Raw genomic sequence first — 452857 nt, forward strand, 5'->3', positions numbered from 1 at the left:
CCGCACAAGTCACCTGCGCACACTGTCAAAGATCTGCGGGGCCGGCCTCAGCGCCTTTCCCGTTTTCCCTCAGCGCCGTAGCGTCCGAGTGAGCCGCCCATCATACAGGGGTTTGTATTGCTGTCAACACCCCGTGATGAACTTTTTTTCCCGCCCCGCTTCCGGCGAACCGTCTGCAGGAGGGCCGCGAATCATACCCGGGTTACAACCTCTGTCAACACCCGGATCGCCTCACTTCCCTGCCCCGCCCCGCATTCATCCGCAGCGGCAAGGGGGCGCATCTTGCACCCCATTCGATCGATTGGGAAGTCTTGATTTCACTTCCTGAATGCGGCTATCGCGCGCGCATTCATTTACCCACCGGGCAATCAGCCGGCTGGGCAGAGACGTACACGGGCGAAGTTGCGCTTGCCTACCGCCAGCACGCCCTCGAAGCCCGGCGCAAACACGCGTGCCGCATCCTCGAACACCTCGCCGTCGACGCGCACCGCGCGCTCCTTGAGCTTGCGATTGGCTTCGGAGTTGCTGGGCATCAAGCCCGCCGCGACCAGCAGCGCGGCGATGCGCAGGCCTTCCGCCGGCACCGCGACGTCCTGCAGCGGCAGCGCGGAGAGATCGCCCTCGCCACGCACCGCGGCATGCCAGCCGGCAACGGCCTGCTCGGCGGCGGCGGCATCGTGGAAGCGCGCCGCCAGCTCGCGAGCCAGGCGCAGCTTGACGTCGCGCGGATTGAGGCCGGCCTCCACCTCGCCGCGCAGGCGCGCGGCCTCCTCGATGCCGATCTCGAAGCTGAGCAGGTCGATCCATTTCCACATCAGCGCGTCGCCGATCTTCATGGTCTTGGTGACGATGTCGATGGCGGGCTCGGCGATACCGATGTAGTTGCCCAGCGACTTCGACATCTTGTTGACGCCGTCCAGCCCTTCCAGCAGCGGCATCGTCAGCACGATTTGCGGCGGCTGACCGTGGTGCTCCTGCAGGCCACGACCCATCAGCAGGTTGAACTTCTGATCGGTGCCGCCGAGTTCAATGTCGGCCTTGAGCGCGACCGAGTCGTAGCCCTGCACCAGCGGATACAGGAACTCGTGGATGGCGATGGACTGCTGCGCTGCGTAGCGCTTGGCGAAGTCGTCGCGCTCGAGCATGCGCGCGACGGTGTGCTGGCCGGCCAGCTTGATCATGTCGGCCGCGCTCATCGCACCGAACCATTCGCTGTTGAAGCGCACCTCGGTGCGCTCGCGATCGAGCACCTTGAACACCTGCTCGGCGTAGGTCTGCGCGTTGGCCAGCACGTCTTCGCGGGTCAGCGGCTTGCGGGTCACGTTCTTGCCGGTCGGGTCGCCGATCATCCCGGTGAAGTCGCCGATCAGGAAGATCACCTGGTGGCCCAGTTGCTGGAACTGGCGCATCTTGTTGAGCAGCACGGTGTGACCGAGGTGCAGGTCCGGCGCAGTGGGATCGAAGCCGGCCTTGACCCGCAGCGGGCGGCCAAGTTTCAGCCGCGCTTCCAGCTCGTCGCGCTTGAGGATTTCATCGCTGCCGCGGGCAATCTGATCCAGGACGGGCTGCAGATCGGCGGGGGACTGTGGGGACACGGGCAGTTCTCTCCGGCGGCGAGCGCTGCGCCGCATTCATGTTTGGGGCTGGCTGCGTTAACCACGCGTTAAACTGTGAACTGGAAAAACATTCGCAGATTCAATGGGTTGACGCAGGTTCTTTGCATGCCTATGGTAGCGCGTTGACGGTTTCTACACAGGCAGGGGCGATCATATGACGGATTCCAATCACGACGCCGTGCGTCGCGAGAATCTTGAACGCGCCCGCGTCAACGCGGACCGATCCGTCTCCTCCTACTCCTTCCCCCATGGTGGCCGCTGGACGCGCCGCCACTGGGCGCATGCAAGCGTCGTCACCACCATGGGCGTGCTGCTGGCGGCGATCGTGCCGGGCTTCTCCAGCGTGCTGGAGCACCCCGGTGACATGAAGATGCAGCGCATGACTTTGGCGCTGACCCTGCCCAAGGTAGGCAAGCAGGCCAAGAGCACCGACGACCAGTGGCAGTCGGTCACCCTGAAGCCGGGCCAGACCCTGAGCGGCGTGTTTGAAGAGCTCGGCATTCCCTACGACCAGCTGGCGCGGGTGATGCAGCATCCGAAGATCAAGCCGACCCTGCGCAAGTTGCGCCCGGGTACCGAGTTGAGCTTCAACCTCCCGGCCGACGGCAGCGTGCGGGCGATGCGTCTGGAAGCCGGCCCGGGCATCGGCGATACCCCCATCGAACTGGAATTCAGCGGCGACACCCTGCGCGAGCGCGCGGTGCCGGTGGAGATCACCACCCGCACGGTGGTGCTGACCGGCGAAGTGGGCAAGTCGCTGTTCGCCTCGGCGCGCAAGCTGGGCCTGGGCAGCGCCCAGCTCAACCAGCTGACCGACGAGATGTTCAAGTACGACATCGACTTCGATTCGGACCTGAGCGAGGACGACCGCTTCAGCGTGGTCGTCGACCAGACCTGGAAGAACGGCCAGCTGGCCAACACCGGCCCGGTGCTGGCCGCCACCTTCACCGTCGACGGCAAGCTCAAGAGCGCGTTCCGCTACATGCGCGACGGCAAACCGGAATACTTCACCCCGGACGGCCGTTCGCTGCGTCGCCCCTTCATCCGCATGCCGATTCCCTACGCACGCCTGAGCTCCGGCTTCGGCGGTCGCAAGCATCCGGTGCTGGGGCGTTTCCGCCTGCACAAGGGCGTGGATTACGCCGCCGGCACCGGCACCCCGATCCAGGCTGCCGGTGATGCGCGGGTGGAGTTCATGGGCCGCAAGGGCGGTTACGGCAACACCGTGATTCTCAACCATGGCGGCGGCAAGACCACCCTGTACGGGCACATGTCGCGCTTCGCCAAGCTGCGCCCCGGCCAGCGCGTGGCGCAGGGCACGGTGATCGGCTACGTCGGCAGCACCGGCCTGGCCACCGGCCCGCACCTGCACTACGAATTCCGGGTGAATGGCGTGCACATGAACCCGCTGAAGATGACTCTGCCGCCACCGACGCCGCTGTCCGGCACCGCGCTGGTGGCGTTCAAGAGCGAGACCCACCGCGCGCTGGAAAAGATCCGCGAGGTCGAGGACGTGGTGTTCCAGCTCGATGACGGCAGCCGCGTCGCCAGCGCCGCCGCCAAGCCGGCACCCGCGCGCAAGAAGGGCTGAACCCGCGCGCGGCGATGCGATACTGCATCGCATGAGCGACTTCCCTCCCGGCCGCTGCTTCCTCGGCCTGATTTCCGGCACCAGCGCCGACGGCATCGATGCCGCGCTGGTGCGGTTCGACGACGACCACGCGCACGCGCACGCGCGCCCCGCCCTGCTGCATGGCCGTACCCATGCCTGGCAACCGGCGTTGCGCGAGCGTCTGGTGACCCTGGGCCAGCAGGCGCAGGCGCTGACCCTGGATGAAGTGGGCGAACTGGACGTGCGCATCGGCCACGCCTTTGCCGCCGCCGCGCTGGCGACGCTGCGCGAAGCCGGCCTGAGCGCGCGCGATGTCGCCGCGATCGGCTCGCACGGGCAGACCCTGCGCCACCATCCGCACGGCGACGCGCCTTTCACCCTGCAGCTGGGCGATGCCCACGTGATTGCGGAGCGCTGCGGCATCCCGGTGGTGGCGGACTTCCGCCGCCGCGACGTCGCCGCCGGCGGCCACGGCGCGCCGCTGGTGCCCGCCTTCCACGCCGCCACCCTGCATGATCCAAGCGAGGACCGCGCGGTGCTGAACCTGGGCGGGATCGCCAATCTCACCCTGCTGCCTGCCCGCGGCACGGTGCGTGGTTTCGATACCGGCCCGGCCAACGGGTTGATGGATGCGTGGTGCCAGCGCCACACCGGCATGGCCTATGACGCGGACGGCGGATTCGCCGCGCAGGGCCGGGTCGATGGCCCGCTGCTGGCGCGCCTGCTGGCCGAGCCGTGGTTCGCCGCGGCGCCGCCGAAATCGACCGGTCGCGACCGCTTCCACCTCGATTGGGTGGACGCCGCGCTGGCCGGCACCGAAGCGCCCGCCGACGTGCAGGCCACGCTGCTGGCGCTGACCGCGCGCAGCGTCGGCGAAGCCTTGCGCGCCACCCAGCCGGGCACCCGCCGGGTCATCGCCTGCGGCGGCGGCGTGCACAACCCGCTGCTGATGGCGGCGCTGGCCGAAGCGATGCCCGACGCAGCGATCGAGTCCAGCGCGGTACATGGATTGGACCCGGATTTCGTCGAAGCGATGGCGTTCGCCTGGTTGGCGCGCCAGCACCTGGCCGGTCGGCCCGGCAACCTGCCTGCGGTCACCGGCGCGGCCGGGCCGCGCGTGCTGGGCGCGCTCTACCCCGCCTGAGCAGGGGCGGCGGCGCGCATCCGCCGCGCCAGCCACAGGCACAACAGCAGCGCCGGCAACCCGGCCAGCGCGGTGCCGAGGAAGAACAGCGCATAGCCGTCCAGCAGCGTGCGGCCGGCGGCGAGCTGTTCCACCGCGACCCCGGAGAAGCCCTTCAGCAGCTTGCCCAGCAGCGCGTAGAACGAGCTGAGCAGGGCGTACTGGGTGGCGGTGTAGCCGATGCTGGTGAGGCTGGACATGTAGGCCACCAGCGCGGTGCCGGCAAAACCGGTGGAGAAGCCGTCGATCGCCATCGCCGCCACGAACACCGCGTGGTCGCCGCCGGCGTAGGCCACCCAGGTGAACGCGGCGTTCGAGCCGGGGCCGAGGATGGCGCCAGCCAGCAGCGTGGGCACGAAGCCGAAGCGCACCGCGCTGATGCCGGCCGCGGCAATCCCCAGCAGCGAGGTGGCCAGCCCGATCGAGGCGCGCACCTCGCCCACGAATTCCTTGCTGATGCCGATGTCGGCGTAGAACGGGTTGTTCATCGGCCCCATCACGAAATCGGGCAGCCGGTACAGGCTGATCGCCGCCAGCATCAGCAGCGCCCACTGGCCGTGGGTCTTGAAGAAGGCGATGAACGGCCCGGCGATGGCGTCCCACAGCCCGGAGACGGTCCACATCGGTGCGTGCGTGGTGACCTCCGGGCGCTGCGAGGCCGCGGGTTCGCGCGCAACAAACAGCGCGGCGCACAGGCCCACGCCCATCAGCGCCGCCATCGCCCAGTACGACAGCGACCAGCCGACATAGGTGGCCAGGATCAGGATCAGCGCATCGGTCACCAGCAGCGCGGTGCGGTAGCCGAACTGGGTGCCGGAAGTGAGCAGGCCGAGCTCTTCGGGGTCGTCGGCGATCTCGATGCGCCAGGCGTCCACCACGATGTCCTGCGTCGCCGAGGCGAATGCCGCCACCAGCGCCAGCGCGCCGAACACCAGCAGGTGTTCGATGGCGAAGCCGGCGAACTGGAACTGGCCGCCCTGCGGCTGCACCACCGCCATCCCGGCCAGGCCCAGCGCCACCACGACCTGCGACAGCACCATCCAGCCGCGACGATGGCCAAGCCGGCCCAGCAGCGGCACATTGGTCTTGTCGATCACCGGCGCCCACAGGAACTTCAGGGTATAGGCCAGGCCCACCCATGACAGGAAGCCGATCGCCGACAGCTCGCTGCCGTTCTCGCGCATCCAGTAGCCCATGGTGTTGCCGACCAGGTACAGCGGCAGGCCGGAGGAGAAGCCCAGCAGCAGCATCGCCAGCACCTTGGGCCGGCGCAGCGCGCGCAGGACATCGCGACTGGTCTTGTTGCGGGGAGCGGCGCTTTCGGACATCGGGATTCCTGTGGCAGCGCCTGCCGGCGCGACGGCGTTTGCGGGAGGCGATCGTACCGGGCTGGCCTATGCGGCGTAGTCGACCAGCACCGGCGCGTGGTCGGAGAACTTCGGCTCGGGGAAGATCTCGGCGGCGCGGATCGACGCGGCGATGCCCGGCGTGCAGATCTGGTAGTCGATGCGCCAACCGACGTTGTTGGCGCGCGCGGCGCCGCGCTGCGACCACCACGAATACTCCACCACCCCGGGCCTGGCCACGCGGAAGGCATCCTTCCAGCCCTGCGCGGGCGGCGCGACCAGGCCGTCGTGGCAGTCGTCGGCGATCATCCCACTGAGCCAGGCGCGCTCGTGCGGCAGGCAGCCGGAGTTCTTCTGGTTGCCGGTCCAGTTCTTGATGTCGTTCCGGGCGCGGACGATGTTCCAGTCGCCGCACAGGACGTACTCGCGGCCGCTGGCCAGCCAGCGGTCCATGATCGGCCTGAGCCATGCCATCACCTCTTCCTTGAAGCCCTGGCGCAGTTCGCCGGAACTGCCGGAGGGGATGTAGAAGCTCACCACCGACAGGTTGCCGAAGCGCGCCTCGATGTAGCGGCCCTCGTCGTCGAAAGGCGCCCAGCCAAGTTCGGTGCGCACCTCGTCGGGCTCGCGCCGGCTGTAGATCGCCACGCCGCTGTAGCCCTTCTTCTGCGCGTCCTTGAACCACGCCTTGTAGCCTTCCGGCCGGAACGCGGCATCGGCCAGCTGGTGTTCCTGCGCCTTGGTTTCCTGCAGGCAGAGCACGTCGACGTCGCGCGCGGCGAACCAGTCGAAGAAGCCCTTGGAGGCGGCCGAGCGCAGGCCGTTGGCGTTGAAGGTGAGGATGCGCATGGATGGGATCGTGTTGCTCGAAGTCGGAGGCAGCAGCAGGTGGACGCGCGATGCGCCCGAAGCACGCAAGCATACCTGTCCGGCCGCGGAGGCTCGGGCGCATGCGGTACGCTTTCCATCCCACGCCCACCTGACCCGAATCGCCGTGCCCGACCACCGCCACCGCTTCCTGCAGCTCGCGCTGCGCGCCGACGCCCTGCGCTTCGGCGAGTTCACCCTCAAGTCCGGCCGCAGCAGCCCGTATTTCTTCAACGCCGGCCGCTTCGACTCCGGCGCCGCGCTGGCCGCGCTGGCACAGTGCTACGCCGATGCGGTGGACGCGGCGGCGCTGGACTTCGACCTGCTGTTCGGACCGGCCTACAAGGGCATCCCGCTGGCCACCGCGCTGGCCTGCGAATATGCCCGCCGCGGCCGCGACCTGCCGCTGGCGTTCAACCGCAAGGAAGCCAAGGCGCACGGCGAGGGCGGCAGCCTGATCGGAGCAAAGCTGGCCGGCCGCAGGGTGCTGATCGTGGACGACGTGATCACCGCCGGCACCGCCATCCGCGAGGCGCTGGCGATCATCCGCGAGGCCGGCGGCACGCCGGCCGGGATCGTCATCGCGCTGGACCGGCAGGAACGCGTGCGCGAGGACGCCGCCGAATCCGCGGCGCAGGCGGTGGCGGCCGAACAGCGCATCCCGGTGGTCGCGGTGGCCGCGCTGGATGACCTGCTGGCGTTTGCCGGCGAAGGCACCGAACTGGCCGCCCATCGCGATGCGCTGCTCGCCTACCGCGCGCGCTATGGCGTCGCCTGATACGCTCATCCGACTGCCACAGGGGGCCGTCATGCCGCACCATCGCCATATCTTTCGCACCGCTGTCGCCGCGCTTGCGCTGGCCGGCGCGGGCGCCGCCGCGGCGCAGACCGCAGCACCCACGCAGAAGAAGATCTATTGCTGGGACGAAGGCGGCCGCCGGGTCTGCGGCGATGCGCTGCCGGCCTCGGCGGTGGACCGCGCGCGCACCGAAATCAACGTCAGAAGCGGCATCCCCACCAAGCAGGTGGATCGCGCTCTGACCGAAGCCGAACGCAGCGTCGCGGAGGTCGCGGCCGAAACAGCGCGCCGGCAGGCCGAGGCAGAGGCGCTGCAAAAGCGCCGCGACCTGGCGATGGTGGAGTCCTACCTGACCGAAGCCGACCTGCGCCGCGCCTACGGCGAGCGCACCGCGCTGCTGGACGAAACCCTCAAGGCCAGCCGGCTGGGCCTGTCCAACCTGCGCCTGAGCCTGCTGTCGCTGCTGCGCCAGGCCGGCGACCTGGAGCTGGCCGAGAGCCCGGTACCGCGCAAGCTGATCGATTCGATCCGCCGCCAGCACGGCGAACTGCTGCGCCAGCAACAGATCCTGCTGGCGCAGGAAGCCGACCGCGCCGAGCTCGAACGCGAATTGGCCGACTCGGTGCAGCGCTACCGCGCGATGCGGCAGGACTCCGGCGCACCCGCAGCCGCGCCGGCTGCGACTGCACCGACGCCGGCGGGCTAAACCGCCGCCGTCAGAACGGCAGCTTGAGGTCCGGTTCCAGCCGCAGCAGGTTGTCGCGGAACGCCTGCTGGATGCGTGCCATCGCCTGGCTGCTGTCGGCATCGAAGCGCATCACCAGCACCGGCGTGGTGTTGGACGCGCGCACCAGTCCCCAGCCATCCGACCAGTCCACCCGCACGCCGTCCAGCGTGGTCTGCCGCGCGCCCTCGAACGTCGCGGTCAGGCGGAAGCGCTCCACGAACGCATGCGGGTCGCCATCCGGGGCTTCGACCTTGATCTCGGCGGTGGAGACGCCGTCGGGCAGCGCGTCGAACACCGCGTCCGGCGACTCCTCGCGGGTGTCGAGGATTTCCAGCAACCGCGCCGCTGCGTAGATGCCGTCGTCGAAACCGAACCAGCGCTCGGCGAAGAAGAAGTGGCCACTCATCTCGCCAGCCAGCGCGGCATCGACCTCGCGCATCTTCGACTTGATCAGCGAATGGCCGGTCTTCCACATCAGCGGGCTGCCGCCATGGCGCAGGATCTGGGTCGGCAGGCGGCCGGTGCACTTGACGTCGTAGACGATCACCGCGCCGGGGTTGCGCTCCAGCACGTCGGCGGCGAACAGCATCAGCAGGCGGTCGGGGAAGATGTTCTTGCCCGCCTTCGTCACCACGCCGAGGCGGTCGCCGTCGCCGTCGAAAGCGATGCCGAGGTCGGCGTCCAGCCGTTGCACCATCTGTACCAGCGCCTCCAGGTTGTGCGGCTCGCTGGGATCGGGATGGTGGTTGGGGAAGGTGCCGTCGATATCGCAGAACAGCGGGGTGACGTCGGCACCGATGGCTTCCAGCACGCGCGGGCCCAGCACGCCGGCGACGCCGTTGCCGGCATCCACCACCACCTTCAGGCGCTGGCCGATCTGGATGTCGCCGGCGATGCGCTGGACGTAGTCCTCGCCGATGTCGCGTTCGTCCAGGTTGCCGCGCACCTCCGCCGTGAGCAGGCGATCCTCGGCGATGCGGGCGTGCAGATCCTTGATCGCATCGCCGGACAGGGTCTCGCCACCGATCACGATCTTGAAACCGTTGTAGTCCGGCGGATTGTGGCTGCCGGTGATGGCCACGCCGCAACCGGTGCGCAGGTGGAAGCCACCGAAATAGACCACCGGCGTCGGCGCCATGCCGATGTCGATGACGTGGCGGCCGGCGGTGCGCAGGCCGTCGATCAGGCCCTGCGACAGCTCCGGCCCGGACAGCCGGCCATCGCGGCCGACCACGATGGAATCCAGCCCCTGTTCGGCCATCACCGAGCCGATCGCCTGGCCGATCAGTTCGGCCACGCCGGCGTCCAGCGACTGACCGACGACGCCGCGGATGTCGTAGGCGCGGAAGATGCGGTGGTCGATCACCACCGAGTTCTTGCGCGCTGCCTTGGCGGCATCCGGTTCGCTGGACTTGGCGCGCGCGACCGGCGCGACCGGTGGCAGGGTCTGCTGCAGGTCAGACAACGTCGGGCCGGACTCGACTTCGCCGGCGCCGCCCATCGCCAGCAGGCGCGGGCGCAGCACGAACCACAGCCCGCCGCACAGCAGCAGCAGCACGACACCCAACACCAGCGAGATCCAGCCGCTCAGCCCGAACGGCGCGGCCATGCTGTCCGGTGCCGCCGCGGCCACCCGCAGCTCGCTGTCGGGCACCCTGGCGCCCATCGCCTCGGCGGCCGCGGCCAGTTCGATTTCACCGCGCTCGACCACGCTGCGCTGGCCCTGGCGCAGCGCCAGATAGGTACCGCTCGGCAACGCCGGGCTGGTCACCGCGCTCTCCAGCCGCGCCAGCGGCATCTCGACATAGGCCACCATCTCGGTGGCGCCCTTGACGGGCGCGGCCAACGCGACCCTCGGCCCATCCGCGGCGCGCACGATCCGCACCGCCAGCTTGCCGGTGACCAGCGCATCCTCGGCCGCGGCCAGGCTGCCGAAGCCGCTGCGCGGCAGCTGCTGGTAGCGCGCCTCCAGGTCCGCGGGCCACAGTTCGGCGCGGCGGATCTCGCTCCAGCCCTGCTTCAGGGACGCGGCGGCAGCGGCGGCGTCGCCCGCGGCCAGGGCGGCGGTGAACTCCTTCGAGGCCAGCCGCGCACCCATCTTCTGCCGGTGTTCGTTGAGGGTGCGCCGCACCGCCACCACCACGTCGTCGCGGGCGAACTCCAGCGCGTTCTGGCGGCTGTCGTCGCGCTGGCGCAGGCCACCGGCGACCAGGCACCACAGCCCCAACAGGCCCAGCAGGCCGACCAGCCAGGGCAGCGCGCGCGCCGCCTGCAGCGGGTCGTATGCCAGCTTCTTGTCAGCGTCCGCTTCCGCGCCCGCGCCACCCTTCTTGCCACCCAATCCGAACAAAGCCATCGCGTTCCCCTGTCAGCGCACGCCGGTGTGGCCGAAGCCGCCCTGTCCGCGTGCGCTCTCCTCGAAAGTATCCACCACCTGCAGCGCGGCGCGCACCACCGGCATCAGCACCAGCTGGGCGATGCGGTCGCCGGGCTCCACGGTGAAGGCGGTGGCGCTGCGGTTCCACAGGCTGACCATCAGCGGCCCCTGGTAATCGGCGTCGATCAGGCCGGTGCCGTTGCCCAGCACGATGCCATGTTTGTGGCCCAGCCCCGAGCGCGGCAGGATCAACGCGCACAGGCCCGGATCACCGATGTGGATGGCCAGCCCCGACGGCACCAGTACCGCCTGCCCGGGCGCCAGCTCCAGCGGCGCGTCCAGCGCGGCGCGCAGGTCCAGCCCGGCGCTGTGCGCGGTGGCGTAATCGGGCAGCGGCCATTCGCCGCCGATGCGCGCATCCAGCACCCTCACCTGCAGCGTGCGTTGACTCATGCAACTCCCTCGGATTGCAGGCGTTCGCCGATGATATCCAGCAGCACCGCCGCCAGTTCGGCCTTGGGGGCTGGCCCGAGCGCGCGCGCGCCGTCGGCATCGATCACCAGCAGCGCGTTGTCGTCGCTCTCGAAGCCGCTGCCCGCCAGCCCGACCCGGTTGGCGCAGATCATGTCCAGCCGCTTGCGTTCCAGCTTGCCGCGCGCGTAGCGGGCCACGTCGTCGGTTTCCGCCGCGAACCCCACCACCAGCCGCGGCCGCTGCGGGTGCACGGCCACTTCCGCCAGCACGTCGCGGGTCTTGACCAGTTCCAGCACCAGCGTGTCCTGGCCCGGCTGCTTCTTCAGCTTGCTGGCGGCGATCGCGCGCGGGGTGAAGTCCGCCACCGCCGCCGCGCCGATGTAGGCATCGCAGGGCAGCGCGGCCATCACCGCATCGAACATCTGCGCGGCGCTGCGCACGTCGACGCGGGCGATGCCCTGCGGCGTCGGCAGCTGCACCGGGCCTGCCACCAGCACCACCTCGGCGCCGCGCTGCGCGGCGGCGGCGGCAATGGCGAAGCCCATCTTGCCGCTGCTGCGGTTGCCGAGGAAACGGACCGGGTCGATGTCTTCGAAGGTCGGGCCGGCGCTGACCACGAGGCGCATGCCCGCCAGCGCGGCGCTCATGCGCCCACCGCCAGCGCGGCCACGATTTCCGCCGGCTCGGCCATCCGACCGGGGCCGGACTCGCCTTCGGCCAGCGGGCCGTCGTTGGGGCCGACCATGCGCACGCCGCGCGCCAGCAGGGTGGCGACGTTCGCCTGGGTGGCCGGGTGCCGCCACATCCGGTGGTTCATGGCCGGGGCGATGAGCAGCGGCGCGTCGGTGGCCAGGCACAGGGTGGACACCAGGTCGTCGGCCAGTCCGTGCGCCAGCTTCGCCAGCGTGTTGGCGGTGGCCGGCGCCACCACCACCCGCTGCGCCCAGCCGGCCAGTTCCAGATGACCCATCGCCGCCTCGGCCTGCGCGTCCCACAGGGAGGTGCGCACCGGCCGGTGCGACAGCGCCTGGAAGGTCTGCGCGCCGACGAAGCGCTGCGCACTGTCGGTCATCGCCACCTGCACCTCGGCGCCGGCGTCGCGCAGCCGCCGCACCAGCTCGGCGGACTTGTACGCGGCGATGCCGCCACAGACGCACAGCAGCACGCGAACGCCGCCGGCGGGAGAAAACGTAGCCTGCATCGGGCCATTCCCTGACCGCTTGAAGAAGCCGCAGCTTACCCGATGCCGGGGCGGCTTCCGTTGCCCGGCGGCGATTGCGGACGCACGCTGGCCGCATGCACATCCGCGACTGGCCCGAAACCGAACGTCCCCGCGAAAAGCTGTTGGCCCGCGGCCCCGGCAGCCTGTCGGACGCCGAACTGCTGGCGCTGTTCCTCGGCTCCGGCATCGCCGGCAGTGACGCGGTCGCCAGCGCGCGCGGCCTGCTGGCCGGCCAGGGCGGCCTGCGGCGGCTGCTGGATCGCGACCCCAAGGCGCTGACCGGCCTGCGCGGCATCGGCCCGGCCCGCGCCTGCCTGCTGGCGGCGGCACTGGAACTGGGTCAGCGCCATCTGGCCGCGCAGCTGGAACGCGGCGAGGCGCTGGGCGACCCCGCCTGCGCCGGCCGCTACTTCGCCCAGCGCCTGCGCAGCTTGCAGCACGAGGTGTTCGCGGTGCTGTATCTGGACACCCGCCACCGCGCACTGGGTTTCGAGGAACTGTTCCGCGGCGGCATCGACGGCGCCGAAGTGCATCCGCGCATCCTCGTGCAGCGCGCGCTGGCGCACGGCGCGGCGGCGGCGATCATCGGCCATAACCATCCCAGCGGCAGCCCGGAACCCAGCGCCGCCGACCGCGCGGTCACCGCGCGCATCAAGCAGGCGCTGGCGCTGGTGGACGTGCGCCTGCTCGACCACTTCGTGATCGGCGACGGCCCGCCCACCTCGATGGCGCAGCGCGGGCTGGTGTGAAGGCCGCCTCGCGTACAATGGCGGGTCGCTTCAACCGCAGCATTCCCGCACGTGAAAACCCAGCTCCGCGCCCTGATCGAACAGGGACTGTCCGCCCTGCGCAACGCAGGCCTCCTGCCCGCCGACCTTGCCTCGCCCGAGTTCGTGATCGAGCGGCCGAAGGAGCGCGCGCACGGGGACTTCTCCACCAACGCGGCGATGCTGCTGGCCAAGGCCGCGCGCGGCAATCCACGCGCGCTGGCGCAGCAGCTGCTGGATGCGCTGCCGGCTTCGGATGCGATCGCCAGGGTCGAGATCGCCGGCCCCGGCTTCATCAATTTCCACCTGGCGCCGGGCGCCTGGCAGCAGCAGGTGCGCGACATCCACGCCGCCGGCACGGGCTTCGGCCGCAACGCCAGCGGCGGCGGCAAGACCGTGGGGGTGGAGTACGTGTCCGCCAACCCGACCGGCCCGCTGCACGTGGGCCACGGCCGCGCCGGCGTGATCGGCGACTGCATCGCCCGCGTGATGGCCGCCAACGGCTGGAACGTGAAGCGCGAGTTCTACTACAACGACGCCGGCGTGCAGATCAACAATCTCGCCATCTCCACGCAGGCGCGCGCCAAGGGCTTCAAGCCGGGCGACGCGCAGTGGCCGGCCGACGCCTACAACGGCGACTACATCATGGATGTCGCCGCCGCCTACCTGCGCGGCGACAGCGTGGAAGTGGACGGCCACGTCGTTACGGGCAAGAACGATGCCGACGACCTCGACGCCATCCGCGCCTTCGCGGTGGCGTACCTGCGCCGCGAGCAGAACGCCGACCTGCAGGCCTTCGGCGTGTCGTTCGACCGCTACTTCCTCGAGTCCTCGCTGTACACCGACGGCAAGGTCGAGGAAACCGTGCGCGAACTCGTCGCCAAGGGCCATACCTACGAGGAGGGCGGCGCGCTGTGGCTGCGCACCACCGACTTCGGCGACGACAAGGATCGGGTGATGCGCAAGTCCGACGGCACCTACACCTACTTCGTGCCGGACGTCGCCTACCACCTCAGCAAATGGCAACGCGGCTATCAGCGCGCGGTGACAGAGCTGGGCGCCGACCACCACGGTTCGCTGGCGCGCGTGCGCGCCGGCCTGCAGGCGCTGGACTGCGGCATCCCCGCCGGCTACCCGGACTATGTGCTGCACCAGATGGTCACGGTGATGCGCGGCGGCGAGGAAGTGAAGCTGTCCAAGCGCGCCGGCAGCTACCTGACCCTGCGCGACCTGATCGAGGAAACCAGTGCCGACGCGGTGCGCTGGTTCCTGATCGCGCGCAAGCCGGATTCGCAGCTCACCTTCGACATCGACCTGGCGCGCTCGCAGTCCAACGACAACCCGGTGTTCTACGTGCAGTACGCGCACGCACGCGTGTGCAGCCTGCTGCGCCAGGCCAAGGAGAAGGGCTACACGTACGACGCGGCAAACGGCGCCGCCTCGCTGCAGGTGCTGGACGACGCGCCGGCGCAGGAACTGATGCGCGAGCTGTCGCGCTTCCCCGAGGTGGTGGAAACCGCCGGCGCAACGCTGGAGGCGCATCTGGTTGCGCAATACCTGCGCGAACTGGCCAACGCCTTCCACGGCTGGTACCACGCCAGCCCGGTGCTGGTGGACGATGCCGCCCTGCGCGATGCGCGGCTGACCCTGGCGCTGGCCACCCGCCAGGTGCTGGGCAACGGCCTTGACCTGCTGGGCGTGTCCGCCCCGGAGAGCATGTGATGGCGGCACGACGCGGCAGATCGCAGGCGAAGCGCAATTCTTCCGGCGGCCTGCCCGGCTGGGCCTGGCTGGTGATCGGCGTGCTGCTGACGCTGCTGGCGGTGCTGCTGCTGCCGCGCTACCTCAAGTCCGACGGCGGCGACGGGTTCTTCCGGCCCAAGCCCAACCCCGACGCCCTGCCAGCCCCGGTCAGCGACGAAGGCGAAGCGATCGCCCCGGACACCGCCCCCGCCGGCGAGGCGAAGGCCGATGCCGACAAACCCAAGCCCACCCAATACGACTTCTACACCCTGCTGCCGGGCCAGGAAGTGGCGGTCAGCGATGCCGAACTGGCCGCCAGCGCCAAGGCCGAAGCCGAAGCGCAGGCCAATGCCGCCAGGCAGGCAGCCGCAGCTGCGGTAGGCAGCGGCAGCGACGCATTGCCCGCGCCGCTGGGCGAAACCCCGGTCGCGGCCACGCCTGCCCCCAGCGCTGCGCCGGCTGCCGGTGCGGAGGCTGCAGCCAGCGCCGCCGCCACCCGCTACCTCCTGCAGGCCGGCGCCTTCGGCGGGTCCGGCGACGCTGAGGCGGTCAAGGCCAAGATCGCCCTGCTGGGCCTGAACGCCCGCGTGGAGTCCGCCCAGATCAACGGCAAGACCGTCTACCGGGTGCGCATGGGGCCATATGGCAGCGCTTCCGAATTGGCCGACGCCAAAGCCAAGCTGGCCAGTGGCGGCCTGCCGGCGATGGCGGTCAAGACCCACTGAGTCGCGCCGCCTGCGGCCTTAGAATGCGGGGATGGAAACCATGCCCCGCACCGCCCTCATCACCGGCGCCACCGCCGGCTTCGGCCGCGCCGCCGCGCGGAAATTCATCGCCGCCGGCTGGCAGGTCATCGCCACCGGCCGTCGCAGCGACCGCCTTGACGCCCTGCGCGCCGAACTCGGCGACGCCCTGCACCCCGCCTGCTTCGACATCCGCGACGAAGCCGCCATGCGCGCCGCGCTGGACGCGCTGCCGGAGCGCTTCCGCGGCATCGACCTGCTGGTCAACAACGCCGGCTTGGCGCAGGGCACCAAGCCGGCGCAAGACGCGCAGCTGTCGGACTGGAAGACCATGATCGACACCAACGTCACCGCGCTGGTGACGCTGACCCACGCCCTGCTGCCCACGCTGATCGCGCGCAAGGGCGCCGTCGTCAACATCAGCTCCACCGCCGCCACCTACCCCTACACCGGCGGCAATGCCTACGGCGGCACCAAGGCCTTCGTCAGCCAGTTCTCGCTGGGCCTGCGCGCCGACCTGCACGGCACCGGCGTGCGCGTGACCACGATTGAACCGGGCATGGCCGAAACCGAATTCACCGTGGTCCGCACCCACGGCGATCAAGCCGCTTCCGACAAGCTCTACGGCGGCGCCAACCCGATGACCGCCGAAGACATCGCCGACACCATCTTCTGGGTCGCCAGCCAGCCGGCGCACCTGAACATCAACCGGATCGAGCTGATGCCCACCTCGCAGTCGTTCGCCGGCTTCCAGGTGCATCGCGACACCTGATCCAGAATCTGGCCATTCAGGCTATTTTTCCCAAAAAGGGTATATTTCCTCCAAGCACCCTTGGAGACAGCACCATGGCCGCAACCATCCTGAAGCCGATGGATGACCTGCCGCACACCCCCGCTTCCGACGTGAAGAAGCTGGGCTGGCGCGGGGTGATGCAGGTGGTGGCCCGCAACGGCAGGATGGTGGTGACCAACCACAACAAGCCGGAAGCGGTGATCCTGCCGGTGGAGGAATACAACCGCCTGCTGGCGCTGCTGCGCGAAGCCGGCGAGAAAGACCGCCTGCTGCTGGAAGACCTGCGGCGCAGGTTCGACGAGCGCCTGGCCTGCCTCGATGCGCCGGGGGCGGGCGACACGCTGCGCGGCATCCTGCGCAAACCGCTGAAGCTGGAAGGCCGCGTCATCGCCGGAGAAACCTGCTGACATGCCGGCGGCGCGTCCGCTGCTGTTCGTGCTTGCCGGGGTCAACGGCGCCGGCAAGAGCTCGATCGGCGGCGCAGCGCTGAGGCATGCCGGCATGGACTGGTTCAATCCGGATACCTTCACCCGCCAGCTGATGGAGGCCACCGGCAGCCCGCTGGCCGATGCCAATGCGGCGGCGTGGCAGGAAGGGCTGCGCAGGCTGGAAGCCGCCATCGCCGATGGCCGCGACTACGCTTTCGAAACCACGCTGGGCGGCAACACCATCGCCGCAAAACTGCGCGAAGCCGTGCAGACCCATGATGTCGCCATGTGGTTCTGCGGACTGGATTCGCCCGAGCACCATGTCGCCCGCGTGCGCTATCGCGTCAGCCGGGGCGGGCACGACATTCCCGAAGCGAAGATCCACGAACGCTACATCGCATCGCAGGCCAACCTCGTCGCGCTGCTGCCGTACCTTGCGCAGCTTCAGGTCTACGACAACAGCCTTGATGCCGCCGCCGGCGCCCCCCTCGGCGACCCGCGCCTGCTGTTGCAGATGGAAGCCGCGCGGATCACCTGGCCTGCCGATGCCGGCGTCCTCAGGCAGACGCCCGACTGGGCCAAACCGATCCTGGAGGCGGCGCTGCGGCTGCAGACGCGGCAGCCTTAAGCCATCGCAGGCAGGACCGAACTCCCCCGCGCCAACACCACGCCACGCAGCCGCAAGAACGGCCGCTCCACCGCGTAGTACAGCAGTGCCGCCGCGGCCAGAGACGCCGCGCCATAGAGCAGCCACGCAACGACGCCGCGGCCTTCCAGCCAGCTGCCCCAATGCGCCTGCACCACCGCGTACATCGGCTTGTGGACCAGGTAGAGGCTGTAGGAGATCGCCGCGATCCAGCCGGCGCCGGGCAGGGCGCGCGCGCCCAGCACGCCACGCGCCTGCGCGCCGGCAAACACCAGCAGCGCCAGCCCCAGCGACAGCACCGGCCAGCCGATGCTGTTGCCAAGCAGGCCAACGCGGTCGCGGAACAGCCAGAACGCCAGCGCCATCACCACCACGCCGGCCAGCGCGAACAGGTTGGCGTGCTGCGCGGCGCGCGCCCACGAAGCAGGGCGATACACCTGCCACGCCGCCAGCATCACCCCCATCAGCAGGCCGTCGAGGCGGTTCCAGGTGGGGTAGTAGATGTCTTCGACAAACCACGGGCGCTGTGGCCGGGTGGCGTCATCGTGCAGCCAGATGCCGCTGCGCAGGGCGATGCCGCCGAGCAGCACGGCGATGCACACGGCCCAGAATTTCGCCGGCGACGGCTTGCGCGCCAGCAGCAGCGCCAGCGCCGGGAACAGCAGATAGAAATGTTCTTCGACGCACAGCGACCACGCGTGCGAGAACGCGGCGTTGGCGGCGTAGTCGATGTCGAGGTTGACGAAGAACAGCGCGAACTTCCACCACGGCTCCATCCCTGGCGCCTCGCGGAAGCCCGGCCACAGCAGGTAGACCGCCAGTACTGCCCAGAACGCCGGCAGGATGCGGAACGCGCGCTTGAGGTAGAACGCGCGCAGCGACGGCGATTCCCCGCGCGCCAGCGGACGCAGCAGCTGGCCGCCGATCAGGTAGCCGCTGAGCACGAAGAACAGGTCCACGCCCATCCAGCCGTAGCGCGAAAGCCACGACCAGTCCGGCCCCAGCCCGCCGACGATGAAGCTGTGGAACTGCAGCGTCCACAGCACCGCCACGGCGCGCAGCAGATCCAGGCCGGGCAGCCGCGCTGCCGGCGCAGCAACGCCGCTCACTGCGGCGTGTCGTCGAGATAGGTGTAGGCGGTCAGGCCCGCTTCCAGCGCGGCCTTCAGGCGCTCGCTCTCGTCGGCGGGCAGATGGGCGGCATCGACCTTGGCGGCGTATTCGCGGCGCAGGTCGGCCAGCTTGTAGCCGACGTAGTCCAGCATCACGTCGGTGGTGTCGCCGCGGCGCTGCTGGACGATGGCGAAGCCCTCGCCACTGACCTTCACCTCGATGGCATCGGTGTCGCCGAACAGGTTGTGGATGTCGCCGAGGATTTCCTGATAGGCGCCGACGAGGAAGAAGCCAAGGCGGTAGTTCTCGCCTTTGCGCAGCTCGTGCAGCGGCAGCGAGGAGTCGAGGTCCTCGTTCTCCACGTAGGTGTCGATCTTGCCGTCGGAGTCGCAGGTCAGGTCGGCGATGATGCCGCGCCGGGTCGGTGCTTCGTCGAGACGCTCGATCGGCACGATCGGGAACACCTGGTCGATCGCCCACACGTCCGGCATCGACTCGAACACGCTGAAGTTGACGAAGTACTTGTCCACCAGCCGCTCGTTGAGTTCATCGAGCAGGTCACGGTGGCTCTTCTCGTCGTAGGTCAGCCGCGCCTTCACCGCGTGGGCAATCGCGTAGAACAGGTCGTCGATGCGCGCGCGCTGCACCAGGTCCAGCTGGCCCAGGGCGTACAGGCTCAGGCCTTCCGCATGCGCCTGGGTGGCCTCGTGGAAAACCTCCACCGCCGGCCGCTGCGCCATCTCCTCGTGCAGTTCGCGCAGCTGGCGCACCGGCGTGGACTCGTCGCTGTGCGATTCCGGCACCCGGCCTTCCGGCGCGCGCTCGACCTCGCTGACGTTGGTCACCAGCACCGCGTGGTGGGCGGTCATCGCGCGCCCGCTTTCGGTCAGCAGGCGCGGCGGTACCAGCCCCTCCTCGCGACAGGCTTCGGCCAGCGGTTGAACGATGCTGGAGGCGTAGTGGTGGATGCCGTAGTTGACCGAGTTGTAGCTGCGGCTGCGCGTGCCTTCGTAGTCGATGCCCAGCCCGCCGCCGACGTCGATATGGGTGATGTGGGCACCCAGCCGCGACAGCTCGACGAAATAGCGGGTGGCCTCGCGCATGCCGGCGGCGATGTCGCGCACATTGGAAATCTGGCTGCCCATGTGGAAGTGCAGCAGCTGCAGGCAGTCGCCCATGCCGGCATCGCGCAGTTCCTTCCACAGGGTCAGCAGCTGGCGCGGATCGAGACCGAACTTGGCCTTGTCGCCGCCGCTGTTCTGCCACTTGCCGGCGCCCAGCGAGGCCAGCCGCATGCGCACGCCCAGGCCCGGCTTGACCCCGAGCGCCGCCGCTTCCTCCAGCGCGATCTTCAGCTCGGAGGGCTTTTCGATGACGATGAACGTCTGCAGGCCGAGCTTGCGCCCGATCAGCGCCAGCCGGATGTACTCACGGTCCTTGTAACCATTGCAGATGATGGTGCCGCCGGCGCGCGACAGCGCCAGCACCGCCATCAGCTCCGGCTTGCTGCCCGCTTCCAGGCCGAAGCCCTCACCGTGGTGCATGGCCAGCGTGCCGGCCACGCCGGCGTGCTGGTTGACCTTGATCGGATAGACCGCGGTGTAGCCGCCGCTGTAGTCCCAGTCCTGCCGCGCCTGCGCGAACGCGGCCTGCAGCTTGTGCAGGCGATGGCCGAGGATGTCCGGGAAGCGCACCAGCACCGGCAGGTTGCCGCCGTCCGCCAACGAGGCATCGATGACCTCGGGCAGCGCGATCGCCGGGCCGGACGCGCCCTGCGGACGCACGATCACCCGGCCCTGCGCATCGACGTCGAAATAGCCGTCGGCCCAATGCGGGATCGAATAGGTCTTGCGGGCAAGGTCGGTGGACCAGTGGGACATCGCGGCAACTCCGGAAAACAGGCGCGCATTGTAGGGCCGCGCCCGTCCTGCTGCGGTGACACCGCCGGGCTGCCGCCGCCCGGGCGCGCCCGGCAGGCCGCCACGACATCGCAGGAAACTCCTTTCGCTACAATGCGCGGTTACCACGATTCCCCGGAACCCCGCGCCATGACCGACTCCACCTGGCTGTACGAGAACTTCGACAAGGCCGGCTCGTCCATCGGCTTCCGCATCACCGGCAAACTGGACGAAGTGCAGTCGCCGTTCCAGAAGATCGAGATCTTTGAATCGACCGACTGGGGCAACGTCATGCTGATCGACGGCGCGATGATGCTGACCAGCCGCGACAACTTCCTCTACCACGAGATGATGTCGCACCCGGCGCTGTTCACCCACGCCAGCCCGAAGCGCGTGGTCATCATCGGCGGCGGCGATTGCGGCACCCTGCGCGAAGTGCTGCGCCACCCGGGCGTCGAGAAGGCGACCCAGTGCGACATCGACGAGCAGGTCACGCGGATGGCGGAGAAGTATTTCCCGGAGCTGTGCGAGTCCAACCATGATCCGCGCGCCGAGCTGCTGTTCGACGACGGCATCGCCTACATGGCCAACTGCGCGCCCGGCAGCGTGGACATCGTGATCGTGGATTCCACCGATCCGGTCGGCCCGGCCGAAGGCCTGTTCAACCAGGCCTTCTTCGAAAGCTGCCACCGCGCGCTCAAGGACGACGGCATCCTGGTGCAGCAGAGCGAATCGCCGCTGGTGCTGCTGGACCTCATCCGCGAGATGCGCACGGAGATGGGCAAGGCCGGCTTCGCCAGCTTCCAGACCCTGCCATTCCCGCAGCCCTGCTATCCCACCGGCTGGTGGAGCTGCACCATGGCGAAGAAGGCCGCCGGCGCCGATTTCGGTTTCCGTGAGGCCGACGCCCGCGGCAAGGGCTTCGCCACGCTCTATTACACCGCCGACATCCACAAGGGCGCGCAGAGTCTGCCGCCATTTGTGACGGCCGCCCTGAAAGCCTGACCCGCCGGGGGCAGCTCCCCCACTGCCGCCGGAAAACCGCATACCATCGAGCTGTCGCAACACGGCGGCGCTGGCGTGCAGGAGCCCGGATGGAAATGACCCGGTTGCTGCGAAAGACAAGCCTGCTGCTGGCACTCGTGCTGGCGGCCAGCTCGGGTGTGGCCGCCGAACCCGCCACCCAATCCACCGCCACGAGCGTCGCGACGGCGTCGGCCCAGCCGTCGGCAGCCCGCTTCGACGCCGTGTTCGCCGAGGTCATCGGTCCAGGCTCCATGGACATGACCTGGGAGGACTACGAGGCCCGCCTGCAGCAACTGCGCGTGCTGCTGCCGCAGGGGGATCGCAAGCGCGAGGTGCAATTCCGTTCGGTGTACTGCACCAGCGAGCGCTGGAAGGACCCGAAGCAGGGGCTGGCCTATGCCGACGAGGCCCAGCGCCGCGCCCAGGCGGCGGGCGACCTGGCCTCAAGGGGACGCGCGCAGTACTGCCGGATCGGCTATGTGCAGGAGCTTGAAGGTGCCGGGCAGGCCTTGCTGGAAGCCGACCGCATGGTAAGCATGCTGGAGAATTCGTCGGAGTCGCAGCTGCTCGGTGAAGCATTGACCGAGCGCGGCTCGCTGCTTTCCCAGCAGGGCGAGCAGGCCAAGGCCCTGCTGGATTTCCAGCGCGCCCGCGCCAGCTTCCGCCAAGCCGGGATCGACCACGAGATCGACTCGCTGATGCTGTGGATCGCGATCACCTATCGCCGCATTGGCGATTGGACGCAGGCCGAACGCTATTTCACCCACTCTGTGGAGAGGATGCAGGACAAGCAGGACTGGGATCGGGTGATCACCGACCTGGTGCAGCTCGGCTACCTGTACGACGAGTCGGGCAATCCGCAGAAGGCGAAGGCTTCTTTTGCGCGCGCGATCGAGGTTGCCCTTGCCCACAAGGAGCCCCTGAGCGCCGCCAATGCACGCGTAGGCCTGGCCGCCGCGCAGGTGTCACTGGGCGAGCACGACGCCGCCCTGGCCAGCCTGGCGCAGGCACGTGCTGCCTTCGAGGCGGAAAGTCGCCATGGCAACGACGACATGCTGCTGCTGCTGACCGGTCAGGCGCTTGCCGGCAAGGGCCAGCACCTGGAGGCGATGGACCGCTACGCGCAGGCGCTGCCCTTGATCGAGAAGGACGGCAACCAGCGCTACCTTGCCCTGCTCTACCAGGCGCGCGCCGCCAGCCAGGAGGCGCTGGGGAACGCCGGGCAGGCGCTGGCCGACTACAAGCGCTACTCGACGCTGCAGACCTCCCTGCAAGGCAAGATGCGGCTGGAGCAGAGCCGGCTGCTGGAATACGAATACGAGATCCGCAAGCGCGAGTTCGAGAACCACCGGCTGCGCGCCGAGGCCAACACCCGCAAGGCGCAGCTGAAGGCGCTCGAGCGGGTGCGCGGCTGGCAGACTCTGGCCCTGCTGCTGGGCGTGCTGCTGGCGGTGCTGACGGCACTGGCGCTGCGCCAGCGCCAGCGCACGCGCCGCCTGCGCACGCTGGCGATGACGGACCCGCTGACCGAGGTGGCCAGCCGCCGCGCCATCGAGAAGAACGTCGAGCAGGCGCTGGCCGAAGCTGCGCGGACGCAGAAGCCGCTGACGGTGCTGCTGCTGGACCTGGATCATTTCAAGACGATCAACGACCGCTACGGCCATGCCGCGGGCGATGCCGTGCTGCGCGCCACCACCGTGGCCTGGCAGGCGCAGTTGCGCGGGCGCGACCTGCTGGGACGGATCGGCGGCGAGGAATTCGTGGTGGTCTGCGTGGACGCCAACCGCGAGCAGGCGCTGATGATCGCTGACCGACTGCTGGATGCCACACGTACCCTGCAGCTGCCGGACATCGATCCGGCGCTGCACGTCCGCACCAGTATCGGCGTTGCCGAAGCGCTCCCCGACGACACCCGCGAATCCCTGTTTGCGCGCGCCGATGCGGCGCTCTATCGCGCCAAGCACGAAGGCCGCGACCGGGTGGAAGAGTAGCGTCGGCTACAGCGCGTCGCCGTCCAGTTCACCGGTGCGGATGCGCACCACCTGCTCCAGATCCCAGACGAAGATCTTGCCGTCGCCGATCTTGCCGGTGCCGGCCGTCTTGATGATCGCTTCGGTCACCGCTTCCACGCGGTCGTCGGTGACGGCGATTTCCAGCTTGATCTTGGGCAGGAAATCCACCACGTATTCGGCGCCGCGATACAGCTCGGTATGGCCCTTCTGGCGCCCGAACCCCTTCACCTCGGTAGCGGTGATGCCGGCCACGCCGACCTCCGCCAGCGCTTCGCGCACATCGTCGAGCTTGAACGGCTTGATCACCGCCATCACCATTTTCATCATCGGTTCTCCTGCCTGATGTGATGAGCATATCGCGGGCGATGCGGGCATACTTGCACCCGCAGGATCGGACTTTCCCCACCCCGCTCCGGGCCCCGCACCGACGGCGCGCGCACATCCTCCCGCGCATGCTGGCGACACCCTGCAGGAGGCCCCTCCGATGACATCCGCACGCATGATCGACCTGGCCCAACTCGACGAACTTGCCCGCCGCCTCAGCAGCCTGGTCCCGCCGGGCCTGCGCGATGGCCGCGAGGAGCTGCAGCAGAATTTCAAATCGGTGCTGCAGGCCGGGCTGGGCAAGCTGGACCTGGTGACCCGCGAGGAATTCGACGTGCAGCGCGCGGTGCTGGCGCGCACGCGCGACAAGCTGGAAGCGCTGGAGCGCCAGCTGGCCGAACTGGCCGAGGCCGGCGACCGCACCGACGCCGCGCGCCACTGAGGGCCGCCACCATGAGTCTTGCGATCGTGCACAGCCGTGCGCGGGTGGGCGTGCGTGCGCCCGAAGTGCGGGTGGAGGTGCACCTGGCCGGCGGGCTGCCGTCGATGTCCATCGTCGGCCTGCCGGAAGCAGCGGTGCGCGAAGCCAAGGATCGGGTGCGCGCGGCGATCCAGTGCGGGCAGTTCGAATTCCCCGCCCGCCGCATCACCGTCAACCTCGCCCCCGCCGACCTGCCGAAGGACGGCGGCCGCTACGACCTTGCCATCGCCCTGGGCATCCTGGCCGCCAGCGGCCAGCTGTCGGTGGAAGCGCTGGACGGCTGGGAATTCATCGCCGAGCTGGCGCTGACCGGCGAACTGCGCCCCGTCGATGGTGCGCTCGCCGCCGCGATGGCCACCGGCAACAGCGGGCGGCGCCTGCTGGTGGCCCCGGGCAACGGCGAAGAGGCCGCATTGGCAGCCGCCAGCGTGGAAGTGCGCACCGCGCGCACTTTGCTGGAAGTCTGCGCCGCGCTGGACGGCCGCAAGACGCTGCCGCTGGCCATTCCGCGCGCCTGCGCGGAAACCCCGATGCCGGACCTGGCCGACGTGCGCGGGCAGGCGCAGGCGCGGCGCGCGCTGGAGATCGCGGCAGCCGGCGCCCATCACCTGCTGCTGGTGGGTCCACCCGGCAGCGGCAAGACCCTGTTGGCATCGCGACTGGGCGGCATCCTGCCGGAACCCAGCGATGCCGAAGCGCTGGAAGCCGCCAGCATCGCGTCCGCCAGCGGTCGCGGGCTGGACCTGACGCGCTGGCGGCAGCGGCCGTTCCGCGCCCCGCACCACACCGCCAGCGCGGTCGCGCTGGTCGGCTGTCAATTCCCAAAGAGTCGGCGACTACACAATAGTGACTGCGACTGGTGTGTCGCTGGCCTTACTAGCAACTTCACATTCATTAGCTGGGCAACCAATGCGAGGGTCGCAACCGCGTCGGATCGATGGTATCGGGAGCCCAACAGGGTCGCAGGGACTGAGACGAAGTGGCCCCATTCTCACTCGCACAGATCGTGCTCTGCCGGAAATTGAAGAGCTCTCACCACGGAACTCTCGCCCACGATGTTTGCCGAGGCTACTCTACGTAAAAAAAACTGGACCTTGCTGCGCTAAAGCGGTAAGGTCCAGCGAACACGAGATGGATCTTGAAGCCCAAAAGCGTGAGATCCAATAGGCAAGGTCGGTGGTCAGATGAAAGTTGTTTCGCTCTTCAGCGGCGCCATGGGGCTCGACTTGGGAATGGAGGCGGCAGGCCACGAGGTCGTTGTCGCCGTGGAAACCGACAAGACCGCGGTTGCGACGATTCGTCTTAACCGCCCCGATCTACCGGTGATCGCTCGTCCCATCGAGAAGGTTAAGACCTCCGAAATCCTTGCTGCAGCAGGATTAAAGGCGGGCGACGAGTTCATCGTAGTTGGGGGACCATGCTGCCAGGCATTCAGCACGGTTGGCAAACGCGCATCTCTTGGTGACCCCCGAGGAAACCTGTTCCTTGAATTCGTAAGAGTCGTACGCCAAGCGCGCCCCACCTTCTTTCTAATGGAAAACGTGCGGGGCCTATTGTCGGCTGCCGAGCGTCATCGCCCCTTGAAGTTCAGAGGCCCTGGTCATCCCCCTCTGGAAGAGGACGAACTGCTGGGGTCGGCCTTCGCCAGAGTAGTGGACGAGCTACGCAAGCTGGGCTACTACACTATCTTCGACGTCTTGAACGCAGCCGACTATGGCACCCCTCAGAAGCGCGAGCGCTTCATCGCCATGGGCTCCCGTGATGGGCATCCGGTGGCAATGCCGATCAAGACCCATAGTGAGGACTGTTCCAATGGCCTCTCATCTTGGGTCACAGTCCGGCAAGCCTTGAGCCGCGCCCCAGCGACCGAACCACCTTTGCACGAGCCGCTCAACGCGATCCAACAACGATTCCTGCCCTTGATTCCAGCGGGCGGCGATTGGCGCAATCTTCCAGCGAAGTTGCAGCGCGAAGCGATGGGAAAAGCGCTGGACTCTTGGGGCGGCCGAACAGGTTTCCTTCGCCGCCTATCGTGGGATCGGCCCGCACCATCCCTTGTCACGAATCCTGCAGCCCGCGCGACCCTGCTGGGGCATCCGACGGAAAACCGCACCCTGAGCACGTTTGAATATGCCAGGATCCAAGAATTCCCCCTATGCTGGAAGTTTGCTGGATCCTTAGGCGCGACTTACCGGCAGATCGGCAACGCAGTCCCAGTTGGATTAGGTCGCGCTCTCGGCGAAGCACTTGATAAATCACGAAAATCAAGAGACCGAGTAGACGAACGAGGAGTGTTCTGCTTTAACGACGGCCTTCTGCAAAGACTCATGCGACGCCCCACTACATTGCTCAATCCGGCCAAACATCGACGCCTACACGGCGTGGATGATTCATCCCATTGGGAGAACAATGGCCACAGCAACCGCGGCTCCCTCTTGAAAAAAATCAATACACCGATTCGAAAACGGATTCAGACTCGTCACGCAACAGGGCAGGCCAAATCGGCCAAGACCCGGCTAGGCACCCGAGGGCCCGAGGGAGCACACCGGACAGCGAGCGCGAGGACTCGCTCATCCTGAGCCAAGACGTGCAGCGTCGATCGTGAATGCGCGCTGGCGAGCGACAGCCTGCGAATCGCATCCCACCACCGCAGTGTGTCACTTGGGCGTGTAAAACCCAGTGCCAGGATCACCCCTGCGCCCGTTAGGCGATGCCAACGCACCAAAAACTCCGAATATTTCGTCAGCCTCGCAAGCGTCGCCGAGTTACCAGGGGATTCGGTGGCTTTGCCGTCGCCTATGAATACTCCGAGAGTACGAGGGTTGAACCGCGCAACGTCAGGAATCCCGAGGCCGGGGCATGGAAGAGGGATAGGCTCCAAGTAGCCGCCTAGCCGCGCAATCGCATCCAAGCTCGCTACACGGAACTCGTGCTGAGTCGAGGGTGCCACTCTAGGAACCATCCATCACTTCGACGACCTTTAGCCCAAAATGCGCCTCATTCAAGAGCGTATCCAAGGTCAGATCTTCCGGATCGCGATCACCGAGGAGCTCTCGAGAGCGCCGCGCCTTATTGACCAAGCGCTCATATTCACCAATCTCAAGGGTTCCGGCAGCAAGGAGAATAATGTAGTCCACCGGATGCTGCTGACCGCGTCGATGTATGCGATCGAGGCTCTGAAAGTACGCCGCCGCCTGAATCGGCAGGGACTCATAGATCGCAACCTTAGCCCGATGTAACGTAATGCCCGCGCCGGCAGCGGCAGGATTGCCAATGAACAGCTTGGTGGTGTCGTCCCCTTGGAACCGAGTAATTGCCTCACGGCGCACCCCAATATCGGACACGGCGCCATCGATGCGGACCGGATTGTATTTGGCGTAGCGATCCATCAAGTCGTCGATCGCGCGAGTGTACGAAGTCCAAAGAACGACTTTTTCAGTTTTTTGCTCAATTAAGTCGACCAACAAAGAGTCTAGGATCTGACGCTTAGCAGGAACCTCCGCAAACCCATCCGAGACGCCAGACGGATCAGTGCAAATCCGCAGCAATCGAGCCCGTCTTGCGAGAAAGCTGATGCGATCCTTGCTGAAGGATTCCGCGTCTGCATGCTCAAGATCGGTGACATATTCGCGCAGCATGCTGACATAAAGCGATTGCTGGCTTGGAGTAAGCGGAACCAAAGTTCGATGAAACGTCTTTCCGGGCAAGTCGGGCAGCACATCAATCTTTAGTCGGCGCAAGTAGACGCCCCGCGCTTCGATTGTCGCAGCGATTACCTCTTTAGCCTGCTCAAGGTCATCCGGCACCTTCACCCCCGCGAAAGTGATCCCGCCGTCTGCAATGTTGAACTGTTCAACGATATCACCTGGTGCGTTTGGCGCAGGGGTTCCGCATAGCACAAGACATCGCCGAGCATTCTCCCGTAGGCGCCGGATGGCCCCCGTACGAATGGCCTCCGGGTTTTTGACGTGAAAGCTTTCGTCCACCACAAGCAAACCACCACCTACCCTCATCTTCAGAAGGCTGCGAAGAGCGGCTTCCTCAGTGATGGCAGTCTCGAAGTTGGCGACGTAGAGGTCGGCATCGGCTTGGATAGCGGCCCGACGTTGCTTGGGCGTCCCGGACACCAAGTTAACCCGATACTGCCCAGGGAAAAACCGCTGTATATCTCGCTCCCATTCCGTCAGCATGTTCTTCGGCGCAAATATCAACGCCCGCCGCACGAGCCCCCGTTGACGCATCGCGTGGAACGCGGCAATGCCCTCCAACGTCTTGCCAAGGCCTTGCTCGTCAAATAAACACAGGCCTGAAACAATCGGATCTGAAGCAGCGGCCACCGCAACTACTTGGTGAGGATCCAGCAGGCCCGGAGGCACGATTTTCTCAAGCGCCTCCTGGGCCGACACCAAGTCGCTGTCGAACCAACCCACCCGGGCCTTAGCAAGCCTGTGTTGCTCGAGCACTTGCCGCTGCTTGTCCATGGCGGAGCTGGTCTCAGGATCCATCGTCCACGCCCACGCTTCCAAGGAAGGCATAACCACGGAAAGCTGTGCGAGCGGCACCGTCAGCCTAGACGGATTGTGCCCCGCGATCGGCGTGCAGCCAGCGGCGATCAATGCAACCTCTAGCTCTGCGAGTTGCCGCACCCGCTCGGCCGTCAAGACGGCCGTGGTGCGCCCGTTGAGCACAACTTGCACGGCGGCCGCCATCTTTATGCTTCCGCCTCGGCCGACGCGCTCCCCAGCAGCCCGGATAGCATTTGGGTCACGTCCGAGAGAATGATCCGCAAACTGCCGAGGCTGTCCGAATCGAGCTGCCGAAAGTCCTCGCGCTTGAAGGAATCGAGCCACTGTGCAAACTGCTTGATTTTCTCGTTAGCTGCCTCCTTGTCCTTGATCATCAGAGGATCGTTCGCGATGACTGTACGAATCGCACGCTTCACAGCATCAACGTCGTCAGGCGTGTTCGCCTGCCGTCTGGCAACCGGATCAGCCAGAATCTTCGGCACGTTCCGCACGTCGGGGAAAGCCTGGAACTTGCCATCCCATAGCCACTCGAAGACCTCGTACTGAGCGTCCACATCGTCCCTGATGGCCCCCCATACGCCCGCCTTCGTCAGTTCGTCGAAATACTCAAACTTCTCCTGAATCTTGAGCTCGACCTCGACCTCATCGCGTTCGCGCTCGTTTTCGCAGTAACTCTTAAAACGCTGCGCAAGGTCGAACATTTTGATCCAGCGATCGGCTCGACGGGCAGAGCCGAGGCCATAGTCGCGGGCTACCTGATCCTTCGCCCTGCGCTGCTGCGTCGGACTGTTGTCGTTGGCTACTAGCCAGTTATAGCTCTGGTGCACTTCCGACGCCTTCACATAAGACGGCCACGGAATGTGATCTTTCTCGATGAAATTGAGCTCGGTCAGAATCTTGTGCTCGGTTTGCTTATCCAACTCCGGATCACCCGACGCCTCGTAAACGTAAGCCGGGAGCCATTGCCCGCTTTTGCGAGCACTCTGATAAGCTTCATTTCGCATCAGATGCTTGGTAGCGAAGAAGCGCCGGTTCCCGTCCCACAGCACGGTTTTTCCGTCGCTACGAACGTGGATGACCACCGGCTCTTGGATCTGATTACGAACGATGTTCTGAGCCAAGCGATCCAAGTGAAACGGCTTTTTGGCTTCGGCAGACTCCTCCTCGTCCGCCTCAATCATGATGTCGTAGATATCGTCGGTGGTCGGCAACAGCAAAGAATCACTATTCCGCGACTGCCAGCGGCGCAAGTAGTGCTTCAGCCGGGTGTTCTCCACCCATCCGTCGACATCGTCAACATGCACTTTGCCCGCCCAGAGCGAGACATCGCGGCCGTGGTAGCGACGGACTGTTTTTCGGGGGTGATTCTCCTTGTCATCTTTGGCCACTTCTTGCACGTAGCGATCCAGGATGCTGGGCCACGGGTTTGCGGGGTTGGTCACGTTGCGCGCTCCTCTAGGTTTTACTCACTAGTGCGCGCGTGTGACAAATCAAGCAGATGTTGCCAGGCATGCGCGCCTTTACTTACCCACTAGTGCGCGCGTGTGACAGCCAGTCCTAGCCGTCTTGGCCGAGGCTCGGCCGATCTACGAATATTGACTCAGCATCCCTAGGTCTTAACTCAACGCCAAGCTCCTCGACGACCCCAGGAATTGTCTTGCGCAGCCTCTCTAGGGCGCGGTGCTTGTTCTGTCGGAACGCGCTTGCCGACATCCCTAACTCCGCGCACGCCTCCTGTGCTGAGGTTTCCTGGTGGCTGAACTCGGGTAGCAGCATGAACTCGGCAACTCGACGTAGGGCGAGAGGCAGTCGTGTGATAGCTACAGCCAGCACTTCCTGGATCCAATCCCGATCCTCCGGAAGTGTGTCCTGCTCGGTTAGCTCTTCGAACCAGATGGTAGCCACGTCACTCTCGATCGATACCAACTCCTCATAGCCAGATGGACGTACTTCGTCCTGCTCGAGCGGCCCTGCCCGATTGACGCTCAAGAGCCGCTGCATAACTAATGCACGCCGTTTCACCGTGCCCCAAAGATATGCGTATGGCTCTACCACGTCAGTTGCCGCCCCATTCCACTTCTTGAACAAGACTTCCAATGCATCCCCAATGCAGTCGTCGACCTGGTCGAAACCCAAGCCATACTCGCGCGCTAGATACTGCCGGGCGCGCTCATCAAAAGCATCGCTCGCTAACGCGAACAACTCCGCCGTACTGGTGCGATCGCGTCCATTCCATAGCGTACGCATAGCGGACGCCAGAAGCGCCGGTCGACTCGGCCTCTTATCCAACTTGCTATCGCCAGCCGAATCATCATCGTGCATGCCTTCACCCCCTTAGCTTCCGCCCACTCCGACTCAGCCGAAAGTGCATGACGACTGAGACGAGTTGCCCCCTCCAAGTCGATTACACGCCACATGGGAATGATCCGGCAATAGCTGCGGTTCGCGTTCCTCTTGAACTTCAGCTAGTCGCTTGCTGCACCTCGCGGTAGGTCGGATGAGCTTCTACCTCACAGACGACACTGAGTGATCTTCCGGCATTGGTCTGCGGAATCTTCGGAAATTTCGTCTTCCGAAGGAAAACTCCTACCCAATGCCAAGGCTTAGCCCGATGACATCAGAACGCAAATTTCTCAATCCTGCGACCTCCCAACTCGTGAGGACTCCCCAATGACAGTCGAAGCCTTGCTCGATGCTCTCCATGCCGCCACCGCAACTGGCGACGCAGAGGCCACATGGATGCTACGAATCCTGCTGGCATGGGGGGGGTACGGCCGAACCGCGATTCGGTGACAGCGTCGAACTTAGAGGCCTGTATGCCTTAGGTTCATGAATGATCTACCGTCTAAATCTTCTCCAATCACAGAGGCTGCTGAGGACGGCATCAGATGTGTCTTTAAGTGCCGATAACGCTTCCGTCATATCCAGGCGTTTGTGCATGTACCAGAAGCAAACTTTCCTCATCGAGCGCCATGAGGCGGCGTGAGTACAGCTAGCAGGCACCGCCGCGTGCAGCCACCCAAGGTTCCGCGACTAGTCGAATTGGCCCGGCATGGAGCTGGCACTTTCCGGTTGAACTGGGTGGGCTCCTTATGCTCGTCAAAGGCCACCGCACCTTTCAGTTACCTGGTCGATGCTCAGTTCGTGGAAGCCGGTTCGCGCAACCCGAGCGTCATAACGGTGAGCTTGCCCATCGGATGCCTGCCTTACTTGACGGCCACGACTCTTTGGAGAGACGGAGCGCTCGCCGGCTTTCACCCGACCGAGAGCGGCGAGTTCCATGTGGACATGGATAGCTTCGATGCGACGCAGCAGCGCGCCCGAAACCCCTACGATCTATTGCCACCATGGATCTATCCGCTTCATAGGATGTCCGGACCTTCATGGTGCAGGGTTTACCGAACACGCCAGGGCATCGAACTAATCGTCCCTAACTGGGAGATTATCCGCAACTGGTACTTGTTCGACAGTAGGATCATCCCCAGTGTGCTGGCCGGCGCGATCACGCGCCCAGATACCGTGAGCGCGCGCTACGTACCGTGGCAGCCCGAGAACACCCGATTACTCCCACCTGATGGCGCCCAGATCGTCCACGCCGATCGTCTTTCGCGCGACGTGGCACTGTGTCTGGCCCGACTCATTTTGGATCCAGCGGGCAGGGAGGGTGCCGAGTACCTTCATCAAAGCATCAAGGGCAATAGCCAGCGCCCACTGATTCAGCTCCCACCGGTCAAGCCACCGTTTCGCTGCCTTTCCCGCTGGAACATCGACTACGTTCCCGTTCCGGCCCACGGCTCCGAACCCGAGCGCTTACTGGTAACTTGCCTGCGCGGCACCCAAGAGCCCATGCCATATCAGTGGATCCAGGTGTCCTCTGCCACGGATTTTCGCCAAGGCCCCCACTCCAACAGCGAACTCCCTCGCGTCCACCGCAACACGACCCGGATCATCCTTCCAGAAGAGGACGCCTTGGATCTGTATGGCGATGGCCATGATGGGTCACTCGAGAGCGCTCCTGCCATAGCCCTGTTCTTCGGAAACAGCGCGCTCAACGTCGAAGTCAGGCCACCACCCGACAAGACCGAACAGCACTACCGCGGTGGGCATGACGACAAACCACCGGTGCCCATCCAAGGCGCGTCGGTCGATGATACGGCACTCACTCAACCCGGCGTGGCACCATTAGCTAGTAGCAATGTGGCGCGCGCGGATGACCACCAGCGCACGAAGGCGCATGTGCTCGAGATCGCGCCCCTGTTTGCTGATGTCATGACAGAAGTAGCGGCTCATCCGGAGATCGGCACTTACTGGAAGGGTGACTTTCCATTCGGCACCGGCACTGTGCGCATGCATAATTCCAAGCGCGGCACTAAGCGAGGGTTCGTGGTAGCGCGTCTGACCAACGAACTGCGACACATCTACTTGCTTGATGCCGAGACTCTTACCGAGAGCGAGAGCTTTCGGCTCATCCTCACGGAGCGCCGCCATGGCGGAACCCTGAGTGAGCAACACCTTCAGCAATGGCTAGGCGCCTTTCCTCACCGCCCCGGCTGCCCTTGGGAGTGCGAAACATCGCTGCGCCTTGGATTGGTGCTCGAACGAGTCAAGCATCAACCGCACCTCCTCAACCAGACACCCGAGCGTACACGGGCCCAGTTCAAAAATCGGCTGACAGAAAAGGTGCTTTCATTGATTCTTCGCTAGTTCCGTCCTACCCAAGGTCTACCCCCTCAAAGCAACATTGCCGCGAACCGGCATGTGGCCGACGCGAAGCACGACAAGCAGACATTGATCTTCAATCAACAGCAGAAGGTGCAGATAGCGGTACGATGCTCTATGCCAGCGCGGTGTTGGGCTGGCAGGGCCAAAGCTTCAAACGCAGTTGGCCCCGGGCACGTGCTATCAAGCGACCGAGGCCAAGATGCGAGCAATTGCAAAAAACGTGTGACTACGAGGAAGGACGGCCTCGACTGGCAGATTTCCGCACCGAAGCGAACAACCTAAGCGCCAGCCAATTTCCCTTCATTTGGCCCGGCTGGACCTCGCAGCACCGCCGACAAATTTTCTGCTGTCTGCGTAGTTCACGATTTGATTATTGTTGCTTTTGTTTCGAGAACGAAAATGCTCAGACAACCTAGTGTCTTGAGCTCGATATCGCGAACGGAGGTGCCCCATGGTTCACTCAGGAGAGTCGCTGGGAGGTAACGGGGAGGATGGATGCTCAGCCCGACTGATGAAACTTGCCCAGACTGTCTTTGACAATACCGAGAAAGCGAAGCGATGGATGGCGACGCCAAACTTGATCTTAGGCGCGACACCATTGGATCTACTTGGTACAGATGAGGGCGCCAAACGTGTTGAGGACGAGCTCACACGGATCGAGCACGGGGATTTCGCTTGATGTCTAAGGAGGTGTGCTGGTGCGCTACTTGGTGCTGATTTGCCAGGAGCTGGGCGGCAGCTCTTGGTCTTCGCAGATTCCCGATCTTCCAGGGTGCGTCTCGTGTGGCGATACGCGCTGCGCCGCCATGGAGTCAGTGCGCGAAGCTGCAGCGGCGTGGATTGAAGCCACTTGGTCCGCGGGACGTGCAATCCCTGCTGCGACGCGCCGCAAAGGGGACGAACTTGTAGTTCACGCTTTGGGGGATGGCTGGGAGGTTGATGCACTCGACCTAGATCTTCCTGCGCATGGCGACGATGACTTGCAGCCGATCATCCTCAGTGAGCGGGATCTGCGCAAATTTCTCTTCGCCATCGACAACCCGCCCCCTATTGATAGCCGGTTGTCGCAGGCAATGGCCGGCGGAGCTGACGGGACGACGGCCAATTGGGGCCCCAAACGGTGAATTCCTTAGCCGCTGCCGTGGATGGATGACTGCAAGTGCGTTATCGATCTATACGGTTGGCCAAGCACGCTACAAGTGACACTCACCTGACTTGAGCCAATGTTCGAACCACCCAATCAGGAGCTCTTTCGAGACGACCGAAGCGCGCTTGGTACACAGGACCACGGCGGCAAGCCGCCAGCAAACGAGCGGGCCAGTCCTCAACAGCGGTAGCCAATAACGCCAATGCTTTCGCACGCTCGTGAATGCGCCAATATTCAAAAGGCAAGCGGCTCGGAGCTCGGCACGGCACGCCCCCGCGCAGTCTTGGTGGAAGCGCATCGGCGATTCCACACCAAGTCGATTTTCCATAAAGACCACCAAGTAGCCACCGGATCCCACCGACGTACTCCAGTGCACTGATTGTCTCTCCATCGAGCACACGACACCCTCGCTGACACGCGGCAGTCAGAGCGAGCTGAAGCGCACGAGCGCGCATGGGAACAGGAGCAGAGCGAACGTAGTTCGCGAAATTGTGCCCGCATACCGGGCACGCAAGCCGCCCATGGACGGCCAAGCTGATTCGATGAAATACAAACGGAGCATCGCATCTAGGGCAGGCATCCTGTAGGGCCACCTCGTGGCGCGAGCAATGCACGTTCCACGCCATACGCCAATGCAATCGCGCGCACGCGCGCTCTTGTAGGCACTGGGCGCAGAAGGCCGAACCATGATGACGCCGCGTTCGATGGTATACCCCAACCGGCGCGAGCCATGGCAACCAACCGTTCGTGGTGCAGCTCGCGAACGCGCGGCCTTCATACCGTCGAATAGTTGCACCACGAAGACGAGAGAGCGGCTCTCCCAGGATCGCTGAGGCGCAACTCAGCAGACCACCATCTGCGCTACGGTCAATGTCGCGTGTCCAAACAGGTTGCTCCCCAAAGACGTGGCGAGCGAAAGAATGCCCAGACAGCCCGTTGCACCACGCATAGCGATGCAACCAAGAAGAGAGGATTTCGCCTCGATGGAGACGGGGGTGAGCGCACCAGCGCACGTCACCGCGCGCCATTGCTCAGCGCCCGACTGGAACGCGACGCGAACGCCGCTTGGACGGCGCGATCCACGGCAACGACCTAATTAGCTCCAGGTCGATGTGCTCGCGGCCTGCGTGCAAGGCATGATCCACGGCCATACACAGCAGATCGCGAATCTCGCCAAGTAGCCCCTCGCTCAACTCCAGAATCAATGCCGCTGTCTGCCTCTCTTGCAAGTGCGATTTCTCGCGCAATGGCAAGGTCACCTCGAAGCTCGCCAATAGCTGACGATACTCGCGATCCATGGTCCAGGTCGGCATCCACAGTGGATACAGACGATTCGTGAGCTGCTCGTCTTTACTCACGGCGACCTGCGCATCAAGCGTACCCATGGTCACAATGGGAATTTGCAGCGTATTACTCAGATGTTTGATGACGTCGATGACTACGCGCCGCCGATCATTGCGTGGCCCGAGCACGTGTTGAAATTCGTCCAGCATCAACATGCGGCAACCTACAACCGACAGGTTTGCACGCACCTGACGAGACTTCTCGCTAACAGCATCTTTGGCCTTGAACGGCTGCTTCAAGGCCATCAGGATTTCGTCGTAGAGCCGGGACTCGTCCGGATTCGGCGGCATTTCGATGCGGATGACTGGCACGCGAATCGCGTCCCCTGCCAAGTTCGGATCCCATGGGTGGCGGTCGACGAACTCGAGGCCGATTGCGGTCTTTCCGCTGTTGGAGTCGCCGAGGATCTGCAGACCAGGCATGCGATGCGTGGGGGGATGCAGCAGCAACTCTTCCAAGCGCCCAAGGATCAGGTCAGCGCGATCATAGCCAAACCATTTAGGCTTCCGCATGAATGCCATCCGCTCAGCCGTAGTGCCTACGGCGATTCGGCGCATGGCCTCATCCAGGTGATCCATGGCTCAACGCACCTTGATGACCGTGAAGGGCGCCACGTCTTCGCTTTCCCAACCCGCGCCCCCGATCAGATCGGACGACGCTGGCGGCATATGTTCGACGCTGCCCTCCTGGGCCTTTTCGACAGCCCTGACTTTGCTACGCATGCGCTTCTTCTGCGCAGATTTACGGGCGGTAACTTTGTGTCCCTGCGCTTGCTCGACTAGCCGATTAAGACGCTCGTACGTCTCGAAAACCAAATCCTCGTCGACCTCGCTCTTGCCCTCCTTCTTGAGTTGCTTACGCACCTCTCGCAACTCCCACAGCGTCAAGCTAGGGCGCTCAAGGTTACGGAACGGGATGGGATAGTACTGACGCGTGTCCGGGTCCAGGAAGTACACGACGCTGATGTCTCGCGGGTCGCGTCGAACAATAAACCGGCGCGGGCGCCGCGTACTTGGGTCTGTGGCGCGGATCCAGGGATCAAGCACAGGGTCGTAATAGGTCAACCCATCTATGCGAATCCCATACTGCTGAATCGAACGCTCAAGCAATGGCATGAAGTCCAAGCGCAATCGTTTTGGGTCGGCCGGGGGCGGCGGCAGCCCACGTCCGGGTAGGGTTCCATCGCCCAGGAGGCCTGCCTCATATCGCCGGATCGGGGGGCGCCCGATGCCGCCGTGCACGCTCTGGTGATACACACCGCAGATGTAGTCGGTCAGATACACCTCAACCTCGGCGAAGGTCAGCGTTGCCTCTAGATGTGGGGCGTACTGGCCGCGCTCTGCGATATTGGAGAAGGTCGTGCCGGGCAAAGCGTGCACTTCCTGGTTGAAGGTCCCAACTAGCCGCTCGATGTGTCCTCCCCAATTGGGTGTTTTCACCTTTCGCCATTCCATGCGGAACCGGTGCTGCTCCGCAGCACGAGAGATCATCGAACCACGGAATTCCTTACCGTTGTCTGCATGCACAGTGTTCGGTCGACCATACACGGGCCATTGCGCTCGCACGCCCAAGGCAGCCAACCAGCCTTCCTTGGGCAACATGGCATGCACCAAGCACATGCCTACCGAAACCTCGCTCGGCGGATCCAGCGACAAGTAGAAACCAGCGATGCAACGTGAGTACACGTCGATCGCCACAGTTAGCCACGGCCTGCCAATATGACGACGGTGAACATCATCCACCACGACCAGATCCAGAGGCGTGTGATCGATTTGCCAAACCGCACCCGGATAGTCGGCACCTGGGAACGAGCCTGGGCGCGCCGCGAACTTATCGTCGGCCGCCTTACGCCCTAGGCGCCTTTCCATCAGCAAACGCTCCGACAGCTGCCGGACGCGGCGCCGAACCGTGTTTGGATGCGGTGCCGTGATCTCGGCGCGCCGACACTGAACCAGGATGTCGCGCATCAGGCGACTGATGCTGGGGCGTTGCGTTTGCAAATACTTGTCGTTGATGGCCGCATTGATGATGGCGTCGGCCATAGGATCGATCCGTGCCTTGCCGCGGCCACCGCTTGGCTTACGAGGCACTAAGTCGGAGATGCGTCCGGTGCTCTTGAGCCGTCTAATCCATCGGTACACGGTTGCGACATGTACTCCCAGCTGTTCCGCCACTCGCGATGCTTCGGTCCGGGTGGCTACCGTGTCGCCGAGAAGGGGGGCCAGCAAGGACATCCGGGTTTGGGCCAACTCCCATTCCGTAGCTGACAAGGTTTCGAATTGCGAGCTCTCCTGAATAGCTGGCGGAGCTTCCGGCTGGTTCAGTGCCTCCAACATCGCCGCCACGGACAGGCGTACGCGCTCGCCGGTTGAAACATTTATCGCCAATGCCGAATAAAGGTCGATGTACCGAATGATCGTGTAGGCAACTCCCTCGACGGTCAGTTCAGCACCAACCGCTATCGGATTGTCGACTACCGCGTCATGCATTTGCCCACACCTCGGAGTCCATGGTCAGCCGCAGGCGCAGGTCGGCGGCGACATCGCGGCATGCAACCAGATGCCAGAACGCAGTGAGTAGCCGGGCACGCTCCCATGCGTCTGTCGAGCAAGCCTCCAGTAAGGTCTTTGGTGTTGCGACACCCAAGCGCCGGAGCGTAGTCAGGAGCACAGCCCTCTCACCGTCCTCGATTCCGTCATACAGGTAGGGCAGAAGGAATTTTGCGTTCCAAAGCGTTCCGCCAGCGCGAATCTCGCGCTCCGTGATGATCTTAAATCTCCAGCCTTGGGCGCGTGCGTACCGGTGCGCCGCTCGAAAACGGGCGCGGTAGGCGGTCCAATTCTTGCGCAACTCGTCGCGATATTTGATCTCGTACAGCACTTTGGAGGCGCTGCCGCCGGACTCCGGGGAACGAAAGCTAACAAGCACATCAGGGACGTAGTCCCGTTTGGCATCAGCCACTTGGAGCCTGATTGGCTGAGGGTCCCATCGTTCAACATCCCCGTTGAACTCCAGCAGCACAAAGAAGTCCCGCTCCAGCGACGATTCGAAGCGGGCGACCCCTTCGCCTTTCGCACTGGGCATCAATCCGGCAAGTGCGCGGCGACCGAGGCCAATTTTTCGAACGGGGGGCAAGGCGCGAGGGAACCCGATAGCGTCACTGGTGTTAAAACTGTATCCAGTTGCGCAGTCTTTGGTAAGTGGTTGCAGCCGCTTTGGTGAGCTCATGTCGCTCTAGCAGGCTAGAAGGCGATTGATAGTCGCATTCACTTTTAGACGTGTCATCGGCGGCGGCAGCGACCCGCGCCCCGGCGAGATCTCGCTGGCCCACCACGGCACCCTGTTCCTCGACGAACTGCCCGAGTGGGGCCGGCACGCGCTGGAAGTGCTGCGCGAGCCGCTGGAATCCGGCAGCGTCAGCATTTCACGCGCCGCCCGGCAATGCGAATTCCCCGCGCGCTTTCAGCTGGTGGCGGCGATGAATCCATGTCCGTGCGGCTGGGCCGGCGATCCGTCAGGGCGTTGCCTGTGCAGCGAGGAGGCGATCCGCCGCTACCGCGGGCGCATCTCCGGGCCGCTGCTGGAGCGCATCGATCTGCATATCGAAGTGCCGCGGCTGCCACCCACCGCGCTGCGCACCGACGGTCCGCCGGGAGAAGCCAGCGCACTGGTGCGCGCGCGCGTGATCGCGGCACGCGCCCGCCAGTACGACCGCTGCGGGCAGGCCAACGCCCGTCTCGACCAGACCCAGACCAATGCCTTCTGCCGCCTGTCCCCCCGCGACACCGCCTTGCTGGAACGCGCGGTCGACGGCCTGCAGCTGTCCGCGCGCTCGCTGCACCGGATCCTGCGTGTGGCCCGCACCATCGCCGACCTGGCCGGCAGCGACACCATCCAAACCGCGCACCTGACCGAAGCGATCGGCTACCGCAAGCTGGAACGCGGGCGTGAACGCGCCGCGGCGTGATGGCTTCGACTAGCGCGGCCAGGCACGCCGGTTGGGATCCAGCTCATACGTCTCCATCCGGTCCGCGCGCGGACCGATGCCGCAAACCGCAAGCGGGCTTTCGGACCACGGCTCCAGGCCAAAAGCGCGCTCGATGTCGACTTCGTTGATCGCGGCTGTCACGAAGCTTCCCAGCCCGGCTTCGGCGGCACTCAGCAACAACGTCTGCGACAGGTGGCCGGCGTCGAGGATGCAGACGCGATAAGCCTTCGGATGGTGCCGGTACTTCCAGAAATTCCGGTAGAAGCGCGGCGCCAGAACGCAGAGCGCATGGGCTTCCGCGAAATACTGCTGGCCGCCGACGGCGATCCACGCCAGATAATCGAGCGCCTCCTTCCCCTGTGCCACGGGGTGCCTCCCCGCATCCGCGAGGATCCCGGCGGCATCCATCGGCAGGGCCTGCAGCGCGTGCCGGGCCGGCAGATAGTGGTACAGCCCGGGCGCAAGACCATCGACCCGACGGGCGATGACGTAGCACTCGGTGGGATGGAGGGCGCCGCCCGAGGGACTGGTGCGCTTGAGGACATCGAAGTCGTCCGCGCCCCGGACGCGCCCGCGCTCCGCGAAGGTCCGCTCCAGGACCTGTGCCAGGCCCGTCAACGGCAGCATCCGCCCGACGTCGAAATTGCGGCAACTGGTACGCGCATCCAAAAGTTCGTCATAGGCAGCGCGAGCGGCGGATGGCAGGACGGTGATCGCGCCCCCGTCGGCGCGCTCATGCAGCATAGGCGGAGGCACGCCATAGGCACGACGCAGGCCTTCGGCATTGTGCAGGCCGGCATCCTCAACCTCGCCAGCGGCATCGATGCCGCCCCAGCGCGAGGCGTGATGATAGTCCGCGGCAACCCCATGCCAATGCAGGGCACGCACGCGCTCGTCTTCCCTGCGCTGGGACGCCCATGGGCCGGTGCTGCCCACCAGCAGTCCCGAGCGAAGCAGGCGCCGCACCCGCGACGCGCCATGGCGCATCCGCACGGGCGCCGCATCCACCCAGTCGCTGGGACTGGTTTCTCCGAGCAGCGCGACTTCGGCGGCATCCAACTCGAACTCGGCCTGCAATGCCGGCGCATGGGCAAGCCAGCGCATGCGGCTGACCACTCCAGTCCCCCCCGCCAGCAGCGCCTCCAGATCGAAACGGGTCTCTTCGCGGGACTCGATTCGCAGCAGCGCACATCGCCTGATCCGCATGTGTCCATCCGGTCGAAAACACGATCTTGCCGCTTGCTGCCAAGCAGCGACAAGGGTAGCGTCGCCGGCACGCACGTCCTACCACCACAGGGGAACCCACGATGGCTACCAAGAAGGGCGCCAAGCCCGCACCGCTTGATCCGAAAGTCACCAGGAAGCTGCTGGACAAGTTGGCTACCGACAATGATTTCCGCCGTCTGTTCAAGAAGGATGCCCATGCGGCTCTGGCGCAGGTGGGATACAAGGTGGAGGCAGGAGCGAGCTCCGCGGGCGGGTGCATGCAGTTGGCACCGACCGACCGCATCGCCCCCAAGGCCAAGATCGCGCGGGACCGGGCCAAACTGGAAAGCGCGTTGAACGTGCCGGTCAGCTTCCTGTGTGCACAGCAGTTCAGCGCGGACTGACGGCACCGGAAAACCGCGCCGGATTGCCGGGCGGAGGCACGTAATACATACGCAAGCGGACCCTCACACCTCCCGGCAACGCCGGGAGAGTGTCCCGGAGTTCATTGCAGAGCGGATCCGGCACCCGTACTCCAGGCTGGGGGCACCAGCCGCTGGCCACTCAAGGCGACTGGCACAAGAGGCCGGGACACGTGGCCCGGTGCCCTTGCGCGACGCCGTTTCTCAAGGCGTAACCGTTCCCGCCCGCATCCGCGCCTGTTGCGACCGCAGCGCTGCGGCGGACACGGAGATATTGAAGAAGCGCAGCACGTCGGACATCGTGCTCTCGGCGAAAACCCTGCCGCGGTGCGTGGCCAGCCATTCGGCCTGGGCATTGGCGACGTCCGCCCTGCCCGCGGCGTGTGCAGCCCGCATCAGCGCCCAATGCGTCGCCACCAAGGCGGTGTCCTGACGCACCAGCGGTTCAAGGCGCGCCATTGCAAGACGAGGCTGGCCGGCCAGCCGTTCCTGCTCCGCCTGCAGGACCTGGTACAGCTCCCGCACGGTCGGGTATTCGTGCACCACGGCGTTGTCCTGCGTACGACGCAGCGCGTCCTCAACGCCGGACCGATCGTTGCGGTAGGCCGACAGCAGGCCCGAGTACAGCTTCAACTCGGTCGAAAGTGGCGGGTACACCGCATCACCCGCAGCTCCCTTCGCATCGACCAGCGCCAGCAGTGCCTGCTGCGCCTCCGACGCATCGCCCTGTCCATGCAGCACCGCCATGCTGGCCAGCGCCGCCCCTGCGCGCAGCGATTCCAGCACGTCGTCCCCCGCATCGGCGGCCTCGGACCATGCCCGCACGGCAGCGGCCGCACGCGCCGGCTGGCCGCGGTTGATCCAGACGATGGCGCCCGCCTCGCCCTGCCAGCCGGTGCGCCCGACGGCGCTGGCGAAAAACACCTTGTCGGCTTCCGCGAACTGGTGGCGGGCCTCGTGGGCAAACGCGTAGAACTCTCCCGCGCCGAGGAAGCCCGTTTCGCGCGCAAGCCGGAACTCGGCCAGCGCCGCGTCGTAACGCTCCTGCCCGAGGAGCATGATGCCGATGCTGTAGTGGACCGAACCGAACCGCTCGTTCTGCGGCTTCAATGCGCGTCGGGCCAACGCCTCGGCGGTACGGAAATCGTTGCGCTGGTGCCACTGGTTGCTGGAGAGCCGGCCGATGGTCTGGTAGTCGTCGGGATACAGCGCAAGGTACTCGTCGGCCTTGCGGAAATAATTCTGCGGGCCATCGTGCTGCAGCAGCATCAGCTCGATCATCTGCCGTTCCTGCGGCGACAGCCGCTGCGGCAATGCCAATGCCCTGCGCCACTCATCACGGGCCGCCGCCACTTCACCCAACGAGGCGTGCAGGCGCGCCATGTCGGCGTGGGCCAGCGCGAACTGCGGGTCCAGCTGCAGGGCACGCCGGTACAGCCCCAGCACCTGTTCGCGATCACCGGTGGTCATGGCCAGCCGGCGTGCCACCGCGAACGCCTTCAGCGCATCCAGGCTGGGGGTGGCCACGTTCGGCAGCGGCACCGAGGTCTTCTGCACGTTCTGCAGGGCCTCGCCCAGCTTGCCGCGCAGCTGGTCGGTGACGTCGTCGATGGAGCCCAGCGCCGATTCGATGCCCTTGCCATCCGCGGATACCGCGTACACGGTGGTCTGGGTATGCGGGTCGACGACCTCGGCGCTGACCCGCAGGCGACCGCCGACTTCGGCCACGGTGGGCAGCAGCAGCGCACGCGCGCCATCGCGCAGGGCGATTTCCGAACCCAGCGCGCGGTCCACCGCTGCGTCCGGCTTGCGCTGCATGCGCTGCAGGGTGTCGCGCACCTTGAGGTCGCCCAGCACGTTGACGTAGCGCGACTGCTCCAGGCTGATCCGGAACGCCTGCTCCAGCGCCTCGTCCAGGCGCGCATCGCCGGTGAGGTTGCGCAGGTCGCCGACCACCACCCAGTCGCGTTCGGCGAAGGCGATCGCCGGCTTCGGCTGGGCCAGGAACCACGCGCCGATGGCCATGCCGGCCACCAGCAATGCTTCTGCCGCCAGCGCCACCGGGCGCCGCCACAGCGGCAGGTCACGCCAGGCCTTGGGTGTGTGCGCGGGCATGCGCAGCGGCGCCAGCCCGGGCTCGCCGACCTCGTACACCTCCTGCGCCTCGGGAATGCCCTTGAAGCGCCAGCGCCCGTAGGACTTCCACACCAGCAGTTCGCCGCGCTCGCCCAGTTCGCGGGCGGCGCGGTGGGCCAGCGGCTCGGCGGTGGCAGACAGCAGGATCTGGCCCGGCCGCGCCAGCGCCATCAGCCGGCCCGCAAGCGGCTTGGCCAGGCCTTCGACTTCCAGCGACTTGGCGCCCAGGCGCACCGCGTCGGCGCTGTTCTCCCACACCAGCACTTCGCCCACGTGCAGGCCGGCGCGTGCCTGCAGCGGCTGCTTGACCTGCATTTCGCGGCCCAGGTCGCGCAGGCCGCGGGCGTAGTCGAGGGCGAAGGCGAGTCCGTCGATGGGGCGCTCGAACAGCAGCAACAGGCCGTCGCTGCGGTCGATCAGGCGCCCGCGCCAGCGTTGCTGCAGTTCCAGTACCAGGCGATCGTGGGCGCGGAACAGCGCGGCGGCGGGGGCATCGCCCAGCCGCTCCACCAGATGGGTGGAGTCCACCAGATCGGTGAGCAGGAGCGTGCGGACCTGCGGCGCGCCGGCGTCCTGCATGCGCCCGTCAGTCCAGCCACTCGACACAGTCGCCGCCATTGCGCTTGGCCCGGTACAGGGCGTCATCGGCCAGCGCGTACCAGTGCTCCCAACCCGCATGGCTGCCGGTCCCGATCAGGCAGGCGCCGATGCTGAGCGTGGTCATCTGCGGCGGGCTGTTGTGCATGCGCTCGAGCATGCGCGCGCTGTCGGTGACGTAGCCGGCGATCCGCTCCGCATCTTCGCGGGCGTGGCCGCTCAGGATCAGGCAGAACTCGTCGCCGCCCAGCCGGCAGACGATGTCGTCGGCGCCGGCGACGGCGCGCAGCAGGTTGGCCACGCTCTGCAGGACGCGGTCGCCCGCCAGGTGGCCGTAGGTGTCGTTGATCGACTTGAAGCGGTCGCAGTCCACCAGCACCAGCACGTGCCCGTCCAGGCCGCCGGCCTGCAGGCGCTGCTCCACGTGGGCGGCGAACCCGCGCCGGTTGGTCAGCCCGGTGAGTTCGTCGGTGCGGGTCAGCGCCTCGGACTCGTCCAGCCGGCTGGTGGTCGAACGCAGCGCGTCCAATGCTTCCTGCAGATCCTGATTGCGCCGGCGCAGGCGCGCGATCAGGGCCTGTTCGTTGAGCACCACACGCATGATCGCGCGGCGCAGGAACTGCGCCAGCAGCGCGGGGTCGCGCTGCGCCAGCAGTTCGAATTCGTCGCGGCCCAGTTCCAGCAGTTCGCCGGTCTCGGCCATCACCGCGTCGGCGCTGCGGGCGTGGTCGCCGATCAGCAGGCCCAGCTCGCCGAAGAAGGCGCGCGCACCCAGCCGCTTGCCGACCAGGTCATCGCCGAAATCCAGCTCGACCGCACCATTGGCGACCACATACATGGCGGCGCCGTGATCGCCGCGCCGGAACAGCTTCTGCCCGGCTTCCACCGGACAGGAACGCGCCACCTGCGCGAACAGCGCGTACTCGTCAGGGTGCAGCGCGGACGCGCTGGCGTCCACGCCCGTGCGAGCATCGATCATGTGCGCTAGTGCTGCCACGCGCTCCCCTGTACGGCTCCGGCCCCTCGATCCAGCCGCAGGATAGCATCGCATCCGCTGCCGTATTGCGACGGGCCGACCGGCCGCCCCTGCGGCCCGGTCAAGCCCGGCCGCCATCGCCGCAGCCGGCGATGGCGGTACAGCTCAGGCGGCGGCGCGCGTGCCGGCGTGGAACTGCTCTTCCTCGGTGCTGCCCTTCAGCGCCACCGTGGACGACTTGCCGCCCTGGATGGTCTGGGTGATCGCATCGAAATAGCCGGTACCGACTTCGCGCTGGTGCTTGACCGCGGTGAAGCCACGCTCGGCCGCGGCGAACTCCTTTTCCTGCAGCTCGACGAATGCACTCATCTGCCGGCGCGCGTAGCCGTGGGCGAGATCGAACATGCCGTAGTTCAGCGCGTGGAAACCGGCCAGGGTGATGAACTGGAACTTGTAGCCGTAGCTGGCGATTTCCTTCTGGAACTTGGCGATGGTCGCGTCATCCAGGTTCTTCTTCCAGTTGAACGACGGCGAGCAGTTGTAAGCCAGCAGCTTGCCGGGGAACTTGGCATGGATCGCCTCGGCGAACTTGCGGGCGAACTCCAGGTCCGGCTTGCCGGTCTCGCACCAGACCAGGTCGGCATACGGCGCATAGGCGAGGCCGCGGCTGATCGCCTGGTCCAGACCGTTGCGGGTCTTGTAGAAGCCCTCGATGGTGCGCTCGCCGGTGCAGAACGGACGGTCGTTGTCATCCACGTCGGAGGTCAGCAGGTCCGCCGCCTCGGCGTCTGTGCGGGCCACGATCAGGGTGGGCACGCCCATCACGTCGGCGGCCAGGCGCGCGGCGGTCAGCTTCTCGACCGCCTCGCGGGTGGGCACCAGCACCTTGCCGCCCATGTGGCCGCACTTCTTCACCGACGCCAGCTGGTCCTCGAAGTGCACGCCGGCGGCGCCGGCCTCGATCATCCCCTTCATCAGCTCGAAGGCGTTGAGCACGCCGCCGAAGCCGGCCTCGGCGTCGGCCACGATCGGCTGCAGGAAGTCGATGGAGTCGTCGCCCTCGGCGTGGTGCAGCTGGTCGGCGCGCAGCAGGGTGTTGTTGATGCGCTTGACCACCTGCGGCACCGAGTTGGCCGGGTACAGCGACTGGTCGGGGTACATCTCGCCAGCCAGGTTGGCATCGGCCGCCACCTGCCAGCCGGACAGGTAGATGGCCTTGAGGCCGGCCTTGACCTGCTGCATGGCCTGGTTGCCGGTCATCGCGCCGAGCGCGTTGACGAAGGGTTCGCTGTGCAGCGACTTCCACAGCTTCTCGGCGCCGAGCCGGGCCAGCGAATGCTCGACCGGGACGGTGCCGCGCAGGCGCACCACGTCCTCGGCGGAATAGCTGCGGGTGACGCCGGCCCAGCGCGGGTTGTTGGCCCAGTCCAGCTTCAGTTGTTCGGCGGTAGGCAGATGGTTCTTCATGGGGAAACCTCGTGGGGTTGGCGGCAGCGGAGGAAAGTCGGGAAGTGGATCAATCGATGCGTTCGTAAGCGGGAAGCGTGAGGAACTCGGCCAGTTCGTCGGCATGGGTCAGGCGGTCGAGCAGGCCGATCGCCTCGGATACCCGTGCGGCGCCGGGGATGCGGCGGGGATCGCCCAGCCGGCTGGGCAGCCCGATCAGCGCGCGCTCCAGCAGCACGAAGTCGACCGGGGTGCCGTCGTCCAGCGACAGCGGCTGGCCGCCGGCGTCGGCGAAGTGCAGCCACTGCCACAGCTGGGCGCGGGCGATCTCGGCGGTGGCGGCGTCCTCCATCAGGTGGTGGATCGGCACGCAGCCGTTGCCCTCCAGCCACGCGGCCAGGTAGCGCACGCACACTTCGACGTTGTTCTCGAAGCCGGCGCGGGTGATCGTGCCCAGTGACGGCCGCAGCAGGTCCTCGGCCTCGACATGCACGTCGTCGCGGGCGACGTGGCGCTGGTGGGGGCCCGGCATGCGCGCGTCGAACACTTCGCGGGCGATCGGGATCAGCGCCGGATGCGCCACCCAGGTACCGTCGTGGCCGGTGCCCACCTCGCGCAGCTTGTCGGTGCGGACGCGCTCCAGGGCGGCGGCGTTGGCGGCCTCGTCGCCGCTGATCGGGATCTGCGCGGCCATCCCGCCCATCGCATGGGCGCCGCGGCGGTGGCAGGTCTGCACCAGCAGCTCGGCATAGCTGCGCAGGAACGGCTGCACCATGGTCACCTGGCTGCGCTCCGGCAGCACCCGGTCGCGGTGCCGGCGCAGGGTCTTGATGTAGCTGAAGATGTAGTCCCAGCGCCCGCAGTTCAGGCCGACGATGCGGTCCTTCAGCGCGAACAGGATCTCGTCCATCTCGAACGCCGCCGGCAGGGTCTCGATCAGCACCGTGACCTTGATCTGGCCGTGGGCCAGCCCCAGCCCGTCCTCGATGGCCGCCAGCGCCTGCTCCCACAGCGCGGCTTCTTCCATCGACTGCAGCTTGGGCAGGTACAGGTAGGGGCCGCGGTCGCGCCCGGCCAGCACATGGGCGTTGTGGAAGGCGAACAGGCCGGCATCGAACAGCGACGCCGACATCCGCTGGCCGTCCACCAGCACGTGCTTCTCGTCCAGGTGCCAGCCGCGCGGGCGCACGATCAGCACCGCCTGCTCGGCCTGCGGGCGCAGCTCGTAGCGCTTGCCGCCGGCCTCAAACACCAGCGCCCCGCTGATCGCCGCGCGCAGCGCCTGCTGGCCGGTGAGCAGGTTGGACCAGGTCGGCGCGGTGCTGTCCTCGAAATCGGCCATGTAGCAGTTGGCGCCGGAGTTCAGCGCGTTGATGACCATCTTCGGGTCGACCGGGCCGGTGATCTCGACGCGGCGATCCAGCAGCGCGGCCGGGGTCGGCGCCACGGTCCAGTCGCCGCGACGGATCTGCGCGGTGTCGGCACGGAAATCCGGCAGCGCGCCGGCGTCAAAGGCCTGCTGGCGGGCGCGACGGGCCGCCAGCCGGTCCTGGCGCTCGCCCTCGAAGCGGCGGTGGAGGTCAGCCAGGAAGCCCAGCGCGGCAGCTGACAGCAGGGCGTCCTGCCCGGGCACCCGCTGGGTGGTCTCCACGCCCTCGCCGGGGCGGTCTTGCAGCACTGCGGACATCGGCGGCTCCGTGACACGTGTGGGGAAGCCAACCATCCGCCTGCGTGTTGTATTTGACAAACTAGATTTGTCAATGCTTAGTATTAATTTTTCAAATACTGCAATCAAAATATGGCGAAGAGCCCCGCCAGCGCCCTGCGATTCGCCTACAAGGGCTCGCGCCTGAAGCCACTGCGGGCGTTCTGCCAGGTGGCGCGGCTGGGCTCGATCTCGCGTGCTGCCGAGGCGCTGTACCTCAGCCAGCCGGCGGTGACCCTGCAGTTGCAGGCGCTGGAGCGCGAACTGGGGGTGCGGCTGATGGAACGCGTCGGCCGCCGCCTGGTCCCCACCCGCGAGGGCGACCTGCTGTACGAAATGGCCCGCCCACTGGTGGAGGGGCTGGACAACCTGGCCGCCAGCTTCCGCGAGCAGGTGCGCGGGTTGGACGCCGGCGAGCTGAACGTGGCCGCCGGCAGCTCCACCATCCTGTACCTGCTGCCGGGCATCGTCGATGCGTTCCGCCAGCGCCACCCGGACGTGCGCCTGAGCCTGCACAACGTCACCGGCGCAAGCGGCCTGGACCTGCTGCGCAGCGACGCGGTGGACCTGGCCGTGGGCTCGATGCTGGACGTGCCGGCCGACCTGACCTACGCGCCGGTGTACCGCTTCGAGCCGATGCTGATCACCCCGCCCGACCACCCGCTGGCAAGCAAGCGCGAGCTGTCGCTGGAGGACCTGTCGCCCTACGGGCTGATCCTGCCGCCCAAGCGCCTGACCACCTACCGGCTGGTCGACCTGGTGTTCCAGCAGAACCGGGTGCCGTACACGGTCGCACTGGAAGTGGGCGGCTGGGAGGTCATCAAGCAGTACGTGGCGATGGGCCTCGGCATCAGCATCGTCACCGCGATCTGCCTGACCGAGGCCGACCGCCAGCGGCTGGCGGCGCGCTCGTTGGCGCGCTGGTTCCCGTCGCGCAGCTACGGCATCGTGATGCGCAAGGGCAAGTTCCTGTCAGCGCAGGCCCGCGCGTTCGTCGAGCTGATCCAGCCGGAGGTGCTCACGCCGCGCGGCTACGACGAGAGCGGGCATTCGGAGCGGTAAGGGTGAAAGGGGGTCAGGTTCACTTCCGCACGCGGAAGTGAACCTGACCCCCTTTCGGCCCCTTGTTCCTTCCGGCTCAGTGCGTGCGCGGCGTGGGCAGCGCGTCGGTCTTGTAGATCGCCACGTGCGGCACGCCGTCGGCGCCGATCCAGCCGCGGTACATACCGCCGGTGTTGAACGGGAAGGCGATGCTGCCGTCGGCGCCCAGCGCGATCGCGCCGCCGTCGCCGCCGGCCTTCGGGATGTCGCGGTTGATCACGCCGTCGGCGGCTTTCGCCAGCGGCTGGCCGTCCAGGCGCACCCGCGCGCAGATCTCGTGGGCGGCGGCGCTGCGGATGTAGAACTCGCCCCAGCCGGTGCCGGAGACGGCGCAGCGCGCATCGGCCCAGGTGCCGGCGCCGATGATCGGTGCATCACCCACCCGCCCGTAGCGCTTGTTGGTCATGCCGCCGGTGGAGGTGCCCGCGGCGAGGTTGCCGCGCGCATCCAGCGCCAGCGCGCCGACGGTGCCGAAGTAGGCCTTGCCCGGCAGCACCAGCGGCGTGTTGCTGGCCTGCGCGGCCTGCTCTTCCTGCAGCGCCTTCTGCAGCGCCTTCCAGCGCTTCTCGGTGCGGAAGTACGCGGGATCGACCAGCGCGATGCCCTGCTCCTTCGCGAACATCTCGGCGCCGTCGCCCACCATCATCACGTGCCTGGACTTGTCCATGATCGCGCGCGCCAGGGTGATCGGGTTGCGCACCCGGTGCAGGCCGGCCGCAGCGCCGGCCTTGCCGCTGGCGCCATCCATGATCGAGGTGTCCAGTTCGTTGCGGCCGTCGTGGGTGAATACCGCGCCGCGCCCGGCGTTGAACTGCGGCGCATCCTCCAGCACGGTGATCGCGGCGGTGACCGCGTCCAGCGACGAGGCGCCCGCCTGCAGCTTGGCGTGGCCGGCGCGCAGCGCCGCTTCCAGCGCGCGCTTGACCTCGGCCTCCTCGTCGGCGGTCAGGTCGCCCGGCTCCACCCCGGCGCCGCCATGGATGACCAGAGTCGGCGTGTCCAGCGCCACCAGCACGCCGTCGCGCACCGCGTAATGGCGCTGCGCCAGCGGCCGTTCCACCCGGCCTTCGGGCAGGCGCAGCACGGAATCCGCGCCGGCCACCACGGTGTCGACGCGCTCCAGATTCATCGCTGCATCTTCGGCCTGCTTCTGCGCGAAGCCGCCGCGCACCACCACGGCACCCGCGCCGGGCGCGGTGGCGTAGATGCGCGCGCTGCCGTCGCCTTCCACCGCCACCGCCGCGTCCTCATCCACGCCCAACCCCAGCAGCGGCTTGCCGGCGATGTGTTCGGCCTTGGCGAGGAAGGCGACCAGGCGGCCCAGCCGGGCGCGTTCGCTGAAGTGGGTGTCGGTGACGATGCCCTTGAGCAGCGCGATGTGCAGGAAGTCGGTTTCGATGGTGTTGCCGTCGCCCAGCGGGTCGCCCAGCGCGCGCGGGCTGGTCTGGCTGCCGCCGTCCATCGCGCCGTACAGGTATTCGCCCAGCATGGCCAGGCCGGCGCTGGTGCCGCCCAGCGGCTTGCCCGCCTTCACGTGCGTATCCAGCGCAGCGCCCACCGGGGTGCCACGCCAGTAGCGGACGTAGCGGGACTGGTCGCCGCCCGCCAGGAAGATGCCGTCGGCGCGCTTGAGCGCGGCCAGGATGTTCGGGTCGCTGGCAGCCTCGCGGTCCTTGAACACGAAGGTTTCGACCGACTTGATCCCGCCGACCTCGTTGAAGAACTCCTCGCCGATCTCGCCGCCCTGTGACGCGCGCAGCACCACGATGTGGCCGTTGCCGGCCTTCTTCATGAACCAGTGCATGGCATCGAAATTGCGGTCGCCGCCGCCCATCAGCAGCAGGCCGGGCTGCACCTTGCCCGGCGTCCTGGCCTGCAGGTCGCCCAGCACGTGGTGGCCGAAATCGGCGGCCAGCGCCGGCAGGATTGGCGCCGCGGCCAGCACCGCGGCAAGCATCATCGACCAGCCGACACGTCGCTTCATCGCCCACTTCCCCGTTGTTCGCAGATACGTCATTAGACGAACGTACACCGGTTTTCCCCCGCTCGCGGGCGCTGCGCTTTCGCTATGGTAGGTGGATGCAGACCGAGCTCGACCGCTGGTTCATCCACGAAATCCTCGTCCACGAGGAAGCGCTGATGCGCTTCCTGCACCGGCACTGGCCGCACCGCGACGAGCTGCACGACCTGCGCCAGGAGCTGTACACGCGCATCTACGAGGCCGGCGCGAAATCGCGCCCCACCCAGCCACGGGCGTTCCTGTTCGCCAGCGCGCGCCACCTGATGACCGACCGGCTGCGCCGCGGCAAGGTGGTGTCGATCGAACCGATGGGTGATTTCGAGCCTTCGCTCGTCTTGGTGGATGAGGTCTCGCCGGAACGCTGGTGCGGCGGCCGCCAGGCCCTGCGCCGGCTGGCCGACGCCTTCGACCGGTTGCCCGACCGTTGCCGGGAAGTGGTCTGGCTGCGGCGGGTGGAGGAGTTGTCGCAAAAGGACGTGGCATCGCGCTTGGGCATCAGCGAGAAAACCGTGGAAAAGCACATCGCCAAGGGCATGCGCCTGCTCGCCGACGCGCTGTATACCGGCGAGGCGCCGGCACGGGCGCAATCCGGTGCGGCCGATGCCGCGGCGCGGCGGCAGGCGGACTGAGCGATGCGCGGCAACAGCATGGCGATCGAGCAGGTGGCGGCCGGCTGGCTGGCCCGCCGCGACGGCGGCCGCTGGAACGCGGACGACGAGGCCGCGCTGCAGTGCTGGCTGGAGGCAGACATCGGCCACCGGGTGGCGTTCCTGCGGCTGCAGGCGGCCTGGCAGGAAAGCGGCCGGTTGCAGGCGCTGGGCGCCGGCTGGCAGGACCGCGCCGCGCCGGCGCGCGGCCACTGGCAGGCAACGCCCGCCGACCGCCGCGAACAGATGCTGCAGGCGATGGCGCAGCGCCCGGCGACGGCGCGGCCGATGCGACAGCGGCGCTTCGCGCGCTTCGCGATGGCGGCGACGCTGGCCGGTTGCGCGCTGGCGCTGGCCTTCGGCTGGCGCAGCCAGGGCCGTGTCGATACCGCCAGCTACCGGACCGCCATGGGCGAAGTGCGCACCCTGCCGCTGGCCGACGGCTCGCGCGCCACGCTCGCCAGCGCCACCGGCATCGAGGTGCGGCTGTCGGCGCGGGCGCGCGACGTGGCGCTGTCCTCGGGCGAAGCGATCTTCGAAGTGGCCAAGGACCCGCACCGGCCGTTCGCGGTGGCCGCCGACGGCTACCGCGCGGTGGCGGTGGGCACGCGCTTTTCGGTGCGCCGCGATGCCGCCGCGCTGCGGGTGGTGGTGACCGAAGGCACGGTGCGGCTGGATGCCCCGCCCACCGCCGCCGGCGCGACCCCGTCGGTGATGTTGCCGGCCGGCAGCGTGGCGCTGGTGCGCGGCAACGGCCTGCTGGTGCGCAGCCTGCCGCTGGCCGACGCGCAGCGGCTGCTGGACTGGCGCGACGGCCTGCTGGCCTTCCGCGACGCGCCGCTGAGCGAAGTGGTGGCGGAGTTCAACCGCTACAACGCGCGCAAGCTGGTGCTGGCGGACGCGCAGGCCGGTGCGCTGCGGATCGGCGGCAGCTTCCGCTGGGACAACACCGACGGCTTCGTGCGCCTGCTCGAAACCGGCTTCCCGGTACGGGCGGAAGCCGACGCCGGACGCATCGTGCTGCATTCGCGCTGATCCCGCCGAAGTCGAACTGCACTGCGCCGGACTCGTCGAGCGGAACCCGCCCCGCTGTCGCATCTGCACCGCGGAGCGCAGCCGTGCGAGCCAGGTACCACCCGCAATCAGGATCACTGCCATCTGCCCGGGCGGGGGGATTTCCCGCCATCGTTCGTCATGCATTCGTAATGGCGTCCAGTCCGGGCGCCCGGGGGAAAACCATCACCATGAAACCGTCCCGCCCACTTCGCGTCCTGCTGCTGTCGCTGGCCTGCTCCGCCGCCCTGGCCGCGCAGGCGCAAACCGCCCGCCTCGACATTCCCGCCGGCGACCTTGCCGGCGCGCTGGATGCCTATGCGCGCCAGACCGGCACCCAGCTGGTGTATCGCGCCGATCAGCTCAAGGGCGCGCGCAGCGCCGGACTGAGCGGACAGGCGGCAACGCCGCAGTCGCTCGATGCGCTGCTCAAGGGCAGCGGTTTCCGCGCCCAGCGCGATGCCTCCGGGGCGATGCTGATCGTGCCGAACGGCGCCGCGGCCAAGCCGGCCGCCCCCGCCCGCCCGGCGCCGCAGGCCCGGCCAGCGCAGGCGGCCGCCGATGCGCCGGTCACCAACCTCGAGGCCATCCAGGTCACCGGCTCGCGCATCCCGCGCGCGCAGGTGGAAGGCCCGGCGCCGATCACCGTGGTGTCCGCCGAACAGATCCAGGCCGCCGGCCTGACCTCGGTGCCGGACCTGTTGCGCTCGCTCAGCCAGAACAGCGGCAGCGTGCAGGGCCAGCAGAACACCACCAGCGCGCAGTCCACGCCCGGCGCACAGGCGGTCGACCTGCGCGGCCTCGGCCCCAACCACACCCTGGTGCTGGTCAACGGCCGCCGGATCGCCGACTTCCCGCTGCCACTCAACAGCCGCAGCAACTTCACCGACATCGGCAACCTGCCGCTGGGAATGATCGACCGGGTCGAGATCCTGACCGGCAGCGCCTCGGCGGTGTACGGCTCCGACGCGATGGCCGGCGTGATCAACTTCATCCTGAAGAAGTCCGTCGACGGCACCATCCTCGACTACCGCTACGGCGACACCAGCCGCGGCGGCGGCGAGTCGCACCACCTCACCCTCACCACCGGCTTCGAACGCGGCGGCTTCACCGGCGTGGTCGGGCTGGAGCTGCTCGACAAGAAGCCGCTGTGGGGCTACCAGCGCAACGTCCAGGATTCCACGCTGGATGCCCCCACCTCGCGCCGGCGGCTGCCGCGCCTGACCGCGCAGCTGTACGACTGGGATGACGACGTCAACATCGCCCCCGCCGACGGCTGCCAGGCCATGGCCGGCCTCAACGAGGGCACCACCGTGCCGGCCGAGGACCGCTACGGCGAACCCTACTGCGGCAGCGAACGCGCGATCGCCTATCGGACCATCCAGAACCAGCGCAAGGGCGCCAATGCCTACGGCGCGTTCGAATACACCATCTCCGACAGCCTGACCTGGTTCGCCGACGTGCAGCTGGGCTGGCAGGAGGTCAAGTTGCTGACCGGCACCAACGGCAACGACGTCGCCAGCGACCACATGGGCTGGGAGTTCCACGATCCGGCCTCGACCAACAACTACCGCAACAAGATGTTCTTCAACGCCAACACCGGCCACTACGAGATCTGGTCGCGGCAGTTCACCCCCGAGGAGATCGGCGGGCTGGGCAACCGCATGAACGTCACCACCGAGAAGACGCTGGCGGTGACCACCGGTTTCAACGGCACGTTCGGCGAGAACTGGGACTGGGAAGCGTCCTACAACCATTCCCAGTACAAGGCCGACGTGGGCATGCCGCGCATCCGCGCCGCCGCCGCCAACCGCCTGTTCCTGGGCGAGCGCCTGGGTTATGACGACGACGGCTACGCGATCTACGCACCGGACCCGGCGCGCCTGTTCACCCCGCTGACCGAAGCGGAGTTCGCCTCGATCGCGGCGATGTCGACGTTCCGCCCGAAGTCGGACAACGACAACCTCAGCTTCACCGCCAGCACCCCGTCGCTGTTCACCCTCCCCGCCGGCGACGTCGGCTTTGCCGGCGCGCTGGAATACGGCAGCCAGTCCTACCGCATCAACCCGGACCCGCTGGCGCTGACCGAAGACGCCTATGTCGGCCCGCGCTACGGCGACGGCAGCGGCAGCCGCGACCGCTGGAGCGCCGCCGGCGAGCTGCGCATGCCGCTGCTGTCCTCGCTGCAGGCCAGCCTGGCCGGCCGCTACGACCGCTACAGCTACGGTGGCAAGCACCCGGGCAAGTTCACCTGGAGCGCCGGCCTGGAATGGCGGCCGATCGACACCCTGCTGATGCGCGGCTCCTACGGCACCGGCTTCCGCGCCCCGGACATGCACTACCTGTTCGCGGGCCAGGACTATTACCGCACCCGTTACGCCACCGACTACTACCAGTGCCGCACCGACGAACCGGGTTACAGCGACGGTGACTGCTACGACGACGGCAGCTGGGACGTCAGCACCTTCGACGTCTACACCGGCAACCTCGAACTGGACGTGGAAACCAGCCGCTCCATGACCGCCGGCTTCGTGTGGTCGCCGACTTCCGCCTTCGACATCGCGATGGACTTCTACAAGATCCGGGTGATGAACCAGGTGCAGGCGCAGGACCGCGAGGTGCTGCGGATGACCGAAGCCGACTGCCGCCTCGGCAGGACCGCCGAAGGCGTCACCGTGGACATCAACTCGCCGACCTGCGTCGATGCGCTGGCGCGGGTGATCCGCGATGCCGATGGCGACATCACCAGCGTGCACTTCGCCCCGATCAACATCGCCGAGGAGGAAACCTCCGGCATCGACGTGACCGCCAACTACCGCCTGCAGACCGCGGTGGCCGGCGACTTCCGCTTCACCGCCAGCTACAACTGGGCGCGCCGCCACAGCCGCATCCAGTATCCGGGCGACCCGTCCGAGGACATGCTGGACGTGAGCTTCAGCGCCACCACCCTGCCGCGCAGCAAGGGCAACCTCGGCGCCACCTGGGAGCGCGGCGGGTGGGGCGCCAGCCTGTTCGGCACCTACCTCGGGCGGGTGGCGAACTACGACAACGATGCATGGACGCAGGCCAGCTGGCGCTTCAACGCCGGCGCGCGCTACGACGTGAACGACCACTTCCGCATCGCACTGACGATCAACAACCTGCTCGACAAGATGCCGCCGAAGGATCCCACCTGGGCGAACTACCCGTACTACGACACCTCGTGGTTCGACAGCTTCGGCCGCAGTTTCTTCGTCCAGTTCACCTACAAGTTCGGCGGCAAGCCGCTGAACTGAAAAAACCCGAACACTTGCGGCATCCCTCCTGCCCCGGCCCAGCCGGGGCTTTTTTTGCGCACTCAGTTCGCCGCAGGCACGGGATCGCCGACGAAGCGGCGGTAGCCGAGGTAGTGGTGGAACACGAAGCCAGCGAACGCCGGACGGCCGCGGTAGGCATCCTCGACCTTGCCCGCCTCGCGCTCGAACGCCGCCTCGGGCATGCCATGGAAGCTGAGCTTGGCCGGCTCGCCGGGGTTGAACTCCAGGCCTATGACCACGCGCTTGCCGATGCGGCTGGCGTAATCCATCTCGGCCTGCGCATGCGACAGGATCGAGTCGCGGCCCTCGGCGCGGTTGCGGTAGTCCATCAGCGCGATGTAATCGGTGAGGTCGGCGACATGCTCGCTGACCGGCTTGCGCACGCCGCGCCATTCCAGCGCGATGCCATCCCACCAGAACGGCATCGCCGGGCCTATTTCCAGCGTCTGGCCGGACTTGCGCCTGGCCTCCATCATCGCCGCGGTCATGTCGAGGAAACCGAGCAGCAGGCGCGGACGGGTGGCGTCTTCCCACTCGTCCAGCAGATGCGGTTCGATGTCGTAGTTGACCCCGTCGAAGCGCTCGGCCGGCGCCGCCGCGGCGTTGTAGTCCAGAACCCGCTGCAGCATCGCCACCGCCTTGCGCTGGTGGCGCGGCAGCACGTAACGCTCGGTGTGCAGGTACCACGAGCCCAGCAGCGCATACACGCGGATGCCGCGGACATGCGCGCGGCGGATGAAGGCCCGGTACAGCTGCGGCTGCTGTTCGATCAGGTTGCGCCGCTCGAACGCATCGGCGTACAGGTAGACGACGTTGACCCGCTTGCGCTGCAGGAACGCCAGCGCCTCGTCCGCTGCTGCCGGCGATTCCAGCATCGCGTACGAGGGCCCTTCCCAGGTCCACACCGCGCGCGGCGCCGGCACCGTGGCCGGCTCCTGCGCACAGGCATTGGTGGCCAGCGCCAGCAGCGCGCACAGGGCCAGTTGCGTCGCCAGCCTGACGGGATTCATGGCGCGTTACCTGCGATATCCAGCGGCAGCCGGTAGCGGCCGCGTCCCAGCGGCTTGCCGGTGTCGGGATCCGAAGGCAGCACCGAGATGAAGTAGTGACCCGGCCCCAGCTTGGCCGGCAACGCCAGCATCACTTCGCGGCGCTCGTGCGGCTGCAGGCGGATCGCACTGCCGTAGCCTTCGCGAAGTTCCCGTCCGTCCTCCGCGGCCAGCACCGCCAGCGGCGCGAACACCCGCGAATCGTGTGCATCGCCATTGACGAAGGTCGCCGCCACCCGCACGCCGTTGCCGTCGTTCTCCAGCCGCACCGCATCCAGGCCCAACCCCGCCGGCAGCGCCACCACCGCCGCCACCGGCTGCACGGCTGCGGCCGGCGCCTCGCGGTACGCCACCAGCGCGGGCATGCCGCCTTCCGGGGAAAGCGCGAGCTTGCCCACGAACGTGGCGTTGGCGGCCTGGTAAGCCAGCAACCGCGCGGTCACCTGCGCGCGCAGGCCGGCGTCGTCGACTTCCAAAGCGCGGATGCCGTCCTGCAGTTCGAACAGCCGGCCATCGTGCAGGAACCAGCGCCCGCTCACGAAGTCGGGCACGCTGGTCTTGGTCTGCTTGAGCGCGATCTCTTGCTGGCTGCGGAACGCATCCGCCATGTCCAGGCCGCGGCCGGTCCAGGTGACCTGCGCCGGCCGCTGCAGGCCGTAGGTGTGCGACAGCAGCGCCAGCAGCGAAGGCGTGACGTCCAAGTGCGAGGACACCGCACGCACCCGCGCCGGCCTGCGCAGCAGCGGCGAATGGATCAGCAGCGGTACGTGGTAGCGCTCGATGTGGGTGCCCTGCGGGATCTCCGCCAGCCGGTGGTCACCGGTGACCACGAAGATGGTGTCGGCGTACCACGACGCCTTGGCCGCGGACTCGAAGTAGCGCCGCAGCTGGTCGTCGGTGTAGAGGATGGCGCTGTAGATGTCGGCCTGCGCGCGGTATTGCGCGCGCCGCGATTCCGGCACGCCCAGCGCCTGCAAACGCGGTTCGATGCGTGCCTTGTAGGCAGCCTGCCCCGGGAAGCTGTAGCTGGTGTGCATGCTGATGGTCTGCACGCCCAGCACGAACGGCGGGCGCAGCTGCGCGCTGTCGGCCAGTACCCGCGACACCAGCTCGCGGTCCGGATAGCCCCAGTCGCTGAACGGGTTGCGCTGGTAGCCCGGGCCGAAATTGCGCAGGTCGACGAGATCCTCGACGTCCTGCAGCTGCAGGTAGCCGCGCTCGTTGTCGAAATCGCTGTCGGTGCCGCTGTAGAAGGCGCTGCGGTAGCCCTGGCGGTGCAGCACGTTGAACAGGCCGGCGTGCGCGGGCATCTTCGGCCCCAGCGCTGCGAAGCCCTGCTCGGCCAGCGGCAGCGAGCCGAACAGCGCCGGCAGCACGCCGAAAGTGCGGCCCTGGTTGGCCAGAAAATTGTCGAAGTACAGGCTGCGCCCGGCCAGCTCGTCGAGGAACGGGGTGAAGCTGCCCAGCGGCGCATCCGGGCCGGAGAACGAACGCCCCAGCCCTTCGACCACGATCACCACCAGGTTCGGCGGGCGGCCGTCGCGGGTCGGGCCGAAGTACGGGCCCAGCGCGTCGGGCGTGGTCTCCGGATGCAGGAAAGGCCAGGCCGGATCGGTTACCGGCTCGACTGCCGACGCCGCCGCAGGTGGCATGCCGATCGATGCCGCGACCGCCGTGGCAGGCACCGCCGAAGAAGTGGCGCGCCACCAACGCAGGCTGTCGGCGACGAAATAGGCGCCCTTGCTGGTGGCCGCCGCGCGCGCGTCTTCGCTGTCCAGACCGCGCGTGCCCGGTGCCAGCGGCAGCAGCCACGCGGCGAGGCCGACGACCAGCACGCCGGCGAACAGGCCCGCCGGTGTGCGCGCCGGCTGCCGGCTGCGCCAGACCAGCGCCGCCCACAGCAGCGGCAACGGCAGCAGCAGCCCCGCCCAGCCGAACATGCCGATCCCGGCACCCGTGCCGCCCACCGTGGTGCGGATCTCGGCCAAGCCGTAGCCGAACAGGTCTGAGCCCAGCGGCACCCGCGCCGCCAGGTAGTACTGCTCCAGGCCCGCCTGCAACAGCAGGAACAGCGACCACAGCGCACCGACCGCCAGCAGCGCCGCGCGCCGGCCGGGCAGGCTGGCGAGCGGCCAGCCCAGCAGCAACAGCAGCGGCAGTGCGCGCAGCAGGAACAGCAGCTGGTTGCCCACCGCCAGCGCCACCAGCGTGGAGCTGCCGCCAACGTCAGGCTGGGCCCGCAGTGCCGCCCACAGCGCCAACCCAAGCTGGGCCACCAGCAGGGCCGGCAGCCAGCCCCACAGGCGCGATGCCGCCAGCCCCTTCGCCGAGGGGGTGGCCGCAGACGTGGTTAGGGCCACTACCAGCGCCGGTACAGCGACAGCGACAGCTGGCGCTCGTCGAAGCCGTCGGCGTCATCCGAGGCACCAACGCCGACCTTGAATCCCCAGTCCGGGCGGAAGTAATGCGTCCACGAAACGCCCAGCGAGGCGTTGTTGTTGCGCACCAGCGCGCCGCTGCGGTCGAGGTCGCTGCTGCGACCGCTGCTGCCGCTCACTTCGAAATAGTCGTCGGCATTGCCGCGGTAGTAATTGCGCGCCACCACCCGGTGGCTCCAACTGCCCGAGCTCACCCCGGGCACGTGCTGCAGTTTGTAGCGCAGATACCAGTTGCCGACGTAGCGGCCCACGCCGACGCCGTAGAACTCGGTGTCGGAGCTGAAGCGCAGGTGGTCGATGCTGGCGGACAGCTCCCAGCCACTGCCCACGCCCTGGAACAGCTCGGTCCGCCACGAATGGCGCGGCAGGATGCCGCTGGACGGGCCGTGCTGGTAGCGCACGTTGGCGTAGGCGCGCGCCCACAGGGACACGTAGCCATCCAGCGCCCAGGCGCTGTCGCGGCGGCCGAAATGGTCGGCATGCAGGACTTCCAGCCCCAGCGAGCCGCGGGCGAACTTGCGCCGCAGGGTCAGGTTGGCGTCGTTCCAGCCTTCGCGCCCGCCGCTGAATTCGGTGCGGTCGACGCCGGCGCGCAGCGACCAGGTGTAGCCGTCGGCCAGCAACGCGTCGGGCACCGCCAGCAGCGGCATGGTGCTGTCATTGAGGCTGGCAACCTGCGCAGGATCCGCGCCGCGCGCTCCGGCGGCGTCGAAATCGGCGCGCGCCTCCGCCATCCGGCCGGCGGCGCGATAGGCGCGACCGCGGGCGATCAGCGGCTCGGGCGCGCTGGTCGGCGCCAGCTCCACCCAGTGCCCGTAGGCCTCCGCTGCCTGCTGCGGACGCGCGCTCCACAGGTACATATCGCCCAATGCCGACCAGGCATCGGCATAGCCGGGCTTGGCGCCGGTGACCGCCAGCAGGTCGGCCTCGGCTTCGGCGTGGCGGCCGGCCCAGGCCAGGGTGCGGCCACGCGCCAGCAGCACGTCGCTGTTGCCGGGCGAGGCCTGCAGCATCTGCGCGTAGATCGCCAGCGCCTGTTCGCGCTGGGCGGCGTCGCCAGCCGTGGCCAGCGCGCGGGCGCGCTCCAGGCGCGCCTCGTAGCTTTCCACTGGCGCGTCCTGCGCCGCGGCGGGTTCCTGCAACAGGGCGGGATCGGCGCCGCCGGCCAGCAGCGCGGCATGGAGGACGGCGGGGTACAGCAGGCTCATGGACATGTCCTTTGCGGTATCTGCTTGCGATCAGGAAACGGCGGGGCCGGTGGCGGCGACGCGGGTCGCGTGCTGGGGCTCGTGTTCCTGCCATTCGGCGCTGCGGTGCATATGGCCCCACTTGGAACGGCGACGCAGCTTGACCACCCAGCGCACCAGGCCGACCACCCGGAACAGCGACGTCATCTGCCGGTAGCCGAAGTTCTCCAGCACCGCCACCAGGAACAGCTTGAGCTGCTGGCGCGGGCGCGGGTACAGGTGGAAGGAAATCTCCTCCAGCATCATCGCGTTGACCGACAGCAGCACGCCCAGCCCGACAGAGGCGAACAGGAAGGCGAAGAAGGCCTGCGTGGACAGCATGCCCATCAGCCCCAGCGCGATCACCGAGAGGTAGCCGAACACCTCGATCACCGGGCCCAGGCATTCGAACACCAGCATGAACGGATAGGCCACCCAGCCGACGGTGCCGCCATTGCGCCGGAACATCAACCGCCAGTTGCCGAACAGGCTCTCGGCCAGGCCCTGCTGCCAGCGCACGCGCTGGTTGTACAGCGAACGCAGGTCGGACGGCACCTCGGTCCAGCAGATCGGGTCGGGCACGAAGGCGATCTTGTACGGGCGCTTTTCCTCAAGCATGCGGTTGTGCAGGCGCACCACCATTTCCATGTCCTCGCCGACCAGGTCGCCCTTGTAGCCGCCTGCGGCGATCACCCGCTCCTTGTAGAACACGCCGAACGCGCCGGAGATGATCAGCAGCGCGTTGATCGGCGACCAGCCCAGCCGGCCGAACAGGAACGCGCGCAGGTATTCCACCGTCTGCACCAGCGGCAGCACCTTGTCCGGCAGCTCCACCTTCGACAGCAGGCCGTCCTTGACCTTGCAGCCGTTGACGATGCGGATCACGCCGCCGGTGGCGATCATGCTGGCGTCTTCCAGGAACGGCTGCACCACCCGCGCCAGGCTGTCCTGCTGCAGGATGCAGTCGGCATCGACCACGCAGAACAGCGGGTAGCGGGCGGTATTGATGCCGGCGTTCAGCGCATCGGCCTTGCCGCCGTTGTCCTTGTCCACCACCCGCACCCGCCCGCCCTGCGGCGAGGCGAAGATCCGGCGCACCGGTTCGGTCTTGAGCCGGCTGCGGTAGGCCTCGGGGAACTCCACCAACCCGAAGGCATCGACCACGGTCTGCAGGGTGGCGTCGGTGGAACCGTCGTTGACCACCACCACCTCGAAGTTCGGGTAGTTCAGGCGCAGCATCGAACGCACCGTGCTGACGATGGTGCGCTCTTCGTTGTGGGCCGGCACCAGGATGCTGACCGGCGGCTGGTAGTCGGCGAAGTTCTTGACCCGGAAGCCGGCGCCGTGTTCGCGCGCATGGCGCAGGATCGCGAACATGGCGATGAAGTTCAGCGCCAGGTAGACCACGTTGATGCAGATGAAATAGGCCAGGAAGGTCCACTGCATGCCGATCAGCGCGGACGAGATTTCCGGGGTGATCCAGGACAGGTTCATTGCGTTTCTCCCAGCGCACGCTCGGCCATCACCTGGGTGAGGATGTCGCGTGCATAACGATCTTCCTGCGCGTCGCGCACCTGTGCCAGCCGGCCTTCGCCGGCGAGCAGGTGCTGCAACGCCTGCGCGGTGCGATAGCGGACCCACCACTGCGGGTCCGACAGCAGCGGTACCAGCGCTTGAGCGTCGGCGGCACTGCCCAGGCGGCCGATCGCCGCGGCTGCGTGCATGCGCACATGCCAGCGCTCGTGGACGAGCAGCGGCCGCGCCTTGTCGAGGTCGCCGGCATCGGCCAGTACCTGCAGGCAGGTGGACACCAGGTGTTCGTCGTGCGGTTCGGCCAGGATGCGGGCGATCACCGGGGCGGCCGCTTCCGGGCTGACCCCGGCAAGGAAGCGCACCAGCCGCGGGGCCACTTCGTCGTTGGCGCGCAGCGCGGCCGCGCCCAGCTCGTTCTTGACCGCCTCGGGGCCGGCCTCGTTGAGCATCTGCGCGATGCCGCCGTCGACCCAGTCATGGCGCGACACGATCTGCGGCACCACCTGCTGCACCGCGCGCTGCGGATCGATCCGCATCAGTGCACGCGCCGCGCTGATCGACACGATCGGGCTGGCATCGTCGATCAGCGCCGCCAGTCGGTCGAAGCTCGACGCGCTGCGCAGGTAGCCGATCGCGATGATGGCCATCACCCGGTCATGGAAGCGGCCGTGTTCGACCATGCGCTCCAATTTCGACGCAAGGTCCACCTGCCCGGCGACCGCCAGCATGCCGCGGTCCTCGGCGCCGCCGGGCGCATCGTGCAGTTCGTTCCAGGCCTCCACGAAACCGGTCATGTCGCGCGCGGGCAGCGCCGGCACGCGGGTGGGCGGCTCCTGCATGGCGTCCACCAGCACGCCGCGCCAGAGCGTCGCCGCGCGCAGGTGGTTGCGTTCGCGCCGCTGGGCCAGCTGGCGAATCACCAGCACCGCCAGCAGCAGCAGGACCGACGTCACCGTCACGCCCAGACCGACCCAGATCGCGAACGCGATCTGCGAGTCGGCATGCATCAGGGTATCCATTTCAAACTCCCGTCCGCGCTCGCGGACTGTTCATTTCTGTCCGCTCAGGCGTCTGCCGGAGCGGCATCGGGCGCCATGAAGCGCCGCACTCGCTCCAGCATGTCCTTGACCTCGCCGTTGCCGGGGTCGCGCCGCAGCGTCTCCACGAACACTGCTTCCGCTTCCTTCCAGCGCGCCTGCCGGAAATACGCATTGCCAAGACCCTGCAGCACCATCCCGTCGGTCGGATACAGCCGGCGCAGTTCCAGGAAGTCCTGCTGCGCCTGTTCCAGCCGCTTCCTCGCCAGGTCGCTGTAGGCCATCCCGATCCGCGCGTCCTTGTCGCCCGGGGACATCGCCAGCGCGCGCGCGAACGCGGCGTGCGCCTCGTCGTTGCGATGCAGGCGGTATAGGCTCCAGCCTTCCAGGCGCAGCATGCGCGGCCCCTTGTCCTTCACCGCGGACAGTGCGGACAGGCTCTCCTCGAAGCGATCCTCGTCGAACAGCCGGGTGGCGCGATCCTCCGCCTCCATGTCGGCGCCGCTGACTCCCGCGCCGGTGGTCGCATAGGTCTGCGCCTGCACCTGCGCATGCTCGGCCAGATAGCGCTGCACGTTTCTTGCGCGGTGCAGGCCGAGGTAGCAGTGGATGTAGGCAACGCCGTCCGCGGACAGCGCCGCCTCGGCCGCCGCCTTGGAATTCTTCGAATAATTCTCGCCGAACTTCTGCCCGAGGATGCTGCCCATCGGGAAGTTCTTCACCGTCATCCCATGGCTTTCGGCCAGCGCGCGCTCGCGCTCCAGCAGCACCTTTTCATAGGGCACGTTGGGCTCGAGCAGGCTGATGATGGTGGTGACGCCGCGCTTCTTGAGATCGGCGAAGTCTTCCTCCACCGGATACGGCCCCAGCAGCACGCCCTTTACCGGCGCTTCGGCCCGCACCGCCCGCCACGGCTGCACGAAGACGCTGGCCGGGTGCAGCAACACCCACACGCCGAAGGCGAACCCGGCAAGGCCGAGTACGAGGACGGTGATGACGATGCGTTTGCTGGGCTTGTACATGGGCTCTCGACTAATGGGCTGAAATCCGGATGCAAGCCGCCGCCGCCCCGCATGCGGGATCCGCGGTCGACGCCTTGCGCCCTCGTTGCATTCGTGCCCCAACGCGGCGTCCGCATGGCTGGCATCGAAGCGGCCGCATATGCGGCTGTAGGAAATGTGACGCAATTCGCATGCCAGACCGGACAGCGCAGAGGCTCGCGGCGCCAGCCATGCGCGCAGTCATCGCAATCTGGCGTTTTGCGTCAGTTTTCGACGCGGGGCGGCGGCTGGTTGGCGGGCTGCAACACGTCATGGTTGCGGCCGCGGAACGGCGCATACCAGCGCTGGATCGCGGCGATGTCCGCCGTCATGTCGCCGCTCAGCGCAAAGGCCGGGCCGATGGTGAGCGTGCGGCTGGGATAATCGAACGCCGCCACGATCACCGGCACTCCGGCGCCGTGGGCGATGCGCCAGAAGCCGGGCTTCCACTGCTCCACCTGGCGGCGGGTGCCCTCGGGGGCGATCGCGTACCACATGCATGGCGAATCCCGGAGCGCATCGATCGCCTGCCCGACCACGCCGTTCGCGGCGGCGCGGTTCACCGGGATCACCCCCTGCCAGCGCAGCAGCGGGCCCAGCATCGGGATCCGGAACAGGCTGTGCTTGCCCAGGATCGACAGCCGCAGCCCCATCGCCAGCTTGGCGGCGATGCCCCAGACCCCGTCCCAGTTGGAGGAATGCGGCGCCGCGATCAGCACCGCCCGCGGCAGGTCGGGCAGGGCACCGGCCATGCGCCAGCCGCCCAGCCGCAGCACGCTGCGCCCCAGCCATTCCATGCCGCGATTGCGCGGCATCCGCGGCGCCTGTTGTGGCAGCGCCAGCACGCTGTCCCCGTGATTCCGGTTCAATCCCAACCCCGCCCGCTGCGCCCCTGCTTGATGCTCGCACGTCCGCGTTTTTCGCCCAAGCGCCGCTCCTTGGAGCCGCGGGTCGGCTTGGTGGCGATGCGCGGGGTGGGCGCATGCAGCCCGCTTTCGATGAACGCGGCCAGCCGCGTGCGTGCATCCTCGCGGTTGCGCTCCTGGGTGCGGAAGCGTTGCGCCGACAGCACCAGCACGCCGTCGCCGGTCACCCGCCGGTCGCGCTTGGCCAGCAGCCGCGCCCGCACCGGTTCCGGCAGCGACGGCGAGCGCGCAATGTCGAAGCGCAGCTCGACCGCAGTGGCGACCTTGTTGACGTTCTGCCCACCCGGCCCCGACGCGCGCACGAAGCGTTCGATCAGTTCGTCATCGTCGATGGCAAGCCGGCCGATCTGCATGCGGCGATTCTAATGGCAGCGCCGTTGCAAGCCGCAACGTGCGCGCGCCGCATCGACGTGCCATTGCCGGGCCGGGCCGCGGCTGCGAACATGCCGCCTCTTTCTTTCCCTGGAATCGCTCCATGCGCCGCATCGGCCTGTCGCTTGTCCTGCTGTTCGCCTTCTCGCCCGTCGCGCTCGCCCAGACCGCCACGCAGCCGCCGGCCGCGGAATCCGCCAGCGCCGCCGACGTCGACCGCCTGCTGCAGGCGATGGACATGAAGACGATGATGGCCGGGATGATGCAGCAGATGCAGGGCGCGCAGGAAAAGATGCTGACCGACGCGTTCGGGGCCGATCTCGACGAGGCCAAGCGCGCGCGAATGCAGGAAGCGATGGCGACCAGCAGCACCATCATCCAGAAGCACCTGTCGTGGGAGGCGCTGGAGCCGGTGGTGCGCAAGGTCTACATGCAGGTCTTCAGCAAGCGCGAAGTGCAGGCGATGACGGCGTTCTACGCCAGCCCGGAAGGCGCCTCGATCCTGAAGAAATCGCCGCAGGCGATGGGCCTGACCATGCAGGAGATCCAGCCGGCGATGCAGGCGGCGATGCAGGAAGTGAAGACCGCCATCGAGCAGCAGGCGGCTGCCGCGAAGTAAGCCCTACCGCGCTGGCGCGTCGAACAGCACCAGCGCCTTTTCGAACTCCGCATCCGCCGGCGCCAGTGCTTCGATGCGCGCGCCGGTATGCGGATGGGTGAATGCCAGCCGGCGCGCGTGCAGCAGCATGCGGTGGATGCCGAGGCTGCGGAAGCTGCGGTTGTGGCGGCCGTCGCCATGGCTGGAATCGCCGATCAGGTGATGCGACAGGTGCTTGAGGTGGCGGCGGATCTGGCGGAACCGGCCGGTCTTCGGCGATGCCCGCAGCCATGCATAGCGCGATGTCGGAAATCCCGCCGAGGGCAGCGCCAGTTCGCAGGTGGCCAGCACCTCGAAGGCGGTCTGCGCCGGCTTCTTCAGCGGCTTGCCGGGGCCGCCATCGAGATCGTGGTCGACCGTGAACAACGTCTCCGCCGGCCAGCCGCGGCAGATCGCCCAGTAGTCCTTCTCCACCTCGTGCGACATCAACGTCTTGCCCAGCGCGGAAGCGGTGTCGCGATCGAACGCCAGCAGCAGGCAGCCGCTGGTGGCGCGATCCAGCCGATGCACCAGGAAGATCGGCCGGCCGAACTGTTCGCGCAGGCGGTCCGCAGCGAAGTCGGTTTCGCCGCGCGCCAGCGCGCTGTCGTGGACCATCAGCCCGGCCGGCTTGCAGACCACGGCCAGGGCATCATCGAGGTAGAGCACGGGCAGCGGCGCTTCGGTCATGCGCGCATTGTCGCCGATGCGTCCGCGGTCAGCGGTGCTCGCCCCCGCCGCAGTGGCGTGCTTCCATCTGCAGGGTCACATGGTCGATGCCGAAGCGCGCATGCAGCAGACCGGCCAGTTCGGCGCGCAGCACATCGACATCGCCGGCACCTTCCGCCAGCAGCACGTGCGCGGTGAGGATCGGTTCGCGCGAGCCCAGCGCCCACACGTGCAGGTCGTGCACCGTGGCCACGCCGGGGGCCGCCTGCATGGCATCGCGCACCTCGTCGATGTCCAACCCGGCCGGCACGCCCTGCATCAGCACCTGCGCGGCCGCGCGCAGCAGCAGCCAGGTGCGCGGCAGCACCCACAGGCCGATCAGCACGGCGATCACCGGATCAACCACGGTCCAGCCGGTGAAGCGGATCAGCAGCGCGCCCGCGATCACGCCCAGCGAACCGAGCATGTCGCTCCACACCTCCATGTAGGCACCACGGACGTTGAGGCTTTCGCCCGCGCCGGCCGCCAGCAGGCGCATCGACACCAGGTTGACCAGCAACCCGAGCGAGGCCACCACCAGCATGGCGTTCGATGCCACCGCCTGCGGCTCGCGGAAGCGGCCCAGCGCCTCCCACAGGATGAAGCCGGCCACCACGAACAGCAGCCCGCCATTGGCCAGGGCACCGATCGCCTCCATCCGTGCATAGCCATAGGTGCGTTTGGCATCGGGCGGGCGGCGGCTCATGCGCACCGCGAACAGGGCGATGCCCAGCGCCAGCACATCGGTCATCATGTGCGCGGCGTCGGACAGCAGCGCCAGGCTGTTGCTGAGCAGGCCGCCCACGACCTCCACCAGCAGGAACAGCAGGGTCAGCCCGAACGCGATCCACAGCGGCCGCTCGTGGCGGATCCGCGCGGGCACATGGCTATGGCCGTGGTCGTGGTCGTGCTCATGCGAATGATCGGAGTGGCCTGCGCCCATTGCCATGATCCGTTGCCGAATGCGCGGCACCCTAGCGGCAGGCGCGCGGGTTACACAATTTCATCCAAGCGCTTCGCATGCCAAGAGCGCCACCCGCCGGATCGCCCGCTGGCGCTGCCGAGACCTCGACCGGACATCCCGCTCCGGTTTCGCTCCCGGAAACCGCGCCTTCGTCGGCGTCCAGCGGTTTTCACGCACTCGCGCCTGTACGTGCCCGGATCACTGTACTAGCTTCGATAGTACACATCACACGCAAAGCGAGACCTCGCCATGGCTACCCGTTCCGCCCTTCCCGCCGCGATCCGCGCCGCCCTGCCCCGCCTGCTGGCCCTAGCCCTTCCGTTGGCCGGCGCCGTCCAAGCCCAGGTTCCCGACGCCGATGCCGCCGCCGCCGCGCTCCAGGGGTATTTCTCGCAGTGCCATGCCGTGCACGTCTGCAACGGCAGCGTCCTTGTCGCCCGCGACGGCAAGGTGCTTTACGCGGCCGCGTTCGGCGATGCCGGCGCCGCCGGCCAGGGGCCGTTGACCACGGCGCACGCCTTCGACATCGGCTCGATCAGCAAGCAGTTCACCGCCGCCGCGATCCTGCGCCTGGCCGAACGCGGCAAGCTGCGCCTGGACGATGCCGTTGCCGACCATCTGCCGGGCTTCCCGTACCCGCGCATGACCCTGCGGCAGCTGCTCAACCACACCTCCGGCGTGCCGGACGTGATGGCCCACTACACGCAGGTGCTGCGCGGCGGGAAGTTCACCGCTCCGCTGCTGGCCGCCGACGCGGTGCAGGTGCTGGCGACCTCCGGCAAGGCGCCGAAGTCCGCGCCCGGCGAACGCTTCGAATACAGCAACACCGGTTACCTGCTGCTGGCGCAGGTGGTGGCGCACGTTTCCGGCCAGCCGTTCGCGACCTTCCTGCAGCGCGAATTCTTCGAGCCGCTGGGCATGTCGCACACACGCGTGCGCATGCCCGATAACGAGACCGGCATCGCCCCGCGCGCCTACGGCTTCACGCTCACGTCCGACGGACAGCGGCGACCGCAGGACCAGATCCCCGGCTTCTACATGCTGGGCGCGGGCGGCATCTACTCCACCACCGGCGATCTGCTGCTCTGGTCGAAGGCGCTGCGCCAAGGCAAGGCGATGTCGGCCGACGGCTGGCGCGAAGCCACCACCCTGCTGCGCCTGAACGACGGTAGCAGCGTGCCCTACGGCTTCGGGCTTGGCCTGCGCACCTCGCCGCTGCAGCAGCCGCGCATCGAGCACGGCGGCCACTGGCGGGCGTTCAAGGCGGACTTGGCCCGGTTCCCCTCGCAGGACAGCGACGTCGTCCTGCTCAGCAATAACGGCGAAGACGACAGCGTCGATGCGGCGCGCGACGCGGTCGAAGCCATCCTGGCCGGCAAGCCGTACCAGCCGGTGAAGGAACCGATCGACTGGCCGCTGCGCGAACGCCTGCAGCGCGACGACGCGGAAACCCTGCGCCGCTGGCTCGACGCACAGCGCAACGCGAAACCGGCGCGCTACGACGTTCCGGAGAACAGGCTCAACGACATCGGCTATCGCCTGATCGAAGCGAAGCAGATCGACAAGGCGCTGGCAGTGATGCGGTTCAACCAGGAAGCCCATCCTGACTCGATGAACGCGCTGGACAGCCTGGCCGATGCCTATCTGGCCGCCGGCGACCGCGACGCCGCCATCGCGCAGGCGAAGCGGATGCTGGCCCTCAAGCCGGAGTCGCGGGCCGCGCAGGACAAGCTGGAAGCGCTGGTCGAGGGCAGGTGAATTCGGAGAAGGCGCGGCCGGCATGCGCCGGTCGCGCCGCGCTGCGCTCTAGCGCCGCGGCCACGCCGCCAGCAGCGCCCACAGCCCGCCGACGCCGGCGATCCACGTGGACACCGGCAGCGACAGCAGCTGCGGCCCGCCGGCCTCCAGCGCGTACAGCACCGCCGCCACGATCAGCAGGCCGACGCCGAGGATCGAGGCCACCACCCGCCGCTGCATCGCCGCCAGCGTCTGCGCGATCTCGCGCAGGTCGGTCGAACGCATGCTCAGCTCGTGCCCGCCCTGCACCTGCTGCTGCAGCCAGGCGTGCAGCAGGCGCGGCATTTCCGGTGCGCGGGTGACCAGCTCCGGCATCCGCTTGCGCAGCTCGCCGGCCAGCCGTTTCGGGCTGTAGCGCTCGGCCAGGATGTCCTCGAGCACCGGCCTTGCCACCGCCCAGATGTCGATCTTCGGATCCAGCTGGCGGCCCACGCCCTCGATGTTCAGCAGGGTCTTCTGCAGCAGGATCAGCTGCGGCTGCAGGGTGAGTTCGTAGCGTTGCGCGGTGCGGAACAGTTTCACCAGCACTTCGGCCAGCGAGATCTCGCTCAGCGGGCGGGTGAAGTACGGCTCGCAGACCGCGCGCACCGCCGCTTCCAGCTCGTCGATGCGGATGTGCGGCGGCATCCAGCCGGCCTGCACGTGCAACTCGGCGATGCGGCGATAGTCATGATTGAAGATCGCCATGAAGTTCTCGGCGAGCCAGTACTGGTCGTCGCTGGAGAGCTGGCCCATGATCCCGAAATCCAGCGCGATGAAGCGCGGATCGGCCTTGCGCCCGGAGTCCACCCAGATGTTGCCGGCGTGGGCATCGGCGTGGAAGAAGTTGTCGCGGAATACCTGCTGGTAGAACACCCGCACACCCTTCGCCGCCAGCGCCTTGCGGTCGATGCCGGCGGCATCCAGCGCGGCGATGTCGTCGGACGGAATGCCGCGCACCCGCTCCATGGTCATCGCGCGTTCGGCGGTGTGCGACCAGATCACTTCCGGCACGTACAGATCGGGCGAGTCCAGCCAGTTGCGCCGCAGCAGGCTGGCGTTGCCGGCCTCGCGCTGCAGGTCGAGCTCGGCGGCCAGCGTGTTCTCGATCTCGGCGACGATCTCCCGCGGGCGGATCTTGTCGGCGCTCGGGTGAGTGCGGTCGACGATGCCGGCCACGTTCTTCAGCAGCGCGATATCGGAGGCGATCAGCCTGGCGATGTCCGGCCGCAGCACCTTGACCACCACCTCGCGGCCGTCGTGCAACGTTGCCGCGTGCACCTGCGCGATGCTGGCGGAGGCCAGCGGCACGGTGTCGAAGTCGGCGTAGGCGTCGTTGATGCCGCGGCCCAGCGCCGCTTCCACCAGCGCGCGCGCCTGCAGGCCGTCGAACGGCGCCACCCGGTCCTGCAGCTGGGTCAGCTCCTCGGCGATGTCCGGCGGCACCAGGTCGCGACGGGTCGAGAGGATCTGCCCGAACTTGACGAAAATCGGCCCCAGTTCCTGCAGCGCCAGCCGCAGCCGCGCGCCGCGCGACTGGGTGGCCACTTCGCGCGAGGCGCGCGGCACGAACGGCCGCATCAGCTTGAGCCAGCGCTCGGCCGGGGTGCCATCCAGCAGGTCGTCCAGCCGGTAGCGCAGCAGCACCCGGCCGATCTTCCATGCACGCAGCGCCGACTTCATGCAGCCAGGCCCCGCTCGCGGCGCAGCCGGACGATCCTGGCGGCGATCCGCTCGACATCATCACGCAGCGCATCCACGTCGTCGTGGAAGGCATCCAGCTCGGCGCGCGGCACCACGTCGCGGCTTTCCTCGGTGACGTATTCGGCCGCCATGCCTGCGAGGTTGCGGCCGGCGACCTGTGCCTGCTGCATCGCCGCGCGCACGGCCTTGGCGACCTGCACGCCCAGCACCTCGCCGAACACCCGCACGAACGGCAGCTGCCAGTCGGGATCGAAACCCTGCGCCAGCTTCTGCAGGCGGCGCGCGAGTTCGGCATCGCCTTCGATGCGCAGCTTGCCCACCGGCGGCGCGTTGCTGCTGCGGAAGATGGGCAACTGCTGGATCAGCCCGCCCAGGGTTGCGCGCACGCCGAGATCCGGTTCGGCATCGCCATCCAGCGGCCCCACCCGCAGCGCTTCATCCTCCACCCGTACCTGCAGGGCCAGCGGCGGCGACGCGATGGTCAGCGCCACCCGCTGGCCCTCCAGCGCACGCAGGCCGTCGCGGGTGTCCTCGTCCAGCGCCAGCGCATGGTTGAGCGCCAGTTCCAGCGCGCGGCCGGCGGGTTGTTTCCAGTTGAAGGCGGGCTCGGTCATGCGCGCATTGTAGGGCCGGTCGCGCGTCGACACCGCGCGCCTGCACCCGCACGGATCAGACCCGTTTACGCAGGAACGCGACCACCGCGAGGATCAGGAAGACGACGAACAGCACCTTGGCGATGGTGGCCGCCATGCCGGCAAGCCCGCTGAAGCCGAGGAAGGCGGCGATCAGCGCGATGACAAGGAAGACGAGGGCGTAATGCAGCATCGGACGACTCCGTTCGGCCGCGCCGGATTGGCGCCGCGCCAGACTGGACGCGGCCCGATCACGCCGGAGTGAAGGCACGCACCCATCGCCGCCACCTGCACCTGCGGCGTCGCAAGCGGCGGGCCTCGGCCCGTCAGCGCCCCAGCGAGGCCTGCAGCCGCGCCAGCCCTTCGGCCATGGACACCTTCGGCACGTAGCCGAAATCGCGCGTGGCCGGCGCCATCGAATACCAGTGCGCGGTGCTGAGCTGTTCGGCCAGGAAGCGCGTCATCGGCGGGTCGCCGCGCAGCGGCAGCGCGGTCCACAGCATTTCGCAGACCGCACCGATCGCGTACGCCGCACGGAACGGCAGGGCCTTGTGCACTTCCGGCGCGCCCGCCGCGCGCAGCAGCCCGTTCAACACCTCGCGCAGCGGCCACGGCTCGCCGTTGCTGATGAAATAGGCACGACCGGCGCAGGCGGCGCCGACGTGCAGGTGCTCCAGCGCATCCACGTGCGCCTGCGCGGCGTTGTCGATGTAGGTGGTGTCGACCAGGTTGTCGCCGCTGCCGACCAGCCGCAGCCGCCCGCTGCGCGCGCGTTCGACCAGCTTCGGCAGGATCTGGGTATCGCCCGGTCCCCAGATCAGGCGCGGACGCAGCGCAACGGTGGCCAGCGCGGCGTCGTTGGCGGCCAGCACCTCGCGCTCGGCGATGATCTTGGTGGTGGCGTAATGCGCCTTCACGCCTTCTCCGTAGGGCACCTCGTCGGCGCTGGCGCCCTCCACCGGATGGGTCGCGCGATGCGCCACGCTGGGCGTGGAGGTATGCACCAGCCGGGCGATGCCATGCGCGCGGCAGGCCGCGATCACGTTGCGGGTGCCGGTCACGTTGGCATCGAAATAGCTCTGGTAGCTGCCCCAGGTGCCGGCCTTGGCGGCGTTGTGCAGCACCGCGTCGAAGCCTTCCGCGAGCGCCGCAAGCACCGCTTCGCGATCGGCCAGGTCGCCCTGCAGCTGGCGCACGCCCAGCGCGTCCAGCGCCGCATGGCGGCTGCGGCTGAAGCTGGCAACCTCGTGTCCATGCGCCAGCAGCGCGCGGCACAGCGCCTGACCGAGGAAACCGCCGCCACCGGTGACGAGCAGCTTCATGCCCTGCCCCCCGCGGGTTGCGCCGCCGCCCACGCCGCCAGCTTCTCGCGGCCGATCTTGGCGTTGTGGCGGATGTCCACCGGGAATGGTTTGGGATGGTGCAGGAAGCGCTCGATCCTGGCGGTGTGCACGAAGCCTTCCGCGATGTGGCGCAGTTCATCGGCGACTTCCGCCACCTCGGCCTGCGCGCCCGGCCTCAATTCGAACACCAGCACCGGCGTCTGCGCGCCCTTGGCACCGATGCCGACCAGCGCCGTGCGCAGCACCTGCGGATGGGTGTTGAACACCGGCTCGACCTGCTCGGTGCACAGCGTGGCCTGCGCATCGACGACCACCCGCTGCGACTTGCGCCCGCAGAACCACAGCCGGCCTTCGCCGTCGAACCAGCCGAGGTCGCCCATGCGGTGGACGATGCGCGTGCTGCCATCGGGCAGGGTTTCGCGGATCTTCGCCAGCGCGGTCTGCGCGTCGCGGTTGAAGTAGGTGTCGGTGGCGCTGGGACCGGCGACGGTGATTTCGCCGACCTGCCCGGGCGCGACCTGCAACGCGTCGTTCCAGTCGGGGATCGCGCCATCATCGATGCCGATGATGCGCACCGCATTGCCCGCCACCGGCCGGCCCACGCAGGTGCCGGCGCCCGCTTCGGTGCGCGCGCGCAGGATCAGCAGCTCGCGGCCTTCGATCACCGCCACCGGCAGGCATTCGGTGGCGCCGTAGGGCGTCCACAGCTGCGCATCGGCCGGCAGCAGTTCCAGCATCCGCCGCACCACGTCGGGTGGCACCGGCGCACCGGCGCTGGTGACGCGCTTCACGGTGGGCAGTTTTTCGCCGTGCGCGGCCAGTACGCCCATCAGCGCCGGCGAGCCGAACAGCTGGGTCACGCCAAAGCGTTCGATGGCCGCGTGCAGCTTGCGCGGATCGGCCTTGGCCGGGCGCGTGGGGTCCATGTCGGGAATGATGCTGGTCAGCCCCAGCGCGGGGTCGAACAGGGCGAACGGCGGGAAGGTGGGGAAATCGATGCCGCCGGTACCGATCCCGAACGCCTCGCCCAGCATCGCGATCTGCGCGACGAAGTGCCGGTGCCGGTACACCACGCCCTTCGGCACGCCGGTGCTGCCGCTGGTGAACAGGATCGCGGCCACGTCCTCGCCGTCGGTCGCGGCCAGCTGCGGACCGGCGCCGGCGCCTTCGGCCTCGATCCGCGCCAGGGTGGTGTCGGCCAGCAGCGGCCAGCGTCCGGTGGTGATGCGCACCGATGCCGATTTCGCCCAGCCCAACAGCGCCTTCGCCAGCATCGCCAGCGGGATGCCGATGAACGCTTCCGGCCGCGCCTCGTCCAGGCACTGTTTGAGCGCGCGCTTGTCGATGCCGGGATCCACCAGCACCGGCACCGCGCCGGCCTTGAACAGCGCGAACATCAGCAGGAAGAACTCCGGCGTCGGCCGCACCATCACCACCGCGCGGGTGCCGCGACGGATGCCGCGTCCGGCAAGGCCCGCGGCGATGGCGTCGCTGCGCGCGTCCAGCTGGGCATAGGTCAGCGCCGCCTCATAGCGGCCGCGCGCGCCGGGGCAGCGCATCGCCACCTGGTCGGGGTGCTGGCGGGCCAGCCGCGGCAGCGCGGCGGCGATGTTGCAGGGTTCGGTCATGCCGGCATTATCGCCCGCCCCCCTTGCGCGCCGGCCCGGCACGGAAAAAAATCGCGTCCCTGTCCCGATCTTCGCCGCGCAAGGCCCGGCCTTCCATGCATCCCTGCCTGACCTGCGGCGCCTGCTGCACCCAGTACCGCGTCGCCTTCCACTGGATGGAATCGGACGAGGTCACGCCCGGCGGCGTGCCGGCCGCGCTCACCGAGAAACTCGACGGCCACCGCCTGTGCATGCAGGGCACCTTCTCCGCGCCGATCCGCTGCGTGGCGCTGGATGCCGACATCGGCAAGTACTCGCGCTGCAGCATCCATCCCAACCGGCCATCGGTCTGCCGCGAGGTCGAAGCCTCGTTCGAATTCGGCCGCCCCAGCGCGCAGTGCGACAAGGCCCGGATCGCCTTCGGCCTGCACGTGCTGACCGCGGCCGACTGGCGCTGGCGCGACGGCGCCGACAACGACGACCACCCGGACGACAGCGGCAACAGCCCGTTGCCGCCTGCGATGCCGCCGGTCGCCGCGTGAGCGGCGGGTTGATCCCGATCAAAACATCCGCGGGCGCGCGCGCGCAGGCTGGACGTCCACCCATGCGGAGGATCGCGAGATGAGCGGAAAACTGGACGGCAAGGTCGCTTTGGTCACCGGCGGCGCGCGCGGCATCGGTGCGGCCATCGTCCGCCGGCTGCATGCCGACGGCGCCAGCGTTGCGATCACCGACGTGCTGGACGATGCCGGCCGCGCGCTGGCGGCGGAACTGGGCGAACGCGCCGCGTATTTCCACCACGACGTCGGCGACGAAGCCGCGTGGGTGGACACGCTGGCCGCAGTGACTGCGCGCTTCGGCGGCCTGCACGTGCTGGTCAACAACGCCGGCATCTTCCATCCCGGCCAGATCGCCGACGCCGCGGTCAGCGACGTCGAGCAGCAGTTCCGGGTCAACCAGCTGGGCCCCTTCCTCGGCATGAAGCATGCACAGGCGCCGTTGCGCGCGGCTGGCGGCGGCAGCATCGTCAACATCAGCTCGATCGCCGGCCAGCTCGGCTTCCCCAACGCCGCCGCCTACGTGGGCACCAAGTGGGCGGTGCGCGGGATGACCAAGACCGCCGCGCTGGAACTGGCGCCGGCGCAGATCCGCGTCAATTCCGTGCATCCGGGTTTCATCGACACGCCGATGCTGGACAACAACCCGCCGGAGGCCAATCAGGCCGGCATCGAAGCCACGCCGCTCAAGCGCATCGGCAAGCCCGAGGAAATCGCTGCCGCGGTGGCTTTCCTCGTCGGCCCCGATGCAGGGTTCGTGACCGGCGCGGAATTGACCGTGGACGGCGGCTGGATTCTCTGATCGCAGGAATCAGCTTCGGAGCCGGCCAGCCGGGGGGCAGCGGCCTCGCAACGCACCTGCTGCGCAGGCGCACTCCCCGATACTCGCTTGGTTGCGAGGCCGCTGCCCTCCGGCTGGCCTCGCAACTTGTGGTGCCATCCTTCCGTCGACGCTCCCGCGGCGGAACAGGCGCTACAGCGGATTGCGATCCAGGAACGCCCGGATCAGCGGCACCAGCACTTCGTGCTTGTCCTCCAGCGCGTAGTGGCCCGCATCGGCATACGCATGCACTTCCGCGTTCGGCAGCGCGTTGCGGAAGCCGTCGAGGAAGTGCTTGTCGAACACGAAATCGCGCAGGCCCCAGCCGATGAACGCCGGCCGGTCCGCATAGCCGGGCAGTGCCTTTGCGCTGGCCTGCACCAGCGGCATCGCGCGGTCGCCGTCGTGCAGCGGGATGTCCTGCATGAAGCGCAGGGTGGAGATCGCCCGGTCCCAGCCGTCGTACACGCCGGCATAGGCGGCGCGCACGTCCTTCGGCAACGAACGCTTCGTGCCCATCCACGCCGCGCCGCGCGCGAACAGGTTGAAGCGGCGGATCAGCCAGCCACCCAGGCGCGAATCGCGCCCCATCGCCAGCCGCGCCGGAAAACGCTTGGCCGCCGGCAGCGGGAAAGCGGCGGTGTTGGTGATGACAAGCCGCTTGATGCGCGCGGGATCGCGCAGCGCCCAGCCGAAGCCGATCATCCCGCCCCAGTCGTGCACCGCCAGCGTCACCGGGCCATCGATGCCGAGGTGCCGAAGCAGCGCGTCCACGTCGTCGATGCGCGACTGCAGCGTGTAGTCGTAGCGCGGCTGCGCGGACGGGCCATCGTCCGGGCGATCGCTCAGGCCCATGCCGACATGGTCCGGCACGATGCAGCGGTACTTGTCGCGCAAACCGGCCACCAGATGTCGCCAATAGAAACTCCACGACGGATTGCCGTGCAGCATCACGATCACCTCGCCGTCGCGCGGGCCTTCGTCGAGGAAGGACAGGGCGATGCCGGGGCGGACTTCGAAGCGTTGCGGGGTGAACGGATAGTCGGGAAAGCGCATCCGCCTATTGTAGGCGGTGCGCCCGCTTCAGCCTTGCTTCTGCAGCAGGAACGCCTGGCTTTCCAGCCGTTCGAGCGCGAAGCCGAAACGCGCCGCCAGCCACTGCAGCGTGGCCAGCCGATGGAAGCTGACGTGGGTGCGGTCGTCGCGGTAGCGCCAGCGCAGGAAGTTCGCCGGCACATCGGGCGCCAGCTGGGTCATCACCCCCAGCCAGCCCCCCGGACGCACCAGCGACGCCAGCTGCGTCCAGCCCGCCAGCGGGTCGCGGAAGTGCTCCACCACCTCGGTGCAGGTGACGAAGTCGTACTGCGCGTCCAGCAGCGCCGCGTCGGGCGCGTAGCACGGGTCGTAATCGGCCATCGCCATGCCCGCCTCGCGCAGCATGATCGACAGCGCCGGCCCCGGCCCGCAGCCGAAGTCCAGCCCGCGCATGCCGGGGACGAGCCTGGCGACCAGCGGATCGGCCAGCCGCGACAGGAAGCGGCGATAGCCGGCATCGGCGGGATCGTTCTGGTGCAGGTCGTAGATCGCGCGTTCGTCTTCCGGCGACAGCTGCGAGGCCGGGTCGGCCGACACCAGCCCGCAGCCCGGGCATTCGAAGTAGCGCCGCGCGCGGTCCTCGCAGAAGGCGCGGGTCGCATTCCCGCACATCGGGCAGATGGCGGGGGCCGCCACTTCGCTGTGCCCGGCACGATCGCACTCGGCCCGACCGACCGAATGCGGCCCCGCACTCGCTGCCCCCATCAACCGCAGCTCGTCTTGAACGACGCCGACTCGCCACCCGACACGGACAACAGGCTGATCCGGCATTCACGGCCAGCGGCGCCGCGATAGGTAATGGACTCGCCACTTTGCAGGAATTTCCGCTGGTCGCCGGCGCCCGCGGCGCTCACGGTCACATACGCCCCACCGCTGGAAACACCTCGGACGCCCAGCACCGATGAGGCATCCAGCGCCAGTCCGGTGTTCTGGGACAGGATGATGTCGTAGCCGCCACTCACCCCCGCCTGCTGGCCCGCTACCTGCGACAGGCGCACGTTCTCCTGCTTGGCCAGGGCCAGCTGCGCCATCAGCCCGGCATTGGCGGATTTCATCTCGCTGACCGCGCTCCTGACCTGCGACAGCGCCTGCCGTCCGTTGCCCTCCACTGAACTGCCCAGCGCGTCCAGGCTGCCCTGCAGCTTCTTGAACGCGGCGTCCTGGTCCTGCTTCATCTGCACCAGGTAGGCGTCGGGGTCGCGGAACTTGTCGCGCACATAGCCATAGGCCTCGCTGCCCCCCACGCCCAGCGCCAGCAGCACCACCGCGACCAACGTGCGCTTGACCGGCTCGCCCTGCTCGGCGCTATCACGCTGGCCCCAGTACCACTGCAACGCACGTCGCAGCATCCCCGGCCGTGCGGCTTCCGCCGGCGCCATCGCCGGGCTGTTCTCCTTGTCTGCCATTGCGTTCCCCTGGTTGCGTCATGGTGCGAAGCGGCGCGCTCCCCGGCCGCCCCATCGGAGGATAGCCAGCGGCGCGGGGATTCTCCAAGCCGGTGCAACTTCGGCAGGCTGCGGAAGTTGTGCGCCGTCATGCCTGGCCCGCTGCAGTGGCCTGCGACGGGTACCGTGTGCGCGCTAACCCAGCCAGCCCCGCGCGCTGGCCTTGCGCGCCAGCAACAGCAGCGCGATGCCGACCACCAGCACTACGGTCTGCAGCACCACCGCCACCGGGCCGGCCAGGCGCGCGCCGTCCACCAGCAGGAACAGCGCGATGTCCTGCATCACGATGCCCAACAGCGAGAGCGCCAGCACCGCCACCGCCCAATTCCTGCGCAGCAGCAGACCCAGGCACCCCAGCGCGCCACCGAACACCGCGAGCCCGGTGGCCGCCACCGACCAGGCCGGCCGTGCGGCATACAGCACCTGCTGTGCTTCAGGCAGCTGGGCCACGTCCGCGGGAGAGAGCTTCAGGTCCGCGAAAAACGCCACGCAGCCCAGCACATTCCACAGCAGCGCCAGCACTGCCACCACCTTGAACCAACCGGGAACTGCGCTCATGCGGGAATCCTCGCGATTGCGGCCGCGCGGGCCGGGGTGAGAGCTGAATATTGCACCAACCCGCGCCGACCTCCTGCCGATTCGAGGCGACGTTTCCCCATGCCCGCCACATCCCGGCCCACCGGAAGGCCTTCTGGTCAATCGCGGCGCGGGTCGCTCTGGAGCTCTTCCATCCGCGGGCGAAGAAGCCGACGACCGCAAGGGATCACGCGCCGCAGTCGGCGCTCGGAATCCCGCCAGCATACGTCCCTGCCGGGGCCGGCCGGGAGAACCGGGTCTGCTGGCGGCGTTGCCCACTGAATCGGCAAGGCATGGAGCCTTGTCCTATGGCGGATAAGCCGCGCCATAAGGAAGCCAGATCGCATCACCTGCTTTCTGGCTTCGCGATTTTCTCAGGCGTCGGCAAATCCCGTGGATTGCCCCAGGCCCGCAATCCGATTCACCACTCCACTTCCGCCATCGAGCAGTTCAACCCCGAGCCGATGCCGAGCAGGGCGACGCGGCTGCCCTTCTTCAGGCGACCCATCTCGCGCAGCTTGCTCAGCACGATCGGCACGCTGGCCGGGCCGATGTTGCCGTGTTCGGCAAAGATGGTCATGACCTTCTTGGGGTCGATGCCCATGGCCTTGGTGAAGGCGGCGGTGTGGACCTTGCTGACCTGGTGGATGACGAACTCGTCCAGCTCGCCGGCCACCCAGCCCAGCTTGAGCTTGGCCACCTCGAAGGTCTTGGTGGCCAGCTTGATGCCCTCGATCAGCAGCAGGCGGGTGTCGGTGATCATGCCGTCGAGGTTGCCGCGGCAGAGCTTGTTCCACTCGGTGGCGGCACGGGTGACGCCGCCCTTGTAGCGCGGCGCGCCGGGCGCCAGTTCGCTGCGCGCCAGCACCATCGCGGCAGCACCGGAGCCCAGCGTGAGCGTGGCCATTTCGCTGCGGAAGTCGGCTTCGGTGACGTCGGTGCGGGTCATGCGCTCCAGCGTTTTTTCGTAGGCCATGTTGGCGGTTTCGCCATCGACCACCAGCGCGTAGTCGATCTCGCCGCGCTCGATCATGCGGCTGGCGATGTCCATGCCGTTGATGAAGGCCAGGCAGGCGTTGGCGACGTCGAAGTTCTGGCAGGTGTCGGGCAGGCCGAGGTTGCCGCTGACGATGGAAGCGGTGGACGGCTCCAGGTAGTCGCGGCTGACCGAGGTGTTGACCAGCAGGCCGACCTTGTCCGGGTCGATGCCGGCATCGGCCAGCGCCTTCACGCCGGCCAGGGTGGCGGCGTCGGAAGCCTGCACGTTGTCGTCCCACAGGCGGCGCGCATGCACGCCGGCGATGTCGCCGAGCACGTCGACGCGGATACCCAGCCGATCCAGCGTGGGCCGCAGGCGCGCGTTGATCTCATCCGACGACAGCCGGCGCGGCGCATCGATGTGGGCCAGACCGGCAATGGAGACATGTTGGAACAGCATGGCGGGACACTCGCACTGGCGCCGAGGCGGCGCCGGAACCGCATAGGATAGCGCCTTGTCAATCCATGCGGCAGCGTACTGTGGAAACTGCGCCCGCGATCACGCTCGCGGCTTGCCCCGCATTCAGTTGCAGCGCCACATCGCCCAGCGCTGGCTGCCATCTTCCGGCGGGCCCAGCGGGCTGATCCGGTTGGCATTCAGGCCGGGGGCCTCGTTGCGGGCCAGCAGCTCCAGCTCGTCGCGCACGCGTGTGTCGTCGCGCTCGTAGAAGCCCACCCGATGGGTGATGGACACCGCCACGTCACCGCGTTTCTCGCAGCCGGTGGGCGCGACCGACAGCACCTTCACCTGCTGCGCGCCGGGCGCCATCTTCACGAAGGTGCAGGCAGGCAGGGCAAGCACCAGCAGGACGGCGGCAAAGCGGATCGGCAGGGGCATGCTCGGGTTCCCGAAAAAAAGAAGACGCACCGGATTGTCGCCCGGTGCGTCTGAATCGTGCAAAAGCGACCCCTCCCCCACCCCCCCTGCAGGCAGGTGAGGAAGACAAGAGCTGGCATCGCAGCGCGCGGCTCCGCCCCCTGCAAGCAGGGAGGGAGTGGGGCGATGGCTTACTTCTTCGCCACCGGCTTGCCGTCGGCGTCGACGATGGTGACCTCGCCCAGGTTCAGCGCGCGGATCGGCGCTTCGGTCTTGGACAGGTCGCCCACCACCACCCAGGTCAGGCCGGCCGGGTCCAGCGCCTTGGCCGCGGCGTTAACCTGTTCGGGGGTCATCGCCTCGATCTCCGCCGTGCGCTGGAACACGTAGTCGTCCGGGCGGCTGTACAGCACGTTGCTGGCGATGGTGCTCATCACCGAGGACGCGGTTTCATAGGCACCGGGCAGGGTCAGGGTGAGCACCTTTTCCATGCCTTCCACCTCGTCCTTGCTGGCCGGGGCCTTGCCGCTGGCGTAATCGGCCAGCTCGCGCTGGATTTCCGCCATCGCCTCGCCGGTCTTGTCGATCTGCACCGGCGCCGAGGCGCTCCACAGGCGCTGGCCGAGCGAACCGCCGGCCCCGCTGCGGGCGCCGTATGACCAGTGCTTGTCCTCGCGCAGGTTCATGTTCAGGCGGGCGGTGAAGTCGCCACCGACGATCATGTTGGCCATGTCGTACTGCACGGTCTTCGGATCGGCGCTGGACGGCAGGGTCTTGGCGGCAACGATGTTGGCCTGCACCGCACCCGGCTGGTCGATCAGGAACACGCGCGGCTTGGCCTGCGCGGCCACCTGCGGGATCGCAGCGGCGGCGCTGGCATTGCCGCTGGCCTTCCAGCCGCCGAAGTTCTTCTCCAGCACCGGCACGATCTCGGCCAGGGTGGTATCGCCCACCACCACCAGGGTGGCGTCCTGCGGACGCAGCGCGCCGGCATGCCAGCCCTGCAGGTCGGTGCGGGTCAGCCCGGCGATGGACGCCTCGGTGCCGCTGCCGGTGCGCGGGGCGGCGTAGGGATGGCCGGCGCCGAACACCAGGCCCGGCAGCACGCGCTGGATGATGCCGTTCGGGTTGGCCTTCTCCTGCTTGATGCCGGCGATCCACTGCCCGCGCACGCGCTCGATGTCGGCCTGCTCGAAGCGCGGCTTGCGCAGCATGTCGGCGAACAGGGTCACCGACGGCTCCAGGTTCTGCTTCAGCGCCGACAGATAGGCGCTGCTGCTGTCGAGGCCGGCGCTGGCGCCGAGGTTGGCACCCAGCGACTGCGCGCGGTCGGCGAAGGCCAGCGCGTTGAGATCGCCCGCGCCTTCGTCCAGCAGGCTCATGGTGAAGCTGGCCATGCCCGGCTTGGCGGTCGGGTCGGCCGCCTGGCCGCCGCGGAACTCGTAGCTCATCTGCACCACCGGGATGTCGTGGCGCTCGGCCAGCACCACCTTGGTGCCGTTGCTGAGGGTGGCGTGCTGCTGCTGCGGGAACTTCAGGTCCGGGAAGCTGGCCGGCATCGGCACGCCGCCCTTGCGGTCCACGCTGGATGCCACGGTCTTGTACTTCGTGTCCGCCTTCGGGGTCTTGAAGGGGGTCGGGGTGGCCGCCGGTTCTTCCTGCAGCGCCACGCGCTTGCCCGGGTTCACCACCAGGGTGTGGCTGCCCTTGCCGGCGCCCAGCCAGGCGTTGCCGGCGGTGCGCAGCGCCTCCGGGGTGGCTTCGGCCAGGGTCTTCAGGCTGTCGCGGAAGCAGCCGGGATCGCCCATGAACACGGCGCATTCGGCCAGCGCGTCGGCCTTGCCGCCGAAGCCGCCGATGCGCTCGACGCCGCGGATCCAGCCGGCCTCGATGGCGGTGCGGTTGCGCGTCACTTCCTCGGCGGTGGGGCCTTCGGCCAGCAGCTTCTTCAGCTCCTCGTCGATGGCCGCTTCCACCTTCGCCACCTCCACGCCCTGCTTCACCGCGGCGGTGATCATGAAGGTGCTGCTGAGCTGCGAGCCGTAGGCGCCGGCGCTGACGTTGTCGACCAGCTTGTCCTGGTGCACCAGCCGCTTGTCCAGGCGCGAGGACTTGGCGCCGCCCAGGATCTGCGCGAGCAGCTGCAGGCGGTCGAGGTCGGGCGCGCCGTATTCGGCCACGTTCCACACCCGGTAGATGCGCGACTGCGGCACCTGGTCGGTCATTTCCGAGCGCGAATCGGCGCTGTGCGCAGCCACGTCCACCTTCGGCTGGGCCATGCTCGGGCCGGCCGGGATGTCGCCGAAGAACTTCGCCACCTTGTCCTTGGCGGTGGCGAGGTCGATGTCGCCGGCCAGCACCAGCACCGCATTATTCGGGCCGTACCAGGTCTTGAACCAGGTCTTCACGTCCGCAAGCGCGGCTGCGTTGAGGTCGTTCATCGAACCGATGGTGCTGTGGTGGTACGGGTGACCCTTGGGGTACATCGTCGCGCCCAGCACGTCCCAGACCTGGCCGTAGGGCTGGTTCTCGCCCTGGCGCTTCTCGTTCTGGACCACGCCGCGCTGCTCATCCAGGGTCTTCTGGTCGATCGCGCCCAGCAGGTGGCCCATGCGGTCGGACTCCATCCACAGCGCGGTGTCCAGCGCGGTGGTGGGCACGTTCTCGAAGTAGTTGGTGCGGTCGGAATTGGTGGTGCCGTTCTGGTTGGTGGCGCCGATGGCCTTGAACGGGGTGAAGAATTCGCCCGGCGCGTTTTCGCTGCCGTTGAACATCAGGTGCTCGAACAGGTGGGCGAAGCCGGTGCGGCCCGCCGGTTCGTCCTTGCTGCCCACGTGGTACCAGACATTGACCGCCACGATGGGGGCCTTGCGGTCGGTGTGGACCACCACGCGCAGGCCGTTCGGCAAGGTGAATGTTTCGTAGGGGATGTCGACGGCCGGGGCGCTGGCGGCCCGTGCGATGGGGGCGTAACCGCCGGCGGTCAGGGCAGTGGCGAGCGCAAGCGCAAGCGCGGCGGGACGAAGCACGGACATGGGCAACTCCTGTGGGAAACAACGTGACGGACAGCAAACTTTCCCATGATAGACCGCGTGCATGGCCGATACACTAGGCCGGAAGCCATCCCCGGGAGTCCCGCATGAGCCGCACCGTCCTTGTCTCCGGCGCCAACCGCGGCATCGGCCTGGCGTTCGCGGGCCAGCTGCTGACTCGCGGCGACCACGTCATCGCCACCTGCCGCCACCCCGGCAAGGCCGCCGCGCTGAACGCGCTGGGTGGCGAACATCCGGGCCGCCTGCACGTGCTGCCGCTGGACGTGGCCAGCGAAAAGTCCCGCGCCGAGCTGATCCGCGAACTGCCGCTGGTACTTGGCGAGGACGGACGGCTGGACCTCGTCATCAACAACGCCGGCGTGCTGCATTCGGGCGAACGCTTCGGCCAGCTGCGGCAGGAGACGCTGGAGGACAGCCTGCGCATCAACGCCATCGGGCCATTGCTGCTGGCGCAGGCGGTGGCATCGTTGCTGCGGGATGGCGATGGTGTTGCCGAGGGCGCCGGGGAGGCGGTCAACCAAGCGAGTATCGGGGAGCGACTTGACCGCCTCCCCGGCGCCCTCGGCAACACCAACCGGACGGTCATCGCCAACCTCAGTTCCCAGCTTGGCTCCATTGCCGGCGTCACCCGCTTCGGCGCGCCCAGCTACGCCATCAGCAAGGCCGCACAGAACATGGCCAGCGCGCAGCTGGCGCAGGCGCTGGCCGCGCGCGGCATCGTGGTGCTGTCGCTGCATCCGGGCTGGGTGCAAACCGACATGGGCGGCGAGAAAGCGCCGGATGCGCCGGCCGACGTGGTCGCCGGCATGCTGCGGCTGATCGATGCCGCCACACCCGCGCAGTCCGGCGGCTTCTTCGACTGGCGCGGCGAAGCGCTGTCGTGGTGAGGCAGAAAGCCAACCCCTCCCCAACCCTCCCCTGCAAGCAGGTGAGGGAGTAAACGCATGCTGCACGTCATCCTGCATCGCCCGGAAATCCCGCCCAACACCGGCAACGTGATCCGCCTGTGCGCCAATACCGGCGCGCAGCTGCACCTGGTGCGCCCGCTCGGCTTCGACATCGACGACCGCCAGCTGAAACGCGCCGGGCTGGACTACCACGAGTACGCGCGAATGCAGGTGCACGACGACCTCGATGCCGCACTGGCCGCGATCACCGCCCAGGCGGGCACGCCGCCGCGGGTGTTCGCGCTGTCCACGCGCGGGCGCGTGCGTTTCGACGCGCCTGCCTACCGCGAACACGACGCCTTCCTGTTCGGCAGCGAAACCGCGGGCCTGCCGCCGGTGGTGCTGGCAAGCATTCCCGAAGCGCAGCGCCTGCGGCTGCCGATGCGGCCGGACAACCGCAGCCTCAACCTGTCCAACGCGGTGGCGGTGATGGTGTTCGAAGCGTGGCGGCAAGCGGGTTTCGCCGGCGGCGAATAGCCCTGCGCCATCGCGCGGCGCGTACTACAGCGAACCCGAACGATTCCTGTACCGAAAAGTCCGTTATTCAGTCCATGTTGTGACCGGGCGCAAAGAATGCCCCCACGTCCCGCCGATTCGACGGGGCCAACAACAACATGGAGGTCCACCTCATGAAGCGTCACATCCTTGCCTTCGCCCTCGCCGCCGCCATGCCCTTCGCCGCCTCCGCGGCCGACGGCATCAAGTACAACTACGTGCAGGGCGGCTACGTCGCCACCAACACCGACGCCGGCGACGCCGACGGCTGGGGCCTGCGCGGCTCGGTGGCCGTGCACCCGAACTTCCACCTGTTCGCCGACTACGCCAACCAGAAGATCGACAACACCAGCGTCGATTTCGACCAGTGGCGGGTGGGCGGCGGCTACAACCGCAGCATCTCCGACCGCACCGACTTCGTCGGCCAGCTGGCCTACGAGAAGCTGGATGCCGGCGCCGGCATCAAGGCCGAGGGCTACAGCGCCGAAGCCGGCGTGCGCAGCATGATGACCCCGAACATCGAGGGTTACGCGATGCTGGGCTACCAGGACGGCGACGATTTCGACGGCGACGCCTACGGCCGCCTGGGCGCAGCGGTCAAGTTCAACCAGAACTGGGGCGCCGCGGCCGAGGTCAAGCTGGTCAACGGCGGCGATACCCAGTGGTTCGTGGGCCCGCGCTTCACCTGGTAAGGCATCCGCCAAGCCACGCAAAAACGCCCGGCATTGCCGGGCGTTTTCTTTTGCGCGCGGCGCGATCCGCGCCGCTTCGGCGGATCAGCCGAACAGCGACTGCGGGTATTCCGCCTTGCGCTCGCGCGCCATCAGCCGCGCCAGCCCTTCCGCCGGCGTGACCGTGCCGTGCAGAACGTCGCGCACGCCTTCGGCGATCGGCAGTTCGATGCCATGCGCATTGGCCAGCCGCATCACTTCGTCGGCGGTCTGCAGGGATTCCACCACCTGGCCGATCTCGCGCACCGCATCGGCGATCGTGGCGCCGCGCCCCAGCGCCAGCCCCAGCCGGCGGTTGCGCGACAGGTCGCCGGTGCAGGTCAGCACCAGATCGCCAAGACCGGCCAGGCCCATCAGGGTTTCCGGGCGGCCGCCGAGGGCGATGTTGAGGCGCAGCATCTCGTTGAGGCCGCGGGTGATCAGGCCAGCGCGGGCGTTCAGGCCCAGCCCCATGCCGTCGGCCACGCCGGTGGCCACCGCCAGCACGTTCTTCATCGCCCCGCCGAGTTCGGCGCCGCGCATGTCGTTGCCGGTGTAGGCGCGGAACGCCGGGCCGTGCAGCGCGTCGGCCACCTGCCGGCAGAACGCGGCATCGTCGGAATGGACGGTCAGCGCGGTGGGCAGGCCCTCGGCCACTTCCTTGGCGAACGAAGGCCCGGTGACCACAGCCAGCGGCACCTCATCGCCCAGCATTTCGGCGGCGACTTCATGCAGGAAACGCCCGCTGCCGGGCTCGAAGCCCTTGGTGGCCCAGGCCACGCCGGCCTGCGGCGGACGCAGTGGCGCCAGCGCGCGCAGGGTTTCGGCGAAGGCGTGCGAGGGCACCACCACCAGCACCAGCTCGGCGTCGGCCAGCGCTTCGTGCAGCGAGGTGGTGGCGCGCAGCGCGCCCGGCAGGACGATGCCCGGCAGGTAGCGCGGGTTCTCGCCGCCGCCTTCGATGGCCGCCACGGCGGCGGCATCGCGGCCCCACAGCACGGTGGGGTGGTCGTGGCGGGCGATCAGTGCCGCCAGCGCGGTGCCCCAGGAGCCCGCGCCGAGGACCGCGACCTTCGGTTTGGCAGACGCCGTCATGCGTCGCGGATCAGGCGTTGCCGGCGGTTTCGGCGTCGGCCAGCGAGTCGCCCTGCGACATTTGCGCAACGCGCTGGCGCAGGGTCTCGGCGTACAGCGCCTCGAAGTTGATCGGCTGCATCGGGAACGGCGGGAAACCGCCCGAGGTGATCAGCTGGCCGATGGTGGCCGAAGCGTAGGGGTACAGGATGTTCGGGCACTGGATGCCCAGCATCGCGTCCAGCATCTGATCGTCCATGCCGCCGAGGCCGAACACGCCGGCCTGCTCGACTTCGGCCAGATAGGCGGTCTTGTCGTTCAGGGTGCAGGTCAGGGTGATGCCCAGGCTGACTTCGAACGCATTGTCGGCCAGGCGCTGCACCTTCTGGTTCAGCTTCATCTGCAGGTCCGGCTGGCCCTGTTCGTTGAACACCTGCGGCGCATTCGGCGCTTCGAAGGAGACGTCCTTCACGTACAGCTTTTCGACGGTGAAGGTCGGGCCCTGCTGGGCGTCGGCGGCCGGCGCGATGCCGTTCAGGTTTTCATCGGACATGGGAATTCTCGAGTGCAGCGAAGGAAATGGAAACGTCGATTATCGCACCGAACGCGGCGCGGCCTTTCCGACGTGGGGCAGGCGGGCGCCGAACACAAGTCCGGCGCAGGGCGGATCAGCGGCCCTTGACCAGCGGCAGGTCGGCGCCCTGCCAGGCCTGGATGCCGCCTTCCAGCACGCTGACGTGGGCGAAACCGGCCTTGCGCAGGCGCTTGGCGGCGCCGCTGGCGGTCTGCCCGACCCGGCACACCAGCACCACCGGCAGCGCCTTGGCGGCGGCCAGCTGCTTGTGCTCGGGGTCGAACTGGCTGGGCTGGACGTTCTTGGAGCCGGCGATATGGCCCTTCTCGAACTCGCCGGGCGCACGCAGGTCCACCACCAGCGCGTTGTCGCGGTTGATCAGGCCGGTCAGCTGGGCCGGGCCGATCCGGCGCACGCCGCCCAGCAGGTTGGCGAGTTCGTTGCCGATCAGGGCGACGGTGATGCCGGCCAGGGCCAGCGACAGCATGGGGTGGCGGCCGGCAAAGGCGGCCAGTTCGGCGAAGGTCACGGCATCGACCGGTCAAGACGGGGCGGCAATTGTAGCCGCACCTCGCGCCTCATTCGCCCCACAGGTCCGGCAGGCCGCTGACCAGCCACCAGCTGCGCGAGGGTTCGTCGTAGCGCCAACGCTCGCGATAGCGGACGGTACGTTCGGCCAGGGTGTTGCGGTTGATGACGCCGATCTCGATGTCGCGCACCACCTCGCCGTTGCCCAGCGTGGTGCCGCCGCTGTCGCGGTAGGACGAGATCTGCACCTGCTTGTAGCGGGAGAAATCGATGTCGGTGAGCGGGTGTTCCTTGCGCACCTCGGGATCGACCAGGTTCCACGCGCCTTCGAAATCCCCCCAGCGGATCGCCGCCGAATAGCTGTACTGCGCCTCGTCCAGCGCACTGCCCTTGCTGGCGGACTTGGGGCAACCGGCCAGCAGGGCCAGGCAGCACAGCAGCAGGCAGCGCAGCAGCCATCGGGACATCGGGATTCTCCGGCGGGGGACGACGCATCCTAACCGCTTGCGGACAACTCCCCCGCCGCCGCCCGATCAGGCCTTGCCGATCGCCACGTAGCGGCCGGTATAGGTGGCCGCCACCCCGCCGTCGGCCAGCAGCGTCTTCGCCTGCAGGCGGATGCCGGCGCGGCCCTGCCGGCGCAGCGTGCCCACCAGCGCGGCGTGCTCGACGGCATCGTCGAACGTGGTCTCGACCACGATGTCCTCGAACACCGGCTTGAGGTAGCGCACCCGGCTGTCGGCCACGAACACGTCGGCGTGCAGGCCGGCGGCTTCAAGCTCCATCGACACCAGCCCCCACGCGGCGATGGTCATCAGCGAGGACAGGCTGCCGCCGAACGCGCAGTGCTTGTCGTTGACGTTGGCGGCCAGCGGCGCGCGCAGGCGCAGCACGCCGTCATGCCAGTCCAGCACCTGCGGCTGCATGGCGGCGACCGGCGGCATGCCGGCGAAATGGCGGGCCAACGCGGCCAACGCGGCGTCGGGTTTCTCGATTGCATTCATCCGCGAAGCCTGACGCAAACGTCGACGCCATGCCAAGCTGTGTGCATGTCGCGCCTTGCCGATCAAGCACTTCCGCTTCAACACTGGACCGTACTGTCGCTGCGACCGCGCGGACAGCACGCCGGTTTGCGCGCGGCGGCGACGCGATCCGGCGCGCGCTTGCTGGCGCTGTCGCCGATCGCCATCGACATCCTCGACGACAGCGACGCGCGGCAATCCCTGGCCGCAGCGCTGGCCGCCGACATCCTCCTGTTCACCAGCCCGAATGCGGCGCGCGCGGCGGCGGCGCTGGCACCGCTGCGGCCACGTCGCGGCCAGCACTGGCTGGCGGTCGGCGCCGGCACGCGACGCGCGCTGGCGCGCAGCGGCATCGACGCGGTGGCGCCGGCGCGGATGGACAGCGAAGGCCTGCTGGGCCTGCCGCAGCTTGTGGATGTGCGGGACAAGCGCGTCGGCCTGGTCACCGCGCCGGGCGGCCGTGGCGTGCTGGCGCCGTCGCTGGCGGCACGCGGCGCGACGGTGCTGCGCGCGAACGTGTACGCGCGTCGCGCAGTCGCCCTGTCGTCGGCCCGGCGCGCGGCGCTGGAAGCGGTGCTGCGCGACCCCGAGCGCGTGCTGCTGGCACTGAGCAGCGGCGAAGCGCTGGACGCGCTGCTGGCGCAGCTGCCGGCGCGCGGCCTGGGCAAGGTCGCGGTGGTTGCGGCCAGCGCCCGTCTGGGCGAGGCGGCGCGTGCGGCGGGCTTCACCCGCATCGCGCTGGCCAGCGACGCGCGCCCGGCCGCGCTGCTGCGCGCAGCCGCCGACGCCTTCGCCCGCCACGATTAACATCATCGCCGTGGACACCTCCGACACATCCGACACCCCCGTTTCGCCGGCGCGCCGCTCGCGCGCCGGCGGCCTGTTGCTGCTGGCGCTGCTGCTGATCACGCTGGCCGCCGCCGGCGGGCTGGGCTGGCGCCAGTGGCAGGCGCTGCAAGCGCAGGAGCGGGCGCGCAGCGAGCAGCAGCGCGACGCGCTGGACGCGCGCATCGACAGCCTGCGACAGGCGCAGCGCGCACAATCGCAGCGGCTGCAGCAGGCCGAAGCCACCAACCGGGTGCTGCGCGACGAACTGCTGGGCCTCGGCCAGCGCGCGGCGGCGATCGAAGACAGCGTGTCGCGGCTGGCCGATGCCGACCGCCACGGCGCGCTGTCGCTACGGCTGGACCAGGTTGAACTGCTGTTGGCGATCGGCCAGCAGCGCCTGCAGCTGGACCGCGACCTCGACGGCGCGCGGCGCGCGCTGGCATTGGCGGCGCCACTGCTGGCTAGCGTCGATGATCCGGCCTGGCTCAACCTCAAGCAGACGCTGGCGCAGGAGCAGGCCGCGCTGGAGGCGCTGGGAGCGGATCCGCGCGGCACTGCAGAGTCACTGCTCGAACGACTGGTTGCCGATATCCCACTGGAGCAAGGCGCTATCACCAGCGCCAACCAGTCGCAGGCCACGCCGTGGTTCGCGCGGCTGCTGGATCGCATCGTGCGCGTGCAGCCCACCGCCAGCGCCGGCCTGCGCGACCACGCCGACCGCCAGGCCGCGCTGGCCGCGCTGCAGCTGGAAGCCGCGCTGGCACGCGCCGCCATCCAGCGCCGCGACGGTGCCGGCCTGCAGCAGGCGCTGACCCGCATCGACGGCTGGCTGCAGCGCCTGCTGGCCGGTTCGCCGCAGCTCGCGCAGCGCCAGCGCCTGATCGAGCAGCTGCACGCCATCACCCTGCACCCAGCCGCGCCGCTGTCCGGCAGCACCCTGGCGCAGCTGCGCGCGCAGCGCGACGGTTGAAGCGCGGGTCGTTGCGCCGCCGCGCGCGCACCGTGGACATCGGCTTCCGCCTCGCTGCGTACACTGGCTTCCACCCTGCCGTCGCGATCGCGCTCCGCGTTCGCCGACGCGCGCATCACGCCCCGCACACTCGGGAGACACCGCGATGAACCTGTTCCGCAACGTGCTGGTCTGGCTGCTGCTGGCGGTGCTGGGCGCCGTGCTGGTGCAGTACCTGCTGCAGGACCCGGGCTATCTGCTGGTGCGTTACCGCGGCACCGACTACAGCACCACGCTGGCGGTGGGCATCGGCCTGCTGCTGGCGGGATTGTTCGCGCTGGCGTTGCTGTGGACGGCGCTGCGGCTGCCGTTCCGGCTGTGGACCCGGCGCCGCAGGCGGCGTGCGCGGGCGCAGCTGATCGATGGGCTGACGGCATTCGAGCGCGGCGACTACCTGCGCGCCGGGCAGCTGCTGCGGCAAGCCGCAGACGATCCCGCGGCGGAAGCCGTGGCCCGCGCGCAGGCGGCACGCGCCGCGTTCATGCGCGGCGACGACGCAGCAGGCGAAGCGCTGCTGGCGGGGTTCGAACATCGGCACGCCGGCATCCGCGCGGTGGTGCTGGCCGAACGCGCGCTGGCCCGGCAGCAGCCGGAAGCCGCACTGCAAGCGCTCGACGCCGCGCCGGCGCAACCGCTGCCGCCGCGCGGCCTGTGGCTGCGCGCGCAGGCGCTGCTGGCCAGCGCACGCAGCGCCGAGGCCTACGGCCTGCTTGGCGCGCTGCGCCAGCAACAGGCGCTGCCGGCAGCCGAGGCCGAGACAGTCCCGGCGCGCTGGGCGGCGCAGGCACTGCGCGAAGCCGACGACGGCAACACCGTCGCCGCGCTGTGGGATGCGCTGCCGCCGACACTGCGCACGCATCCCGACGTGGCGGCCGCCTATGCCGGTCGCGCCGCCGCGCTGGGCTGGCACGACGCAGCCACGGCGAGCATCGAACAGGCCCTGGATGCCGAATGGGATGAAGCGCTGGCCGCGCTGTACGGACAGCTCGACGTCGACCGCATCGAACATCGCCATGCGCAGCTGGAGCGCTGGCTGCAGGCACGCCCGGCCAGCCCGGCGCTGCTGCTTGCCAGCGCCCGCATCGACCAGCGGCGGGGCCGCTGGCTGGCGGCCGAGGACGCACTGAATCGCGCGCTGACTGCAGGCGCCGGCGCGCCCGCTTGGGAAGCGCTGGGCGATGGCGCCGCGCAGCTGGACGACCATGTCCGTGCGCAGCGCTGCTATGCCAATGCGCTGCGCAGCCAGCGCGGTGATGTCGCGGTGGATCCCGTCGACGCGGCCCCTCCCGCGCAGCCGGCGGACGCCCACGTCGAAACGCGCGATCGCTTCGGCTTGCCGCGTCTGGCCGACTGACCACACGCCGCAACGCGCCGGTGCAGCCGGCGCCGTTCGGCGAAAATAGTCGTCCTCCGGGCCCACGCGGGCAACGGCTCTTTCCCTCTGCGGACGCCCTCCATGATCCATGTCCTGCTGGCCGCACTGTGCAGCGTGCTGGTCTCCGTGCTGCTCAAGCTGGCCCGGCGCTTCGATATCGACGTCGGCCAGGCGGTGGCGTGGAACTACGTCGCCACCGGCGCGCTCACGCTGCTGGTCCTGCAGCCGTCGCTGCAACCGCTGCGGCAGGCGGATGCGCCGTGGCTCACCCTCGCCGCGCTGGGCCTGCTGCTGCCGACCATCTTCCTGGCGCTGGCGGCCTCCGTGCACCACGCCGGCATCGTGCGCAGCGACGCGGCGCAACGGCTGTCGCTGCTGATCCCGCTGCTGGCCGCGTTCACCCTGTTCGGCGAAGCCCTGGCGCCGCTGAAGCTGGCCGGCTGCGCGCTGGGCCTGCTGGCGCTGGCCGGCATGGTCTGGCGCGATGGGCGCGATGCCGGCGGCAACGGCGTGGCGCGCTGGGGCTGGCCGCTGGCGGTGTTCGCCGGCTTCGGACTGATCGACGTCCTGTTCAAGCGCGTGGCCGGCGGCGGCCTGCCGCTGGGCAGCGCGCTGCTGGCGGTGTTCGCGCTGGCACTGCTGGTGGACTTTGCCCTGCAGCTGTTTCGCAGGGTGCGCTTCACCATGCGCAGCGCGCTGGGTGGACTGCTGCTGGGCGCGGTCAACTTCGCCAACATCCTGTTCTACCTGCGCGCCCACCGCGCCCTGCCGGACAGCCCGTCGCTGGTGTTCGCCAGCATGAACCTCGGCGTGGTGGCACTCGGCGCGGTGGCAGGCGTTGCGCTGTTCCGCGAACGCCTGAGCCGGATCAACGCCGCCGGCCTGCTGCTGGCGCTGACCGCGATCGCCCTGCTGGCGCTGGGCTGAGCGGCGCGGGTCCTACAATGCGCGCATGAACATCCCCGACATCGACAGCGTCCGCAGCTACCTCACCGGCCTGCAGGACCGCATCTGCAGCGAGATCGAGCGCGCCGACGGCAGCGCGCGCTTCAGCGAGGACGCGTGGACGAAGGATCCCGCCAGCTCGCCGATCCGCGGCGGCGGGCGCACCCGGGTGCTGCGCGAGGGCGCGGTGTTCGAGCAGGCCGGGATCGGTTTTTCCGACGTGGCCGGCGACCGCCTGCCGCCATCCGCGAGTGCCGGCCGCCCGGAACTGGCCGGTGCGTCGTGGCGCGCGGTGGGCGTCTCGCTGGTGTTCCATCCGCGCAATCCGTTTCTTCCGACCACGCATGCGAACGTGCGCCATTTCCGTGCCGAGCGCGACGGCGAAACCGTGGCCTGGTGGTTCGGCGGCGGCTTCGACCTGACCCCGTTCTATCCGTTCGATGACGATGTGCTGCACTGGCACCGCAGCGCGCGCGCGCTGTGCGAACCGTTCGGCGGACAGGCGCGTTATGAGGCGCACAAGAAATGGTGCGACGAATATTTCCTGCTCAAGCACCGCGACGAAACCCGCGGCGTGGGCGGGCTGTTCTTCGACGACCTGCACGGCGACTTCGACGACTGCTTCGGCTACATGCGCGCGGTCGGCGACGGCTTCCTCGATGCCTACCTGCCGATTGTCGAGCGCCGCAAGGACACGCCTTACGGCGAGCGCGAGCGCCAGTTCCAGCTGTACCGGCGCGGCCGCTACGTGGAGTTCAACCTGGTGTTCGACCGCGGCACCCTGTTCGGCCTGCAGAGCGGCGGCCGCACCGAATCGATCCTGATGAGCCTGCCGCCGCTGGTGCGCTGGGAGTACGGCTACCAGCCCGAGGCCGGCAGCGCCGAAGCGCGGCTGGCCGACTACCTGCGTCCGCGCGACTGGCTGGCCGAACTGGCCTGATCAGTCGCGCATCAGGGTGGATTTGCCGAACAGGCTTTCCACCAGGTCCACCGCCAGCTTCGCGGTGGCATTGCGGCGATCCAGCGCGGGGTTCACTTCCACCAGGTCGAGCGAGCCCAGGCGGCCGCTGTCGGCCACCATCTCCATGATCAGCTGCGCCTCGCGGTAGTTCACGCCGCCGGGCACGCGGGTGCCGGTGCCGGGTGCGATCGACGGGTCCAGCATGTCGACGTCGAAGCTGACGTGCAGGTGGGTGTCGGCATCCACGCCTTCCAGCGCTTCTTCCATCGTGCGGCGCATGCCGACCTCATCGATGTAGCGCATGTCGTAGATGTCGAGGCCGTGTTCCTTGACCAGCTGCTTCTCGCCCGGATCGACCGAGCGGATGCCGATCTGCCGCACCTGCGCCGGGGTGATCGCCGGCACCACGCCGCCCAGCGTGGTCAGCGCCTGCGGGCCCATCCCGCACAGGCAGGCCACCGGCATGCCGTGGATGTTGCCACTGGGGGTGAGCGCGCTGGTGTTGAAGTCGGCGTGCGCGTCCAGCCACAGCACCCGCAGCTTCCTGCCGTTGTCGCGGCAGTGCGCGGCCACCGCGGCGATCGAACCGATGGCCAGGCAGTGGTCGCCACCAAGCATGATCGGCATGCGCCCGGCGCGCAGTTCGCCGAGGCTGGCGTCGAATACCGCGCGGTTCCAGGCGGTGACTTCCGCGAGGTGGCGATAGCCGTCCACCGGCGGGCTGACCGGATTGCGCGGGCCGGCGACATCGCCGATGTCGCGCGCATCCACGCCGCGCGCGGCGATGGCTTCGACCAGCCCGGCCACGCGCAGGGCTTCCGGGCCCATCGATGCGCCGCGCCGGGACGCGCCGATGTCGGTGGGCACGCCGAACACGGAAACAGGCGGATAGGCACGGATCATGGTGGCTCCAGGCGCTGCGATCGGCGCGGGTGCGAACGGAAGATGGTGCCGCTTGTCCGAATCGAACGGACGACCTGCTGTTTACAAGACAGCTGCTCTACCAACTGAGCTAAAGCGGCGGGAGGCCGATTCTATCAGGCGGCCCTGTCGCCGCCGGAACCGCTGCCGGCGTGCGCTCAGCGCAGCTGCGAGCAGTCCAGCGGCTGCGAGCGCGCGATCCGCGCCAGCGCGGCGCGGTCCGCAGTCGGCGGCAGGCGCGCGTCCAGCCACGCCTGCGCAGGCGTGCCGCCGACCGGCTCCACCTGCGCCTGCACGCCCTTGCCCTGCAGTTCCGCCTGCCGCCTGCGCGCGCCGGTTTCGCTGCTGAAGCGGCCCAGCGCGATGCTGTTGGCGTCCGCGCCCTGGGTCATCACGAACAGGTCGGCGACCCCGCCGGCCTTCAGCCGCTCGGCCAGCGCCACCGCAGCCTCGCGCGAGGGTTGCACCGGCAGGAACACCTTCCAGCCGCGCACGCCGCGGGCGCGCTCGTCGAACGCCGTGGCAGTCACGCCGCTCGCCGCCAGCGCCGCGCGCGCACCGTTGCGGGCGGCAGGATCGGCAAACGGGCCGAAGCGCAGGCAGGCCGGCGCTTGTTCGGCCGCGGCCACCGGCGTGATGGATCCGGAAGTCGTGGATGCAGCCGCCACTGCCGGCGTTGCCGGCGCGCCCACGGCCGCGATCACAGGCGAGGGAGTTGCCGATGCCGCCGCCGGTTCTGCGCCGGCGGGCGCGGCTTCGCGCAGCAGGCGCAAGCCCGGCGCTGCCGCTGCGCTGGTTGCGCCTGCTGCCGGCGACGGCTGGAACAGCCACCAGCCGGCGGCGCCCAGGTTGAGCATCACGAGGATCACGATGGCGGCGCGCAGCAGCATCGGTCGAGTTTATGCGATCCGCAGCGCGTGCCAGCGCGCCAGCCCCTGCAGCACCGCATCCGGCGCCCACGTATGCGCCGGCAAGCGCGAGCGCAACGCCGCGGCGCCGCCACCGTGCAGGTGCAGGAGGGGCGTGGCGCCCAGCAGCGCCTGCGCGACGTGCAGGCTGCGCTCGACCAGCGCCAGTGCGGCGCCGTCGCAGCCGGAGGCGAGCGCGTGGTGGGTGTCGTCGGCGAACTCCGCATAGTCGCCGCCGGCCAGCGGCAGCTGCACCGCGCGTGCGTGCAGCGCTTCGCGCATCAGCTGCGGGGACGGCGCGATGCGGCCGCCGCGGTGGCGGCCCGCGCCATCCAGCAGGTCGATGGTGAGCGCGGTGCCGACACCGACCACCAGCGCCGGCGTGCTGCCGCACAGCCCCAGCATCGCCAGGAAACGGTCCACGCCCAGGTGCGCGGGCTCGGCATAGGCAATCCGCAGCGGCCCCAGCGCCGTTTCGGTGTGCACCCGATGCAGGCGCTGGAAGCGCGCGCACAGCGCATCCAGCAGCGCCACCCGCCGCTCCGGTGCGGCCACGCTGGCGATGCAGGCGACAGCGCCGGCCGGCAATGCGTCCAGCCAGCCATCGGCATCGTCATGGGCGATCGCGCGCACCTCGCCCACGCTGCCGTCGGGCTCCAGCGGCGCGCATTTCAGGCGGGTGTTGCCGAGATCGAACAGCCAGGTGGTCATGCCCGCCCCGCGTCCGTTCGCGCGGCGCGCACGCTGACGTCGCCGGCGTGCACCAGGCGGATGTCGCCAGCGGCGTCGCGCACCCGCAGCGCGCCGTCCTCCGCGATGCCCAGTGCCTGCGCCTTCCAGCTGCGCGTGGCCTCATGCACCTGCACCGGCCGTCCGGCCAGCGCGTCCAGCGCCGCATAGCGCGGCAGGAACGGGGCCAGCCCCTGCGCATCGAACACGTCCAGCGCGGGCAGCAGGTGGGCCAGCAGACCGGCCGCCAGCAGGTTGCGCGCGGGCGGCTGCGGTACCAGTGCGGCCAGCTGGGTCCACGGTTGGTCGATCGCGCTGGACAAGGCTGCCGGCATGCGCACGTTGACGCCGATGCCGACCACCGCGCGCACCGCGCCGCCGGCTTCGCCGCCACCCTCCACCAGCAGGCCGCCGAGCTTGCGCAGGCCGCCGCCATCGTCGACCACCAGATCGTTCGGCCACTTCAGCCGCAGCTGCGCGAAGCCCAGCACATGCAGCGCTTCGCAGGCGGCGATCCCGGCCACCAGGCTCAGGCCGCCCAGCCGCGCCAATCCGCCCTCGAAACGCCGCGCCAGCGACAGATACAGATGCGCGGCCAGCGGCGACGCCCACTCGCGGCCACGCCGGCCGCGCCCGCCGGTCTGGCGTTCGGCCAGCAGCACCGCGCAGCCGCGCGCAGGGGTGTCGCGGCGGAGCAGTTCGCTGTTGGTGGAATCCAGCGACCACGCCACCTCCAGATCGGCCAGTCCGGTGCGCAGCGCTGCCGGCAGGGCAGCGCGGATGGCGTCGACGTCCAGCAGGTCCAGCGGCTGCGCAAGGCGGTAGCCGCGCCCCGGCGCCGCCTCGATGGCGATGCCCGCGTCGCGCAACGCCTCGATCCGCTTCCACACCGCGGCGCGGGTCAGCCCGACCTCGCCGGCCAGCACGTCGCCGCTGACCGGCCCGTCCGCCAGCCGCTGCAACAGCGCGCGTTCGCCGCGGGCGTCGCTCATGCGCGTGCGCCCCGGCGGCGCAGCAGGCGCGCGCGCTCGAAGCGCGACTCGGTGCCGTGCCGCAACCGCTGCAGGTTGCCGCGATGGGTGAAGGCGAGGAACAGTGCCAGCGCGACGGAAAACGCCAGCCGCGGCGCACCGGCATCGAACAACCAGGCCCACAGCGGCAGGCTGGCCGTCGCCAGCACCGTGGACAGCCCGACGTAACCGGTGGCCACCAGTACCAGCAGCCACACGCCCAGCAGCAGCGGCACGGCCAGCGGCCACAGCACCAGCAGCGCGCCGACCGCGGTGGCGGCGCCCTTGCCGCCGCGGAAACCGTGCCAGACCGGCCAGACATGGCCCACCACCGCCAGCGCCGCCGCGGGCCAGGCCACGGCCGGTGCGAAACGCAGCGCCAGCCACGCCGCCAGCGCGCCCTTGCCGACGTCGATCAGCACCACCCCCAGCGCGAAGCGCAGGCCCTGGGTACGGAACGCGTTGGTGCCGCCGGCGTTGCCGCTGCCCAGGGTGCGCACGTCGACCCCGCGCAGCCGGCCCAGCAGCAGGCTGCCGGACAGCGAGCCCAGCAGGTAGGCGACACACAGCAGGCAGGCGGCGGCGAGTACGGGCGACATCCTTCGATGATACGCAGCGCGGCCATCCGCCCGCACCCGGATCGCGTCAGGGCGCGGGCTGCAGCCCCAGCACCAGGGCACCGCGTCCGGCATGCGCGCCGATCGCCGGCCCCACTTCGACCAGATGCGCCTCGGTCACCGGCAGCAGCCGGCGCAGCGCCGCCAGCACGCGTTCGCCGTCCGCCGCCGCATCGGCATGGCCGACCAGCAGCCGCCAGCCGGGTGCCGCCGGCAGCCGCCGCGCCACATGGCGCGCGAACGCCTCCGGCGCGCCGTGGCGGGCGAACAGGCCACCGGCCACCTTCAGCACGCCGTTGCGGATCGCGGCCAGCGGGGTCAGCCCGCTGAAGCGCACCAGCGGGGCGGCCCAGCGCGGAATGCGACCGCCGCGCACGGCGTGGCGGATGTCGCGTGCCATCGCCCAGGTCAGCGTCCGCGGCACCAGCCGCGCCAGTTCCTCGGCAATCGCGTCCGCCTCCGCACCGGCGGCGGCCAGCTCGCCGGCGCGCCATGCCAACAGTGCCTGGCCGACGCTGGCGTGGCCGCTATCGATGCAGTGCAGCGGTCCCTGCTGCCCACGCGCCGCCGACTCGGCCGATTGCAGGGTGCCGGACAGCGGCCGCGACAGGCCCACGTAGACCGCCGCCGGCTGGTGCGCCAGCACGTGTTCGAAGACGCGGCGGAAATCCCCCGGCGGTGGCTGGCTGGTCTGCGGCAGCTGCGCCGAGGCGGCCATGCGCCGGTAGAACTCGGCCGTCCCCAGGCCCAGGCGGTCCAGGTAATCGCGGCCGTCCAGGCTGACCCGCACCGGCACCACGTGGATGTCGAAGCGATCGGCCAGTGCCTGCGGCAGATCGGAAGCGCTGTCGGTCACCACCGCCACCCGGCCCGGCGATTCCACGCTGCGCTGCTGCATGACCATGTCGTCGGCCTTCATCGCCTCGACCCGGCCGAACCCGGCGCAGGCATCGAACAACACCTGCGGCCGCGCGGCGTGGCCATGCACGCGCACCCGGCTGTCGCTGCCTGCCACCACCAGCGATTCGATGCCGATCACCGCCAGCGCGGTGCGCAGCGCGACCCGGTCGATCCGCTCGCCCACCAGCAGACATTCGGTGCAATAGCGGCAACCCGGATCCACATCCAGATGGACATGCGCGGCAGCGGCCTCCGCGCCGTCGCCGACCGCGCCGCGCAGGTTCAGCACGCGCGGACCGCCTTCGGCATAGGCGGCGATGCCCTCCAGCCAGTCCACGAATCCGCGCGCGCCGGCATCCACCACGCCCGCCTTGCGCAGCAGCGGCATCTGCCGCGGGGTGTCGGCCAGCGCGGTGCGCGCGCGTGGCAGCGCCGCCGCGAACGCCTGCCATGGCTTCGCCCCTACCCTGCGCGCCTGCTCCTCCAGCGCCTCGGCGAACGCCGCGATCACGCTCAGGATGGTGCCCTCCACCGGCTGCGCCAATGCCGCGCGAGCGCTGTCCGCGCCGCGTCGCACCGCCGCCGCCAGCTCGCCGGCATCGAGCTGCGACAACGCCCGCGCCTGCTCGCCCAGGCCCATCAGGAACTGCGCCATGATCGCGCCGGAATTGCCGCGCGCGCCATCGATCGCGTCGTTGCCCACCCGCAGCAGCAGTTCGCCGGCATGGCGGCTGCGCCGGCTCAGCGCGCCGTGCAGCACGCTGCCCAGGGTCGAGGCGAGGTTGCTGCCGGTATCGCCGTCGGGCACCGGGAACACGTTGATGCGGTTGAGCTCGTCGCGCGCAGCGATCACCCGCCGCGCACCGGCGATCAGGGCCCGGCGCAGCGCGGCGGCGGTGACGGCGGAGGGCGGGACGCTGGTGGTCAGGGCGGTGTCGGACATGCCGCCAGTGTGCAGAGCCGGCCGCATCCGCGCCTGCTGCGGCGCAGCACCGACCGGCTCGGTCGGCTGCTATAGTCGCGGGCGGGCCGTGCGCTGCGTACGCCCATTCATCCGGTGACCCTCCATGCGCCTGTCCACGACGCGTCAGCTGTTGGTCTGCCTTGCCCTGACGGGCGCCTTTGGCCATGCCGGCGCCAGCGAACTGCGGCAGATGGCACCGGAAAGCACGCCGCCGGCAGAGCCCCAACCGGCGTCGATGGAGCGGCTGGACGAAGCCGACATCGATGTCACCGCCGCCGCGCATACGCCGCGCGCACCGCGCCCGAAGGCGCAGGCACCGGGCCCGGCCCGCGCTTCCGGCGACAGCCGCGCGATGCCGTCGCGCTTCCACAGCTTCCTGCCCGGCATGTTCCGCTGAGCAATCCGGTTCCGCGTGATCTGGCCGTTCTCGCGCCGCCCGCGCACTGCTCCCGCACTTGACCCTTCGCTGTGCCGGCAGGCTGCGGCCGGTTTGCCGTGGCTGCGCGATCTCGACCCGCCGCGCCAGCAGCGCCTGCACGCGCTGGCCGCCGAATTCCTGGCCGACAAGGCCATCACCCCGCTGCACGGCCTGCGCCTGGACGAGGTGCAGCGGCTGCGGCTGGCGATGCTGTGCTGCATGCCTTTGCTGGAGTTCGGTCGCGAGGGCCTGCACGGCTGGAAGGAGCTGCTGGTGTACCCGGCCGCCTTCCGCGCCCAACGCAGCCATGTCGACGCCCACGGCATCCTCCACGAGGGCGCCGAGGAGCTGATCGGCGAAGCCTGGGAGCGCGGCCCGGTGATCCTGTCCTGGGCCGACGTGCGCAGCGACATCGCCGCGCCGAACGACGGCTTCTGCGTGGCCGCGCACGAGATCGCGCACAAACTCGACGCACTGGACGGCGCGATGGACGGCACCCCGCCGCTGCCGCGCGACTGGCAGCGGCAGTGGGCGGCGGATTTCCAGCGCGCCTACGACGGTTTCTGCGCCGAGGTGGACGCCGGCCATGACACCGCCATCGACCCCTATGCCGCGGAAGCGCCGGAGGAATTCTTCGCGGTCTGCACCGAATACCACTTCAGCGACGCACGCACGCTGCAGGCGGCGATGCCCGAGGTCGCCGCGCACCTGCGCCGGTTCTACGGCGCGCCGCTGCTGGCCTGAGCCGTACCGAACATCGCCGCGGTGGGCGCAAACACACGCGGTGCATAGCCGAAGTCGCGCGCGGCCGGGCCGGCATCGAAGACCAGGTCGTCGCGCATGCGCGCGATCGCATCGCCGGTGAGGTCGCGGGCAATGCCGCCGGTGCGCGCCGCCACCAGCAGCATTCGGAACAGCGGCATCGGCAGCAGGTGCAGCTGCGGCGATGGCGACAGGCAGGCCAGCATCCGCCGCACCATCTCGGCATAGGCCAGCGTTTCGCCGCCCGGCAGGTCATAGCCACGCGCAGCGGCGGCAGCGCTGCGACAGGCCGCCAGCGCCGCGTCGGCGAGGTCATCGACGTGCACCGGCTGGCGCCGCCCAGCGGCAGCGCGCGGCAGGACGAAACGGCCGAAGCGCCGCGCCAGCCGGGCGATACGGGTCAGGGTGGCGTCGCGCCCGACGCCGTACACCAGCGTCGGACGCAGCACGATGGCGACTTCGCCGCGCGCCTCGGCGGTCGCGAACAAGGCAGCTTCGGCCTCGCGCAGGCGCCGCGCCACGTCGCGCTCACCGGCATCGGCGGAGGCGTGCTTGACGTGGACGCTGGTGGAGCCGAACGCGACCACCCGCGCGCTGCGGATGCCGGCCTGCGCATACCACTGCGCGAATGCATCCAGCGGGCCGCAGCTGAAGATCGCATCGACTTGCTCCGGCAATCCCGGCGGCTGCGGAAAGCCGCCGCGCAGCCAGCGCAGGCCGGGGCCATCGGCGCGCTGCGTGCGCGACAGCGCCAGCACCTGCCAGCCCTCGGCGCGCAGCCGCGCCAGCAGCGCCGCGCCGATCTGCCCGCTGCCGCCGAACACCAGCGCGGTGTTCATGCGCGGGCGTTGCGCGGCAGCACCAGCGCCAGCCACACGCTGCCAAGCAGCGCCGCCACCAACGACGCACCCAGCACGCCCAGCACGCCCTCGGTGTAGTGCAGCGGATGCCCGGTGAAGGCCAGCGAGGCGATGAACAGGCTCATGGTGAAGCCGATCCCGCACAGCAGCCCGAGGCCCAGCATCGCGCGCAGGTCCATGCCCTGCGGGAACTGCGCCAGCCCCAACGCGCGCATCGCCAGCGCCGCGGAAACAATTCCCACCGGCTTGCCCAGCACCAGCCCCAGCGCGATGCCCGCCGGCAGCGGCGAGGCCAGGTCCTGCAGGCGCAGCCCGCCCATCGCCAGCCCGGCGTTGGCAAATGCGAACAGCGGCAGGATGGCGAACGCCACCCACGGATGCAGCGCGTGTTCGAGTGTTTCCAGTGGCGAATGCTCGTTGGCGTCGTCGATCGCGTTGCCGCGGTCGTAGTGCGGGATCATCAGCCCGGTGACCACACCGGCCAGCGTGGCGTGCACGCCCGAGGCCAGCACCAGCGCCCACAGCAGCGCGCCCAGCAGCAGATAGGGCGCCAGTCGCGTGACGTTGCGGCGGTTGAGCGCGAACATCGCCAGGACCACCACTGCCGCGCCGGCCAGCGCACCCCAATGCAGGCCGTGTGAATAGAAGAAGGCGATGATCAGGATCGCGATCAGGTCGTCGGCGACGGCGATCGTGGACAGCAGCAGCTTCATTCCCAGCGGCACCCGCGACCCCAGCAGCGCCAACACGCCGAGGGCGAAGGCGATGTCGGTGGCGGTGGGAATGGCCCAGCCGCGCATCGCCCCGGCATCGCCGTGGTTCATCGCCGTATACAGCAGCGCCGGCACCGCCACCCCGGCCACGGCGCAGACCACCGGCAGCGCCAGCTGATCGCGGCTGGACAGCTGGCCGGAGATCACCTCGCGCTTGATCTCCAGCGACACCAGCAGGAAGAACACCGCCATCAGGCCGTCGTTGATCCACCAGTGCAGCGACTTGCCCCAGCCTTCGCCGCCCAGCGGGGTGTCGCGCAACACCTCGTAGGCATGCGCCAACGGCGAATTGGCGGCGATCATCGCCAGCACCGCGGCGGCGATCAGGATGATGCCGGCGGCGGCTTCAAGGCGGAAGAATTCGGCCAGCGCGCTCTGGGCACGGGCGAAGACGGAGGCATGCGTGGTCATCCTCCGCAGTATAGAAGGCCCGCTGCGTCGACTACCCGCGCGATCGCGTCAAGAACAGCCTTCCACATAGTCCACCTGCGGCGGCAGGCCCACCCGCCACGCGACCACCCTCGCGTCTTCGCCACGGCCATCGGTCTCGAACACCAGCACGCCGGCGCCACCGGCGGGATCGCGGATGCGCAGGTATTCGCCGTCGGTGTAATGGTGCGGCCGCGCTTCGACCTGGTTTGGATACAGCCTGACGATGTCGGACCTGTGCATGCCGATCCTGCCGCCGCCCGGCGCGGTTTCGCGTTCGCCTTCGATGTCATAGCGGACGAACCTGCCGCCCTCCAGCATGAACGCCGGGTCTTCGGCGGACCGCGCGGCGCGCTTCGGGCGCAGGTAGTGGCAGCCATCGGCCGGCTCAGGCGACGGCCCCAGCCGCTCCAGCGCCCCGCCCCAGGCCTGCTCCATGTCGGCAGCAGGGATGCCAAGCCGGACATCGCCATAACCGCCGAACCCGGCCAATCCTTGCTGTGCGGCGGCCGCGACAGGCGCTTCGGCTTGCGGCGCCGCCACCGGCTCTGCGGGCGCCGCAGAGGTAGCGGGGGTTGCAGCGGGTTTGCAGGCGGCCAGCATGGCCAACAGGACAAGCGGAAGCAGGAGGCGCACCGCGGAACTCCTTGTATTGCGACGGAGCCCGCAGTGTCGCCAGCCGCGGTGAACGCGGCGCGAAGCGCCTTCGGAAGTGACGGCCACGCGATCGTCATCCGCGCGACATCGACGCCGGCTAGCGTGGCGCACGTCGAACCGGGGATCCCCCATGCTGCTCAACAAGACCGCACTCGCGCACAGCGCCCTGCAGGCCGGCTCCAGCGCCGGACTGAGCCTGGCCGAGCGCCGCATCCTGATCGTCACCGACGGCAAGCGCACGCTCAACGAGGTGATGGCGATGCTGGGGCCGGACATCCTGCCGGCCATCGACCGCCTGCTGAAGGACGGCTACATCCGCCCCGCCGATGCCAGGGCCGCCGCTGCAAGCGCCCCGGCCAGCGGCGTCGCCGGCGCCTTCACCGGCCTGCTGCGCGCCACCACCGATGCGCTGCAGGCGCGCACCGAACAGATCCGCGCCGGCAGCCCGCGGCCGACGCCAACGCAGGCCGACATCAGCTCCCCGCCGCACGCTGCCGGCGCCGCGCCGTCGGTGGCAGGGGCTGGCCCAGGGCCTGTGCCCGCGCGCGGCCAGCGCCGCTCGCTGGTGGCGGCGAAGATGTACATGATCGACATGCTGTCGCTGCAGCGCGATCCGGACGCAGTGGAGCGCAAGGCCCGCATCCAGTTCTGCGGCAACGACGATGCGCTGATCGAAGCCGTTCTCGACGGCCTGCAGCTGCTGCTGCGGCTGACCAACGACAGCTACGGCCAGCGCGTGCTGGCGCGGCTGGCCGAAGTGTTGCCGGAACCGCTGCTGCCGCGGCTGGAGGCGGTCACCGTCACGCGCGCACCGCGCGAGGCCGCCCCGCAGCTCAAGCTGGTGGGCGGCTGAGGCGCCAGCGGCTCAGCGCTGGAAGCGCTTGCGCAGGCCCATCCAGCAGTCGGGGTAATCCTGCTGGCGGTGCGGCGCGGCCATGGCCTGCGCGGTCGGGCGGATCACCGCGCGGGTCTCGAACATGAAGGCCATGCTGCCGTCGATGTAGTCCGGCTGGCTCAGGTCGGCCGCGCTGGCCTTCTCGAAAGTGGCGGCATCCGGCCCGTGCCCGGTCATGCAGTTGTGCAGCGAGCAGCCGCCCGGCGCGAAGCCTTCGGCCTTCGCGTCGTACACGCCGTGCAACAGGCCCATGAACTCGCTGGCGATGTTGCGGTGGAACCACGGCGGCCGGAACGTGTCGCGCATCGCCAACACCCGCGGCGCGAAGATCGCGAAGTCCACGCTGCTGGTGCCGGGCGTGTCGCTGGGCGAATGCAGGACCAGGAAGATCGACGGATCCGGATGGTCGAAGCTGATCGAACCGATCACGTTGAAGCGGCGCAGGTCGTACCGGTACGGCGCGTAGTTGCCGTGCCAGGCCACCACGTCCAGCGGCGAATGGCCGATGTCGCTGCGCCACAGGTGGCCCTGGAACTTGGTCAGCAGCTCGAAGTCGCCCTCCACGTCCTCGAACGCCGCCTGCGGATATTCGAAGTCGCGAGGGTTGGCCAGGCCGTTGCTGCCGATCGGGCCAAGGTCGGGCAGTTTGAACAGCGCCCCGAAGTTCTCGCAGACATAGCCGCGCGCCTGCCCGTCCGGCAGGGCGATGCGGAAGCGGACACCGCGCGGGATCACCGCGATCTGCTGTGGCTCCACGTCCAGCACGCCCAGTTCGGTTTCGATGTGCAGGCGGCCGTGTTCCGGCACCAGCATCATCTCGCCGTCGGCATTGCAGAAGAAGCGGCCGTCCATGTCGCGGTTGGCCGCGTACAGGTGCAGGCCGACGCCGGTGCCGGCCTCCGGGCCGCCGTTGCCGGCCACGGTGTACAGGCCTTCGACGAAATCGACCGCCTGCTCCGGCTGCGCCAGCGGCAGCGGGTTCCAGCGCAACTTCTCCGGCGTCACCGGGCCGCTGCCGAAGTCGTTGTGGAAGCCCGCGTGCGCGAACGGCTCGAAGCGCCCGTGCACCGCCGCCGGGCGGATCCGGTACAGCCAGCTGCGCCGGTTGGCGTGGCGCGGCGCGGTGAACGCGGTGCCGGTCAGCTGCTCCGCGTACAGCCCATGCGCCACCTGCTGCGGCGAGTTGCGCCCCACCGGCAGCGCGCCGGGCAGCGCCTCGGTTGCGAATTCGTTGCCGAAACCGGTCTGGTAACCGTTGCTGTGGATCGCCATGGTCTGCTCGCTCAGTGGATACCCGCCACGCGGCGGGCGGGGATCACAGCACGCCGCGCTTCATCTGGTCGCGCTCGATGCTCTCGAACAGCGCCTGGAAGTTGCCTTCGCCGAAGCCCTCGTTGCCCTTGCGCTGGATGATCTCGAAGAAGATCGGGCCGAACGCGTTCTGGGTGAAGATCTGCAGCAGCTTGCGCGACTTCGTCTCCATGTCGGCGTCGATCAGGATCGAATTCCTGCGCAGGCGCTCCACGTCCTCGCCGTGGTTGGGCACGCGCACGTCGATCACGTCGAAGTAGGTGTCCGGCGTGTCGAGGAACTTCACCCCGGCCGCGTGCATGCGTTCGACCGAGTCGTAGATGTCGTCGGTGAACAGCGCGATGTGCTGGATGCCCTCGCCGTTGTAGGCGCGCAGGTATTCGTTGATCTGGCTCTTGTCGTCGCTGGACTCGTTCAGCGGGATGCGCACCACGCCGTCCGGTGCGGTCATCGCCTTCGACAGCAGGCCGGTCTTGGCGCCCTTGATGTCGAAGTAGCGGATCTCGCGGAAGTTGAACAGCTTCTCGTAGTAGTCCGACCACTTCGCCATGTTGCCCACGAACAGGTTGTGGGTGAGGTGGTCGATGAAGGTCAGGCCGAAGCCCTTCGGGTGCTGGTCCACGCCGGGCAGCGGCACGTAGTCGGCGTACAGGTCGGTGCGGCCGTCGTCGACCAGGTACAGCATGCAGTCGCCGATGCCCTTGATCGCGGGCGTGACCACCGCGCCGGTCTCCGGCTTGTGATCGATCTGCGCGCCACCGTTGGCCAGCACGTGCGCCAGCACTTTTCCGGTGGACTCGCGGAAACGGATCGCGAAGCCGCAGGCGGACGGGCCGTGCTCGGCGGCGAAGTCGGCAGCGAAGGAATCTTCCGACTCGTTGAGCAGGAAGTTGATCGTGCCCTGCCGGAACAGGGTGATCGCGCGCGCGCGGTGGCGGGCGACGGCGGAGAAGCCCAGCTGCTCCAGGTATTCGCGCATGCGCGCGCCCTGACCGGCCGGGGCGGCGAATTCGACGAACTCGAAGCCGTTGATCCCCATCGGGTTGTCGAAGGTGGTCGGCTGCATGCCAAGATTGGGTTGCGCGCTCATGCGGGGTGTCCTCAACGCCGGGAATGCGCATTCTATGGTTGCACTTGCAACTATCTCAAGTTCCCTCCTCTTTTCCGGCCTCCGCGCATGCCCGACCACGCCAGCCTCGCCCTCGAACGCTTCCTGCCCTACCGGCTCAGCGTGCTCTCCAATCGCATCAGCGGCTCGATCGCACGCGAGTATTCGCAGCGCTTCGACCTGGGCGTCACCGAATGGCGGGTGATGGCGGTGCTGGGCCGCAGCCCCGACCTGTCGGCCAACCAGGTGGCGCAGCGCACCGCGATGGACAAGGTGGCGGTGAGCCGCGCGGTGGCGCGCCTGCTGGAATCCGGCCGGCTGCTGCGCAGCTTCGACGACGATGACCGCCGCCGCTCGGTGCTGCGCCTGTCCGAAGCCGGCTACGCGATCTACGACCAGATCGTGCCGCTGGCGCTGGGCTTCGAGCGCCAGCTGCTGGGCGACATGCCGGCGGACGAACGCGCACTGCTGTTCCGCCTGCTGGACCGCCTGGACGAGCTGGAACTTCGGGTCGAGGCCACCAGCCAAGCCGCAGCCGGCTGATTTCCACCGGCTGCAAACGCACGCGGCGGCCCTGGGGCCGCCGCGCTTGCATCACCATCCCGCGCCGATGCACGGCGCGGGCGGCATGCCTTACTTCACCCCGTGCATCAGCTTCTGGATCAGCGGCGCGATCAGGAACAGCAGCACGCCGGCGCCGATCAGCACCCAGAAACCGAAGGTGTAGCCGGCCTGCGCCGAGGCCACGGTCATGCCGGCTTCGCCGCTGACGCTGCTGGCGAAGATGCCGGACAGGTTGTTGCCGATCGCGGTCGACAGGAACCAACCGCCCATGCCGAAACCGACCAGGCGCATCGGCGCCAGCTTGGTCACCATCGACAGGCCGATCGGCGACAGGCACAGCTCGCCCACCGACTGGATCACGTAAACCATGAACAGCGTCCAGAACGGGATCTTCATGGTCTGCGGATCAACCATGCTGGACAGCGCGATCATCAGCAGCAGGAAGGCTAGGCCGTTGAAGATGATGCCGAGGCCGAACTTGCGCGGGATCGACGGATTGGCGCGCCCCATGCGGATCCAGATCCAGGCGACCACCGGCGCCAGGGTGATGATGGCCAGCGAGTTGACCGACTGGAACCAGCCCACCGGGAAGGTCCAGCCGCCGAAGTCGCGCTCGACGATGTTCTGGGCCAGGAAGTTGAACGAGCTGCCCGCCTGCTCGAAGAACATCCAGAACAGCACGTTGAAGGCGAAGATGATCAACATCGCGATCGCCTTGTCGCGGGCGACGGCGCCGTTGGCGAAGCCCTCGCGCAGGATCAGCACGCACAGCACCACGAACAGCGCGGTCAGCAGGATCTGCAGGTTGTTCGCATCGATGGTGAGCAGGAAATAGATCGCCGGGATCGCCACCAGCACGCCCACCGCCACCATCAGTACGCGGCCGAGTCCTTCGCCGCCTTCGACCGGACGACCGATGCCCTGCAGCTGGGCGCGGCCGATCCAGAACCACACCAGGCTGATCAGCATGCCGATGCCGGAGGCGATGAACACCGCCTTGTAGGCCGGCATCTCCGAGGAGCCGCCGAACATGTTCTCGGCCAGGAAGCCGGTCAGCACCGGCGCGATCAGTGCACCGGCGTTGATGCCCATGTAGAACAGGGTGAAGCCGGAGTCGCGGCGCTCATCGCCGGTCGAATACAGCTGGCCGACCATGGTCGAGATATTGGGCTTGAACAGGCCGTTGCCGGCGATGACCGTGGCCAGGCCCATCTTGAACACCGTCTCGCTGGGCACCGTGATCATGAACAGGCCGGCCGCCATCACCACCGCGCCCAGCAGGATCGAACGCTGGTAGCCCAGCACCTTGTCGGCGACGTAACCACCGAACAGCGCCGCCGCGTACACCAGCGCCAGGTAAGCGCCATACAGCTTGCTGGCCGAGGCCTCGCCGGAGGAATCTCCGCCGAAGAACTGCGCCACGATGTACAGCGCCAGCGCCCAGCGCATGCCGTAGAAGGCGAAGCGCTCCCAGAACTCGGTCATGAACAGCATCCACAGCGGACGTGGATGACCCATGACCTGCTTGAATTCCGGAACTGCGCCCGGCGTCGTATCAGCGGCTCCGCTCATGCGGCGTTCCCCCTTGTGTTCTAGCGTTGATTGAGGATGTCGAACCGGCCTGCGTTGGGCGCGGAACCGGGCGAGAATGGCCGACAGGCGCAGGCAACGTCAAACCGTGCGCATTCAGGACATCGTGCTGCAAAGCAGCAAATCACCCCATGCGGGGTGCGTGCGAACGGGCTCAGGCGGCGCCGTCGCGGCCCGGCCCGACCGAGGTTCGTACCTCGAACAGCTCGGGGAAGAAGGTCAGGTCGAGCGCACGCTTGAGGAAGGACACGCCGCTGGAACCGCCGGTGCCGCGCTTGAAGCCGATGATCCGCTGCACCGTGCGCATGTGGCGGAAGCGCCACAGCTGGAACTGGGTTTCCAGGTCCACCAGGTCCTCGCACAGCTGGTATTCGCGCCAGTAGCGGTCGGTGTCCTCGTAGATGCGCTCGAACACCGGCACCAGCGCCGCGTCCAGCACGTGCGGCTGCGACCAGTCGCGCTCGATGTGCGCGGCCGGCACGGGATGGCCCCAGCGGGCGAGATAGCGCAGGAACTCGTCATACAGGCTGGGCGCGCGCAGCACCGCTTCCAGCGCGGCCTGGCCGGCGGGATCGTGGGCGAACACTTTCAGCATCGCCGCGTTCTTGTTGCCGAGCAGGAACTCCACCGTGCGGTACTGCAGCGACTGGAACCCGGACGACGGCCCCAGCACGTCGCGGAACTCCATGTATTCCGAAGGCGTCAGCGTCTCCAGCACCGACCACTGCGCGGTCAGCTGGTCGAGCACGCGCTTGCAGCGCGCGGCCACCTTGCCGAACTGCCAGGCGCGATCATTGCGCAGGTGCTCCACCGCCGCCGACAGCTCGTGGATCAGCAGCTTCAGCCACAGCTCGCTGGTCTGGTGCTGGACGATGAACAGCATCTCGTCGTGGTGCGCCGGGTTCGACAGCGGTTGCTGCGCCGACAGCAGGCGATCCAGCCGCAGGTAGCCGCCGTAGGTGATGCGCCCGGCCAGGTCGGTATGGATATCGGCTTCGAGGTCGCGCTGATTGGCGCTGGCGGTGTCGTGTTCGCTGCTCATCGCGCGATTCTCGCACGCCGTCCTGCAGTGCCGCGCTGACCGCCGTCAAGTGCCTTGCGATGCCGCAGCGCGCAACGGAATGCCAACACATCGCCGGTATCATGGAGCAATTGCTCCAACATCAAGGCAATCATGACTACTGCCGCCAGCTTCGAAATCGAATACCTGCAATACCTCAAACCCGATGGCACCCTGGCCGCGCCGCTGCCGCCCGCGGTGGCCGATGCGGCGGCGCTGCTGCCGCTGTTCAAGCAGATGCTGTTCCTGCGCACCTTCGACAGCAAGGCCATCGCCCTGCAGCGCACCGGCAAGCTTGGCACCTATGCCGCCTGCCTGGGCCACGAGGCCACCCACGTCGGCATCGGCGCGTCGATGCAGCCGGAAGACGTGTTCGCACCCAGCTATCGCGAATACGGCGCGCAGTTCGCCCGCGGCATGCGCCCGCGCGAAGTGCTGATGTACTGGGGCGGCGACGAGCGCGGCAACCTGCTGACCGGCGCCCCGGCCCACGACTATCCGTGGTGCGTGCCGATCTCCACCCAGATGCTGATGGCCTCCGGCGCCGCGCTGAGCTTCAAGCTGCGCAAGCAGGACCGGGTGGCGGTGGCGGTCTGCGGCGACGGCGGTTCCTCGAAAACCGACTTCTACGCGGCGGTGAACTCGGCCGGCGCCTACCAGCTGCCGCTGGTGCTGTGCGTGGTCAACAACGGCTGGGCGATCAGCGTGCCGCGCAAGGCCCAGACCGGCGCCGAGACCCTGGCGCAGAAGGGCCTGGCCGGCGGCCTGCACTGCCTGCAGGTGGACGGCAACGACATCGTCGCGGTGCTGGAAGCGATGCGCCGCGCCCATGAGCGCGCGCGCAAGGGCGAAGGTGGCAGCGTGATCGAGTTCATGACCTATCGCCTGCACGACCACACCACCGCCGACGACGCCCGCCGCTACCGCGGCGAGGACGAAGTGAAGCAGGCCTGGCTGAAGGAGCCGTTCCTGCGCCTGCGCAAGTTCCTGACCGATGCCGGGCTGTGGGACGAGGCGCAGGAGAAAGCCTGGATCGAGGAGAGCGGCAAGCGCGTGGACGTGGAAATCAACGCCTATCTGGAAACCCCGGTGCAGCCGGTGGAAGCGATGTTCGACTACCTCTACGGCGACATGCCGGCCGATGTGCTGGCACAGCGGGAAGCCGCTATCGCGCTGGAGGGCCGGGCATGAGCGCGCAACCCATCACCCTGATCGAGGCGATCACCCAGGCGCTGGCCTTTGAACTGCGCAGCGACGAATCCGTGGTGGTGCTGGGCGAGGACGTCGGCGTCAACGGCGGCGTGTTCCGCGCCACCGCCGGCCTGTCCGCGCAGTTCGGCACCGAACGCATCCTCGACACGCCGCTGGATGAAACCACCATCGCCGGCCTCACCGTCGGCATGGCCAGCCAGGGCATGAAGCCGGTGGCCGAAGCCCAGTTCGACGGCTTCATGTACCCGATGGTCGATTTCATCGTTTGCCACGCCGCGCGCATGCGTAACCGCACCCGCGGCCGGCTGACCTGCCCGATGGTGCTGCGGGTGCCATGGGGCGGCGGCATCCGCGCGCCGGAACACCACAGCGAAGCCAACGAATCCATCTTCACCAACGTGCCCGGCCTGCGGGTGGTGATGCCAAGCTCCCCGCAGCGCGCCTACGGCCTGCTGCTGGCCGCGATCCGCGACCCGGATCCGGTCATCTACATGGAGCCCAAGCGCATCTACCGGCAGTACAAGGAGCTGGTGCCGGATGACGGCGAGGCGTTGCCGCTGGACGTGTGCTACGTGCTGCGCGACGGTTCCGACGTGACCCTGGTGACCTGGGGCGCGCAGGTGAAGGAAACCCTGGAGGCCGCCGAGAAACTGGCCGCCGAGGGCATCAGCGCCGAGGTCATCGACGTCGCCACGCTGACCCCGCTGGATTTCCCCACCATCGCCGAATCGGTGGCCAAGACCGGCCGCTGCGTGATCGTGCACGAAGCCGCCAAGACCGCGGGCTTCGGTGCGGAAATCGCCGCGCGCGTCGCCGAGGAATGCCTGTTCGACCTGCTGGCGCCGGTCGAGCGCGTCACCGGCTACGACACCCACATCCCGCTGTTCCGCCTCGAGATGAAGTACCTGCCGAGCGTGGACAAGATCATCGCCGCCACCCGGCGGGCGATGGCGTATTCGTAAAGGACAGCCCATGAGCAAGAAGTTCCTCCTGCCCGACCTCGGCGAAGGCCTGCCGGACGCGACCATCGTGGAGTGGTACGTCAAGGAAGGCGACGTGATCCGCCTCGACGAAAACCTGGTTTCGATGGAAACCGCCAAGGCGGTGGTCGACGTGCCCTCGCCGGTCTCCGGCAAGGTGCTGAAGCTGGCCGGCGGCGCCGGCGACGTGATCGTCACCGGCACCATGCTGGCCGAATTCGAGATCGACCCCAGCCTGCCGCAGCGCGCGGAAGGCCAGGACACCGGCCACCACCACGGCCCGTCCCACGCCGCACCGGAACCGGCAGCGGCCGCGCCGGCAGCCGCCGCGAAGGCGGAGCCGGAAGACGCCGGCACCGTGGTCGGTGCGATGCAAGTCGGCAACGCGGTGGTCAGCGAAGCCGCGGTGGCGGTCGGCGGGGTCAAGGCGGTGCCGGCGGTGCGCGCGATGGCGCGCAAGCTTGGCGTCGACATCACCCGCGTGCGCGCCACCGGCGGCGATGGCACGGTCAGCATGGACGACGTGAAGCGCGCGGCGGCCGACGGTTCGGCCAAGCCTGGCGCCGCGCCGGTGGCACGCGCCGCGGCTCCGGCCCCGGCGGCGCCCCCAGCCGCACCGGCCCAGCGCAGCGCGCTGTCGCAGAGCGGCAAGCCGATGCGCACCCAGCCGCCGGGGGTTACCGCCAGCGGCCAGCCAGAGCAGCTCAAAGGCGTGCGCCGCAACATGGCGCGGGTGATGGCCGATGCGCGCGACCGGGTGGTGCAGACCACCTTGGTGGACGATGCCGACCTGCACCAGTGGCTGGGCAAGCAGGACATCACCGCCCGCACCATCCGCGCGATCGTGGCCGCCTGCAAGGCCGAGCCCGCGCTCAACGCCTGGTTCGACGACGAAAACCTCACCCTCACCAAACACCCGCACGTGGACCTGGGGCTGGCGGTGGATACCCCGGACGGCCTGTTCGTGCCGGCGCTGCGCAATGCCGACATGCTGGACAGCCGCGGCCTGCGCGAAGGCATCAACCGCCTGCGCACGCAGGTGGAGGACCGCTCGATTCCGGCATCGGAGCTGAGCGGCTACACCATCTCGCTGTCCAACTTCGGCGTGTTCGCCGGCCGCTACGGCACCGTGGTGGTGGTGCCGCCGTGCGTGGCCATCGTCGGCGTGGGCAAGCTGTCGCACGACGTGGTGGCGGTGATGGGCGGCATCGAGGTGCACCGCCGCATGCCGATCAGCCTGACCTTCGACCACCGCGCCTGCACCGGCGGCGAAGCCGCGCGCTTCCTCAAGGCGCTGCTGGACGATCTGGCCCTGCCGCAGTAAATCCAGTCCGTGGCGGCAAGAAAAACGGCGGGCTTCGGCCCGCCGTTTTGTTTGCCTGCAAAAATGCTGGGGCAGCATCGGCTCTCTGCAGGAGCCGCTTCAGTCGCGCCCCGCTGACCAGAGCGCAGCGTGCAGCCCGCCGGATCGATCAGGCCTTGGCCAGCCAGCGCCGCCGCAACCAGAACGCCACCGCCAGCACCAGCAGAAACACCCCGTAACCCACCGAGGTGGCGAGGATCTGCGGCCACAGTGCGCCGTGGCTGCGATCCGCCGCATCAAAGCTCCAATACAGGCTCAGCAGGCAGCCAACGTAGGCCAGCAGCAGGGCGATCCCGTCGAAACGCCGGCGCGCTGCGTTGCGCGGCTGGCGCGGATACAGCCAATACAGGGCCGACAGGATCAGGAACCACGGCGCGAACAGGATGAGCGCCAGCGCCGGCAACGCCGCCACGTTGTTCACGCCTTGCCGCCCTCGCCCTCCAGCGCAGCCGCCACGAAGGCCGCCAGCGCCGCGTTCACTTCGGCGCTGGTCACGCCCTCGCCAAGCAGGAAGTCACTGGCGTCGTCGCCCACTTCACCCTGCTTGATCGCGGCCACGCGCTGGCCGGCATCGCGCGGCGAATCGAAGCCCACGCTCTGCAGCAGCACGCGCTCGCCCTGCACCAGCTTGAAGTAGAACTTGCCATCGGCATCGCGGTACTGCTTGAACGCGGGCAGCGCGTCGGCATCCTTCTTTGCCTCGGTCTTGTCGCCATCCACCGCCACCGTGGACAGGTCGCGCAGGCCCACCGCCGAGCGCAGGCGCACCAGCGTGGGGGTGGCGTGGGTCGCGCGCAGGCGCGCCGCGCCGTCGCGCAGCACCGCCTCGATCTCCGCCGGCTTCGCCATCAGCGCCTCGTACTTCTCGCGCAACGGCGCCACTTCCGCATCGATGCGCTCGAACAGCTTGTGTTTGGCATCGCCCCAGCCGATGCCGTCGGCGAACGCCTGCGCGAAGGCCGCGGTTTCCTCCTTCGAGGCGAACGCCTGGTAGAGCTGGAACAGCGCCGAGCCTTCTGTGTCCTTGCGTTCGCCGGGTGCGCGCGAGTCGGTCAGGATGCCGGCGATCAGCTTCTTCAGCTCGTTGCGCGGGGCGAACAGCGGGATGGTGTTGTCGTAGCTCTTGCTCATCTTGCGGCCGTCGAGGCCGGGCAACGTGGCCACGTTGTCGTCGATCACCACCTCCGGCAGCACGAAGTGCTCGCCGTAGAGATGGTTGAAGCGCTGGCCGAAGTCGCGCGCCATCTCGATGTGCTGGATCTGGTCGCGGCCCACCGGCACCTTGTTGGCGTTGAAGATCAGGATGTCGGCGGCCATCAGCACCGGGTACATGAACAGCCCGGCATTGACGCCGGCATCGTCGTCCTCGCCCTCGGCGCGGTTGCGGTCCACCGCCGCCTTGTAGGCGTGGGCGCGGTTGAGCAGGCCCTTCCCGGCCACGCAGGTCAGGAGCCAGGTGAGCTCGGGGATTTCCGGGATATCGCTCTGGCGATAGAACCAGTTCTTTTCCACGTCCAGGCCGCAGGCCAGCCAGGTGGCGGCGATTTCCAGCGTGCTGCGCTGTACCCGCGCCGGATCGCCGCATTTCACCAGCGCGTGGAAATCGGCGAGGAAATAGAAGTTCTCCACATCGGCGGCCTGCGCGCTGGCCAGCGCCGGGCGGATCGCACCGACGTAGTTGCCCAGATGCGGCGTGCCGGAGGTGGTGATGCCGGTCAGGATGCGGGTCTTGCTCATGCGGTGGGCGCTGTCGGAACGCGGGAGACGGGCTGCACAGTGTACCCGCGCCACCCGGCAACCCCGTTCGCGGGCGCCGCGCGTTGACAGCAGTGCAGCGCAATGCCTGCGCCCCCGGAGAGAGCCATGTTCCGCCGCCTGCTGTTCGTCCTTGCCGTCATCGCCGCCAGCGCGCCCGTCGCCGCGCGCACGCCGCTTCCCGCCTACCCGCTGGTGGAGCTGGCGCTGGTGGACCGCGACACCGCCCTGACCCTGCCCGAATACCGCCACCGCGGCCGCGACTGGGTGGCCGGCACGCCCGGCCATCGCTACGCGGTGCACCTGACCAACACCAGCGGTGAACGGGTGCTGGTGGTGCTGTCGGTGGATGGGGTAAATGCGGTCAGCGGCCAGGCCGCCGCGCCGTCGCAGGCGGGTTATGTGCTGGGTCCGTGGGAAAGCACCGAGATCGGCGGCTGGCGCAAATCGCTGGACGACATCGCCCAGTTCGTGTTCACCGATCTGCAAGGCAGCTACGCCTCACGCACCGGGCGGCCGGACAACGTCGGCGTGGTCGGCATCGCGGTGTTCCGCGAACGCTGGCGGCGCCCGCTGCCGCCACCGGCGCCGGTCGCGGCCGCACCACGGGCGGAGGCCGGCGCAAAGGCCAGCGCAGACCGCGCGATTACGATGGAGGCGATGCCGCAGCGCATCGGCACCGGCCACGGCCAGCGCGAGCACGCGCCGGTGGGGCAGACCACGTTCGAGCGCGCCAGTGCGAGCCCGGAACAAATCAGCGAGTTGCGCTATGACAGCCTGGACGCACTGATGGCGATGGGGGTGCTGCCGCGCCGCAATCTGATTGGCGTTGCCCAGCCGCCGCGCGCGTTCCCGGGCGAGTTCGTCGCCGATCCGCCGGGCCGTTGACCGAAGGTGCTCCGGCGGGACGACCCGCCGGAGCACCGGCTCTTACTTGACCGCGCCTTCGATCTTCTCGCCGGCCTTCTGGATGTCCTTGCCGGCACCGGCAATGGTGTTGCAGCCAGCCAGAAAAGCCAGACAGGCCAGCATCAACAGCGCCATCTTCATCAGCTTCATGGGGTTCTCCTCGGGATCCGACGGACATTATCGGGCCGAGGGGAGGTCAGGCAAGAGCGCTTCCCGCGCCGGCCGCCCGCGTACTGGCGGCCGGCCGGCGCCGGGGAGGCTATCAGCACTTCATGTCCTTGCAGTCCTGGGCCTTGTCCGAGACCTTTTCACCGGCCTTCTGTACGTCCTTGCCCGCGCCGGCAACGGTATTGCAGGCGGTCAGAACCATGCTGGAGAACATGACCAGCATCAACAGGGTGAGCAAGCGCTTCATGGAGCCTCCTTCACTGTGGGGGTGCGGCCATTTACCCCGCAGGCGCGTGAAGCAGGCGTGCATGGCGGCGGCGGCAACACAACCACGAATGAACGGGCGGCACCTGCCCGCCTCAGTCGTCCCGCTCGCGGGGAATCACGCTGATGCGGCCATTGGTCTCCAGCAGGGCCAGGCGCACGTCGCCGACGTCGTCGATGTTGTTCATCCGCAGCGCCTCGGCGAAATCGTCGTGGCTGACCAGCTCGCGCCGCAGCACCTGCCTGAACACCTTGCCATCGCGCGCCAGCACCACCGGCTCGCCCTCGACCCAGCGCTCCACGCTGCGATTGCGCGAGGTCTGCCACGCCACCAGGTAGTTGAGCGCGATCAGGGTGGTGGCCATGATCCCCGCGCCGGTCAGCGAGTTGTCGCCGCCGTTGATGCCGTTCTGCACCGCGTTGCCGATCAGGATCAGCAGCACCAGGTCGAACGGCGTGAACTGCCCAACGGCGCGCTTGCCGGAAACCCGCACCAGCACCATCACCAGCACGTAGATCGCGCAGGCCCGCAGCACGAAGTGCCACCAAGGCGCGGACAGCTGGAACAACTCGCTCATGGCGATCCTCATCGGTGCGCAGCAAACAGGACTGCCATGCAACTGTCTGGTGCAAAGCCCCCTTTAGTAAAGGGGGCGCGCCGACAGGCGCGGGGATTTGGAAGCCACCGGCATGGGGCCCAAGGTTTGCGCAGCAAACTTTGGGTTTTTGTGGCCGCCAAAAGGCGGCCACAAAAAAGCCCCGCAGCCAGGGGGGACTGCGGGGCCGGGGAAGGCCGGTTGGGGAGGACCTGCACCTTCCGGTGATCACACCAGGGGAGGGGTAGTGATCGGCAACAGGCGTTGCACCTGTTGCGAGCTATATGACCACTTCCAACATGGATGGTTCGTGAAGATTCCAGTTAAAAAACCGTTGGGTTCAGGAATGATTCATTGCAATCCCGCGAAAGCCGTCAAAACCCGCGCCAGTTCACGGTTTCCGGCTGTCTAGTGGGCTTCGTCCCAGTTGTCGCCCACCCCGCTGTCCACCACCAGCGGCACCCGCAGCCGGGCCGCGCCGGACATCAGCGCCGGTACCTGTTCCAGCAGGATCGGCACGAAGTCGGCGTCGGCCTCGAACACCAGTTCGTCGTGCACCTGCAGGATCATCAGCGCGCGCTCGCGGTTGTCGGCCAGCCAGGCGTCCACCTGCACCATCGCGCGCTTGATGATGTCGGCGGCGGTGCCCTGCATCGGCGCGTTGATCGCGGCGCGCTCGGCGCCGGCGCGCTGGGCGGCGTTGCGCGCGTGGATGTAGTCCAGCGCCAGCCGGCGCCCGAACACGGTTTCAACAAAGCCGGCATCGCGCGCCTGCTGGCGGGTGCGCTCCATGTAGTCGCGCACGCCCGGATAGCGGCTGAAGTACAGCGCGATGTAGTCCTGCGCCTCGCCGCGGCCCACGCCCAGCTGCTTGGCCAGCCCGAATGCGCCCATGCCGTAGATCAGGCCGAAGTTGATCGCCTTGGCGGCGCGCCGCTCGTTGCCGGACACCTCGGCGATCGGCTTGCCGAACACCTCGGCGGCGGTGGCGCGATGGATGTCGGCGCCTTCCGCGAACGCGCGCAGCAGCGCCGGGTCTTCCGACAGGTGGGCCATGATCCGCAGCTCGATCTGCGAGTAGTCGCAGGCCACCAGCTTGCGGCCCGGCGGCGCGATGAAGGCGGTGCGGATGCGCCGGCCTTCTTCGCTGCGGATCGGGATGTTCTGCAGATTGGGATCGGACGAGGACAACCGCCCGGTGGCTGCGCCGGCCTGGTGGTAGCTGGTGTGCACGCGGCCGGTGTCGGGATTGACCATCTCCGGCAGCTTGTCGGTATAGGTGCCGCGCAGCTTGGCCAGACCGCGGTATTCCAGGATGATCCGCGGCAGTTCGTGCTGGTCGGCGATGGCTTCCAGCGCCTCTTCATTGGTCGAAGGCGCGCCACCCGGCGTCTTCACCAGCGCCGGCAGCTTGAGCTCATCGAACAGCAGCGCCCCCAGCTGCTTGGGCGAATCCAGGTTGAAGCTGCGCCCGGCCAGCTCGGTGGCCTGCTGCTGCGCGGCCAGCATGCGCCGGCCCAGCTCCGCCGACTGCCGGCGCAGTTCGTCGGCATCGACCAGCACGCCGTTCGCCTCCACCCGCGCCAGCACCGGCACCAGCGGCATCTCGATGTCGCGGTAGACCGCTTCCAGCGTCGGCTCGGCCTGCAGCTTCGCGCGCAGCACGCGGTGCAGGCGCAGGGTGATGTCGGCGTCCTCGGCGGCGTAGCGGGTGGCGTCGTCGATGGCGACCTGCGAGAACGGGATCTGCTTGGCCCCCTTGCCGGCCACGGCTTCGTACTTGATGGTGTCGTAGCCGAGATGCCGCTTCGCCAGCGAATCCATGTCGTGGCGGGCGATGCCGGCGCTGAGCACGAAGCTTTCCAGCATCGTGTCGTCGGCATAGCCGCGCACGTCGATGCCGTGCCGGCGCAGCACGTGCAGGTCGTACTTGCCGTGCTGGCCCAGTTTCTTCTTCGAAGGATCGGACAGCAGCGGGCGCAGCGCGTCCAGCACCTGCGCGCGCGAAAGCTGCGCGGGCGCACCCGGATAGTCGTGGCCGAGCGGTAGGTAGCAGGCCCTGCCCGGTTCGACGCTGAAGCTCAGGCCGACCAGGTTGGCGCGCATCGGATCGAGCGCATCGGTTTCGCTGTCGAAAGCGAATTCGTCGGCAGCCTGCAGCTTCGCGATCCAGTCAGTGAGTTGCGCCTCGGTCAGCACCGTTTCGTATTCGCCCGGCGCTGACAGCGCGGGGGCGATCTCCGGCTGCGACGCGGGCGCGGCCGCCGCGACGAAACCGCCGCCGCGCGCCACCCCCGGCTCCCGGTTTGCCACCGCACCGGTCGCCGCGCCGCCGTCCAGTTCCTTCAGCGCCTGGTTGAAACCGTAGCGCGCGTACAGCCCGCGCAGCGCGTCGGCGTCGCGTTCGCGCAATGCCAGGTCGGCCGGCGCCTGCGCCAGCGCCACGTCGGTCTTGATGGTGACCAGCTCGCGGTTCAGCGGCAGCCGCGCCAGCGCGGCGCGCAGGTTGTCGCCGACCTTGCCCTTGATCGCCGCGGCATTGGCGATCACGCCGTCGAGGCTGCCGTGTTCCGCCAGCCATTTGGCGGCGGTCTTCGGCCCGCATTTCTCCACGCCGGGCACGTTGTCGATGGCATCGCCCATCAACGCCAGCAGGTCGACGATCTGGTCGGCGCGCACGCCGAACTTGTCGATCACCGCCGCGTCCGAATCCATGCGGCTGCCGTTCATGGTGTTGACCAGCGCCACCGGCCCCGCATCGGCTGCCGGCTGCCGCACCAGCTGGGCAAAGTCCTTGTCGCCGGTGGAAATGGTCACGGCCAGCCCCTGCGCCGACGCCTGCAGGGCCAGCGTGCCGATCACGTCGTCGGCCTCCACCCCCGGCTCGCGCAGGATCGGGATGCCGAGCGCCGCCACGATCTCCAGCATCGGCTCGACCTGCGCGCGCAGCTCGTCCGGCATCGGCGGGCGGTTGGCCTTGTAGTCGGGATACATCTCGTCGCGGAAGGTCTTGCCAGGCGCATCGACCACGAAGGCGATGTGCTCCGGCTTCTCCTTCAGGTGGCCGCGCAGCATGTTGACCACGCCGAACAGCGCGCCGGTCGGTTCACCGGCCGCATTGGTCAGCGGCGGCAGCGCGTGGAAGGCGCGGTAGAGGTAGGAGGAACCGTCGATCAGCACGAGCTTCGTCATCGGGCGATTCTAATGCCCGGATCCCGCGAAGGCAGGAATGACGGACGCACGGCACAATGCCCTGCCCCGCCCGGAACGCCCGCATGCTGCGCTGGTTCGAATCCCGCCTCGACCCCTTCCCCGACGCGCCGCCGACGCAGCCTCCGGCGAGCCTGTACGCGTTCTGCCGGCACTACACCCGCGGCGCCGAGCGCTGGCTGCTGCTGATGGCCGCCACCACCGCCGCCATCGCGCTGGCGGAAGTGGCGCTGTACGCCTACGTCGGCGCGCTGGTGGACCGGATGAACGCGCTGGGCGTGGCCGGCTTCCTTGCCGCGGAAGGCCCGCGGCTGGCGTGGATGGCGCTGCTGGTCGTCGTCGTCCTGCCGCTGCTGACGTGGCTGAACTCGGCGGTGCAGCACCAGACCCTGCTCGGCAACTTCCCGATGCGGATCCGCTGGAACGTGCACCGCTACCTGCTGCGACAGTCGATGGGGTACTTCCAGGACGAGTTCGCCGGCCGCATCGCCACCAAGCTGATGCAGACCTCGCTGGCGGTACGCGAGACCGTGGTCAAGCTGTTCGACATCGGCAACTACGTGCTGGTGTATTTCGGCGGCACCCTGCTGGTGGCGGCCAGCGCGGACTGGCGGCTGATGCTGCCGTTCGCCGGCTGGCTGGCCTGCTACGGGCTGCTGATGCGCTGGTTCGTGCCGAGGATGGGCAAGGTGTCGCAGGACCAGGCCAATGCGCGCAGCACCATGACCGGCCGCATCGTGGACAGCTACACCAACATCGCCACGGTCAAGCTGTTCTCGCATTCGCAGCGCGAGCAGGCCTATGCGCGCGAGGCGATGGGTGGCTTCCTGTCCACCGTGTACCGGCAGATGCGGCTGGCCACCTGCGTCTACAGCCTGCTGTACGCGCTGAACATGACGCTGCTGTTCGCGGTGGCCGCGCTGGGCATCTGGCTGTGGCTGCACGGCATGGTCAGCGTGGGCGCAGTGGCGGTGGCGTCGGCGCTGGCGCTGCGCCTGCTGGGCATGTCGCACTGGATCATGTGGGAGCTGTCGGCGCTGTTCGAGAACATCGGCACCGTGCATGACGGCATCAGCTCGATCTCGCTGCCGCCGACGGTGGACGACATACCCGCCGCGCCAGCGCTGCCGCAAGTGCGCGGCGACGTCCGCTTCGAGAACGTGGCCTTCCACTACGGCAAGGGCAGCGGCGTGATCGAACGCCTCGACCTGCAGATCGCGCCGGGCGAGAAGATCGGCGTGGTCGGTCGCTCGGGCGCCGGCAAGTCCACGCTGGTCAACCTGCTGCTGCGCTTCCATGACGTCGAAGCCGGGCGCATCACCATCGATGGCATCGACGTGGCTTCTGTTCAGCAGGATTCGCTGCGCGCGCAGATCGGCGTGGTCACCCAGGACACCTCGCTGCTGCACCGCTCGGTGCGCGAGAACATCCTCTACGGCCGCCCCGACGCCAGCGAGGCGGACCTGCTGGAGGCCGCGCGCCAGGCCAATGCCGATGGCTTCATCGCCGAGCTGGTGGATTCACACGGCCAGCGCGGGCTGGATGCACAGGTGGGCGAGCGCGGGGTGAAGCTGTCCGGCGGCCAGCGCCAGCGCATCGCGATTGCCCGGGTGCTGCTGAAGAACGCGCCGATCCTGGTGCTGGACGAGGCGACCTCGGCGCTGGATTCGGAAGTGGAGGCGGTGATCCAGGAAAACCTGTACCGGCTGATGCAGGGCAAGACGGTGATTGCCATCGCGCACAGGCTTTCCACCATCGCGGCGATGGATCGGCTGGTGGTGATGGACGCCGGCCGCATCGTCGAGGCCGGCACGCACGACGAGCTGCTCGCGCGCGGCGGACTCTACGCGCAGCTGTGGAAGCGGCAGTCCGGCGGTTTCCTGGAACTGGACGCGACCACTGCCGACTGAGCCGGCCCGGCGCGCATCGCGCATACTTGCCGAACCGCTCCCGAGGACACCGCCATGCGCATCGCCCTGCCCCTTGCCCTGACGCTGGCGCTGGCCGCCTGCGCCACCGCCGCGCCGGAAGAACTGCTGGCGCAAGGCGCGGTGCCGGCCACCCGCACCGAAGCCAACGGCGACGTGGTCACCGAGTACCGCGTCAGCGGGCGCCTGACCATGGTCAAGGTGGTGCCGGCGCGCGGGCCCGCCTATTACATCTACGACCGCAACGGCGACGGCGTGGTCAACGACGCCGACGCCAAGGGCGGGCCGATGACCTATTACAAGCTTTTCAGCTGGTAAACGCGCCGCGCATCACGCCGGCGTCAGGTTCGCGTACGCCAGCACCAGCCATTTGCTGCCCACCTCGTCGAAGTTCACCTGCACGCGCGCGTGCGGGCCGCTGCCTTCCACGTCGGTGACGAAGCCGGTGCCGAACTTCGGATGGCGCACGTTGGCGCCCAGCCTTACCGGCGGTGCTTCCAGCGGGGCGTGGCCGAAGTCGCGGCGCGGCTGCTGGGCGAAGCCGCCGCGGGCGAAACTGGGCTGCTGCTTCGGGCGGATCTCGCGCAGCAGCGGTTTCGGGATTTCGCGCAGGAATCGCGACGGCAGGCCGTACATGTCGCTGCCGTGGATGCGCCGGCTTTCGGCGTGGCACAGCACCAGCTGCTGGCGCGCGCGGGTGATGCCCACGTAGGCCAGCCGGCGCTCCTCGGCCATGCGGCCCGGCTCCTCGGCCGAGCGCATGTTGGGGAACAGGCCTTCCTCCAGCCCGACCAGGAACACCAGCGGGAACTCCAGGCCCTTGGCGCTGTGCAGGGTCATCAGCTGCACGCCGTCCTCGCCGGCCTGTGCCTGGCCCTCGCCGGCCTCCAGCGCGGCGTAGGCGAGGAAGGCGATCAGCTCCGGCATCGACGCGGCGTCTTCCTCGTCGCCACGCACGAAGCGCGAGGCCACCGACACCAGTTCGTCGAGGTTGTCGGTGCGCGAATCCTGCTGGCCGCGCGATTCGTTTTCGTAATGCACGCGCAGGCCGGAGCGGGCCAGCACGTGGTCGGTCTTTTCCGCCAGCGGCATCGCCGCGGTTTCGCTGGCCAGCGCGTCGATCAGCTGGATGAAACCGGCGATCGCATTGCGCGCGCGGGCTGCCAGCGTCGAGTGCTCGCACAGCCGGCGCGAGGCCCGCCACAGCGACTCGCGGTGTTCGCGGGCGGCGCGACGGACCTCGTCCAGCGTGCGGTCGCCGATGCCGCGCACAGGGGTGTTCACCGCGCGCTCGAACGCCGCGTCGTCGTCGCGGTTGGCGAGCAGGCGCAGGTAGGCCAACGCGTCCTTGATCTCGGCGCGCTCGAAGAAGCGCATGCCGCCATACACGCGGTACGGGATCTGCCGCTTCAGCAGCTCCTCTTCGAACGCGCGCGACTGCGCGTTGCTGCGGTAGAGGATGGCGGCGTCGCCGTGACTGCCGCCGTCGCGCACCCACTGCGAGATCCGGTCCACCACGTAGGCGGCCTCGTCCATCTCGTTGTAGGCGGCATACAGGTCGATAGCCTCGCCTTCGCCGGCCTCGGTCCACAGGCGCTTGCCGAGGCGGTCGTCGTTGTGCGCGATCACCGCGTTGGCGGCATTGAGGATATTGCTGGTGGAGCGGTAGTTCTGCTCCAGCCGGATGGTCTGCGCACCGCTGAAATCACGCAGGAAGCGCTGCACGTTCTCGACCTTGGCGCCGCGCCAGCCGTAGATGGCCTGGTCGTCGTCGCCAACCACGAACACCTGCCCCTCGCTGCCGGCCAACAGGCGCACGAAGCCGTACTGGATGGCATTGGTGTCCTGGAATTCATCGACCAGGATCTGGCCGAAACGGTGGCGGTAGTGCGCCAGCAGGCCGGGGTTGTCGCGCAGCAATTCATGCGCGCGCAGCAGCAGCTCGGCGAAATCCACCAGCCCGGCGCGCTCGCAGCGTTCCTGGTAGGCGGCATAGGCGCGCAGCAGGGCATCGTTCCACGGGTCGTTCGCGGCCGGCTGGATGTGCTGCGGACGGCGGCCTTCGTCCTTCTGCGCGTTGATCCACCAGACGATCTGGCGCGGCGGAAACTGGCCGTCATCCAGCTCCAGCTGCTGCACCACGCGCTTGACCAGGCGCAGCTGGTCGTCGGAATCCAGCACCTGGAAGCCTTCCGGCAGCTTCGCTTCCTGCCAGTGCAGGCGCAGGAGGCGGTGGGCCAGGCCGTGGAAGGTGCCGATCCACGCGCCGCGCGGCTCGCCGCCCAGCTGCGCGGCGATGCGCGCGCGCATCTCGCCCGCCGCCTTGTTGGTGAAGGTGACGGCCAGGATGCCGTGCAGAGGCACCCCGAACACCTCGTGCAGCCAGGCGATGCGGTGGGTGAGCACGCGGGTCTTGCCGGAGCCGGCGCCGGCCAGCACGAGGTAATGGCCGGGCGCGGCGGAAACGGCCTCGCGCTGGGCCGGGTTCAGCCCATCGAGAAGGTGGGAAACATCCATCCCGCCATTCTACCGGGGCCGGTCACGCCGTCCCTTCCTCAGTGCGCCTGCTTGCCGTTGGACACGCCGTGCATGAGCTTGTCGGTCCAGGCGATGCCGACGGCCGAGAAGATGAACACGCAGTGGATGATGGTCTGCCACATCACCCCGGCCTCGGTGAAGCGGTTGCCGGGCGCGCCGAGATCGCCGATTTCGATGAAAGTCTTCAGCAGGTGGATCGAGGAGATGCCGATGATCGCCATCGCCAGCTTGACCTTGAGCACGCTGGCGTTGACGTGGCTCAGCCACTCCGGCTGGTCGGGGTGGCCGTGCAGGCGCAGCCGCGAGACGAAGGTCTCGTAGCCGCCCACGATCACCATCACCAGCAGGTTGGAGATCATCACCACGTCGATCAGACCGAGCACGATCAGCATGATCACGATCTCGGCGCTCTTCTCGGGCTCCGCCGGCACCGCACCGTTCGCCACCGCCTCCGCGGCGTGGCCACCGAGGAACACCTGGTCGATCAGATGCACCAGCTCCACCCCGAACTGCCAGACGTAGATCGCCTGCGCCACGATCAGGCCCAGGTACAGCGGCAGCTGCAGCCAGCGCGAGGAGAAGATCAGGGCGGGCAGGGGTGACAGGCGTGGGTTCTGATCGGGCTGCATCGGCGGGAGCGGTCAACTGGGAATGTTGCATTGCAGCGGTTGGCGCCGCCGCCGTCAACCGCCCGGGAAATCGTTTGCAGTGCCTCTGGAAGACCTATACAAGCCGCCGCCGCGGCTGTGTACTGCGGGGACTGGGGAGCGGGCGCGGCGTCGACGGACGTTGGCCCGTCGATGACGACCACCAACCGGCGGGGCACCATGGCACAGCAGCAGACCCGATGGGCGCAGTTCAGCGTCCTGATCACCGTGTTCTTCTTCTGGGGCTTCGTCGCCGCCAGCAACGACATCCTGATCCCGGTGTTCAAGAAGGCGTTCGGACTGACCCAGGCGCAGAGCCAGGGGGTCTCGGTGGCGTTCTACGTGGCCTACACGGTGGGCTCGCTGGCCTACATGGCGGCCTCGAAGCTGCTGGGCCGCGACCTGCTCGACCGCATCGGCTACCGCAACGGCATCTGCCTGGGCCTGCTGGTGTCGGCACTCGGCACCCTGCTGTTCTATCCGGCCGCCAACACCGGCTCCTTCGCGCTGATGCTGAGCGGTCTGTTCATCGTCGGCCTGGGGTTCGCCCTGCAGCAGATCGCCGCCAACCCGCTGGCCATCGTGATGGGCAACCCCGCCACCGGCGCGCAGCGGCTCACCCTGGCCGGCGGCATCAACAACTTCGGCACCACGGTGGGGCCGCTGCTGGTCAGCCTGGCGATCTTCGGCAGCGTGGCCACGGGCAACGAAGAGGCCAGCATCGAGAGCGTCAAGATCCCGTACCTGGTGCTGGGCGCCGCCTTCGTGCTGGTGGCGCTGTTCCTGCGCCTGTCCGCGGTGCCCAACCACATCGCGCTGGAGCCGGCCGCGGACGACGCCACGCGCGACACGGGCCCGGCGGCGCGCGCGTCCGCTTTCGCCTACCCGCAGCTGGTGCTGGGGATGGTGGCGATCTTCCTGTACGTGGGCGTGGAGGTCTCGACGGTCAGCAACCTGCCCGCCTACCTGCACGAAGGCCTGGGCATCGAGACCCACCATCTGGCGCCCTACGTCTCGCTGTACTGGGCCAGCCTGATGATCGGCCGCTGGACCGGTGCGGCCGGCGCGTTCGAGGTCGGCGCAGGCGCGCGCCGGGCGCTGACCTGGCTGCTGCCGTTCCTCGCCTTCGGCGTGTTCCTCGCGGTGAACGCGATCGCCCGCCACGACGTGTCGCAGTTCCTCGGCTATGCCGGGGTGATCGTGGTGATGGTGGCGGCCACCCTGCTCAGCCGCGGCAACCCGGCGCGGATGCTGCTGTATTTCGCGCTGTGCGGCATCGTCGCCCTGCTGATCGGCATGGCCACCACCGGCAAGGCCAGCATCGTCGCCTTCATCAGCGTGGGCCTGTTCTGCAGCACCATGTGGCCGTGCATCTTCACGCTCGCCATCGCCGGGCTGGGCCGCCACACCAACCAGGGCAGCAGCCTGCTGATCATGATGATCATGGGTGGCGGGCTGGTCAGCTGGGCGCAGGGCGCGCTAGCCGACGCGGTGGGCGTGCACGCCAGCTTCTGGGTCGGCGTGGCCTGCTTCGGCTACCTCGCGTTCTACGCACTGCGCGCCGGCGCGGCGCTGCGCCGGCAGGGCATCGACCTCGACCGGCTGGCGGCCGAGCGCGGCCACTGACGCAACGCCGCATTGCCTCCGTTGCAACAGTGGCGGCGCTAGAGTGGCGCTCCCCGCGTAGGAGCACCTTGCCATGATCGACCTGTACTACTGGCCCACCCCGAACGGCCACAAGATCACCCTGCTGCTGGAGGAAGCCGGCCTGCCCTACGCCATCCATCCGGTGGACATCGGCAAGGGCGCGCAGTTCGAACCGGCGTTCCTGGCGATCTCGCCCAACAACAAGATGCCGGCGATCGTCGACCGCGCGCCCGCCGACGGCGGCGAGCCGATCAGCGTGTTCGAATCCGGCGCGATCCTGCGCTACCTGTCCGACAAGGCCGGTCGTTTCACCGGGGTGGCCGCCGGCGCCGACGCGCAGGCCGCGCTGCGCCAGCGCATCGTGGTCGACGAGTGGCTGTTCTGGCAGATGGCGGGGCTGGGCCCGATGACCGGCCAGTACGGCCATTTCCACGTCTACGCGCCGGAAGTGGTGCCCTACGCGCGAGAGCGCTACCGCAAGGAAGCCGAACGGCTGCTGGGCGTGCTCGACCGGCGGCTGCAGGGCCGCGCCTTCATCGCCGGCAACGACTACAGCATCGCCGACATGGCCTGCTATCCGTGGGTCGGCGCCTATACCTCCGCGCCGCTGGACCTTGCGCCGTTCGCCAACGTGCGCCGCTGGCGCGAGGCGATCGCCGCGCGTCCAGCCACCCAGCGCGCGTATGCACTGGCGCAGCAGGTGAACCCGGATGCGGGCAAGCCGATGTCGGACGAGGAGAAGACGGTCCTGTTTGGGCAGGGCCCGCGCTGAGCCCGGAAACGACGACGGCGCCCTGCGGCGCCGTCGTGCGTTGCGGAACTGGCGAAGCCGTCAGAACTGCGGTTTGACCTCGAAACCCTTCGCCGGTTCGGCGCCGAGCAGGTTCTTCACGAAGTAGTCCCAGCGCCGGCGCATCACGTAGTAGCTGTCCGCGCCGAAACCGTGGCGCGCGTGCGGCAGCAGCAGCAGGTCGAAGTCCTTGTTGGCCTTCATCAGCGCATCGACCACCTGCAGCGTGGACTGCACCGGCACGTTGTCGTCCATCATCCCGTGCAGCAGGAAGAGTTTCCCCTTGAGGTTCTTCGCCAGCGCGGCGTTGTCCTGTCCGGTGTAGTTGGTGGACCCGTCGGCCTTCTTTTCCAGCAGACCGTGGTAGCGCTCGGCCCAGTCGTCCTCGTAGGTCAGGTTGTCGTGGTTGCCGGATTCGGCGATGCCGACCTTGTACACGTCCGGGTAGCGGAACATCGCCGCGGCGGTGGCGTTGCCGCCGCCGGAGTGGCCCCAGATGCCCGCACGGGTGGTGTCGATCCACGGATGGCGCTCGCCCAGCTGCTTCAGCGCCGCCACCTGGTCGGGCAGGGTGTTGTCGGCCATGTCGCCGTACCACGCGTCCTGGAAGGACTTGCTGCGCAGCGGCGTGCCCATGCCGTCCACCGCGATCACCACGAAGCCCAGCTCCGCCAGCGCCTGGTGGTCGCCGTGCGCGGGCTGGAAGCTGCGGCTGCGCACCGAACCCACCTGCGGACCGGGGTAGATGTAGGTGATGACCGGGTACTTCTTGTTCGGATCGAAGTTGGACGGCTTGAACATCTGGCCGTACAGATCCGTCTTGCCGTCGCGCGCCTTGACCGTGAACGACTCCGGCGCCACCCAGCCGGCCGCCTTGAGGCGGGTCAGGTCGGTCTTTGCCAGCGCCGCCACCTGCTTCCCCTCGGCATCACGCATCAGCGCCACCGGGGCGTCGGCGATCGTCGAATGCACGTCGACGAAATACTTGCCGTCCTCGGACAGGGTCACCGCATGGTTCGCGTTTTCCGGGGTCAGCAGCCGCGGCTCGCCGCCGTCCAGCGACAGGCTGTAGAAGTGCGAGAAATACGGGTCGCGCCCGGCCTCGCGGCCGACGCCGGTGACCCACAGCCGGCGGCTGGCCGGATCGAGCCGGAGAACCTTGGTGACGTTCCAGTCGCCGCTGGTGAGCTGGCGCTTCTGCTCGCCGGTCGCCAGGTCGTGCAGGTACAGGTGGCCCCAGTCGGACTTCTGCGAGAACCACAGGAACTCGTTGCTCTCCGGCAGGTAGCGCCAGTTCACCGAACTCAGCGCGGGCGCGCTCTGGTACTGGGTGGCCACGGTTTCGGTGAACACGTCGCGGACCTTGCCGGTGGCGGCATCGGCCACGCGCAGGGTGGCCGACTTGTGGCCGCGGTCGGTGCTGACGAAGGCGAGGGTCCTGCCGTCCTTCGCCCACTGCACGTCTTCCCAGCCGTCATCGCAGACGATGTCGTCGCTGCAGGTGGAGCGGTGCTGGTCGGCCGGCATCTGCAGGCGCACGACGTTCGGCTTGGCGCCGGACAGGTCGATGATCACGCGTTCGATCAGCGTCACGTCCTTGTCGCCGGCGAACGGGTACTTCCACTGCTGCACTTCTGGCGCGCCGACATTGGTGCCGACCATGGTCATGGTGCTGGTCTTGCGCTGGTCCTGCTGGAAGCTGGCGATCTTCTGGCCATCGGGCGACCACACCACGATGGCGTTGTCGGTGTGCTTCCAGCCGGCGTTGTCGGTGGCATAGCCGTAGTCGGGCTTGCCGTCGAAGGTGAGCTGGGTTTCCTGGCCGCTGGCGAGATCGCGCAGCCACAGGTTCCAGTCGCGGATGAAGGCCGCGCGCTTGCCGTCGGGCGAGGCCGCGCCGGGCTCGCTGCCGGACTTCGGCGCGGGCTTCGCCTCCACCTTGCAACCGTCGGCGGCGCAGCGGAACGCGCTGCCAAGGCCGCGCAGCAGCAGGCTGCCGTCGGCTTCGCGTTCGACCTGCAGCGGCGGCAGCTTGTCGGGATCGACCGGCTTGCCCTTGCCGGTGGACGCCGCGTTCATCGCCGCCGCCAGCGCCTTCGCGTCGAACGCCGGTGCGGACTTGCCGGTGGCCGGATCGAAGCGCAGCACCTGCACCTTGCCGTTGTCGGCCAGCCGGTACACCAGGGTGTCGTCGTCCAGCCAGCTGGCGCCGCTCAGCGCCTGGTCCAACAGCGGTGCGGTGCGGTCACCCAGCATCTTCACCGCGCGCTCGTAGTCGGCCGTGGTGACCGCCTGCGCCGTCGCCGTGCCCGCGCCCGCCATCAGCAGCGCCCCCGCCAGCCAGACCGCGTTCGAATGTCGTGCCATTGCATCCCCGAGAGTCCTCGCGCCCGTGCGCACCGCCGGCGATGCTAGCGCGTGGCCCGTCGCGGCGCCCGTGCCAATGGTCGGGGCCGTGACCGGCGCCTCATGCCGGCGCGCTATCATTCGCGCCCTGATGTCCTCGCTGCCCACCGTCGCCTCCCCGCCCGCCAATCCGCTGCGCATCGACCTCGTCGACGCGTCGCTGGAGGCCGTGCTGGCCGAGCCGGGATTGCTGGCGGCGTTCACATTCGACGCCACCCCGACGCCCCGCCGCGACGACGCCCGCCACCTGCGGGTGGCGCTGGCCCCGGCGCCTGGCCGCGCGGCGCTGGAGTGCTGGCGGGTGGATGGCCCCGTGTCGCACGGCCGCGACGGCGACATCGCCTGGAGCCGCGGTGGCGGGCTGCAGTTCGGCGCGCTGGAACTGGCCGACGACGGCGACATCGAGGCGGTCGCCGACGCCGCCTACCGGCGCCTGCAGCAGTGGCTGTCGCGCAGCGACCATCCGCATCCGCTGCGGATCTGGAACTACCTCGACGCGATCACCGAAGGCGACGGCGACAACGAGCGCTACCGGCGCTTCTGCGTCGGCCGCGCGCGCGGCATCGGCCGCGAACTGGCGCCGGGTGAACTGCCCGCCGCCACCGCCATCGGCCACCCGCAGCGCAGCGGCCGCTTCCAGCTGTACTGGCTGTCCGCGCAGCAGGCCGGCACGCCGCTGGAGAACCCGCGCCAGCTGCAAGCCTGGCGCTATCCGCGGCAGTACGGGCCGCAGCCGCCCGGCTTCGCCCGTGCCCTGTTGCCGGCCTCGGACGCGATGCCGCTGCTGCTGTCCGGCACCGCCGCGGTGGTCGGCCACGCCTCGCAGCACGGCGATTCGCTGGAGGCGCAGCTGGACGAAGTGCTGGTCAACCTGCAGAGCCTGATCGACACCGCCCGCCAGTTGCGCCCGGCGTTGTCCGCCGCCCTCGGCGCCGGCTCGCCACTGAAGGTGTACGTGCGCGATGCGGCTGCGCTGCCGCAGGTCGATGCACTGCTGCAGGCGCGCCTGCCGGGCGTGCCGCGGCTGTTGCTGCACGGCCACGTGTGCCGCCGCGAGCTTGCGGTGGAGATCGACGGCAGCCACGCCTGACCCGGGTCCGCGCTTGCATTGACCGGCGACATCCTGCATATCGTGCAGCTGGACAATCCGGGGGAACGCGCATGGGACTGGTCAGCCTGATCTGGGGCATTCTTTCACTGCTGTGGATGTTGCTGGCGCTGGTGCCGCTGCTGGGTTGGGGCAACTGGTTCATGATCCCGTTCGCGGCCGTCGGCGCGATCCTCGCCATCATCGCCATCGCCACAGGCAAGGGCCGGGTGACCGGCATCATCGGCCTGCTCCTGTGCATCGTCGCCATCGGCATCGGTTCGATCCGGCTGCTGATAGGTGGCGGCATCCTCTGATCGCCGGCGGCGGGCGTAAAATGCCCGCATGAACACGCCCGCAAACCGCTTTCCCGTCCGTCCGCGGCGCATGCGCCGCGACGAGTTCTCGCGCCGGCTGATGCGCGAGCACGTGCTGACCACCAACGACCTGATCTACCCGGTCTTCGTGCACGAGGAACAGGGCCGCGCGCCGGTCGGTTCGATGCCGGGCGTGGAGCGGCTGTCGATCGACGAACTGCTGCGGGTGGGCGAGCAGGCGCTGGAGCTCGGCGTGCCGGTGCTCGACCTGTTCGGCGTGCCGGATCCGTCCGCCAAGACCGCCGACGGCCGTGTCGCCTGGGACGAGGACGGCATCATCCCGCGCGCCATCCGCGCACTGAAGTCGCGCTTCCCCGAACTCGGCGTGATGACCGACCAGGCGCTGGACCCGTACACCACCCACGGCCAGGACGGGCTGATCGACGAGGCCGGCTACATCCTCAACGACGAGACCATCGAAGCGCTGGTCAGGCAGTCGCTGGTGCACGCCGCCGCCGGCGTGGACGTGCTGTCGCCGTCCGACATGATGGACGGTCGCATCGGCGTGATCCGCGACGCGCTGGAAGCCAACGGCTTCATCCACACCCGCATCATGGCCTACAGCGCCAAGTACGCCAGCGCCTTCTACGGCCCGTTCCGCAGCGCGGTGGGCAGCGCCGGCAACCTCGGCAAGGGCAACAAGTACACCTACCAGATGGACCCGGCCAACTCCGACGAGGCGCTGCACGAAGTGGCGCTGGATCTGGCCGAAGGCGCCGACATGGTGATGGTCAAGCCGGGCCTGCCGTATCTGGACGTGCTGTACCGGGTGAAACAGCACTTCAAGCGCCCGACCTACGCCTACCAGGTCAGCGGCGAATACGCGATGATCAAGGCCGCCGCGGCCAACGGCTGGATCGACGAGAGGATGGTGGCGATGGAGGCACTGACCGCGTTCAAGCGCGCCGGCGCCGACGGCGTCCTCACCTACTTCGCGCTGGACGCCGCGCGCTGGATGAAGGCCTGATCCGACAGGCGCGCGCCGCAGCGGCGCGATGAAAGGCAGGGAGCAGCACATGCAACGCTACGCCGTATTCGGATCGCCCATCGGCCACTCGCAGTCGCCGCGCATCCATGCCGCGTTCGCGAAGCAGTGCGGCATCGCGATGAACTACGACGCCATCGAGGCCGGCCACGCCGACTTCGCCGCCAAGCTCGCCGCCAGCGGCGTGCGCGGCGCCAACGTCACCCTGCCGCTGAAGGAAGACGCGTTCGCGCTGTGCATGGGCAATGCCAGCACCCGCGCGCAGCGCGCCGGCGCGGCCAACACCCTCATCCGCGACGGCGACAGCTGGCGCGGCGACAACACCGACGGCAGCGGGCTGGTGCGCGACCTGACCGAGCGCCACGGCCTGGATCTGCGCGAGCGCCGCGTGCTGCTGCTGGGCGCCGGCGGCGCCGCACGCGGGGTGGCGCCTGCCCTGCTGGATGCCGGCATCCACTCGCTGTACGTGGCCAACCGCACGCTGGCGCGCGCCGAGGCGCTGGCGGATGCGCTGGGCGAGCCCGGCCGCGTCCATCCGCGCAGCCTTGACGACCTTGCCCGGCTGGGCGAATTCGACCTGCTGATCAATGCCACCTCCGCCACCCGCGGCGGCAGCCTGCCGACGCTGCCGATGGCGCTGGCCGGTCGGCGCAGCGCGGCGGTGGACCTGAGCTACGGCGAGGCGGCGGTGCCGTTCCTGGCCTGGGCCCGCGCCGCCGGCTGCACGCAGGCGCTGGACGGGCTCGGCATGCTGGTGGAACAGGCCGCGGAAAGCTTCCTGCTCTGGCACGGTCTGCGCCCGGAAACCGAAGCGGTGTATGCCGAGCTGCGTGCCCGCAACGATGGGCTGGTGACCGCGGACTGAGGGCGGCATGCCGCCCTCGCATCACCTGCAATTCTGACAGTCAGAGCGCTTGGCCCAGCACACCGCGGTCGACCAGACGGAACGGCGTGCGGCCAGCCATCTGCTCGCTGCCGGCAAGATCGGAAACGCCCACGACCTGTTCGCCCTCCTTGCCCCGCAGCCATGGCACGGGGAGATTGGGGCCGCGGAACTCGTGGCGCCACGCACCATTCAGCGGGTCGACCTTGTCTCCTGACCGGCCCATGCGGAATTCGATCGGTACACGCAGGGTGAGGTCCTCGGCATCCAGCAATTCCGGGTGCGCCGCATCCACGGTGTAGCGCCACTGCGCGGCCACCCGCATGGACTCTCGCTCCAGCAGGGCGCGCGCTTTGTCCAGTACCGAGGACCGGCCCTTGACGTTCAGCAGGCTGGACTGCGACGCCACCACCTCCGCCACCGTGCCATTGGGATTCAGGCGCACGTTCAGCAGCACCGTTCCTTCCACTCCGGCAATCATCAGTCCCTTCGGATAGAGCGGCGGCTGCATCATCTGATGGGTGATGGACACCGGCTGCCGAGGCTGTTCGCCGGCCACATCAATGGTTTCGCCACGCTCGCGGGCGGCCAGCTGCGAGGCTTTCGCCGCCGCGCGGTCTTCCGGGGTAATGGGCGCAAACACCACGTTGTCGATGCCCACCTCATAACCGGCAGGCACTTCCCTGGCCGCCAGAATGATCCGCATCGGCGTCTTCGCCTTGACCGGTTTGCCACCTTGGGTGACTGGCTTCAATCGCCAGACCGGGATCGCCTTGTCAAGAATGTTTCGCAATGCCGGATCCAGCGCCGTGCGCAGGCTGTACTCCTTCACCCGCCCCTCGGTGTCGATGAGCAAGTCGCCGTCCACCCGCATCGTCATCACGCTCTCGCCGACCGCCTGCACCGCCAACCGCTCGCCGGCCTGTGCACCTGCGGACGCCAGCAACAGCGCCAATACCCCCGCCTTCAACGTACGCATCCCCATCTCCCCGTTTGTCGATGTCACCCCCGCAACACCGGATCCCATCCTGCACGAAACGTGTGGAACCGCTCAGCCCACGTCGCCCGCCAAGTACGCGTCCTTCAGCCGCACATAGTGGCCGGCGCTGTAGTACAGCGCCTCGATCTCGGCCTCGCTGAGCATGCGCGCCTTCTTCGCCGGGTTGCCCAGCCACAGTTCGCCCTCGCCCACCACCTTGCCGGGCGCCACCAGCGCGCCGGCGCCGATGAAGGCGTGTTTCTTCACCACCGCGCCGTCCAGCACGATCGCGCCCATGCCCACCAGTACCGCATCCTCGATGGTGCAGGCGTGGATGATCGCCTTGTGGCCGATGGTGACGTCGCTGCCGATGCGGGTGGCGAAGCCGCCCAGCTTGGCGTGCGGGCCGTCGTGGCTGACGTGGATGACCGTGCCGTCCTGGAGATTGGTGCGGTCGCCGATGCGGACGAAGTTGACGTCGCCGCGGATCACCGTGAACGGCCATACCGAGACGTCGTCGCCCAGCACCACGTCGCCGATCACGCAGGCGGCGGGGTCGATGTAGGCGCGCGTGCCGAGGGTGGGGGTGATGCCGCGGTAGGGTCGGATGTTCATGGCTGGATTCTAGCGCCGGCGCGACTACACTGCCCCGTATGGACAGCGCCGATACCCCGCTCCACGACCTGCAGCCCACCCTCGAACGCCTGCGCGCGGCCTGGCAGGCGAACAAGCCGGACCATGCGCAGCGCCGCGACGACCTGCAGCGCCTGCGCGACGCGCTGAAGCGGCGGCTGGACGAGATGGCGCGCACGATTGCCGCCGACTTTGGCCACCGCTCGCTGGACGAAAGCCGCATCGCCGACGGCATGACCGCGCTCAACGAGATCGACCACCTGCTCAAGCACCTGCGCGGCTGGATGAAGCCGCGCCGGGTCGGCGTGGGCTGGCGCTTCCTGCCGGCACGCGCGCAGGTGCGGCCGATGCCGCTGGGGGTGGTCGGCGTGATCGCGCCGTGGAACTACCCGGTCAACCTGGCGCTGATTCCGCTGGCAACGGCCATCGCCGCCGGCAACCACGTCTACCTGAAGCCGTCCGAACACACCCCGCGCACCAGCGCGTTCCTGCGCGACCTGCTGGCCGAGGTGTTCCCGGCCGACCGCGTTGCCGTCGCCATCGGCGGCGCGGAGGTGGGTGCGGCCTTCGCGGCGCTGCCGTTCGACCATCTGGTGTTCACCGGCTCCACCGCGGTAGGCCGCAAGGTGATGGCCGCCGCCGCGCCCAACCTCACGCCGCTGACGCTGGAGCTGGGCGGCAAATCGCCGGCGCTGGTCGCCGCCGACTACCCCATCGAAAAGGCCGCCGCCCGTATTGCGACAGGCAAGTGGTTCAACTGCGGCCAGACCTGCATCGCGCCCGACTACGTGCTGGTGCCGGCCGACAAGCGCGATGCTTTTGTCGATGCGTTGCGCCGCGAAATCCAGGCGCGCTACGGCAGCGACCTCGGCAACCGCGACGACTACACCCGCATCATCAACGACGGCCAGTACGCGCGCCTGCAGGGCTATCTCGACGACGCGCAGCAGCGTGGCATCGACATCGCCCCCCTGGCCGGCAGCGCCGATCCGGCGCAGCGGCTGCTGCCGCCGACCGTGCTGCTGGAGCCGGGCGATGACGCGAAGGTCATGCAGGACGAAATCTTCGGCCCGCTGCTGCCGGTGAAAAGCTACCGCACGCTGGAAGAAGCGATCGACTACATCAACGGCCACGAACGCCCGCTGGCGCTGTATCCGTTCAGCCACGACCGCGCGGTGATCGAGAAAATCCTGCACGCAACGCTGGCTGGCGGCGTCTCGGTCAACGACACCCTGTTCCACTTTGCCGTGCCCACCCTGCCGTTCGGCGGCGTCGGCGCCAGCGGCATGGGCGCTTATCACAGCCGCACCGGCTTCGATGCGATGAGCAAGCTGCTGCCGGTGCTGTGGCAGGCGCGGCGCACCGGCGGCGACCTGCTCAAGCCGCCGTACTCGAAGGCGAAGTGGCTGATCGACCTGATCGTGCGCTGAGCAACGGCGCGCACGCTCACGGCCCCTTCATGGGTCGATGGGCCTTGATGGACGCATGGTTTCCACTGCGCCATCCACGCCGGCGAACCGGAATCCGCGGGTAGGCTGCGCGGGCTGGTCGATTCCTGCGCGCCATCGTGAGCTGTTCGGCGAGGGTGACAGCGCGCTGGCGCGCTACGCCACCCGCTTCTCCGCGGTGGAGATCAACTCCTCGTTCTACCGGGCGCACCAGCCCACGACCTACGCACGCTGGGCGGCAACGGTGCCGGCCGACTTCCGCTTCTCGGTCAAGATGCCGCGCGCCATTTCGCATGAGCACCGGCTGCGCGACAGCGAGGCGCTGCTCGACGCTTTTCTCGGCGAGTCGGGCGCGCTCGGCGACAGGCTGGGCGGGTTCCTGCTGCAGCTGCCGCCCACGCTTGCCTTCGACGATGCCGTCGCCGCCGCGTTCCTCACCGAGTTCCGCCGCCGCAGCGACGCCCCGGTCGCCTGCGAGCCGCGCCATGCCAGCTGGTTCACCCCGCGCGCCGAGGCATTGCTGGCGGCGCAGGGCGTGTCGCGGGTCGCGGCCGACCCGCCGCGCGCCGTGGCCGGTGCGGCGCCCGGCGGCGACCCCGGCTGGCATTACTGGCGCTGGCATGGCTCGCCGGAGATCTATCGCAGCGCCTATCCGGACGCACGGCTGCAGGCGCTTGCCAGCGCGATCACCGGGATCGGCACCAACAGCGCCAGCTGGGTGATCTTCGACAACACCGCCGGCGGCCACGCAATCGCCGACGCCAGCCGGCTGCAGTCGCTGCTGGCTGCAGATGCGGCCGGCGGCGACCATGCCTGAAGGCCCCTCGATCATCATCATGCGCGAGGCCGCGACCAGGTTCCGCGGCAAGACCGTGCGCGAGGTCGACGGCAACAGCAAGCTGGACCTGCAGCGCATGCGCGGCCGCAAGGTGGTCGGGGTGCGCAGCTGGGGCAAGCACTTCCTGCTCGAGTTCCGCGGCTTCAGCCTGCGCGCCCACCTGCTGCTGTTCGGCTCCTGGCTGATCGATGCGGAGAAGGCGGCAACACCGCGCCTGTCGCTGCGCTTCGACAACGGCACGCTGAACCTCTACGCCTGCTCGCTGAAGTACATCGAAGGCGCACTGGACGAGGCGTACGACTGGCGCGGCGACGTGATGGCCCCCGAATGGGACCCGAAGCTGGCGCGGACCAAACTGAAACGGCAGCCGGAGGTGCTGGTCTGCGACGCGCTGCTGCACCAGGATGTGTTTGCCGGCGTCGGCAACATCATCAAGAACGAAGTGCTGTTCCGCATCCGCGTGCATCCCGCCAGCACGGTCGGCGCGCTGCCGCCGCGCCTGCTGGGGAAAATGATCAAGGACGCGCGCGACTACAGCTTCCAGTTCCTGGAATGGAAGAAACAGTACGTGCTGCGCCAGCACTGGCTGGTGCACAACAAGGGGCAGTGCCCGAACTGTGGCGGCAAGCTGACCCGCCAGCACATGGGCACCCGCAATCGGCGCACATTCTTCTGCGTGCGCTGCCAGCCGCTGTATCCGCCGCCGGCCTAGCTGCCCAGGTGCAGCAACGCGCGCCCTTCGTCCGTCACCAGTGCCGACAGGTCGCCCCCGAAGGCGCCGTGCGCCTCCGCGAGATCGCGCACCGCATCGACCTCCTGCGGCGTCAGCACGCCGTCGCGGGCATTGCGCACGGCCTGGTCGAGCACCGTCGCCAGCACATGGCGCTGGGTGTGCAGGCTCGCGCCGATGAGCCCGCGTGCGTCCGCATGCACGACGAACCCTTGCGCCTCGCAGCTGCGGACGAAGTCCTGCGCCGCCAACGATGCGCCACGGAACCATTCGGTGGCACCACCGGCAAATGCCCGCATGGTCAACGGCACCGGGCAGGCGTGGGCTTTCAGGCGCCGGTGCAGCGCGGTCTCCAGCGCCTGTGCGTCGCTCCGCGATTCAGTCTCGACCAGCAGGCTGTGCTCGATGTCGAAGGCTTCGAACCAGCGCGGATGGAAGGATGACCAGCGCGCGAGCGGGTCGGCAGTCAACCCGGCCTTGAGCAGATCCTCGGCGCCACTCATGCGCAGCACGTAGAGGAAGGCGGGGCCGTGGCGGGCGCTGGGCATCGCGGTTGGTGGCCGATAAGTTGGAAGCGGAACGGGGCAGGCGACGCCGAACGGCGCCGGGTACGGTAGGCTGCGGCGGATTCGGTCCGCCTCGCCCCCAAGAGTCTGCATGAAGATCGCCAGCTGGAACGTCAATTCGCTCAACGTGCGCCTGCCGCAGCTGCAGCAATGGCTGGCCGACTTCGCCCCGGACGTGGTGGGTCTGCAGGAAACCAAGCTGGAAGACCATCGCTTCCCGGACGACGCGCTGCTGGAAGCCGGTTACCGCAGCGTCTTCCACGGCCAGAAGACCTACAACGGCGTGGCGATCCTGGCCCGTGAGCGCAGCATCGCGGACGTGCAGGTCGCCATTCCCGGCTTCGACGATCCGCAGGCGCGGGCGATCGCGGCCAGCGTGGGTGACGTGCGCATCGTCAATCTCTACGTGGTCAACGGCCAGGACGTGGGCACCGACAAATACGCCTACAAGCTGCGCTGGCTGGAAGCGGTGCACGGCTGGCTGGCCGACGAGCTGCGCCGGCATCCGAAGCTGGTGGTGCTGGGCGATTTCAACATCGCGCCCGACGACCGCGACGTGCACGATCCGGCCACCTGGAACGACGGCCATATCCTCACTTCCACCGCCGAACGCGATGCCCTGCAGCGGCTGCTGGCGTTGGGCCTGCATGACGGCTTCCGGCTGCACAACGACGAGGGTGGCATCTTCAGCTGGTGGGACTACCGGCAGGCGGCGTTCCGCCGCAATCTCGGCCTGCGCATCGACCTGACCCTGGTCTCGGACGCGCTGCGCGATGCGACGGTGGCCTCCGGAATCGACCGCAACCCGCGCCAGTGGGAACGGCCCAGCGACCACGCGCCGGCGTTCATCGAGCTGGGCTGAGCCGGCTCGCGGCCTCGCAATAAGCGAAGGCCCGGGGTTCCCGGGCCTTCGCAAGACATCCTTGTCCTGACATCCCTGTCAAGCCGGGTTTCAGCGCACGCGGCCGCGACGGAACAGGTTGACGATGGCGAGCAGGATGATCGCGCCGAGGAAGGCGGATACGTAGGCCATGACGCCGGCGCCGCCGATCAGCGGGGCAATCAGCCAGCCGCCAAGCCACGAACCGATGATGCCGACCACGACGTTGAGGATGATGCCCTGCTGGCCGTCGGTCTTCATGACGAGGCTGGCCAGCCAGCCGATGATGCCGCCGATGATCAACCAGATGATGAGATTCATGACATGTCTCCTGGAAAACGGAAAGAAAGTCCCGGATGGGCTGGCTTGTCTGACCCGACGCGTAAATCGCGGCGGACGGATGCAGTCTTCCCCAGCCCGCGTGATGACCGCGTTCGCACGACCGAGCCGTCGTTCAGCGATGCCGACGGCGCGTGAAGACGGCAACCGCGGCGGCATACTGTGCGCATGACCGTGGATACCGATTCGCTGCGCCCCGAGCTTGAAGCAGGCCTTGCGCAACTCGATCTCGAACCCGCGCTGGCCGCGCCGCTGCTGGACTACCTGGCGCTGCTGGCGCGCTGGAACGCGACCTACAACCTCACCGCCATCCGCGACCCGCGCGAGATGCTGGCCAAGCACCTGCTGGACTCGCTGGCGATGCAGCCGTTCGTGCGCGGGATCGGCACGCTCGCCGACCTCGGCACCGGCCCCGGCCTGCCCGGCATCCCGCTGGCCATCGCCACGCCGGGCCTGCAGGTGACGCTGGTGGAAAGCAACGGCAAGAAGGCGCGCTTCCTGCGCGAGGCGGTGCGCCAGCTCAAGCTGGGCAACGTGCAGGTGGCGGAATCGCGGATCGAAGCGTTCCGGCCCGGCACCACGTTCGACGCCATCACCGCGCGCGCGCTGGCCACCCTGCCGCTGATCCTGCAGCTGGGCGGGCACCTGCCCGGCCCCGACGGCAGGCTGCTGGCGATGAAGGGCGTGCTGCCGGATGACGAGATCGCCGCGCTGCCGGCGGGATGGCGGGTCGCCGCAATCTATCCGCTGCGCGTGCCTGGACTTTCCGCCGAGCGCCATCTGCTGGAAATCGTGCGTACCCGGGCATAAGGCATAATCCTCTGTCGCCTGCCTGCCCCGGCGCAGGCCCAGCCGCAGGAACACACGCCGCATGGCCCGCATCATCGCCATTGCCAACCAGAAGGGTGGGGTCGGCAAGACCACGACCGCCGTCAACCTCGCCGCCGCGCTGGCGCGGACGCCCATGCGCGTGCTGCTGGTGGACCTGGATCCGCAGGGCAACGCCACCATGGGCAGCGGCATCGACAAGCGCGAGCTCGGTGCGTCGGTGACCGACGTCCTGCTGGGCGAGGCGCAGCCGGCCGACGCGGTGGTGCGCAGCGCCGACGGCTACGACCTGCTGCCCGGCAACATCGACCTGACCGCCGCCGAGATCCAGCTGATGGATGCGGCCAACCGCGAAGGCCGACTGAAGGCGGCGCTGGAAACCCTGCGCGGCGGCTATGACTTCGTGCTGATCGACTGCCCGCCGTCGCTTTCGGTGCTCACCCTCAACGCGCTGACCGCGGCGGATTCGGTGCTGGTGCCGATGCAGTGCGAGTACTACGCGCTGGAAGGCCTGTCGGCGCTGATCGACACCATCGAGGGCCTGAAGGGCCGGTTCAACCCTGCGCTCGAGATCGAAGGCGTGCTGCGCACCATGTTCGACGTGCGCAACAACCTTGCCAACGCGGTGTCGGCCGAACTGACCAACCACTTCGGCGACCTGGTGTTCCGCACCATCGTGCCGCGCAACGTGCGCCTGGCCGAAGCGCCCAGCCATGGCCAGAGCATCCTCGGCTACGACAAGGCCAGCCGCGGCAGCGTGGCCTATCTTGGCCTGGCCGGCGAAGTCCTGCGCCGCCAGCGCGAACGCAGCCAGAAACAGAAGGAGACCGCCGCATGACTGCTGGCAAGGAGGCCGCAAAGGGCGGTGCCAAGAAGCGTGGCCTGGGCCGCGGACTGGAAGCCCTGCTGGGCCCCAAGGCAGCGGCCGATGCGCCGGCGCTGCAGGCGATGCCGGGCGACGTGCTGCGCACCCTGCCGGTGGACGCGATGGTGTCGGGCAAGTACCAGCCGCGTCGCACCATGGACGACGCCAAGCTGGACGAGTTGGCCGCGTCGATCCGCGCGCAGGGCGTGATCCAGCCGATCGTGGTGCGCGAACGCATGGGCGCCGACGGCAAGGGCGGCCGCACCTACGAGATCATCGCCGGCGAGCGCCGCTGGCGCGCGTCGCAGCGCGCGGGCCTGGCCGAAGTGCCGGTGGTGGTGCGCGAGGTCGACGACCGCACCGTGGTGGCGATGGCGCTGATCGAGAACATCCAGCGCGAAGACCTCAACCCGCTGGAGGAAGCGCAGGCGCTGCAGCGGCTGATCGACGAGTTCGACCTGACCCACGCCGCCGCCGCCGAAGCGGTGGGCCGCTCACGCGCCGCCGTCTCCAACCTGCTGCGCCTGCTGGAACTGCCGGAAGCGGTGCGCGTGCTGGTGCAGACCGGCGCGATAGAAATGGGCCACGCGCGCGCGCTGCTGCCGCTGGCCGAGCCGATGGCGGTGGCGCTGGCGAAGCAGGCCGCCGACGAAGGCTGGTCGGTGCGCCAGGTCGAGCACCGCGTGCAGCAGATCGCCGCCGGCAAGGTGCCGGTGGAGCCGCGCAAGTCCGCGCCGAAGGCAAAGCCGCCGCAGGCCGACATCGCCGCGCTGGAGCGCGAGCTGTCGGACACGCTGGGCAGCAAGGTCAACGTGCTCAACGGCCGCGGCAACAAGGGCAAGCTGGTGATCCACTACGCCAACCTCGACGCGCTGGATGGCGTGCTGGAGCGGCTGCGCAACCGGTCGTGAGGGCACAGCGCGCATGAGCGGATCTCCGCAACTCTCGGTCGTCGTCCCGGTCCACAACGAGGAAGACAACCTCGCCCCACTGGCCGGCGAGATCGTGGCCGCGCTGCGTGGGCGGATCGACTTCGAAATCGTGTACGTGGACGACGCCTCACGCGACGCCACCCTGGCGCGCCTGCGAGAATTGCAGGCGACCACGCCGGAACTGCGCGTGGTCCGCCACCTAACCAACGCCGGCCAGAGCACCGCCGTGCGCAACGGGGTCAAGGCCGCGCGCGCGCCGTGGATCGCGACGCTGGACGGCGACGGCCAGAACGACCCGGCCGACATTCCCAACCTGCTGGCCAAACGTGACGCTTCGCCCGAGGCGGTGAAGCTGTTCGCCGGCTGGCGGGTCAACCGCCAGGATTCCGGCAGCAAGCGCTGGGCGTCGAAATTCGCCAACGCGATCCGAGCACGGCTGCTGCGTGACGCCACCCCCGACACCGGCTGCGGCATCAAGCTGTTCGCGCGCGAAGCGTTCCTCGACCTGCCCTACTTCGACCACATGCACCGCTACCTGCCAGCGCTGATGCAGCGCGCCGGCTGGCAGACCGTCAGCGTGCCGGTCAACCACCGCCACCGCACCGCCGGCGTGTCCAAGTACAACAACCTCGGCCGCGCCATGGTCGGCATCAAGGACCTGTTCGGGGTGTCCTGGCTGATCCAGCGCAGCCGCCGCACCGCCACCGAGGAACTGTCGCGGTGATCGCGCTGCTGGCGGCGGCGCCGGCCGGTTTCATGGACACGCCGCTGGCGGCGCTGGCCTGGACCGGCATCCACATGAGCCCGTGGAAGCTGATCGGGCTGGTCGGCGCACTGATGTTCGGCGGCCGCTGGCTGGTGCAGTTCATCGCCAGCAAGCGCCACGGCAAGCCGGTGATCCCGCGGCTGTTCTGGTACATGAGCATCCTCGGCAGCCTGATGACGCTGAGCTATTTCGTGTTCGGCAAGAACGACGCGGTGGGCATCCTGCAGAACCTGTTCCCCAGTTTCACCGCCTGCTACAGCCTGTACCTGGACATCCGCCATCGCGGCTGGAAGCGCGACCGCGCCGGCCATTGAGCCGCCTGTCTCGATGCTACGATCCGGGCACCCCGCCACCGCCGGTTCCCGCCCCGTGAAGTCCATCGCCCGCGCCAGCCTGCTGGCCCTGTGCCTGTCGTCCGCCCTCGTCCACGCACAGACATCGCCAGCCGCGCCGGCTCCTGCCCAATCGATCAGTGCCGCCGATGCCGCGTTCCGCGCGATCTACCAGGCCGAATGGAAATGGCGGATGCAGCAGGCCGGGGCGTGGACCGAAGACAGCGACGAGACCAGCCGCACGCCCGCGCGCAGCCTGCCCGACGTCAGCCCACAAGCGTTGCAGAAGCAGCTCACCTATCTCGATGGCGTGCTGCGCCAGCTAGACGGCATCGAGGTGGCCGCGCTGTCGCCGGCCGAGCAGCTGAACTACGCGATCTACCGTCCGCAGATCGAGCACAAAGCGGCGGAGATCCGCCTGCGCGACCACGAGATGCCGTTCAATTCCGACAGCTCGTTCTGGTCCAACCTCGACTTCATGGCCCGCGCCAACCTGCGCAGCGCCGACGATTACCGCGCCTACGCGGCGCGGTTGCGCGACGTGCCGCGCTACTTCGACCAGCAGATCGCCAACATGCGCACCGGGCTGGCGCGCGGCTTCTCGGTGCCGCGCGCGGTGCTGCCGGGCCGCGATGTGTCGATCGCGATGACCGCGGAACTGAAGGACCCGGAAGCCGCCTCGCTGTGGGCGCCCTACAAGACGATCCCGGCCGGCATCCCCACCGCCGAGCAGGACGCGCTGCGCGCCGAAGGCCGCGCCGCGATCCGCGAGGCGGTGATCCCCGCCTTCGCCAGACTGCTGGTGTTTTTCCGCAGCGAGTACATGCCGAAAGCGCGCGCCACGCTGGCGGCCGAGGCGATGCCGAACGGCGAGGCCTGGTATCGCGAGCAGATCCGCAAATACACCACCCTGGAGCTGACGCCCGACCAGATCCACGCCATCGGCCTGCAGGAAGTGGCCGGCATCCGCGCCGAGATGGAGGCGATCATCGACGGCCTGGGCTTCGCAGGCAAATCGAAGGAAACCCGCTTCAACGATTTCCTGACCTTCCTGCGCACCGACCCGCAGTTCTACGCATCGAGCCCGCAGGAACTGCTCAACCACGCCGCCTGGATCAGCAAGCGGGTGGACGGACAGGTCGGCAGGATCATCGGCACCCTGCCGCGCGGGCGCTTCACCATCGTGCCGGTGCCGCCGGCGATCGCGCCGTTCTGGACCGCAGGCCGCGGCGGCGCCGGCACCTACTGGGTCAACACCTACGACCTGCCGTCGCGCCCGCTGTACAACCTGCCGGCGCTGACCCTGCACGAATCCGCCCCCGGCCACGCGCTGCAGGGCGCGCTGGCGCAGGAACAGGGGGAAGTGCCCGGCTTCCGCCGGGAGTACATCAGCGCCTACGGCGAGGGCTGGGGCCTGTACAGCGAGTGGCTGGGCAAGGAGATGGGCATCTACGAGACGCCCTACGACGATTTCGGCCGGCTCACCTACGCGATGTGGCGCGCCTGCCGGCTGGTCATCGACACCGGCGTCCACCACAAGGGCTGGAGCCGCGAGCAGGCGCTGGCCTACCTGCGCGACAACACCGCGCTGTCCGAGCACGAGGTGACCACCGAGGTCGACCGCTACATCAGCTGGCCCGGCCAGGCGCTGAGCTACAAGCTGGGCGAGATCACCATCATGCGCCTGCGTCGCGAGGCGGAAGCCGCGCTGGGGCCGAAGTTCGACGTGCGCGCCTTCCACGACGCCATCCTGTCGCAAGGCTCGGTGCCGCTGCCGGTGCTGGAATCGCAGATCCGCGCCTGGGTGGCGGTGAAAGCGGCCGCGCCCTGACGCGCGGCGGGACGGACGCCACGGCCAGACGCGGCGGCGCAAGCCAAGTATTTGCGCGCAAAGGGGAAAGCCCGCATAATGCGCGGCTCGCTGCGTCCTGCAGCGCTTCCCGTCGTGGATTTCACGCCGGGGCCGCCGTCACCCGGGCTACGGGCGACAACCACACACCATCGAGGTGCACAGTGTCCAAAGTCTGCCAAGTCACCGGCAAGCGCACGATCTCCGGCAACAATGTTTCGCATTCGAACCGGAAAACCCGTCGTCGCTTCATGCCCAACCTCCACGAGCGTCGCTTCTGGGTCGCTTCGGAAAACCGCTGGGTCAAGCTCCGCATTTCCAATGCCGCGCTGCGCACCATCGACAAGAACGGCATCGATGCCGTCCTGGCCGACCTGCGCAAGCAGGGCGAGAAGGTCTGAGGAGGACTGAATCATGGCTACCAAGCGCGACAAGATCCGTCTGATTTCCTCGGCCGGCACCGGTCATTTCTACACGACCGACAAGAACAAGAAGAACACCCCGAACAAGATGGAGGTCAGCAAGTACGACCCCGTCGTTCGCAAGCACGTGATGTACAAGGAAGGCAAGATCAAGTAAGCCGCGGCGCATCGCGCGCCGGCCTTGCCCTCCCGGAAAACCCGCCCCACGGCGGGTTTTCTTTTGCCTGCCGCTGGCGTTCGCGCGGGGCCTGCGGCTCAGCCGCCAGCCGGCGCCACCCGCGCATCGTCGACGCCATCGAAGCTGAAGACGTCGCCGGCGGCATTGACCAGCACCAGCCTGGGCGGCTGCGCCTGCTCGAAACGCATCGCCAGCCGGCCCTGCAGACGGTTGGCCACCTGTCCGTCGAGGCGGCCCAGCGCCGGGTCGGCGCAGGGCGTCATCGCCACGCTGAAAGGTTCGACCAGCAGGCTGTCGGCGCTCGGTGCATGGCGCGCGCTCATCACGTTGCAGGCATTGCCCACGCTGACCAGCGAGGCGTTGAAATCCAGCTGCACCGGCAGCTGCGGACGCACGAACAGCGCATCGATGCGGCGACCCCCGGCGTCCACCGCGGCGACCAGGCGCCAGTGGTGGCGGGTCAGCGCGAGCACCGCGTGCAGGGCGCCGGCGGGTGCCGGCGTGGCCTGCTGCATCTGCGCAGGCGGCGGGGTGACGGACTGCGCCTCCAGCGTGGGCGCGGGCACCGCGGCCGGCGCCACGGCGGGCTGGCAGCCGGCCAGCAGCAGGCCGGGCAAGGCGATCATCGACACTTTGCGCACGACCTTTCCTCCGCGGTTGGCTCCGCTCACTGGCCCGCCGGCAACCACAGCAGCAGCGCCACGCCCAGCACGATGCGGTAGATCGCGAATGCGGTAAAGCGGTGGCCCTGGATGTAGCGCAGCAGCCATTTCACCGCCACGAACGCGGTCACCGCCGAGGCGACGAAGGCCACCCCCAGTGCGTTCCAGTCCACGTTGGCGAAGCCGCCGTCGCTCCACAGCGACAGCAGCTCGTAACCGGTGGCGGCGAACATGGTGGGGATGCCGACCAGGAACGCGAATTCGGTCGCCGCCGCGCGGCTGGTGGTGCCGGCCAGCAGCGCCACGAAGATGGTGGCGGCGCTGCGCGAGGTGCCGGGAAACACCCCCGCCAGCACCTGCGCCACGCCCACCAGCAACGCCGTGCGCCAGGCGATCGCGGTGCGTTCGCCGTCGCGCGCCGCGCGCCGCGCCGCCCACTGCTCCGCCAGCAGCATCCACAGCGCGCCGATGATCAGCGCCCAGGCGATCGGCTGCACGGTGGCCGGCAGGTGGAACGGCGTCCATTGCTGGCCGAACAGCGCGCCGATGCGGTCGGCCTTCTTCAGCGCCAGCCCCAGGATCGCGGTCACCAGGAACGCGCCGGCCAGCTTGAAGGCGTAGTCGCGCGACTGCGCCGGCGTGGTGGACACGCCCAGCGGGTCGAATTCGGCCGGCGCGTCGCGTCCGGCGAACGCGACCAGCATGCCCCAGAGCCGCTTCCAGTAGATCAGCACCACGGCCAGGATCGCGCCGGCCTGGATGGCGATGTTGAACAGGTCGCTGCGCGGCCCGAGCCAGTGCTGGGCAATGAGCAGGTGGCCGGTACTGGAGATCGGCAGGAATTCGGTGATGCCTTCGATGATGCCCAGCAGCAGGGCGGCAAGCAGCTCGTACATGGGGGAAAGCGGGGCCGGGGAAGTGTGCGCCGGGCGCACGGGCAGTCGCGCAGCATACCCGATGCGCCGCTTGCACGATTTCGGTGCATTCACGCCCGCAAGCTCATCAATTTGGTGCAAACGCTTTTGCACGGTGACGCGCACGCCATTGCAAATCAATAACTTGCGCTTAAGTCCAAGTTGGCACGCCGCATGCTTTATGCATTGGGTCGACACCGCGATGCCTTTCCTCATTCCTGCCCCGGAGCCAGCCATGTCCCTCGAACACGTCGAAAAGCTCATCAAGGACCACAAGGTCGAATTCATCGACCTGCGCTTCGCCGACATGCGCGGCGTGCAGCATCACGTGACCTTCCCCAAGTCGATCGTCGACGCCAGCCTGTTCGAGGACGGCAAGATGTTCGACGGCAGTTCGATCAGCGGCTGGCGCGGCATCCAGAACTCCGACATGGTGCTGCTGCCGGACCCGTCCACCGCCTTCCTTGACCCGTTCACCGCCGACCCGACGCTGGTGCTGACCTGCGACATCCTCGACCCGGCGACGATGCAGGCGTACTCGCGCGACCCGCGCGGCGTCGCCCACCGCGCCGAGGCCTATCTGAAGGCCAGCGGCATCGCCGAACAGGGCTTCTTCGGCCCGGAACCGGAATTCTTCATCTTCGATTCGGTGCGTTTCGCCAACGAGATGGGCCACACCTTCTTCCAGGTCGATTCCGAGGAAGCGCACTGGAACTCCGCGCGCGAATACGCCGGCGGCAACAGCGGCTACCGGCCGATGGTCAAGGGCGGCTATTTCCCGGTGGCGCCGCTGGATTCGCTGCACGATCTGCGCGCGGAAATGTGCAAGACGCTGGAAGCGGTCGGCATCGAAACCGAGGTGCACCACCACGAGGTGGCCAACGCCGGCCAATGCGAGATCGGCACCAAGTTCAACACCCTGGTGAAGAAGGGCGACGACCTGATGACGATGAAGTACGTCATCAAGAACGTGGCCCACCGCAGCGGCAAGACCGTCACCTTCATGCCGAAACCCATCGTCGGCGACAACGGCAGCGGCATGCACGTGCACATGTCGCTGGCCAAGGGCGGCGTCAACCTGTTCAGCGGCGACGGCTACGGCGGCTTGAGCCAGATGGCGCTGTGGTACATCGGCGGCGTGTTCAAGCACGCGCGCGCCATCAACGCCTTCGCCAACAGCACCACCAACAGCTACAAGCGGCTGGTGCCGGGCTACGAAGCGCCGGTGATGCTGGCTTATTCGGCCTCCAACCGCTCCGCTTCGTGCCGCATCCCGTACGTGGCCAACCCGAAGGCGCGCCGCGTCGAGATCCGCTTCCCCGACCCGATGAACAGCGGCTACCTGATCTTCGCCGCGCTGTTGATGGCCGGCCTGGACGGCATCAAGAACCAGATCGACCCGGGCGCGCCGTCCGACAAGGATCTGTACGACCTGCCGCCGGAAGAGGAAAAGAACTTCCCCACCGTCTGCCATTCACTGGACCAGGCGCTGGACGCGCTGGACAAGGACCGCGAGTTCCTCAAGGCCGGCGGCGTGTTCACCGACGACTTCATCGATGCCTACATCGGCCTGAAGATGAAGGAAGTGACGGCTTTCCGCGGCGCCACCCATCCGCTCGAATACCAGATGTACTACACGATCTGAGGGAACCCGGAATGCGCGCCTTCATTGCTTCGGATCGGCGGATGTCCGGCCCGCCGCAGCGCGGCGGGCGTTCGGGCGGGATGCGCGGCAGTGCCGCGCAAGCATCCCGCCCTCACCCGCTCGAATACCGGATGTACTACACGATCTGATCGCAGCCGCGATCCGGAACGCAGCAGGCTGATCCCCGCTTCGTTCCCTCCCCGGCGGGGATCGGGTGGCCGGGATGGGCGTACCGACGGGTGCGCCCATCCCGCGCCGTCGTGTGCCCGGAGAGGGAACGGGGCGAGCCGCGCGCGGCGGCACTGCGCGAACGCACAGGACAGGAGGAAGACGCGATCCACGGATCGCCGCAGGCGGGCATGCGCCGTCCCGCACTGCATGAGCACGCAACACTGACCGGGGAGGGCACCGCTTATGAGGAGCCTGCGTCATGTCGTCTCGCGTTCCAGCAATTCTCCGCCGTATCTCCGCCACCGCGCGGACCCGCGGCCTGCGCCCGTGTACCGCCCTGGCCCTGTTCGCCCTGCTGGGCACCGGCAGCGCCCACGCCGGCAGCAGCGGCAGCTTGTCGCTGACCTCCGACTACATCTTCCGCGGCGTCTCGCAGAGCAACCAGCGGCCGGCGCTGCAGGGCGGCGTCGAACTGTCGGCCGCAGGCGGCGCCCATGCCGGCGCCTGGGGCAGCAGCATCAGCTGGCTGTCCGATCTCTCGACCACCGCGGCGCCGGTCTCCAGCAGCATCGAACTCGACGCCTATGCCGGGTATCGCGGCAAGCTGGCCGATGCCGTGGCCTTCGACGTGGGCGCGCAGTACTACGCCTACCCGGGTGACTTCCCGTCCGGCTTCAACCGCGCCGACACCTTCGAGCTCTATGCCGGCCTCACCGTCACCGCCAGCGACAGGCTGAGCCTGGGGGCGAAGTATTCGCTGGCGACCACCGACCTGTTCGGTTACGTCGACTCCGGCGGCAGCGGCTACCTCGACCTGTCCGCGACCTACGCGATCGCCCCGGGCTGGGCCTTGGCGGCGCACGCCGGCAGGCAATGGATCGAAGGCAACGACGCGTTCGCATACAGCGACTGGAAGCTCGGCGTCACCCGCAGCTTCGACCACGGCGCCTCGCTGGGCCTGGCCTGGACCAGCACCGACGCCGACGACGCGCTGTACACCAACCCCCACGGCCGGCGGCTGGCGCGCAGCACCGTCGCGCTGACCCTCGCCCAGACGTTCTGAAGGAGCCCACGCGATGAAACTGATCACCGCGATCATCCGGCCGTTCAAGCTCGATGACGTCCGCGAAGCACTGTCCGAGGCCGGCGTGTCCGGCATCACCGTCACCGAGGTCAAGGGCTTCGGCCGCCAGAAGGGCCATACCGAGCTCTACCGCGGCGCCGAATACCAGGTCGACTTCCTGCCCAAGCTCAAGCTCGAGATCGCCGTCACCGACGCCCTGTTCGATGCCGCGATCGACGCGATCACGCGCAGTGCCGGCACCGGCAAGGTGGGCGACGGCAAGGTCTTCGTCAGTCCGCTGGAACAGGCCATCCGCATCCGCACCGGGGAGCTCGATTCCGATGCGCTGTGACCACTTCCCGGAGAATCCGATGAACAAGATGTCCCGTGATCGCGTGCGCCCGACGCGCGACACCGTGCTGATGGCTGCCGTCGCGCTGCTGGCGTCCCTCCCGGCCACCGCACAGCAGGCAACGCCGGTAGTGGACAAGGGCGACGTGGCCTGGATGCTGACCGCCACCCTGCTGGTGGTGATGATGGCCGTCCCCGGGCTCGCCCTGTTCTATGGCGGCATGGTCCGCGCCAAGAACGTCCTGTCGGTGCTGATCCAGGTCGCGGTGGTGTTCTCGCTGCTGGTGGTGCTGTGGGTCTGCTACGGCTACAGCCTGGCGTTCTCCGGCGACGGCGCGTGGATCGGCAACCTCGACAAACTGTTCCTGCGTGGCGTCGGACCCGGCACCCTGGCCGCCACCTTCAGCGAAGGCGTGGCCCTGCCGGAATACGTGTTCGCCGGCTTCCAGGCGACCTTCGCCGGGATCACCGGGGCGCTGGTAGTGGGCGCTTTCGCCGAGCGCGTGAAGTTCGCCGCGGTGCTGCTGTTCTCGGTGATCTGGTTCAGCCTCGGCTACCTGCCGCTCGCGCACATGGTGTGGGCCAGCGGCGGCTTCCTGTTCGAGAAGGGCGCACTGGACTTCGCCGGCGGCACCGTGGTCCACATCAACGCCGGCGTGGCCGGGCTGGTGGGCGCGTGGTTCGTCGGCAAGCGCCTGGGGTACGGACAGGCGGCGATCAAGCCGCACAACCTCGTCCTGACCTACGCCGGCGCTGCGCTGCTGTGGGTGGGCTGGTTCGGCTTCAACGCAGGCTCCAACCTGGAGGCCAACGCGGGCGCGGGGCTGGCTTTCCTCAACACCCTGCTCGCGCCGGCGGCCGCGGTGCTGGGCTGGGCGCTGGTGGAGAAGCTGGCGAAGGGCAAGGCCTCGGCGCTGGGCGTGGCCTCGGGCATGGTCGCCGGGCTGGTGGCGATCACCCCGGCCTGCGGCACGGTGGGGCCGTTCGGCGCAATCACACTGGGCCTCATCGCCGGCATGGCCTGCGTGTGGGGCGTGACCGGACTGAAGCGGCTGCTGGACGCCGACGACAGCCTCGACGTGTTCGGCGTGCACGGGCTCGGCGGGATCATCGGGGCCCTGCTGACCGGCGTGTTCTCGGCCGACAGCCTGGGTGGCACCCGGTCGGTGGCGGCGGGTTACGACATTCTTGCCCAGACCGGCGTGCAGGCGCTTGGGGTGGTGGTCACCCTCGGCTGGATCGGCGTGGTGTCGGCGCTGGCCTTCTGGATCGCGGGCCTTGCCTGCGGCGGCCTGCGGGTGGACGAGGAGGCCGAGCGCGAGGGCCTGGACGTCGCCTCGCACGGTGAAGCCGCCTACCCCGGCTGAAACCGGGCAGGCCGTGGCTTGCTCAGCCGGCCACGGCCTGTCGATCACGCACGAACTCGACGAAGGCGTCCGCCGGCAGCGCCGGCGACCAGTGGTAGCCCTGCGCGGATTCGCAACCGAACGCGTGCAGGCGCTCCAGGGTCTGGCTGTCCTCCACGCCCTCGGCGACGGTCTGCAGGTCCAGGCAGTGCGCCATTTCGATGATCGCGCGCACTAGCCCTTCGTCGTGCGCGTTGGCGCACATCCGGCGCACGAACGACTGGTCGATCTTCAGCCTGTGCACCGAAAAGCGACGCAGGTAACCGAGGTTGGAATAGCCGGTGCCGAAATCGTCGATGGCGATCTGCACGCCCTGCGCGCCCAGCCGCTGCAGCACCTCGCCGATGTTGCGGGCGTCGGCGACCAGCAGTGATTCGGTCAACTCCAGCTCCAGCGCGGTGGCCGGCAGCCCGCTGGCCAGCAGCGCCTGCGCGACTTCGCGTTCGATGTCGTCGCGGCGGAACTGCAGTGGCGACACGTTCACCGCCACCCGCAGCTCGCCCAGGCCATCGCTGCGCCAGGCCTGGGCATCGCGGCAGGCCTGCCGCAGCACCCAGCTGCCCAGCTCGTTGATCAGGCCGCTGCGTTCGGCGATCGGGATGAACTTGCCGGGCGGGATCCAGCCCAGCTCCGGGTGATGCCAGCGCAACAGCGCCTCGGCTCCGAGGATGCGCCCGCTGTGCAGATCGAACTGCGGCTGGTAGTGCAGCTGCAGCTCGCCAGCAGCCAGCGCCGAGCGCAGGCCCGAGGCGATGTGCAGGTGCTCGGTGACGCTCTCGTTCATGCTGGCATCGAAGAAGCAGAACGTGTTGCGGCCGGCGTCCTTGGACTGGTACATCGCGGTGTCGGCGTTCTTCAGCAGCAGGTCGGCATCCTCGCCATCGCGCGGCGCCACCGCGATCCCGAGCGAAGCGGTGGCCAGCACCTCCACGCCCTCGACGGTGAACGCGCGGCCCAGCAGATGGGTCACCTTCGCCACCACCGCCACGATCGCGTCCTCGTCCTGCAGGTCGCCGAGCAGGATCAGGAACTCGTCGCCGGACACCCGCGCCACCGTGTCGGTCTCGCGCACGCAGGCGCGCAGCTTGTCGGCGACCTGGCAGAGCAGGTCGTCGCCGGCGGCGTGGCCCAGCGAATCGTTGATGGTCTTGAAGTTGTCGAGGTCGAGGAACATCACCGCGACCATGCCGCCGCTGCGCCGTGCCTGCTGCAGCAGGAAGCCCAGCCGTTCGCGCGCCAGCGAACGGTTGGGCAGGCCGGTCAGGCTGTCGCGCTGCGCCAGCACCTCGATCCGCGCGTGCGATGCCTCCAGCGCGCGTTTTTCCGCTTCCAGCTGGCGCATCGCCAGCATCAGGTCACTGGTGAGCAGCCACGCGAACAGACCGGTGACCAGCACGATCAGGCCGATGACGAACGGCCGCCGCCAGTCCAGCGGCATCACCGGCGCGCTGTGGAACACCCCGGCCTGGTGCAGGAAGAACAACAGCGCCACCACCGCCAGCATGCCGCACACCAAGCCCCAGAACATGCGCCTGAAGCCAAACAGCCCGGCAAACAGCAGCAGCGCCGGGAACGCCATGGGCGCCTCGTCGTACAGGCCTTGGTTGTTGACCATGAGGACGCACAGCCCCAGCAGCAGCGTGGCCACCGTCAGCCCGACCGCATGCATTGTCCGGGCGCGCTGGTTCCAGTGCATCGCCAGCGCCAGCGCCAAGACAATCACCATCTCCAGTCCGGCGCTGCGGTAGCGCCCGAAACCGAGGTTCATCACGATCACCAGGCCAAACACCGCCACGAGCACCCACAGCAGCTGCTGCAGGCGTCGCTGCCGCAGCCACGCGAGGCCCGTGGCATGCGACATGTCCATGGATGCGGGCAATGACTGGGGCATGCTGCCGGATGCACTTTGCGATAGGTGGCGACAGGCTAGCAGCCCCTCCGGGCCCAAGCACGGGCTAAGATCCGGGCATGCGCCGATTCCTGCTCTTGCTCCCGGCCTGCCTGCTGGCCGCTTCCTGCGCGCACGTCGAGGCGCCTTCCCGCAACGCGCTGGCCGAATGGGTGCCGTCGCCCAACCTCGACCAGCGCCGGCCGGTGGTGATCGTCCTGCACGCCACCGAACAGGCCTCCGCGCAGCAGAGCCTGGACACCCTGCGCACCGCCAACCGCCACGGGCCGGTCAGCTCGCATTACCTGATCGGCGACGACGGCCGGCTCTACCAGCTGGTGGCCGACAGCGAGCGCGCCTGGCATGCCGGCGGCGGCCGCTGGGGGACGCTGACCGACCTCAATTCCACCTCGATCGGCATCGAGATCGACAACGAAGTGGGCGAGCCCTACACCGAGGCGCAGCTGGTCACGCTGCTGCGGCTGCTGGACGACCTCACCACCCGCCTGTCGATCCCGAAGACGCAGGTGATCGCCCACGCCGATCTTGCGCCCACCCGCAAGCGCGACCCCGGCGCGCTGTTTCCCTGGCAGCGTCTGGCCGATGCCGGCTACGGGCTGTGGCCGCGCGGCGAGCTGGCCGATCCGCCGGCCGGCTTCGATCCGTGGCTGGCGATGGCAGCGATCGGCTATCCGCTGGAGGACCGCGCCGCCGCGGTGCGCGCCTTCCATCGCCACTACCGCGGCCGCGACGACGGCGAAGATCCGGCGGCGGCGTTCGATGCGGAAGACCTGCGCATCCTGCATGCGCTGGCGGCGCAGAAGCTGGGGCAGTGATCAGCGCGGCGCAACCAGCAGCGGATACGGATTGATCGCGGTTCCTTCCCACCAGCGCCGCTCCGGGCCAAGCTCGAACACCGCGAAATGCAGGTGCGGCGCGTCCGCGCTGGCATTGCCGGTGGCACCGACATAGCCGATCACCTGCCCGCGCCGCAGCACCTGCTGTTCGGCGATGCCCGGCGCATAGCCCTGCAGATGGGCGTAGTAGTAGGCATGGGTGCGCTGCGGGTTGAACTGGTACAGGGTGATGCCGCCGCGCTGGCTCGCGAACAGTTTTTCGACGCTGCCGTCGGCCACCGCCAGCACCGGCGTGCCCGCCGCCGCCATGATGTCGATGGCATCGTGCACGCGGCCGCTGCTGCGCGCATCGGTGAAGGTGTCGCGCAGCTGCTGCGCGCTGACGCCGCGGACCGGAATCAGCAGGCCAGCCGCGGGCGCGGCCCGGGCGTCGGCGGCCGGCGACGGCGTTGCGGCGGCGACCACCGGCGCAGGCCGCGCTGGCGCGGTGGACTCGTCGAAGGGCGCGGCCGCCGGCTCGGTCGCGATGACCGCATCGTCCGCATGCCCAATCTGCGCTTGCGGGGTTTGGCGCCGGCAGGCAATGCCCACGGCGAGCAGCGCGAACGCCACATACAGCAGCGCGCGCAGGCTCCGGCGGGTTCGACGCGCGACACCCACGGCCTTCAGTCGCGGAAGCTGACCGGGGTGCCGGCCGCCACCGCGCCGGCCACCGCCAGCGCGGCGAAGTTGGTCAGCCGCACGCAGCCGCTGGACTGGTCGCGGCTGATGTCACCGGGCTCCGGGGTACCGTGGATGCCGTAATGCGGCTTGTCGATGCCCATCCACACCAGCCCCACCGGCCCGTTGGGGCCCGGCGGCAGCATCGCCGGCTTGGCGCCCTCGGGTTGGTTGACCAGCAGGTCGGGGTCGTAGCGGTAGTCGGGTTCGCGCACCACGGTGGTGATCTTCCAGTCGCCGATCGGCAGCGGAAACCGGGTGGAGCCGGTGGACGCCGGGAACTGCGCATACACCCGGCCATCGCTGTCGAGCAGCTGCAGCAGCCCGTCCGACTTGTCCACCACCAGCTTGACCGCCTTCGGCAACTGCTGCGCCGGGCGCGTATGCGGCACCACCAGCCGGGTGCCCGCCACCATCTCGACGCCGGGGTTCAGCGCGCGGATCAGCGCAGGCTTGCCGTTGAAGCGCTCGCCCAGCATTTCGAAGACGTCCTGATAGACCAGGCGCGGCATCTTCGCCTTGTCTGCCGGCTGTTCCGGAGTGGGCGCATACGGGCCGGCCACGTCCTCGGCCGTGAGCGTGTATTCAACCAGCACCGGCGCCGCGTCCTGGTTGAGCGCCGCCCAGGTCGCGGCGTCCAGCTTGCCGGATGCTTCGATCCCCTGCGCCGCCTGATAGCCGCGCACCGCCCGCGCCAGGTTCTTGCCGGCCAGGCCATCGATCTCGCCGCCGGAGTAGTGCGCGCGCAGCAGCAGCACCTGCGCCCGCAGCACGCTGGCCTTGCCGGTGGCCATCGCCGGATCGTTGGCGTCCTGCCCGTTGGCGGCGACCGGCGCAGGCTCATCCTCGATCACCGGCACCGCCGCCGGCCCGGTGCCCCAGGCCCGCACCGGCTGCGGCCCGAGCACCGGCGGCGCGGCAACGGGCGGCGCCGACGGGGCTGCGGCGGGTTCGGGTGCCGCGGGCGCGGACGCCGGTGCCGGTGCGGCTTCCGGCGCGGTTCGGCCCATGGCCTCGTTTGCCGCGTTCACGGCGGGCGATTGCGCGCCGCAGGCGGCCAGCGCGATCAACAGCAGGGGGGTGGCGTGGCGGAGCTGGTGCATGGCAGAGCCTCGAGCGGAACCTGTCCCGATCCTGCCGGGCCGCGGTTGGCAGGCATGTGAAGCCGGCGCGGCGCAATTGCACTAAATTAGTGCAATGCGCCTGCCTGACCCTCCCGACAGCGTCCTCGACGCCTTGACCACGCCGCTGCTGCAGCTGGATGCGCAGGGCGTGGTGGCGTTCGCCAACGCGGCCAGCGCGCGCTGGCTGGGAGTCAGCCGGCGCCGCTTGATCGGCCTGCACGCGGCCGCGCTGGAGCGCGAGGGCAACCAGCTGGCCGCCCGGCTGGCCCGGCCGCAGGACGCCCCGGCGCGGCTGCGTCGGGTCGGGCTGGCGCTGCCGGGCAGCGATGCGCTGCGCTTCGCCGACCTGTGGCTGACCCCGGCGGAGGACGGGCTGTGGCTGGAAGCGCACCCGGTCGACGAATTTCCCGGCGGCGACCCGGCGCAGCTGCTGCCCTCCGCGCTGGCCGCCTCGCTGAAGGGGCTGGCGCACGAGCTGCGCAACCCGCTGCTGGGCATCAAGGGCGCGGCGCAGCTGCTGGCGCGGCGGGTCGATGCCGATGCACGCGAACTTACCGGCATCATCGAAAGCGAAGTGCAGCGGCTGGCCACGCTGGTGGACGGCCTGCTCAACCCGGCGCCGCCGCAGGCATTCGCCGAGCTCAACATCCACGCCGTGCTGGATCGCGTGCTGCGGCTGGCGGAAAGCGATGCCGGCTGGGCGGTGCAGCTGCAGCGCGACTACGACCCCTCGCTGCCGGAATTCGCCGGCGACGCCGACCGCCTTTCGCAGGCGATCTGGAACCTGGTGCGCAATGCCATCGAGGCCGGCGCCGGCACGGTCACCCTGCGCACGCGCGTCGAGCACGGCGCGCGCCTGGGCGAAGCGCTGCTGCCGCTGGCGCTGCGGCTGGAGGTGGTCGACGACGGCCGCGGGGTGCCCCCGGAACTGGCCGAACACCTGCTGCTGCCGCTGGTCAGCGGCCGCGCCGATGGCACCGGGCTGGGGCTGGCACTGGCCCAGCAGGTAGCGCGCGAACATCGCGGGGCCCTGACCTGGCGTTCGCGCCCCGGCCATACGGTGTTCACCCTGTTGCTGCCGCTGGCGGCCGAACCGGAGCAGACCGATGGCTGACGCCGCGCAGGTCTGGATCGTCGACGACGACCGCTCGGTCCGCTTCGTGCTGGCCGCGGCGCTGGGCGAAGCCGGCTTCCGCATCACCGCCTTCGCCGATGCCGCCGAAGTGCTGAACGCGCTGGCATCCGGCCGCGTGCCGGACCTGCTGCTGACCGACGTGCGCATGCCCGGCGACAGCGGGCTGATCCTGCTGGACAAGCTCAAGGCCAGCCACCCGCGCCTGCCGGTGATCGTGATGTCGGCGCATACCGACGTGGCCAGCACCGCCGGCGCGTTCCGCGGCGGCGCGCAGGAATTCCTGTCCAAGCCCTTCGACATGGACGAAGCGGTGGCGCTGGTGCGGCGCGCGCTGCCGGAACAGGCGATCGAACGCGCCGCCCTGCCGCCTGCGGCGGTCCCCGAACCGGCGCAGGCGCTGATCGGCCAGGCACCCGCCATGCGTGCGCTGTTCCGCGCCATCGGCCGGCTGGCGCAAGTGCCGCTGTCGGTGCTCATCACCGGCGAGACCGGCACCGGCAAGGAGCTGGTGGCGCGCGCGCTGCACCGCGAATCGCCGCGCGCGGCGCGCCCGTTCGTGGCGCTGAACACCGCCGCGATCCCGGCCGAACTGCTGGAATCGGAGCTGTTCGGCCACGAGGCCGGCGCCTTCACCGGCGCGCACAAGCGTCACATCGGCCGCTTCGAGCAGGCCGACGGCGGCACCCTGTTCCTCGACGAAATCGGCGACATGCCGGCGGCGCTGCAGACGCGGCTGCTGCGGGTGCTGGCCGAAGGCGAGTTCTTCCGCGTCGGCGGCCGCGAGCTGATCCGCGTCGACGTGCGCTTGATCGCCGCCACCCACCAGCCGCTGGAAACGCTGGTGGAACAGGGCCGCTTCCGCGCCGACCTGCTGCACCGCCTCGACGTGGTGCGGCTGCAGCTGCCGCCGCTGCGCCAACGCCGCGAGGACATCCCGCAGCTGGCCGCGCGCTTCCTCGCCCACGCCGCACGCAAGCTGCAGCTGGCGCCGAAAAAGCTGTCCGCGGCGGCGCTGGAGCGGCTGTGCGCGCACGCCTGGCCGGGCAACGTGCGCGAGCTGGAAAACGTGTGCTGGCGGCTGGCCGCACTGGCCCCTGGCGAAACCATCGGCGCAGCCGACCTGATGCTGGCGCTGCCGTCGGCCACCCAGGCCACGGCGCCCGCGGACTGGACCCGGCTGCTGGCCGACTGGGCGCGCACGCAGCTGGACGCCGGCACGCCGGCGCTGCACGCGCAGGCCCGCGAGCTGCTCGACCGCACCCTGCTGGACACCGCGCTGGAGCGCTGCAACGGCCACCGCAGCGACGCCGCCGCCCTGCTCGGACTGTCGCGCAATACCGTCACCCGCAAGCTGGGTTCATCGCGCAGGCGACGCTGACGGCATGCGGACTGCAACTTCTTCATCCCAACTGAAGCCGCATCCCGACATAGTGCCCTGTCAGCCAACGGAGACCGTCATGAATCCCTTGCCCCGAATCGCCATCGCCACCCTCGCCGCAGCATTGACGGCCTGCGCCAGCACGGCGCCGCAAACCGCGAGGCCCGACGCGCCCGCCGTGAGCAAGCACAACGCGAGCACCGCCACGCAGGCCATCGCCAACCTCGCCTCGGCCTCCGGCAGCCTGGTCAGCGGCCGGCTGGCGCTGGTGCCGATGGGCGACGGCGTGCACATCACCGGCGAGATCGGCGGGCTGCAGGCCAACAGCAGCCACGGCTTCCATATCCACGAGAAGGGCGACTGCAGCGCGGCCGATGCCAGCAGCGCCGGCGGCCACTTCAACCCCGCCGCGAAGCCGCATGGCCGCGCCGGGCACAGCGCGCACCATGCCGGCGATGGCGACAACCTGGTTGCAGATGCCCAAGGCGTGGCGCGGGTCAACGCACACTTCTCCGGAGTCAGCCTCGGCGGCGGCAGTGCCGCCGACATCGCCGGCCGCGCACTCATCGTCCACGCCAACGCGGACGACTACAGCAGCCAGCCGGCCGGCAACGCCGGTGCACGGGTGGCCTGCGGGGTGATCCGGGTGACCGCTCCCTGACGCGCCCTGAGCAGGGCATGACGGCAGCGCGCGCCGCAGGGCGCGCCTGCCTCAGCGCAAGCAGTCGCTGCTGCCGTCGCCGCAGTGGACGAACTGCACCTGCACGCCGTGCACTTCCAGCACCGCCGCGTACTGGCGCTGGCGCGCCTGGAAACGGATGAAACCGCGCTCCAGCTTGCCGCTGTCGGTTTCTTCCGGCGCATTGCGCGCACGCCACGCCTGCGGCGACAGCATCGCGATCCGTACCTCGCCGTCGCCGTAGCGGGCCAGCGGTTCCGGCGCCGCGTCGAGCAGGAACTCGGCGTCCTTCTCGGCCAGCATCGGCCCGATCAGCGCGTGCTCCAGCAGCGACCACAGCGCGTCCAGGCCGACGTTCTGGTACTGCATCGCCATCATCGCCAGCAGGTCGTGCAGGCTCAGGTAGCGGATGTGTTCGATCCGCGCGCCCAGCCCGTCCTGCAGCGCCAGCGCGGCGTCGGCCTGGGCCATGCCGCAGTCGAACAGCTTGGATTCCAGCTGCTCCGCGGCGGCCGCAAGGCCAGCCCCGCGCAGCACGAACGGCATCACCCGCAGGCCGCCTCCGGCCAGCGCCGGATCGCATTGCAGCGGCTGCGGCACATCGCCCTGCGCATCCGCGCCGAAGCCGATCACGCGCGCGCCCTGCGCCTGTCCCGGCGCGCGCTGCAGCAGCTCGATGACGCGCTGGTGCAGCGGCCAGCCGGGGCGCAGCGCTTCGGCCGGATCGAAATGCGCCGCCATCAGCGCCAGTTCGCAGTCGGCCACGTCCGGGGTCAGCTTGGCAAGATCGCGGCCCAGCAGCGCGGCCACCTCGCCGGCGCTGCCGGCGGCTAGCGCGGCGCGCTCCGGCATGCCGCCGTCGCGCAGCTCGATGGCGATGACGCCGCGGAACACGGCAAGGTCTGGCGCGGTGAACGACATGTTGAGTCCTGACTCGGAAGAGCGACGCTACACTCGGCCCATTATGCCCGCGTCGCGGGCCAGACCCCGAGGTGTGCCATGCAACACGGTCGTCCCGTCGCCATCCTGGGTGGTGTCCGCATCCCGTTCTGCCGCCAGAACACCGCCTATGCCGACGTCGGCAACCTCGGCATGTCGGTGCGCACGCTGGGCGCGCTGGTCGAGAAATTCGGCCTGCACGGGCAGCAGCTGGGCGAAGTGGCGATGGGCGCGGTGATCAAGCATTCGTCCGACTGGAACCTCGGCCGCGAGGCCGCGCTGTCCTCCGGGCTGTCGCCACTGACCCCGGGCATCACCTTGCAGCGCGCCTGCGGCACCTCGCTGGACACGATCGTCCACATCGCGGGCAAGATCGCCACCGGGCAGATCGAAGCCGGAGTGGGCGGCGGCTCCGACACCACCTCGGACGTGCCGATCGTCTATGGCAAGGCGCTGCGCCAGCGCCTGCTCAAGGCTGCGGCGGCCAAGACCTTCAAGGACAAGCTGGCCGCGTTCAAGGGCTTCCGGCTCATGGAGCTGAAGCCGGACTTCCCCGGCGTGGCCGAGCCGCGCACCGGCAAGTCGATGGGCGCGCACTGCGAGGACATGGCGAAGGAGTGGAACATCTCGCGCGATTCGCAGGACGAACTGGCCGCGGCTTCGCACCACAAGCTGGCCGCCGCCTATGCGCGCGGCTTCTTCGATGACCTGGTGGTGAGCTTCCGCGGGGTCAACCGCGACAACATCCTGCGCCCCGACAGCAGCATCGAGAAGCTGGCGGCGCTCAAGCCCGCGTTCGACAAGAGCTCCGGCAAGGGCACGCTGACCGCGGGCAACTCCACCCCGCTGACCGACGGCGCTTCCGCCTGCCTGCTGGCCAGCGACGAATGGGCCGCGCGGCACGGCCATGAAGTGCTCTGCCACCTGCGCGACGCGCAGGTCGCGGCGGTCGATTTCGTCCACGGCGAAGGCCTGCTGATGGCGCCGACCGTGGCGGTGGCGGAGATGCTCAAGCGCAACGGCCTGGCGCTGCAGGATTTCGATTTCTACGAGATCCACGAAGCCTTCGCCGCACAGGTGCTGTGCACCCTGCGCGCATGGGAGAGCGAGGAGTACTGCAAGACCCGGCTCGGCCTGGACGCGCCGCTGGGCCGCATCGACCCGGCCAGGATCAACCCGAACGGCTCGTCGCTCGCCACCGGCCACCCGTTCGCCGCCACCGGCGCGCGCATCGTCGCCACCGCCGCCAAGGAACTGAAGCAGCGCGGCGGCGGCCGCTGCCTGGTCAGCATCTGCACGGCAGGCGGGATGGGCGTGGTGGCGATCCTGGAGCGCTGAGGACGGCGCCTCAATCGCCGTTGAGGATGCTGCGCGCCACCGCTTCGGCAATCTTGATGCCATCCACGCCCGCGGACAGGATGCCGCCGGCGTAGCCCGCGCCCTCGCCGGCCGGGAACAGGCCGCGCGTGTTGAGGCTTTGCAGGCTGTCGTCGCGGGTGATCCGGACCGGTGACGATGTGCGGGTCTCCACGCCGGTCAGGATCGCGTCGTGCATCGCGTAGCCGCGGATCTGCCGCTCGAATGCCGGCAGCGCTTCGCGGATCGCGGCAATCGCGTAGTCGGGAAGCGCGCTGTCGAGGCTGCCCAGGGTGACGCCCGGCTTGTACGACGGCTGGACTTCACCGAATTGGCGCGATGCGCGGCCGGCGAGGAAATCGCCCACCAACTGCGCCGGCGCGCTGTAGTTTTCGCCACCCAGCACATAGGCATGGCTCTCCAGCGCGCGCTGCATGGCGATACCGGCCAGCACGCTGCCGCTGGCATCGAATGCGGCGAAGTCGGAGGGCTGGATGCCAACCACCACGGCCGCATTCGCATTGCGTTCGTTGCGCGAGTATTGGCTCATGCCGTTGGTGACCACGCGCTGCGGTTCGCTGGTCGCGGCCACCACGGTGCCGCCGGGGCACATGCAGAAGCTGTACACCGAGCGGCCGCTGCCGGCGTGCCTGCCTTTGCAGTGGTGCACCAGCTTGTAATCGGCCGCGCCCAGCAGCGGATGGCCGGCTTGCGGGCCGAAGCGGGCACGGTCGATCACCGACTGCGGATGCTCGATGCGGAAACCGATCGAGAACGGCTTGGCGTCCAGGTGCACGCCGCGCGCATGCAGCATCTCGAAGGTATCGCGCGCGCTGTGGCCCAGCGCCATTACCACGTGGTCGGCGCGCAGCTGCTCGCCGCTGGCCAGGGTGACGCCGCGTACGCGCCGTTCGCCGCTGGGCGTGACGTCGATCAGCAGGTCATCGACGCGCTGGCTGAAGCGGATCTCACCACCCAGCGATTCGATGGTGGCACGCATGTTCTCCACCATCGACACCAGCCGGAAGGTGCCGATATGCGGCTTGCCGAGGTAGAGGATTTCCTCCGGCGCGCCAGCCTGCACGAACTCGGTCAGCACCTTGCGGCCATGGTGCAGCGGGTCGCGGATCTGGCTGTACAGCTTGCCGTCGGAAAACGTGCCGGCGCCGCCCTCGCCGAACTGCACGTTCGACTCCGCGTGCAGGTTGCGCTTGCGCCACAGATCCCAGGTGTCCTTGGTGCGCTCGCGCACCGCCTTGCCGCGTTCCAGGATGATCGGGCGAAAGCCCATCTGCGCCAGGATCAAGCCCACGAACAACCCGCACGGGCCGAAACCGATCACCAGCGGGCGGTGCCGCAGCTGCGCCGGCGCCTTCGCCACCAGGCGGTAGCGGGTGTCCGGCGCGGGCTGCACGTGCGGGTCATCGGCAAAGCGCTGCAACAGCTCGGCTTCGCGCGGGGTGTCCACGTCCAGCGCGTAGATCAGCGCGATCGCGCCGCGCTTGCGCGCGTCATGGCTGCGCTTGGCGACGGTGTAGCCGGCCAGGTCAGCTGCAGCGATGCCCAGCCGCGCGATGACGGCCGCGGACAGCGCGGCTTCGTCGTGGTCCAGCGGCAGCTTGAGGTCGGTGATGCGAAGCATGGGCAACGTCCGGCGAATCCTTACTTCAGCGTGCGCTCGAACAACTCGTAGATCCGCCGGTATTCGTCATGCCAGCTGTCGGCATGGGTGAAGCCGTGCCGCTCCAGCGGATACGGCGCCAGCTCCCACTTGTCCTTGCGCAGCTCGATGAGCTTCTGCGCCAGCATCACCGAGTCCTTGAAGAACACGTTGTCGTCGATCATGCCGTGGGCGATCAGCAGGTGGTCCTGCAGGCCGTCCGCATATTCGAGTGGCGAGGAGCGTTTGTACGCCTCGGGATCCAGTTCGGGCGTGTTGAGGATGTTGCTGGTGTATTCGTGGTTGTACTGCGACCAGTCGCTGACCGGGCGCAGCGCGGCGCCGGCCTTGAACACGCCCGGCTTCTGGAACAGCGCGGCGAAGGTCATGAAGCCGCCGTAGCTGCCGCCGTAGATGCCGGCGCGGTCGGCATCGCCCTGCTTGGTCTCCACCAGCCAGTCGAGACCGTCGAGGTAATCCTCCAGTTCCGGCTTGCCCATCCAGCGGTAGATCGCGGTGCGCCAGTCGCGGCCGTAGCCTTCGCTGGCGCGGTAGTCGAGGTCGAGGACGATATAGCCCTGGTCCACCAGCAGGTTGTGGAACATCTGCTCGCGGAAGTAGTTGGGGTAGCGCGCCGACACGTTCTGCAGGTAGCCGGCGCCATGCACGAACATCACGATCGGGTACTTGCGGCCCGGCTCCATCTTCTCCGGGGCGTAGTACTTGCCCCAGATGTTGCCGGCGCCGTGCTTGCTGGGCACCTGCACGAGCTGCGGCTGGATCCAGCTGCGCGCCTTGAAGTCGGCGCTGCGGGTGTCGGTGAGGCGGCGCGCCTCGCCGCCGCCGGCGTCCACCACCGACAGCTGCGGCGGCAGGTAGGCCAGCGAATGCCGCACCAGCAGCCTGGTTCCGTCCGGCGACAGCGTGAAATCCTCCACGCCGTCGAGCGCGGTCAGCTCGCGCACCTCGCCGCCGGCGGCGGGCACCTTGCAGACCTCGTAATCGCCGGGCGCGCTGCGGTTGCACAGGAACCGGAACGTGGCGCCATCGCGCGACACGCTGACCTGCGAGGCCTCCCAGCGGCCCTGGGTGAGCTGGCGGCGGCGCGTGCCGTCCAGCGTGTAGAGATGCGAGTAGCCGCTTTCCTCGCTGAGGTACCAGAGCGTGCGGCCATCGGGCAGCCAGCCGAATTCGTTGAAGCCCCAGTTGATCCACGCCGGGTCGGTGAGCCGGTGGCGCGGCTGCAGGCGCGCGCCGACGAGCTCGACGCCGGCGATCCAACGGTCCTTGTTGTCGATCGCGCGCAGCATCACCGCGGCGTTGCGGCCGTCGGCGCTCCACTGCACATCACCCACCTGCAGCGCGCGGTTGCCCTGCAGCGCCGGTTTGCCGGCGGCCTTGCGCATCGCCGCCAGCGGATCGACGGCGACGCCGGGCAGCGCGTCGAACCCCAGCTCGGCCAGCTTGCCGGTGGCAAGGTCGGCCAGCCACAGCCTGTGCGGCAGCGGATCGCCGCGGCCAACGCGGGTGCGCACGTCCTCGACCTCCTCGTAGCCGGATTCGGTGACGTAGATAGGCATCTTGCCGGCGCGCCCTGCGTCGGCGCCCTTCTCGCGGGTGACCGCCAGCAACCAGCGGCCGTCCGGCGACAGCGCGGTATCGGCGATCTCCACGTCCTTGCCCAGGTAGACCGGCGCCGGCGCGCGGGTCGGATCCAGTTTGCGCCAGTCGTCGGCCTGCACGCGCGCGGCGTCGCGGCGGGCGCGGTCGTCCTTGAGCGTGGCGATCAGCCGCAACTGGCGATCACGCAGGTCGTCGGCCTTGGGCGGTGTGCCCGGCGCGTCTTCGGCTTTCACCACCGCGGCCTGCACCACGCCGCGGCCGTCCCAGCGATACCAGGCCTCGCCCGCGCGCCACACCAGCGCGCCGCCGCTGCTCCACTGCGGCCGCGAGGCGGCCTGGGTGTCGCGGGTCAGCTGCTGCAGCGCGCCGCTGCGCAACTCGCGCACGAACACGTCGCCATTGCGGATGAAGGCGCTGCGGCTGCCGGCGGCGTCGATGACCGCGCCATCGGCGTCGAGGTCGACGCGCTCGGCATCGTCCAGCCGGCCGGCTGCGCCACCGTCGATGCCCACCCGCCAGGTGTCGCGGATGCTGGCGCCGTCGCGCTTCTGCAGGTAGTAGGCGGACTTGCCGTCCCAGCGCCACCACGCGCGTTCCACCGGATTGCCGATCCAGTCGGGATCGGCCATCGCCTGGGTCAGGCTGACCCGCTCCGCGGCGTGCGCGGCGGGCAGGGTGGACAGCAGGGCGAACGCAAGCGGGAGGAGGCGCATGAACGGGTCCAGGGCGAAGCGAATCGCGCAGCGTAGCAGCCGGTTTCCTGCGCGCCTGTGCCGGATGTCCCGACAGCGGTTCCGCCGCAGCGCGCTTTACCGCACAATCCGTGATTGTTTCCGCAAACCCGATTCCCCCGGATCGCGATGCTTGCCTTCGTCTACAAGAGCCTGAAAAAGGCCGACACCTTTCTCTACCTCGCCACGCGCGACGATTTCGGCTGCCTGCCAGAGCCGCTGCGCGCGCAGCTGGGTAGCCTGCAATTCGTGCTGGAGGTGGCGCTGACGCCGGAACGCCGGCTGGCGCGGGAGAACCCCGACGTGGTGCGCAGCAACCTCGCCAGCCGCGGCTTCCACCTGCAGTTCCCGCCCACCATGGCCGACCCGATGAGCGACGACTGGGGCACCGATGCCTGAACGGATGCCCGTGGCTGGCGCCGCGCTGCTCGCGCTTGCACTGCTTGCGGCCGTCGCCAGCGGGTTCGCCGCCGACGGTGTCGCCGCCGCGCTGGCCTGGCTGGCGCAGGTGCCGGCCGCGCTGGGCATCGCGCTGCTGCGCGGCGGCCGCGACCGGCGCGCGCTGGCCATCGATGCCGGCCGGCTGACGCTGTTCTGGGGCGGCGGTTTCCTGCTGGCCGGCGCGCTGCTGGCCTGGCCGTTGCTGCGGCTGCGCGAAGCCCCGTCGCTGGGCCACGCGCTGGCGCTGGCCGGGCTGGCCGGTGCGCTGCTGGTGGCGCTGTGGTGGCGCTGGCCGGACTGGTACACGCTGGAACGCAGCGGCGGCAGCGCGCAGTCGCGCTTCGCCGCCCGGCAGGCGCAGGACCCCGCCGCCTGGCGCGGGCTGTTGCTGGGCGCGCTGCCGGTGTTCCTGCTGCTGGCCGGCGGCCTGCTGCTGGGCTGGCCGGATCTGCTGGCCGGTGGCGCCCGCCTGGGCATCAGCTTCGCCTATGCGCTGGTGCTGCTGCCGCTGGCCCATCTTGCCCTGCAGTCGGCGGCGCCCGCCATCGCCCTGCACGGCCTGCCGGTGGTGGAAATGGACGCCGTCGCCGACGCTGCCGCGCTGGAGGAAGAAGCGTTCGACAGCACACCGGCGATCGCGCCGCTGCCAGCTGCGGATGAGGCCAGTTCCGCCGCCGAACTGGCCGGCCTGAGCCGGCAGCTGTACGCCGCCGCGCGGCTGGGCCGGGTCGATCGCGCGCTAGCGCTGCTCGCGGCCGGTGCCGATCCGCAGGTGCAACCCGAACCCGATGCGCGCGATCGCCGCAGCCTGCCGGTGCTGGCGGCGGTGCTGCCGGACCTGCGCCTGCTGCGCGCGCTGATCGAGCGCGGCGTTGACGTCAACGCCATGCAGGACGGCATGACGCCGCTGCTGGCCGCCACCCGCGACAGCTGGCACGGGCGCCCGGAAGCGGTGATGACCCTGCTCGCCAACGGTGCCGACCCGCGCATCGCCGATGCCGACGGCAACACCCCCCTGCACCATGCCGCGCGCAGCTCGGACCCCGGCGTGGCCGCGCTGCTGCGCGACGCCGCCGCCGCCATCGACGCGCCCAACGCCGCCGGCCTGTCGCCGCTGGGCAGCGCCTGCGCCTGCGGCAACTGGCGGCTGGCGCGGTTCCTGCTGGAACGCGGTGCGCGCCCGGAACCCGCCGGCGGTCAGCCGGCCCTGCTGGCCGCCGCCGGCAGCGAGGAGGACGACCCCGCCGGCGTGCTGCTGCTGCTGCGCCACAAGGCCAAGGCCAACGCCCGCGACGCACGCGGCCGCAGCGCCCTGCACGAAGCCGCCGCGGCCGGCCACGCCGCGATCTGCCAGACCCTGCTGGAAGCCGGCGCAGATGCCGATCCGCGCGACGGCGAGGGCCGCACGCCGCTGCTCGACGCCGCCCGCAGCAGCGCCCAGCCGGCGCTGGAGGTGCTGCTGGCCGCCGGCGCCGACGCTTGCGCCTGCGATGCCGGCGGCGCCAACGCGCTGCACCTGGCCTGCGCCGCGGAAGCGCCCTCACCGGCACTGGTGCAGCTGCTGCTGGCGCAGGGCGTGGATCCGCATGCCGCGGACGCGCACGGCCGTAGCGCGGTGGAGATTGCCGAAGCCGCCGGCCGCTGGGCGCTGGCGGCGCTGCTCGATCCCGGCCGCAGCCCGTCGGCGGCGCTTGGCGACGATGAACCGGCGCCGGAACGCCCGCCATCCCTGCTGTTGCGCGAAGCGCTGCTGGAAGGCGCCGACGCGGCGCGGCTGCAGGCGCTGGCGGCGCTGCTGGAGCGCGCCGACTTCGATCACCTGCTGGGCGATGCCGAAGTCGCCGCCAGCGCCGCGCGCACCGATTGGCTGCTGCGCCACGGCGCCAATCCCGAATCCCGCGTCGCCGCTGCCCCGGCGCCGCTGCAGGCCGCGCTGACCCGCGGCGAGGCCGGCATCGCCGTCGCGCGGCGGCTGCTGGCGCACGGCGCTTCGCCGGCCGGCGCCGGCGGTCTGGCCGATTATCTGGCCGCCTGCCTGGATGCTCCGGGCGGCGACGCGGGCGGCGAAGCCTTCGCGCTGGAACTGCTGGCGCGCGGCGCCGATCCGTTTGCCGCCTCCGCCGCCGGCGACCCGCCGCTGCTGCTGGCGGTGCGGCTGGGCTGGCAGGCGCTGCTGCGACAACTGCTGGCCCACGGTGCCGATCCCGACGGCTGCGACGGCCGCGGCATGAGTCCGCTGCATTTCGCCGCCAGCCTGGGGCGCCAACCGATGCTGACCGCGCTGCTGGCCGAAGGCGCTGCGCCGGACCGGCGCGCCGCCGACGGACAGACGCCCCTGGGCATCGCCCTGGCCAGCGGCCAGCGCTTGCTCGCCGACTGGCTGGACTGGCGCGGCTGGCCGCTGCCGCATCGGCCACTGCGCGCCACCGACCTGCCGGCCGCCGCCATCACCGGCGACCGCGACGCGGTGCGGCGCCTGCTGGACCTCGGCTTTCCGATAGACACCACCGACAGCCAGGGCTGCACCGCGCTGCTGCGCGCGGCCGGTGGCGGCCATCGCGGGCTGGTCGAAGACCTGCTGGCGCGCGGCGCCGATCCCGGCCTGACCGCCAACACCGGTGCCACCGCGCTGTCCGCGGCGGTGAGCATGCGCCAGCCGGAGATCGTCGAACGCCTGCTGCAGGCCGGCTGCAGCCTGGAACAGCGGCTGCCCGGCGAAGTCACCGTGCTGATGCTGGCCGCCGCGCTGGGCCTGCCGGAGCTGGTGGCGCGGCTGCTGCGCGCCGGCGCCGACCTGCACGCGGTCGACGCGCAGGGCCAGACGCCCCTGCACTGCGCCGCGCTCTACGGCTTCACCGCGCGCGATCGCGCGCGGCTGCTGGCGCTGCTGGACGGCCTGCTGCTGGCCGGCGCCGACCCGCACCTGCCGGCGAAGAACGGCACCACCCCGCTGCTGCTGCTGCTGGGCGCACGCGCCGAGCCGGGCACGCCCAGTAGCGAGGACGTGCTGCTGGCCGCGCTGGAGCGGCTGCTGGACGAAGACGTGCGGCTGGACGCCCGCGACGCCCGCGGCTACGGCCCCCTCCATCTGGCCGCATTGCACGGCCTGCGCCGCACGGTGCAGGCGCTGCTGCGCGCCGGCGCCGACCCGGCGCTGGCCGACACCGGCGGACGCATCCCGCGCGACGTCGCCCTGCTGCGCGGCTATGTCGACATCGCCGCCGAACTCGTCCCGCCGGCCGCGCCGCCGCCCTCGGGCGTGTCGATGGCGCGCTTCCTGCGCGAGTAGCGTGGCGAGCCTGCGGGCTGGCGCTGGAGATCCAAGCGCGTCCGGATGAACCGCGCGAGCGCAGCGGCCGCCTGAGCCTTACGCGGCCCCGGGCGGGGCATCGCCGCGAGTGCTGCCGGCATCCGCATTGAACAGGCCATCCAGCTCCAGGCGCGCATCGCGGGTGGCCTGCAGCAGCGCGTCCTCGTCGTCCTGCAGCAGCCGCTGCTGCTCCAGCAGCGACTCGTCCCACTCGCGGAAGCGGCGCGCGCGATCCTCGGCCAGTTCGCGTTGCATGCCCAGCGCCACCAGCACCTCGCGGCCGATCTCCAGGCTGCTGCAGAAGGTTTCGCGCAGCGCTTCCGCGCCCAGATCGATCAGCTGCCAGGCGTGGCGGCGGTCGCGCGCGCGCGCGAACACCCGCGCCTGCGGATAGTTTTTGCGCACCAGCCGCACCATCCGCAGGCTGGCCTCGACACCGTTGATGGCGACAACGAAGATCCGGATCCGCGCCGCACCGGCCGAGCGCAGCAGCGCCAGCCGGGTCGGGTCGCCGTAGTAGATCTGGTCGGTGCCGATCTGCCGCGACAGGTTGACCTGCTCGATGTCCGGGTCGATCGCGATGAAGGCGATGCCCTGCGCGCGCAGCAGGCGGGCGACGATCTGGCCGAAGCGGCCGAAGCCGGCAATCAGCACCTGCGGGTGGCGGTCCTGCGGGATCGCATCGTACTCGCGCGCTTCCGCGGCCAGCCTGTCGGGCAGCAGCTTCGAGGCCAGCATCAGCAGCAGCGGTGTCAGCGCCATCGACAGGCCGACGATGGCGGTGAGGCGGTCAAGGGTGGCGGCATCCAGCAGCCGGGCCCGCCCCGCTTCGCCGAACACCACGAAGGCGAACTCGCCGCCCAGCGCCAGCACCGCCGCCAGCAGGCAGGCGCCGCGCGCGTCCAGCCGGCCCGGGCGCAGCCCCAGCGCGAACAGCAGCAGCGATTTCACCGCCAGCAGCGTGGCCACGCCCGCCGCGATCAGCAGCGGCTCGGTGAGGATCCGCTGCACGTCGATGCCCATGCCCACGGCCATGAAGAACAGCCCCAGCAGAAGGCCTTCGAACGGGCGGATCTGCGCCTCCAGTTCGTGCCGGTATTCGGATTCGGCCAGCAGCACGCCGGCCAGGAATGCGCCGAGGCCGGCGCTCAAACCCGCTGCCTGCATCAACCAGGCGCTGCCCAGCACGACCAGCAGGGCGGCGCCGGTGAACACCTCGGGCAGGTCGGTGCGGGCAATGACGCGGAACAGATGGCGCAGCAGGTAGCGGCCACCGAAGATCAGCGCCGCGATCAGCGCCACCGCGCGCGCCACCTCGGTCCATTCCAGGCCCACGGTCTTGGCCTTGCCCAGCAATGGGATTGCAGCCAGCAGCGGGATCGCGGCGAGGTCCTGGAACAGCAGGATCGCGAACGCCAGCCGGCCGTGCTCGGTAGCCAGCTCCTTGCGCTCGGCCAGCAGCTGCAGGCCCACCGCGGTGGATGACAGCGCCAGTCCCAGGCCCACCACCAGCGCGGCCTTCCAGCCCAGCCCTACCAGCATCGCCAGCGCGCCCAGCGCCAACCCGCATAGCAGCACCTGCAGGCCGCCGACCAGGAAAATCGGCTTGCGCATCACCTTCAGCCGCGGCAGCGACAGCTCCAGCCCGATCACGAACAGCAGCATCACCACGCCGATCTCGCTGGCCGCCAGCACTCTGTCCGGGTCGCGCACCAGCGCCAGCTCGTGCGGGCCCAGCAGCACGCCGGTGGCGAGATAGGCGAGGATCGCGCCCAGCCCGAAGCGCTTGAACAGCGGCACTGCCAGCACCGCCGCCAGCAGGAAAACCAGTGCCAGTTCCAGGCCGCCGCTATCCATCCGTTCCTTCCATGCAATCCCGCGACCAGCTTACGGCACGGCGGGATCGGTCGGCGCGGTGGTCGCGCAGCGGCTGGCCTTGATCTTCGCATCCACCGCATCGAACGCGGCCTGCCGCTCGCGGCGGCTGCCGTCACTGGCATAGCGCAGCTTGAACTCGGCCTCGTCCAGGCGCCGATACCAGCTTGCGCACAGCTGCGCTTCCGGCACCGCGGCGCAGCTGTCCTGCTTCATCTCGCAGGCGCTGGCCATGCCCAGCGAAGCGCGGCCATCGATGCCGGTCACCTGCAGCGGCGCGCAGCGCGGCGGCGGTTCGGCGCTCTCGCCGAAATAGGTATCGCCTTCCCAGGTCCGGCACTGGTACAGCGGCGGCGGCGCGGGCAGGCCGGCGGCTTCGGGCGCCGGCGCGCGCTGCGCGGCCGGGCCGCTGACCAGCACGAAGTCGCCGTACACCGGTGGCACCGGTGGCGTCTCGACCCGTGGTTTCCTGGCCGGTACCGGCATGGTCTTCACTTCGCCGATGCGGCGGATTTCCTGCTTCATGCCGGCCGCGCAGGGCGTGCCGTTCTGCATCGACACGTTGCCCTTGGCATCGGTGCATTTGTAGAAGACGGTTTCCTGCGCCCACGTCGGCAGCGGCGTGCACACGAGCAGCAGCGCCAGCATCGGCAGCGGCATGATCAGCCGCATCTCAGCGGCCGTCGCAGTCGTTGTCGAGGCGCGCGTTGAGCGCACGTTCCTGTTCGCGCAGCACATCGCGCTCCTTTTCCTGCGCGTTGAAGAAGCGCGTGCGCAGTGTGCTGCGGCGGTCGCGCAGGCGCGCGCAGGCCTCGACCGGCGGCAGCATGACGCAGTCGTCGCGGATCCAGGTCCCGCCGCCGGTGGCGACCGGCCAGTTGATCTCGCGATGCGGCGGGCGCATCACCCGCTCCGGGTGGCCGATGTTGTCGCCCAGCACCGAGCGCGGCCGCACTGTCGGATAGCCCAGCGTCCACAGCGGCACCCAGCGCGGATTGCCGCGGCCGTCGTCGCTGGTGTAGCGCTTGCCTTCGGGCGTGACGCATTCGTACAGCGGCCGCGGCGGCGCCAGGTAAACGGTGCGGGCGTCGGTCGCAGCAGGCGGCGCTGCAGGCGTCGGCAACGACGCCGCGGCGCGCGGCGAAGCATCGACCGGCCGCAGCATCTCGCGCGCCTGCTGCGCCTGGCCTTTCGCACAGGGCGCGTCCTGCAGGCTGACCTTGCCGGCGGCGTCGGTGCAGCGATAGACGGTGACCGTGGCTGCCGGCTTGGCCTGCGCACGCGCGCTGCCGGCGAACAGCAGCAGGCAGACGGCAAGGGCGAGGGCGACGCGCATGGCCCCATCTTGGCGCGTTGGCGCGCGCGACGAAACCCCGCGGCGCGCACGCTTTCAGGCGGCCGTCAGCGCCAGCGGAATCGCCTTCGCGCCGCGCAGCATGCGCGCGATGCTGGCCGCGGCGTCGCGGCCTTCCTGCACCGCGGTCACCACCAGGTCGGCGCCGCGCACGCAGTCGCCGCCGGCAAACAGCGCGTCGTGTCCGGTCTGGTACGGCAGCCGGCCATTGCCGCCGACCACCAGCCGGCCGTTGGCCTGCGCCTGTACACCGAGTGCCTGCAGCCACTGCGGCACGCGGGGGGAAAAACCGAAGGCGATGATGACAACGTCGGCGTCGAGCACCGATTCGCTGCCGGGAATCGGCTGCGCCGCACGGCGCCCGTTGGCATCGGGTTCACCCAGCCGCGTCTCCACCATCCGCACCCCGCGCGCCTGGCCGTCGCCGATGATCTCCTGCGGCTGGCGGTTGAACAGGAACTGCACGCCCTCCTCGCGCGCGTTCGCCACCTCGCGCGCGGAGCCGGGCATGTTGGCCTCGTCGCGCCGGTAGGCGCAGGTCACGCTGGCCGCACCGAGGCGGATGGCGGAGCGCACGCAGTCCATGCCGGTATCGCCGCCGCCAAGCACCACCACGCGCTTGCCGCGCAGATCCGGCAACGCAAGCTGGTCCTCCCAGCCGGCAATCGGGCGGCCGTGCGGATCGTGGCCGGTGACGATGCGGCCGTTCTGCACCAGAAACGGCAGCGCCGGCAGCACGCCCGCCAGCTCCTGCCCGGGCAGGCCGCCATCGGTATAGCGGTAGGCACCAAGACCGAGGAACACCGCATCGAATTCGCCCAGCAACGCCGCGATGCCGACATCGCGGCCCACGTCCACGCCAAGGCGGAAGCGCACGCCCATGCCTTCCAGCACCGCGCGGCGGGTGGCGATCACCGCCTTGTCCAGCTTGAAGCTGGGGATGCCGAACTGCAGCAGGCCGCCGATCTGCTCGTAGCGGTCGAACACGGTTGCCTCGATGCCGCTGCGCGCCAGCCGGTCGGCGCAGGCCAGCCCCGCCGGCCCGGCGCCGATCACCGCCACCCGCTTGCCGGTGGGCTTCACCTTCGACAGGTCCGGCCGCCAGCCTTGGGCGAAAGCGGTATCGACGATGTACTTCTCCACCGCGCCGATGGTGACCGCGCCGAAGCCGTCGTTGAGCGTGCACGCGCCTTCGCATAACCGGTCCTGCGGGCACACCCGCCCGCACATCTCCGGCAGCGGATTGGTTTCGTGGCAGAGCGCGGCGGCCTCGATGATGCGGCCTTCCTGCACCAGCTGCAGCCAGTCGGGGATGTAGTTGTGGACGGGGCACTTGGCTTCGCAATACGGATTGCCGCAGTCCAGGCAGCGCCCGGCCTGGTGCGCGGCCTCGGCTTGCCCGAAACGCCCGTACAGCTCGTCGAAACTGCCGGCCACCCGTTCGGCCAGCGGCACCTTGGCCGGCATCTCGCGCGGCGATTCGAGGAACTGGAAGAGTTGTTGCTTGCTCATCAGGCCGCTCTCTTCAATTCGTGGGCCAGCGCTTCCAGGCTCGCCGCCTTCGGCTTGACCAGCCAGAACTTGCCGACGAAGTCGCGGAAGTCGTCGCGGATGCGCACGCTCCAGGCGCTGCCGGTCAGCCGCGCGTGCGCCTCGATAAGATCGGTGAGGTGCTGGCGATAGCCGTCCAGCCCCTCCGGGGTGATCCGCGAGATGTCGACCAGCTCGTGGTTGTAGCGATCGACGAAATCGCGCTCCAGGTCCAGCACATAGGCCAGCCCGCCGGTGAAGCCGGCGCCGAAGTTCAGCCCGGTGCGGCCCAGCACCACCACCGCGCCGCCGGTCATGTATTCGCAGCAGTGGTCGCCCGCGCCCTCGATGACCGCTGTGGCGCCGGAGTTGCGCACCGCGAAGCGCTCGCCGGCGCGGCCCGCCGCGAACAGCTCGCCGCCGGTGGCGCCGTACAGGCAGGTGTTGCCGAGGATCGGCGTGTCCTGCGAGGCGAACCGGCTGCCGGCAGGCGGCTGCAGCACGATGCGGCCACCGGCCATGCCCTTGCCGACGTAGTCGTTGGCTTCGCCCTGCAGGTGCAGGTGCAGCCCGCCGGCATTGAATGCACCGAAACTCTGGCCGGCGCTGCCGCTCAGGCGCACGTCGATGGGCGCGCTGTCCATGCCGGTATTGCCGTGGACGCGGGCAATGCGCCCGGACAGGCGCGCGCCGATGCTGCGGTCGGTGTTTCGGATGCTGCCGACGAAGGCGCCGCCGGCGCCGGTGGCAATCGCATCGGCCAAAGCCGCGTCGAGCTGCGCGGCCAGCCCGTCCGGCGGCACCTGCAGCGCCGGCGATCCGCAGTAGGCGGATGCCTGCGCCGGATCGCGCGCCAGCAGCCGCGACAGGTCCACGTCGACATCCTCGCGGGTCGCGCGCAGGTGCTGCTCCAGCAGGTCGGTGCGGCCGATCGCCTCGTCCAGCGTGCGCAGGCCCAGCAAGGCCAGCCATTCGCGCACGTCCTCGGCGACGTTGCGGAAGTAGCATTCCACGCGCTCGGGCAGCCCCTTGAAATGGTCGCGGCGCAAACGCTCGTCCTGCGTGGCCATGCCGGTGGCGCAGTTGTTGAGGTGGCAGATGCGCAGGTACTTGCAGCCCAGCACGATCATCGGCGCGGTGCCGAAGCCGAAGCTGTCCGCGCCCAGCAGCGCCGCCTTGATCACGTCCAGCCCGGTCTTCAGGCCGCCGTCGGTCTGCAGCAGCACGCGCCCGCGCAGCTCGTTGGCCTGCAGTGCCTGCCGCGCCTCGGACAGGCCCAGTTCCCACGGCACGCCGGCATAGCGCACCGAGCCGATCGGGCTGGCGCCGGTGCCGCCGTCATGGCCGGCAATGGTGATGAGGTCCGCGCCGGTCTTGGCCACGCCGGCGGCGATCGTGCCGACGCCGGCATGCGACACCAGCTTCACCGAGATCAGCGCATCGGGATTGACCTGCCGCAGGTCGAAGATCAGCTGGGCGAGATCCTCGATCGAATAGATGTCGTGATGCGGCGGCGGCGAGATCAGGCCGATGCCGGGCTTGGCGTGGCGCAGCCGCGCGATCAGCGGGTTGACCTTGCTGCCCGGCAACTGGCCGCCCTCGCCGGGCTTGGCGCCCTGCGCCAGCTTGATCTGCAGCACTTCGGCGTTGATCAGGTAGTCCGGCGTCACCCCGAAGCGGCCGGAGGCGATCTGGCGGATCTTGCTGCGCCGGTCGGTGCCGTTGCGCGCCGGATCTTCGCCACCTTCGCCGGAGTTGCTGCGCCCGCCGAGGCGGTTCATCGCGATGGCCAGCGCCTCGTGCGCCTCCGGCGACAGCGCGCCCAGGCTCATCGCCGCGCTGTCGAAGCGGCGCACGATGCTTTCCACCGGCTCCACTTGCGACAGCGGCAGCGGCGTGACGGCGGCTTTCAGCCGCAACAGGTCGCGCAGCGCCGCCGGCGGGCGCGTATCGACGTGGGCGGCGTAGGTCTTCCAGTCGGCGCGATCGCCGGTCAGCACCGCGTGCTGCAGCGACTGCACCACGTCCGGGTTGTACTGGTGGTATTCGCCGCCGTGGACGTAGTGCAGCAACCCGCCCAGCTCCGGCAGCGCGTCGTCGTCCCAGCCGTGCGCGGCAAGCTGGCGGGCGTCCGCTTCCAGCCGGGCGAAGCCGGCGCCGCCGATCCGCGAGGGCGTGCCGTCGAAGCAGCGCGCCACCACTTCGTCGGCCAGGCCGACGATCTCGAACAGGCCGGCGCCGCGATAGCTGGCGATGCTGCCGATGCCCATCTTCGAGAGGATCTTCAGCAACCCCTTCTTCACCCCGCGCCGGTAGCTGCGGCCGATCTGCTGCGGCTCGGCGGCGGTCTTGCCGCCCAGCACGCCGCGACGGCCCAGCGCGTGCAGGGTCTGGTAGGCGAGGTAGGGATAGACCGCGGTGGCGCCGAAGCCGATCAGGCAGGCGAAATGGTGCGGGTCGCGCGCGGTGCCGGTTTCCACGATCAGATTGGCGTCGCAGCGCAGGCCGGCGCGAACCAGGTGCTGGTGGACCGCACCGGTGGCCAGCAGCGCGTGCACCGCGGCCGCACCGCGGCGCGGGCGGCGGTCGGACAGCACCAGCAGTTCGTCGCCGGCGCGCACCGCTTCCTCGGCCTGCGCGCAGATGCGGTCCAGCGCCTGCGCCAGCGTGGTGCTGTCATCGAAATACAGGTCGATGTAGCGGTAGCGCGCGGAGAAGCGCGGCAGCGCCAGCAGCTGGTGCAGCTTGCGCTGCGACAGCACCGGCGAATTCAGCAGCACGTGGTCGACGTTGTCCGGGCCGTCGTGGAACAGGTTGCCCTCGCGGCCGATCTGGGTGGACAGCGTCATCACGCACGCCTCCCGCAGCGGGTCGATCGGCGGGTTGGTGACCTGCGCGAAGGCCTGCCGAAAGCAGTCGTACAGCGGCCGCACGCGCTGGCTGATCGCCGCCATCGGGATGTCGTCGCCCATCGAACCGATGGCTTCCTGCCCGGTTTCCACCAGCGGCCGCAGCACCCGTTCCTGTTCCTCGCGGGTGAGCTGGAACAGCTTCTGGAAGCCGAGCACGGTGGCGTCATCGAACGGCACGTCGCACAGCGCCGGGTCGATCAGTTCGGTGTGCAGGTAGGTCATGCCCTGCCGCAGCCACTGCTTGTACGGCGCGCGCGCGCGGTTGAGCGCGTCGATGGCGTCGTTGTCCAGCAGCCGGCCGGCGACCAGGTCGACCGCGATCATCTCGCCCGGCCCCAGCTTGCCCTTGGCCTGCACGCGCGCCGGATCGATGTCGAGCACACCCGCTTCGGAGGCGATGGCGAACACCCCGTCCGTGGTCAGCAGCCAGCGCGCCGGGCGCAGTCCGTTGCGGTCCAGCGTGCAGGCGGCGTGCCTGCCGTCGCAGGTGACCACGCCGGCCGGGCCGTCCCACGGCTCGGAGTTGATCGCGTAGTACTCGTAGAACGCCGACAGGTCGGCGTCCTTGTATTCCAGCGACTGGGTGGCCGGCGGCATCAGGATGCGCATCGCCTTGGGGAGGTCCATGCCGCCCAGCAGCAGCCACTCCAGCGCATTGTCCAGCGACTGCGAATCGGAACCATGCATCGACACCACTTCGTCGAATCCGCCCACATCCAGCAGCTGCGACTTCCACACATCCTTGCGCGCCTGCGCCCAGCGGCGGTTGCCCTCGATGCTGTTGATCTCGCCGTTGTGGGCCAGCCGGCGGAACGGATGCGCCAGCGGCCAGCGCGGCTGGGTATTGGTGGAGAAGCGCTGGTGGAACAGCACCGCGCGCGCCTCCAGCTGCGGATGCGCAAGGTCGGGAAACAGCTGCCGCAGGTGCTTCGGCAGCACCATGCCCTTGTAGCCCAGCAGGCGCGTGGACAGGCTGACCACGTAGAAGTCGGGCACGTCGCGCAGGACTTGCTCGGCGCGCTTGCGGGCCAGGTACAGCGCGCGTTCGAACGCATCGGCATCGTCGCCGTCGCTCTCCGCGAACACCTGCGCGATGCGCGGCAGCGAAGCGCGCGCGAGTTCGCCGCACACCGCAGGATCGACCGGCACGTCGCGCCAGCCGGCCACGCGCAAACCGGCGTTGCCGAGTTCTTGCGCCAGCACGTCGCGGCAGCGCGCTGCGAGCGCAGCGTCCCGAGGCAGGAACACGTTGCCGGCGGCGATCAGCCCGGCATGCAGTGCGATGCCGGCGGGGTTCGCCAGCGCGCGCACGAAACCGTCGATGCCGTGCAGCAGGACGCCGCAGCCGTCGCCGGACAGGCCATCGGCCGCAACGCCGCCGCGATGCGCCATCCGCGACAGGGCTTCCAGTGCGCCATCGACGATCGCCCGCGACGCCCCACCCTCGACCTGTGCGATCAGGCCGAAGCCACAACTGTCATGTTCACTGGCAGGGTCGTACAAACCCCGGATCGGGCTGCGCCGCATGGTCGTGTCCGTGCAGGAGTTGTGGAACGCCCGCGTTCCGACTCTCCCTGTGGAACCCGATGCGCACCCCGACTAGAGCATAGTTTGTGCAGCGCAACAAGAGGGTTTTGCGAAGAATTTTCGTTGCAGGAGAAACCGCTTTTCGCCCGCAAACGCAGGGCGGACGCGGTTTTCAGCGCAGGACGGCGCCACTGCGCGCGTCGCGGATGGTGCTGGGCTGCGCGCGCCCGAGGGTTTCGCCATCGGTGACGGCATCGACCCCGGCAACGATGCGCGGGTCGAGTTCTTCCCGCGTGCGCGGCGAAGGTCGGCTTGCGATATTGGCGCTGGTCGACACCAGCGCGCCGCCGAAGCCGTCGCACAGTGCGCGCACCAGCGGATGCGCGGTGACGCGCACGGCGATGCCGTCATGCGCGCCGGTGATCCAGCGCGGCGCGTCCTTCGACGCCGGCACGATCCAGGTATTCGGCCCCGGCCAGCTGGCGCGTACTTCGGCCAGCTGCGATGCGGCAAGCGATGCAGTGTCGATGAAGGGCGCCAGCTGCGCTTCGCTGGAGGCGATCAGGATCAACCCCTTGGCGACATCGCGCTGCTTGAGCGTCAGCAGGCGCAGCACGGCCGCTTCGCTGCGCGGATCGCAACCCAGCCCCCACACGCCTTCGGTGGGATAGGCGATGAGGCCGCCGTTACGGAGCGCGACGAAGGCGGGAGCGAGAGCGGCCTGCAGATCCATGGGGTTATTTTCCACTCATTCCCGTATCCACGGAAATGGCGGCGGAAAATTCAGAACGGCGCCTCGTCCCGCGACGGCTTCTTCACCACGCGCTTCTTGCCGGGCTCCACCTTGGCCGCGGTGAGCAGCGGCTTGGCGGGTTCGATGTCGGCCGAATACGGACGCGCGGCGTTCTTGGCCGGGGCCTTCTTCACCGCTTTCTTGGCCACGGCCTTCTTGGCGGCCGGCTTTTTCGCCGCCTTCTCGGCCGGCGCTTTCTTCACCGCGGCCTTCTTGGCGACCTTCTTCACCGCCGCCTTCTTCGCGCCGAAGCCCTTGCGCGCCGGCTTGCCGGTTTCTTCCAGCAGCTTCAGCGTTTCCTCCAGCGACAGCGAGGCCGGCTCGCGGTCCTTGGGGATCTTGCCGTTGAGCTTGCCGTCGCTGATGTACGGGCCGAAGCGTCCATTAAGCACCTGCACGTCGTGGCCGGGCCATTCCTTGATGACGCGGTTGCGGGCGATTTCTTCCTTCTCCTCGATCAGGAAGATCGCGCGCGCCAGGTCGATGACGTAGGGGTCGTCTTCCTTCTTCAACGAGGCATAGGAGCTGCCGCGCTTGGCGAACGGGCCGAAGCGGCCGATGCCCACGCTGACTTCCTCACCGCTGCCGTCGACGCCCAGCTTGCGCGGCATCTCGAACAACATCAGTGCTTCATCGAGGGTGATGTTGTAGATGCTCTGGCCGGGCTTGAGCGAGGCGAAGCGCGGCTTCTCCTCGTCTTCCACGGTGCCGATCTGCACCAGCGGGCCGAAGCGGCCGATGCGCGCGCTGAGCGGGCGGCCACTGGCCGGGTCGCTGCCCAGCACCCGCACGCTGCCGGCGTCGGCCTTGTCCAAGGTGGCCTTCTTGTCGTCCACCAACGCCTTGAACGGACCCCAGAACTTCTCCATCAGCGGGATCCAGTCCTCCTCGCCGCGGCTCACCGCATCCAGCTCGTCTTCGAGGTTGGCGGTGAAGTCGTAGTCGACGTATTTGGAGAAATGGCTGGACAGGAACTTGCCGACCGCGCGGCCGATGTCGGTGGGCTTGAACGCGCGACCATCCAGCACCGCGTACTGCTTGCCCAGCAGGGTCTGGATGATGGCGGCATAGGTGGACGGCCGGCCGATGCCGTATTCCTCCAGCGCCTTCACCAGCGCCGCTTCGGTGAAGCGCGGCGGCGGCTGGGTGAAATGCTGGTCGGCGTGGATGCGATCCAGCGGCACCATGTCGCCCAGCTTCATCAACGGCAGCTTGCGGCCTTCGTCCTCGTCCTCCTTGCCCTTGCTGTCCTTGCCCTCTTCATAGACCGCAAGGAAGCCGGCCACCACCACGGTGGTGCCACTGGCGCGGAAGGCGTGCTCGCTGCCGGCGGACAGGTCGACGGTGACCGTGTTGAGCGTGGCCGGGATCATCTGGCAGGCCACTGCGCGCTTCCAGATCAGCTCGTAGAGCTTGCGTTCGTCGTCGGTGAGGAAGCGGGCGACATGCGCCGGCGTGCGCAGCGCGGCGGTCGGGCGCACCGCTTCGTGCGCTTCCTGCGCGTTCTTCGACTTGGTCTGGTAGACGTTGGGCTTGTCCGGCAGCGAGGCGGTGCCGAAATCGCGCGCGATCACGTCGCGGATCTCGGCCAGCGCATCCTGCGACAGGTTCACCGAGTCGGTACGCATGTAGCTGATCAGGCCGACCGTGCCTTCGTCGCCCAGCGCGATGCCTTCGTACAGCTTCTGCGCCACCTGCATGGTCTTGCGGGTGGTGAAGCCGAGCTTGCGCGCGGCCTCCTGCTGCAGGGTGGAAGTGGTGAACGGCGGCGCGGGACGGCGCTTGCGCTCCTTGCTGGCCACGTCGGTGACGTGCAGCCGGCCGCTGGCGGCCTGCTGGATGCGCAGCCGCGCGTCTTCGGCGGTGCTGCCGTCGGTGACGGTGAACTGTTCGAACTTCTTGCCGTCCAGCTTCACCAGCTTGGCGGTGAACGCCTGCGACGGATGCGCGCACTCCGCCTCGATGCTCCAGTATTCGCGGGCGATGAAGGCTTCGATCTCCTCCTCGCGCTCCACGATCATCCGCAGTGCCGGCGACTGCACCCGGCCGGCCGACAGCCCGGCCTTGATCTTGCGCCACAACACCGGCGACAGGTTGAAGCCGACCAGATAATCCAGCGCGCGCCGCGCCTGCTGTGCGTCGACCAGGTCGGCGGCGATGTCGCGCGGCTGCGACATCGCTTCCTTGATCGCGCGCGGGGTGATCTCGGTGAACACCACCCGCTGCAGCGACTTGTCCTTGAGCAGGTTGCGCTCCTTCAGGATCTCGGCGATGTGCCAGCTGATCGCCTCGCCCTCGCGGTCCGGGTCGGTCGCCAGATAGAGATGGTCGGCGGCCTTGGCGGCCTTGGCGATCGCATCGACGTGCTTCTCGTTCTTCTCGATGGTCTCGTAGCGCATCGTGAACCCGTTGTCGGGATCCACCGCGCCCTCCTTCGGCACCAGGTCGCGGACGTGGCCATAGCTGGCGAGGACGGTGAAGTCCTTGCCGAGGTATTTGTTGATCGTCTTGGCCTTGGCGGGCGATTCGACGATGAGCAGGTTCTTGGCCATGGTGGCGCGGGTTCCGGTAGGGCGGCTGCAGGCCGCCGTAGATGCCAACGCCCGGAGCAGATGCCCCGGGCGCTTATTTATAGTGGAATCATGGACGGGGCTGCGCTGTCAAGTACGGCCGCTGCCGGCCCGGCTCGCCGCGGGCCCGGCGAGGGCGGCGCGGCAGCTGCGGGCGGACGGCGCAGGGCGCAGGGCGCGAGGCTGGATCGGCTCAGTGCACCGGCTCCGGTTCGTCCAGGTACATCTGGGTTTCCATCCAGGCATAGGCCGCCTCGGAACCGGGCTGGTTGAACAGCACCATCAGCACCACCCACTTCAGGTCGTCCAGGTCCAGTTCGTCCTGGTCCAGCGCCATCGCCCGATCCAGCACCAACTCGCGCTGACCGGCATCCAGCACGCCATGTTGTTCCAGATACAGCAGGAAGCCGCGCGCCTCGATGTCCAGCTTGTCCAGCTCCGACCCGTGCAGCACCCGCACCGGCCCGCTGGCGCGCGCCTGCCCGGGCGCCGGCCGCTGTCGTTCCAGCGCGTCCAGCCAGTCGAAGGCGTTGTGGATTTCGCTGGGCGAGAACCCGGCGGCCGCCAGCTCGTTCATCAGCGAACTGTCGCGCGCAATGAACGCCGTGTCGGACAGCGCCGCGTCGTCGTTGGCGAAGTAGTGCTCGAACAGGTACAGCAGGACGTCCAGGATGCTCTCTTTCATGTCCGTGTGTCCTTGGCTCGTGCCCGTGGGCACCGTGGAAGCGAATCGCTGGTCTCAGACCCCGATCCGACTGTAACGGCCATGTTCGGCCGCGACCCGTCCTTCCAGCTCCAGCGCCAGCAGCATGGACGACACCGCCGCCGCCGTCAATCCGCTGCGATCCAGCAGTTCATCCATACCGGTTGGGTCGTGACCAAGCGCCTCCCACAACCGGTTGATATCTGGAAGGTCGGGCAGCCCTGCCGCCTCCCGCTCGGGTTCGACCGGGCAGGACGCCAGTTCTCCGCGCAGCCCCCGCACCAGATCGCGCACCAGCGGTGCCAGCGTCTCGGCCACTTCGGTCGGCGTCTCCACGAGCGCCGCGCCCTCGCGGATCAGCCGGTGGCAGCCGCGCGCCATCGGATTGTGGATGGAACCGGGCAGCGCGAACACCTCGCGGCCAGCATCGCCGGCCAGCCTGGCGGTGATCAGCGCGCCGGAGCGGATGGCGGCCTCGACCACCACGATGCCCAGGCTGAGCCCCACCAGGATGCGGTTGCGGCTGGGAAAGTGCGTCCGCAGCGGCTGCGTGCCGGGCGGGTGCTCGCTGACCACGGCGCCGGCCTCCGCGATCCGTGCCATCAGCGCGCGGTGGCGGGCGGGATAGGCGATGTCGGGCCCGGTTCCCAGCACCGCGACGGTCATGCCGCCGGCGTCCAGCGTGGCCTGATGGGCGGCGGCATCGATCCCCGCCGCCAGCCCGCTGCCGATGCACAGCCCGGCGCGCGCCAGCGCGGCGGCGAAATGGCCGGCGTTGACGCGGCCGCCGGCGGTGGCGGTGCGGCTGCCGACAATGGCGACCGTGGGCCGCCACAGCAGATCCGCATCACCGGCCACGAACAGCATCGCCGGCGGCGAGGCGATCCGCCGCAGCAGCGGCGGGTAGGCCGCATCGCCCCACCCCAGCAAGTGATGGGTCGGCGCTTCCAGCCAACTTAAGCTACGGGCCAGCGCAGCCGCATCGGGCCGCAGCAGGGCCGTGCAGGCCACGGCGTCGACGCCGTGGCTGGCCCAATCGCGACGTCCGGCGGCCAACGCTGCGGCGGCCCCGCCGTGGGTATCGAGCAGGCGGCGCAGCGCGGATGCGGCCGCACCGCTGTGCAGCAGACGCAGCAGGGGTTCATGTTCGGCGCAGGCAGACATGCGGCCAGCATCGTCCGCAAACGACAACGGCGCCCTCGGGCGCCGTTGCGGTCTTGCGTCGGGAAACCCCGAAAAATCAGTAGGGCGCGTCCGGATGCTTCAGCTCGTAGCCGACACGGACCGGCTTGACGCTGCTCATCACCAGCGCATAGCTGACATTGTCGAAGGTGCGGAACACCATTGCATGGCCGGCGAATTCGTCGGGCAGGCGCACCTTGTTTTCGAACAGGGTCACGTCGTCGTCGCGATCCAGCCCGGACTTGACCCGGTCGCTGACCGAGTCGCCGCGCCGCCACAGCGAGAACACGGTGCCGTTGTCGATGCCCTCGCGGGCGCCGCCGGAAATCGCGATCACGTCGCGGGTACCGCCGGAGGTCAGCTGGTCGGCGACCGACATCACCGTCAGGCGGCCGTACTTGGCCTGCTGCCTGGGCGGATGCGGGAAGAACTGCAGGTCGTAGGGCTGCGCCTCGACCGGCACCAGCCGGTCGCCTACGCGCACTTCGCGACCCTCGTTGTCCAGCAGCACGGTGCTGGCCTGGATGCCGCCGACTTCACCGCGGGTCACGGTGCCGGTGGTCTGGGTGACCAGCTCATAGCCCATGAGCTCGGTGTTCTTGCTCGGGAACACCGCATTGCTCCACAGGGTGCCGTCATCCGGGCCGGGGCGGCCGCGGGCATCGAGATCCTGGCTCTGGAACAGGTCGCAGCACAGGCCGGCGCGCTCGACCATGCGATAGCGCTTCTCGGCCCGCACCACCAGGTAGCGCTGGCCGGGGGCGACGCCTTCCAGCCCGCGCACGTAGGCGACATGGCCGCGGACCGCGCGCGTGCGGTTTTCCTCGAGGCCGACCACGTAGGGCAGCTGGTCAATGCTGGACACCATGCGGGTATCGCGCAGGAACGGCTCGATCTCTTCCAGCGGCACCGCGTTGACCGGGCTGGCGGTACGCTCGCCGGCCTGCACCCTGGCCGCCACGCGGTCGAGGTAGGCCAGGCTGATGACATCGCCCGGATAGATCAGGTGCGGATTCTTGATCTGCGGGTTGGCCTGCCAGATCTCCGGCCACAGCCACGGCTTCTTGAGGAAGCGCGCGGAAATATCCCAGAGGGTGTCGCCACGCTTCACCACGTAGCTGTCCGGATGGTCGCCGCGCAGCTCGACCGCCGCGGCATAGCTGGCCACCGTCAACAGCGCGGCCGCAAGCATGGTGCGCAGACCGCGCGGACGCGGCGCACCCGTGCGCGCCAGGTTGGAAACCCGTTCAAGCATGATCGCTATCTCCCCGCTCCGTATGGCGAAAACCCCCTGAAGCCCGACCAATATAGCCCACAACCCGCGGCTGCTGGCAAGCGGCCGTGCAGGTCGGGCGCGATACAATCGCCGCCATCGCAGCCCACCCGGCTGCCGATTCCCGGATTTTCGCCATGGCCCTGCTCCCGATCCTCGAATTCCCCGACCCGCGCCTGCGCACCCAGGCCGTGGCCGTCGACGCCGCCGACCTGGCCACGCCGGCCTTCCAGACCCTGATCGACGACATGTTCCAGACCATGTACGAGGCGCCCGGCATCGGTCTGGCAGCCAGTCAGGTCGACGTGCACAAACGATTCATGGTGATTGACGTAACCGAGGATCGAAGCCGGCCACTGGTGTTCGTCAATCCGGTCATCACCGCCCGCGACGGCGAACAGGTCTATCAGGAAGGCTGCCTGTCGGTGCCCGGCATCTATGCCGACGTGACCCGCAGCGACACCATCACGGTGGAGGCGCTGGACCGCCATGGCCAGCCGTTCACCCTGCAGGCCGACGGCGTGCTGGCGGTATGCGTCCAGCACGAGATGGACCACCTGCTGGGCAAGCTGTTCGTCGACTACCTGAGCCCGCTCAAGCGCGAAATGGTGCGCAAGAAGCTGCTGAAGGCCAAGCGGGCCGCCTGAGCCCATGCGCATCGTCTTTGCCGGCACGCCGGAGTTCGCCGTCCCCTGCCTGCGCGCGGCCGCCGGCAAGGGTGAAGTGATTGCGGTCTACACCCAGCCGGACCGGCCCGCCGGCCGTGGCCGCGGGTTGACGCCTTCGCCGGTGAAACTGGAAGCGGTGCAGCGCGGCATCCCGGTGCAGCAGCCGGAGAACTTCCGCTCGGCGGAATCCAAAGCCGCGCTGCGCGCACTCAAGCCCGACGTGATGATCGTGGTCGCCTACGGGCTGATCCTGCCGCAGTCGGTGCTGGACATCCCCGAGCACGGCTGCTGGAACGTGCACGCCTCGCTGCTGCCGCGCTGGCGCGGCGCGGCGCCGATCCAGCGCGCCATCGAAGCCGGCGACAGCCGCAGCGGCGTCTGCCTGATGCAGATGGAGAAGGGACTCGACACCGGCCCGGTGCTGCTGGCGCAGGCGCTCGACATCGGTTCCGAGGAAACCGGCGGCCAGCTGCACGACCGCCTGGCCGAACTGGGTGCGCGCGTGCTGTCCGATGCGCTGGGCCTGCTGCGCGCCACCATTGCGCTGCCGCCGCATCCGCAGCCGGCCGAAGGCGTGACCTACGCGCACAAGCTGGACAAGGCGGAAGCGAAACTCGACTGGTCGCAGCCGGCCGCCGTGCTGGCCAACAAGGTGCGCGCCTTCAATCCGTGGCCGGTGGCGGAAGCGCAGCTGGTCGGCGAGCGGGTGCGCATCCACGCCGCCCGCGCGCTGGACGAAACGCATGACGGCGCACCGGGCAGCGTGCTGCGCGCCGGGCGCGACGGCATCGACATCGCCTGCGGCCACGGCGTGCTGCGCCTGCAGAGCCTGCAGCGCGACGGCGGCAAGCCGATCAGCGCGCAGGATTACCGCAACGCCCGCCGCGACGTGTTCGCATGAGCGACGGCGTCGCCGCCCGGGTCGCCGCGGCCCGCACCCTCGACGAGGTGCTGCACCGCGGCCGCTCGCTGAAGGCGGCGCTGGGCGCCACCCTGCCCGGCATCGATGACCCGCGCGACCGCGCGCTGGTGGAAGCGATGGTGCTGGCCGCACTGCGCCAGCGGGTGCATTACAACGCAGCGCTGGACGGCTGGATGCCGCGCCCACTGGGCCAGCGCGACGGCCTGCTGCGCGCGCTGCTGCTGGCCGGACTTGCGCAGCTGACGCTGGGTCTGCCGGCGCACGCCGCGCTGGCGGCCACGGTGGACGCCGCCCGCGCGCTGGGCCGCGCCCACCAGGCGGGCATGGTCAACGCGCTGCTGCGCCGCGCCCAGCGCGAAGGCCTGCCGCCGGCGGATCCCGCGCAGGCATGGCCGCAATGGCTGGCGGAACAGGTGCGCGCGGACTGGCCGCAGCAGGCCGACGCGATCTTCGAGGCCAGCGCACAGATCGCGCCGATGTGGCTGCGCGTCAATCGCCGCTGGATCGGCCGCGACGACTATCTCGCGCTGCTGCACGAAGCCGGCATCGAGGCCGCGCCGGCGCCTTCGCTGGCCGACGCGCTACGGCTGGAATCCGCGCTGCCGGTGCAGCAGTTGCCCGGCTTCGACGCCGGACTGGTGTCGGTGCAGGACGGCGCGGCGCAGGCCATGGCCGATGCGCTGTCGCCTGCCGCCGGCGCTCGGGTCCTCGACGCCTGCGCCGCCCCCGGCGGCAAGGCCGCGCATCTGGCCGAACGCGACCCATCGCTGCGCATCACCGCGCTGGACGTGGACGCGCGCCGCGCGCGGCGGATGCAGGAGACGTTCGCGCGCCTGCGGCTTGAGGGCATCGACGTGCGCGCGGCCGATGCGCTGCAGCCGGACGGCTGGTGGGATGGCACGGCCTTCGACGCCATCCTGATCGACGCCCCGTGCAGCGCCACCGGCATCGTGCGCCGCCAGCCCGACGTGCTGCTGCACCGGCGCGAGACCGACATCGCCGCCCTGCGTGGCACCCAGGCGCAGCTGCTCGACGCGCTGTGGCCATTGCTCGCCCGCGGCGGCGCGCTGGTCTATGCCACCTGCTCGATCCTGCATGCGGAAAACGCCGCCCAGGTCGAAGCCTTCCTCGCCCGCACACCCGACGCCACGCTGGCACCGCTGGACGCGAGTTTCGGCCACGACACCGGCTTCGGCCGCCAGCGCCTGCCCGGCGACGCCGGCATGGACGGCTTTTTCTGCGCGCGGCTGCAAAAGTCCTGAGCCTTCGCCACTATCATTCGGCGATGACCCAAACCCGCCGAGAAACCTGGCTGTTCTGGCTGTTCGCGCTGCTGATCCTGGCCACCGGGCTGGGCCTGCGCGATCCGTGGCCCGCCGACGAGCCGCGCTTCGCGCTGGTGGCGAAGCAGATGGTGGAAAGCGGTAACTGGCTGTTCCCGATGCGCGGCAGCGAGCTGTATTCGGACAAGCCGCCGCTGTTCATGTGGATGCAGGCCAGCGTGCTGTGGCTGACCGGCAACCTGCGCATCGCCTTCCTGCTGCCGTCGCTGCTGGCCGCGCTGGGCACGCTGTGGTGCGTGACCGACCTGGGCGCGCGGCTGTGGACGCGGCGCATCGGCCTGTATGCCGGCTGGGCCACGCTGCTGACCATCCAGTTCACCTGGCAGGCCAAGAAGGCGCAGATCGACCCGATGGTGGTGTTCTGGATCACGTTGTCCTGCTATGCGCTGCTGCGGCACGTGCTGCAGGGCCCGAATTGGCGGCTGTGGGCGCTGGGCTGGGCGGCGGCGGGTCTGGGCACGATCACCAAGGGCGTCGGCGTGATCGCGCTGCTGATCCTGGTCCCCGCCGCCGTCGCCTCGCTGCGGGGCTGGGCGGGGGTGCGCATCCATGCGCGCGATGCGCGTTTCTGGCTGGGCCCGCTGGCCTTCCTCGCCGCCTGCGGGGTGTGGCTGGTGCCGATGCTGATCGCCGCGCTGGGCAACGGCAGCGGCGACTACCGCGCCTACGTCGACGACATCCTGCTGCGCCAGACCGTCACCCGCTACGCCAACTCCTGGCACCACGGCCAGCCTTGGTGGTACTTCATCGAAGTGTTGCTGACCGCTTGGCTGCCGACCGTGCTGGCGCTGCCGTGGGCGATCCCGGCGTGGCGGCGGCGGCTGCAGCGGCGCGATGCGCGCTTCCTGGTCCCGCTGGGCTGGGTGCTGCTGGTGTTCGTGTTCTTCAGCATCCCGTCGGGCAAGCGCGACATGTACATCCTGCCGGCGCTGCCGATGCTGGCGCTGACGCTGGCACCGCTGCTGCCCGGCATCCTGCGGCGGCCGAATGCGCAGCGCCTGCTGCTGGGCTTCGTGCTGGTGTTCTCGCTGGCCGCGCTGGGCGCGGGCCTTGCGATGCTGCTGGGCGATCCGGGTTTCGAGCGCAAGTTCATGGAAGGCCGCGATGCGCACGTTGCCAGCGGACTGGCGTGGATGTTCGCGGCCATCGGCGGCTTCGGCCTGGGCAGCGCGCTGTGGTTCGGCCGCCGCCGCGCGCACGCCGCGCTGGTGGCGATGCTGACCGCGCTGTGGCTGCTGTATTCACTCGTCGGCGCGCCGCTGCTCAACGACGGCAGCTCCTCGCGCGGGCTGATGCGCGACGTCGGCGCGGCCATCGGCCCGCAGGCGGAGCTCGGGCTGGTCGGCTGGCGCGAACAGCAGCTGCTGATGGCGGATCGTCCCGCCGCGGACTTCGGCTTCAAGCGCGGCATCGCGCTGCAGTTCGCCGACGCCGTGCGCTGGCAGCAGGGCCATCCCGAAGCACGCTGGCTGCTGGTGGAGGAAAGCCAGGGCCTTCCCGCCTGCATCGACCGAGCGCGCGCGCGCGACATGGGTGTGGCCAACGGCCGCCGCTGGTGGCTGCTGGATGCAGAGGCCAGCCGTGGCTGCCGCTGAGTCCGCAGCAGCGCCCTGGCTGGGCCTGCTGGTGCCGGCGCACAACGCCGCGCGTTACATCGAAACCTGCCTGCACTCGCTGCTGGAACAGGCGGCGGGCGATCCCGGCATCGAAGTGCTGGTGCTGGACGATGCGTCCAGCGACGATACCGGCGCCATCCTCGCGCGGCTGGCGGCGGCGCATCCCGGTCAGCTGCGGGTGCTGTTGGCGCCGCGCAACGGCGGCATTTCCGCGGCACGCAACCGGCTGCTGGCCGAAGCGACGGCGTGCTACCTGTGGTTCGTCGACGCCGACGACGTGCTGCTGCCCGGCGCGATCGCCGGCCTGCGCGACGTGCTTGATCGGCACGACCCGGACCTGGTCCTGTGCGATTTCCGGTACCTGCGCGAGCGCGGCCTGTCGCGCACCCGCTGCACCTGCCACGCGCCAGCGAACACGCCTTCGGACAGCCGCGCGCGGCTGGTGGCGGCCACGCTTGCGGCCGGGGAACTGCACGTATGGTCGAAGGTCGCGCGGCGCGAGCTCTGGCAGCAGGTGGCATTCCCGATCGACCGCCACTTCGAGGACATCGCCGGTACCTGCCAGCTGCTGGCACAGGTGCGCCGCTGGGTCCACGTGCACCGTCCGTGGCTTGGCTACCGGCAGCATCCTCACAGCATCATGGCGACGCTGACGCACGCGCGGCTGGACGAATGGATGATGGCACTGGAAGGCATGCAGCCGCTGCTGGCGGATGCCGAGGTCGCCGCCGATGCTGCCGCGGTGCAGGCGGCAGCGGACTTCCGTCTGCGCAATCTGGCCTCGGCGCTGCGGCGTACTGCGCGCCTGCCGGCTGCAGATCGCGCAACCGCACAGACCACGCTGGCGAAGGCGCGGACGCGACTGTTCCCGCACGGCACCGCACCAGTGCTGCGCGCATGGCTGCGTCGCGGCTGGTGGCTGCGCGCGCTGCGCACCCACCGCGCGCTGCGCGCCGCGTTCGGACGCTAGCCGATGTCGAGGCCCGTCCGCGTCCTCCATTTCGTCACCGGCGGGTTCTCCGGCGGTGCGACCCAAGTCGCGCTGCAGCTGGTCAATGCCGCCCGCGACAGTGCGCGCATCGAACCGCTGCTGGTGCTGCGGCGCAAGCGCCGCACGCCGCCGGAGCGGATCTCCGAACTGCACGGGCAGGGCGTGCCGCTGCGGCTGGTGCCGGGCTGGTCGCACCTGGCGACCATCTTCGCGCTGGTCAGGCTGTGCCGGGAGTTCCGCCCCGACGTGCTGGTCGCGCACGGCTTCTCCGAACACCTGTGGGGCCGCTACGCCGGGCTGCTGGCGAAGGTGCCGGCCCTGGTCCACGTCGAGCACAACACCCGCGAGCGCTACACCCGCTGGCGGCTGGCGCAGACGCGCTGGCTGGCGCGTCGCACCGACCGCATCGTCGGCTGCTCCGAAGGCGTGCGTGAAGCGCTGCTGGCGCTGGGCATGCCGCCCGAGCGCACCATCGCCATTCCCAACGGCATTCGGCTGGATCCGTTCGTCGAGGCCGACGCGCAGCCCTTCGCGCAGCGCACACCCGGCATCGTGATGGTGGCGCGGTTCTCCAAGCAGAAGGACCACGCGACCCTGCTGCGGGCGGTGGCGCTGCTGGGCCAACGCGGCCTGCGCGTGCCGCTGCAGCTGCCTGGCGGCGGCAAGGCGCTGCACCGCAAACCATTGGAAGCGCTGGCCGCGCAGCTGGGTATCGCCGACCGGGTGCAGTTCCCGGGCGTGGTGCGCGACGTGCCGCTACGGCTGATGACGCACCAGGTCTGCGTGCTCAGCACCCATTACGAAGGCATGCCCTTGGCGCTGCTGGAAGGCATGGCCGCCGGCTGCGCGGTGGTGGGCAGCGCGGTGCCGGGCGTGCGCGAGGTGCTCACTGACGGCGAGGATGGCCTGCTGGTGGCGGAAGGCGACCCGCAGGCGCTGGCGAACGCGCTGGAACGGCTGCTACGGCATCCGGACGATGCCGCGCGGATGGCGGCGAGTGCGCGGCGCGCGGCGCTGGAACGGCACGACCGTGAACTGATGAACCGACGCTACGAGGATCTGTTCCTGGCACTGGCGGCTGCCGCGAATCGCACTGCCTGAGCCGTGGCGGCGGAAGACTTTCCTACAGGCCCCGCGCGCGCCGCTGCTCCCACGCCCAGGCATGCGCCACGATCGCATCCAGCGCCGGGTAGCGCGGCTGCCAACCCAGCGCTGCGCGCGCGGCGCGGGCGTTCGCCACCAGCGACGGCGGGTCGCCTTCACGGCGCATGCCCATGACCACCGGGATCGGATGGCCGGTGACGCGGCGGACCGCTTCGATCACTTCGCGCACCGAATAACCATTGCCGTTGCCGAGGTTGTAGCGCGCGCTGTCGCCGCCGGCGAGCAGCTGCCGCAGCGCCAGCAGGTGCGCGTCGGCGAGGTCCTCGACATGGATGTAGTCGCGGATGCAGGTGCCGTCGGCGGTGGCGTAGTCCTCGCCATGCACGGTGATGTGCGGGCGCCGCCCGGAAGCCACCTGCAGGATCAGCGGGATCAGATGCGTTTCCGGCTCATGGCATTCGCCCAGCTCGCCCTCGGCGTCGGCGCCCGCGGCGTTGAAGTAACGCAGGCACACCGACTTCAGCCCGTAGGCGCGATCGTAGTCCGCCAGCATCTGCTCGACGAACCACTTGCTGCGGCCGTAGGGATTGATCGGCGCTTTCGGATGCGCCTCATCGATCGGCACGTACTGCGGGTCGCCGAAGATCGCGGCGGTGGAGGAGAAGATGAACTTGTCGATGCCGTGCGCGCGCATGCCATCCAGCAGCATCTGCGTGGCGGTGACGTTGTTGCGGTAGTACCTGGCCGGATCGGCGACCGACTCGCCGACCTGGATGAAGCTGGCGAAGTGCATCACCGCCGCCGGCCGGACCTCGCCCAGCACCGCATCGACGAACGCGCCATCGCCGATGTCGCCGACGTGCAGCGGCGCGCCCGGCAATGCCTCGCGATGGCCGGAGGAAAGGTCGTCGGCCACCACCGCGTGGAAGCCGGCGCGGCGCAGCCGCTTGACCATGTGCGAGCCGATGTAGCCGGCGCCGCCGACGACGAGGATGGGGGCGGACATGTCGTGGCGGTTCCTGTGCGGATGGAGGGACGGACGCCTGCCGCGCGCGATCAGCGGTACAGGTCGAGGTACGGGTTTTCCTCGCCGCTGCCGGGCGGGCGCAGGGTGTAGCGCTTGTAAGTCCACTGGTACTGGGCGAAATCGCGCCGCGCCACCGCTTCCACGCCGGCGTTCAGCGCGGCCACCGCCTGCGCCGGATCCGCCGCGTCCACGCCCGCCGGCGCGGCCTGCACGTGCAGGGCGAAGCGCGGCGCGCCCGCGCCCGGCAGCCGCTCGCACCAGCACAGCAGCACCCGCGCGCCACTGCGGCTGGCCAACCGCCCCAGCAGGGTCATGGTCAGCGCCGGCTTGCCGAAGAACGGCGCGAATTCGCCCTCACCGGCCTTCGGCTGCTGGTCGGGCAGGATCCCGATGACCCCGCACTTCTGCAGGCGCTTGAGCAGGGTGCGCACGCCGGCCGCCTCGGCGCGGACCTGCTCGACATCGCCGCCGGCATTGGCGCGCACGCGGCGCAGGAAGGCCTCGCCCACCGCCGATTCCGGCGGCCGGTACAGGATCGCCAGCGGCGTCTTGCTGGCCAGCCACTGGTTCAGCAACTCCCAGTTGCCCATGTGCGGGGCGGCCACGATCAGGCCGTCGCCGCTGCGCAGGGCCTCGTCGAACAGCGCCTCGCCACGGACTTCCACGATGTCGGCCAGATTGCGCGCGGCCGGCCGCGTCCACAGCCGCAGCGTCTCGAAGGTCTGGCGGGCGGTGGTACGGAGGATGTCGCCCAGCAGTGCTTCCCGCGCGTTGGCGTCAAGATCGGCGCGGATCAGTTCCAGATTGCGCCGCGCGACCCGCGCCTCACGCGCATCCAGCGCGAGCCACAGGCGCGCCACGGCGTCCGCCAGCATCCGCAGCAGCCACCATGGCAGGCGCGCGATGGCCCAGGCCAGGGCATACAGCAGGGCGGCGGCAAGCTCGGTCATCGGCCTATTGTAGGAGCCGCGCGCGATGTCCATGAAACCGCGGTGCCCACCCTACAATGCGCCCATGCTTGCCCTGATCCAGCGCGTGACCGAAGCGAAGGTGACCGTCGACGACGCCGTGGTCGGGGCGATCGGCGCGGGCCTGCTGGCATTGGTGGCGGTGGAACCGGGCGACACCGAAGCGCAGTTCCGGCGGCTCGCGCAGCGCCTGCTCGGCTACCGAATTTTCAGCGACGATGCCGGCAAGATGAACAGGTCTTTGGCGGATATCGGCGGTGAATTGCTGCTGGTCAGCCAGTTCACCCTGGCCGCGGATACCCGCAGCGGCATGCGTCCCAGCTTCACCACCGCGGCCCCGCCCGCGGAAGCTGAACGCGGGTTCGACCGGCTGGTGGCGATCTGCCGGGAACTGCACCCGCGGGGGGTGGAAACCGGGCGTTTCGGTGCCCATATGGTGGTCAGCCTGGTCAACGACGGGCCAGTCACCTTCCTCCTTCGCCCCTGAACCTGCGGCCCTCCGGCGACCGGCGCCACCGCGCACGGTATAATGCTTGGTTCTCTTTCTGCGTCGTCCGCAGATCCCCACGAAACGGTAGCACCCCAATGGCCAACGAACGGCAGACAGCCCCGCAATCCGATATCAAGCTCCTGATCTCCAAGGGTCTGGAGCAAGGCTATCTGACCTACGCCGAGGTCAACGACCACCTGCCCGACGACATGGTCGATCCGGAGCAGCTGGAAGACATCATCGGCATGATCAACGGCATGGGCATCGAGGTGCATGAAGTTGCACCCGATGTGGAAACCCTGCTGCTGGCCGGCCAGCAGGCCGGTGGCCGCGAAGTCGACGAAACCGCGGCCGAGGAAGCCGCCGCGGCGCTGAGTTCGGTAGATACCGAGGGCGGCCGCACCACCGACCCGGTGCGCATGTACATGCGCGAGATGGGCACGGTGGACCTGCTGACCCGCGAGGGCGAAATCGCCATCGCCAAGCGCATCGAGGAAGGCCTGGCGCAGATGAACGCCGCGCTGGCCAGCTTCCCCTGGTCCGCCCAGATGCTGCTGGAGGATTGGGAGCTGCACAAGGCCGGCAAGAAGCGCCTGGCCGAGATCGTGGTCGGCTTCAACGACGAGGAGCCGGAACCGGAACCCGCGCCGGCGCCCGTGGCCGCCGATGACGACGCCGGCACCGAGGTGGACGAGGAAGAGGACGAGGACAGCGGCGAGGCCGATGAGCCGGCGCCGACCGGTCCGGACCCGGCCGAAGTCGCCGCCCGCATGGAGGCGATGGGCGCCGCGTTCGCCCGCTTCGAGAAGGCCTGCGCCAAGGGCGGCCCCGATGCCAAGGCCGCACTGAAGGCGCGCGAGGAAATCGCCGCGATCTTCGTCTCCCTGAAGCTGCCGCTGCCGCTGACCGACGCGCTGGTGAAGAAGCTGCGCGAAGCGATCAACCAGGTGAAGGACCACGAGCGCCGCATCCTCGACCTGTCCACCCGCGTCGCCAAGATGCCGCGCAAGGACTTCATCAAGGCCTGGGACGGCAACCAGACCAATCTCGAATGGGTCGACGAACTGCTCAAGCGCAAGCAGAAGTGGGGCAGCGCCCTGCGCGACGTGCGCGAACAGATCATCGCCGAGCAGGAAGCCACCATCGCGCTGGAAAAGGCGATGCAGGTGACCCTGGCCGACCTCAAGGAAATCAATCGCGCGATGGCCTATGGCGAAACCAAGGCGCGCAAGGCCAAGAAGGAAATGGTCGAGGCCAACCTGCGCCTGGTCATCTCGATCGCCAAGAAGTACACCAACCGCGGCCTGCAGTTCCTCGACCTGATCCAGGAAGGCAACATCGGCCTGATGAAGGCGGTGGACAAGTTCGAGCACCGCCGCGGCTTCAAGTTCTCGACCTACGCGACGTGGTGGATCCGCCAGGCCATCACCCGCTCGATCGCCGACCAGGCGCGCACCATCCGCATCCCGGTGCACATGATCGAGACGATCAACAAGCTCAACCGCATTTCCCGCCAGATGCTCCAGCAGTACGGCCGCGAGGCCACGCCGGAGGAGCTGGCCAAGGAAATGGACATGCCCGAGGACAAGATCCGCAAGGTGATGAAGATCGCCAAGGAACCCATCTCGATGGAGACTCCGATCGGCGACGACGAGGATTCCCATCTCGGCGACTTCATCGAGGACACCAACGTGATGTCCCCGATCGACGCCACCACCGACATCAACCTGATCGAGACCGTGCGCAACGTGCTGGCCGGGTTGACCCCGCGCGAAGCCAAGGTGCTGCGCATGCGCTTCGGCATCGACATGAACACCGACCACACCCTGGAAGAAGTCGGCAAGCAGTTCGACGTCACCCGCGAACGCATCCGCCAGATCGAGGCCAAGGCGCTGCGCAAGCTGCGCCACCCCAGCCGTTCGGAGACGCTGCGCAGCTTCCTCGACGTGGAGTGATTGCAGCACAGCGCCGCACGGGAACCCGCCGCGCACCGGCGGGTTTTTTGTTGCCTGCGGCTACAATTCCGCCATTGCGGGCCTATAGCTCAATGGTTAGAGCAGAGAACTCATAATTCTTTGGTTCCAGGTTCGAGTCCTGGTGGGCCCATATATCAACGCAGGCGGATCGACACCTGCGCACTTCCGTCGAACGCCACCTGCCAGCCCAGGCGCTGGGCGAGCCGGTCGAGCAGGGCGGAGCCGGTGCCGGTGTCCGCGCGCATCGGCGTTGCGGCATCGGCATCGGGGTCTTCCGGCGTCATGCGCAGGACGATTCGGCCCGGTTCCAGCGCCAGCTGCAGGGTGGCGTCGGTGCGCGGCTGCGCCAGTTTTCGCGCCAGTCCGGCGACCAGCAGCACGGCTTCGCGCGGGGCGGTGTGCAGCTCGCCGTCGGCATCGATGCTTGCGGTGATTCCCGGTTTGCCGGCCAGCGCGATCTCGGCCGCATCCCGCAACAGCTGCGCCGCGGCGATGGTTTCGAACTGCAGCGGGCGTCGCCGCGCGGCGGCGAGCATGGCTTCCAGCAGGCGGTGCATCTCGCTGGCACCACGCTGCAGCCGCGCATGGCGCGCGCGCTGGGCCGGTGCTGCACTGTCATCGTCCAGCAGCACTTCGGCCACACCCTGGATCACCGCAAGCGGCGTGCGCAGCTCGTGGCTGGCATCGGCCAGGAACGCCTGTTCGTGCGCGTCGGCATCGACCAGCCGCGTCTGGTAGCCGTCGATGGCGCGCGCCAGCCGGCCCAGGTCGTCGTCGCTGACGGCGTCGGCAAGCCGGCTGGGCTGCGGCTGCACCGGCAGTGCGTCCACCCCTTCCGCCAGCGCGCGCACGGGTTTGAGCGCAACTCCCGACAACCACCAACCCAACCAGCCCGCCAGCATCGTGGCGGAAAGCAGCATGGCCGCCACCAGCAGGTGCAGGAGGCGCTCCGTCGCCTCGATGTCGCCCAGGTCGATGACGAACACCAGCCGCCCCGCCGCGGTATCGAACACGCCGACGTGGACGGCCTCGCTGCCCGGGTCTTCGCGCACGCCGGGCGGAAAGCCGGCGTAGTTGCGCGGCAGAGTGGGATCGTCGAGGCGGTAGCCGCGCAGGCGCTGGGTGCGCGGCAGCTGCGCCGGCATATGGTTGGCCAGGCGCAGGCCGTAATCCTCCGCCTGTCCCTGCAGGATTTCGTTGGCCACCACGTATTCGTAGCGCTCGGCGACCGCCAGCAGGGTGACCGCGGCCAGGGCGCCAAGCAGCAACCCCAGCAGGGTCGCCAGCAAGGTGAAGCGCTGCCGCAGCGACAGCGGCCGGCGCGGAAGCGCTGCGCTCATGCCGGCGCCACGATGCGATAGCCGACGCCGCGCACCGACTGCAGCAGCGGCTGCGCGAACGGCCGGTCGATCAGCGCGCGCAGCTCGTACACCTGCGTCTGCAGCGCGGCCGTGTCGGCGCCGCCCGCGCCCCATGCGCTTTCGATCAGGCGCGCGTGCGGCACGATCCGCGGCGCCTCGCGCAACAGCGCGTCCAGCAGCGCGCCCTGCAGGCGGGTCAGGGCGATGTCGCGGCCGTCGCGACGTGCAGTCAGGGTGCGTGGGTCGTAGGCCAGTGCAGCGTACGCAACTTCGCCCGCGGCCGGCCGGCCGCGCCGCTGCAGCGCGCGGATGCGCGCCTCCAGTTCCGCCATCGCGAACGGTTTGACCAGATAGTCGTCCGCGCCTTCGGCGAAACCTCGCAGCTTGTCGTCCAGGGTGTCGCGCGCGGTCAGCATCAGCACCGGCACGCCGTGTCCAGCCTCGCGCAGGCGGCGGCACAGCTCCAACCCGTCCATGCGCGGCAGGCCGACGTCCAGCACGATGGCGTCGAAGTCGCCGCGCAGCGCCCGCGCCAGACCCGACACGCCATCGGCGCAGTGGTCCATCTCATGGCCGCGCCGTTCGAGGAAGTCCCAGATGTTGGCGGCGATGTCGTGCTGGTCTTCGATCAGCAGGACGCGCAGGCCAGCGGCAGGCACGCCGGGCGGGGCGGGATTGGGCATGGCGATAGCCTGCCACCGCTGCCCGGCAGAGTGTTAACCGGCGGCTGAGATTCGGCTGAGACGCGCTTACCCGAGCCGCCACAGGCTGCACGGATGACCCAAGTCCCCGCTGCCCGCTTCGACCGTTTCCGCCCGATGCGCTGGCTGGTGGCCTGCTTCCTCGTCATCTCCGCGTTGACCCGGCTGGCGCTGCTGGTGGCCACCGGCAGCGGCGTGCCGGCGGCGCCCGGCCCGTGGCTGTACGCGTTCGGCGTCGGCCTGGGCTACGACCTGCTGGCGGCGCTGTACTTCGCCTGGCCGCTGGTGCTGCTGCTTTGGCTGCTGCCCGCCGGCTGGCTGCTGCGCCGGCGCGGGCGGCTGGCGGTCGGCGGACTGTGCCTGCTGCTGCTGTTCGTGCTGCTGTTCGTGGCGGTGGCCGAATGGACGTTCTGGGACGAATTCCAGGCGCGCTTCAACTTCATCGCGGTGGACTACCTCGTCTACACCACCGAGGTGATCGGCAATATCCGCCAGTCCTACCCGGTGGGGCTGATCCTGTCCGCGGTCGCGGCGCTGGCGCTGGGCGGCTTCTTCGCCACCCGCCGCTGGCGGCGCGTACGGCGCGACGAGGCCGGCTTCGCCGCGCGCACCGTGGTGGTGGCGTGCTGGCTGGCGGCCAGCGCATTGGGCACCTGGCTGGTCAGCGGCGAGATGAAGGACCGCAGCGACAACGCCTACGTCAACGAGCTGGCCGGCAACGGCATCTACCAGTTCTTCTCCGCCTACCGCAGCGCTTCGCTCGACTACGCGCGCTATTACCGCACCGTGCCGATCGACGAGGCCTGGGCGCAGGTGCGCGCGCAGGTAGCGACACCGGACGCCACCTTCTTCGGCCCCGCCGGCATTGCCCGCCACATCCACAACGCCGCGCCGGAGCAGCGCATGAACGTGGTGCTGATCAGCGTGGAAAGCCTGTCCGCCGACTTCTCCGGCACCTACGGCCGCAAGGACTCGCTGACCCCCCGACTGGACGCGCTGACCAGGGACAGCCTGCTGTTCGCCGACCTGTGGGCCACCGGCACCCGCACCGTGCGCGGCCTGGAAGCGCTGTCGCTGTCGGTACCGCCCACGCCCGGCGAATCCATCGTCCGCCGCGAGCACAACGAGGGCCTGGCCACGCTGGGCGAAGTGTTCCGCGGCAAGGACTACCACGCCATGTTCCTGTACGGCGGTTACGGCGCGTTTGACGACATGAACCGCTTCTTCAGCCACAACGGCTACGACGTCCACGACCGCACCGACATCCCCGACCAGGAGATCCACCACGAGAACGTCTGGGGCGTGGCCGACGAAGACCTCTACAGCATGGCGATGAAGCATTTCGATACCGATTTCAAAGCCGGCAAGCCGTTCTTCGCCCACCTGATGACCACCTCCAACCACCGCCCCTACACCTTCCCGGCCGGTCGCGGGCCGTGGCCGCAGGGCAAGCGCGAGAGCGCCGTGGCCTACACCGACTGGGCGATCGGTGATTTCCTGCGCCGCGCCAGCAGCAAGCCCTGGTACCGCAACACCCTGTTCGTGATCACCGCCGACCACTGCGCCTCCAGCGCCGGCATCGCCGCACTGCCGGCGTTCCGCTACCGCATCCCGCTGTGGATCTACGCGCCCGGCGGGCAGGTCGCGCCGGGCCGCGTGGAGCGCCGGGTCAGCCAGATCGACATCGCGCCGACCGTGCTGGGGATGCTGGGCATGGACTACGACAGCCGCTTCTACGGCGTGGACGTGTTTCAGCAACCCTCCGGTCGCGCGCGCGCCTTCATCGGCACCTACCAGCTGCTGGGCTACCTGCGCGACGACAAGCTGGTGCAGCTCTCTCCGCATCGCAAGGTGGACACGTTGCGCCCGGCCTACGCCCGCGACGTGGCGCAGCCCGAACTGGCGGAGGATCCGGCACTGACCCTGCAGGCAATCAGCGCCTACCAGACCGCGACCGCCGCGTTCGCCGACGGCTCGATGACGCAGGCCGCACTGGAGCGCGAAGCGCGCGCGGCTGCAGCGACAGGCGCGGGCTCGCGCTGACGCCATGGCGCGATGACTTCCGGCGCTGGCGACGCCCAGTCGCCCGTCGCATCCTGCGCGTATCCCGCCGAGGTCTTCTCGATGCGCATTCTGTTCGCCCTGTTGCTGTCCTGCTGCCTGCCGCTGGCCCATGCCCGCGAACCTGCGCCCGCCGAGGTCGCGGTGCTGGTCACCCTGCACCAGCTGCACGCGCAGGTGCCCGCCTACGACCACGCGGCGCTGAAGCGCAGCATCGAGCGGCTGGCGCCGGACGTGCTGTGCATCGAGGTGAGCCCGTCGCGCTACGCCGCGCGCGGACCGGAGGCCAACAAGATCGAATATCCGGCGGTGGTCTATCCGCTGATCGATGCGCGCGGCTACCGGGTGTACCCGATGGAACCGGCAGCGCCGCGCGACGCGGAGATCCTGCAGCCCTACCTTGCGGCCAGCCGCGCGTTCGCCGAGCAGCAGCCCGCCGCGTCGCAGGCGTTCCAGGCGCAGGCCAGCGCGCTGTACGCCACCCTGCGCCTGTACTGGACCTCGCCCGCACGGGTGAACGACGCCGTCACCGACGCGCAGATGCAGGCCAAGCACGCGCTGCAGGCAGCGCTGGTCGGCGAGGGCGAGCGGGCCGGCTGGGAGGCGTGGAACGGCGAGTTCCTGGCCACCATCATCCGCGCCGCGCGGGAGCACCCGGGCAAGCGCATCGTGGTGCTGGTCGGCGCCGAACACGGCTACTGGCTGCGCGCGGCGCTGGCGCGCACGCCCGGCCTGCGCCTGCTGGACACCGCGTCGCTGCTGGCCGCGACCGGCGACTGAGCAACCCCCGGCATAATGCGCGCCGACCTTACGCTGGAGCCGCGCATGCTGCTGGACACCGTCGAACACGAAACCGGCCCCAACCCCGAGTGGTGCGTGCTGTGGCTGCACGGGCTCGGCGCCGACGGCAACGACTTCGCGCCGATCGTGCCCGAGCTGGTGCGGCGCGACTGGCCGGCGCTGCGCTTCGTGTTCCCGCATGCGCCGGTGCGCGCGGTCACCATCAACGGCGGCGCGCGGATGCGCGCCTGGTACGACATCCGCGACTTCGACCTGGCCAACCGCGCCGACCTGAAAGGCGTGGACGAGTCGGTGGCGCAGGTGGAGGCGCTGATCGCGCGCGAAGCCGAGCGCGGCATTCCGCCGCAGCGGCTGCTGCTGGCCGGGTTCTCGCAGGGCGGCGCGATCACCCTGGCGGCGGGACTGGCGCGCGCGCAGCCGCTGGCCGGTCTGATCGCCCTGTCCACCTATCTGCCGATGCCGCTGGCGTTGGCGCAGCAGCGGCTGCAGCCCCAGGCTACCGCGCAGCCGCTGTTCATGGCCCACGGCAGCTTCGACCCGGTGGTGCCGGTCGCCGCCGGTGAGGCCGGGATGCAGGCGCTGCGCGGCTTCGGCTTCGATCCGCAGTGGCAGCGCTACCCGATGCAACATCAGGTGTGCGCCGAGGAGATCGCCGACCTGGCCGAGTGGATGGGCGCGCGCCTGGCCGCCGGTTGAGGTGACGCACGCCGCACCGCGCGGCTACCATCGCCGCCAGGGCCGGGCGCTGCCGGGGAGAGACACGCCATGACCGCAACCGCGTTGCGCGTGCTGATCGTCGACGACGAGCCGCTGGCACGGGCGCGGCTGCGCGCGCTGCTGGAGGCGCAACCGGGCGTGCAGGTGATCGGCGAGGCCGGCGACGGCGAGACGGCGCTGGCGGCCTGCGCCGAAGACGCCCCCGACCTGGTACTGCTGGACATCGCCATGCCCGGCATCGACGGGCTGGAAACCGCGCGCCGGTTGGGCGCGCTGCCGCTGCGCCCGGCCATCGTGTTCTGCACCGCCTTCGACGTGCATGCGCTGTCCGCGTTCGAAGCGCAGGCGCTGGACTACCTGGTCAAGCCGGTACGCGGCGAGCGCCTGGCCGGGGCGCTGGACAAGGTGCGCACCTTCCTCGCCGGCCGTGCCCGCCAGCAGGACGCCCCCCCGCCGGGCCAGCCGCGCAGCCACCTGTGCGCGCGTCTGCGTGGCAGCCTGCGGCTGATCCCGGTCGAGGACATCCGCTACCTGCAGGCCGACGAGAAATACGTGGTGGTGCATCACGCCCGCGGCGAGGACCTGATCGAGGAATCGCTGAAGTCGCTGGAAGCCGAATTCGCCAGCCGCTTCATCCGCATCCACCGCAACTGCCTGGTGGCGCGCGACGAGATCGTCGAGCTGCACCGCTCGCCGGATGGCCAGGTGCATGCGGTGCTGCGCAACGTGACCGCGCCGCTGGAGGTCAGCCGGCGCTGCCTGACCCAGCTGCGCGACGCCCTGCGACACCTGTAGCGGCGCGCCGCGCCAATTCGCGATTACGGCTTGGACGTGGGCGCCGGCGTCGGCTCGGCTTCCATCAGATAGGCCGGCAGCGCTTCGTTGCCTTCGTCACGCTGGCTGCGGTCGGCCTCCACCAGATAGCGGCGGCGCGCCAGCCAGGCATCGCGGGTCAGCACGTATTCGTCGGGGGCGGCTTCGCGCAGTTCGTCCAGCGACAGCAGGCCGGAGCGCACGTCGATCAGCCACAGCGCTTCCAGCGACACCCGGGTGCGGTCGTGCTCGACGTAGGTCATCGGCGCCATCGAGGAATCGCCCACTGCGCCCACGGCATCGCGCACGGTGCGCGGACCGAGGAAGGGCAGCTCCAGGTAACGCGATTCTCGCCAACCCCAGCGTGCCAGCGTGCGGCCGAAATCGGCACCGTGGCGGTGCATCTTCAGTGCCTTGGTCGCCGGATCGAAGATCCCGCCGATGCCGACGATGGTATTGACCAGGAAGCGGCCCAGCGTCTCCACCGATTCACGCGGACGCCCCTGCAGCAGCAGGTTGCCGAACGCCAGCGGCGCGCCGATGTTGTCGAAAAAATTGCTGACCCCGGCGCGCACCGGCACCGGCACCACCTTCACGTAGCCGCGCGCCAGCGGGCGCATGAAACCCTGGTCGATGGCGGCGTTGAACGCGTGCACGCGGCGGTTCATCGGCTCCCACGGGTCCAGCGCGGCGAAACGGTCGCCGCCGTCGTCGCCGGCGGTGGCCGCGTCGCCGTAGATGGCCGCGAAGTCGTCGTCGCCGACGCTGTCCGCGGGCGGCTCGAGGGTGACAACCGCGGCCGTGGCATCCGCCAGCGCCGGCGCGGCCGGTTCGGTGGCGGTCGCGGGTTCGACCGGCGTCGGCGACGCGGTGTCGGCAGCCGCGGCCTCCACCACCGTGTCGGCCGGCACGTCGGACGCGGCGCGCGGCGCCGGCCCGGTGGCGCAGCCGGCGGTGGCCAGCAACAGGACTAGGGCGGCGCCGGCAAGCAGGCGGTTCATACGGTTCCTTGCGCGCGGATCAGGTCCGCGTTCATACGGTAGGCGGCGCACAGGCCGGCCAGCCCGGGCGGCTCGCCTTCGATGCGGCGGGTTGCCTGCGGCAGGCGGTCGGCGAGTTCGGCCAGCAGCGCCAAGCCGGCGCTGTCGAGCGCTTCGACCGCTTGCAGGTCCAGCGCCTGGGCGCCGTCCAGCGCGGCCAGCGCACGCGGCCACAGGCCGGCCACGCTGGCGCGGTCGAGCCGGCCGCGCAGGCGCAGCAACGTGCCCGCGCGCTCCACGCTGGGCTCAGTGGCTGCCATTGCCGGAGGCGGCCTTGAGGCTGCCGTTGCGCAGGTCGGCGGCGACCTGGGCGATGCCCTTCTGCCGCAGCGGGCTGTCGAACTGGCCGCGGAAGGTCTGCACGTAGGACACGCCTTCGATCATCACGTCGAAGATCTTCCAGCCGCCGTTGTTGCGGACCAGGTAGTCCACCGGCACCGGCGCGCCGTTGTCGCGCAGCAGCTCGGTGGACACCTTCATGCCGCGCCCGCCGGGCAGTGCGGTCTCGCCCTTCAGGCGCAGCCGCGGCTTGCCTTCGAAATCGAGCAGGGCGGCGCCGTAGCGCTGCATCAGGTTGTCCACCATGGCGTCGGCGAACAGCTTGATGTCGGCCTCGCTGGCGCCGCGGCCGTGCGCGCCCAGCACCAGCCGGGCGGCGTACATGCTGTCGAAGCTGCCGCGCAGTTCGCTGTCGATGAAGCTGCGCAGGGTGGCCGGGTTCTTGCGGAACTCGGCGCGGCGCTGCTGCAGGGTGGTGAGGACGCGGCCGCCGTTGGCGACCACCTGCTGGCCGGGGCTAACAGCGGCCTGCTGGGCGTGGGCGGCCAGCGGCGTAACCGCCAGCAGGGGCGCCGCGACGGCGAGCGACAGGGACAGGATCAGGGACTTCATGGGGTGGTTTCCGTGGGGGACGGGGGAGTTGCGCTGTCGTTGGCAGCGGCCGGCGCGGCCGCGCTGCCGCCGCCGAACATGTACTTGCCGACCATCTGGATCAGATCCACTGCCGGCTGCGTATAGGCGATTTCCTCGCCGGACTTGAGGTTCTCCGGGTCACCGCCCGGCTGCAGGCCGACGTAGCTCTCGCCCAGCAGGCCGCTGGTGAAGATGCCGGCGGAGGTGTCGGCCGGCAGCTGGTAGCGCTGGTCGATGTCCAGCGTCACCACCGCGTCGAAACGCTTGGGGTCGAGATCGATCCTCGCCACCCGGCCCACCGCCACGCCGCCGATCCGCACCGGCGCCTGCAGGCGCAGCTGGCCGAGGGTGGAGAAGCGCGCGGTCAGCGGATAGGTGTCGCCGCCGCCGCCGAACTGGCGGTTGGTCGAGGCGAACGCCAGCACCAGCAGCGATGCCAGCGCCAGCAGCAGGAACGCACCGACCGCGAATTCGAGCCTGGGGCCACGGATTGCCATTGTTCTACCTCTGTCCAAACTTGCAGGGCGTCGGCGACGCCGGATGATTCGGTTGAAACCCCGCGCGACCACGCGCGGGGGCCTGTGCCGGCCTCACTGGAACATCAGCGCGGACATCACGAAATTGAGCATCAGCACCAGCAGCGAGGCGTTGACCACCGCGCGGGTGGTGGCCACCGAGGTGCCCTCGATGGTGGGTTCGGCGTGGAAGCCGGAATGCGAGGCCACCAGCGCCGCGGTGCCGCCGAACACGGCCGACTTCAGCAGCGCCACGCCGAAGTCGTCCCACGCATCCACGCTGTTCTGCAGCGCCGACCAGAAGGTGCCGTTGTCGAGGCCGAGGATGCGCACCGCCTCGAACCAGCTGGCGGCGATCGCCAGCGAGCAGAAGAACCCGGTCAGCAGCGGCACGCACAGCACCGCCGCCCAGAAGCGCGGCGCCACCGCCTTGGCCAGCGGATCGATCGCCATCAGCTCCAGCGCCTTGATCTGGTCGGTGGCGCGCATCAGCCCCAGCTCGGCCGAGATCGAGCTGCCGGCGCGGCCGATGAACAGCAGCGCGGTCAGCACCGGGCCCAGCTCGCGATACAGCGACAGTCCCAGCAGGGTGGACAGCGCGTCCGAGGCGCCGAAGGTCTGCAGCGTGCGGTAGCCCTGCAGGGTCAGCACCAGGCCGACGAAGGCGCCGCCCACCGCGATGATCGGCAGCGAGCGCGCGCCGACCTTGTAGATCTCCTTGACCAGCTCGGCCAGGAAATCCGCGCTCGGGCGCGAGGCGCGCAGCACCGACAGCGAGAACAGCCCGGCGCGGCCAAGCGAACGCACGGATGCGACCACGGGCATCAGGCGGCCTCCTGCCGGGGCGCACTTTCGAACGCGATCGGGCCGTCGGGGGTACCGTCGAGGAACTGCCGCAGCAGCGGATCGGTGCTGGCCTGCAGCGCCTCGGGGGCGCCGTCGAACATGACGGTGCCATTGGCGATGACGACCGCCTGGTCGCAAACCGGCAGCGTTTCGCGCACGTGGTGGCTGACCACGATGCAGGTCAGGCCCAGGGTCTGGTTGAGCCGGCGCAGCAGGCTCATGATCACCCCGCTGGCGATCGGGTCCAGCCCGGTCAGCGGTTCGTCGCAGAGCAGCAGCGGCGGGTCCAGCGCCAACGCGCGGGCCAGCGCGGCGCGGCGGGCCATGCCGCCGGACAGCTCGCGCGGGAACAGGTTGGCGGCGGCGCGCAGGCCCACCGCATCCAGCTTCATCTCCACCAGCCGGCGCAGCACCGGCTCCGGCAGGCGGGCGTGGGCGCGCAGCGGCAGCGCCACGTTTTCGGCCACGCTGAGGTCGGTGAGCAGGCCGTTGCCCTGCAGCAGCACGCCCAGGCCCTTGCGCATTTCCAGCAGCGCGCGCGGCTGGCGCGGGACTTCCCGGCCGAACACCTCGACGCGGCCCGACACCGGCACCAGTTCGCCGGTGATCGCAGCCAGCAGGGTTGACTTGCCGGTGCCGGACGGCCCCAGCACCGCGGTCATGCTGCCCTGCGGAATCGCCAGGTCCAGCCCGTGCAGGATGGTCCGTCCGCCGCGATCCAGGCGGACGGACGACAGGCGCACGGCAGTGGCGGACGGGTCGGACATGACAATGGGGGACCGGAAGGGGGATGCAGAGCGGCCGCGCGCGGGCGCGAGGCCGCACAGGTTGCCGCGATCTGGCTGAACCGGGCTGAAGCGATTGAACCAGCGGGTACAGGAATTATCGCGCATCCCGACACCGCGGTGTAGCGCCATCCGGCTGCCGCGCTGGAATGCTGCGTCCCGCAAGGCGCAGTTCCGGCGGCTTCGGCTCACTGCATGAGATGGGGCTCCGGCATCATGGCTGCATGTCCGGCACCGCCTCCGACTTCCGCCTCTACCACTCCAATGCGCTGGACGTGCTGGCCGCGCTGCTGGCCGATGAACTGCGCACGCCGGCCGCCGGCCAGCCGCTGCTGGCGCCGGATACCGTGCTGATCCCGCAGGTGGCGATGCGGCGCTGGCTGCAGGCCACCCTGGCGCAGCAGCACGGCGTCGCCGCCAACCTCGAATTCCTCACCCCCGGCGAATTCGTCAGCCGCGCGCTCGACGCCAACCTCGGCAAGGCCGGCGACGACCTCGACGCCGCCGGCCTGCACTGGCGGCTGTACGCCGCGCTGACCGATCCGTCGCTGCTGGCGAAGCCGGCCTTGGCGCAGATCGCGGGCTGGCTGGGCGACGCCGACCCGCTGAAGCCGTGGTCGCTGGCCGGCGAACTGGCCGCGGTGTTCGAGAAATACCAGGCCTGGCGGCGCGATTGGCTGCTGCGCTGGGATGACGGCGCCGACCGCGACGACCCGCAGGCGATCCTGTGGCGCGCGGTGACCGGCGGCCGCGGCCACCGCGCGCGGCGCATCCAGGACTACCTCGCCCGTTTCGCCGACGGCGACGCCAAACCCGCCGGCCTGCCGTCGCGGCTGTTCGCCTTCGCCACCCTCAACATCTCGCCCGACGTGCTGCGGGTGCTGGCCACCCAGGCGCGCGTCGGCACCCTGCACTTCTACCTGCCCACGCCCAGCCGCGCCTACTGGGGCGACCTGCAGACGCTGGGCGCACGCCTGCGGGCGGGCGAGGAGCCGTTCGCCGGCGATGCCGCCGACAACCCGCTGCTGCGCGACTGGGGCGCGGCCGGCCGCGATTTCATGGCGCTGCTGGGCAGCTACGAGGTGGTGCATCCCAGCGGCGAGATCGCCGCCTATGCCGACCCGGCCGAAAACGCCAACGCCGGCCTGCTGCAGCGCCTGCAGGCGGACCTGTTCCACCGCCGCGCCGCGCCGGGTTCGCCGCTGCGCCCGGCGGTGGAACTCGACGAACCCAGCCTGCAGTGCCACGCCAGCCACACCCGGCTGCGCGAACTGCAGGTGCTGCACGACCGCCTGCGCGGCCTGCTGGAAGACCCACGCTTCGATCCGCCGCTGCAGCCGCGCGACATCGCGGTGCTGGCGCCGGACATCGACCCGTACGTGCCCTATCTCGACGCGGTGTTCGGCGGCCACGGCCAGCGCGACCCGATCCCGTATGCACTGGCGGACGCCAGCCCGCTGGCCGACGAGCCGCTGGCCGACCTGTTCCTGCGCCTGCTGGCACTGCCGGTGTCGCGCTTCGGGCTGGAGGAAATCCTCGACCTGCTGGCCACGCCGGTGCTGGCCGAGGCCAACGGCCTGGACGCCGATGATTTCGAGCGCCTGCGCGGCTGGCTGGGCGAAGCCGGCGCGCGCTGGGGCATCGATGCCAGCCACCGCGCGCGCCAGGGCGCGCCGGCCGACGATGCCTACACCTGGCAGTTCGCGCTCGACCGGCTGCTGCTGGGCCATGCCAGCGGCGCCGACGACGACATCGCCGGGGTCGCGCCGTGGAGCGAACTGGAAGGCAGCGCGCTGGAGGCGCTGGACCGGCTGCTGCGGCTGCTGCGCGTGCTGGCGCGGCATGCGCGCACGCTGGGCGAAGCGGTGCCGCCGGCGCAGTGGCGCGAGCGCCTGCTGAAGCTGCTGGATGCACTGCTGCCCAGGCCGCCGGCGGACAGCGGCGCGCAGCGCGCGCTGGAGCGCCTGCGCAAGCTCATCGACGCGTTCGCCACGCAGGCCGGACAGGCCGGCTTCGACGCGCCGGTGCCTGCCGAGCCGGTGCGCGCGCATTTCGCCGCCGTGCTGGGCGAGGCCGATACCCGCGCGCCGCTGCTCACCGGCGGGGTCAGCTTCGCGCGGATGGTGCCGATGCGGCTGCTGCCGTTCCGGGTGATCTGCCTGCTGGGGATGAACGACGGCGACTTCCCGCGCCGCGATCCCGCCGCCGGGCTCAACCGCCTCACCGCCGAGCTCGGCAGCGAGCGCCGCCGCCACGGCGACCGCTCGACCCGCGAGGACGACCGCTTTCTGTTCCTGCAGCTGTTCGCCTCGGCGCAGGACGTGTTCTATCTCAGCTGGCTGGGCGCGGATGCGCGCGACGGCAGCGCGCGCGAGCCGTCGGTGCTGGTGACCGAGCTGCTGGCTGCGGCCGCGGCGCAGCACGTCGATGCCGCTGCGGCCGCGAAGCAGCTGGTGCTGCGGCATCCACTGCAGCCGTTCTCGCCGGCCGCGTTCGGCGCTGCCGATGACGGCGACGCGCAGGACCCGCGCCGTTTCAGCTATCGCCGCCACTGGCACCCGGCCGCCGGTCGCCTGTCCGGTGCGCGCACTGCGCTGGCGCCGTGGATGCGGATGGATGCGGCGCTGGCACCGCTGCCCGACGAGAACGAACTGTCGCTCGACGCATTGCGCCGCTTCCTGCTGGCTCCGGCCGGGGAGTTCCTGCGCCAGCGCCTGCAGCTGCGCCTGCCGGAAGCCGAAGACGGCGGCGAGGACATCGAACCGCTGCAGGTGCCGGGCCGCGGGCTGGCGCGCAGCCTGCTGCAACGCGCGGTGTTCGCGCGCCTGCTGGCCGGCGACGATCTCGACGCGATGCAGGCGCCGCTGCGCGCGCGCGGCCTGCTGCCCTCCGGCCCGCCAGGCCGGCGCGCGCTGGCGGAGATCGCCGGCGAGGTCGCGCCCTACGTGGCGCCGTACGCGCAGTGGCGCGGCGCGACGGCGGCGGACACGCTGCCGCTGGAGGTGGAGATCGACGGCCTTCGCCTGCACGGCCGCATCGCGGACGTCTGGCCAAGCGGCATCGCCCGGCTGCGCTTCGGCGCGCCGAATGGCCCGTCGATGCTGCGCAACGGGCTGGACTGGCTGCTGGCGCGCGCGGCCGGCGTCGAGCTGCCGTTCGTGGAATTCCACGAAGCCGATACCGGCATCGGCCCGCATACCCGCAATGCGCTGTCGCGCGACGACGCGACCGAGGCGCTGCGCGCGCTGCTGGCGCTGCGCCGCGAGGGCCTGCAGCAGCCGCTGCCGTTCGCGCCCTACAGCGGCTGGGAGTTGTTCGGCGCAAAAAGCATCAACGCGGGCGTGGGCAACGCGGCGAAGAAGTGGCGCGGCAGCGGCAACGGCGGCTGGGCCGAAGGCAGCAGCGAGGCGCTGCGGCTGGCGCTGCGCGGGCGCGATCCGTTCGACAGCAGCGAGGCGCTGCGCGGGTTCGCGCGGATGGCCGGTATCGTGTTCGGCGCGGTCAAAAACGGCCTGCCCGCGCCCATCGACATCGACGACATGGCGCTGCCAGACGACGACGCGGAGGACGCGGCATGAACCAGCCCGCGCCCGATCCATACCTGCACCTGCCGCTGGACGGCGTGCGCCTGGTCGAGGCCAGCGCCGGTACCGGCAAGACCTACACGCTGGCCACGCTGGTGACCCGGCTGGTGGTGGAGCGTGGCCTGCGCATCGGCCAGGTGCTCGCCGTCACCTTCACCGAAGCGGCCACGCAGGAGCTGCGCAAGCGCATCCGCGAACGCCTGCAGCTGGCGCTGGCACTGGTGGACGCGGCGCCGGCCGAAGACGAAAGCGCCGAGGCCGCACTCACCCGCGCCCTGCTGCAGCACCATCGCGCCGCCAGCGGCGAAAGCGACGCCGCGCTGCGCCGGCGCCTGCGCCAGGCCGCGGTGGAAATCGACCTGGCCACGATCTTCACCATCCACGGCTTCTGCGCGCGGGTGTTGCGCGAACACGCGCTGGAAGCCGGCCAGGGCTTCGATGCGCCGGAACTGCTGGCCAGCGATGCCGAGCTGCGCAAGGAGATCGCCGCCGACCTGTGGCGCCAGCACGCGCAGACGCAAGAGGGCGCGGACGACCTGGCCGCGCTGTGGCGGGGCGGCTACGAGGAGCTGGCGAAGGACCTGCCGGCACTGCTGGGCGGGCAGGTGCTGCTGCCGCCGGATGCGCCGCTGCCGGCGGACCCGCAATCGCGCGTGCAGGCCAGCGGGCAGGCGTTGGCCGACGGGTTCCGCGCCCACGGCGACGACTTCCTCGAAGCGCTGCGCGCCGCGCTGGCGAACAATGTGCTCAACGGCCAGAGTTACAAGCTGGACTGGATCGAAGCGCTGTGGCCGGCGTGGCGGAACTGGTGCGACGGCGGTGAGTTCTCCGCGCCGCCGGATGTGCGCATCGAGCGCTTCGCCCCGGACACGCTGCGCGGCAAGGTCAACAAGGGCAAGGACGCGCAGCTTCCGGCCTCGCCGCTGTGCCAGCTGATCGCGCCGTATCTGGACGCCCTGCATGCGCATGACGAATACCGCGCGCTGCGCCGCGCCGCCCTGCTGCACCGCCTGCGCGGGGACGCCCGCGCCCGCATGGCCGCGCGCAAGCGCGAGCGCCGCGTGCAGGGCTACGACGACCTGATCGACGGGGTGGCCGAAGCGCTGGAAGGCCCGCACGGCGACGCCCTCGCCGCACGCCTGCGCGCGCAGTACGCGGTGGCGCTGGTGGACGAGTTCCAGGACACCGACACGCGCCAGTGGCGGATCTTCGAGCGCGTGTTCGGCAGCGAAAGCAGCGAGCCCGCGCTGTTCCTGATCGGCGACCCCAAGCAGGCGATCTACGGCTTCCGCGGCGGCGACGTGCACACCTATCTGGAGGCCGCCGCCATCGCTGACCACGCCCCGGCGCTGGCGCACAACTTCCGCTCGCGGCCCGCCCTGCTCACCGCGATTGCCGCGCTGTACCGGCAGGCCGGCGACGCCGCCTTCGTCGATCCGCGCATCCGCTTCTTCGAAGTCGAAGCCGGCGGCAAGCGCGCCGACGCGGATTACCTGCGCAATGGCGAACCCGCGCCGGCGCTGACGGTCTGGCGGGCCCCGGCCACCGGCGGATTCAAGAAAGACGGCAAGCCGACCTGCTGGAGCGCCGGCCAGGCGCGCGAGCTCGCCACCCGCGCCTGCGTCACCGCCATCCATGCGGTGCTGACAGATGCGCGCGCCGGCAACGCACAGCTGATGGACAGGGAAGCGCCGCGGCCGGTGCAGCCCGGCGACATCGCCGTGCTGGTGCGTTCGCACCGGGAGGCGTTGATGATCCAGCAGGCGCTGGCCCTGCTCGGCATTCCCGCGGTCGCGGCCGGCAAGCAGAGCCTGTTCGCCACCGGCGAGGCGCGCGAGCTGCACGCGCTGCTGCTGGCACTGCTGCACGGCGCCGACGACGGCCGCCTGCGCGCCGCGCTGGGGACGGTGCTGCTGGGGCTGGACGCGCTGGCCATCGACGCGCTGGAGCGCGACGGCGACGCCCACCGCCGCTGGCAGCTGGAGGCCCAGCGCTGGCGCGAGCGCCTGCGCGGCGGCGGCCCGCTGGCGCTGGTGGGCGACCTGTGCGCGGCGCACGGCGAACGCCTGCTGGCGCTGGTCGACGGCGAACGCCGGATCGGCAACTACCTGCAGCTGGCCGAACTGCTGCAGGAAGCGCAGCGCAGCGCGCTGGGCCTGCACGGTCTGGTGGACTGGCTGGGCCGCGCGATCGCCGGCGCCGATGCGAATGACGAAGCGCAGCTGCTGCGGCTGGAGTCCGACGCGAGGCGGGTGCAGATCGTCACCCTGCACAAGAGCAAGGGCCTGGAATACCCGCTGGTGTTCCTGCCCTTCGTCGGCATCGGCAGCAATGAAAAGCCGCCGGGCCGCCATTGCAGCGTGCATCTGGAAGGCGCGCGCCGCCTGCACTGGAAGTTCGAAACGCTGCCCGAAGCGGACTGGAACAGCGCCAGCAGCGCATGGAAGGCCGAGCAGCGCGCCGAGGACGCGCGCCTGCTCTACGTCGGCCTGACCCGTGCCGAGCACGCGCTGTGGATCGCCAGCGGCGATTTCTACTGCGCCGACAAGACGGCGCTGGCGAAGCTGCTGGGCGATGCCGACGCGCTGCGGCAGGCCGGCATCACATTCGATACCGCGCCGCTACCGGTCGATCTGCCGCGCCTGCCGCCGGCGTCCGATGCCGCGGTGCCGCCCGCGCGCGAGGCCATGCGCACGCTGCACAACGACTGGTGGGTGTACAGCTTCAGCCAGCTGGCCCGCGCCGAGGCCGGCGGCGACACCGCCAGCGCCGCCACCCTGCCGGCGCCCGGCGGCCACGACGAACCGGAGAACGCGGACGACACCGCGCCGGCCGAAGCCTTCGACCCGCGCTTCGCCGGCAACCGCTACGGCGTGGCCCTGCACGCGGCGCTGGAACACGCCGATTTCAATGCGTGGGCAGGCTGGCGAGCGGGTGCGCCTGCGCCGGCGGAAGAAGCGCGCGTCATCGCCACGGCGCTGCGCGGCGAAGGCTACGGCGAGGACGCGCTGGACGACGGCATCGCGCTGACCACGCAGCTGATCGGCCACACCCTGGCCGTGGCGCTGCCGGAAGGCACCCGCCTGTGCGACGTGCCGCCCACCGAACGGCGGCCGGAAATCGAATTCCAGTTCGCCCTGCGGCCCACGCAGGTCGATGCCCTGCTGCAACTGCTGCACGCGCACGGCATCGTCCGCGAGCGCGACCGCTTCGGCGCGCGGCAACGGCTGGAAGGCCTGATGACCGGCCTGATCGACCTGACCTACCGCCACGCCGGCAAGTGGTACGTGCTCGACTACAAATCCAACCGCCTGCCCGGCTATGACGACGCGGCGCTGCAGCGCGCGATGGCGCACAGCGAATACGACCTGCAGGCATTGATCTACACGCTGGCCCTGCACCGCTGGCTGCGCTTCCGGCTGGGCGCAGGCTACGACTACGCGCGCGACTTCGGCGGCATCCGCTACCTGTTCTGCCGCGGCCTCGATGCCGGCAGCGCGGCCTCCCCCGGCATCCACGCGCAGCGCTTCACGCCCGAACTGGTGCATGCGCTGGATGCCCTGTTCGGCCACCCCGCACGGAGGCCCGCCGCATGAGCCTGCTGCGCGAACTCGACCGCATCAATGCGCTGCGCCCGCTGGACGATGCGCTGGCCAACACCCTGCGCCGGCTCGACCCGGACACGCCCGACAGCGTGCTGGCCGCGGCCGCACTGGCCTCGCTGGCGGTGGCGCAGGGCCATGCCGGTTTCGACCCCGCGCAGCCGCGGCTGCTGGTGGATGCCGAGCTGGCGTGGCCGGAGGCCGACAGCTGGGCGCAGGCACTGGCGGCATCCCGCTTCGTCGCCACGCCCGCCGCGGAAGACCTGCAGGCGGAGGCGGCGCCGCTGGTGTTCGAACACGGCCTGCTCTACCTGCGCCGCTACCGCGAATACGAACGCCGGCTGGCGCTGCGGCTGCGCGCGATTGCCGCTGCCGCGATGCCGGAGACAGGCATCGACGCATTGGCGCCGCTGTTCGCGCAGCTGTTCCCCGACGCCGCCCGCGGCGATGCCCAGGCCCGCGCCGCCGCGCTGGCACTGCGCCGCAACCTGCTGCTGGTCACCGGCGGCCCCGGCACCGGCAAGACCACCACGATTGCGCGGCTGCTGGCGCTGCGCATCGTCCAGGCGCTGCAGGCCGGCCACCCGCCGCCGCGCATCGCCCTGGCCGCGCCCACCGGCCGCGCCGCCGACCGCATGGCCGAAAGCCTGCGCCGCGCCGTGCGGCAGATGGAATCTTTCGGCATCGACGACGCCCTGGCCGCGCTGCCGGGCGAGGCCAGCACCCTGCATCGCCTGCTCGGCGTGATCCCGGATGCGCCGCGTTTCCGCCACCACGCCGGCAACCCGCTGCCGTTCGACATCGTGGTGGTGGACGAAGCCTCGATGGTGGACCTGCCGCTGATGTGCAAACTCGCCGAAGCCGTGGCGGATGGCGCGCAGTTGATCCTGCTGGGCGATCCCGACCAGCTGCCCTCGGTGGAAGCCGGCGACGTGCTGGCCGGCATCCTGCGCGCCGCGGGCGACGGCAACACCCTGCGCGCGGACGATGCCGCCGCGCTGGCGCCGCTGCTCGGTGCCGCCGCCGTGGCATCGGCCGGTGCCGACATCGCACCCGCGGCCGAAGCGGCCGGGCCGCAAACCACGCTGCCGCTGTTCCCCGCGGAACCTGCACGGCCCGCACTGCCCGCGCCACCCGGCCTGCACGGCCATCGCGCCCACCTCACCCGCGGCTGGCGCCAGAGCGACAGCCTGCAGCTCGCGCCGCTGGCCGACGCCGTGCGGCGCGGCGACACCGACGACACGCTGGCCCTGCTGCGCGCCGGCAGCCTCGCCAACATCCACTTCCACGACGGCACCGACGACCCGCTGGCCGCGCGCGGCTTCGACCTGCTGGCGCATTTCCGCGGCCTGGCCAACGCCGCCGATCCCGCCACCGCGCTGGCCGGCGCCAACCGCCTGCGCCTGCTCACCGCCCTGCGCGACGGCCCGCAGGGCGCGCGCGGCCTCAACGCCCGCATCGAGGCGCAGCTTTCCGGCCGCCGCATCGGCAGCCCGCCCGCGTGGTTCCCCGGCCGCCTGCTGCTCATCACCGAAAACAGCTACCGCCACGGCCTGTTCAACGGCGACGTGGGCCTGTGCCTGTTTGATGCCAGCGGCGCGCTGCTGGCCTGGTTCCCCGGCGGCAGCGAAGGCGTCCGCGCCTTCCACCCCGCCGCACTGCCCGCGCACGAATCCGCCTTCGCCATGACCGTGCACAAGGCGCAGGGCAGCGAATTCGACGAAGTGTGGCTGCAGCTGCCACGCCAGGATGCCCGCGTGCTCAGCCGCGAACTGCTCTACACCGGCCTGACCCGCGCGCGGACCGCGTTGCATATTGCAGGGAGCGCGGAGGTGATAGCCGCGGCGCTGGGACGGCATGCGGGACGGGTGTCGGGGTTGGGGTGGAGGTTGGGGGAGTGACTACGAAGGCAGCGCTAAGTCGACGGATTAAGGCACTTTTACTGCTACTTACAACACTTAGCGATGTTTTTAGGATTTAGAAGATGCGCATTCTTGGCGCGCGTATATAGATTAGGCCTGTCTCTTAGTCGGGCGTAAAAATCACCTCGACGCAAAAACCTATGAGCCCTAGGGTCAATTATTCCAATAATTTTGCAGCCAGTAGTGCTCGACAGCGCGACCAAGTGAGGATCATCGAAATCCTTGCTCGGCTCAAGCACCTTTAATTCTTTAACTCTCGCATCGATAGCTACATCATCAGCAGAAACTATTTTGTTTTTTCTTTTAAGCTCAGCAATTAGCGGAACTAATGATTTTAAGTGGGCCAGCTCCTGTTTATATAGCGTGCCGCCCATTACAAATTTTCCATTTCCTTTTATAACCCAGTCCCCGATATGCGAGAAATCTGCATGCCTTTCATGATCTCGCTTGAATATGGCTAGAAGGGCCGGAGGATCCGATACGATGCACATTCTGAGCCCCTAGAGATTCGCCAGAGATTCATTTAGGAAGAACTCGCGATATGACTCTGGTTGGTCCTCGCCAATTGAGCCGTCCTCCTTGATATCAATTGCAGTTATTTTGTTATTGCCCGCGGATCGCTCAAAAAACAGGATTTGGCTTTCGATATTTCCGCTCTTCTTAACATTCATTCGAAAGCGATCAATAGTGAAATCACTATGTGTTTCTATTAAAAACTGCTTGCCATCAACCCGTGCAATGGAGGCAATAACGTCACCGAAGGCCGCCTGAGCCCGCGGATGCAGGTGCACTTCCGGCTGCTGTATCGCGAATGTCGAACCCTTCGGCTGGACAAAAATTTCAACAAGCAATGGCAGCGCCTGAGAAACGCCATAGCCCACGTTATCAAGGGTAAGTTCGCCTTTGTCGAGATTTACCCTGATCTCGAACGGCGCACGATCCTCAGGAGAGTATTCCCTAACTGAGAGGGTACGGAACAGGCCGGAGTCTGCACCCGCCAAATGCATAAATTCCTTAAATTCCTTGCCTGTTTTTGAGGACAACCTTTTTCTTATTACGTAAGGAGTATGATCGCCCTCTGGCGAAAATGGTGTTTCGGGTGAATCATAGGTTCTTTTTGGCTTCGTTCGGATTGGAGCGAGTTCAACAAATTGCCGGGAGAATGAAGGCGCGCGAAACTTCTGCTGCAAGGATCGCGCAGCATCTTTTCCATGAAGTTGCTCGGAAAACCTAAGGAGCAACGGCACTCCTACCCTAGGACTATTGAATGTCTTTGGATTTGCAGGAGTGGCGTGCGCTCGTGCCATTGCTTGCAAACGGTCGACCTCGTCTTTACAGGTAGTTGCCCGGTTAAAAGTTTTCTCGTATGCCTTTAGCATGTCACCTTTGGATTTTGAAAAGTTACCCTCTACGGTGCGAATGCAATTGTCAGAAATGACCGAAATTTTCGATGGGAAAGGTCGTCCGTCATTATTGATATAAGTTACGAGCATCCCATGTACAGATTCTGCTTTTGTCTTTGTAATTGAGATAGCACCAATGGTGAAACTTCTTTTACTGGGGGAATCCAGTGAAACAAGGTCACTAAAATGTCGTCGAGGGGTAAACTCGCCACCAAATTCAGGATGGAACGCCCAAAAATTTACGTCTGCGAGATTCTCTATAAGCTCCAAAATAGAAGATTTTCCAGTACTGTTTTCCCCCACCAAGAAATTCACCTGTTTGAGCGCAAAAAACATTCCTTTAAAGCCGCGATAATTGTCAGCGTATATGTAAGTGGGCATGAAGGATTCCTGATTGACTTGCCGTGCATTACAGGTTGCCACGACAGGAGCACGGAGAAAACGAGCAGTCGCGAACAATACGGATCAGAACATCGTTGGCCGGAGTCGACTTCCCCAGTTTTGAGAACAAGCAAGAACGGGGTCGGGTCCACTTATCGGAGAGTGTAAGCAAGAACGGGGCAGGTTCACTTATCGGCAAGAACCGGGGTCAAAATCGACTTCCCCAATGCCGATTCGCGCCACTCCGGATCGTCATCCAGACACCCACCCCGGAGCAACCCCATGAGCGAAACGGGGTCAGGTTCACTCATCAGTTGAATTTAGGGGTAGACCCCACCCAGTAGGAATCCCGCGGCAGAGTCGATTTCGAAAGCAGTTGGCCGGTGTGGCCCCGAAGCCCCGTGCTTTGAGCTTGAAGCGTCTTCGGTCTTCCACGCGCGCGGGGAGCGCAATGACCCAGCCAACATCGGGAACCTACTTCTCCATCGTCAGCGTGTTGCTGCTGGTACTGAGCGTTGTCGCGTTCTCCGACAACCTGTTCACGGATGTGAGCCAGCCCAGCAACAGCGACCCGAAGTTCATCGTCCACGGCTTGTTCGGGCTGGCCTGGTACGTGCTGCTGGCGACGCAGGCGAACCTGGTGAGGACGCGCAAGCTGCGCCTGCACCGGAAGCTTGGCATTGCCGCTTTCATCGTCGCCATCGGCGTCACCCTCAGCACGCTCTACATCTTCGTCGTGCTGTGGAAGGGCTGGGCGAACATGGAGCCCGAGGTGCGGGCCAACCGCCTGCTGCTGCCGGGCTATGCCCTGTGTGTCCTGCTTGCATGGCAACTGCGCGGGCGGTCCGATTGGCACAAGCGGCTGATCTTCATCGGCACCTTCTTCATGCTGGGGCCGGTGGTGGATCGCATTTACGACCCGCTGGTCATGTCGTGGGCCAAGCCGCTGTTTTCCACGCTCTACACCAGGCAGGTGGATGAGATCGCCTACCTCGTATTCCGCTGGGGCAGCTGGGCCGGCTTCTTCCTGTCCCTGTGGCTTTACGACCGGAAACAGATCGGGCGCATCCATCCCGTGACACGCGCGGGATGCACATGGTTCGCACTGGTGGTGCTTGTCAGTGAGTTCTCCTGAGTACTTGGGTCCGGAACCGGGGTCAGAGTCGACTTCCCCGATGTCGATTCCCGCCATCCTGCATCGTCGTATAGGCACCCACCCTGGAGCAGTCCCATGAAATACCTCGGCCTGGCCTACTTCACTCCCGACCGGTTCGCCGCGATGGCGCCGGAAGACGTCAAGGCGCTGGTAGGCCAGTGCCCGGCGCTGGACGAGGCGATGCGCGCCACCGGCAAGGTGCTGGTGTCCGCTTCGCTGGGTGACCTGGAGCACTGGCGCACGTTGCGCCCGCACGACGGCAAGACCCGGATCACCGATGGGCCGTACACCGAGAGCAAGGAGGTGGTGGGCGGGCTGTTCATCATCGAGGCGGACAGCCACGACGAAGCGCTGCGCATCGCGGCGATGCATCCGGCCGCGCAGATCGGCGAGGCGGGCGGCTGGGCGGTGGAGCTGATCCCGCTGGATTTCTATCTGGCGGGTGGATAGCAGGCCGGCTTTCACACGATCCTGAACACGACTTCGCAATGCTGTCGGCCGCATTCGTGCAAAGCGAATCGAGCCAATGCCACGACGCTGGAGCCGCAAATCCATGATCTGGGTCGTCATCACCACCGTGCTGTTGACCGCGCTGGCGATCGTGCTGGCCGCCAATTTCAAGACCCCGGAGAAAGCGCTGGAACGCAAGCTGGAGCACCGCTATGCGGTCGCCGACCCGCAGTTCCGCCGCGAGATGGGCGTGATGCTGGGGCCGGGCATCGTGCCGGGCAACCGCATCCAGGACCTGCAGAACGGGGACGAGATCTTCCCGGCCATGCTGGCGGCCATCCGCGCCGCGCAGCACACCATCACCCTGGAGACCTACATCTACTGGTCCGGCGAGGTGGGCCGCCAGTTCGCCGACGCGCTGTCGGAGCGCGCCCGCAACGGCGTGGCCGTCAAGGTGATGGTGGACTGGGCCGGCAGCATCAAGATGGAGAACGCGCTGGTGGAGCGGATGCGCGACGCCGGGGTGGAGCTGCACCAGTACCGGCCGCTGCACTGGTACAACATCACCCGGCTCAACAACCGCACCCACCGCAAGCTGCTGGTGGTGGATGGCCGGGTGGGGTTCACCGGCGGCGTCGGCATCGCTGACCTGTGGTCCGGCCATGCGCAGGACCCGGAACACTGGCGCGACCTGCATTTCCGCGTGGAGGGCCCGGTGGTGGCGCAGATGCAGGCGGCCTTCAACGACAACTGGATCAAGACCACCGGCGTGGTGCTGAACGGCGAGGGCTATTTCCCGCCGCAGCAGCGGGTGGGCGACACCGACGCGCACGTGTTCGTGGCCTCGCCCGCCGGCGGCAGCGAATCCATGCACCTGATGTACCTGATGTCGATCGCGGCGGCGGAGCGCAGCATCGACCTGCAGGCCGCCTACTTCGTGCCTGACCCGCTGATCATGAAAGCACTGCTGGCGGCACGGCAGCGCGGCGTGCGCGTGCGTGTTGTGGTGCCCGGCAAGTTCATCGACTCCGACACCGTCCGCCTGGCCTCGCGCGCACAGTGGGACGAGTTGCTGCAGGCCGGCGTGGAGATCCACGAATACCAGCCCACGATGATGCACAACAAGCTGCTGATCGTGGACGGGCTGATGGTGTCGGTGGGCTCCACCAATTTCGACGTGCGCAGCTTCCGCCTGAACGACGAGGCCAGCCTCAACGTCTACGACGCCGACTTTGCCGCACGCATGACCGAAGTGTTCGAGGACGACCTCAAGCACACCGTCCGCTACACCCACGAGATGTGGGAGCGCCGGCCGCTGAAGGAAAAGCTGGTGGAGAAATTCATCCGGCCGCTGCGCTCGCAGCTCTGAGGGCTGCGCGCGTCCACCGCCGGCTGCGGCCGGCTTCCGCAGCGCCTACCAGACCAGATCGTCCGGCACCTGGAACTGCGCGTAGTAGGCATCGTCCTCGGAGCTGCTGGCGGCGGGCTCGGCGTCCGCGGACAGGCCGTGGTCCAGCACGATCATGCCGGCATCGCGTTCGCGCACCTTGTCGGCGGCAACGCGCGGCAGCAGGGCGAAGCTCTCGCCCACCCGGACGATGACCAGTGCGCCTGCGGCCAACTTCCTGCGCTGGTCGTCGCTGACCAGAATGGTGCGGATGGCGGTATCGACGCTGAAGCGGTATTCGATCTCGCCGGCCGCGGCCAGCTTGCGGTCCTGGATGATCTGCCGCGCCTGCGCACGCAGTTCGGCCACCTGCGCCTGTGCCTTGCGCTCGCGCTCCAACGCGCGGTCGCGCTCGGCCTTTTCGGCGCGCGCGCGCTCGGCCTCCAGCGTGGCCTCGCTGGGCGCGGCCTGCGCTTTGGCGTGGCGGGCCACGTGCTGTTCACGCGCCACCGCGGCCACCTTGGATTTCTTCACCAGCCCTGCCTTGAGCAGCTGTTCCTGCAGGGGATTCGCCTTGGCCATCGTGCGGAGTCTTGTCTGGGTGGATGCGCGGCCATGATACGACCAGCCCGCTGCCGAAGCCTGCGGGCGGCGGTTCAGCGCCGCCGCGGGATCACTCGTGCTGGCGCTTGAGCTCCGCGATCAGCGCTTCCATCTCCGCAATCTCGCGCCGCTGGGTGCGGATGATGTCGTCCGCCAGCCGGCGCACGCGCGGGTCGCGCAGGCGGGCACGCTCGCTGGTGAGCACGGCGATGGAATGATGCGGGATCATCGCCTTCATCCACGCCACGTCGCCGACGGTTGCCTGGCTGCGCACCAGCGCCAGCCCCAGCCCCATCAACGCGACGCCGCCGATCACGATGGCGAAGTTGGCGCGGCGGTCGCGGTACATGTGGCGCATGAAGGCGAACATCACCAGCGCCATCGCGCCGGCCATGATGCAGGTCATGAACAGCCGGGTCTGGCTGAACCACACGTGCGAGGGCTGGTAGGTATTCAGGTACATGAGCCCGAACATCAGCGCCGAGCCGGTGAGGATCATCAGCAGGAAGTTGCGGTACGGATGCATGGCGGCCTCCGGAGCGGTGGGGAGCCGCCATGCTCGCGCGGACCGCGTCGACGCCGCGGCAAGGCGATGCACGGCAGCCCGCTGTCGATTCCACGTCCCGTCATCCGTCGCAGTTAGGATCGCCACACTCACGGAAGCCCCGCCATGCAGCCGACGCCTTCGCCTGACAGCCCCGCCGACGCGCCGCCCGCATCGCTGTGGGCGGGGCTGCGCGATGCGATCCGCGGCACCAGCGCCGACTACACGCGCATCCCGCTGCGGCGCGCGGTGTTCCTGCTGGCGGTGCCGATGGTGCTGGAGCTGGTGCTGGAATCCACGTTCGCGGTGGTGGACATCTTCTTCGTCGCCAAGCTGGGGGCGTCGGCGGTGGCCACGGTGGGGCTGACCGAGAGCTACCTGTTCCTGCTCTATTCCATCGCGATGGGCCTGGCGATGGGCATCACCGCGCTGGTGGCGCGGCGGGTCGGCGAGGGCGCCTCGGAAGAAGCCTCGGTCACCGCTGCGCAGGCGCTGTGGATCGCGGTGCTGGCGTCGGTGCCGTTCGCCATCGCCGGCATCGTGTGGGCGCGCGAGCTGCTGGCGCTGATGGGCGCGGATGCGTGGACGCTGCAGCACGGCGTGGGCTACATGCAGTGGATGCTGGGCGGCAACGTGGTGATCCTGCTGCTGTTCGTGATCAACGCGATCTTCCGCGGCGCCGGCGATGCCGCCATCGCCATGCGCGTGCTGTGGGTGGCCAACGGCCTGAACATCCTGCTGGATCCGCTGCTGATCTTCGGCTGGGGGCCGGTGCCGGCGTTCGGCGTGGAGGGCGCGGCCATCGCCACCACCATCGGCCGCGGCACCGGCGTGCTGCTGCAGCTGTGGATCCTGTTCCACGGCGGCAAGCACATCCGCCTGCAAGCGGCGCAACTGGCGTGGCGCGCCGACGTGGTTTGGCAGATCGTGCGCACCTCGCTGGGCGGCGTGGGCCAGATGCTCGTGTCGATGACCTCGTGGATCTTCCTGATGCGCATCCTCGCCAGCATCGGCAGCGAGGCGGTGGCCGGGGCCACGATCGCCATCCGGGTGATGATGTTCACCATGATGCCGGCCTGGGGCATGTCCAATGCCGCCGCCACGCTGGTGGGGCAGAACCTGGGCGCCAAGCAGCCGGAGCGCGCCGAGGCCGCGGTGTGGCAGATCGGCCGCTACAACATGGGCTATCTGATTTGCATCGCGCTGCTGTTCTTCCTGCTGCCGCGCGAGCTGGTCGGCTTCTTCAGCGACGATGCGCAGGTGGTGGCGATCGGCGGCGAGTGGCTGCGCATCCTGTCGTACTCGCTGTTCGTGTACGGCTGGTGGATGGTCAGCGTGCAGGCCTTCAACGGCGCTGGCGACACCGCCACGCCCACTTGGATCAACGTGGTGTTCTTCTGGCTGATCCAGATCCCGCTGGCCTGGCTGCTGGCGCTGCACCTGCGGCTGGGGCATTCGGGCGTGTTCTGGGCGGTGTTCGTCTCCGAGACGGCGGTGGGCCTGTTCACCCTGTGGCTGTTCAGCCGCGGGCGCTGGAAGACGGTGCAGGTGTAGCGCGCCCGTGCCCGCGCCTGTCGATCCGGCGTTTACATCGTTGCGGCGACACTTCCCGCAACATCCGCATCCGGGAGTCGCCCGATGGACACCACCGAATCCAGCATGACCAACCTGTTCCTGCAGCTGGGCCTGCCCGCGGGCAAGGACGACATCGCCCGCTTCATCCGCGAGCACCAGCTGCCGGAAGCGCTGCTGATCTCCGAGGCGCCGTTCTGGAACGACGGCCAGCGCCAGTTCATCCGCGAGGAATGGCGGGAGGACGCCGACTGGGCGATCGTGGTGGACGAACTGAACGAGGCGCTGCACGCCGATGCGGTGGCCGCGCGCGTGGCGCAGGGCTGACCGCAATGGCCGCGCCCGGCTTCGCCATCCGCTGCAAGGCCACGCTGCTGCGCCCGGCCAGCCCGAGGAACGCGAGCTGGCGGTTCCTGCGCCTGCCGCAGGCGGCCAGCGACAGGCTGCCGTCGCGCGGGATGGTGGCGGTGGACGGCACGCTGGAGGGCCACGCCTTCACCGCGACCCTGGAACCGGATGGCGAAGGCGGCCACTGGCTGAAGCTGCCGCGCGCACTGCACGAAGCCGTCGGCGTGGCGGTTGGCGACAGCGTGGCGCTGTCGCTGGCGCCCGCGGAGAAGGAACCGGAGCCGCGGCTGCCGGCCGACCTGCGCAGCGCGCTGGCGGACGCGCCGGAGGCGCTGGCGCAGTGGAAGACCCTGACCACGGCCGCGCGCCGCGATTTCATCCAGTGGCTGGGCACCGCCAAACAGGCCGAAACCCGCGACCGCCGGATCGGCAATGCCTGCGACATGCTGGCGGCGGGCAAGCGGCGGATCTGCTGCTTCGACCGTTCCGGGATCTACGGCAAGGGCATGGCCGCGCCGCAGGCGGCCGAGGCCTGAGCGCCGCGGCAAACGCAACATCCGCCGGGTATCGTGGCCGCCGCGGAACCGCCGCGCCATCCCTGCCCTTGATGCCCACTGCCGTCCCGCCAACCCGATCGAATCCGCCCGGCAACGCTGGCGAGGTGTTCGTCGCCTTCCTGCGGCTGGGGCTGACCGCGTTCGGCGGGCCCATCGCCCACATCGGCTACCTGCGCGAGGCCTTCGTGCGTCGCCGCGGCTGGCTGGACGATGCCCACTTCGCCCAGCTGCTGGCGGTCTGCCAGTTCCTGCCGGGGCCGGCCAGCAGCCAGATGGGGTTCGGCATCGGCCTGGCGCGCGCCGGCTGGCGCGGCGCGCTGGCGGCGTTCGCCGGGTTCACCCTGCCGTCGGCGCTGCTGATGTTCGGCTTTGCCGCGGTGGCGCCGCAGCTGGGACCCGGCGCGGGTGCGGCGGCGCTGCACGGATTGAAGCTGGTCGCGGTGGCGGTGGTGGCGCACGGCCTGCTGGGCATGGCGCGGCAGCTGGCGCCGGACCTGCCACGGCTGCTGATCGCCGCGGTGGCGGCCGCGCTGGTCCTCACCACCGGCAACGCGTGGATGCAACTGGCGGCGATCGCGCTGGGCGCGCTGCTGGGGCCCTGGTGGTGCCGCCAGGCTGCGGCGCCGACGACGGCGCTGTTCCCGTTCGGCGGTGGCCGCCGGATCGCCGCCGTGTGCCTGACGCTGCTCCTGCTCGGGCTGCTGGCCGCGCTGCTGCTGCCGGCCAGCGCCACGCCCACGCTGGCCGGGGTGGCCGCGGCGTTCTATCGCGCCGGTGCGCTGGTCTTCGGCGGTGGCCACGTGGTGCTGCCGCTGCTGCAGCAGTCGCTGGTGGCGCCGGGCTGGCTGCCCGCGGACAGCTTCCTGGCCGGCTACGGCGCGGCGCAGGCGGTGCCGGGGCCGATGTTCTCGCTGGCGGCGTTCCTCGGCGCGGAAATCCCGCTGGGCCTGCCGCCGGCAGTGGGCGCGCTGGTGGCGCTGCTGGCGATGTTCCTGCCCGGCTTCCTGCTGCTGGCCGGGATGCTGCCGCTGTGGGCCGGGCTGGTGCGGCACCGCCGCGCGGCCAGCGCGATGGCAGGCATCAACGCCGCCGTGGTCGGCCTGCTGGCGGCGGCGCTCATCGATCCGGTCTGGAGCGGCGGCGTGCGCGCGCCGGTGGACGCGGCGATTGCCGTGGTCGGCTTCGCGCTGCTGGCCGGGCTGCGTTGGCCGGCGTGGACCGCGGTGCTGTGGTGCGTGGGCGCGGCGGTGGGGATCGACGCATTGGCTTGAGCGCAGAATGGGCCGACCCGGCAGGAGCAAGGCGATGACCCACGCAGGCGCAAACGACGTCCTCAACCAGCCGCCCGCGCCGGGGCCGTTCGACCTGTGGGGCGACGATCCCAGCCTGCGCGAAGCGGTGCTGCGCGAGAGCGGCGCCAGCTTCGTCGCCCGGCTGGCCGACTACGGCGCGCTGGCCGGCGACACCCTGCTGCGGCTGGCCGACGAAGCCCATCGCGACCGCCCGCGCCTGCAGACCTTTGATGCCTACGGCCGCCGGGTCGACCGCGTCGCCTTCAACGCCGCCTGGCACGAGGTGATGGGCACGGCGATCGCGCACGGCGTGGCCGGGCTGTCGTGGGCACGGCCGCAACCGGGCGCGCAGGTGGCGCGCGCGGCGCTGAGCTACCTGCACTACCAGGCCGAGCCGGGCAGCAGCTGCCCGCTGACCATGACCCACGCCGCGATGCCGGTCCTGCGGCAGGCGCCGGCGCTGCGCGAGTGGGCGGAGCTGGCCTGCGCGTTCGAGTACGACGGCCGCGACGTGCCGATGGCGCACAAGCGCGGCGTCACCCTCGGCATGGGCATGACCGAGAAGCAGGGCGGCAGCGACGTGCGCGCCAACACCACCCGCGCCACCGCGCTGGGCGCGGACGGCGAATACGCGCTGGCCGGGCACAAGTGGTTCTTCTCGGCCCCGATGTCGGACGCCTTCCTGGTGCTGGCGCAGGCACCCGGCGGGCTGAGCTGTTTCCTGCTGCCGCGCTGGCGCCCGGACGGCAGCCGGAACGCGCTGCGGCTGATGCGCCTGAAGGACAAGCTGGGCGACTGGTCGAATGCGTCCAGCGAAGTGGAGTTCGACGATGCCTGGGCGTTCCGCGTCGGCGACGAAGGCCGCGGCGTGGCCACCATCCTCGAGATGGTGATGCTGACCCGGCTGGACTGCATGCTGGGCTCGGCCGGGCTGATGCGGATGGCGCTGCGGCAGGCGCTGCACCACGTGCGCCATCGCCACGCCTTCGGCAGGCGCCTGCTCGACCAGCCGCTGATGCGCAACGTGCTGGCCGACCTGGTGCTGGAGTCGGAAGCCGCCACCGCGATGGCGCTGCGGGTGGCCGGCGCGGTCGACCGTGCGCCGCAGGACGCACGGGAAGCGGCGCTGGCGCGGATCGCCACCGCCATCGGCAAGTACTGGATCTGCAAGCGCGCGCCAGTCTTCGCCAACGAGACGCAGGAATGCCTGGGCGGGCTCGGCTACATCGAGGAAACGCTGCTGCCGCGGCTGGTCCGGCAGGCGCCGCTGAATTCGATCTGGGAAGGCTGCGGCAACATCCAGTGCCTGGACGTGCTGCGCGCGCTGGCGCGCGAGCCCGACACCGGCGCCGCGCTGCGCAGCGAATGGCAGGCGGCGGCGGGGCTCGACGTGCACTTCGACGCGGCGCTGCCGGCCGGCCTCGCGATGCTGGCCGCAGGCGGCGACGAGGCCGGCGCGCGCGGCTTCGTCGAACGGCTGGCGCTGCTGCTGCAGGGCGCGACCCTGCTGCGCGCCAACCACCCGCTGGCGCAGGCCTGGTGCGCCAGCCGGCTGGGCGCGCCGCACGCGGCGACATTCGGCACCCTGCGCGACACCGCGCACATCGACGCCGCGCTGGCCCGCTGCGAGGCCTGACGCCGCCGGCTCAGCCGGCCTGCATCGTCCCGGTGTCCAGCCAGCGCTGGTGCCACGACAGCGCCTCGGGCAACAGGTGCGGCGTGTGCTTGCCGTAGCTGTCGCGGCAGGCGCGGTCGAAATAGTCCTGCAGCGCGTCGCGGTAATCGGGGTGCGCGCAATGGGCGATCACCGCACGCGCGCGCTGCTTGGGCGAGAGCCCGCGCAAGTCGGCCAGGCCCTGCTCGGTGACGATCACCGCAACGTCGTGCTCGGTGTGGTCGACGTGGCTGACCATCGGCACGATCGACGAGATCGTGCCGTTCTTGGCGGTGGAGGCACTGAGGAAGATCGACAGGAAGCCGTTGCGGGCGAAATCGCCGGAACCGCCGATCCCGTTCATGATGCTGCTGCCCATCACGTGGGTGGAATTGATGTTGCCGTACAGGTCGGCCTCGATCATCCCGTTCATGCCGATGCAGCCCAGCCGCCGCACCATCTCCGGATGGTTGGAGATCTCCTGCGTGCGCATCACGATGCGGCTGCGGTAGAAATCGAGGTTGCGGCGGAATTCCTCGTTCGCCGCCGGGCTGAGCGCGAAACCGGTGCAAGAGGCGTAGCGCAGCACGCCCGATTTCAGCAGGTCCAGCATGCCGTCCTGGATCACCTCGGTGTAGGCCTCGAGGTCGCGCAGGCCGCTGGCGCCAAGCCCGGCCAGCACCGCGTTGGGGATGTTGCCCACGCCCGACTGCAGCGGCAGCAGATTGGCCGGCAGGCGGCCGCGCGCCACTTCGTGCTTGAGGAACTCGATCAGGTGGCCGGCGATGCGCTGGCTGTCGGCGTCGATGGGGTTGAACGGACTGTTGCGGTCGGGCGCGTCGGTCAGCACCACCGCGGCGATCTTGTCCGGGTCGCAGCGCAGTGTGGTCTGGCCGATGCGCTCGTCGCCGCGCACCATCGGGATCGGCCGGCGATGCGGCGGCAGCGCGGTGCCGTAGTAGATGTCGTGCATGCCCAGCAGCTCGACCGGCTGCCACTGGTTGACCTCGATGATGACCCGCTGCGCCAGGTCCAGCCAGGTCTTGTTGTTGCCCACCGAGGTGGTGGGGACCAGCGCGCCGTCCTCCAGGATCGCCGCCACTTCCACCACCGCGGTGTCGATCTGGTTGTAGAAGCCGAACCAGACGTGCTGCGCCACATGCGAGAGGTGGATGTCCAGGTAGTCCAGCGCGCCGGCGTTGATGCGCTGGCGCGCGCCGGGGTCGCTCTGGAACGGCATCCGCATCGCCAGCCCGTCCACCTGCGCCAGCGCGCCGTCCAGCTCGGGCGCGGTGGACGCGCCGGTGAGCAGGTTGATGCGGAACGCCTCGCCGCGCGCATGCGCCGCCTCGATATGGCTGGCCAGCGCCTGCGGCACCGCCTTCGGATAGCCGGAGCCGGTGAAGCCGCTCATCGCGACGGTTTCGCCGGGCCGGATCAGCGCCGCGGCCTGGGCGGCACTGGCCACGCGTTCGCGCAGGCCGGCGTGGAGGATGCGTTGCTCGGGCATGTCGTTGTATGCGGAAACGGGCGCCCATTATCCGCCGTGGCGGCCCCGCCGGGCGCGGCCCGGACCGTGACGGTGTGTCCCGCAAACGGGCGCGTTTACACTGGCACCTTGTCCCCCTGCCAAGGAAAGCACCATGAGCCAGTGGTTCCTGCACGACCCGTCCGCCAACCGCCGCCTCGGCCCGATGGACGCCGACGCCGCGCGCGCCGAGGCCGCGCGCAATCCCTCGCTACTCGCGTGGAAGGAAGGCATGGGCGATTGGCTGCCGGTGCGCAACATCGCCGAGCTGTACGACTCGGCGCCCGGCGGCGTGGCCGGCGCGCCGCCGCCGCCGCCGCGCAACGGCGGCAAGGGCCGCAGCGACGAGATCGATTTCAAGATCCACGGCCAGGAAATGCAGTTCGTCGAGATCGAACTGGATCCGGGCGAGAGCGCGATCGCCGAAGCCGGCGCGCTGATGTTCAAGGACAGCGCGGTGCAGATGGACACCGTGTTCGGCGACGGCTCGGCCTCCGGCCAGGCCGGCGGCTTCATGGACAAGCTGCTGTCGGCCGGCAAGCGCGTCATCACCGGCGAAAGCCTGTTCACCACGCTGTACACCCACGCCGGCAGCGGCAAGGCCAAGGTCGCGTTCGCCGCGCCGTATCCGGGCACGGTGATGGCGATGAAGCTGGACGAGCACGGCGGCCGCATCATCTGCCAGAAGGACAGCTTCCTGGCCGGCGCGCGCGGCGTGCAGGTGGGCGTGCACTTCCAGAAGAAGATCCTCACCGGCCTGTTCGGCGGCGAAGGTTTCATCATGCAGAAACTCGAAGGCGACGGCTGGGTGTTCATCCACGCCGGCGGCTGCGTGGTGGAGCGCGAGCTGGCCGCGGGCGAGCGCATCGACGTCGACACCGGCTGCGTGGTCGGCTTCCACGCCAGCGTCAACATGGACGTGCGCCCGGTCGCCGGCCTGAAGTCGATGTTCTTCGGCGGCGAAGGCGTGTTCCTGGCCACCCTCACCGGCCCCGGCAAGGTGTGGCTGCAGTCGCTGCCGTTCTCGCGCCTGGCCGGCCGCATGCTGGCGGCGGCGCCGCAGAGCGGCGGCAGCCGCGGCGAAGGTTCGGTGCTGGGCGGGATCGGCCGCATCCTCGACGGCGACAATTCCTTCTGACCATGATCGCGGCCGCCGCGTGCGAGAGCGGCGGCCGCGCATTGCGGTTCGTGCAGTCGCCTTCACCACCATGAGCGGTTCATGAGCCTCCACATGGGGCTAACGGAAAGTTCATCGCCTGAAGACAGCGCCGGGTGCAACTTGGCCCGGTCGGCAACAGCCGGCTCCCCCAACGGAAACATCCAAGGAGCGCGACATGACTGTCAAGAAGGATCACAGCATCGGTGAAGGTACGGGCGCGGTTGCGGGCGCGATCACGGGCGCGGCCGTCGGTTCGGCCGCCGGCCCGGTCGGCACCGTGGTCGGTGCGATCGCCGGCGGTGCGCTGGGCGCCAAGGGCGGCGGCGCGGTGGCGGAGGCCATCAACCCGACCGAATACAACCGTCACTTCGAGAGCAACTACAAGAGCGCGCCGTACTACGTGAGCGGCAGCGAGTGGCGTGACTACGAGCCGGCCTACAAGTACGGCTACGACACCTACGGCCAGTACGGTGGCCGCAAGTTCGAGGACGTGGAAACCGACCTCGAGCGCAACTGGGAGGCCACCAAGGCGAACTCGCGCCTGGCGTGGTCCGAGGCCAAGGGTGCGGTGCGCGACGGTTGGCACCACATCGAGCGCGCCATGCCGGGCGATGCGGACCGCGACGGCCGCTGAGTCCTGCCACCGAGCGATGACAAGGCCGCCTCCGGGCGGCCTTTTTGCTGGACGCGGTAACATGCGCGGCCGTCCACGCCCGATCCTGGAGCCACGATGTCCGACGCCCCCCGCGAGGATTCCCGCCACGACGTCACCCGCCAGCAGGCCGAGGATGCCGTGCGCACGCTGCTGCGCTGGGCCGGGGACGACCCGACGCGCGAAGGCCTGCTGGACACGCCGCGACGGGTGGCCAAGGCCTACGAGGACTGGTTCAGCGGCTATGCGCTGGATCCGGACGACTACATGGCCCGCACCTTCGAGGAAGTGGGCGGCTACGACGAGATGATCGTGCTGCGCGACATCGAGTACGAAAGCCACTGCGAGCACCACATGGCGCCGATCATCGGCAAGGTCCACATCGGCTACCTGCCGGACGGCAAGGTGGTGGGCATCAGCAAGCTGGCGCGGGTGGTCGAAGCCTATGCGCGGCGCTTCCAGGTGCAGGAAAAGATGACCGCGCAGATCGCCGGCTGCATCCAGCGCGCGCTGCAGCCGCGTGGCGTGGGCGTGGTGGTGGTGGGCGCGCACGAATGCATGACCACGCGCGGCATCCACAAGCGCGGGGTGAGCATGGTGACGTCGAAAATGCTGGGCAGTTTCCGCGACGATGCGCGCACCCGCGCCGAGTTCCTGCGCTTCATCGAGGTCGGCCCGGGCCGCTGAGCACCGCTTGTTCTGGCTTATTTAATCCGGGTAATATTGACCTTCCCGCCCGGAGATCCGTCGTGGTCAGCCCGTCCCTGCGTTGCACCGCCTTTTCCGGCAGCTACCGGATCGCCAGCGGCGAGCTGCGCCACGTCGCGCTGAAAGCCAAGCAGGCCTTCGATGCGCAGCCGGAGCGGCCGGTGCTGGTGTTCGACGACGCCGACGCGCGCACCCTCGAGCTGCCGCTGGAACTGCCGTCGGCCGACCTGCTGGCGTGGCTGTCCAGCCCGCAGACCCTGCACGACGACAACCCCGAACCGGAGCGGCCGCGCCGCCCCGGCCGGCCCAAGCTGGGGGTGGTGCCGCGCGAGGTGACCCTGCTGCCGCGCCACTGGGACTGGCTGGCGGCGCAGCCCGGCGGCGCCTCGGTGGCGCTGCGCCGGCTGGTGGACGCAGCGCGCAAGGTGTCGGTGGAGGATGACCGCCACCGCGCCGCGCAGGAAACCACCTACCGCTTCATGCAGGCAATGGCCGGCAACGAGGCCGGCTTCGAGGACGCCACCCGCGCGCTGTTTGCCGGTGACTACGGGCGCTTCCAGGCCGGCATCGCGCGCTGGCCGGATGACGTGCGCGAACACGTGGAATGGCTGGCGACGGACGCCTTCGTCGCCTGATCCACCGCGCGCCGGCGCGGCAACAACGGACCCCAAGGATTTCCCGCTTGAACGCCACTTCCGCTCCCGGCGCGCGCAAGGCCGCGCTCGCCTTCATCTTCGTCACCGTGCTGATCGACGTGATCGCGTTCGGGGTGATCATCCCGGTGCTGCCGCACCTGGTGGAACAGATGGTCGGCGGCGACCTGTCCACCGCCGCCTACTGGACCGGCGTGTTCGCGTTCGCATTCTCGGCCGTGCAGTTCTTCTGCACGCCGATCCAGGGCGCGCTGTCCGACCGCTTCGGCCGCCGCCCGGTGATCCTGCTGTCCTGCTTCGGGCTGGCCGCGGACTTCGTGTTCATGGCGCTGGCGCCCACGCTGGGCTGGCTGTTCGTGGGCCGGCTGCTGTCGGCGGCCACCTCGGCCAGCTTCTCCACCGCCAACGCCTACATCGCCGATGTGGTGCCGGCGGAGCAGCGCGCGAAAAGCTTCGGCATGATCGGCGCGGCGTTCGGGCTGGGCTTCATCGTCGGCCCGCTGATCGGCGGCGTGCTGGGCGACATCAACCATCGGTTGCCGTTCTGGTTCGCCGCCGGGCTGGCCCTGCTGAACTTCCTGTACGGCCTGTTCGTGCTGCCGGAATCGCTGCCGCGGGAGCGCCGCACCGCGCGCTTCGACTGGAAGCACGCACGCCCGATGGGTGGCGTGCGGATGCTGCTGGAACACCCGCGCATCTGGGCGCTGGTGGCGGTGGTGTTCATCGCCAACTTCGCCCACTACGTCTATCCCAGCACCTTCGTGCTGTTCGCCGACGCCGCGTTCGGCTGGAAGGAAAAGCAGGCCGGTTACGTGCTGGCGGCGGTGGGCGTGTGCAGCGTGATCGTCAACGTGGCGCTGGTGGGGCGGCTGGTGAAGGCGCTGGGCGAGCGCCGCGCGATGCTGCTGGGGCTGGCCTGCGGCACCGTCGGCTTCGTGCTGTACGGGCTGGCCGGCGCGGGCTGGGTATTCCTGATCGGCCTGCCGATCAGCGCGCTGTGGGCGGTGGCCGGGCCGGCGACGATGGCGCTGATCACCCGCCAGGTGCCGGCCAACGAACAGGGCCGCATCCAGGGTTCGCTGGGCAGCCTGGTCTCGCTGGCCGGGATCATGGCGCCGGCGCTGTTCGCCGGCTCGTTCGGGTTCTTCATCGGCCCGCGCGCGCCGGTGCACCTGCCCGGGGTGGCGTTCCTGATCGCCGCGCTGCTGCTGGCGACCGCCGCCATCGTGGCGTGGCGCTACACCGATCGCGCGCACCTCGGTGCGGACGCGGCCCCCGACGTGCAGGGCATCGACGAGCGCGTCTGAGCAGCCGTCCTCGCCGCGCTCAGCCGCAGCTGACCCGCTCGATCGTGCCGTTCGCATCCTGCAGCACGTTCACCCGGTCCCCGCGGTATTCCAGGGTGACCATCTGGTCTGGCTTGAGCGCACGCACCAGGTTGGCGCCGCTGGCCTTGCGCACCGCCTCGATATTGGCGGCGGTGGCGGGCAAGCCCACGTAACGCTGGGCCGCATCGGCACTGCAGGTCATCGGCATGTCCGCCGCGGGCGGCGGCGTGGCGGGCGGGCTGGCGCAGGCGGCCAGCAACAGCAGCGGGGACAGCAGCGACAGGCGCAGGTTCATGGGCAGGCTCGCGGAAATGTGACGCGCCCATCATGTCGCCGCGCCAATGAACCTCCCGTACATGCCTTTCGGCAGGGGGGCGCGCCCGGTGCGGCCAGTAGCATGCGGGTTTGACCGTCCTAACGGAGTTGCCATGACCCGCCGCCGCCTGCTGCCCCTCGCCCTTTCCCTCGTGCTTGCCGGTGGCGCGCATGCCCAGGCCACGGTGCCGCAGCCGCAGGACGTTCCGTATGCGCCGGGGATGATGAAAGTGGAGGTGGACGCCACCAATCTTTCGCAGCGCATCTTCCATATCAAGCAGACCATCCCGGCGCAGACCGGCCCGCTGACCCTGCTGTTTCCGCGCTGGGTGCCGGGCGGGCATTCGCCGCGCAACGGGCTGGACGACATCGCCGGCCTGACCTTCAGGGCCAACGGCCAGAAGCTGGACTGGAAGCGCGACACGCTGGAAGTGGGCGCGTTCCACCTGCTGGTGCCGGACGGCGTGACCGAGATCACCGCCGAGTTCGACCTGCTCACCGCCACCGGCCCCGGCCAGGGCCGCGTGGTGATGACGCCGAACATGCTCAACATCCAGTTCATCTCGACCTCGCTGTACCCGGCCGGCCACTACATGAGCCGGATCATGGTCGACCCGCGCGTCACCTATCCGGCCGGCTGGACCGCGTTCACCGCCCTGCACGAGGACGGCCGCAGCGGCGACACCGTCGATTACGAGAACGTGCCCTACGACATCTTCGTCGACTCGCCGGTGTACGCCGGCCGCCACGCGAAGAACATCGACCTGACCCCGGCCGGCAAGCCGCAGGTGATGCTGGGCGTCGTTGCCGATGCGCCGAAATATCTGGAAGCCAAGCCGGAACAGGTGGCGATCCACAAGAAGATGGTCGATCAGGCGATGAAGCTGTTCGGCGCGCAGCACTACGATCACTACCAGTTCCTGTTCTCGCTGTCCGACCAGATGGGCGGCAACGGCCTGGAGCACCAGCGCAGCAGCGAGAACGGCGTCGGCACCGACTACTTCACCGGCTGGAAGGAGAAGCAGGGCTTCACCGACCTGCTGGCGCACGAGTTCGTGCATTCCTGGAACGGCAAGTACCGCCGCGGCAAGGACCTGTGGGTGCCGAACCTCAACACGCCGATGCAGGACAGCCTGCTGTGGGTGTACGAGGGCCAGACCCAGTACTGGGGCAACGTGCTGGCCGCGCGCAGCGGCATGCGCCCGCTGCCGGCCTCGATCGACGCGCTGGCGCTGGTCGCCGCCACCTATGCCGACAACCGCCCGGGGCTTTCGTGGCGCGGCATCCAGGACACCACCAACGACCCGATCGTGGTCGGCCGCGGCGCGCGCGCCTATCTCAACTACCAGATGAGCGAGGACTACTACCGCGGCGGCCAGATGATCTGGCTGGAAGCCGACGCGCTGATACGCGCCGGCAGCAACGGCAAGCGTTCGCTGGATGATTTCGCCAGGGCGTTCTTCGGCGTCAACGACGGCGAATGGAAGGTGCAGAACACCTACACCTTCGAGGACGTGGTGGCCACGCTCAACGGCGTGCATCCGCACGACTGGGCGAAGTTCCTGCGCGACCGCCTCGACGGCAAGACCGGCCTGGCCGGCGGCATCGAGGCCAGCGGCTGGAAGCTGGTCTACAAGGACGAACCCAACGCCTATGCGAAGGGCGCGGGCAGCCGCGGCGGCGCCGACTTCACCTATTCGATCGGGCTGTCGATCGGCAAGGACGGCAGCATCGGCGACGTGCGCTGGGACGGCCCCGCGTTCAACGCCGGCCTCGGCAGCGGCACGCAGGTGATCGCGGTCAACGGCATGGCCTATGACGGCGAGGCACTGGAAGACGCGATCAAGGCGGCCAAGACCGGCAAGGCGCCGATCGAACTGCTGGTCAAGGAGTTCGACCGCTACCGCACGGTCAAGATCGACTACCACGGCGGCCTGCGCCATCCGCACCTGGTGCGGATCGAAGGCAAGCCGGACTACCTGACGCCGATCCTGAGCGCGCGCAGGTAAGCGCGCCTCAGCCGAAACGCGCGCGGGCGGCTTCCAGCCTGCGCGCCTGCGTTTCGGCGATGTGCCTGATCTCGCCGGAGAGGCCGGCGTCCGCGGCGGCGCGCTGCCAGAACACCAGCGCCATCTGCGCGGCTTCCCGCCACGGCGTTTGCTGTTCGGGCACCGGCAGCGGCAGGTCAAGCACGCGTGCCACCACCTCGCCGCTGGCTGCCGGGCGCAGCGCCATCGGCAGCATGTCGTAGCTGGGTGCCAGCGTCAGCGGACGGGTGTCGGCCAGCAGCAGGCTGGCATTGCCAAGATGCATGTCGCTGTTGCCGATCAGGCTCCCGAACCAGCCCAGCAGGGCAAGCCTGCGCGCATCGTTCGCGTCCAGCCAGCCGTCGCGCTGCAGCTGCGGCGCGAACCGCCACCAATCGATGCGGCCATGGCCGTAATGCGCGGCATCCAGCGCAGCCAGCGATACCAGCCCGTGACGCCCAAGCGCAGGCGTGCGGTCGAAGCGGGTGGATTGCAGGAACACCCGTCCGTCGGCTTCGAGCAGCTCGCTTTCCGCCGCCGGGATGGCGTGCGCGCGCAGCACCTCGCCGGCAAGGTGTTCGCAGCGCAGGAGGTCGGCCCAGCGCTGCGCCGCCGGCGTGCCGCGGCGTTCGCTGAACTTCACGATCACCGCTCGATGCCCGGCGTCGCCGCGCAGCAGCGCGGTGAACTTGGGCTGTTCGCCGCCAGCCGAGGAGCCGACGTCCTGGCCGCTCAGCGCGGCTTCCGCCAACGCTGGATAGCGCGCTGGGCGCTCGGACATGGCGATGGCCTCCGTCGCCAGCGTGGCCCGCAGTGCGCGCAGCAGCGCGGCGTCCCCCAGCACCAGGTCGCCAGGCGCGTCATCGCCATGGCGCAGCAAGGCCAGCACCACATCGTCGGCGCGCCAGCGAGCCAGGTCGTCCGGGGCGCCGATGTCGATGGCGACGCGGCGTGCGAAAGCACGGCCCAGGAAACCCTGCGGACGCTGGTCATCGAGAAACCAGGGCAGGCCGGGGAACAGCCCATCGGCAAAGCCATGCAGCGGCCGCGCAGGCGCAAAGTGGAAGCCGTCACCATGCAGCGCCCGCAGTTCACCCAGCGTTTCCGGCTGCCCGTCGGGCCGGATGCGATGCAGCGGCCAACGCAGTCCCGCCCGCGCGATCTCGCGCGCCAGGGCATAGCGGCTGGCGCGGGCGCGGCCGATGCGGACGATGCGCTCACCGGCGCTTCCCAGCAGGCGCGAGATGGTGGGCTGGCTGACACCCAACGCCTGTGCCAACGTGGCGGCCGGCAGCGGGCCGTCGCGGCGAAGCAGGGTTTCCAGCGCGGCTTGACGGGCGTCGGCCATGCATCGATTGCATAGATATTTGAATGGATAGTCAAGCCAATAGTCGCTTAGCTATCTGTTTTCAAATGTGTTATGCAGGAATCACGCTCAATCCTTGAATAGATATTCGAATTGATTTACATCCCCCGCACGATCCGCAGCCACTCCTTGAGCAGCCGCGCAAGCTGGGCGCGGGCCTTGTGCTGGTGCGGCTCCTTGACGTGGCCGAAGCCGCGGTTGTGTTCCGGCACGCCGGCGATCTCGGGGGCCAGGTCCACGTTGCCGGCGCCCCGCCTGTCCAGCAGCGCGCTGACGGTCTTCTGGTACGCGCCGATCAACGCTGCTCCGCCCACTTGGGGGCTACTGCGCGGCGAGCCACTCCACGTACGACTCGAAGTGGTGCACCGCGAACCCGCCGAAGCCGGCGTGCCCGGCGTAGGCGCCGGCAGTCTGCGCCAGCGCCTGTTCCAGCTGCGCGTCGGTGTTGTCGAAGAACGTCACCTTGTCGATCTCGTTGGGAGCGGTCTCCACCCCGATCACCACGCGCTTGCCGCGCAGCGCCGCCGCGTCGATCTCCGCGCGCGCGTGGGCGATGATCCCGTCGCTGCCGTCGGCGCGGTCGCGGTAGTCCATCAGCACCGCGTGGTCGAACACGTCCAGCACGTGTTCGTGCATGTACTGGGTGCGCCGGTTCCACTTCACCCGCAGGCCGTCGTACCAGAACGGAATCGCCGGGCCGACCTGCAGCGCCGATTGCCCGGAACGTCGCTTCATGTCCATCAGGCTGCGGCCGAGGTCGAGGAATTGCGTCAGCAGCTTGGTCTTCTGGCTTGACCACGCATTCAGCAGATGCGGCTCGATGTCCAGACTCACGCCCTCGAAACGCTCCGCCGGCAGCGCGCTGGCGTTGTAGTCCAGCACGCCCTGGAACTGCGCCTCCGCGATCGCGCGCCGCTGCGCCGCGGTGTAGGCATCACTGTTGAGGTGGCCGGACCCCAGCAGCGCGTGCGGATGGATGCCGTTGGCCCGCAGGCGCGACAGCAGCACGCGGTATGCAGCCGGGTCGTTCGCCAGCCGGTTGCTGGCCGGGTAGGGCTCCACGTAGAGGTACACGGTGGAAATGCCGCGTCCGCGCAGGAAGGCGATGGCGTCGCCGGCGTATGCGGGGTCGTCCAGCCAACCGTTGCTGGCATCCTCCCAGACCCAGACCGCGCGCTCGGCGGCGTGCAACGCCGGGGCGGACAACAGGGCAAGCAATGCAAGCAGCAGGGCGTGGACATGGGTGCGCATCGAGGTGTCCCGGAAGTTGACCCGGGATCACGCTAGCACCGCGAATCCTTGCACCGCCGTGACGCCAGCCACGTTTCCGCATGCGGCGGATACCGCCTGTCGGCACGCTGCCGCCGCCCGGATTCGCATCCGGGCAGCAAGCCGCCGGCTCACGCCGCCTGAACGATCCGCAGCGGGTTGTCCCACTCCTTGAGCAGCCGCGCCAGCTGGGCGCGGGCCTTGTGCAGGTGCGCTTCCTTGACGTGGCCGAAGCCGCGGATGTGTTCCGGCACGCTGGCGATCTCGGCGGCGAGGTCGACGTTGCCGGCGTCCAGCCTGTCCAGCAGCGCGCTCACGGTCTTCTGGTACTCGCCGATCAGCGCGCGCTCGCCGCGACGCTCGGCGGTGTAGCCGAACACGTCCAGCGGGGTGCCGCGCAGGCCCTTGAACCTGGCCAGCACGCGGAACGCGGTGAACACCCAGGCGCCGTATTCCTTTTTCACCAGCTGGCCCTGCGCGTTCTTTTTCGCCAGCAGCGGCGGCGCGAGGTGGAACTTCAGCTTGAAGTCGCCCTCGAACTGCGCCTCCAGCTGCTTGCGGAAATCGCCGCTGGTGTACAGCCGCGCCACTTCGTATTCGTCCTTGTAGGCCATCAGCTTGAAGAAGTAGCGGGCCACGGCTTCGGACAGGTCGCTGCTGCCCGGCGCCTTCGCGGTTTCGGCGGCGCGCACCTTGTTGACGAAATCGACATAGCGCTTGGCATAACCGGCGCTCTGGTAGCTGGTGAGGAAAGCGACGCGGCGCGCGATCACCTCGTCCAGCGAACGCGACAGGCGCGCGTCGTCCAGCGGCGCGAAGACGCTGCCGGCATCGCCGCTGGCCGGCACGTGGCGCAGCGCATCTTCGTTGCGCAGCGTTGCCGCCTGCGGCATCAGCCCGGATTCGCTGCCTTCGTTCGGCGTGGCGCCGAGCATCGGCAGCGCATGCGCGGTGGCTTCGGCCTTGGTAGGCGCGTTGCGCACGATGCCGGCGGCCTCGACCACCGCGGCCAGGTCCACCACCGCCAGGCGACCCCAGGCGAACGCGGTCTTGTTCATCTCGATGGCGGCGCCGTTGAGCTCGATGGCGCGCATCAGCGCCTCGTGCGAAATCGGCACCAGCCCCTGCTGCCACGCATAGCCGAGGATGAACAGGTTGGCGGCGATGGCATCGCCGATCAGCGCGGTGGCGATCTGGGTGGCGTCGATCTGCAGCGGTGCCTGTCCGCCCAGCGCGGTGGCGATCGCCTTGACGATGTCGGCGGCGGGGAACTGCATGTCCGGGCGGGTGGTGAAGGTGCCCGGCATCGCCTCGTAGGTGTTGACCACCACGGTGCTGCGCTCGGGGCGGATCTTGGACAGCACCCAGTAGTCGTTGACCACCACCATGTCGCAGCCCAGCACCAGGTCGGCCTCGCCGGCGGCGATGCGCACGGCGTGGATGTCGGCCGGCGTCCGGGCGATGCGGATGTGGGTGGTGACGGCGCCGCCCTTCTGCGCCAGCCCGGTCTGGTCGAGCACCGTCGCGCCCTTGCCTTCCAGATGCCCGGCCATGCCCAGCAGCGCACCGATGGTCACCACGCCGGTGCCGCCGACGCCGGTGATGAGGATGTTCCAGGGCTGGGACAGGTCGGTGCGCGCGGCGGGCGCGGGCAGGTTGGCCAGCAGGCTGGCGGCGTCGACCTTCTTGCCCTTGCGCACCTTGCCGCCGTGCACGGTCACGAAGCTGGGGCAGAAGCCTTCGACGCAGCTGAAGTCCTTGTTGCAGTCGCTCTGGTTGATCGCGCGCTTGCGGCCGTATTCGGTTTCCTTCGGCGTCACCGACACGCAGAAGCTCTTGGCGCCGCAGTCGCCGCAGCCTTCGCAGACCAGTGAATTCACCATGACGCGTTTTTGCGGATCGACCAGCTTGCCGCGCTTGCGGCGGCGGCGCTTCTCGGTGGCGCAGGTCTGGTCAAAGATCAGGATGGACGTGCCCTTCACCTCGCGCAGCATCTTCTGCACCGCGTCCAGCTCGCGGCGATCGTGGAAACTCACGCCGGCCGGGAAGATCGACGGGTCGGTCCACTTGTCGATGTCGTCGCTGACGAGGGCGATGGTCTGCACCCCCTCGGCGCGCATCTGGTGGGCGATTTGCGGCACGGTCAGGGTGCCGTCCACCGGCTGCCCGCCGGTCATCGCCACCGCGTCGTTGTAGAGGATCTTGTAGGTGATGTTGACGCCGGCCGCGATGGCCTGGCGGATCGCCAGCGAGCCGCTGTGGAAATAGGTGCCGTCGCCGAGGTTCTGGAAGATGTGCGCGGTGTCGGTGAACGGCGCCTGCCCCGCCCACGTCACGCCTTCGCCGCCCATGTGGGTGAAGGTGTCGGTGCTGCGGTCCATCCACGTCACCATGTAGTGGCAGCCGATGCCGCCCTGTGCGCGCGAGCCCTCCGGCACCTTGGTGGAGGTGTTGTGCGGGCAGCCGCTGCAGTAGTGCGGCACGCGCGGGAAATTGGCGCGCGGCAGCGCCAGCTCGCCTTCCTTCTGCGCCATCCACGCCAGCACCGCGTCGATGCGTTCGCTCTGGTGGAAGCGCTGCAGGCGGCGGCCGATCACGCCGGCGATGGTGGCCGGGGTCAGCTCGCCGGTGGACGGCAGGATCCAGTTGCCGGCCTCGTCGTACTTGCCGACGATGGACGGCCTGGCGCCCCAGCTGTCCGGCCAGTTGTAGAACTGCTCCTTCATCTGGCGCTCGATGAAAGCCTTCTTCTCCTCGACCACGAGGATGTCTTCCAGCCCGCGCGCGAAGCGTTCGATCCCGACCGGCTCCAGCGGCCAGGTCATCGCCACCTTGTAGACGCGGATGCCGAGCTCAAAGCAGGCGGCCTCGTCGAGGCCCAGGTATTCCAGCGCCTGCAGCACGTCGAGGTAGGACTTGCCGGTGGTGACGATGCCCAGCCGCGCCTTCGGCGAATCGATCACCACCCGGTCGAGCCTGTTGGCGCGCGCGAACGCCTGCGCGGCCTTCACCGCGTAGCGGTGCAGGCGCATCTCCTGCTCCATCGGCGGATCCGGCCAGCGGATGCCGAGGCCACCGGCGGGCATTTCGAAATCGTCGTCGCCCGGCAGCACGATTTGCAGCGCATGCGGATCGACGTCGACCGAGGCGGAGGATTCCACCGTCTCGGCGATCGTCTTGAAGCCCACCCAGCGCCCGGTGTAGCGGCTCATCGCCCAGCCCAGCACGCCCATGTCGAGGATGTCCTGCACGCCGGCCGGGTTGAGCACCGGCATCATCGCGCTGACGAATTCGTCCTCGCTGCCGTGCGGCAGGGTGGAGCTGCGGCAGGCGTGGTCGTCGGCGGCCAGCGCCAGCACGCCGCCGTGGGCGGAGGTGCCGGCGGCGTTGGCGTGCTTGAACACATCGCCGCAGCGGTCCACGCCCGGGCCCTTGCCGTACCACATGGCGAACACGCCATCGTGCTTCGCGCCCGGGAACAGGCCCGGCTGCTGGGTGCCCCAGACCATGGTGGCGCCGAGGTCCTCGTTGAGGCCGGGGGTGAACTTCACCGACGCGCCCTCCAGGTACTTCTTGGCCCGCCACAGTTCCAGATCGAAGCCGCCCAGCGGGCTGCCGCGATAGCCGGAAACGAAGCCGGCGGTGTTCAGCCCGGCGCGCTCGTCGCGCAGCTTCTGCACCAGCGGCAGCCGCACCAGCGCCTGCACGCCCGACAGGTAGATCCGGCCCTGGGTGCGGCGGTATTTGTCCTCCAGCGTGTAGTCGGTGTCCAGCACGTCGTGCGTCAGCAGCGACTTGGCGGATTCGGGCGAGGACAGTTCGGCGGTGCTGGTCATGGCGGACTCCGGAAACGACAGAACGCCGCGGCTTGGGCGGCGTTCGAGCAAAGACTCGGGATTTTACCAGCGCAGCAAGGCCGGGGTTTTGCCATGGCATTGTTTGATTTTGATTCTCATTCGCGAATTAGGGATACACTGTCCGCCTCGCTTGACCGGGATATCGCGATGCTGGCCCGCTGGTTCACCTGCCTGTTGGTACTGCTGCTGTCGGCTGCAGCCGCGGCCGCGCAGCCGGGGGATGCCGACGTGCGCCAGGCCTGGCAGCTGCTGGATTACATCGCGGTGGACTACGGCGGCGCGGTGGCCGATGGCAAGGTGGTCAGTGACGGCGAATACGCGGAAATGCGCGAGTTCTCCACCACCGCGCGCGAACGCATCGGCGCGCTGGCGGACAATCCTCGGCGCGGTGTGCTGCTGGCGCAGGCGGATGGGCTGATCGCGCTGGTGCAGCGCCGGGCCGATGCGGCGCAGGTCGCGCAGGCTGCGCATGCGCTGGCTGACGGGTTGCTGGCGGCCTACGGGGACGGCAGCACGGCGATGCCGACGCCGGAGCCCGCCTCCGCGGCCAGCCTGTATGCCGCGCAGTGCGCCGGCTGCCACGGCGCCAGCGGGCGCGGCGACGGCCCGGCCGCCGTCGGCATGGTGCCGGCGCCGATCGATTTCACCGACATGGCGCGGGCGACCCAGCGCAGCCCGCTGGCGCTGTACGAGGCGATCAGCCGCGGCGTGGCCGGCACCGCGATGCCGGCGTATGCGCAGCTGGACGAGGCGCAGCGCTGGGCGCTGGCGTTCCACGTCGGCGGCATGGCCTTCGACGCCGCCACCCGCCGCGAGGGCGAAGCGCTGTGGGCGCAGGACGATGGCCGGCTGCACGCCGCGCTGCCCTCGCTGCAGGCGCTGGTGCGCAGCAGCCCGGCGCAGTTGACGCAGGTGCTGGATGCCCGTCAGGCCGCCGCCATCACCGCATTCCTGCGCGCGCAGCCGCAGGCGCTGCAGCAGGCAGGCGACGCCAAGCCGGCCACGCTGGCGCTCGCGCGCAGCCAGCTGCAGGCCACCCTGCGTGCGTATGCCGACGGCGATCGCAAGCGGGCGGCGGCGCTGGCGCTGTCGGCCTACCTCGATGGGGTGGAGCCGGTGGAGCCGCTGCTGGCCGCACGCGATGCCCCGCTGCTGCGCGGGATTGAAACCGCGATGGGCAAGCTGCGCTCGGACATCAGCGCGGGGGCCGGCATCGACGCGATCCGCCAGGACGCGGCGCAGGCAACGCTGCTGTTCGACCGCGCCGACCGGGTGCTGCAGGAGGGACGCGGCGACGTCACCGCGGCCTTCCTCGGCAGCTTCGCCATCCTGCTGCGCGAAGGACTGGAAGCGCTGCTGGTGGTGATCGGCATGATCGCCTTCCTGCGCAAGAGCGGCCGCCGCGAGGCGCTGCCGTGGGTGCACGCGGGCTGGTCGCTGGCGCTGGTGGCCGGCGGCATCACCTGGGCGCTGGCGACCTGGCTGGTCGACATCAGCGGCGCCAGCCGCGAGCTGACCGAAGGCCTGTCGTCGCTGTTCGCGGCGCTGGTGCTGTTGGGCGTGGGCATCTGGATGCACCAGAAGAGTCTGGCCGGACGCTGGCAGCACTATCTACAGGCGCGCATGGCGGCGGCGCTGGGACGGCGCTCGCTGTGGTTCCTGTTCGTGCTGGCGTTCGTGGCGGTGTACCGCGAGGTGTTCGAAACCATCCTGTTCTATGCCGCGATGTGGACGCCGGACACCGCGCGCGCGATCCTCGCCGGGCTGGCGGCCGGGGTGGCGCTGCTGGCGCTGATCGCGTGGGCCCTGCTGCGGCTGGGCATGCGCCTGCCGATCGGCAAGTTCTTCGCCTGGAGCTCGGCGCTGATCGCGGTGCTGGCGGTGGTGCTGGCCGGCAAGGGCGTCGCCGCACTGCAAGAGGCGGGCTGGATCGGACTGGGCGCGGTGGCCGCGCCGCGCGTGGACTGGCTGGGCGTGTTCCCGACCTGGCAGACGCTGCTGGCGCAGCTGCTGGTGCTGCTGGTGGCCGCGGCCGGCTTCTGGATCAACCAGCGCGGCGGGCGCACCGCCGGCGCGGCGTAGCGCTCATTCGTCGCCGCCGATCCAGCAGCGCTGCACGTTGACCCCGGCATCCAGCAGCACCAGGTCGGCGCGGTAGCCGGGCGCGATCCGCCCCAATTCGCCGCCCAAGCCAAGGAACTCCGCCGGGTACTGCGACGCCATCCGGCAGGCTTCGTCCAGCGGCAGTCCCAGCAGGCGCTCGGTATTGCGAACGGCGCTGGCCATGTCCAGCGCGGAGCCGGCCAGCGCGCCGGCGGCATTGCGCACCACGCCGTCGACGGCGGTGATGGTTTCGCCGTAGAGGTCGAAGCTGGGGGTGGCGCCGCCGACCATCGGCATCGCGTCGGTCACCAGCAGCACCTTGCCCTGCGGTTTGGCGGCAATGGCCACCTTCAGGCTGGCCGGATGCACGTGCACGCCGTCGACGATCACCCCGCACCAGCTGCCGGCATCCTCCAGCGCCGCACCGACCACGCCGGGCTCGCGGCCCTGCAGGGGAGTCATCGCGTTGTAGAGATGGGTGAAGCCGGCAATGCCCGCATCGAGGCCGGCGCGGGTTTGCTCGTAACTGGCGGCGGTGTGGCCGGCGCAGACGATCGCACCGCGCTCGACCAGCGCACGGATCGTCTCCATCGGCACGCATTCCGGCGCCAGCGTGATGACGGTGACGCCGTTGTCCAGCGACGCCGCCATCGCGATTTCCGCCGCATCCGGCACGCGGAACTTGCCGGCATCGTGGGTGCCCTTGCGCGCCGGCGCGAGGTACGGTCCTTCCAGGTGGATGCCGAGCACGCCGCGCACGCCCTGGGCGATGGCGCTGCGGGCGGCTTCGATCGCGCGGCGCATCACCGCGGCGTCATCGCTGATCAGGGTGGGCAGGAAACCGGTGGTGCCGAAGCGGCGATGCGCGCGGCCGATGGCGGCGATGCCTTCGACGCTGGTGTCGTTGTTGAACAGCACGCCGCCGCCGCCGTTGACCTGCACGTCGATGAAGCCGGGCACCAGCCAGCCGCCCTGCAGGTCGATGCGTTCGCCGCGCGCCGGCGGCTCGCCGTGCAGCAGCGCGACGACGTGGCCGTCCTCGACCACCACGCAGGCATCGCGCTCGAAGCCGCGCGCGGTAAGGACGTGGCCGTTGTGGAAGATGCGGGTGGTCATGCGCAGCGCCTGCGCGTGGCCTCAGCCGAAACGCCGCAGTCCGGCCGCCAGTGCCTCGCCCATCATGCGCAGGAACAGCGTGCCCATGCCGGGGAAGAAGCGGTTGGCGTCGCGGCTGCCCACCGCCACCAGGCCCACGCCGGGCAGCGCCAGCAGCGCGGAGCTCTGCACCTCGTCGGCGCGCACGCCGTACAGCAGCGCGTTCTTGTCCGGGTGCAGGCGGCCGCAGACCGGCTCGCCGGCGGCGATGATGTCGCGGAAGCCTTCCACCCGCGGGTGGTCCTCGGCGATGTGCTGGAACCAGTCCGCATCTTCCAGCCCGTCGACGGCGCGGAAGCCGACGATGCGCACCAGGTCGCCGTGGAAGTCCTCGGCCAGCGCCGCCGCCATCGCGCGCAGGGTGCTGGCCGCGCTGTCCTGCTTCAGCAGCGCGAGGGTGAGCTGGTGCGTGCGCACCGCCAGCCGCTCGTTTTCCTGCGCATTGGCGAACAGCTCGTGCAGGCGCTTGGTCAGCTCGCGGTTCTTCTCGCGCAGGATGTCCAGCTGGTAGCTGGCCAGCGAGGCGGTGGGACCGTTCTCGCGCGGCACCACCAGGGTCAGCGCCAGGTCCGGGAATTGCTGCAGGAAGGCCGGGTGGCGGCGCAGCCAGGCCGCCACTTCGTGCGCACCGAGCTTCTCGGTGGCGTCGTTGAAATCCATCGTCACGGTTGCTCCTGGGAAAGCAGGTTGCCTTCGAACACGAATGCGGCCGGGCCGGCCATGAACACGCTGTTGGCGGCGGTATCGTGGCGGATGCGCAGGGTGCCGCCGGGCAGCTCCACCGCCACCTCGGCATCGGCCTGCACGCGGCCGCGCCGCGCCAGTACCGCCACCGCCGCGCAGGCGCCGCTGCCGCAAGCCAGCGTCTCGCCGACGCCGCGCTCGAACACGCGCAGGCGGATGCGGTCCGGCGCCAGCACCTGGGCGAAACCGACGTTGGCCGACGCCGGGAACATCGCGCTGGCCTGCACGGCCGGGCCGATGCGGGCGACATCGGCGGCCGCCGCGTCGGCGACCTCGATCACCGCATGCGGGTTGCCCATGGACACCGCGCCGAAGCGCAGGGTTTCGCCGTCAAGGGCGAGCATGTATTCGTCGTGTTCGCCGTCGACGCCGGCCAGCGGGATCGCCGCCGGGGCGAAGCGCGGCGCGCCCATGTCGATGACGAAACCGCCCTCGCCGTCGTGTTGCACCGGATGCACGCCAGCCGGGCTTTCGATGGTGAACCCCGCATCCGCGGGCGCAGCCCCATCTCGCACCAGCCAGGCGGCGACGCAGCGCGCGCCGTTGCCGCATTGGCCGGAGGCCGAACCATCGGCATTCCAGATCCGGTAGGCGGCGATGCTGCCGGCGCTGCGCGGCGGCTCGATGGTCAGGATCTGGTCGCAGCCGACGCCGAAGTGACGGTCGCCCAGCCGCGCGCACTGCGCCGGCGTGGGTGCGGGCAGGCCGCCGCGCAGGTCCAGCACGACGAAGTCGTTGCCGGCGCCGTGCATCTTGCTGAAACGCATGGCCGGCTCAGGGCTGGCTGACGGGGGTGCCGGCGTCAGCGTTGGCCGGCGGTTCCGCCACGGGCGCGGCCGGGGTTTCGGCCGGGGTTTCCACGGCAGGCGCAGCGGCGGGCTGTTCGGGCAACACCAGCGGGCCCTTGTTGCCGCAGGCGGCCAGCAGGCAGGACAGGAGCGAGAGCAGGACAAGGCGCTTGGTCATCGCCGCAGTGTACCCGCGCGTCCGCGTCACTGTCGCGGCTCCGGGCGCCGCCACAACCACACCGATACCAGTGCCATCACGCCGATGCCGATCGCCGCCATCCACCAGCGCGGGGCGAAGATCGCCATCGACACCGAAGACACGCACATCATGCCGATGGCCAGCCGCTTGGCCTGCCGCGACACCGTGCCGTTCTGCTCCCAGTCGAGGATGGCGCGGCCGAACTTCGGATGCTCCACCAGCCAGCGGCGCAGGCGGTCGGAGCCGCGGGTGGCGGCGAACGCCGAAAGCAGCACGAAAGGCACCGTCGGCATCACCGGCAGGAACGCGCCGATGATGCCCAGCGCCAGGCTGGTCCAGGCCAGCAGCGCCCACAGCCAGCGGGTCATGGACCTATCGCCTCTGCTGCCGCAAGGCGCACCGCAGCGGCGCGATGGGGCGTAACGGGTTCATGCGGCACATCACGCCTTTCTAGGCGCTCCAGGGAGGGGTGTGCGGAGATTATTCGACACCCAGCCGCTCCAGCATGAAGGCGTACATCTCCGCCTGCTCGCGGTAGCGGCGGAAGCGGCCGGACTTGCCGCCGTGGCCGGCTTCCATGTTGGTGCGGAAGATGACCGGCTCGTTTGACGTGTTGAGGTCGCGCAGCCGCGCCACGTACTTGGCCGGTTCCCAGTACTGCACCTGCGAGTCCCACAGCCCGGTGCCGACGAACATCGCCGGGTAGGCCTTGGCCTGCAGGTTGTCGTAGGGCGAGTAGGTGACGATGTAGTCGTAGAACTGCTTCTGCTCCGGGTTGCCCCACTCGTCGTATTCGTTGGTGGTCAGCGGGATGGTGGGGTCCAGCATGGTGGTGACCACGTCCACGAACGGCACCTGCGACAGGATCACCCGATACTTGTCCGGTGCCATGTTGGCGATCGCGCCCATCAGCAGGCCGCCGGCGCTGCCGCCGTGCGCGGCCACGCGATCGGGTGCGGCATAGCCTTCCTTGACCAGGAAATCGGTGACGTCGATGAAGTCGGTGAAGGTGTTCTTCTTGTGCAGCAGCTTGCCGTTTTCGTACCACCTGCGGCCCATTTCCTGGCCGCCGCGGATATGCGCGATGGCGTAGGCCATGCCGCGGTCCAGCAGGCTGACGGTGGTGACCGAGAAGCCGGGGTCCATCGACATGCCGTAGCTGCCGTAGGCGTACTGCAGCAGCGCGGCCTTGCCGTTCTTCTCGAAGCCCTTCCGGTAGACGATGGACACTGGGATCTTCGTGCCGTCGCGGGCGGTGGCCCACAGCCGCTCGGTGACGTAGTTGGCCGGGTCATAGCCACCCAGCACCGGCTGGCGCTTGAGCAGGCGGCGCTCGCCGGTCTTCACGTTCAGCTCGTACACGGTGGCCGGGGTGGTCATCGAGGTGTAGCTGTAGCGCACCCAGTCGGTGTCCGTCTCGCTGTTGACGTCCAAGCCCATCGAATAGGCGGACTCGTCGGCCTTGATGTATTCCTCGCCGTCGGGCTTGAGCAGGCGCACGCGCTCCAGCCCGCCGCTGCGCTCGGCGATGGCGCTGAAGCCGTCGAACAGCTCGAAGCCTTCCACCAGCACGTCGTCGCGGTGGGCGATCCAGTCCTGCCAGTCCTTGCGCGAGGTCGCGCCGTCGGCGGCGGTGACCAGCTTGAAGTTGGTCGCCTTGCCATCGTTGGTGCGGATCACCCAGCGCCCGCCGAAGTGGTCGGCGTCGTATTCCACGTCGCGCGCGCGCGGTGCCAGCACCTTGAACTCGCGCGGGTCGGCCGCCGGCGCGTAGCGCAGCTCGTCGGACACCGTGCTGCTCATGCCGATCACGATGTACCGCTCGTCGCGGGTACGGTCGATGCCCATGTAGAAGCTGTCGTCCTTCTCCTCGTAGACGACCGGGTCCAGCTTCGGGTCGGTGCCCAGCACGTGCTTCCTGACCCGCACCGTGAGCAGCGTTTCCGGATCGTTCTCGACGTAGAACAGGGTCTTGTTGTCGTCGGCCCAGACCAGATTGGCCGAAACGCCGGCGATGGCTTCGGGATAGGCCTGCCCGGTGGCGAGGTTGCGGAAGCGAATGGTGTACTGGCGGCGGCCGTTGCTGTCGTCGGCATAGGCCAGCACGGCGTTGTCCGGCGTCACTTCGTAATCGCCAACGCTGTAGTAGTCCTTGCCGGCGGCAAGCTGGTTGACGTCCAGCAGTACTTCTTCACCGGCGAAATCACCGGCCGCATTGGCCTGCTGGATCGACAGCGCGTCGATCCCCGGCGCGTCCTTGCGGCGCGCGTGCACCGGGTAGTCCTTGCCGGTCTCGAAGCGCGAGTAGTACCACCAGCCGCGGTCGCGGTAGGGCACGCTGGCGTCGTCCTGCTTGATGCGCGCGACGATTTCCTCGTAGAGCTTGTCCTGCACCGGCCTGGTCGGCGCCAGCACGGCGTCGGCGTAGGCGTTCTCGGCATTGAGGTAGCCGAGCATCGCGGCGTCCTTGCGGCTGTCGTCGCGCAGCCAGTAGTACTCGTCCTGGCGCTCGGCGCCGAACGGGGCCTTCACCACATGCGGCTTTTTCTCCGCATCGGGCGGCGTGGGCGGGGTCTGGGCGGAGGCAAGGCTGCTCATGAGGAAAAGACCGGCGATCAGTGCGTGGGATTTCATGGATGGGGGCCTTGTGTGCGTTGTGCAAGCTCCCTCCCCTGCAAGGGCAGGGGAGGGCTGGGGAGGGGTGCTCTTGCTGCGTCGATGCGAAGCGCCAACCCCCTCCCGACCTCCCCTGCACGCAGGGGAAGGGGGAACTGCTTATTTCGTCAACTGCTCCCACAGGAACGCATACGCCAGCGCGGTCATGTGCGCCGCCTGCGCGTTGTTGGCCGCGCCACCGTGGCCACCCTCGATGTTCTCGTAATAGCGCACGTCCTTACCGGCGGCTTCCATCAGCGCCATCATCTTGCGTGCGTGGCCGGGATGGACGCGGTCGTCCTTGGTCGAGGTGGTGAACAGGGTCGCCGGATAGGTCTTGGCCGGGTCGAACAGGTGGTAGGGCGAAAAGCCCTTGATGAACTCCCAGTCCGCCGTGTCGGGGTTGCCGTACTCGGCCATCCACGAGGCGCCGGCCAGCAGGTGGCTGTAGCGCTTCATGTCCAGCAGCGGCACCTGCACCACGATGGCGCCGAACTTCTCCGGATATTGCGTGAGCATGTTGCCCATCAGCAGGCCGCCGTTGCTGCCGCCCATGGTGCCCAGGTGCGCAGGCGAAGTGATCTTGCGCGCCACCAGGTCGTCGGCGATCGCCGCGAAGTCCTCGTAGGCCTTGTGGCGGTTGGCCTTGAGCGCGGCCTGGTGCCAGCGCGGGCCGTACTCGCCGCCGCCGCGGATGTTGGCCAGCGCGTACACGCCGCCCTTCTCCAGCCAGCCCTTGCCGATGCCGCCGGAATAGGCCGGCGTCATCGAAATCTCGAAACCGCCGTAGCCGTACAGCAGGGTCGGCGCCTTGCCGTCGAATGCCAGGTCCTTCGGCCGGACGAGGAAGTAGGGCACCTTGGTGCCGTCCTTGCTGGTGGCGAAGTGCTGCTCGATCACGTCCTTCGATCCGTCGAAGAACACCGGGTTGGATTTCAGCACTTCGGGCTGCTTGCCGACCTCGGCGATCGACAGCGTGGTGGGAGTGAGGAAGTCGGTGGCGGTCAGCCACACGGCATTGCTGTCGTCCGCATCGACCGCGCCCACGCCCAGCGTGCCGATGCCGGGCGCGCCGACGAACGCGGACTTCGCCCAGCCGTCCTTGCCCGGCGTCAGCACCGACAGGCGATTCTTGACGTCCTCCATCACGTTGAGGACCAGGTGGTCCTTCGTCCAGGTGGAACCGGCCAGCGCGGCGTTTTCGGTCGGCTCGAACAGCGCGGTGAAGTCGCGCTTGCCGGCCATGAAGTCATCGAAGCGGATGACGATCAGCGAGCCGGGCTTCCAGGTCTTGCCGCCGGCTTCATACGGCTCGCGCAGCTCCAGCAGCAACCAGTCCTTGTGCACGCCCTTCTGCGCGCTGTTCGGCGCATCAATCTTCGACAGCGAGCCGTCGGCATTCCGCAGGTACAGCTCGTCGTTGTAGAACGCCAGCGTGCGGCTGACGAAATCGCGCTGCCAGCCGGGAGTGTGGTCGCGCATCGCGGCGATGTACATGTCGCCCGGCTTGCCTTCGTACACGGTCTTGGCCGCCGACAGCGCGGTGCCGCGCTTCCATTCCTTGACGATGTTGGGATAACCCGAGCTGGTCAGGGTGCCGGGGCCGAAATCGGTGAACACATAGACCGTGTTGTCGTCGATCCAGGACAAGCCGCCCTTGGCTTCCGGACGGAAGAAACCGTCCTGCACGAACTGCTTGGTGGTCAGGTCGAACTCGCGGGTCACGTCGGCATCGGATCCGCCCGGCGACAGCGCGATCAGGCAGCGCTGGTACTTCGGCTTGAGGCAATCGGCGCCATGCCAGACCCACTTGGCGTTTTCGGCCTTGTTCAGCGCGTCCAGGTCCAGCACGGTTTCCCACTGCGGCTCCGGCTTGCGGTACTCGGCCAGCGTGGTGCGACGCCAGACGCCGCGCTCGTGCTGCTTGTCCTTCCAGAAGTTGTAGTAGTAGTCGCCGATCTTCTCGACGCCCGGGATCTTGGCGTCGGAATCGAGGATGGCGCGGATCTGCGCTTCCAGCGTCTTGAACGCGGGCGTGCCGGCGATCTCCGCTTCGGCCTTGGCGTTGCGCGCCTTGACCCAGTCCAGCGCCTTCTCGCCCTCCACCTCCTCCAGCCAGGCGTGCGGATCGGCGCTCGGCGCGGTCTGGGCCGACGCGCTACCGGCGATGGCGAGGCCGGCGATCAGGCAGGCACTGGAAAACTGGGACATGGCGGGCTCCGGGACGTTCTGGAAAGCCCCGAACGCTAGCACAGCGTCCGCGACGCCAGCATGGCCAGGAAGTCGCCGCGTTCAGGCGCGCCGGGCGATCCGCAGCGCGCGCGCCACACGGTGTCCGCGCCGCCGCCGCGCCTGCACGCGCCGCCGCTGCGGCAGGCGCAACGCCAGCGTCGGCAGCGGGAAGCGGCGCAGGCTCCACCACGCCGCCAGCGGCATGCCCAGCAGCCACAGCGGCAGCCAGCCAAGCAGCGCGCTGCTGCCGCGCGCGGCCGGTATCAGCAGCACCGCCAGCGCGCCCAGGATCACCAGTTGGCGCAGCAGGGCATCAAGGTCGCGGTGGGTCATGGCGGCGGCTCCGTGGAAGGTGCGGCCAGCTTGCGGGGCGCACATCTCACCGGCTGCGACGGCGCACCCGTCCTTTCGGGAGCCAACGACGACGGCTTCAGTACCCGGCCGCGTCCAGCGCCTTTTCCGCTTCGCGCCGGCCGATGTCGATCAGCTCGGACGCGCGCCAGAACTCGTAGAACTGACAGGCGTCGCGGGGGATGCGGATCAGCAGTTCCGGCGGCTCCAGCGCCAGCTGCACGCGGGCGATGCGCTCCTGCATGGTGTCCAGCGCGCGCGACATCACTTCCATCAGGCCGAAGCGGTGGACGGGTTTGGCCGCTTCCTCGCCAAGCCGATCCATCCAGCGCCCCAGCAGGCCGACCGCGGGCGCGCCGGCTTCGGCATCCACCACGCGCACCGGTTCGTCCCTGCGCTGCGGCGTGCTGCCGTGGATGTCCACGGCCACCACCCGATGGGCGCCGGCCAGGCGGGTGGCGGTGATCGGCAGCGGTGCGAGCAGGCCGCCATCCACCAGCTCCATGCCGCCGATGTTCAGCGGGGTGAAGATGCCGGGGATCGCGAACGAGGCGCGCAGCGCGTCCCACAGGTCGCCACGGCGCAGCCAGACTTCGCGCTGGCGCATCAGGTCCACCGCCACGGCGGTGAAGTCGATCGGCAGATCCTCGATGCGCGGCTCGCCCACCACCTCGCGCAGGGCGCGCACCAGCCGGGTGCCGGTGAACATGGCCGGTCGGCCCAGGCCCGGGTCGAGCAGGCGCAGCATCTCGCGGCGGCTGGTGCGCTCCATCCAGTCGCGCAGCTCGTCCAGCTTGCCGGCCGCGAACGCGCCGCCCACCAGCGCGCCACAGGAGGTTCCGGCCACCGCCTCGATCTCCATGCCGCGCGCCAGCAGCACCTCGATCACCCCGATCTGGGCCAGCCCGCGGGCACCGCCGCCGCCCAGCGCCAGCACGATCGACGCCGACTGCGGCTCGCTGGCGGCGGCCACCGTCAGTCCTGCCCGTAGTTCGACAGCGCCAGCTGCAGATGCGCGCGCAGCTGTTCGCGCAGCGCTTTCGGCTCCACGATCTCGGCGTCTGCGCCGTAGTGCAGCACGTCCATCAGCAGCTCGCGCGGCACCGAGTACGGCAGCTTCAATTCGTAGCTGCCGTCGGACAGGAAGCGGCCCTGCTGCTGGGAATGCCAGTGTTCGTCGGCCACCCAGCGCGCAGCCTTGGCGGAGAAGCGGATCGTGGCCCAGCCCTTGGGCGCGCCGGAAAAGATGCCGTAGCTGCCGGCGAGGTGGGCGTTGAGCTCCTCTTCGGCCACGTCGCGCGCGGGGCCGTCGGTGAAGCGCGCGCCGGCGATGCGGTCGATGGAGAAGCTGCGCAGGCCCTCGCGGTCCTCGTCCCAGGCATCCAGGTACCAGTTGTCGCGGTAGTGGGTCAGCCGCTGCGGGCTGACCGTGCGGCGGGTCTTTTCGTCGGTGGAACGGGCGCGATAGTCGAACGCCAGCCGGCGCCGCTCCAGCACCGCCGAGGCGACGATGCGGAACGCGTGCTCGTCCATCCGGCGGATGCGGTGCGGGATCACCCGCACCCGCTCCACCGGCCAGCGCTTGCCGCCGGAGTGCGCGTCCAGCAGCTTCTCCACCCGCTGCTGCAGCGGCGCCAGCGCGGCCGACAGCATTCCGCCGCTGCTGCGCGCCAGCAGCTGCTGGGCGGCCAGCAGCGCGTGCAGCTCTTCGGAGTTCAGCCACAGGCCGGGCAGCTCGAAACGCTCGGCCTCGGTCTTGTCGTAGTGGAAGCCGGCCTCGCCGTCACCGATCACCGGCGCCATCAGCGCATCGCGCAGGAACGCGATGTCGCGATAGACGGTGGCGCGCGAGCAGCCCAGCTCGTCCTGCAGGTAGCCCACGGTCACCGGGCGACGCGCGGCCTGCAGGCTGCGGTGCAGGGCGATGATGCGTTCATAGCGGTCCATGCCGCCGATTATGCGACAGGCGTTCACCGCGGGTGCCGACGACCGTGGTTAGAATGCGGCGAAGCCCCCGAGCAAGACGACCATGCTGCCGCTGCTGTGGCTGGCGTTCTCCGCGCCGCCGACCGCCCTCCATCCGCCGCTGTTGCCGGTGCTGCCACCCGAGGTGGCGGAGCGCCTGGTCGCGCCGCCGCGCTGCCTGAAGGCGCAGTGCGTGAATGGCGAGTGGTCGGTGGATGCGATGGCGGCGATCCCGTCCGGCCAGCGCCGCGTCGATGCCAGCGACCTGCCCGGCGGCGGCGGGCGGATGCGCCTGCCCAACCAGCGCCGCGACTGGATGAAAGCGCAGGGCAGCAATGCCCGCGTCGGCATGCAGTACGGCGTGCAGGCGGTGAAGACCCGCGATACCAGCGTGCGGGTGTCGGTGGATACCGGCTACCGCCTGCAGGGCTATGCCGACGACGGCACCGCCGGCACCGGCCCGATCCTGCGCGGGCAGGTGGAATGGAACCAGGCGCTGGGCAAGCGCGCGCGGCTGTCGCAGGTCACCCGCGTGGAAACCGGCCAGCACGGCGCCTACCTGCGCAACAGCCTGCTGCTGAACGTGCAGCTGCAGCCCACCCTGATCCTGAGCTCCGGCGTGGAAATGCGCCGCGACAGCGACCTGGCCGGCCGCAACCAGACCGACGCGACGCTGAAGCTGAAATACGCGTTCTGAGCGCGCCGCGCTCCGGCGTCATGCGGCGGCAGGCTCAGCCGTCGATCAGCGCGCGCGCGCCCTGCGCCAGCAGCGCCTGCGCGACTTCGATGCCCAACGCCTCCGGCGCCTGCGCCGGGCCTTCGGCCTGGGCGCGGACGCAGCGGCCGTCTGCGGTCGCGCCGACCAGTCCCTGCAGCAGCAGGCATTCGCCTTGCAGCGTGGCCAGCCCCGCCACGGGGACGTGGCAGCTGCCGTCCAGCGCGCGGTTCATGGCCCGCTCCGCCGCCACGCAGGTGCGGGTGGCGGCATCGTCCAACGCCGCGCACAGCGCCGCGATGCGCGGGTCGTCATCGCGGGTTTCGATGGCGATGGCGCCCTGCGCCGGCGCCGGCAGCCAGCCCGGCGCGTCCAGCCGGGCGCGGATGCGGGCGTCGAAACCCAGCCGCTGCAGGCCGGCGCAGGCCAGCACGATGGCGTCGTAATCGCCGCCGTCGAGCTTGGCCAGCCGCGTGTTGACGTTGCCGCGCAGGTCGCGCAGCTGCAGGTCCGGGCGCAGCGCGCGCAGCTGCGCCTGCCGGCGCAGCGAGGAGGTGCCCACGCGCGCGTCCTGCGGCAGCGCGTCGAGGCCGTCGAAATGATTGCTGACGAAGGCGTCGGCATGGTCGGCGCGCGGCAGGATCGCCGCCAGCGCGAAGCCGGGCTCCAGCGTCATCGGCACGTCCTTGAGCGAGTGCACCGCGCAGTCGGCTTCGCCGCGCTGCATCGCCAGCTCCAGCTCCTTCAGGAACAGGCCCTTGCCGCCGATCGCCGCCAACGAGCGGTCAAGGATCTCGTCGCCGCGGGTGGACAACGGCACCAGTTCGACGGTCAGGCCGGGATGGGCGACGCGCAGGCGCTCGGCGACGTGTTCGGTCTGCCACAGGGCAAGCGGGCTTTTGCGGGTGGCGATGCGCAGCGTAGTCATCCGCGCATTATCGCCGCTGCCCGGCACGCGTGCCCGCGGCGACGGCGCAGGCGCTATTCGGCCGGCGGTTCCAGCGCCACCGGTACTTCGCCCGGCAGGGTTTCCACATCGCGCAGGCTGCGCTCGATGGCGCGGGTGCGCACGCCGGTATGTTCGATCTGCTTGCTGGCCTGGTCGAGCTTGTTCTTGACGTTGTCGAGCACGTCGCCGAACTTGCCGAATTCGGTCTTGGCCTTCTCGAGGATGCGCCAGACCTCGGCCGAGCGCTTCTCGATAGCCACGGTGCGGAAACCGATCTGCAGGCTGGTCAGCAGCGCCAGCAGGGTGGTCGGTCCTGCGATCGTGATGCGCTGCTCGCGCTGCAGGGCCTCGAACAGCCCCGGGCGGCGCAGCACTTCCGCATACAGGCCTTCGGTGGGCAGGAACAGCACCGCGAATTCGGTGGTGTGCGGCGCGGCCACGTATTTGCCGCGGATGCGCTTGGCCTCCTCGCGCACGCGCCGTTCCAGCGCGTCGCCGGCCATGCGCGCGGCCTCGACGTCGGCGCGCTCCTGCGCGTCCAGCAGGCGTTCGTAATCCTCGCGCGGGAACTTGGCGTCGATCGGCAGCCATACCACGGCATCGGCGCCGGAGCCGGGGAAGCGCACCGCGAACTCCACCCGCTCGCTGCTGCCGGGGATGGTGGCGACGTTGGCGGCGTACTGGTCGGGCGCGAACACCTGCTCCAGCAGGCCGGCCAGCTGCACCTCGCCGAAGATGCCGCGCGACTTCACGTTGGTCAGCACGCGCTGCAGCCCGCCCACGTCGGCGGCCAGCTTGCTCATGTCGCCCAGGCCCTGGTGGACCTGCGCCAGCATGCGGGTGACGTTGCCGAAGCTCTCGGTCAGGCGCGTCTCCAGGGTGGCGTGCAGCTTCTCGTCGACGGTGGCGCGCATCGCCTCCAGCTTGGCCGCGTTGTCGGCCTGCAGCGACTGCAGCTGCTGTTCCAGGGTGGCGCGCAGTTCGCCCAGCCGCAGATCGTTGCGCTCGCCCATCTCGCGCAGCTGCTGGCCTTGCGCTTCGGCGTACCGCTGCTGGCTGCCGGCCGCTTCCAGCCGCGCCTTGCGGGCATCCTCGCTCAGCGCCGCACGCAGCTCATCCAGCCGCTTGTCGATGCTCTGGGTGAGGTCGTCCAGGCGCTGGTCGGTACGCGCGGCCACCGCTTGCAGCTGCGCGCCGAAGCCGTCGATACGCTGGCCCTGCTGCAGGGAGAAGCTGTCCAGCTGGCCGCGCAGCTCGTCACGTCCACCGCGCTGTTCGTCGCGCAGCAGCGCGGCGATGCGGTCTTCCGGGCGACGCAGCAGCAACAGCGCGATGAGGGCGAATACGGCGAGCAGCAGCAGCGACAGCAGGAGCGTGTTGGTATCCATCGCGCCAGTGTAGCGGCGAGCGTCGCAGCGCCTGCGACCGCAATCAGCCGACGCTGACCCCGAATACCCAACCGATCAGCGCGGTCGCCGCCTGCGCCACGCTGCCCCACAACAGCACCCGCCAGGCGCCCTTGATGCCGCCGCCGCCGGCCACACGCTCGGCGACGTAGCCCAGCACCGCCAGCAGCATGGTGGTGCTGGCGACGATGGCGATGGCCAGGCTGCCGCTGCGCCACAGCCAGGCCAGCAGCACCGGCGGCAGGGCACCGACGGTGAACGAGGCGGCCGAGGCCAGCGCGGCCTGTACCGGCCGCGCGCGCTGCAGGTCGTGGATGCCGACTTCGTCGCGCAGGTGCGCGGCCAGATCGTCGTGGGCGGTCAGCTGCTCGGCCACCTGCCGCGCCAGCTCCGGTTCCAGTCCACGGTGCACGTAGATCTGGGTGAGTTCGCGCAGCTCCGCTTCCGGATGCAGGTCCAGCGCCGCGCGCTCGATGCGGATGTCGGCGTGCTCGGCATCGGCCTGCGAGCTGACCGAGACGTATTCGCCGGCCGCCATCGACAGCGCACCGGCGGCCAGGCCGGCGATGCCGGTCAGCAGGATGGTGGCCGGCTCCGCCTGCGCGGTGGCCATGCCCAGCACCAGGCTGCTGGTGGAAATCAAGCCGTCGTTGGCGCCGAGTACCGAAGCGCGCAGCCAGCCGCTGTGCTGGCTGCGGTGCGGCTCATGGTAATGGTGGGTCTCGATCTGCATGAGGGGGCTGCCGGTTCGCGAACGCGCGCATTGTAGGGGCGTTACCCACGCCGCGGCGGAACGCATCCCATCCGCGCGTGCCCGGTCAGGCCTTCAGTCCAGCACCCGGCAGAACACCGCCTTCAGGTAGCGCGATTCCGGCACCTGCGCCAGCCACGGGTGGTCCGGCCCGGCGCCGGCCACTTTGAGCACCTGCACGGTGCGGCCGGCGTAGAACGCGGCGCGGCGCAGCATGTCGAGGAACTGGTCCTCGCTGACCAGGCCGGTGCAGCTGAAGGTGGCGAACAGCCCGCCCGGCTTCACCACGCCCAGCGCCAGCTTGTTCATGTCGAGATATTTCTTCAGCGCATTGATGACCTGCTCGCGGTCGCGGGTCATCTTGGCGGGGTCGAGGATGACCACGTCGAATTGTTCGCCGGCCGCCGCGGCATCGCGCAGCCACGGGAAGATGTCGGACTGCACGAACCGCGGCTTGACGTGGTTCAAGTACGCGTTCTGCTTTGCGAGCTCGATCACCGCCGGGTCGATGTCGATGCCCACCACTTCGCTGGCACCGCGCGCCGCTGCATACACGGCGAAGCCGCCGGTGTTGCAGCACAGGTCGAGCACGCGCTTGCCTGCCACCTGCTGGCTCAGCCACTGGCGGTTCTCGCGCTGGTCGGCGAAGAAGCCGGTCTTGTGCGCGCCGGCCGGGTCGGCATGGAACTTGATGCCGTGTTCGGTGACGGTGGCCGGCTCGGTGCCCTGGGTGTCCTTGTAGTCGAAGCTTTCCTGCTTCTGCACGTGCTCGTCGGCGAAGCTGTGGAAGCGGCAGCCGGGGAAATGTTCGCGCAGCGCATCGAAGATGATGCTGCGGTGGCGCCACGCGCCGGCGCTGAAGAACTCGACCACCAGCAGGTCGTCGTAACGGTCCACCACCAGCCCGCTGATGCCGTCGCCTTCGCTGTGGACCACGCGCCAGGCGTTGGAAATCTCGTCCAGCTTGAGGATTTCGCGGCGCAGCTGGATCGCCTCGCCGATCTTGCGCACGAACCAGTCGGCATCCACCGCCACGTCGGGGTCGCGCTCCAGCATGCGCAGGGCGATCCGCGAATGGCCGTTGTAGAAACCGCGGCCGATCCAGGTGCCGTCCACCCCGATCACATCGACGATGCTGCCGGGCTTGGGCCGCTGCGCGGGCTTTTCCACCAGCCGCTGGAAGATCCACGGGTGGGTGGAATTCCAGGCGTTCTTGAGCTGGACAACGGGCAGGGGTTCGGCCATGGCGGCGTTCACGTGGTTTTACCGGGGTCTGCTATTGTCGCCCAAGAAGGGGAGTAACTCCGCGTGCGGTTGTCGTCATTACGGGCAGGTTGTCTTTCGACAGCAGCCCCGGCGCCGCAGCTGGCCACCGGCCAGTGAGTGAGACCTTCGCCGATCGGCGAAGCGCGCTCCCTTCCATGCGTCCCTGCATGGACGCCTCCGTCGGTCGCAAGGCTCGGAGCTCTCAATGGAAACAATTGGAACCCCCCTTCTCTGGCTGGTGTTCGGCGGCGTGGTGATTGCCGCACTGCTGGCCGACCTGGTGCTGATGCGCCACGGTGGCCCGCACAAGGTCAGCTTCAACGAAGCCGCCTGGTGGAGCATCGGCTGGGTGGCCTTGGCGCTGGCCTTCAACGGCTGGCTGTGGTGGTACACCGGGCAGCGCTTCGGCGCGCAGGCCGGCAGCGACATCGGCATGGAGTTCCTGACCGGCTACCTGGTCGAGAAGGCGCTGGCGGTCGACAACATCTTCGTGTTCCTGATGCTGTTCAACTATTTCGCGGTGCCGGAGATGCAGCGCCAGCGCGCGCTGGTGATCGGCATCATCGGCGCCATCGTGCTGCGCGCGATCCTGATCTTCGCCGGGGCGCTGCTGCTGTCGAAGTTCCACTGGGTGCTGTACGTGTTCGGCGCGTTCCTGCTGTTCACCGGCATCAAGATGTGGCGCGCCGCCGGCCAGGAACCCGACCTGGAATCCAACCCGGTGCTGCGCTGGCTGACCGCGCACATCCCGTTCCTGCGCCGCTACCACGGCAGCGCGCTGTGGGTGGGCCGGGGCAGCCGCCGCAAGTTCACCCCGCTGTTCATCGTGATCATCATGCTGGGCATCACCGACGTGATCTTCGCGGTGGATTCGATTCCGGCGATCTTCGCCATCACCACCGACCCGTTCATCGTGCTGACCTCCAACGTGTTCGCGGTGCTGGGCCTGCGCGCGATGTTCTTCCTGCTGCAGGGGATGGCCGAACGCTTCCACCTGCTGCCTTACGGACTGGCGCTGGTGCTGGTGTTCATCGGCTTGAAGATGCTGCTGATCGATGTGTACAAGCTGCCGATCCTGCTGTCGCTGGGCGCGGTGGCGGTGATCATCGGCAGCACCATCGCACTCAGCCTGATGCGGCCGGCGAAACCGCACGCCTCCTGAGGGCGGGACGGGCGCGGCGCGGCAAAGCCGGCCGCGCCCGGGTTGCAATCGGACTGCAGCGCCCCACCTCGAGGGAATGTCCGCCCTTGAACACCAGCACCAGACCGACCGCAGCCGCGTGCGCCGCGCGTTGAATGCCAGCCTCGCCGGTGTGTTGCTGCTGTGGCTGTGCTTCGCCGCACAGCAGGGTTTCGACTGGCGTTTCCTTGCGGTGATGCCGCAGGCTGCGGCTGGTTTGGTCGGGCTGCTCACCGCGCCGCTGCTACACGGCTCGGTAGCGCATGTGTTGGCCAATACCACTGCCTTGCTGCTGCTCGGCACGCTGGCCGGCACCGCTTATCCGAAAGCCAGCCTGCGTGCACTGCCGCTGCTGTGGCTGGGCTCCGGCCTGGGCGCCTGGCTGCTGGGCCAGGCCGGTTCGCACCACCTTGGCGCCAGCGGCATCACCCATGGGCTGGGCTTCCTGGTGTTCGTGCTGGGGTTGCTGCGCCGCGACCGCGCGGCGATCGCCGCCGGCATGATCGCGTTCCTGTTCTACGGCGGCATGCTGATGAGCGTATTGCCGCGCGAAGCCGGCGTGTCGTGGGAATCGCACCTGGGCGGCGCGCTGGCCGGCATCGTGGCCGCCTTCCTGTTCCGCCGCAGCGACCCGCGGCCGGCGCGGCAGAAATACAGCTGGGAGCTGGAGGAAGAGTTCGAAGCCGAACAGGCCCGCCGCAAGGCCGAAGACGGATTCGGCACCTTCGAAACCCGCGCCCCCGACGACGTGCCGGTGCTCTGGCAGCGCGAAGCACCACCGGAGGCGCGCAGCCAGGTGCTGCCGTTCCGCCGCCGCGAGTGACCGCCCGCCGCGACGCGCCGTAAAATCGCCGGCCCGTCCACGACGGACGGGATCGACCAACAAGGAGTTTTTGATGAAGAAGTCCCTGATGCTGGCCTGCGCGCTGGTGCTTGCCGGCCTGTCCGGCACCGCGTCCGCCGGCGAAGCTTTCGTCCGCGGCGAGATCGGCAAGAGCGACGTCAAGCTCAAGCTGGACGGCGTCGGCAGCGAAAGCGACAAGGACACCGCGTATGCCCTGCGCGGCGGCTACTGGTTCAATTCGAACTTCGCGGTGGAAGGGCACTACAGCCGCTTCTACGACCAGACGCTGTACAACGACGGTGCCGGTTACGTGGACGGCAAACTGTCGGCGATCGGCCTGGGCATGGTGGCCAAGGAACACACCACCGATTCCGGCCTCGGCTTCTTCGTCCAGCTGCGCGCAGGCGTGGCCCGCGGCAAGATCTCGCTGGATACCTCGGAAGGCAGCGGCAGCGAAACCTCGACCAAGCCGTACTACGGCATTGGCGCGGGCTACGACTTCAGCCGCCGCTTCGGCCTGAGCCTGAACTACGACCACAACCAGGGTTCGGGCGGCGGTCTGGAGATCACCGCCAACACCCTGTCGCTGGGTCTGGAAGCGCGCTTCTGATCGAACGGAACGGGTTGATCCACAGCTGCCGCCGCAAGGCGGCAGCTGCGTTTCCGGCGCTCAACGCTACTTGCCAGCCAGCACCGCCACGCCCAGCTGGCGGTCGTGCCAGCGCGACAGCAGCAGCAGCGAAGTGGCCGCGCCGAGCAGGCACAGGAACATGTCCCACTGGGTGTCCCACTGATCACCCTGGGTGGCGAGGAATGCGTCGGCGTCAGCACCGTAGACCAGCGCGGCCCGCCATTCGATCAGCTCGAAGAACGCCGAGAAGCTGAGGCAGGCGGCGAGCACCAGATAGGTCAGCCAGCCGCCGCGGCGCAGCGGCGTCAACCGCAGCAACAGCTCGCGGGCGAGGATGGCCGGCACGAAGCCCTGCATCCAGTGGCCCAGCCGGTCCCAGGGATTGCGCTCGGTGCCCAGCAACTCCTGCAGCCAGAACCCGCCCGGGGTCAGCGAATAGGTGTAGGCGCCGCCGTGGATCAGCACCAGCGCATGCAGCGCCAGCAACCAGCACAGCAGCCGGGTCAGCGGAAAGCGCTGCCAGCGCCAGGCCACCAGCGCCAGCCCGACCATCGCCCAGATCACCTCCAGCGACCAGGTCAGGCGGTCGCTGGTGATGGCGAACGAGATCGCCAGTGCGGCCAATACGCCGCCGGCCAGCAGCCAGCGTTCCGGACGCGAGGGCGGCATGGCGATGGGTGAAGCGGAAAGGGCAGTCATGTGCGGATGCTAGCGCACGGTTCCGCCGCCGTTGCGGGAGCGGGCAGTAAGCTTTCGGACCATTGCGGTCGCGCACCGCGCACCGCGCTTCCCGGATATCCGATCGCCATGTTCCGCATTCGTGCCCTCGCCCTGCTGACCGTCCTGCTGGCTGCCTGTGCCAGCACGCCCGAACCGGCAGCGGTGGCGCCGACCCATGCGTCCGTGACCGTCGCGCCGATCAGGGTGGGGCTGGCCCTGGGCGGCGGCGCGGCCAAGGGCTTTGCCCATATCGGCGTGATCAAGATGCTGGAAGCCAATGGCATCAAGCCGGTGGTGGTGTCGGGCACCAGCGCCGGCAGCGTGGTCGGCGCGCTGTACGCCAGCGGCATGGATGCCTACGCGCTGCAGCAGAAGGCGGTGGCGCTGGACGAAGCCAGCATCCGCGACGTCAGCCTGTTTTCCGGCGGCGTGGTGAAAGGCCAGAAGCTGCAGGACTACGTCAACGCGCAGCTGGGCGAACGCAGCTTCGAGAAGCTGAAGAAACCGCTGGCGGTGGTCGCCACCCGGTTGGAAGACGGCCAGCGCACGGTGTTCGTGCGCGGCAACGTGGGCCAGGCGGTGCGCGCGTCCAGCTCGATCCCGGGGGTGTTCGAGGCGGTCGGCATCGGCAAGCACCACTACGTCGATGGCGGCGTGGTCAGCCCGGTGCCGGTGGACGCCGCGCGCGACCTGGGCGCCGATTTCGTGGTGGCGGTCGACATCAGCAGCAAGGCCAGCGGCGCGGCCGATCCATCCAGCATGCTCGGCAACGTCAACCGCAGCATCGCGATCATGGGCCAGAAGCTGGGCGCAGCCGAACTGGCGCGCGCCGACGTGGTGATCCGTCCCGCGGTGAACGACATCGGCGCCACCGATTTCGCGCAGAAGAACCGCGCCATCCTCGAAGGCGAGCGCGCTGCGCAGGCGGTACTGCCACAGATCCGCGCGAAGATCGCCGCGCTGCAGGCGCAGCGGCTGGCGCAGGCCCGCCAGGCCGTGGAAACGAAGGTAGCGCAGCAGCGCGAAGCCGAGCGCAAGGCGCGCTGTGCGCAGCAGGCCGGCTGGCTGGACAAGCTGCGCCGCGACGCGGACTGCAAGTGACCGCGCGGGGCGTTACCCCTCGCGCGGTGTAACGCCCACGCCATAGCCATACACCAGCTTGCCGCCCAGCCAGCCGGTGGCCAGCAGCGACAGCAAGCCAACGCCGCCGAGCGCCAGCGCCCAGGTGTCGGGCGGCAGCGGCTGCCGGTCGTGCAGGCGCAGCAACGCGCTACCGGCATACAGGCACCAGCTGGTCAGCGCCAGACCCATATGCGCATGGGCGGTACTGCCGGCGGGGTGTTCGGCCGGCAGCTTGAGCAGCTCCCAAAACCCTGCCAGCGCCGCCACCAATCCGAACGCGCAGCCCAGCACGGTCAGCACGAACGCCAGCTGCCACAGCCACGGCGGGGCCCAGAACAGGCCGGCGCCATCCGCCAGCGTGGCCAGCGTCCAGCAGGCCACCGGGAAATGCACCACGGCGGGATGGACGGGGTGGTTCATTGCATCACTACCGCCGCGATCAGCAGCACCGCCCCGGTCACCGCGAACCCGGCATGGGTCAGCACCACCCGCTTCAACGCCACCCGCTTGCCGTAGTGGATCGACGCCAGATGGAAGCCGAACAGCGCGGCAACCAGGAAGACGCACAGCGCCAGCACCGGCAAGGTGCCGATGCCATCGCCGGTCAGGATGGCCGCAACCAGCAGGATCAGGCCACTGGCACCCAGCAAGGCGTGCAGCAGCGACACCGCCCACGGCGCCAGTTTCCCGCGCAGCACGTACGACGCCAGCACCAGACCGCCACAGGCGCCCACCAGGAACACGATCAAGGCATACAGCAACATTCCACACCCCCTTATTGGTTGAACTTCGGAAACATCAGGCTTGCGCGCCGGGCAGTGCCGCGATCCGCGCCATCACCACGTCGGTCATGCGCGCGCAGCGCGCGCCCATGAACTGGAACGCTTCCACCCGTGCCGCCGAGACGCGGCTGGCCAGCGCCTCGCGCAATTGACGACGGGCGCGGTACAGGCGGGTTTTCACGGTTTCCTGGCGGATCTCCAGGGCGGTTGCGGTTTCCTCCACCGAGCAGCCTTCGACGTCGCGCAGCACGTACACCAGCCGGAACACTTCCGGCAGGTCGTCCACCGCCTGTTCCAGCAGCCGGCGCAGCTGCGCGCGCGCCGCTTCCTCGGCGGGGTCGTTGCCCAGCACGTGGCCAGGAAACGCAATCAGCTGCGCCGCCACCGGCGCGCTCATGTCGATATCGTCGATGTCCACGCTGTCGCGCCTCCGCCGCAGGCGACCATGGGCTTCGTTGAGGGCGATGCGGGTGAGCCAGGTCGCCAGCGACGCTTCGCCGCGGAAGCTGCCCAGCTTTTCGTAGCCGTGCACATAGGCTTCCTGCACCACGTCCTCGGCTTCGGCCTCGTTGCGGATCACGCCGCGCACCACCCGGAACATGCGCTGGTTGCAGCGCTGCATGATCTGCCGGAACGCATCGCGCTCGCCGCCGCGCACGCAGGCCACCAGCGCGGCATCGTCCAGGGCGGCGTAGTCGCGGGCGGCGCCTGCTGCAATCGTGTTCATTGCACTTCCTCCATCACGCCGACAGCGAAGCGAGGATATCGCTGCGCCACGGCTCCCGTTCGAACGCGCCTAGCAGCCGTCGCGTCAGCATCGCGCTGCCGTGCACGTGCACGCCGCGGGTGGTCATGCAGGCGTGGCTGGCACGGATCACCACCGCCACCCCGCGCGGCCGCAGCTCGCGCTGCAGGGCATCCGCGATCTCCACCGTCAGCCGCTCCTGGATCTGCAGCCGGCGCGCATAGGCATCCACCAGCCGCGCCAGCTTGGACAGGCCCACCACCTGTTCGCCCGGCAGGTAGGCGAGATGCGCCACGCCGGTGATCGGCGCCATGTGGTGTTCGCAGGTGCTGTGCAGCGGGATGTCGCGCAGCAGCACGATGTCGTCGTAGCCGGAACGCTCGAAGCGACGGCCGAGGATCCTTGCCGGGTCCCTGGCGTAGCCACCGAACCATTCCTCGTAGGCGCGCACCACCCGCGCCGGGGTGTCGTGCAGGCCCGCGCGCAGCGGGTCGTCGCCGGCCCAGCGGATCAGCGTGCGCACCGCCGCTTCGGCCTCGGCGCGACTGGGGCAGGGCGTTTCGGCGTCGGTGTCGTTGGCATCGGCAACCTGCGGCACGGCGGCTAGCGGGTTCAGCATGGCAGGCATTCCAAGGGGTCTTGTCTCGGCAGATGCAGCGGCGCGAAAAAGGTTCCCGGGAACCTGCGGGCCCGTGCTGCATCAATGCAAAAGAGGCTTACTTTCGATACGTCAGCGGAGCGCACGACCATGGCACAGGCAGCAGTTCTTTCCGGTCCGGACTTCACCGCCGGCGTGGCGCTGGCTTCGATCCCGGCAGGCGGCGTCTTGTTGGGCCACGTCGGCGACACCCCGGTGCTGCTGGCGCTGGTGGACGGCGAACCGCACGCGGTCTCCGCCAGCTGCACCCACTACGGCGGGCCGCTGGATGAAGGGTTGCGGGTGGGCGATGAAATCCGCTGCCCCTGGCACCACGCCTGCTTCAGCCTGCGCAGCGGCAAGGCGGTGCGGGCACCGGCATTCGCACCGCTGGACTGCTGGAAAGTGGAAGTGGTGGGCGAGCGCGTGTTCGTGCGCGGCGAAAAGGTCGCAGCCGAAGCTGAGCCCGCGCCAGTGGCGAGTTCGCTGCAGGACGTCCTTATCATCGGTGGCGGCGCGGCTGGTTTCGCCTGCGCCCAGCGCCTGCGCGAGCGCGGCTTCGGGGGCCGCATCAGCATGCTCAGCGAAGACAGCGCGCCGCCGGTGGACCGGCCCAACCTGTCCAAGGACTACCTTGCCGGCAGCGCGCCGGCCGAGTGGATCCCGCTGCAGACGCCCGATTTCTACCGCGAGCACGGCATCGACCTGCACCTGGATTGCGTGGTGACCGCGCTGGACCTGCGCGAACGCCGGGTCACCAACGCCGCCGGCGAGCGCTTCGGCTACGACGCGCTGCTGCTGGCCACCGGCGCCGAGGCCAGCCGCATCCCGCTGCCGCGCTTCGACCTGCCCAACGTATTCACCCTGCGCACGCTAGCCGATGCCGACGCGCTGCTCCGCGGCATCGCCGATGCCCACGCCATCGCGGTGATCGGGTCCGGCTTCATCGGCATGGAAGCCGCCTCCGCGCTGCGCGCGCGCGGGCTGGCGGTGCACGTGGTGACGCCGGAAGCGCTGCCGCTGGAACGCATCCTCGGTGCGCAGCTGGCGCAGCACCTGCTGGGCCTGCACCAAAGCCACGGCGTGCAGTTCCATCTGCAGACGCAGGCGGAGCATTTCGATGGCAGCCACCTGCGGCTGGCCAGTGGCGACACGCTGCCGGTGGACGCGCTGCTGGTGGGCATCGGCGTGCGCCCGCGGATCCAGCTGGCCGATGCCGCGGGACTGCGGATCCAGAACGGCATCGTGGTCGATGACCGCCTGCGCACCGCGGTCGCCGGGGTCTACGCCGCCGGCGACGTGGCCCGCTATCCGCACGGCGGCGGGATGGCCCGGGTGGAGCACTGGGTGCACGCGCAGCGGCAGGGTCAGTGCGTGGCCGACAACATGCTGGGCCTGGATCGCGCCTTCAACGACCCGCCGTTCTTCTGGACCCACCACTACGGCATCGACCTGCGCCACCTCGGCCACGGCACCGGCTGGAACCGGGTGGAAGTGGATGGCGATCCCGCCGCCAATGACTGCCTGGCCCGCTACTACCGCGACGACGTGCTGGTGGCGGCTGCGGCGATCGGCCGCGACCGCGCGCTGCTGGCGCTGCAGGCGCAGCTGTAGCGCGCGTCAGCCGGCGTCCGCCTGCAGCGGCAGCGCCTGCGCGCGCTTCACCGTGCGCAGCACGAAGCTGGAGTTGACGTCGTCCACTTCCGCCTGCGCCAGCAGCTTGTCCAGCAGGAAGCGCGAGAAGTGCTCGAGGTTGCGCACCACCACGTGCAGCAGGTAGTCCATGTCGCCGGTCAGCGCGTGGCAGGCCACCACTTCCGGCCAGGCGTTGACCTGGCGGGCGAAGGTATCGATGCGCTCGGCGTCGTGGCTCTTCAACTGCACCCGCACGAACGCCTGCAGGCCCAGCCCCAGCCGCTCGGGATCGACCTCGGCGCGGTAGCCGACGATGACCCCTTCGCGCTCCAGCCGCTGCACCCGGCGCAGGCAGGCCGAAGCCGACAGGTGGACCCGTTCGGCCAGCTCGGCGTTGGTCTGCCGGCCCGCTCGCTGCAGTTCCGCAAGCAGGGTCAGATCGATCCGATCCAGGGTGATGCCGGTCATTTCTTCCACTTATCCGCGTTATGGCGCTGGAATATTGCGCCACTGACCGCATTCGATGCAATTTTGCAGACATCTTGCGCACCGTTGCACCTACCCTTTGGGGATGTCCACAGCCGATCCCGCCATGTCCACCCAGCCGCAGCCACGCCGCCTCGAAAGCATCCAGACCGATCGCGGTTCGGTGCCGGTCTATGCCACCGGCACGGTGGAGCAGCCGTGGGACAGCTACAGCGACGAAGACCACGACGTCTGGCGCCAGCTCTACGCGCGCCAGCAGGCACTGCTGCCCGGTCGCGCCTGCGACGCTTTCCTGCAGGCGCAGGAACGCATGCGGATGTCGCCGCAGCGGATTCCGAAGTTCTCCGACCTCAACGCGATCCTCGCCGCCGCCACCGGCTGGCAGATCGTGGCGGTGGAAGGGCTGCTGCCCGAGCTGGATTTCTTCACCCATCTCGCCAACCGCCGCTTCCCGGTGAGCTGGTGGATCCGCCGCTTGGATCAGATCGACTACATCGAAGAACCCGACCTGTTCCACGACCTGTTCGGCCACGTGCCGCTGCTGATGGAGCCGATGTTCGCCGACTACCTGCAGGCCTACGGCGAGGGCGGTGTGAAGGCGCACGGCTTCGGCCCCGAGGCGCTGATGCAGCTGGCGCGGCTGTACTGGTACACGGTGGAATTCGGCCTGATCCGGCAGCCGGACGGGCTGCGCATCTACGGCGCCGGCATCGTCAGCTCGAAGGGCGAATCGATCCACTGCCTGGAATCGGCGTCGCCGAACCGGATCGGCTTCGACCTGGAACGGGTGATGCGCACCCGCTACCGCATCGACAGCTACCAGAAGACCTATTTCGTCATCGACAGCTTCGAGCAGCTGATGGACGCCACCCGCCCGGACTTCGCACCAATCTATGCGCGGCTGGCCGGGCAGGGCGAATACGCGCCGGAAGCGGTGCTGGCGACGGACCTGGTCCTGCACGCGGGCAGCCAGGCCGACTGAGCGTTCACGGCGGCTGCACGCCACCGCCGCCATGTTGCACCGGTGTTCCCTGCACCGGAGTCGACATCATGCTCAAGTGGGCCCTGATTTTCGCCGTGATCGGCCTGGTCGCCGGCGCGCTCGGTTTCGGCGGCATCGCCGGCGGCGCGTTCGGCATCGCCAAGTTCCTGTTCTGGGCCGCGATCATCATCGCGGTGGTGCTGTTCGTGCTGGGCGTGACGATCTTCAAGAAGGTCACCTGAGGCCGCAGGCACCATGCGACCCGCTGCTCTTCCGGGCCGCGGTCATGCCGGCCGCGCGCCGACTTCGGCGACAATACGCGCCTGTCTTCGCACAAGGGCGCCGCAATGTCGCATCCCCACATCTCCCTGACCCGTTTCCTGATCGAGGAACAGCGCGCCGGCCGCGTCAACGCGGAACTGCGCCTGCTGGTGGAAGTGGTGGCGCGCGCCTGCAAGACCATCTCGATCGCGGTGGGCAAGGGCGCGCTGGGCGGGGTGCTGGGCGAGGCCGGCACCGGCAACATCCAGGGCGAGGCGCAGAAGAAGCTGGACGTGATCGCCAACGACGTGCTGCTGGAAGCCAACGCCTGGGGCGGCCACCTCGCCGGCCTTGCGTCCGAGGAGATGGACCACAGCATGCCGATCCCGGACGTGTATCCGCGCGGCAACTACCTGCTGCTGTTCGATCCGCTGGACGGCAGCTCCAACATCGACGTCAACGTCTCGGTGGGCACCATCTTCTCGGTGCTGCGCTGCCCCGAGGGCGTGACCACGCCCGCCGACGAACACTACCTGCAGCCGGGCACCGAGCAGGTCGCGGCCGGCTACTGCGTGTACGGCCCGCAGACCACGCTGGTGCTGACGGTCGGCCACGGCACCCATGCCTTCACCCTCGACCGCGAGGTCGGCAGCTTCATCCTGACCACCCGCGGCATGCGCATCCCGGAGGAGACGAAGGAGTTCGCGGTCAACGCCTCCAACCAGCGCTTCTGGGAAGCGCCGATGCAGCGCTACGTCGGCGACCTGCTGGCCGGCAAGGACGGCCCGCGCGGCAAGGACTTCAACATGCGCTGGATCGCCTCGATGGTGGCAGACGTGCATCGCATCCTCACCCGCGGCGGCATCTTCAGCTACCCGCTGGACAGCAAGTGCGCGCCCAAGGGCGGCAAGCTGCGGCTGATGTACGAGGCCAACCCGATGAGCCTGCTGGTGGAACAGGCCGGCGGCGCCGCCAGCACCGGCCGCCAGCGCATGCTGGAAGTGCAGCCCAACGGGTTGCACATGCGGGTGCCGGTGTTCCTGGGCTCGAAGGCGGAAGTGGAAGCGGCGGTGTCCTACCACCGCAGCCACGACGCCGGCGCAGCCTGAGCGGCCGGGGCGGGCCGGCGCCCGCCCAGAACGCTTGCTGCGTTCGTCATTCCGCGCCGTGATGCGGCAACACCCCGCGATTTCGGCAGAATGCGCCCATGCAGCTTGATCCCCACCTGTGGCCCCAACTCGCGTTCGGCCTGATCCTGGCCGGCGGCCTGTACCTGTTCATCAGCGAACGGCTGCGGGTGGACGTGACCGCCATGCTGATCGTGCTGGCGCTGGTGCTGACGGGGGTGCTGGACGGCAAGCAGGCGCTGTCGGGCTTCTCCAGCGAGCCGGCGATCATCGTCGCCGCGGTGTTCGTGATCTCCGGCGCACTGGGCGCCACCGGCATCAGCGAGCGCCTTGGCAGTTGGGTGGAGCGCGCCTCCGGCGAACACGAGTGGCGCACCATCGCGGTGGTGATGCCGCTGGTGGCGCTGCTGGCCTCGTTCACCCACCACGTGATGGTCACCGCGATGATGCTGCCGCTGCTGCTGCGGCACGCGCGCAACCGCCGCCTGCCGGCCTCGCGGCTGCTGATGCCGATGTCGCTTGCGGCCTCGCTGGGCACCACCCTGACCCTGTTCAGCGCACCGGCGTTCCTGTTGGCCAACGACATGCTGGAGCGCGCCGGCGCGGAAGGGCTGGGGATCTTCTCGATCACCCCGATCGGCGTGGCGCTGGTGCTGGTGGGCACCGCCTACATGCTGCTGACCCGCTGGCTGCTGCCCAAGCGCAGCGGCGAGCAGAACGAAGACGACTACCTGCGCCTGGATCGCTACCGCACCGAGCTGCTGGTGATGAAGGACGGCCACTGGTGCACGCGCCCGCTCGCCGACCTGCAGAAGGCGCTGGGCCAGCGCTTCCGCCTGATCGGCTGGCTGCGCGACGGCGAACGCCGCGACGACCTTGGCCCCGGCAGCCCGCTGCTGGGCGGCGACGTGCTGCTGGTGGAAGCGGCCGCCGACGAACTGATGTCGCTGCACGATGACAGCGGCCTGGACATGAACGCGATCGCCCGCTTCGGCAGCTTCGCCGCCGGCGAAGGCCGGCCGCAGCTGGTGCAGGCGGTGGTGGCGCCGGGCTCGGAGTTCATCGGCCGCAGCATCCGCGAGCTGGATTTCGCCCGCCAGTTCCACACCGTGATCGCCGGGCTGTGGCGGCGCGGCGAGCAGATGGCCGACCGCCTGTCCGACGCGCGCCTGCGCGAGGGCGACCTGCTGGTGCTGTGGGGCCAGCAGGCGCGCTTCACCGAGCTGGCCGCGCACCACGGCTTCCTGATGCTGGTGCCGTTCGCCGGCGAAGCCAAACGCCGCCTGCGCGCGCCGCTGGCGCTGGCCATCCTCGCCCTGACCGTGCTGGCCGCGGCCACCGAATGGCTGTCGCCACCGATGGCTTTCCTGGCCGGCGCCGTGGCCATGGTCGCCACCCGCTGCGTCGACGTGGAACAGGCCTATCGCGGCATCGACGTGCGCATCTTCGTGATGATCGCCGGGGTCATCCCGCTGGGCATCGCGATGGAGCAGACCGGCACCGCCGCGCTGCTGGCGCAGTGGCTGTCGCACTTCATCGAACACTGGCCGCCGTTGGCCATCCTGCTGGTGATGTTCTCGCTGGCCGCGCTGCTGACCCAGGTGATGAGCGATGCCGCCACCACCGCGCTGCTGGGGCCGATCTCGATCGCCACCGCGCAGGTGCTGGACCTGCCGCCGGCGCCGTTCGTGGTGTGCACCGCACTGGGCGCGGTGGTGGCGTTCCTGACCCCCATCGGCCACCACGGCAACCTGCTGATCCTGCGCCCCGGCCAGTACCGTTTCGGCGACTTCCTGCGCGTAGGGCTGCCGCTGACCGTGCTGGTCGCGCTGGTCAGCGCGTGGATGGCGCGCTGGCTGTGGATGGGCGGGCCGCTGCTGCCGAGCTTCGGTTGACCGTTTCGCCTACAGGGAGGACGCCATGACCATCGTGATCGCCCCGCGCAGCCACGACATCGGCGGGCTGGAAGTGCGCCGCGCCGTGCCCAGCCTGCAGGCGCGCAGCGTCGGCCCGTTCGTGTTCGTCGATCACATGGGCCCGGCGCTGTTCGAGCCCGGCCGCGGCATCGACGTGCGCCCGCACCCGCACATCGGCCTGGCCACCGTCACCTACCTGTGGGCCGGCGCGCTGCGCCACCGCGACACCCTCGGCAGCGTGCAGGACATCCTGCCCGGCGACGTCAACTGGATGACCGCAGGCCGCGGCATCGCCCACTCCGAACGCACCCCGCCGGGTCCACGCGCGGCCGGCCACGACCTGCACGGCATGCAGACCTGGGTGGCGCTGCCGAAATCGCACGAGGAAACCGCGCCGTCGTTCCACCACCACGAAGCCGCCACCCTGCCATGGCGCGAACACGCCGGCGCGCGGCTGCGGGTGATCGCCGGGCGCGGTTTCGGCATGGAATCGCCGGTGCGGGTGTTCGCCGACACCTTCAACGTCGCGGTCGATCTGGCGCCTGACGCCGAGCTGCCGATCGCAGCAGAAGCGCAGGAGCGCGCGCTCTACGTGCTGGAGGGGCAGGCGCAGCTGGACGGCGCGGATATCCCGGAAAAACATCTGGTCGTGCTCGACCCGGGCGCGCGCCACGTGCTGCGCGCGAAGACGCCGCTCAAGGCGATGCTGTTCGGCGGCGAGCCGCTGGATGCGCCGCGCCATATGTGGTGGAACTTCGTGTCCAGTTCGAAGGAACGCATCGAGCAGGCGAAATCCGACTGGGACAGCGGCGCGTTCGGACTGATCCCCGGCGACGACGCCGAGCGGATTCCGCTGCCGACACGCTGAGGCATTCGATCACGCTGCCCGCGAAAGCGGCGTCGATCAGAACAGCTCTCCCTGCGGCGATGGCTTGCGCGGCGGCACGAACAGATCCGTGCGCAGCGGCGGCAGCTGGCCATAGCCCAGCCGTCGGCGCGTCTTCGCGAAGCGCATCGCCACCAGCTCGGCAAACGGCCCCTGGCCGCGCATGCGGGTGCCGAACGCGCTGTCGTAATCCTTGCCGCCGCGCATCTGCCGGACCAGACTCATCACGTGCGCGGCGCGATCCGGATAGTGCAGCTGCAGCCATTCGCGCCAAATCTCCTTCAGCTCATGCGGCAGCCGCAGCAGCACGTAGCCGGCGGACTGTGCGCCGGCCGCGCGCGCGGCTTCGAGGATGCGCTCCAGATATTCGTCGGTGATTGCCGGAATCACCGGCGCCACCAGGACGCCCACCGGCACGCCGGCCTCGCGCAGCCCTGCCACCAGCTTCAGCCGCGTGTGCGGGGCGGCAGCGCGCGGCTCAAGCTTGGCCGACAGCGCGTTGTCGAGGGTGGTGATCGAAACATGCACGTTGACCAACCCATGGGTGGCCAGTTCGGCCAGCAGGTCGAGGTCGCGCAGCAGCGCGCTGCCCTTGCTGACGATGCTGAGCGGGTGGCGCGCCTCCAGCAGCACCTCCAGGCAAGCGCGGCTGATTCCATGCGCGCGCTCCAGCGGCTGCCAGCCATCGGTATTGATCCCCAGCGCGATGGGTGCCGGCACATAGCCGGGCTTGGCAAGTTCGGCGCGCAGCAATTCCGCGGCATTGGTCTTGGCAAACAGCCTGGTCTCGAAATCCAGCCCCGGCGACAGATCCAGGTAAGCGTGCGAGGGCCGCGCGAAGCAGTAAACGCAGCCGTGTTCACATCCACGATAGGGGTTCACCGACTGCGAGAACCCGATGTCCGGCGAACTGTTGCGGCTGATGATGCTGCGCGCGCGCTCGCTGGTGACCTGGGTGCGCGGTGCCGGTGCTTCCTCCGGTGCTTCATACACCGAACCCCAGCCATCGTCGTCGTAACGCAGCGCGCGCTTCTCGAAACGACCTGCAGGCGCCGAGGCAGCGCCGCGCCCCTTGTGCGGTGCCATCGCACGGCGCGCATCGTCGTCGGGATGGGGCGGGGCGGATGAAATCTGCATCCACCCAGCCTACCCTGTGGCGGTCGCAACACCCGCGACGCAGGAGAACGCCGTGACCGCATTGATCGACGCCTGGGATGCGCTGTGGGCGATTCCCCACATCCGCGCCTGGCGAAGGTTTTTGGACGGGTTGGTCCGCTCGATAGCGCTTCGGACGGCTTCGCCACCAATGCATCCTCGGCCGGGTTGCCAGTGATTTCTCACGTATCCCCGCGCGAAACGACCGCGTTGCTTCTTCACTAGGCGACTACGATAGGAATATCGGCTCGGACCCGCTTTTTGCTACATCCGCATGACGGGTACATCACGCGCAGGAGCGTGGTGGCTTTGCGACTGCTGCGCTACCGGGAACGCGCGCTCCTTTTCGTTCGCCATGTTGGGTCCTTCCGCTTGCCGGTAGCGCTCTGCGGCCGGGCTAGCCAACGCTTCCAAAGTATCCATGTGGATGCGGTTTGCTGCTGGGTCGGAAGAGGCTCTCGGTCCTTGCCGGACCAAGTGCAAGATCTCCCCGGCTGCGTATCGCTCGGAAGGTACATTGAACGCTAGTTGCAGCTCGTCCTGCGCAGTGAATCCCTTCATCTTGGCTATGACGAATGCACTGGCGGTCAGACGCTCGCTGGCGTCATCCCACCCCTTGCCTGCGTGTTGATCCAGCCGGCGCACGTCGCTGCGGAGGTGTTGCAACAAGGCATGGTCCGGATGATCGGGCTCCATTGCGCCGGGCGCTGGCTGAGGATGAACCGGTTGGACAATTGGTGCAGCCGTGGGAAGCCCTGTCACGAGAGGAGAGACATGGCGGTTCGTGACCCTAGTGTGTTGAAACAAGTGCTCACTGGGTGGCGAATTCCCCAAGTCGTAATAAGGCATCGGTTGGCTGTCCCTGCCCAGATCGATGCCATTCTCTTCCAGCAGCCTCTCGCTAAGTCGCAGGCGCCCCAGATCCAGACCCATCTGTGGCGCAGCGACGCCCGGCGATGCCCGATGGTAGTGACGCTCGGTCTGTGCGATGAAACTCACTAGATTGCGGCCGTAATAGTTGACGTAATCGGAGCTCCCTCGCGCCCCGAGGCCTCCAGGAGTCCGCGCGGCTTTGTCAAAATAATTCTGCCCCATTGCTTCGACATTGGCCGGCGTAGCGCTGAGTGTCATGTCCGCATTGAGGCTGAGATTGGGCTTGACGATGTACGAAATGTTCGGGCTGGTATGGCGATCGATGAAGTCCCCCATTCGGCCCGGTTGTGCTTCGAAGATCTCCTGCAAACCTGCTCCCGGGTTTGCGTGCCTCACGCGGCTGACAATCGCGTTCCAGCCTGCAATCTCGGCAAGAGCCTCATCGCGGCGGTTTTGCGCCAGAAGCGTGGCTGTCGGCGCGGTGTAGTCACGCGGGGCCGGGGCGTTCTCCGCAATCTGCCTGACCGTGCTGGCGAAGCGGGTGAGAGCCTGCCGCGTCGCAACCCGGTTAAAGCCGTGCTGAAGTTCGTGACCCAAGACAAACGTGATTTCGCCGATGTTTTGCTGTGCAGTGTGGGCCTGTGTTAGCCCGGCAGGAACCCTACCCAATTTGGCCAAGGGCAGGCGCATGACACGGTTCTGCGGGTCGTATTCCCCCCCGGCGTTTGGGTTGGCTAGTGGCACGATAGCCCTCAGGTGCCCTTGTGCCACCGCTTCGTTAATCTGGTCAACTAAAGCAGGCGATGCATTGATCGCAACATGCAGGTTATTCAGATGATCCGACGTGACTCCGGGCCGCCGACCGAATGCAGCGACAACAGTCTGGGCTTGCGCACTTAGTATGGGCATCGCGGGTTCTTCTGATGCTACTCAGGAGATCGTCAGGTTGCGAAGGCAGGCGCGTCCCGAGTTCCCCTCAGGATCGCCTGACTCATCTTGGCTGCCAATACTGATGGTCATTCCCTCACGGAAAAAATCGTAGCCAAACACGGTTCCTGACTGCTGCTTGGACTCTACCCGCACCGAGCCGAAACCCATTGCCCGCAAGTCCGCCGAAATCCTGTCGACATCGATAATGCAGACGGGCTGAGCGTTCGAGTACTGGGTGATGTCTTCCGCGTCGAGCGAGTACTCCAGTTCAGAGATGCTGCCATCCTGATGCGCGGCGATTGACAAATGATGTGACCAACCCGGGCTTATCCGCTCCTGGAATACGTAGTCATCCCCTTCCTTCGTAAACTCCACTCGGAGTGCCTCTTCCACCCGTTTCAAGGTGATGTCCCGCGTCGAGCTGCTGTTGCGGATGAGTTCCCTCAGCCCGAGCCATGCCTGTTCCACGGATATTCGAGGACGAATCGGCGCGTGCACGCTGGAAGATGCGTTCGAACTAGTCACGACTGAGATCTCGCTGACAGGATGCTGGGCAGGTCTCGCGGGCCGCGATACCGGCGCGCAGGCACACAAGACCAGGAATGCGATGACAAGAGGGGTGCGAATGGCCATTCGGACATCCCTGTTCCAGAGGCGGCGCCAGCGATCATAGGCAATCCAGCCGGCTGTCGCCATTGTTGAGGCGTGGCTGGAGTCCCACCAAACTGGTAAGCAATTCCAGGAAAGAGGACTCAAAGGCTGAGATCCTTTCCGACCCACAAGAGAAAGCGCCCGGCCGCCTGCGAAGCAGCGCCGCGCCCCTTGCGTGGTGCCGTCGCACGGCGCGCATCGTCGTCGCGATGGGGCGGGGCGGATGAAATCTGCATCCACCCAGCCTACCCTGTGGCGGTCGCAACCCCCGCGACGCAGGAGAACGCCGTGACCGCATTGATCGACGCCTGGGATGCGCTGTGGGCGATTCCCCACATCCGCGCCTGGCTGACCGCGGGCTGGGCGCTGTACCTGGTCTGGCTGGGCAGCTGGATCGTGCTGCAGAAGCGCGAGCCGGCGGCGACCCTGAGCTGGCTGATCAGCCTGGCGGCGCTGCCCTACATCGGTTTCGCGATCTATTACATCCTCGGCCCGCAGCGGATCGTCCGCCACCGCGCCCGCCGCAAGCGCCACCATGCCCATCTGCCGACCGAGGCCGAAGGCCCCGGCGACGAGAGCCTGGAGCTGCGTGCGCTGGCGCATGCCACCAGCGGGCTTGCGCCCAGCACCGCGCATGACGTGCGCCTGCTGGTCGACGGCGGCAGCAAGTATCCGGCGCTGCTGGAAGCAATCGCGCAGGCGCGCGACCACGTCCATCTGGAGTACTACATCTACAACCCGGACCGCACCGGCACGGCGCTGCGCGACGCATTGGTGGAACGTGCGCGCGCCGGCGTCAAGGTGCGGCTGCTGGTCGACGCGATGGGCTCGATGCAGTGCCGCAGGCGCTTCTTTGATCCGCTGATCGAAGCCGGCGGCGAGCTGGCCTGGTTCCACCCGGCGCGGCTGTGGCTGCCGTGGAAGCGCCCGTGGCTGAACCTGCGCACCCACCGCAAGATCGTGGTGATCGACGGCCGGGTCGGTTTCCTCGGCGGCATCAACATCACCGACGAGGAGGACGAGCGCCTGCGCGACGATGCCTACCGCGACCTGCACCTGCGCGTCGAAGGCGACATCGTGCGTTCGCTGCAGGAGGTGTTCGTCGAGGACTGGGCCTATGCCACCGAGCGCAAGGATTTCATCGGTGACGTCGTGCAGGCGATGCCGGCGCCGCAGCCAGGCCCGATCCACGCCCAGCTGTTGGTTTCCGGCCCCGATTCGCCGTGGGAGGCGATTCACCGCACCCACGTCAGCGCCATCCATTCGGCGACCCGGCGGATCTGGCTGACCACGCCGTACTTCGTGCCCGGCGAGGCGGCGATGATGGCGCTGACCTCGGCCGCGCTGGGCGGCCTGGACGTGCGCCTGCTGCTACCCAGGATGAGCGACAGCCGGCTGGTCACCTGGTGCGTGCGTTCCTACTACGACGACCTGTTGGCCGCCGGGGTGAAGGTCTACGAATACGGCCCGCGCATGCTGCACAGTAAGTCGTTGCTGGTCGACGACCGGCTGGTGATCATCGGCAGCGCCAATTTCGACCACCGCAGCTTCCGCCTCAACTTCGAATCGTCGCTGCTGATCGATGATGCCGGCGTCGCCGACGCGCTGGCCCTGCTGGTCGAACGCGAGTTCGCCTCGGCGCCGCGGGTGCGCCCTGATCGCCCGCGGCCCCTGCTCACGGCGCGTCTGCCGGAGGCGCTGGCAAGGCTGATGGCGCCCCTGTTGTGACCGTCGCGGCGGCGTAAACTTCGCCCACCCGACCCGGAGCCGCACGCATGCACTGGTTGTTCCTGCTCCTCGCCGTTGCCGCCATGGCACTGGCGTTCCTGACCACCTCCATGGCGGTGCTGGCCGGCTGCCTGCTGGCAGCGCTTGTCCTGTTCGTCGCCTGGGTGCTGGGCCTGTATCAGGCGCGAGTCGCCGGCAGCGATCGCGATGCGACCATGATGGTCGACCCGGCCGAGCTGCGACGGTTGCGCGAGCTGGCCCAAGCGCGCAAGCAGGAGCGCGACGACGCTGGCGACGCGCCATGACCGCGCTCAGCGTCAACCTCAACAAGATCGCGGTGCTGCGCAATTCGCGCGGCGGCGGCGAACCCGACGTGCTTGCCGCCGGCGTGGCCTGCCTCGATGCCGGCGCCCACGGCCTGACCGTGCATCCACGGCCCGATGCGCGTCATATCCGCAGCGACGATGTGTACGCGCTCGGCGCGCTGTGCACTGCGCGCGGGGTCGAATTCAACGTCGAAGGCAACCCGTTTGCACCGCCGCGCGCCGGTTATCCGGGCCTGCTGGCATTGTGCGATGCGGTGCGGCCGGCCCAAGTCACCCTGGTGCCCGATGACGACGGCCAGCTCACCTCCGACCACGGCTTCGATTTCGACCGCGACGGCGAATCGCTGCGCCCGCTTATCGCCGCGTTCAAGGCATTGGGTTGCCGGGTCAGCGTGTTCGTCGACGTCGGCGATCCGGATGTGGCGCAGGCCGCCGAGCTGGGCGCGAATCGGGTGGAACTCTACACCGGCCCCTATGCCGAAGCCTTCGCCGCCGGCGACGCCGATGCGGTGCTGCGCTTGGCCGCCGCGACCGCGCGCACCGCACAGGCCGCCGGCCTGCAGGTCAACGCCGGCCACGACCTCAACCAGGCCAATCTGGGCCGTTTCCTCGCCGATGTGCCCGACGTCCGCGAGGTGTCGATCGGCCATGCGCTGATTGGCGAAGCGCTGTACGCCGGCCTCGCCGCGACCGTGCGCGCCTATCGACACATCGTCGATTCGGTTTCGTAGCAGGGGCTTCAGGTAAAAAAAAACGCCGCCCAATCGGGCGGCGTTTCGTCATCCACGACGTGCCCCGGAAGCCGGGGCAGAATGTTTATTTCTGGACGAAGCCGATCTTGATCATGTCGGCGTTCTTCGCGGCTGCCAGCACCTGGGCCAGCACGCCGTATTCCGCCGATTCATTGGTGTCGATCTGCAGCTCGGGCTGGTTGCTCGGATCACGGGCGACTTCCTCGTCCATCATCCGCTCCAGCGCCGAAACGGCGACCGGCGAGTTGTTCCAGAACACCTGGCCGGACGCGTCGATCCTAAGTTCGATCGGATCCGGCGGCTCCTTCGGGTTTTCCGGCGGCTTTTCCGTCTTCTGCGGCAGATCCACGTCCACCGGCACCGACTGGATCGGCATGGTCACCATGAAGATGATCAGCAACACAAGCATCACGTCGATCAACGGGGTGACGTTGATGTCCGCCATGGCACCTGCGCTGGCTTTGGCAAAGGCCATCGTGCGTTCTCCTTACTACCCTTTCTTCGGCGGCGTGGTGACGAAGCCGACCTTGGCCATGCCCTGCGCCTGCGCGATCTTGACGACTTCGTTGATCAGCCGGTACGGGGTGGTCTTGTCGCCACGGATCTGCACCGGCGGCTGCGGGGTCTTCTGGGCCTCGACCGACAGGCGGCTTTCGATCGCCTGCCGGGTCGCCGGCTCATCGTTGAGGAAGAGCTCGCCCGCCTCGGTCACCGTGATGGTCACCGGCGGGATCTGCTGCTTCTTCTCTTCCTTCTTCTGGACCACCGCCTGCGGCAGCTGCACCTTGACCTTATGGTTCATCAGCGGCGTGGTGATCATGAAGATGATCAGCAGCACCAACATCACGTCCACCAGGGGCGTGACGTTGATTTCGGCCATCGGCGCGCCGTCTTCCTTGTTACCGACACTTGCTGCCATGGTCAGGGGCCTCCGTCAGGTTCCAGTGGCCAAAAATCAGCGCTTGCCGGCCGCGTCGCCGACGCGAGCGCCGGTGGCGAAGAAGTCGTGCAGGTCGTGGGCGAAGGTGTCGAACTGGTTGTTGGTGATCCGGTTCGCGCGCACGAAGGCGTTGTACGCCAGCAGTGCCGGAATCGCCACGAACAAGCCGAGTGCGGTCATGATCAGCGCCTCGCCCACCGGGCCGGCCACTGCCGAGATCGACGCATCGCCCGACGAGCCGATCGCGATCAGCGCGTGGTAGATGCCCCACACGGTGCCGAGCAGGCCGACGAACGGGGCCGACGAACCGGTGGTGGCAAGCACGGTCAGACCGGCTTCCAGGTTCAGCGACTCGCGGGTCACGGCCTGGCGCAGGGCGCGGTCGACGAACTCGGAGCGGTTCAGCGACTCGGCCAGCTTGGAGCCGTCGTGGCGCTGGTGGTGCGCGGCGGCCTGGGCGGCATCCAGCGCGATCTTGGAGAACGGCTCCGACTTCGGCTGTTCTTCCATGTAACGGATCGCGTCCTGGGCGTTGGTGGTCTCCCAGAAGGTGCTGACCACGCGTTCGGCGCGGCCACGCAGGCGGATGTTCTTGATGAAGTTGATGATGATCCAGTACCAGGACATCACCGACATGATGCTCAAGGTGAGGAACACGATCCAGCCGACTGCGTCGAAGTTCTGGATCAGGCTTTCAAAGCCCATCTGCTGGAGCGCGGCGGCGTTGTTGCCTCCGGCGGCGGCAGGTGCGGCGGCAGCAGTTTCTTGCAACATACGCTTACCCTTGGATGTCGTGGATGAAGTTGTTCAGAGCTAGATGAAGCGATTGCGTTGGAACGGGTGGTGCGGAACAGCAGTTACATCTTGAATTCGACCGGGACGCGAACGCGGCTGGCGATCTTCTGCCCGTTCCTGACTTCCGGGTTGAAGCGCCAGCGCTTGGCCGCGGTGATCGCGGCGCGATCGAGATTGCGGTTGCCGCTGGAGCGTTCGACCTCGACGTCGAGCACGCCGCCACTGGAATCGATGCTGACAATCAGGACGGTGGTGCCTTGGATGCCCCGGCGCATTTCTTCCGGCGGATACTTCGGCGGATTCATCGCCCGCGAGGAAGCATCCACGCTGGAACCGATGTCCGGCACCGAGGCCGGCGGCGACGGCGGCGACGGCGGCGGCGCGGCGACGTCGACGGCGCGCGATTCGCTCAGCACCACCGGCGGGTCATCCGGCGGCGGCGGGATCGGGCTCGGGCGCGGCGGCGACAACGTCTTCGGCGGCGTGGTCAGCGGCTTGGGTTGTTCCGGCGGCGGCGGCGGCGGCGGTGGCGGCGGCGGCGGCGGTTCGATGAAGGTGACGCTCACCACATCGTCCTTCTCCACGTCCTGGGCCGGGGGCGACAGCGGTGCCAGCAGCATCAGCAGCGCTGCGGCATGCAGGGCGATGGCGAAGCTGAAGCCGGCGATGCGCGGCCAGCTCAGGCCGCCATCGCGGTTGTCATTCTTCTCGATGTGGGCGAGATCTTCCGTCATGCGCACGGCTCTGGAGTGGAGGGCCCCGATCGGTTGGACCGGGGCGGATTACGGTGCGACCTTTATGGCCGCAGGAATCCCGTAGTTTATACCAGCAGACACGACTTGTTCCAAGCATTGTCTGTGGTGTAGGGCGAAAACTGCGCGGTGCGTCTCAACGCGCGAGGATGCGTTTGGCGTCTTCCGGCTTCTTGACGCCCTTTTCCAACGCCTGCTTGGCGGCTGCCTTTGCCTCCGCCTTGCGCTCTGCGTAGTCCAGCACCTTGGCGAGATTGAGATAGGCCTCGCCATCGGCCGCCATCGGCGCCGCGCGCTTGTACAGCTCGATCGCCAGCGGGATCTTGTCGTCCATGTAGGCGTTCTGCGCGAGGACCTGGTAGTCGCGAGCAAGGTCCGCGTCGGCCTGCAGGACGCCCTTGGCCACGCCATCGTCGATGACCTTCTTGGCGTCGTCCCAACGCTGGGCATTCATGTAGCCGATGTACAGCGCGCGGATCTCGCGCTTCTCGGTCAGCATGCCACGCTTGTACGCAGCTTCCAGCAGGACGTTGGCTTCGTCGAATTTGTCGCCATTCTGCAGCGCGGCGACGGCGTTCATCAGCAGCCGCTTGTCATCCGGGTTCTTGGCAAGCAGGTCCTTGTAGATCGCGGCGGCTTCCTCGTGGCGGTCCAGGTTGCCAAGCAGGCCGGCGCGCAGGGCGAGGTGGTCCTTCTTGTCGGACTTGGTTTCGGCCAGGAACTTCTCCAGCATGGCCAGCGCCTCGGCGAACTTGTCCTCGCCGTACTGAATCACCACCATGTTGTACATGGTGGAGTAGTGACCGTCGTTCTCCAGACCATTGGCAGCGACCGCCTTGGCGAAGAACTCGCCCGCCTTGGCCTGGTCATCCATGTTGGCAGCGGCATTGCCCGCCATCGAATAGGCGAACGACTTCTCGTACGCGTTCGCGGCCGGCATCGCCGCGACTTCCTCGGCCTTGGCGATCACGCCTGCCCAGTCGTCCTTTTCGTAATGCGCCTGCAGTTCCTGCAGATGTTTGATCAGCTTGGGCGACGCCTTGGCTTCCGGCGACTGACGGGTTGCGTTCGGGTACAGCGCCGGCTTGGCCTCTTCCGCCTTCTGCTGACCCTTGCCGAGTTCAGCGCGCCTCCGAGCGCGTTCTTCCTGCTTGCTCATGGACTGCGGTTCGGCATGAACGAAAGGCGCCAGCACCAGCATGCCGAGGGCGGCGGACAGGGCAACGGCGAGCGGGCGGCGGTAGGATTTGGACATGGGGCATTCCTCGGGGCAAGGTGCCGCGGCAGGCGCGGCCAGGTGCGGAAACGTAGCAGAAACTCGCTGCGCCTTCCTGTGCCGGAGGACGGCAGGTCAGCGCAAAGTCAGCGGCAGTGCGGAGTTTGCCCCTTGTTGCGCGCCGCCTGCATGACCGCGGTCAACCCGGCCGCACGCGCCTGCAGTTCGCGCAGGCGGGAAGCAGGGTCGGGATGGGTGGACAGCCACTGCGGTGGCCGGCCGCCGCCGGCCGCCGCCATGTTGCGCCACAACGACACTGCGCCCTCGGGGTCGAACCCGGCCTTGGCCATGAGCTCCTGGCCCACGACGTCGGCCTCGGACTCCTGGACGCGCGAATTCGGCAGCAGGAAGGTGCCCTGCAGCAGCGCACCGCCAAGCTGGCCGGTGGTCTGCTGCGCCGCCTCGCCGTAACGGGAGCCGGCCAGCGCGCCGGCCACCCCCAGCCCGGTCTGCGCGTAGACCTGCCGGGTGATGCGTTCGTCGTGGTGGCGGGCCATCACGTGACCGATCTCGTGGGCAATCACCGCGGCCAATTGGTCCTGGTTGGTGGCGACCTTGAAAATGCCGGTGTAGACGCCGATCTTGCCGCCGGGCAGTGCCCAGGCGTTGGCTTCGTTGTTGTCGAACAGCGCGTATTCCCAGCGCACGCCGCTCCATGGCGCCGGCAGCTGGGCGGTGACGGCGCGCACCACGCAGCCGACGTAGGCGTTCTTCGCGGCATCCCGGCTCAGCGGCGTCGATGCCTTGGCCTGGGCGAACGCCTGCAGGCCCAGCTGGTCCAGCTGCGCCTGCGACACCGCGCCCACGTATTGGGTGCGCCCTGTCGGCGAGGTGGTGGTGGCGCAGGCCGCAACCGACAGCGCGGTGGCGACACCCAGTGCAATTGCCTTGGTGTTCATGTCGATCTCCGATCAGGGCCAGGATCGCCGTTGTAGGCCGCAGGGCCTGAACGCGGTGTCAATCCGGCGCGCCCCCGATCAAACGTCGAGATTGGCCACCTTCAACGCGTTGTCCTCGATGAATGCACGGCGCGGTTCGACCACATCACCCATCAGGGTACTGAAGATGGTGTCGGCGGCTACCGCGTCTTCCAGCCGCACCTGCAGCAGGCGGCGGGTGTCCGGGTTCACGGTGGTGTCCCACAGCTGCTCCGGGTTCATTTCGCCCAAACCCTTGAAGCGCTGGATCTGGCGGCCCTTCTTCGCCTCCTCCAGCAGCCAGGCCTGGGCGTCGGCGAAGCGCGCGATCGGCTGCGACTTGCTGCCGCGGACGATCCTCGCGCCGTCGCGCACCAGACCATGCAGCTTGGCGGCGGCTTCGCGCAACGGCCGCAATTCGCCGTGTTCGAACAGCGACTGCGGCAACACCTGGATCAGTTCCTCGCCCATGTGGCTGCGGGTCACCAGCAGCGCGGCAGGACGACCCTCTTCCGCGGTCTGCCAGCGCAGCGCGTAGCGCGGCTTGCCCAGTCCGCTCTGGTTGAGGCGCCCGGCCAGCGCGGTGAGCGCCGCGGACAGATCGCCGTGCGCCGCCACCGAAGCGGCATCCAGCGGCACGAAATCGATCAGGGCCTCCAGCACGCCTGGATCGAAGCGGTGGGCGTTGCGGGCAATCGCTTCCCTGGCCTTGGCGTAGGCCAGCAGCAGGCCCTCCAGCGCGGCACCATCGATGGCCGGCTCGGCCTCGGCCGGCACCAGCCCGGCGCCTTCCACCGCGCTGCCGGCGAGGTAGGCGTCCAGCGCGGCATCGTCCTTCAGGTACAGCTCGTTCTTGCCCTGCTTGATCTTGTACAGCGGCGGCAGCCCGATGTAGATGTGGCCGCGGTCGATCAGCTCCGGCATCTGCCGGTAGAAGAAAGTCAGCAGCAGGGTGCGGATATGGCTGCCGTCGACGTCGGCGTCGGTCATGATGATGACCCGGTGGTAGCGCAATTTATCCGGGTTGTATTCATCCTTGCCGATGCCGGTGCCGAGTGCGGTGATCAGGGTGCCGACTTCGGCGCTGGCCAGCATGCGGTCGAAGCGCGCGCGCTCGACGTTGAGGATCTTGCCGCGCAGCGGCAGCACCGCCTGGGTCTTGCGGTTGCGGCCCTGCTTGGCACTACCGCCAGCGGAGTCGCCCTCGACGATGAACAGTTCCGACAGCGCCGGGTCCTTTTCCGAGCAGTCGGCCAGCTTGCCGGGCAGGCCGGCGATGTCCAGCGCGCCCTTGCGGCGGGTCAGGTCACGCGCCTTGCGCGCGGCCTCGCGGGCGCGGGCAGCATCGACGATCTTGCCGGCGATGGCCTTCGCCTCATTGGGGTGTTCCTGCAGGAACTCCTCCAGCCGCGCCGCGAAGGTGCTGTCCACCACCGGACGCACGTCCGAGGACACCAGCTTTTCCTTGGTCTGGCTGGAGAAGCTGGGATCCGGCACCTTCACCGACAGCACCGCGATCATGCCTTCGCGCATGTCGTCGCCCGACAGCGCCACCTTGGCCTGCTTGGCGATACCGTTGTTCTCGATGTAATTGGTCAGGGTGCGGGTCAGCGCCGAGCGGAAACCCTGCAGGTGGGTACCGCCATCCTTCTGCGGGATGTTGTTGGTGAAGCAGAACATCGTTTCCTGGTAGGCGTCGGTCCACTGCAGGGCGACTTCCACGGTGATGCCGTTCTGCTCGCCGCTCACCGAGATCACGTTCGGATGCAGCGGAGTCTTCAGCTGCGCCAGATGCTCGACGAAGCTCTTGATGCCGCCTTCATACTCGAATACATCGCGACGGCCTTCCTCGCGCTCGTCGACCAGGGTGATCTTGACCCCGGAGTTGAGGAAGCTCAGCTCGCGCAGGCGCCGCGCCAGGATCTCGTAGTGGAATTCGGTGTCGCTGAAAGTTTGCTCCGACGGCCAGAAACGCAGCACGGTGCCGCGACGCTCCCCCTGATCGCCGACCCGCTTGAGCGGATAGACCGGCTCGCCGTGTGCGTATTCCTGCTGGTGGTGGCCGCCGTCGCGCCAGATGTCCAGGGTCAGCTTGCTGGACAGCGCGTTGACCACCGACACGCCCACGCCGTGCAGGCCGCCGGACACCTTGTAGCTGTTGTCGTCGAACTTGCCGCCGGCGTGCAGCACGGTGAGGATGACCTCGGCCGCCGACACGCCCTCTTCCTTGTGGATGTCCACCGGAATGCCGCGGCCGTTGTCGGACACGCTGACCGAGCCGTCGGCATGGATGCTGACGATGATGTTGTCGGCATGGCCCGCCAGCGCCTCGTCCACCGAGTTGTCGACCACTTCGAACACCATGTGGTGCAGGCCGGTGCCGTCATGGACGTCGCCGATGTACATGCCCGGGCGCTTGCGCACCGCTTCCAGCCCGCGCAGAACGGTGATCTTGCTGGAATCGTAGGTGGAGTTCGGGGTGGTTTCGGGCTGCTGGCCCGGGGTCTGTTCGTTTTGCGACATCGACGCGTTCGACTCCCGTGACGTGCCGTGGGCACGCCAAGACACATTAGCTATAGGAACCCACAGTATAGCCGACCGGGGCCCGCAGGCTTTTTGCAGCCGATGCCGTGGCTCACGCCTGGTTACGCTTGGATCCAGGCGAACGAGCGATCAGGCGCCGCCGATTTTCCCATGTTCCACGTGGAACATCGCCACATCGACCCCGACCGCGGCCAGCCCGACCGGGGCTTCCGTGCCGGTGATCAGCACCTGCGCCCCGCTCTCGGCCAGAACCTCCAATAACCGACGCTGGTGGTGGCGATCCAGCTCGGAGCCGAGGTCATCCAGCTGCAGGGCCGGCCACCCGCCCCCGAGCGCTGCAAGATGCGCGGCCTGCCCCAACAACAGTGCCAACGCCAACTGCTTGGTTTGCCCCCGCGACAGACCCTCACGGCCCGGTAGATCGCGCAGGGAAATCCTCAGATCGGCGCGATGCGGCCCCAGCGAGGTATAGCCCAGCGCCAGATCGCGTTCGCGCGACAGCAGCAAGGCATCCGCGAGCGACAGCTCTTGCCGCTTCCATCCCGGCTGGAGCAGCAGTTCCACGCCCCCTGCCGCGGGCAACAGGTTCGGCAGCAGCCGGGTCAGGCTGGGCTGAAGCCCTGTTACATAGGCTTCCCGCAGCAGGGTCAGTTCCTCCCCCGATTGCGCCAGCTCATGTTCCCAGGCATCCAGCTGCGCACTGGCCCCGCCGGTCTGCCGCAACAGGGCGTTGCGCTGCTTGAGCGCACGCGCGTACCGGCGCCATTGCGGCATGAAGCCATGTTCCACGTGGAACAAACCCCAGTCGAGGTAGCGCCGCCGCACTTCGGCGCTGCCATCCACCAGCGCGTGGCTGCCGGGTTCGAAGGTGATCACGGCCAACGCTTCGCACAACTGCCCGAGTTGGCGCACGTCCTCGCCATCCAACCGCGCTTCCCAGCTTCCACCCGCGTGGCGCAACCCGGCCCGGCGAGCCACGCCTTCTGCTTCCCACTCGACATAAGCCTGCAACGCCGGTTCCCCTTGCCGGATCAGCCCATCGCGAACACGGCCCCGGAAGCTGCGCCCGTGCGCCAATAGATGCAGCGCCTCCAGCACGCTGGTCTTGCCGCTACCGTTGTCGCCGGTCAGCAGGTTGAATCCGGGGCGCAGGGCGATCTCCGCCGAATCGAAGCGACGGAACGCCTCGACGCGAAGCAGGTGGATCAGCATCTCGGGTTTTCACTCTGGCGGGAACGACAACGCCCGGACGGTGCCGGGCGTCGAGGTGGATGTTCCACGTGGAACATCCCTGCAACCGCGCCCGGCCAGCGGCCGGGCTCAGGCTGGCATGGCATGCGCGGTCACAGCCGCAGCGGCATCACCACGTGGCGGGCGTGGTGGCTGCCAGCACCGCGCACCAGCGCGGAAGAGTTGGCGTCGCGCAGCTGGATGACCACGAATTCGTCGCGCAGGGCGCCGAGCGCTTCCAGCAGATAAGTCACGTTGAAACCGATGGCGAGCGAATCGACATGGGTTTCCGCTTCCACCTCTTCCTGCGCCTCTTCCTGCTCCGGGTTGTGGGCGCTGATCTTGAGCAGGTTGGGCGAGACTTCGACGCGAACGCCGCGGTACTTTTCGTTGGACAGGATCGATGCGCGCTGCAGGGACGCACGCAGCGCCTCGCGGTCGATCTTGACCTCGCGATCGGCACCGATCGGGATCACCGCTTCGTAATCCGGGAACTTGCCGTCGATCAGCTTGCTGGTGAAGGTCACGTCGTCGCGCTTGACCCGGATATGGCCCTTGCCCAGCTCCAGCTCGATCTGGCGGTCGCCGCCCTCGAGCAGGCGCTGCAGTTCCTGCACGCCCTTGCGCGGAACGATGATCTGGCGCTTGCCGCCATGTTCCTGCCCCAGGCTGGTCTCGCACAGCGCCAAGCGATGGCCGTCGGTGGCCACGCAGCGCAGGGTGTCGTCGCGCAGGTCGAACAGCAGGCCGTTGAGGTAATAGCGCACGTCCTGCTGCGCCATCGCGAACGCGGTGCGCTCCAGCAGTTCCTTCAGCGCCGCCTCGGGCACGCTGACCTGCTCGGTGGCGTCAACCTCGTCCAGCGAAGGGAAATCGTTTGCAGGCAGGGTGGCCAGGCTGAACCGGCTGCGGCCGGCCTGCACGGTCACCTTGTCGCCACCGTGGCTGATCGTGACCCGGCTGCCATCCGGCAGGGCCCGCACGATGTCGAACAGCTTGCGGGCGGGAATGGTGATCTCGCCGTCCTGGGCGTCCTCGACCGCGGTGCGCGCGACCATTTCGACTTCCAGATCGGTACCGGTCAGGGCCAGCTGTCCGTCATTCACCCGGACCAGCAGGTTGGCCAGGACCGGCAGGGTATGCCGACGTTCGACCACGTTGACGACCTGGGCCAATGGCTTCAGCAGGACTTCGCGTTGCAGGGAAAACCGCATGTAAACCCCTCACCCTTTTGGCTGATTCGAAAGGCGCGCCGGCTGGCTGGCCCTTGCTTCTTGAATATGGATAAATCTAGAAAGACGGTGGTGCTGGAGTAGCGAAAAACCCGGGATATCTACTGTAACCTTTTGTTTTAAATCGGTTTTATGCTTGGCGAAAGCGCCTGCATAACCCCCTTGGAAGCAGGGGAAAAGCTGTGGATGGTTTTGCACGGCAGATTCGATCCCCTGCTTATCCACAGCTTGTACCGTTCTCATTCACTGAGCTTGCGGATCAACTTGTCCCAGTCTTCGTGGAGATTGCCGTCGCTTTCCATCAGCGTGCGGATCTGCCGGCAGGCGTGCAGCACGGTGGTGTGGTCGCGGCCGTCGAACGCCACGCCGATCTCCGGCAGGCTGTGTTCGGTCAGTTCCTTGGCCAGCGCCATCGCCACCTGTCGCGGTCGCGCCAGCGACCTGGTGCGCTTCTTGCCCAGCATCTCCCGCAGCTGCAGACCGTAGTAGTCTGCCACGGCCTTCTGGATGTTGGCGATGCTGATGGCCTGCTGCTGCGCGCGCCACAGGTCGCGCAGGGTTTCCTGGGCGAACTCCATGGTCACCGGGCGACCCAGCAGGCCGGCCTGGGCGGTCAGCTTGTTGATCGCGCCTTCCAGCTCGCGCACGTTGCTGCGCATCTTCTTGGCGATCAACTGGGCCACTTCGTCGGGCAGCACCGCGCCGCGCTCGCGCGCCTTGGACAGCACGATCTGCGCGCGGGTCTCGAAGTCCGGCGGGTCGATCGCCACCGACAGCCCCCAGCCCAGCCGCGACTTCAACCGCGGCTCCAGCCCGTCCACCTCGCGCGGGTAGCGGTCGCAGGTCATGATGATCTGCTGGCGGCCCTCGAACAGCGCGTTGAAGGTGTGGAAGAACTCTTCCTGGGTGCGGTCCTTGCCGGCGAAGAACTGGATGTCGTCGATCAACAGCGCGTCGATCTTCTGGAACTGGCGTTTGAACTGGTCGGTGGTCTTTTCCTGCAGCGAGCGGAAGAACGCGTCGTAGAACGTGTTCGAGCGCAGGTACAGCACCCGCGCCGCCGGGTTGAGCCGGCGCATCTCGTTGCCGGCCGCGAACATCAGGTGGGTCTTGCCGAGGCCGGTGCCGCCATACAGCAGCAGCGGGTTGTGGGTGCGTTCGCCGGGTTTCTGCGCGGCATGCCAGGCCGCCGCGCGGGCCAGCTGATTGCTGCGCCCTTCGACGAAGTTGTCGAAGCTGTAGTGCGGATCGACGTTGCCGTGGAAAGGTTCGACCACCGCGGCAGGCGCCGGGCGGGCCGGCAGCGCCTGGTTGGCGGGCGCAGCGGCAATGCGGCGCGGGGCACCGATGTCGACCACCACCTCGGCGCCGTCGTCGAAATGGCGGACCAGCTCGCGGATGCGTTCGAGGAAGCGGCTCTGGACCTCGTCGCGGACGAAGGCATTGGGTGCGTAGAGCACCAACCCGCCGTCGCGCCGGTCCGCCTGCAGCGGTTTGAGCCACATGCTCACCTCGTCCTGCGGAAGCTCGGTTTCAAGGCGTTGCAGGCAGGCGGGCCAGACGTGCATGGGTCGAAGGATCCGGAAAAAAGCGCGAGCAGCCGGACCGGGAAACCGGATGGCTGTGGATAAGATGGGAGCTGGGCAGGTTACCACCGCGCCCGGGTGCCGCCAAACCATCAGCTGGCGCAGGAAAAGCGGTTGGACTTGCACGGGGCGTGTTAGCCAGCTATGATTCCGGGTCTTATTCTTTGAAACAAAGCAAGCAGGCCCGCCATGGCGACCAAGCGCACTTACCAGCCCAGCAACCTCAAGCGCAAGCGTGATCACGGCTTCCGCGCCCGCATGGCCACCGCCGACGGCCGCAAGGTACTGGCGCGTCGCCGCGCCAAGGGCCGCCGTCGCCTGACCGTCTGACCTTCGGGTCGGATCGCGCGTCCGGCGTCCGCGCCGGAACCAAATGATGTTGCCAGCGATGAACCAGACGCCGGCGTCCACGCAGGATGCCGGCGTTGTCGCGTTTGCGCGCCGCAAGGCCGCCGGATTCCCGCCTGCCGCGCGGGTCCGCGCCAAGGCCGAGTTCGGCCGCGTGTTCGATGGCGGCCGGCGGACCGCCGAGCCGCGCCTTGCCCTGCACTGGCTGGCCGATGCAGCGCCGCCGCGGCTGGGCCTGGCGGTCTCGCGCAAGGTCGATCCCCATGCGGTCGGACGCAACCGCATCAAGCGCGCCCTGCGCGAATGTTTCCGCCGGCTGCGCCCGCAGCTGCAGGGTGGCGCTTACGTCGTGGTTGCCCGCAGCGGCGCCGCGCGAACCGACAACCGCACCCTGCAAGCGGCGTTTGAGCAGCTGTTGACGCGCGCCGGCGCGTTGCCCCTGCCGGCCGTGGCCGGCACAATGCCGCCCGCCGATTCCCCGGCTCCTCCCGATGTGGCCGCGCCGCAAGCGCGCCCCGAGACCCCTGCCCAATGAACCAGATCCGTACGTTCCTGCTGATTGCCTGGCTGATGGTGGCGTTCCTGCTGTGGCAGGAGTGGGGCAAGGAAAAAGTCGCCGCCGCGCAGCCTGCAGCGGCGGTTCCCGCGGCAGCGCAGGGGGAAGTGCCGGCCGCCGTCGCCGCCCCGCTGGCGGCGCCCGCCGCTGGCACCATCGCGCAGGCCAGTGCGGTGGCCGTGGCGCCGACCCTGCACCTGCGCAACGACGTGCTGGCGCTGGAATTGAACGGCCGCGACGTCACCCGCGCCGAGCTGCTCCACTACCCGCAGACCCGTGCCGCCGGCAGTCCGCCGGTGGTGCTGTTCGATACCGACCCGGCCCGCTTCTTCGCCGCGGAAGCCTTCTGGCGCGGAGTCGACGGGGCGGAGCTGGCGCTGCAGCCGCAGGGCGATGCGCGGGAGATGACGCTGGCCGATGGCGCCGCCGAGGTGCAGGCGCGCTTCGTCGCCACTGCCGCCAACGGCATGCAGCTGCAGCGCACCTACACGCTGGCGCGCGGCAGTTACGCGCTGCGGGTGCGCGATGAATTGGTCAACACCGGCAGCAGCGCCTGGACCGGCGACATCGAGCGCCGGCTGGAGCGCGTGCCGCCAGCGGTCAAGACCGGTTTCACCAACCCGGAATCGTTCAGCCTCAACGGCGCCGCCTGGTACAGCCCGGAAGACAAGTACGAAAAGCGCAAGTATCCGAACTTCGTCGAGGACGGCCCGCTCAACCAGCAGGTCACCGGCGGCTGGGTGGCGCTGTCGCAGCATTATTTCCTCGGCGCCTGGGTGCCGCAGAAGGACCAGGCCGCGCTGTACTCGCTGGCCCAGAAGGGCCATCTCTACAGCATCGCCGCGCGCGGGCCGCGGGTGACCCTGGCCCCGGGCCAGCGCTTCGAGAGCACCGCCTCCCTGTGGGTCGGCCCCAAGCTGGCCGGCAAGCTCGACGCCACCGCGCCCGGCCTCGGCCTGGCGATGGACTACGGCATCTTCACCGTGCTCTCCAAGCCGATCCACTGGCTGCTGACCCAGTTGCACAAGCTCACCCACAACTGGGGTTGGGCGATCGTGCTGCTGGTGGTGTTGATCAAGCTGGTGCTGTATCCGCTGTCGGCCGCGCAGTACAAGTCGATGGCGAAGATGCGCAAGTTCCAGCCGCGGATCGCCCAGCTCAAGGAGCGCTACGGCGACGACAAGCAGAAGTTCCAGATGGCGATGCTGGACCTGTACAAGAAGGAGAAGATCAACCCGGCCGGCGGCTGCCTGCCGATCTTCATCCAGATGCCGGTGTTCCTGGCCCTGTACTACGTGCTGCTGGAAGCGGTGGAACTGCGCCAGGCGCCGTGGATCATCGGCTGGGTCAGCGACCTGACCGCGCGCGATCCGTTCTTCATCCTACCGATCCTCAACGCCGTGGTGATGTTCCTCACCCAGAGGATGTCGCCGATGGTCGGGATGGATCCGATGCAGCAGAAGATGATGCAGATGATGCCGCTGGTGATGGCGGTGATGTTCGCCTTCTTCCCGGCCGGCCTGGTCCTGTACTGGGTGACCAACGGCGCGCTGGGCATGGCCCAGCAGTGGTGGAACATGAAGCGCTTCGCCGAGGAACCGGCGAAGGCCTGACGCTTTTCCGGTCGCGACGCTGTCTGATGGCAGCGTGCGGCGGGCCATGGACAAGACTCTCGGCGACATGGATGTCGCCGAGAAGCCTCCATGGACGGATTCACGGCGTGTCTTGGCCATGGCCCGCCGTGCGATGCCAAGCCGGGACGCTGAATCCGATCTGCCATGATTTCCCCCATGTCCGACACCGACACCATCGTCGCGATTGCCACCGCCGCCGGCGAAGGCGGGGTCGGCATCGTGCGCCTGTCCGGGCCGCGGGCGCGGCCAATCGGCGAGCGCATCTGCGGCAAGCCGTTGCGGGCGCGCATGGCGCAGTACGCGCGCTTCACCGATGCCGATGGCGAGACCCTCGACGATGGCATCGCCCTGTATTTCGCCGGTCCTGCCAGCTTCACCGGCGAGGACGTGGTGGAACTGCAGGCGCATGGCGGCCCGGTGCTGCTGGGTGAACTGGTGGCGCGCTGCGTGGCGTTGGGTGCGCGCCAGGCCGCGCCGGGTGAGTTCAGCCAGCGCGCATTTCTCAACGGCAAGCTCGATCTTGCGCAGGCCGAGGCCATTGCCGACCTGATCGCGGCCGCCGACGCGCGTGCGGCGCGAGCGGCGCGGCGGTCGCTGGACGGCGCGTTCTCGCATCGCGTCGATGCGCTGATGGCGCAGCTGCTGGCGATCCGCGTGCACGTGGAAGCGGCGATCGACTTCGCCGACGAACCGCTGGACACGCTTGGCGGCGCGGTCCTGTTCGGCCGGCTGCAACAGGCGCGCGACGCACTGGTGCTGCTGCGCAGTGACGCCGAGCGCGGGCGCAAGCTGCGCGACGGCCTGCACGTGGTGCTGGCGGGCCCGCCCAACGCCGGCAAGAGCTCGCTGCTCAATGCGCTGGCGGGCAGCGACCGCGCCATCGTCACCGACATCGCCGGCACCACCCGCGACGTGCTGCAGGAAACCATCCGCATCGACGGGGTCGAGCTGACCCTGGTCGATACCGCCGGGTTGCGCCATGCCGACGATGCCATCGAGGCCGAAGGCATCCGCCGCGCCCGCGGCGAACTGGGGCGCGCCGACGTCGCGCTGGCGGTGCTGGATGCGCGCGATCCCGAAGCCGGGCGGGCCGCGCTCGCCGCCGATCTGGCCGGCGTGGCGCAGGTGCTGTGGCTGCACAACAAGGCCGACCTGCTGCCCGCATCTCCCGCGCTGGACGATGACGCGCTGGCGGTGTCGGCGCATACGGGCCTGGGGCTGGCGAAGCTGCACCAGCGCCTGTTCGCGCTGGCCGGTGGCGGCGCGGGCGAGGGCGCGTTTTCGGCGCGCGCGCGCCACGTGCAGGCGCTGGCGCTGGCCGACGACTGGTTGGCACGGGCCGCGGCGGAACTGTCCGTCGAACGTCTGGAACTGGCCGCGGAAGCACTGCTGCGTGCGCACGATGCGCTGGGTGCCATCGGTGGGCGGGTCGATGCGGATGGCTTATTGGGTCACATTTTCAGCTCGTTCTGCATCGGCAAATGAGCCCATCCACTTGACAACCGGCGCCCGGATGCCGCGTGCTACGCTGAAAAGCGCTTTGCATAACAGGGGGAACGCAATGACTGCAAACAACAAGATGCGAAAGGGGTGGGTCCCGGTCGCACTGACGGTGGCCGTGGCCTGCGCGCTGGGGGCATGCAAGAAGGACGAACAGGCGGCTGCGGGTCCGCAGGCGGCGCAACGGGCAGCGCCCGCGCCGACGCCGGAAACGGTGGTGTCGGCGTCGGTGTCGGCGATGGGTGTCGACCAGCTGCGCGACGCGGCCAACACCGCCTACAACGACAACCGGCTGTACGCGCCGCCCGGCAACAACGCGATGGAGTACTACCTCGCCCTGCGCGACAAGCAGCCTGGCGATGCCGGTGCATCCAGCGCACTCAGCGATCTGTTGCCGATGACGGTGATCGCCACCGAGCAGAGCATCGCCCGCGAGGACTACGAGGAGGCTTCGCGCCTGCTGGCCCTGATCGGCAAGGCGGATCCCAACCACCCGGCGCTGGAGCGGCTGAAGGCCAGCGTCGCCAGCGGCGAATCGAAGCTCAAGCAGCAGACCGAGACGCAGAAGCTGACCGCCGAGGAAGAGGCCAAGCGCAAGGCCGACCAGCTCAAGCAGCGCGAGGAAGACCAGCGCAAGCAGCAGGAGCAGCAGCGCCAGCAGGTGGCACAGCAGGAGCAGGCCCAGCGCGAAGCTGCGCAGCGCGAGGCGGCCCAGCGTGAAGCCGCGCAACGCGAGGCCGCGCAGCGCGAGGCTGCCGAGCGTGAAGCGGCGCAGCGCCAGCAGGCGGCGCCGGCCGCCGCAGCGCGGCCGGCCGCGGCGTCGACCGAATTGCGCGCGATCAGCCAGCCCGGGCCGAAGTTCCCGCCGGCCGCGCAGCGTGCCGGTGCTACCGGCTCGGTGCAGGTGGAGTTCACCGTCGGCACCGATGGCAACATCGCCAGCGCGCGGGTGGTTTCGTCCGACGGCACCCGCCAGTTCCAACGCGAGTTCGAGCGCGAGGCGCTGAACGCGGTCAAGCGCTGGCGGTTCCAGCCGATCGGCCAGGCCACCACCAGCCGCCGCACGATTTCGTTCGAGCAGTAAGCGCGGCGGAGCGAGCGGCAGCAAAAAGCCCGGCGTCCGCCGGGCTTTTTGTTTACGCGGGAAGCGGGTGGATCGATCAGGCCGAGATCGCCAGCTTCTCCTGCCGGTAGCGCCACACCGCCAGCGCCCACAGCGCCGCCGCCAACGCCAGCGAACTGGCCAGATACAGGCCCCACTGCTCCATCGACGCCGTTTCGCCGCGGGTGATCTTCTGGATCAGCTGGTTCTGCGACAGGAACGGAACCGCGTACTGCCACAGCGCGGTGTCCTTCAGCGGATAGGCCATCAGGCCGTAGGCCGGCAGCATCGGCAGCATCATCAGCCACATGATGTGGCTCTGCGCTTCCTTCATGCTCTTGGCGCCGGCGGCCAGCGCGGTGATCAGCGCGGTGCCGATCAGCACCAGCGGCACCAGCGTCAGCAGCAGCTTGCCCATGGCCAGGAAGCTCACGTCCATCTGCTTGGCCATGCCGCTGGCCAACGTGGCCGACAGCTTGAACGACACCAGGATCAGCAGCATCGACGCCAGGCCGAGCAGGGCCGCCGCCAGCATCTTGCCGCCCACCAGCGCCGCGCGCGATGCCGGCGTGGCCAGCAGCGGTTCCAGCGACTGCCGCTCGCGCTCGCCGGCGGTGGTGTCCATCGCCAGATGCGCGCCGCCGATGAAGGCGAAGATGGTCAGGATCATCGGCAGCAGGATCGACATGAACTGGCTGTTCTTGGCTTCCGGCGTGGCCATGTCGCGGGTGCCCACGTGCAGTGGTGTGGCGATGCCCGGGTTGATGCCGCGGATCAGCAGCCGCATCGCGCCGACGCCGTTGCCGTAGCCCTCCAGCACCTTGCCCACCCGCGCCACTTTCACGTCGCCGTTGCGGCGGGTGGTGTCGGTGATGATGTCGATCTTGGCGGGCTTGCCGGCATGCCAGTCCTTGGCAAAATCGGCATCGATCGCCAGCGCCAGGTCTTCCTGCTGGGCGCGCACGCGCGCTTCGATGTCGGCCGGTGCCGGTTTGGCTTCGATGCCGTAGCTGGCCAGGAACTTGACCAGGTTGGGCGCGCGCTCCATGCCCACCACCGGCACGCTGAGGGTCTTCTCCAGCTGGGTCTCGGCGCGCATCTGGGTGAGCTTGCCGATGCCGAGGAAGATCAGCGGGTACAGCAGCGGTGCCACCAGCAGGCTGAGATAGAAGGTGCGGCGGTCGCGGAAGAAGTCCAGCCACTCCTTGCGCATCACCGTCAGCATGGCGGCGAAAAAGCCGGTCTTGTGCGTGGAGTTGTTCATGCGTGCAGTCCTTCCTCGCTGCCGATCAGTTTCACGAATGCGTCTTCCAGATTGGCCTCGCCGGTCAGCGCGCGCAGTTCGTCCGGGGTGCCCTGCGCGGTCACCCTGCCGCGGGCGATGATCACGATGCGGTCACACAGCGCCGCCACCTCCTGCATGATGTGGCTGGAGAAGATCACGCAGCGACCTTCGCCGCGCAGCTCCTGCAGGAAGCCGCGCAGGCCGCGGGTGGTCATCACGTCGAGGCCGTTGGTGGGCTCGTCGAGGATGACGTTCTTCGGATCGTGGATCAGTGCGCGCGCGATCGCGGTCTTGGTGCGCTGGCCCTGGCTGAAACCCTCGGTCGCGCGGTCGAGGAAGTCCTCCATCTGCAGCGCCTGCGCGAGCCTGCCGGTGCGCGCGGCGATCTCCGCCGGCGACATCCCGTGCAGCTTGCCGAAGTAGTCGATGTTCTCGCGCGCGGTCAGGCGCTTGTAAACGCCGCGCGCGTCGGGCAGCACGCCCAGGCTGCGGCGCACGCGTTCTGCGTCGCTGGCCACGTCGATGCCGTCCACCAGCACGCGGCCGGACTCCGGCGACATCAGGGTGTACAGCATGCGCAGCGTAGTGGTCTTGCCGGCGCCGTTGGGGCCGAGCAGGCCCGTGATCTCGCCGTCGCGGGCGGTGAAGCCCACGTCGTCCACGGCGATGACCGGGGTCTTGTCCTTGCCCCGTCCGGGGAAGGTCTTGCGAAGGTGTTCTGCAACGATCATTGCAAGCGTCCTGTTGGAGGGTGGCTTACGGCTGCGCGCCGTTGAAGCTGATGAAGGGCGAGGGATAGGCCAGCGTGTCCAGGCATTTGCCGTCCAGCGCCTTGGCATCGGCCTTCTCGATGAACTGGGTGAACAGCTTGGGCATGCAGCCGGCGCCGATCACGCTGTGGCCCTGGCCACGCAGCACGAACAGGCGGCCGTTGGCCAGCGACTTCACGATCTCCTCGCCGTAGCGCGGCGGGGTCACCGGGTCGAACTCGCCCGCCAGCACCAACGCCGGCACCTTGGTGGCCAGCGGCTGGTTGAAGTCGGCCGGCACCGCGCCCTTCGGCCAGGCCTTGCACATCGCGGCCATGCCCGACGGCATCAAGTTGCCGAGCACGGTATTCGCGTCTTCCTCGCGCACCACCATGCTGTTGGCATCCTCGCTGCAGATCACCGACAGCTGCATGCCCATCGCCATCGCGTCCTGCATGTCGCCGCTCATCATCTTCGACAGCGCCATCAGGTTCTCGTAACGGCCGGCGTTGGCTTCGTGGATCAGCTTCGGCAGCAGGCCGCTGGCCAGCGGCATGTAGGCGTACATGCGCACCAGCCCGGCCACGGTTTCCGCACGCAGCGTGCCCTGCTTCATCTCGCCGCTGCTGGCGTCGCGGTACTGCAGCTGCACCGGGTTGGCGCGCAGCGTGGTCAGCAGCACGTCGAGTTCCGCGCGCGGATCGCCCAGCTTGTCCTTGCAGGCGGGGTCCTTGCTGCACAGCGCGAACTGCAGCGCCAGCGCGTCGTCGAGGTTGCGGGCGAAGATGTTGCCCAGCCCCAGGGCGTTGGGCACCGGCGAATCCAGCACGATGCTGCGGGTCGCGGCCGGATGGCGCATCGCGTACTGCTGGGCGACGCGGGTGCCGTAGCTCACGCCAACCAGGTTGACCTGCTCGGCGCCGATGGCCCGGCGCACCGCATCGAGGTCGGCGATGGCGTCGGTGGTGGTGTAGTGGCGCAGGTCGGCCTTTTTCGAAAGCTCGGCCGCGCAGGTGGTGGCCTGCGCCTGCATCGCCTCGGGCGATGGATCGAAGGCGTCATCGCCGCCGTCCGGCGCCTTGCAGGACAGCAGGTTGGATTTGCCGGTGCCGCGCTGGTCGACGAGGATCACGTCGCGCTGCTTGCGCACTTCCTTGAACACCGGATCCAGGCCGGGGAAGGTTTCGACCGCCGACTGACCGGGTCCGCCGGCGAGGAAGAACACCGGGTCGGGCATCCTTTCGCCCTTGCCGGTGGCCTGCAGCCAGGCGATGTTGAGCGCGATCTTGCGGCCTTCCGGCTTGGCGCGGTCTTCCGGCACCGCATAGGTGGCGCACATCGCCTCCAAGCTTTCCTTGGCCATCGGCGAGCTCAGGCTGCACGAGGTGAAGGCGATCTGGCCCAGCATCACCGGCTGTACCGGCGCGACCGGGCCGGCCGCGGAATCACTCGCCGTCGCCGGCTCGCCCGCGGTGCCGGGCTTCGGGTTCAATGCCTTGTAGCCGAAGATCGCGGCGGCAACCGCGACGGCAAGGATCAGTCTGGTCTTGCGGGAGTTCATCGGGACAACCCCTTTGGGTGCTTGCAGGTGGAAAAGCGGAAGGATTCAGGTTTCATCGGGCAGGAAGATGTCTTCGATGCGGCAGGCGAACAGGCGGGCGATGCGGAAGGCCAGTGGCAGCGACGGGTCGTACTTGCCGGTCTCCAGCGCGTTGACGGTCTGCCGGGACACGTCCAGCCGCAGCGCCAGTTCGCCCTGCGACAAGCCCTCGCATTCCCGCAGTTCGCGCAGACGGTTGTTCATGCGTACCTGCGGTGCAGGCCACCACGAACCAGTGCGTAACTGGCCAGCAGCAGCACCGTCAGTACTGCCATCAGGCGCTTCTGCGGCCAGTCCAGCAGGCCGGCGTCGATCAGGAACAGCAGGGCCATCAGCCCCTGCAGGCTGATGCCTGCGGCCCAGGCCAGCGCCTTCAACTCGATGCCGCGCTCCAGTTCGTCGCAGTCGCGCAGGAAGCGCAGGTAGCAGGCGAACAGCCAAGCCATCGCGGCGGCCGGCGCCAGTGCGCCGGCAAAGCGCAGCCACCGCGCCAGATCCGGCTGGCGGGACAGCCATTCGTGCAGGCCGGTCAACGCCAGGAACAACAGCGAAGGCAATGCCGAAGCGCGGTAGTACGCGCGCAAGGCCGGGCTCAGGTGCTGGCAGTAGCGTGCGAGCGCGCTCACAGGTAGCGCTTCGTCAGCACGATCTTGGCGATGCCGTAGCTGGCGCACAGCAACGGGAACACCCAGATCATCGCGGCGGCGGCGTCGACATCGACGACCTTGGCTTTCTGCAGCAGCCCGGTGGCGAAATACAGCAGCGACACCAGCAGGCTGGCAGCGCCGATCGCCTCGGTTTCGATGCGCCGCTGCAACTCGTCGATCTCGCGCAGGTAGCGCAGCGCGGCGCGCATCAGCAGCGCGATCGCCAGCGCCGGCAACACCGCCACCAGCGCGCGCAGCGGCACCGATTCGATCCCGCGCTTGACCAGCCAGATCGACAGGAACAGGGTCAGCGAATAGCCCACCATGATCGGCCACAGTGCGCGCAGGTAGCGGCGGCCGGCCGGCTGCGCATACATCTCGTCGCAATGCTGGCGCCACCAGCGCGGCAGCAGCAGGAACAGGGCCGCCCCCAGCAGGTAGCCGGCGCCGATGCCGACCCACATGCCCACCATCTCGTCCGGCCAGCGCAGCAGCCATTGGCCGGCCGCGGCCAGCGCCAGCGCGGCCAGGCCGATGGCGACGAAGATCCACATCCAGCGCCGCATGCTCATTGGCCGCCGCCCCTGCGCGCGCGATCGAGCAACCCGAGCCCCACGGCCAGGAATGCCATGCCGACGCCGAGCATGGCCGGTTGCCCATTGAAGGCGAGGACCAAGAAGGCCATGCCGACGCCGAGGAGACCGGTGCCGGTGCCTTTCAGGCGGTTGCGCGGTGTGACCATGACGGAAATCCTATGTCAAGCGAGCTTGACAGGGACGATACCGGCGTCACGAAAGGATTGTCAAGGTTGCTTGACAGGCCTGGGCTCGCGACGCGCCAGACGCGCGATACATCGCGAACATAATGTGTTGTTTGTCACAAAATGTCGTGATAGCGTTGCAATAAAGCGGCAATTTATGACATTTCGCGTCACTTCCGCAGAGAGATTAATGACCATTGTCGAGGTGAAAGCGACAGGCTGATGGTCGGAAGTGGGCGATAACAAGAAACCGACCCGTTGCGAACGCGTGGACTGTGGCGAACTTCCCGAGAGCGACACGCCGAGCCGACCTTCACATGGAAGTGACGACCGAAGTGCGCAATGCGCGCAGCAGTTCCGCGCTCGGCGTCGCTGCGGGCCGCATGGAGTCGAAGGACGAGGCGCGTGGCGGTCAACTGCGCGCGACGGCGAGCGCACAGGTGTACTTCAATCGACCCCACGACTATGCGCCATTCAAGCGCAGGGTCTGGGGTCGCGGCGACGGCAAGTTCGAGCAGGGCAGCATGTTCAACCCGTATTGGCAGGCTCGACTGGTGGAAACGCGGCGCGCGGACAAACTCATTCTTCTGGCGACTCTATGAACAAGCCGTTCGCAACCGCTGCCGCGGCGCTGATCTGCCTGGCCGCCGCGGCCGGCTGCCACTCCAGCGCTGGTGAAGACGTTCCGGACCATGCCGGGAAAGCGGATGTCGAGGCCAACCGTCCCGCGCTGCACGCAACGCTGCGATGGGAGCGGTTGTATGACGGCAAGAACGTACCACGCGAGAACTACGCCACGCTTGTGCAGGACTGCAAGGCCGCCGGTTGGCCGGTGCAGGAGCTTGCAGCAGCGGACGTGCAGAAGCTGGGGAAGGGTTTTGTAGAGCTTTGGCAGGATGCTCGCGGCGCCTACGGCCGGCAGACGGTCTGGGACTTCACGGTGGTGGACACTGACGAACCCAACTGTGTGGTCAAGCTAAAAGAGACTGTAGGCCATGAAAGCCGGAGCTTTCGCGAGATCGATGGCACTCCGATCGAGATTTCCCCGGTGGACCCGGCGGAGGCGGTAGCGACGGCCAAGCTGTTGGGCTTCACGCGTGTGGGTGAATCGCAGGTCAAGGGCCAGCCGTGCACCCGCTGGCGCAGCAAGAACCATGAAGAGTGTGTCTGGTCCGGCGGGCTGGGTATCGGCATGAGCGATGCGCCGACGGAATCGTTGTGTACCACCCTGGGCCCGATGGCGTATCTGAAGGGGTTGCCCTTGGAGAGCATGCATGGCCCGCGGGGGGCGGGCTGCAACCTCGAGCTGGAAACCATGTCGGTCGGCAAGGGCCTGCTGCCGGAAGTCGGGCGCGCCATGGCCGAACTGGACGCGCCGGCAGCGGAAGACTGACGCATGCGTACCTTCGGTGTGGAATGCGTAGCGCCGCTTGTGGAGTCGTTGACGCCGCACGCGAATCTCCGGCGCCACCTGCCATCAGGCTCCATAAAGACGTTTCGCTGGGATATGAATCGATGAGTCATGAAAGCAGCGGCGGACCTCGGCGTACTTCCCGGAGGATGTCGGTAGTGCTGGGAGGAATATCGGTGCTGGCGTTGGTGCCGGTGCTGGCGGGTACTGGCGCACGAAGCGATGGTTACGCTGTCAGGAGCGGTCAGGCGGCAACGGCAGCCCCGGCCGATCGAGGCGGCGACCGCCCTGTTCCAGCACGTGTCGAAACGGCCTCATGCAAACAGAATGGAAGTGCGGCGGAATACTTGGGAAGTTACGAGATCATTTCGGTTTCCCGATATGCCGGCAGTTCGAGTCCGGACGAACAAGCAAGGGAGCGCATCGGGAAAACGGTCGTGCTCTCGGCCGGAATGTTCCAATCGAACTGGAACAGGACATCCGTGGCGAGGCCGCGCTACCGGATTTCCTGTTATCCGGTTTTGCGGGCCGAGGGGGAGATTCCCGCGACGCGCTGGGGCGGGCATTGGAGCAGTTTCTACGGGTTCGGCACTGACCGGAATGCCGTGGCGGTGCTGGAAGTCCATGCGCCGGATGACAAAGTCGGGGACCCTGCGTCCTGGTACGAAATCGTGCACGAGGATGGAAACGAGCAGCTCTGGCACATGTACGACGGCTGGTTGTACAAGCTGAAGCCGGTGGCATCTCCCCGGACGAGTGCGCTCAAGCCGGAAGACGTGCCTGATGAAGGGGCGCTCAAGCAGTTGGTGGGCACCGCGACCCTGGGTTCGTCCGTGCAGCTGGTCAATTATCCGGATATGCCTGTATCGGATCGTATTCTCGCGGGGTTGCAAGCCGCGGGAAGGGTGATGACGACGGCGGATGGAAGCACCGTGACCTGGGGCTTCAAGGACGAAGAGGCGAACCTCCAGTCGGTGATCATCGCGGACAAAACCGGGCGGCTCGAATTGGCCGCAGTCGTGGATGACATCCTGGGACTGACGTATGGAAAATCCGGTACGTACGCCTCCGTGGCCGAATACGAAAAACGAGCCAAGCGTCAGGGACTGCGACCGCGGGTCATCGTGTTCGCGCGCGATCAGGCCAGCCTGGTCACGGCCTATCCATTGCTGAAGCGTTGGATGCAAGCGAATCTGCTTGGCTTCAACACTTCCTGCGCGGCGCACGCCGCCGCATGCGCATTGATGCCGGACCTCGATCTGCCTATCGATGTCTATCTCGCCCCGGGCGCTGGTTCGGCCCCGGTCAAGGTGGCGACGCCGGATCTTCCGGCAGCACAGATCCCGCTTGAGGCGTTCACCCAATAAGCCTCACGGGCGTCGCCAGGTCGGTAATCGCGCACGGACTAGACCGGCAGCACCGGCCGGGCTCGTCACCAGAATCTTCAACCTCTGCATGATCAAGGAGTGGCTAATGCGTTTGGACAGGACTGGATTTGTAATCGGCGTGGCTGCAGCCATCGCGATGACGCTGCTGGCCGGCTGCAAGAAGGACGGCGCAACCGATGCGCTGAAGGAAACCGCCGCGGCCGCGCTGGAAAAAGCCACCGATGCGATGCCGGGACAGGCGGACGACGCAGCCGGTGCGGACCAGGCGAAGACCGGTGATTTCGACATCTCGTCAGTCCCGCTGAGCACCGTGGCGCTGGGCGATTTCCCCTACATCACCCTGCCCGCGGGTTACGTGAGCAACGGTGACCCGGAAACCAAACGGATCGCGCGCTTCCCGTTCTGGGTGAAAGGCCGGGCGCACTGGGTGGAAGGGCGTTTCTATCTGCTCAATGTCTATCCTGAGAAGGAAGGCGACTACAACCCGTACGAGTTGCGCAAGAATCTGGAAGCGCTGGTCGCGCAGATGGGCGGAGTGAAGCTCTCCGAGGAGAAAATTCCCTACGACACCATCAAGAGCTGGGGCGACGAAGTCACGATGGGCTTCCTCAAAGGCCTGGGTGATATCTACAACGTGCCGGCCAGCACCTACGTGGTGCGTCGCGACGATGGCAACATCTGGATCCATTTCGCCCAGGACACCGCCCAGGGCGGGCTTATCGTTGGCCAGGAAAAGGCCTTCGTGGCTACCGCCCAACTCCTGCCCGCCAGTGAAATGAAAAAGCAGCTGGATGCCGCCGGCAAGGTGGCGCTGCAGGTCAACTTCGCCACCGACAAGACCGACGTGTTGCCCGACTCGCTGCCGCAGATCGAGCAGGTGGCCGAACTGATGAAGATCGATGGCGCGCTCAAGCTGGCGGTCAACGGCCACACCGACGACAGCGGCGATGCCGCGCACAACCAGCAGCTCTCCGAAGGCCGCGCCAAGGCGGTGGTCGCCCTGCTCACCGGCAAGGGCATCGACGCCTCGCGGCTGACCGCCGCCGGCTTCGGTTCCACGCAACCGGTGGCCGACAACGGCACCCAGGAAGGCAAGGCGAAGAACCGCCGGGTGGAGCTGGTGAAGCGCTGAGCAGGCGCCCGCCGCGCGCGTGAGCGCGTGGCGGGATTAGCGGGAATTAGCCGCCGGGACTACTTGTTGCTGACGTACTTCTCGCGCCGGATCATCGGCACCGGCAACCCGATTTCCTTCAGCGCCTCGAAGGTCGCATCCACCATGTCGGGGTTGCCGCAGAGGTAGGCGATGTCGTTGGCCGGGTCCGGCGCCAGTTCCGGCAGCACGTTCTGCACGTAGCCGTGGCGGACGTCGGCATGCGCATGCGCGGAGCCTTCCGCCGGCAGCTCGCGCGACAGGCAGGGGAAGTAACGGAAGCCGGGATGGGTCTCGGCGAAGGCGCGGAACTCGTCGCCGTACAGCAGCTCTTCCGGCGTGCGCGCACCCTGCAGCAGCGCTACTTCGACGCCGCGCTGGGTCATCTGCTGCGCCAGCTGCGAAAGCATCGCCCGGTACGGGGTGATGCCGGTGCCGGTGCCGATCAGCAGGTAGCGGCGGTTGGCGTCGTTGGGATACAGGCAGAAGCGTCCGAACGGGCCGCTGGCATTGAGCGTGGCGCCGATATCCAGCGCCTCGAACAGCGCGGTGGCGGCGCCGCCCGGCACGTAGCTGACCGCGATATCCACCCGCCCGTCCGCAGGTGCGTCCAGCGCCCGTCCTACCGCGATCGAATAGCTGCGCCGCGCGGCGCTGCCGTCGGCGTAGTCGAAGTGGATCTGGATGAACTGGCCGGGGATGCAGGGCAGCGGCTGGCCGTCGTCGCGTTCGAACGACAGGTGCGCCACGGTGGGCGCGATCATCCGGCGGGCGACGAGCTTCAGCGGGAAATGGGCGATGGCCACGGCGTTGCAACAGTGCGTGGCAGGAGTGACGCCACAGGGCTGCCTATACTACCGGCTTCCCGCGCCGCCCCCGCGCACGAGGCCATCCATGCCCTTCGATCCCGCTGTGCCCGCGCTGTGCGTGCGCGACCTGCGCAAGACCTACGACAACGGCGTGCAGGCGCTGAAAGGCGTGAGCCTGGACGTGGCGCCCGGCGATTTCCACGCCCTGCTGGGCCCCAACGGCGCCGGCAAGAGCACCCTGATCGGCATCGTCAGCTCGCTGGTCAACAAGAGCGGTGGCACGGTGGAAGTGTTCGGCGTGGACATCGACGCCGAGCGCAGCGCGGCGATGCGCCTGATCGGGCTGGTGCCGCAGGAATTCAACTTCAACATGTTCGAAAAGCCGCTGGACATCTGCGTGAACTACGCGGGGTTCTACGGCCTGCCGCGCGCGCAGGCGCTGGCGCGCGCCGAGCAGGTGCTGAAGGACGCGCAGCTGTGGGACAAGGCCGACAAGATGAGCCGCACCCTGTCCGGCGGCATGAAGCGGCGGCTGATGATCGCCCGCGCGATGATGACCCAGCCGAAGCTGCTGATCCTCGACGAGCCCACCGCCGGCGTCGACATCGAGATCCGCCGCGGCATGTGGAAGACGCTGAAGGAGATCAACGCCGCCGGCACCACGATCATCCTCACCACCCACTATCTGGAGGAAGCGGAGAGCCTGTGCCGCAACCTCGCCATCATCGACCACGGCAGCATCGTCGAGCACGGGCCGATGAAGTCGCTGCTGGCCAAGCTCGACGTGGAGGGCTTCCTGTTCGACGTCGAGGACGCGCTGCCGGCGGCGCTGCCGGCGATCGAGGGCGCCACCCTGGTGGCCGCCGACCCGCATACGCTGGAGCTGGACATGCCGCGGGCGATGGACCTCAACCGGGTGTTCGCCGCGCTCGACGCCGCCGGCATCCGGGTGCGCTCGATGCGTACCAAGAGCAACCGGCTGGAAGAACTGTTCGTGCGGATGACCGCACGCGAAGGAGCCGCCGCATGAGCAGCCAGAACCTGGTCGCCCTGGGCACCGTCACCCGCCGCGAGGTGATGCGGATCCTGCGCATCTGGACGCAGACGTTGATCCCGCCGGCGATCACCATGACCCTGTACTTCCTGATCTTCGGCGGCCTGATCGGCAGCAAGGTCGGCAAGATGGGCGGGTTGGACTACATGGAGTTCATCGTCCCCGGGCTGGTGATGATGAGCGTGATCCAGAACAGCTACGGCAACATCAGCAGTTCGTTCTTCGGTGCCAAGTTCGGCCGCCACGTCGAAGAGCTGCTGGTCAGCCCGATGCCGCACTGGGTGATCCTGGCCGGCTACGTGGCCGGCGCGGTGCTGCGCGGGCTGATGGTGGGCGCGATCGTGCTGTGCATCGCCATGCTGTTCACCCGCGTGCACGTGCCGCATCCGCTGGTGACACTGAGCTCGGTGCTGCTGGGGGCGATCATCTTTTCGCTGGCCGGCTTCGTCAACGCGGTGTACGCGAAGAAGTTCGACGACATCGCCATCGTCCCCACCTTCATCCTGACCCCGCTGACCTACCTCGGCGGCGTGTTCTATTCGATCAACCTGCTGCCCGGCTGGGCGCAGGCGGCCACCCACGCCAACCCGATCTTCTACATGGTGAACGCGTTCCGCTACGGCCTGCTGGGCAGTTCCGACGTGCCGCTGTGGGTCGCCTACGCGCTGATGCTGGGCTTCGCCACCGCGCTGGCGGCGCTGGGCCTGTGGCTGCTCAAGCGCGGCGTGGGGCTGCGCAGCTGAGTCAAAGCGTGGATGCGGTCACGGTTTCCTGATTAAACTCCCCGGCTCTTTCCACACACTGGAGCCGATTCGATGTCGATGAAAACCGCCGCGCTGGCGCTGGCCGTGGGCCTGTCGCTGATGGCCTGCAAGAAGCAGGACGATGCCGCCGCCACTGCCGCCAACGCCCGGCCCGCCGCTGCCAGCGAGGCCGCGGACACTGCCGCCCCGCCCGCCGCCACTGCGCAAACGCCTGCTGCCGCGACTGCGGCCCCGGCCGTGACCAGCTTCGACATCAACACCATCGCGGTCAGCGACAAGCCGCTGGGCGAATGGCCCTATCTGGTGTTGCCGGCGGGCTACCAGTTCAGCGGCAACCTGGCCGAAAAGACCAAGGACCTGGCCCGCGTGCCGTTCTGGACCGGCAGCCAGTTGCTGTGGGTGGAAGGCAAGACGTACGAAGCGGAACTGCGCGCCGGCGACGGCAAGACCTACTCGCGCTTCGAGCTGCTCAAGGGCATCGACCAGGCACTCACCGCGCTGGGTGCGGTCACCCTGACCCAGCGCAGCTATGACGAGACGGTCTACGAGGCGAACAAGCCGGAGCTGGCGCCGTTCCGCAGCGAGTTCGATGACATCGACGACGCCTACTGGTACGACAAGGACGCCCGCACCTACCTGATCCGCCGCGCCGACAAGGCGATCTGGGTGGTGGTGTATGCCGACAACTACAACGGCGCCGTGCTGGTGGCCGAAGGCCCGCTGCCGGAAGCGCCGGCCAAGCTGTAAGCCTTAATCCGGAAGACGATGGCGCCCGGCCCCGGCCGGGCGTTCTCGTTTCCGCGGCGTGATGGGCATCACGGTTGCGGCTAGAATCGCCGCTTTCGCAAACCATGGAGCGGCAGATGCGCAGGAACAAGAACGGAATGGCGATGGGCGTGGCGTTGTTGCTGCTGGCGGGCTGCACGCAGCCGGCGGCGGATGCGGGTACGGCGGCCGGCGCCGATGCCACCGCCGATGCTTCCGTAGCGGTGGATGCTGCCGCCAGTGAGACGACGGAACCCTCCGACGGCACCACCCCGCCCACGATCAGCAAGAGCGACGCGATCAGCATGGGCGTGGCGATGACCGCGGCGGTGGAGCTGTGCGGGATCAGCAATGCCATCGAATCGCAGGCGGCGCTGGCCAAGATGAAGGCCGAACCGGGCGCACCCTCCGCTGTCGAGATCGAGGCGATCTACCTGGCCGCCAAGCAGCAGGGCAAGGCTGTCCAGGCGCAGAACCCGGACAAGTTCGAGCAGGAGTGCGCGGGTCTGCGCAAGATGGCCGACCCGGCCGAGGTGGCGAAGATGGAAGCGGCCGCCAAGGAGCTGGAAGCGTGGGCGGACAAGATGGAATCGGAAGCTAAGGCGAAATAAGCCACGCGTTCCGAGGGGTCACGCCGCCGGCAGCCGGAAGAACGCGGCGCTGGCGGCAGTGGCATTGGCCGCGGTGGTGGCAAGGTCCTCACCGCGGTCGCGCGCCAGTTCTTCCACGATGTGCGGCAGGAACGCCGGCTCGTTGCGGCGGTCCTTCGGCATCGGCTTGAGCGTGCGCGGCAGCAGGTAGGGGGCGTCGGTTTCCACCATCAGGCGGTTGCCCGGGATGCTCTTCACCAGCTCGCGCAGATGCGCACCGCGGCGCTCGTCGCAGAGCCAGCCGGTGATGCCGATGTGCCAGTCCTGGTCGAGGACGTCGAACAGCTCCTCGCGGCTGCCGGTGAAGCAGTGCACCACCGCCGGGCCCAGCCTGCCGTCGAAGGCCTTCATCATCGCCATGAAGTCGGCGTGGGCGTCGCGTTGGTGCAGGAACACGGGCTTGCCGGTGTCGGCCGCGATCTGCAGCTGCCGCTCGAACGCGCGCCGCTGCGCCGGCCGCGGCGAGAAGTCGCGGAAATAGTCCAGCCCGCATTCGCCCACCGCGACCACTTCCGGCTGCGCGTGCAGCGCGCGCAGCTCGGCATCGCACTCCTCGGTGTATTCGGTCGCGTGGTGCGGATGCACGCCGGCGGTGGCGAACCATTCGCCGGGGCGGGTGCGCGCCAGGTCCAGCGCCTTCGGCGAATGCTCGCGCGAGGCGCCGGTGAGGATGGCGCGGGTCACGCCGGCCTCGCGCGCGCGCTGCCAGACCGCCTCGCGGTCGCGGTCGAAGCTGTCGTGGGTGAGGTTGAGGCCGATATCGATGAGTTGCATGGCGCGATTTTACTGGTAGCCCAAGAAGACTGGTGCTGCACGCCGCGATGCCGCGGATGGGCGGCTGGGTGCGCTTCGAGCGCGCCATGGATGGTGCGCGGCCGCGCATCGAAGCCGGATGCGGAGCCTAAGCGGCGAAGCGCACCCAGCCGCCCATCCGCAGCCCGACCGAAGGAGAGGCGTCCTGCTCTCGTATCCTTTGCGGGTGAATACCACTGCGTTCCCCATTTCCGAGCTGTTGCCCGACATCCTCGCGTCACTGGCCGCGCAGCCGCGGCTGGTGCTGGAAGCGCCGCCGGGTGCGGGCAAGACCACGCAGGTGCCGCTGGCGCTGCTGGACGCGCCGTGGCTTGCGGGCAGGAAGATCGTGATGCTGGAGCCGCGCCGGGTGGCCGCGCGCGCGGCGGCCGGCTTCATGGCGCAGCAGCTGGGCGAAGCGGTCGGCGGGACGGTGGGCTACCGCATCCGCTTCGAGCACAAGGTCGGGCCGACCACCCGGATCGAGGTCGTCACCGAGGGCATCCTCACCCGCATGCTGCAGGACGACCCGCTGCTGGAGGGCGTGGGCGCGATCCTGTTCGACGAGTTCCACGAGCGCCACCTGGCCGGAGACCTCGGGCTGGCGCTGGCGCTGGACGTGCAGGCCGGGCTGCGAGAGGACCTGCGGATCGTGGTGATGTCGGCGACGCTGGACGGCGAGCGGCTGGCGGCGTTCCTCGCTGCGCCGCGGCTGTCGAGCGCGGGCCGCAGCTTCCCGGTGGAGATCGCGCATTTCCCGGCGCGCCGCGACGAGGCGCTGGAGCAGCAGGCGCGGCGCGCGATCGAACAGGCGCTGGCCGCGCATCCGGGCGATGTGCTGGTGTTCCTGCCGGGGCGGCGGGAGATCGCGAAGTTGGAGTCCGTACTCGCCGAGGCACTCTCGCAGCGACCGCTCTCCGCGGCGGGGGAATTGCTTTCCCCTCAGTTTGGGCATCTTGCCCCGATTCGGGCGCGCGCCCTCCCTGGCGCGCCTGACGCAATTCCCTCGCCGCGGAAATCGGCCGCACCGGGGATCGAGGTGCTGCCTTTGCACGGCGACCTGCCGATCGAGCAGCAATCGCGCGTGCTGCAACCCGCGTCGGATGGCCGCCGCCGCATCGTATTGGCCACCAACGTCGCCGAATCGTCGGTCACCCTGCCCGGCGTGCGGGTGGTGATCGACAGCGGGCTGGCGCGCGAGCCGCGTTTCGATCCCAACAGCGGCTTTTCGCGGCTCGACAGCGTGACCATTTCGCAGGCCAGCGCCGACCAGCGCGCCGGCCGCGCCGGCCGCGTGGCGGAAGGCTTCGCCTATCGGCTGTGGCCGCAGTCGCAGCGGCTGGAGGGACAGCGCAAGCCGGAGATCGCGCAGGTGGAGCTGGCCGCGCTGGCGCTGGAGCTGGCGGCCTGGGGCAGCAGCGAACTGCGTTTCGTAGATCCGCCGCCATCGGGCGCGCTGGCGGCGGGCAGGGACCTGCTGCAGCGATTGGATGCCCTGAGTGACGGCAAGCTCACCGCCCGCGGCAGCCGGATGCTGGCGCTGGGCACGCACCCGCGGCTGGCGGCGATGCTGCTGGCCGCCGATGTCCCGGCGCGCATCGCGCTGGCCTGTGATCTGGCGGCTTTGGTGGAGGCGCGCGATCCGCTGCGCAGCCGCTCCGACGCACTGGCCGAGCGCTGGCAGGCGCTGGCCGCGTTCCGCAACGGACGGGTGCCCGCCGACGCCAACCGTTCCGCGCTGGCCGCCATCGACGCCGCGGCGAAACAGTGGCGTCGCCGCCTGCGCTGCGCCGCCTCGCCGCCTGTTTCCGTGCCGGCGCATGCGCTGGGCGACCTGCTGGCGCACGCCTTCCCCGACCGCATCGCCAAACAGCATCCGCAGGACCCGCGCCGCTACCAGCTGGCGAACGGGCGGATGGCGCGGCTGTTCGACGATTCCGTGCTGTATGGCGAGCCGTGGATCGTGGCCAGCGAACTGCGCTTCGAGGCCAAGGACGCGCTGCTGCTGCGCGCCGCGCCGGTGGACGAGGCGCTGCTGCGCGCCGAGTTCGCGACGCATTTTTCCGACGCCGACGAGGTGCGCTGGGATGCGGAAAAACGCGCGCTGCGCAGCGAACGGGTCGAGCGTTTCGATGGCATCGTGCTTGCGGTGAAATCCGCCGGCCGGGTCGATCCGGCGCAGGCCGCGCGTGCGCTGACGGCGGCCGTGCGCGAGCTGGGCCTGACGGTGCTGCCGTGGAGCGATGGCCTGTCGCAATGGCGCATCCGCATGCAGTGCCTGCGCAGCTGGATGCCGGAACTGGGCCTGCCGGATCTTTCCGACGCGGCGCTGCTGGCTTCGCTGGAGCGCTGGCTGCAGCCCGCGTTCGCCGGCAAGACCCGGCTGGATGCGCTGGACAGCGCCGAGCTGGCCGAAGCGCTGAAGTCCGGCATCGACTGGAACCTGCGCCAGCGCATCGACCAGCTGGCGCCGACCCGCATCGCGGTGCCGTCGGGGTTGGAGCGCGCCATCGAATACCGCCTCGACGACCACGGCGAGCCAGCGCCGCCGGTGCTGGCGGTGAAGCTGCAGGAACTGTTCGGGTTGGCGCAGACCCCGCGCATCGCCGATGGCCGGGTGCCGCTGCTGCTGCACCTGCTCTCGCCCGGCGGCAAGCCATTGCAGGTGACCGCCGACCTGCACAACTTCTGGGCCAGCACCTATGCCGAGGTCAGGAAGGAAATGAAGGGCCGCTACCCGCGCCACCCGTGGCCTGACGACCCGTGGAACGCGGTGGCCACGCACCGGGCCAAGCCACGCGGGACGTGACGCACCCGTCACGCAGACGCGCCATACTCGTGGTCAAGACGATGCAAGCCGAGGAGCAGCACATGGGCAAGTTGGAACGCACCCAGGATCGGACCCTGGAACTGTTGGCCGACGTGGGCGAAGGCCTGCGCCGCAAGCTTCCGGACAAGGCCGTGCAGTGGGTCGAAACCGGCGCGGCGCTGGGCGCACTGCGGGTGGGCAGCAAGGTCGCGGGCAAGTTCGTGCGGCGCAATCCGGTGCTGGTCGGCGCTGCGGTGGTCGGTGCCGGCCTGCTATGGCTGGCCGCGCGGCAGCGCGCCAAGCGCAAGGAAACGATCGAAGGCGAGGCGAAGCAGGTGCGCGCGCTGCGCCGCGGCGAGTACGAGCGCGACGACTACGGCGTCTGAGCCGGACGCCGCGCCGTCGGCATCCGGCGCGCGGTGTTTTTTGCGCGAAGCGCGCGCCGCATCGCCTCAGCTGCTGGCGGTTTCCCGCCATTGGCCTGGCTGCAGGCCATCAAGCCGGTGCGGCCCCACCGCCACCCGCACCAGCCGCAGCGTGGGCAGGCCCACCGTTGCGGTCATCCGTCGCACCTGGCGGTTGCGGCCCTCGCTGATCGTCAGTTCCAGCCAGGCATCCGGCACGGTCTTGCGGAACCGCACCGGCGGATCGCGCTGCCACAGCGCGGGCGCGGCCAGCAGCCGCGCCTGCGCGGGGCGGGTGGGACCGTCATTGAGCATCACGCCCTCGCGCAGCTGCTGCAGCTGCGCCGCGTCCGGCGTGCCTTCCACCTGCACCCAGTAGGTTTTCGGCTGCTTGTGCGCGGGGTCGGTCAAGCGATGCGCCAGCCGTCCGTCATCAGTCAGCAGCAGCAGGCCTTCGGAATCGAAATCCAGCCGCCCCGCCGCATACACGTCCGCCGGCAGGCCGAAGCCGGCCAGGGTCGGCCGCGGCGGCCGGCTGCGGTCGGTGAACTGGCAGAGCACGCCATAGGGTTTGTTGAAGGCGATCAGCATGCGCGGGTTACGAAAGCCGGAAGCGTCGCGGTTCACCGTCGTCGGCCGCGGGCGCGGCGCGGATGGCACCGCATCGAAAAGTCATTCGCTGGCCGGTTTGCGGAAGCGCAGGGTCATGCGGTCGCTTTCGCCGATGGCCCGGTACTTTTCCGCATCGCCAGCGTCATGGCGGTTGGTGGGCGGCAGCGTCCACACGCCGTTGGGATGGTCCGCGCTGTCGGCCGGGTTGGCGTTGACCTCGCTACGCGCGTCCAGCACGAAGCCGGCACGGGTGGCCAGCTCGATCACCAGCGCCTCGGTCAGGTAGCCGGACTTCTTCATCGTGTCCAAGTCGGTGCCGGGCTTGGCGCGGTGATCCACCACCCCCAGCGTGCCGCCCGGCTTGAGCGCGGCGAAGAAGGCCTGGAAATAGGCCTCCGCAGTGCCGGCCGCCACCCAGTTGTGCACGTTGCGGAAGGTCAGCACCGCATCGGCGCTGGCCGGTGCGCCCAGCGAAGGCGACTTGCCGTCGTACCAGTGCAGGCTGGCGCGGCCGTAGCGCGCGGGGTCGGCGGCGAACAGCGCCGGCAGCGGGCTGCTGCGGCCGGGCGCGGGGGTGGCGCTGGCGGCGATGTAGCGGCCGTGGTCGCGCAGGTAGGGCGCCAGGATCGCGCTGTACCAGCCGCTGCCCGGGCTGATCTCGATGACGGTGTCGGTGGGCTCCAGGCCGAAGAACGCCAGCGTTTCGGCCGGGTGGCGGTAGCGGTCGCGCGCGCGCTGGGCGGCGTCGCGGCCGGGATCTGCCACCGCGGCCTGCAGCGCGGAATCCGCCGCGGGCGTGGTCGGCTGCTGCGCGGTCGAGGACGTGGGCGTGCCGGCGCAGGCGGCCAGCAGCAGGGCAAGCGCGGGGATCGACAGGCGGGTCATGCGGCAGCTCCGGATGCGACGGGTCTGCAGGGTAAACCGGGCCGCCACAAACACGAAGCCCGGCGCCTGGCCGGGCTTCGCGGGTATTGCCAGCGCGCCAGGGTTACAGCGTTGCCAGCGTCGCGTTGAGCGTGGCCGACGGCCGCATCGCCGCCGCCAGCTTGGCCATGTCGGGCTGGTAGTAGCCGCCGATGTCCACCGGCTTGCCCTGCACGGCGACGAGTTCCCCGACGATCTTCGCCTCGTTCTCCGCCAGCGCCTTGGCCACGGACGCGAACTTCGCCGCCAGCTCGGCGTCCGCGGTCTGTTCGGCCAGCGCCTGCGCCCAGTACAGCGCGACGTAGAAATGGCTGCCGCGGTTGTCGATCGTTCCCAGCTTGCGGCCGGGCGAACGGTCGTTGTCGAGGAACTTCGCGTTGGCCGCGTCCAGCGCATCGGCCAGCACCTGCGCGCGCGCGTTGCCGGTGGTGTTGGCCAGATGTTCGAACGAGGCGGCCAGTGCCAGGAATTCGCCCAGCGAATCCCAACGCAGGTAGTCCTCTTCCACGAACTGCTGCACGTGCTTGGGCGCGCTGCCGCCGGCGCCGGTCTCGAACAGGCCGCCGCCGTTCATCAGCGGCACGATCGACAGCATCTTCGCGCTGGTGCCCAGCTCCATGATCGGGAACAGGTCGGTCAGGTAGTCGCGCAAGACATTCCCGGTGGCGCTGATGGTGTCCAGGCCCTCGCGGATGCGCTTGAGCGAGAACTTCATCGCCTCCACCGGCGACAGGATGCGGATATCGAGGCCGGAAATGTCGTGGTCGTTGAGGTAGGCGGCCACCTTGGCGATCAGGCCGCGGTCGTGGTCGCGCTGCGGATCCAGCCAGAACACCACCGGGGTGTTGGACAGCCGCGCGCGGCTGACCGCCAGCTTCACCCAGTCGCGGATCGGCGCGTCCTTGGTCTGGCACATGCGCCAGATGTCGCCGGCCTTGACCGGATGCTGCAGCAGTACCGTGCCGTGCTCGTCGATCACCCGCACCACGCCGTCGCCGCTGATCTTGAAGGTCTTGTCGTGGCTGCCGTATTCCTCGGCCGCCTGCGCCATCAGGCCGACGTTGGGCACGCTGCCCATGGTCGCCGGGTCGAACGCGCCGTGCTCCCTGCAGTCGTCGATCACCACCTGGTAGATGCCGGCGTAGCAGCGGTCCGGGATCACCGCCTTGGTGTCCTGCAGTTCGCCCTTGGCGTTCCACATGCGGCCGCTGTCGCGGATCATCGCCGGCATCGAAGCATCCACGATCACGTCGGACGGCACGTGCAGGTTGGTGATGCCCTTGTCGGAATTGACCATCGCCAGGCCCGGGCGCTGCGCGTACAGCGCTGCAATCTCCGCTTCGATCGCGCTGCGCTCGGCGTCGGCCAGCTGGCCCAGCTTGGCGTACAGATCGCCGATGCCGTTATTGGGGTCAAAACCAATCTCGGCCAGCGTGCGCGGGTGCTTCTCCAGCACCGGCGCGTAGAAGCGCGACACCGCGATGCCGAACATGATCGGGTCGGACACCTTCATCATGGTCGCCTTCAGGTGCAGCGAGAACAGCACGTCCTGCGCCTTGGCATCATTGATCTGGGCGTCGATGAAATCGGCCAGCGCCTGCGCGCTCAGGACCGAGGCGTCGATCATCTCGCCGGCCAGCAACTGCACCGGCCCGCGCAGCGGGAAGCTGCTGCCGGTGACGCTGGTGTATTCGATCCGCACCGGGCCGGCGTTGACCATGGTGTAGCTCTGCTCGCTGCCGTGGAAATCGCCGGCGGCCATGTGCGCCACGTGCGACTTCGAGCCCGCGTCCCACTTGCCCATCCGGTGCGGATGCTTCCTGGCATAGGCCTTCACCGCCTTCGGTGCGCGGCGGTCGGAATTGCCCTCGCGCAGCACCGGGTTCACCGCGCTGCCCATCGCCTTGCCATAGCGCGCACGTACGTCCTTCTCGCCATCGCCCTGCGGCGTGTCCGGAAATTCCGGCAGCGGGTAGCCCTTGCCCTGCAGTTCCTTGATCGCCGCTTTCAGCTGCGGCACCGAGGCGGAAATGTTCGGCAGCTTGATGATGTTGGCTTCCGGCGTTTTCGCAAGTGTGCCCAGCTCGCGCAGGTCGTCGGCCACCGCGCGCTCGCCCAGCAGCTCCGGGAACTGCGCCAGGATCCGCGCCGCCAGCGAGATGTCGCGGGTCTCCACCGCTACCCCGGCGGTCTTCGCATACGCCTGCACGATCGGCAGGAACGAGGCGGTGGCGAGGAACGGCGCTTCGTCGGTCAGGGTGTAGAGGATCTTGGACATGGCGGCTCGGGTTCGCGGAGGAAGCCGTCATTGTCGCGCCTTGCCGGCCCGACGGGCAAAGCCCGCGCGCATGCCGGCATGCCGCCCACGAAAAAGGGCGCGGCCGAAGCCGCGCCCTCCCGGCATCGAAGCGGGTTGCGCGCGTTCAGCGCACCTCGAACTCGCGGGTCTGCACCACGTTGCCGTCCAGCGAGATCTCCACCTTGTACTTGCCGGTCGGCCAGCCGCTGGGCTTGCTGATCTGGAAGTCGGTGACGCCGTCGCCGGTGAAGGTGACGTCCTTGCTCTCTTCGTTGACGGTCTGGTTGCTGTCCACGTGCGTCCACTTGGCGCCCAGCTTGCCGGATACCGAGGCCATCGGGTCGGAGGTGGCGGTGGCGACCGCGGCGTGGATGGTGTCCTTCGGGCTGAAGGTGGTCATCGGCGCGGTGACGCGCATGTCGGCACCCACCGCGTTGCCGAGGTCCACGCTGCTGACCGAGGCGGTGGCCGGCATCGGCGCCGGGGTTTGCGGCATCGGCGCGGGCTCGCTGGCCACCGGCGGTAGCGGCGCCGGTTCTTCCTTCTTCTTGCAGCCGACCAGTGCCACGCTGCCCAGCAGGACGGCCAGCATGCTCATGTGGAGACGGTTGAGCTTGTTCATTGGGTTTCCTCGTCGTTCGTCGTGGGGGCGTGGGTCAGTCTTCGCGCGCGGGAATCTTCAGCACCTGTCCCGGCTGGATCCGGTCCGGGTCCGAGAGCTGGTCGCGGTTGGCGTCGAAGATGCGTTTCCAGTCCTGCTTGCCGTAGAAATGCTTGGCGATATTCGAGAGGTTGTCGCCCTTCTCCACGGTGTAGGTCAGCTCGCCGACCGCATCGCCGGCGATGGCTTCGGTGGACGTCACCTTCGACTGGACATCGGAGAAGTCGGGCTTGACCTGCTCCGTACTCTTCACGGCGCTTTGCACGTCGGAGAAGTCGGGTTTCTTGTCGTTGCTCATGGGAACTCCTTGCCCGGTATTCGGACAAGGGCAACGCTTGCACGCGACCTGTTAAGAAAACATGGCGGTCGTCGCCGCCTGTTCAGCCGCGGCTACTGTCGTTCGGTGCGGACAGCCGCGGGCGCGGCGAGGCCGGCAGTGGCGCGCCACGGATTGATGTCGAGGCCGCCGCGGCGGGTGTAGCGGGCTTCCACCGACAGCTGCTGCGGCGCGCAGCGTGCCAGCAGGTCGACGAAGATCTGCTCCACGCACTGTTCGTGGAAACCGGCGTGGTCGCGGAAGCTGACGATGTAGCGCAGCAGGCCGGCGCGGTCGAGGCGCGGGCCGCGGTAGGCGATGGTCACATCGGCCCAGTCGGGTTGGCCGGTGACCGGGCAGTTGGATTTCAGCAGCGCGCTGTGCAGCGTCTCCTCGAGGATGTTGCCGGCATCCGCCAGCAGCAGCGAGGCGTCCGGCGGGCCGTAGCTGTCGATGGCGATATCGAGGCCGTCGATGTTTTCGGCATCCGCGGCGATCGCCAGCGCGGGCAGGCCGAACGCCATCGCCACCGGCGCGCCCGCGGCCTGCGACAGGTCCGCCTCGATGCGCGCGCGTACCGCCTCGGCATCGTCGAAGCGGCTGGCGTTGAAGGAGTTGAGATACAGCTTGAGCGACTTGGATTCCACCAGGCGGGGCGAATCCGCCGGCACCTGCAGGGTGGCGGTGGCGACCTGCGGCTTGCCGCGCTGGTCCAGCCACGACAGCTCGAACGCCTGCCAGCGGTCGATGCCGATGAACGGCAGCGCATCCGCGGCGATGCCCAGCTGGGCACGCGCAGGCGCGCGCGGGATCGGGTGCAGCAGGCCGGCGTCGTACCGCGCGGGATACGCGGTCTCGCGGCCGAGCGGCGAATTGGCGGTGGTGTTGGCGTTCATTCGCAGCGGTGCTCGTGGGCCAGGTAGTCGGCGGACTGCATTTCGATCAGCCGCGAGGTGGTGCGCTCGAACGCGGCGGCCAGGCGTTCGCCCGAATACAGCGCCATCGGTGCGGCGTCGGCGGTGCAGACCAGGTTGACGTGGCGGTCGTACAGCTCATCCACAAGGTGCACGAAGCGGCGCGCGGCGTCGTCGCGCAGCCCATCGAAATGCGGAATGCCGCCCACCAGCACGGTATGGAATTCGCGTGCGATCTCGATGTAATCGGCATTCCCGCGCGGGCCCTCGCACAGCGCGGCGAAGTCGAACCAGCACAGCCCCTTGCTGCGCGCGCGCACCGGGATGCGGCGGCCATCGATGACGATGCCGGCGTCGCGGTGGCCATCGTCGCCGCCCAGCTCGTGCCAGCGCCGCTGCAGCCAGGCATCGCCGTCGGCGTCCAGCGGGGCGCGGTACACCGGCGACTGGGTCAGCGCGCGCAGCCGGTAATCGGTGTCGCTGACCAGCTCCACCACGTCGCAGTGGCGCTGCAGCAGGCCGATCGCGGGCAGGAAGCGCGCGCGCTGCAGGCCGTCCTTGTACAGCGCGGCGGGCGCGGCGTTGGAGGTGGTGACCAGCACCACGCCTTCGGCGAACAACCGCTCCAGCAGCCGCGCCAGCAACATGGCGTCGCCGATGTCGGAGACGAAGAATTCGTCCAGCACCAGCACCCGCAGCTCGCGCCGCCATTCGCGCGCGATCACGGCCATCGGATCACGCTGGCCGGCATGCGCGCGCAGACGCTCGTGCACCTCGCGCATGAAGCGGTGGAAATGGGTGCGGCGCTTCTCGCGGGTCGGCAGGCCGGCGTAGAACAGGTCGATCAGGAAGGTCTTGCCGCGGCCGACGCCGCCCCACAGGTACAGCCCGGGTATCGGCGAGGCATCCGCCGCGCCACCGAACAGCCGCTGCAGCAGGCCGCGCGCGGGTGCTGGCCGCAGCAGTTCGGCATGGACACGGTCGAGCGCGCGCAGGGCCGCCTGCTGGGCCGGATCGGCAAGCCAGTCGCCGCGCGCCACGCCCTCGGCATAGCGCTGCGAAGGAAGCGACGCCTCGCTCATGCCGCGGGAGGCAGCGGCAGCCAGCCGCGGATGCCGTTTTTCACCGCGCCGCGCAGGTCCATCAGCTTGCGATGGAAGAAGTGGCTGGTGTCGGGCATCTCCACCAGCTCGGGCGGCGAAGGCAGCGAGGTCACCCAGTCGCGCACGGCGGTGGCGTCGACGATCTCGTCGGCATCGCCCTGGATCACCAGCCACGGCATGGTCGGCAGGGCGATGTCCGTGAACTCCCAGCTCCGGCCCACCGGCGGGGCGATGCTGATCAGCGCGGCCGCGCCCAGCTCCACCGCGCCGCGCAGCGACACCCAGGCACCGAAGCTGAAACCGGCCAGCCACAGCGCCTTGTCCGGATGGCGGGCGCGCGCCCACGCGGCGACCGCGCGCAGGTCGTCCAGCTCGCCATCGCCGTCGTCGAACTTGCCTTCGGAGCCACCCACGCCGCGGAAATTGAAACGCAGGGTGGCGATGCCGGATTCGCGCAGCGCGCGCGCAGCCATCGTCACCACCTTGTTGTGCATGGTGCCGCCCTCGGTGGGCAGCGGATGGCAGACGATGGCCAGCACCGGCTGCGGCGTGGCCTCGGCCGCGTCGTACGCGGCCTCGATCCGGCCCGCGGGGCCGTCGATGACCAGCGCCGCATCGGCGCCGGCGGGCTTGGCTGTCGTCTCGTTCATGCCTGCCATGATGCCGCAGCCAGCGTGAAACCGCCGGCCGGCCCGCCACAAACGCGAACGCCGCCCGCAGGCGGCGTTCGGGCAGCGCGCGGTGCGCGGCTTACTTGCTCTGCGACACCATCCACTCGACCACGGCCTTCATCTGGTCGTCGGTCAGGGCCGGGTTGCCGCCCTTGGCCGGCATCACCCCGGCGGTGCCGGTGAAGCCTTCGGTGGCCTTCTTGATCAGCATTTCCACGCCCTGCTCGGCCGCGCGCGCGCCGATGCCGGCAGCGTCAAGCTTCGGGGCGCCGCCCACGCCGGCGGTGTGGCAGCCGGTGCAGGGGCCGTTGTTGAAGATCTCGGCGCCGTCGGTGCGGCCGTCGAACGGCACGTTGGCGGTCTGTGCAGCGGAAGCCGCCGCGGCTGCAGCAGCCTGCGCCGCGGCGCCAGTGGCGCCGGCGTAGACCGCGCCCACGGGGGCGATGCGATCTTGCAGGCTCTGCTTGGCCACGACGCTTTCGGGGTATTCGACCTTGCCGTTGAGATGGCGGGCGAACAGGATCAGGCCCAGCGCCAGCAACACCAGGAAGGCGATCACCATCGAGAAACGCTTGAGGAAAGCCAGGTCGTGAGTCCGCATGTTGTTCCCGCGCAGTCGTGGCCAATTTCGGCCGCCAAGCGCCGGATTATTCCAGAACCGGCGCTGCGGCGCGAGGTTTGAGCTGGATCGCCTGATTTCCCCCAGTCAGGAAGTTGTGCAGATAGTCACGCTATTGACACGGGCAATCGCGCTCGGCGATAAATGAAAAGTGAACAACGCCGGGGAGGGTAGCTGTTCGCATGCATTCCATAGCCCCGGCGCAGGGCGGAACCAACCGGTTCCGCCACAGCACTTTCAATTCCACTGGGGAGATGGCATGAGCGAAATTCGGATCGTCGGCAAGCCTGGCAAGGCCACGCGCAAGCCGCGCACGGTCAAGTTGGCCCCCATGGCGCGCGCGGTGCGCTCGGCACTGGCGGTTTCTGCGATGGCGTTTGCCTTGGGCACGACCGGCAACGTCATGGCGGGCGCACACGAGGTGTCGACTGCGCATGCGCTGCAGATCCAGCGTGCGGCGATTGATTTCGCGCCCGTCTTCGATCTGACCGTCGTGGGCGCCGGCCCGGTGGCACTGGCCATCGATGTGACCGATCCGGGCGACATCGTGATCGACAACGTCGATCCGATCAGCGAATACGCCGCCGGCGATGCCATTGCCATCCGTGGCTACAGCACCGGCGGGAACGTTGATATCACCAATGCCGCCACCGGTGTGCTCATCGCAGATGCGGGGTACGGCAACGCGATCGGCATCTATGGCTACAGTGCAACCGGTGACGTGGCGATCAACAACGCCGGCGACATCACGGCGTATTCGTACTCCGGCCTGGCCGACGGCATCTTCGCTTCCGGCGATCATGTCGTGGTCGACAACAGCGGCGCCATCGATGCCTATGGTTACGCCTGGGCCGCCGGCATCGAGGCGCGGGCGAACACCTCGGTGGAGGTGACCAACTCCGGCGACATCTATGCGGGTATTTACGCGACGGGTGGCGCCTACGGCATCTACGCTTCCGGGCACGACGCCACGGTGGTGAACGACGGCGGGATCACGGCGCGTGGCTATTACGCCACCGGCATCCGCACCCAGACCTATGGCGATGCGGTCATCGACAACACCGGCAACATCGACGCGGGCACCACCACCGGCAGTGCGCTGGCGTGGGGCATCAATGCGGTGGCCAGCGGCGAAGGCGCTGCCATCCAGATCGACAATACCGGTTCCATCCAGGCCGCCGCGGTGTATGGCGCCACCGGCATCGAAGGTATCGCCACGGGTACCGGCGGCACCGTGCAGGTCAACAACAGCGGCGACATCGTCGTCCAGCAGAACCGCGCGATCACCAGCTACGGTGGCTACGGCATCCTGGCGTCTGCCGACGGAGATGCATCGATCAACAACAGCGGCGATATCGTTGTCGCTTCGAAGGGGCCGGCCTTCGGCCTGGTGGGGATGTCCTTCTCCGGCGAAGCCAGCGTCACCAACGAAGGCAACGTTGCCGTCAGCAGCACGGTGAACAGCACCGGCGTGACCCCCACCGGGTTGCTGGCCTTCGGTGCCAACGGCACCGCCGCCGTGGAAAACAGCGGCACGGTCGTCGCGACGGGCGTGAGGAGGGCCGCCGGCATCGACGCCTCCGCCTATGGCGACGTCAGCATCGACAACAGCGGCGACGTCAGCGCCTACGCCACGGGGATGTTCACCAACACCCGTGCCGACGGCATCAAGGCGGTCTCGGGCAGCGGCGACATCACCCTCGACAACAGCGGCTCGATCTACGCCAGCGGCACCACGGTGGGGCTGGGCGTCTATGCGGTGGCGGAAAACGGCAATATCGCCATCAATAACGCCGTCGACGGCAGCATCGGGGCGTACTCGTACTACGGCGTCGCTCGCGGCGTGTTCGCCTACGCGACCCATGGCGACATCGCCATCGACAGCGCCGGCGCCATCGATGCCTATGGCTGGACCCGGACCTACGGCGTCATGGCCCTGGCCCCGGGCGGCGATGCGGCCGTGGACAGCAGCGGCACCATCTACGCGAGGAGCGGCAGCAACAATGCCACGGGCGTGCTGGCATCCACCGACCAGGGCGCGGCCAGCATCACCAACAGCGGTGACATCCAGGTCATCAGCCGGACCGGGTCCTACGGGGTGCGCGCCTATGGCTATGCGGGTGCCGACGTTGGCAACAGCGGCAGCATCTACGCGGCCAGCACCAATGGCGTGGCCGTCGGGATGATGGCGCAGGCGGGCGACGGTAACGCCACGGTCACCAACACCGGTGGCAGCATCGAGGTGAAAGCCGCGACAGCGGCATTCGGCATCTTTGCCGACTCGGCATATGGCGACGCGACCGTCACCAATGCCAGCGAGATCAGTGCGCTGGGCGTCAACAGTGCCGCCACGGGCATCAGGGCTACGGCGAGCGGTGACGTGGACATCACCAACAGCGCCACTATCGATGCCATGTCCAACGGCGACGCGATCGGCATCTACGGCTACTCGTTGGCCGCCGACGTCACCATCGACAATAGCGGCGACATCACCGCCAGTTCGTCCTACGGCTTGGCGGACGGCATTTTCGCATCCGGCCAGGATGTTGCCGTCACCAATTCCGGTGCGGTCTCGGTGACCAGCGTTTACGGCGACTGGGCGGCGGGCATCGAGGCGCAGGGCAGCAATTCGACCCAGGTCAGCAACACCGGCGACATCACCGCCAGCGCGATGCCATTCCTGCAGGTGGAAGACGGCACTAGCGTGCTGTATTCCACCGCCGGCGGGCAGGCGTTCGGCATCTATGCCACGGCCGGGGTCGGCAACGGCGTGGTCACCAACAGCGGCAGCCTGGTCGTGCAGGGCGGTTACGCCACCGGCATCGAGGCCCAGTCCGAAGGCGACCTGTCGGTCACCAACAGCGGCGACATCTTCGCGGGCACCGGGCTGGGGGCGTACTACAACAGCAACAACGGATATGGCTATTACTACGGCACGCTGATGGCCATCGGCATCAACGCCTCGGGCAACGGCGAAGGCATGCACGTCGCCGTGGCCAACACCGGCGATATCGCGGCCAACGGCATCTTCGGCGCGTCCGGCATCAGTGCCACGGCGAGCGGGTTGGGTGGTACGGCGGTAGTAACCAATACCGGCGACATCACCGCGGCGCAGTATGTCGCCGGTGGCTACGGCGCATTCGGCATCGTGGCCTCCACGGATGGGGATTCGGGCATCGACAACGGCGGCGCGATCACCGTGACGTCGGGTGGTACCGGCTACGGCGTGGCGGCCCTGTCCTTCGCTGGCGATGCAGTGGTGGTCAACTCCGGTGACGTGAGCGTCGAGGCCAGCACGGCCGCCAGCAAGTACTACGGCAGCTACGGGCTGCTCGCGTTCGCCGGCAATGGCTATGCCGCGGTGGACAACAGCGGCTCGGTCTCGGTCAGCAACGCCGGCATCATGGCTGCGCCGGCACGCGCGGTGGATGCACAGGGCCAGCAGGGTGTGGGCGTGGTCAACAGCGGCGCGCTGTACGCCGACGGCAAGTACGCATATGGCGTGTTCGCGGTTTCGGCCGGCGGCGACGTGGCGGTGAACAACACCGCGGACGGCGACATCGGCTTCTACTCCTACCTCGGCTACGGCACCGGCATCCTCGGTGTGTCCGAAGGCGGTGATGTCGCCATCGGCAACGCAGGCGCCATCGCAGGCTATGGCTATTCGCAGGCGGCGGGCATCTTCGGCGGCGCGAGCACCGGTGACGTCGACGTCAGCAACGCCAGCACCGGCAGCATCGATGTCGTGTCCGCGGGCTTTGCAGTGGGCATCTTCGCCCGCGCCGATTACGGTACCGCCACCATCGTCAACAGCGGTGACATCAGCGCATCGGTGTTCCCCGACACGGGCTACCAGGGCGACGTGGCATATGGCCTGCTGGCGACCTCCGACTATGGCTACGCTGCGGCCGGGAACAGTGGCGACATCCAGGCCGACGGTTACTACACCGCGACCGGCATCGCCGCACGCTCGCTCCTCGGCAGCACGGTGAGCACCGCCGCCGGCAGCCACATCAACGCGACCGCGGATTACGTCGCGATCGGTATCGAAGGCCGCGCCGAGGGTGGCGACGTGACCGTGGGCAGTGCCGGCGACATCGCCACCGCTGGCGGCTATGGCAGCGTCGGCATCCAGGCGTACAGCGCGATGGGCGACGTGACGGTCGGCAATACCGGGCACATCACCGCGGCCTCTGGATATGGCATCGCCATCGGCGCGACCGCTTACACCATGGAGGGCCTCGTCACGGTCACCAACAATGGTCTGATCGAGGCGGATGCCGCCATCGCCTCCTACGGCATCCTGGCCGACTCCTATGCCGGCGACGTGGTGGTCAATCTGGGCAGCAATGGACGGGTGGAGGCCAGTGCTGGCATGGCGGCCTTCGGCGTGGTGGTCAACAGCGGGGACGGCGATTCCACCGTGAACAACGCCGGCAAGATCCACGCCGGCGGCGCCACGTACAACTTCGGCGTGGTGTTCGAGGGCATGTACGGCGCCAATACGTTGAACAACCTTGCCACTGGCGTGATCAGCGCCGATGGCGACGAGGGTTACGCGTTCGCGGTTGCCGGCAACGACGGCGTCGAAACCCTCAACAACAGCGGTCGCATCCTCGGTGCGATCAGCCTGTACGGCGGCGACGACGTGTTCAGCAACAAGGCCGGTGGCACGTGGGACGTGGGCAGCACCTTGTCTACCGACTTCGGTTACGGCAACGACACGCTGGCCAATGCCGCCGGTGGCACGATCACGCTCAACGGCGGACAGATCGCATTCGGCGCGGGCGACGACACCATCAACAACGCCGGCCTGATCGGTTTGACCAACGGCACCATCACGATGGGCGATGCCTCGCCGGTAGTCCCCCTGCAGGCGGCGGCGCCACAGGCGGTGGAGATGAATGCCTTCAACAACAGCGGCACCCTGAAGATCGTGGGCAGCAGCGTCGTCGATACCGCCGGCGGCGTCTTCACCAATACCGGCCTGGTGGACTTCGTGAATGGCGTGACCACCGATGCGCTGAGCCTGGACGGTACGCTGGCGGGCAGTGGCCAGATGGCCATCGACGTCAATTTCAACGACCTCACCGCGGACCAGCTGGCGATCAATGGCGATATCGCCAGCGGAACCGCGCAGACCGTGAACGTGAAGTTCATCGGCGTGCCGACTCTCGGCGCGCCGGCGGTCGAGTTCGCCAGCGTCACCGGCACCTCGGCGGCGGGCAGCTTCGTGGGTGGGCACGTGCTGGGCTACAACCAGAACGCCAACTTCCTGACTCTGGGCGTTGACGTCACCAGCGTGCTCAATGCCGGCAATGCCGCAGATGACCTGTTCTCGGTCGGTTTGCGCGTGGATGGCCTGAGCGACGGCGGCACCTTGGCGGCCAACGCGGCCTCGGGTGCGGCGGGCTTCATGAACTCGCAGGTCGGCACCTTCCGCCAGCGTCTGGGCGTGAACCCCTATGGCGATGCTGGCAAGGTGCTCAGTGCATTCGTGCGCGTCTATACCGATCAAGGCGACGCGAAACCGACCCACCTGGCCGGGAACTTCGGTCAGGGCGGAAACTTCGCCTATGAACAGGCCAGCTGGGGTCGCGAGTTTGGCGTCAATGCCAACCTGTTCGGCAACTTGCACGCCGGCGTGGTGATGGGCAATGCCGCCAGCCGCCAGCGCCTGACCGATGGAGAGGGCCAGAACCGCATGAATGGCACCACCTTCGGCGCCTATGCCACCTGGTATGTGCCAGAGGGGCTGTACGTGGACCTGAGCGGCCGCTGGATGGGTGCGGACATCCGCTCGGACTCGGTTGGCGCCAACCTGCAAAGCCGGGCCCGCACCAGTGCGGTCAGTCTGGAAGCCGGTTACGAGTGGAAGCTGGGGAGCGTCAATGTCGTGCCGCAGGCGCAATACATCCGTACCCGCGTCGAGGATGTCCGCACGTTCTACGGCGAGAGTCTGGATTTCACCGTGCAGGGCGGTACCTTCGAGCGTGGTCGCGTCGGCGTCGAGGTCAACAAGACCTTCCAGTCCGGCGACATCCGCTGGACCCCGTACGGGTCGATCAGCGCGCTTCGCGACAGCGGCGGCAAGACGTCCTACGCCGTGGGTGATTTCTACGGCAGCACCGGCGTCAGCGGCAGCCGCGCGGCAGCGGAGCTTGGCGTGGGCGTGCAGAAGGGTGGCCTCGGCGTCACGCTGGGTGTCAACTGGCTGGATGGCGGCTCGCTGAAGAGCTTCATCGGCGGTCAGGCCAACCTCCGTTATTCCTGGTAATCCTTGCCGCGGGCCTGGTTCGCCGGGCCCGCGGTCGGCCACATGCAGTTTGGACAACAAGTGACCAACCACAACAAGCAGAACGACCCCGACATCCGCTCCAATCAGGACAAGTCGGAACTGGACACCGGGCTGGATGCGGTGGCAACCGGCGCGCCAGCCCCCGTGCGGGCCGACTCGGCCGACGGACAGCCCGCCCAGTCCACGCAGGCCCCGCGCGACATCACCAAGCTGAAAGTGGAGAAAAGCTGCTCGCGCGGCCTGGCCGGCTGGCTGGCCCAGCACCGGCTGTCGCTGGCGATCACCTCCTACCAGACCGGGCGGATCTATCTGGTCGGCAGCGACCCGCAGGGCCGGGTGTCGTTCTTCGAGCGCATCTTCGAGCGCGCGATGGGCGTGGTCGGCAATGCCCAGCGCATCTACCTCGGCGGGCTGTACCAGCTGTGGCGGTTCGAGAACGTGCTGCGCCCGAACGAGGTCATCCACGGCCAGTTCGACAAGTGCTACGTGCCGCGCAACGCGCAGACCATCGGTGACCTCGACATCCACGAACTCGGCATCCGCAAGGACGGCCGGGTGGTGTTCGTCAACACCAAGTATTCCTGCCTGGCCGAGCTCAGCCCCACCCACAGCTTCAAGGCGATCTGGAAGCCGAAGTTCATCAGCAAGCTGGCGCCGGAAGACCGCTGCCACCTGAACGGGCTGGCGATGGTCGACGGCGAGCCCAAGTACGTCACCGCGGTGTGCAAGAGCGACAGCGTGGACGGCTGGCGCGAGCGCCGCCGCGACGGCGGCGTGGTGATCGATGTCGAAACCGACGAGATCGTCTGCGAGGGCCTGTCGATGCCGCATTCGCCGCGCTGGCACAACGGCAAGCTGTGGCTGCTCAACGCCGGCACCGGCCAGCTGGGCTGGGTGGATTTCGAAAAGAAGGCATTCGTGCCGCATGCGTTCGTGCCCGGCTTCGCGCGCGGCCTGTCGATCATCGGCAACGTCGCCGCGGTGGGCCTGTCGAAGCCGCGCAACCAGCGCTTCGAAGGCCTGCAGTTGGACGACGAGCTGAAGCAGCGCGACGCCGAGCCGTGGTGCGGGGTGCAGATCATCTCGCTGGCCAATGGCGACGTCCTGAACTGGATCCGCTTCGACGGCGACATGGGCGAGATCTTCGACATCGCCTTCCTGCCCAACGTGAAGCACCCGATGATGATCGGCCTGCGGACCAATGAAATCCGTGACCTGATCACCTTCGAGTCCGATATTCCTGCACAGGCTCCCGCGGCATGAGCCGCCGTCTCGCCGCCATCGCGCTGGCCCTGGTGCTGTCCCCGCTGGCCAATGCCCAGCAGGGCAAGCCGGCCGCCATCGATCAGGCGGCCGCCACGTTCAAGGCATGGGACAAGAATGGCAACGGCCAGCTGTCCCCGGTCGAGTTCCGCGCCGGTTGGAACCAGGCCGCGGCTGCGGCAAAGACACAGGCCGCCCTGGCCCGCCAGTTTGCCGCCATCGATGCCAACCATGATCGCGGTATCGACGCCAGCGAGTACGGCAACCTGGTGCTGGTGAAGAACGCGGGCAAGGGCGCGCCGCCGCTGGCCCGCTTCGATGCCGACGGCAACGGCAAGCTGGCCTTTCCTGAATACGTGAAGCTGGTGGAAGCACTGGCGCCGCGTCAGGCAGCGGGCCCGGGCGCGACCAAGTGACCGTCAGCTTCGTCCCGGCATGGAAACAGGTAACTCCCGCGCTTGCGCAGGAGCTGGCTGCCTTCTGGAGGGAGCACAAGGCCATCGGCAACGATGCGGAAATGGCGCGGCGCGCGCAGCAGGCGGTCTGCGTGGCCCGCGACGAGGCGGGTGCGCTGTGCGGCGTCGGCACGGCGGTGGTGAAGGTGCTGCCGCGGCTGCGCCAGCCCACCTATTACTACCGCCAGTTTTTCGCCAGGTCGCTGCGCGGCCGGCAGCAGGAGCTGGCGTTCTTCCAGCGCTGCAAGCAGCTGCTGCAGGACTACAACAGCAAGCTGCCGCGGCCGGAGGCTCTGGGCATGCTGCTGGAGATCGAGAACGCCAAGATCGCCACTGTCTACCGGCGTGCGGTCGAGCCGGGATTCGATGCGGTTTTTATCGGATACTCACAGCGTGGCCTGCCGCTGCGGGTGTCCTATTTCGACAACGCCAGCCTCTTGCCCATGATGCCGACCGGGGGTCGGCAATGGGGACGGGCGGCAGAAGCGTCACGTTAACGGGGTTTCCAACAATCAGTCCCGACGCAACAGTCGGGTTGCACACCAGGGAGAACGCACCAATGAAATTCCAAGCAAGTCTGCTGTGCCTCGCCATCGCCTCCGTCATCGCACCCGCGACCGCGGATGCGGCGACGTCCGCGAAGTCCGCCGTCGTCGCGCGAGCCAATGCCTTGATCGGCAACCAGGCCGCGGCGATGCGCAAGAATCCGCTTGATGCCTTCGTCGCCAGCGACGCGAGCGTGGATGCCAATGGCACCGAGCACGTGCGCTACCAGCGCAGCTGGCGCGGCATACCGGTGATCGGCGGCGACTTCGTGGTCCATTCCCGCAGCGGCAAGCTGGCTGGCGTGAGCCAGACCCTCGCCACTGCCGCCCGCCCGAGCCTGGCTGCCCGCGTCAATGGCGATCAGGCGATCGTCGAAGCCGGCGCGGCTTTCCCGGTGCGATTCACTCAGGCGCCGACTTCGCGCAAGGTCGTCTATGCCCGCAACGTCGCGCCGGTGCTGGCGCATGAAGTCGTGTTCCACGGCTTCAAGGCCGACCAGACCCCGACCGAAATGCATTACATCGTCGATGCGTCCAGCGGCAAGATCATCGACCAGTGGGATGGCATCCACACCGCCAGGCCGGGTGCGGGCGGCAGTGGCTGCACCAGCCCCGCCGCGGCCACCGGCACCGGCAAGACCCTGATGGCCGGCGACGTCGTGCTGAACACCAGCAAGTGCGGCACCAGCTACCAGATGGTCGACGTGTCCCGCGGTGGCGGCGCCACCCACAACATGGCGATGAAGACCTCCGGCATGGGCACGGTGTTCACCGGCAGCACCAACGTCTGGGGCAACAACCTGCTCAGCAACTCGCAGACCGTTGCCGCCGATGCCCACTACGGCGTTGCCACCACCTGGGACTACTTCAAGAACGTGCACGGCCGCAACGGCATCGCCAACGACGGCAAGGGTGCGGTCAGTCGCGTCCACTACGGCCGCAACTACCAGAATGCGTTCTGGAGCGATTCCTGCTTCTGCATGACCTTCGGTGACGGCGACAATGGCGCGTCCATCTATCCGCTGGTGGCGATCGACGTGGCCGGCCACGAGATGTCGCACGGCGTGACCAGCCGTTCCGCCAACCTGATCTACAGCGGCGAATCCGGTGGCCTCAACGAGGCGACCTCCGACATCTTCGGCACCATGGTCGAATACTACGCCAACAACAGCAGCGACCCGGCCGATTACGTGGTGGGTGAAGAGCTGTTCCCCAACAACGCCAGCATGCGCAACGCGATCCGCTGGATGTTCAAGCCGAGCCTGGACGGCGCCTCGCCGGACTGCTACAGCTCGACCCTGGGCAACCTCGACGTGCATTACAGCTCGGGCGTGGCCAACCACTTCTACTACCTGCTGGCGGAAGGCGCGGTGGTGCCCAGCGGGTTCGGCGCCGGCACCTGGGCCAACCTGACCCCGGCCTCGCTGGTCTGCAACGGCAACACCTCGCTGGCCGGGATCGGCCGCGACGCCGCCGGCAAGATCTGGTACCGCGCGCTGACGGTGTACATGACCTCCAGCACCAACTACGCCGCTGCGCGCACCGCCAGCATCAACGCGTCGACCGACCTGTTCGGCGCCACCTCCGCCCAGACCAATGCGGTCAAGGCGGCGTGGAGCGCGGTCAGCGTCAACTGAGTCACCCGCAACATCGCCACACGGACGGCCCGCGCAAGCGGGCCGTTCCGTTTCCGGGGCAGCCAAAATGCGCGTGAACCATGCGAGAATGCCCGTCTCGTTGCCGCCACCGGCAGCGCAACGCGCCTGTAGCTCAGCCGGATAGAGTAGTGGCTTCCGAAGCCATTGGTCGGGGGTTCGAATCCCTCCAGGCGCGCCACCTTCATGGTGAAGGATCGTCGTGATCCTTCCGGTTCGGCGCCAGCGTTTCCCCTGGTTATTGCGCCCCGCGATCACATCGAACCCCGCGCATCCACGATGGCCCACTCTCCAGATTCTTCGCCGACTTCCGCCATCGCGCCGCGCTGGCGCCAGCGCCTGCGCCTGTACTGGAAACTGGTGCGCGCGGATCGGCCGATCGGTTGGATGCTGCTGCTGTGGCCGACCTGGTGGGGGCTGTGGATCGCCGCCGACGGGGTGCCGCCGCTGTGGCCGCTGCTGGTGTTCTCGCTGGGGGTGTGGCTGACCCGTTCGGCCGGCTGCGTGATCAACGACTACGCCGACCGCTGGCTGGACGGCAGCGTGGAGCGGACCAAACACCGGCCGCTGGCCACCGGTGAGGTGTCCGGGCGCGAGGCACTGGTCGTGTTCGCGGTGCTGATGCTGGCGGCGTTCGCGCTGGTGCTGACGTTGAACCGCCTGGCCATCTACATGAGCGTGGTCGGGGTGCTGCTGGCGGCCAGCTATCCGTACCTGAAGCGTTACACCTACCTGCCGCAGGTCTATCTGGGCATGGCGTTCGGCTGGGGTATCCCGATGGGATTTGCCGCGCTGACCGGGGCGGTGCCGCCGGTGGCGTGGGTGCTGTACGTGGCCAACATCTTCTGGGCCACTGCCTACGACACCTGGTATGCGATGGTCGATCGCGACGACGACATCCGGATGGGATCGAAGTCCACCGCGATCCTGTTCGGTGACATGGACCTCGCCGCCCAGGGCGTGCTGTACGCCTGCATGTTCTTCGCGCTGGCGCTGGTCGGCCGCGAGGCCGGGATGGGCGTCTGGTACTGGGCCGGCATGGGCATGGCATTGGTGCTGGTGGCGTGGGAGTTCGGGCTGGCGCGCGGGCGCGAGCGCGCGGCCTGCTTCCGCGCCTTCCTGCACAACAACTGGGTGGGAATGGCGCTGTTTGCCGGCATCGCGCTGGATTTCGCCCTGCGCGCGAAGGTGGTTGCGGCCTGAGCAGCCGGCGCGGCGGGTCAAGCCACGCGCGCGCACACCCAGGCATCGATGCGCGCCACACCCGCTGCGCGCAGGGCCCGGGCGGCGGCGTGCAGGGTGGCGCCGGTGGTCATCACGTCATCGATCAACGCCACGTGCGCCGGCAATGTCGCCCGGGCGTCCACGCGGAACGCGCCGCGCAGGTTGCGTCCGCGAGCCTCCGCGTCCAGCCGCGACTGCGCCCGGGTGGCCTTGGCTCTCTGCAGCAGCCCGGCGTGCAGCGGTAGATCCAGCGCCCTGGCCAGCGGTCGCGCCAGTTCCAGCGCCTGGTCGTAGCCGCGCTGGCGCAGCCGTTCGCGGTGCAGCGGCACTGGCACCAGCGCCTGCGGGCGCGGCAGGCCGGCGAAGCGCTCGGCCATGCACTGCGCCAGCACCCACCCGGCGGAGAAATCGCGATGGAACTTCAGCCGCGGCAGCAGCCGGTCAAGCGGGAACGCGTAGTCGAAGGCTGCATGCGCGGCCTCCAGTGGCGGCGGTCGCGCGAGGCAGGCCGGGCAGGTTGCGGCTTCGGGCATCGGCAGCGCGCAGCGCGGGCAAGCGTGGCGCGGGCGCGGAAGCGCGACGTGGCAGGCGGCGCACAGGTCGCGCCCCGGCAGGCCGGGATCGCCGCAGACCAAGCAGCGCGGCGGGAACAACCAGCAAAGCGGCGCGCACCACTTTCCGTCAACTCTGGATTGCCTGATTTGGTTGACGGTGACGGGCATGCGTTCCAGACTGCGCGCCTTCGCGCCCTGCGTCAGTCGGAAAAACCCCATGCCCGAGGTCGTCGCTTTCCCCGTTCGCCATGACTGGAGCCGCAGCGAGGTGGAAGCGCTGTTCGCGCTGCCCTTCACCGAGCTGCTCTACCGCGCCGCCTGCGCCCACCGCCAGCACTTCGACCCGAGCGAGGTGCAGGTGTCCACGCTGCTGTCGGTGAAGACCGGCGGCTGCCCGGAGGACTGCAGTTACTGCCCGCAGGCGGCGCGCTACCACACCGGCGTGGACGCGACCAAGCTGATGGACCCCGCCGAGGTGGTGGAGAAGGCGCGCCAGGCCAAGGCCGCCGGCGCTTCGCGCTTCTGCATGGGCGCGGCCTGGCGTTCGCCGAAGGACCGCGATATTCCGAAGGTCGCCGAGATGATCCGCGAGGTGAAGGCGCTGGGGCTGGAAACCTGCGCCACCCTCGGCATGCTCAGCGGCGGGCAGGCGCGGGCGTTGAAGGACGCCGGGCTGGACTACTACAACCACAACATCGACACCGACCCCGAGTTCTACGGCGACGTGATCCATACCCGTCAGATGCAGGACCGCTTCGACACCCTCGCGCAGGTGCGCGATGCCGGCATGAAGACCTGCTGTGGCGGCATCGTCGGCATGGGCGAGTCGCGCCGCCAGCGCGCCGGCTTGCTGATGACGCTGGCCAACCTGCCGGCGCACCCGGATTCGGTGCCGATCAACCGGCTGGTGCAGGTGGAAGGCACGCCGCTACACGGCACCGTCGAACTGGACCCGTTCGAATTTGTGCGCACGGTCGCAGTGGCCCGGATCCTGATGCCGAAATCGATGGTCCGGCTGTCCGCGGGCCGTGAGACGATGTCCGACGAGCTGCAGGCGCTATGCTTTGCCGCAGGGGCGAATTCGATCTTCCACGGGGAGAAGCTGTTGACCACCGGCAACCCGGATACCGGCCGCGACAAAGCGCTGTTCGAACGCCTCGGCCTGCGGCCGATGCAGGTCGACGCCGTGCGCGACGACAGCATCGACGCCTGCACCGCCACGGTGCACGCCGGCATCACCGAAGCGGCCTGAGATGGCGCGCGAGTCGCTGCCCGCCCGCATCGCCGCGCAGCGCGAACGACGCGCCGCCGAGCAGCGCATCCGCGTCCGCCGCAGCGTGCTGCACCGCGACGGCGCACGTTGCGAGGTGATGGGTGCCGACGGCGTGCCGCGCTGGCTGCTGAATTTCTGCGGCAACGACTACCTGGGCCTGTCGCAGCAGTTCGCGGTGGCCGGGGCCTTGCAGGACATGGCTTCGCGCGAGGGCGCCGGCGGCGTCGCCTCGCACCTGGTCTGCGGCCACCATGCCGCCCACGAAGCGCTGGAGCGCGAAGTCGCCGAGTGGCTGGGCGTGCCTTCTGCGCTGCTGTTCGGCAGCGGCTACCTGGCCAACCTGGCGGTGCTGCAGGCGCTGCTGGGCAAGGGCGATGTCTGCGTGCAGGACCGGCTCAACCACGCCAGCCTGATCGACGGCGCGCAGCTGGCCGGCTGCGCCCTGCGCCGCTATCCGCATGCCGATCCCGAGGCCGCGCTGCGGCAGCTGCGCGGCTGGCCGGATGGCGCCGCGCTGCTGGCCACCGACGGCGTGTTCAGCATGGACGGCGACATCGCGCCGCTGAAGCAGCTGGCGCTGGTGGCGCGGGTGCAGCGCGCCACCCTGTACGTGGACGACGCCCACGGCATCGGCGTGCTGGGCGAGGAAGGCCGCGGCAGTATCGATGACGCCGGGCTGGACAGCGCCGCGGTGCCGCTGCGGCTGGTCACTCTCGGCAAGGCGCTCGGCAGTTACGGTGCGGTGGTCGCCGGCGAAGCCGATCTGGTCCGCCACCTGGCCGAAACCGCGCGCCCGTACATCTACACCACCGCGCTGCCGCCGGCGCAGGCCGCGGCCTCGCTGGCGGCGGTCAAGCTGGCGCGGCGCGAACACTGGCGGCGCGAAAAACTCGCCGCGCTGGTGCAGCGCTTCCGCGCCGGTGCGCGCCGCCACGAACTGGAACTGCTGCCTTCCGATACGCCGATCCAGCCGCTGCTGTGCGGGGCAGAGGCGGATGCGCTGGCGATGGCCGCGGCGCTGGAACGGCAGGGGTTCTGGGTGGCGGCGATCCGTCCGCCCACCGTACCGGAGGGCAGTGCGCGCCTGCGCATCACCCTGTCGGCCGCGCATACCGAAGCCGACGTCGACAAGCTGCTGGACGCGCTGGCGCGCGCGCGCGACTACGCGCGGGCCGGCGTGTTCGCCACCACCGCGTAAAAGCGCGGGCGCTTCCGCAAGAGCACGCAAAGAGCATCGCGCGCCCCAGTGCTGAGCGCCTACACGCCGCCGACGCAGACGTACTTCAGCTCGGTGTAGTCGTCGAGGCCGTACTTCGATCCTTCGCGGCCGACGCCGGACTGCTTCACCCCGCCGAACGGCGCCACCTCGGTGGAAATCAGCCCGGTGTTGATGCCCACCATGCCGGCCTGCAGCGCTTCCGACACCCGCCAGCTGCGGGCCAGGTCGCGGGTGTAGAAATACGCGGCCAGTCCGAACGGAGTGGCGTTGGCACGGCGCAGCACCTCGTCTTCGGTTTCGAAGCGCAGCAGCGGCGCCACCGGGCCGAAGGTTTCCTCGTGCGCCAGCAGCATGTCGTCGCCGGCGTCGAGCAGCACGGTGGGTTCGAAGAAGGTGCCGCCCAGCGCGTGGCGATGGCCACCGATGGCGATGCGCGCGCCCTTCGCCAGCGCATCGGCGATATGCGCTTCGACCTTGGCCAGCGCCTTGGCATCGATCAGCGGGCCCTGGTCGGTGTCGTCCAGCAGGCCGTCGCCCACCCGCAGCGCCCGCACCGCCGCGACCAGTTTTTCCGCGAACGCGTCATGGACCCCCGCCTGCACGAACAGCCGGTTGGCGCAGACGCAGGTCTGCCCGCTGTTGCGGAACTTGCTGGCGATGGCGCCTGCCACCGCGGCATCCAGGTCGGCATCGTCGAACACGATGAACGGCGCGTTGCCGCCCAGTTCCAGCGACAGCCGCTTGAGGTCGGTCGCGCACTGCGCCATCAGCTGTTTGCCGACCGCGGTGGAGCCGGTGAAGCCGAGCTTGCGCACCTTCGGGTTCGAAGTCATCTCGGCGCCGATGGCGGGCGCGTCGGCGCCGGTGACGATGTTGAGCACGCCCGGCGGCAGCCCGGCGCGCTCGCCGATCACCCCCAGCGCCAACGCCGAGAACGGGGTCTGCAGCGCGGGTTTGCAGACCACCGTGCAGCCTGCCGCCAGCGCCGGTCCCAGCTTGCGGCCCAGCATCGCCGAAGGAAAATTCCACGGCGTGATCGCCGCGACCACGCCTACCGGCTGGCGCAGGGTGAGGAGGCGCTTGTCGCCGGCATGGCCGGGAATGGTGTCGCCGTCCATGCGCTTGGCCTGTTCGCCGAACCATTCGAAATAGCTGGCCGAATACGCCACCTCGCCCAGCGCCTCCGCCAGCGGCTTGCCCTGTTCGGCGGTCATCAGCACGGCGAGGTCGTGCTGGTGCTGCATCATCAGGTCGTGCATCCGGCGCAGTACCTGCGCGCGCTGTTTCGCGGTGGTGGCGGCCCATGCCGGAAAGGCGGCGTGGGCGGCATCGATCGCCTGGCAGGTTTCCGCTGCGCCCATGTCCGGCACCGTGCCCAGCAGCGCCCCGCTGGCGGGATTGCGCACCTCGCAGCGGCCGCCGGCGTCCGAGTCGCGCCATTGCCCGGCTATCAGCGCCTGCTCGCGCCACAGCCCGGAATCGTCGAGGGATGGCTGGCGGCTGGCATGCATGGGCGGCTCCGGTTGCTGGGTGATCCGCCCACGATACGGCGGGCGGGATCGGCTTCGCGCGATAATGCGCGGTTCCGGAACCCGCCGCGCGCTGTTGGCGCGAGATCAATGAACAAGCTGCATGTGGAAATCGCGGGCAGCGGCCCGCCGCTGGTGCTGCTGCATGGCTGGGCCATGCACGGCGGCATCTTCGCGCCGCTGGTCGAGGCGCTGCGCGCGCACCGCACCCTGCACGTGGTGGATCTGCCCGGCCACGGCCACAGCCGCGACAGCGGGGTGCCGCTGGCGCTCGATGCCTGCGCGCAGGCGCTGCTGGAGACGCTGCCTGTGGCGCCGTGGTGCGGCTGGTCGCTGGGCGGGCTGGTCGCGCTGCGCGCGGCGTCGCTGCAACCGTTGCGCGTGCCGGCGCTGGCGATGGTCTGCGCCACGCCCAAATTCGTGGTCGCCGACGACTGGCCGCAGGGCATGCCGGCCGAAGTCTTCCACGGCTTCGCCGACGGCCTGCGGCTGGACTGGCAGGCCACCATCGACCGCTTCATCGCGCTGGAGGCGTTCGGCTCCGACCGCATGCGTGAGGAGCTGCGGATGCTGCGCGACGCGGTGCTGGCGCATGGCGAACCGTCGCCACGGGTGCTGGCGGAGGGGCTGCAGGTGCTGGAAGACAGCGACCTGCGCGACGCCCTGCCGGCGCTGGCCGTGCCCAGCCTGTGGCTGGGCGGGCGCCGCGACCGGCTGGTCAATCCGGCGGCGATGCAAGCGTCCGCCGCGCTGGCGCCGAACGCGCGCTACGTTCAGATCGAGCATGCCGGCCACGCGCCGTTCCTGACCCATGCGGATGAGGTCGCGCAGGCGCTGCTCGGCTTCCTCGTGGAGGCGGGCGCATGAGTGCGCCGCTGTTCGACGCCAGGCAGGTGCGGCGCGCGTTCTCGCGTTCGGCCTCCGGCTATGACGCTGTGGCGCAGCTGCAACGTCTGGCCGAAGCGCGGCTGATGGAGTCGCTGGACTACCTCGACGATCCCGCGCTGGCGCGCCAGCCGCCGCAGCGCGTGCTCGACCTCGGCTGCGGCACCGGCCATGCCAGCGCGCTGCTGCAGCAGCGCTGGCCGAAGGCGGAGATCCTGTCGCTGGATCTTGCGCTGCCGATGCTGCGGCAAGCACGCGCTGCGGCCAAGCCGGCGTCGCGCTGGCTGCCCAACCCGTTCGCGCGCGCGCCAGTGCAGGTCTGCGCGGATGCGCGCCAGCTACCGCTGGCCGACGGCAGCGTGGACGTTGTGTTTTCCAACCTGTGCCTGCAATGGGTGGAGGACCTGGAATCGGTGCTCAACGGCTTCCGCCGCGTGCTCAAGCCGCAGGGCCTGCTGCTGTTCTCGACCTTTGGCCCGGAAACCCTGTGGGAGCTGCGCGGCGCGTTCGCGCAGGCCGACGCCGCGCCGCACGTCAGCCCGTTCGTGGACACCGCGGGGATCGGCGATGCGCTCATCAACGCCGGCTTCTTCCAGCCGGTGGTGGACCGCGACGAGGAAACCACCGTGTACCCGGACCTGCCGGCGCTGATGCACGAGCTGCGCGCGCTGGGTGCGACCAATGCGCTGGCCGGCCGCCGCGCCACCTTGACCGGGCGCGGGCGTTTTGCCGCCGCCGCCGCCGCGTATGAAGCGCACCGCTTCGATGCCGGCCTGCCGGCGACCTGGGAAATCATCAGCGCGATGGCGTGGGCGCCGGAACCGGGCGCGCCGATCCGCGAAGGCGGTGCCGATCTGGTGGCGGTGCCGGTGGCGCGAATCCCGATCCGGCGTCGCGGGTGAGCCCGTCGCGGCGGGCGCTGCCGGCGGTCGCGCTATCGCTGCTGTCGGCGCTGTTCTTCACCGCCACCTATGTGCTCAACCGCGCCGCGGCGCTGGAGGGTGGGCACTGGGCCTGGACGGCGGCGCTGCGTTACCTGTTCGTGCTGCCGCTGCTGCTGCCGTTGATGCCGTGGCAGGGCGGGGTGGCGCCGGTGTGGAGGGCGATCCGCGGCGCGCCCGGTGCGTGGCTGCTGTGGAGCGGGGTCGGCTTCTTCCTGTTCTACGCGCTGCTTTGCTACGCCGCCGCCAGCGGGCCGTCGTGGCTGGTGGCCGGCACCTTCCAGGTGACCGCGCTGGCCGGGATGCTGTGCGCGCCGTTGCTGTACGACGATGCGCGTGCGCGCATCCCGCGCGCTGGCTTCGCGGTGGCTGCGCTGATCGTGGCCGGGGTGCTGCTGATGCAGCTGGGCCATGCGCAGGGCGCGCTGGACGCGGGCGGGTGGCTGGCGCTGGCCTGCGTGGGCGCCAGCGCGTTCGCCTATCCGTTGGGCAACCGCGGGCTGTTGCTGCATCTGGAAAAGCGCGGCATCGAACTCAATGCCACCCAGCGGGTGTTCGGCCTGACCCTGGCCAGCCAGCCGGCGTGGCTGGCGCTGTCGCTGTGGGCATGGACGCAGGCCGGGCCGCCGCCGGCGGCACAGCTGGGGCTGGCGTTCGGAGTGGCGCTGAGCGCCGGGGTGATCGCCACCATCCTGTTCTTCCAGGCCACCGGCATGGTCCGCGACAACGGCACCGCGCTGGGCGCGGTGGAGGCGATGCAGGCGGCCGAGGTGCTGATCGCGGCGTTGCTGGGCGCACTGTTCCTGGGCGAGGCCTGGCCACGCGGGCAGGCGCTGTCGGGGGCGTTGGTGGTGGTGGCGGGGATCGCGCTGTTCGCCTGGGTGGTGGCCCGCGATGCCGCCCGTGACCGCCGCGAAGTGCGCGCATTGCGCAGTGACCGCGGCGGTTGACGCGGTCTCCACAGGCAAGGGGTTAGGCTAGGGCGTTCCCCAACGGGTTAGCGCATGCCCCCCCAAGACATCCGCCAGCACGCCGCCTGGATCGCCATCGTCCTGACCCTCGTGGTCACCCTGCTGCTGGATGCGATCACCCCGCTGGGTTACGCGGAATGGTGCATGTATTTCGTCGCGGTGGCGCTGGCGTTCTTCCAGGAGCGCCCCCGCGGGCCGCTGCTGGTGGCGGCCATCGCCACGGTGCTGCTGGCGTTGGGCAGCTGGCTGTCGCCGGACGGCATCGATCCGTTCATGGCCAACCTCAACCGCGCCATCGGCGCGGGCTGCTGCTGGGTGCTGGCCTGGGTGGTGCGCGATGCGCTGCTGGCGCGCGTGCAGGTGAGCGAGGCGCTGTGGCTGGAGGAAAGCCTGGCCGAGCTGATGGTGTCGCTGCGCGGCAGCCAGGCGCCGGAGGCGCTGGCGCACAACGCGCTCTCGGTACTGGGCGATCGTCTGGGCGCACCCGTCGGCGCGCTCTACCAGAGCAACGACAGCGAATTGACCCTGGTCGGCGGGCTGGCGATGCCGCCCAACCAGCCGCGCAGCCTGCGCCACGGCGACGGCGCGGTGGCGGAAACCGTGCGCAGCGGGCGCGCCCAGCGGATCGCGCCGGTGCAGGCCTCGCATCTGGTGCTGGCCACCAGCCTCGGCACCAGCACCCCGGGGGAACTGCTGCTGGCGCCGATCACCCTGGACGGCGAGGTCATCGGTGCGTTCGAGATGGGCCGCATGGGCAAGCCGCCGATTTCGTCGCGGCTGGAGCTGAAGCTGATCCGCGCCGCCGGCGAACCCATCGGCGTGGCGCTGCGCGCCGCCAACGTGCGCCAGCAACTGCTGGACCTGCTGGAGGAAACCCAGCGCCAGAGCGCCGAGCTGCAGACCCAGCAGGAAGAACTGCAGGTCGCCAACGAGGAGCTGGAAGAACAGAGCAACTCGCTGCAGCAGTCGCAGGCGATCCTGGAGGCGCAGCAGGCGGAGCTGGAGCGGACCAATGTGCGCCTGGAGGAGCGCACCCACCAGCTGGAATCGCAGCGGCGCAGCCTGCTGGCGGTGCAGGCCGATCTGGAGCGCAATGCGCATGCGCTGGCCGAGGCCAGCCGCTACAAGTCCGAGTTCCTGGCCAACATGTCGCACGAGCTGCGCACGCCGCTCAACAGCGCGCTGATCCTGGCCAAGCTGCTGGCGGACAACAAGCCGGGCACGCTGACCGAGGAGCAGGTGCGCTACGCCCACGCCATCCACGCCGCCAACAACGACCTGCTGGTGCTGATCAACGACATCCTGGATTTGTCGCGGATCGAGGCCGGGTACGTGGAGTTGGCGGCCGAGCCACTGGACCTGCGGTGGGTGGCCACCCGCCTGCACGACATATTCCAGCCGCTGGCCGCCGACAAGGGCCTCGCCCTGCGCATCGAGGGCGACTTCGATGCCATCGGGGTGGGCGATGTGAAGCGTCTCAAGCAGATCCTCAAGAACCTGCTGGCGAACGCGATCAAGTTCACCGAGCAGGGCGAGGTCACGTTGCGGATGGAAGCCCGGCAGGGCGACCGGCTGGCGTTCGTGGTCACCGATACCGGCATCGGCATTCCGGCCGACCAGCACGAGGTGATTTTCGAAGCGTTCCGCCAAGCCGACGGCAGCACCAGCCGGCGCTTCGGCGGCACTGGCCTGGGGCTGTCCATCTCGCGCGACCTGGCGCGGCGCATGGGCGGCACCCTGCAGGTCCGCAGCACGCCCGGCGAGGGTAGTTGCTTCACCCTGGAGTTGCCGGCCGACATGAGCGCGGCCGCGCTGGCGTCGGCGATGCCAGAGCCAGCGCCGGCACCCGCTGCCGCCCGCGCGCTCGTGCAACCGCCGCCGGACGGGGCTGTGGCGGAACAGCACGCGCCGCCGGCGATGGGCCTGGTGCCGGATGACCGCGCCTGTCCCGCACGGCCCGGCCGCCTGGTGTTGGTGGTGGAGGACGAACCTGCCTTCGCGGCGGCGATGGTGGACATCGCCCATGACCTCGACTTCGACTGCGTGGTCGCCGCCAGCGCGGCGGAGGCGATCACGCTGGCCGCCGAGCTGGCGCCCTGCGGCATCCTGCTGGACATCGGCCTGCCCGACGGCTCCGGCCTGGGCGTGCTGGAGCGGCTCAAGCGCGACCCCACCACCCGCCACATCCCGGTGCACGTGGTGTCGGCACTGGATCGCACCCAGCTGGCGCTGGAAATGGGCGCCGTCGGCTTCCTGCGCAAGCCGGCCACCCGCGAGATGCTGGGCGGCGCGCTGCGCGCGCTGGAAGCGCGCGGGCACCGCGACGGCCAGCGCCTGCTGATCGTCGAGGACGACGCCGACTTGCGCGCCAGCCTGCGCGCGCTGCTGGCCCGCGACGGCCTGAGCATCGTGGCGGTAGGCAGCTTGGAGGAGGCGCAGCAGGCACTGGCCGGCGCCCCATTCGACTGCGTGGTGACCGACCTGGCGCTGACCGACGGCAGCGGCGACGCGCTGCTGGAACAGATCGCCCGCGGCCACGGTGCATCCGCGCCGCCGGTGATCGTCTACACCGGCCGTTCGCTCGGACGCGAGCAGGAGCAGCGCCTGCGCCGCTACTCCAGCAGCATCATCATCAAGGGCGCGCGCTCGCCGGAACGGCTGCTGGACGAAGTCACCCTGTTCCTGCACAGCGTCGAGGCGCAGCTGCCGGGCGATCAGCAGCGGCTGCTGGCCGAGGCGCGTCGCCGCGACAGTGCGCTGGACGGGCGCAGCGTGCTGCTGGTGGAAGACGACGTGCGCAACATCTTCGCCCTGTCCAGCGTGCTGGAACCGATGGGGGTGCGGCTGGAGATCGCGCGCAATGGCCGCGAGGCACTGGAGGTGCTGGATCAGCGCAGCTTCGACCTGGTGCTGATGGACATCATGATGCCGGAGATGGACGGGCTGGAGGCGATGCGCCGGATCCGAGCGCAGCCGCGGCTGGCCGAACTGCCGATCATCGCGTTGACCGCCAAGGTGATGCGCGATGACCGCCAGCGCTGCTTCGATGCCGGCGCCAACGACTACATCGCCAAGCCCATCGATGTGGACAAACTGGTGTCGCTGTGCCGGGTGTGGTGTTCGCGGCCGTGAACGAGGAGGCGTTGTTCGACCTGGAGGTGCGGCTGCTGCTGGAGGCGCTGTTCCAGCGCTACCACCACGACTTCCGCGACTACGCCCTGGCCTCGGTGCGCCGGCGCGTGCGCCAGGCCATGCAGCGGCTGGAGTGCGAGAGCGTGGCCGACCTGCAGAACCTGGTCCTGCACGAGCCGGATGCGTTCGCGCAGGCGCTGCCGTTCTTCACCGTGCAGGTCTCGGAGATGTTCCGCGACCCGGCCTATTTCCTGGCCCTGCGCGAGCACGTAACGCCGGTCCTGCGCACCTATCCTTCGCTGAAGATCTGGGTGGCCGGTTGCAGCAATGGCGAGGAGGTCTGGTCGCTGGCGATCCTGCTGGCCGAGGAGGGCCTGCTGGAACGCACCCTGATCTATGCCACCGACATCAATCCGCAGGCGCTGCGCGCGGCCGAAAGCGCCACCTACGAAGCGCGGCGGGTTGGCGGCTTCAGCAAGAACTACCAGGCCGCGGGCGGCACCGGCTCGCTGTCCGACTACTACAGCAGCGCCTATGGCCGCGCGGTGTTCGACCGCCGGCTGCGCAAGCACGTGGTGTTCGCCGACCACAGCCTGGCCACCGACGCGGTGTTCTCGGAAGTGCACCTGGTGTCCTGCCGCAACGTGCTGATCTACTTCAACGCCGGTCTGCAGGACCGCGCGATCGGTCTGTTCCGCGAGGCGCTGGTGCATCGCGGCTTCCTGGGCCTGGGCAGCCGGGAATCGCTGCGCTCCGGCGCCAACGCCGATGCGTTCGAGCCGCTGGTGGCGGCGCAGAAACTGTTCCGGAAGAAGGCATGAGCCTGTTGCACCCACCGCCAACAGCCATCGTGATCGGCGCCTCCGCCGGCGGCGTGGCGGCGGTGCGCGAACTGCTGGCCGGGCTGCCGGCCCGGCTGCCGTGCGCGGTGCTGGTGGTGATCCATCTGCCGCGTGGACGCCCCAGCCAGCTGGCCGAAGTGATGGCGGGCACGGCCGCCCTGCCGGTGCTGGAGGCCGAGGACAAGCAGCCCATCGTCGCCGGCCAGGTGCTGCTGGCACCGGCGGACTACCACCTGATGGTGGAAGATGCCGGACACGTGGCGTTGTCGGTGGACACACCGCCGCTGTATTCGATGCCGTCCATCGACGTGCTGTTCGAATCCGCCGCGCATGTCTGGCAGCATGAGCTGCTGGCGATCGTGCTGACCGGCGCCAGCGCCGACGGCGCACAGGGCGCGGCCGCGGTGCGCCGCGCCGGCGGCAGGGTCTGGGTGCAGGACCCGGACGAAGCGGAAATGCCGGTGATGCCGGCGGCAGCGCTGGCGACCGCCGGCGCCGACGCCGTGCTCACGTTGCAGCAGATGGTCGAGCAGCTGGCGGGGGTGGAGCGATGAATCTTTCCGATACCGAAACGGCGCCGCTGCAGGCGAACGTGCTGGTGGTGGACGACGTGCCGCAGAACCTGATGGCGATGCGCGCGGTGCTGGAGGGCGAGGGCCTGTCGGTGCTGACCGCCGAATCCGGCGCGCAGGCGCTGGAACTGCTGTTGACCCATTCGGTGGCGGTGGCGCTGCTGGACGTCAACATGCCTGAGATGAACGGCTTCGATCTGGCGGAGCTGATGCGCGGCTCCAGCCGTACCCGCGAAGTGCCGATCCTCTTCCTGACCGCCTCCCCCCGTGATCAGCGCCGGATGTTCCGCGGCTACGACAGCGGCGCGGTGGATTTCCTGTACAAGCCGGTCGAGCCGCACGTCATCCTCAGCAAAGTGCAGGTGTTCGTGGAGATGGCCCGCCAGCGCGAGCTGATGCGGCAGAACAACGAACGGCTGGCGCGTGCGCTGGCGCTCAACGAAACCATGATCGCGGTGATGACGCACGACCTGCGCACGCCGCTGTCGGTGATCAGCCTGTGCGCGGAATCGCTGGAACTGATGCCGCCGGAAACCGATCGCAGCCGGATCGCCGGGCGCATCCTCGACAGCGCCCACCGGATGGCGCGGATGATTGCCCAGCTGCTGGACTTCTCGAAGATCCGCTCCGGCGTGCTGCGGCTGGAGCCGCAGGAAGGCGATCTGCGCGCGGTCGCCGACCAAGTGGCCGAGGAGCTGCGCCAGTCCGCCCCCGGGGTTGCCGTCGAGCTGGCGTGCGAAGGCACGATGGGCGGCCGTTTCGACGTCGACCGGATGACCCAGGTGCTGTCCAATCTGGTGGGCAACGCGGTGCGCCATGCCGAGGGGGCGCCGGTGTCGCTGCGCCTGGACGGCAGCGATTGCAATCGCCTGCAGGTGCAGGTGCGCAACCGCGGTTGCATCGACGAAGCGCTGCTGCCGCGGCTGTTCGAGCCGTTCAAGAGCAGCTTCCAGGCCTGCAGCGGGCTGGGGCTTGGGCTCTACATCGTCGACCAGTTCGTGCGTGCGCACGGCGGCGAGGTGGCGGCGGCGAACCGCGACGGCGAGGTGGTGTTCAGCCTGTGGATTCCGCGCCAGCCTGCCACCTCGCCGCTCGCCGGCGGTGCGCGTCCGCAGGTCGCGCCGCTGCCGCTGGATTGAGCCTCAGGCGGCGCGCGCCAGCAGCGTCGGCAGCGCATCCAGATCGACGTTGCCGCCGGACAGCACGATGCCGACGCGGCGCCCGGCGAAGTGCCCGGGATGCGCCAGCACCGCCGCCAGCGCGATCGCCGACGAAGGTTCGACCAGCTGCTTGGTGCGGGTCCACAGCAGCCGCATCGCGGCGATGGTGCGCGCGTCGTCCACCGTCAGCACCTGCGCATCGGCCGCGCGCAGCAGGTCGAAGTTGATTGCGCCCAGGGTGCCGCGCAGGCCGTCGCAAACGGTGTCGGGGACCATGTCGAGGTCGAGCGCGCCGCGCGCGAACGAACGCGCGCCGTCGGCCGCACCGATGGGCTCGGCGAGGAACAGCCTGCACTGCGGCGCCAGCGCGCGCATCGCCAGCGCGGTGCCCGCCGCCAGCCCGCCGCCGCCCAGCGGCACCACCAGCGCATCCAGATCGGGCTGCGCGGTCAGCAGTTCCAACGCGGCGGTGCCCTGGCCGGCGATCACCCGCGGATCGGTGTACGGATGCACGATGCTGCCGCCGGTGTCGGCCTGCACCTGCGCGCAGCTCGCTTCGCGCGCGGCGATCGTGGGCGCGCAGCGGTGCAGGATCGCGCCGTAGTGTTCGATCGCTGCCAGCTTGGCCGCAACCGCGCCGTCGGGCACCACCACGTGGCAGGGAATGCCGCGCAGTTTCGCCGCCAGCGACAGTGCCGCGCCGTGGTTGCCGGAGGAATGGGTGACCACGCCGCGCGCGGCCTGCGCGGCATCCAGCGAGAACACCGCGTTGCAGGCGCCGCGGAACTTGAACGCGCCGATGCGCTGCAGCTGCTCGGCCTTGAAATGCAGGCTTGCCCCGGCCTCCGCGTCGAGTGCGTGCGAGGTCAGTACCGGGGTAGCGTGGGCATGCGGGGCGATGCGCGCGGCGGCATCGAAAATATCGGCGATAGCGGGTAGCGGCAGGGCTTGGGTGGTCATCGGCGCATGCTAGCGCAGGTGCTCCGATGACCGCCTGAGGCCACGTTGCCGGGCGCTTTGTGAGCTTCGTCACAGGCTGAACCGGAGATTGTCGAAACACTGACCCGGAGCGTCACTTCGCGCCGGTTCGCGCTAATCTAGCCATGCCGGTGCCTGACGGGATTCTCCGGATCCCCCCTGTTCCGCGTCTCGCGGGCACCGGCGCTTTCCTTCCTGGCGCACTGCGCCGCCTCCGTCCGATCAGGCCGGAAGCGCATGCCGCGGCCCCGGAAACAAAGTGGGGGCCGGCTGTCCCCCGACAACCGGCCCCCGTAGCGTCCCCGTCCTGCGCGTAATCGGCCCCTGTTCAGTCCGATCGTCGCCAGTTGGCGTGCCAGGGCGGGTGCTGATCTATCCAAAGCATGAACCGTGCCAACCCTGCCCGGCCGCGCCCGCACGGCGCGCGCGATAATGCCCGCATGCGCGCCAGCTTCCACAACTTCGACGTCATCGTCATCGGCGGCGGCCATGCCGGGCGAATGCGCGGCGTTTGCGAAGCGCAGCTTCGCGCCGCGTCGAGCGCCCGAGGCAGGAGCCGAGGGCTGGGTGACTTGGCGAGCGCAGGACGCGCGAGCTTAGTCACCGACGGTGCCGGCAGGAGTTCCCCGTGAGCCATTCCTTCTACAGCTTCGATGTCATCGTCATCGGCGGCGGCCATGCCGGCACCGAAGCCGCGCTGGCCGCCGCCCGCGCCGGTGCGCGCACGCTGCTGCTGACCCACAGCATCGACACGGTCGGCGCGATGAGCTGCAACCCGGCCATCGGCGGCATCGGCAAGGGCCATCTGGTCAAGGAAATCGACGCGCTCGGCGGGATCATGGCCAAGGCCGCCGACGCCGCCGGCATCCAGTGGCGCACGCTCAATGCGTCGAAAGGCCCGGCGGTGCGCGCCACCCGCTGCCAGGCCGATCGCGCGCTGTACCGCAGCTTCATCCGCCGCGCGGTGGAAACCCAGGACAGGCTCACCGTGTTCCAGGCCGCGGTCGATGATCTGGTCATCGAAGGCGACGCCGTGCGCGGCGCGATCACCAACACCGGCCTGCGTTTCCACGCGCCGGCGGTGGTGCTGACCGCCGGCACCTTCCTCGCCGGCAAGATCCACATCGGTGAAACCCAGTACGCCGCCGGCCGCATGGGCGATCCGCCGTCCACCGCGCTGGCGCACAAGCTGCGCGAAGGTCGCTTCGTGGTCGACCGGCTCAAGACCGGCACGCCGCCGCGCATCGACGGCCGCACGCTGGACTATTCGGTGATGGTGGAACAGCCGGGCGACACGCCGCGCCCGGTGATGTCCTTCATGGGCCGCCACGAAGACCAGCCGGCGCAGGTCAGCTGCTGGATCACCGATACCTGCGAACGCACCCACCAGATCATCCGCGATGCGCTGCACCGCAGCCCGCTGTATTCCGGCCAGATCGAGGGCATCGGCCCGCGCTATTGCCCGAGCATCGAGGACAAGGTGGTGCGCTTCGCCGAGAAGGCCAGTCACCAGATCTTCGTCGAGCCGGAAGGGCTGAGCGTCAGCGAGATCTACCCGAACGGCATTTCCACCTCGCTGCCGTTCGATGTGCAGCTGGACCTGGTGCGCAGCATCCGCGGCTTCGAGCAGGCGCACATCACCCGCCCCGGCTACGCCATCGAATACGATTTCTTCGATCCGCGCGGGCTGAAGGCGTCGCTGGAAACCAAGGCGGTGGCGGGGTTGTTCTTCGCCGGCCAGATCAACGGCACCACCGGCTACGAGGAGGCCGCCGCGCAGGGCCTGCTGGCTGGCGTCAACGCGGCGCGCTGCGTGCGCGGGCAGGATGCGTGGAGCCTGCGCCGCGACCAGGCGTATCTCGGCGTGCTGGTCGATGACCTGATCACCCACGGCACGTCCGAGCCGTATCGGATGTTCACCAGCCGCGCCGAATACCGGCTGCAGCTGCGCGAGGACAATGCCGATGCGCGGCTCACGCCGATGGGCCGCGAGCTGGGGCTGGTGAACGCCGCGCGCTGGGAAAAATTCTCGCGCAAGCGTGAAGCGATCGTGGCCGAAACCGCGCGGCTGTCGGCGCTGTGGGCGGCGCCGAACAACGCGCTGGGCGCGGCGCTGGCGCGCCATCTGGGCGTCGAGGTCAGCCGCGAGAACAGCGCGCTGGATCTGCTGCGCCGCCCGGAGCTGGACTACGCCGCGCTGATGCGGGTGCCAGAACTGGGGCCGGCGGTGGACGATCAGAAGGTGGCCGAACAAGTCGAGATCGAGACCAAGTACGCCGGCTACCTCGACCGCCAGCGCGAGGAGATCGCGCGCGCGCAGCGCAACGAAACCACCGCGATTCCCGACGCGTTCGATTACGCCGGCGTGCGCGGCCTGTCCGCCGAGGTGCTGCAGAAACTCCAGCGCGTGCGCCCGCAGACCGTGGGCCAGGCGCAGCGCATTCCCGGTGTGACCCCGGCGGCGATCTCGCTGCTGCTGGTGCACCTGGAGCGGGCGCGGCGCGAACGCGCGGCCTGAAGCACGCGGCAATGGCGCAGGGCGTTCGCGCAGCGGCACTTCGAACCGCGTCGTGAATGCCCCGTCCGGGCCGCCTCGATGATCCGGTGGGCGTATCCTGCGCCGATGAACACACGCACTGCACTCGCCTTCGCCTTCGCCTGCTCGCTGCCGCTGCTGGCGGCCTGCAAGCGCGACGCCACTCCACCCAAACCCGCCAACGGCGACTACGCGGCGCAGACTTGGGTGCTGCCCGCAGAAGCGGGATCAATGGCGCCGGATCTGGTATCGGCGCCAGGCGAGCGCGTGCTGCTGAGCTGGATCAACCGCCGTGGCGGCCGCCGCAACGCGCTGCAGTTCGCGTCCTACACCGAACAGGCCGGATGGCAGAGCCAGCCGCGCACCATTGCCGTGGGCAATTCGCTGATCGCCAATGCCGCCGATACCCCGCACCTGCTGGCCACGCCGGACGGCGCGCTGTGGGCGCAATGGCTGCAGCGCCAGCCGGACGATGCCGGCGGCTATGACCTGGTGCTCGCGCGCTCGCGCGATGGCGGCATGGCCTGGACCCAGATCACCCGCGTCAACGACGACGCGCGGCCGGTCGAGCACGGCTTCGCCGCGCTGTGGCCTGACGGTGCGGATGCGCTGGGCATCGCCTGGCTGGACGGTCGCGCGCAGGGCATCGGCGAAGCGCACGGGCCGGACGGTCATAACGCGGTCAGCGGCGCCATGCAGTTGCGGGCCAACCGCTTCGACATGAGCCTGAACCGCGGCGTCGACGCGCAGGTCGACGCGCGCAGCTGCGACTGCTGCCAGACCGCGGTGGCGATGACTGCGCGCGGCCCGCTGCTGGCGTACCGCGACCGCAGTGACGACGAGATCCGCGACATCGCGGTGACGCGGCTGGAAAACGGCGCCTGGAGCGCGCCCAAGATCGTCCACGCCGACGGCTGGAAGATCGACGCCTGCCCGGTGGCCGGCCCGGCGCTGGCCGCGTCCGGCGACACCGCGGTGGTGGCCTGGTACAGCGAAGCCGGCGGCACGCCGACGCTGCGGCTGGCGCGCAGCCCGAATTCCGGGGATCGCTTCTTCGCGCCGGTCGCGGTGGATGCCGGCGCTGCGGTGCTGGGGCGTGCCGCGGTCGCCATCGATACGCAGCAAGTATGGGTGGTCTGGCTGCGCGAGGATGCGCAGGGGCAGACGCTGATGCTGGCCCGCTACCCGCTCGATCTGTCGAAACCGCTGCAAAAGATCCAGGTCGCCAAGTTGGGCGCACGCGGCCTGGCCAGCGGCTACCCGAAGCTGGCGGTGGATGCCGGTGGCGCGTGGCTGGTGTGGACCGACGTGGTCAAGGGCGCCGCCCATCTGAAGGGCGCGCGGATCGCGCGCTGAGGCCGGACAGCGGCCGGGGGGTAAAGCCTGCGGAGTACGCGTGATGCCCCGCACTGTCCGGTTGGGGTCCAGATTTCCGCTATGCATGGAAGATCCCGCAAGAGGAAACGCCATGCGTCCGCTGCCCGCACTGCTCGCCCTGTCGCTGTTGCTGGTCGCCTGCGGGCAGGTGCCGGAGACGAATCCACCGCCGGCCGCCCCGATGCCCAAGGCGCCCGGCGGGGCGCCGAGCGCCAGCGAGCTGTCGCGCTTGCAGGCGCGTGACCCCAAGGAGGTGGCGCGGGTCGTCAGCCGCTCGACTACCTGTTGCACTACCGGATGATGCAGATGACCGGCATCGAGTCGGCGCTGGGCGGTGAAGCGCAGGCGCTGGCGGCGCTGCAGGCCGTCGGCACCGCCTACGAACGCAAGATCGACGCGTTGCTGCCGCAGTCCGCCAGGTTGATGCCGGCTGCGTTCACCGGGGAGGGCATGCAGAGCGGCGTGGTGGGCCTGGGCCTGGCCGGGTTCACTGGCCTGATGACCGGCTCGGTGGTCGCCTCCAGTGTCAGCAGCATGTCCGACCAGCAGCTGGCGGAGTTGGTGCAGCAGGGGCCGATGAGATTCGGCGGCAAAAGCGGCAATGCGGAACTCCAGATCGGGGAAGACGGCAGCCTGGACCAGGAACTGGCCTTCGATGTCGACGAAAGCGGCCTGAGCGGCAAGGTCAAGCTGAAGCTGCACGTGGATGCCTGCCCTGACGTGCAGGGCAAGGTCGGGGTGAGCATGGACGTGGACTCGTCGATGCACGTCAGCGCCAAGCCCGGCACCGGCGGCAGCGTGCACACCCGGTTCAAGCTGGACCGCTGGCTGGACGATGACGCCCGGTTGATCGACAGCGCCGATGGCATGGCCACGGAGATGCAGATGGAAATCGGCGGCGTCGACGACGGTTCCGACCGGCGCATGGCGCGCACGGTGCGGCTGGAACGTGGCGGCGCCGCGTCATCGGCGATGGACGACTGGAGTGGCTTCAACATCTTCACGGACACGCCGGCGGTGGAGATGGCGAATGCACTGATCGAACAGAGCCATCTGATGTTGGTGCTGATCGCGGAGATGCAGCTGCGTGGCATGGGCAAGGGCCCGGCCTGGGAGAGCGGGCGATGCGTGGAGCTGAAAGTGACCAGCGACCCTTCCAGGCGCAAAGGCGTCCGGCCCAATACCGCGTTCGAACTGGAAGCGATCCCGCGCGCCAAGGCCGATGGTGCGCCCACCGGCGGCAGTGTCGTGGCGACGCTGGAAGGCGGCGAGAGCCTCCAACCCGCCAGCGGCAAGGTGCGGGCCGACGCGCGTTACCAATACGCGGGCCCGGCGAAGAAGGATGAAAGCGCCAAGATCTCCTTCGAGGCGCGCAGCAGGCGCGGGGTGGGGCGGGCGGTGCTGGAGTTCGACACCAAGCAGGGGCGGTCTTACCGCATCACCGGGCTGGGCACCTGCAATACCTCGCACACAGTCTGCGACGTCGACCAGCCGTTCTCCTTCCCCGTCTGTGGCGGCACCATGCAGCACGCCCCCACCAGCGACCGCGGCGGCACCCATTCCTTCGAGCACAGTGGCGCCACGGGCTCGGGGAGCTACACGTTGACCGGGCCCGAAGCGGAGATGACCGCCACCTATCAGAACGTCACTTGCGCGGGGAAGCGCTGCTTCAAGACGCCGAACGGCAGAGCGGTCTGGACGAAAATCGATTCTTGCGAATGACGCCACCGGGCCGCCGTCACCGCGCCGAACCCAGGCGCGGCTGACCCACCTGCGCCGATGCTGGCGACGCGGCTACCCTCACCGCCGCCAACGCGCATGCCGGGGCGCAGGCGTGCGGAACTGGCCCGGCGCGGTGCGCCTACTTCTCCGTCCGCCAGTTCACCGACGCGCGGTTCTCCACGGTGGACGATTCGATCTGGATGTCGAAGCCCTTGCGCAGCAGGTATTTCAGCGTCACCACCTGGCCGGTGCCGAGCAGCGACACGCCGTAGCTGACGTAGAGTTTCGGCGACAGGTATTTGCCGATGCCCAGCACCTCCGCGCCGAGCGCGCGCGAGGTGCTGACGCCGGCGTCGTCCAGGCCGATGCGTGCGCCCAGCTGCGCGGTGAGCAGGCCCACGCCGGTGTTGAGCGCGGACTTGGCGACGTCGAGCTGCTGCATTTCGCGGCTGCTCAGGCTGGGCAGCGGGCGGCCCAGGGTGAGGTAGGCCAGCGCTTCCGACTGGCTCATCGCCGGGTTCGACCAAACGCTGGCTTCCGGTGCGGAGGCGCGGCCGTTCACCTGCACGCCGGCGGTGACCGCGCCGATCTCGCGCTGGGCGCGGATGTCCAGCCGCGGGTCGCCGGCTGGCGTGTTCGACCACAGCAGGCGGCCGCGGGTGATGCGCAGGTCCTGGCCGTAGGCGCGGTAGCGGCCGCCGACCTCCAGCGCGCCGGTGGCGCGCAGCTCGCCGCCGGGCGGCTGGCGCACGCGCAGGCTGCCGTCGAGGGTGCCAGCCAGGCCGAAGCCGTCGATGCGCACGCGGTCGCCCACGTTCACCAGCACGTCGAGGTCGAGCCGCAGCGGCACCGCGGCGGCGCGCAGGGGATCGATCGGGTCCAGCACCACCACGTCGGGCGAGGGCGAGATGCCCATGTCCAGCCGCTCCAGGTGCAGGTCGGCTTCCGGCACCGCCACCGTGCCGCGCACCTGCAGCGGGGTGCCGGCGCGGTAGCGCACCGCGATGTCGGGCGAAGCGAGGATGCGCACCTGGCGGGTGTCGGCCAGCAGCACGTCGGTGCCGCGCAGGTTCAGCTGCAGCGGCGTGGCGTCGTCCAGCCAGCCCAGGCTGCCGTCGATGCGCAACAGGCCCTTGCCGGTGCCCAGGCTGCCGTCGATCAGCGCGCTGCCATCCTCGCGCGCCTGCAGGCGCACGGTGCCATCCTGCACCGCGATGCCCAGCGCCGGCAGCTCGGCGGCGAAGTCCTGCAACTGGCCGCTGCCGCCCAGCAGCGGGCGCGCGCGGGTGCCGGCCAGGCGCAGGTCGAGATCCAGCGTGCCGGCGGGCTGGACGATGTCGGGCGAGAACAGCTCCAGCCAGCCGAGCTCGCGCAGGTTGGCCTTGAGCGTGCCGGCCAGCGGCGCATAGGCGTCCCAGCCGGTGGCGACGTGGGCGGCGATGCGGCCGCCCTTGGCCAGCGCGGTGGCAAGGGTGGCGTCGATGCGCTGGGGGCCGAAGCGCGCATCCACTTTCAGTTCGCGATAGCCGAGCAGGTCGCGGCGCGCGCGCGGGCCGTTGCGCACGCCGCCGCTGGCCGAACTGACGCTGGCGGTGGCGCTCCATGCACTGCCCTGCGGGCGCAGCTGCGCGATCAGATCGAGCTCGCCGTGGAGCGCCCACGGCCGGCCGTCCTCGCGCTTGGGCAGCCAGTCCGACGCCAGCGCCAGCGGCAGGCCGGTGCCGCGCAGGTCCACGCCGCGGCGCGGCCAGTCGGCGCTGGCACATAGCGCGCCGCCCAGCGCGGACTGCAGGCAGGTGGAAGACAGCGCGCCGTTGCGGCCATCCCAGGACCAGCTGGCCGGCTGCTGCTGCGTCCATTTCGCCGCCGCGACGGGGGTGAGCACCGCGTTGGCCAGACTGCCTTGCCAGCGCGCGCCCCGTTTCTGCGCGCTGCCGGCCAGTGCCAGTGCGGCGCTGTCGTTGCCGGCCTCGACGTCGAAGCGCAGTCGTTCCACCGCGCCGCGCAGCGAGGCGCGCAGGTGGGTCAGCGGCACCCCGGCCTGCACGCCGTCGGCATCCACCAGCAGCGCGCCGTCGCCCTGCCGCCACGGCAGCCGGCCCTTGGCCTGCAGCCGCGCCGCGCGGTAGTCGCCGAAGGCCAGATCGCTGCCGGCCAGGTCCACCGCCACGTCCGGCGCATTGCGGGCGCCGCGCAGCGTCAGGCTGCCGCGCAGCACGCCCTTGCCGTCGGGCAGCAGGTCGTCGAGCCGCAGCGGCGCGAACTTCGCGTCCACATCGATGGTGGCGGCGATGCGGCCCTTGGCGTCGATGCGGCTGCCGCCAAGCGTCAGCGCGATGTCGCCAGCCCAGGCATCGCCATCGATGTCGAGATCGCCGCGTCCGGACAGCGCGCGTCCGCGCAGTTTGCCGCCCAGCGCGCGCGCCTCGATGTGGGCCAGCAGGCCCTTGCCGTCACGCAGCGTGCCGTGGCTGCGCAGCGCACCGTTGATCGCGCCCGGCCAGTCCGGCGCGAAGTAGCCGGGGTCGAAGCCGGCCAGCTGCGCCTGCGCCTGCCACTGCAATGCGGGCGTCCATGCCAGCGTGCCGCTGGCGTCCAGCCGGCCCTGCGGCATCGCTGCACGCAGGGTTTCAAAGCGCATGCCGTCGCGGTTGCCAGTGCCGATCACATCGACGCTGGCGCGGTCGTCGCCGCGGGCCAGCCGCGCCTGTCCCTGCAGCGCCCAGCGCTCCAGCTTGCCGGCGATGCCGAGGTCGGCATCGGCCAGCACCGCGGTGTTGCCGGCGGCGTCCTGCCAACGCAGCCCGCGCGCATTCAGCGCCAGCTTCAGCGAGGTGTTGTCCGGGTCGCGCAGGTCGGCCACGCCGTTGGCGACGATGCGCCCGCCCAGCGTCGCTACCGCCAGCGGTTGCAGCTGCAGGCGCTGGTCCAGCAGCTGCAGTTTCGACGGCAGCACCGCCAGGATGAAGTCCCCGCGCTGCAGCTCGCCCTGCAGCTGCGCATCGCCGCCGCTGCCGCTGGCAGCGAGCTGGAAGCGCAGCGGCACGCCGGGTGCGCCGCTGCCGGCCAGCAGATCGATGTCGAGCGCCTCGCTGCCGGCATCCAGCTGCCAGCGCGGCGCATCCGCAGCGCCGTGCAGGGTCAGGGTGGCGCGCAGCGGCGCGGGTGCGCGTCCGGCCAGCGCCACCACCATTCGCGACAGATCGCCGCGCGCCACCAGCCCCAGCCGCGGCGCGGTCTGCCCGGCCGGCGCCGGCAGCACCGCGGTGGCCAGCAGGTCGCTGCGGTAGTTGTCGCCGGGCGCGTAGTCGCCGTGCAGGGTGAAGCGGCCACGGTCGCTGTCCACTGCCAGCCGTTCCACGTGCAGGCTGCCGCTGCGCGCATCCAGCCCGCCGCGCGCGCGCCGGATGTCGACCAGCGGCTGGCCTTCCTGCAGCACGCGCAGGCCGTCGATGCGGATGGCGTCGGCGCGCAGGTCCAGCGGCGGCTCGATGGCCGGCAGCACGTCCGGCCAGGTCGGCAGCTTGAAGGGGGTGTCGCTGCGCGGCAGGTCGAGGGTTGCGCCGGTCACGTCCAGCGCGTCCAGCCGCAGGGTGCGGCCGAGCAGCGGGCGGATCGCCGGGTCGAGCACGACGGTCGTCGCGTCGAAAATGATCGTGCCCATCGCGCAGCTGGCCTGGGCCGTCGGCACGCAGTCGGGGTCGCGCTGGCGCGGCAGCGAAAAATGCACGCCGCGCAGGATCATCGGCCCCGACACCGGGCCTTCCGCCTGCTTCCAGGTCAGCACCGCATCGGCCGGCAGGCGCGAGACGATCTGCCGCAGCAGGAAATCGCGCCCGCCGATGGTCGTGACCAGCCAGTAGATCGCCGCCACCGCCAGCAGCGCCACCGCGCCGATGCCGATGCCGCTGCGGATCGCGATCCTGCGCCGGCGCTTGTGGCGCAGGGTGCGCAATTCGGCGATGCGCGCCTCGCGCTGTTCGCGGCTGGCATCGGCCGGCAGCGGCTCCAGCCCGTAGCGCCGATAGCGGCGGTAGCGTTCGCGCCAGTTCACGGTCGTGCCTTCACGCGCGCCTTCACAGATCGGCGCCGATGTTGAGGTGCAGGGTGATCGGCGAATCGGGCGCGTTGAGCCCGCGCGCGATGTCGACGCGCACCGGCCCCACCGGCGAGCGCCAGCGCAGGCCGATGCCGACGCCGGTATGCAGGTCGGCGTCGCGGCCTTCGAACGCGCTGCCGGTATCCACGAACACCGCCGCACCCCACGGGCCGCGGAAGTAGCGCTCGTATTCCAGGCTGGCGGTGACCACGTTGGGCGCGCCGGTGAAATAGTCGCCGCCGCTGGTGGCGATGCGCGGGCCGATCTCGTGCCAACCGTAGCCGCGCACGCTGCGGTCGCCGCCGGCGTAGTAGCGCAGGCTGGGCGGCAGGTTGAGCACGTCGGCGGTGAAGGTGTGGCCCAGTTCGCCGCGCGCCAGCAGCCGGCTGCTGGGATCCAGTCCGTGGAACCACTGCACGCTGGCATGCAGCTGGGTGAAGCTGGCCCTGCCGTCGGCGCCGCCCTTGCCGCCGCGCAGGGTCAGGGTGCCGCCGCCGCCGCGGCGCGGCGCCATGCGCTCGTCCACGTCGATGTATTCCGCGCGCAGCGAGGGATAGACGAAGCTGGCGTACTTGAAGTCCGGGGTCGGCCGGGTCACGCTGGCATAGGCCCAGCGTTCGCGCAGCACGTGCAGCGAGGCGACCAGGTTGAGATGGTCGTTGTACTGGCCGCTGCGGCTGCCCACCAATTCCAGCCGGCGGCTGTTGACGTAGTCGGTCTGCTCGTCCGCGGCCTGCAGGCTGGCGGTGTACCAGCCGTCCAGCCAGGCGAAGGCGGGGATGCGGTACTGCAGCGTTGCGGTCTTGCGCTTCTCCGCCCAGTCCACCTGCGCCAGCGCCTTGTGCCCGCGCGCGTTGAGGTAGCGCCGCTCCACCCCGGCGCTGATGCCGGGGCCGCTGAGCGTGCCGTAGCTGGCGCCGAGGCTGTAGATGCTGCGCTTGGCGGGGGTCAGCTCCACCTCCACCGGCACCTGCAGGCCAGTGGCCTGCGCCGGCGCGGCCTGCACATCGACCAGCGCGAAATAGTCCAGCATGACCAGCGATTTGCGCAGGCGTTCCAGCTCGGCCTGGTCGTAAGGCTGGCCCGGCGACCACGGCACCAGTTTGCCCAGCAGGCGCGGGTCGATGATGGCCTTGGGCGTCTGGGTGAAGCGCGCTTCGCCCAGCATGTGACGCGCGCCGCTGCTCCAGCGCAGGTCGATGTCGGCGGCCTGCTGCGCCCGCGTCACCTCGACCCGATGGCTGGCCAGCGCGGCATCGAAATAACCGTGCGCAGCCAGTGCGGTGGCGATCCGCGACTTGCCGGTTTCGTACAGGCGGTGGTCGAGCACCGCGCCGATGCGCGGCTCGAACGCGGCCAGCGCGTCGCCGACGTGACGGTCGTCGCCACCCGGCCCGGCCACCCCGAGTTCCAGCCCGCGCACCCTCACCGGCTGGCCGGGATCGATGCGGATGATCACGGTCAGCACGCGGTCGCGGTTGCCGCGCGCGTTGGGTGCATCCGCGCGGTCGCTGTCGGCATCGCCGTCGCTGCCGTCGCCATCATCGGCATCGCCCGCCGCGGCGTCGGCTTGCGCATCGGCGACGGGCGCGGGCCGGTCGCTGCGCTCCACGCTGATCGTCGGCGAGTAATAGCCGAACGGTTCCAGCGCGCGCCGGGTTTCGTCCTCGGCCACCCGCAGCAGATGCCCCAGCCGGCGCGCGCGCAGGTCGCGGTCCAGCTCGTCGCTCAGCGACAGCGCGCTGCGCACGTTGGCTTCCATCGCCTCGTCGCGCAGGCCGATGATCTGCAGCTTCTGCACCTTGATCGCCCACGCCGGCGCGGTGGCCAACAGGCAGGCGAGCAACAAGGGCAGGCGAAAGTGGCAGGCAGTCATCGCCGCAGGATACCGACGCGGCGTCAACGCGCGATTAACTCCGCCGCGCACGCGCACCCGGCGCATGGGTGCGCATGTCGGCCTCAGGACGACAGATGCTCGATCGCCGCCACGCTGCCCAATCGGTTGGCCAGCCGCTGCAACAGCGCCAGCCGGTTGGCGCGCACGCCGGGGTCATCGGCGTTGACCATCACCGCATCGAAGAATGCGTCCACCGGCGCGCGCAGCGCCGCCAGCCGGGTCAGCACGCTGACGTAATCGCCCTGCGCCAGCGCGGGGCCGGTCTCGGCATAGGCGGCTTCCACCGCCTCGGCCAGCGCCAGCTCGGCCGGTTCGCGCAGCAGCGCCGCGTCCTCCATCGCCGGGATGTCGATGTCGGCCTTCTTGAGGATGTTGCCGATGCGCTTGTTGGCGGCGGCCAGCGCGGTGGCCTCGGGCAGTTGCGCGAAGGTGCCGATGGCGTCGAGGCGGCGGTCGAAGTCGTACAGCGAGGCCGGCTTCAGTTCGGCGACGGCGTTGAAGTGCGCGGCCGGCACGCCGCGGTCGGCGTAGTAGCCGCGCAGGCGGTCGAGGATGAAGTCGTAGAGCTCGCTCGCATCGGCCTGCACGTTCTTCGCAGCCAGCGACTCGTTCGCCTTGCCAAGCAGCGCCTTGAGGTCGAGATCAAACCCGCTCTCGATGATCGTCCGCGCCAGCCCCAGCGCATTGCGCCGCAGCGCGAACGGATCCTTGTTGCCGGTCGGCTTCAGGCCCGCGGCGAAACCGCCGGCCAGCGTGTCCAGCCGCTCGGCAATCGCCAGCACCTTGCCCAGCTTTGATGCGGCGATGTCGTCGGCGGCGAAGCGCGGGCGGTAGGCTTCGTCGATGGCGAGTGCCACTTCATCGTTTTCGCCCGCGCGCTGCGCGTAGTAGCGGCCGGCGATGCCCTGCAATTCGGGGAATTCGTTGACCATGCGGCTTTGCAGGTCGTTTTTGGCCAGCTGCGCGGCGCGCCTGGCCTGCGCCGGGTCGGCGCCGACCTGCGCGGCGATGGTTTCGGCCAGCGCCGCCACCCGCGCCACCTTGTCGGCCACGCTGCCCAGCTTGGCCTGGTAGGTCACGGTCTTCAGGCCCTCGCCCATCGACACGAGGCCCTGCTTCAGGTCCTCGTCGAAGAAGAACTTGGCGTCGCTGAAGCGCGGGCGGATCACCCGCTCGTAGCCCTTGCGGATTTCGCCGGGATCCTTGGATTCGATGTTGGCGATGCCGATGAACTTCTCGGTGAGCCTGCCATTGGCATCCAGCACCGGGAAGAACTTCTGGTTGGCCTCCATGGTTTCGACCAGCGCTTCCTGCGGCACCGCCAGGAATTCGCGGTCGAACGCGCAGGCCACCGCCACCGGCCATTCGTTGAGGCAGTTCACCTGTTCCAGGTTGCCCGCGTCGATGCGCGCGCTGCCGCCGGCGGCCTTCGCCGCGCGCTCGACCTCGTCGACGATGCGCGCGCGGCGCGCGTCGGCATCGACCAGCACCTTGGCATCCAGCAGCGCGGCCACGTAGTCCTGCGGCTGCGCGATGGCGATGGCCTGCGGCGCGTGGAAGCGGTGCCCGCGCGTTTGCCGGCCGGCGCGGATGCCGAGCGCTTCGAGATCGGCGACCTCGTTGCCCAGCAGCGCCACCAGCCAGTGCAGCGGACGGGCGAAACCGTAGGTGTGGGCGCCCCAGCGCATCGGCTTGGGAATCGGCATGCCGGCCAAGGCCTCGTCCAGCACGCCCTGCAGCAGGTCCAGCGTGCGCGCGCCCGGCTTGGTGGCGCGGTGCACGAAGCGCTCGCCCTTGGCGTCGCTGGTTTTTTCCAGCGCCGTCCATTCCACCCCGGCCTTGGCGGCGAAGCCTTCCAGCGCCCGCGTCGGCGCGCCGTTGGCGTCCAGCGCGATGTTCAGGTACGGGCCCAGCACCTCGGAGGTCTGCTCCGGCTGCTCCACCGCCACGCCGGGCAGCAGCACCGCCAGCCGGCGCGGCGAGTACAGCGGCTTGGCATCGCCGCGCTCGATGGCCACGCCGCGCTTGTCCAGCGCCGCCAGCACACCGTCGAAAAACGCCTGCGCCAGCCCGGGCAGCGCCTTGACCGGCAGCTCTTCGGTGCCGAGTTCGATCAGGAGGGGTTGCTTGATGCTCATGCGGGTCGCGCCTTCTGCGTTTTGCCGGTCCTGCCCGCGAAAGCGGACAGCCAGCGTCTTGTGCGTCTTGTTTGCCAGCCACCGGGTCCCCGTCTTCCGGGGACGGCAGCGTCAGTTCTTCAGGCCCGGGAAGCCGAGCTTCTCGCGCTGCGCGTAATAGCTTTCCGCCACCGCCTGCGCCAGCTTGCGCACGCGCAGGATGTAGCGCTGGCGCTCGGTCACGGAAATCGCGCGGCGCGCGTCCAGCAGGTTGAAGCTGTGGCTGGCCTTGGTCACCTGCTCGTAGGCCGGCAGCGGCAGGCCGGCTTCGACCAGCTTCATCGCTTCGGCCTCGCAGGCATCGAAGCGGTGGAACATCTCGGCCACGTTTGCGTATTCGAAGTTGTAGGTGCTCTGCTCCACCTCGTTCTGGTGGTAGACGTCGCCGTAGGTGACCGGCTGGCCGTCGGGCCCGTAGGTCCACACCAGGTCATAGACGTTGTCGCAGTTCTGCAGGTACATGCACAGGCGTTCCAGCCCGTAGGTGATCTCGCCCAGCACCGGGCGGCACTCCAGCCCGCCGGCCTGCTGGAAATAGGTGAACTGGGTCACCTCCATGCCGTTGAGCCAGACCTCCCAGCCCAGGCCCCAGGCGCCGAGCGTGGGCGATTCCCAGTTGTCCTCGACCAGCCGCAGGTCGTGCACCAGCGGGTCGATGCCGAGCGCCTTCAGCGAGTCGAAGTACAGCTCCACGATGTTGTCGGGGCTGGGCTTCATCACCACCTGGAACTGGTAGTAGCGCTGCAGGCGGTTGGGGTTTTCGCCGTAGCGGCCGTCGGTGGGGCGGCGGCTGGGCTGCACGTAGGCGGCGTTCCACGGCTCGGGGCCGAGCGCGCGCAGGAAGGTGGCCGGATGGAAGGTGCCGGCGCCGACCTCGAGGTCCAGCGGCTGGATCAGGACGCAGCCCTGCTCCGCCCAGTAGGCGTTGAGGCGCGAGACGAGTTGCTGGAAGGTGATCGGAACGGCCATGTCGGGCTGGGAAGTGCGAGGTAGCGGATTAGTATAAGGGCGCCTGTTTTGCCGCCCGCCGCCACGCCGCCCGCCAACGCCGATGACCACGCCCTTCCTGATCCTCGAAACCGGCCAGCCCACCCCGTCGATGCGCCGCCACGGCAGCTTCGCCCACTGGATCCGGGTCGCCGCCGGGCTGGGGCGCGACGACGCGGTGGTGGTGGATGTCCAGCGCGGCGACGCATTGCCGGGACGCGACGGCTTCGCCGGCGTAATAGTGACTGGCTCGGCGGCGATGGTCACCGAGCGCCACGACTGGAGCGAACGCAGCGCCGGCTGGCTGCGCGAAGCCGCGCACGCCGGGCTGCCGATGCTGGGCATCTGCTACGGCCACCAGCTGATCGCGCATGCGCTGGGTGGCACCGTCGACGACAACCCCAACGGCCGCGAGATGGGCACCGTGCACATCGACCTGCACCCGCAGGCGCAGGACGACCCGCTGTTCGCCGGCCTGCCGGCGCGCTTTGCCGCCCAGGCCACCCACCTGCAGAGCGTGCTGCAGCCGCCGCCGGGCGCCACCGTGCTGGCGCGCAACGACCACGACGCCTGCCATGCCTTCCGCTGGGGCGACGCGGCCTGGGGCCTGCAGTTCCATCCCGAGTTCAGCGCCGGCCACATGCGCGGCTACATCCACGCCCGCGCCGATGCGCTGGCCCGCGAGGGCCGCTGCGGCAGGCGGCTGGCGCGCGAGGTCGGCGCGGCGCCGCATGCGCGCGAAGTGCTGCGCCGGTTCGTCCGCCGCGCACGGCGCTGACGCACGCTCCGGTATCCTGTGCGCATCGTTTTCGGGGCGCAGCATGGACATTCGCAGATTACCGGCCAGCCAGGGGCTGGTGTGGTTCCGTCAGGCCATCGACCTGGGCGCGAAGAACCCGCGCGCGGTGTTCGGGGCGGCGGCGCTGGCGATCATCGCGCTGTACGCGGCGGTGCTGGCATTTGCGCTGCTGGTGGGCGTGCTGTTGGCCGGCAGCAAGGCCGCGGGGCAGCCGCCGGGTCTTGGCCTGGTGATGGCGGTGGCGCTGCCGCTGACCCTGGCGGTGATGCTGCTGGTGCCGGTGCTGCTGGGCGGGCTGATGCACGTGATCCGCGAAACCGAGGCCGGCCGTCAGGTGCGTGCGCGCGACGTGTTCATGCCGCTGCGCAGCGGCAAGGGACGCCAGCTGGCGTGGCTGGGGCTGGTGCAGGTGGCGCTGGCGGTGGTCGGCGGCCTGCTGATGGTGGCCGTGGCCGGCAGCGACTACTGGCGCGACTATCTTGAGGCGATGCAGGCGGCCATGCAGGGCGCCAACCCGACGGTGCCGCAGCCGCAGAATGCCGGCCTGCTGTTCCTGGTGCAGCTGGTCTTCAACTACTTCAGCTACGCGCTGATGCTGTTCGCGATCCCGCTGATGCTGTTCTCCGGCAACGGCCTGGGCGATGCGCTGCGCAATGCGCTGCGCGCCTCGGTCAGCAATATCGGCGCCAACCTGCTGGCCGGCGTGCTGTTCGTCGGCGCGCTGCTGGTGGCGGCGGTGGTAGTGGCGCTGCTGGCCAGCCTGCTGGCGGTGCTGGGCAGCGTCATCCACCCGGCATTGGGCGCACTGCTGACGATGCTGACCATGCTCGGCTTCGCCGTGGTGGTGCTGGTGCTGGTGGTGGGCGCGGCTTACCTCGCCTGGCGCGACACTTTCGGCGATGCCGGCGTGCCGCCAACGGCTGTCGTACAGGTGCACGCCTTCGAGGCCTGAGCCCGCGTTCGCGCGGGCTGGCGCTTACGCGCGCTGGGGCTCGCGCGGCGCGACCAGGCGCGCGGCGAGGATGCCGGCCTCGTACAGCAGGCACATCGGGATCGCCAGCATCAGCTGGCTGACCACGTCGGGCGGGGTCAGCACCGCGGCGACGATGAAGATGCCCACCACCGCGTAGCCGCGGCCTTCGCGCAGCTGCGCCGGGGTCACCCAGCCCAGCAGCGACAGGATCACCAGCGCCACCGGCAGTTCGAACGACAGGCCGAAGGCGAGGAACATCACCAGCACGAAATCGAGGTAGGCGCTGATGTCGGTCATCATCGCCACGCCGTCCGGCGTCACCCGCGCCATGAAGCCGAACACCATCGGCAGCACCAGGAAATAGGCGAACGCGCAGCCGGCGTAGAACAGCAGCAGCGCCGAGCTCAGCAGCGGCAGCGCCAGCCGCTTCTCGCGCTGGTACAGCCCCGGCGCCACGAACGCCCAGGCCTGGTAGAGCAGCCACGGCATCGCCACCACCAGCGCGGCGAAGAAGGCCAGCTTCATCGGCGCGAAGAACGGCGAGGCGACCTGGGTGGCGATCAGCTGGCCGCCCTTGGGCAGCTTGGCCAGCAGCGGCAGCGCCAGATAGCCGTACAGGGTGTTGGCGAACGGCAGCAGGCAGGCCAGCACCACGGCCAGCCCGACCGCGCCGCGCAGCAGGCGCGTGCGCAGCTCCAGCAGGTGGGCGATCAGCGGGCGTTCGTTGTCTTGGTTCTGGGCGTCAGCCGTCACGGCGTTCCCCGTCGCTGCTGGCGGGCGGGTCGAGCGCGCGCGGCGCGTCCGCCTGCACCTGCGCGGTGGCCTCGCGCAGCCGCGCCTCGGCGTCGCGCAGTGCCTGCTGGCTTTCGCGCAGGCTGCGCTGCAGTTCCTCGCTGGCCAGCTCCTGCTCCAGCTCGCTGCGCACCGCGTGCCACTGCGCGCGCGCCTTGCGTACCCACAGGCCGGCGAAGCGCGCAGCCCTCGGCAGCCGCTCCGGGCCCAGCACGACCAGCGCCACCAGGGCGACGATCAGCATCTCGCCGAGGGAGAAATCGAACATCGAAGCCGCCTGGCGGCGTCAGCGTGCCGCGTCGTCGCGTTCGCGCTGCTCGGCCGAAGACGGCGCCTTGTCCTCGCCGATCCGCGCGGCCGGCTTGTCTTCCTCGTCGCCGTGCATGCCCTTCTTGAACTCGTTGACCGCCTTGCCGAGATCGCGCGCACCGGAGGTCAGCCGCTTGGTGCCGAACACCAGCAGCACGACGACCAGTACGATCAGCCAATGCCAGATGCTGAAGCCGCCCATGGATGCACCCGTGGTTGTAGGGGAAGACCGCGGATTCTAGCTTACGGCTTGGTGGCCGGCGGCAGCGGAGTGGTGGTGGCCGGGTTGCCGGCGTCCAGCGGTTGCACCGAAGCGGCGGCCGGGGTGGGTTCGGCCGGTGCGGCGGGCGCGGCGGCGCCCCGGCGCGCGTAGCGGGCGGCGGCGGTGGCTTCCTCCAGCGCATCGCGGAAGGCGACGATGGCGGACGACGGTGCCTGCGGGGCGCGGCCCTCGAAGATCATCCGCGGGGTCACGCCGCTGCCGTAGGCGGTGCGGTTGGCGCCGTTGTCGATCGACAGCACCGCGCCGTCCAGCGCCACGCCGGCGAACAGCCCGCGCGCGCGCGACCACGACCAGATCTCGGCCTTCAGCGCGCCGTCGGTGGCGGCGGCGGCATTGCGGCCGACCGGGCCGGCGGCCACGCCGGCATCGGCGCCGAGGGTGATCTTGCCGTTGACCAGGTTGTCCAGCCCGCGCTCGCTGCGGAACACCAGGATGACGTCGGCCGACTGCACGCCGGCCTGCAGGCCGAAACTGGCGCCGGCCAGCTTGACGAATACCGGGTTGGTCCAGCTGCCGTCGGCGGCCTTGGTCGCCATCAGGCCGAGGCCACGGCGGCCGCCCAGCATGAAGCCGGCCTTGATGGTGTCGGGCACGACCACGATCGCCTTGGCATCGTCCAGCAGGCGGTCCGGGATCGACGCTTCGGGGATGGACTGGATCTGCCGCACCACCCGCACCGCGTCGTCGGCGCGCACGTCCTCGCGTGAACCGGCGACGACGGCACCGGCAGCCAGCAGCACGGCAAGGGCAAGGGTCAGGCGTCGCGGGGTCGCAGTCATCGTGGTCTCCGTGGTCTGCGTGGACTGTATGGTCTTGTGGAAAAGCGGGGGCGAAACCGCATCGTGGCGCGGCGGCCATGAATCGATATTAAGTCAGCGCATGGTACGCGGGCGGCCATGCGATCCTATGCGCATGTCGACGTCCCCCGATTCCGCCCCCGCGCTGGTGCTGGTCAATCTCGGCACCCCCGCCGCGCCCACCGCGCCGGCGGTACGCCGCTACCTTGCGCAGTTCCTGCACGACCACCGCGTGGTCCAGCTGACCCGCTGGCTGTGGTGCCCGCTGCTGCACTTCGTCATCCTGCCGCTGCGCAGCCCGAAGGTGGCGCACAAGTACGCGCAGATCTGGATGGAAGGCGGGTCGCCGCTGGCGGTGCACACCGCGGCGCTGGCCGAGGCGGTGGCCGCGCGCCTGCCGGACCGCCAGGTGGTGCATGCGATGCGCTACGGCGAGCCGTCGGTGGCCTCGGTATTCGATGGGCTGCGCGCCGCCGGCGTGCACCGGGTGCGGGTGCTGCCGCTGTACCCGCAGTACTCCACCACCACCACCGCCAGCGTGGCCGACGCGGTGGCCGTGGCCGCGGCCGGCCTGCAGGTCGAACTGCTGCACGATTACCACACCGATGCCGGCTGGGCCGCGGCGATCGCTGACTCGATCCGCGCGCACTGGGCCGCGCACGGCCGCGGCGAGCGCCTGCTGCTGTCCTTCCACGGCATCCCGCGGCGGCTGGTGGACGGTGGCGATCCCTATGCCGACCAGTGCGAGGCCAGCGCGCGCGCGATCGCGGCGGCGCTGGACGTTCGGCGCGACGAATTGTTGCTGACCTTCCAGTCGCGCTTCGGCCGCGAACGCTGGCTGGAGCCCTACACCCTGCCGACGCTGGAAGCGTTGGCGCGCGAGGGCGTGCGCCGCGTCGACGTGGTCTGCCCGGGCTTTGCGGTGGACTGCCTGGAAACGCTGGAAGAGATCTCGGTGGAGAACGACGCCGCCTTCCGCGCCGCCGGCGGCGAGTCGCTGCGCTACATCCCCTGCCTGAACGCGGGCGGCGCGCATGCCGATGCGCTGGCCGCATTGGCGCGCGGCGACGCGGGCTGGGCCTGATGCACGAGACCGGTTTCGACGTAGCGCTGGGCCGGCTGGCCGCGCTGCGCAACGACGGCCGCGGCCCGCGCGTGCTGGCCCTGCACGGCTGGCTGGACAACGCCGCCAGCTTCCTGCCGATGGCACCGCACCTGCGCGGCTTCGACCTGGTCGCGCTGGACCTGCCCGGCCACGGCCATAGCGCGCACTTGGCGCCGGGCGCGGAGTATTCCTTCAGCGTCGCCATCGGCGCGGTGCTGGATGCCGCCGACGCGCTGGGCTGGGACCGCTTCCACCTGCTCGGGCATTCGATGGGCGCCGGCATCGCCAGCATGATCGCCGCCGCCTGCCCGGAGCGGATCGAGCGGCTGGCGGTGATCGAGATGCTGGGGGCGCTGGCGGAAACGCCGGAACACACCGCGGCGCGGATGCGCGAAGCGGTGGCCGCGCAGCGGCTGGTGGCGGACAAGCGGCTGCGCGTGTTCCCCGACATCGACACCGCCACGCGCGCGCGCCTGCACGCCGGCCGGGTGCCCGGCAGCGGGCTGGACGAAGCGCTGGTGCGCCTGCTGGTGGAGCGCGGGGTGCGTCCGGCGGCCGGTGGCTATACCTGGAGCAGCGACCAGCGCCTGACCCTGCCCAGCCTCAGCCGCCTGACCGAGGCGCAGATCGACGACATGCTGGCCGCCATCACCTGTCCGACCCTGGCCGTGTTTGCCGACCCTGCCCAGCCCTATTTTCCCGATGCGCAGCGCCGCCGGCGGGTCGGGCTGCTGCCGCATGGGCGCCTGCTGGCGATGCCGGGCGGCCACCACCTGCACATGCAGCAGGCGGACGCGGTGGCCGGCGCGATCCACGATTTCCTGATGGCGCGCTAGCAGCCCGACGGGCGCTGCGGCGGCACCGTCGCAGGCGCGCCTTGCTGCGTTGCGATGCGATGCGCCGTGCTGTCCCGAAGCGGCGGTCGCGGCGCGCGGTGCGCCACCGCCGGCAGCGGTTACTCGTTGGTACCGGCGCGGATGGCGAGCTGGGTGCCGCCTTCCTCCGCCTTCATCAGCTGGTAGAACACCTGCCGCTTGTCCTTGCTGTAGGCCAGGCTGCTGCCGTCGCCGGTCTGCATCTCCATCTCGCGCTTCCAGCCGCCGTCCTGCATCGCCTTGTCGGCGGCGGCATGCACGGCGGCCATGTCGGCCGCGGTGGTCAGGTTGACCATCTGCGCGCCGCCCAGCTCCATCGCGCTGGTCACCTTGTGCCCGTCCGGCAGGTAGATGTCGGCGGCGAAGCCCGCCGGCAGCGGCACGCTGCCGCCGTCCTCGGCGGTGGCCACTTTCAGGTCGCCCTGTTCGGTCTTGATGGTGACGGCGTTGCCGTCCTTGTCCACCTTCATGCCGGTGGCTTTTTCCATCGCGGCTTCGACCGCGGCGTCCTGGGCCTTCTTGCAGGCGGGCAGGGCCACGATCGCGGCGATCAGGGCGAGGGCCAGCAGGCGGCGATGGGTCTGGATCATGGACATGGGTTCCCCGGGGTTGTCGTCACCGGAGGATACGTGGATCGCCGCCTCAGCCGGCCAGCAGCTGGCGCAGCCTGCCCTTCAGTGCACGGCCTTCGACGCGCAGGAAATCGCGCTCGTCGCGCCACGCCGGGAACCGCGCCTCCACCTCGCCCCAGAAGCGCGGCGAGTGGTCGGCATGCAGCAGGTGGCAGAGCTCGTGCACCAGCACGTATTCGAAGGCCGGCGGCGGCGCCAAGAGCAGGGCCAGGTCCAGCGCCAGCGTCCCGTCCGGGGCCAGTGAGCCCCACAGTGACGAGGTGCGCTTGAACACGATGCGGCGCGGCGTTCGCGGCATGTCGGGCAGGTACTTCGGCAGCCAGCGGCCGGTGTCGGCGCGTCCCTGCGCTTCGTAGAAATCCTTCAGCGCGCGACGCAGCGCGGCGTCGCCGGCATTGGCCGGGGCGATGAAGCGAAGCCCGCTGTCGTCGTCGGCCTCCAGCCGGGTGGCGCGCCCGCCCTGCCAGCGCAGCGGCAGCTCGATGCCGCGCAGCGGCAGCGTGGCGGTGCCGTCGCGCACCAGGCCGTTGCCGGCGGCATCGGCCTGCCGGTCCAGCTGCGCGGCCAGCCAGCCGCGATGTTCGCGCAGGAAGCGCTCGCCCTCGGCGCGGCTGGCGCGCAGCGGCAATGTGAGCCGTGCGCCGCGCTCGTCGACGCTCAGCTTGATCCGCTTCGCGCGCGGGTCATGCACGCGCAGCAGTTCGATGCTGCGCTGCGCGTCGAGCTGGAAACTGACCTGCTCGCGCCGCGGTGCACGGGTCGTCGGCGCGGTGCGCAGGGCGGGCAGCAGGCGGAACAGGGAACGCATGGGGAGATTCTAAACCCCCTCCCTTTCGCCAATGGCGAAGGGGAGGGGTGGAGAGGTGTGCTTGCCGTCGGAGCAACCCCCTCCCTGCCTCCCCCTGCTTCGCAAGGGGAGGAGAAAATCTCACTCCGCCTTGCTGAGCTTGAACGCCTTCTCCAGCACGGCGAACAGGCGCTTGAACTCGCCGGTCATCAGCGCGAAGCGGGCCTGCAGTTCGGCCACGATGTCGTCGTGCTCGGTGGACTCCATCTGGTCCACCGCGCCGTCCAGCAGCTTGAACTTGCGCACGATCAGGTCTTCCCCGATCACGAAGCTGACATGGTCGTCCAGCACCAGCGCCAGCCGCGTGCACTGCTTGCCGGCCTCGAGGTGCTTGCTGATCTCCTCGCCCGACAGCTCCATGCGCTGGATCTTCACCACTGCGCCGGTGTCGGTGGGGTCGCGCAGCTCGCACTCGTCGCCCAGCGCCAGCCCGTCGGGCAGCGCGTCGCCGGCCAGCCAGCCGGTGAGGATGGCGCGCGGCGCCACTTCCGCGTTCAGCGGCAGCGCCGGGAAGCTGCCCAGCGCGCGGCGCACTTCCGACACCACCGACTCGGCCGACTTGCGCGAGGAGGTGTCCACCGCGATCACGCCCAGCTGGCTGTCCAGCAGCGCGTCGCTACGCACCGGACGCACGAACGCGCGCGGCAGCAGCTCGGTGATCAGTTCGTCCTTCAGCCGCTTGCGGGTGCGGCCGCCGGGCTTGCGGCCTTCCTTCTCCTCGATCGCGGCCAGCTTCTTCTGCAGCAGGTCGTTGACCACCGCGCCGGGCAGCAGCTTGTCCTCGCCGCCGACGGTGAGCCAGCGCGCGCCGTCGCACAGGTGCTGGAAGGCGTCGTGGTGCTGGCCCAGCGGCGGCACGAAGCCGCGCGAGGACAGCTCCAGCGGGCCGACCGGCTTGAGCGCGCATTCGGCCAGCTGCGGTTCGAGGTCGGACAGCTCCAGTGAAGCGGGGAAGCGGAACAGGGTCAGGTTGCGGAAGAACATCGGGAATCCTGTGGAAAGGCCATCGCCAGCGGATGGGCGGCGGCCGGGTGGAAGTGCGGGAAGCGCGGCGCGGGATCAGGACTTGAGGATGTCCAGCCCGTCGTGGTTGCGTACCGGATGCAGCGCCATCGCCACCGGCTCCGGCGCGGCGGGAGCGCCGGCCAGCCACGCATGTGCATCGGGCAGGGCGGCATCGCCGCGCCTGCCGAGGGCGAGGAAGTCGAACAGCTTCGGGTCGCTGAGCTGCGACGGACGGATGTCGCCCAGCGCACGCGCCATGGTTTCGATCCGTCCGGGCGTCTCATTCTCCCACTGCGCCAGCATCTTCTTGACCTGCTTGCGCTGCAGGTTTTCCTGCGAGCCGCACAGGTTGCAGGGGATGATCGGGAAACCCTTCGCCTCGGCGTAGGCTTCGATGTCGTCCTCGCGCACGTAGGCCAGCGGGCGGATCACCACGTGCTTGCCGTCGTCGCTGAGCAGCTTGGGCGGCATGCCGCTCAACTTCGCGTGGAAGAACAGGTTGAGGAAGAAGGTGTTGACCAGGTCGTCGCGGTGGTGGCCCAGCGCGATCTTGGTGAAGCCGTGCTGCTCGGCGTAGCCGTACAGCGCGCCGCGCCGCAGCCGCGAACACAGCGAGCACATGGTCTTGCCTTCCGGAATCACCCGGCTGACCACCGAATAGGTGTCCTGTTCGAGGATGTGGAAGTCCACGCCGATCGAACGCAGGTATTCCGGCAGCACGTGCTCGGGGAAGCCGGGCTGTTTCTGGTCCAGGTTCACCGCGGTGATGCTGAAATCCACCGGCGCTTTCTTGCGCAGCTGCAGCAGCACGTCCAGCATGGTGTAGCTGTCCTTGCCGCCGGACAGGCAGACCATGACCCGGTCGCCGTCCTCGATCATGCCGAAGTCGGCAATCGCCTTGCCCACCTGGTGGCGCAGGCGCTTGGCCAGCTTGTCGGCCTCGTGCTTGCGCCTGGGGGCCGGAAGGTCGCTAAGCGGGGGCGCGGAAATATTCATCGGGCCGCCATTTTACCCGTCCGCCAGTGCCATCCGGGCGCGCTATGCTCGGCACATGAACCAGCCCACCGATCCGGCCGAACTGTCGCGCATCGCGCGGCGCGTGGTGGACCTGCGCCAGCAGCACCGGGACATGGACGAAGCCATTGCGCGCCTGCAGGCCGACATCCAGGCCGACGAGCTGATGCTGAAGCGGCTGAAGAAACGCAAGCTGCTGCTGAAGGACCAGATCGCCTGGCTGGAGAACGCGCTGATCCCGGACGAGCCGGCGTAAGCCGCCGGCCAGGGCGCATTCTCAGGACGGGGTGCCCGCGTCCTCCGCCGGCAGCGCCGGGATCTCGCCGGTGGTGCGCGCGCTGGCCGGGCTGATCTTCTCGATGGTTGCGCGCAGTTCGCGCCCCAGCACCACGCGGGCGTCCTTGGCCCAGGCGTTGAGGCGCTCGTCGAACATCAGCTTGCTGGTCTCCGGATTGGGCCAGACCAGCTTGAGTTCGCGCAGCTGCTGGATGAAACCGCGGAACAGCGACTTGTCGAAGAACTCCGGCGCGGCCGGGGCGTACAGCAGCGACAGGCGCTGCGCGGTGAGCTGGCACAGGCTTTCCAGCTCGCCGGCGCCGAGGATGCCGGGGCCGTTCTTCACCAGCACCGCGATGGCGATGTAATAGCGCTCGAACGCCTGCTGCAGGGTGTGGCCGAGCGCGCGCAGGCGGAACACCTCGTCGCTCTGGCCGGCATAGCGCTGCAGGATGCCGCCGTCCTCGTCGCTGACCTGCTCCAGCAGGCCCTCGCGGATGAACACCTCGATGGTGCGGTCGATGCGGCTGGCGAAGGTGTCCTCGTCCCAGGGCAGGAACAGTTCGGCTTGCAGGAACGGATACAGGGTGCGGCCGATCTGCTGCAGCTGGCGGCGGCCCATGCGGCGGTTGTTCTGGAAGCACACCGCGATCCACGAGGACGCGGTGAACAGGTGCAGCACGTTGTTGCGGAAATAGCTCAGCAACACCGCGTTGTCGCCTTCCACGCCCAGCACGTCGCCGAGCGGGTGGCTGGTGCGGGAGATCAGGCCGATCTCCTCGCCGTGGGCGATGATCTGCTCCGGCGAATGCGGGGTCACCGTCACCCAGTCGGAATACGGCACTTCCGCCAGCAGCGTCTTCGACAGCGCGATCTGCGCGCGCAGGTCGGCTTCGCCCATCGCGTGCTTGGGCGTGGACAGCAGCGCCAGCGCCAGCAGGTTGATCGGGTTGACGTCGGCGGCGCGGTTGACGTGGACCTGGATCTTCTGCGCCAGCGCATCGACGGTGCGCGCGAACCAGGCCGGCTTTTCGTCGTCGCCAACCGGCTTGCCGTCCCATTCCGGCGCGTGCTCGGCCAGGATCTCGCGCAACTGGATGCGTTCGCCGAAGTTCACCACCACCTGGCCGTAGTTGCTCCGCAGCACCTTGGGGATGCCGCTCAGCAGCTGCCAGATCGATTCCTTTTCCTTCGGCTTGCCGGACAGCTCGTCGAGGTAGCTGCCGCCTTCCATCAGCTTCTCGTAGCCGATGTAGACCGGCTGGAACAGCAGCGGCCGGGTCGGCTGGCGCAGGTAGGCGCGCACGGTCATCGCCAGCGAGCCGCCCTTGGGCTGCAGCAGCCGGCCGGTGCGCGAGCGCCCACCTTCGATGAAGTATTCGATCGAATAGCCGCCGGCGACGAGCTGCGCCATGTATTCGCGGAACACCGCCGAATACAGCGCGTTGCCCTTGAAGCTGCGGCGGGCGAAGAACGCGCCGCCCTTGCGCAGCACCGTGCCCACCACCGGCAGGTTGAGGTTGATGCCGGCGAAGATGTGCGGTGCGACGATGCCGTGGCTGTAGAGCAGGTAGCTCAGCAGCAGGTAGTCCATGTGGCTGCGGTGGCTGGGCACGTAGACCACTTCATGGCCCGGCGCTTCCTGCTTGAACTGGTCGAGGTGGTGGACCAGCACGCCCCGGTAGATGCGGTTCCACACCGAGGTCAGCAGGAAGCTGAGCGAGCGCACCACCGTATTGGAGTAGTCGGCGGCGATTTCCCAGAAGTAGGCGTTGGCCTTCTTCCACGCTTCCTCGGGCTTGCTGTTGTCGCGCCGCGCCTGGTCGGCGATGGCGTCCTTGACCAGCGGCGCCGACAGTACCTGGTCGGCCAGCATGCGCCGGGTCGACAGGTCGGGCCCGATCACCACCTCGCGCACGCGGCGGAAGTGGGTGCGCAGCACGCGCGAGAGCTTGCGCACGGTGCGTTCCGGCGGCAGCTGCTCGGCGACGATGTCGCGCAGCGGAATCGGCGCGGCGAACTGCACCAGGGTGTCGCGCCCGTTCAGCAGGATCGCCAGCAGCCGGCGGAAGCGGCCGACCAGGGTCCAGTTCTCCGAGAACAGCACCGAGAACCAGCCGCTGCTGCGCTTGGGCGCCTGGCCGACGAAAATCGACACCGGCACCAGCTGCACGTCCAGTGCCGGGTTGCTGCCGTGCGCGGCCAGCAGCCGCGCCAGCGAACCGGAATGGGTCTTGTGCTCGGCGCCCGGCAGCAGCCCCAGCGCGTTGGCGTGGCGGCGCGACAGCGCCACGTAGGCGCGCTTGCGCCCCAGCGGGTCGCCGGCGATGGGCTGCAGCGGCGGCGGCAGCCCGGCCTCGCGGCAGGCCCGCGCCAGGATCAGCGCGTTGGACAGGCCATAGTCTTCCAGCACGTAGCAGATCGGCCGCGCATCGGCGCCCACCTGCGGGTCGGTCTCGATGTCCAGCTTCAGCCACGGATGCAGCGGCCGCCCGAGCAGGCGCGCCCACAGCGGCAGCTTGACCTTGGCGGGGCGCGGCGCCGGCGCGGCGGAAGCAGCGGATGGCGGCAGGAAGCCGGGCAGCGGCAGCGGTTCGCCGGCGGGCTCGGCGTCGGATCGGGTATTCGTGCCGGCGGCGCGCATGGCGGCAGTGGCATCTGCGGTCGGCGGGTCGAACAGGCCGGCCTGGGCGGGAGTCTGGCGATCTGGCATCGCCGCCATTATGGACGCCCGTCGTCGGCAGGCGCCGGCGGATGCCTGCGCTGGGCGGATTTCATGTGACGCGGATCACGGTTTTTCCGGGATAACGGTCGGTGCCGGCCCCGCCGGGGCTTGCCAATGCTCCGCCGGCTGCGGCCGTCCGAACAGGAATCCCTGCGCGTATGCGCAGCCCGTCGCCAGCAGCGCCTGCCGCTGGACTTCCGTCTCGACCCCTTCCGCCACCACGTTCAGGCCCAGCGAGCGCGCCAGGCCCTGCACCGCCTCGATGATCGCCAGGCTGCGGCGTGCATTGGTCTGTCCGAGGTCGCTGATGAACGAGCGATCGATCTTGATCGACTTCAACGGGAAGCGGTGGACGTAGCTGAGCGAGGAGTAGCCGGTGCCGAAATCGTCCAGCGCGGTGCCGATGCCGGCGTCCTGCAGCCGCTGCAGGATCCGCGCGGCGGCCTCGGGATCGCCCAGCAGGGTGCCTTCGGTGACCTCGATACGCAGTTGCGGTGGCGCAAACCCGGTTTCCCGCAGCAGCTCCAGCAGGCGCTGGTCGAAATCCTCGTACTGGAAGTGGCGCGGCGAGATGTTGATGCTGATGTAGCCGCCGTCGCCCACCAGTGGCGCGCCGGCCGCACAGGCCAGCCGGTACATGTGCCAGTCGATGGCCTCGATCAGGCCGCTTTCCTCCGCCACCGGCAGGAACTCGCCGGGGCCCAGCAGCCCGCGCTCGGGGTGCTGCCAGCGGATCAGCGCCTCGTAGCCCACCGTGCTGCCGTCGTCGAGGCGGACGATGGGCTGGAAATACGGCACGAATTCGCCGGCATGCAGCGCATGGCGCAGCTGCAGCTCCAGCTCCAGCACGTTCATCGCCGCCTTCTGCTGGCTTTCGTCGAACAGCACGAAGCGCTGGCGGCCGGTGGCCTTGGCGCGGTACAGCGCCACGTCGGCGTCGTGCAGCATCTCGTCGATGGTCTGGTAGCGCGGGTGGCTGATGGCGATGCCGATGCTGACCGACGCCTGCAGGTCGCGCTCGCCCACCTGCACCGAGGCCTGCATGCGCGACTGGATGCGCTGGGCGATCTTGACCGCGGTGGCGGGCTGGGTGCCTTCCTCCAGCAGGATCGCGAACTCGTCGCCGGACAGCCGGGCGACGATGTCCGGGCCGCGCACGCAGTCCAGCAGCCGGCGCGAGACCTCGCGCAGCACCGCGTCGCCGGCCAGGTGGCCAAGGCTGTCGTTGAACAGCTTGAAGCGGTCGACGTCCAGGTACAGCAGGGCGAAGGCGTGCTGCGGGTTGCGCTGCTGGCTGGACAGCGTCCGTTCCAGCCGGTCGCGCAGGTACAGCCGGTTGGGCAGGCCGGTCAGCGGGTCGTGCATGACCTGGTGCTTGAGCTGGGCCTCGACTTGTTCGCGCACCGAGATCTCGCGGCGCAGTTCGCGGGTGCGCGCCTGCACCCGCTGTTCGAGGTCGGCGTTGAGCGCGTGCAGGGCTTCGGCATGGCGGCGGCGCTGCACGCTGTTGGCGATCTGGTGGGCGACGAAAGTCAGCAGCTCGGCGTCTTCGCCGCTGTACACCAGGTCCTGTCGGTAGCTCTGCACCACTACCAGGCCCATGACCCCGTCCGCGCCCAGCAGCGGCGCGCCCAGCCAGCACACCGCGGAAGTGCGGCTGGCGTGGTGGCCGGCGTCCATCTCGCCGCTGGCAACCAGGCCGCGCACGGCCTGGTCGTCGATCAGCAGCGTCCTGCCATGGCGCAACGCGTACTCGCTCAGGCCGCGACCGAGCGGACGGTTGCCGCGCTCGTCGCCGGCCACGTCCACCGAATAGGGAATTTCCAGATGGCTGCCGTCGGCCGACAGCAGCGCGATGTAGAAGTTCTCGGCGTAGAGCAGCTCGCCCACCGCCTGATGCACGCTGCGGTAGAAATCCTCGTCACGCTCCTGGTTGTTGGCCAGCGCGGCGATCTTGTAGAGCGTGGCCTGCAGGTGGGCCGCGCGCTCGCGCTCGGCGATCCGCGCCTGCAGCTGCAGGTTGGCATCCGCCAGTTCGCGGGTGCGGTCGGCGACGCGCCGTTCCAGCGCTTCCTGCCCGCGTTTGCGCTCCACCGCGTTGAGCACGTGTTCGGCGACGAAGCTGAGCACCGCGCAGTCGGACTGGGTGTAGCTCATGCCTTCGCGGTAGCTCTGCACCACCAGCGCGCCGTAGACCTGCCCGTCGCGCTGCATCGGCACGCCCATGAAGTCGATCGACGGGGTGCCGAACGCGCCGTCCTCGTCTTCGTCCAGACCCAGCATCTCCGCGATTTGCCGCGAAGCCCCGCGCACCGGGCGACCGTGGCGGATCAGGCCGAGGGTGAGGCTCTTGCCCAGCTCTGTGGTCGGAATGGCCATGTCGGGGTCGTACAGCCGGCCATCCATCTCGTCGACCAAATAGATGAAACGGATGGTTTCCTGCTGCGGGTCGTACAGCGCGATGTAGAAGTTCTCGGCGTACATCAGCCGGCCGATGATCTGGTGCAGGCCGCGCAGCAGGCCCTGCATGTCGCGGTCGGAGGCGGCCATGTCGGCGATCGCGAACAGCGCGTGCTGCAGCTGTTCGGCCTGCTCCAGGTCCTTGACCGAGGCGTGCAGGCGCAGGATCGAGAACAGCTCGGACAGGCGCCGGCCGGCCAGGGCCAGCAGGCGGCCGGCGGCCGCATCCGGTGACGCCAGCGCGCCGGGCGCGGCCAGCAGCACTGCGCCGGCATCGGCGGCGCCCGGCGGCAGCAGCTGGGTATCGGGGCCGCTGCCCGCGGCCAGCGGCCGCCCGGCGAACGCGGCCACGGCGGCGGCGCGGTTGGCGTCGCTGCCGGCGTCCGCCGGTTCGAACAGCAGCTCGCCGTGATCGGTCCAGGCCACCGCCTCGGCAGTGACGCCGCAGCCCTGCAGGCCGTCCAGCAGCGCGGCGGCAGCGGCGCGCACCTCCGTGGCAGTGAGGATCGACAGGCCGGAGGCGGCGAATGCGGAGGCGCCCGGCGACGAACCGCCCCCATCTGAACTCGATGTCTTCCTGTCGCTCATACATTCGCCCCTGGCGTGGTGGCTTCGTGCCGTGTCAGTGCACGCGGATCGGGTGTCCCTTCGACAGTGTATCGGCCGCAGTCGCCGAATCTTGGAGCATGCGGCGGCGCAGGCCTGCCGTGTCCCCGTTCGGGTCCGCCCCTAGCGCGGGCCGGCGTGCAGCGATCGCTCCGCCCGCCCGACGAAATTGGCCAGGTACCAATGGCCGTCGATGCGCACCGCGGGCGCGAGGGCGTCGATGCGGGTGCCGGCGAAGCTGTATTGCAGGCGCAGTTCGGCGGTGTCGCCGGTCTGCTGGAGCAGGCTGACGTGCAGGCTGCGCAATGCGGCGTCGATGTCCAGCCCGTACTGCAGGCGCAGCTGGGCCAGCAGGGTGGCGAAGAACGGCGACAGCCGGTTCAGGCTCTGGGTCATGCCGAGCGCGGCGAAGGCCGCATCGCCGGCCTTGCCGTCGATGCCGCTGCGTACCGCGGCGGCGGCGAGGGTGGTGAAGAACGGCTGCGCGCGCTTGGGGTCGGCCAGCGGCGCCGCCAGCGCCCAGCTGCCGAGGGCGTTGATGGCCTGGCCGACGTGCGCGCGTTCTTCTTCCGTGTAGTCGGCATCCTTCTGCACATACTCGCCGCCGAAGATCACCAGGGTGCGCACCGCCTGGTCGATGTCCTTGTCGGCATTGGCGAACTGTTTGCGGTAGGTCGCCATCAGCGCCTTGTCGGCGTGCGGCGCCTGCAGCGCGACGAGCATGCGCGGGATGTGGGTATCGAGCGGCAGTTCGTCCAGCGGCCACCGGCTTTGGCCGCGCGTCCACGCGGCTTGCAGCTGCGCGTGCAGCGCCGGCGGCACCGCCAGCCGGGCAAAACCGGCGCCGTCGCGGGCCAGCAGGCGGTCACGCAGCACGTGCACCGCATCGACCGGGCGCGTCGCGGCCACTTCGATGGTGGTGGTGGCATCGGGGCTGGGGCCGGGGCCGCGCTGGCAGGCCGGCAACCATGGCAGCGCCAGCCCCAGGCACAGGGCCAGCGCGAGGCGTCGGTAGCGGGTGGAAGCGTCCGCGGCAGGCATGGGGCGGAGTGTCGGTGGCCGCGTCCGCCAGCGCAAGCGGGCGAAGGGCGCGGCCGGGACCGGGCGGGCGCGATCCGCAGCCAAGAAAAAAGGAGACCCGAAGGTCTCCCCGAAGCCGGCGATGCCGGTGGACGACAGTTGTGGCATGACTCCGGCTGGGCCGGATGCGGGCAGCCTAACCCGCCATTGATCTTTATGCAATGGTCAAGAACTATCGCCTAAGCAATTGATTTCAATAGCTGCACTGGCCCCGGTCAAACGCCTGCAGGCGCTGCGGATAGGTGGCCGCCAGCAACTGCCGCCAAGCCTGCCAGCCGGCGCGGCCGGCGGCGACGTCCTCGCTGCCGATGGATTTGTCGATGCGGGTGTAGTGCAGGCCCAGATAGTCGATGCCGGCATCGCGCAAGGCCGCGCGCATGTTGTCGATGTTCTTGCGGCCATCGTCCACCAGCACCACGCGGTCGTAGCGCAGGGACGAGCGGCGCAGCAGGTCCAGCAGCACCAGCCCCTTGTCCTGGCCGGTGGTCATGAACAGGCCCTGGTCATAGAGCACGCGCACCGGTTTCGCCGCGGGCGCCTTGCGGAAATCCCAGCTGCGGCCGTCGGCCTGCCCGCCCAGCATTTCCGGCAGCGCGTAGCCGGCATCGCGCAGGGTGCGCAGGGTGCCGCCCCGGTACAGCGGGTTGCGCGAGGTCAGCAGCAGCTTGTCCACCTGCAGGCCGTTGACCAGCGCCGGGCCGTCGGCCTGGGTGGCGCGCTGGGCGCCGGCCTCGTAGTTCAGCGAAATCACGTCGAACAGGCAGGCCACCTTGCCCGGATCGTCGGCCGGCAGGGTCTTCTGCCATTCGTACCACTTGTCGCTGCCGAAGAAGCCGGCCGAAGTCAGCAGGGTGTCGTCGATGTCCAGCACCAGCAGGGTGCGTTCGGACGATTCCTGCAGCGCCGGGGCCACCGCGGCCAGGTCGTCGATGGTGCGGACGATGGAGGCGGCCGCCTCGGTGCGCGGCGCGGTGGTGGCGCAGGCGCCCAGCAGGGCGACGAGGGCGATGGCAAGCAGGTGGCGCATGGACGGATCCGGAAATGCGATGGCGGGCCAGTGTAGCCGGCGCAAATGACAGCTCAGTCCGCCAGCATCGCCTGGATGTCGGCGAAGCTGGCGCGGCGGCGCTCGGCTTTCTGCACCGCTTCGGCTTCCGGGTCGGCGCCGTCGCGCTGCACTTCGGCGGCCGGCAGTTCGTCGAGGAAGCGGCTGGGCGACAGCCGCAGCTTGTCGCCCCAGCGCTGGGCCTCCTTCGCATGCGACAGCCACAGCCGTTCCTTGGCGCGGGTGATGCCGACATAGAACAGCCGGCGTTCCTCGTCGGTGCGGCCTTCCTCGATGCTTGCCTCGTGCGGCAGGTTGCCGTCCTCCACCCCTACGATGAACACGAAGCGGAACTCCAGGCCCTTGGAGGCGTGCATCGACATCAGCCGCACCTGGTTGCCGGCGTCGCCCTTGTCGGCGTGCGACAGCAGCGCCAGCGCGGCGGCCAGCTCGCCCGGGCCGGAGGTCTTGGGGCCGTCGAACCAGTCGGCCAATTCGTCGAGGTTGCGCCGGCGCGCCTGGAACTGCGCCTCGTCCTTGCAGGTGGCGCGCAGCGCGGCCAGCAGGCCCGAGCGCTCGTTGAGCTTGCGCACCAGTTCGGCCGGCGGCAGCGTGCGGGCGTCGGCGCGCAGGCCCTGCACGATGGTGGAGAAGCCCTGCAGCGCGTTGGCGGCGCGCGCCGGCAGCTGCTGCGCCACCGCCATCGACTCGGCGGCGCGGGCCAGCGGCAGGTGCTTCTGGTTTGCCAGCTCGCCCAGCTTCGCCAGCGTGCCGGCGCCGACGCCGCGGTTGGGCGAGCCCACCGCGCGCAGGAAGGCGGCGTCGTCGTCGGGATTGGCCAGCAGGCGCAGCCAGGCCAGCGCGTCCTTCACTTCGCCACGGTCGAGGAACGCGGTGCCGCCGCTCAGGTGGTAGGGAATGCGCAGCAGCTGCAGCGCCTTTTCCAGCGCACGGCTCTGGTGGTTGCCGCGGAACAGGATGCAGACCTCGTTCCACGGCAGGGTGCCGTCGGGTGTCGCGTGCTGCTTGGTGATGAACTGGATCTCCGCCGCCACCTTGTCCGCCTCGTGGGCGGCATCTCGGCACTCCCAGACGCGGATGCGCTCGCCGTCTGCGGCCTCGCTCCACAGCGTTTTCGGGTGTTCGTGCGGGTTGTTGGCGATCAGCGCGTTGGCGGCGCGCAGCACCCGGTTGGAGCAGCGATAGTTCTGCTCCAGCTTGATGATCTTCAGCGCCGGATAGTCCGTGCCCAGCGCCAGCAGGTTGTCCGGGTTGGCGCCGCGCCAGGCGTAGATGCTCTGGTCGTCGTCGCCCACGCAGGTGAACTGGCCGGACTCGCCGGCAATCGCCTTGAGCAGGCGGTACTGGGCGTCGTTGGTGTCCTGGCACTCGTCCACCAGCAGGTAGCCGATCCGTTCGCGCCAGCCCATCCGCGCCTCCTCGTCGGATTCCAGCAGCTGCACCGGCAGCCGGATCAGGTCGTCGAAATCCACCGCGTTGAACGCGCTCAGGCGTTGCTGGTAGCGCGCGTACAGCGCCGCGGCCTCGCGCTCGCGGCTGCTGCGCGCCGCTTCCGCCGCCTGTTCGGGCGACAGCCCGGCGTTCTTGGCGCGACTGATCAGCTGCTTCATTGCCTCGATCGCGTCCGGCTTGCTGCCCGGCGGCAGCAGATCCTTGACCTGCGCGCTGGAATCGTCGGCATCGAAGATCGAGAACCCGCGCCGCAGCCCCAGTTTGGCGTGGTCGATCTGCATGATCTTCAGCCCCAGCGCGTGGAAGGTGCTGACGGTCAGTTCCTGCGCGGCATCGCCCTTGATGCGCTTGCCGACGCGCTCGCGCATTTCGCGCGCGGACTTGTTGGTGAAGGTGATCGCGGCGATCCGCCGCGCCGGATAGCGCCCGCTCTGCACCAGATGGGCGATCTTCTCGATGATGACGCGGGTCTTGCCGCTGCCCGCGCCGGCCAGCACCAGCAGGGGGCCTTCGGTGTGCAGGACGGCTTGGCGTTGCGGGGGGTTGAGACCGTGCATGGAGCGGAAGTGGGAAGCTGCGAGGACGCGGGCGGTTATTCTGGCATCGCCGTCCGCGGCCTGCGCCCCTGCATTCCACCCATTCGCCAAATCCCACTGCCCCGCCCGATGGCCAAGCTCTATTTCTATTACTCGGCGATGAACGCCGGCAAGACCACCACCCTGCTGCAGTCCGCGTACAACTACCGCGAGCGCGGCATGCGGGTGGCCATCCTGACCCCGAAGCTGGATTTCCGCGCCGGCAGCGGCACCGTGGCCTCGCGGATCGGCCTGCAGGCCGAGGGCATTGCGTTCGACCGCGACGCCGACCTGCAGCGGATCGTGGAAGCCGACATCGCCGCCCGCGGCCCGCTGCACTGCGTGCTGGTGGACGAGGCGCAGTTCCTCACCAAGCCGCAGGTGTGGCAGCTCAGCGAAGTTGTGGACGCGCTGCGTATCCCGGTGCTGTGCTATGGCCTGCGCACCGATTTCCGCGGCGAGCTGTTCGAGGGCAGCCAGTACCTGCTGGCGTGGGCGGACGAGCTGTCCGAGATCAAGACCATCTGCCACAGCGGCAGCAAGGCGACCATGAACGTGCGCATCGACGCACGGGGACGCGCGCTGCAGGACGGGCCGCAGGTGGAGATCGGTGGCAACGAGCGCTATGTCTCGGTGTCGCGCAAGGAGTTCAAGAAGGTGATGCGCGGCGAAGGCAGCATCGAACCGCTGCAGGCGCCGCTGCCGCTCTGACGGCAGCGTGCCCGCACGGCGGCGTTACAGGATGTAGCGGCTCAGGTCCGGGTCCTGCGCCAGTTCGCCCAGCTGGGCGTCGACGTAGGCGCGGTCGATCACGACGCTGCCGCCCTTGTCCGGGGCCTCGAAGCTCAGGGTTTCCAGCAGCCGCTCCAGCACCGTGTGCAGACGGCGTGCGCCGATGTTTTCCTGGCGCTCGTTGACGTGCGCGGCGATCTCGGCGAGGCGGTCGATCGCCTCGGCCTCGAAGCGCAGCGCCAAGCCTTCGGTCTGCATCAGCTCCACGTACTGCCGGGTCAGCGCGGCCCTGGGTTCGGTCAGGATGCGGACGAACTCGTCCTTGCCCAGCGCCGACAGTTCCACCCGGATCGGGAAGCGGCCCTGCATTTCCGGAATCAGGTCGGACGGCTTGGCGAGGTGGAAGGCGCCGCTGGCAATGAACAGGATGTGGTCGGTCTTGACCGGGCCGTACTTGGTACTGACCGTGCTGCCTTCCACCAGCGGCAGCAGGTCGCGCTGCACGCCTTCGCGCGACACGTCCGCGCCCATGCCCTCGCTGCGCTTGGCGACCTTGTCGATCTCGTCGATGAAGACGATGCCGTGCTGCTCGCAGGCTTCGATGGCGGCCTCGCGCACGTCGTCCTCGTTGACCAGCTTGCCGGCCTCTTCCTCGACCAGCAGCGGCCGCGCGGCCTGGATGGTCATGCTCTTCTTGTGGGTCTTGCCGCCGGAGATCTGGCTGAACATCTGCCGCAGCTGCTGGCCCATTTCCTCCATGCCCGGCGGCGCCATGATGTCCACGCCGATGTTCATGCTGATGTCGAGTTCGATCTCGCGCGCATCCAGTTCGCCGGCGCGCAGCTGTTTGCGCAGCTTCTGCCGGGTCGACGATTCCTGCGCGGACGGCTCGGCGCCGATGTCGATGGTGGTGGTCTGCGCCGGGTTGAATCCGAAGCCCGGCGCGGTTTCGCGTTTCGGCAGCAGCGCATCGAGGATGCGGTCTTCGGCGCGCTCCTCGGCCTGCGTGCGCACGCGCTGCTTGGCCTGGCCCCGATACAGCTTGACCGCGGTATCGGCCAGGTCGCGGATGATCTGCTCGACGTCCTTGCCGACGTAGCCGACCTCGGTGAAGCGGGTGGCTTCGACCTTCACGAACGGCGCATTCGCCAACGTCGCAAGCCTGCGCGCGATTTCCGTCTTGCCGACGCCGGTGGGGCCGATCATCAGGATGTTCTTCGGCATCACCTCGTTGCGCAGCTCGGGCGCGAGCTGCGCGCGCCGCCAGCGATTGCGCAGGGCGATGGCCACGGCGCGCTTGGCGGCGTGCTGGCCGATGATGTGGCGGTCGAGTTCCGCGACGATCTCGCGCGGGGTCATGGAGGAGGAGTCGGTCATCGGAAATCCTTCACGAGGCACTCCCGGCGGGGAGGCACCATCAACAAAGCGAGTATCGGGGAGCGACTTGATGGGGCCTCCCCGCCGGGAGTGCCTGCGGCAAAGCTTCAACAAGCCGCGTCTGTGGTGAAACTTCACATGGCGTTAGAAATGTGCGCAGCAGCTGGAGGTCCGTCGCGGCCCACCCACCCGGGCCAATCCGATCAAGTCGCTCCCCGATACTCGCTTGGTTGATCGGATTGGCCCGGGCGGGTGGGCTGGATGGGTCAAAGCGTCTCGACCACGATGTTGCGGTTGGTGTAGATGCAGATGTCGCCGGCAATGCCCAGCGCTTCGGTAGCGATGGTTTTTGCATCCAGTTCGGTGTGCGCCAGCAGCGCGCGCGCCGCGGACAGCGCGTACATGCCGCCCGAGCCAATGGCGATCAGGCCGTCTTCCGGTTCGATCACGTCGCCGGTGCCGGAAATCACCAGCGAGGTATCGGCGTCGGCCACCGCCAGCAGCGCCTCGAGCTTGCCGAAGCGGCGCTCGGTGCGCCAATCCTTGGCCATCTCCACCGCCGCGCGGGTCAGCTGGCCGTGTTTTTCCAGCTTGGCTTCGAACAGCTCGAACAGGGTGAACGCATCGGCGGCGGCACCGGCGAAACCGGCCAGCACGCGGCCGTCCTTGCCCAGCCGGCGAACCTTGCGCGCGTTGGCCTTCATCACCGTGTGGCCCAGCGTCACCTGGCCGTCGCCGGCGATGACCACCTGCCCATTGCGGCGCACCGAACAGATGGTGGTGGCGTGGAACACGTTGGGGTTCTGGCTGGGATCCATCGTTTTCTCCGTTGAACCGGCTATCTGGGGGCGCGCGCCCCGGCTTCAAGCAGGATGGACGGGCATGGCCTCACCGCTGGTCAGCATCGCGATGCCGATCTTCAACACCGAACGTTTCCTGCCAGCGGCGCTGGACAGCCTGCTGGCACAGACCTGTAGCGACTGGGAAGCACTGTTGTGGGACGACGGTTCCAGCGACGGCAGCTTCCGGATCGCCGCCGATTACGCCGCGCGCGATCCGCGCTTCCGCCTGCTGGGCGACGGCCGCAACCATGGGCAGGCGCCAGCGCTGGCGAAGACCCTGGCACAGGCGCGCGGCGCCTACTGCGGCACCCTCGACAGCGACGATGCGCTGGAGCCGCAGGCGCTGGCCGCGCTGCTGGCGTTGCTGCAGGCGCAGCCGGCGCTGGGCATGGGCTATTCGCAGTACGTGGAAATCGACGAGGCAGGCAACGTGCTGGGGCCGGGCCGGCGCAGCCTGACGCCGTACTCGCCGGCGGGCCTGCTGGTGGAGTTCATGACTTTCCAGTTCCGGCTGGTGCGCGCGGACGCCTATCGCGCGGTGGGCGGCTTCGACCCGGCGGCCGCCTATGCCGAGGACTACGACCTGTGCCTGCGCCTGTCCGAGCGCTACCCGGTCGGCCACCTGCCGCAGCCGCTGTACCGCTACCGCATCCGCCGCGGTTCGATCTCGCAGTCCAGCCGCCTGCGCCAGGTGCAGGCCAGCTTCGCCGCCGCCCAGCGCGCTCTGCGGCGGCGCGGTCTTGATCGGGAACAGGCGCTGTCGCTGGGCCTCCGCGCCCGCCACGTGCTGCGGCCGAAGGCCATCGCGGTGCCGGCACCGTGACCGCGTCGATCAGCGTGCTGCTGCCGCTGCGCAGCGCGACGCCTTTCCTCGGCCCAGCATTGGCCAGCCTGCAGGCGCAGGCCTTCGATGGCTGGCGCGGCGTGCTGTGTCCGGTGGGGCAAGCGGCGGCTGCGCTGGCGGCGCGGGTGGCCGCCGCGGAGCCGCGCTGTTGCGTCGGGCCAGCCGCTGCGAGCGAGGTCGCAGCGCTGGCGTTGGCCGCCGATGGCATCGACACGGAATTCCTGTGCGTGCTGGACCCCGACGATGCGCTGGCGCCGGATGCGCTGGCCGGCCTGCACGCCGCGCTGGCCGCGCGGCCCGACGCGGGAATGGCCTACAGCCGGCACGTGCTGATGGATGCAGGCGGGCGCATGCTCGGTCCGGGACCGCTGTGCGAGCTGCCGTATTCGCCGGAGGCGCTGCTGCTGGACTGGATGACCGGGCCGCTGCGGCTGCTGCGCCGCGCCGCCTACCGGCGTGCCGGCGGCTATACCGATGCCCATCCCGATGCCGCCGACTACGACCTGTGCCTGCGGCTGTCGGAAATTTGTGCGGTGGTACACGTGCCGGAGCCGCTGTACCTGCGCCGCATTCATGCCGCCGCGCCGGAAGTGGCGCGCTGGGCGGAAGGCATCGAGGCGCGCTATGCCGCCTTCGTCGCGGCGGCGCGGCGGCGCGGGCTGGATGCGCATTACGACACCGCGCTGCAGGTGGACAGCTGGCACATCCTGCAGCCGCTGCCGGCTCAATGATCGACATCAAAGCCGACGGTTCAGGACTTGCGCTTGGCGCGCGGATGGGCGGCGTCGTAGACCTTGGCGAGGTGCTGGAAATCCAGGTGGGTGTAGATCTGGGTGGTGGCGATGTCGGCGTGCCCCAGCAGTTCCTGCACGCCGCGCAGGTCGCCCGACGATTCCAGCACGTGGCTGGCGAAGCTGTGCCGCAGCAGATGCGGATGGATGCGCTTGAACATGCCCTGGCGCAGCGCCAGCTGCTTGATCCGCAGCTGGATGGCGCGCGCGCTGATCCGGGCGCCGCCGCGGCCGGGGAACACGAAGCCGGCGCCGCTGCCGGCCGACGCCTCACGCCAGTCCAGCAGCGCGCGGCGCGCGTGCGAACCCACCGGGACGATGCGCTGCTTGCTGCCCTTGCCCAGCACGGTGACCAGCCCGGCCTCGAAGTCCAGGTCGCCCCAGCGCAGCATGCAGACCTCGGACAGGCGCAGCCCGGACGAATAGAACAGCTCCAGCAGCGCGCGGTCGCGCAGGCCCAGCGGCGCGTCTGTGGGCAGCTGCACCAGCTGCACCGCCTCGTCCACGTCCAGCACCTGCGGCAGCTTGCGCGGCGGCTTCGGCGCGCGCACGCCCTCGGCCGGGCTGGCCGGCAGCCGGCCCTGCTTCAGCAGCCAGCGATACAGGCTGCGGCAGGCGGACAGCCGCCGCTGCAGCGATTTCGGCGACAGCCCGCGGCGGTGTTCGGCGGCGACGAAGGCGCGCAGGTCGTTGCCATCCAGCGCCAGCAGGTCGCGGCCGTTCGCCCAGCCGGCCAGCGCGGCGAGGTCGCGGCGGTAGGCGTCCAGGGTGTGCGCCGAACTCTGCCGTTCGACTGCCAGATGGGCCAGGAAGTCATCGATGACCATGGGTCGAGTGTAAGCGCCCCGGGCTGGTGCGACCGCCCACTCCCAAGACCCCACATGCTGCGGTAGGCTTGCCGCTCACCGCATGCATCCGGGGAGAGGGCATGGACTGGTCGGAACTGCAGGTGATGGTGGTCGAGGATCACGGCTTCCAGCGCCGCATCGCGCTGCGCCTGCTGGCGGAGCTGGGCGTCGAACGCGCGCTGGAAGGCGCCGACGGGCTGGATGCGCTGGACCTGCTGCGCCGGCAGCCGGCGCCGCCCGACGTGGTGCTGGTGGACCTGGACATGCCCGGCATGGACGGCATCGAATGCATCGGCCAGATCGCGCAGGAGCGGCTGGCGCGCGCGGTGGTGGTGGTCAGCGCGCTCGACCCGGCGCTGCTGCATACCGTGCAGACGATGGCCCGCGCCTACGGGCTGCGGGTGCTGGGCAGCGTGGAGAAGCCGCTGACCCGCGACAAGCTTGAGGAAGTGCTGGTGCGGTTCGGCGACCACGTCGGCGAACAGCATGACGAAAGCGAGGCGGACTTCACCGTGCCGGCGTTGCTGGAAGCGCTGGGCAACGGCGAGATCGTGCCGTGGTTCCAGCCGCAGGTGGAGTTCGGCAACGGCAAGGTGGTGGGGGTGGAGGCGCTGGCGCGCTGGGAACGCCCCGACGGCAGCGTGGTGCGGCCGGTGCTGTTCGTGCCGCTGCTGGAGCGCGAAGGCCGCGCCGACGCGCTCACCGAACGCATGCTGGACGAGGGTTGCCGCTGGCTGCAGCGCTGGAGCCGCGACGGCATGCGGTTGAAACTGTCGGTCAACGTCTCGCCGCTGGCGCTGGCGGATCCGGCGGCTGCCGATCGCTACCAGGCCATCGTCGAAAGCCATGCGGTCAGCACGGAAGACGTGGTGCTGGAAATCACCGAGAGTTCGGTGATGACCGACGCCGCGCGCGGGCTGGGGGTGCTGGCGCGGCTGCGGCTGAAGGGCTTCGGCCTGTCGATCGACGACTTCGGCACCGGCTATTCCTCGCTGGCGCAGCTGGCGCAGGTGCCGTTCACCGAACTCAAGGTCGACAAGGAATTCGTGTTTTCCGCGCATTCGCAGCCGCGCAAGCGGGCGGTGGTGGAGGCCAGCCTGGATCTTGCACGCAAGCTCAACCTGACCACGGTGGCGGAAGGCGTGGAAACCGTGGAGGACTGGCAGCTGCTGGCCGAGTTGGGCTGCAACATCGCCCAGGGCTGGCTGATCGGGCGGCCGGTGCCGGGCAGCGAGTTGCCGGCGGCGATCGCGCGCTGGCGCCGCCCGGTGCTGTGACCGTGGCCGTCGGTCGCCGCTCCGGCCCGAACGCCCGCTGACGCCGTGCGCCTGGACCTGTCCCGCCTCGGCATCCGCCACCAGCTGTTGGGGCTGTTCGGGCTGTTCCTGCTCACCGGCGCGCTGGTGGTGACGGTGGACGAGGTCGGCCAGCACTACGCGCAGCGTTCGATGGAGGCGATGCGCGACGACGTGCTGGTGGGCATGCGCCGGATCCGCCGGCTGGCCGACGCCTACGGCACGGAGATGGTGGGCGTCACCTTCCGCACCCGCAATTACCTGATCGACTGGGACCAGGCCGGGCAGCGGATCGGGCAGGCGCAGGCGACGATGGATCGCGAGTGGCGCGCGCTGCAGGCGATGCCGCTGGACGACGAAAGCCGTGCGCTGCTGGAACAGGCACTGCGCGCGCGCCCGCGCGCCGACAAGGCCGCCGCCAGCCTGCGCACGATCCTGCACCAGCGCGACATCCTCGCGCTGGGTCGTTTTGCCGACCGCGAGCTGTACCCGGCGGTGGACCCGTTGGTGCAGCGGCTGGAGCGCATAGCCACGCGCAGCCAGGCGCGCGCCGACATGCTGACGCAGAGCGCGCTGGAACACGGGATCTGGGTCAGCCGGGTGCGGATCGGGCTGTCGCTGGCCTGCTTCCTGCTGGCGCTGCTGTTCGGCCGCCGCATCCTGCGCGACGGCTACCGCGGCGTCGAAAGCCTGACCTGGCTGGCGCGGCGGATGACCCAGAACGACTACACCGCGCAGCCGCGTTACCTGCCGCGCGGCGAGCTGGGCGAGGTGATGGACAGCTTCCTCGGCATGCGCGACCACGTGCATCGGATCGAGGGCCAGCTGACCGAACAGCTGAGCCGGATCGACCGTGCGCGGGTGGCGCTGGAGCGGCGCGAACAGTTCCAGCGGCTGCTGCTGGAGGCCGCGCAGACGGCGATCATCGCGGTCGATGAGGACGGCGTGTTCTCGCAGGTCAATCCGTTCGCGGAAAAGCTGCTGGGCTGGCCGGCCGGTTCGCTGCTGGGGCGCGAGAAGCTCGACGTGGTGCTGGACCCGGAGGCGCTGGGGGCGCTGGCGCGCTCGCTCAGCGAAGCCTACGGCCGCACCGTGCCGCCGGACTGGACGGCGCTGCGCGAGCTGGCCCGGCACCGCGAGCCGCCGCGCGAGTTCGCCCTGCGCCACCAGCGCGGCCGCACCCTGCCGGTGCTGCTGGCGCTGTCGGCGATGCGCGACGACACCGGCGCGATGGTCGGGCTGCTGGCGGTAGGCACCGACCTGACCATGCAGAAGCGGCTGGAACGCGCGCTGCGCGACAGCGAGACGCGCGCGCGCGAAGCCAGCCACGCCAAGAGCGCGTTCCTGGCGGCGATGAGCCACGAGATCCGCACCCCGATGATCGGCGTCACCGGGATGATCGAAATCCTCGGCCACACCCACCTGGACGCGGAACAGCGGCGTTCGCTGGGCATCATCCAGGCTTCGGCGGAAACCCTGCTGCGGATCATTGGCGACATCCTCGACTTCTCCAAGATCGAGGCCGGCAAGATGGAAATCGAGCCGGTGCCGACCTCGCTGCCGGAGCTGGTGCGCAGCGTCGCCGCCAGCTTCTCCGGCTCGGCCTCCAGCAAGGGCCTGGTATTGGACAGCCAGGTCGATCCGCAGGTGGCGCCGGCGCACCGCGCCGACCCGGTGCGGCTGCGGCAGGTGATGGGCAACTTCCTGTCCAACGCGATCAAGTTCACCGATCACGGCATGGTGACCGTGGCGGTGAAGCTCCTGCGCCACGCACCGGCCGAAGGCACGCTGGGCACCGACCTGCTGGAGCTGAGCGTCACCGACACCGGCATCGGCATCAGCGAACAGGCGCAGGCGCGGCTGTTCAAGCCGTTCTCGCAGGCGGAGGTGGACACCACCCGCCGCTTCGGCGGCACCGGCCTGGGGCTGGCGATCAGCCGCCGCATCGCCGAGCTGATGGGCGGCCACATCGAAATGGAATCGGCGCCCGGCAAGGGCACCACCATGCGCCTGAAGCTCGAGCTGGCGCGGGCACCGGCGGACCAACTGCCGGAGCTGACCCTGCCGGGTCGGCATGCGCCCGGCTTCGTGCCGCGGCCGCTGCCGGCGTTGGAGGAAGCGGAGGCGGAGCGCAGTCTGGTGCTGCTGGTCGACGACCATGCCACCAATCGACTGGTGATCCAGCGCCAGCTGTCGTTGGCGGGCTACGCCTCGGAAACCGCCGAAGACGGCATCGAGGGGTTGGAGCGCTGGCGCAGCGGGCGCTATGCGCTGCTGCTCAGCGACGTCCACATGCCGCGCATGGACGGCTACCAGCTGGCGCGCACGATTCGCGCCGAAGAGCTCGGCCGCGGCCTGCCGCGCACGCCGATCGTGGCACTGACCGCCTCGGCGCTGAAGGGCGAGGCCGAGCGCTGCCTGGGCGCGGGCATGGACGACTACCTGACCAAGCCGGTGGGCATCGCCAGCCTCGGCGTCTGCCTGCAGCGCTGGCTGCCGCATACCGCCAATGGCTCGCCTGCGTCGCTGTTGCCGCCGGTCGAGCCAGCAGCAGGGATCGATGCCGCACCGCCGCCGTCACCGCCGGCCGCGAGCGAGGCGGAGGAGAACGAAACCGTGCTGGCCACGGGCGTGCTGCGGGAGTTGGCCGGCGACCGCCCGGACGACATCCGCGCGCTGCTGGAAGACTATCTGCGCTGCACCCGCGACGACATGGAGGCGCTGGAGCGGCTGCGCGAAGCCGGTGGCCTGCCGGCGCTGGTGACCCAGGCCCATCGGCTCAAGGGCGCGGCGCGGCTGGTCGGCGCGGTCGAGCTGGCGGAGGCGGCGGCGGCGCTGGAAAACGCGTTGCGCGGCGGTGCCCGCGAGCGGCTGGCGGCGCTGGAGGACGCCCTGCACGCCGCCCACTGGCGGCTGCGCGATCAGGTCGCCCGGCAGTATCCCGGATAAGCCGATCCGATCGGCCGGCGGCGGTGTACCCTGCCTGCAACCGGCCGCCGCGGCCGAGGAAGGACCCTTCAGATGCGCGAATTGATCCTGCTCCGCCATGCCCACGCCGATGCCGCTGCAGCCGGCCAGGACGACCTGCAGCGCCCGCTGTCGGCGGCCGGTCTCGTCGAGGCGCAGGCGGCCGGCGACTGGCTGCGCGAGCATGCCCTGCAGCCCGACCGGGTGCTGTGTTCTAGCGCCGCGCGCACCCGCCAGACCCTGGCCGCGCTGGGCGAGCTGGGCTGCACCGACGTGCGCGAGGAGGCGGCGATCTACGACGCCAGCCCGGGCACCCTGATCGCGCTGGCCGATGCCCACCGCGACGCGCGCCGGCTGCTACTGGTCGGCCACAACCCTGGCCTGGAACAGCTGGCGGCGCTGCTGCACAGCGGCCAGTCCGGCGACTACCGCGGCATGCCGCCGGGCGGGGTCGCGGTGCTGGAATTCCCGGTCGATGCGGCGATCGAGCCCGGCGTGGCGCGGCTGTCGCGCTTCTGGTGGCCGTGAGCCCGACCGCAGAGCCGTGAGCCGATGACTCGCCGCCGCCCCGGCCGCGCGCTGGCGGGGCTGCTGGCCCTGCTGCTGGCCGGCTGCGCCACGCTGTCGCCGCAGCAGCGCAGCGCCGCCGCCGAAGTCGCGGTCAGCGCGCGCAGCACCCGGGTGGACTGCGTGCGCGCCGACGCCTGCGCGCTGCCGTCGCCACTGCTGGCGATGGCGCGCGACACCCTGGCCGCCTCCACCGCGGCGGCGCCGCGGCATCGCGCGCTGATCCTCGACGACGCCCCCGACGCGCTGCTGGCGCGGATCCACCTGATCCGCGCGGCCAGGCACAGCATCGGCCTGCAGACCTACATCTTCGACGAGGACGATTCCGCCCAGCTGGTGCTGGACGAGCTGCAGGCGGCGGCGTTCCGCGGCGTCAAGGTGCGCATCCTGATCGACCAGCTGGCGGCACTGCGCAAGGTGGAGACGCTGGCGGCGCTGACCTCCCTGCACGCCAACCTGGAGCTGCGCGTCTACAACCCGGTGCTGGACCGCGCGCGGCTGTCGCTGCCGATGTACGCGGTGGCGGCGGCCTGCTGCTGGGGTCAACTCAACCGGCGCATGCACAACAAGCTGCTGGTGGTGGACGATGCGGTCGGCATCGTCGGCGGGCGCAACTACCAGGACGACTATTACGACTGGGGCGACGAGTTCAATTTCCGCGACCGCGACCTGCTGCTGGCCGGGCCGGCGGTGGCCGACATGGCGGCGAACTTCCAGGCGTTCTGGGCATCGAAGCGCAGCGTGCCGGCGGAGCAGCTGGGCGACGTGGCCCGCTACCTGCGCGAGCACGGCCCGCCGCCGGCGCCGCACCACGTCTTCCACAACCCGGCGCGGGTGCGCGCGCTGCTGGCCGCGGTGGCGGACGACGATGTGCTGCGCGCGCGCTTCGTGGCGCCGGCGCTGCCGGTGCAGGGGGTGGCGTTCCTTGCCGACCTGCCCGCCAAGCACGGCCGGGACGGCGCCGTGGCGGTGGCCGATGCCGCTGCCGGGGCTGCCGTCAATCCTGCGTCGGATACCAGCCACGGCCTGCGCGGGCTGATCGCCGGCGCCGAGCGCGAAATCCTGCTGCAGACCCCGTACCTGGTGCTGTCGAAGCCGGCGCAGGCGCTGTTCCGCGAACTGCGGCAGCGGCCGCAGCCGCCGCGCGTGCTGGTCTCGACCAACAGCCTGGCCTCCACCGATGCCTTCATCGCCTACGCGCTGTCCTACAAGTACAAGCGCCGCTACCTGCGCGACTTCGGTTTCGAGATCCACGAATTCAAGCCGTTCCCGGCCGATGCGCCGTTCGAGCTGGGCGCCACCGGCGCCGGCCTGGCCGACACCGACCTGCCCGCACCTGCGCCAGCGGTGCCGGTGCGTACCCGCGCCAGCAGCCTGCGCGAACGCCAGCTGGCCGAGCGCGGGCTTCGCAGCGAGCCGGCCAGCGAGGCCGGGCGGCCGTCGCCGTTCGCCTCTTCCGGTGGCCTGCCGGTGCGACTCAAGCGCGCCGGCCTGCGCATGGGCATGCATGCCAAGTCGCTGGTGATCGACGGCCGCGTCGGCGTGGTGGGCACCCACAACTTCGACCCGCGCGGCGACAGCCTGAACACCGAGAGCGCGGTGGTGATCGCCGATCCCGGCTTCGCCGCGGCGCTGGCCGCCAGCATCCGCCGCGACATGGTCCCGGCCAACGCGTGGACCATCGGCCGCCGCGACGACGCGCCGATCTTTTCCGGCATCGAATACAACCTGTCGAAGCTGTCCGAGCGGATGCCGGTGTTCGACCTGTGGCCGTACAAGTACGCCACCAGTTATGACTACGTGCCGGGCCCGGATTGCCCGCCGACGCTGGAGCCGCCGTCGCCGTTCGCGCCGGAATTCCGCCGCTGCAACAAGCCGGTCGGCGATTTTCCGGAGGTCGACATCGGCCTGAAGTGGCTGGGCGTGCGCGCGTTCACCGCGTTCGGCTCGGGGCTGTCGCCGATCCTGTGAGCGCGGCGCAGGCGACCGTGACGGATGGCAATTGACGCGCCCGCGCCCGCGTCCTAGTCTGCCAAACTCATTTTCATTGCCTTCCGGGGCCCACATGTCGATCACCCTGAACTTCGAGCTCAACGACCACGATCTGGCCCATTTCCAGGCGGCAGCGGAGCGCTCCCGCAAGGCGGTCGAGGGCAAGAGTGCCGAGGAAATCGTGGCTGCGGCGGTCGCGCTGCTGGACGATGCGCAGAAGACCGAGCTGCCGGATTTCATCCGCCAGCGCCTGCTGCGCCTGGACGACATGATCGCGATGGTGCGTGACCAGGCCTGGGCGATGCCCGACGCCGACTGCCAGCGGGTGCTGTCGGCGCTGGCGTATTTCGCCGACCCGAACGACATCATCCCGGACGCCGTGCAGGTGCTCGGTTTCCTCGACGACGCGGTGATGATCGAGTTGTCGGTGCGCGAGCTGGCGCACGAGCTGGATGCCTACGACGACTTCTGCGACTACCGCGCCCGCGAAGCCAAGCGCCTCGGCACCGACCCGGCCACGCTTGGACGCACCGACTGGCTGGACAGCCGCCGCGAAGAGCTGGTGGAGCGCATGCACACCCGTCGCGAGCGCGACTTCGGCGTGGGCTACGGCCGCAGCAGCGGCTACGGGCGCGAGTCCTACATCCGCGCCTGGCGCCCCGGCGTGTTCACGGTGCGCTGAGCCGCATGGCCGCGCGCGATTTCGCCTGGCCGCAGGGCACCAGCCTCGCGGCCCTGAACGCGCGCTCCGCCGGGACGCTGATGGAAGCGCTCGGCATCGTCTTCACCGAACTGGGCGACGGCTACCTGCGCGCCACCATGCCGGTGGACGCACGCACCCACCAGCCCTACGGCCTGCTGCACGGCGGCGCCTCGGTGGCGCTGGCGGAAACCCTGGGCAGCAGCGCCGGCGCGCTGCTGGCCGGCGACAGCGCGGTGGTGGGGCTGGAGATCAACGCCAACCACCTGCGCGCGGTGCGCGAAGGCACGGTCACCGGCACCACCCGTCCCGTCCACATCGGCCGCAGCACCCAGGTGTGGGAGATCCACATCGAGGACGAGGATGGCCGGCCGGTCTGCATCAGCCGGATCACCCTGGCGGTGCTGCCGCAGCCGCCGGCTTCCGCCTAACGGTGCGCGGTAGGGCGCTGGCTGCGCGGGCTGTCCGTCCCGCGACACGCGCCGGCAGCTGACGCAAATGCCGGCATTGCCGGATCCGCCCTTACACTTGTCGCCTTTCCCCCGGCGCCCCCACCGTCGCCCATGCGCGCGTTCCGTTATTGCTACCGCCTGCCGCTGTTCGCCTGGCACGTCCTGATCCACTTGCCCATCACCCTGCTGCTGATGGCCCTCGGCAACGGCGGGCCGCTGTCGCACGGCATCCTGCGCTGGTGGGCGGGCGGCTTGCTGCGCGTGTTCGGCATGCGCGTGCAGCGCATCGGCACGCCGCTGCCGGGCGGCACCCTGTTCGTGGCCAACCACGTCAGCTGGATCGACATCATGGCGCTGCATTCGCAGCACATGATGGGTTTCATCGCCAAGTCGGAGATCCGCCGCTGGCCGGTGCTGGGCTGGGTCACCACCCACGCCGAAACCATCTTCCTGCAGCGCGGCAACGGCGATTCGCTGGGGCTGGTGATGGCCGAGATGGCGCAGCGCCTGCGCGCCGGCCGCGCGGTGGCGGCGTTCCCCGAGGGCGGCACCCGCGACGGCCGCGAACTCGGCGCCTTCCATGCGCGCATCTTCACCGCCGCGGTGGAGGCCGATGCGCCGGTGCAGCCGGTGGCGCTGTGCTACGGCGCGCGCTGCGAGGCGCAGGCGATCGTGGCATTCGCCCCGCGCGAACACTTCATCGGCAACCTGGTGCGCCTGCTCGGCGAGCCGGCGCGACCGCTGCGGGTGTGCTTCATGCAGCCGATCCTGCCGGGCGAACACGAGGGCCGCCGCGGCATCGCCCGGGTGGCGCGCGAGCGCGTCCTGCGCGCGATGTCCGAGGCCTGAGGCGGACGCATGCCGTTGCTGCCATCCACCTTCGATCCGCCGGCCTGGCTGCGCAATCCGCATATGCAGTCGGTGCTCGCCGCCAGCCCGCTGCGGGAGGCGCGGGCGCGCCGACGCCTGCAGCAGGTTCGCGCGCGCCATGACGCGCTGGTGCTGGATGCCGGCGACGGCGTGCGCCTGCAGGGCGTCGCCAGCCTGCCCGATGCCGCGGCGCCGCGCGCGCTGGCGCTGCTGCTGCATGGCTGGGAAGGCAGCGCCGAATCCAGCTACATGCAGCTGACCGCGGCGCGCCTGCTGCAGGCGGGCTTCGCGGTGTTCCGGCTGGACTTCCGCGACCACGGCGACAGCCATCACCTCAACGAAGGCCTGTTCCATTCCAATCGCCTCGATGAGGTGGTGGGCGCGGCACGCGCGCTGGCCGACCGCTGGCCGGCGCTGCCGCTGGTCGCCGCCGGCTATTCGCTGGGCGGCAACTTCGCGCTGCGGCTGGCCCTGCATGCGCCTGCCGCAGGGGTGCCGCTGCGGCGGGTGGCGGCCGTGTGTCCGCTGCTGGACCCGGCGCGGACCATGGATGCGATGGAAGCCGGGCCGGCGTTCTACATGCGCCACTTCGAGTACAAATGGCGGCGTTCGCTGGCGCGCAAGCGGGCGCTGTTCCCGCAAGCGCATACCTTCGGCGACGAGGTGCTGCGCCTGCGCATGCGCGCGCTGACCGCATGGATGGTGGCGCACAACACCGGCTTCCCGCATCTGGACGCGTATTTCGACGGCTATTCCGTCGCCAGCGACCGCCTGCAGGCGCTGCCGGTGCCGGCCGACGTGCTGATGGCGGAGGACGATCCGGTGATCCCGGCCGACGAGTTCCGTCGCATCGCCGGCTATCCGAACATCGCGCTGGAGCTGGCGCCGCACGGCGGCCACTGCGGCTTCATCGAGGGCGTGACGCTGGACGGCTACGCGGAGCGCTGGGTGGCCGCGAAGCTGGCCGCCGCCGCGGGCATCGACGCTTTGCAGGCGGCGCCGGCGCGGTCGCCGTCCTAGAATCGGCGCAACGTTGCCAGCGAGGAATCCCGATGCGCATCCACAGCGACAGCTTCCAGCACCGCCAGCCGATCCCGGCCGAATTCGCGCTGGGCGCGCGCGACGGCAAGGACGGCTTCGGCGGCAACCGCAACCCGCACCTGGCCTGGGGCGACGCGCCCGCCGGCACCCGCTCGTTCGTGCTGCTGTGCATCGACACCGATGCCCCCACCGACGGCGCGCTGGTGGCCGACGCCGCCACTCCGATCCCGGTGGCGCATCCGCGCGGCGACTTCGTGCATTGGGCGGTGGCGGACATCCCCGCGGATGTCCGCGGGATCAAAGCCGGCAGCTGCAGCGACGGATTCACCGCGAAGGGCAAGCCGGCCGGCAGCGATGCCGGCGGGGTGCGCGGGCTGAACGACTACACCGGCTGGTTCGCCGGTGATGCCGGCATGGGCGGGCGCTACTTCGGCTACGACGGCCCCTATCCGCCGGCGCACGACCTGCGCACGCATCGCTACTTCTTCCGTGTGTTCGCGCTCGACGTGCCCAGTCTGGGCCTCGCCGACGGCTTCACGGCCGGCGATGCGCTGCGCGCCATGCAGGGACACGTGATGGCCGAGGCGGCGCTGTACGGGACCTACAGCCTGCAGCCGGGCTGACGCCCGCAGGCGCGGCGGCGCTCAGCGCCTGGCGATGGTCGCGCCGGCCGGTCGGCCGCTGCCGCAGGCGTCGCGCAGGCGCTGCACCTCGCGCGGGATCGCGCCGCCTTCCGGGAGCAGCGGGCGCATGTCTGCCAGCACGCCGTCCAGCGCCAGCCGTGCGGCGTGGGGACGCTGGCGGCACTGCAGGTCAGCGGCATAGGCGCGGGCCAGCCACGCCGCCTTGCGCTGTTCGAGGTCGTTGCTGCGGGTGTCGCCCAGCGCGACCAGCCGCGCCGGTGCTGCCGCATCGCCATGGCGGGCCTGCAGCCGCGCCAGCGAGATCTCGGCGCGGCGGGTGTGCGAGTGATTGGGGCCGAAGCCGGCGCGGGTCAACCGGACCGCTACTTCCAGTGCGGCCTGCGCGGCCTGCGGCTGGCCCAGCGCGTCGAGGATTTCGCCCAGCAGGCGCTCGTCGTCGCCGACCAGCGCGTGCCGGGCGCCGTACTGGCGGGCGCGCAACGCCGCCGCTTCGCGTGCCAGCGGCAACGCTTCGTGGTCGCGCCCGGCGTCGTGCAGGATCATCGCCAGGTTGAACACGCCGGCGGCGATCAGCCCGGCATTGCCGGACTTGCGCCAGGCCTCCACTGCCCGCTGCTGGTAGGCCACCGCGCGCTCAATGTCGCCGCGCTCCCAGGCCACCACCGCCAGGCTGTTGTAGGCGCGCGCCATGTCCGGGTGGTGCGGCTCCAGGCGGCTGCTCATCCACGCGGTGGTGTCGACGAAGATCGCTTCGGCCTCGCGGAAACGACCCATGTCGACGTACAGCGCGGCCAGCTGGCGATGGGCGTCGACGGTGGCGCGATGGTTGCTGCCGTGCAGCTCCTGCGCCAGCCGCAGGGAGGCGCGGCAGTCGCGGATGGCGGCCTCCAGGGTATCGGTGGCGCGCTCCAGCGAACACAGCGCGCGGAGCATGTTGATCGCCTGCGGATGGTGCGCGCCCAGCGTCCGCCGCAGCTGGGCCAAGCCGTCCATCAGGGTGCGGATGGCCTCGCCCGGCTGGCCCATCGCCGACTGCAGGTTGGCCATGTCGAGGCGGGTTTCGGCCATCCCGGCCTCGTCCTTCTCGCGCCGGCGCAGCTCCAGCGCGCGCGCATGCAGGCGGCGGGCGGCGTCGAAGTCGCCCAGCTCGCGCCGGCAGCGGCCCAGCTGGGCGTAGAACGCGGCCGACTGCAGCGGCAGCCGCGGTTCTTCCTGCTGGGCCTTGGCTTCCAGCGGCTGCATCCGCGCGGTGCAGATCTGCGGATCGCCCAGCTGCTGGAACACGTTGCCGTTCAAGGTGGCGGCTTCCAGCCGCAGGCTGGCGGGTGCATCCGGCAGCAGCGGCAGCAGCCGCGACTGGCGTTCCAGCAGCTCGTGGGCTTCGCGGTAGTCGCCCAGGCCCAGGCGCAGCTGGGCCACCGCGCCGTACAGCTCGGCGCGCGCCTCCGGCTGCCGGGCCAGGCTGCGTTCGCCGCGCAGGATGCCCATGTCCAGCAGGCTGCGCAGGTCGATCGGGGTGTTGGAGGAACTGCCGGCGTCCTGGAACAGTTCGGTGACGAAGCGCTGCATCGCCTGCGCGCGCGCGGCCTCGCGCAGCGCGCGCTGGGCCTGCCAGCCGACCACGCCCAGCGCCGCGCTCAGCACTGCCAGGATCGCCGCCGCGGTGCCGATCGCCCAGCGGTGGCGCTGCAGGTATTTGCGCGTGCGGTAGCCGAAGCTTTCGCCGCGCGCCAGCACCGGCCGCCCGCGCAGATAGCACAGCAGATCGTGCGACAGCGCCTCGGCGGAGACGTAGCGGCGGGTCGGGCATTTGGCCAGGGCCTTCAGCACGATGTTGTCGAGGTCGCCGGCCAGTTCGCGCGCCAGCCGCGCCGGCGAATACGGGCGGCTGGCCTCGGGCTCGGCACGCAGCGCCGCCTGCGAGGGCCGCTGCGGGACGCCGTCGAGGATGGCTTCCTCCCATTCCGCGTCGGTCTGCCGCTTCAGCCGATACGGCTTGCTGCCGGTCAGCAGCTCGTACAGCACCACGCCGAGCGAATACACGTCGGTCATGGTGGTGACCGGTTCGCCGCGGATCTGCTCCGGCGCGGCGTAGTGCAGGGTGAACGCGCGCACGCCGGTGCGGGTCTGCTCCACCGGCAGCGGCTGCACGTCGAGCAGCTTGGCGATGCCGAAATCGAGCAGGCGCACCTGCCCGGCCGGCGTCACCAGGATGTTCGACGGCTTCAGGTCGCGGTGGACGATCAGGTTGGCATGCGCGTGGCTGACCGCTTCGCAGACCTGGCGGAACAGGTCCAGCCGCGCCGGGATGTCGAGCTGGCGCGACTGGCAGTAGCTGGTGATCGGCTCGCCCTCGACGTACTCCAGCGCCAGGTAGGGCTGGCCGTTGTGGTCGATGCCGGCGTCGAGCAGGCGGGCGATGTGCGGATGGGCGAAGCGCGCCAGGATGTCGCGCTCGCGGTCGAAGCGCTGGCGCAGCTGCGGGTTGGCCAGCCCCGGCCGCAGCAGCTTGAGCGCGACCTTGCGCTCGTACATGCCGTCGGCGCGATCGGCCAGCCAGACCTGGCCCATGCCGCCTTCGCCCAGCAGCCGCTCCAGCCGGTACGGGCCCAGCCGCACGCCGGCCATGGCGCCGGCGGGCAGGCTCATCGCGGGGCTGTCGAGGAAGCTGGCATCGCCGGCATCGAGGGTCAGCAGGCGCGCCAGTTCGGCGGCCAGTGCCGGGTCTTCGTCGTGCAGCGTGCGCAGGTGTTCCTCGCGCTGGTCGGCGGGCAGCTCCAGCAGTGCGTCCAGCAGCGGGGACAGGCGTTGCCAGCGCTCGATGTCCATGCGGCTCCCCCGCGTCCGCCGACCTTGCGGTCAGCTGCGCGATGGTTCCTGCAGTGAAGCCAGCAGGAACATCCGCGCCTTCTGCCAGTCGCGACGCACGCTGCGCTCGGAGCGCTGCAGCAGGGCGGCGATTTCCAGCTCCGACAGGCCGGCGAAATAGCGCAGTTCCACCACCTGGGTCAGCCGTGGATCGACCGACGACAGCCGGTTCAGCGCGGTGTCCAGGCCCAGCATGTCCTCGTCGAGACTGAGCCCGCCCTCGAGGTTTTCCGGCAGTTCGGTGACCCGGTGCAGGTCGCCGCCGCGCTTCTGCGCCAGCCGCTGGCGCGCGTAGTCGACGATCACCGAGCGCATCGCCGAGGCCGCGTAGGCGAAGAAATGCGCGCGGTCGTCGAACTGGGCGTTGCCGCTGCCGCGGCCGACCAGCTTCAGGTAAGCCTCGTGCACCAGCGCGGTGGCGTCCAGGGTATGGCCGTACTGCTGCCCGGCCAGCTGCCGGCGCGCCATGCCGTGCAGCTCCTGGTACAGGGTGGAGAGCACGCGGTCCAGCGCGGAACGATCGCCATCGCGGGCGGCGTCCAACAGCACGGTGATGTCGCCGGGATCGGTCATTCGGGTCGGCAGGGGCGTCGGGGGACGCCGGGACTATAGCGAATGGCGGCTCACTTCTGGCAGTGGCCGCACCAGACCGTCGCGCGCTGGCCGATGCTGGCCTGCTTCAGCGCGCGCCCGCAGCGTGGGCAGGGCTGCCCGCCGCGGCCGTAGGCCAGCAGCTCCTGTTCGAAGTAGCCGGGCGCGCCGTCGGGGCTGATGAAGTCGCGCAAGGTGGTGCCGCCGCGGGCGATGGCGTGGGCCAGGATCCCCCTCACCGCATCCGCCAGCGCAGCGTAGCGTTCGCGCGACACCTTGCCGGCGGCGCGCAGTGGCGAGATGCCGGCGCTGAACAGCGCCTCGGCGGCGTAGATGTTGCCCACGCCCACCACCACCGACTGGTCCATCAGGAAGGTCTTGACCGGCGCCCTGCGGCCGCGGCTGAGTTCGAAAAGATAGTCCCCATCGAAAGCCGCGCCGTCGACGTCGTCCGGCAGCGGTTCCGGGCCCAGCCCCGCCAGCAGCGGATGGGTTTCGCCGGGCATCTGCCAGAGCAGGCAGCCGAACCGGCGCGGGTCGTTGAAGCGCAGCACCCGGCCGTTGTCGAGCGCGATGTCGACGTGGTCGTGCGCGCGCACCGGGGTGTCCTCCGGCAGCACCCGCAGGCTGCCGGACATGCCCAGGTGCAGCAGGGCGCTGCCCGCCGCGGTGTCCAGCAGCAGGTACTTGGCGCGCCGGCGGATGGCTTCGATGCGCTGCTCCGGCAGCAGCTCCTCCACTTCGCGCGGGATCGGCCAGCGCAGGTCGGGCCGGCGCAGCCGCACGTGGGCGACGCGCTGGCCGACCACGTGCGGCAGCAGGCCGCGGCGGGTGGTCTCGACTTCGGGCAGTTCGGGCATGCGCCCATGATGCCGCGGCAGGGCCGCGTACAGCCACGCCGTGGCATCATGGATCGGCCGTCGACCGGCGCCAACTTCCCCCCAGAGTCACCCCATGCCCGCGTCCCTGCTCGATTTCCTCGCTGGCGGCCTGCTCCAGTTCGGCTGGTGGCAGATGCTGCTGTACCTGCTGGTCGTGACCCAGATCACGATCTTCACCGTCACCCTGTACCTGCACCGCAGCCAGGCCCATCGCGGCGTGGATTTCCATCCGCTGATCGCGCACTTCTTCCGCTTCTGGTCATGGCTGACCACCTCGATGATCACGAAAGAGTGGGCGGCGATCCATCGCAAGCACCACGCCAAGTGCGAGACCGCGGAAGACCCGCACAGCCCCATGCACAAGGGCATCGGCAACGTGCTGTGGAAGGGCGCGGACATGTACCGCGAAGCGCGGCTGGCGCGTGCCGACATCGAGCAGTACGGCAAGGGCTGCCCGGACGACTGGATCGAGCGCAATCTCTATACCCGCTTTTCCAATGCCGGCGTGGTGGTGCTGCTGGCGCTGAGCGTGGTGCTGTTCGGCGCCAAGGGCGTGGCCGTGTGGGCGATCCAGATGGCATGGATCCCGTTCTGGGCCGCCGGCGTCATCAACGGACTGGGCCACTGGTGGGGCTACCGCAACTTCGAGACCACCGACACCGCCACCAACCTCACCCCGTGGGCGGTTTGGATCGGCGGCGAGGAGCTGCACAACAACCACCACGCGTTCCCGTCCTCGGCCAAGTTCGCGCTGCGCCGGTTCGAGTTCGACATCGGCTGGGCGGCGATCAAACTGCTGGAGAAGCTGCACCTGGCGAAGGTGCTGCGGGTGGCGCCGTCGCTGAACCTGCGTCCGAACATCGCCATGCCGGATGCGGAGACGCTGCGGGCGCTGCTGGCGCACCGCTTCCAGGCGATGACCGATTACCAGCGCAACGTGCTGAAGCCGGCGCTGAAGGAAGAGGCCGCCGCCGCTGGCGCCAGGCTGCGCGCGCTGCTGCCGCGCCAGCTGCGCAAGGGCATGGTGGACGACGGCCGTTGGCTGAATCCCGAGGCGCGCGCGCAGCTGCAGGCGTGGGTCGATGCGCGCCCGCGCATCCAGGCGCTGATCGAACACCGCAAGCGCCTGGCCGACGTGCTGGAAAGCCGCGGCCACGATGCCGCCGAGCGCCTGCGCCAGCTGCAGGCCTGGTGTGCCGAGGCCGAGGCCAGCGGCGTGCGTGCGCTGCAGGACTACGCGGTGCGCCTGCGCGGCTATGCGCTGGCGCAGGCCTGACGCCACGCGCCGCCTGCGCTCCGTCGCGGGCGGCGGGCGCCGCGTGAGGCGCGCGGGCCTTGTCCTGCTGCTGCTCGCGCCGATGGCGCTGCCGGCGCAGGTCCAGCGCGCGCACGACTACCTGGCGCGCATGGACCGCAACGGAGACGGCCGCGTCGGCCTGGATGAGTATCAGGACTGGATGAGCTACGCCTTCGAGCGGATGGACCGCGATCGCGACGGCGTTCTGTCCGCCGCCGAGCAGCCTGGTGGCCGCGGCGAGGCGCTCACCCGCGAGGCCCATCGCGCATTGCTGGCCGCCCGCTTCCATCGGCAGGACGCCAACCGCGATGGAGTCCTCGATGTTCGAGAACTGGCCGCGCCACCGCGCTGAGCGGGTGCCGCGGACACCGGCGCCGGGGCTAGCTGAACGGATTTTGCGCGAATGGATTGCTTTCCCCGACGAATTGGCCTACCGTGGCCTCGCTGAATGACAAGGGTCACCTTGAATCGTGGCCTGAATGTTGCAGTTACCTGCATCGTTACACCCGTTTCTCAATCTCCTTGCAGCCAGCGTCAACGCCGCATCCGCGGCATTTCATCCGTTACAAGGAGTATTGCTATGTCCCAGACCGAAACCGGCACCGTGAAGTGGTTCAACGACGCCAAGGGCTTTGGCTTCATCACCCAGGACGGCGGTGGCGACGATCTGTTCGTCCATTTCCGTTCGATTGAATCCTCTGGCTTCAAGTCCCTGCAGGAAGGCCAGAAGGTCTCCTACGTGGCCGTGAAGGGCCAGAAGGGCATGCAGGCCGAGCAGGTCCGCCCGCTCTGAGCCACGCCCACGCGTGATTCGAAAAACCCGGCCTAGCGCCGGGTTTTTTTATGCGCGCGATGCGGTGGGTGGCCCAACGAAAACGCCGGCATGGCCGGCGTTTTCGTTGCCGGGCGCTGTGCAGCCGCGCCCGTTCCGGCGCTTACCAGATTTTCACCCGTTCATCCGGCTTCAGATAGAGCTTCTGGCCTTCGGTCACCTTGAAGGTGTCGTACCACGCATCGATGTTGCGCACGGTCAGCGCGCGCCACTGGCCGGGGGCGTGCTCGTTGCCCACCACCTGCGAGCGCAGCGCGGCATCGCGCGCCTTGCTGCGCCAGGCCTGGGCGAAGGCGAGGAAGAAGCGCTCGTCGCCGCTCAGGCCGTCGATGACCGGCGCCGGCTTGCCGTCCAGCGACTTGTGGTAGGCAACAAAGGCCGCCTGCAGGCCGGACACGTCGGCGATGTTCTCGCCCAGGGTCTGCCGGCCGTTGATGTGCAGCCCCGGCAGCGCCTCGTAAGCGTCGTACTGCTTGACCAGCCGTTCGGCCGCGGCCTTGAAGTGGGCGGCGTCCTCCGGCGTCCACCAGTTGTGCAGGCGGCCTTGGGCGTCGAACTCGGCGCCGAGGTTGTCGAAGCCGTGGCTGATCTCGTGGCCGATCACCGCGCCGATGGCGCCGTAGTTGGCGGCATCGTCGGCACCGGCATCGAAGAAAGGCGCTTCCAGGATCGCGGCCGGGAAGTTCATCGCGTTCTGCAGCGGCAGGTTCACCGCGTTGACGGTCTGCGGGGTCATCCACCACTCGCCGCGGTCCGGCGCCTTGCCCAGCTTGGCCAGCTGGTGGCGGTATTCGGCCAGTTCGGCGCGCTGCGTGTTGCCCAGCGGATCATTGGCCTTCACTTCCAGCGCCGAGTAGTCGCGCCAGCGGTCGGGATAGCCCACGCCCACCTTCATCGTCTCGGCCTTCTGCTTGGCCAGGCGCCTGGTTTCCGGGCTCATCCACGCCAGCTGGTCCACGCCGTCGCGGAATGCGGCCAGGATGTTCGACACCATCGCCTCCACCCGCGCCTTGGAGCTGGCCGGGAAGTACTGCTTCACGTACAGCTGGCCGATGGCGTCGCCCAGCGCGCCGTCGGTGGCGGCCAGCGCGCGCTTCCAGCGGTCGCGCTGCGCGGTGGTGCCGGACAGCTGGGTGCCGTAGAAGCCGAAGCGCAGGTCGGCATAGGCCTTGGGCAGCAGGGCGGCGCTGCGGTTGAGCGCGTGGAAGCGCAGGTAGTCCTTCCAGGTCTGCAGCGGCGCACTGGCCACCAGCGCCGACAGCCTCTTGATGGCATCCGGCTGCCACGCGATCAGCGTCTGCTGGCCGGACAGCTGGGCGGCGTCGAAGAACGCCGGCCAGTCGATGCCCGGTGCGCGCTTGCCGAACTCGGCGAGCGGCCACGGGTTGTTGGCCTTGTGGATGTCCTGGGTGTCCACCACGCTGGCCTGCGCGTTGGCGATCTTCATCTCCAGGTCGAACACCGCCTTTGCCTGCTTGTCGGCGTCGGCGCTGCCGGCCTGCTTGAGCAGCGCGGCGATGTAGGCCTGGTAGGCGGCGCGGTTGGCGGCCATGTCCTTGTCGGCGGACAGGTAATACTCGCGGTCCGGCATGCCCAGGCCGCCCTGCAGCAAGTAGCCGGTGTTCTTGTCCGGCGCATCCAGCCCGGCGGCCACGAACAGGCCGAACAGATGCTCGGTGTAGTAGTTGGTGGCGTTGATCGGGTCGACGTCGGCGCGCAGGCCGGCGCCCAGGTAGGCCGACAGCGCCTTGCCGTCGGCAATTGCCTCCACCTTGTCCAGCGTCGGCTGCAGCGGCTCCAGGCCGCGCGTTTCGATGCCGGCTTCGTCCATCCAGGCGGCGTAGTAGTCGGCGATCCGCCGCGCGTCGGTGCCCGCGGCCGGGTTCTGCTTGCGCAACGACTGCACCAGGTCGGCCAGGCGCTTCTCCGCCTTTTCGAACACGGTGTAGAACACGCCGGTGCTGGCGCGGTCGGCGGGGATCTCGGTGGCCTTCTGCCAGTTGCCGTTGGCGTAGGCGTAGAAGTCGTCGCCCGGCTGCACCGACTTGTCGATGCCGGCCAGGTCGATGCCGACGCCGGCGGCGGCCGGCGCGCTGGCGGGGGGCGCCACGGCCTTCGGGGCGCCATCGTCGGCCGGCTTGCAGGCGGAAAGGGTGGCGCCGGCGAAGGCGCACAGCAGGGCCAGCGCCAGCGGCGCGCGACGGAGGGAACGGGTGTGCATGGGCGGAACCTCGATGGAAATGCCCGGCTATCCTGCGCCAATCGGCCCGGCGGGCATGTGCAGGAAGTCAGCCGGCTGCGCCGAAGGTCGCGTTGTGGCGCCCGCGCGGCGCTGCCATGATCCGAAGGATGCCGCCGCGCGAGGAGGCGCCAGCATGGAGAGCCTGCCCGGGCTGGACCTGAGCCAGCCGCCGTTCGACCTGCTGGACGAGGCCGGCCGCCAGCGTCTGGCCGCCAGGGTGGACATGGGCTTCCACCCGCGTGGCGAGACCATCATCAGCGGCGGCACGCCGTCCGAACGGGTGGTGGTGATCCTCAAGGGGTGGGTGCAGGCCTTCGACCTGGACGCCGCCGGCCACGAGCAGCGTTTCGCCGGCTATGGCAGCGGCGACCTGTTCGGCGCGTGGGCGGTGATGGCCGGACGCGCGCGCCACAGCTATCGCGCCGACACCGACGTGGTCAGCTACCTGATCCCGGCGCCGGTGTTCCGCCAGCTGCTGGCCGACTATCCCGCGTTCGCCGCGTGGTTCCAGGAAGGGCTGGCAGTGAAGGGCCAGCTGGCGCGGCGCGGCCGCGATTCCGAGCTGGCCGAGCTGATGGTCACCCCGGTCGGCGCCGCGGAACTGGCGCCGGCGGTGCGCGTGCCGGCAACGATGAGTATCGCGGATGCCAGCGCGCGGCTGCGCGAGGAGCGGGTGGACTGCCTGCTGGTGGACGACCCGGCGCATCCCGAGCCCGGCGTGGTCACCCGCACCGACCTGCTGGATGCGCTGACCCGCGCGCGCGCGCCGCTGGACGCGCCCGTGGGCCCGCTGGCCAGCCGGCCGCTGGTGGCGCAGCAGACCACCGACGTGCTGTTCCAGGCGCTGACGACGATGGCCGAAAGCCGCATCGAACGCGTCGCGGTGCGCGACGGCGACGCCATCGTCGGCACGCTGGGCATGGCCGAAGTGCTGGCGCACTACGCCAGCCATTCCCACCTCATCACCTTGCGGCTGGCGCGCGCGCGCAGCGTTGCGGAAGTGGCGGAAGCCGCGCGCGGCATCCACCGGTTGGTGCGCACCCTGCACGCGCAGGGCGTGCGCATGCCGGCGCTGATGGAACTGGTCAGCGCGCTCAACAGCCGGATCATGGCGCGCCTGTACGAACTGCTGCTGCCGCCGGATCTGCAGCGCCAGGCCTGCCTGCTGGTGCTGGGCAGCGAGGGCCGCCGCGAGCAGCTGCTGCGCACCGACCAGGACAATGCGCTGGTGGTGGCCGACGGCTGCGACGACACGGCGCTGGAAGCGGCGATGGCCGGGTTCAGCCGCGCGCTGGGCGAGATCGGCTACCCGCCCTGTCCCGGCGGGGTGATGGTGTCCAACCCGCACTGGCGCATGGGCGCGGCGCAATGGCGCGCGCGCCTGCAGGGCTGGCGGTCGAACTACGACGCGCAGGCGGCGATGGCGCTGTCGATCACCCTCGACGCGCGGCCGGTGGCCGGAAACGCCGCGCTGTTCGCGCCGCTGGACGCGCAGTTGCAGGCATTGGGTGGCGACGAGCGCCTGCTGCACGCGATGGCGCGTGCGGCGCTGCAGTTCGACAGCCCGCTGTCGTTCTTCGGCCAGCTGCGGCAGGACGAGCGCGGGCTGGACATCAAGCGCGGCGGGATCTTCCCGATCGTGCACGGGCTGCGCTGCCTGGCGCTGCAGCACGGCATCGGCCAGCGCAACAGCTTCGCCCGCTGCGAGGCACTGGTGCAGGCCGGCGCCTTGGACGCAGCGCTGGGGCGCGACCTCGCCCAGACCCTGTCGGTGCTGCAGCGGATGCGGCTGGACGCGCAGCTGGCCGCGCTGGACGCCGGCGAGACGCCGGGCAACTACCTGCGCCCGGAAACGCTGCGCCGGCTGGACCGCGACCTGCTGCGCGACGCGCTGCGCGTGGTCAAGGCGTTCCAGCAGCACCTGCGCATCGCCTTCCACCTGGGCGACTGAGATGGTGCCGCTGCCCCGCTGGTGGTTGCGCCGGCGCCATGCCGGCGGCGAATGGGCTGCGCTGTGGCAACCGCCGCCGGCCGGCGAATGGGTGAGCCTGGACCTGGAAACCACCGGCCTGGACCCGGCCCGCGACCATATCCTCAGCCTTGCCGCGGTGCCCGTGCGCGACGGCCGCGTCTGCCTGTCGGAGCGCTTCGAACGCCGCGTCCACACCGCGCGCGCGTTCGGCATCGAATCCATCCGCCACCACCGCATCACCCCCGATGAAGCCAGCGAAGGCGAACAGGTGACGGACGTGGTGCGCGAGTTCCTGCACTGGCTGGGCAGCCGCCGCCTGCTGGGCTACTACCTGGGCTTCGACCTCGACATGCTGCGCCCGCACGTGCGCACGCTGACCGGCTTCGACCTGCCGAACGCGGTGGTGGATCTGGGCGATGAGGTCGCCAGGCAGCAGCGCCGCCAGCGCCCGAACGCGCCGGTCAACCTCGACTTCGCCTACATCGCGCAAACGCTGGGCGTGCCGATGGTGGAGCGGCACAGCGCGCTCGGCGATGCGACCACGGTGGGGTTTTGCTGGCTGGCGCTGCAGGCGCGCGGGTGGCCGGCGGGATAGCAGCCGGTTGCGGGACAGCTGCTGGTCCATCGCAGCGTGTGGCCGCAACGCCATGAAGCCATCCATCTGATGATGCGAAAAATCCAGGCAGCGCGCGCTGGCACGACGAGTACCCAGCGGCGCTGCCTGGTACCCCTTGCGGGGATTACTTGCCGTCGGTGTTGTTCTTGCCGTCCGCCGAAGCGTTGGCTTCTTCCGCGGCATCCTGTGCCTGCTCGGCGGCGTCCGCCGCCTTCTCGGCAGCGTCGGCCATGTCTTCGCGACGGGTCATGTCACTGCCTGCGACATTGCCCGCTGCGGTGGCCGCTGCGTCGGCCGAAGCCGCCGCTGCATCCGCCGCGGCCTGCGCGGTCGCCGCTGCTGCGGTGTCGCCGGTGGTGGCGGCGTTGTTCGCCGCTTCCTGGGCTTCCGTAGCGGAGGCCTGGGCTTCGTTGGCCGAGTCGGCGGCCTGGTCGCGGTTGCACGCGGTCAGGCTGAGACCCAGCGCCACGGCCACAATTGCGAGTTTGATCGTCATAACAGTCTCCGGGTTGATGCCTATCGGCGAGTTGAGGATAGGACTGCGATGTCAATGGCGCGCGAAGACGGTCGCATGCGACCTGAACGGCGGGCTCCTGCGAGCTTTGCCTGGAGGCTTGGGAGAGCTGGGTCGCCCACCCCGGGGCGATCCGTTGCGATGGTGCTTGATGACTTGAGTGGTTGACTGCGCCGCAATAGACTTGCGGCGCTTTCGAAACGATTCCGCGAATGACTCCGCCCTGACCCTTCCCTGATGCATCCGCCCGCCACCTTTCGGCGGCAGAAGGGTTTTGCGTTCCATTTTCTTGCGCATCGCGCGCCATCCAAAGGCGCGCCAGGAGTCTTCCCATGTCTGTTTCCTATCCGCTGCGCGAGCAGTGGTTCGGCAATGTCCGCGGCGACGTGCTGTCCGGCGTCCTGGTCGCTCTGGCCTTGATTCCCGAAGCCATCGCTTTCTCCATCATCGCGGGCGTCGATCCCAAGGTCGGGTTGTATGCCGCGTTCTGTATTGCGGTGACCACCGCCATCGCCGGCGGGCGTCCCGGCATGATTTCAGCGGCCACCGGTGCGATGGCGTTGCTGATGGTGGACCTGGTGAAGGACCACGGACTGCAGTATCTGTTCGCAGCCACCATCCTGGCTGGCCTGCTGCAATTGCTCGCTGCCGCGCTGCGCCTGAATTCACTGATGCGCTTCGTCTCGCGCTCGGTGGTGATCGGCTTCGTCAACGCGCTGGCGATCCTGATCTTCATGGCGCAGTTGCCGGAGCTGGTCGGGATGCCTTGGCAGGTCTATGCCGTCTGCGCCGCCGGTCTGGCCATCATCTACCTGCTGCCGCTGGCGACGAAGGCGGTGCCGTCGCCGCTGGTCGCGATCGTGGTGCTGACCATCGCGGTGGCCTGGCTGGGCATCGACATCCGCACGGTGGGCGACATGGGCCAGCTGCCCGACAGCCTGCCGGCGTTCCTGTTCCCGGACATTCCGTGGACGCTTGAAACGCTGCGCATCCTGTTGCCGGTATCGGCGACGCTGGCCGTGGTCGGCCTGCTCGAGTCGCTGATGACCGCGCAGATCGTCGAGGACATGACTGATACGCCCACCGACCGACGCCGCGAATCGGCCGGGCAGGGCCTGGCGAACGTGGTCACCGGCTTTTTCGGCGGCATGGCCGGCTGCGCGATGATCGGGCAGTCGGTGATCAACATCACCGCCGGTGGCCGTGGCCGCCTGTCCTGCCTGATTGCCGGCGTCGTGCTGCTGGTGCTCGTGGTCTACGCGGCGGAGTGGGTCTCGATCATCCCGATGGCAGCGCTGGTCGCGGTGATGATCATGGTCAGCATCGGCACCTTCCACTGGAAGAGCTTCCGCGAACTCAAGACCCACCCGAAGTCGGCCAACCTGATCATGTTGGGCACCGTGGTCATGACCGGGGCCACCCACGACCTGGCCAAGGGCGTGTTGACGGGTGTGCTGCTGACGGCACTGTCGTTCACCCGCCGGGTCAGCGCGCTTCAGACCGTCGACGACTACCTGAGGGAAGACGGAGCGCGCGTCTACGTGGCGCATGGACAGGTGTTCTTCGCCTCGGCCGTGCAGTTCGCCAACAGCTTCGATTACCTGCACGCCCCGGCCAGGGTCGTCATCGACGTGCGCGATGCCCATTTCTGGGACACAAGCGCGGTCGCGGCGCTGGACCGGGTAGTGCTGAAGTTCCGCCGGCACGGCGCGGAGGTCGAGGTGGTCGGGTTGAACGAGGCCAGCGAATTCCTGGTGGACAAGTTGGGCGTCCACCGGGACGAGGGTGCGGGGTTCGCGTCCGGGCACTGAGCCTGCATCGGCAGAATCGGGCCGATTGTCGATGCGGACTGAGTGGATCACTCGCGCCAATCGTGACTTGAACCGAACGTCCGCTTCTGGGCCGGAAGCGCCCCGAAGCGGACTTTCAAGTCGGGTTGCGCGAATCCCGGTGGTACGACGCCTTGCCTTCGATGTCAGGGGTTGCCAATGCCGAATCGGGTTGCAGGTCGATCCACCGCCGCGACCAGGAAATCGATCAGCAGGCGGACGCGCAAGGGCATGTGGCGCGCGCCCGGATACACCAGCGAGAACGGACGCGTGCACCCTGCGTGTTGCGGCAGGACCTCTTCCAGAACGCCCTGGCGCAGGTCCGCGTCGACGATGAAGCGATATGTCTGCAGCAGGCCACCGCCGGCGCGCGCGAGGGTCGCCGTGCCGAGCAGATCCTCGGCGCAATGCAGTCCGCCTTCCGTGGCGAGCTCCACCTCTCCGTCATCGGTGCGAAAGCGCCATGGCACCGGTAGCCCGGTGCGCGGCAGCAGGAACTGGATGCAGTCGTGCGCAGCGAGGTCGTCCAACTTGCGCGGGGTGCCATGTCGGGCCAGGTAGTCGGGCGCGGCCACCACGCACAGGGGGGCATCGAGCAGCTTGCGCACCACCAGTCCGGAATCGGGCTGGTCGCGGCCACGGATCGCCAGGTCGAATTCTTCGCTGGAAAAATCGACGTTGCGGTTGGACAGATGCACGTCCATGCGCACCTGCGGGTATTGCACACGAAACCGCGTCAGCAGTGGCAATAGCAGGTGATGGCCAATCGGAGTGGGTACGCTGATGCGCACCGTTCCGGCGGGAAGCAGCTGCTGGCCGCTGACTTCGCGCTCGGCCTCGGTCAGTTGCGCCAGCGCGGGTTTGCACTTCGCGAAATAGACCTGACCTGCGTCGGTCAGGCGCACCTTGCGCGTGGTGCGCGCGAATAGCCGGACGCCCAACCGCTGTTCCAGTTTGGCCATTGCGCGACTCACGGCCGCGGGTGTCACCCCGGCGTGCTTGGCAGCCGCAGTAAAGCTCCCTGCCTCGGCCGCAATGCAGAACAACTCGATCGCACCCAGCACGAAGACATCGGATTGGCGCCGCATCAGTTATTCCTTCCAGTCACTAATCAATTGAAATTCTATGTATTTATCAACTTCATTTGGCGCAATAAGGTGCGCACACCGGTCGCTTCCGACCCCCAGCGAGACGTCCCATGAAGTTGTATTACGCCCCCGGCGCCTGCTCCCTTGCCACCCACATCGTGTTGCGGGAGACCGACGCCACGTTCGAGCTGGAGAAGATCGACACCCAGCGCCACCTCACCGCCGATGGCGGCGACTTCTTCGCCATCAATTCCAAGGGTCAAGTGCCGCTGCTGGAGGTGGCGAAGGATGTGTACCTGAGCGAAGGCCCGGTCATCGCCCAGTACCTGGCGGAGCTCGCAGGCAGCCACCGCCTGCTGCCGCCGGTCGGGTTGCCGCGCTATCGCGTGCTGGAGTGGCAGAACTTCGTCGGCACCGAGTTGCACAAGGCCTATACGCCGATCTTCAGCCCCGGGCTGGATGACGCGGCGAAGGCGATCCTGCGCGGTCGGCTGCGCAAGAAATACGAGTGGCTGGAGGCGCAGCTGCCGGCACAGGGCTACCTGACCGGCGACGAGTTCACCGTGGCGGATGCCTATCTGTTCACCGTGACCCAGTGGGCCACCTACGTGACGCTTGATCTGGACGACCTGCCGCGCCTGCACGCCTATCTCGGCCGCGTGGCCGCGCGACCGGCGGTGCAAGCCGCATTGAAGGCCGAAGGCCTGCTGCGCTGACGCGAGGAGACACCCATGCCTTATGTCCTGATCCAAGTCACTCGCGAGGGTGTGACCCGTGCGCAGAAGCAGGCGCTGATCGAAGGCGCCACGGCGCTGCTGGTCGACGTGCTGGGCAAGGATCCGTCGACCACCTTCGTAGTCATCGATGAAGTCGATACCGACAACTGGGGCGTCGCCGGCCGCAGCGTGACCGCGCTGCGCGCTGCTGCCGCCGGAGGCAGCCATGACTGAGCGTGCGGCCGCTGGGCAGGCCGCCGATCGCGATGCGATCGAAGCGCTGCTGGAGCAGTACTTCGACGCCTTGCATCACTGCGACAGCCGGCGCCTGAGTGAAGTCCTGCACCCGCAGGCGCTGTACGCCACCGCCAGCGACGGCGGCCTGCTGACGATGGCGATGGACGCCTACTGGAAGGTGATCGACGCCCGTCGATCCGCCGCCTCGCAAGGGTTCCCGCGGCGCGAGCACGTCCAGGCCATCGAGCTGGTTGGCGGCGATACCGCATTGGCGCGCGTGCAATGCATATCGCCACCCAAGCATTTCGACGACGTGCTTTCCCTGCTCAAGCTGGATGGCCGCTGGTGGATCATCGCCAAGGTCTTCCACTACGACCTGGTGCCGCCGGAGGGCGCGTGAACGCCGAGCGAAGCACCATCCGCCTGTCGAATGCCGATCTGTCAGCTAACGCTCCCTAGCGCAAACGTCCTCCCCTGGCCGCAAGCGACCCTGGTCCGCAAATAGAAAACGCCGGCCTTGCGGCCGGCGTTCTGCGTACGCGACGCGGGGGAGGCGCGTCAGTGGCCGGAGGACTTGGAAGCGCCCAAGCCGGTTTCCGCCCGCACCTGCTGGGCCTTGAACGCGCCGCGTTCCTTGGCGGCCTGCGCGCTGCGGTCGGTGATGGAGAAGAACCAGATGCCGGCGAAGGCGATCGCCATCGAGAACAGCGCCGGCGAGGTGTAGGGGAACCAGGCCGAGCCGGCGGGGTTGCCCAGCGTGGCTTCCCACACCGAGGGCGAGACCACCGTCAGCGCCACCGAGGACACCAGGCCGAGGAAGCCGCCGATCACCGCGCCGCGGGTGGTGCAGTCCTTCCACAGCAGCGACAGGATCAGCACCGGGAAGTTGGCGGAGGCGGCGATGGCGAAGGCCAGCGACACCATGAAGGCCACGTTCTGCTTTTCGAAGGCGATCCCCAGCAGCACTGCGATCACGCCCAGCGCCACCGTGGTGATGCGCGAGACCTTCAGCTCGGAAGCGCTGTCGGCCTGGCCCTTCTTCAGCACGGTGGCGTAGAGGTCATGCGACACCGCCGACGCGCCGGACAGGGTCAGGCCGGCCACCACCGCCAGGATGGTGGCGAAGGCCACCGCCGAGATGAAGCCGAAGAACACGTTGCCGCCTACCATCTTGGCCACCAGCACCGCCGCCATGTTGGCCGCGCCGGCGCCGCCCTTGATGGTGCCGGCATCGGCCATTTCCGGGTTGGTCAGCACCATGGTGATGGCGCCGAAGCCGATGATGAAGATCAGGATGTAGAAGTAGCCGATCCAGGTGGTGGCCCAGAACACCGACTTGCGCGCTTCCTTGGCGTTGGGCACGGTGAAGAAGCGCATCAGGATGTGCGGCAGGCCGGCGGTGCCGAACATCAGCGCCATGCCGAAACTGATCGCGCTGATCGGGTCCTTGATGAAGCCGCCCGGTCCCATGATCGACAAGCCCTTGCCCGCCGCGCCTGCGGCCTCCTCGGGTGTTGCCGCCGCTGCCGCCGCCAGCTGGGTCTTCACCTCCACGCCCTTGGCGAACAGCGCCTCCGGGCTGAAGCCGTAGTTGGCCAGCACCATGAAGGCCATGAAGGTCACGCCCGCCAGCAGCAGGCAGGCCTTGATGATCTGCACCCAGGTGGTGGCGGTCATGCCGCCGAACAGCACGTAGACCATCATCAGGCCGCCGACGATCACCACCGCGATCCAGTATTCCAGCCCGAACAGCAGCTTGATCAGCGCGCCCGCGCCGACCATCTGCGCGATCAGGTAGAACGCCACCACCACCAGCGTGCCGGAGGCGGCGAAGGCGCGGATCGGGGTCTGCTGGAAGCGATAGCCGGCGACGTCGGCGAAGGTGAACTTGCCGAGGTTGCGCAGGCGTTCGGCCATCAGGAAGGTGATGATCGGCCAGCCGACCAGGAAGCCCACCGAATAGATGATGCCGTCGAAGCCGCTGCTCATCACCATGGCCGAGATGCCGAGGAACGAGGCCGCGCTCATGTAGTCGCCGGCGATCGCCAGCCCGTTCTGGAAGCCGGTGATGCCGCCACCGGCGGTATAGAAATCCGAGGCCGAACGGGTGCGCGCCGCCGCCCATTTGGTGATCCACAGGGTGGCCAGCACGAACACCGCGAACATGCTGATCGCCACCCAGTTGGTGGGCTGCTTGTCGACCTGGCCGAGATCGCCGCCGGCGGCCAGCGCCACGTTGCTGGCCGACATCGCGGCCAGCGTCAGCGCTGCCTTCATCTTCGATGCGTTCATCGGGCGGCATCCTCCAGGATCTTGGCGGTGAGGCGGTCGTACTCGCTGTTGGCGCGGCGCACGTACAGCCCGGTGATGGCAATGGTGAACACGATCACCCCGAACGCGATCGGGATGCCGAGGGTGGTGACGCCGCTGCCGATCGGCTGGGCAAGGAATTCCTTGTCGAACGCGATCAGGCCGATGAAACCGTAGTAGACGATCAGCATCAGGATGGTCAGCGTCCAGCCGAAGCCGTTGCGCTTGCGCTTGAGCGCCTGGTAGGCGGGGTTGGCCTCGATGTGGGCCACCATCGGATCTTGCATGTCGGACATGGCGTGCTCCTCAGAAGCTGTACTTGACGGTGGCGTGGACGCGGCGGAGGTCGCCGTCCGCGCCACTTTCCAGTTCGCGGTTGCCCCAGATCAGTTCGGCGCCGACGTCGAGCTTCGGCAATGGCGAATAGATCAGGTTGGCGTGGAACGACTGCGCGGATCTGGTCACCCCGAACCCGGTCCAGTCGGTGTCGTTGTCCAGCTGCGCGCGCGAGAACATCAGGTTGCCGCGCAGCTTCGGATCGAACACGTGCCGCCAGGCCACGAAGCCGGCCAGCACGCCGGTGGTTTCGATGTCGTTGGCTGCCGCATCCAGGGTGCCGTCCGGGCCCAGCGCGAAGCCGACGTAGCGGCCGATGCCGGTGCCGCCGGTAAGCATGTAGCGGATGTCGTCGCTGGCGCCGAGGTTGTACTTGCCGGACACGCTCAGGCCATAGCCATTGCCGCTGGCGTGGGTGCTGGCGGTGTCGTGGCGCAGCTGGCGGGCGATGCCGCCGACGCTGAAGTGGCCCCAGCTGCCCTTGTGGGTCCAGCGTGCGGTGATGTCGGGCAGGTTGCCGTCGTCGCTGGTGGTGCGCGCGGCGCTGCGATAGCCGGTGACCACCGTCTGCGGGTTTTCCAGCGACACCGACCACGGCCCGCTGGTGTAGCGCAGCTGGGCCTGGCGCACGAACACCGTGCCTTCGGTGGGGCCGACGAAGTCCACCGCGTCGGGCAGTGCGGCCACGTCCTGGAAGTTGGACCAGGTCTGGCCGGCCAGCCACTTGTCCCAGCTCACGTAGGCCTGCCGCACGGTCACCCCATGGGTATTGGTGGAGGCCTGGTTGCCGAGGTTGGCCATGCCGCCGCCGAACAGGTCGAACTCCAGGTAGGCGCGCGCCTTGTGGCCCTGCACCTCGCCGTCGCTGGCGAACCAGAAACGCGAGAACTGCGCGTGGCTGTCGAGGTCGGTGCGCGACTCGTCGGCGCCGCCCACCGGGATCGCGCTGGGCAGGTAGAACATGCGCCCCGCGCTGCCGTCGGCGATCTCGCCGGCGTTGGTGCTGGTGGCCATCGCATCGAGCTTGATGAAGCCGCCGAAGCTGAAGCGCGTGTCCGGATTGCCGCTGGCCAGGATCGGCGCCGACTGGATCTTCGGCTTGCCGTCGGCCTGCGCCACCTGCACGGCATCGAGCTTCGCCTGCGCCTGCGCCAGCGTGCCCTGCTGCTGGGTGATCGCGGCCTGCTGTTGCTGCTGTGCGCCCAGCAGTGCCTGCACCTGTGCCTCCAGCTGGGCGATGCGGGCTTCCAGTTCCTTCTCTTTCGCGGTCTGCGCGAAGGCCATGCCGGGCAGCAGCAGCGCCGTCGCGATTGCAAGCGCCAACGGCTTGCGGATGGAGCGTGCGTTCATCGTTCCCCTCCCGGAATCAGTGCACGCGGTCGAGGGTGCGGGCAGCCGCGGTGCGCGCCTATTCGCCATTGGTCGTAGATGGCGGCGAATTCGACCAAGGTCTAATTTCACTTGCTGCGTCGCAGCAGCATTGATGCGGCACACTTGCGGAAAGTGGCAACGCCCGCGTGGCGAATGGGAGAAAGCACGATGAGCGACATCTATCCGGTGGAACCGGCGTTCGCGGCACAGGCCAACATCGACCGTGCGGCATACGAAGACGCGTACGCGCAGGCGCTGGACAACCCCGACGCGTTCTGGGGCGACATGGCCAAGCGGCTGGACTGGTACAAGGCGCCCACCGTCTTCAAGGACGTCAGCTACGACCTTCGCGATTTCCGCATCCGCTGGTTCGCCGACGGCGAGCTCAACGCCAGCGTGAACTGCCTGGACCGCCACCTGGACAAGCACGGCGACAAGGTCGCGCTGATCTTCGAGCCGGACAGCCCGGACACGCCGGTGCAGAAGCTCACCTACCGCGAGCTGCACGCGCGCGTGTGCAAGCTGGCCAACGCGCTGCGCAACCTCGGCGTGGGCAAGGGCGACCGCGTCACCATCTACCTGCCGATGATCCCCGAAGCGGCCATCGCCATGCTGGCCTGCGCGCGCATCGGCGCGATCCACATGGTGGTGTTCGGCGGCTTCGCGCCCAATTCGATTGCCGATCGCGTCTCCGATTGCACCAGCAAGCTGATCATCACCGCCGACGAAGGCCTGCGCGGCGGCAAGAAGGTGCCGCTGAAGGCCAACGTCGACGCGGCGCTCAAGCTGCCCGGCACCAATTCGGTGGAAACCGTGCTGGTGGTGCGCCACACCGGTGGCGCGGTGGACATGCAGATGCCGCGTGACCGCTGGTTCGATGCGGTGGTGGACAGCCAGCCGGCCACCTGCGAGCCCGAGCGCATGAACGCGGAAGACCCGCTGTTCATCCTCTACACCTCCGGCAGCACCGGCAAGCCGAAGGGCGTGCTGCACACCACCGGCGGTTACCTGCTGTGGGCCGCCTACACCCACGACATCACCTTCGACCTGAAGCCGGACGACGTGTTCTGGTGCACCGCCGACGTCGGCTGGGTCACCGGCCACAGCTACATCGTCTACGGCCCGCTGGCCAACGCCTGCACCGAGGTGATGTTCGAGGGCGTGCCCAGTTACCCCGACTTCTCGCGCTTCTGGGAAGTCATCGACAAACACCAGGTCAGCATCTTCTATACCGCGCCCACCGCCATCCGCGCGCTGATGCGCGAAGGCCTGGAGCCGGTGAAGAAGACCTCGCGGAAGTCGCTGCGCGTGCTCGGCAGCGTCGGCGAGCCGATCAACCCGGAAGCCTGGCGCTGGTACTTCGAGAACATCGGCGATTCCCGCTGCCCGGTGGTCGACACCTGGTGGCAGACCGAGACCGGCGGCATGCTGATCACCCCGATCCCCGGCGCCACCGACCTCAAGCCCGGCTCGGCCAGCAAGCCGCTGCCCGGCGTGCAGCCGGCGCTGGTGGATGCCGAGGGCAACCTGCTGACGGGCGCCGCCGAGGGCAACCTGGTGCTGCTGGATTCGTGGCCGGGCCAGATGCGCTCGGTGTACGGCGACCACCAGCGCTTCATCGACACCTACTTCAAGACCTATCCGGGCATGTACTTCACCGGCGACGGCTGCCGCCGCGACGAGGACGGCTACTACTGGATCACCGGCCGCGTCGATGACGTCATCAACGTCTCCGGCCACCGCATTGGCACCGCCGAGGTGGAAAGCGCGCTGGTGCTGCACCCGAAGGTGGCCGAGGCCGCGGTGGTCGGCTTCCCGCACGACCTCAAGGGCCAGGGCATCTACGCCTACGTGACGCTGGTGGCCGGCGAGCAGGAAACCGAAGAGCTGCGCAAGGAGCTGGTGGCCTGGGTGCGCAAGGAGATCGGCCCGATCGCCACGCCGGACTTCCTGCAATGGGCGCCGGGCCTGCCCAAGACCCGCAGCGGCAAGATCATGCGCCGCATCCTGCGCAAGATCGCCGAGAACGCGCCCGACCAGCTGGGCGATACCACCACGCTGGCGGATCCCTCGGTGGTCGAGTCGCTGGTGCAGAACCGGCGCCAGGAGTGATGCCGGCTCCATGACCACCCTGCTCATTGCCGACGACCACCCGCTGTTCCGCGAGGCGCTGCGGGGGGTCGCGCTGCGGTTGTTGCCGGAGGCGGACATCCGCGAGGCCGACAACGCCGCCGCGCTGTACGCGCTGGTGGAAGCCGAGCCGGACGCCGACCTGTTGCTGCTCGACCTCAACATGCCCGGCGTGCACGGTTTCTCCGCGCTGGTGCATCTGCGCGCCACTCATCCGCAGCTGCCGGTGGCGATCGTCTCGGCGCGCGAGGAGCCCGAGGTGATGCGGCGCGCGCTGGACCACGGCGCGATGGGCTTCATCCCGAAGTCCTCCGATGCCGCCACCTTGGCCACCGCGCTGCGGCAGGTGCTGGACGGCGAGCGCTGGATCCCGCCGGCGGCGCTGGCGGCCAAACCGATGGCGGAGGAGGAGCGCGCCATCGCGGCGCGCATCCGCGAGCTCACCCCGCAGCAGTTCCGGGTCCTGCAGATGCTCGGCTCCGGCCTGCTCAACAAGCAGATCGGCTACGAGCTGGGCGTGTCGGAAGCGACCATCAAGGCGCATATGAGCGCGATCCTGCGCAAGCTGGGCGCGACCAACCGCACCCAGGCCATCCTGCTGGCGGGCAAGCTGCTGGTAGACCCGGAAAGCGTGGTGGTGCCGGACGCGGAATAGCCGCGGCCGGGATCGGGGCCCAGCCCCGACCGCCAGCTTTCATCGTTCCCGCGCCGCCGCCAGGAACGCGCGCAGCGACGCCGGCTTCACCGGCTTGGTCAGCACCCGGTAGCCACGTGCGCGCGCAGCCTGCTTGAGCGCGACGCTGCCGTCGGCGGTGAGCAATGCGCCGGGCACGTTGCCGCAGGCGGCGCGCAGCGCGTCCAGCGTGTCCAGCCCGTCCAGACGGTCGTGCAGGTGGTAGTCCACCAGCAACACCTCGGGCTGGCTGGTTGCCAGCGCCAGCGCGGCGTCCACGGTGTCGGCGCAGTGCACGCGCACGTTCCAGCGCTCCAGCAGCGCGCGCATGCCGGCGAGGATGTCGGGGTCGTTGTCCACGCACAGCACGCGCAGGCCATCGAGGCCGGGATCGGGGATCGCGGCGGCGGCCGGTGCGGCGGCGACCACGGTGTCGCCGCGCGGCACCGTGATCGAGAACATCGAGCCGTGGCCGACCGTTGAGCGTGCGTCCATCGTGTGTCCCAGTAGGCGGGCGATGCGCTGGCAGATCGACAGGCCCAGGCCCATGCCGCGGCCGTCCCAGTCGAACGCCTGCTCGTAGCGATGGAACTCTTCGTAGATCTGCCGCATGTGATGGGCGGGGATGCCGGGCCCGGTGTCCCAGACCTGCAGCGCCACTTGGCCGCCGCGTCGGCGCGCCGCCAGCACCACCCGCCCCTGCGGGGTGTAGCGCAGCGCATTGGCAAGGAAGTTCTGCAGCACCCGGCGCAGCAGGCGCGGGTCGCTGCGCACCGCCAGCGGCGGCGCGTGCACGCGCAGGACGATGCCGCGCGCCGCCGCCATCGGCGCGGCCTGCGCGGCCAGTTCGCGCAGCAGCTGGCCGGCGTCGATGTCACGGGTGACCGGAGTCAGCGCGCCGGCGTCCAGCCGCGACACGTCCAGCAGGCCGTCCAGCAACTCCTCGGCGGCGCGCAGCGAGGCGTCGACGCGTTCGGCCAGATGATGCTGTTGCGCAGCGTCTTCGGTTTCGCGCAGCGCCGAGGCGAACAGCCGCGCCGCGTTCAGCGGCTGCAGTACGTCGTGGCTGATCGCGGCGAGGAAGCGCGCGCGCGACTCCTGCGCCGCTTCCGCTTCACGGGTGCGCTCGGCCACGCGCTGTTCCAGCGTCTCGTTGATGTCACGCAGCTCGCGCTGGGCGTGCACGTGCTCGGTGACATCGGAATAACTGGTGGCGTAGCCGCCACCGGGCAGCGCCTGCCCGCGCAGTTCGATCACCGTGCCGTCGGCGCGCAGGCGCACGGTCACGTGCGGCGAGCCGGCGCGCATGTAGCCCAGGCGCTTGTCCACCTGCGCCTGCACGTCGCCGTCGTCGAGCACGCCCAGCTCGCCGCGCTCGATGTTGTAGCGGATCATGTCGGCAATCGGCCGGCCCACGTAGAGCATGCCGTCGGGATAGTCGAACAGCCGCTGGTAGCTGCGGTTCCAGGCCACAAGCCGCATCTCGCGGTCGACCACGCTGACGCCCTGGTCGATGTTCTCCAGGGTGGTGGACAGGATCTGGCGGTTGAAGCGCAGCGCCTGCCCGGCTTCGTCCAGCACCGCCACCACTTCCGCCACCTCCATGCCGGAGCCGCGCAGCGCACTGGTCAGCACCCGCCGCGCCGAGGCCGCGCCCAGCGCCGCCGCCAGCAGGCGTTCGGTGAACTGGATCCACTGGCGGTCGGCCTGCGCCGCAGGCGCCAGCTCGCGGCCCAGGCTCCGGGCCTGTTCGGCGAAGGCGCGCTGGGCGGTGCGCTCACCGACGATGCGTTCGGCCAGCGAGCGCAACTCGCCGACCCGCACGCTGCCGCGCCAGTCGTCGCCGGCCAGATTGCGCTGCTCGGCATAGGGGTCGAGGAACGGCGCCGCGCGCAGGCGTTCGTCCAGGCTCGGACGCCAGCGCATCGAGGCCAGCAGCAGCGCGGCGACGTTGGCCAGCAGCGAGCACACGGTGCCGTGGGTGAGCGCGTCCCAGCCCGAAAGTCCGAACAGCTGCTGCGGGCGCAGCCAGCCGATGCCGAACGGGCCGGCCTCGATCCAGCCCGCATCCAGCCAGCCCGAGCGGGCCAGGGTGGGCAGCAGGAGGGTGTAGGCCCAGACCACGAAGCCGGCCAGCAGGGCGCTCTCGGCGCCGCGCCGGCTGGCCCCGCGCCAGTACAGCCCGCCGATCAGCGGCGGCGCGAACTGCGCCATCGCCGCGAACGCCATCAGCCCGTAGGTGGCGAGGTCGGTATCGCTGGCGCTGGCGCGGTAATAACCCCAGGCCATCGCCGCCAGCAGCACGATGGCGGCACGGCGGATCCACAGTACCGTCGAGGCCACGTTGTCGCCGACCAGTCCCGAGCGCAGCAGCAGCGGCATCGCCAGGTCGTTGCTGACCATCGTCGCCAGCGCCACGCTGGCCACGATCACCATGCCGGTGGCGGCGGAGAAGCCGCCGACGTAGGCCAGCAGCGCCAGCGCGCTGTGGCCCTCGACTTGCGGCAGCGCCAGCACGAAGCTGTCCGCCGGCACCGCGCCATCGCTGCCGAAGCGGGCCACCCCGGCCACCGCGATCGGCAGCACCATCAGGCTGATCGCAACCAGGTAGGCGCCGAACATCCAGCGTGCGCGGCGGATGTCGGCGACGTCGGCGCATTCCACCACCGCCACGTGGAACTGGCGCGGCAGGCAGACGATGGCGGCGAACGCCAGCAGGGTCTGGGCGACGAAGCCGACCGGCGGCGCGCTGTCCACCAGCGCGCGGGTGGCCGCACCCAGCGGGATCGCGCGCGCGTCCAGCCAGAACAGCGCGAACACGCCGATCGCCACCAGCGCCACCAGCTTGACCAGCGACTCCAGCGCCACCGCCAGCATCAGGCCGGGGCGATGCTCGGTGGCATCGACCTGACGGGTGCCGAACAGGATCGCGAACAGCGCCATCAGCGCCGCCACGTACAGCGCCGGGTCGCCCCACACCGACTCCTGCACGCTGCGCCCGCCCAGCACGTCCAGGCTGATCGCCACCGCCTTGAACTGCAGTGCCAGGTACGGCACCGCGGCGATCAGCGCGATCACCGCCACCAGCGCCGCCACCTGCTGCGAGCGGCCGTAGCGGGCGCCAAGGAAGTCGGCGATCGACACCGTGCTCTGCGACTGCGCGATCAGCGCCATCCGCTCGAGGATGCGCCAGCCGAACAGCAGGAACAGCAGCGGGCCAAGGTAGATCGGCAGGTAGCCCAGGCCCTGCCGCGCGGCGGTGCCGACTGCGCCGTAGAATGTCCACGACGAGCAGTACACCGCCAGCGCCAGGCTGTAGACCAGCGGCCGCAGCCAGTTGCTGCGCGGATACAGCGGGTGGCGGTCGCCCAGCCAGGCCACGCCGAACAGCAGCGCGGCATAGCCCACCGACACCAGCAGCAGCGCCCAGCCCGGCAGCATCCCCGCGCCTGCCTCAGGCCGCCTCGGGCTGGTGGAAGCGGGCGTGGATGGCGCGCCAGTCGTCGAAGCAGCGCTCCGCCACCGCCACGCACTGCGGGTCGAACTGGCTGCCGCTGTTCTCGCGCAGGTAGGCCAGCCCTTCGTCCAGGGTCCAGGCGCGCTTGTACGGGCGCGGATTGGTCAGCGCGTCGAACACGTCGGCCACCGCCACGATCCGCCCGGCCAGCGGGATCGCCGCGCCGGCCAGGCCGCGCGGATAGCCGCCACCGTCCCAGCGCTCGTGGTGGCAGGCGATGACGTCGAGCAGCAGCTGTGCGTAGTGCTCGTTGGCCAGCCCGAACTCGCGCATCATCGCCTCGATCATTTCGCTGCCCTTCTGCACGTGCGATTTGGCGATTTCGTATTCCTCCGGATCGAGCTTGCCGGGCTTCAGCAGGATATGGTCGGGCACGGCGATCTTGCCGATGTCGTGCAGGCCGGCGAACTGGAACAGGAATTCGATGTCCTCGTCGCTGTGGCCCATTCCTTCCGGCAGCGCCCGCGCGATCGAGCGGGTGTAGTGGGCGACGCGGGTGAGGTGGCCGGCGGTTTCCGCGTCGCGGTGGCGGCCCAGTTCGCGCGCCAGCGCCATCGCGCTGCGCAGCGCGCGGGTGGCGGAGAAGGCATGCGAGACCAGCGTGCCGATCAGCTGTGCGTAGTCATCCAGTTCCAGCGTCACATCGTCACGGAAATGCCCGGGCTCGCGCGAGTCGAAGAACAGGAAGCCCAGCAGTTCGCCCCGTGCATACAGCGGACAGGTGTAGCTGGAGCGGTAGCCGGCGGCGAGGATCCGCTGCGTGTGTTCACTGGGCGAGCCGGCCAGCGTGGCCAGGTCGTCGATGATCCGGCTGCGGCCGGATTCGTGCAGCTGCCGCAGCGAGGTCACCTCCGCCAGCGGCACCTGGTAGCGCTCCAGCGGCGTCTGTTCGTCGGAGCTGTGGATGAAGGTGCTGAGCTGGCCGCTGTCGGCGTTGTACAGGGCGATGCCGATGCGACCGACGCTGCCGACATGGGCCTGGATCTGCGCGTGGATATCGGCGATCTTGGTGCCCAGCGTGTCGTTCTGCATCGTCCGTCGCTCCTCGTGGCGGCCGCGCGGAACGCGGCGGTTGCTCAGAAACCGTAACGCAAAAAGCCGCCGTCCACGGCGATGCACTCGCCGGTGACGTAGCCGGACGCGGGCAGGCACAGGAACGCGACTGCCGCCGCCACTTCCTCCGGCTCGCCCACGCGTCCCATCGGCGTGCGCAACAGCACCTCGTCGAGGTAGTCGGGATCAGCCAGCTTGCCGCTGGTGCGGCGGGTGCGGATGTACCACGGCGCCACCGCGTTCACCCGGATGCCGTCCTCGGCCCATTCCACCGCCAGATTTTTCGTCATCTGGTGCAGCGCCGCCTTGCTCATGCCGTAGGGCGCGCCGCTGCGCACGTGGGTGAGGCCGGACACGCTGCCGATGTTGACGATGCTTGATGCCGCGTGCTTCGACAGCAGCGGATGCGCCAGCCGGCACAGCTCGAAGGCGGAGAACAGGTTGGTTTCGAAGATCCCGCGCCACTGGTCTTCGCCGTAGTCCAGCGCCGGCCGGGTGAGGTTGCCGCCGGCGTTGTTGACGAGCAGGTGCAGGCCACCGAGGTCTTTGGCCCAATCGATGATCTCGGCGCGCTGTTCGTCGTCGGTGACGTCGGCCGGCAGCGCCAGCACCGCGTCCTCGGGACCGGGGAATTGTTCTTCCAGTTCGGCGCGCGCCTGCTCCAGCAAGCCTGCGTCGCGGGCCACCATCAGCACCTGCGCGCCGAAGCCGAGCAGCTCGCGGCAGATCGCCAGGCCGATGCCGGCGCTGGCGCCGGTCACCAGCGCGCGTTGTCCCGACAGGCTCCAGCGGGGCGAAAGCATGCGCGATCTCCAAAAGTGGGTCGGGCGTAGGATAAGCGCAACCCCGCTGCCGGAGACCGCCATGCGCCGAGTCTGCTGGATGTCCTTGCTCGTCGCCTGCCTGCTGGCGGCCTGCACGCCCTCGCCGCCGGATCCCGAGCAGCGGCCGGAACCGCAGGTGGCGCCGGCGGTCAGCGCCGATGCCAATGCCTACAGGAATGCCGCGCGCGATGCGGCGGCGAAGACCCAGGCGCAAGCCGCGCAGCAGGCGCGCGCGGCGGATGAAGCGGCGCGGTAGCTGTGTTGCGAGGCGACCGGGTTGCCCCGGTCGCCGCCGGACTTACATCGGTTCGCAGAAGCAGTAGGCCAGCGCCTTCACCCGCGCCTGCCCGCGCTTGTACAGCGCCTGCTGCATGAAGCGCAGCGGCGCCTGTTCATGGGCGCGGCTGGCCAGCAGCAGCTCGCCCAGCCCGGTCCCGCGCAGCAGGCCCAGCCCGGCGCGGCTCTGCATCAGCTCCGAGAGCATCTGCGACAGCGGCACCGTGCGTTCTTCCACGTACACGGTCTGCCAGCGGTCCGGCTTGCCCAGCTTGGCGCGCGCGGCGGCATCGGCCACCGCCTCGCCCAGCCCGCCCAGCGCATCCACCAGCCCGCGCTGCTGCGCCTGCGCGCCGCTCCACACCCGGCCGCGCGCGACTGCGTCGATCTGCTGCACCGGCTTGCCGCGCGCCTGCGCCACCTTGCCGGTGAAGTCGCGGTAACCCTTCTCGATCACCGCCTGCACGGTGGTGGCCACGCCCGGGTCCAGCGGACGGGTGATGTCGAACGCGCCGGCGTACTTCGCGGTGGCGACGCCGTCGGTGTGCACGCCCAGCTTGCCGAGGGTGCGGTCGACGGTGGGGAACAGGCCGAAGATGCCGATCGAACCGGTGATGGTCGAGGCATCGGCATAGATGCGGTCGGCGTTCATGCTGATCCAGTAGCCGCCGGACGCGGCGACGTCGCCCATCGACACCACCACCGGCTTGCCGGCGGCCTTGAGCGCCTCGACCTCGCGGCGGATCTGCTCGGAGGCGAACACCTCGCCGCCGGGCGAGTTCACCCGCAGCACCACCGCCTTCACGTCGTCGTCGTCGCGCGCCTCGCGCAGCAGCGCCGAGGTGGATTCGCCGCCGACCTTGCCCGGCGGCAGCTCGCCGCCGGCGATCTCGCCCTCGGCCACCACCACCGCCACCTGCGGACGGGTGTCGGCCTGCGGCAGGGTGCCGTCCAGATGCTGCAGGTAGGTGGCCAGCGCCACCTGGCGGAAGCCGCCGTCTGCATTCTCGTCGGCCACGCCGCGCTGGGTGAGCAGGTCGGCGACCTCTTCGCGGGTCTTCAGCGCGGTCACCAGCTTCTGTTGCAGCGCCAGCTGGGCCAGGTCGCCATTGGCCGCCGCCACCTGTTCGGGCAGGGTATTGGCATAGCCTTCCAGGACGGCGGGATCGAGCCCGCGCGCCTTGCCGACGTCGGCCAGCAGGCGCTTCCACAGATCGCCCATCCAGAACAGGTCGGCTTCCTTGGATTCGGGCGAGGCGGCGTCGAGGATGTAGGGCTCGGCGGCGGACTTGTACTCGCCGACCTTGAACAGGTGCATGTCGACGCCGAGCTTGTCCTGCAGCGCCTCGCGGTAGTACTGCCGGTACGAGGCCAGCCCGTCCAGCATCACCCCGCCGGGCGACATCGGGTCGAGGTAGATCTCGCTGGCCTGCGCCGCCAGCAGGTACTGGCCCTGGCCGTAGGCGTCGCCATAGGCGATCACCTGCTTGCCGGCGGCGCGGATCGCGCCCAGCTTGGCCGCCACCTCGCGCAGCGAGGCGAAGCCGCTGGGCTGCAGGTCGTCCAGGTACAGCGCCACGCGCTCGATGCGCTTGTCGGTGCGGGCGGCGTCCAGCGCGCGCAGGGCGTCGCGCAGGCGGACTTCGCGGCAGTCGCCGCTGCCGGTGGCGCGGGCCAGGTTGCGGCTGAACGGATCGCAGCTGTACTGCTCCACCAGCCGGCCCTCGGGCGCGAACACCAGGGTGGCGCGCGCCTCCAGCGGCGCCAGCCTGCCGCCGCCGAACATCGCCACCAGCACGATGGCCAGCACCAGCAGGAACAGCAGGTTGAACACCAGCCGGCGGCTGAAGTTGACGGCATCCCACAGGCCGATGGCCAGGCGGGCGATGGGGCCGCGGCGGCGGGGTTCGTTCATTGCAGTGCTCCGGAGAATGCGGGCCGCGCAGCGGCGGCCAGAGTGCGAATGCTAGCCGAGCGCGGTGACGGGCTCATGCGGCATCGGTCACGGTGACCGACGGTGGTGCGGGCGACGATGCGGGCATGGGCAGGCGCGCGCTGCTGCGCAGGAAGCGCCGGCACAGCAGCACCGCCGCCACCAGCAGTCCTGCGGTCAGGCCTAGCCACATCCCGCGCGGCCCCCAGCCCAGCCACAGGCCCAGCCCGGCGCCGACCGGCATGCCGATGCCCCAGTAGGCCAGCGCCGCCATCCACATCGGCACGCGGGTATCGTTGAGCCCGCGCAGCGCGCCGGCCGACACCACCTGCACGCCGTCCGGCAGCTGGAACAGCGCGGCGTACAGCAGCAGGCTGCCGCCCAGCGCGATCACCGCCGGGTCGGCGCTGTACAGCGCGGCGATGGCGTCGTGGCCGGCCAGCATCAGCAGCGCCGAACAGACCTGGGTGCCCAGCGCCAACGCCAGCCCGGCGAAGGCGGCTGTGCGCACGCCGTCGCGGTCGCCGCGGCCCAGCGCATGGCCCACCCGCACGGTGGTGGCCTCGGCGATGCCGAACGGCAGCATGAAGCACAGCGTGGCCACGTTCAGCGCCACCTGATGGGCAGCGGCCGGCACTTCGCCCAGGCGCCCGATCAGCAGCGCCGTGGCGGCGAACAGCCCACCCTCCATGGTCACGGTGACGCCGATCGGCAGGCCGTTGCGCAGCAGTTCGCGCTGCGCCGGCCAGCGCGGCCATTCGAAATGCGCGAACAGCTGCAGGTCGGCGAAGCGAGGGCTGCGCCACAGGTACAGCGCAAACCCCAGCGCCTGCACCCAGAACATCAGCGTGGTGGCGATGCCGATCCCGGCCGCGCCCAGCTCCGGCAGGCCCAGCAGGCCGTTGGTCAGCACGTAGGCGGTCGGCGCCAGCAGGCACAGCCCGCCGAAGCCCAGCAGCATGGTCGGCAGCGACCAGTGCAGGCCGTCGCTGAGGTAGCGCATCGACAGGTACAGGGTGAATGCCGGGATGCCCCAGCGCACCGCGTGCAGGAAGTCGACCACGCCGGGCACGATGTCGGGCGCGATGCCCATCGGCCGCAGCAGCAGCGGCAGTGCCGACAACAGCGCCAGCAGCACGATGCCCAGGCCCAGCGCCAGCCACAGCGCCTGCCGGAACAGCGGGCCGATCGCTGCGCGGCGGCCGCGGCCATCCAGCTGCGAAACCGCCGGCGGCAGCGCCATCAGCGTGCCCATCGGCGCCAGCATCGGCAGCCACAGCAGCGCCGAACCCACCGACACGGCGGCCAGCGTGGCGGTGCCGTGGTGGCCGGCGACCATCGCGTCGACGAAGCCGACCAGCCCGTGCGACAGGTGTCCGGCCGCCAGCGGCGCGGCCAGACGGGCGGTGCGGCCCGCGTCGGTACGCAGGCGGGAAAGGAAGGTGGGCATGGTGGGTATCGGAAGACAGGGGCGCACGCTGGCGCCGGCGCCGCGCGGCCTGTCATTCTACCGGGATGAGCCAGCCACCCGTTCGCGATCCCGACCCGCAACCCGCGCCGGAAGAGCGCTGCCGCAACTGCGGCGTGGCCCTGCGCGGCCCCCATTGCCATGCCTGCGGGCAGCCGGTGAAGGGGCTGGTAAGGCCGCTCGGCAACCTGTTCGGCGACGTGCTGGACAGCGTGTTCGATCTCGATATCCGCGTGTTCCGCACGCTGCCGCCGCTGTTCGCCAAACCGGGGTTCCTGACCCGCGAATACTTCGCCGGCCGGCAGATCCGCTACGTCACCCCGTTCCGGCTGTTCTTCTTCCTGACCGTGCTGACGTTCTTCGTGGCGCAGCTGACCCTGGACGGCCCTTCCATCAACTTCGGCGACGGTGACGCCATTGCCCGCGCCACCACCGTGGCCGAAGTGGAGAAGGCGCGCGACGCCAAGCTGGCGGAACTGGCGAAGCTGAAGCAGGGCATGGTCGGCACGGCGGCGGCCACCGGCATCCCCGGCGTCGAGGCCGGCGCGCAGGCGGTGCGTGAAGTCGCCGCCGAGCGCATCGCCGCGCTGCAGCAGGCGCAGGCCGCCGGAGTGCCGCCGCCGGCAGCGGACCGTGACGGGGAAAACACCCTCAACGTGCGCTTCAACGACAAGGCCTGGGACGAGAGGAAGAACCCGCTCGACACCTGGCTGCCCGGCTTCGCCGATCGCTGGCTCAATGCGCAGGTGGCACGCGCCAGCAACAACATCGCCCGTCTCCGGCAGGACCCGTCGGCGTTCAAGGACGCGGCGCTGGGGGCGGTGCCCACCACCCTGTTCGTGCTGGTGCCGATCTTCGCGCTGATGCTGAAGCTGGCCTACTTCTTCAAGCGCCGGCTGTACATGGAGCATCTGGTGGTGGCGCTGCACAGCCACGCCTTCCTGTCCCTGAATCTGCTGCTGGTACTGCTGGTGCGCGTGCTGGCGCTGTGGCTGGCGCCGGACGGAGGCGCGCTGGCCACATTGTTCGCGTGGATCGAAGGCCTGCTGATCGCCTGGATGCCGGCCTACCTGCTGCTGATGCAGAAGCGCGTGTACGCACAGGGCTGGCCGATGACCGCACTGAAGTACTTCGTGCTGGGCACCTGCTACTCGGTGCTGCTCAGCTTCGCGGTGCTGGCCAGCATGGCGATCGGGCTGGTGGCGATGTGAGTGGCAGCGTCGATGCCGCTGTCGGCACGACGACTATCTCGATCCATCCACGGCCCGCACCTATTGCTGCAGCCGCGCCTGCAGCCACGTCGCGCGCTGCGCCGGCGCCTGCGCCAGCAGCTCGCGGCGCAGCGCGGTGCGGGCTTCCGGCGGGGTGATCTGTGCCAGCCGCGCCAGCGTGTCCAGCTCCTCGGCGGAAGCGGACCGCAGCAGGCGCAGCAGCGCTTCGCGTTCGCCGGGTTCGACATAGGCGAACAGCGCGCCGATGCGCGGCCAGTCACGGCCCAGCCGCGGCCCCAGGTGCCAGCCGCGGTGGGCATCGAACGACAGCGACGCATAACGCTCGCGCAGCGCCAGCTGTTCGGCCGAAGGCAGGGCGGCGAAGCGCGCCGCCAGCCGACCCAGCAGCGCCTGCTCCTCGGCCGGCAACGCCTGCCATTCCTCCAGCGCGCCGCGCTGCTGCGCGCGCTGCGACGGCGACAGCCGGTCCCAGGCGCGGATGCGCTCGCTCAGGTCGCTGCCTGCCAGCGGGTCGTCCGCGGCCGCGGAGGCGGTGTCCGGGAAGGCCGGGGCCAGCGGCGGCGGCGGCAACGCATCGGCTGCTTCGTTCGCCAGCCAGGCCAGCAGCGGCAGTTGACGCGCCAGCTGCAGGGTGCCCGGCTCGGCCAGCAGCGCGCGGTCCGGGTGCAGGGCCGGGTCGGCGGGGTCGAAGCGCGCTTTCGGCGCCACTGCGGGCGGCAGCGGTTCCACCTGCACGTGGTTGCGCCAGCTGTCCAGCAGTTCGCGGCCGCGTTGATGCAGGAAGAAACTCGCCAGCAGCGCGAAGGCGCACACCGCCACACCCAGCCACAGCCAGCGCATGCGCCGACGATGGCGGGCAGCATCGGCGCCCTGGTCGGGCTGCGCTGTCGATGGCGCGGGCGCCGGGGCGGCGGGCGCGGTTTCCGGCAGGGCGTCCAGCGCGCGCTGTGCGGCCGCCCGCCAGGCCCGCCAGACGTCGAGGTCGGGCTGGCCCAGGGCATCGCGCGGCAGCGCATCGCGGATCCGCAGCTGGTAGGCATCGACTTCGATCCCCAGCGCGGCGGCGGCATCGGCCTCGTCCAGCGCCGCCACCAGATGCAGCAGCAGCGCCGCCCGCACCTGCGGCGGCAGCCGGGCGATCCCGGGCAGCGGGCCGGCGGTGACGGCGCCGGTCTGGCGCATGCTTGGCGTCGACAGCAGCAGCCGCCAGTACTGCCGCGGCCATTGGGCGATCGGCCATTGGCCGGCTTCGGAGGCGAAGACCCGGGCGGCGGCATCCAGTGCGCGCGGGGCCGCCTGGGCATCACCGGACTGCACCAGCGCCAGCAGGCGTGCGCGTCGATCCAGGCCGCGCAGGAACGCGGCGACCGCCGCGGACGGGGGGGGAGAGGGGTGGGAATCGGTCATGTCGGGAGGATCGGCACGGCCCAATCTTATAGCGGTCACACCCCGCCCCGGCCGTCCGTCACCGGCGCCGGACGGGCGGGCTTCAGCAAAAGCGGGAGGGCACGGCCAGCGGCAGTTGTGCACAGCGGCATAAATCGGCTAGGGGCGTCGGTCGGGGCCGCGTTCGCGGCCAACCCTGCATCCGGTGATTTCCGCAAGTTGTTGATTTTAAATCGCCTCTGCGTGGCGGTGAAATTCTGGCCAGGTGCGTGGAGGGCGCGCCGGTGCTGGCTCCGACGGAACCGTCCCGGCATCACGCACAGGTTTATCCACAAGCGGTGTGGATAACGGACGTTTTCCGTCCGGAAACAGCCGCTTGCGCGGGATTCCGTGCGCTGGCTCACAGATGTTCCCGGCCTGCCGGCTGCGGCAATGGCTTGACACCCCCGCTCGCCGCGGCTCCACGAGCCGTGGCGCGGGTTGCGGGTGGAGCAGTTGTGCACAGCCGTGAAGAAGCGGTCACAAATGTCGGTTTCACGTTAACGGCGCATGTCCAAGGCCCCGTGTTCCACGGATAAGTCGATGTTTATGAAGGGAATTATGAATGTGGCGATTTTTTGTCCACGGGCGGGAAAGGGCGCTGTGGCGGCCCTTGCGCAGGCATGGCCGGGCCCCATGCACAGACTTATCCACAGTCGATGTGGATAAGCACGCTTTCCGAGCAATAACAGCCACTTGCGTGGATGACGTAAGTGCGTGGTCAGGTATGCGCCGCAACCTGAACAGATGCCGGCGGGGCTAGACTTGCCGCGATGACCGTTTCCGCGACCCTGCGCGTGGCCCTGCCGGTGCCGCTGCCGCGTCTGTTCGACTACCTTCCGCCGCCCGGCCTCGACGCCTCCGCGGTGGCGGTGGGCGCGCGGCTGCGGGTGCCGTTCGGCCAGCGCGAGGTCTGCGGGCTGGTGGTCGGGCACGGACAGGCGGAACCGGGCGTCGAGCTGCGCGCCGCGCTGGCGGCGCCGGATGCCGCGCCGCTGCTGCAGGGCGAACTGCTGGCCTCGCTGCGCTGGCTGGCCGGCTACCTGCATGCGCCGCTGGGGGAAGTGCTGGCGGCCGCCCTGCCGGCCGCGCTGCGGCGCGGCGAGCCGCTGCCGGACATCATCCGATACGGCTGGGTGCTGAACGAAGCAGGGCGCACCGCGCTGGCGGCGATGCGCGCGGGCAAACCGAAGGCGCTGGCCATGCTGCTGGCCGAAACGCGCGCCGAGGACTGGCTGGACGAAACCTCGCCGGGCTGGCGCGCGCCGTTGCGCACGCTGCGCGAGCGCGGGCTGGTCGAACGGGTGGAGTTGGGCGAAACGGGGTCAGGTTCACTTCCTTGTGGAAGTGAACCTGACCCCGTTTCGGTTTCTTTCTCCCCCAATACCGAGCAGCAGCTCGCCATCGACGCGATCCGCGCTGCCGACGGCTTCGCCCCGTTCCTGCTCGACGGCGTGACCGGCAGCGGCAAGACCGAGGTCTATCTGCAGGCGATCGCCGACTGCCTGGCGCACGGCCGGCAGGCGCTGGTGCTGGTGCCGGAAATCGGCCTGACCCCGCAGGCGCTGACCCGCTTCCGCGCCCGCCTCGGCGTGCCGGTGCACGCGCTGCATTCCGGCCTCAACGACAACGAACGCGCCGCGACCTGGCTGGCCGCCGCCAGCGGGCAGGCGCGGGTGATCGTGGGCACCCGCTCGGCGGTGTTCGTGCCGCTGCCGGAGGCCGGCCTGATCGTGGTCGACGAGGAACACGACGGCAGCTACAAGCAGTTCGACGGCATCCGCTACCACGCCCGCGACTTCGCCATCGTGCGCGCCCGCGCGCTGGCCGTGCCGGTGCTGCTGGGCAGCGCCACGCCGTCGCTGGAAACGCTGCACAACGCGCGCTGCGGGCGTTACGAGCTGCTGCGGCTGCGCCAGCGCGCCGGCGCTGCCCGGCCGCCGCAGGTGCGGGTACTGGACGTGCGCAAGCGCCCGCTGCAGGCCGGCCTGTCCGAGGAGTCACTGGCTGCGATCCGCGCCGCGCTGGACGCGGGCGGGCAGGTGCTGGTGTTCCGCAACCGCCGCGGCTATGCGCCGGTGCTGCTCTGCCACGACTGCGGCTGGAGCGCGCACTGCCCGCGCTGCAGCACCCCGGAACGGCCTACCGCGATGACCGTGCATGCCCACGGCAAACGCCTGCAGTGCCACCACTGCGGCCACCGCCGGCCGTCGCCGCCGGCCTGTCCGGACTGCGCCAGCCTGGCGCTGCAGCCGCAGGGCAACGGCACCGAGCGGATCGAGGCCGAACTGCAGGCGCGCTTCGACGACGTGCCGGTGATCCGCATCGACCGCGGCAGCACCGGCCAGCGCGACGGCCTGCAGAAGCACTTCGATGCGCTGGGCAACCAGCCCGGCATCCTGATCGGCACCCAGATGCTGGCCAAGGGCCATGACCTCGGCAATCTGGTGCTGGTGGTAGTGGTGGGGATCGACGAGGGCCTGTTCTCGGCCGATTTCCGCAGCGGCGAGAAGCTCGCCCAGCTGCTGATCCAGGTGGCCGGCCGCGCCGGCCGCGCCGAGCGTCCGGGCACGGTGCTGCTGCAGACCCACCACCCCGAGCATCTGCTGCTGCAGACGCTGGTGAACGGCGGCTACCACGTCTTCGCCGACGGCGAGCTGGCGCTGCGGGAAGCCGCCGGGTTCCCGCCGTTCGCCCATCTCGCCCTGCTGCGCGCCGAGGCCAAGCAGGCCGAACATCCGCTGCAATTCCTGCAGCTGGCGAAGACGCTGCTGGAGGGCGGCGGGATCGAGGTGCACGGCCCGCTGCCGGCACCGATGCCGCGCCGCGCCGGCTACGTGCGTTCGCAGCTGCTGCTGGCCGCGCCGGCGCGCGCCGCCCTGCACGCCGCCCTGGACGCGGCGGTGCCCGCGCTGTACGTCGCGCCGGACGCCCGGCGGGTGCGCTGGTCGCTGGATGTCGATCCGCTGGACCTGTACTGATCCTTCGCGGCCGCAGTCCTACAATGCGGAGCCCCATGCCGCACCGGACCGTCCGTGAAGTCCCAGCTTGAACAGCTCCGCACGCATTCCGCCGTGGTCGCCGACACCGGCGACATCGAGGCCATCGCCCGCTTCATGCCGATGGACGCCACCACCAATCCGTCGCTGTTGCTGAAGGCCGCGGCGCTGCCGGCCTACGCCCCGCAGCTGGCGGCCAGTGCCGCGGCGGCCGGCGGCGACGACCCGGTCGGCGACGCCTGCGACCGGCTGGCGGTGGCGATCGGCAGCGAGATCGTCAAGCTGATCCCCGGCCGCGTGTCCACCGAGGTCGATGCGCGCCTGAGCTTCGATACCGAGGCCACCGTGGCCAAGGCGCGGCGGCTGGTGCGGCTGTACGCCGACGCCGGTATCGGCAGCGACCGCCTGCTGATCAAGATCGCCGCCACCTGGGAAGGCATCCGCGCCGCCGAGCAGCTGCAGCGGGAAGGCATCCACTGCAACCTGACCCTGCTGTTCTCGTTCGCGCAGGCGGTGGCCTGCGCCGAGGCCGGCGTCTATCTGGTTTCGCCCTTCGTCGGCCGCATCCTCGACTGGCACCTGGCCAACGGCATGGCGCCGCCGGCCACGCCGCAGGACGACCCCGGCGTGCAGTCGGTCACGCGCATCTGGCAGTACTACAAGCAGCACGGCTACGACACCGTGGTGATGGGCGCCAGCTTCCGCAACACCGGCCAGGTGCTGGCGCTGGCCGGCTGCGACCGGCTGACCATTTCCCCCGAACTGCTGGCCGAACTGGAGCGCTCGGACGCCCCGGTGGCGCGCGCGCTGGACGACGAGGGCAACCGTCTGGTGCCGCCCGCGGCGCTGGACGAGGCCGGCTTCCGCGCCCGCCACGACGAGGACGCGATGGCGCGCGAGAAGCTGGAGGAAGGCATCCGCAAGTTCGCCGCCGACCAGCAGCAGCTGGAAGCGCTGCTGGCGGCGCAGCTTGGCTGACGCCGCGGCGATGGCGGCGCGGCCGCGGGTGGTGATCGTCGGCGGCGGTTTCGCCGGCCTGTGGGCGGCGCGCGCGCTGGCGTCGGCGCCGGTGGAGATCGTGCTGGTGGATCGCGGCAACCACCACCTGTTCCAGCCGCTGCTTTATCAGGTTGCCACCGCCGGCCTGTCGGCACCCGACATCGCCGCGCCGCTGCGGCACATCCTGCGAAGCCAGCGCAACGTGGAGGTGCGGATGGCCACGGTCACCGCCATCGACGCCGCCGGCAAGCGCATCGCGCTGGAGGATGGCGCCACCCTCGGCTTCGACTTCCTGCTGCTGGCCAGCGGCGCCACCCACGCCTATTTCGGCCACGAGCAGTGGGCGCAGCACGCGCCGGGCCTGAAGACGCTGGACGACGCGCTGGACCTGCGCCGCAAGCTCCTGCTGGCGTTCGAACGCGCCGAAGCGGCCAGCGACCCGGCCGAACGCGCCGCATGGCTCAGCTTCGCCATCGTCGGCGGCGGCCCCACCGGGGTGGAGCTGGCCGGCACGCTGGCGGAGATCGCCCGGCACACGCTGAAGGACGAGTTCCGCAACATCGATCCCGCCAGTGCGCGGGTGCGCCTGGTCGAGGCCGGCCCGCGGGTGTTGGCGACGTTTCCGCAGGCGCTGTCGGAGCAGGCGCAGCGGCAGCTGGAGAAGCTCGGCGTGGAAGTCTCGCTGGGCACGCCGGTCAGCGACATCAACGCTGATGGCTACACGCTGGGCGATGCCTTCGTGCCGGCGAAAACCGTGGTCTGGGCGGCGGGCGTGGCGGCCTCGAAGCTGGGCGCAATGCCGGGCGTGCCGCTGGATCGCGCCGGCCGGGTGCAGGTGCGCCCGGATCTGGGCGTGCCGGGGTATCCGCACATCTTCGTCGCCGGCGACCTTGCCGCCCTGGCGCAGGCCGATGGCAGGCCGGTGCCCGGAGTGGCGCCGGCGGCCAAGCAGATGGGCCGCTACGTGGCGCAGGTGATCCGGGCGCGGCTGGCGGGGCAGGCGCCGCCGCCGCCGTTCGCCTATCGCGACTACGGCAACCTGGCCACCATCGGCCGCATGGCGGCGGTGGTGGATCTCGGCCGGCTGCGCTTCTCCGGCCTGCCGGCGTGGTGGTTCTGGCTGCTGATGCACGTGTTCTTCCTGATCGGTTTCCGCAACCGGCTGGTGGTGCTGCTCAACTGGTGGTGGGCGTACTGGAGCTACCAGCGCGGGGCGCGGATCATCCTCGGCAACGGCCGCGATCCGTCGGCACCGGAGTGAACACCATGTCCACCCTGCTGCTCGTGTTCGACCTGATCGGCACCTTCGTGTTCGCGCTCAGCGGCGCCACCCTGGCGGTGCGGCAGCGGCTGGACCTGTTCGGGGTGCTGGTGCTGTCCTGCGCGGCGGCGGTGTCCGGCGGCATCGTCCGCGATGTGCTGATCGGCGCGCACCCGCCGGCCGCGCTGGCCGACTGGCGCTATCTGGTCACGGCGATGCTGGCCGGGCTGGCGACGTTTCGCTGGCATGGCGCGATCGAGCGCCTGCGCAATCCGGTGCAGCTGTTCGACGCCGCCGGCCTGGCGCTGTTCGCGGTGCTCGGCACCGGCAAGGCGCTGGCGTTCGGGCTGTCGCCGTTCGCGGCGACCCTGCTGGGGATGACCACCGGCATCGGCGGCGGCATCGCCCGCGACGTGCTGGTGGCACGGGTGCCGGTGGTGCTGCAGGCCGAGCTGTACGCGGTGGCCGCGCTGGCCGGCGGCGGCGTGGTGGCGCTGGCCGCCGTGCTGCAGCTGCCGCAGCAGCCGGCGATGGTGGTCGGCGCGCTGGCCTGCTTCGGCCTGCGCTGGATGGCCTTGCGCCACGGCTGGCGGCTGCCGGTGGCGCGCGCGCGCGAGTAGTTGCGTCTTCTCGCCAAACAAAACGGCCCGGATCGCTCCGGGCCGTTCGTGTTTTCAACGATGCGCTTGGCTTACGCCGCGAACAGCGCCTTCATCTTCTTCAGCGCATTGGCCTCGATCTGGCGGATGCGTTCGGCGGACACGCCGTATTCGTCGGCCAGTTCCTGCAGGGTGACCTTGTTGTCGGCGTCCAGCCAGCGGCGCTTGATGATGTCGCGCGAACGGGCATCGAGGCGGGCCATGCCCTCGCGCAGCACCTCCAGCTGGTCGGCTTCGCTGTCGGCGGATTCGTAGGCGGCGGCGGGATCGGCGTCGTGGGCAACCAGGTAGTTCACCGGTGCCGGCGGGGCGTGGTCATCGTCGGCGTCGTCGGGCGCATCGAATCCGATGTCGCGGCCGGACAGGCGCGACTCCATTTCCAGCACTTCGCGCTCGGACACGTTCAGGTCCTTCGCCACCACCCGCACTTCTTCGGCGTTGAGCCAGCCCAGCCGGGTCTTGCTCTTGCGCAGGTTGAAGAACAGCTTGCGCTGCGCCTTGGTGGTGGCCACCTTGACGATGCGCCAGTTCTTGATGATGAACTCGTGCATCTCGGCGCGGATCCAGTGCACCGCGAAGCTGACCAGGCGCACACCCACGCTGGGGTCGAAGCGCTTGACCGCCTTCATCAGGCCGATGTTGCCTTCCTGGATCAGGTCGCCCAGCTGCAGGCCGTAGCCGCTGTAGCCGCGGGCCACGTGGACCACGAAGCGCAGGTGCGACAGGATCAGCTCCTGCGCGGCGGCGATGTCGTTGTCTTCGCGCAGGCGATGGGCCAGGCGCTGCTCGTCCTCCACCGACAGCACCGGGATCTGGTGCACGCCGCTGATGTAGGCCTCCAGCGAGCCCATGGCGCTGGGGATCGGCAGGTTGTTGGCGACAAGCGCGGTGGACGTCATGGTTTCCCTCATGGATTCGATTCTAGCAGTCGCCATTTGTGACTGCTGTTCACGCCGGTAGTTCACAGTCGTTTCACGGTTGGAACAATGGCAGCAGGCTTCCGTTCAGGAAATCCCGACCTATCCGGACGAACTGGGGACGGATTCGCGGCCTGCAAGCCCGACGCGCGCTTGACAGCATGCAGGCGCGCCTCGATCCTGCGCCCATTCCGAGGGGAGCCCCGTACGGGGCTGAGAAAGCGTCGAGCTGACCCTTGCACCTGATCCGGGTCATGCCGGCGTAGGAACGGAAGAAACCCTGCAGTGCCGGCCGGCACTGCCTGCCGTTGCATCGTCCAATCCCCGGATCTCCCGCCGTTTCACGAGGAGGAGATCCATGCCAGCACCCGACACTCGTCCGGGCACCGTCACCACCGGCCCGATCCGCGGCTCGCGCAAGGTCTATCTGTCGCCCCCCGGCCATCCCGGCCTGCGGGTGCCGCTGCGCGAGATCGCCCTGGACGACCCGCAGACGCCGCGGCTGTACCTGTACGACACCTCCGGCCCGTACGCCGAGGACGGCGTCGCCATCGACCTGGCCGCCGGGCTGCCTGCGCTGCGCGAAAGCTGGCTGGCGCAGCGCGGTTTCGAAGTCGTCGAAGGCCGCGCGGTGCGCCCGGAGGACAACGGTTTCGCCAGCGACGAGCGGCTGGTCGCGCCCTGCCCGGCGGCGCGCACCCTGCGCCGCGGCCACGTCGGGCAGCCGGTGACGCAGCTGGAGTTCGCCCGCGCCGGCATCGTCACCGAGGAAATGGTGTACGCCGCCCATCGCGAAAACCTCGGCCGCATCGCCGCCAGCGACGAGGAAGAGCGGCGGCTGGCCGAAGGCGAATCCTTCGGCGCCGCGCTGCCGGCGCTGGTGACGCCGGAGTTCGTGCGCGACGAGATCGCCCGCGGCCGCGCCATCCTGCCGGCCAACATCAACCATCCCGAACTCGAACCGATGGTGATCGGGCGCAACTTCCTGGTGAAGGTGAACGCCAACATCGGCAACTCGGCGCTGTCCTCCGGCGTGGCCGAGGAAGTGGAGAAGCTGGTGTGGTCGATCCGCTGGGGCGCGGACACGGTGATGGACCTGTCCACCGGCCGCAACATCCACAACCTGCGCAGCTGGATCCTGCGCAACGCGCCGGTGCCGATCGGCACGGTGCCGCTGTACCAGGCGCTGGAGAAAGTCGGCGGCGACCCCGCGCGGCTGGACTGGGAGGTGTTCAAGGACACCCTGATCGAACAGGCCGAGCAGGGCGTGGACTATTTCACCATCCACGCCGGCGTGCGGCTGGCGCACGTGCCGCTGACCTCGAAGCGGGTGACGGGCATTGTTTCCCGCGGTGGCTCGATCATGGCGCGCTGGTGCCTGACCTACCACCGCGAGAACTTCCTGTACGAACGCTTCGACGAGATCTGCGAGATCCTGCGCCGCTATGACGTGGCGTTCTCGCTGGGCGACGGCCTGCGTCCCGGCAGCATCGCCGACGCCAACGACGCCGCCCAGTTCGCCGAGCTCGACACCCTTGGCGAACTGACGAAAGTGGCCTGGGACAAGGGCTGCCAGGTGATGGTGGAAGGCCCCGGCCACGTGCCGATGCACAGGATCCGCGACAACATGACGCGCCAGCTGGAGGTCTGCAGCGACGCGCCGTTCTACACGCTCGGCCCGCTGACCACCGACGCCGCGCCCGGCCACGACCATCTGACTTCCGCGATCGGCGCGGCGATGATCGGCTGGTTCGGCACCGCCATGCTCTGCTACGTGACGCCGAAGGAACACCTCGGTCTGCCCGACCGCGACGACGTCAAGACCGGCGTGATCAGCTACAAGATCGCCGCCCACGCCGCCGACCTGGCCAAGGGCCACCCGGCCGCGCAGGCGCACGACGACGCGCTGTCGCGGGCGCGCTTCGCGTTCCGCTGGGAGGACCAGTTCAACCTCTCGCTGGATCCCGACACCGCGCGCGCCTACCACGACGCCACCCTGCCCAAGGACGCGCACAAGAGCGCGCACTTCTGCTCGATGTGCGGGCCGAAGTTCTGCTCGATGAAACTCAGCCACGAGCTGCGCGGCGATGCCGAAGCGGGGATGCAGGCGAAGGCGGAGGAGTTCGTCGCCGGCGGCGGTGCGTTGTACGTGGATGCGCCGGCGGACCTGCCGGCATGAGCGCGCGCATCCGCGTGCTCGGCGCAGGCGTGGCCGGGCTGGCGGCGGCGCTGGAACTGGCGCAGGCCGGTGCCGAGGTGGAGGTGCTGGAAATCGGCGCGCAGCCCGGCGGCGACGGCGCCAGCCCCTTTGCCGGCGGCATGCTGGCGCCGTGGTGCGAATGCGTCAGCGCCGAGCCCCTCGTCGCAGAACTCGGCCGGCAGGCGCTGGACTGGTGGCCGCGGCAGTTCGACGGCACCGTCCGCAACGGCACGCTGGTGCTGGCCGCGGCGCGCGATGTCGGCGAGCTGGAGGCCTTCGCCCATCGCAGCGACAACTACCGCAGGCTGGCCGGCGACGGCATCGCCGCGCTGGAACCGGATCTGGCCGGACGCTTCCGCCACGGCCTGTTGTTCGCCGACGAAGCGCACCTCGACCCGCGCGCGGCGCTGGCGGCGCTGGCGCTTCGGCTGGAAGAACTGGGCGTTGCGGTTCGCTACGGCGTCGATGCACGCGGGCAGGCCGACGACGGCCGCATCGTGCTGGACTGCCGCGGCTACGCCGCCCGCGACCGCCTGCCGGAGCTGCGCGGCGTGCGCGGCGAAATGCTGCTGCTGCACTGCGAGGCCATGCGTTTCGCGCGCCCGATCCGGCTGCTGCATCCGCGCGGCATGCATTACCTGGTGCCGCGCGGCGACGGCCTGTACATGCTCGGCGGCAGCATGCTGGAAAGCGATGATGCCGGCGCGATCAGCGCGCGCTCGCTGATGGAGCTGCTCAACGCCGCCTACGCGCTGCATCCGGCGCTGGCCGAAGCGCGCATCGTCGAGCTGGGCCATGGCCTGCGCCCGGCCTTCCCCGACAACCTGCCGCGGCTGGAACAGCGCGATGGTCGCTGGCATCTCAACGGGCTGTTCCGCCACGGCTACCTGCTGGCGCCGGCGCTGGCGCGGCAGGCCGCCGCGCGCCTGCTGGAGGTGGCGTGATGCAGCTGCTCGTGAACGGCGAAACCCGCCGGGTCGAAGCCGCCACGCTGGTGCAGGCGCTGCTGGAACTGGGCTATCGCGACGCGCATGTCGCCACCGCGCTCAACGGCGTGTTCGTGCCCGCCGGCCAACGCGCGGCGCAGGCGCTGGGCGAGGGCGATGCATTGGAAATCCTCGCCCCGATGCAGGGAGGTTGAAATGCAGGTGTACGACGTCGAAATTGGTTCGCGGCTGTGGCTGGGCAGCGCCCGCTATCCCTCGCCGGCAATCCTGGCCGAGGCGGTGCGCGGCGCGGGCTGCGACGTGGTGACGGTCTCGCTGCGTCGCGAAAACGCGCAGGCCGGCGCCGGGCAGGCGTTCTGGGCGCTGATCCGCGACCTCGGCGTGCGCGTGCTGCCCAATACCGCCGGCTGCCACTCGGTGAAGGAGGCGGTGACCACCGCGCAGATGGCGCGCGAGGTGTTCGACACCGGCTGGATCAAGCTGGAGGTGCTGGGCGCCGGCGAGCTGCTGCAGCCGGACGTGTTCGGGCTGGTGGAAGCGGCGCGGCTCCTGTCCGACGACGGCTTCCAGGTGTTCCCGTACACCACCGCCGACCTCGGCGTGGCCGAACGCCTGCTCGACGCCGGCTGCAGGGTGCTGATGCCGTGGGGCGCGCCGATCGGCAGCGGCCGCGGGCTGGCCGACCCGTTCGCGCTGCGCGCGCTGCGTGCACGCTTCCCCGATATTCCGCTGGTGGTCGATGCCGGCCTGGGCCTGCCTTCGCACGCGGCGATGGCGATGGAGCTGGGCTTCGATGCGGTGCTGGCCAATACCGCGGTGGCGCTGGCCGCCGACCCGGTGCGGATGGCGCGCGCGTTCGCCGATGCGGTGTGCGCCGGTGCCGCCGCGCATGCCGCGGGACCGATGCCGGTGCGCGACTTCGCCGAGGCTTCCACCCCGGTCATCGGCCAGGCCTGGCGCGCATGAACCGGCTCGATCCGTTCTACCCGGTCCTCGACAGCGCCGCCTGGGTGCAGCGCCTGCTGCCGCTGGGCGTCCGGCTGGTGCAGCTGCGGATCAAGGACGCGGCAGGCGAACACCTGCGGGCGGAGATCGGCAATGCACTGGCCGCCTGTCGCGCGCACGCCGCGCAGCTGGTGGTCAACGATCACTGGCGGCTGGCGTTGGACGCCGGCGCGGACTTCGTCCACCTCGGCCAGGAAGATCTGCAGGATGCCGATCTGCCGATGCTGCGCCGGCGCGGCGTGCGGCTCGGCATCAGCACCCACAGCGAGGCCGAACTGGAGCGCGCGCTGGCGCTGGCGCCGGACTACATCGCGCTGGGCCCGGTATATCCCACCACGCTGAAGCGGATGCCGTGGTCGCCGCAGGGCCTGCCGCGTCTTGGCGAGTGGAAAAGCCAGATCGGCGCGCTGCCGCTGGTGGCGATCGGGGGGATCACCCTGGAGCGCGCGCCGGGTTGTTTCGATGCCGGCGCCGACGCGGTGGCGATGGTCAGCGACATCATCCGTCACCCGGATCCCGACGCCCGCACCACCGCCTGGCTGCAGGCCACGCGGGCGCGGGCATGAAACCGCTGGCGCTGAGCATCGCCGGCTCCGATTCCTGCGGCGGCGCCGGGCTGCAGGCGGACCTGGCCGCCTTCGCCGCGCTGGGCGTGCGCGGGGCCACCGCGATCACCGCGGTGACCGCGCAGAGCCGCAGCGGCGTGCACGCAGTGCAGGTGTTGCCCGCGGCGCTGGTGCGCGATCAGATCGATGCGGTGTTCGAGGAGGAGCCGGTGCGCGCGGTCAAGCTGGGCATGCTGGCGGAAGCGTCGATCATCGAAGCGGTGGCGGCCAGCCTGCGCCAGCATCGCGCGCGCGCGGTGATCATCGATCCGGTGATGATCGCCAGCTCCGGTGCGCGGCTGCTGCGCGCGGATGCGGTGGTCGCGCTGCGCCGCGAACTGCTGCCGCTGGCCGACTGCCTGACCCCCAACCTCGACGAGGCCGCCGCGCTGCTGGACGTGCCGCGCGCGCAGGACGAGGCGCAGATGCTGGAGCAGGGCCGCGCGCTGCTGGCGCTGGGGCCGCGCGCGGTGCTGATGAAGGGCGGCCACGCGCCGCTGGCGGAGGCGGTGGACCTGCTAGTGCAGCCGCGGGCGGTGCAGCGTTTCGCGGCGCCGTGGATCATCGGTGCCGATGGCCACGGCAGCGGCTGCACGCTGTCGGCGGCGGTGGCGGCAGGGCTGGCGCTGGGCGATGGATTGGAGGTGGCGGTGGGCGCTGCCAAGCGCCATCTGGGCCGCTGGCTGGGCGAGCGTTTCAGGCCGTTGTAAGCAGCGCCCGCGGCGGCAGCGACCAGTCGATCGGGGTCTTTCCGCAGCGGGCCAGGTACTGGTTGGCGGCGGAGAAATGCCCGCAGCCGAGGAAACCGCGATGCGCCGACAGCGGCGAGGGGTGCGGCGCCTTCAGCACGCGGTGGCGGCGGCCGTCGATTACCGCGCCCTTTTTCTGCGCGTAGCTGCCCCAGAGCAGGAACACCAGACCTTCGCGCTCGCGGTTGAGCACGTCCACCACATGGTCGGTGAAGCCTTCCCAGCCGCGGCCCTGGTGGCTTCCGGGCTTGCCGTCCTCCACCGTCAGCACGCTGTTGAGCAGCAGCACGCCGCGCTGTGCCCACGGCAGCAGGCAGCCGTGATCGGGGCGGAGGAAGCCGGTATCGCGCTCCAGTTCCTTGTAGATGTTCAGCAGCGACGGCGGCACCGGCACGCCGGGTGGCACCGAGAAGCACAACCCGTGCGCCTGCCCGGCGCCGTGATACGGGTCCTGGCCGAGGATGACCACCTTCACCGCGTCGAACGGGGTGGCGTCGAAGGCCGCGAAGATGTCCCGGCCGGGCGGGTAGATGCGCGCGCCGGCGGCCTTGCGCTGGCGCAGGAAGGCAGACAGCGCGCGCATGTCCTCGCGCGCGAACCACTCGCCCACGCGCGCCTTCCAGCTCGGCTCGAGTTGCAGCGCGGCGGCGGCGTCCATCGTGTCCAAACCGGCGCGATCAGATCACGCCGCGCTTCTTTTCGAACAGGAAATACGCCAGCCCCAGCGCCGCGCCGATCGCCAGTGACGACAACCAGCCCAGCGGGCTCAGCCACTTCACCAGCCCGGCCAGCAGTACGCCCAGCAGCACGAACTGCGAATAGCGCCAAGGGCTGTCGCGGAAATTCTTCAGTTCCGGGCCGGCCATCGGCTCAGACCTTGTAGCCGGTGTGGATGGCGACGATGCCGGCGCTCATGTTGCGGAAGCTGCAGCGCGCAAGCCCGGCCGCTTCCATCATCGCCTTCAGTTCGCGCTGCGGCGGATGCTTGCGGATCGACTCGGCCAGGTACTGGTAGCTCTCGGCGTCGCCGGCGAACAGGCTGCCCAGCTTCGGCAGCACCTTGAACGAATGGAAGTCGTAGATCGGCCTGAACCACTCGGCCTGCACTTCGGAAAACTCCAGCACCCGCGCCTGCCCGCCGGGGCGCAGCACCCGCGCGATCTCGCGCAGCGCGGCGTCCTTGTCGGTCACGTTGCGCAGGCCGAAGGCCATCGTCACCAGGTCGAAGCTGGCGTCGGGAAAGGGCAGGCTTTCGGCGTTGCACTGCACGTACTCGAAGCCGCGCACATTGCCGCGGTCGGTCATGCGGTCGCGGCCGACGCGCAGCATGTCGCCGTTGATGTCGCCCAGCACCAGTTCGCCGGACTCGCCGACGCGATCCTTCAGCAGCGCGGCGATGTCGCCGGTGCCGCCGGCCAGATCCAGCACGCGGTCGCCCTTGCGCACCTGGGTGGTGGCGACGAAGAAGCGCTTCCACAGCCGGTGGATGCCCAGGCTCATGGCATCGTTCATCAGGTCGTACTTGCCCGCCACCGAGGTGAACACCTCGGCGACCAGCTTCTGCTTCTGGGCCACCGGCACGTCGCGAAAACCGAAGTGGGTGGTGCCGGGCTTGTCCTGGGCTGTATCCATGGCGGGGATTATCGCACCATGGATTGACCCCGATCATGCCCGCCGGCCGCCGCCCGGCGAGAATGATCCCGACCGCCGCCGGAGCCCGCCATGCAATCACCCGATTCGCACCAGCCGCCGCTGATTGCCGATGACCGCGCACTGGAGGCCTACATGGCCGACGTGCACGGCAAGAACTTCGCGTCGCGGCGCGACGGCGGGATCGAACTGGCGGACTGGCTGGCCAGTGGCGACGACGCCGAGGAGCGCAGCTATCGCCACGCCCAGCAGCTGGGCCTGCCGCTGGTGCGGCTGCCCGAGGTGGCGGTGGACCCGAAGGTGGCGGCGCTGCTGCGGCCAGAGCAGGCGCGCCAGCTGCGGGTGGTGCCGCTGCGCCTGCACAACGGCCTGCTGGCCGCGGCGATGGAAGACCCCACCAGCCAGCAGGCGCTGGCCGCGCTGGAGTTCGCCACCGCCCACCACGTGCTGCCGATGGTGGCCAGCGCGCGCGGCATCCGCGAGTCCATCGCGCACAGCTACGACCTGGCCGAAGACCGCGAAACCGTGCGCCAGCTCGGCCTGGATCCGCACGCGGTCGTCATCGAAAGCGAGGCGGAAGCGAACCGGCTGGCGCGCGAGCAGCCGATCGTGCGGCTGGTGCACGGCCTGATCGCCGATGCGGTGGCGCGCCGCGCCTCCGACATCCACCTGCGCCCGGGCGAACACGACACCGACGTGCTGTTCCGCATCGACGACGAGCTGGTGCCGGTGCGCAGCCTGATGCGCGCGCTGCATCCGGCCGCGATCAGCCGGATCAAGGTGCTGGGCGCGATGAACCTGGCCGAACACCGGTTGCCGCAGGATGGACGCACCAGCTTCGTGCTCGAAACCGGCGGCAAGGTCGACCTGCGCATCTCGGTGCTGCCGACGGTGAACGGCGAAAGCGCGGTGGTGCGCCTGCTGGACCCGCGCGAGAGCCTGTGGAACCTCGACCAGCTGGGCCTGAGCGAGGCCGACCGGCTGCGCGTGGACGACGTGATGACGCGCAGCCACGGCATGTTCCTGACCACCGGCCCCACCGGCTGCGGCAAGTCCACCACCCTGTACGCGATGCTGCTGGAGATGCGCAAGCAGCGCATCAACATCCTCACCATCGAGGACCCGGTGGAATTCCACATCAGCGAAATTCAGCAGATGCAGGTCAACCGCGCCGCTGGCTTCACCTTCGCCAGCGCGATGCGCAACTTCCTGCGCCATGACCCGGACGTGATCATGGTGGGCGAGATCCGCGACCGTGAAACCGCCGCCATCGCGGTGGAAAGCGCGCTCACCGGCCACCTGATGCTCAGCACGCTGCACACCAACACCGCGGCGACCACCGTCACCCGCCTGCTGGACCTGGGCGTGGAGCCCTACCTGCTGCGCGCCAGCCTGCTGGCGGTGATGTCGCAGCGGCTGGTGCGGCTGACCTGCGCGCACTGCCGTGAAGTCGAGCAGGTGCCGGCGCGCATCCGCGAAGCGCTGGGCGTGGGCGCCGACGAAATTTTCCACGCTGGCCGCGGCTGTGCGCATTGCGAGGGGCTGGGCGTGCACGGCCGGCGCGCGGTCTACGAACTGCTGGTGATGAGCCTGCGCCTGCGCGAGCTGGTGGTGCCGGGCGCAGAGGCCGACACGATCCACCGTGTCGCGGTGGAGGAGGGCATGGTGCCGATCACCCAGGCCGCGGTGGCCCTGGCGCGCAGCGGCGTGATCTCGCTGTCGGAAGCCTGGCGGGTGCGCGCGGACTGAGCGCGCCTGCGTGCGACACTGCGCGCATGCACATCGACACCGTTTCCTTCCGCGGCACGCCCTGCATCCGCCTCCAGACCGAAGGCGCCACTGCAATGGTTTCCCTGCACGGTGCACAAGTGCTGTCGTGGATGCCGGCCGATGGCCGTGAGCGCCTGTTCCTGTCCGAACGCGCCGTGTTCGACGGCAGCGCCGCGATCCGCGGCGGCATCCCGGTGATCTTTCCGCAGTTCGGCGAGCGCGGCGCGGGCCATCGGCACGGCTTCGCCCGCAACCGCGCGTGGACGTTCGCGGGCGTGGAAAACGAAGCAGCCGTGTTCACGCTGGCCGGCGACGGCAGCAACGCCGACTGGCCGTACCCCTTCCTTGCCCGCCTGCGCATCGGCCTGGGCGCCGGGCGGCTGCGGGTGGCGCTGGAGGTCGACAACACCGGCGCTACGCCGTTCGCGTTCACCGCCGCCCTGCACAGCTACCTGCGCGTGGACGACATCGTCCTTGTTGCCATCGAAGGCCTGCAGGGCTGCGATTACGAAGACAGCGCGGCCGGCGGCACCCTGCATCGCCAGCATGACTACGAAGTCACGTTCGACAGCGAGACCGACCGCATCTACAACGACGTGGTCGCGCCGCTGGCGCTGCTGGAGGGCGCGCACCGGCTCGACATCGAACAGGACGGCTTCGGCGACGTGGTGGTGTGGAACCCGGGTGAGCAGCTGTGCGCGCGCATCGCCGACCTTGCGCCGGACGACTGGAAACGTTTCGCCTGCATCGAGGCCGCGCAGGTGCTGCAGCCGGTGGTGCTGGGGCCTGGCGAAACCTGGCGCGGCGGCCAGGCGCTCGGCTAGAACGCAAAACGCCCCGCATCACTGTGGGGCGTTCCGTTTGCATCGCTGCGCGGGCCTACTTGCGCATAGAGCCGAAGAACTCGTCGTTGGACTTGGTGTTCTTCATCTTGTCGAGCAGGAACTCCATCGCCGCGATCTCGTCCATCGGGTGCAGCAGCTTGCGCAGGATCCAGATCTTCTGCAGCAGGTCCGGTTCGATCAGGTAGTCCTCGCGGCGGGTGCCGGACTGGTTGACGTTGATCGCCGGGTAGACGCGTTTCTCGGTGATGCGGCGGTCCAGGTGCACTTCGCTGTTGCCGGTGCCCTTGAACTCTTCGTAGATCACCTTGTCCATCGCGCTGCCGGTGTCGACCAGCGCGGTGGCGATGATGGTCAGGCTGCCGCCTTCCTCGACGTTGCGGGCGGCGCCGAAGAAGCGCTTCGGCCGGTGCATGGCATTGGAATCCACGCCGCCGGTCAGGACCTTGCCGCTGCTCGGCATCACGTTGTTGTAGGCGCGGGCCAGGCGGGTGATCGAGTCGAGCAGGATCACCACGTCCTTCTTGTGCTCGACCAGGCGCTTGGCGCGCTCGATGACCATTTCGGCCACCTGCACGTGGCGCGCGGCCGGCTCGTCGAAGGTCGAGGAGATGACCTCGCCGCGCACGGTGCGCTGCATTTCGGTCACTTCTTCCGGACGCTCGTCGATCAGCAGGACGATCAGGTGCACGTCGGGGTGGTTGTAGGTGATCGCGCTGGCGATCTGCTGCATCATCATCGTCTTGCCGGCCTTCGGCGGGCTGACGATCAGGGCGCGCTGGCCCTTGCCCTGCGGGGCCATGAGGTCAAGGATGCGGCCGGTGATGTCCTCGCTGGAACCATCGCCGCGCTCCAGCTTGAAGCGCTTGCGCGGGAACAGCGGGGTGAGGTTCTCGAACAGGGTCTTGTTCTTCGACGCCTCGATCGGCTCGCCGTTGATGGTGTCGACGATGTTCAGCGCGAAGTAGCGCTCGCCGTCCTTGGGCCAGCGGATGCGGCCGGAGACGTGGTCGCCGGTGCGCAGGTTGAAGCGGCGGATCTGCGACGGGCTGATGTAGGTGTCGTCGGGGCCGGCCAGGTAGCTGGCCTCGGCCGCGCGCAGGAAGCCGAAGCCGTCGGGCAGGATTTCCAGCACGCCGTCGGCCTGCACGCCCTCGCCGTGGCGGGTCAGCACCTTCAGGATCGCGAAGATGATGTCCTGCTTGCGCGCGCGGGCCACGCCCTCGCTGATCTGCAGCTGGTCGGCGATTTCCAGCAGCTTGTGCGCGGGCGAGCGCTTGAGATCGCCCAGCGAATAGATGGGGAAGCCTTCCGGCACCTGCGGATGCGGGCGCGGGACGAAGTTCTCGCCGTTGCCGCCCTCGTCGGACATGCCGCCGTCACGCGGGCGGTCGCGCTGGCGATCGCGGCGATTCTTGAAGCGATCGCGGCGGCTGTTGCGCTGGCCGCCCTCATGCGACTGGCCGCCGTCCTGGTCGGCTTGCCCGCCTTGCCCGCCGCTATCGCCCTGCTGTCGGTTGCCTTCGCGCGGCCTGTCACCGCGTGCCGGCTGTGGTGCGGAATCGGTGGCGGGGTGCGGCGTGGGGGCCGGCGGCGACGCGGGCTGCGCGGGCGCCATCGGTGCGCTCGCGGCCGGGGCTGCTACGGGTGCCGGCGCGGGTGTCGCTACGGGCGGCAGCGCGATCTCGGATTGCTCGGGGGTGCGCGGCTTGGCCACGCGGGGTTTGCGCACGCGCTTTTCGGCGACTTCGCCGCTGGCGTCGTTGGGGGTATCGGACAAGGGAAACCTCGCTTGCGTTGCGAGCGCCCGCAGGGGCGGGCGGATCGTCGGGAATGATTCGGATCGGGAGTGGATCAGAAGGGGTGCGGCGCGCCGTAGAGGGGACGGAGCAGCGCCGGATGGTGTGAAACGCTAGCACTGCCGCGGCCTGCCATGCAAGCG

At 69.3% G+C, this 452857-nt stretch carries 401 protein-coding genes, 3 tRNA genes, 5 pseudogenes and 1 riboswitch; of the genes and pseudogenes, 199 read left to right on the forward strand and 210 right to left on the reverse strand.

The window, feature by feature from the left end:
- Positions 1–368: 368 nt before the first annotated feature.
- Positions 369–1595: a tyrosine--tRNA ligase gene (gene tyrS / locus E5S66_RS00005; RefSeq protein WP_246037089.1), complete on the reverse strand. Its 1227-nt coding sequence runs from the start codon at positions 1593–1595 to the stop codon at positions 369–371.
- Positions 1596–1770: 175 nt separating this feature from the next.
- On the opposite strand from tyrS, the gene E5S66_RS00010 reads away from it, so the two are divergent.
- Both E5S66_RS00010 and E5S66_RS00015 read left to right on the forward strand, forming a co-directional pair.
- Positions 1771–3207 carry a M23 family metallopeptidase gene (locus tag E5S66_RS00010; protein WP_246037090.1) on the forward strand — a complete coding sequence of 479 codons (1437 nt, stop codon included), beginning with the start codon at positions 1771–1773 and terminating at the stop codon, positions 3205–3207.
- A gap of 31 nt (positions 3208–3238) precedes the next feature.
- Positions 3239–4372 carry an anhydro-N-acetylmuramic acid kinase gene (locus E5S66_RS00015; protein WP_138346303.1) on the forward strand — a complete coding sequence of 378 codons (1134 nt, stop codon included), beginning with the start codon at positions 3239–3241 and terminating at the stop codon, positions 4370–4372.
- Here the strand turns inward: E5S66_RS00015 and E5S66_RS00020 are convergent.
- Together E5S66_RS00020 and E5S66_RS00025 are read right to left on the reverse strand one after the other, a co-directional pair.
- Positions 4360–5739, reverse strand: coding sequence for an AmpG family muropeptide MFS transporter (locus E5S66_RS00020; protein WP_138346306.1), 1380 nt, complete (start codon positions 5737–5739; stop codon positions 4360–4362). The two genes, E5S66_RS00015 and E5S66_RS00020, sit on opposite strands and share 13 nt — an antisense overlap.
- 66 nt (positions 5740–5805) lie before the next feature.
- Positions 5806–6606 carry an exodeoxyribonuclease III gene (locus tag E5S66_RS00025; RefSeq protein WP_138346309.1) on the reverse strand — a complete coding sequence of 267 codons (801 nt, stop codon included), beginning with the start codon at positions 6604–6606 and terminating at the stop codon, positions 5806–5808.
- Between the two features lie 145 nt (positions 6607–6751).
- Here E5S66_RS00025 and pyrE point away from each other — a divergent pair, with 145 nt between their 5' ends.
- Together pyrE and E5S66_RS00035 are read left to right on the forward strand one after the other, a co-directional pair.
- Positions 6752–7402 carry an orotate phosphoribosyltransferase gene (gene pyrE / locus E5S66_RS00030; protein ID WP_138346312.1) on the forward strand — a complete coding sequence of 217 codons (651 nt, stop codon included), beginning with the start codon at positions 6752–6754 and terminating at the stop codon, positions 7400–7402.
- Between the two features lie 31 nt (positions 7403–7433).
- The gene (locus E5S66_RS00035) at positions 7434–8129 is read left to right on the forward strand and encodes a hypothetical protein (RefSeq protein ID WP_028839468.1); all 696 of its coding nucleotides are present in this window, start codon (positions 7434–7436) and stop codon (positions 8127–8129) included.
- Between the two features lie 10 nt (positions 8130–8139).
- Here E5S66_RS00035 and E5S66_RS00040 read toward each other — a convergent pair whose 3' ends face one another.
- From E5S66_RS00040 to coaBC, 3 genes and pseudogenes are all read right to left on the reverse strand, one after another.
- Complete coding sequence (locus E5S66_RS00040; protein ID WP_138346315.1) at positions 8140–10506, reverse strand: phosphomannomutase/phosphoglucomutase; 2367 nt, start codon at positions 10504–10506, stop codon at positions 8140–8142.
- 12 nt (positions 10507–10518) lie between these two features.
- Positions 10519–10980: a dUTP diphosphatase gene (gene dut / locus E5S66_RS00045; RefSeq protein WP_138346318.1), complete on the reverse strand. Its 462-nt coding sequence runs from the start codon at positions 10978–10980 to the stop codon at positions 10519–10521.
- A pseudogene (coaBC, locus tag E5S66_RS00050) lies at positions 10977–12202 on the reverse strand (bifunctional phosphopantothenoylcysteine decarboxylase/phosphopantothenate--cysteine ligase CoaBC). The gene dut and the pseudogene coaBC overlap by 4 nt, the downstream one beginning before the upstream one ends.
- A 95-nt stretch (positions 12203–12297) precedes the next feature.
- On the opposite strand from coaBC, the gene radC reads away from it, so the two are divergent.
- The 6 genes from radC (at position 12298) to E5S66_RS00080 (ending at position 17325) form a co-directional block, all read left to right on the forward strand.
- The gene (gene radC, locus E5S66_RS00055; protein WP_138346321.1) at positions 12298–12972 is read left to right on the forward strand and encodes a RadC family protein; all 675 of its coding nucleotides are present in this window, start codon (positions 12298–12300) and stop codon (positions 12970–12972) included.
- 51 nt (positions 12973–13023) lie between these two features.
- Complete coding sequence (gene argS / locus E5S66_RS00060) at positions 13024–14712, forward strand: arginine--tRNA ligase (RefSeq protein ID WP_138346324.1); 1689 nt, start codon at positions 13024–13026, stop codon at positions 14710–14712.
- Complete coding sequence (locus tag E5S66_RS00065; RefSeq protein WP_138346327.1) at positions 14712–15458, forward strand: SPOR domain-containing protein; 747 nt, start codon at positions 14712–14714, stop codon at positions 15456–15458. The genes argS and E5S66_RS00065 overlap by 1 nt, the downstream gene beginning before the upstream one ends.
- A 40-nt stretch (positions 15459–15498) precedes the next feature.
- Positions 15499–16248, forward strand: a complete 750-nt coding sequence (locus E5S66_RS00070) for an SDR family NAD(P)-dependent oxidoreductase (RefSeq protein ID WP_138347748.1) — start codon at positions 15499–15501, stop codon at positions 16246–16248.
- Positions 16249–16322: 74 nt separating this feature from the next.
- A complete protein-coding gene (locus E5S66_RS00075; RefSeq protein ID WP_138346329.1) occupies positions 16323–16676 on the forward strand; it encodes a type II toxin-antitoxin system prevent-host-death family antitoxin in 354 nt (117 codons plus the stop codon).
- A gap of 1 nt (position 16677) precedes the next feature.
- A complete protein-coding gene (locus E5S66_RS00080; protein WP_138346332.1) occupies positions 16678–17325 on the forward strand; it encodes an ATPase in 648 nt (215 codons plus the stop codon).
- Here E5S66_RS00080 and E5S66_RS00085 read toward each other — a convergent pair.
- A complete protein-coding gene (locus tag E5S66_RS00085; protein ID WP_425472139.1) occupies positions 17322–18452 on the reverse strand; it encodes an acyltransferase family protein in 1131 nt (376 codons plus the stop codon). The genes E5S66_RS00080 and E5S66_RS00085 overlap by 4 nt on opposite strands.
- Entirely contained in the window at positions 18449–20335 is a 1887-nt protein-coding gene (speA, locus tag E5S66_RS00090) for an arginine decarboxylase (protein WP_138346335.1), read from the reverse strand. The genes E5S66_RS00085 and speA overlap by 4 nt, the downstream gene beginning before the upstream one ends.
- Positions 20336–20503: 168 nt before the next feature.
- Here speA and speE point away from each other — a divergent pair, with 168 nt between their 5' ends.
- Both speE and E5S66_RS00100 read left to right on the forward strand, forming a co-directional pair.
- Positions 20504–21358 carry a polyamine aminopropyltransferase gene (gene speE, locus E5S66_RS00095; RefSeq protein ID WP_138346338.1) on the forward strand — a complete coding sequence of 285 codons (855 nt, stop codon included), beginning with the start codon at positions 20504–20506 and terminating at the stop codon, positions 21356–21358.
- Positions 21359–21453: 95 nt separating this feature from the next.
- On the forward strand, positions 21454–23370 hold the full coding sequence (locus tag E5S66_RS00100) for a tetratricopeptide repeat-containing diguanylate cyclase (protein WP_171033418.1): 1917 nt from the start codon (positions 21454–21456) through the stop codon (positions 23368–23370).
- 6 nt (positions 23371–23376) lie between these two features.
- Here the strand turns inward: E5S66_RS00100 and E5S66_RS00105 are convergent, their stop codons facing one another.
- The gene (locus tag E5S66_RS00105; protein WP_138346344.1) at positions 23377–23715 is read right to left on the reverse strand and encodes a P-II family nitrogen regulator; all 339 of its coding nucleotides are present in this window, start codon (positions 23713–23715) and stop codon (positions 23377–23379) included.
- A gap of 175 nt (positions 23716–23890) precedes the next feature.
- Between E5S66_RS00105 and ubiK the strand changes: the two genes are divergently transcribed.
- The 3 genes and pseudogenes from ubiK (at position 23891) to E5S66_RS00120 (ending at position 26775) form a co-directional block, all read left to right on the forward strand.
- Positions 23891–24157, forward strand: a complete 267-nt coding sequence (gene ubiK / locus E5S66_RS00110) for a ubiquinone biosynthesis accessory factor UbiK (protein WP_138347751.1) — start codon at positions 23891–23893, stop codon at positions 24155–24157.
- A gap of 11 nt (positions 24158–24168) precedes the next feature.
- Positions 24169–25008: pseudogene (locus tag E5S66_RS00115) on the forward strand (YifB family Mg chelatase-like AAA ATPase); the annotation flags it as partial.
- Positions 25009–25380: 372 nt separating this feature from the next.
- Entirely contained in the window at positions 25381–26775 is a 1395-nt protein-coding gene (locus E5S66_RS00120) for a DNA cytosine methyltransferase (RefSeq protein WP_138346350.1), read from the forward strand.
- A gap of 372 nt (positions 26776–27147) precedes the next feature.
- On the opposite strand, the gene E5S66_RS00125 is transcribed toward E5S66_RS00120, so the two are convergent.
- The 3 genes from E5S66_RS00125 to E5S66_RS00135 all read right to left on the reverse strand — a co-directional run bounded on the left by E5S66_RS00125 (position 27148) and on the right by E5S66_RS00135 (position 31044).
- Positions 27148–28905 carry a DEAD/DEAH box helicase gene (locus tag E5S66_RS00125; protein WP_138346352.1) on the reverse strand — a complete coding sequence of 586 codons (1758 nt, stop codon included), beginning with the start codon at positions 28903–28905 and terminating at the stop codon, positions 27148–27150.
- A 2-nt stretch (positions 28906–28907) separates the two neighbouring features.
- Positions 28908–30164 (reverse strand): hypothetical protein, encoded by a 1257-nt coding sequence (locus tag E5S66_RS00130; RefSeq protein WP_138346355.1) that lies wholly within the window; start codon positions 30162–30164, stop codon positions 28908–28910.
- A 115-nt stretch (positions 30165–30279) separates the two neighbouring features.
- Positions 30280–31044, reverse strand: coding sequence for a sigma-70 RNA polymerase sigma factor region 4 domain-containing protein (locus E5S66_RS00135; RefSeq protein WP_138346358.1), 765 nt, complete (start codon positions 31042–31044; stop codon positions 30280–30282).
- Positions 31045–32010: 966 nt separating this feature from the next.
- On the opposite strand from E5S66_RS00135, the gene E5S66_RS00140 reads away from it, so the two are divergent.
- The 3 genes from E5S66_RS00140 to E5S66_RS00150 all read left to right on the forward strand — a co-directional run bounded on the left by E5S66_RS00140 (position 32011) and on the right by E5S66_RS00150 (position 34568).
- Positions 32011–33426, forward strand: a complete 1416-nt coding sequence (locus tag E5S66_RS00140; protein WP_138346361.1) for a hypothetical protein — start codon at positions 32011–32013, stop codon at positions 33424–33426.
- 529 nt (positions 33427–33955) lie between these two features.
- Positions 33956–34123, forward strand: a complete 168-nt coding sequence (locus E5S66_RS13890) for an antitoxin Xre/MbcA/ParS toxin-binding domain-containing protein (protein WP_212745302.1) — start codon at positions 33956–33958, stop codon at positions 34121–34123.
- A 19-nt stretch (positions 34124–34142) separates the two neighbouring features.
- Entirely contained in the window at positions 34143–34568 is a 426-nt protein-coding gene (locus tag E5S66_RS00150) for a type II toxin-antitoxin system HicB family antitoxin (protein ID WP_138346366.1), read from the forward strand.
- Between the two features lie 82 nt (positions 34569–34650).
- Here E5S66_RS00150 and E5S66_RS13895 read toward each other — a convergent pair whose 3' ends face one another.
- Genes E5S66_RS13895 through E5S66_RS00170 form a run of 4 tightly spaced genes read right to left on the reverse strand, consistent with a single transcriptional unit; the run spans position 34651 to position 39163 of the window.
- On the reverse strand, positions 34651–35619 hold the full coding sequence (locus tag E5S66_RS13895) for a TniQ family protein (RefSeq protein WP_138346369.1): 969 nt from the start codon (positions 35617–35619) through the stop codon (positions 34651–34653).
- A gap of 3 nt (positions 35620–35622) precedes the next feature.
- Positions 35623–36513, reverse strand: a complete 891-nt coding sequence (locus E5S66_RS00160) for a TniB family NTP-binding protein (protein ID WP_138346372.1) — start codon at positions 36511–36513, stop codon at positions 35623–35625.
- Between the two features lie 3 nt (positions 36514–36516).
- Positions 36517–38424 (reverse strand): Mu transposase C-terminal domain-containing protein, encoded by a 1908-nt coding sequence (locus E5S66_RS00165; RefSeq protein ID WP_138346375.1) that lies wholly within the window; start codon positions 38422–38424, stop codon positions 36517–36519.
- On the reverse strand, positions 38417–39163 hold the full coding sequence (locus E5S66_RS00170) for a TnsA endonuclease N-terminal domain-containing protein (protein WP_138346378.1): 747 nt from the start codon (positions 39161–39163) through the stop codon (positions 38417–38419). The genes E5S66_RS00165 and E5S66_RS00170 overlap by 8 nt, the downstream gene beginning before the upstream one ends.
- A gap of 52 nt (positions 39164–39215) precedes the next feature.
- Here E5S66_RS00170 and E5S66_RS00175 point away from each other — a divergent pair.
- Positions 39216–39902, forward strand: a pseudogene (locus E5S66_RS00175) (ATP-binding protein); the annotation flags it as partial.
- A gap of 9 nt (positions 39903–39911) precedes the next feature.
- On the opposite strand, the gene E5S66_RS00180 reads toward E5S66_RS00175, so the two are convergent.
- The gene (locus tag E5S66_RS00180; protein ID WP_138346384.1) at positions 39912–41129 is read right to left on the reverse strand and encodes a putative peptide maturation dehydrogenase; all 1218 of its coding nucleotides are present in this window, start codon (positions 41127–41129) and stop codon (positions 39912–39914) included.
- A 101-nt stretch (positions 41130–41230) separates the two neighbouring features.
- On the opposite strand from E5S66_RS00180, the gene E5S66_RS00185 reads away from it, so the two are divergent.
- A complete protein-coding gene (locus E5S66_RS00185) occupies positions 41231–41533 on the forward strand; it encodes an NHLP-related RiPP peptide (protein ID WP_138346387.1) in 303 nt (100 codons plus the stop codon).
- 222 nt (positions 41534–41755) lie between these two features.
- On the opposite strand, the gene E5S66_RS00190 is transcribed toward E5S66_RS00185, so the two are convergent.
- The 4 genes from E5S66_RS00190 to aceB form a co-directional block, all read right to left on the reverse strand.
- Entirely contained in the window at positions 41756–44266 is a 2511-nt protein-coding gene (locus tag E5S66_RS00190) for a putative peptide modification system cyclase (protein ID WP_171033420.1), read from the reverse strand.
- Positions 44267–44273: 7 nt separating this feature from the next.
- Complete coding sequence (locus E5S66_RS00195; RefSeq protein WP_138346393.1) at positions 44274–45263, reverse strand: GGDEF domain-containing protein; 990 nt, start codon at positions 45261–45263, stop codon at positions 44274–44276.
- A gap of 162 nt (positions 45264–45425) precedes the next feature.
- The gene (gene aceA / locus E5S66_RS00200) at positions 45426–46727 is read right to left on the reverse strand and encodes an isocitrate lyase (protein WP_138346396.1); all 1302 of its coding nucleotides are present in this window, start codon (positions 46725–46727) and stop codon (positions 45426–45428) included.
- Between the two features lie 49 nt (positions 46728–46776).
- Positions 46777–48393 (reverse strand): malate synthase A, encoded by a 1617-nt coding sequence (gene aceB, locus E5S66_RS00205; protein ID WP_138346399.1) that lies wholly within the window; start codon positions 48391–48393, stop codon positions 46777–46779.
- Positions 48394–48504: 111 nt separating this feature from the next.
- On the opposite strand from aceB, the gene E5S66_RS00210 reads away from it, so the two are divergent.
- Complete coding sequence (locus E5S66_RS00210) at positions 48505–49473, forward strand: LysR family transcriptional regulator (protein WP_138346401.1); 969 nt, start codon at positions 48505–48507, stop codon at positions 49471–49473.
- 76 nt (positions 49474–49549) lie between these two features.
- Here E5S66_RS00210 and E5S66_RS13685 read toward each other — a convergent pair whose 3' ends face one another.
- Both E5S66_RS13685 and E5S66_RS13690 read right to left on the reverse strand, forming a co-directional pair.
- Positions 49550–50560 (reverse strand): isoaspartyl peptidase/L-asparaginase family protein, encoded by a 1011-nt coding sequence (locus tag E5S66_RS13685; RefSeq protein WP_246037125.1) that lies wholly within the window; start codon positions 50558–50560, stop codon positions 49550–49552.
- 180 nt (positions 50561–50740) lie between these two features.
- Positions 50741–51529: pseudogene (locus E5S66_RS13690) on the reverse strand (cyanophycinase); the annotation flags it as partial.
- Positions 51530–51591: 62 nt separating this feature from the next.
- On the opposite strand from E5S66_RS13690, the gene E5S66_RS00220 reads away from it, so the two are divergent.
- The 3 genes from E5S66_RS00220 (at position 51592) to E5S66_RS00230 (ending at position 56507) form a co-directional block, all read left to right on the forward strand.
- Positions 51592–52161 carry an RNA polymerase sigma factor gene (locus E5S66_RS00220; RefSeq protein WP_138346407.1) on the forward strand — a complete coding sequence of 190 codons (570 nt, stop codon included), beginning with the start codon at positions 51592–51594 and terminating at the stop codon, positions 52159–52161.
- Positions 52162–52164: 3 nt separating this feature from the next.
- Positions 52165–53214 (forward strand): FecR family protein, encoded by a 1050-nt coding sequence (locus E5S66_RS00225; protein WP_138346410.1) that lies wholly within the window; start codon positions 52165–52167, stop codon positions 53212–53214.
- 209 nt (positions 53215–53423) lie between these two features.
- On the forward strand, positions 53424–56507 hold the full coding sequence (locus tag E5S66_RS00230; RefSeq protein WP_138346413.1) for a TonB-dependent receptor: 3084 nt from the start codon (positions 53424–53426) through the stop codon (positions 56505–56507).
- 62 nt (positions 56508–56569) lie between these two features.
- On the opposite strand, the gene E5S66_RS00235 is transcribed toward E5S66_RS00230, so the two are convergent.
- From E5S66_RS00235 to arfB, 8 genes are all read right to left on the reverse strand, one after another.
- The gene (locus E5S66_RS00235; RefSeq protein WP_138346416.1) at positions 56570–57538 is read right to left on the reverse strand and encodes a hypothetical protein; all 969 of its coding nucleotides are present in this window, start codon (positions 57536–57538) and stop codon (positions 56570–56572) included.
- A complete protein-coding gene (locus tag E5S66_RS00240) occupies positions 57535–59937 on the reverse strand; it encodes an LTA synthase family protein (protein ID WP_138346419.1) in 2403 nt (800 codons plus the stop codon). The genes E5S66_RS00235 and E5S66_RS00240 overlap by 4 nt, the downstream gene beginning before the upstream one ends.
- Entirely contained in the window at positions 59937–61223 is a 1287-nt protein-coding gene (locus E5S66_RS00245) for a YaiO family outer membrane beta-barrel protein (RefSeq protein ID WP_171033422.1), read from the reverse strand. Before E5S66_RS00245 ends, E5S66_RS00240 begins: the two co-directional genes overlap by 1 nt.
- Before the next feature lie 30 nt (positions 61224–61253).
- Positions 61254–62735, reverse strand: a complete 1482-nt coding sequence (locus E5S66_RS00250; protein ID WP_211219329.1) for a glycosyltransferase family 2 protein — start codon at positions 62733–62735, stop codon at positions 61254–61256.
- Positions 62732–63793, reverse strand: a complete 1062-nt coding sequence (locus tag E5S66_RS00255; RefSeq protein WP_138346425.1) for a HEAT repeat domain-containing protein — start codon at positions 63791–63793, stop codon at positions 62732–62734. The genes E5S66_RS00250 and E5S66_RS00255 overlap by 4 nt, the downstream gene beginning before the upstream one ends.
- A 44-nt stretch (positions 63794–63837) precedes the next feature.
- Positions 63838–64833 (reverse strand): tetratricopeptide repeat protein, encoded by a 996-nt coding sequence (locus tag E5S66_RS00260; RefSeq protein ID WP_138346428.1) that lies wholly within the window; start codon positions 64831–64833, stop codon positions 63838–63840.
- A gap of 242 nt (positions 64834–65075) precedes the next feature.
- Complete coding sequence (locus tag E5S66_RS00265; RefSeq protein ID WP_138346430.1) at positions 65076–65666, reverse strand: lysophospholipid acyltransferase family protein; 591 nt, start codon at positions 65664–65666, stop codon at positions 65076–65078.
- 50 nt (positions 65667–65716) lie between these two features.
- Positions 65717–66130 (reverse strand): alternative ribosome rescue aminoacyl-tRNA hydrolase ArfB, encoded by a 414-nt coding sequence (gene arfB / locus E5S66_RS00270; RefSeq protein WP_028839497.1) that lies wholly within the window; start codon positions 66128–66130, stop codon positions 65717–65719.
- Positions 66131–66252: 122 nt separating this feature from the next.
- On the opposite strand from arfB, the gene E5S66_RS00275 reads away from it, so the two are divergent.
- Positions 66253–66768 carry a DUF2059 domain-containing protein gene (locus E5S66_RS00275; protein ID WP_138346433.1) on the forward strand — a complete coding sequence of 172 codons (516 nt, stop codon included), beginning with the start codon at positions 66253–66255 and terminating at the stop codon, positions 66766–66768.
- Positions 66769–66771: 3 nt separating this feature from the next.
- Here E5S66_RS00275 and E5S66_RS00280 read toward each other — a convergent pair whose 3' ends face one another.
- Complete coding sequence (locus E5S66_RS00280; protein ID WP_138346436.1) at positions 66772–67476, reverse strand: pseudouridine synthase; 705 nt, start codon at positions 67474–67476, stop codon at positions 66772–66774.
- Positions 67477–67504: 28 nt separating this feature from the next.
- Positions 67505–68437 (reverse strand): cation diffusion facilitator family transporter, encoded by a 933-nt coding sequence (locus E5S66_RS00285; RefSeq protein ID WP_138346439.1) that lies wholly within the window; start codon positions 68435–68437, stop codon positions 67505–67507.
- 270 nt (positions 68438–68707) lie between these two features.
- Here E5S66_RS00285 and E5S66_RS00290 point away from each other — a divergent pair, with 270 nt between their 5' ends.
- Positions 68708–70216, forward strand: coding sequence for a serine hydrolase domain-containing protein (locus E5S66_RS00290; protein ID WP_138346442.1), 1509 nt, complete (start codon positions 68708–68710; stop codon positions 70214–70216).
- A 48-nt stretch (positions 70217–70264) separates the two neighbouring features.
- Here E5S66_RS00290 and ubiB read toward each other — a convergent pair whose 3' ends face one another.
- From ubiB to oleC, 5 genes are all read right to left on the reverse strand, one after another.
- A complete protein-coding gene (gene ubiB / locus E5S66_RS00295; protein WP_138346445.1) occupies positions 70265–71917 on the reverse strand; it encodes a ubiquinone biosynthesis regulatory protein kinase UbiB in 1653 nt (550 codons plus the stop codon).
- Entirely contained in the window at positions 71914–72552 is a 639-nt protein-coding gene (locus E5S66_RS00300; protein WP_138346448.1) for a ubiquinone biosynthesis accessory factor UbiJ, read from the reverse strand. Before E5S66_RS00300 ends, ubiB begins: the two co-directional genes overlap by 4 nt.
- Positions 72553–72607: 55 nt before the next feature.
- Entirely contained in the window at positions 72608–72763 is a 156-nt protein-coding gene (locus E5S66_RS00305) for a DUF1328 domain-containing protein (protein WP_138346451.1), read from the reverse strand.
- Between the two features lie 133 nt (positions 72764–72896).
- Positions 72897–73892, reverse strand: coding sequence for a 2-alkyl-3-oxoalkanoate reductase (gene oleD / locus E5S66_RS00310; RefSeq protein WP_138346454.1), 996 nt, complete (start codon positions 73890–73892; stop codon positions 72897–72899).
- On the reverse strand, positions 73889–75541 hold the full coding sequence (oleC, locus tag E5S66_RS00315; RefSeq protein ID WP_138346457.1) for an olefin beta-lactone synthetase: 1653 nt from the start codon (positions 75539–75541) through the stop codon (positions 73889–73891). The genes oleD and oleC overlap by 4 nt, the downstream gene beginning before the upstream one ends.
- A gap of 95 nt (positions 75542–75636) precedes the next feature.
- Between oleC and E5S66_RS00320 the strand changes: the two genes are divergently transcribed.
- Positions 75637–76062, forward strand: a complete 426-nt coding sequence (locus tag E5S66_RS00320) for a YkgJ family cysteine cluster protein (RefSeq protein WP_138346460.1) — start codon at positions 75637–75639, stop codon at positions 76060–76062.
- A 79-nt stretch (positions 76063–76141) separates the two neighbouring features.
- Complete coding sequence (locus E5S66_RS00325) at positions 76142–76879, forward strand: SDR family NAD(P)-dependent oxidoreductase (RefSeq protein WP_138346461.1); 738 nt, start codon at positions 76142–76144, stop codon at positions 76877–76879.
- A 171-nt stretch (positions 76880–77050) separates the two neighbouring features.
- Here the strand turns inward: E5S66_RS00325 and E5S66_RS00330 are convergent, their stop codons facing one another.
- From E5S66_RS00330 to E5S66_RS00360, 7 genes are all read right to left on the reverse strand, one after another.
- The gene (locus E5S66_RS00330; protein WP_138346464.1) at positions 77051–77953 is read right to left on the reverse strand and encodes an alpha/beta fold hydrolase; all 903 of its coding nucleotides are present in this window, start codon (positions 77951–77953) and stop codon (positions 77051–77053) included.
- A 27-nt stretch (positions 77954–77980) separates the two neighbouring features.
- Positions 77981–78604, reverse strand: coding sequence for a class I SAM-dependent methyltransferase (locus E5S66_RS00335; RefSeq protein WP_138346467.1), 624 nt, complete (start codon positions 78602–78604; stop codon positions 77981–77983).
- 92 nt (positions 78605–78696) lie between these two features.
- Positions 78697–79398: a hypothetical protein gene (locus E5S66_RS00340; protein ID WP_138346470.1), complete on the reverse strand. Its 702-nt coding sequence runs from the start codon at positions 79396–79398 to the stop codon at positions 78697–78699.
- Between the two features lie 174 nt (positions 79399–79572).
- Positions 79573–79995 carry a hypothetical protein gene (locus E5S66_RS00345; protein ID WP_138346473.1) on the reverse strand — a complete coding sequence of 141 codons (423 nt, stop codon included), beginning with the start codon at positions 79993–79995 and terminating at the stop codon, positions 79573–79575.
- A 439-nt stretch (positions 79996–80434) separates the two neighbouring features.
- Positions 80435–81451 (reverse strand): 3-oxoacyl-ACP synthase III, encoded by a 1017-nt coding sequence (locus E5S66_RS00350; RefSeq protein WP_138346476.1) that lies wholly within the window; start codon positions 81449–81451, stop codon positions 80435–80437.
- Between the two features lie 123 nt (positions 81452–81574).
- The gene (locus E5S66_RS00355; RefSeq protein ID WP_028839515.1) at positions 81575–81889 is read right to left on the reverse strand and encodes a DUF4156 domain-containing protein; all 315 of its coding nucleotides are present in this window, start codon (positions 81887–81889) and stop codon (positions 81575–81577) included.
- Between the two features lie 170 nt (positions 81890–82059).
- Positions 82060–84903 carry a M16 family metallopeptidase gene (locus E5S66_RS00360; protein ID WP_138346479.1) on the reverse strand — a complete coding sequence of 948 codons (2844 nt, stop codon included), beginning with the start codon at positions 84901–84903 and terminating at the stop codon, positions 82060–82062.
- Positions 84904–85007: 104 nt separating this feature from the next.
- Here E5S66_RS00360 and E5S66_RS00365 point away from each other — a divergent pair, with 104 nt between their 5' ends.
- The 3 genes from E5S66_RS00365 (at position 85008) to E5S66_RS00375 (ending at position 87055) form a co-directional block, all read left to right on the forward strand.
- On the forward strand, positions 85008–85808 hold the full coding sequence (locus E5S66_RS00365) for an SDR family oxidoreductase (protein WP_138346482.1): 801 nt from the start codon (positions 85008–85010) through the stop codon (positions 85806–85808).
- A gap of 57 nt (positions 85809–85865) precedes the next feature.
- The gene (locus E5S66_RS00370; protein ID WP_138346485.1) at positions 85866–86345 is read left to right on the forward strand and encodes a tRNA (cytidine(34)-2'-O)-methyltransferase; all 480 of its coding nucleotides are present in this window, start codon (positions 85866–85868) and stop codon (positions 86343–86345) included.
- Positions 86346–86497: 152 nt separating this feature from the next.
- Entirely contained in the window at positions 86498–87055 is a 558-nt protein-coding gene (locus tag E5S66_RS00375) for a porin family protein (protein WP_028839519.1), read from the forward strand.
- Between the two features lie 84 nt (positions 87056–87139).
- On the opposite strand, the gene E5S66_RS00380 is transcribed toward E5S66_RS00375, so the two are convergent.
- From E5S66_RS00380 to E5S66_RS00400, 5 genes are all read right to left on the reverse strand, one after another.
- Positions 87140–88168: an NAD(P)H-dependent glycerol-3-phosphate dehydrogenase gene (locus E5S66_RS00380; RefSeq protein ID WP_138346488.1), complete on the reverse strand. Its 1029-nt coding sequence runs from the start codon at positions 88166–88168 to the stop codon at positions 87140–87142.
- A gap of 10 nt (positions 88169–88178) precedes the next feature.
- Complete coding sequence (secB, locus tag E5S66_RS00385) at positions 88179–88700, reverse strand: protein-export chaperone SecB (protein ID WP_138346491.1); 522 nt, start codon at positions 88698–88700, stop codon at positions 88179–88181.
- A 115-nt stretch (positions 88701–88815) separates the two neighbouring features.
- Positions 88816–89250 (reverse strand): rhodanese-like domain-containing protein, encoded by a 435-nt coding sequence (locus E5S66_RS00390; RefSeq protein WP_138346493.1) that lies wholly within the window; start codon positions 89248–89250, stop codon positions 88816–88818.
- A 49-nt stretch (positions 89251–89299) separates the two neighbouring features.
- Positions 89300–89716 (reverse strand): hypothetical protein, encoded by a 417-nt coding sequence (locus E5S66_RS00395; protein ID WP_138346496.1) that lies wholly within the window; start codon positions 89714–89716, stop codon positions 89300–89302.
- A 66-nt stretch (positions 89717–89782) separates the two neighbouring features.
- The gene (locus E5S66_RS00400; protein ID WP_138346499.1) at positions 89783–90253 is read right to left on the reverse strand and encodes a YiiD C-terminal domain-containing protein; all 471 of its coding nucleotides are present in this window, start codon (positions 90251–90253) and stop codon (positions 89783–89785) included.
- Between the two features lie 45 nt (positions 90254–90298).
- On the opposite strand from E5S66_RS00400, the gene E5S66_RS00405 reads away from it, so the two are divergent.
- The 5 genes from E5S66_RS00405 to hemF all read left to right on the forward strand — a co-directional run bounded on the left by E5S66_RS00405 (position 90299) and on the right by hemF (position 95368).
- Complete coding sequence (locus E5S66_RS00405) at positions 90299–91078, forward strand: uroporphyrinogen-III synthase (RefSeq protein ID WP_138346502.1); 780 nt, start codon at positions 90299–90301, stop codon at positions 91076–91078.
- A 10-nt stretch (positions 91079–91088) separates the two neighbouring features.
- Positions 91089–92069 carry a uroporphyrinogen-III C-methyltransferase gene (locus tag E5S66_RS00410; RefSeq protein WP_171033423.1) on the forward strand — a complete coding sequence of 327 codons (981 nt, stop codon included), beginning with the start codon at positions 91089–91091 and terminating at the stop codon, positions 92067–92069.
- Between the two features lie 145 nt (positions 92070–92214).
- Positions 92215–93462: a heme biosynthesis protein HemY gene (locus tag E5S66_RS00415; RefSeq protein ID WP_138346507.1), complete on the forward strand. Its 1248-nt coding sequence runs from the start codon at positions 92215–92217 to the stop codon at positions 93460–93462.
- A gap of 102 nt (positions 93463–93564) precedes the next feature.
- Positions 93565–94410 carry an EamA family transporter gene (locus E5S66_RS00420; RefSeq protein ID WP_138346510.1) on the forward strand — a complete coding sequence of 282 codons (846 nt, stop codon included), beginning with the start codon at positions 93565–93567 and terminating at the stop codon, positions 94408–94410.
- A gap of 25 nt (positions 94411–94435) precedes the next feature.
- On the forward strand, positions 94436–95368 hold the full coding sequence (gene hemF / locus E5S66_RS00425; RefSeq protein ID WP_425472141.1) for an oxygen-dependent coproporphyrinogen oxidase: 933 nt from the start codon (positions 94436–94438) through the stop codon (positions 95366–95368).
- Here the strand turns inward: hemF and rocF are convergent, their stop codons facing one another.
- From rocF to E5S66_RS00460, 7 genes are all read right to left on the reverse strand, one after another.
- On the reverse strand, positions 95369–96292 hold the full coding sequence (gene rocF, locus E5S66_RS00430) for an arginase (protein ID WP_138346513.1): 924 nt from the start codon (positions 96290–96292) through the stop codon (positions 95369–95371).
- A gap of 43 nt (positions 96293–96335) precedes the next feature.
- Positions 96336–96411: transfer RNA gene (locus E5S66_RS00435), tRNA-Thr, on the reverse strand.
- 57 nt (positions 96412–96468) lie between these two features.
- Positions 96469–97200 carry a hypothetical protein gene (locus E5S66_RS00440; protein WP_138346515.1) on the reverse strand — a complete coding sequence of 244 codons (732 nt, stop codon included), beginning with the start codon at positions 97198–97200 and terminating at the stop codon, positions 96469–96471.
- Positions 97201–97209: 9 nt separating this feature from the next.
- Positions 97210–97929 carry a type III pantothenate kinase gene (locus tag E5S66_RS00445; RefSeq protein ID WP_138346518.1) on the reverse strand — a complete coding sequence of 240 codons (720 nt, stop codon included), beginning with the start codon at positions 97927–97929 and terminating at the stop codon, positions 97210–97212.
- A complete protein-coding gene (gene birA / locus E5S66_RS00450) occupies positions 97926–98939 on the reverse strand; it encodes a bifunctional biotin--[acetyl-CoA-carboxylase] ligase/biotin operon repressor BirA (protein WP_138346520.1) in 1014 nt (337 codons plus the stop codon). Before birA ends, E5S66_RS00445 begins: the two co-directional genes overlap by 4 nt.
- Positions 98936–99556 carry a glycerol-3-phosphate 1-O-acyltransferase PlsY gene (gene plsY / locus E5S66_RS00455; protein ID WP_138346522.1) on the reverse strand — a complete coding sequence of 207 codons (621 nt, stop codon included), beginning with the start codon at positions 99554–99556 and terminating at the stop codon, positions 98936–98938. The genes birA and plsY overlap by 4 nt, the downstream gene beginning before the upstream one ends.
- A gap of 46 nt (positions 99557–99602) precedes the next feature.
- Positions 99603–101417 carry a DegV family protein gene (locus tag E5S66_RS00460; RefSeq protein WP_171033424.1) on the reverse strand — a complete coding sequence of 605 codons (1815 nt, stop codon included), beginning with the start codon at positions 101415–101417 and terminating at the stop codon, positions 99603–99605.
- 124 nt (positions 101418–101541) lie between these two features.
- Here E5S66_RS00460 and E5S66_RS00465 point away from each other — a divergent pair, with 124 nt between their 5' ends.
- Together E5S66_RS00465 and E5S66_RS00470 are read left to right on the forward strand one after the other, a co-directional pair.
- The gene (locus tag E5S66_RS00465; protein WP_138346527.1) at positions 101542–101835 is read left to right on the forward strand and encodes a hypothetical protein; all 294 of its coding nucleotides are present in this window, start codon (positions 101542–101544) and stop codon (positions 101833–101835) included.
- A gap of 15 nt (positions 101836–101850) precedes the next feature.
- Positions 101851–102600: a M90 family metallopeptidase gene (locus E5S66_RS00470; protein WP_138346530.1), complete on the forward strand. Its 750-nt coding sequence runs from the start codon at positions 101851–101853 to the stop codon at positions 102598–102600.
- Here the strand turns inward: E5S66_RS00470 and E5S66_RS00475 are convergent.
- Genes E5S66_RS00475 through E5S66_RS00485 form a run of 3 tightly spaced genes read right to left on the reverse strand, consistent with a single transcriptional unit; the run spans position 102576 to position 105316 of the window.
- Positions 102576–103457, reverse strand: a complete 882-nt coding sequence (locus E5S66_RS00475; RefSeq protein ID WP_138346533.1) for an NAD-dependent epimerase/dehydratase family protein — start codon at positions 103455–103457, stop codon at positions 102576–102578. The two genes, E5S66_RS00470 and E5S66_RS00475, sit on opposite strands and share 25 nt — an antisense overlap.
- Entirely contained in the window at positions 103454–104662 is a 1209-nt protein-coding gene (nhaA, locus tag E5S66_RS00480; protein ID WP_138346535.1) for a Na+/H+ antiporter NhaA, read from the reverse strand. Before nhaA ends, E5S66_RS00475 begins: the two co-directional genes overlap by 4 nt.
- A 48-nt stretch (positions 104663–104710) precedes the next feature.
- The gene (locus E5S66_RS00485; RefSeq protein ID WP_246037092.1) at positions 104711–105316 is read right to left on the reverse strand and encodes a lectin; all 606 of its coding nucleotides are present in this window, start codon (positions 105314–105316) and stop codon (positions 104711–104713) included.
- A gap of 151 nt (positions 105317–105467) precedes the next feature.
- On the opposite strand from E5S66_RS00485, the gene E5S66_RS00490 reads away from it, so the two are divergent.
- The gene (locus E5S66_RS00490) at positions 105468–106190 is read left to right on the forward strand and encodes a hypothetical protein (RefSeq protein WP_138346538.1); all 723 of its coding nucleotides are present in this window, start codon (positions 105468–105470) and stop codon (positions 106188–106190) included.
- Positions 106191–106202: 12 nt separating this feature from the next.
- On the opposite strand, the gene hmgA is transcribed toward E5S66_RS00490, so the two are convergent.
- Together hmgA and hppD are read right to left on the reverse strand one after the other, a co-directional pair.
- Positions 106203–107504 (reverse strand): homogentisate 1,2-dioxygenase, encoded by a 1302-nt coding sequence (hmgA, locus tag E5S66_RS00495; RefSeq protein WP_138346541.1) that lies wholly within the window; start codon positions 107502–107504, stop codon positions 106203–106205.
- Positions 107505–107547: 43 nt separating this feature from the next.
- Positions 107548–108633 carry a 4-hydroxyphenylpyruvate dioxygenase gene (hppD, locus tag E5S66_RS00500; RefSeq protein ID WP_171033425.1) on the reverse strand — a complete coding sequence of 362 codons (1086 nt, stop codon included), beginning with the start codon at positions 108631–108633 and terminating at the stop codon, positions 107548–107550.
- Between the two features lie 87 nt (positions 108634–108720).
- On the opposite strand from hppD, the gene E5S66_RS00505 reads away from it, so the two are divergent.
- Complete coding sequence (locus E5S66_RS00505) at positions 108721–109194, forward strand: MarR family winged helix-turn-helix transcriptional regulator (RefSeq protein WP_138346544.1); 474 nt, start codon at positions 108721–108723, stop codon at positions 109192–109194.
- Positions 109195–109284: 90 nt separating this feature from the next.
- On the opposite strand, the gene E5S66_RS00510 is transcribed toward E5S66_RS00505, so the two are convergent.
- Together E5S66_RS00510 and E5S66_RS00515 are read right to left on the reverse strand one after the other, a co-directional pair.
- A complete protein-coding gene (locus E5S66_RS00510) occupies positions 109285–110787 on the reverse strand; it encodes a peptide MFS transporter (RefSeq protein WP_028839542.1) in 1503 nt (500 codons plus the stop codon).
- A 172-nt stretch (positions 110788–110959) separates the two neighbouring features.
- A complete protein-coding gene (locus E5S66_RS00515) occupies positions 110960–111847 on the reverse strand; it encodes a tryptophan 2,3-dioxygenase (RefSeq protein ID WP_138346546.1) in 888 nt (295 codons plus the stop codon).
- 132 nt (positions 111848–111979) lie between these two features.
- On the opposite strand from E5S66_RS00515, the gene pdhA reads away from it, so the two are divergent.
- The 3 genes from pdhA to E5S66_RS00530 are packed head-to-tail and all read left to right on the forward strand — an operon-like array spanning position 111980 to position 115381.
- A complete protein-coding gene (gene pdhA / locus E5S66_RS00520; protein ID WP_138346549.1) occupies positions 111980–113056 on the forward strand; it encodes a pyruvate dehydrogenase (acetyl-transferring) E1 component subunit alpha in 1077 nt (358 codons plus the stop codon).
- Positions 113053–114039 carry an alpha-ketoacid dehydrogenase subunit beta gene (locus tag E5S66_RS00525; protein WP_138346552.1) on the forward strand — a complete coding sequence of 329 codons (987 nt, stop codon included), beginning with the start codon at positions 113053–113055 and terminating at the stop codon, positions 114037–114039. Before pdhA ends, E5S66_RS00525 begins: the two co-directional genes overlap by 4 nt.
- A gap of 10 nt (positions 114040–114049) precedes the next feature.
- The gene (locus E5S66_RS00530) at positions 114050–115381 is read left to right on the forward strand and encodes a dihydrolipoamide acetyltransferase family protein (protein ID WP_138346555.1); all 1332 of its coding nucleotides are present in this window, start codon (positions 114050–114052) and stop codon (positions 115379–115381) included.
- Positions 115382–115529: 148 nt separating this feature from the next.
- On the opposite strand, the gene E5S66_RS00535 is transcribed toward E5S66_RS00530, so the two are convergent.
- Entirely contained in the window at positions 115530–115841 is a 312-nt protein-coding gene (locus tag E5S66_RS00535) for a hypothetical protein (protein ID WP_028839547.1), read from the reverse strand.
- Positions 115838–117157 carry a tryptophan--tRNA ligase gene (locus E5S66_RS00540; RefSeq protein WP_138346558.1) on the reverse strand — a complete coding sequence of 440 codons (1320 nt, stop codon included), beginning with the start codon at positions 117155–117157 and terminating at the stop codon, positions 115838–115840. The genes E5S66_RS00535 and E5S66_RS00540 overlap by 4 nt, the downstream gene beginning before the upstream one ends.
- A 126-nt stretch (positions 117158–117283) precedes the next feature.
- Here E5S66_RS00540 and E5S66_RS00545 point away from each other — a divergent pair, with 126 nt between their 5' ends.
- Complete coding sequence (locus tag E5S66_RS00545) at positions 117284–118063, forward strand: hypothetical protein (protein WP_246037093.1); 780 nt, start codon at positions 117284–117286, stop codon at positions 118061–118063.
- 42 nt (positions 118064–118105) lie between these two features.
- Here the strand turns inward: E5S66_RS00545 and E5S66_RS00550 are convergent, their stop codons facing one another.
- The 4 genes from E5S66_RS00550 to polA all read right to left on the reverse strand — a co-directional run bounded on the left by E5S66_RS00550 (position 118106) and on the right by polA (position 122304).
- Positions 118106–118225 carry an entericidin A/B family lipoprotein gene (locus E5S66_RS00550; protein ID WP_211219365.1) on the reverse strand — a complete coding sequence of 40 codons (120 nt, stop codon included), beginning with the start codon at positions 118223–118225 and terminating at the stop codon, positions 118106–118108.
- Positions 118226–118346: 121 nt separating this feature from the next.
- On the reverse strand, positions 118347–118499 hold the full coding sequence (locus tag E5S66_RS00555; RefSeq protein ID WP_138346561.1) for an entericidin A/B family lipoprotein: 153 nt from the start codon (positions 118497–118499) through the stop codon (positions 118347–118349).
- Positions 118500–118611: 112 nt separating this feature from the next.
- Entirely contained in the window at positions 118612–119094 is a 483-nt protein-coding gene (locus E5S66_RS00560; RefSeq protein WP_138346564.1) for a DUF421 domain-containing protein, read from the reverse strand.
- Positions 119095–119520: 426 nt separating this feature from the next.
- Positions 119521–122304: a DNA polymerase I gene (gene polA, locus E5S66_RS00565; RefSeq protein WP_138346567.1), complete on the reverse strand. Its 2784-nt coding sequence runs from the start codon at positions 122302–122304 to the stop codon at positions 119521–119523.
- 83 nt (positions 122305–122387) lie between these two features.
- Between polA and E5S66_RS00570 the strand changes: the two genes are divergently transcribed.
- Together E5S66_RS00570 and E5S66_RS00575 are read left to right on the forward strand one after the other, a co-directional pair.
- Positions 122388–124232 carry an ABC transporter ATP-binding protein gene (locus tag E5S66_RS00570; RefSeq protein ID WP_138346570.1) on the forward strand — a complete coding sequence of 615 codons (1845 nt, stop codon included), beginning with the start codon at positions 122388–122390 and terminating at the stop codon, positions 124230–124232.
- Positions 124233–124286: 54 nt separating this feature from the next.
- Positions 124287–124568: a DUF2782 domain-containing protein gene (locus tag E5S66_RS00575; RefSeq protein ID WP_138346573.1), complete on the forward strand. Its 282-nt coding sequence runs from the start codon at positions 124287–124289 to the stop codon at positions 124566–124568.
- A 12-nt stretch (positions 124569–124580) separates the two neighbouring features.
- On the opposite strand, the gene uvrD is transcribed toward E5S66_RS00575, so the two are convergent.
- Complete coding sequence (uvrD, locus tag E5S66_RS00580; protein ID WP_138346576.1) at positions 124581–126767, reverse strand: DNA helicase II; 2187 nt, start codon at positions 126765–126767, stop codon at positions 124581–124583.
- Positions 126768–126805: 38 nt separating this feature from the next.
- Positions 126806–127417 carry a YqhA family protein gene (locus E5S66_RS00585; RefSeq protein ID WP_038054044.1) on the reverse strand — a complete coding sequence of 204 codons (612 nt, stop codon included), beginning with the start codon at positions 127415–127417 and terminating at the stop codon, positions 126806–126808.
- Between the two features lie 171 nt (positions 127418–127588).
- Here E5S66_RS00585 and E5S66_RS00590 point away from each other — a divergent pair, with 171 nt between their 5' ends.
- Both E5S66_RS00590 and E5S66_RS00595 read left to right on the forward strand, forming a co-directional pair.
- On the forward strand, positions 127589–129061 hold the full coding sequence (locus E5S66_RS00590) for an MFS transporter (protein ID WP_246037094.1): 1473 nt from the start codon (positions 127589–127591) through the stop codon (positions 129059–129061).
- Between the two features lie 73 nt (positions 129062–129134).
- Positions 129135–129854, forward strand: coding sequence for a glutathione S-transferase N-terminal domain-containing protein (locus tag E5S66_RS00595; protein ID WP_138346579.1), 720 nt, complete (start codon positions 129135–129137; stop codon positions 129852–129854).
- 60 nt (positions 129855–129914) lie between these two features.
- Here E5S66_RS00595 and E5S66_RS00600 read toward each other — a convergent pair whose 3' ends face one another.
- Entirely contained in the window at positions 129915–132239 is a 2325-nt protein-coding gene (locus tag E5S66_RS00600; RefSeq protein WP_138346582.1) for a S9 family peptidase, read from the reverse strand.
- A 130-nt stretch (positions 132240–132369) separates the two neighbouring features.
- Between E5S66_RS00600 and E5S66_RS00605 the strand changes: the two genes are divergently transcribed.
- The 4 genes from E5S66_RS00605 (at position 132370) to aroE (ending at position 135592) form a co-directional block, all read left to right on the forward strand.
- A complete protein-coding gene (locus E5S66_RS00605) occupies positions 132370–133368 on the forward strand; it encodes a chorismate transformation FkbO/Hyg5 family protein (RefSeq protein ID WP_138346585.1) in 999 nt (332 codons plus the stop codon).
- A 71-nt stretch (positions 133369–133439) separates the two neighbouring features.
- A complete protein-coding gene (locus E5S66_RS00610; protein WP_038054046.1) occupies positions 133440–133682 on the forward strand; it encodes a hypothetical protein in 243 nt (80 codons plus the stop codon).
- 28 nt (positions 133683–133710) lie between these two features.
- A complete protein-coding gene (gene hemB, locus E5S66_RS00615) occupies positions 133711–134709 on the forward strand; it encodes a porphobilinogen synthase (RefSeq protein WP_138346588.1) in 999 nt (332 codons plus the stop codon).
- Between the two features lie 49 nt (positions 134710–134758).
- Positions 134759–135592 (forward strand): shikimate dehydrogenase, encoded by an 834-nt coding sequence (gene aroE / locus E5S66_RS00620; RefSeq protein WP_138346591.1) that lies wholly within the window; start codon positions 134759–134761, stop codon positions 135590–135592.
- Positions 135593–135632: 40 nt separating this feature from the next.
- Here aroE and E5S66_RS00625 read toward each other — a convergent pair whose 3' ends face one another.
- The gene (locus tag E5S66_RS00625; protein WP_138346593.1) at positions 135633–136589 is read right to left on the reverse strand and encodes an energy transducer TonB; all 957 of its coding nucleotides are present in this window, start codon (positions 136587–136589) and stop codon (positions 135633–135635) included.
- A 72-nt stretch (positions 136590–136661) separates the two neighbouring features.
- Positions 136662–137204: a gamma carbonic anhydrase family protein gene (locus tag E5S66_RS00630; protein WP_138346596.1), complete on the reverse strand. Its 543-nt coding sequence runs from the start codon at positions 137202–137204 to the stop codon at positions 136662–136664.
- Between the two features lie 38 nt (positions 137205–137242).
- Between E5S66_RS00630 and E5S66_RS00635 the strand changes: the two genes are divergently transcribed.
- The 3 genes from E5S66_RS00635 to E5S66_RS00645 are packed head-to-tail and all read left to right on the forward strand — an operon-like array spanning position 137243 to position 140220.
- Positions 137243–138652: a coniferyl aldehyde dehydrogenase gene (locus E5S66_RS00635; RefSeq protein ID WP_138346599.1), complete on the forward strand. Its 1410-nt coding sequence runs from the start codon at positions 137243–137245 to the stop codon at positions 138650–138652.
- Positions 138653–138707: 55 nt separating this feature from the next.
- Positions 138708–139487, forward strand: a complete 780-nt coding sequence (locus E5S66_RS00640; protein ID WP_138346601.1) for a DUF72 domain-containing protein — start codon at positions 138708–138710, stop codon at positions 139485–139487.
- Positions 139480–140220 (forward strand): DNA-formamidopyrimidine glycosylase family protein, encoded by a 741-nt coding sequence (locus E5S66_RS00645; RefSeq protein ID WP_138346603.1) that lies wholly within the window; start codon positions 139480–139482, stop codon positions 140218–140220. Before E5S66_RS00640 ends, E5S66_RS00645 begins: the two co-directional genes overlap by 8 nt.
- On the opposite strand, the gene E5S66_RS00650 is transcribed toward E5S66_RS00645, so the two are convergent.
- Positions 140217–140930 (reverse strand): GIY-YIG nuclease family protein, encoded by a 714-nt coding sequence (locus E5S66_RS00650; RefSeq protein WP_138346606.1) that lies wholly within the window; start codon positions 140928–140930, stop codon positions 140217–140219. The two genes, E5S66_RS00645 and E5S66_RS00650, sit on opposite strands and share 4 nt — an antisense overlap.
- Between E5S66_RS00650 and xth the strand changes: the two genes are divergently transcribed.
- Complete coding sequence (gene xth / locus E5S66_RS00655) at positions 140896–141666, forward strand: exodeoxyribonuclease III (protein ID WP_028840071.1); 771 nt, start codon at positions 140896–140898, stop codon at positions 141664–141666. The two genes, E5S66_RS00650 and xth, sit on opposite strands and share 35 nt — an antisense overlap.
- A 90-nt stretch (positions 141667–141756) precedes the next feature.
- Here the strand turns inward: xth and E5S66_RS00660 are convergent, their stop codons facing one another.
- The gene (locus E5S66_RS00660; RefSeq protein ID WP_028840072.1) at positions 141757–142005 is read right to left on the reverse strand and encodes a GlsB/YeaQ/YmgE family stress response membrane protein; all 249 of its coding nucleotides are present in this window, start codon (positions 142003–142005) and stop codon (positions 141757–141759) included.
- A gap of 186 nt (positions 142006–142191) precedes the next feature.
- On the opposite strand from E5S66_RS00660, the gene rsmG reads away from it, so the two are divergent.
- The 8 genes from rsmG to rpmG all read left to right on the forward strand — a co-directional run bounded on the left by rsmG (position 142192) and on the right by rpmG (position 148174).
- Complete coding sequence (gene rsmG, locus E5S66_RS00665) at positions 142192–142833, forward strand: 16S rRNA (guanine(527)-N(7))-methyltransferase RsmG (protein WP_138346609.1); 642 nt, start codon at positions 142192–142194, stop codon at positions 142831–142833.
- Positions 142834–142894: 61 nt separating this feature from the next.
- Positions 142895–143689, forward strand: a complete 795-nt coding sequence (locus tag E5S66_RS00670; protein ID WP_138346612.1) for a ParA family protein — start codon at positions 142895–142897, stop codon at positions 143687–143689.
- On the forward strand, positions 143686–144627 hold the full coding sequence (locus E5S66_RS00675) for a ParB/RepB/Spo0J family partition protein (RefSeq protein WP_138346615.1): 942 nt from the start codon (positions 143686–143688) through the stop codon (positions 144625–144627). The genes E5S66_RS00670 and E5S66_RS00675 overlap by 4 nt, the downstream gene beginning before the upstream one ends.
- Before the next feature lie 13 nt (positions 144628–144640).
- The gene (locus E5S66_RS00680) at positions 144641–145372 is read left to right on the forward strand and encodes a glycosyltransferase family 2 protein (protein ID WP_138346618.1); all 732 of its coding nucleotides are present in this window, start codon (positions 144641–144643) and stop codon (positions 145370–145372) included.
- 32 nt (positions 145373–145404) lie between these two features.
- Positions 145405–145728, forward strand: a complete 324-nt coding sequence (locus E5S66_RS00685) for a lipid-A-disaccharide synthase N-terminal domain-containing protein (RefSeq protein WP_138347763.1) — start codon at positions 145405–145407, stop codon at positions 145726–145728.
- A gap of 13 nt (positions 145729–145741) precedes the next feature.
- Positions 145742–147577 (forward strand): DUF885 domain-containing protein, encoded by a 1836-nt coding sequence (locus E5S66_RS00690; RefSeq protein WP_138346621.1) that lies wholly within the window; start codon positions 145742–145744, stop codon positions 147575–147577.
- Positions 147578–147759: 182 nt separating this feature from the next.
- Positions 147760–147996, forward strand: coding sequence for a 50S ribosomal protein L28 (gene rpmB / locus E5S66_RS00695; RefSeq protein WP_138346623.1), 237 nt, complete (start codon positions 147760–147762; stop codon positions 147994–147996).
- A 10-nt stretch (positions 147997–148006) separates the two neighbouring features.
- Entirely contained in the window at positions 148007–148174 is a 168-nt protein-coding gene (gene rpmG, locus E5S66_RS00700; protein ID WP_171033465.1) for a 50S ribosomal protein L33, read from the forward strand.
- 98 nt (positions 148175–148272) lie between these two features.
- Here rpmG and E5S66_RS00705 read toward each other — a convergent pair whose 3' ends face one another.
- Entirely contained in the window at positions 148273–148821 is a 549-nt protein-coding gene (locus E5S66_RS00705; RefSeq protein ID WP_171033427.1) for an META domain-containing protein, read from the reverse strand.
- Between the two features lie 41 nt (positions 148822–148862).
- On the reverse strand, positions 148863–149753 hold the full coding sequence (locus E5S66_RS00710) for an undecaprenyl-diphosphate phosphatase (protein ID WP_138346629.1): 891 nt from the start codon (positions 149751–149753) through the stop codon (positions 148863–148865).
- Positions 149754–150006: 253 nt separating this feature from the next.
- Here E5S66_RS00710 and glnA point away from each other — a divergent pair, with 253 nt between their 5' ends.
- The 5 genes from glnA (at position 150007) to E5S66_RS00730 (ending at position 154368) form a co-directional block, all read left to right on the forward strand.
- The gene (glnA, locus tag E5S66_RS00715) at positions 150007–151416 is read left to right on the forward strand and encodes a type I glutamate--ammonia ligase (RefSeq protein WP_138346631.1); all 1410 of its coding nucleotides are present in this window, start codon (positions 150007–150009) and stop codon (positions 151414–151416) included.
- An 11-nt stretch (positions 151417–151427) separates the two neighbouring features.
- Positions 151428–151565 (forward strand): hypothetical protein, encoded by a 138-nt coding sequence (locus E5S66_RS13525; RefSeq protein ID WP_171033428.1) that lies wholly within the window; start codon positions 151428–151430, stop codon positions 151563–151565.
- Positions 151566–151846: 281 nt separating this feature from the next.
- Positions 151847–152650 (forward strand): TorF family putative porin, encoded by an 804-nt coding sequence (locus E5S66_RS00720; RefSeq protein ID WP_138346634.1) that lies wholly within the window; start codon positions 151847–151849, stop codon positions 152648–152650.
- 13 nt (positions 152651–152663) lie between these two features.
- A complete protein-coding gene (locus tag E5S66_RS00725; protein WP_138346637.1) occupies positions 152664–153002 on the forward strand; it encodes a P-II family nitrogen regulator in 339 nt (112 codons plus the stop codon).
- A gap of 70 nt (positions 153003–153072) precedes the next feature.
- Positions 153073–154368: an ammonium transporter gene (locus E5S66_RS00730; RefSeq protein ID WP_246037127.1), complete on the forward strand. Its 1296-nt coding sequence runs from the start codon at positions 153073–153075 to the stop codon at positions 154366–154368.
- A 22-nt stretch (positions 154369–154390) separates the two neighbouring features.
- Here the strand turns inward: E5S66_RS00730 and E5S66_RS00735 are convergent, their stop codons facing one another.
- A complete protein-coding gene (locus tag E5S66_RS00735) occupies positions 154391–156268 on the reverse strand; it encodes a putative bifunctional diguanylate cyclase/phosphodiesterase (RefSeq protein ID WP_171033430.1) in 1878 nt (625 codons plus the stop codon).
- 107 nt (positions 156269–156375) lie between these two features.
- Between E5S66_RS00735 and E5S66_RS00740 the strand changes: the two genes are divergently transcribed.
- Complete coding sequence (locus tag E5S66_RS00740; protein ID WP_138346643.1) at positions 156376–157131, forward strand: N-acetylmuramoyl-L-alanine amidase; 756 nt, start codon at positions 156376–156378, stop codon at positions 157129–157131.
- Here E5S66_RS00740 and E5S66_RS00745 read toward each other — a convergent pair whose 3' ends face one another.
- On the reverse strand, positions 157132–157743 hold the full coding sequence (locus E5S66_RS00745) for a M23 family metallopeptidase (protein ID WP_425472155.1): 612 nt from the start codon (positions 157741–157743) through the stop codon (positions 157132–157134).
- A 74-nt stretch (positions 157744–157817) separates the two neighbouring features.
- Complete coding sequence (locus E5S66_RS00750; RefSeq protein WP_246037095.1) at positions 157818–158975, reverse strand: L,D-transpeptidase family protein; 1158 nt, start codon at positions 158973–158975, stop codon at positions 157818–157820.
- A 94-nt stretch (positions 158976–159069) separates the two neighbouring features.
- Here E5S66_RS00750 and E5S66_RS00755 point away from each other — a divergent pair, with 94 nt between their 5' ends.
- From E5S66_RS00755 to E5S66_RS00765, 3 genes are all read left to right on the forward strand, one after another.
- Complete coding sequence (locus E5S66_RS00755; RefSeq protein WP_138346646.1) at positions 159070–160110, forward strand: two-component system sensor histidine kinase NtrB; 1041 nt, start codon at positions 159070–159072, stop codon at positions 160108–160110.
- The gene (gene ntrC, locus E5S66_RS00760; protein WP_138346649.1) at positions 160103–161509 is read left to right on the forward strand and encodes a nitrogen regulation protein NR(I); all 1407 of its coding nucleotides are present in this window, start codon (positions 160103–160105) and stop codon (positions 161507–161509) included. Before E5S66_RS00755 ends, ntrC begins: the two co-directional genes overlap by 8 nt.
- 79 nt (positions 161510–161588) lie before the next feature.
- A complete protein-coding gene (locus E5S66_RS00765; RefSeq protein ID WP_138346652.1) occupies positions 161589–162170 on the forward strand; it encodes a superoxide dismutase family protein in 582 nt (193 codons plus the stop codon).
- A gap of 51 nt (positions 162171–162221) precedes the next feature.
- Here the strand turns inward: E5S66_RS00765 and E5S66_RS00770 are convergent, their stop codons facing one another.
- A complete protein-coding gene (locus tag E5S66_RS00770) occupies positions 162222–163109 on the reverse strand; it encodes a hypothetical protein (protein ID WP_028838635.1) in 888 nt (295 codons plus the stop codon).
- Positions 163110–163187: 78 nt separating this feature from the next.
- Here E5S66_RS00770 and E5S66_RS00775 point away from each other — a divergent pair, with 78 nt between their 5' ends.
- Positions 163188–164465 (forward strand): acetyl-CoA C-acetyltransferase, encoded by a 1278-nt coding sequence (locus E5S66_RS00775; protein WP_138346654.1) that lies wholly within the window; start codon positions 163188–163190, stop codon positions 164463–164465.
- Between the two features lie 10 nt (positions 164466–164475).
- Here E5S66_RS00775 and E5S66_RS00780 read toward each other — a convergent pair whose 3' ends face one another.
- Both E5S66_RS00780 and E5S66_RS00785 read right to left on the reverse strand, forming a co-directional pair.
- On the reverse strand, positions 164476–166125 hold the full coding sequence (locus E5S66_RS00780; protein WP_138346657.1) for an NAD(P)/FAD-dependent oxidoreductase: 1650 nt from the start codon (positions 166123–166125) through the stop codon (positions 164476–164478).
- A 20-nt stretch (positions 166126–166145) separates the two neighbouring features.
- Complete coding sequence (locus E5S66_RS00785) at positions 166146–168479, reverse strand: S9 family peptidase (protein WP_138346660.1); 2334 nt, start codon at positions 168477–168479, stop codon at positions 166146–166148.
- Positions 168480–168626: 147 nt separating this feature from the next.
- Here E5S66_RS00785 and E5S66_RS00790 point away from each other — a divergent pair, with 147 nt between their 5' ends.
- Together E5S66_RS00790 and E5S66_RS00795 are read left to right on the forward strand one after the other, a co-directional pair.
- Entirely contained in the window at positions 168627–168896 is a 270-nt protein-coding gene (locus E5S66_RS00790) for a YcgL domain-containing protein (protein ID WP_028838631.1), read from the forward strand.
- A complete protein-coding gene (locus tag E5S66_RS00795) occupies positions 168889–172227 on the forward strand; it encodes an ankyrin repeat domain-containing protein (protein WP_138346663.1) in 3339 nt (1112 codons plus the stop codon). The genes E5S66_RS00790 and E5S66_RS00795 overlap by 8 nt, the downstream gene beginning before the upstream one ends.
- A 78-nt stretch (positions 172228–172305) precedes the next feature.
- On the opposite strand, the gene E5S66_RS00800 is transcribed toward E5S66_RS00795, so the two are convergent.
- From E5S66_RS00800 to E5S66_RS00845, 10 genes are all read right to left on the reverse strand, one after another.
- Positions 172306–174105, reverse strand: a complete 1800-nt coding sequence (locus E5S66_RS00800) for a monovalent cation:proton antiporter-2 (CPA2) family protein (RefSeq protein WP_138346666.1) — start codon at positions 174103–174105, stop codon at positions 172306–172308.
- A gap of 30 nt (positions 174106–174135) precedes the next feature.
- Entirely contained in the window at positions 174136–174795 is a 660-nt protein-coding gene (locus E5S66_RS00805; RefSeq protein WP_138346669.1) for a DUF4124 domain-containing protein, read from the reverse strand.
- A 1-nt stretch (position 174796) separates the two neighbouring features.
- Positions 174797–175459: a DUF4124 domain-containing protein gene (locus E5S66_RS00810; RefSeq protein WP_138346671.1), complete on the reverse strand. Its 663-nt coding sequence runs from the start codon at positions 175457–175459 to the stop codon at positions 174797–174799.
- A 54-nt stretch (positions 175460–175513) separates the two neighbouring features.
- The gene (locus E5S66_RS00815) at positions 175514–176989 is read right to left on the reverse strand and encodes an FAD-dependent oxidoreductase (protein WP_138346673.1); all 1476 of its coding nucleotides are present in this window, start codon (positions 176987–176989) and stop codon (positions 175514–175516) included.
- Positions 176989–181446: a glutamate synthase large subunit gene (gene gltB / locus E5S66_RS00820; RefSeq protein ID WP_138346676.1), complete on the reverse strand. Its 4458-nt coding sequence runs from the start codon at positions 181444–181446 to the stop codon at positions 176989–176991. Before gltB ends, E5S66_RS00815 begins: the two co-directional genes overlap by 1 nt.
- A 172-nt stretch (positions 181447–181618) precedes the next feature.
- Positions 181619–182179 carry an L-threonylcarbamoyladenylate synthase type 1 TsaC gene (gene tsaC / locus E5S66_RS00825; protein WP_138346679.1) on the reverse strand — a complete coding sequence of 187 codons (561 nt, stop codon included), beginning with the start codon at positions 182177–182179 and terminating at the stop codon, positions 181619–181621.
- A 50-nt stretch (positions 182180–182229) separates the two neighbouring features.
- Positions 182230–184791: a DNA topoisomerase I gene (locus E5S66_RS00830; RefSeq protein ID WP_138346682.1), complete on the reverse strand. Its 2562-nt coding sequence runs from the start codon at positions 184789–184791 to the stop codon at positions 182230–182232.
- Positions 184792–185002: 211 nt separating this feature from the next.
- Entirely contained in the window at positions 185003–185494 is a 492-nt protein-coding gene (locus tag E5S66_RS00835; RefSeq protein WP_138346685.1) for a DUF494 family protein, read from the reverse strand.
- A gap of 54 nt (positions 185495–185548) precedes the next feature.
- Positions 185549–186676 (reverse strand): DNA-processing protein DprA, encoded by a 1128-nt coding sequence (gene dprA, locus E5S66_RS00840; protein WP_138346687.1) that lies wholly within the window; start codon positions 186674–186676, stop codon positions 185549–185551.
- A 76-nt stretch (positions 186677–186752) separates the two neighbouring features.
- Entirely contained in the window at positions 186753–187886 is a 1134-nt protein-coding gene (locus E5S66_RS00845) for a LysM peptidoglycan-binding domain-containing protein (RefSeq protein ID WP_246037129.1), read from the reverse strand.
- A gap of 218 nt (positions 187887–188104) precedes the next feature.
- Here E5S66_RS00845 and def point away from each other — a divergent pair, with 218 nt between their 5' ends.
- Genes def through E5S66_RS00875 form a run of 6 tightly spaced genes read left to right on the forward strand, consistent with a single transcriptional unit; the run spans position 188105 to position 194608 of the window.
- Entirely contained in the window at positions 188105–188614 is a 510-nt protein-coding gene (gene def, locus E5S66_RS00850) for a peptide deformylase (RefSeq protein WP_138346692.1), read from the forward strand.
- Between the two features lie 4 nt (positions 188615–188618).
- Positions 188619–189536: a methionyl-tRNA formyltransferase gene (fmt, locus tag E5S66_RS00855; RefSeq protein ID WP_138346695.1), complete on the forward strand. Its 918-nt coding sequence runs from the start codon at positions 188619–188621 to the stop codon at positions 189534–189536.
- A complete protein-coding gene (gene rsmB, locus E5S66_RS00860; protein WP_138346698.1) occupies positions 189533–190819 on the forward strand; it encodes a 16S rRNA (cytosine(967)-C(5))-methyltransferase RsmB in 1287 nt (428 codons plus the stop codon). Before fmt ends, rsmB begins: the two co-directional genes overlap by 4 nt.
- A 23-nt stretch (positions 190820–190842) precedes the next feature.
- Positions 190843–192495 carry an ArnT family glycosyltransferase gene (locus tag E5S66_RS00865; RefSeq protein ID WP_138346700.1) on the forward strand — a complete coding sequence of 551 codons (1653 nt, stop codon included), beginning with the start codon at positions 190843–190845 and terminating at the stop codon, positions 192493–192495.
- The gene (locus tag E5S66_RS00870; RefSeq protein WP_171033431.1) at positions 192482–193486 is read left to right on the forward strand and encodes a glycosyltransferase family 2 protein; all 1005 of its coding nucleotides are present in this window, start codon (positions 192482–192484) and stop codon (positions 193484–193486) included. The genes E5S66_RS00865 and E5S66_RS00870 overlap by 14 nt, the downstream gene beginning before the upstream one ends.
- A 3-nt stretch (positions 193487–193489) precedes the next feature.
- The gene (locus tag E5S66_RS00875; protein ID WP_138346706.1) at positions 193490–194608 is read left to right on the forward strand and encodes a glycosyltransferase; all 1119 of its coding nucleotides are present in this window, start codon (positions 193490–193492) and stop codon (positions 194606–194608) included.
- Positions 194609–194630: 22 nt separating this feature from the next.
- Here the strand turns inward: E5S66_RS00875 and galE are convergent, their stop codons facing one another.
- The gene (gene galE, locus E5S66_RS00880) at positions 194631–195617 is read right to left on the reverse strand and encodes a UDP-glucose 4-epimerase GalE (RefSeq protein WP_138346709.1); all 987 of its coding nucleotides are present in this window, start codon (positions 195615–195617) and stop codon (positions 194631–194633) included.
- A 50-nt stretch (positions 195618–195667) separates the two neighbouring features.
- Entirely contained in the window at positions 195668–196621 is a 954-nt protein-coding gene (locus tag E5S66_RS00885; RefSeq protein ID WP_246037096.1) for a lauroyl acyltransferase, read from the reverse strand.
- A gap of 31 nt (positions 196622–196652) precedes the next feature.
- On the opposite strand from E5S66_RS00885, the gene dtd reads away from it, so the two are divergent.
- From dtd to E5S66_RS00900, 3 genes are all read left to right on the forward strand, one after another.
- A complete protein-coding gene (dtd, locus tag E5S66_RS00890; protein ID WP_028838614.1) occupies positions 196653–197093 on the forward strand; it encodes a D-aminoacyl-tRNA deacylase in 441 nt (146 codons plus the stop codon).
- Positions 197094–197191: 98 nt separating this feature from the next.
- A complete protein-coding gene (rpoD, locus tag E5S66_RS00895; RefSeq protein ID WP_138346714.1) occupies positions 197192–199051 on the forward strand; it encodes an RNA polymerase sigma factor RpoD in 1860 nt (619 codons plus the stop codon).
- Between the two features lie 78 nt (positions 199052–199129).
- Positions 199130–199202, forward strand: a tRNA-Ile gene (locus E5S66_RS00900).
- A gap of 4 nt (positions 199203–199206) precedes the next feature.
- Here E5S66_RS00900 and E5S66_RS00905 read toward each other — a convergent pair.
- Both E5S66_RS00905 and E5S66_RS00910 read right to left on the reverse strand, forming a co-directional pair.
- Positions 199207–200412: a sensor histidine kinase gene (locus tag E5S66_RS00905; RefSeq protein WP_138346717.1), complete on the reverse strand. Its 1206-nt coding sequence runs from the start codon at positions 200410–200412 to the stop codon at positions 199207–199209.
- A complete protein-coding gene (locus E5S66_RS00910; RefSeq protein WP_425472143.1) occupies positions 200409–201116 on the reverse strand; it encodes a response regulator transcription factor in 708 nt (235 codons plus the stop codon). Before E5S66_RS00910 ends, E5S66_RS00905 begins: the two co-directional genes overlap by 4 nt.
- 93 nt (positions 201117–201209) lie before the next feature.
- On the opposite strand from E5S66_RS00910, the gene E5S66_RS00915 reads away from it, so the two are divergent.
- The 4 genes from E5S66_RS00915 to E5S66_RS00930 all read left to right on the forward strand — a co-directional run bounded on the left by E5S66_RS00915 (position 201210) and on the right by E5S66_RS00930 (position 205508).
- Positions 201210–203177: an LTA synthase family protein gene (locus tag E5S66_RS00915; RefSeq protein WP_138346719.1), complete on the forward strand. Its 1968-nt coding sequence runs from the start codon at positions 201210–201212 to the stop codon at positions 203175–203177.
- 12 nt (positions 203178–203189) lie between these two features.
- Positions 203190–203975: a hypothetical protein gene (locus tag E5S66_RS00920; RefSeq protein ID WP_138346722.1), complete on the forward strand. Its 786-nt coding sequence runs from the start codon at positions 203190–203192 to the stop codon at positions 203973–203975.
- Positions 203976–204020: 45 nt separating this feature from the next.
- A complete protein-coding gene (locus tag E5S66_RS00925) occupies positions 204021–204692 on the forward strand; it encodes an alpha/beta hydrolase (protein ID WP_138346725.1) in 672 nt (223 codons plus the stop codon).
- Positions 204693–204761: 69 nt separating this feature from the next.
- Positions 204762–205508 (forward strand): LytR/AlgR family response regulator transcription factor, encoded by a 747-nt coding sequence (locus tag E5S66_RS00930; protein WP_138346727.1) that lies wholly within the window; start codon positions 204762–204764, stop codon positions 205506–205508.
- Positions 205509–205531: 23 nt separating this feature from the next.
- Here E5S66_RS00930 and E5S66_RS00935 read toward each other — a convergent pair whose 3' ends face one another.
- The 6 genes from E5S66_RS00935 to E5S66_RS00960 form a co-directional block, all read right to left on the reverse strand.
- Positions 205532–206527, reverse strand: a complete 996-nt coding sequence (locus tag E5S66_RS00935) for an MlaA family lipoprotein (RefSeq protein ID WP_138346729.1) — start codon at positions 206525–206527, stop codon at positions 205532–205534.
- A complete protein-coding gene (locus E5S66_RS00940; protein ID WP_138346731.1) occupies positions 206524–206826 on the reverse strand; it encodes an STAS domain-containing protein in 303 nt (100 codons plus the stop codon). Before E5S66_RS00940 ends, E5S66_RS00935 begins: the two co-directional genes overlap by 4 nt.
- Entirely contained in the window at positions 206813–207457 is a 645-nt protein-coding gene (locus E5S66_RS00945) for an MlaC/ttg2D family ABC transporter substrate-binding protein (RefSeq protein ID WP_138346734.1), read from the reverse strand. Before E5S66_RS00945 ends, E5S66_RS00940 begins: the two co-directional genes overlap by 14 nt.
- Complete coding sequence (mlaD, locus tag E5S66_RS00950; protein WP_138346735.1) at positions 207454–207975, reverse strand: outer membrane lipid asymmetry maintenance protein MlaD; 522 nt, start codon at positions 207973–207975, stop codon at positions 207454–207456. Before mlaD ends, E5S66_RS00945 begins: the two co-directional genes overlap by 4 nt.
- Positions 207976–208068: 93 nt before the next feature.
- A complete protein-coding gene (locus E5S66_RS00955) occupies positions 208069–208818 on the reverse strand; it encodes an MlaE family lipid ABC transporter permease subunit (protein WP_138346737.1) in 750 nt (249 codons plus the stop codon).
- Positions 208818–209606, reverse strand: coding sequence for an ATP-binding cassette domain-containing protein (locus E5S66_RS00960; RefSeq protein WP_138346739.1), 789 nt, complete (start codon positions 209604–209606; stop codon positions 208818–208820). Before E5S66_RS00960 ends, E5S66_RS00955 begins: the two co-directional genes overlap by 1 nt.
- Positions 209607–209848: 242 nt before the next feature.
- Between E5S66_RS00960 and recC the strand changes: the two genes are divergently transcribed.
- Genes recC through recD form a run of 3 tightly spaced genes read left to right on the forward strand, consistent with a single transcriptional unit; the run spans position 209849 to position 218711 of the window.
- Positions 209849–213202 carry an exodeoxyribonuclease V subunit gamma gene (gene recC, locus E5S66_RS00965; RefSeq protein ID WP_138346740.1) on the forward strand — a complete coding sequence of 1118 codons (3354 nt, stop codon included), beginning with the start codon at positions 209849–209851 and terminating at the stop codon, positions 213200–213202.
- On the forward strand, positions 213199–216804 hold the full coding sequence (recB, locus tag E5S66_RS00970) for an exodeoxyribonuclease V subunit beta (protein ID WP_138346742.1): 3606 nt from the start codon (positions 213199–213201) through the stop codon (positions 216802–216804). Before recC ends, recB begins: the two co-directional genes overlap by 4 nt.
- Entirely contained in the window at positions 216801–218711 is a 1911-nt protein-coding gene (gene recD, locus E5S66_RS00975) for an exodeoxyribonuclease V subunit alpha (protein ID WP_138346743.1), read from the forward strand. Before recB ends, recD begins: the two co-directional genes overlap by 4 nt.
- Positions 218712–218755: 44 nt before the next feature.
- On the opposite strand, the gene E5S66_RS13610 is transcribed toward recD, so the two are convergent.
- Positions 218756–219223, reverse strand: coding sequence for a hypothetical protein (locus E5S66_RS13610; RefSeq protein WP_212745304.1), 468 nt, complete (start codon positions 219221–219223; stop codon positions 218756–218758).
- Between the two features lie 9 nt (positions 219224–219232).
- Positions 219233–220516, reverse strand: coding sequence for an AAA family ATPase (locus E5S66_RS00985; RefSeq protein WP_138346745.1), 1284 nt, complete (start codon positions 220514–220516; stop codon positions 219233–219235).
- 451 nt (positions 220517–220967) lie between these two features.
- On the opposite strand from E5S66_RS00985, the gene E5S66_RS00990 reads away from it, so the two are divergent.
- The 3 genes from E5S66_RS00990 to cls (E5S66_RS01000) all read left to right on the forward strand — a co-directional run bounded on the left by E5S66_RS00990 (position 220968) and on the right by cls (E5S66_RS01000) (position 223491).
- Entirely contained in the window at positions 220968–221651 is a 684-nt protein-coding gene (locus E5S66_RS00990; protein ID WP_138346746.1) for a hypothetical protein, read from the forward strand.
- A 96-nt stretch (positions 221652–221747) separates the two neighbouring features.
- The gene (locus tag E5S66_RS00995) at positions 221748–222122 is read left to right on the forward strand and encodes a YciI family protein (RefSeq protein ID WP_138346748.1); all 375 of its coding nucleotides are present in this window, start codon (positions 221748–221750) and stop codon (positions 222120–222122) included.
- Between the two features lie 103 nt (positions 222123–222225).
- Positions 222226–223491 carry a cardiolipin synthase gene (cls, locus tag E5S66_RS01000; protein WP_138346750.1) on the forward strand — a complete coding sequence of 422 codons (1266 nt, stop codon included), beginning with the start codon at positions 222226–222228 and terminating at the stop codon, positions 223489–223491.
- Between the two features lie 45 nt (positions 223492–223536).
- On the opposite strand, the gene E5S66_RS01005 is transcribed toward cls (E5S66_RS01000), so the two are convergent.
- Both E5S66_RS01005 and E5S66_RS01010 read right to left on the reverse strand, forming a co-directional pair.
- Positions 223537–224091 (reverse strand): DUF2058 domain-containing protein, encoded by a 555-nt coding sequence (locus E5S66_RS01005; protein ID WP_138346751.1) that lies wholly within the window; start codon positions 224089–224091, stop codon positions 223537–223539.
- Positions 224092–224182: 91 nt separating this feature from the next.
- Positions 224183–224638 carry a DUF305 domain-containing protein gene (locus E5S66_RS01010; RefSeq protein WP_138346753.1) on the reverse strand — a complete coding sequence of 152 codons (456 nt, stop codon included), beginning with the start codon at positions 224636–224638 and terminating at the stop codon, positions 224183–224185.
- Between the two features lie 144 nt (positions 224639–224782).
- On the opposite strand from E5S66_RS01010, the gene E5S66_RS01015 reads away from it, so the two are divergent.
- The 5 genes from E5S66_RS01015 to E5S66_RS01035 all read left to right on the forward strand — a co-directional run bounded on the left by E5S66_RS01015 (position 224783) and on the right by E5S66_RS01035 (position 230061).
- Positions 224783–226210, forward strand: coding sequence for an MATE family efflux transporter (locus E5S66_RS01015; RefSeq protein ID WP_138346754.1), 1428 nt, complete (start codon positions 224783–224785; stop codon positions 226208–226210).
- An 84-nt stretch (positions 226211–226294) separates the two neighbouring features.
- Positions 226295–226555, forward strand: coding sequence for a DUF2789 domain-containing protein (locus E5S66_RS01020; RefSeq protein ID WP_138346756.1), 261 nt, complete (start codon positions 226295–226297; stop codon positions 226553–226555).
- A gap of 5 nt (positions 226556–226560) precedes the next feature.
- Entirely contained in the window at positions 226561–227112 is a 552-nt protein-coding gene (locus tag E5S66_RS01025; protein ID WP_138346757.1) for a YdeI/OmpD-associated family protein, read from the forward strand.
- Between the two features lie 71 nt (positions 227113–227183).
- On the forward strand, positions 227184–228404 hold the full coding sequence (gene chrA, locus E5S66_RS01030) for a chromate efflux transporter (protein WP_138346759.1): 1221 nt from the start codon (positions 227184–227186) through the stop codon (positions 228402–228404).
- A 34-nt stretch (positions 228405–228438) separates the two neighbouring features.
- The gene (locus tag E5S66_RS01035; RefSeq protein ID WP_138346760.1) at positions 228439–230061 is read left to right on the forward strand and encodes an acyl-CoA dehydrogenase family protein; all 1623 of its coding nucleotides are present in this window, start codon (positions 228439–228441) and stop codon (positions 230059–230061) included.
- Between the two features lie 10 nt (positions 230062–230071).
- Here the strand turns inward: E5S66_RS01035 and scpC are convergent, their stop codons facing one another.
- Positions 230072–231589: a succinyl-CoA:acetate CoA-transferase ScpC gene (gene scpC / locus E5S66_RS01040; protein ID WP_138346762.1), complete on the reverse strand. Its 1518-nt coding sequence runs from the start codon at positions 231587–231589 to the stop codon at positions 230072–230074.
- A 133-nt stretch (positions 231590–231722) separates the two neighbouring features.
- Here scpC and E5S66_RS01045 point away from each other — a divergent pair, with 133 nt between their 5' ends.
- The 5 genes from E5S66_RS01045 to E5S66_RS01065 all read left to right on the forward strand — a co-directional run bounded on the left by E5S66_RS01045 (position 231723) and on the right by E5S66_RS01065 (position 236086).
- Positions 231723–232745 carry a TIGR00266 family protein gene (locus E5S66_RS01045; RefSeq protein WP_138346763.1) on the forward strand — a complete coding sequence of 341 codons (1023 nt, stop codon included), beginning with the start codon at positions 231723–231725 and terminating at the stop codon, positions 232743–232745.
- A gap of 196 nt (positions 232746–232941) precedes the next feature.
- Positions 232942–233400 (forward strand): glycine zipper domain-containing protein, encoded by a 459-nt coding sequence (locus E5S66_RS01050; RefSeq protein WP_138346765.1) that lies wholly within the window; start codon positions 232942–232944, stop codon positions 233398–233400.
- A gap of 96 nt (positions 233401–233496) precedes the next feature.
- Positions 233497–234105 carry a GTP cyclohydrolase I FolE gene (gene folE / locus E5S66_RS01055; RefSeq protein ID WP_138346766.1) on the forward strand — a complete coding sequence of 203 codons (609 nt, stop codon included), beginning with the start codon at positions 233497–233499 and terminating at the stop codon, positions 234103–234105.
- Between the two features lie 62 nt (positions 234106–234167).
- Complete coding sequence (locus E5S66_RS01060) at positions 234168–234761, forward strand: DUF2239 family protein (protein WP_138346768.1); 594 nt, start codon at positions 234168–234170, stop codon at positions 234759–234761.
- Positions 234762–234808: 47 nt separating this feature from the next.
- Complete coding sequence (locus tag E5S66_RS01065) at positions 234809–236086, forward strand: TCR/Tet family MFS transporter (protein WP_246037097.1); 1278 nt, start codon at positions 234809–234811, stop codon at positions 236084–236086.
- A gap of 19 nt (positions 236087–236105) precedes the next feature.
- On the opposite strand, the gene E5S66_RS01070 is transcribed toward E5S66_RS01065, so the two are convergent.
- On the reverse strand, positions 236106–236402 hold the full coding sequence (locus E5S66_RS01070; RefSeq protein ID WP_138346772.1) for an I78 family peptidase inhibitor: 297 nt from the start codon (positions 236400–236402) through the stop codon (positions 236106–236108).
- A gap of 133 nt (positions 236403–236535) precedes the next feature.
- Between E5S66_RS01070 and E5S66_RS01075 the strand changes: the two genes are divergently transcribed.
- Positions 236536–238431, forward strand: a complete 1896-nt coding sequence (locus E5S66_RS01075) for a M61 family metallopeptidase (protein ID WP_138346774.1) — start codon at positions 236536–236538, stop codon at positions 238429–238431.
- 7 nt (positions 238432–238438) lie between these two features.
- On the opposite strand, the gene yjjJ is transcribed toward E5S66_RS01075, so the two are convergent.
- From yjjJ to E5S66_RS01095, 4 genes are all read right to left on the reverse strand, one after another.
- Positions 238439–239797, reverse strand: a complete 1359-nt coding sequence (gene yjjJ, locus E5S66_RS01080) for a type II toxin-antitoxin system HipA family toxin YjjJ (RefSeq protein ID WP_138346776.1) — start codon at positions 239795–239797, stop codon at positions 238439–238441.
- Positions 239798–239913: 116 nt separating this feature from the next.
- Positions 239914–240114, reverse strand: coding sequence for a DUF6537 domain-containing protein (locus E5S66_RS01085; protein ID WP_138346777.1), 201 nt, complete (start codon positions 240112–240114; stop codon positions 239914–239916).
- Between the two features lie 22 nt (positions 240115–240136).
- The gene (locus E5S66_RS01090; RefSeq protein ID WP_138346779.1) at positions 240137–241066 is read right to left on the reverse strand and encodes a hypothetical protein; all 930 of its coding nucleotides are present in this window, start codon (positions 241064–241066) and stop codon (positions 240137–240139) included.
- A gap of 149 nt (positions 241067–241215) precedes the next feature.
- Complete coding sequence (locus E5S66_RS01095; protein ID WP_425472156.1) at positions 241216–244860, reverse strand: indolepyruvate ferredoxin oxidoreductase family protein; 3645 nt, start codon at positions 244858–244860, stop codon at positions 241216–241218.
- A gap of 228 nt (positions 244861–245088) precedes the next feature.
- Here E5S66_RS01095 and E5S66_RS01100 point away from each other — a divergent pair, with 228 nt between their 5' ends.
- Positions 245089–247023 carry a cytochrome c/FTR1 family iron permease gene (locus E5S66_RS01100; protein WP_138346783.1) on the forward strand — a complete coding sequence of 645 codons (1935 nt, stop codon included), beginning with the start codon at positions 245089–245091 and terminating at the stop codon, positions 247021–247023.
- A 3-nt stretch (positions 247024–247026) separates the two neighbouring features.
- On the opposite strand, the gene nagA is transcribed toward E5S66_RS01100, so the two are convergent.
- The 10 genes from nagA to E5S66_RS01150 form a co-directional block, all read right to left on the reverse strand.
- Positions 247027–248160 (reverse strand): N-acetylglucosamine-6-phosphate deacetylase, encoded by a 1134-nt coding sequence (nagA, locus tag E5S66_RS01105; protein ID WP_138346785.1) that lies wholly within the window; start codon positions 248158–248160, stop codon positions 247027–247029.
- A gap of 21 nt (positions 248161–248181) precedes the next feature.
- On the reverse strand, positions 248182–248859 hold the full coding sequence (locus tag E5S66_RS01110; protein ID WP_138347773.1) for a DUF484 family protein: 678 nt from the start codon (positions 248857–248859) through the stop codon (positions 248182–248184).
- A 2-nt stretch (positions 248860–248861) separates the two neighbouring features.
- Positions 248862–249710 carry a diaminopimelate epimerase gene (gene dapF / locus E5S66_RS01115; RefSeq protein ID WP_138346787.1) on the reverse strand — a complete coding sequence of 283 codons (849 nt, stop codon included), beginning with the start codon at positions 249708–249710 and terminating at the stop codon, positions 248862–248864.
- Between the two features lie 7 nt (positions 249711–249717).
- A complete protein-coding gene (gene lptM, locus E5S66_RS01120) occupies positions 249718–249909 on the reverse strand; it encodes an LPS translocon maturation chaperone LptM (protein ID WP_138346789.1) in 192 nt (63 codons plus the stop codon).
- A gap of 26 nt (positions 249910–249935) precedes the next feature.
- Positions 249936–250298: a YbaN family protein gene (locus tag E5S66_RS01125; protein ID WP_138346791.1), complete on the reverse strand. Its 363-nt coding sequence runs from the start codon at positions 250296–250298 to the stop codon at positions 249936–249938.
- 112 nt (positions 250299–250410) lie between these two features.
- Positions 250411–252564: a S9 family peptidase gene (locus tag E5S66_RS01130; protein ID WP_138346793.1), complete on the reverse strand. Its 2154-nt coding sequence runs from the start codon at positions 252562–252564 to the stop codon at positions 250411–250413.
- Positions 252565–252705: 141 nt separating this feature from the next.
- Complete coding sequence (locus E5S66_RS01135) at positions 252706–254796, reverse strand: prolyl oligopeptidase family serine peptidase (RefSeq protein ID WP_138346795.1); 2091 nt, start codon at positions 254794–254796, stop codon at positions 252706–252708.
- Between the two features lie 81 nt (positions 254797–254877).
- Entirely contained in the window at positions 254878–255150 is a 273-nt protein-coding gene (locus E5S66_RS01140; RefSeq protein WP_138346797.1) for a hypothetical protein, read from the reverse strand.
- Positions 255151–255247: 97 nt separating this feature from the next.
- Positions 255248–256141 carry a patatin-like phospholipase family protein gene (locus tag E5S66_RS01145; protein WP_171033432.1) on the reverse strand — a complete coding sequence of 298 codons (894 nt, stop codon included), beginning with the start codon at positions 256139–256141 and terminating at the stop codon, positions 255248–255250.
- A gap of 2 nt (positions 256142–256143) precedes the next feature.
- Positions 256144–257115 (reverse strand): helix-turn-helix transcriptional regulator, encoded by a 972-nt coding sequence (locus tag E5S66_RS01150; RefSeq protein ID WP_138346799.1) that lies wholly within the window; start codon positions 257113–257115, stop codon positions 256144–256146.
- Positions 257116–257197: 82 nt separating this feature from the next.
- On the opposite strand from E5S66_RS01150, the gene E5S66_RS01155 reads away from it, so the two are divergent.
- Positions 257198–257830 (forward strand): DUF481 domain-containing protein, encoded by a 633-nt coding sequence (locus E5S66_RS01155; protein WP_138346801.1) that lies wholly within the window; start codon positions 257198–257200, stop codon positions 257828–257830.
- A 34-nt stretch (positions 257831–257864) separates the two neighbouring features.
- On the opposite strand, the gene hemC is transcribed toward E5S66_RS01155, so the two are convergent.
- From hemC to E5S66_RS01175, 4 genes are all read right to left on the reverse strand, one after another.
- Entirely contained in the window at positions 257865–258776 is a 912-nt protein-coding gene (gene hemC, locus E5S66_RS01160; RefSeq protein ID WP_138346803.1) for a hydroxymethylbilane synthase, read from the reverse strand.
- Positions 258777–258829: 53 nt separating this feature from the next.
- Complete coding sequence (locus E5S66_RS01165; RefSeq protein WP_138346805.1) at positions 258830–260185, reverse strand: DNA recombination protein RmuC; 1356 nt, start codon at positions 260183–260185, stop codon at positions 258830–258832.
- A gap of 43 nt (positions 260186–260228) precedes the next feature.
- The gene (locus E5S66_RS01170) at positions 260229–260936 is read right to left on the reverse strand and encodes a VIT1/CCC1 transporter family protein (RefSeq protein WP_138346806.1); all 708 of its coding nucleotides are present in this window, start codon (positions 260934–260936) and stop codon (positions 260229–260231) included.
- A 93-nt stretch (positions 260937–261029) separates the two neighbouring features.
- Complete coding sequence (locus E5S66_RS01175; protein WP_138346808.1) at positions 261030–262199, reverse strand: class I SAM-dependent rRNA methyltransferase; 1170 nt, start codon at positions 262197–262199, stop codon at positions 261030–261032.
- Positions 262200–262425: 226 nt separating this feature from the next.
- On the opposite strand from E5S66_RS01175, the gene E5S66_RS01180 reads away from it, so the two are divergent.
- The 3 genes from E5S66_RS01180 (at position 262426) to E5S66_RS01190 (ending at position 264854) form a co-directional block, all read left to right on the forward strand.
- Positions 262426–263382: a TerC family protein gene (locus E5S66_RS01180; protein WP_138346810.1), complete on the forward strand. Its 957-nt coding sequence runs from the start codon at positions 262426–262428 to the stop codon at positions 263380–263382.
- Between the two features lie 76 nt (positions 263383–263458).
- A complete protein-coding gene (locus E5S66_RS01185) occupies positions 263459–264223 on the forward strand; it encodes a rhomboid family intramembrane serine protease (RefSeq protein ID WP_138346812.1) in 765 nt (254 codons plus the stop codon).
- Between the two features lie 73 nt (positions 264224–264296).
- A complete protein-coding gene (locus E5S66_RS01190) occupies positions 264297–264854 on the forward strand; it encodes a porin family protein (protein ID WP_138346814.1) in 558 nt (185 codons plus the stop codon).
- 66 nt (positions 264855–264920) lie between these two features.
- Here E5S66_RS01190 and E5S66_RS01195 read toward each other — a convergent pair whose 3' ends face one another.
- Complete coding sequence (locus E5S66_RS01195; RefSeq protein WP_212745305.1) at positions 264921–265574, reverse strand: DUF2238 domain-containing protein; 654 nt, start codon at positions 265572–265574, stop codon at positions 264921–264923.
- Between the two features lie 108 nt (positions 265575–265682).
- Between E5S66_RS01195 and E5S66_RS01200 the strand changes: the two genes are divergently transcribed.
- Complete coding sequence (locus tag E5S66_RS01200) at positions 265683–266696, forward strand: patatin-like phospholipase family protein (protein WP_138346816.1); 1014 nt, start codon at positions 265683–265685, stop codon at positions 266694–266696.
- 12 nt (positions 266697–266708) lie between these two features.
- Here the strand turns inward: E5S66_RS01200 and E5S66_RS01205 are convergent, their stop codons facing one another.
- Genes E5S66_RS01205 through folE (E5S66_RS01220) form a run of 4 tightly spaced genes read right to left on the reverse strand, consistent with a single transcriptional unit; the run spans position 266709 to position 268863 of the window.
- Positions 266709–267137 carry a DUF2231 domain-containing protein gene (locus E5S66_RS01205; RefSeq protein ID WP_138346818.1) on the reverse strand — a complete coding sequence of 143 codons (429 nt, stop codon included), beginning with the start codon at positions 267135–267137 and terminating at the stop codon, positions 266709–266711.
- Positions 267134–267481, reverse strand: a complete 348-nt coding sequence (locus tag E5S66_RS01210) for a hypothetical protein (protein WP_138346820.1) — start codon at positions 267479–267481, stop codon at positions 267134–267136. The genes E5S66_RS01205 and E5S66_RS01210 overlap by 4 nt, the downstream gene beginning before the upstream one ends.
- A gap of 34 nt (positions 267482–267515) precedes the next feature.
- On the reverse strand, positions 267516–268226 hold the full coding sequence (locus E5S66_RS01215; RefSeq protein WP_138346822.1) for an RNA polymerase sigma factor: 711 nt from the start codon (positions 268224–268226) through the stop codon (positions 267516–267518).
- 13 nt (positions 268227–268239) lie between these two features.
- Positions 268240–268863: a GTP cyclohydrolase I gene (gene folE / locus E5S66_RS01220; RefSeq protein WP_138346824.1), complete on the reverse strand. Its 624-nt coding sequence runs from the start codon at positions 268861–268863 to the stop codon at positions 268240–268242.
- A gap of 129 nt (positions 268864–268992) precedes the next feature.
- Here folE (E5S66_RS01220) and E5S66_RS01225 point away from each other — a divergent pair, with 129 nt between their 5' ends.
- The gene (locus E5S66_RS01225) at positions 268993–270495 is read left to right on the forward strand and encodes an FAD-dependent oxidoreductase (RefSeq protein ID WP_138346826.1); all 1503 of its coding nucleotides are present in this window, start codon (positions 268993–268995) and stop codon (positions 270493–270495) included.
- Positions 270496–270501: 6 nt separating this feature from the next.
- Here E5S66_RS01225 and E5S66_RS01230 read toward each other — a convergent pair whose 3' ends face one another.
- Entirely contained in the window at positions 270502–270984 is a 483-nt protein-coding gene (locus E5S66_RS01230) for an Lrp/AsnC family transcriptional regulator (RefSeq protein ID WP_138346828.1), read from the reverse strand.
- 124 nt (positions 270985–271108) lie between these two features.
- On the opposite strand from E5S66_RS01230, the gene phhA reads away from it, so the two are divergent.
- The 5 genes from phhA (at position 271109) to E5S66_RS01255 (ending at position 276156) form a co-directional block, all read left to right on the forward strand.
- Entirely contained in the window at positions 271109–271984 is an 876-nt protein-coding gene (phhA, locus tag E5S66_RS01235) for a phenylalanine 4-monooxygenase (RefSeq protein ID WP_138347779.1), read from the forward strand.
- A 68-nt stretch (positions 271985–272052) separates the two neighbouring features.
- Positions 272053–272226, forward strand: a complete 174-nt coding sequence (locus E5S66_RS01240) for a DUF1328 family protein (protein WP_028838551.1) — start codon at positions 272053–272055, stop codon at positions 272224–272226.
- A gap of 105 nt (positions 272227–272331) precedes the next feature.
- A complete protein-coding gene (locus E5S66_RS01245) occupies positions 272332–273354 on the forward strand; it encodes a class 1 fructose-bisphosphatase (RefSeq protein ID WP_028838550.1) in 1023 nt (340 codons plus the stop codon).
- A gap of 98 nt (positions 273355–273452) precedes the next feature.
- The gene (locus E5S66_RS01250; RefSeq protein WP_028838549.1) at positions 273453–275267 is read left to right on the forward strand and encodes an SLC13 family permease; all 1815 of its coding nucleotides are present in this window, start codon (positions 273453–273455) and stop codon (positions 275265–275267) included.
- A 25-nt stretch (positions 275268–275292) separates the two neighbouring features.
- Positions 275293–276156: a pirin family protein gene (locus tag E5S66_RS01255; protein WP_138346829.1), complete on the forward strand. Its 864-nt coding sequence runs from the start codon at positions 275293–275295 to the stop codon at positions 276154–276156.
- Between the two features lie 36 nt (positions 276157–276192).
- Here the strand turns inward: E5S66_RS01255 and E5S66_RS01260 are convergent, their stop codons facing one another.
- From E5S66_RS01260 to E5S66_RS01270, 3 genes are all read right to left on the reverse strand, one after another.
- Positions 276193–277311, reverse strand: coding sequence for a PA0069 family radical SAM protein (locus E5S66_RS01260; protein ID WP_138346831.1), 1119 nt, complete (start codon positions 277309–277311; stop codon positions 276193–276195).
- Positions 277312–277593: 282 nt separating this feature from the next.
- A complete protein-coding gene (locus E5S66_RS01265; RefSeq protein WP_138346833.1) occupies positions 277594–278892 on the reverse strand; it encodes an XVIPCD domain-containing protein in 1299 nt (432 codons plus the stop codon).
- 240 nt (positions 278893–279132) lie between these two features.
- On the reverse strand, positions 279133–279765 hold the full coding sequence (locus E5S66_RS01270; RefSeq protein WP_138346835.1) for a hypothetical protein: 633 nt from the start codon (positions 279763–279765) through the stop codon (positions 279133–279135).
- 306 nt (positions 279766–280071) lie between these two features.
- On the opposite strand from E5S66_RS01270, the gene cls (E5S66_RS01275) reads away from it, so the two are divergent.
- Genes cls (E5S66_RS01275) through E5S66_RS01285 form a run of 3 tightly spaced genes read left to right on the forward strand, consistent with a single transcriptional unit; the run spans position 280072 to position 282568 of the window.
- On the forward strand, positions 280072–281511 hold the full coding sequence (gene cls, locus E5S66_RS01275) for a cardiolipin synthase (protein ID WP_138346837.1): 1440 nt from the start codon (positions 280072–280074) through the stop codon (positions 281509–281511).
- A gap of 47 nt (positions 281512–281558) precedes the next feature.
- On the forward strand, positions 281559–281816 hold the full coding sequence (locus E5S66_RS01280; protein ID WP_138346839.1) for a hypothetical protein: 258 nt from the start codon (positions 281559–281561) through the stop codon (positions 281814–281816).
- Entirely contained in the window at positions 281813–282568 is a 756-nt protein-coding gene (locus E5S66_RS01285; RefSeq protein WP_138346841.1) for a pyridoxine 5'-phosphate synthase, read from the forward strand. The genes E5S66_RS01280 and E5S66_RS01285 overlap by 4 nt, the downstream gene beginning before the upstream one ends.
- Positions 282569–282653: 85 nt before the next feature.
- Here E5S66_RS01285 and E5S66_RS01290 read toward each other — a convergent pair whose 3' ends face one another.
- The 11 genes from E5S66_RS01290 to dnaA form a co-directional block, all read right to left on the reverse strand.
- On the reverse strand, positions 282654–283064 hold the full coding sequence (locus E5S66_RS01290) for an ExbD/TolR family protein (protein WP_028840459.1): 411 nt from the start codon (positions 283062–283064) through the stop codon (positions 282654–282656).
- A gap of 15 nt (positions 283065–283079) precedes the next feature.
- Positions 283080–283508 carry an ExbD/TolR family protein gene (locus E5S66_RS01295; RefSeq protein ID WP_028840460.1) on the reverse strand — a complete coding sequence of 143 codons (429 nt, stop codon included), beginning with the start codon at positions 283506–283508 and terminating at the stop codon, positions 283080–283082.
- A 36-nt stretch (positions 283509–283544) separates the two neighbouring features.
- Complete coding sequence (locus E5S66_RS01300) at positions 283545–284303, reverse strand: MotA/TolQ/ExbB proton channel family protein (RefSeq protein WP_028840461.1); 759 nt, start codon at positions 284301–284303, stop codon at positions 283545–283547.
- An 83-nt stretch (positions 284304–284386) separates the two neighbouring features.
- Positions 284387–285058 carry an energy transducer TonB gene (locus tag E5S66_RS01305; RefSeq protein ID WP_138346843.1) on the reverse strand — a complete coding sequence of 224 codons (672 nt, stop codon included), beginning with the start codon at positions 285056–285058 and terminating at the stop codon, positions 284387–284389.
- Positions 285059–285212: 154 nt separating this feature from the next.
- Complete coding sequence (locus E5S66_RS01310) at positions 285213–286331, reverse strand: hypothetical protein (protein WP_138346845.1); 1119 nt, start codon at positions 286329–286331, stop codon at positions 285213–285215.
- A gap of 107 nt (positions 286332–286438) precedes the next feature.
- Positions 286439–287251: a M48 family metallopeptidase gene (locus tag E5S66_RS01315; protein ID WP_138346847.1), complete on the reverse strand. Its 813-nt coding sequence runs from the start codon at positions 287249–287251 to the stop codon at positions 286439–286441.
- A gap of 78 nt (positions 287252–287329) precedes the next feature.
- A complete protein-coding gene (gyrB, locus tag E5S66_RS01320; RefSeq protein WP_138346849.1) occupies positions 287330–289792 on the reverse strand; it encodes a DNA topoisomerase (ATP-hydrolyzing) subunit B in 2463 nt (820 codons plus the stop codon).
- Positions 289793–289942: 150 nt separating this feature from the next.
- Positions 289943–291025: a DNA replication/repair protein RecF gene (gene recF, locus E5S66_RS01325; protein ID WP_138346850.1), complete on the reverse strand. Its 1083-nt coding sequence runs from the start codon at positions 291023–291025 to the stop codon at positions 289943–289945.
- Between the two features lie 131 nt (positions 291026–291156).
- Positions 291157–292257: a DNA polymerase III subunit beta gene (gene dnaN, locus E5S66_RS01330; RefSeq protein WP_138346852.1), complete on the reverse strand. Its 1101-nt coding sequence runs from the start codon at positions 292255–292257 to the stop codon at positions 291157–291159.
- Between the two features lie 9 nt (positions 292258–292266).
- Entirely contained in the window at positions 292267–292518 is a 252-nt protein-coding gene (locus tag E5S66_RS01335) for a hypothetical protein (RefSeq protein ID WP_138346854.1), read from the reverse strand.
- Complete coding sequence (gene dnaA / locus E5S66_RS01340; protein ID WP_138346856.1) at positions 292515–293843, reverse strand: chromosomal replication initiator protein DnaA; 1329 nt, start codon at positions 293841–293843, stop codon at positions 292515–292517. The genes E5S66_RS01335 and dnaA overlap by 4 nt, the downstream gene beginning before the upstream one ends.
- A 207-nt stretch (positions 293844–294050) precedes the next feature.
- Here dnaA and rpmH point away from each other — a divergent pair, with 207 nt between their 5' ends.
- From rpmH to E5S66_RS01365, 5 genes are all read left to right on the forward strand, one after another.
- Entirely contained in the window at positions 294051–294191 is a 141-nt protein-coding gene (gene rpmH, locus E5S66_RS01345) for a 50S ribosomal protein L34 (protein WP_028840469.1), read from the forward strand.
- A 46-nt stretch (positions 294192–294237) separates the two neighbouring features.
- Positions 294238–294744, forward strand: a complete 507-nt coding sequence (gene rnpA, locus E5S66_RS01350; RefSeq protein ID WP_246037098.1) for a ribonuclease P protein component — start codon at positions 294238–294240, stop codon at positions 294742–294744.
- The gene (gene yidC / locus E5S66_RS01355; protein WP_138346858.1) at positions 294741–296378 is read left to right on the forward strand and encodes a membrane protein insertase YidC; all 1638 of its coding nucleotides are present in this window, start codon (positions 294741–294743) and stop codon (positions 296376–296378) included. The genes rnpA and yidC overlap by 4 nt, the downstream gene beginning before the upstream one ends.
- Before the next feature lie 177 nt (positions 296379–296555).
- Entirely contained in the window at positions 296556–297884 is a 1329-nt protein-coding gene (gene mnmE, locus E5S66_RS01360; protein ID WP_138346860.1) for a tRNA uridine-5-carboxymethylaminomethyl(34) synthesis GTPase MnmE, read from the forward strand.
- Positions 297885–297960: 76 nt separating this feature from the next.
- Positions 297961–298983, forward strand: a complete 1023-nt coding sequence (locus E5S66_RS01365) for an energy transducer TonB (protein ID WP_138346862.1) — start codon at positions 297961–297963, stop codon at positions 298981–298983.
- A gap of 76 nt (positions 298984–299059) precedes the next feature.
- Here E5S66_RS01365 and E5S66_RS01370 read toward each other — a convergent pair whose 3' ends face one another.
- The 7 genes from E5S66_RS01370 to E5S66_RS13530 are packed head-to-tail and all read right to left on the reverse strand — an operon-like array spanning position 299060 to position 304024.
- The gene (locus tag E5S66_RS01370) at positions 299060–300265 is read right to left on the reverse strand and encodes an ABC transporter permease (RefSeq protein ID WP_051247373.1); all 1206 of its coding nucleotides are present in this window, start codon (positions 300263–300265) and stop codon (positions 299060–299062) included.
- On the reverse strand, positions 300262–301017 hold the full coding sequence (locus tag E5S66_RS01375) for an ABC transporter ATP-binding protein (RefSeq protein WP_028840474.1): 756 nt from the start codon (positions 301015–301017) through the stop codon (positions 300262–300264). The genes E5S66_RS01370 and E5S66_RS01375 overlap by 4 nt, the downstream gene beginning before the upstream one ends.
- Positions 301018–301042: 25 nt before the next feature.
- The gene (locus tag E5S66_RS01380; RefSeq protein ID WP_138346864.1) at positions 301043–302596 is read right to left on the reverse strand and encodes an alpha/beta hydrolase; all 1554 of its coding nucleotides are present in this window, start codon (positions 302594–302596) and stop codon (positions 301043–301045) included.
- 45 nt (positions 302597–302641) lie between these two features.
- A complete protein-coding gene (locus E5S66_RS01385; protein WP_028840476.1) occupies positions 302642–302839 on the reverse strand; it encodes a helix-turn-helix transcriptional regulator in 198 nt (65 codons plus the stop codon).
- On the reverse strand, positions 302836–303261 hold the full coding sequence (locus tag E5S66_RS01390; protein WP_028840477.1) for a hypothetical protein: 426 nt from the start codon (positions 303259–303261) through the stop codon (positions 302836–302838). The genes E5S66_RS01385 and E5S66_RS01390 overlap by 4 nt, the downstream gene beginning before the upstream one ends.
- Positions 303258–303848 (reverse strand): hypothetical protein, encoded by a 591-nt coding sequence (locus E5S66_RS01395; protein WP_138346866.1) that lies wholly within the window; start codon positions 303846–303848, stop codon positions 303258–303260. The genes E5S66_RS01390 and E5S66_RS01395 overlap by 4 nt, the downstream gene beginning before the upstream one ends.
- A gap of 2 nt (positions 303849–303850) precedes the next feature.
- On the reverse strand, positions 303851–304024 hold the full coding sequence (locus E5S66_RS13530; RefSeq protein WP_156880599.1) for a hypothetical protein: 174 nt from the start codon (positions 304022–304024) through the stop codon (positions 303851–303853).
- A gap of 335 nt (positions 304025–304359) precedes the next feature.
- On the opposite strand from E5S66_RS13530, the gene E5S66_RS01400 reads away from it, so the two are divergent.
- From E5S66_RS01400 to E5S66_RS01415, 4 genes are all read left to right on the forward strand, one after another.
- The gene (locus tag E5S66_RS01400) at positions 304360–304644 is read left to right on the forward strand and encodes a hypothetical protein (protein ID WP_212745306.1); all 285 of its coding nucleotides are present in this window, start codon (positions 304360–304362) and stop codon (positions 304642–304644) included.
- A complete protein-coding gene (locus E5S66_RS01405; RefSeq protein ID WP_138346868.1) occupies positions 304641–305435 on the forward strand; it encodes a hypothetical protein in 795 nt (264 codons plus the stop codon). Before E5S66_RS01400 ends, E5S66_RS01405 begins: the two co-directional genes overlap by 4 nt.
- A 167-nt stretch (positions 305436–305602) precedes the next feature.
- Positions 305603–306820 (forward strand): hypothetical protein, encoded by a 1218-nt coding sequence (locus E5S66_RS01410; protein WP_138346870.1) that lies wholly within the window; start codon positions 305603–305605, stop codon positions 306818–306820.
- A gap of 139 nt (positions 306821–306959) precedes the next feature.
- Positions 306960–307973, forward strand: coding sequence for an OmpA family protein (locus E5S66_RS01415; protein ID WP_246037099.1), 1014 nt, complete (start codon positions 306960–306962; stop codon positions 307971–307973).
- A gap of 59 nt (positions 307974–308032) precedes the next feature.
- Here the strand turns inward: E5S66_RS01415 and E5S66_RS01420 are convergent, their stop codons facing one another.
- Complete coding sequence (locus E5S66_RS01420; protein ID WP_281278257.1) at positions 308033–308797, reverse strand: ferredoxin--NADP reductase; 765 nt, start codon at positions 308795–308797, stop codon at positions 308033–308035.
- An 88-nt stretch (positions 308798–308885) separates the two neighbouring features.
- Here E5S66_RS01420 and E5S66_RS01425 point away from each other — a divergent pair, with 88 nt between their 5' ends.
- The 4 genes from E5S66_RS01425 to E5S66_RS01440 all read left to right on the forward strand — a co-directional run bounded on the left by E5S66_RS01425 (position 308886) and on the right by E5S66_RS01440 (position 311994).
- Entirely contained in the window at positions 308886–309830 is a 945-nt protein-coding gene (locus tag E5S66_RS01425; protein ID WP_138346874.1) for an ABC transporter ATP-binding protein, read from the forward strand.
- Positions 309827–310597: an ABC transporter permease gene (locus tag E5S66_RS01430; RefSeq protein WP_138346875.1), complete on the forward strand. Its 771-nt coding sequence runs from the start codon at positions 309827–309829 to the stop codon at positions 310595–310597. Before E5S66_RS01425 ends, E5S66_RS01430 begins: the two co-directional genes overlap by 4 nt.
- Positions 310598–310669: 72 nt before the next feature.
- Positions 310670–311365, forward strand: coding sequence for a hypothetical protein (locus E5S66_RS01435; RefSeq protein ID WP_138346877.1), 696 nt, complete (start codon positions 310670–310672; stop codon positions 311363–311365).
- 116 nt (positions 311366–311481) lie between these two features.
- A complete protein-coding gene (locus E5S66_RS01440; RefSeq protein WP_138346879.1) occupies positions 311482–311994 on the forward strand; it encodes a hypothetical protein in 513 nt (170 codons plus the stop codon).
- Positions 311995–312012: 18 nt separating this feature from the next.
- On the opposite strand, the gene E5S66_RS01445 is transcribed toward E5S66_RS01440, so the two are convergent.
- Positions 312013–312807: a TatD family hydrolase gene (locus E5S66_RS01445; RefSeq protein WP_138346881.1), complete on the reverse strand. Its 795-nt coding sequence runs from the start codon at positions 312805–312807 to the stop codon at positions 312013–312015.
- A 205-nt stretch (positions 312808–313012) separates the two neighbouring features.
- Between E5S66_RS01445 and hrpB the strand changes: the two genes are divergently transcribed.
- Together hrpB and E5S66_RS01455 are read left to right on the forward strand one after the other, a co-directional pair.
- Positions 313013–315634 (forward strand): ATP-dependent helicase HrpB, encoded by a 2622-nt coding sequence (hrpB, locus tag E5S66_RS01450; RefSeq protein ID WP_246037100.1) that lies wholly within the window; start codon positions 313013–313015, stop codon positions 315632–315634.
- A gap of 62 nt (positions 315635–315696) precedes the next feature.
- A complete protein-coding gene (locus tag E5S66_RS01455; RefSeq protein ID WP_138346884.1) occupies positions 315697–316020 on the forward strand; it encodes a hypothetical protein in 324 nt (107 codons plus the stop codon).
- A gap of 66 nt (positions 316021–316086) precedes the next feature.
- Here E5S66_RS01455 and E5S66_RS01460 read toward each other — a convergent pair whose 3' ends face one another.
- From E5S66_RS01460 to E5S66_RS01500, 9 genes are all read right to left on the reverse strand, one after another.
- Entirely contained in the window at positions 316087–316629 is a 543-nt protein-coding gene (locus E5S66_RS01460) for a pseudouridine synthase (protein WP_138346886.1), read from the reverse strand.
- An 81-nt stretch (positions 316630–316710) separates the two neighbouring features.
- Complete coding sequence (locus tag E5S66_RS01465) at positions 316711–317535, reverse strand: class I SAM-dependent methyltransferase (protein ID WP_138346887.1); 825 nt, start codon at positions 317533–317535, stop codon at positions 316711–316713.
- Positions 317536–317638: 103 nt separating this feature from the next.
- Complete coding sequence (locus E5S66_RS01470) at positions 317639–319852, reverse strand: NADP-dependent isocitrate dehydrogenase (RefSeq protein ID WP_138346889.1); 2214 nt, start codon at positions 319850–319852, stop codon at positions 317639–317641.
- Between the two features lie 145 nt (positions 319853–319997).
- Positions 319998–320495: a hypothetical protein gene (locus E5S66_RS01475; RefSeq protein ID WP_138346891.1), complete on the reverse strand. Its 498-nt coding sequence runs from the start codon at positions 320493–320495 to the stop codon at positions 319998–320000.
- 34 nt (positions 320496–320529) lie between these two features.
- Positions 320530–320832, reverse strand: a complete 303-nt coding sequence (locus E5S66_RS01480; protein WP_138346893.1) for a LysM peptidoglycan-binding domain-containing protein — start codon at positions 320830–320832, stop codon at positions 320530–320532.
- Positions 320833–320924: 92 nt separating this feature from the next.
- A complete protein-coding gene (gene queF, locus E5S66_RS01485; protein ID WP_138346894.1) occupies positions 320925–321746 on the reverse strand; it encodes an NADPH-dependent 7-cyano-7-deazaguanine reductase QueF in 822 nt (273 codons plus the stop codon).
- Complete coding sequence (gene zapE / locus E5S66_RS01490; protein ID WP_138346896.1) at positions 321743–322846, reverse strand: cell division protein ZapE; 1104 nt, start codon at positions 322844–322846, stop codon at positions 321743–321745. The genes queF and zapE overlap by 4 nt, the downstream gene beginning before the upstream one ends.
- On the reverse strand, positions 322843–323517 hold the full coding sequence (locus E5S66_RS01495; RefSeq protein WP_171033434.1) for an alpha/beta hydrolase: 675 nt from the start codon (positions 323515–323517) through the stop codon (positions 322843–322845). The genes zapE and E5S66_RS01495 overlap by 4 nt, the downstream gene beginning before the upstream one ends.
- A 100-nt stretch (positions 323518–323617) precedes the next feature.
- Positions 323618–324139, reverse strand: coding sequence for a c-type cytochrome (locus E5S66_RS01500; protein ID WP_138346899.1), 522 nt, complete (start codon positions 324137–324139; stop codon positions 323618–323620).
- Between the two features lie 277 nt (positions 324140–324416).
- On the opposite strand from E5S66_RS01500, the gene E5S66_RS01505 reads away from it, so the two are divergent.
- The 7 genes from E5S66_RS01505 (at position 324417) to ubiA (ending at position 335576) form a co-directional block, all read left to right on the forward strand.
- The gene (locus tag E5S66_RS01505; protein ID WP_138346901.1) at positions 324417–330434 is read left to right on the forward strand and encodes a hypothetical protein; all 6018 of its coding nucleotides are present in this window, start codon (positions 324417–324419) and stop codon (positions 330432–330434) included.
- A 60-nt stretch (positions 330435–330494) separates the two neighbouring features.
- A complete protein-coding gene (locus E5S66_RS01510) occupies positions 330495–331718 on the forward strand; it encodes a TIGR03032 family protein (protein ID WP_246037101.1) in 1224 nt (407 codons plus the stop codon).
- Entirely contained in the window at positions 331715–332134 is a 420-nt protein-coding gene (locus tag E5S66_RS01515; RefSeq protein ID WP_138346903.1) for an EF-hand domain-containing protein, read from the forward strand. Before E5S66_RS01510 ends, E5S66_RS01515 begins: the two co-directional genes overlap by 4 nt.
- Positions 332131–332670: a hypothetical protein gene (locus E5S66_RS01520; RefSeq protein WP_138346905.1), complete on the forward strand. Its 540-nt coding sequence runs from the start codon at positions 332131–332133 to the stop codon at positions 332668–332670. Before E5S66_RS01515 ends, E5S66_RS01520 begins: the two co-directional genes overlap by 4 nt.
- Positions 332671–332732: 62 nt before the next feature.
- The gene (locus E5S66_RS01525; RefSeq protein ID WP_138346907.1) at positions 332733–334355 is read left to right on the forward strand and encodes a M4 family metallopeptidase; all 1623 of its coding nucleotides are present in this window, start codon (positions 332733–332735) and stop codon (positions 334353–334355) included.
- Positions 334356–334477: 122 nt separating this feature from the next.
- Positions 334478–334554, forward strand: a tRNA-Arg gene (locus tag E5S66_RS01530).
- Between the two features lie 98 nt (positions 334555–334652).
- Positions 334653–335576, forward strand: a complete 924-nt coding sequence (gene ubiA, locus E5S66_RS01535; protein WP_138346909.1) for a 4-hydroxybenzoate octaprenyltransferase — start codon at positions 334653–334655, stop codon at positions 335574–335576.
- A gap of 17 nt (positions 335577–335593) precedes the next feature.
- Here the strand turns inward: ubiA and E5S66_RS01540 are convergent, their stop codons facing one another.
- A complete protein-coding gene (locus E5S66_RS01540) occupies positions 335594–336319 on the reverse strand; it encodes a ComF family protein (RefSeq protein ID WP_138347786.1) in 726 nt (241 codons plus the stop codon).
- 49 nt (positions 336320–336368) lie between these two features.
- On the opposite strand from E5S66_RS01540, the gene bioB reads away from it, so the two are divergent.
- The gene (gene bioB, locus E5S66_RS01545) at positions 336369–337403 is read left to right on the forward strand and encodes a biotin synthase BioB (RefSeq protein ID WP_138346911.1); all 1035 of its coding nucleotides are present in this window, start codon (positions 336369–336371) and stop codon (positions 337401–337403) included.
- Between the two features lies 1 nt (position 337404).
- Positions 337405–338622 carry an 8-amino-7-oxononanoate synthase gene (gene bioF / locus E5S66_RS01550; protein WP_138346913.1) on the forward strand — a complete coding sequence of 406 codons (1218 nt, stop codon included), beginning with the start codon at positions 337405–337407 and terminating at the stop codon, positions 338620–338622.
- A gap of 59 nt (positions 338623–338681) precedes the next feature.
- On the opposite strand, the gene E5S66_RS01555 is transcribed toward bioF, so the two are convergent.
- On the reverse strand, positions 338682–340154 hold the full coding sequence (locus E5S66_RS01555) for an NAD-dependent succinate-semialdehyde dehydrogenase (RefSeq protein WP_138346915.1): 1473 nt from the start codon (positions 340152–340154) through the stop codon (positions 338682–338684).
- A 117-nt stretch (positions 340155–340271) separates the two neighbouring features.
- Between E5S66_RS01555 and bioH the strand changes: the two genes are divergently transcribed.
- The 7 genes from bioH to E5S66_RS01590 are packed head-to-tail and all read left to right on the forward strand — an operon-like array spanning position 340272 to position 348654.
- Complete coding sequence (bioH, locus tag E5S66_RS01560; protein WP_138347788.1) at positions 340272–341039, forward strand: pimeloyl-ACP methyl ester esterase BioH; 768 nt, start codon at positions 340272–340274, stop codon at positions 341037–341039.
- Entirely contained in the window at positions 341036–341959 is a 924-nt protein-coding gene (gene bioC, locus E5S66_RS01565; RefSeq protein ID WP_028840438.1) for a malonyl-ACP O-methyltransferase BioC, read from the forward strand. Before bioH ends, bioC begins: the two co-directional genes overlap by 4 nt.
- Positions 341956–342948: a multidrug resistance efflux transporter family protein gene (locus tag E5S66_RS01570; protein ID WP_138346916.1), complete on the forward strand. Its 993-nt coding sequence runs from the start codon at positions 341956–341958 to the stop codon at positions 342946–342948. Before bioC ends, E5S66_RS01570 begins: the two co-directional genes overlap by 4 nt.
- A 54-nt stretch (positions 342949–343002) precedes the next feature.
- A complete protein-coding gene (locus E5S66_RS01575; RefSeq protein WP_138346918.1) occupies positions 343003–346101 on the forward strand; it encodes a response regulator in 3099 nt (1032 codons plus the stop codon).
- Positions 346074–346922: a CheR family methyltransferase gene (locus E5S66_RS01580; protein WP_171033435.1), complete on the forward strand. Its 849-nt coding sequence runs from the start codon at positions 346074–346076 to the stop codon at positions 346920–346922. Before E5S66_RS01575 ends, E5S66_RS01580 begins: the two co-directional genes overlap by 28 nt.
- Positions 346919–347497 (forward strand): chemotaxis protein CheB, encoded by a 579-nt coding sequence (locus tag E5S66_RS01585; protein WP_138346922.1) that lies wholly within the window; start codon positions 346919–346921, stop codon positions 347495–347497. Before E5S66_RS01580 ends, E5S66_RS01585 begins: the two co-directional genes overlap by 4 nt.
- A complete protein-coding gene (locus tag E5S66_RS01590; RefSeq protein ID WP_138346924.1) occupies positions 347494–348654 on the forward strand; it encodes a hybrid sensor histidine kinase/response regulator in 1161 nt (386 codons plus the stop codon). The genes E5S66_RS01585 and E5S66_RS01590 overlap by 4 nt, the downstream gene beginning before the upstream one ends.
- A 3-nt stretch (positions 348655–348657) precedes the next feature.
- On the opposite strand, the gene E5S66_RS01595 is transcribed toward E5S66_RS01590, so the two are convergent.
- Complete coding sequence (locus E5S66_RS01595) at positions 348658–349635, reverse strand: pyridoxal-phosphate dependent enzyme (protein ID WP_138346926.1); 978 nt, start codon at positions 349633–349635, stop codon at positions 348658–348660.
- A gap of 458 nt (positions 349636–350093) precedes the next feature.
- Between E5S66_RS01595 and E5S66_RS01600 the strand changes: the two genes are divergently transcribed.
- The 5 genes from E5S66_RS01600 to E5S66_RS01620 all read left to right on the forward strand — a co-directional run bounded on the left by E5S66_RS01600 (position 350094) and on the right by E5S66_RS01620 (position 355288).
- On the forward strand, positions 350094–350285 hold the full coding sequence (locus E5S66_RS01600) for a hypothetical protein (RefSeq protein ID WP_138346928.1): 192 nt from the start codon (positions 350094–350096) through the stop codon (positions 350283–350285).
- Positions 350282–352171, forward strand: coding sequence for a tRNA uridine-5-carboxymethylaminomethyl(34) synthesis enzyme MnmG (gene mnmG, locus E5S66_RS01605; RefSeq protein WP_138346930.1), 1890 nt, complete (start codon positions 350282–350284; stop codon positions 352169–352171). Before E5S66_RS01600 ends, mnmG begins: the two co-directional genes overlap by 4 nt.
- Positions 352172–352276: 105 nt before the next feature.
- Positions 352277–353545, forward strand: a complete 1269-nt coding sequence (locus tag E5S66_RS01610) for a sialidase family protein (protein ID WP_138346932.1) — start codon at positions 352277–352279, stop codon at positions 353543–353545.
- Positions 353546–353630: 85 nt separating this feature from the next.
- Positions 353631–353867 carry a hypothetical protein gene (locus tag E5S66_RS01615; protein ID WP_138346933.1) on the forward strand — a complete coding sequence of 79 codons (237 nt, stop codon included), beginning with the start codon at positions 353631–353633 and terminating at the stop codon, positions 353865–353867.
- A 5-nt stretch (positions 353868–353872) separates the two neighbouring features.
- Positions 353873–355288, forward strand: coding sequence for a hypothetical protein (locus E5S66_RS01620; RefSeq protein ID WP_138346935.1), 1416 nt, complete (start codon positions 353873–353875; stop codon positions 355286–355288).
- A 139-nt stretch (positions 355289–355427) separates the two neighbouring features.
- Here the strand turns inward: E5S66_RS01620 and E5S66_RS01625 are convergent, their stop codons facing one another.
- From E5S66_RS01625 to glyQ, 4 genes are all read right to left on the reverse strand, one after another.
- Complete coding sequence (locus tag E5S66_RS01625; protein ID WP_246037103.1) at positions 355428–359342, reverse strand: translocation/assembly module TamB domain-containing protein; 3915 nt, start codon at positions 359340–359342, stop codon at positions 355428–355430.
- Between the two features lie 22 nt (positions 359343–359364).
- Complete coding sequence (locus tag E5S66_RS01630; protein WP_138346937.1) at positions 359365–361263, reverse strand: autotransporter assembly complex protein TamA; 1899 nt, start codon at positions 361261–361263, stop codon at positions 359365–359367.
- 83 nt (positions 361264–361346) lie between these two features.
- Positions 361347–363422, reverse strand: a complete 2076-nt coding sequence (gene glyS / locus E5S66_RS01635; RefSeq protein ID WP_138346939.1) for a glycine--tRNA ligase subunit beta — start codon at positions 363420–363422, stop codon at positions 361347–361349.
- A gap of 111 nt (positions 363423–363533) precedes the next feature.
- Positions 363534–364430 (reverse strand): glycine--tRNA ligase subunit alpha, encoded by an 897-nt coding sequence (gene glyQ / locus E5S66_RS01640; protein WP_138346941.1) that lies wholly within the window; start codon positions 364428–364430, stop codon positions 363534–363536.
- Positions 364431–364512: 82 nt separating this feature from the next.
- Between glyQ and E5S66_RS01645 the strand changes: the two genes are divergently transcribed.
- Positions 364513–365226, forward strand: a complete 714-nt coding sequence (locus E5S66_RS01645; RefSeq protein ID WP_138346943.1) for a glutamine amidotransferase — start codon at positions 364513–364515, stop codon at positions 365224–365226.
- A 43-nt stretch (positions 365227–365269) separates the two neighbouring features.
- Positions 365270–366199 (forward strand): BPSS1780 family membrane protein, encoded by a 930-nt coding sequence (locus tag E5S66_RS01650; protein ID WP_171033436.1) that lies wholly within the window; start codon positions 365270–365272, stop codon positions 366197–366199.
- A gap of 24 nt (positions 366200–366223) precedes the next feature.
- Here the strand turns inward: E5S66_RS01650 and tatC are convergent, their stop codons facing one another.
- The 4 genes and pseudogenes from tatC to E5S66_RS01670 all read right to left on the reverse strand — a co-directional run.
- Positions 366224–366973 carry a twin-arginine translocase subunit TatC gene (tatC, locus tag E5S66_RS01655; protein WP_138346947.1) on the reverse strand — a complete coding sequence of 250 codons (750 nt, stop codon included), beginning with the start codon at positions 366971–366973 and terminating at the stop codon, positions 366224–366226.
- Positions 366963–367280 carry a Sec-independent protein translocase protein TatB gene (gene tatB / locus E5S66_RS01660; RefSeq protein ID WP_138346949.1) on the reverse strand — a complete coding sequence of 106 codons (318 nt, stop codon included), beginning with the start codon at positions 367278–367280 and terminating at the stop codon, positions 366963–366965. Before tatB ends, tatC begins: the two co-directional genes overlap by 11 nt.
- An 18-nt stretch (positions 367281–367298) precedes the next feature.
- Positions 367299–367523 carry a Sec-independent protein translocase subunit TatA gene (gene tatA / locus E5S66_RS01665; protein ID WP_138346951.1) on the reverse strand — a complete coding sequence of 75 codons (225 nt, stop codon included), beginning with the start codon at positions 367521–367523 and terminating at the stop codon, positions 367299–367301.
- A gap of 44 nt (positions 367524–367567) precedes the next feature.
- A pseudogene (locus E5S66_RS01670) lies at positions 367568–368383 on the reverse strand (lipid-binding SYLF domain-containing protein); the annotation flags it as partial.
- A 133-nt stretch (positions 368384–368516) separates the two neighbouring features.
- Here E5S66_RS01670 and hemH point away from each other — a divergent pair.
- Both hemH and E5S66_RS01680 read left to right on the forward strand, forming a co-directional pair.
- On the forward strand, positions 368517–369485 hold the full coding sequence (gene hemH / locus E5S66_RS01675) for a ferrochelatase (RefSeq protein WP_138346954.1): 969 nt from the start codon (positions 368517–368519) through the stop codon (positions 369483–369485).
- The gene (locus E5S66_RS01680) at positions 369485–370342 is read left to right on the forward strand and encodes an alpha/beta fold hydrolase (protein ID WP_138346956.1); all 858 of its coding nucleotides are present in this window, start codon (positions 369485–369487) and stop codon (positions 370340–370342) included. The genes hemH and E5S66_RS01680 overlap by 1 nt, the downstream gene beginning before the upstream one ends.
- A gap of 119 nt (positions 370343–370461) precedes the next feature.
- On the opposite strand, the gene E5S66_RS01685 is transcribed toward E5S66_RS01680, so the two are convergent.
- The 4 genes from E5S66_RS01685 to ttcA form a co-directional block, all read right to left on the reverse strand.
- On the reverse strand, positions 370462–370977 hold the full coding sequence (locus tag E5S66_RS01685; RefSeq protein WP_138346958.1) for a hypothetical protein: 516 nt from the start codon (positions 370975–370977) through the stop codon (positions 370462–370464).
- A 46-nt stretch (positions 370978–371023) separates the two neighbouring features.
- Positions 371024–371821, reverse strand: coding sequence for a YgjP family zinc-dependent metalloprotease (locus E5S66_RS01690; protein WP_138346960.1), 798 nt, complete (start codon positions 371819–371821; stop codon positions 371024–371026).
- A gap of 120 nt (positions 371822–371941) precedes the next feature.
- Positions 371942–372844: a recombination-associated protein RdgC gene (locus tag E5S66_RS01695; protein ID WP_138346962.1), complete on the reverse strand. Its 903-nt coding sequence runs from the start codon at positions 372842–372844 to the stop codon at positions 371942–371944.
- A 75-nt stretch (positions 372845–372919) separates the two neighbouring features.
- The gene (gene ttcA, locus E5S66_RS01700) at positions 372920–373861 is read right to left on the reverse strand and encodes a tRNA 2-thiocytidine(32) synthetase TtcA (RefSeq protein WP_138346964.1); all 942 of its coding nucleotides are present in this window, start codon (positions 373859–373861) and stop codon (positions 372920–372922) included.
- Between the two features lie 55 nt (positions 373862–373916).
- Between ttcA and E5S66_RS01705 the strand changes: the two genes are divergently transcribed.
- Complete coding sequence (locus E5S66_RS01705) at positions 373917–374135, forward strand: YdcH family protein (protein ID WP_138346966.1); 219 nt, start codon at positions 373917–373919, stop codon at positions 374133–374135.
- A 21-nt stretch (positions 374136–374156) separates the two neighbouring features.
- Here E5S66_RS01705 and plsB read toward each other — a convergent pair whose 3' ends face one another.
- From plsB to E5S66_RS01730, 5 genes are all read right to left on the reverse strand, one after another.
- Positions 374157–376877, reverse strand: a complete 2721-nt coding sequence (gene plsB / locus E5S66_RS01710; RefSeq protein WP_425472148.1) for a glycerol-3-phosphate 1-O-acyltransferase PlsB — start codon at positions 376875–376877, stop codon at positions 374157–374159.
- Between the two features lie 66 nt (positions 376878–376943).
- Positions 376944–379928 (reverse strand): EAL domain-containing protein, encoded by a 2985-nt coding sequence (locus E5S66_RS01715; RefSeq protein WP_138346968.1) that lies wholly within the window; start codon positions 379926–379928, stop codon positions 376944–376946.
- A gap of 141 nt (positions 379929–380069) precedes the next feature.
- Positions 380070–380987 carry a hypothetical protein gene (locus E5S66_RS01720; RefSeq protein WP_138346970.1) on the reverse strand — a complete coding sequence of 306 codons (918 nt, stop codon included), beginning with the start codon at positions 380985–380987 and terminating at the stop codon, positions 380070–380072.
- 232 nt (positions 380988–381219) lie between these two features.
- Complete coding sequence (locus E5S66_RS01725) at positions 381220–382053, reverse strand: DUF2608 domain-containing protein (protein WP_138346972.1); 834 nt, start codon at positions 382051–382053, stop codon at positions 381220–381222.
- Positions 382054–382106: 53 nt separating this feature from the next.
- A complete protein-coding gene (locus tag E5S66_RS01730; RefSeq protein WP_138346974.1) occupies positions 382107–384101 on the reverse strand; it encodes a UvrD-helicase domain-containing protein in 1995 nt (664 codons plus the stop codon).
- Between the two features lie 108 nt (positions 384102–384209).
- On the opposite strand from E5S66_RS01730, the gene E5S66_RS01735 reads away from it, so the two are divergent.
- Positions 384210–384830 carry a thymidine kinase gene (locus E5S66_RS01735; protein ID WP_138346976.1) on the forward strand — a complete coding sequence of 207 codons (621 nt, stop codon included), beginning with the start codon at positions 384210–384212 and terminating at the stop codon, positions 384828–384830.
- 24 nt (positions 384831–384854) lie between these two features.
- Here E5S66_RS01735 and hslU read toward each other — a convergent pair whose 3' ends face one another.
- Both hslU and hslV read right to left on the reverse strand, forming a co-directional pair.
- Positions 384855–386228: an ATP-dependent protease ATPase subunit HslU gene (gene hslU, locus E5S66_RS01740; protein WP_138346978.1), complete on the reverse strand. Its 1374-nt coding sequence runs from the start codon at positions 386226–386228 to the stop codon at positions 384855–384857.
- A gap of 266 nt (positions 386229–386494) precedes the next feature.
- Entirely contained in the window at positions 386495–387046 is a 552-nt protein-coding gene (hslV, locus tag E5S66_RS01745) for an ATP-dependent protease subunit HslV (protein WP_028840409.1), read from the reverse strand.
- A gap of 64 nt (positions 387047–387110) precedes the next feature.
- Between hslV and E5S66_RS01750 the strand changes: the two genes are divergently transcribed.
- Together E5S66_RS01750 and E5S66_RS01755 are read left to right on the forward strand one after the other, a co-directional pair.
- Entirely contained in the window at positions 387111–387893 is a 783-nt protein-coding gene (locus tag E5S66_RS01750; RefSeq protein WP_171033437.1) for a glycosyltransferase, read from the forward strand.
- Positions 387890–388645 (forward strand): glycosyltransferase family protein, encoded by a 756-nt coding sequence (locus E5S66_RS01755; protein ID WP_138346982.1) that lies wholly within the window; start codon positions 387890–387892, stop codon positions 388643–388645. The genes E5S66_RS01750 and E5S66_RS01755 overlap by 4 nt, the downstream gene beginning before the upstream one ends.
- A 20-nt stretch (positions 388646–388665) precedes the next feature.
- Here the strand turns inward: E5S66_RS01755 and xerC are convergent, their stop codons facing one another.
- On the reverse strand, positions 388666–389532 hold the full coding sequence (gene xerC / locus E5S66_RS01760) for a tyrosine recombinase XerC (RefSeq protein ID WP_138346984.1): 867 nt from the start codon (positions 389530–389532) through the stop codon (positions 388666–388668).
- A 101-nt stretch (positions 389533–389633) separates the two neighbouring features.
- Between xerC and E5S66_RS01765 the strand changes: the two genes are divergently transcribed.
- The 9 genes from E5S66_RS01765 to E5S66_RS01805 all read left to right on the forward strand — a co-directional run bounded on the left by E5S66_RS01765 (position 389634) and on the right by E5S66_RS01805 (position 400060).
- Entirely contained in the window at positions 389634–390830 is a 1197-nt protein-coding gene (locus tag E5S66_RS01765) for an EAL domain-containing response regulator (RefSeq protein WP_138346986.1), read from the forward strand.
- A gap of 45 nt (positions 390831–390875) precedes the next feature.
- Entirely contained in the window at positions 390876–393797 is a 2922-nt protein-coding gene (locus E5S66_RS01770) for an ATP-binding protein (RefSeq protein WP_138346988.1), read from the forward strand.
- Positions 393798–393869: 72 nt separating this feature from the next.
- The gene (locus E5S66_RS01775) at positions 393870–394343 is read left to right on the forward strand and encodes a SixA phosphatase family protein (RefSeq protein ID WP_028840405.1); all 474 of its coding nucleotides are present in this window, start codon (positions 393870–393872) and stop codon (positions 394341–394343) included.
- Between the two features lie 24 nt (positions 394344–394367).
- On the forward strand, positions 394368–396353 hold the full coding sequence (locus E5S66_RS01780) for a phospholipase D family protein (RefSeq protein ID WP_138346990.1): 1986 nt from the start codon (positions 394368–394370) through the stop codon (positions 396351–396353).
- Between the two features lie 94 nt (positions 396354–396447).
- Complete coding sequence (locus tag E5S66_RS01785; RefSeq protein WP_138346992.1) at positions 396448–397056, forward strand: YkvA family protein; 609 nt, start codon at positions 396448–396450, stop codon at positions 397054–397056.
- A 5-nt stretch (positions 397057–397061) separates the two neighbouring features.
- Positions 397062–397505, forward strand: a complete 444-nt coding sequence (locus E5S66_RS01790; RefSeq protein WP_138346994.1) for a hotdog fold thioesterase — start codon at positions 397062–397064, stop codon at positions 397503–397505.
- A gap of 132 nt (positions 397506–397637) precedes the next feature.
- A complete protein-coding gene (locus tag E5S66_RS01795; RefSeq protein ID WP_138346996.1) occupies positions 397638–398375 on the forward strand; it encodes a lysophospholipid acyltransferase family protein in 738 nt (245 codons plus the stop codon).
- 9 nt (positions 398376–398384) lie between these two features.
- A complete protein-coding gene (locus tag E5S66_RS01800; RefSeq protein WP_425472149.1) occupies positions 398385–399416 on the forward strand; it encodes a YheT family hydrolase in 1032 nt (343 codons plus the stop codon).
- A gap of 32 nt (positions 399417–399448) precedes the next feature.
- Positions 399449–400060, forward strand: a complete 612-nt coding sequence (locus E5S66_RS01805; protein WP_138346998.1) for a YbhB/YbcL family Raf kinase inhibitor-like protein — start codon at positions 399449–399451, stop codon at positions 400058–400060.
- Between the two features lie 21 nt (positions 400061–400081).
- Here E5S66_RS01805 and E5S66_RS01810 read toward each other — a convergent pair whose 3' ends face one another.
- The 3 genes from E5S66_RS01810 to mutM are packed head-to-tail and all read right to left on the reverse strand — an operon-like array spanning position 400082 to position 404400.
- Positions 400082–402910, reverse strand: a complete 2829-nt coding sequence (locus E5S66_RS01810; protein ID WP_138347000.1) for a serine/threonine-protein kinase — start codon at positions 402908–402910, stop codon at positions 400082–400084.
- A gap of 30 nt (positions 402911–402940) precedes the next feature.
- On the reverse strand, positions 402941–403522 hold the full coding sequence (locus E5S66_RS01815; RefSeq protein ID WP_138347001.1) for an ECF-type sigma factor: 582 nt from the start codon (positions 403520–403522) through the stop codon (positions 402941–402943).
- A 50-nt stretch (positions 403523–403572) separates the two neighbouring features.
- The gene (mutM, locus tag E5S66_RS01820; protein ID WP_138347003.1) at positions 403573–404400 is read right to left on the reverse strand and encodes a bifunctional DNA-formamidopyrimidine glycosylase/DNA-(apurinic or apyrimidinic site) lyase; all 828 of its coding nucleotides are present in this window, start codon (positions 404398–404400) and stop codon (positions 403573–403575) included.
- Between the two features lie 94 nt (positions 404401–404494).
- Between mutM and E5S66_RS01825 the strand changes: the two genes are divergently transcribed.
- From E5S66_RS01825 to E5S66_RS01835, 3 genes are all read left to right on the forward strand, one after another.
- Complete coding sequence (locus tag E5S66_RS01825) at positions 404495–405697, forward strand: DesA family fatty acid desaturase (RefSeq protein ID WP_138347005.1); 1203 nt, start codon at positions 404495–404497, stop codon at positions 405695–405697.
- Between the two features lie 82 nt (positions 405698–405779).
- Positions 405780–406070 carry an EF-hand domain-containing protein gene (locus E5S66_RS01830; protein ID WP_246037135.1) on the forward strand — a complete coding sequence of 97 codons (291 nt, stop codon included), beginning with the start codon at positions 405780–405782 and terminating at the stop codon, positions 406068–406070.
- 228 nt (positions 406071–406298) lie between these two features.
- Positions 406299–406511, forward strand: a complete 213-nt coding sequence (locus tag E5S66_RS01835) for a cold-shock protein (protein ID WP_028840395.1) — start codon at positions 406299–406301, stop codon at positions 406509–406511.
- 142 nt (positions 406512–406653) lie between these two features.
- On the opposite strand, the gene E5S66_RS01840 is transcribed toward E5S66_RS01835, so the two are convergent.
- Positions 406654–408771 carry a M13 family metallopeptidase gene (locus E5S66_RS01840; protein ID WP_138347009.1) on the reverse strand — a complete coding sequence of 706 codons (2118 nt, stop codon included), beginning with the start codon at positions 408769–408771 and terminating at the stop codon, positions 406654–406656.
- 154 nt (positions 408772–408925) lie between these two features.
- On the opposite strand from E5S66_RS01840, the gene E5S66_RS01845 reads away from it, so the two are divergent.
- A complete protein-coding gene (locus tag E5S66_RS01845; RefSeq protein WP_171033438.1) occupies positions 408926–410743 on the forward strand; it encodes a putative nucleotidyltransferase substrate binding domain-containing protein in 1818 nt (605 codons plus the stop codon).
- A 4-nt stretch (positions 410744–410747) separates the two neighbouring features.
- The gene (locus E5S66_RS01850) at positions 410748–411359 is read left to right on the forward strand and encodes an exonuclease domain-containing protein (RefSeq protein WP_171033439.1); all 612 of its coding nucleotides are present in this window, start codon (positions 410748–410750) and stop codon (positions 411357–411359) included.
- A gap of 145 nt (positions 411360–411504) precedes the next feature.
- Here the strand turns inward: E5S66_RS01850 and E5S66_RS01855 are convergent, their stop codons facing one another.
- On the reverse strand, positions 411505–411876 hold the full coding sequence (locus E5S66_RS01855) for a hypothetical protein (RefSeq protein ID WP_038054468.1): 372 nt from the start codon (positions 411874–411876) through the stop codon (positions 411505–411507).
- Between the two features lie 350 nt (positions 411877–412226).
- On the opposite strand from E5S66_RS01855, the gene E5S66_RS01860 reads away from it, so the two are divergent.
- Complete coding sequence (locus tag E5S66_RS01860; RefSeq protein ID WP_138347015.1) at positions 412227–413705, forward strand: SulP family inorganic anion transporter; 1479 nt, start codon at positions 412227–412229, stop codon at positions 413703–413705.
- 164 nt (positions 413706–413869) lie between these two features.
- Here E5S66_RS01860 and E5S66_RS01865 read toward each other — a convergent pair whose 3' ends face one another.
- The gene (locus E5S66_RS01865; RefSeq protein ID WP_138347017.1) at positions 413870–414811 is read right to left on the reverse strand and encodes a LysR family transcriptional regulator; all 942 of its coding nucleotides are present in this window, start codon (positions 414809–414811) and stop codon (positions 413870–413872) included.
- A 110-nt stretch (positions 414812–414921) separates the two neighbouring features.
- Here E5S66_RS01865 and gstA point away from each other — a divergent pair, with 110 nt between their 5' ends.
- Genes gstA through E5S66_RS01880 form a run of 3 tightly spaced genes read left to right on the forward strand, consistent with a single transcriptional unit; the run spans position 414922 to position 416164 of the window.
- Positions 414922–415527 (forward strand): glutathione transferase GstA, encoded by a 606-nt coding sequence (gene gstA, locus E5S66_RS01870; RefSeq protein ID WP_138347019.1) that lies wholly within the window; start codon positions 414922–414924, stop codon positions 415525–415527.
- A gap of 15 nt (positions 415528–415542) precedes the next feature.
- Positions 415543–415761 (forward strand): tautomerase family protein, encoded by a 219-nt coding sequence (locus E5S66_RS01875; RefSeq protein WP_138347020.1) that lies wholly within the window; start codon positions 415543–415545, stop codon positions 415759–415761.
- A complete protein-coding gene (locus E5S66_RS01880; RefSeq protein WP_138347022.1) occupies positions 415754–416164 on the forward strand; it encodes a nuclear transport factor 2 family protein in 411 nt (136 codons plus the stop codon). The genes E5S66_RS01875 and E5S66_RS01880 overlap by 8 nt, the downstream gene beginning before the upstream one ends.
- Before the next feature lie 158 nt (positions 416165–416322).
- Here E5S66_RS01880 and E5S66_RS01885 read toward each other — a convergent pair whose 3' ends face one another.
- Genes E5S66_RS01885 through E5S66_RS01895 form a run of 3 tightly spaced genes read right to left on the reverse strand, consistent with a single transcriptional unit; the run spans position 416323 to position 419760 of the window.
- Positions 416323–418041, reverse strand: a complete 1719-nt coding sequence (locus E5S66_RS01885; protein WP_212745316.1) for a cation acetate symporter — start codon at positions 418039–418041, stop codon at positions 416323–416325.
- Between the two features lie 11 nt (positions 418042–418052).
- Positions 418053–418370, reverse strand: a complete 318-nt coding sequence (locus E5S66_RS01890) for a DUF485 domain-containing protein (RefSeq protein ID WP_138347026.1) — start codon at positions 418368–418370, stop codon at positions 418053–418055.
- A gap of 10 nt (positions 418371–418380) precedes the next feature.
- Positions 418381–419760, reverse strand: a complete 1380-nt coding sequence (locus tag E5S66_RS01895) for a DcaP family trimeric outer membrane transporter (protein ID WP_138347028.1) — start codon at positions 419758–419760, stop codon at positions 418381–418383.
- 189 nt (positions 419761–419949) lie between these two features.
- On the opposite strand from E5S66_RS01895, the gene acs reads away from it, so the two are divergent.
- Positions 419950–421893 carry an acetate--CoA ligase gene (acs, locus tag E5S66_RS01900; RefSeq protein ID WP_138347030.1) on the forward strand — a complete coding sequence of 648 codons (1944 nt, stop codon included), beginning with the start codon at positions 419950–419952 and terminating at the stop codon, positions 421891–421893.
- A gap of 10 nt (positions 421894–421903) precedes the next feature.
- Positions 421904–422566, forward strand: coding sequence for a response regulator transcription factor (locus E5S66_RS01905; RefSeq protein ID WP_138347031.1), 663 nt, complete (start codon positions 421904–421906; stop codon positions 422564–422566).
- A gap of 39 nt (positions 422567–422605) precedes the next feature.
- Here E5S66_RS01905 and E5S66_RS01910 read toward each other — a convergent pair whose 3' ends face one another.
- The 3 genes from E5S66_RS01910 to E5S66_RS01920 are packed head-to-tail and all read right to left on the reverse strand — an operon-like array spanning position 422606 to position 427957.
- The gene (locus E5S66_RS01910) at positions 422606–426025 is read right to left on the reverse strand and encodes a hybrid sensor histidine kinase/response regulator (RefSeq protein WP_138347033.1); all 3420 of its coding nucleotides are present in this window, start codon (positions 426023–426025) and stop codon (positions 422606–422608) included.
- 13 nt (positions 426026–426038) lie between these two features.
- Positions 426039–427133, reverse strand: coding sequence for an HD domain-containing phosphohydrolase (locus E5S66_RS01915; RefSeq protein ID WP_028839996.1), 1095 nt, complete (start codon positions 427131–427133; stop codon positions 426039–426041).
- Between the two features lie 44 nt (positions 427134–427177).
- A complete protein-coding gene (locus E5S66_RS01920) occupies positions 427178–427957 on the reverse strand; it encodes an SDR family oxidoreductase (RefSeq protein WP_028839997.1) in 780 nt (259 codons plus the stop codon).
- 79 nt (positions 427958–428036) lie between these two features.
- Between E5S66_RS01920 and E5S66_RS01925 the strand changes: the two genes are divergently transcribed.
- Entirely contained in the window at positions 428037–428234 is a 198-nt protein-coding gene (locus E5S66_RS01925; protein ID WP_138347035.1) for a hypothetical protein, read from the forward strand.
- A gap of 42 nt (positions 428235–428276) precedes the next feature.
- On the opposite strand, the gene sppA is transcribed toward E5S66_RS01925, so the two are convergent.
- Entirely contained in the window at positions 428277–430169 is a 1893-nt protein-coding gene (gene sppA / locus E5S66_RS01930) for a signal peptide peptidase SppA (protein WP_138347037.1), read from the reverse strand.
- 73 nt (positions 430170–430242) lie between these two features.
- Complete coding sequence (locus E5S66_RS01935) at positions 430243–431637, reverse strand: MATE family efflux transporter (RefSeq protein ID WP_138347039.1); 1395 nt, start codon at positions 431635–431637, stop codon at positions 430243–430245.
- A 65-nt stretch (positions 431638–431702) separates the two neighbouring features.
- Here E5S66_RS01935 and E5S66_RS01940 point away from each other — a divergent pair, with 65 nt between their 5' ends.
- On the forward strand, positions 431703–432866 hold the full coding sequence (locus tag E5S66_RS01940) for a DUF3667 domain-containing protein (protein ID WP_138347041.1): 1164 nt from the start codon (positions 431703–431705) through the stop codon (positions 432864–432866).
- A 60-nt stretch (positions 432867–432926) separates the two neighbouring features.
- Here E5S66_RS01940 and E5S66_RS01945 read toward each other — a convergent pair whose 3' ends face one another.
- Positions 432927–434294, reverse strand: coding sequence for a DUF3106 domain-containing protein (locus tag E5S66_RS01945; protein ID WP_138347043.1), 1368 nt, complete (start codon positions 434292–434294; stop codon positions 432927–432929).
- 791 nt (positions 434295–435085) lie between these two features.
- On the opposite strand from E5S66_RS01945, the gene E5S66_RS01950 reads away from it, so the two are divergent.
- The 4 genes from E5S66_RS01950 to E5S66_RS01965 are packed head-to-tail and all read left to right on the forward strand — an operon-like array spanning position 435086 to position 440191.
- Positions 435086–437293 carry a primosomal protein N' gene (locus tag E5S66_RS01950; RefSeq protein WP_138347045.1) on the forward strand — a complete coding sequence of 736 codons (2208 nt, stop codon included), beginning with the start codon at positions 435086–435088 and terminating at the stop codon, positions 437291–437293.
- A gap of 54 nt (positions 437294–437347) precedes the next feature.
- On the forward strand, positions 437348–438289 hold the full coding sequence (gene tal / locus E5S66_RS01955; RefSeq protein WP_138347047.1) for a transaldolase: 942 nt from the start codon (positions 437348–437350) through the stop codon (positions 438287–438289).
- Between the two features lie 10 nt (positions 438290–438299).
- Positions 438300–439571 carry an NAD(P)/FAD-dependent oxidoreductase gene (locus tag E5S66_RS01960; protein ID WP_138347796.1) on the forward strand — a complete coding sequence of 424 codons (1272 nt, stop codon included), beginning with the start codon at positions 438300–438302 and terminating at the stop codon, positions 439569–439571.
- Positions 439572–439576: 5 nt separating this feature from the next.
- A complete protein-coding gene (locus E5S66_RS01965; protein ID WP_028840004.1) occupies positions 439577–440191 on the forward strand; it encodes a trimeric intracellular cation channel family protein in 615 nt (204 codons plus the stop codon).
- A gap of 71 nt (positions 440192–440262) precedes the next feature.
- Here the strand turns inward: E5S66_RS01965 and rpoH are convergent, their stop codons facing one another.
- Positions 440263–441141, reverse strand: a complete 879-nt coding sequence (rpoH, locus tag E5S66_RS01970; protein ID WP_138347049.1) for an RNA polymerase sigma factor RpoH — start codon at positions 441139–441141, stop codon at positions 440263–440265.
- 190 nt (positions 441142–441331) lie between these two features.
- A riboswitch (TPP riboswitch) is annotated at positions 441332–441433 on the forward strand.
- Positions 441434–441505: 72 nt separating this feature from the next.
- Here rpoH and thiC point away from each other — a divergent pair.
- The 6 genes from thiC to thiD are packed head-to-tail and all read left to right on the forward strand — an operon-like array spanning position 441506 to position 446614.
- A complete protein-coding gene (thiC, locus tag E5S66_RS01975; RefSeq protein WP_138347051.1) occupies positions 441506–443326 on the forward strand; it encodes a phosphomethylpyrimidine synthase ThiC in 1821 nt (606 codons plus the stop codon).
- Complete coding sequence (locus E5S66_RS01980) at positions 443323–444291, forward strand: FAD-dependent oxidoreductase (RefSeq protein ID WP_138347053.1); 969 nt, start codon at positions 443323–443325, stop codon at positions 444289–444291. Before thiC ends, E5S66_RS01980 begins: the two co-directional genes overlap by 4 nt.
- Complete coding sequence (gene thiS, locus E5S66_RS01985) at positions 444291–444488, forward strand: sulfur carrier protein ThiS (protein ID WP_138347055.1); 198 nt, start codon at positions 444291–444293, stop codon at positions 444486–444488. The genes E5S66_RS01980 and thiS overlap by 1 nt, the downstream gene beginning before the upstream one ends.
- A 1-nt stretch (position 444489) precedes the next feature.
- Complete coding sequence (locus tag E5S66_RS01990; RefSeq protein WP_138347057.1) at positions 444490–445260, forward strand: thiazole synthase; 771 nt, start codon at positions 444490–444492, stop codon at positions 445258–445260.
- Positions 445257–445865, forward strand: coding sequence for a thiamine phosphate synthase (locus E5S66_RS01995; RefSeq protein WP_138347059.1), 609 nt, complete (start codon positions 445257–445259; stop codon positions 445863–445865). Before E5S66_RS01990 ends, E5S66_RS01995 begins: the two co-directional genes overlap by 4 nt.
- A complete protein-coding gene (gene thiD / locus E5S66_RS02000; RefSeq protein ID WP_138347061.1) occupies positions 445862–446614 on the forward strand; it encodes a bifunctional hydroxymethylpyrimidine kinase/phosphomethylpyrimidine kinase in 753 nt (250 codons plus the stop codon). Before E5S66_RS01995 ends, thiD begins: the two co-directional genes overlap by 4 nt.
- Here thiD and ung read toward each other — a convergent pair.
- The 3 genes from ung to ubiE are packed head-to-tail and all read right to left on the reverse strand — an operon-like array spanning position 446601 to position 448285.
- Positions 446601–447311, reverse strand: a complete 711-nt coding sequence (ung, locus tag E5S66_RS02005; RefSeq protein WP_138347063.1) for a uracil-DNA glycosylase — start codon at positions 447309–447311, stop codon at positions 446601–446603. The two genes, thiD and ung, sit on opposite strands and share 14 nt — an antisense overlap.
- Before the next feature lie 19 nt (positions 447312–447330).
- Positions 447331–447519, reverse strand: a complete 189-nt coding sequence (locus E5S66_RS02010; protein WP_138347065.1) for a hypothetical protein — start codon at positions 447517–447519, stop codon at positions 447331–447333.
- 4 nt (positions 447520–447523) lie between these two features.
- On the reverse strand, positions 447524–448285 hold the full coding sequence (gene ubiE, locus E5S66_RS02015; RefSeq protein ID WP_138347067.1) for a bifunctional demethylmenaquinone methyltransferase/2-methoxy-6-polyprenyl-1,4-benzoquinol methylase UbiE: 762 nt from the start codon (positions 448283–448285) through the stop codon (positions 447524–447526).
- A gap of 90 nt (positions 448286–448375) precedes the next feature.
- On the opposite strand from ubiE, the gene E5S66_RS02020 reads away from it, so the two are divergent.
- The gene (locus E5S66_RS02020) at positions 448376–450052 is read left to right on the forward strand and encodes a GspE/PulE family protein (RefSeq protein WP_138347069.1); all 1677 of its coding nucleotides are present in this window, start codon (positions 448376–448378) and stop codon (positions 450050–450052) included.
- A gap of 26 nt (positions 450053–450078) precedes the next feature.
- Entirely contained in the window at positions 450079–450897 is an 819-nt protein-coding gene (locus E5S66_RS02025; protein ID WP_138347071.1) for a D-hexose-6-phosphate mutarotase, read from the forward strand.
- A 55-nt stretch (positions 450898–450952) separates the two neighbouring features.
- Here the strand turns inward: E5S66_RS02025 and rho are convergent, their stop codons facing one another.
- Positions 450953–452695 carry a transcription termination factor Rho gene (gene rho / locus E5S66_RS02030; RefSeq protein ID WP_138347072.1) on the reverse strand — a complete coding sequence of 581 codons (1743 nt, stop codon included), beginning with the start codon at positions 452693–452695 and terminating at the stop codon, positions 450953–450955.
- Positions 452696–452857: the final 162 nt, after the last annotated feature.

Origin of the sequence: Thermomonas fusca (assembly GCF_005862345.1) — a bacterium.
In the GTDB taxonomy this organism is placed as follows: Bacteria; Pseudomonadota; Gammaproteobacteria; order Xanthomonadales; family Xanthomonadaceae; genus Thermomonas; species Thermomonas fusca.

Bases quoted from the DNA above. Each gene is read 5' to 3' on its own strand.
- E5S66_RS00010 (WP_246037090.1), top strand. From the start codon at position 1,771: ATGACGGATTCCAATCACGACGCCGTGCGTCGCGAGAATCTTGAACGC.
- E5S66_RS00015 (WP_138346303.1), top strand. From the start codon at position 3,239: ATGAGCGACTTCCCTCCCGGCCGCTGCTTCCTCGGCCTGATTTCCGGC.
- E5S66_RS00020 (WP_138346306.1), bottom strand. From the start codon at position 5,739: ATGTCCGAAAGCGCCGCTCCCCGCAACAAGACCAGTCGCGATGTCCTG.
- E5S66_RS00025 (WP_138346309.1), bottom strand. From the start codon at position 6,606: ATGCGCATCCTCACCTTCAACGCCAACGGCCTGCGCTCGGCCGCCTCC.
- E5S66_RS00035 (WP_028839468.1), top strand. From the start codon at position 7,434: ATGCCGCACCATCGCCATATCTTTCGCACCGCTGTCGCCGCGCTTGCG.
- E5S66_RS00040 (WP_138346315.1), bottom strand. From the start codon at position 10,506: ATGGCTTTGTTCGGATTGGGTGGCAAGAAGGGTGGCGCGGGCGCGGAA.
- dut (WP_138346318.1), bottom strand. From the start codon at position 10,980: ATGAGTCAACGCACGCTGCAGGTGAGGGTGCTGGATGCGCGCATCGGC.
- radC (WP_138346321.1), top strand. From the start codon at position 12,298: ATGCACATCCGCGACTGGCCCGAAACCGAACGTCCCCGCGAAAAGCTG.
- E5S66_RS00065 (WP_138346327.1), top strand. From the start codon at position 14,712: ATGGCGGCACGACGCGGCAGATCGCAGGCGAAGCGCAATTCTTCCGGC.
- E5S66_RS00070 (WP_138347748.1), top strand. From the start codon at position 15,499: ATGCCCCGCACCGCCCTCATCACCGGCGCCACCGCCGGCTTCGGCCGC.
- E5S66_RS00075 (WP_138346329.1), top strand. From the start codon at position 16,323: ATGGCCGCAACCATCCTGAAGCCGATGGATGACCTGCCGCACACCCCC.
- E5S66_RS00080 (WP_138346332.1), top strand. From the start codon at position 16,678: ATGCCGGCGGCGCGTCCGCTGCTGTTCGTGCTTGCCGGGGTCAACGGC.
- speA (WP_138346335.1), bottom strand. From the start codon at position 20,335: ATGTCCCACTGGTCCACCGACCTTGCCCGCAAGACCTATTCGATCCCG.
- speE (WP_138346338.1), top strand. From the start codon at position 20,504: ATGACCGACTCCACCTGGCTGTACGAGAACTTCGACAAGGCCGGCTCG.
- E5S66_RS00100 (WP_171033418.1), top strand. From the start codon at position 21,454: ATGACCCGGTTGCTGCGAAAGACAAGCCTGCTGCTGGCACTCGTGCTG.
- E5S66_RS00105 (WP_138346344.1), bottom strand. From the start codon at position 23,715: ATGAAAATGGTGATGGCGGTGATCAAGCCGTTCAAGCTCGACGATGTG.
- ubiK (WP_138347751.1), top strand. From the start codon at position 23,891: ATGATCGACCTGGCCCAACTCGACGAACTTGCCCGCCGCCTCAGCAGC.
- E5S66_RS00120 (WP_138346350.1), top strand. From the start codon at position 25,381: ATGAAAGTTGTTTCGCTCTTCAGCGGCGCCATGGGGCTCGACTTGGGA.
- E5S66_RS00125 (WP_138346352.1), bottom strand. From the start codon at position 28,905: ATGGCGGCCGCCGTGCAAGTTGTGCTCAACGGGCGCACCACGGCCGTC.
- E5S66_RS00135 (WP_138346358.1), bottom strand. From the start codon at position 31,044: ATGCACGATGATGATTCGGCTGGCGATAGCAAGTTGGATAAGAGGCCG.
- E5S66_RS00140 (WP_138346361.1), top strand. From the start codon at position 32,011: ATGGATAGCTTCGATGCGACGCAGCAGCGCGCCCGAAACCCCTACGAT.
- E5S66_RS13890 (WP_212745302.1), top strand. From the start codon at position 33,956: ATGAAACTTGCCCAGACTGTCTTTGACAATACCGAGAAAGCGAAGCGA.
- E5S66_RS13895 (WP_138346369.1), bottom strand. From the start codon at position 35,619: ATGGCGCGCGGTGACGTGCGCTGGTGCGCTCACCCCCGTCTCCATCGA.
- E5S66_RS00160 (WP_138346372.1), bottom strand. From the start codon at position 36,513: ATGGATCACCTGGATGAGGCCATGCGCCGAATCGCCGTAGGCACTACG.
- E5S66_RS00165 (WP_138346375.1), bottom strand. From the start codon at position 38,424: ATGCATGACGCGGTAGTCGACAATCCGATAGCGGTTGGTGCTGAACTG.
- E5S66_RS00170 (WP_138346378.1), bottom strand. From the start codon at position 39,163: ATGAGCTCACCAAAGCGGCTGCAACCACTTACCAAAGACTGCGCAACT.
- E5S66_RS00180 (WP_138346384.1), bottom strand. From the start codon at position 41,129: ATGCGGATCAGGCGATGTGCGCTGCTGCGAATCGAGTCCCGCGAAGAG.
- E5S66_RS00185 (WP_138346387.1), top strand. From the start codon at position 41,231: ATGGCTACCAAGAAGGGCGCCAAGCCCGCACCGCTTGATCCGAAAGTC.
- E5S66_RS00190 (WP_171033420.1), bottom strand. From the start codon at position 44,266: ATGCAGGACGCCGGCGCGCCGCAGGTCCGCACGCTCCTGCTCACCGAT.
- E5S66_RS00195 (WP_138346393.1), bottom strand. From the start codon at position 45,263: ATGATCGATGCTCGCACGGGCGTGGACGCCAGCGCGTCCGCGCTGCAC.
- aceA (WP_138346396.1), bottom strand. From the start codon at position 46,727: ATGAAGAACCATCTGCCTACCGCCGAACAACTGAAGCTGGACTGGGCC.
- aceB (WP_138346399.1), bottom strand. From the start codon at position 48,393: ATGTCCGCAGTGCTGCAAGACCGCCCCGGCGAGGGCGTGGAGACCACC.
- E5S66_RS00210 (WP_138346401.1), top strand. From the start codon at position 48,505: ATGGCGAAGAGCCCCGCCAGCGCCCTGCGATTCGCCTACAAGGGCTCG.
- E5S66_RS00220 (WP_138346407.1), top strand. From the start codon at position 51,592: ATGCAGACCGAGCTCGACCGCTGGTTCATCCACGAAATCCTCGTCCAC.
- E5S66_RS00225 (WP_138346410.1), top strand. From the start codon at position 52,165: ATGCGCGGCAACAGCATGGCGATCGAGCAGGTGGCGGCCGGCTGGCTG.
- E5S66_RS00230 (WP_138346413.1), top strand. From the start codon at position 53,424: ATGAAACCGTCCCGCCCACTTCGCGTCCTGCTGCTGTCGCTGGCCTGC.
- E5S66_RS00235 (WP_138346416.1), bottom strand. From the start codon at position 57,538: ATGAATCCCGTCAGGCTGGCGACGCAACTGGCCCTGTGCGCGCTGCTG.
- E5S66_RS00245 (WP_171033422.1), bottom strand. From the start codon at position 61,223: ATGAGCCTGCTGTACCCCGCCGTCCTCCATGCCGCGCTGCTGGCCGGC.
- E5S66_RS00250 (WP_211219329.1), bottom strand. From the start codon at position 62,735: ATGAACCTGTCCTGGATCACCCCGGAAATCTCGTCCGCGCTGATCGGC.
- E5S66_RS00255 (WP_138346425.1), bottom strand. From the start codon at position 63,793: ATGGATACCCTGATGCATGCCGACTCGCAGATCGCGTTCGCGATCTGG.
- E5S66_RS00260 (WP_138346428.1), bottom strand. From the start codon at position 64,833: ATGTACAAGCCCAGCAAACGCATCGTCATCACCGTCCTCGTACTCGGC.
- E5S66_RS00265 (WP_138346430.1), bottom strand. From the start codon at position 65,666: ATGCCGCGCAATCGCGGCATGGAATGGCTGGGGCGCAGCGTGCTGCGG.
- arfB (WP_028839497.1), bottom strand. From the start codon at position 66,130: ATGCAGATCGGCCGGCTTGCCATCGACGATGACGAACTGATCGAACGC.
- E5S66_RS00275 (WP_138346433.1), top strand. From the start codon at position 66,253: ATGCGCCGCATCGGCCTGTCGCTTGTCCTGCTGTTCGCCTTCTCGCCC.
- E5S66_RS00280 (WP_138346436.1), bottom strand. From the start codon at position 67,476: ATGACCGAAGCGCCGCTGCCCGTGCTCTACCTCGATGATGCCCTGGCC.
- E5S66_RS00285 (WP_138346439.1), bottom strand. From the start codon at position 68,437: ATGGGCGCAGGCCACTCCGATCATTCGCATGAGCACGACCACGACCAC.
- E5S66_RS00290 (WP_138346442.1), top strand. From the start codon at position 68,708: ATGGCTACCCGTTCCGCCCTTCCCGCCGCGATCCGCGCCGCCCTGCCC.
- ubiB (WP_138346445.1), bottom strand. From the start codon at position 71,917: ATGAAGTCGGCGCTGCGTGCATGGAAGATCGGCCGGGTGCTGCTGCGC.
- E5S66_RS00300 (WP_138346448.1), bottom strand. From the start codon at position 72,552: ATGACCGAGCCCGCCTTCAACTGGAAACAACCCGCCGGCCGCGCGCTG.
- E5S66_RS00305 (WP_138346451.1), bottom strand. From the start codon at position 72,763: ATGCTGCATTACGCCCTCGTCTTCCTTGTCATCGCGCTGATCGCCGCC.
- oleD (WP_138346454.1), bottom strand. From the start codon at position 73,892: ATGAAGCTGCTCGTCACCGGTGGCGGCGGTTTCCTCGGTCAGGCGCTG.
- oleC (WP_138346457.1), bottom strand. From the start codon at position 75,541: ATGACCGAACCCTGCAACATCGCCGCCGCGCTGCCGCGGCTGGCCCGC.
- E5S66_RS00320 (WP_138346460.1), top strand. From the start codon at position 75,637: ATGCATCCCTGCCTGACCTGCGGCGCCTGCTGCACCCAGTACCGCGTC.
- E5S66_RS00325 (WP_138346461.1), top strand. From the start codon at position 76,142: ATGAGCGGAAAACTGGACGGCAAGGTCGCTTTGGTCACCGGCGGCGCG.
- E5S66_RS00330 (WP_138346464.1), bottom strand. From the start codon at position 77,953: ATGCGCTTTCCCGACTATCCGTTCACCCCGCAACGCTTCGAAGTCCGC.
- E5S66_RS00335 (WP_138346467.1), bottom strand. From the start codon at position 78,604: ATGTGCGGGAATGCGACCCGCGCCTTCTGCGAGGACCGCGCGCGGCGC.
- E5S66_RS00340 (WP_138346470.1), bottom strand. From the start codon at position 79,398: ATGGCAGACAAGGAGAACAGCCCGGCGATGGCGCCGGCGGAAGCCGCA.
- E5S66_RS00345 (WP_138346473.1), bottom strand. From the start codon at position 79,995: ATGAGCGCAGTTCCCGGTTGGTTCAAGGTGGTGGCAGTGCTGGCGCTG.
- E5S66_RS00350 (WP_138346476.1), bottom strand. From the start codon at position 81,451: ATGCTGTTCCAACATGTCTCCATTGCCGGTCTGGCCCACATCGATGCG.
- E5S66_RS00355 (WP_028839515.1), bottom strand. From the start codon at position 81,889: ATGCCCCTGCCGATCCGCTTTGCCGCCGTCCTGCTGGTGCTTGCCCTG.
- E5S66_RS00360 (WP_138346479.1), bottom strand. From the start codon at position 84,903: ATGTCCGTGCTTCGTCCCGCCGCGCTTGCGCTTGCGCTCGCCACTGCC.
- E5S66_RS00365 (WP_138346482.1), top strand. From the start codon at position 85,008: ATGAGCCGCACCGTCCTTGTCTCCGGCGCCAACCGCGGCATCGGCCTG.
- E5S66_RS00370 (WP_138346485.1), top strand. From the start codon at position 85,866: ATGCTGCACGTCATCCTGCATCGCCCGGAAATCCCGCCCAACACCGGC.
- E5S66_RS00375 (WP_028839519.1), top strand. From the start codon at position 86,498: ATGAAGCGTCACATCCTTGCCTTCGCCCTCGCCGCCGCCATGCCCTTC.
- E5S66_RS00380 (WP_138346488.1), bottom strand. From the start codon at position 88,168: ATGACGGCGTCTGCCAAACCGAAGGTCGCGGTCCTCGGCGCGGGCTCC.
- secB (WP_138346491.1), bottom strand. From the start codon at position 88,700: ATGTCCGATGAAAACCTGAACGGCATCGCGCCGGCCGCCGACGCCCAG.
- E5S66_RS00395 (WP_138346496.1), bottom strand. From the start codon at position 89,716: ATGTCCCGATGGCTGCTGCGCTGCCTGCTGCTGTGCTGCCTGGCCCTG.
- E5S66_RS00400 (WP_138346499.1), bottom strand. From the start codon at position 90,253: ATGAATGCAATCGAGAAACCCGACGCCGCGTTGGCCGCGTTGGCCCGC.
- E5S66_RS00405 (WP_138346502.1), top strand. From the start codon at position 90,299: ATGTCGCGCCTTGCCGATCAAGCACTTCCGCTTCAACACTGGACCGTA.
- E5S66_RS00415 (WP_138346507.1), top strand. From the start codon at position 92,215: ATGAACCTGTTCCGCAACGTGCTGGTCTGGCTGCTGCTGGCGGTGCTG.
- E5S66_RS00420 (WP_138346510.1), top strand. From the start codon at position 93,565: ATGATCCATGTCCTGCTGGCCGCACTGTGCAGCGTGCTGGTCTCCGTG.
- hemF (WP_425472141.1), top strand. From the start codon at position 94,436: ATGAACATCCCCGACATCGACAGCGTCCGCAGCTACCTCACCGGCCTG.
- rocF (WP_138346513.1), bottom strand. From the start codon at position 96,292: ATGATCCGTGCCTATCCGCCTGTTTCCGTGTTCGGCGTGCCCACCGAC.
- E5S66_RS00440 (WP_138346515.1), bottom strand. From the start codon at position 97,200: ATGCTGCTGCGCGCCGCCATCGTGATCCTCGTGATGCTCAACCTGGGC.
- E5S66_RS00445 (WP_138346518.1), bottom strand. From the start codon at position 97,929: ATGACCACCTGGCTGTTCGATCTCGGCAACACCCGCCTGAAATGCGCG.
- birA (WP_138346520.1), bottom strand. From the start codon at position 98,939: ATGAGCGACGCCCGCGGCGAACGCGCGCTGTTGCAGCGGCTGGCGGAC.
- plsY (WP_138346522.1), bottom strand. From the start codon at position 99,556: ATGTCGCCCGTACTCGCCGCCGCCTGCCTGCTGTGTGTCGCCTACCTG.
- E5S66_RS00460 (WP_171033424.1), bottom strand. From the start codon at position 101,417: ATGTCCGACACCGCCCTGACCACCAGCGTCCCGCCCTCCGCCGTCACC.
- E5S66_RS00465 (WP_138346527.1), top strand. From the start codon at position 101,542: ATGCGCCTGTCCACGACGCGTCAGCTGTTGGTCTGCCTTGCCCTGACG.
- E5S66_RS00475 (WP_138346533.1), bottom strand. From the start codon at position 103,457: ATGAACACCGCGCTGGTGTTCGGCGGCAGCGGGCAGATCGGCGCGGCG.
- nhaA (WP_138346535.1), bottom strand. From the start codon at position 104,662: ATGACCACGCATGCCTCCGTCTTCGCCCGTGCCCAGAGCGCGCTGGCC.
- E5S66_RS00490 (WP_138346538.1), top strand. From the start codon at position 105,468: ATGCTGCTCAACAAGACCGCACTCGCGCACAGCGCCCTGCAGGCCGGC.
- hmgA (WP_138346541.1), bottom strand. From the start codon at position 107,504: ATGGCGATCCACAGCAACGGTTACCAGACCGGTTTCGGCAACGAATTC.
- hppD (WP_171033425.1), bottom strand. From the start codon at position 108,633: ATGAGCGCGCAACCCAATCTTGGCATGCAGCCGACCACCTTCGACAAC.
- E5S66_RS00505 (WP_138346544.1), top strand. From the start codon at position 108,721: ATGCCCGACCACGCCAGCCTCGCCCTCGAACGCTTCCTGCCCTACCGG.
- E5S66_RS00510 (WP_028839542.1), bottom strand. From the start codon at position 110,787: ATGAGCGGAGCCGCTGATACGACGCCGGGCGCAGTTCCGGAATTCAAG.
- E5S66_RS00515 (WP_138346546.1), bottom strand. From the start codon at position 111,847: ATGAGCAGCGAACACGACACCGCCAGCGCCAATCAGCGCGACCTCGAA.
- pdhA (WP_138346549.1), top strand. From the start codon at position 111,980: ATGACTACTGCCGCCAGCTTCGAAATCGAATACCTGCAATACCTCAAA.
- E5S66_RS00525 (WP_138346552.1), top strand. From the start codon at position 113,053: ATGAGCGCGCAACCCATCACCCTGATCGAGGCGATCACCCAGGCGCTG.
- E5S66_RS00530 (WP_138346555.1), top strand. From the start codon at position 114,050: ATGAGCAAGAAGTTCCTCCTGCCCGACCTCGGCGAAGGCCTGCCGGAC.
- E5S66_RS00540 (WP_138346558.1), bottom strand. From the start codon at position 117,157: ATGAGCAAGACCCGCATCCTGACCGGCATCACCACCTCCGGCACGCCG.
- E5S66_RS00545 (WP_246037093.1), top strand. From the start codon at position 117,284: ATGTTCCGCCGCCTGCTGTTCGTCCTTGCCGTCATCGCCGCCAGCGCG.
- E5S66_RS00550 (WP_211219365.1), bottom strand. From the start codon at position 118,225: ATGAAGATGGCGCTGTTGATGCTGGCCTGTCTGGCTTTTCTGGCTGGC.
- E5S66_RS00555 (WP_138346561.1), bottom strand. From the start codon at position 118,499: ATGAAGCGCTTGCTCACCCTGTTGATGCTGGTCATGTTCTCCAGCATG.
- E5S66_RS00560 (WP_138346564.1), bottom strand. From the start codon at position 119,094: ATGAGCGAGTTGTTCCAGCTGTCCGCGCCTTGGTGGCACTTCGTGCTG.
- polA (WP_138346567.1), bottom strand. From the start codon at position 122,304: ATGACGAAGCTCGTGCTGATCGACGGTTCCTCCTACCTCTACCGCGCC.
- E5S66_RS00570 (WP_138346570.1), top strand. From the start codon at position 122,388: ATGCTGCGCTGGTTCGAATCCCGCCTCGACCCCTTCCCCGACGCGCCG.
- E5S66_RS00575 (WP_138346573.1), top strand. From the start codon at position 124,287: ATGCGCATCGCCCTGCCCCTTGCCCTGACGCTGGCGCTGGCCGCCTGC.
- uvrD (WP_138346576.1), bottom strand. From the start codon at position 126,767: ATGGATGTTTCCCACCTTCTCGATGGGCTGAACCCGGCCCAGCGCGAG.
- E5S66_RS00585 (WP_038054044.1), bottom strand. From the start codon at position 127,417: ATGCAGCCCGATCAGAACCCACGCCTGTCACCCCTGCCCGCCCTGATC.
- E5S66_RS00590 (WP_246037094.1), top strand. From the start codon at position 127,589: ATGACGACCACCAACCGGCGGGGCACCATGGCACAGCAGCAGACCCGA.
- E5S66_RS00595 (WP_138346579.1), top strand. From the start codon at position 129,135: ATGATCGACCTGTACTACTGGCCCACCCCGAACGGCCACAAGATCACC.
- E5S66_RS00600 (WP_138346582.1), bottom strand. From the start codon at position 132,239: ATGGCACGACATTCGAACGCGGTCTGGCTGGCGGGGGCGCTGCTGATG.
- E5S66_RS00605 (WP_138346585.1), top strand. From the start codon at position 132,370: ATGTCCTCGCTGCCCACCGTCGCCTCCCCGCCCGCCAATCCGCTGCGC.
- E5S66_RS00610 (WP_038054046.1), top strand. From the start codon at position 133,440: ATGGGACTGGTCAGCCTGATCTGGGGCATTCTTTCACTGCTGTGGATG.
- hemB (WP_138346588.1), top strand. From the start codon at position 133,711: ATGAACACGCCCGCAAACCGCTTTCCCGTCCGTCCGCGGCGCATGCGC.
- aroE (WP_138346591.1), top strand. From the start codon at position 134,759: ATGCAACGCTACGCCGTATTCGGATCGCCCATCGGCCACTCGCAGTCG.
- E5S66_RS00625 (WP_138346593.1), bottom strand. From the start codon at position 136,589: ATGCGTACGTTGAAGGCGGGGGTATTGGCGCTGTTGCTGGCGTCCGCA.
- E5S66_RS00630 (WP_138346596.1), bottom strand. From the start codon at position 137,204: ATGAACATCCGACCCTACCGCGGCATCACCCCCACCCTCGGCACGCGC.
- E5S66_RS00635 (WP_138346599.1), top strand. From the start codon at position 137,243: ATGGACAGCGCCGATACCCCGCTCCACGACCTGCAGCCCACCCTCGAA.
- E5S66_RS00640 (WP_138346601.1), top strand. From the start codon at position 138,708: ATGGTTTCCACTGCGCCATCCACGCCGGCGAACCGGAATCCGCGGGTA.
- E5S66_RS00645 (WP_138346603.1), top strand. From the start codon at position 139,480: ATGCCTGAAGGCCCCTCGATCATCATCATGCGCGAGGCCGCGACCAGG.
- xth (WP_028840071.1), top strand. From the start codon at position 140,896: ATGAAGATCGCCAGCTGGAACGTCAATTCGCTCAACGTGCGCCTGCCG.
- E5S66_RS00660 (WP_028840072.1), bottom strand. From the start codon at position 142,005: ATGAATCTCATCATCTGGTTGATCATCGGCGGCATCATCGGCTGGCTG.
- rsmG (WP_138346609.1), top strand. From the start codon at position 142,192: ATGACCGTGGATACCGATTCGCTGCGCCCCGAGCTTGAAGCAGGCCTT.
- E5S66_RS00670 (WP_138346612.1), top strand. From the start codon at position 142,895: ATGGCCCGCATCATCGCCATTGCCAACCAGAAGGGTGGGGTCGGCAAG.
- E5S66_RS00675 (WP_138346615.1), top strand. From the start codon at position 143,686: ATGACTGCTGGCAAGGAGGCCGCAAAGGGCGGTGCCAAGAAGCGTGGC.
- E5S66_RS00680 (WP_138346618.1), top strand. From the start codon at position 144,641: ATGAGCGGATCTCCGCAACTCTCGGTCGTCGTCCCGGTCCACAACGAG.
- E5S66_RS00685 (WP_138347763.1), top strand. From the start codon at position 145,405: ATGGACACGCCGCTGGCGGCGCTGGCCTGGACCGGCATCCACATGAGC.
- E5S66_RS00690 (WP_138346621.1), top strand. From the start codon at position 145,742: ATGCTACGATCCGGGCACCCCGCCACCGCCGGTTCCCGCCCCGTGAAG.
- E5S66_RS00705 (WP_171033427.1), bottom strand. From the start codon at position 148,821: ATGATCGCCTTGCCCGGCCTGCTGCTGGCCGGCTGCCAGCCCGCCGTG.
- E5S66_RS00710 (WP_138346629.1), bottom strand. From the start codon at position 149,753: ATGTACGAGCTGCTTGCCGCCCTGCTGCTGGGCATCATCGAAGGCATC.
- glnA (WP_138346631.1), top strand. From the start codon at position 150,007: ATGTCCCTCGAACACGTCGAAAAGCTCATCAAGGACCACAAGGTCGAA.
- E5S66_RS13525 (WP_171033428.1), top strand. From the start codon at position 151,428: ATGCGCGCCTTCATTGCTTCGGATCGGCGGATGTCCGGCCCGCCGCAG.
- E5S66_RS00720 (WP_138346634.1), top strand. From the start codon at position 151,847: ATGTCGTCTCGCGTTCCAGCAATTCTCCGCCGTATCTCCGCCACCGCG.
- E5S66_RS00725 (WP_138346637.1), top strand. From the start codon at position 152,664: ATGAAACTGATCACCGCGATCATCCGGCCGTTCAAGCTCGATGACGTC.
- E5S66_RS00730 (WP_246037127.1), top strand. From the start codon at position 153,073: ATGGCTGCCGTCGCGCTGCTGGCGTCCCTCCCGGCCACCGCACAGCAG.
- E5S66_RS00735 (WP_171033430.1), bottom strand. From the start codon at position 156,268: ATGTCGCATGCCACGGGCCTCGCGTGGCTGCGGCAGCGACGCCTGCAG.
- E5S66_RS00740 (WP_138346643.1), top strand. From the start codon at position 156,376: ATGCGCCGATTCCTGCTCTTGCTCCCGGCCTGCCTGCTGGCCGCTTCC.
- E5S66_RS00750 (WP_246037095.1), bottom strand. From the start codon at position 158,975: ATGCACCAGCTCCGCCACGCCACCCCCCTGCTGTTGATCGCGCTGGCC.
- E5S66_RS00755 (WP_138346646.1), top strand. From the start codon at position 159,070: ATGCGCCTGCCTGACCCTCCCGACAGCGTCCTCGACGCCTTGACCACG.
- ntrC (WP_138346649.1), top strand. From the start codon at position 160,103: ATGGCTGACGCCGCGCAGGTCTGGATCGTCGACGACGACCGCTCGGTC.
- E5S66_RS00765 (WP_138346652.1), top strand. From the start codon at position 161,589: ATGAATCCCTTGCCCCGAATCGCCATCGCCACCCTCGCCGCAGCATTG.
- E5S66_RS00770 (WP_028838635.1), bottom strand. From the start codon at position 163,109: ATGTCGTTCACCGCGCCAGACCTTGCCGTGTTCCGCGGCGTCATCGCC.
- E5S66_RS00775 (WP_138346654.1), top strand. From the start codon at position 163,188: ATGCAACACGGTCGTCCCGTCGCCATCCTGGGTGGTGTCCGCATCCCG.
- E5S66_RS00780 (WP_138346657.1), bottom strand. From the start codon at position 166,125: ATGCTTCGCATCACCGACCTCAAGCTGCCGCTGGACCACGACGAAGCC.
- E5S66_RS00785 (WP_138346660.1), bottom strand. From the start codon at position 168,479: ATGCGCCTCCTCCCGCTTGCGTTCGCCCTGCTGTCCACCCTGCCCGCC.
- E5S66_RS00790 (WP_028838631.1), top strand. From the start codon at position 168,627: ATGCTTGCCTTCGTCTACAAGAGCCTGAAAAAGGCCGACACCTTTCTC.
- E5S66_RS00795 (WP_138346663.1), top strand. From the start codon at position 168,889: ATGCCTGAACGGATGCCCGTGGCTGGCGCCGCGCTGCTCGCGCTTGCA.
- E5S66_RS00800 (WP_138346666.1), bottom strand. From the start codon at position 174,105: ATGGATAGCGGCGGCCTGGAACTGGCACTGGTTTTCCTGCTGGCGGCG.
- E5S66_RS00805 (WP_138346669.1), bottom strand. From the start codon at position 174,795: ATGCGGCTGATCATGCCGCTGCCGATGCTGGCGCTGCTGCTCGTGTGC.
- E5S66_RS00810 (WP_138346671.1), bottom strand. From the start codon at position 175,459: ATGCGCGTCGCCCTCGCCCTTGCCGTCTGCCTGCTGCTGTTCGCCGGC.
- E5S66_RS00815 (WP_138346673.1), bottom strand. From the start codon at position 176,989: ATGAGCAAGCAACAACTCTTCCAGTTCCTCGAATCGCCGCGCGAGATG.
- gltB (WP_138346676.1), bottom strand. From the start codon at position 181,446: ATGCGGCGCAGCCCGATCCGGGGTTTGTACGACCCTGCCAGTGAACAT.
- tsaC (WP_138346679.1), bottom strand. From the start codon at position 182,179: ATGGATCTGCAGGCCGCTCTCGCTCCCGCCTTCGTCGCGCTCCGTAAC.
- E5S66_RS00830 (WP_138346682.1), bottom strand. From the start codon at position 184,791: ATGGCCAAGAACCTGCTCATCGTCGAATCGCCCGCCAAGGCCAAGACG.
- E5S66_RS00835 (WP_138346685.1), bottom strand. From the start codon at position 185,494: ATGAAAGAGAGCATCCTGGACGTCCTGCTGTACCTGTTCGAGCACTAC.
- dprA (WP_138346687.1), bottom strand. From the start codon at position 186,676: ATGTCTGCCTGCGCCGAACATGAACCCCTGCTGCGTCTGCTGCACAGC.
- E5S66_RS00845 (WP_246037129.1), bottom strand. From the start codon at position 187,886: ATGCTTGCGGCCGCGCTGTTGACGGTGGCCAGCTATGCCGCGGCGGTC.
- def (WP_138346692.1), top strand. From the start codon at position 188,105: ATGGCCCTGCTCCCGATCCTCGAATTCCCCGACCCGCGCCTGCGCACC.
- fmt (WP_138346695.1), top strand. From the start codon at position 188,619: ATGCGCATCGTCTTTGCCGGCACGCCGGAGTTCGCCGTCCCCTGCCTG.
- rsmB (WP_138346698.1), top strand. From the start codon at position 189,533: ATGAGCGACGGCGTCGCCGCCCGGGTCGCCGCGGCCCGCACCCTCGAC.
- E5S66_RS00865 (WP_138346700.1), top strand. From the start codon at position 190,843: ATGACCCAAACCCGCCGAGAAACCTGGCTGTTCTGGCTGTTCGCGCTG.
- E5S66_RS00875 (WP_138346706.1), top strand. From the start codon at position 193,490: ATGTCGAGGCCCGTCCGCGTCCTCCATTTCGTCACCGGCGGGTTCTCC.
- galE (WP_138346709.1), bottom strand. From the start codon at position 195,617: ATGTCCGCCCCCATCCTCGTCGTCGGCGGCGCCGGCTACATCGGCTCG.
- E5S66_RS00885 (WP_246037096.1), bottom strand. From the start codon at position 196,621: ATGGACATCGCGCGCGGCTCCTACAATAGGCCGATGACCGAGCTTGCC.
- dtd (WP_028838614.1), top strand. From the start codon at position 196,653: ATGCTTGCCCTGATCCAGCGCGTGACCGAAGCGAAGGTGACCGTCGAC.
- rpoD (WP_138346714.1), top strand. From the start codon at position 197,192: ATGGCCAACGAACGGCAGACAGCCCCGCAATCCGATATCAAGCTCCTG.
- E5S66_RS00905 (WP_138346717.1), bottom strand. From the start codon at position 200,412: ATGAGCGCAGCGCTTCCGCGCCGGCCGCTGTCGCTGCGGCAGCGCTTC.
- E5S66_RS00910 (WP_425472143.1), bottom strand. From the start codon at position 201,116: ATGCCCAATCCCGCCCCGCCCGGCGTGCCTGCCGCTGGCCTGCGCGTC.
- E5S66_RS00915 (WP_138346719.1), top strand. From the start codon at position 201,210: ATGACCCAAGTCCCCGCTGCCCGCTTCGACCGTTTCCGCCCGATGCGC.
- E5S66_RS00920 (WP_138346722.1), top strand. From the start codon at position 203,190: ATGACTTCCGGCGCTGGCGACGCCCAGTCGCCCGTCGCATCCTGCGCG.
- E5S66_RS00925 (WP_138346725.1), top strand. From the start codon at position 204,021: ATGCTGCTGGACACCGTCGAACACGAAACCGGCCCCAACCCCGAGTGG.
- E5S66_RS00930 (WP_138346727.1), top strand. From the start codon at position 204,762: ATGACCGCAACCGCGTTGCGCGTGCTGATCGTCGACGACGAGCCGCTG.
- E5S66_RS00935 (WP_138346729.1), bottom strand. From the start codon at position 206,527: ATGAACCGCCTGCTTGCCGGCGCCGCCCTAGTCCTGTTGCTGGCCACC.
- E5S66_RS00940 (WP_138346731.1), bottom strand. From the start codon at position 206,826: ATGGCAGCCACTGAGCCCAGCGTGGAGCGCGCGGGCACGTTGCTGCGC.
- E5S66_RS00945 (WP_138346734.1), bottom strand. From the start codon at position 207,457: ATGAAGTCCCTGATCCTGTCCCTGTCGCTCGCCGTCGCGGCGCCCCTG.
- mlaD (WP_138346735.1), bottom strand. From the start codon at position 207,975: ATGGCAATCCGTGGCCCCAGGCTCGAATTCGCGGTCGGTGCGTTCCTG.
- E5S66_RS00955 (WP_138346737.1), bottom strand. From the start codon at position 208,818: ATGCCCGTGGTCGCATCCGTGCGTTCGCTTGGCCGCGCCGGGCTGTTC.
- E5S66_RS00960 (WP_138346739.1), bottom strand. From the start codon at position 209,606: ATGTCCGACCCGTCCGCCACTGCCGTGCGCCTGTCGTCCGTCCGCCTG.
- recC (WP_138346740.1), top strand. From the start codon at position 209,849: ATGTCCGGCACCGCCTCCGACTTCCGCCTCTACCACTCCAATGCGCTG.
- recB (WP_138346742.1), top strand. From the start codon at position 213,199: ATGAACCAGCCCGCGCCCGATCCATACCTGCACCTGCCGCTGGACGGC.
- recD (WP_138346743.1), top strand. From the start codon at position 216,801: ATGAGCCTGCTGCGCGAACTCGACCGCATCAATGCGCTGCGCCCGCTG.
- E5S66_RS13610 (WP_212745304.1), bottom strand. From the start codon at position 219,223: ATGTGCATCGTATCGGATCCTCCGGCCCTTCTAGCCATATTCAAGCGA.
- E5S66_RS00985 (WP_138346745.1), bottom strand. From the start codon at position 220,516: ATGCCCACTTACATATACGCTGACAATTATCGCGGCTTTAAAGGAATG.
- E5S66_RS00990 (WP_138346746.1), top strand. From the start codon at position 220,968: ATGACCCAGCCAACATCGGGAACCTACTTCTCCATCGTCAGCGTGTTG.
- E5S66_RS00995 (WP_138346748.1), top strand. From the start codon at position 221,748: ATGAAATACCTCGGCCTGGCCTACTTCACTCCCGACCGGTTCGCCGCG.
- cls (WP_138346750.1), top strand. From the start codon at position 222,226: ATGATCTGGGTCGTCATCACCACCGTGCTGTTGACCGCGCTGGCGATC.
- E5S66_RS01005 (WP_138346751.1), bottom strand. From the start codon at position 224,091: ATGGCCAAGGCGAATCCCCTGCAGGAACAGCTGCTCAAGGCAGGGCTG.
- E5S66_RS01010 (WP_138346753.1), bottom strand. From the start codon at position 224,638: ATGCATCCGTACCGCAACTTCCTGCTGATGATCCTCACCGGCTCGGCG.
- E5S66_RS01015 (WP_138346754.1), top strand. From the start codon at position 224,783: ATGCAGCCGACGCCTTCGCCTGACAGCCCCGCCGACGCGCCGCCCGCA.
- E5S66_RS01020 (WP_138346756.1), top strand. From the start codon at position 226,295: ATGGACACCACCGAATCCAGCATGACCAACCTGTTCCTGCAGCTGGGC.
- E5S66_RS01025 (WP_138346757.1), top strand. From the start codon at position 226,561: ATGGCCGCGCCCGGCTTCGCCATCCGCTGCAAGGCCACGCTGCTGCGC.
- chrA (WP_138346759.1), top strand. From the start codon at position 227,184: ATGCCCACTGCCGTCCCGCCAACCCGATCGAATCCGCCCGGCAACGCT.
- E5S66_RS01035 (WP_138346760.1), top strand. From the start codon at position 228,439: ATGACCCACGCAGGCGCAAACGACGTCCTCAACCAGCCGCCCGCGCCG.
- scpC (WP_138346762.1), bottom strand. From the start codon at position 231,589: ATGCCCGAGCAACGCATCCTCCACGCCGGCCTGCGCGAACGCGTGGCC.
- E5S66_RS01045 (WP_138346763.1), top strand. From the start codon at position 231,723: ATGAGCCAGTGGTTCCTGCACGACCCGTCCGCCAACCGCCGCCTCGGC.
- E5S66_RS01050 (WP_138346765.1), top strand. From the start codon at position 232,942: ATGACTGTCAAGAAGGATCACAGCATCGGTGAAGGTACGGGCGCGGTT.
- folE (WP_138346766.1), top strand. From the start codon at position 233,497: ATGTCCGACGCCCCCCGCGAGGATTCCCGCCACGACGTCACCCGCCAG.
- E5S66_RS01070 (WP_138346772.1), bottom strand. From the start codon at position 236,402: ATGAACCTGCGCCTGTCGCTGCTGTCCCCGCTGCTGTTGCTGGCCGCC.
- E5S66_RS01075 (WP_138346774.1), top strand. From the start codon at position 236,536: ATGACCCGCCGCCGCCTGCTGCCCCTCGCCCTTTCCCTCGTGCTTGCC.
- yjjJ (WP_138346776.1), bottom strand. From the start codon at position 239,797: ATGGCCGACGCCCGTCAAGCCGCGCTGGAAACCCTGCTTCGCCGCGAC.
- E5S66_RS01090 (WP_138346779.1), bottom strand. From the start codon at position 241,066: ATGCGCACCCATGTCCACGCCCTGCTGCTTGCATTGCTTGCCCTGTTG.
- E5S66_RS01100 (WP_138346783.1), top strand. From the start codon at position 245,089: ATGCTGGCCCGCTGGTTCACCTGCCTGTTGGTACTGCTGCTGTCGGCT.
- nagA (WP_138346785.1), bottom strand. From the start codon at position 248,160: ATGACCACCCGCATCTTCCACAACGGCCACGTCCTTACCGCGCGCGGC.
- E5S66_RS01110 (WP_138347773.1), bottom strand. From the start codon at position 248,859: ATGGATTTCAACGACGCCACCGAGAAGCTCGGTGCGCACGAAGTGGCG.
- dapF (WP_138346787.1), bottom strand. From the start codon at position 249,710: ATGCGTTTCAGCAAGATGCACGGCGCCGGCAACGACTTCGTCGTGCTG.
- lptM (WP_138346789.1), bottom strand. From the start codon at position 249,909: ATGACCAAGCGCCTTGTCCTGCTCTCGCTCCTGTCCTGCCTGCTGGCC.
- E5S66_RS01125 (WP_138346791.1), bottom strand. From the start codon at position 250,298: ATGACCCGCTGGCTGTGGGCGCTGCTGGCCTGGACCAGCCTGGCGCTG.
- E5S66_RS01130 (WP_138346793.1), bottom strand. From the start codon at position 252,564: ATGAAATCCCACGCACTGATCGCCGGTCTTTTCCTCATGAGCAGCCTT.
- E5S66_RS01135 (WP_138346795.1), bottom strand. From the start codon at position 254,796: ATGTCCCAGTTTTCCAGTGCCTGCCTGATCGCCGGCCTCGCCATCGCC.
- E5S66_RS01140 (WP_138346797.1), bottom strand. From the start codon at position 255,150: ATGACCCACCGCGACCTTGATGCCCTGCTGCGCCAACTGGTGATCCTG.
- E5S66_RS01150 (WP_138346799.1), bottom strand. From the start codon at position 257,115: ATGGACCGCTATGAACGCATCATCGCCCTGCACCGCAGCCTGCAGGCC.
- E5S66_RS01155 (WP_138346801.1), top strand. From the start codon at position 257,198: ATGCTGCCGCTGCTGTGGCTGGCGTTCTCCGCGCCGCCGACCGCCCTC.
- hemC (WP_138346803.1), bottom strand. From the start codon at position 258,776: ATGACTACGCTGCGCATCGCCACCCGCAAAAGCCCGCTTGCCCTGTGG.
- E5S66_RS01165 (WP_138346805.1), bottom strand. From the start codon at position 260,185: ATGGATACCAACACGCTCCTGCTGTCGCTGCTGCTGCTCGCCGTATTC.
- E5S66_RS01170 (WP_138346806.1), bottom strand. From the start codon at position 260,936: ATGCAGATCGAGACCCACCATTACCATGAGCCGCACCGCAGCCAGCAC.
- E5S66_RS01175 (WP_138346808.1), bottom strand. From the start codon at position 262,199: ATGGCCGAACCCCTGCCCGTTGTCCAGCTCAAGAACGCCTGGAATTCC.
- E5S66_RS01180 (WP_138346810.1), top strand. From the start codon at position 262,426: ATGGAAACAATTGGAACCCCCCTTCTCTGGCTGGTGTTCGGCGGCGTG.
- E5S66_RS01185 (WP_138346812.1), top strand. From the start codon at position 263,459: ATGTCCGCCCTTGAACACCAGCACCAGACCGACCGCAGCCGCGTGCGC.
- E5S66_RS01190 (WP_138346814.1), top strand. From the start codon at position 264,297: ATGAAGAAGTCCCTGATGCTGGCCTGCGCGCTGGTGCTTGCCGGCCTG.
- E5S66_RS01195 (WP_212745305.1), bottom strand. From the start codon at position 265,574: ATGACTGCCCTTTCCGCTTCACCCATCGCCATGCCGCCCTCGCGTCCG.
- E5S66_RS01200 (WP_138346816.1), top strand. From the start codon at position 265,683: ATGTTCCGCATTCGTGCCCTCGCCCTGCTGACCGTCCTGCTGGCTGCC.
- E5S66_RS01205 (WP_138346818.1), bottom strand. From the start codon at position 267,137: ATGAACCACCCCGTCCATCCCGCCGTGGTGCATTTCCCGGTGGCCTGC.
- E5S66_RS01210 (WP_138346820.1), bottom strand. From the start codon at position 267,481: ATGTTGCTGTATGCCTTGATCGTGTTCCTGGTGGGCGCCTGTGGCGGT.
- E5S66_RS01215 (WP_138346822.1), bottom strand. From the start codon at position 268,226: ATGAACACGATTGCAGCAGGCGCCGCCCGCGACTACGCCGCCCTGGAC.
- folE (WP_138346824.1), bottom strand. From the start codon at position 268,863: ATGCTGAACCCGCTAGCCGCCGTGCCGCAGGTTGCCGATGCCAACGAC.
- E5S66_RS01225 (WP_138346826.1), top strand. From the start codon at position 268,993: ATGGCACAGGCAGCAGTTCTTTCCGGTCCGGACTTCACCGCCGGCGTG.
- E5S66_RS01230 (WP_138346828.1), bottom strand. From the start codon at position 270,984: ATGACCGGCATCACCCTGGATCGGATCGATCTGACCCTGCTTGCGGAA.
- phhA (WP_138347779.1), top strand. From the start codon at position 271,109: ATGTCCACCCAGCCGCAGCCACGCCGCCTCGAAAGCATCCAGACCGAT.
- E5S66_RS01240 (WP_028838551.1), top strand. From the start codon at position 272,053: ATGCTCAAGTGGGCCCTGATTTTCGCCGTGATCGGCCTGGTCGCCGGC.
- E5S66_RS01245 (WP_028838550.1), top strand. From the start codon at position 272,332: ATGTCGCATCCCCACATCTCCCTGACCCGTTTCCTGATCGAGGAACAG.
- E5S66_RS01250 (WP_028838549.1), top strand. From the start codon at position 273,453: ATGCAGCTTGATCCCCACCTGTGGCCCCAACTCGCGTTCGGCCTGATC.
- E5S66_RS01255 (WP_138346829.1), top strand. From the start codon at position 275,293: ATGACCATCGTGATCGCCCCGCGCAGCCACGACATCGGCGGGCTGGAA.
- E5S66_RS01260 (WP_138346831.1), bottom strand. From the start codon at position 277,311: ATGCAGATTTCATCCGCCCCGCCCCATCCCGACGACGATGCGCGCCGT.
- E5S66_RS01265 (WP_138346833.1), bottom strand. From the start codon at position 278,892: ATGCGCCTGCCCTTGGCCAAATTGGGTAGGGTTCCTGCCGGGCTAACA.
- E5S66_RS01270 (WP_138346835.1), bottom strand. From the start codon at position 279,765: ATGGCCATTCGCACCCCTCTTGTCATCGCATTCCTGGTCTTGTGTGCC.
- E5S66_RS01280 (WP_138346839.1), top strand. From the start codon at position 281,559: ATGCACTGGTTGTTCCTGCTCCTCGCCGTTGCCGCCATGGCACTGGCG.
- E5S66_RS01285 (WP_138346841.1), top strand. From the start codon at position 281,813: ATGACCGCGCTCAGCGTCAACCTCAACAAGATCGCGGTGCTGCGCAAT.
- E5S66_RS01290 (WP_028840459.1), bottom strand. From the start codon at position 283,064: ATGGCCTTTGCCAAAGCCAGCGCAGGTGCCATGGCGGACATCAACGTC.
- E5S66_RS01295 (WP_028840460.1), bottom strand. From the start codon at position 283,508: ATGGCAGCAAGTGTCGGTAACAAGGAAGACGGCGCGCCGATGGCCGAA.
- E5S66_RS01300 (WP_028840461.1), bottom strand. From the start codon at position 284,303: ATGTTGCAAGAAACTGCTGCCGCCGCACCTGCCGCCGCCGGAGGCAAC.
- E5S66_RS01305 (WP_138346843.1), bottom strand. From the start codon at position 285,058: ATGACGGAAGATCTCGCCCACATCGAGAAGAATGACAACCGCGATGGC.
- E5S66_RS01310 (WP_138346845.1), bottom strand. From the start codon at position 286,331: ATGTCCAAATCCTACCGCCGCCCGCTCGCCGTTGCCCTGTCCGCCGCC.
- E5S66_RS01315 (WP_138346847.1), bottom strand. From the start codon at position 287,251: ATGAACACCAAGGCAATTGCACTGGGTGTCGCCACCGCGCTGTCGGTT.
- gyrB (WP_138346849.1), bottom strand. From the start codon at position 289,792: ATGTCGCAAAACGAACAGACCCCGGGCCAGCAGCCCGAAACCACCCCG.
- recF (WP_138346850.1), bottom strand. From the start codon at position 291,025: ATGCTGATCCACCTGCTTCGCGTCGAGGCGTTCCGTCGCTTCGATTCG.
- dnaN (WP_138346852.1), bottom strand. From the start codon at position 292,257: ATGCGGTTTTCCCTGCAACGCGAAGTCCTGCTGAAGCCATTGGCCCAG.
- E5S66_RS01335 (WP_138346854.1), bottom strand. From the start codon at position 292,518: ATGAGAACGGTACAAGCTGTGGATAAGCAGGGGATCGAATCTGCCGTG.
- dnaA (WP_138346856.1), bottom strand. From the start codon at position 293,843: ATGCACGTCTGGCCCGCCTGCCTGCAACGCCTTGAAACCGAGCTTCCG.
- rpmH (WP_028840469.1), top strand. From the start codon at position 294,051: ATGGCGACCAAGCGCACTTACCAGCCCAGCAACCTCAAGCGCAAGCGT.
- rnpA (WP_246037098.1), top strand. From the start codon at position 294,238: ATGTTGCCAGCGATGAACCAGACGCCGGCGTCCACGCAGGATGCCGGC.
- yidC (WP_138346858.1), top strand. From the start codon at position 294,741: ATGAACCAGATCCGTACGTTCCTGCTGATTGCCTGGCTGATGGTGGCG.
- mnmE (WP_138346860.1), top strand. From the start codon at position 296,556: ATGTCCGACACCGACACCATCGTCGCGATTGCCACCGCCGCCGGCGAA.
- E5S66_RS01365 (WP_138346862.1), top strand. From the start codon at position 297,961: ATGACTGCAAACAACAAGATGCGAAAGGGGTGGGTCCCGGTCGCACTG.
- E5S66_RS01370 (WP_051247373.1), bottom strand. From the start codon at position 300,265: ATGAACAACTCCACGCACAAGACCGGCTTTTTCGCCGCCATGCTGACG.
- E5S66_RS01375 (WP_028840474.1), bottom strand. From the start codon at position 301,017: ATGATCGTTGCAGAACACCTTCGCAAGACCTTCCCCGGACGGGGCAAG.
- E5S66_RS01380 (WP_138346864.1), bottom strand. From the start codon at position 302,596: ATGAACTCCCGCAAGACCAGACTGATCCTTGCCGTCGCGGTTGCCGCC.
- E5S66_RS01385 (WP_028840476.1), bottom strand. From the start codon at position 302,839: ATGAACAACCGTCTGCGCGAACTGCGGGAATGCGAGGGCTTGTCGCAG.
- E5S66_RS01395 (WP_138346866.1), bottom strand. From the start codon at position 303,848: ATGCGGCGCTGGATGTGGATCTTCGTCGCCATCGGCCTGGCCGCGCTG.
- E5S66_RS13530 (WP_156880599.1), bottom strand. From the start codon at position 304,024: ATGGTCACACCGCGCAACCGCCTGAAAGGCACCGGCACCGGTCTCCTC.
- E5S66_RS01400 (WP_212745306.1), top strand. From the start codon at position 304,360: ATGGAAGTGACGACCGAAGTGCGCAATGCGCGCAGCAGTTCCGCGCTC.
- E5S66_RS01405 (WP_138346868.1), top strand. From the start codon at position 304,641: ATGAACAAGCCGTTCGCAACCGCTGCCGCGGCGCTGATCTGCCTGGCC.
- E5S66_RS01410 (WP_138346870.1), top strand. From the start codon at position 305,603: ATGTCGGTAGTGCTGGGAGGAATATCGGTGCTGGCGTTGGTGCCGGTG.
- E5S66_RS01425 (WP_138346874.1), top strand. From the start codon at position 308,886: ATGCCCTTCGATCCCGCTGTGCCCGCGCTGTGCGTGCGCGACCTGCGC.
- E5S66_RS01430 (WP_138346875.1), top strand. From the start codon at position 309,827: ATGAGCAGCCAGAACCTGGTCGCCCTGGGCACCGTCACCCGCCGCGAG.
- E5S66_RS01435 (WP_138346877.1), top strand. From the start codon at position 310,670: ATGTCGATGAAAACCGCCGCGCTGGCGCTGGCCGTGGGCCTGTCGCTG.
- E5S66_RS01440 (WP_138346879.1), top strand. From the start codon at position 311,482: ATGCGCAGGAACAAGAACGGAATGGCGATGGGCGTGGCGTTGTTGCTG.
- E5S66_RS01445 (WP_138346881.1), bottom strand. From the start codon at position 312,807: ATGCAACTCATCGATATCGGCCTCAACCTCACCCACGACAGCTTCGAC.
- E5S66_RS01455 (WP_138346884.1), top strand. From the start codon at position 315,697: ATGGGCAAGTTGGAACGCACCCAGGATCGGACCCTGGAACTGTTGGCC.
- E5S66_RS01460 (WP_138346886.1), bottom strand. From the start codon at position 316,629: ATGCTGATCGCCTTCAACAAACCCTATGGCGTGCTCTGCCAGTTCACC.
- E5S66_RS01465 (WP_138346887.1), bottom strand. From the start codon at position 317,535: ATGACCCGCCTGTCGATCCCCGCGCTTGCCCTGCTGCTGGCCGCCTGC.
- E5S66_RS01470 (WP_138346889.1), bottom strand. From the start codon at position 319,852: ATGTCCAAGATCCTCTACACCCTGACCGACGAAGCGCCGTTCCTCGCC.
- E5S66_RS01475 (WP_138346891.1), bottom strand. From the start codon at position 320,495: ATGAACAAGCTCAACCGTCTCCACATGAGCATGCTGGCCGTCCTGCTG.
- E5S66_RS01480 (WP_138346893.1), bottom strand. From the start codon at position 320,832: ATGAGCAACGACAAGAAACCCGACTTCTCCGACGTGCAAAGCGCCGTG.
- queF (WP_138346894.1), bottom strand. From the start codon at position 321,746: ATGAACGCCAACACCACCGCCAATTCGCCGCTCGGCCGCGAGACCGCG.
- zapE (WP_138346896.1), bottom strand. From the start codon at position 322,846: ATGAGCGAGGCGTCGCTTCCTTCGCAGCGCTATGCCGAGGGCGTGGCG.
- E5S66_RS01495 (WP_171033434.1), bottom strand. From the start codon at position 323,517: ATGAACGAGACGACAGCCAAGCCCGCCGGCGCCGATGCGGCGCTGGTC.
- E5S66_RS01500 (WP_138346899.1), bottom strand. From the start codon at position 324,139: ATGCGGACTCACGACCTGGCTTTCCTCAAGCGTTTCTCGATGGTGATC.
- E5S66_RS01505 (WP_138346901.1), top strand. From the start codon at position 324,417: ATGAGCGAAATTCGGATCGTCGGCAAGCCTGGCAAGGCCACGCGCAAG.
- E5S66_RS01515 (WP_138346903.1), top strand. From the start codon at position 331,715: ATGAGCCGCCGTCTCGCCGCCATCGCGCTGGCCCTGGTGCTGTCCCCG.
- E5S66_RS01525 (WP_138346907.1), top strand. From the start codon at position 332,733: ATGAAATTCCAAGCAAGTCTGCTGTGCCTCGCCATCGCCTCCGTCATC.
- ubiA (WP_138346909.1), top strand. From the start codon at position 334,653: ATGGCCCACTCTCCAGATTCTTCGCCGACTTCCGCCATCGCGCCGCGC.
- E5S66_RS01540 (WP_138347786.1), bottom strand. From the start codon at position 336,319: ATGCCCGTCACCGTCAACCAAATCAGGCAATCCAGAGTTGACGGAAAG.
- bioB (WP_138346911.1), top strand. From the start codon at position 336,369: ATGCCCGAGGTCGTCGCTTTCCCCGTTCGCCATGACTGGAGCCGCAGC.
- bioF (WP_138346913.1), top strand. From the start codon at position 337,405: ATGGCGCGCGAGTCGCTGCCCGCCCGCATCGCCGCGCAGCGCGAACGA.
- E5S66_RS01555 (WP_138346915.1), bottom strand. From the start codon at position 340,154: ATGCATGCCAGCCGCCAGCCATCCCTCGACGATTCCGGGCTGTGGCGC.
- bioC (WP_028840438.1), top strand. From the start codon at position 341,036: ATGAGTGCGCCGCTGTTCGACGCCAGGCAGGTGCGGCGCGCGTTCTCG.
- E5S66_RS01575 (WP_138346918.1), top strand. From the start codon at position 343,003: ATGCCCCCCCAAGACATCCGCCAGCACGCCGCCTGGATCGCCATCGTC.
- E5S66_RS01585 (WP_138346922.1), top strand. From the start codon at position 346,919: ATGAGCCTGTTGCACCCACCGCCAACAGCCATCGTGATCGGCGCCTCC.
- E5S66_RS01590 (WP_138346924.1), top strand. From the start codon at position 347,494: ATGAATCTTTCCGATACCGAAACGGCGCCGCTGCAGGCGAACGTGCTG.
- E5S66_RS01595 (WP_138346926.1), bottom strand. From the start codon at position 349,635: ATGACCACCCAAGCCCTGCCGCTACCCGCTATCGCCGATATTTTCGAT.
- E5S66_RS01600 (WP_138346928.1), top strand. From the start codon at position 350,094: ATGCGCGCCAGCTTCCACAACTTCGACGTCATCGTCATCGGCGGCGGC.
- E5S66_RS01610 (WP_138346932.1), top strand. From the start codon at position 352,277: ATGAACACACGCACTGCACTCGCCTTCGCCTTCGCCTGCTCGCTGCCG.
- E5S66_RS01615 (WP_138346933.1), top strand. From the start codon at position 353,631: ATGGAAGATCCCGCAAGAGGAAACGCCATGCGTCCGCTGCCCGCACTG.
- E5S66_RS01620 (WP_138346935.1), top strand. From the start codon at position 353,873: ATGACCGGCATCGAGTCGGCGCTGGGCGGTGAAGCGCAGGCGCTGGCG.
- E5S66_RS01630 (WP_138346937.1), bottom strand. From the start codon at position 361,263: ATGACTGCCTGCCACTTTCGCCTGCCCTTGTTGCTCGCCTGCCTGTTG.
- glyS (WP_138346939.1), bottom strand. From the start codon at position 363,422: ATGAGCATCAAGCAACCCCTCCTGATCGAACTCGGCACCGAAGAGCTG.
- glyQ (WP_138346941.1), bottom strand. From the start codon at position 364,430: ATGGCCGTTCCGATCACCTTCCAGCAACTCGTCTCGCGCCTCAACGCC.
- E5S66_RS01645 (WP_138346943.1), top strand. From the start codon at position 364,513: ATGACCACGCCCTTCCTGATCCTCGAAACCGGCCAGCCCACCCCGTCG.
- E5S66_RS01650 (WP_171033436.1), top strand. From the start codon at position 365,270: ATGGACATTCGCAGATTACCGGCCAGCCAGGGGCTGGTGTGGTTCCGT.
- tatB (WP_138346949.1), bottom strand. From the start codon at position 367,280: ATGTTCGATTTCTCCCTCGGCGAGATGCTGATCGTCGCCCTGGTGGCG.
- tatA (WP_138346951.1), bottom strand. From the start codon at position 367,523: ATGGGCGGCTTCAGCATCTGGCATTGGCTGATCGTACTGGTCGTCGTG.
- hemH (WP_138346954.1), top strand. From the start codon at position 368,517: ATGTCGACGTCCCCCGATTCCGCCCCCGCGCTGGTGCTGGTCAATCTC.
- E5S66_RS01680 (WP_138346956.1), top strand. From the start codon at position 369,485: ATGCACGAGACCGGTTTCGACGTAGCGCTGGGCCGGCTGGCCGCGCTG.
- E5S66_RS01685 (WP_138346958.1), bottom strand. From the start codon at position 370,977: ATGTCCATGATCCAGACCCATCGCCGCCTGCTGGCCCTCGCCCTGATC.
- E5S66_RS01690 (WP_138346960.1), bottom strand. From the start codon at position 371,821: ATGCGTTCCCTGTTCCGCCTGCTGCCCGCCCTGCGCACCGCGCCGACG.
- E5S66_RS01695 (WP_138346962.1), bottom strand. From the start codon at position 372,844: ATGTTCTTCCGCAACCTGACCCTGTTCCGCTTCCCCGCTTCACTGGAG.
- ttcA (WP_138346964.1), bottom strand. From the start codon at position 373,861: ATGAATATTTCCGCGCCCCCGCTTAGCGACCTTCCGGCCCCCAGGCGC.
- E5S66_RS01705 (WP_138346966.1), top strand. From the start codon at position 373,917: ATGAACCAGCCCACCGATCCGGCCGAACTGTCGCGCATCGCGCGGCGC.
- plsB (WP_425472148.1), bottom strand. From the start codon at position 376,877: ATGGCGGCGATGCCAGATCGCCAGACTCCCGCCCAGGCCGGCCTGTTC.
- E5S66_RS01715 (WP_138346968.1), bottom strand. From the start codon at position 379,928: ATGAGCGACAGGAAGACATCGAGTTCAGATGGGGGCGGTTCGTCGCCG.
- E5S66_RS01720 (WP_138346970.1), bottom strand. From the start codon at position 380,987: ATGCCTGCCGCGGACGCTTCCACCCGCTACCGACGCCTCGCGCTGGCC.
- E5S66_RS01725 (WP_138346972.1), bottom strand. From the start codon at position 382,053: ATGCGCCACCTGCTTGCCATCGCCCTCGTCGCCCTGCTGGGCGCCTGC.
- E5S66_RS01730 (WP_138346974.1), bottom strand. From the start codon at position 384,101: ATGCACGGTCTCAACCCCCCGCAACGCCAAGCCGTCCTGCACACCGAA.
- E5S66_RS01735 (WP_138346976.1), top strand. From the start codon at position 384,210: ATGGCCAAGCTCTATTTCTATTACTCGGCGATGAACGCCGGCAAGACC.
- hslU (WP_138346978.1), bottom strand. From the start codon at position 386,228: ATGACCGACTCCTCCTCCATGACCCCGCGCGAGATCGTCGCGGAACTC.
- hslV (WP_028840409.1), bottom strand. From the start codon at position 387,046: ATGGATCCCAGCCAGAACCCCAACGTGTTCCACGCCACCACCATCTGT.
- E5S66_RS01750 (WP_171033437.1), top strand. From the start codon at position 387,111: ATGGCCTCACCGCTGGTCAGCATCGCGATGCCGATCTTCAACACCGAA.
- xerC (WP_138346984.1), bottom strand. From the start codon at position 389,532: ATGGTCATCGATGACTTCCTGGCCCATCTGGCAGTCGAACGGCAGAGT.
- E5S66_RS01765 (WP_138346986.1), top strand. From the start codon at position 389,634: ATGGACTGGTCGGAACTGCAGGTGATGGTGGTCGAGGATCACGGCTTC.
- E5S66_RS01775 (WP_028840405.1), top strand. From the start codon at position 393,870: ATGCGCGAATTGATCCTGCTCCGCCATGCCCACGCCGATGCCGCTGCA.
- E5S66_RS01780 (WP_138346990.1), top strand. From the start codon at position 394,368: ATGACTCGCCGCCGCCCCGGCCGCGCGCTGGCGGGGCTGCTGGCCCTG.
- E5S66_RS01785 (WP_138346992.1), top strand. From the start codon at position 396,448: ATGTCGATCACCCTGAACTTCGAGCTCAACGACCACGATCTGGCCCAT.
- E5S66_RS01790 (WP_138346994.1), top strand. From the start codon at position 397,062: ATGGCCGCGCGCGATTTCGCCTGGCCGCAGGGCACCAGCCTCGCGGCC.
- E5S66_RS01795 (WP_138346996.1), top strand. From the start codon at position 397,638: ATGCGCGCGTTCCGTTATTGCTACCGCCTGCCGCTGTTCGCCTGGCAC.
- E5S66_RS01800 (WP_425472149.1), top strand. From the start codon at position 398,385: ATGCCGTTGCTGCCATCCACCTTCGATCCGCCGGCCTGGCTGCGCAAT.
- E5S66_RS01805 (WP_138346998.1), top strand. From the start codon at position 399,449: ATGCGCATCCACAGCGACAGCTTCCAGCACCGCCAGCCGATCCCGGCC.
- E5S66_RS01810 (WP_138347000.1), bottom strand. From the start codon at position 402,910: ATGGACATCGAGCGCTGGCAACGCCTGTCCCCGCTGCTGGACGCACTG.
- E5S66_RS01815 (WP_138347001.1), bottom strand. From the start codon at position 403,522: ATGACCGATCCCGGCGACATCACCGTGCTGTTGGACGCCGCCCGCGAT.
- mutM (WP_138347003.1), bottom strand. From the start codon at position 404,400: ATGCCCGAACTGCCCGAAGTCGAGACCACCCGCCGCGGCCTGCTGCCG.
- E5S66_RS01825 (WP_138347005.1), top strand. From the start codon at position 404,495: ATGCCCGCGTCCCTGCTCGATTTCCTCGCTGGCGGCCTGCTCCAGTTC.
- E5S66_RS01830 (WP_246037135.1), top strand. From the start codon at position 405,780: ATGGCGCTGCCGGCGCAGGTCCAGCGCGCGCACGACTACCTGGCGCGC.
- E5S66_RS01835 (WP_028840395.1), top strand. From the start codon at position 406,299: ATGTCCCAGACCGAAACCGGCACCGTGAAGTGGTTCAACGACGCCAAG.
- E5S66_RS01840 (WP_138347009.1), bottom strand. From the start codon at position 408,771: ATGCACACCCGTTCCCTCCGTCGCGCGCCGCTGGCGCTGGCCCTGCTG.
- E5S66_RS01845 (WP_171033438.1), top strand. From the start codon at position 408,926: ATGGAGAGCCTGCCCGGGCTGGACCTGAGCCAGCCGCCGTTCGACCTG.
- E5S66_RS01855 (WP_038054468.1), bottom strand. From the start codon at position 411,876: ATGACGATCAAACTCGCAATTGTGGCCGTGGCGCTGGGTCTCAGCCTG.
- E5S66_RS01860 (WP_138347015.1), top strand. From the start codon at position 412,227: ATGTCTGTTTCCTATCCGCTGCGCGAGCAGTGGTTCGGCAATGTCCGC.
- E5S66_RS01865 (WP_138347017.1), bottom strand. From the start codon at position 414,811: ATGCGGCGCCAATCCGATGTCTTCGTGCTGGGTGCGATCGAGTTGTTC.
- gstA (WP_138347019.1), top strand. From the start codon at position 414,922: ATGAAGTTGTATTACGCCCCCGGCGCCTGCTCCCTTGCCACCCACATC.
- E5S66_RS01875 (WP_138347020.1), top strand. From the start codon at position 415,543: ATGCCTTATGTCCTGATCCAAGTCACTCGCGAGGGTGTGACCCGTGCG.
- E5S66_RS01880 (WP_138347022.1), top strand. From the start codon at position 415,754: ATGACTGAGCGTGCGGCCGCTGGGCAGGCCGCCGATCGCGATGCGATC.
- E5S66_RS01885 (WP_212745316.1), bottom strand. From the start codon at position 418,041: ATGAAGGCAGCGCTGACGCTGGCCGCGATGTCGGCCAGCAACGTGGCG.
- E5S66_RS01890 (WP_138347026.1), bottom strand. From the start codon at position 418,370: ATGTCCGACATGCAAGATCCGATGGTGGCCCACATCGAGGCCAACCCC.
- E5S66_RS01895 (WP_138347028.1), bottom strand. From the start codon at position 419,760: ATGAACGCACGCTCCATCCGCAAGCCGTTGGCGCTTGCAATCGCGACG.
- acs (WP_138347030.1), top strand. From the start codon at position 419,950: ATGAGCGACATCTATCCGGTGGAACCGGCGTTCGCGGCACAGGCCAAC.
- E5S66_RS01905 (WP_138347031.1), top strand. From the start codon at position 421,904: ATGACCACCCTGCTCATTGCCGACGACCACCCGCTGTTCCGCGAGGCG.
- E5S66_RS01910 (WP_138347033.1), bottom strand. From the start codon at position 426,025: ATGCTGCCGGGCTGGGCGCTGCTGCTGGTGTCGGTGGGCTATGCCGCG.
- E5S66_RS01915 (WP_028839996.1), bottom strand. From the start codon at position 427,133: ATGCAGAACGACACGCTGGGCACCAAGATCGCCGATATCCACGCGCAG.
- E5S66_RS01920 (WP_028839997.1), bottom strand. From the start codon at position 427,957: ATGCTTTCGCCCCGCTGGAGCCTGTCGGGACAACGCGCGCTGGTGACC.
- E5S66_RS01925 (WP_138347035.1), top strand. From the start codon at position 428,037: ATGTCCTTGCTCGTCGCCTGCCTGCTGGCGGCCTGCACGCCCTCGCCG.
- sppA (WP_138347037.1), bottom strand. From the start codon at position 430,169: ATGAACGAACCCCGCCGCCGCGGCCCCATCGCCCGCCTGGCCATCGGC.
- E5S66_RS01935 (WP_138347039.1), bottom strand. From the start codon at position 431,637: ATGCCCACCTTCCTTTCCCGCCTGCGTACCGACGCGGGCCGCACCGCC.
- E5S66_RS01940 (WP_138347041.1), top strand. From the start codon at position 431,703: ATGAGCCAGCCACCCGTTCGCGATCCCGACCCGCAACCCGCGCCGGAA.
- E5S66_RS01945 (WP_138347043.1), bottom strand. From the start codon at position 434,294: ATGACCGATTCCCACCCCTCTCCCCCCCCGTCCGCGGCGGTCGCCGCG.
- E5S66_RS01950 (WP_138347045.1), top strand. From the start codon at position 435,086: ATGACCGTTTCCGCGACCCTGCGCGTGGCCCTGCCGGTGCCGCTGCCG.
- E5S66_RS01960 (WP_138347796.1), top strand. From the start codon at position 438,300: ATGGCGGCGCGGCCGCGGGTGGTGATCGTCGGCGGCGGTTTCGCCGGC.
- E5S66_RS01965 (WP_028840004.1), top strand. From the start codon at position 439,577: ATGTCCACCCTGCTGCTCGTGTTCGACCTGATCGGCACCTTCGTGTTC.
- rpoH (WP_138347049.1), bottom strand. From the start codon at position 441,141: ATGAGGGAAACCATGACGTCCACCGCGCTTGTCGCCAACAACCTGCCG.
- thiC (WP_138347051.1), top strand. From the start codon at position 441,506: ATGCCAGCACCCGACACTCGTCCGGGCACCGTCACCACCGGCCCGATC.
- E5S66_RS01980 (WP_138347053.1), top strand. From the start codon at position 443,323: ATGAGCGCGCGCATCCGCGTGCTCGGCGCAGGCGTGGCCGGGCTGGCG.
- thiS (WP_138347055.1), top strand. From the start codon at position 444,291: ATGCAGCTGCTCGTGAACGGCGAAACCCGCCGGGTCGAAGCCGCCACG.
- E5S66_RS01990 (WP_138347057.1), top strand. From the start codon at position 444,490: ATGCAGGTGTACGACGTCGAAATTGGTTCGCGGCTGTGGCTGGGCAGC.
- E5S66_RS01995 (WP_138347059.1), top strand. From the start codon at position 445,257: ATGAACCGGCTCGATCCGTTCTACCCGGTCCTCGACAGCGCCGCCTGG.
- thiD (WP_138347061.1), top strand. From the start codon at position 445,862: ATGAAACCGCTGGCGCTGAGCATCGCCGGCTCCGATTCCTGCGGCGGC.
- ung (WP_138347063.1), bottom strand. From the start codon at position 447,311: ATGGACGCCGCCGCCGCGCTGCAACTCGAGCCGAGCTGGAAGGCGCGC.
- E5S66_RS02010 (WP_138347065.1), bottom strand. From the start codon at position 447,519: ATGGCCGGCCCGGAACTGAAGAATTTCCGCGACAGCCCTTGGCGCTAT.
- ubiE (WP_138347067.1), bottom strand. From the start codon at position 448,285: ATGGATACAGCCCAGGACAAGCCCGGCACCACCCACTTCGGTTTTCGC.
- E5S66_RS02020 (WP_138347069.1), top strand. From the start codon at position 448,376: ATGCAATCACCCGATTCGCACCAGCCGCCGCTGATTGCCGATGACCGC.
- E5S66_RS02025 (WP_138347071.1), top strand. From the start codon at position 450,079: ATGCACATCGACACCGTTTCCTTCCGCGGCACGCCCTGCATCCGCCTC.